This is a genomic window from Nocardia sp. CA-151230, assembly GCF_050942175.1.
Classification (GTDB): Bacteria; Actinomycetota; Actinomycetes; order Mycobacteriales; family Mycobacteriaceae; genus Nocardia.
The window spans coordinates 5615183-6071866 of sequence record NZ_CP192061.1; the positions used below are offsets into that span (position 1 = coordinate 5615183).

Below are 456684 nucleotides of genomic sequence, written 5' to 3' on the forward strand. Positions count from 1 at the left end.
GATCCGCAGCGGCGCGGTTGTTTTCGCCAGCCACAGACCGCCGTTCTTGATGCGGAACGCGGACCGCGTGAAATGCGCCGACTGCCGACCGTGCCGGTTCTTGAATCGGGGATATCGGGCGCTGCCTTTGAAAAAGGCAGCGAACGCGGCGTGCTGGTGCCGAAGGGTTTGCTGCAACGGCACCGACGACACCTCGGACAGGAACGCCAGCTCCTCAGTGTGCTTCCATCTCGCCAGCGCGGCGTCGGTTTCCTTGTAGGAGGTCGACTTCTGCTCGAGGGTGTAGCGGCGCTGCCGATCGGCGAGCGTCTTGTTCCACACCACGCGCACACAGCCGAACGTGCGGCGCAGCAGCGCGGCTTGTTCGGCGTCCGGGTAGGCCCGGACCTTGTACGCGGTCCTCACAAGAAAGGACTTACAGGAAGCAAGATCCTGTGTAAAACCAATTCGCCTGTGGCGCACACCATCCCTCCCCGCCGTGATCGACGGGGCATCCTGGCGGTCCTCCGGTGACGGCTCTCCCGGGCGCTCGGGTCCGGCGGCCGGTGGCGCTGGCAGTGGTCGCCCTCGCCCTGCTGGCGGCCGGGATGCTGCTGCGCCCGCTGCTGATTCCCGAGAACCGTTCCGCGCCACCGGTACTCAACCGGGTCGAGATCGGCTTCAGCCAGGACATGACCGCTCATCACGAGCAGGCGCTGATCATGGTGCAGCGCTTGGATTCCGGTGTGGATCCCACGGTGCGTCAACTGGCCCAGCAGATCGCCGATGCCCAGCGCATGGAGATCGGCACCCTGCTGGGCTGGCTGCGCCTGGCCAATGCCTCGCCGGACGCCACCCATCCGATGGCGTGGATGACAGCGGATGCGGCACACGAACATTCGATGCCGGCCATGACGAGTACGAACGGCACGTCCATGCCGGGCATGGCCACGCAGGCCGAACTCGACGCCCTGGCCGCCGCCCGCGGCCGGGACGCCGAGGTGCTGTTCCTGCAACTCATGCTGCGCCACCATCGCGGCGGCGTGGCCATGGCGCAGGCCGCCGATCGGCTGCTCGCGTCGGGCCCGGTGAAGGAGGCCGCGCGGGGCATGATCACCGCGCAGTCCCAGGAGTCGGGCCTGATGACGATCATGCTCGCCCAGCGCGACGCCCAGCCCCTGTCCTGAGGACCGGAAACCGGTGCGTTTCCTATTGGCCACTGCCACAACGGCTTTCGATAGTTCATCGGATGAATGACCGGATCGGCCGGTGCGGCGGCACTGCTCCGGTTCCACCGCTCGATGTGCTGTACTGACGGCATGATCGAATCTGGTGGCGTGGCCGAGGCGGTCGACGCGGTCGTCGAACAGTCGTTGCTCGGCGGACCCCGCCGATACACCCGCACCCAGGTGGCCGAGCTATCCGGCGTGCCCGTCGAACGCGCCCGGAAACTGTGGGTGGCGCTCGGCTTCCCGGCCGCGGCGAGCGACGACGAGGTGGCGTTCACCGACAACGACGTCGCCGCCATCCGCGCCCTGGACAGCCTGGACCCGGCCGCGATCGCGAACGAGCAGAGCCAGATCGCCGCCGCCCGCACCGTGGGGCAGGCGATGGCCCGGCTCGCGGAATGGCAGGCGGATCTGATCACCCGCGAGATCGGCGGCCGGATCGCGGCCGGCGCCGACCAGCCCGAGGCGGGCCGGGAAGCCACCGCCCGGGCCATCGCGGTGCTGTCCGAACTGCAGGACTACGCCTGGCAACGGCATATGGCCGCGGCGCTGACGCGCTCGCTGGCGTCCGGCGGAGCCACCCGGCCACTGCTGGTCGGTTTCGCCGACATGGTCGGCTACACCCGGCTGTCCCGCCACCTCGACCCCGACGAGCTGACCGAACTGCTGGACGCGTTCGAGACCACCACCACCGAGACGATCACCAACCACGGCGGCTGGGTGATCAAGAATGTCGGCGACGAGGTCATGTTCGCCGCCGAGAACGCCCGCGCCGGCGCCCGCATCGGGCTGGACATGAACGCGGCGATCACCCGTGCGGCCCAGACGATTCCGGAGATGCCGCAGATCCGGGTCGGCCTGGCCTACGGACCGGTCCTGACCCGCTTCGGCGATCTCTACGGCACCGTGGTCAATGTCGCCGCCCGCCTCACGGGCGTGGCCCGCCCGGGCACGGTGCTCGTCGACGACGGCGCGGCCGCGGAACTCGACGGCGACAACGACCTGGCCCTGCGTCACCTGCGCAGTGTGCGAGTGAAGGGCATCCCCCGCCTGCGTTCCCACGTGGTTCGCGAGCGCAAGCGCAAGTAGTCGCGAGGTCCGCCGCACCCAGCGGCCGGGTTCAGCCCTTACCGCGGTCCGGCCCGGCCGCCTCGCCGGTGTGGCGCCGCAGCCGAATCTCGTTGTGCGGCGGCCGGTATCGAGGTCGTGCAGCTGGGTCGGGGACCAGCGTCAGCAGGGTATCGATACACGACGCCGCGGCCATGACCACCGTTGTACGCGACCGCTCGCTCAGCATCGCGACCAGCTCGATGGCCACGATGCTCGCGTCCTGGTGCAGCGCCGCGGTGAGCGTCCGGCGCACCTGCGCCGGCCACGGGTGTTCTGTTCTCATCTCAACCTCTTCTCATCTCGACCTCTGCCTTTCGGGGCCGGATCCATCCGGTCGTTCAGTCGCGGGGAGCCCGGCCGGCCGCGACCTGCCGGGCATACTCCGGGTACGCGGGCACGTATCCCCGGGTGCTCCCGGCCAGCACGAACAGGCTGCTGCGGTCGTCGGCGGCGTAGCCCTGCCGGCGCAGTTCCACCTTGCGGCTCTTGAACGTGGCGGTCAGTTCCAGTTCCGGCACCACACGGATGAACAGTGGCACGGCATAGGCCGGCAGTTGGTCGAAGAGCACCTTGGCGGCGATCTGGCCGTCGAACGCCGCGCCCTCGCGCAGCGTCACCGCGGCCATGCCCGCCTTGCCGTCGGCGCCCGGGATGCCGACGCCGAAAACGACCGCCTGCGTGACCGAGTCGATGCCGTCGAAGGCGCCCTCGACCTCCGTGGTGGCGACGTTCTCGCCCTTCCAACGGAAGGTGTCGCCGAGGCGGTCCACGAACGCGATGTGGCCCCAGCCCTGATCGCGCACCAGGTCTCCGGTGTCGAACCAGCAGTCGCCACGGCGGAAGCCGTCGCGCACCAGCTTGGATTCCGTTGCGGCGGACTCGGTGTAGCCGTCGAACGGCGATCGGGCGGTCACCTTCGACAGCAGCAGACCGGTGCCGCCGGGGCGCACCCGGCGCAGGCGGCCGTCCGCATGGCGCAGCGCTTTGCCGGTGCCGTCGTCGAACTCGACGACTGCGAAGGCCAACGGGGTGAAACCGGCGGTCCTCGATACCGAGAAGGCATTGATGAACGCGACGTTTCCCTCACTGGCACCGTAGAATTCGACGACCCGCTCGATGCCGAACCGCTGCTGGAAATCGTCCCACAGCTCGGGCCGCAGCCCGTTTCCGACGCACAACCGGATCAGGTGCTCACGGTCGGTGCGCAGCGGCGGCTGGTTCAGCAGGTACCGGCACAGCTCACCGATGTAGATGAACGCGGTGGCGCGATGGGCGATGGCCTCACCCCAGAAGCGCGAGGCCGAGAACTTCCGTCCCAGTGCGAGTGTCGCCCCGGACGCGATGACCGAGGACATCGCCACCGTGAGCGCATTGTTGTGATAGAGCGGCAGGCAGCAGTAGAGGGTGTCGTCGCCGCGCAGTCGTACCCCGAGGCCGCCGATCCCGGCCATGGATTTCACCCAGCGCAGGTGGGTCATGACGCTGGCCTTGGGCAGGCCGGTGGTGCCGGAGGTGAAGATCAGGTAGGCGCGTTCCTTCGCGGTGATCTGCACGGTCACAGCGGGATTCGAGTCGTCGGCGTGCGCCGCGGCGGCCTCGAGCTCGGTGTCCCACAGCACCGACCGCCGGGGTCCGGGGAGCGTCGCGAGCGCGTCGGCGCACTCGGCGCCGACCACGTCGACCACGGAGTTCAGCAGCTCGAAGCTGTGCTGCAGCACGCTGTCCCGCTGATTGTTGTTCAGCAGGCCCGCCGTGGCGCCGAGCTTCACCACGGCCAGCACGAGGAACAGCGCCTCGGGCCGGTTGGTCAGCAGAATGCCGACCACGTCGCCGCGCCCGACCCCGCGTGCGGCGAGCACGTGCGCATACCTGTTCACGGCGGAATTGGCCCGGCCCCAGGTGTATTCGCGCCCTTCGAAACGCAGGAAGGGGCGATCGGGGTGCTCGGCCGCGCGACGCTGGAAGAACAACCCGATCGAGGCCCTGTCGCCGGGTCTCACCAGCATGTGCCCGGCATTGCGCAGCATGCCCGGGAAATCCTGGGTGATGCCGGGCAGACCGCGGACCAGATCCGACAGCGTGACGGTGGACAGGGCGCCGGTACTCACTTCGTCGTGCTCCCGTGGTTCTTGCTCGCATCGATCGGATTGCTGTCGCTGCCCACGTCGGTGATCTTCCAGCCCTCGCCCTTGTTCACCGTGACCTTGTAGGTCACCGTCGTCATGCCGCCGTCGGGGGTCTGGGCGCTGGTCGAGGTGACATTGAGGAAGACGTTCACGACGTAGACTCCGTTCTCGTCCGACATGACCTTGGCCGCAACGGGAGTCGCGGACGAGGTCCAGCGCAGCGGGGTGAGCAGGTCGCGCAGTTTCGGTGCGGTGGTGTCGAATTTGGCGGCCAGCTCGGTGCTGGTGTTGGCCTTGAGCTTGCCCACCCAGGAATTGATGTCCTGGTAGTCGATGGTGGACGCGCCGACGGCGTAGTCGGTGGCGGCCCGTTCGGCCTGCCGCTGATCGGCGGCCGCGGCATCCCGGTCGGCGACGTCGCCGCGCGCGAGGCCCCACAGCACTCCGAAGGTGATGGTCGCCGCCAGCATCAGCACCCCGGCCGCGGCGACGACCAGGGTCGACACCGGCACCTGGACGCTGCGCCGGGCGGCCGGTCGGTTCGCCGGCGCAGTCCGCGCCGGCTGGGGTGTCTCCTCGCCGGTCGCGGTCGTCTCGTCGGATGCTGTCATGGTGTCTCCTCGTTGAGTGGTGGTGCTATTCGACGGTGATCCGCAGCTGCACCGCGCCGTCGTCGGCGGTGCCGTGCAGCGCCTGGGTGATGAGACCGCTCAGGTCGAGCTGCCCCGCGGCGGCGGTGGCGGATTCGGCCATGGGCCGCAGTGCGGGCGCGAGCTGTCGCAGCTCGGGCCCGTTCTCCTTCAGAAAGGCGATGATCCGGTTCAGGAACGGCACCAGGCCGTCACCGCCGACGTAGTCGTCGGGCATGGTGCCGCCCTCGGGATTGCGGACGAGTTTCTCGACCACGTCGACGATCTCGCGCAGCTTCCCGCCGTACTGCCCCCAGAACGGACCGCTCTCGGTGAACGCCGGTCCGGCCCAGTCGATATCGGCGCCCAGTCGCTGGAACTGCTCGAGCAGGCCGCGCAGTTTGTCGGAGCGGGACAGCAGCGTGGCGGCCAGCAGCCCGGTGGAGCGCCCGAGTTCGGGAATGATCTGCTCGGTGCCGGCCAGCCCTTGCGACAGGGTCGAGACCAGCTCGCCCAGGGCTTGCGGATCGAACTGTTCGAGCAGCCGGGTCAGCGTGTCCGCCACCTGCGGGATGGAGACCGGCAGCCGGACCTGGTCGGCGGCGATCCGCTGCCCGTCGGCGAGATACGGTGCGCCCGCGCCGGTTCCGGGGCGGAAGTCGAGGTAGGGCTCGCCGAGCGCGGAGAGCCTCTCGATCACCACCGCGCTCGACACGGGCAGCCGGTAGCCGTGCTCGATGCGCAGGTTCACCACGACACCGCGACCGGCGGTGGTCACCGCGGTCACGTCGCCGACCCGTACGCCGCGGTAGAGCACCGGCGACTTCGGCAGCAGCCCACCGGAATTCGGCAGCGCCATGCTGACCCGGGTGTAGTCGTGCACCCAGTCGACACGGACCACGTCCACGGTGAGATAGCCGGCGCCGAGCGCGAAGACCGCGGCGATGGCGCCCAGCGAGGCCACCGATTCGCGCTTCACCGCACCATTCCGATCATGCGCAGCGTGTCGATGATCCGGGTGACCTGCTCGTCCCGGGGCAGCGGCGTGTCCTCGACGCCGACGCCGACCACGTTCACCTTCGGCCCGTGCTCGGCGAAGGGAATGATCTTGTCCCGCAACAGCGATACCAGCGCATTCAGATTCGAGGGCGCGCTCAGATCGAACGGCCGGCTGGTGAACGCCAGCGGCACGAATGCCTTGGCCGCGCTGTCACCGGCCGTGGCCACCGGGGCCAGCCACTCGATGCCGTGCGCGACCCCGCCGAGCGCGCCGATCACCCCGAGCAGCTGCACCACCGACGCCGCCGACGTGGTGACCTGCGCCGCCCCGGCCGGAGTGAGCAGTTCGCTCAGCCGCGCGGCATTGTCCTCGAGCACCCGCAGGTTGTCGTCGATGCCATTGCCCAGCGCGCTGACCGTATCGAGGTTGCCGCCGATATCGGTGAGGTCGGCGCCGAGCACGCCGGCGATGCGGGCGGTGTCCTTCGGGTCGTCGGGCATGGTGGCGTTGACGCGGTTGACGATGTCCTGGAACTGGCCCACCGCACCGGTGCCGATGAAGGTGGCCATCCCGGACATGATGTCCTCCACCTGCAGGGCGGGTTTGCTGCGCGCCAGCGGGATCACACCGCCGGGCGGGATATCGGCGCCGGATGCGTTTGCCGGAGTGGTCAATTCGATGAAGATGTCACCGAGTACGGTGTTCTGGCGCAGCTGCGCGGTGGTGGCGGCGGTCAGCCGCACCGACCGCTCGATGTCGACGTCCGCGACGGCCATCCCGGGCGCGCCGGCGGCCGGGTTCACCACCTTGACCGAGACCAGGCTGCCGATCCGGACGCCCGACGACATCACCTTGGCTCGCGCGGGCAGATTCAGCGCGTTCGCGAATTGGATACGCACCCGGTAGGTGTCGCCGGACACCGTGGTGCCGGGCACCGGCACCGAGCTGGGGTCGAAACCGCAGCCCGCCGCGAGCGCCGCGGTCAGCAGCAGCGGCGCAACACGGCTCGCCCACCGGAAGCGGCTGTCCGGCATCGCCTTTCGACCTTCGGCGTTCATCGGGCCCCCACCGCGGCGAGCAGGAGCTGTGAGAGTCCGACCGTGGCCAGGTGGTCGCCGGAGCCGGCGCAGCTGCCCGGCGAGAGCGCGTTCAGCGCGGCGCATGCGCGGTCGGCATCCGGTTGCGCCAGTGCCACTTTCGGCGTGGCGTAGGCCAGCGCCACGTCACCCGTGCCGGGATCGGCGGCCTTGCCGAAGGCGGCGGTGATCGGCGGAATCATGGTGATGATCTCCTGGATGGAACCGACATGGGCGGCCAGCATGCGCAGGTACGGCACGGTGGCCTCGAGGCCGTCGAGCAGCAGCCCGCCGTAGGGCCGGATCAGCGTGTTCGCCCAGACCAGCAGGGCGCCGATGTGGTCGATGATCGGGATGGCCTGCGCGAAGATGGTGTTGTTGATGAAATCGAACGCCGGTCCCAGCCGGCCGATCGCCGCCTTGACGTCGTCCCAGTTGACGCTGAGGGTCCGTGACAGCGCCGAGAGAGCGTCGATCAGATCGCCCAGGTGCCCGGTCGCCGCGTCCGGGGAGCGCAGTGCCGTCCCGAGTTCGGTGATCAGGGAGTTCAGCGCGGGCCCGGTGCCCGAGGTCGCCTGCCGCAGCGCAGCGACACCGTCGTGGATCTTGTTCGTCCCGGCGGGATCTCCGCTGCCATTGAGGTCGCTCGCGAGTTTCGAGACGGCGTCGAGGGTTTCGGTGATGCTCTTGGCGGTGAGCGTGCGGGTGATGCACCGGTGCGGATCCCAGGTCGCGGGTGCGTTGCCGTCGAACAGCACCGCCAGCTCCCGGTCTGCGACCAGGCTCTCGGCGACGGTGGCGGCCGAGACCTCGCCGCGCAGTGGATGATCGGCGTCCATCTCGAACTCGACGCGCACGTTCTGCTCGCCCGGCGACAGGCTCGTCACCGTGCCCACCGGGATGCCGCGCACGGTGACATGACTGCCGACGTACAACCCGATCGCGTCGGGCATGGTCGCGCAGTAGGCCCGCATCGTCTTGGGCGGCGCCAGCACGACGACATAGACCAGCGTCGCGACGGCCGCCAGCACCAGAACGCCCGCGACGGACATGAATCCGCGGGAACCGAGAATTCGCTTCATCGTCAGCACTCCGCTCCCGGAAGTGGAACACAGATCGCGTCGAGGGTCCGGGCGGATTGGTCCACGGCGACGGTGCCCTGTGGTGTGATCAGTTGTTGCAGCCGGTGCAGGGTGTCCTGCACGGTCGCCAGCGCCGAACCGGTGTTCTCGCCGAGCTCCTTCAGCTCCGGAACGATCTCGGCGACCTTGTCCGCCAAGGGTTTCAGCGATTCGTCCCAGACCGGGCGGAGGGCGGTCAGCCGGGCGAGCAGCTGATTGGTGACCGTCAGCCCGGCCACGATCTCGTGATAGTGGGCGAAGATGGTGTCCTCGACCCGCCGCAGCGAGCTGATGAGCTGGAACAGCCGCTGCTTGTTCTGATCGGTGGCGGTGACGTATTCGTCGGCCACCGCGAGCACCCGCGAGATGTCGTCGCGCTGGGCGTTCATGATGCCCACCAGCGAATCCATGGCCTGGCCCAGCCGGCGCACGGCGTCCGGGCCGGCCGAGACCGCCGATCCGAGCGCCGCGAAATTGTCGCGCACGGTGACTCCGTCGATCTCCCCGACCGGCTCGACGGCGTCCTGGAACACCTGCATCAGGCTGTAGGGCAGTCGCACCCGATCCGGTGCGATCACCTTGTCTCCCAACGGCTTCTGTCCCGCGGGGAGCACCGCCAGATAGTGGCCGCCGATGGCGGTGAGCATACGGACGTCGAGGGTGGTGGCGTCGCCGATGAAGACGTCACTGTCCACGGTGAAGGTCATGCGCACCCGATCGGCCAGCAGATCCAGCCCGCGCACGGTGCCGACCGGAATGCCCGCCACGCGCACGCTGTCACCCACCTTGATCGAGGCCGCCTCGGACAGATCGGCGTGGTACGTGTGCTTGCCCAGCGGCAGTTCATACACCACGGCCGACCCGGCCGCCACCACCACGACCAGCCCGAGACCGAGCAGGCCGAGCCGGAGCTCCCGCTGCCGGGGGTCACCGGAGGCGAACGCGCCGCGCGGTCGCGCGCTACCGCGCGGGCGTGAAGTCATCGCTTGCACACCGAGATCCGCTGTCCGTTCAGCAGAATCGCCAGCGCCCCGGGGACGTCGGCGTTGCCGTTCGAGCATGTTCGGTTCACCTCCTGTCCGGTACCGGGAATCACTGTGTCGAGGGTTTGCAGCAGCCCGGGTAGCCGGCCGAGCACATCGGCGGCGGCGTGTGGGTCCGGAAAGGCCGTGCGCACAGCCTGTTCCAGGTCCGGATTGCTGTCGGGGGTCAGCCCGAGGGTGGCCGCGAGGGCGTCGATCGGGGTCAGCACCGAGGGCGCGGTCACCACGAAATCGACCAGACCGTCCAATTTCTGTTCCAGGGCGTTGAAGACGTCGGCGATCCCGTCGAGCAGGGTCATCGCATTGGCCGAGCGGCCGTCGAGACGTTCGGCGAGCTGCCGCAGATTCGCGACCAGCACCGCCAGCACCGATTGCCGGTCGCGCACATACGACGACACCTTCTCGATGGCATCGAGCGCCGGACCGATCCCGGTGCCGTCACCGTCGAGGACCGCCAGGATCGTCTCGGTGAAGTGGTTCACCGCCGCCGGCGACAGCTCGGCCAGCACCGGCTGCAGGCCGTTGAACAGCGCGGTGATGTCGAAGGATCCGAGGGTGCGGTGGGTGTCGATCACCGTGCCCGGCGACTGCGGCGTGCCCACCGAATTCGGTTGCCGCACATCGAGGTACCGCTGACCGACGAGGGTCTGGAAGCGGATGGCGATGGTGCTGGCGTCGTAGACCGGATGGCCCGGCTGGACGGTGAAGCGCACCCGCGCCCGGAACTGCGGGTCCAGCCCGACCTCGGTCACCTTGCCGACCTGGACCCCGTACATGCGGACGTCGTCACCGGTTTTCAAGCCATTGGCGTCACTGAACACCGCGGTGTAGGTGGGGCCCGCGTCGGCGACGGGCCGCTGGATCGCCTGCACGACGATGACCAGCAGTACGGCCATGGCGAGCGTGAACGCCGCCATGCGCCAGGCGATCGCTGACAGACTCCTCATCGGGCCACCCCCGGGGCCTGGCCGAGCAGGATGCTCGACAGCACCGGAACCCCGCTGAGCGTGATCCGCAGATTCAGGGTCGGGCCGTCCGGGCCGTCGGGCATGGCCGCGCCCAGCCGGTTCAGCAGTTCGTGCAGCTCCGCACTCGACTGCTGCGGCGTGGACACCATGGCGCCCAGTGCGGCCAGCAGCGGTATCAGGTAGCCGGCATAGTCGTTCAGCTCCTCGCGCGCCGTCGTCAGGGTGTGGGTGGCGCCGGGCAGCAGGTCGTCCGCGATCGCGGCGACGGTCTTGTCGAAGGCTGCGCGATCGGTGCGCAGCGGCTCCATGTGATCGAGACTGTCGAGCAGCTGGATCGTTCCGGTCAGGAAGGGCGGCAGCCCGGCCAGCATGCCCGCGTACTGCCCGATCAGGTACGACGGTGCGTACTTCTGGGTGTCGGCGATGCTGCGCGAAGTGGTCACCATGGCCTCGAAAAGCGGTGTGAACGCCTTCGAGTCGGTGCTCACCTGCCGTAGCACGTCGGCCAGCTGCGGCGTCAGGACCTGGTTGGTGGTCTGGCCCAGCTGCCGCAGCAGTGCGCCCGTGGTGGCGTCGGAGAGCCGCTGCGCCGCCGGACCGGTCAGTTCGATCACCGTGCCGGAACGCAGCGGACTGCCGCCGGTCCCGCGCTGGAGATCGAGCTCGCTGATCCCGAACAGATTGCCCGGCGCCGCCAGCAGCGACAGCGAATCCGTGACACCGGGCAGCCGGGATTCGGTCAGCGCCAGCGTCATTCGCAACCGGCCGGGGCCCGCGCTGTCGATGGACTCGACCGAGCCCACCAGGACGCCGTCGAGCCGTACCTGCGACCCGGTGACGATGCCGTCGCCGAGCTGCTCGGCGACCACCTGCACCCGCAGCGAATCCTCGTCGGTACGCAAGGACCGGTAGCAGATCCCGGCCGCCAAGGCGACGGCGACGACCATCGCGGCGACCGCTCCGGTGCGCCGCGAGGACCGCGAATCCATTGCCACACCCGGCAATCCGTACAGTGCCATGCGCCTCATCCCGTGAACTCGATGGCCGAGTGGAAGCCCCACACTGCGACCGACAGCACCATGTCCAGCGCGATGATGGCCACGAAGCTCGCGCGCACCGCCCGCCCGGACGCAATGCCCACGCCCTCCGGGCCGCCGGTCGCGAAAAATCCCTGATAGCAATGGATCAGGATGACCGCGACGGTGAACACCACCACCTTGAGAACCGCCGCGAGCATGTCCCACCCGGACACGAACTGGAAGAAGTAGTGGTCGTAGACACCGGCGGCCTGCCCGTGCAGGACCACCACCACCGTCCGGCACGACAGGTAGGCCAGGATCAGCGCGACCAGGAACGTCGGCACGATCGCCACCGCCCCCGCGATCACGCGCGTGGTCACCACCAGAGGAAGCGACCGCAGCCCGAGCGATTCGATCGCGTCGATCTCCTCGGCGATGCGCATCGACCCGATCTCGGCGGTCATCCGGCAGCCCGCCTGCGCGGCGAAACCGATCCCCGCCGCGATCGGCGCCAGCTCGCGGGTGTTCGCGAACGAGGACACGATTCCGGTCAGCGGCCCCATGCCCAGCATGTCCAGGGTGGCGAAGGATTCGATGCCCGCGCCCACCCCCATGGCCACGCCCAGCACCGCCAGCATCGGCACCGTGCCGCCGCCGACGATCACCGAATCGCGGCCCCACGTCATATCGGTGATGACCCGCATCGTCTGGGATCGATAGTGGCGCAACGTCAATGGGATCGACGCGAACACCTGCCAGACGAACCCGAGCACGAAGCCGGCGTTCTCCACCGGCATCCAGGCCCGCTCGCGGGAACGGATCGCGCGGAACAGCCAGCGCAGGCCCCTGGGGGAATACCCGCTCGCCACCATCACGCCAGCCTCACCGGCAGGAACATGGCGGTCAGCTGGGTGAGCGCCACGTTCAGCAGCACGATGCCCAGCACCGACAGCACCACGGCAGCGTTCACACCGTCGGCCACCCCGCGCGGTCCGCCCTTGGCCTCGAGCCCGCGCTGACAGGCGACGAGCACCACGATCATCCCGAACAGCACCGATTTGCCCAGCGAGACCACCACATCCCCGAGCACGGTGAACGAGCCGAAGGTCAGCCAGTAGCTGCCGGACGTGACGCCCTGCGCGGTCACCGCCACCAGGTAGCCGGCGAGAATGCCCACGAACATGATCAGGATATTGACCAGCGGGGCCACCAGCACCATGGCGACCAGTCGCGGAATCACCAGGCGGCGAACGGGATCCACGCCCATGACCCGCAGCGCATCGATCTCGTCGCGGATGGTGCGCGCCCCGAGATCGGCGGCGATGGCCGAGGCCGCCGCACCGCCCAGCAGCAGCCCGGTCGCCGTCGGCGCGCCCTGCTTGATCACGCCGAGGCCACCCGTCGCGCCCAGCAGCGAATCGGCGCCGAGCTCATGGATCAGCGTGCCCACCTGCACCGACACGATCACCCCGAACGGAATCGCCATGAGCACCGCCGGAATCGCGGTGGCGGTGACGAAGAACCAGGCCTGCCGCAGCGCCTCCGGCCAGCTGAACCGCAGCCGCACGATATCGGCCACCGCGCCCCCGATCGCCTGCCCGGACAGCTCCACCAGCCGGCCCAGGGTGCGGACCGCCGAGAGCACGGTGCCGGCGAAATTCGCGCGAAGTATCTGCGCGGCAGCGGGTTCCGCGCGCGGAGACTCCTCCGGCCGGGGTGCGGGAGCGACTTCGGTCACCGCGGGTGTGGTCAATGGCATGCCTTACCGTCGTGTCGAAGAAATGGGAGGGGTACAGCTCGGGTGCAGGCCGGCCAGCTTGCGCAGTTCGGCGGTCACCGCGTCCGGCTGCTCGACCGGTCCGCTGTGGCCGCCCGGAATCTCCACCAGGCCCGCGGAATTCGGGAACCGCCGCACCAGGCGTTCGGAGGCCGCGAAGCCCAGCAGTTGGTCATCGGTACTGCCGATCACCAGCGTGGGCGCGGTCAGCCATGAGATGCCGAATTGGCCGTCACGCACCCGCAGCAGCGTGCGCAGGAAGCCGCCGCGGGTGGACGACGGAGTTGTCAGCACCAACTCCTGGATCAGGGCTCGCGCGGCCGGGCGGGCAGCGGCGCCGATGGCCACCGGCGACATCAGCGACGACCGCCGCGGCAACCGCCGGGGCACCGGCATCCCGCCGAACAGATGCGCCGCCCCGGGCACGGCCCGATCCAGCAGGGCGGAGATCGGTTCCCGCAGCCCGCCGCCGGACATGGTGGCGGCGACGGCCGTCCCGATACCACCGGGACTGCTGTTGATCAGCGCGATCGAATCCGCGAAGCGGGCGACCTCGTCGGGATAGCCGTGCGCCCACGCCTGAATCGTGATGCCGCCCATGGAATGACCGGCGATGAGCGCCCGCTCGCCCGGACGCAGCGCCGTGCGCACCACCGCGGCCAGGTCCTCACGCAGGTGTTCCACGGTCCAGGCGTGCCGCGCCGGCCGCGCGCTGCGGCCGTGCCCGCGATGATCGAACGCGATCACCCGGCAGTCGGCCGAGAGCGCGGCGATCTGGTTGGCCCAGAAGTCGATTCGGCAGCAGAAGCCGTGTGTCAGCACGACCGGATAGCCGTCCTCCGGACCGAAGACCTCGGTATGGATAGTGGTGCCGTCCGCCGACCGGACGTCCAGCGCCCGCCCCTGCGGAAATCCGTCGTAGAGCTGGAATTCCGCCGATTCCCGCAGCCGCGCGAGCTCGCGCCGGCCCAGCGTCCGCCACCGCCGCGCCATCGATCAGCGTCCCGGACGCAGTCGAGGGCGCGCCTCCCCGGGGAGCGTCGGCACCACGGATTCCGGCTCGGCCCCACCGTTTTCCGGCACGGCCCCGCCGTTTCCCGGCGCGGCCGCGGGGCCTCCGGTCAGCTCGCGGCGAACCGCGGGCAGCGACAGGGCGCCGTTGATCGAGGCGTAGCCGACGGTCTCGCCGTCGGCGTGGAATCGGAAGGCCTCGGGCCGGGGTCCGGGACCGGCACCGGCAACCTGCTGCCAGGACACGAGATTCCGCAGCGCGCCCTGATCGATCGGCATCACCTCCCGGCCGGGCGTGTCCAGCGCCAGCACGTCGATGTGGAGGTCCTCGCCGATGCTGGTCCAGAAATACGGATAGTCGTCGAAGAGAGCGGTCGAGCCGAGCATGGCGCGCGCGGCGTGCCGGCCCTGCGCGGCGGCCACCCGGTCGTGTTCGATCCGGACGCGACGACCGTGGCGAACGCTGTCGAACTCGCAGACGTCACCGGCGGCCCAGATCCGCCCGTGACCGGTGCGCAGGGTCGCATCGCAGTGGACGCCGCCGGTCGGACCCAGCGGCAAGCCGACCCGCTTGGCCAGCGTGACCTCGGGCTTCGCGCCGATCCCGACCACGACGACGTCGGCGGCCAACTCCTCGCCCCCGGTCAGGACGACCGACTGCACGCGATCGTCCCCGCGCAGCGCCTCCACACCGTCGCCGCCGTAGATGTCCACGCCCAGGCGGCACAGCTCGGCCTGCACGATGTGGCCGACCGTGGTACCCAGCGAACGTCCCAGCGGCACCGGCTCCGGGAAAACCATGGAGGTGCGATACCCGAGCGCGGCGATGGACGCGGCGGTCTCCGCGGCGACGAAGGAGCCGCCGACGACCACCACATCGTGCGCGGCCGGCAGTTCCTTGCGGAGGTCGTCCGCGTTCCAGGTGGTGCGCAGGTAGTGGACGCCGTGCAGCCCCGCGCCCGGGCGATCGAGCAACCGGACCGTGGCGCCGGTGGCCAGCAGGGCCTGGCCCCAGCGCACCGTGCGGCGGCCGATGCGAGCCGTCGCGGCCGTGAGATCGAGATCGAGGACCGGCGCCCGCAGCCACAGGCGAATGCCGTTGGCCGGCCACCACTCCGGGGAGTGCACCGCAAGGTCGTCGACGGCGCAGCGGCCGCGCAGGTAGTCCTTGGTGAGCGGGAATCGGTGGTACGGCGGGTCGCTCTCCCGGCTCGCGAGAGCGACGCTGCCGCGGAAACCCTGCCGCCGCAGCTCTTCCGCCGCGGCGGCGGCAGCGACACCGCCGCCGATCAGCAGGACATCGACGTATTCGCCGTCTTCGGGTTTGCCGGTCACGGTTCAGTCCTCGTAGGGGATGAAGTCGGACTTGCGGGCCCCGCAGACCGGGCAGACCCAGTCCTCGGGGATGTCTTCGAAGGCGGTGCCCGGGGCGATGCCACCGTCCGGGTCGCCCTCGGCGGGGTCGTAGATCATGCCGCAGCGGACACAGACCCACAGCAGGTCGGTCGTGGTGGTTGTCATGACTGTTCTTTCGAAGGGTCGAGGGAGTGCGCCCGGAGACTCAGGGCTCGAGGGACAGTGCTCAGGGCTCGATCGGTGTGGGGGCGAGGGCGAATCGGTTGGCGCGGCGGAAGGTGCCGAAGTCGTTGAACCGGACGCCGTTGTCGCGCAACACCTGCTGGCAGTCGGCCTTGATGGCCTCCCGCACGTAGAACGGGTCGCGGACCAGGAAGTGGTGGATGGCGTGGGTCTCACCGAAGTTGAAGCACAACGCGTGGAACGGCTTGAGCCACAACGCGGTCCACACCTGGGTCTGCTGCAACACGTTGTGGGCCTGGACATCGCCGTAGTAGTGCATGTTCGAGCTCACGAAATGCAGGCAGAACGTCCGCACCGCGTTCGGCGCCAGGATGGTCACCGCGAGGAAGGTCAGCACGTCGCGGCCGGGGATCGAGGTCGGGCCGGCGACGAACTCGTAGACGCTGACCCCGAGGAACAGATGCCACAGCGTGTAGTGGAAGAGCCCGAGCGGGAAGTAGGAAAGGACGTTGGTGGTCGCCAGCTGGCGGGCTTCCTCGGGCGTGCGCGCCTCGTGCTCGATGTAGGACCGCACGATCTGGTGGGTCCGGAACGGCTTGGTGTAGATCCCGAGGAAGGAGTCCATCAGGCTGATGGTCCGGTGCGCGCCCCAGCCCTCACCATTGGTGATCGCCCGCTCCTCCAGGTCGGAATCGGTGCCCGAAACCTCGTGGTGGTGCAGGTGCAGACGACGCCGCACCCAGGGGTTGATGGTGCTCGGGCGGAAGAACCAGACCCCGAACATCATCAGGTTGTGCACGAACCGGTTGGTGCGGAAGTACATCGAGTGGATCAGATCGTGCTCGAGCTCGTGCAGGATCGACAACCAGAACGCGGTCACCAGAATCGTTGCCCACCAAGGCAACACACCGAGCCCGTAGAGGACACCGTCTCCGAGCACCCCGGCGATCGCGACCAGGAACAACGCCAGGCCGACCTGATCCTGATGCGAGTTCAGCCACGGATGCCGCGCACGCCAGGCACTACCGATCTCGACGAGCGCCCCACGGACGTGAGCGATCCGGTCCGCGTCACCCGTGGCCAGGGTGCGCTCACCGGGAAGTCTGGTCGCGATTCTCATAAATCCTCCTCCGGTATACAGCGACTCCAGCCTGACTGCTCTCATGAGCTAATTGCTTGGCCGATCGGAGTGAAAAACGGGAGACGTTCATACTGTGGGTATGAACTATGACGGCGGGGAGGGCGAGCCTTTCGTTTCCGCGGACATCGCCCACGCGCTCTATGCCCAGCGCGGCGCCGCGGCCGCGGACATCATCGAGATAGTGCCGCAGCAGCTGCCGGTCTTCGCCGACCTGCTCGTCGGTGAGCTGAGCGATCTGGCGACCGCGGCCATCAAGACCATGCTGGCGGGATTCCTGCTCGCGGCCTGCGGTCCCCGGCCGGGCGGACCAACCTTCGACCAGGCCGCGGTGGAAAAGGCCGCCTTCGAACTCGGGCGCTTCGAAGCCCAGTCCGGGCGCTCGATCGACGCGCTCAACGCCGCCTTCCGGCTCGGGGCGCGGATCGCCTGGCGGCACTGGAGCTCCACGGCCCAGACGCACGGTATGGACACCTCCGGCATGGCGCGCTTCGCGGAGCTCAACTTCGACTACATCGACAACCTGGCCGCGGCCAGCGTCAGCGGCCATGCCGACGAACTCGCGGCCGCCGGGCAGCAACGGCAGCGCCGGCGTGAGCAGCTCGCGGAACAACTGCTGCTCGGCGCGGCGAGTGACGAGGTTTTGACGACGGCCCGGCTCGCGGGATGGCAGGCGCCCGAGGCGATGATCGCGATAGTTCTCCCCCGCAACGAGATCCGCAATGCGATCCCGCTGCTCGACCACCGCACCCTGCACGCCGGTGCGGACCTGCTGCCCGAGCCGCCCCAGCCGGACCTGGCCGTGTTGCTGGCGCCGGCCACCATCGAGATGCCCCGTGGCGTCCTGCTGCGACGGCTGGCCGGCATCCAGGCGGCCGTCGGACCCGAGCAACCCTGGCTCGAGGTGCGCCACTCGGCCACTCTCGCCGCACGGGCATGGGCCTGCTGCCCGCGAGGAAACGGCCCCATCGATACCGAGAAATCCTTGGCGGCGTTGGTGATCCACGCCGACCCGCAGACCCGCGCCCGCCAGCGCACGGCCGCGCTCACGGTGTTCGATCACCTCCGGCCCGACACCCGCGCCCGCTACGAGGAGACGCTGCGGGCCTGGCTGCTGCACCAGGGGCGGCGCGAAGATGTGGCCCGCCATCTGGTCCTGCACCCGCAGACCGTGCGCTACCGGATGGACCGCATCCGCGAACTCCTGGGCGAGGACCTCAACGATCCCGGCCGGGTGCTCGACCTGATCATCGCCCTGGCCTGAGAGTGCGAAATCTCACCGGCGGCGCCCGGGCCCACCCTGGGTATGGTCGAAAGGATGATCGGCCGACCGGCCGGGAGAGGTTGACTGTCAGCATGACTCGGGCCGAGGCGCTCACCATTCCGGCGCATATCCACGGTTATCCGGCGATCGCGTTCGGCGGCTATCTCGCGGGCCTGCTGGCCGCCCAGGCCGGCGCCGACACCGTGCGTGTCGACTTCCGGCGCGCCGTCACGGTCGACACCCCGATCCTGCTCTCGCGCCCCGGCGACGGCCGCGTCACCTTCACCGCCACCGACGACACCCTGCTGGTCGAGGCCGCGCCCGCGGCGCTCACCCTCGATCCGCGGCCCGCACCCTCCTGGGCGGCGGCGAAATCCGCTGTCGAACTGGGGTTGTCGGGCGATCGGACGGTCACCGACTGCTACGGCTGCGGGCTGGCCTGCGAGCCGGGACGCGGGCTGCTGCTGTTCCCGTCGGAGCTGCCCGGCGAGCAGATGATGGCCGCCGCCTGGACCCCCGACCCCGGGCTCGCCGACGAGACCGGGGAACTCCCGCCCGAGGTGGTCTGGTCGGCGCTCGACTGCCCGGGTGGCCGGGCCGCGTTCGTCTTCTCGCGAATGGGCAGCGGGGCGTTCACCGCAGCCATGACCTCACAACAGCTACGACCGATGTACGCCGGGGCCGACTACATTTCGCACGCCTGGGTGGTGGCGCGCGACGACCGCAAACACACGGTCGCCGTGGCGCTCTCGACCGCCGCCGGCGAACTGTGTGCGCTGTCCGAAGCGCTCTGGATCGAACCGCGCCAGGGCTGAGCCGACTCGCCGGGCGCGCCACGCCGCCGAATGCCGTTGACCGCGAGTCGGACTCGCCGCAACCGCTGAGCACGGCACCGGTACTCGTGCCACACTGACCGAGTGGCAGGATCCTCGTCGCCCCAGGCCCAGACCGACGCCATGGCAGCGGTCATCGACTGGAACACCGTCGGCCCCGCGTTTCATGATTTCTGGACCAGTACCTACGCCCGCGAGGTCACCGACACCAGCCGCCTGACCGGCAGATTCCGCAGCTGGGGACAGATTCTCCGGTTCGTTGCGATGGTCGCCAGCGCCGTGGTGACGGGCCTGGCGGGCTTCGAGGGCTCCCTCATCCGGGTCGCCACCGCCTTCGCGGGCGGGATGGCCGTGGTGGCCACCGGCAGCGCCGCCATCTTCCACGCCGACCAGCGGGTGGCGACCAACCGGCGCACCCAGCAGCTATTGCTGTCCGAGGGTTGGCGCTTCGTCGCGGGTGCGGGCGATTACACCGGTGGCCCCACCGCCGCGAACGCCGCCAAGTTCCTGCTCAGTGTCGAGCAGATCCTGTCCACCTACGTCGACGACTACATCAAGACCATCGACGAACCCACGCCGGCACCCTGATCGCCGAACCGCCCCCGGACGAGATGCACCGGATCACCCTCGTCCGTGGGCCGTTGGATCAGGCGTGCTAGAGGTTTCCGACGGCGTGCTCGAGCCGCTCGGCCACCAGCTGACGCGCCTGTTCGCGCAGGGCGGGCCGGAAACCGCTGGGGTAGACCGGATCTGCGGGCACGTAGGTCTTCAGGACCTCCTTCGCCAGGGTGATCTTGTGCACCTCCGTCGGTCCGTCGGCAATGGCCATCACCTGGGCGTAGTTCATCATGTCGAGGAACGGCAGATCGGTGCTGACACCGATGGCGCCGTGCAGATGCATGGCACGCTGGGCGATGTCGTGCATGACCTTGGGCATGGCCACCTTGATCGCGGCGATGTCGTGGCGGACCTTGCGGTAGTCCTGTTCCTTGTCGATGCGCCACGCGGTGCGCAGCACCAGCAGCCGGAACTGCTCCATCTCGATCCAGGATTCGGCGATCTTCTCCTGGGTCATCTGCTTACCGCCGAGCACGCCCTTGCCCATCGGCCGCGACACCGCCCGCTCGCACATCATGTCGAAGGCCTTGCGCACCAGCGCGACCGTGCGCATGGCGTGGTGAACGCGGCCGCCGCCCAGGCGGGTCTGGGCCACGACGAAGCCGAGGCCCTCCGCACCCAGCAGCGCGTCCGCCGGAACGCGCACGTCGGTGAAACGCAGGTGGGCCTCGTGCTCGCTGAAGCCCGGGACGGTGAAGTTCCGCACGATCTCGAGACCGGGGGCGTCAGCGGGCACGATGAACATCGACAGCCGCTGATGCGGCGGCGCGTCCGGATCGGTCACCGCCATGACGATGTGGAAGGCGGCGAACTCGGCGGCGGAGTTGAACCACTTCTCGCCGTTGATGACCCACTCCTGACCCTCGCGCACCGCGCGGGTCCGGAAGGCCGTCGGGTCCGAACCGCCGGTCGGTTCGGTCATGACGTAGCACGAGCCGATCTCGCCATCGAGCAGCGGCTGCAGGTATTTCGCCTTCTGCTCGGGCGTGCCGAAGTGGGCGAGGATCTCGGCGTTGCCGGAATCCGGTGCCTGACAGCCGAAGACGAGCGGGGCCCACAGGGACGTGCCCAGCATCTCGTTGAGAAGGGCCAGCTTCAGCTGCCCGTAGCCCGGGCCGCCCAGCTCGGGTCCCAGGTGGCAGGCCCACAGCTGCTGCTGTTTCACCTTCTCCTGCAACGGTTTCATGAGCGCCCGGATCTCGGGGTTCCGACGGTCGTAGGGGTTGGGATAGAGCAGGTCCAGAGGTTCCACCTCGGTTCGGACGAACTCCGCGACCCAGTCCAGTTTCTTCTGGTATTCCGGGTCGGTCTCGAAATCCCAAGCCATGATCAGCCTTTCGTGCTCTTGCGCGGTTGGATGAGTCCGTCCAGGACGGTGGTGCAGAGAATGTCGGCGATCTCGTCGGGGGTGTGCTGCCCGTCGGGCCGGTACCAGAAGGTCACCGAATTGAGCATGCCCAGTACGCCGTTGGTGACCACGTGGTCGTCGGTGCGCAGCACGCCCGCGGCCCGGCCGGCGTCGATGACCTGCTGCCACAGCGCTTGCAGGCGGTCACGCAGCTCCTGCAGCTCCCGCGCCCGTTCGCCGGACAGCGCGGTGACGTCGCGGAGCTGGATGGCCACGGCCCGGCGATTGTCGATGATCAGCCGGACGTGGCTGTGGATCAGCTTGCGCAGCTTGGTGATCGGATAGTCGGGGCCGTTCGCGATCTGCTCGGCCTCGGCCAGCATGAGCCGGGTGTAGTCGGCGAGGATCTGCCACAGCAGCTCCTCCTTGGATCCGATGTGGTAGTACAGCGCCCCGCGCTGCACATCGGCCCGATCCCCGATCTCGGCGACGCCGGTGCCGTGGAAACCCTGCTCCGCGAACAGTTCCAGCGCCGCACGCACGATCCGATCCCGGGTCTCCCCCGGCCCGCTCGCCGAGGCGGGCGGGCGGCCGCGGCGGCGTGCCGGGACGGCGGCGGTCATCGGAATCCACCGTCCAGGGCCAGGGTCGCGCCGGTGCAGTAGGCGGCGGCGTCGGAGGCGAGGAACAGTACCGCACCGGTGATGTCGGCGGGGGCCCCGATCCGGCCGAGGGCGGTGTGCCGGGCCAGTTCGGCGCGCATCTGGGGCGGCCACGCCTTGGCGATATCGGTGTCGAAGGGGCCGCAGCGGATCGTGTTCACCCGCACCGACGGCCCGTAGGTGTGCGCCAAACCCACGGTCAGGGCCTCGAGACCGGCCTTCGCGGCGGCGTAGGGCACCGCCAGCGGTTCCGGATGCGCGGCCTCGATCGAAGATATATTTACGATCGATCCGCCGCCCGCGGCGGCCATGCGCGCGCCGATGAGCGCCGAGAGCCGGAACGGCCCCTTCAGATTCGTGGCGATCACCTTGTCGAACATGGCCTCGGAGACCTGGTCCAAGCTGGGATAGAGCAGGGACATCCCGGCATTGTTGACCAGTACGTCGACCGTCCCGAACTCGCCGTAGGCGGCCTCGGCGAGCGTCTCGCACTGCTCCCAGTCGCCCACATTGCAGGACACCGCCAACGCCCGCTGCCCGGTCTTCGCGCGCACGTCGGAGGCTAGTTCCTCACATGCCCCGAGCTTGCGGCTGGCGATGACGACATCGGATCCGGCCTCCGCGAGCGCGAGCACCATCTCGCGCCCGAGACCGCGACTGCCGCCGGTTACCACAGAGACCTTGCCGGACAAGGGTTTTCCCATGAATCACACCTTCGCTCCGAGCGACCCGAAAATGTTCCAACCAGTACATTAAATGTACCGATCGATACAATCAACCCCCATCGTTCGAGGCCCCAACCACGAGGCCGTGAAATACCGCCCGGTAACCGCGAGTAATATGACGCCCGTACTTTTTCCACCCGGCTTCTCGAAATGAGGCAGTAGATGACAGAGCGGATTCAGGTCGGCGGGCTGCAGGTTGCCAAGGTGCTCCACGATTTCGTGGAGAACGAGGCCCTTCCCGGCACCGGTGTTGATTCCGCCGCGTTCTGGTCGGGTGCCGAGGCCGTCATCAATGACCTCGCTCCCCGCAACCGCGCATTGCTGGCGGAACGCGACGACATCCAAGCCAAGATCGACGAGTGGCACCGCGCGAACCCGGGCGCAGGCTACGACAAGGCTGCCTACAAGCAGTTCCTCACCGAGATCGGCTATCTCCGTCCCGAACCGGCCGACTTCCAGATCGGTACCGAGAACGTGGACGCCGAAATCGCCACCCAGGCGGGACCGCAGCTGGTCGTGCCGGTGATGAACGCTCGCTTCGCCATCAATGCCGCGAACGCGCGCTGGGGCTCGCTGTACGACGCCCTGTACGGCACCGACGCCATCTCCGAGGCCAATGGCGCGGAGAAGGGTTCGGGCTACAACAAGGTCCGCGGTGACAAGGTCATCGAGTGGGCCCGCAACTTCCTCGACGACGCCGTGCCGCTGATCACCGGCTCGCACGTCGGCTCCACCAAGTACTCGATCGAGGACGGCGAGCTCGTGGTCGGCCTCGAGGACGGCACCGAGATCGGCCTGGCCGACAACGACGCGCTGGTGGGTTACCTGGGCGACCCGGCCAACCCGACCTCGGTGCTGCTGAAGCACAACGGCCTGCACATCGAGATCCAGATCGACCCGGCCTCGCCGATCGGTTCCACCGACACCGCCGGCGTCAAGGACGTGGTGCTGGAGTCCGCGGTCACCACGATCATGGACTTCGAGGACTCGGTCGCGGCCGTGGACGCCGAGGACAAGGTCCTCTGCTACCACAACTGGCTGGGCCTGATGAAGGGCGATCTGGCCGAGCAGGTGTCGAAGGTCGGCAAGACCTTCACCCGCACCATGAACCCGGACCGCGTGTACACCGCCCTCGACGGCAGTGAGCTTGTGCTGCACGGCCGTTCGCTGTTGTTCGTGCGCAACGTGGGTCACCTGATGACCTCCGACGCGATCATCGACGCCGCCGGTAACGAGGTGCCCGAGGGCATCATGGACGGTCTGATCACCGTCCTGATCGCCAAGCACGCCCTCAGTGGCGAGACCCAGCTCAAGAACACCCGCACCGGCTCGATCTACATCGTGAAGCCGAAGATGCACGGCCCGGACGAGGTGGCCTTCACCAACGAGCTGTTCGGCCGCATCGAGGAGGTCGTGGGCCTGCCGGTCAACACCCTCAAGGTCGGCATCATGGACGAGGAGCGCCGCACCACGGTGAACCTGAAGGCGTCCATCTTCGCCGCCAAGGACCGCGTGGTCTTCATCAACACCGGCTTCCTGGACCGCACCGGCGACGAGATCCACACCTCCATGGAGGCCGGGCCGATGGTCCGCAAGGCCGAGATGAAGGCCCAGCAGTGGATCAAGTCCTACGAGGACTGGAACGTCGACACCGGTCTGGCCACCGGCCTGCCCGGCAAGGCGCAGATCGGTAAGGGCATGTGGGCCATGCCGGATCTGATGGCCGAGATGCTGGTCCAGAAGATCGGCCACCCGAAGTCCGGCGCCAACACCGCGTGGGTGCCCTCGCCCACCGCCGCCACCCTGCACGCCACCCACTACCACCTGGTGGACGTGTTCAAGCGGCAGGCCGAGATCGCCAAGGGCGGTCCGCGCGCCACCGTCGACGAGATCCTCGAGATCCCGCTCGCCCCGAACACCGACTGGTCCGCCGAGGAGATCCAGCAGGAGCTGGACAACAACTCGCAGGGCATCCTCGGCTACGTGGTGCGCTGGATCGACCAGGGCGTCGGCTGCTCGAAGGTGCCCGACATCAAGGACATCGGCCTCATGGAGGACCGCGCCACCCTGCGCATCTCCAGCCAGCTGATGGCCAACTGGCTGCGCCACGGCATCGTCACCGAGGCGGATGTCATCGCCTCCCTCGAGCGCATGGCCCCCGTCGTCGACCGCCAGAACGCCGGCGACTCGTCGTACTTCCCCATGGCCCCGGACTTCAACGCCTCCATCGCCTTCCAGGCCGCGAAGGAACTGGTCCTCGAGGGCACCAAGCAGCCCAACGGCTACACCGAGCCCATCCTGCACCGCCGCCGCCGCGAGGCCAAGGCCTTCAACAAGAGCGTGTAGGGCAACAAGAGCGTGTAGGACACATCCGCTCCGGCGCATGAAACGAATCCCCGGTCGACCATGTCGGCCGGGGATTCGCCTTAGGCTGGCCAGAGTTCCCCGATGAAAGGCCAGGAGCCGGTGAGTGCGGCAGTCGACGACGGATACGGCTACGGGCCGTACACGGTGGAAGATCTGCATGGCCTTCCCGATGAGGGCAAGGCGCACGAACTCGTCGATGGCCGGCTGATCGAATTGTCGCCGAGCACTCGCCACGACTACCTCGCGAAGGTCCTGGCGCGCATCGTGGAACGCGCGGCGGAAGACTCCGGGACCAACTCCTACGTCCAAGCCCCGATGGAAATCTCGACACTGTCGGGCGCCCGGAAACCCGATGTGGCCGTCATGAGCGCAGCCGCTGCTAGGAACGCTCGCGACCTGGGGCTTTCCCTGTACCCCGGCGATGACGTCCAGCTTGCAATCGAGATCGTGTCGCGCGGCTCGGGCAGCGAGCGAGAAGACCGCGGCCGCAAGGCGATCGAATACGCCCGCAGCGGAATCGATCAGTACCGGCTGGTCGATTTCGACCCACATCCACGGATCCAGATCCGACGCCTCAGCGGCGGCGTTTACGGTGACCCGATCATTCTCGAGGAAACAGACGTCCTCGAGGTCTCCGACCCATTCCCGATCTCCTTCCCGTTGTCCCGCTCGGCCGACTTTTCTTGACTGTTCCTCGTCGGGTCAGCCGAACACCCTGAGAGTGAAACAGCGAGCCGCCCAGGACTTTCCAGCCCGAGGCGGCAGCTCGTCGTGTTCGAGGTCAGCCGGGAGGCTACGCCCCGGCCTCACGACCGCTGACAGCTCGCACAGGCTGATTCGATCCTTCCTATGGATGCTAGGTTTTGACTTGATGGCCATAGGAAGGAGGGCAGATGTCTCCGCGGGTTGGATTGACGACGGAGCGGGTGGTCGGGGCGGCGGCGGAACTGGTCGATGAGATCGGGTTCGAGAAGCTCACGCTGTCGGCGCTGGCCAAGCGGGTCGGGGTGAAGGACCCGAGTTTGTATGTGCATGTGCGGGGGTTGCACGACTTGCGGGTGCGGGTGGCACTGCTGGCCAGTGCGGAGCTCAATGAGCGGATCGGGGCGGCTGTGCTCGGACGCTCCGGGAAGGATGCGCTGGTGGCGTTCTCGGACGCGTATCGGGCGTATGTGCTCGAGTATCCGGAACGGTATGCGGCCACGCAGATTCGGATGGATCCGGCCGAGGTGGCCGGGGAGCCCGCGCTGCTGCGCAGTGTCGAGCTGACCGCGGCGTTGCTGCGCGGGTACGGGTTGGGAGAGGCCGAGGGGCTGGACGCAGCTCGCCTGCTGCGCAGTACTTTTCACGGATTCGCCACTCTCGAGTCGGGTGGTGGTTTCGCCCACTCGCGCTCTCCCGACGACTCCTGGCCGCACATTGTCGAGGCGCTGCACCAGACGCTGTCGAACTGGCCCACCTACCGGTAGAGGCCGGCCATCGCCGCGGTTTCGGTGGCGATGCGATCGCGGAGGGACTCGGGGGCCAGGACTTCCGCGCCGGCACCGAGGCGGAGCAGGTCGGGGACGGCGCGGTCGATGGATTCGATGGGGAGGCGGATGTCGCGATGGCCGGTGGGGGTGGGGTCGGTGGCCGAGGCGCGGGCGGACTGTGCGGTGGCGGGGTCGAGGAGTTCGGGGAGGCGCTCGAAGGTTTCGGCGGTGAGGCGGATCCGGGCCGAAAGGTGGTGGCGGCGTTGGTCGAAGGAATCCAGGTAGGCAGACCAGTAGGCGGTGAGGTCGAAGCCGGGCGGGCGGGATACCGGGTCGGGGAGGACCTCGAGTTCCATGATCCGGGAGATGCGGTAGGTGCGCGGCTGGGCGCCGGTGTGGCCGACCAGGTACCAGTTGCCGGATTTGAGGACGAGGCCGACGGGTTCGGTGGTGCGGGTGACCAGATGTGGCGTGGCCCAGCGGATGTAGGTGAAGCGCAGGGCGCGTTCGTTCCAGACGGCGTCGGCGACGGTGGTGAGGTGGGGCGTCGGCTCGGCTTCGCTGTACCAGCCGGGGGCGTCGAGGTGGAAGCGTTCGGCGACGCGGCCGGCCCGGTCGCGGAGTTCCGGGGGCAGCGCGGACATGACCTTGAGATTGGCGGCGGTGACGATCGCGCCGAGTCCGAGATCGGCCGCGGCGCTGGGGAGTCCGGCGAAGAACAGGGATCCGGCCTCGTCGGTCGTCAGCAGCTCGAGTTTCGCGCGGAAGCCGTCGAGGAGGCGGTAGCCGCCGTCGTGACCCGGATCGCCGTAGACGGGGATGCCGGCGGCGGAGAGGGATTCCATGTCGCGGTAGACGGTGCGGATCGAGACTTCCAGCTGGCCGGCGATCTCCTGGGCGGTGACCCGGTCGCGTGTCTGCAGCAGCAACAGGATCGACATGAGACGGCTGGCGCGCATAGCCGAAATTCTGCCGGAATCCACTGACACTAGATGTCAGTGAAGCCGACCTACTGTCCTCCTCGTTCCGAACGGACCCCGTCCGACCATCGAATGAGGAGACACCGCAATGCCTTTCGTCGAGACCCGCACCGGCACCTCGCTGTTCTACCGCGATTGGGGCACCGGCCGCCCGGTGCTGTTCCTGGCGGCGGCCGGGATGGACAGCACCGAACCGCGCGGCGTGATGGCCGATCTGGCCGGGCGCGGCTACCGCACCATCGCTCTGGACCGCCGCGGCCACGGCCGCTCCGATGATCCGGGGCACGGCTACGACTACGACACCCTGGCCGATGACGTCGCCGACCTGATCGACCACCTGGACCTGCGTGATCTCCTGCTGGTCGGCCATTCCATGGGCGGCGGCGAGATCGTCCGCTATCTGACCCGCCACGGCAGCGCCCGGGTGGATCGCATCGCGCTGGTGGCGGCCGCGCTGCCGTTCCTGCTGGCCACCGATGACAATCCGGACGGCGTCCCGCGCGCGGCCGCCGATGCCCTGCGCGATTCCTGGCACCACCATCAGGACCGCTGGCTCACCGGCAATGCCGATCCCTACATCGGTGCCGGCCTGCCCGGCTGCGAGGTCTCCGCGATCACCCGCGACCGCGTCCTGCAATCCATTGCGGGGATGTCGATGTGGGCAACCCTCGAATGCAACCGCGCGGTGGTCGAAACGGACTTCCGCGCCGAGATGCGCACCATCACCGTCCCGACACTGATCATCCACGGCGACTCCGACGCCTCGATCTCACTCGATTTCGGCGGCCGCCGCCAGGCCGCCCTCATCCCGCACAGCGAACTCGTCATCTACGACAACGCCCCGCACGGCCTCTACCTGACCCACCCGGAACGCCTGACCCGCGACCTTCTCACCTTCGCCGAAACCTCGATTCCCGCCCCGGCGTAGCGGATTCGGTCCAGCCCGGCTGCCGCCCACTCGCGCGATCGGGGCAGCCGGGATCCCACTGCCCATCCTTGACTCTGTACCCGGGTACAGGGTTGAGAATAGCGGTATGCGCAGTAGCGAGGTAGCCGCCCGGGCGGGCGTGAACGTGCAGACCCTGCGGTACTACGAACGGCGAGGCCTGCTGGCGGAGCCGCCGCGTTCGCCGGGCGGGTACCGCGCGTATCCCGCGGACGCGGTGACTACGGTCCGATTCGTCAAGCGGGCGCAGGATCACGGGTTCAGCCTGGACGAGGTCGAGGTGCTGCTGCAGCTCGCCGCGGGCGGCCCCGAGGACTGCGACGCGGCCCGGGAACTGGCCGAGTCCCGGATGGCCCTGCTCGCCGAGCGCATCGCCGACCTGCAACGCATGCGGCGATCGCTGGCCGAGCTGGTGGCGACCTGCGAGCGCCCGCGCGAGGACCGCTGCTGCTCATTGCTGGAGACCTTGCACGAGAGGGGAGATCGGCCGTGAAGCTCGAGATACTGCAGGTTCCGGACTGCCCGAACGTGGCAGTGCTCGAGGATCGCATCCGGCGCGCGACGGCGGGCCATCGGATCGTGCTCGAGATCAGTCACCGGTTCATCGACGACCCGGACGAAGCGGCTGCGGCAGGCATGGCCGGCTCGCCCACCCTGCTGGTCGACGGCGTCGACCCGTTCGCAGCGCCGGGCCAGGTCCCGAGTGTCTCGTGCCGCCTCTACCGGTCCGAATCCGGTGGCATGGACGGTGCCCCGACGGTCGGCGCTCTCCGCGCGGCCCTGCAACTCGAGCCGATCGATACGCCGGAGGACTCCCGGGCAGGCGAGGGCCCCTCCGCCGACTCCTGCTGCAACGACCTCAGCTTCTTCACCGACCGCGGCACCGCCCAGCGCTGGTCCGACGCGCACCCCCACCTCGACGGCACCATCCTCGATCTGCCGGACGCCCACCGACTCGGCAACGACATCTTCGGCACCCAGCTGCAGCGTCGATTCACCTTTGCGCCAACCCATATCGCTCCCGGAACCCCTCGACTACGCTCCGCACCGTCAACCACCCCGAGCACTGAGGAAACACCGATGGGTTCAACCGTCCTCGACATCGTCAACCTGATCCTGGCCCGCATCAATGCGGGCTGGTCCTGGGCCTCGTCGGGCTCGTCCGGCCCGATGCCGCTGTAACAGCGGGCCATTCGATTTCGTGAACCCCCTCGCCGCACTCGGCGGAGGGGTTCGCGCGTTTCCGCGGTCAGCTGACCACGATCACGGACTTGCCCGTGGAGTGTCCGGTGGCCAGGTGGGTGATGGCGGCTGTGGCTTCGGGGAGGGCGAAGGTTCGGTCGATGCGGGGAGCCAGCGCGCCAGCGGTGGCGAGTTCGGCCAGGGTGCACAGGGTTTCGGGTTTGGGGAGGGCCAGGAGGGACCGTAGACGGTGGCGGGTGAAGGGTGAGCGGAGTTGGGCGCGGAGGGAGCGGCCGAGGCCGCCGAACCAGCGGCCGCCGCCTTCGCCGCCGCCGAGGACCAGGGTGCCGGTGGCGGTGAGGAGGGAGCGCAGCAGTGGAAGGGTGCGGTTGCCTGCCATGTCGAGGATGAGATCGTAATGGCCGGTGAGGGTTTCGGTGGTGTAGTCGATGACGTGGTCGGCGCCGAGGTCGGTGACGAAGGCGGTGGACGCGCCCGAGCACACGCCGGTGACCTCGGTGCCGTAGTGCTTGGCGAGCTGGACGGCGAGGTGGCCGACGCCGCCGGCCGCGCCGATGATCAGCACGTGCTGTCCGGCCTCGATACGGCCCGCGTCACGCAGACCGGTGAGGGCGGTCATGCCGGAGATCGGCAGTGCCGCGGCTTGTTCGAAGCTCAGATTGACGGGCTTGCGCTGGAGTTTGACGGCGGGGGCGCAGGCGAATTCGGCGTAGGAGCCGGGGGCGGTGCCGAAAACCTCGTCACCCGGCCGGAATTCGGTCACCTGCGGCCCGACCGCTTCCACGACGCCCGCGACATCCCAGCCTCGGACCCGTTCCCGGGGCGCGCGCAGCCCGAGCGCCAGCCGGGCGATCCGGGGCTCGCCGGTCATGAAATGCCAGACGCTGGGATCCACGCCCGCGGCACGCACGCGGACGAGCACGCCGTCCTGTCCGGTGTCGGGCGTGGGAATGTCGATGTAGGACAGCATGTCGACGGTGCCGTACGCGTCTTGCGCAATAGCCTTCATGGCTGGTCTTCTTCCGGATACTCGAAGATCTCGTCCAGTGGTGCACGGAACACCCGGGCGATCTGGAATGCCATCTCCAGCGATGGCGAGTACTTGCCCTGTTCGATGGCATTGACGGTCTGGCGGGTCACCCCGAGCCGGTCCGCCAGTTCGGCCTGTGTCATCTCGCCGTGCGAGAAGCGCCGCGCGCGAATGTTGTTGGTGACCCTGGTCGGTTTCACCATGGCCAGACCCCCCGCCGGTAGGCGACGAGCTTCGCGACCGCGCTCACCACCGCGGAGAGCGTGAAGCCCAGGTAGATCGCGTTGGCGATCCAGAACCGATCGCCGTTCGCCATGGCCAGTACCAGCGCGGTGACCGCACCGAGCACGACGAAGGCATTGCCGATCTGCGTTCCGCGCCTGCCGATTTCGCGGTCGCGCTGGTCCCTGCGGTCCCGATCCCGGGATCCGATGGCCACTGCGATGCCGGCCACGATCGAGACCACGATGGACCCGCCGACCGCCCACAGCAGCGGCGCGACATAGGCCACGTCCGCCACCGCGGTGTGCCGCGCACGCGCCAGCACGACGAACAGATAGATCACGTACGAGACCACGGCCGCGACACCCAGGATCCAAGTTCGCTTCTCCTCGTAGGGCATGCGCCCAGTGTAAAGAAAACACGACTTGATGTACAGAATCTTTTACACAGCGACGAATTGCCCTTCGCCGCAAGCCATTCCATCGACTAGGGTCGAGGTATGGCCGACATCGAAGCCCCGGACCGGATCGAATCCATCGGCCCGGAGTTCTTCGCCGATCCGCACGCCCACTACCGGCGCTGGCGCGAGCACGGGCCGGTGCGGCAGGTCCGGTTCCCCGACGGTGTGATCCGCTGGGTCATCCTCGACCACGCCGTGGGCCGGGCCGCACTGTCCGATCCGCGCCTGCAGAAGGCGGCCGCGGTCAGCGACGCGCTGCTCACCCGCAAACGCGGTGTGCCACAGTCGGATCCGAATGCGCTGGCACTGCTCTCCCACATGCTCAATACCGATCCGCCCGGGCACACCCGGCTGCGGAAGCTGGTGACCCGGGCTTTCACCCCACGCCGGGTGGCCGCGCTGGGCCCGCGCATCGAGGAGATCACCGGCTCGCTGCTGGATGCTCTGGAGGGCCGGTCCGAGGCGGATCTGCTGCGCGAATTCGCCGAGCCGCTGCCGATCACGGTGATCTGCGAGCTGCTCGGTGTGCCGCTCGGTGATCGCGCGGACTTCCAGGAGTGGACCCGGGCGCTGGTCGCGGTCGCGGGCCACGACGAGGACCGGGCCCGCGCCTCCGAGGCCATGGCCGCCTACCTGACCCAGCTGGTGCGGGCGAAGGCCGCGGAGCCTGCCGCCGATCTGCTGTCCGCGCTGGCCGTCCCCGCCGACGACGGCGATGCCCTCACCGAGTCCGAGCAGGTCGGCATGGCGTTCCTGCTGCTGGTCGCGGGCCACGACACCACCGTCAATCTGATCGCCAACGGCACGCTCGCCCTGCTCCGCAATCCGGCGCAGCTGCAGGCCCTGCGCGCCGACCCCGAGGCGATTCCCGCTGCGGTGGAGGAATTCCTGCGCTTCGACGGCCCGGTGAACATGAGCACCATCCGGCACACGGCCGAACCGGTCACCATCGCGGGCACGGACATCCCCGAGGGCGAATTCGTCTTCGTCGCATTGGCCGCCGCCAACCGCGACCCCGACCGCTACCCGGCCCCCGACGCCCTGGATCCTGCCCGCGACACCACCGGCCATCTCGCCTTCGGCCACGGTATCCACTTCTGTGTCGGCGCCCCGCTGGCCCGCCTGGAAGCGCGGGTCGCCTTCGCCGCGTTGCTGTCCCGGTTCCCTGATCTGCGCCTGTCACCCGCTGCGGAGGCGCTCGCCTGGCATCCGAGCACCCTCATGCACGGGCTGCACGAACTGCCGGTGCTGCTGTAGTACCCGCCGGGATCAGCGGCCCCGCAGGGTGACCGGCAGCGCCGACGGCGAGAGCACGAAATCCCGGTTGGAGGCCCGCACCCGGTGGCCCGGCACCGGGGTGATCCGCCAGCGGGACAGCAGTGCCGCGGAGGCCAGCGCGATTTCGAGCATGGCGAAGTGGTCGCCGAGGCAGCGGCGGCGGCCGACACCGAAGGAGATCATCGCCTTCTTGGCGGTGTCGGCCGCGTTCTCGGCGGACCAGCGTTCCGGATCGAAGGATTCGGGGTGGGTGAACCAGCGCGGGTCGTGCTGAACCATGTAGGGGCTGAACATGATCGCGGCCCCCGCCGGAATGGTGACGTCCCCGACGGTCAGGTCGGCGCTGGCGTTGGCGGCGCTGATCCACGGTCCCCAGAATCGTATGGTCTCGGAGACGACCTGCTTCAGATAAGGCATGGCGGCCAGGTGTTCGGGCCGTACGTCACCGGTGCCGACCACGGCGTCCAGTTCCGCATACAGGCGTTCGGCGATGGCCGGCCGCAGGCTGACCTCGTGCCACAGCCATCCGGTGAGCGACGCCATGGATCCGACGCCGCCGGCGAGCATGAGGATGGCCTCGTCGATGATGTGGTCGTCGGACAGCCTCGCCCCGGTCTCGCTGTCGGTGTGCCGGATGAGCGCCGACACCACATCGTTGAAATCCTCGTCGCGCCTGCGGTATTCGCTCACCACCGCACCCACGGCGGCGCGCAGGTGCCGGGACTTGCTGCGCCACCGGTAGTTGGCGATGACCCGCAGTCTGCGCAGCTGCGGTGGCAGTGCGGTGCGCACGATGACCTGGCTGAGCAGCCACGGCACACTGTCGCGGATCTCGCGCCGCGCGCTGTCGCCGAAGTCGGCCGTGAACAGGGTCGCCGACACGGTGTCGAGCACCAGGCCGTGCGCCTCGTCCATGAGATTCACCCGCTGATCGACCGGTAGTGCGGCGGCCCAGGAATTGGCGATATCGGCTGCGGCTTCGGCATATTCGGCCAGCCTGCTCTGCCGCAGCGCGGGCGAGATCATGCGGCGGCGCAACCGGTGTTCGGGCCCGCGCAGCACATTGACCGCCCCGCCCGCGATATCGTCGATGGCCTCGCGCAGATCCTCCCGCTCGAACTCGGCGTCGCTGAGATTGACCTCGCGCAGCAGGTCCGGGGTGGTGAGCACGTAGCCGGTCTGGCGGCCGAAGTGCACGCGCACGATCGGCCCGAGCGCGGGCAGCGAGGTCACGAAACCGGGTGCGTCGGTGAGGGCGCGCAGACTGTGCCCGAGCACCGGCACGCTGCCCGGCGCGGTGGGGATGTCCGCCAGGCTCCGGGGCATGACGGGCGGCGGCGTGGCGGCCAACCCGGCACCCGCGTCCCGGTAGACCTCCAATACCCTTGCGATCTGGTGCGATTGGCGCACGGTGTCGACCTGACCCGCCAGTTGCGCGCGCAGCTCGGTGAGCACCGAGCGGTCCGCCGCCAGCTTGGCGAGGGTCTCGCTCAGCGCCTCGACCGACGGATCCGCCGACCGGATGCCCGCCGGCACCGATTCGGCGAGATCGGGATCGCAGTACACCACCGGAAGTCCGACGGCGGTGGCCTCGAGCAGCACCATGCCCTGGGTGTCGAATCCGTTGGAGGGGAACAGCAGTGCGTCGGCCGCGGCCATGGCGTCGAGGCAGGCGGCCTGGCTCACCCTGCCGTGCAACCGGATCCGCTCCCCGAGCCGCCGTTCCACGATGCGCCCGACGGCGGCGCCGTGCAGGTCGCCCTCACCGTAGATGTCGAGCACGCAGTTGTCGGTGCGTCGCACCGCCTCGATCGATTCCAGCAGCCGCTTCTCCCCCGACAGCCGCCCGCACCACACCAGCCGCAGCGGCCCATCCGCGGGGCGCGTCACCGCGGCATGCTCGTCGAGCAGCGTGTCGTCGACACCGTTGGACACCACGGTGATCGGGCGGGTGAGCCCGTGCGCGAGCAGCAGGTCGGCAAAGTGCCGGGTCGGCGCGATCACCTGGTCCGCGGCCTGGGCCTGCCCGCTGATCGTCCACCAGGCATGCCGAGCCGCGGCCGATTCACCGGCCCGATGCGGCATGTGATGCTCGTGCGGCACCCAGCGGCCGTGCAGTCCGCGCAGCGCCAGCGCGGTGGCGTAGGGCGCGGGCGAGGTGTGCTCGATGAAGGCGTCGTCGCGGCTCTGCGCGGTGTGCACGAGCGGAATACGGTGCCGCCGTGCCGCTTTCATGCCCGCGATGGCGACGCCGTAGGTGCTCTGGGTGTGCACGATGTCGATCGGTCCCCGAGCGGCGAATTCGGCGTCGATGAGCGCGGCATTGCGCCGGGTCGGTGCGACGACCGCGAATCCGTTCACCGCCGGAACCGGCAATGGTTGCAGCGCAACGACATCCGGATCCGGCGTGGCAGCCGGATCGGGCACGGTGAAAACGGTGACCCGGTGCCCGGCGCGTTCGAGTCCGCGGCGCAGCCCGGTGACAGCGGTCTGCACCCCGCCGAGCGAGGCCGGATGGTAATCCACGAACATGGCGATGTGCATCAGCGCAACCCTACGCAGCGCCGCCCCTCGGTGAAATGCCCACATTTCCTGCGTCTGGACGCCGGCCCGCAGCGCACCCCAGTGTCAAGGGATCCCGTCCCCGTGCCGAGAGAGGCCGCATGCGCATTGCGATACCGCTGACCGGAACCCGGGGCGATGTGCACCCGATCGTGGGCCTGGGCGTCGAATTGCAGCGCCGCGGCCACGAGGTGCTGATCGGCGCGCCGCCGAATCTGCTCGAATTCGTCACCGCCGCAGGCCTTCCCGCGCAGGCCTGCGGACCGGACGTACAGCGGCTCTACAGCTCCGACGAGGGCCAGCGGGCGCTGGCCGCGGGCAATACGCTGCGGCTGATGCAGCTCGTCGGTAAGCAGATGGCCGAGTACGGCGAGCGGATGAACCGTGAGGTCATCGACGTGTGCGCGAAGGCCGATCTGATCGTGGCCAGCACTGTCACCGAGGACCGGGCGTCCTCGATCGCGGAGGCCATGGGCGTGCCGCTGGTCAGCCTGCACTACTACCCGGCGCGCATGAACAGCGCCTACCCCTTCCCCGGTCTGCTTCCCGCGCACTGGAATCCGCCCGCCCCGGTCAATCGGGCCACCTGGCTGCTGGCCGAGAACCTGCGCCGCGTCGTGTTCCTGCGTTACCTCAACGAGTTGCGTGGCGTACTGGGGCTGCCGAAGTCGTACACCAGCCCGGCCGCGGCGCTGGCGCGGGCGCGGGTGCCCGAGATCCAGATCTACGATCCTGCCCTGGTGCCGAACCTGCCGGAGCAATGGGACGACCGCCGCCCCTTCACCGGCTTCCTGACCCTGGATCAGGCCACCCGCGCGGCGGTCGGAGAGCTGTCGGGCAGCCACGACGACATTCTGTCCTGGGTCGAGGCGGGCGAGCCGCCGGTGTTCTTCGGCTTCGGCAGCATGCCGATTCGCGATGCCGCCGCCGTGTTCGCCATGGTGGAGCAGGTGTCCACGCGGCTCGGGGTGCGTGCCCTGGTGCATGCGGGGTGGAGCGATCTGGATGTCGCGAACGCCGTGACCGGCGACCGGATCAGGCTGGTCGGCAATTTCGCCTACGACCTGATCTTCCCGCACTGCGCGGCCGCCGTGCACCACGGCGGCATCGGCACCCTTTTCGAAAGCCTGCGGGCCGGACTGCCCACGGTGGTGTGCTCGGTGTCGTTCGAGCAGCCCATGTGGGGCGGGCAGGTGGAGAAACTCGGTGTGGGCGCGCATCTTCCGTTCACCGCCATGACCGCCGACCGGCTGGCGGGTGCGCTGGCGCCGCTGTTGAACGCGCGCACCCGGCAGCGGGTCGAGGGTTTCGCGGCGACCCTGCGGACCACCGGGGTGGCCGAGCACACCGCGGATCTCATCGAGGCCGCCGCCCGGTGACCGCTCCCGCGCTCTCGGCGGCACGCCATTTCGTCTCCGCGGCACGCCATTTCGTCCCCGACACCCTGGTCATGTTCCGGCGCTGCGCCCGCCGCACCCTGCGCAGCACGGACACGCTGGTCATCTCGCTGACCATGCCGATTCTGATGATGCTGCTGTTCACCTACGTGTTCGGCGGCGCGATCGAGGTCGGCGGCTCCTACCTGAACTATGTGGTGCCGGGAATCATGCTGCTGTGCACGGGTTTCGGCGCGTCGATCACCGCGACCAGCGTCTGCACCGATATGACGCGGGGCAGTATGGACCGCTTCCGGACGCTGCCCATGTTCCGGCAGGCACTGTCGGCGGGGCATCTGAGCGAGGGCGTCGTGCGCACCATGGCGGCCATCGCCATCGCGGTGGGTGTCGCGGTGGCACTGGGCTACCGGCCGGGTTCGGGGCCGCTGGGCTGGCTGGGCGCGGCCGCGCTGATCGCGCTGTTCGTGGTCGCGATCACGGCCGTCGCGGTGGCGCTGGGTATGGCGGCGAGCAATCCGGAGGCGGCGGGCGGGCTCACCTACGCCATCACGTTCATTCCGTATGTCAGCAGCGCGTTCGTGCCGACCAGCACCATGCCGGGCTGGCTGCGCGGTATCGCCGACCGGCAGCCCGCGACCCCGGTGGTCGACACCGTCCGTGCGCTGCTGGACGGCACCGCCGCCGACCGGGCGCCGGCGGCGGTGCTGTGGTGCCTGGCCATCGCGGCAGTCGGATTCGCCTGCGCCGCCTTGTCCTTCCGGCGTCTGTCCTACCACTGAACGGCTCAGCCGCGGGTGGCCACCGCCGCCTGCGCGATCAGCGTCAGGTACAGGGTGAGGATGAACAGGACGGCGGGCAGCACCGGGTACTCGTCGTCCCGCGATCGCACGAACCGCCATGCTCCGATGGCCGGGATCAGCGTGAGCACCAAGGGAATCCAACCGAGGACGGCCGCCGCGCCGTGCCACTCCCACGGTTTCGCGACGGCGATCTCACACACCGCGGCCGCCAGTGCGCACAGGACCGACGTCCCGGCACTACCGAGCGCACCGAGCGCGTTCGAGTAGTACATCTCCCCCGGCCGCACACTGCGCGAGGTCTTGCGGGCGAACTCGAACTGCAGGAAGGCTCCGGCGAACACCAGCGCCACCACCGCGACCCGGCCGTGGGCCGCCGCCGAGCCGGTGTCGATGGCCGACAGCACGACATACGCGGTCACCAGCAGCTGCACCGGATAGGTGACCACCAGGTTGAGCATGATGTCGGTGCGCACCGTCTCCGAAAGCTGTTCCAGCGCCCAGAGAATCAGGCCGTAGGCGAGCACCGCCGCGATGGCCACCGCCGAGCGCACCGACAACGCGAGGCTGCCCGCGATCGACACCACCGCGATCACCCCCATGGCACCGCGCAATTCGAGCGCACTCACCGCTCCGGTGACCAGCGGCCGGTCCGGATTGTGCACCCGGTCGTACTCGAGGTCCTTCTGCTCGTCGACCATTCGCAGGTACAGCAGCACGATCGCGACGATGCCGATGCGGGCGGCGGTCCCGCCGGTCGGATGCCAGGCGACGCCCGGCTGCGTCAGCAGTGCCGCCGTCCCTTCGAGGGCCAGCACCCAGAGGACGCCGTACAGCAGGTAGTGCGGCTTGTACATCACCTTGGTGAACCGTGCGATCCGGCCCACCGAGGTGAGAAGGCCGGTGCGGGAAGGGATTTCGGCGAGATCGGTCACGGCGCCGCCACCTCCCCCGGCGTCGGCCAGCCGTCCCAGCCGGTCAGCTCCGCGGCGGGTGTGCGGCGCACGGGTTTACCGCCGCCCGGCAGCAGATGCGCGACCGGCAGCATGGCCACCTGGGTGACCTCCTCGAACGGAATGCCCAGCAGCTCGGCGACTTCGTGCTCGTAGGCCAGATGCGCTGTGGTCAGCGCCGATCCGAGACCGCGTGTGTGTAAGGCCAGCTGGAGATTCCACACCGCCGGATAGATCGACCCGTAGAAGCTGGCCAGCCGCAGCGCCGAGGGTTCGGCGGGCGGGCGGCCCAGCGCGCACACCAGGATCAGCGCGGGCACCTCGGCCAGGTGGTCGGCCAGGTACTGCCCCGAGGCGAGATCGGCCAGCTGATCCGGCCGGGGTATGCGGCCGGAGAGGTTGGCGGCGAACCCTTTCCGGTAGTACTCGCCGATCCGGGATTTGAGCCCGGGGTCGCGCACCACCACGAACCGCCACGGCTGCCGGTTCGAGCCGCTGGGCGCGTGCACGGCGATCTCCAGGCACTCCCGCAGGTCCCGGTCGTCGACCGGCCGCTGCAGGTCGAGGCGTTTGCGGACCGCGCGGGTGCCGGTCAGCAGATCGGTGTCCATCAGTCGCCGTCCTCCGCCAGTGCCAGGTCCCCCGCGAATTCGAGGTCGATCCGCGCCGCCACGGTGCCGGCCTGGCGGATCTCGCAGTGCACCACGGTGGCGTCCACCCCGGAGTCGGTGCGCTCGGCCACGCACACGGCGGGCAGGTCGAGCTCCACGAATTGGTCGAAAGCGCTTGTCACACTGATCAAACGGCGGGGTTGCGGGCCCATGGTGGTGAGCGCGGTCTGACGACAGGCCTCGATGAGCAGGTTGCCGGGCACATGGTCGAGCTGATGGTCGAACAGGATCGGATGGGTGGTGTCGGCGACCAGCGCGGCGCGGGAACGGCCCGGGGTGGACTCCGGCGGCCCGATCACCACATTCCGGGGATTCTCCCGGCCGACCACCGCCGCGGCGGCTCGCGTGCCCGGCGAGGCGGGAATCTCGAAGGGCCCCAGGCCCAGATGTTTCCGGTAGCCCGCACGGATGGCGGCCCACTGCCGGCGATCCACCCAGGAGAAGGAGCCGTCCACGGTACCCATCGGAACTCCCTGGCAGCTGATGTCGAGGACCAGGTCCAGGCCCTCCAGCCGCTCACCCCGATGGTGTTCGCGCAGCGCCCGCACCCGCAGTTCGAGATCGGCGGGCGCGGAACCGATCTCCCAGATCGCGCCGTCGATGCCGCTGCCGTTGAAGGTGCGCACCAGGAAGGCCCGGTCGGTGGGCACGTCGAAGAACTCGTGGGTCACCGCGATCGAAGCCTGCCGGGCGGCCTCCATGACCGCGATCAGGTCGTGGTGCAGGCCCAGCGCACCGGCGTGATCGCCGTAATGGCCGTGCATGCGCGGCAATTGGGCCCCGGCCACGAAGGCGCCGGAGGTTTCGGCCTCCAGCGAGGTCACGAAGACCTCCGCGACCGCGTGCCGGTGCGCGAGCGCGCGCGGGATGGTGCGCAGGTGGGTGGCGCGCACTGCGGCGGCCCGGGTGAACGCGTGGGCGGTTCTGGGTGGCTGTGTCGTCGTCACGGTCTGGCCTCCAGCCAATCGGTCGCGCTGACCGGGCGCAGGGTCTGTGACCCGGTCCCGGCGCGCATGGGTAGAACATAGGAACCCAGCACGATGAGCGACCAGGGGTCGAGCTCGTGGCCACTGGACCACGCCACGTCCAGCAGCGCGGCCTGGGCGGCCGGGGAGCCGGGTTCGGCCGCGGAGATCCGGTCGTCCAGGGATTTCATTGCGGCGGAACCCAGTTCGGCGCACAGCCGGGCGATGGCGTCGGAGCGCTCGAAGCTGCGGGCGGGGGCCCGGTCGTAGAGGTCGCGGGCCAGCGCGGCCGCCGCGTCGGTGCGGTCGCGCGCCTCGAGTGCGTGGGCGAACACCTGGGCGCGGGTGGTCTCGTCGAAGTAGATGGCGAGTTCGCGCAGCACGTCGGCGGGATCGTCCGGGGAATGGACGAGATTGAGCAGGTAGTTGTGGCGGCCGAGCAGGTAGCGCAGTTCACCGGGCTGCCGTTTGCGGGGGTCGGTCGCGCCCTTGGCCGCGGTCAGGCGCACCGGTGTCGGCAGGTCGGCGACCGGGCCGCGGACGACGAGCACCAGGACGTCGGAGATCCCCACCAGCAGGTCGGCCAGCCGCCGCCGCTCCGGGGAGGCGATGTTCCAGGCGAAGTACCACAGGGCGCGGGCCACATGCCGGTCCACCACCACGCGGCGGGCGTCCACCACCTGGAAGTCGTTGTCCGCCAGCCAGTTCAGGGTCGGTTCGACGGCCCGGGCGACGATGGCGTCCGGTTTCAGCAGCAGCAGCGAGTGCTCGCGGGCGAAGGCGGCGGCGTCGATGCCGAGCCGCTGTGCCTGCTCGACGGTCTCGAGCACATAGGTGTCGGTGAGGTAGGCGTCGACCTTCTCCTTCGACGGAGTCGCGTCGGCGAGCAGGGTGCGCAGGGCGTCGTCGGTCACGACCGGACCCCCGCTCCCGGTGCCGATGCGCCGATTCCGGTACGCGCCAGGGTTTCCGCGATGGACGGCAGCGGCGTGCCCAGGTAGCCGGACTCCAGGCAGTGATCCAGCAGCGTCCGCAGGTAGTCCTTGCCGGTCTGCGGTGGGAGCCGGTCCAGCAGGCGGTCCGCATTGCTGGTGTCGAAGGACAGGCGGCGCTGGAAGTAGCTGGTGTAGAGCGCGCCGATGCGCAGGTAGTACTCGCGCTCGATCGGGTCGAGATCCTCGGCGCGGAAGGAGGATTCCGGCACGAAGGTCGCGACCTCGAAGGACGGGTACTCGGCCAGCACGTCGGAGACCTCGCGCAGTGACAGCGTGTCCCGGCCCACCGCGTGCAGGGTGGATCCGGCGACGCTGTCGAAATCGGTGACCGCGGCGGCGATCACGTCGGCGACATGGTCGACCGGGGCCAGGGCGAGCGTGGCGTCGTAGCGGCCCGGCAGGGAGCGCAGCTTGCCCTCGACCATGAGTTTCACCACGGTGTAGAGGTTCTTGTACTCGCGGATCACGCCGTCGCCCAGCGCGCCGGTGACGATGCCGGGCCGCACCACCGCCCACCGCAGCCCGCGTAACCCGGCCGCCCGGATCACCTGTTCGGCCCGCAATTTGCTCTGCTCGTAGCCGTTTCCGAAGGATTGGCCGACGTCCAGTTCGTCCTCGCGGATGACGCCGTGCCGCAGCCCGCACACGTAGGCGGTGCTGACGTGCAGCAGCGGCACGTCCCAGGCGAGGGCCAGCGCGACGGCGTGCTCCGCGCCGCGCACATTGAGCTCGTCGTAGGTCTCGGCGGTGGCGTCGAAGGCGGTGGTGGCGGCGCAGTGCACGATCATGCCCACCCGGCCGGCGAGATCGGCCGCCGTCGCGGAGTCCAGCCCGAAGAGCGGCCGCCGGATGTCGCCGGTGATCCGCCGGTCCGGCTCGTACCCGCTGCCGTCGTTGCGGCGGATGTCCGAGTTGCTGTGCAGCACGGCGGCTACCGTGCGGCCGGCGGCGCCGAGCCGGGCGGCGACTTCCGACCCGACCAATCCGCTCGCGCCGGTGAGCAGGACGGTGTTCCGTTCGCTCATGCGCTCACCTCCAGGGTGCGGGTGACCAGATCGACGACCTGGCCGACCCGCAGCACCCCCATCAGCTGTTCGGGCCGGTAGCGCGGCAGCGCGAAGCTCTGTTCGAGCACCACGGTCAATTCCATGAGCCGCAGCGAGTCGAAGCCGAGGTCCTCGATCAGGCGCAGCTCGTCGGCACGCGCCGGCGCGTCGGCGGCACCGCCGAGTCCGGCGGGCCGCGGGGCCATGGTGGTGATGATGTGCCGGACGCGTTCGGCGACAGTGGCGTCGGTGGTCATGACTGCTCGCTCTCTCGCAGGTGGGGCTGCTGGCCGCCGCTGGCCAGCAGGTCGCGGGCCTCGTCCAGGGGCAGGTCGGCGTCGAGATACCCGGCCAGCCGCAGCCAGTCGTAGCCGAGGGTGAGGGTGCGCTGCCACTGCTCTCGGGAATCGAAGGAAGCCGGGAAGTCCCGGCCCGCACCGGTATCCGCGGCCAGGCACCGCACCGTGGCGACGACGGCGTCGACACGGGCAAGATCGTTCAGCGCGTCGCCGCCGTTTCGCAGCGTGCGCGAGAACCGCACGTGCGCAGCCGATTCCAGTGCCGCGATCAGCATGTCCCGCTCGGGGGCATGCGCGGGCAGCAGCCCGGCGACCGTGCCGACCGGATCCACATCGGCGGGCAGCGGATGAATGCCGAACGCGCTCAACAGCACTCGCACACTCATGGCGATGAGCCGGTGCGCGGCGATATCGGCAACCTCGCCCTGCGCGTCCTTGACCGCGCCCACCAGATCCTCGCGGGCATTCTCCAGCACCACGTTGGACCACACCAGATTCAGACCGGCCCCGATGAACCGCCGGGCAGGCAGCGGCGACAGCGTCGCGATTCCCTCCCCGCGCGCCGCCCCGGTGAGTCCCAGCGCGGGCGTCGCCACCACGGCCACCGGCGTGTACGCCTCGACCGGTTTGCACATGGCGAGGGCCGGTTCGAGCTCCTGTCCGCCCCGCCACTGCAATCCGACGAACCCCAGCCGGACGAACTCCGCCAGCTCCGCCCCGATATCGCGGGGAGCGCGCGCCATCACATCCCGGATCGACCGCCGGAAAACCACCGACCGCCACGCCTGGGCTCCCGCCTCGGACAGCACGAAAACCTCACTGCCGGAACGCAGCACGTGCAGGTGGCCGGCCAGCGGCCAGGTCGTGACAGCGGGACGCCGCGTGAAGATCAGCTGGTGCGGGTCGTCCGCGACGCCCGCCACGCCGAGCTCTGCGGCCAGGGCCACGGTGGCAGCCCACCGCGCACCGCCCCGAGGCTCCGCGTCGGCAGGGGTGACGATCGTCCCGGTGACCTCCCCACCGGAATCCGATGATCCAGTCGGTTCGAGGGGCGCGGGCCTCCCGGAATCGCCCTCGCTGCTCGCGGCCTCCCGGTCGTCGGCGGCGGTCAGCTCGCGGTAGCGGTCGATCAGCGCATCGGGGGCGGTGCGATCGAGTTGCTGTGGCAGCCATTTGGTTTCGAGGTAGGTTTCGCCGCGCCGGGCGAGCCAGGCCTTCACGGCTTGCCGGAGGCCGTCGTCGGCCCAGGCCCCGGCTTCGGTGTGAGCTCCGAAGGCGCGCAGGGCGATGGCGTAGCCCAGGGCGTGGCGGGCGCGGGTGACCCACCAGTCGGCGACGAGGGTGGTGAAGGCGTCGTGGGTGAGGATTCCGCGCAGCTGGTCCAGATCGACCGTGCCGGGTCGGACGACCGTGGCCCGCAGGAAGCGCTGGCATCGGTTGAGGCCGTCCTCGTCCGGGTCGGTGGCGGCCCGCTCGAGTTGCCGGCGCAGCTGAGCCACCGAGCGGGTGCGGACCTCGACGCGGCGACCGTCGAGGAACAGGACGGTCGGCAGGGTCGGCAGTTCGTCCGCGCCGGGAGCCACCACCAGGAAGTCGATGTCCGAGCCCGCATTACCGAAACCCTCGGCCAGCGAGCCCTCGAACAGGACAGCGGCGTCCTCGGGAACGGCGACCGACCGTAGGGCGCCGTCCAGGAGCTGTCGCAGCCTGTCCATGGGCATCCCGGGTCGCGGCACGGCCTGTACCGGCTGGAGGGAAGTGTGTTGCTCCGCAGCGGTATCCACCTCGTGCAGCACCGCGCCCGTGAGGGCGCCGTCCCGCAGCAGCTGCCACATGTGGCGGCGGCGCGGTTTGCCGCTCGAGGTGCGGCGGATGAGGCCGCGCGGCCCGGTGACGATGTGCACGGTCTGGGCGGGTCCGAGATGGCCGCGAATGAGGTCGCGGGCCTGCGGAATCCAGTCGCCGGGCGCGGTTTCGGCGAAGAGGGCGACACCCTGGAGTCCGGCCTCGACGAGGCCGACAGCGGCGAGCTTGCCCTTGGTGAGCCCGGTTTCCTGGGCGACCCGGGATTCGATGTCCTCCATGAACACCGAGCGGCCCCGCACCTTGATGCTGGTGCCCATCCGACCGAGGACGAAAACCTCACCGCGGTAGAGGAATCCGGCGTCACCCGAGTACAGGCGACCGTTCTCCAGGCGGGTGGACGAGGTCACGCTCGCCTCCCCGGAGTAGCCGAGCGCCACCGAGTCTCCGGTCACCACCATCTCGCCCAGGACACCGTCGGGCAGTTCCCGGCCCTCGTCGTCGACCACGGTCACGGTGGATTCGGGGGTGGAGAAGCCGAGCCCGGTGATCCAGCCCGCGCCCGCCACCCGGTGGGTGTCGTCGAGCATCGCCTCCTCCAGCACCGGAACCCGTTCGCCGAAGCGCAGATTCGGATTGTCCAGCCGCAGCGCGGTGATGGGCCGCCGGGTGGGCGAGGAGGTCACCATCAGCGTCGCCTCGGCCAGCCCGTAGGCGAGGGTGAAGGCGCCCATCGAGAAGCCCTGCGGGCCGGTCAGATTCGCGAAGGCCTGCAGATCGGCCACCTCGACCGGTTCGGAGCCGATGGCCAGCGTCCGCCAGCCCGACAGATCCAGGCCGGCGATCTCCTCGGGCCGGACCCGGTGCGCCACATAGCCGAGCGCGAACGACGGCGACGGCGCGTGCTGAGCGCGGGTCATGGCGCGCAGCCAGCGCAGCGGGTCGCGCACGAACTGGTCGGGGCGCATGAGGTACAGATCGGCCTGGTTGGTGACGCCCTGCAGGAACGCGCCGACCAGGCCCATGTCGTGGTAGAGCGGCAGCCAGGACACCATGGTCTCGCCCGGCCGCCAGTCGATGAGGCGGGTGATCATGGCGATGTTGTTGGCCAGGTTGTGCCAGCTCACCCGCACACCGCGCGGTGCGCCCGAGGAACCCGAGGTGAACTGCAGCAGTGCCACTTCCGACACGTCGGCGAGCTCGCGGGTCGCGGGGGCGGCGGACAGCGCCGCGGCATGGACGACCACCGGTTCGTCGGTGCGACCGGCCGCGAGGCAGGCGCTGCGCACGAAGGTCTCGAACTCCGGGGAGGTGACCACCACGCGGGGCGCGGCCTGCTCGACGATGCCCGCGATGTGCGCGACGATCTGCTCCAGGTCGCCGAACATGGGCGGCGCGACCGGGGTGAACACCCCGCCGCACGCCCACACCGCGTAGAAGGCCGCCACACACGGGAATCCGGTCGGCATGATCACGCACGCGCCGTCACCGCTGCCGAGTCCCGCGGCCCGCAGCAGGTCCGCGATCGACCACACCTGGTCGGCCAGGTCCCGATAGCTGCGGTACTCCCATCCGTCGGCCTCGTCGGCCAGGTACAGCCCGGTGCCGGCCGAGGGCTCGATCAGCCACCTGCGCACGGTCGCTTCGTCGTTCACGTGGTCGATCACTGGTCTCCTTCGGGAAGCACGGTGACGGTGCCGGCGGCCCCATCGACTCGAATACGCATGCCGCTGCGCAATTGGCGGGTGATCCCGGGTAGCTGGACCACGGTCGGCACGCCCAGCTCGCGTGCCACGATCGCCACGTGGGTGAGCGGGCTGCCGCGTTCGATGACCAGCGCCGACGCCGAGGGCAGGGCCGCCACCCAGCCCGGATCGGTGCGGTAGGCGACGAGGATGCCGCCGGCCACGTCGCGGGGTTCGTCCACGATCACCACGGCGCCCTCGACAATGCCCGCCGCCGACGGGGTTCCGGTGAGCACCGTGCCGGGAGTGGCCGCGGCCGTCGCGGTGACCGGCACCCAGCCCTGCTCGGCCAGTTCGGCATTGCCCAGCCGAGGTCCGACGGTGCGGAAGCGGGCCGGGGCCACCAGCGTGGAATCCTTGGCGCGCAGTGACTTCCGCACCGTCACCACCTCGCGCAGACGGTCCGTGTCCGCGCCCTCGTAGCAGCCGCGCAGTTCCTCGACGGTCAGCTGGAACACGTCCTCGAACTCGTCGATGACGCCGCGTGCCGCCAGATCCCGGCCCATCACCCGGATCATGCGCTTGACCATGCCGAACGCGCGGGTGCGGCAGAAGCGCAGCCGCTCGCGGTGGGCGGCGCAGCGGGAGACCTTGGTGCGCAGGCGTTCGTAGATCCGCCGCCGGACGCCGTGGCCGAGATGCGTGTCGAGGTAGGCATCGGCTTCCCCGGCGCGGTTCGCGGTCACGGTGTCGCCGGCACGGCCGACCGCACTGCGCAACATGACGAACAGATTGGCCGGATTCTCGCGCAGATCCGGTGTTTCCAGCTTCAGCTCGTCGAGGCTGCGGTAGCCGTAGCGGTCCAGATAGTCATCGAGGGCGGCGAGGAACTCGGTACGGCCGGCGGCCCGCAGCGCGTCGTGAATCGCCTCCGGCGCAGTCGAATTGATGATGTCGTTCAGTTCCGGATCAGCGCGTACGACGCGGGCGAGTTCGGTCATGGCGCGGGCCGGCTCGGCGGATTCGACATCCGCGCCCGGACCGACCACGGCGTAGAGGAACCATTCCGGCGCCCTGGGCAGGAACAGCTTGGTCAGCAGGAACATCAGGCCCGTACAGGTGAGCAGGATGGCGTCGAGCACCATGAGCGGGCCCCACCGCCGCACCAGGTCGCCCTCCACCGTGCGATAGGAGCGGTAGGCCTGCTCGCCGCTCAGCGCGGTGTAGTCCACGGCGTCGTACTCGTCGTAGACGCGGTAGAAGTCGGTCATGAACCGGTCGACCAGGTCGTCGATGCCGAACAGGCGGCGGGCGTAGATCACCGTGGTGAGCGCGCGCGAGCGCAGCCGGGCCGCCGCGCTGTCGAATTCGAAGGGGCGCAGCGTCTTCGCGATATCCGCCGGCAGCGGTTCGGCCACGCCGAGGGCGGCCTCGAGCACCCGGCGGTTGAGCGGGTAGCCGGGCGCGATGCCGACCATGCGGTACCAGTGCAGCAGGTTGTAGTAGACGCGGCCGTGAAAGCTGCCCAGCAGCACGGGAGTCCACGCATCGGTCTGCCGCAGCTGCTCGGGCGGCACCCCCAGAGAGGCCGCGTAGCCGCGGTACACGCGGCCGTAGATATCGGCGGCGGTGGTGTAGGTCAGCGGTGAGGTGACGCCGCTGAAGCTCTCGATGATGTTGGAGTTGTCCCAGATTCGCGACTCACCGGGACCCACCCGCTCGCCCGCGCCGCGCAGTTCGACCTCGCGCGCGGACAGCGTCGACGCGGTCGCGGTGATCGGCCGGGTCTGCAGCAGCCACACACCGGTGTCGTCCATGGCCCATTCGATGTCCTGCGGTGCGCCACAGGATATTTCGACCTTCCGGGCTATCTCGGCCAGCTCGGCGGTCTCGGCGTCGGTCAGCACCCGCTCGCCACGTCGACCGGCCTCGACCTCCACCGTCGCGCAGCCCTGGCCGTCGCTGGGCTCGACGCTAATATCCTTGTCCCCCAACGTAATATCGAGCAGGTAACCGGTGTCCCGGTCCAGGATCATCGAGTCGGCGTCGACCGCGCCGGACACCAGCCCCTCCCCCAGCCCGTAGACGGCGCTGATCACCAGCTCGTCGTCCGCACCGGTCATCGGATTCCGCGTGAACACCACACCACTGGATCGCGCCGAGATCAATCGCTGTAACACCACCGCGGGCGCGTAGGCGCGAGACAGGCCGTGCGCGAACGCATATCGCACCGCACGCTCGGAGAACGCCGACACCCAGCAGTCCCGCACCCGGGCGATCACCGCTTCGAGACCGTGCACGTTCAGGTGGCTGTCGAACTGCCCGGCGAACGAAGCCTCCGCCCCGTCCTCGGCCGACATCGACGACCGCACCGCGATGGGCTCCGGCCCGAGCCGCTCCCAGGCCTCGCCGATCACCGCCACCACCGCCTCGGACACCTCCGCGGCCGCCAGCGCCCCGCGCAGCTCAGCAGCCCGTTCCACCGCGGCCTCGACGTCCCCGAGCGCCGTGAACCCCTCCAATTCCCCCGTCAGGCCGGCCGCGGTCGCGAACCCGTCGAACACCTCCGTGCCGAGCGCCACCCACTCCGGCACCCGCACCCCCACCTCCCCCAGTGCGTACAGCCCCCGCGCCTTCCCACCCCCGTACGCGGCGACGTCCACCGAATCCGACCAAGGGCCGAGCAACCGCACAACCTCTCCCATCCCCCTGAGGCCAGTCGCATCACAGCGAATGCCGGAGCAAGATCAGGGGTTCTACTTTGAGTAGTCCACGCTTCAAACGCTCACCAGCCCAAGCTTCTTGGGTCTGCCACACCCCGGTTCCTCGAGCCACCATCACGGCCGAAGCCACGCCGTGCAATTCGCACAGCGAGTGCGACACTGCCGGACGGCACGGCAAAGCTCCGATAACCGCCGGCCACCGGCGCAAGCTGGCAGTACTGCATATCCTGGTGCACGACAACACGTTACGGCGCGTCGCGCCGAAGTGTCGCACGGTCATCAGCGGCAAGGCGGTTGGCTTTTCGGAGAGCGGACCAGTGTGGGCGTGGGCCGGCATGCGTTGCTCCCGGTTGGGAAAGGGCTCGGGAGCAACGCATGTGAGAGTTCACCGTCGGGGGTGATCTCTCCGAGCCGTGGGAGTCACTTCGCCGGGGTGAAGGGCTGGGTGACGGTGGTGAAGTATTGCACGGCAGCGGCGATGGCCACGGGGGCGGTGACGAAGAGCTGGCCGGCGATGGTGCCGAGGAAGCCGACCGCTGCGGCCCCGGCAACACAACCCGCGAGGGGGCCCGCGCCGAACAGGAGAGCGAGGGCGCCGGTGAGGGTGGCGCCGACGGTGGCCCCGGCCAGGCAGCCGAGGGCCGCGCCGCCGAGACCGCCGACGAGGGTGCCGACGGTGGCGCCGGCGGAGATGGTGTCGCGCATGCGGCCCCACGCGGCCTGTTCGCGGTCGTAAGGGGTTTTCCAGGGGGCCTGGCCCTCGTACGGGAGGGCGACGGGCTGGTAGACGGCGTGAGCCACGTCGAACTGCGGGGTCAGGGTAGCGGTGCGGTCCTTGATGTCGGCGGCGATGGGGAAGACGAAATCGTCGACGCGGAAGGATAATTCGGTGCCGGCCAGCACCGTGCCGTCGGCGGCCTCGATCTTGAAGATGCCGTCCTCGACGGTCATCGAGCCCGCGTCGGTACGGACGATGGTGGTGGTAGCGGTGGAGTCGGCGGTGTAGTTCACGGGGCCGGGTGTGTCGGCGGCCGCGGTGCCGGTGACGATCGCACCGAGGCTCACCGACGCGGTGAGCAGCACGGATGCCGCAGCGGTTTTCCTCATCCTGAAGGTCTGCCTGTTTCTCTCTGGGGATTTCCGAGATCGCCCGTGGATCGCCGGGCGTCGAGCTCACCGTGTCGGAGCGCTCCCACCGTCGCGAGGTCGCGCGCGCTGCTCGATTCGACCGATAGGCAGTGCCGATCGCCGCGCCGTGCCGGGCGCACCGGACCGAGACTGGGCGCAGGACGCCGTACGACCTCGGCGAAAGCCCGTGCGGTCCCGGAGAAAGGAGAGCGGTGGCCCGGCTGCAGATCGACGCGGTGTCGAAACGATTCGGCGCCGAGTACGCGGTGCACGAGGTGAGCCTCGACATCGCCGACGGTGAATTCCTGGTGCTGCTCGGCCCCAGCGGGTGCGGCAAGTCCACGCTGCTGCGCATGATCGCGGGTCTGGAGGAACCCAGCTCGGGCCGAATCCTGCTGGACGGCATCGATATCACCGATATCGCCCCGCAGCAGCGCGACCTGGCGATGGTGTTCCAGAGCTACGCGCTGTACCCGCACCTGACGGTGGCGAAGAACATCGGCTTCCCACTGCGCTCGCGCCGCTGGTCCCGCGCCCGGACAGCCGAGCGGGTGGCCGAGGTCGCGGGCGCGCTGGAGCTCTCGCAGCTGCTGGAGCGCCGCCCGGCCGCGCTCTCGGGCGGGCAGCGGCAGCGAGTCGCCCTGGCGCGCGCCATGGTTCGCGATCCGGGCGCGTTCCTCATGGACGAGCCGCTGTCCAATCTGGACGCGAAGCTGCGCAGCGCGACCCGTGCCGAACTCATCGCCCTGCATCGGCGCCTCGGGTCCACGTTCGTGTACGTCACCCACGACCAGGTTGAGGCCATGACCATGGCCACCCGGATCGCCTTGCTCCATGCGGGCCGGGTGGCGCAGGTCGGCAGCCCCGAGGAGCTCTACGACCGGCCCATTACCGCCTTCGTGGCGGGTTTCCTGGGCGCCCCGCCGATGAATCTCTTTCCGGCCGAGGTCGTTTCGCTCGACGGCGAGCTGAGGGTCCGCGCGGCGGGCATCGATGCGTCGCTCGGTATTTCGGCCGGATCACCCTCGGGCCCGGAGATTCTCGCCGGAATCCGCCCCGAACGCCTGCGGATCGATGCCACCGCCACCGATATCCGCGGGCGCGTGACCATGGTCGAGAACCTGGGCAGCGAGGAGCTCATCCACCTCGACGCGGCAGGAATCGATTGCTGTGTCCGGGCCGCCCGTCCCGCCGGAGTCCAGGCCGGCGACGACCTCCGGCTGCGGGTGGATCCCGCCGACATCCACCTCTTCGACCGGGCGTCCGGCCACCGGCTCGTCTGGCAGGAACCCGAAGCCCCGACCGTCCACGACGCGACGGCCGTATCCGTCGCCTGATCCCGGCCCCGACCCCCTCAGGAGAATCCCGTGAAGCGCACCGTGCCCCTGCTGGGCCTGGTGTCCGCCGCCGTCCTGGCCCTCACCAGCTGCGGACTGGGCGGCACCACCACCAACAGCGCCACCCCCACCGCACAGGTCCCGGAACTGCGTCCCGGACAACAGGTTTCGATCGTCTTCGAGTCCTACAACTACGGCCTCGCCGGCCCCTGGACCGACACCTTCAACGCCTTGATCGCGGACTTCACCAAGAAGTTCCCGAACATCAAGGTCACCGCACAGAAGCCGCAGGGCAACAGCCCCAATCCGGCCACCGACACCATCTCGAGCATTCAGAACCAGATGGTCGCCGGCCACCCGCCCGATATCGCCCAACTGGGTTTCAGCGACCTGGATTTCACCGTCCACCAGCTGCAGGCCAAGCCCCTCGACACCCTGTTCGGCCGGCAGGCCGTGCAGCAGAACTTCGACGGCGCCCGCTTCCACTACCACCCGCGCGCCCGAACCCTGGACGACTGGGACGGCCACACCTACGGCGTCCCGTTCGTGTTCTCCACGCCGGTGTTGTATTACAACGCAAGCCTTTTCACCGCCGCCGGACTCGATCCCGCCAAACCGCCGGTGACCTGGCAGGAGGTCGCCGACTACGGGAAGGCGATCAATGCCAGGACCGGCCGGGGCGGCGTCTACATCGACTGCCTCACGAAATCCGCGAAGGACTGGTGCTTCCAGTCCCTGGTCCGTTCCGACGGCGGCCGTGTCATCTCCGAGGACCGCCGCACCCTCACCTACGCCGACGCCCCCGCCGTCGAGGCCACCCGGATGGCCCAGGATCTGGTGACCACCGGCGCCATGCCCAAGCTCGCCCAGAAACAGGGCTACGAGGCGTTCGCGCGCGGCGAGATCGGCATGATCCTCGAGACCAGCGCCATCCAGGGCACCTTCGTGGCCGGGGCCAAGGACAAGTGGGACCTGCGCTCGGCCCCGATGCCCCGCTTCGGCGACAAACCGGCCGTCCCCACCAATTCCGGTGCGGGCCTGCACATTCTATCCAGCGACCCGGCCAAGCAGCGCGCGGCCTGGGAGCTGATCCAATACCTCACCAGCGAGGAGTCCTACGTGAAGATCTCCCAGAACATCGGCTACCTGCCGCTGCGCTCCGAGATGATGACCGATCCCGCTGTCCTCGGCTCCTGGGCCGCTCAGAACCCGCTGCTGGCCCCGAATGTCGCGCAGCTGGCCACCATGGAACCCTGGGTCTCCCTGCCCGGCAACGACTATCTGCAGATCCGCGACGGCATGATGGACGCGGTCGAGTCGGTCGTGTTCCAGGGCAAGGATCCACAGACCACGCTGTCCGCCGCCCGCGCCGAGGGCGCCGAACTCCTGCCCGCGTCATGAACCCGGCCGACGCTCCGATCCTGGTCCAGCTCACCGACACCCACCTGCGCCCGAACGGTGAGCGCGTCCTGGGCGCGGTGGACACCCATGCGGTCCTGTTGCACGTCCTCGACATTCTCCGCACCGGCGGGCGGCGCATCGACGCGCTCATCCTGTCCGGCGATCTGGCCGACACCGGCGCACCCGAGGCGTATCGGCGGCTGCGCGCGGCCGTGGAACCGGTGGCGGCCGAACTCGGCGCGCAGGTGCTCTACGTGATGGGAAATCATGACGAGCGAACGGCTTTCGGGATCGAGCTGTTCGGGTACGACCCCGGTTCGGCGGCGGCCGCCGCGCCCCACGATCAGGTCCTGGACGTTGCGGGGCTGCGCCTCATCGGCCTCGACTCCACCACACCCGGACAACACCACGGTCGGCTGGAGGACAGCCAGCTCGACTGGCTGGCCGCCCAGCTCCGCGAGCCCGCGCGCCTGGGCAGCCTCCTGGTGCTGCATCACCCGCCGCTGCCCTCGGCCGTCCCCGCCGCCGAATTCCTCAAGCTGCGCAATGCCGATCGGCTGGCCGAGGTGCTCACCGGCACCGATGTCCGCATGATCCTCTGCGGCCACAACCACATGACCGCGGCCTCCGCGCTGGCGGGCATCCCGGTGTGGGTCGGACCCGCGCTGGCCTACCGCATCGACGCCATGTCACCGGCAGGCCGTCAATACGGCATCGCCGGTTCGGGTTTCACCCGGATCGACATCCTGGACACAGCGATCATCGCCAGCGCCGTCGAGACGACACCCACGACCCGGCTCTACGACAAGTCGGACACCGAGGTGCAGGAGCGTCTCCGGGCTCTCGCGTCCGGAAAGGGCTAGCGGTGTTCGTCACTGCCGCCCCGCAGGATTCACCGCCGATGCCGGCTCCGGCACCGGCGGCGGGTCCGCACCGCGCCCGGCTGCGCCGCCTGATCCGCCGGGCCACGCCCTACCTGTATCTCACACCGGCACTGGTCCTGCTGGTGGTGTGGACCTATCAGCCCCTGGTGCAGGCGGCCGAATTGTCCACCTACTCCTGGAACCTGCTCCCGAGTTCCCCCATGAGGTCCGTGGGTGGGGCGAATTACGAACGCCTGGTGCGACTTCCGGCTTTCTGGTCGTCGATCGGACGGACCGGCATCCTCGTCGCGGGCCTGCTCCCATTCACGGTGATCCTGCCCGTCGTGATCGCACTGGCGAGCCGTCGGGTGCGCCCGCGCCTCCGAACCCTCTATCACGCACTGATTTTCGCCCCCTTCCTCATCGCGCCCGTGGCGGCGGCCGCGGTGTGGCGCTGGCTGCTGCATCCGCGCACCGGTTTCGTCGACCGAATGCTGGGCTCGGACCGCAACTGGGTCTACGACGCCGCCACCGCCCACTGGGTCATCATCGGCATCACCGGCTGGCAGCTGCTCGGGTTCGCCGTCCTGGTGGTGTGGGCCGGATTGGCCGGCATCAGCGGCGAGTACGACGAGGCGGCCCGCGTCGACGGCGCGAGTACCGGCCAGATCCGCCGCTGGATCACCCTGCCGCTGCTCTCCCCCACCCTGCTGTTCCTGGTGCTGACCACGGTCCTGCTCAGCCCCACCCTCACCTTCCCGCTCATCGACACCATGACCCAGGGCGGCCCGGCGCAGGCCACCACGAACATCTATTACCTGCTCTGGGAGTATGCCTTCCACACCTTCGACGCCGGACTCGGCGCCGCCGCGGGCATCGGGCTGTTCGCGGGTTTCGGCACGCTGGCCGCCGCGCTGGCGTGGATCTCGGAAAAGGTTGCATTCCACGATGACTGAGCGTCTGCGCACCCTCGCGAGCCACCTGCTGCTGGCGGTGACGTCGCTGGTCTGCGTCTTCCCCATCTACTGGCTCTTCGCCACCGCCCTGCGTCGCCCCGAGGACGTCGCCACCCTGTCCCCCATCCCCTGGCCGCTGTCGCTGCGCAACATCGCCGACGCCGCCCACCAGGTGGACATCACCGGCCAGATCGCCAATACCTTCGTGGTGGCCACCCTTTCGGCCGTCGGCCAGCTGCTGATCGCCCTGCTCACCTCCCACGCCTTCGCGCTCTACACCTTCCCCCTGCAACGACTGCTGTACCTGGCCTTCGTCGGCACCTGGCTGGTTCCCTTCCAAGTGACCATGCTGCCCAACTACATCCTGCTCACCCGCCTGGACCTGCTCGACACCCTGATCGGCGTGGTGCTGCCCACCCTCTGCTCGGCCCTGGCCGTCCTGCTGCTGCGCCAGCACATGGCGGCCTTCCCCAAGGAGCTGGTGGCCGCCGCCCGCATCGACGGCCGCTCCTCCTGGTCCATCCTGTGGACGGTGGTGGTTCCGAACCTGCGCCCGGCGCTGGCGGCCCTGGGCATCCTGCTGTTCATCAACGCCTGGAACGAATACTTCTGGCCCGCGGTGGTGCTGCGCCGCTCCAACGGCGTGCTGCAACTGGGATTACGCAGCTTCATGGGTACCGAGGGCGAACAGTGGGGTCCGATGATGGCGGTCGCCGGGCTGGCCTGCCTGCCGGTACTGCTGCTCTACCTGGTGTTGCAGCGGCACATCGTGAACGCCTTCGTCCGTTCGGGACTCAAATGATCACAGCCCGAACACCCGCCGGGCATTCCCGTCCAGGTACAGCTCCCGCGTCTCGTCGTCCAGGCCCAGCTGCTCCAGCCCGTCGAGCGCGTGCTGCGGCAGGATCATCGGATAGTTGGTGCCGAACAACACCTTCCGCCGGCCACTCGTGGTCTTCAGATACGCGACCAACGCCGGTGGCAGCCGCTTCGTGGTGTACGCCGAGGTGTCGATGACCACGTTCTCGTGCTTGCGCGCCACCGCGATCATCTCCTCGGTCCACGGATAACCGACATGACCGCACACGATCGTCAGCTCCGGGAAATCCAGGGCGATCCGGTCGATATAGGGAATCGGCCGCCCCGGCTCCGAGGGCCGCAGCGGCCCGGTGTGCCCGACCTGCGTGCAGAACGGAATCCCCAGATCCACGCACGCCGCGTACAGCGGATAGAACCGCGCGTCGGTCGGCGGCACCTCCCACAACCACGGCAGCACCCGCACCCCCTTGAACCCCTCCTCCCGCACCCGATGTCGCAGCTCCCGCACCGACTCCATCGGCCGCCGCAGATCCACCGAGGCCACCCCGATCAGCCGGTCCGGCGCCTCCGCAACCCATTCGGCCACTTCGTCATTCGAGATGAGCACCCCCTCCGGCGCGCACCACGCCGACAGCAGCGCCCGATCCACGCCGCCGGCGTCCATGGCGGCCAGCGTGGCCTTCAGCGGAATCTCCTCCGACGGGATGACATCCCCGGTCCATCGCCGCAGCGAGTCGAAGATGTCACGCGCGAGAAAGCGACCCGTCGGATGCTGCGCCCAGGCGTCGATCGTCATCACTGACCACCTCACTGCTCTCCGGGTCCGCAGCGCCCGCCGGCTCCGGACCGTCCAGACATTCCAGGAACGCGGCTACCGCCGGATTGGTCTCCGCACTGCGCCACACCGCGTACAGATCCAGTGTGGGCACCGGATCCACGATTTTCACCGCAACCGACATACTTCCCGGTCCGCCCATCCCCATGGAGATGGCGCGGGGCAGCGAGGCGAACCCCACCAGCGGCCGCACCGACACCATGTGCGCGGTCGCGCCGGGATCATCGGCGTACTGCGTGACATTCAACGAGATCCGCGACTGCGCGGCCGCCCGGAAGATGTTGTCGTACATGGCCGGGCACTGCTCCCGCGCGAACAGCACACACTCCTGGTCCTGCAATTCCGCGAACGGCACCCCCGCCCGGTCCGCCCACCGATGCCGCTTGCCCACCACCGCCACCAGCGGCACCCGATGCAGCAGCCGCCGGTACCGGAACTCCGGCGTGCTCGGATGCCCGTACACCATGGCCACATCCAGCGCGCCCTCCGCGAGCGCCGTGAGCTGCGGGCCGGTCCGCTTCTCCCACAGCGACACCTCGATATCGGGGTACCGGTCGGTCATCCGCACCAGCGTGTCCGGCAGCACGTGCCGGCTCGCGGGCAGGTTGTAGCCGACACCGACGGTCCCCACCCGGCCGTCCGCCAGTGCCCGCGCCGCCCGTGCCGCCCGATCCAGCTGCGCCACGATCTGCCGGGCCTGTATCTCGAACTCCCGCCCGGCCGGAGTGAGTCGCACCTCATGGGAGTTCCGCGCCACCAGCGTCACGCCGATCGACTTCTCCAGCTTCTGCAACTGCGCACTCAGGCTCGGCTGCGTCAGATGCAGCCGCTGGGCCGCGCGCCCGAAGTGCAACTCCTCGGCGAGGGTGATGAACGAGATCAGATGTCGGATCTCCATGGGCCGGCTCCTCTGTAATACCCGCCACGCTCGTCGCGATACCAGCCACGCTAGCCCCGGCGGGTAACCGGTGATGAATTGCGCTTCTCTCCGGAACAAATGGCCGATGGCCTTCGTTGTACCTGCACGGCTCCAGGTCCGCGCTCCACGCGGGCACCCCGGAGTCAGGGGGCGAAAAAAATCACCCGACAACGGCAGGTCCGTTGTGCCACCATGGTTTTCACCGATGATCAGCCGACCGTCACGGTCGTGACCAGTAGGAAAGGAGGAGACGGCAATGAATCCGAGGTTCAGTGAACAGTATCCGAGTTCGCCCGAACAGCGCGCCCTACTCGTGCGCCATGCCGAGCGCAGCCTGCGCCGCGAAGACCGGAACATCGGCCGTCTCCAGGCCCACGCGTAAGCGGGCAACTCCCTCCCTCTGTTCGATCCCTTTCACGAAACATGGTGACCCCCATGCTGTTCCGTCATGCCGACTACCCGGAGATAACCACCGACAACTGGATACACGCCGGAGTGCTGTTGCTCAACGCCTCCTACGAGGCGCTGACCACGATCCGCGCCGAGCGCGCGGTGGTGCTGCTGCTCGGCGGCGCCGCCGAGACCGTCGCCGATCGGCGGCCGCACTTCCCGATCCGCTCGAAGCACCTGGAGCTGGCGCTGCCGGAGACCATCCGGCTGCACCGCTACGTCTACCTCGAGCACCGGATCCTCGTGCACGACGACGACAGCCGCGCCACCCTGGCCGCGGTCCTGCGCCGCGACCGCTACCGCTGCGGGTACTGCAACGACTGGGCCCGCACCGTCGACCACATCCGCCCGCGCTCGAAGGGTGGGCCCAATACCTGGGCCAACCTCATCGCCGCGTGCGGTCCCTGCAATACGTACAAGGCGGACCGGACTCCCGAGGAGGCCGGCATGCGCCTGCTGTGGGAGCCCAAGGCGCCCAATGACAGAGAGCGGGCCCAGCGCCAGGTCTGGAAGGAACTGGCGGCGTCCTGAATCCCGGGACAGGGCCCGATCTCGATGAACGAAGAACGCCCGCACCGCGTGATCGGACATGAAGGGAGCGAGATCCGATGACGAACACTGCACTTCGGGAGCCGACCCTGGCGGATCTGCTCCCCATCTCCGACTCGAAGGACTACTGGCAGCGCGCGGCCTGCAAGGGTGACCCGAACCACGAGGCGTGGTTCCCGTACCCCTCGCAGGACTTCGACTACGCCCGCACCATCTGCGCGGCCTGCCCGATCCGCCGCGAATGCGGTGATTTCGCGGCCCGCACCGGCCAGTCCGGCGTCTGGGGCGGCCACGAGTACGACCGCGGCACGCTGATTCGCGACTGACACCTCGGCGGTGACTCCCCTCGGAGTCGCCGCCGTTGTCGTCGCTGCCCGCCGCCGGGTCCAGGCCGGTCGGACTTCGCGTAACCGCCTGGCACAGGTGGCTACCGCCCGTCAACATAGGATGGGCGATCGTGGGAACTCATCGCGCCGCGGGCGGGTCACGAGGAATCAGCAAGGGACCGGTTATCGCAATCGTCGCGGTGATAGTGCTAGCGCTGGCCGTCGTCGGCTGGGCCTGGCTGTCGGATCGGTCCAAGGAGCGCGACAGCCGTGCCGCCGCCTCCTGCGTGGAGGGCACCGCCACCCTGAACGTGACCGTCGATCCCGACATCCTCACCCCGGTCAAGGCCGCGGCCGACCGCTTCAACGCCACCAAACCGCACGTGCGCGACCACTGCGCCGAGGTGGCCGTGGCCGCACAGCCCTCGGCCGCCATGGTCGCGGCCTTCACCTCCGGCAAGGCATGGGATCCGGCACTGGGCCCGGAGCCCGCGCTCTGGATTCCGGAGTCCTCCCGCTCGGTCGAGCAGATGCGCGTACCGGGCCTGGTCGCGGGTACCCCGGCCCCTATCGCGGTCAGTCCCATCTCGCTGGCCGTTCCCGACGACCTGCGCCGCGCGCTCGAGACCGCCAAGGTGCACTGGTCGGATCTGCCCCGGCTGCAGCAGGGCTCGCTCGCCGATATCGGGCTGCCCACCTGGGGAAAGCTGCGCCTGGCCATGCCCGCCGGGGACGGCTCGGTCGCGGTCGCGGCCGCGGTCGGCTCGGGCGTGTCCGGCACCGATCCGCTCGACGAGAAAGCCGTCGCCACCGGTCAGGTTGTCTCGGCCATCTCCGGCCTGGCCGCGGGCGCACCCGCCGCCAAGGACGTGACCGGCGCGCTGACCGACCTGTCGGGGGCCGCCGACCAGGCCCCTGCTTCCGTGCACGCGGTGGCCGCCTCCGAGCAGCAGATCCGGGCCCGCAGCGGCCTGACCGTCTTCCGCCCCGACGGCGCGGGCCCGGTCGCCGACTACCCGGCCGCCCAGCTCACCGGCTCCTGGGTGGACCAGACCCAGAACCTGATCGCGGGTCTGTTCGCCGACTTCCTGCGTGCCCCCGACCAGTCGAAGCTGTTCACCGACAACGGTTTCGGCGCCGCGCCTCCGGCCACCACCCCGGTCCCGGCCAGGGTGGTCCTGGACAAGGTGGGCCAGATCCTCGCCCACCCGGTGCTCGGTGTGCAGGCCACGGTGCTACTGGACGTCTCCTCCTCGATGTCCACCACCGAGGGCTTCGGCACCCGCCTCGCCAATGCGGCCGCGGCACTGGAGTCCACGATGGGCGTCATGCCGCCGGACTTCGGCCTGGGCGTGTGGGAGTACTCGAAGAATCTCGACGGGAACAACCCCTACAAGGTCCTGACGCCGACCGCGCCGCTGTCGAACGATCAGCGCACCGCCATCAGCCAGGCCCTGACGACGGTCACCGCGAGCACCTCCAAGCCGGACCGCACCTATCCCACGCTGCAGGCCGCCTACAAGAACGTGCTGGCCAACTACGCCGCGGCCCGCACCAATTCGATCCTGCTGATCACCGACGGCCCAGAGGACGATTCCACGGTCACCGGCGATCAGCTGCTCGCCGACATCGCCGCCGCGACGGATCCGGCGCATCCGGTGCGGATCGACGTCATCGTGGTCGGCGGCCCCGGCACCCAGACCCTGCAGACCCTCACCCAGCGCACCGGCGGCACCTACACCAAGGTGAACACCACCGCGGACCTGCCGTTCGGCACCGCGGTCGCACAGGCGCTGACCACACCGTGACCGGGCCGAATCCCAGAGCGGCAACAGCGCGGCAACACGGTGGCAGTGCATTCCGCATTCGTCAGCAAACCCGTGGCATATTCGGCGAATGGCACATAGCACTGGTCCCGAACCCACACTGAAACAAGGCTTGGCCGCCGGAACGACGATCGCGGCGGGCATCCTGCTGCTCGTCGTCGGTGTGCTGTCGATCCTGCAGGGTATTTCCGCGGTGGCATCGGACAACCTGCTGGTCGTCGGCTACGACTACGTCTACAAGATGAACACCACCGGGTGGGGCTGGATCCACATCGTCCTCGGCATCATCGAAATCGTCGTGGCGATCGGCCTGCTCCGGGGAACCACCTGGGGTCGGGTCGCCGCCCTGATCATGGCGGCCCTGTCCATCGTGGAGAACTTCCTCTGGATTCCCTACTACCCGGCCTGGTCGCTGCTCATCATCGCGCTCGACGTCGTGGTGATCTGGGCCATCTCCACCTACAAGCCCGTCACCGTCTGAGCCCCGGCGCGGTGACCGTGCCCGCGGCACCGCCGCGCCGATAGTGCCTGCGACACAACGGCGAAGCGCCCCATCGGTGACAACCGATGGGGCGCTGGTCATTGAACCCGCGGCGGCGGGAGGCTCAGTGTGGCTGACGCACTGCGCGCAGGATCACATCGGCGACCGCGTCGGGGCGGGACACCGTGACCGCGTGGGACGCGGCGACCTCGGTGGCGGCGGCCCGGGCGCGCTCGGCCATGAAGCGCTGGGCCTCCAGGGGGATGTTCTTGTCGTCGGTGGTGAGCAGCGCGAAGGCCGGGATGGTCGTCCAGGCGGCGGCCGGGGCCGGTTCCTGGAGGGCGGCCAGCGCGACCGGGCGTTGCGTCACCGCCATCGCGGCGGCGGTGACGGTGGGGACGTCGGCGGCGAACTGCCGCGGGAATTCGTCCTGGCGGATGTAGAGCTCGGTGCCGTCGGTGCCGTCGGCCTGGGGATAGGACGCGGGACGAGTCGTCGGGCCGAGGGTCGAGCCCGGGAACCTATCGGTCAGTTCCAGTGCGCTCTCACCGACCTCCGGAATGAAGGCCGCCACGTAGACGAGTGCGGTGACCTGTGGCTTTCCTTGTGCGGCCACGCTGATGACGCTGCCGCCGTACGAGTGGCCGGCCAGCACCACCGGGCCGTCGATGCTGTCCACGACGGAGGCGATGTAGGCGGCATCGGAAGTGAGTCCGCGCAACGGATTAGCGGCGGCGAGTACGGAGATACCCTCGGCGGCAAGGGCTTCGACTACGCCGTTCCAGCTGGAGGAATCGGCGAAAGCTCCGTGCACCAGGACGACGGTCGGGGTGGTGGTCATGTGGGTTGCTCCTGAGCAGGGATCGGGTATCAGGCCGGGTACAGCGCCGCGCGCAGGGTCGCGACGGCCTGCGCCACAGCGGCTTTCGCGGCGTGGGTGTCGTGCAGGGCGTTGACCATCACGAAGTCGTGGACGATGCCGCCGTAGCGCGCCTGGGTGACGGGGACGCCCGCGGCGCGCAGTTTCGCGGCGAACGCCTCGCCCTCATCGCGCAGCACATCGGCCTCGGCGGTGATGACCAGTGCGGGCGGCAGCCCGGCCAGCTGTTCGGTGGTGGCGCGAAGCGGCGAGACATCGATGCGCGCGCGGTCTTCGGTGCTGGTGGTGTACTGATCCCAGAACCACTTCATGCCGTCGAGGGTGAGGAAGTAGCCCTCGGCGAACTGGCGATAGGACGCGGTGTCGAAGTTGGCGTCGGTCACCGGGTAGAACAGCACCTGCTGCGCGAAGGAGACGTCGCCGCGCTCCTTGGCCATGAGGGTCAGCGCGATGGCCATATTGCCGCCGACCGAGTCGCCGGCGACGGCCAGCCGCGACGCGTCGAGGCCCTTGCTCGCTCCATCGGTGGTGACCCACTGCGCGATTCGATACGACTGCTCGTTGGCGACCGGGTACTTCACCTCCGGAGAGCGATCGTATTCCGGGAACACCACCGCGGCCCGCACGCCTACCGCGAGGTCGCGCACCAGACGATCGTGGGTGTGCGCGTCACCGAAGACCCAGCCCGCGCCGTGGGTGTAGACGATAACCGGCAGCGGCTCGGTCATACCCTGCGGCTTGACGATGCGCGCCCGCACCGATCCGGTCGGACCGCCCTCGACGGTGATCCACTCCTCGTCGATCTCGGGCTTGAAGATGGGCGAATCCTGCACCGAGTCAACGGCTTTGCGGCCCTCCTCCGGGGGCAGCTGGTAGAGGAACGGCGGCTGCGAGGTGGCGTCCACGAACTCCTGAGCGGCCGGTTCGAGCGAGAGGTGGTGCGGGTTTCCGGACATGGGCGATCGAATCCTTTCCGCGGCACCGCGAACGGGGTGTCGGCGCCACGGGATTCATTTCATCCGGAAACGTCTCGCGCCGCCCCGCCCCAACGGCCACGAAATCCACGATTCAGGACACGGCCGCGATAGCGGGTTCCGGCGTGTCCGCCCAGCTCGCCGACCCGGTCGTCCGGAAGCGCTGCTGATACTTGAGCGGCGAAATACCCAGGCGCGCAATGAAAGCCCGGCGCAGCGCCTCAGTGCTGCCGAAGCCCGCGGCCATAGCGGTCTCGGTCACCGTGGACCCGGCGTGCAGCAGATCCCGGGCGACGCCGAATCGGATGAAGGCCACGTATTCGGCCGGTGAGCGCGCCAATTCGGACCGGAACAGCCGGGTCAGATGCCGCACACTGACCTGCGCGTGCGCGGCCAGGGTCTGCACCGTATGCGGGAAGGCCGGATCCGCGCAGATCAGATCGACAACCCGGCGCACCAGCGGACTCCGCGGCACCGGACCGGTCAACGATGCCGAGAACTGCGACTGCCCGCCCGCCCTCTGCATATACACCACCAGCAGCTGTGCCGTCCGCCGCGCGATATCCGCGCCGTGATCCTCCTCGACCAGCGCGAGCGCCAGATCCACGCCCGCCGCGACACCGGCCGAGCTGTACAGGTTCCCATCGCGCACGAAAATCGCGTCCGCGTCCACCTCCACCGCCGGGAATCGGCGGGCCAGATCCGGCGCGAACTTCCAATGGGTGGTCACCCGCCGCCCATCCAGCAACCCCAGCTCGGCCAGCACCGCCGTCCCACTGCAGATCGAGACCAGCCGCCGGGTGTGCGCGGACAGATGCCGAGCCGCCGCCCGCACCTCCGGCGTCACGAACATCGAGGCGGGCAGCTCACTACCCGGAATCACCACCGTGTCGAACCGGCCGGCATCGGCCGCCGCACCGTGCACCGCCACCCGCGCCCCGATCGAGGTCTGCACCTCCCGCCCATCCGGCGAGAGCAACACCACGTCGTAGCCGTGCACCGCCTGATTGGCCTCCATGAAGACTTCGGCGGGACCGGCGAAGTCGAGCATCTTCACACCATCGAAGACGAGGATCCCCACCCGGCGGCGGGTCGGATCGGAAGATATGGATGACATGTCCACCAGTATTATGGAGGCTGGCCTCCAGAACAAGAAATAGTGCGCGAGATCGCAGATTGATACGGTGATTCCCATGGGCAGACCACGGCAGTTCGACGAGCAGGCACTGCTCGCCGCCGCGGTCGAACTCTTCTGGACCAAGGGTTTCGACACGACGTCGGTGGAAGACGTCTCGCGCGCGACCGGTATCGGCAATGGCAGCATCTACGGCGCCTACGGCAGCAAACGCGGCTTGTTCCTGGCCGCCTTCGAAAGATACTGCGAGCAACGCGCCCGTTTCGTCCGCGAGGTCATCGAATCGGCCCCCGGCTCGGCCCGCGCCGCCGTACGCACCCTCTGCCGCGCCGTCATCGACGATTGCGCCGCCCACCCGGACCGCCGCGGCTGCCTGATGATCAACAGCATCGCCCACCTCGGCACCCGCATCCCGGAAGTCGCGACCATCGGCGCACGCACCACCGCCACCATGGAAAGCGCTGTGGCCGACCGCCTCCGCCACACCATGAGCACCACCGGCCCCGTCGACGAAGCCCTCCTCTCGACCCTGAGCGCCAACATCGTCATGACCACCCAGGGCCTCATCCAACTGAGCCGGATGGGCGTCACCCCATCCCGTTTACGCGACATCGCCGACGTGTCCTGCGAAATCCTCCCACCGACCTGGGCCGACCTGCCGGTGAGCTGAGCCGCGATACCCGCTTCGGATGCGGAGGACGGGTCGATGTCGTGGTGATCCGAGCCATCGCCACCGACGCGCCGGTCGATCCAGCTTGCGGCGCAACGAGAAGCGCCCCACCGGTTACGGAAACCGATGGGGCGCTTCGGCGCTCAGCCCGCGATCACTCCGCGTAGGTGTCCAACGGCAGGAACGCAGATTCCTGCACCAGGTAGGACAGAATGCCGCCGCATGCCGGGCGGAACTGAACGGGAATCTCCGCAATCGCACTGGTCCGGGATCGGGGCGAGGTCACCGGCTCATGGGCCGAATACATTCACGATTCGCACGACGCGGTGGAAATCGATACCCGGCACGACGCGTCGGTACCCATACATGCCCCGAGGTAGACCTCAACCAAATCGATTTGGACTTGCGGATATTCGACGACGATCCCGCGGACAAGATAGCACCCGATGTCCGGGCCCGTTGAGGCTGGGATTCGCTGGTCGAATGCGGATATTGCGCCATGGATCGATTCCAGCGATGCTTGCGCCCGTGCCATACGGACATCTGGAGGACGAGTGAGTTCGGGTAAGCCGCTGGTGATCGAGGCCGCCATCAATGGGTCGACGCCCAAGGAAGCCAACCCCAACGTGCCACGTACGGTCGAGGAGATCGTCGCGACAGCTCTCGCCTGTGTCGACGCGGGCGCAGCCATCGTGCACAACCACAACGACGAGCCGAACGTCGGTGAGCCGAGCGTACATTCGGCCGATCCCTACGAAGCGGCGTGGAGCCAAATCTGGGAGACCCACCCCGGTTTGCTCATGCACCCCACGACATCGGGTGAGCGCTCGTCCACGATCGCCGATCGCTTCTCGCACATCGTCGAACTCCATCAGCGCGGCGCCCTGACCATGGCCACCGCGGATGCGGGCTGCCTCTCACGTGCGTTCGACGGCCCCGAAGGACCGATGGCCCTGCCCGTCTTCGGCAACTCCGCTGCCGACGTCGACCGGGTATTCGGGTGGTGCCGTGAGGCCGACCTGCCACTTCACGTATCGATCTTCGAGCCCGGCTTCCTCAGGCTCACCCTCGCGCACCACAAGGCGGGTCGATTGCCGCAGCGGACGAAGATCCAGTTGTATTTCGGCGGGCCAGCGGCACTATTCGGCCTACGGCCCACGCAGGCCGGCCTGAATGCCTATGTCGAGATGATCAGCGACACGGGACTTCCCTGGATGGTCGGGGTGCCGCAGGGAGACGTACTCGGATCAGGGCTCGCCGAGGCAGCCCTGCGAGCAGGCGGCCACGTCCGAGTCGGTCTCGAGGATTACGCCGGACAAGGACAGCCAACCAACGAGGAGCTGGTGGCACAGGCGTCCGACCTGGGCGCACAACATGGTCGCCCTCCGGTCGGCGTAGACGACGTCACAGCAGCTCTTTGGGGCTAGTGCCGCGTCGGCAACGTTGGGAAGGTGATGCGGCCGCGCACCATTCCGCCGCACGCCGCGCTGACCGAACCGGCCAGCCCTCCACCACTAGTACATCGAGCAATCGGGTTACGATTGCCGATTTCCTGTCAATTCCGCTCTCCGAGTGAATGGTCAGGACCATCGGGATCGCTGGGTGCGGGACAAGACCGTTGAACTCGGCGTTTGCGCGGGTCCTCCTGGTGGTCATGGGCCTGCCTGCCTTGCTGGTGGACGTTGCAGAGGACAACGTAACGACGAGCGCCCCATCGGTTCCTGGAACCGATGGGGCGCTCGGTCATTCAGCAGTCAGCCAGCGATCACTCCGCGTAGGCGTCCAGCGGGGGGCAGGAGCAGACCAGGTTGCGGTCGCCATAGGCGCCGTCGATGCGGCGGACGGACGGCCAGACCTTGGCGCGGGCGTGCCTGACGCCCTGGGGGTAGACGGCCATTTCCCGGGTGTAAGGGTGGTTCCAGTCGCCGACCAGGCATTCGGCGGTGTGCGGCGCGCCGCGCAGCGGGTTGTCGTCGACCGGCCAGACGCCGGCCTCGACCTGGTCGATCTCGCCCTTGATGGCGATCATGGCGGCGATGAAAGCGTCCAGCTCTTCGAGGTTTTCGCTCTCGGTGGGCTCCACCATGAGGGTGCCCGCGACCGGGAAGCTCATAGTGGGGGCGTGGAAGCCGTAGTCGGCCAGGCGCTTGGCCACATCGTCGACGGTGACGCCGGTGCGCTTGGTGATCTCGCGCAGATCCAGGATGCACTCGTGGGCGACCATGCCGTTGTCGCCGGTGTAGAGCACCGGGAAGTGCGGATCCAGCTTGCGCGCAATGTAATTGGCCGAGGCGATGGCGGTCAGGGTGGCACGGCGCAGGCCGTCGGCGCCCATCATGCGGATGTAGGCCCAGGTGATCGGAAGAATCGACGCCGACCCGTACATGGCCGCCGACACCGCGTGCGAACCCTTGACGAGGGGATCGCCCGGCAGATACTGCGCCAGGTGCTCGCGCACCGCGACCGGGCCCACGCCCGGGCCGCCACCACCGTGCGGGATGCAGAAGGTCTTGTGCAGGTTCAGGTGGCTGACGTCGCCGCCGAACTTGCCCGGACGGGCCAGTCCGACAAGGGCATTGAGGTTCGCACCGTCCACGTACACCTGGCCGCCGGCCTCGTGCACCAGCCCGCACAGCTCGGCCACCTCGTGCTCGTACACGCCGTGGGTGGACGGGTAGGTGATCATGATGCAGGCCAGCCGCTCGGCGTGGTCGGCGATCTTGGCGCGCAGATCGTCGAGGTCGATATCGCCGTTGGGGCGGGTCTTCACGACCTCCACCCGCATGCCCACCATGGCGGCGGAGGCGGCATTGGTGCCGTGCGCGCTGGAGGGGATCAGGCAGGTGTCCCGGTGCGAGTCACCGCGATCCAGGTGGTAGCGGCGAATGGCCAGCAGACCCGCGTACTCGCCCTGGCTACCGGCATTGGGCTGCAAGGAAACCCGGTCGTAGCCGGTGACCGCGCACAGCCAGCCCTCCAGGTCCTCGATCAGCTTGATCAGGCCCGGGGCGTCCTCGACGGGGGCGTAGGGATGCACCCGGTTGAAGCCCGGCCAGGTGATGGACTCCATCTCCGCGGCCGCGTTCAGCTTCATGGTGCAGGAGCCGAGCGGAATCATGCTGCGATCCAGGGCGATGTCCTTGTCCGACAGTGCGCGCAGGTAGCGCAGCATGGCGGTCTCGGTGCGGTACCTGGTGAACGCGGGCGCGGTCAGGTACTCCGAGGTGCGGACCTCGATGTGCGGGCGCTGCTTGCCGTGGAAGAGCGCGCCCTCCGGGCCGACCGGGATCTCTGCGCCGAAGCAGTCCAGCACGTCGACCACATTGGCATCGGTGGTGACCTCGTCGCAGGCGATCGCCACATGATCGGCATCGACCAGCCGCAGGTTGATCCCGCGTCCCTTCGCCTTGGCCACAATGCCTTCCGCGCCCGCGGGCACGTTCACCAGCACGGTGTCGAAGAAGGTCTGGTGCACCACCGCGTCGCCGAGCCCGGCGGCCAGCCACTGGGCGTGCCCGTGCACGCGGCGCGCCAGCGAGCGCAGCCCGTCCGCGCCGTGATACGAGGCGTACATGGCCGCCAGGATGGCCAGCAGCACCTGCGCGGTGCAGATATTCGAGGTCGCCTTCTCACGGCGAATGTGCTGCTCACGGGTCTGCAGGGCGAGCCGGTAGGCCAGGTTGCCGTCCGCGTCCACGGACACGCCGACCAGGCGGCCCGGCAGCTGCCGCGCGTGCGCGCTGTGCACCGCGAGATAGCCGGCGTGCGGCCCGCCGAAGCCCAGCGGCACGCCGAAGCGCTGCGTGGTGCCGAAACAGGCGTCAGCGCCCTGCTCCCCCGGCGGCGTAATCAGCGTCAGCGCAAGCAGATCCGCGCCGACCGCCACCAGGGCGCCCCGCACGTGCGCGGCCTCGATCACCGGCGCCCAGTCGACGATGCGGCCGGACGCGCCCGGCTGCTGGACGATCACGCCGAAGAAGTCGCCCTCGGGCAGCTGCCCGTCCGCGAGATCGGATTCCACGATCTCGATGCCCAGCGGCTCGGCACGGGTGTAGAGCAGCGTCCGGGTCTGCGGGAACAGATCGGTATCGATGAGCAGCCGCACGGACTTGCTCTTGCGGTTGGCCCGCTGCAGCAGCGTCATGGCCTCGGCCGCCGCCGTGGCCTCGTCCAGCATGGAGGCATTGGCGACCTCCATACCGGTCAGGTCGCCGACCATGGTCTGGAAGTTCAGCAGCGCCTCGAGGCGGCCCTGGCTGATCTCCGGCTGGTACGGCGTGTACGCCGTGTACCAGGCCGGGTTCTCGACGAGATTGCGCAGCAGCACCGGCGGGGTGAGGGTGTCGTAGTAGCCCAGCCCGATCATGGAGGTCGCCACGGTATTCGAATTCGCCAGCGCCGCAAGCTCGGCGAGCGCCTCGTGCTCGGACAGCGCGGCGGGCAGCGCGTTCAGCCCATTGCCCTCGGGCGCGTCCAGAATGCTGGCGGGCACGGCCCTGGTGGCGAGTTCGTCCAGCGACTCGACGCCCACGGTCTCCAGGATGCGGCCGGTCTCGCCGCTGTCGGGGCCGATGTGGCGGTCGGCGAAGGATCGAGTCCAGATCACGGCTGCTCTCCAAAGGGGTGGGCGGGGGTCGACCCGACGGCCGACGTGTCGTCTGCCCTCCCCCTCTGTCCTCGATGCCTGAGAGATTCGGACCCCGGCCTTGCGGCCGTTGACCTTTCACCATGGGCGGGTGACGCGAGGTCACCACTTTCCAGAGGCGTCGAAACTCCGCACGGTCCCTGGTGCCTGAGAGATTGACGGGGAGGTGCTGCTCCTTCGGCGTCCGAGACTATCCCGGAACTCTCCCGCACGGCTGCGACGCACTGCCAGTCTAAGGGGCGCCAGGTTACAAGAATGTTGCCTGGGCCGGTTTCACAGTGTGGCGCGCTCCGAACGACCAGCCCCGGATACACGAAACGCGCGCCGCCCGAGGCGACGCGCGTCCGGAAAAGGGTGTCTAGCCGGTCTTGCTCATGCGGGCCTTGCGGCGGAACGACAGCTCGTCCTCGGGACGGTCCGAGGTGGTCGCGGTCTCGGCGCGCTCGGCCGGGAAGTTGGCGATCGCTCCGGTGAGTTCGCGCATGGCGCCGCTGACGGCGATGCCGAACACGCCCTGGCCACCCTGCAGTAAATCGACCACCTCCTCGGCGGAGGAGCACTCGTAGACGGTGGTGCCGTCGGAGAAGAGGGTGATCCCGGCGAGGTCTTCGACGCCCCGGCTGCGCAGGTGATCCACGGCGATGCGGATGTTCTGCAGCGAGATGCCGGCGTCGAGGAGCCGCTTGACGATCTTCAGGACCAGGATGTCCTTGAACGAGTACAGGCGCTGGCTGCCGGATCCGGTGGCACTGCGGATGGACGGTACGACCAGTCCGGTGCGGGCCCAGTAATCGAGCTGGCGGTAGGTGATGCCGGCCACCTGGCAAGCGCTGGGCACGCGGTAGCCGACGAGTTCGTCGGGCACCGTGTCATCGGGGAACAGCCCTGGCTGCACCACATCCTGAGGTTGCGGTTGATCTCCCACTGACTACTCCCTTACTGCTTACCTATCAGGGCTCGGGCTCTGTCAATCGACTCTGGAGCGTTGGCCTAACAATCGAGGCTACTCCCCTGATTGTCGCGGCAGAATCGGCACCGTCAAAGCTTGATCAACCGCGTGTTTTTAACCCTAAACCTGAGGTAGAGACCCTGTTTTGTCCCGTTTCGAGATCATCACCAGGTCAGGAACTGGTCAGCTGTCCGTAGCCTTGAAATCATCGGGAGATACCGATTCGAGAAACTCCTTGAACTTCTCGACCTCGTCCTCGCGCTCGTCCGGCATGACCAGTCCGGCCTCTTCCAGCACCGGCTCTTCGGCATAGATCGGGCAGCCCACCCGCAGCGCGATGGCCACCGAATCCGAGGGCCGCGCGGAGATGCGCAGATCGTTCTCGAAGACCAGGTCGGCGTAGAAGGTGCCCTCCTGCAGATCCACGATCCGCACCTCTTTGAGGGTGTGCCCGAGCTCCTTGATCAGGATCTTGATCAGATCGTGGGTCAGCGGGCGGATGGGCGTGACGCCCTCCTGCTCCAGCACGATCGCGGTGGCCTCGGCCTGGCCGATCCAGATAGGTAGATAGCGGTCGCCGGAGACCTCTCGGAGCAACAGCACGGGCTGATTCTGTGGTTGTTCGACACGAATGCCGATCACACGCATTTCGCTCATCGCACTGCCTCCCAAATCCTCACCGGCCGCCCAACCCGGCTGTAATACCGAGTCTAGGCGAAGAATTCAGCCCCCGAGGGAAGCGCGCACAGAGGTCTTCACCAGGCAGGTGTGCAGAGTCAGCGACAATGCCGCCAACTCACGGACCGTCTCCTCGGCCCGGGCGCGGGCATCCGCGTCGCGGCTCTTGGCGATCGGCGCCGCGATCTGCGCGACCATGGCGGCCTCGCGATCGGCGGCCAGTTTGAAGGCGCGCAGATGCCTTGCCTCCAAACCGAATTCGCTCAGAGCCTTGGCGGTGCGGGCCAGCGTGACGGCGTCACCGTCGAAATAGCCTGCGGCGCCTGGGGTAATGAGGTTGGCGCGGATCAGTTCGGTCAGGAACTTCTCGTCGATGCCCGCCTGCTCGAGCAGATCCGCCCGGGTGATCCGGATCTCGTGGTCGAACCGGAGCTCCTCGGGCGACACCTCACCGGGCACGGCGCTCAGCCGCCGCAGGCGGCCGCCTCCATTGGGCGACAGACCATCTCTCGTGTCGGGCCCAGGTCTGGAATCGGGCACGGCCCCTCCCACGGCGTTCGCCCGGGCCCGGGCCTCCCGGACCCCGAGCGTCGCCGCCCCACTGTCGATCGCTTCGAGCTGTTCCTTGATCACCTTCAACGGCAGGTACTGATCCCGCTGCGCGGTCAGCACGAAGCGCAGGCGCTCGACGTCCGCCACATGAAAGCGGCGGTACCCCGAGGGCGTGCGCTCCGGGCTGATCAGGCCCTCCGACTCCAGGAATCGGATCTTGGAGATGGTGATGTCCGGAAAATCCGGACGCAGGAGATCCAGCACGGAGCCGATCGACATGCCTCCGCGCGTCCACTGCGCTGCGCCAGTCATTCCGCTCGGTCCTATAGACCCGAGTCGCTCGTCGCCGGTCGCGGTCCCGTCAGGAAGACGAGACGGAACTTGCCGATCTGGACCTCGTCGCCGTTCTGCAGCTCCGAGGAATCCACCGGCTCCCGGTTGACGTAGGTGCCGTTGAGGCTGCCCACATCGACGACCTGGAAGGTGTCGTCGTCCTGGCGGAATTCCGCGTGACGCCGGCTGACGGTGACATCGTCCAGGAAGATGTCGCTGTCGGGATGGCGTCCCGCCGAGGTGGTCGGCTGGTCGAGCAGGAAGCGCGAGCCGGCGTTCGGACCACGCTTGACCACCAGCAGGGCCGCGCCCGCGGGCAGGCCCTCCACTCCCTGCACCGGCTGCTCGCCGGTCTGCTCGGTGCGCGACGTGTCGACCTCGTTCAGGAAGTCGGCACGGAACACCGAAGTGGTCTCTGCTGCCGTTTCCTGGTAACCCGGGTCCTTGTTCTCGCTCACCCTTGCTCTCCTCCTCGAACCGAATAATCCATGCAAGCAGTTGATGCCCTCAGCGATGCGGCACTCCGGCCGCTCCCCGCTTCGGGTAGGTCCGGATAATCCGGACACCGGCTGCGCGCACTTCTGTTGGCATTGACCGTACCCTGCCAGGGCGTACCCGTGCAGGTAGAACTGTGAAGGCTCCTTCAGCCTCCGATAACTCCTTGATAACCTGCGGCATCGAGGAGCTTTCCGAGCGCTGCTTCGAGGGCCTCGGCGGACTCCGCCTCGACCTCGAAGAGCCATCCGTCGCCGTAGGCGTCGGAGTTGACCGTCTCGGGTTCGGCATCCAGAAGATCGTTCACCGCAACGACTTTCCCGGCCAGCGGAGCGTAGATGTCGGACACGCTCTTGGTGGATTCGATCTCGGCGATGCTGTCACCGCTCGCCACGTCGGAGTCCACCGCCGGCAGCTGCACGAACACGACGTCACCCAGCTGCGACTGCGCGTAATCGGTGATACCCACCCGCACCCGGGTCGGACCCACTTTGCTCACCCACTCGTGCTCTTCGGAGTAGCGCAAATCCTCGGGTACTGCGGTCACTGGCAGTGTCCTTTCAACGGGCGTTCCTCTCGGGATCGTCGTCGATCCGTCCGCCGCACACCCTATCGGGAGTGATCATGGTGTGGCACGGGCGGTATCGCTCGGGCCACGGCGACGGCTTTGCGGAGATACAGGATTCCGGTCCAGACGTAGACCGCCGTGCCCCAGATCAAGAATGCACCACCGAAGGCGCGGCCGAAACCTGCCGCCGCCCAGTCCATCTGCCCCGCCAGCAGCCAGGGCAGCGCGGACATCAGCGCGAAGGTGGCAGCCTTGCCCAGATAGATGACCTCGGGCGGGGGCAGGTTGCGGCGCCGGTAGATGCCGAGGGTGAGGGTCAGGATCGCGTCGCGGCCGACCAGGATCAGCACCACCCACCAGGGCAGGATGCCGCGAATCAGGAAGCCGCCCAGGGTCGCGAGCAGATAGAGGCGATCCACCAGCGGGTCGAGGATGGCGCCCAGTTTGGACGACTGATCCAGCAGCCGGGCCAGCTTGCCGTCCAGGAAGTCGGTGATGCCGCTGAGGACCAGCAGCGCGAAGGCCCAGCCGTCGGCCTTCTCGGCGAGCAGCAGCCACAGGAAAACCGGGACGCCGATCAACCGGATCACGCTGAGCACATTGGGCACGGTGAGGATGCGGTCGCTGTAGACCGGTTCGGCGTTCCGCTCGGTTGTCACAACCCGGTCATACCCCAATCGCTGCGCCATCTCCATCCGGGCACGCCGCCGCGCCGCCGCCGCGGCCAACCGATATGTTCGCTGTCATACTCACCCGGTGAGAGAATGACATCGGTATTTTCTCATCGTATTGGAGGGGTGTGAAGTCGCAGGGCGTGCTGCGGTTCGGGCCCGAGTGGTGAAGGCTGATCGGTACAGCCCAGGGAGAGGAATGACCATGCCCGACTTCGACTATGACGTCGTCGTTATCGGCTCCGGGTTCGGGGGGAGCGTGAGCGCGCTGCGCCTGAGCGAGAAGGGCTACCGGGTGGCCGTGCTGGAATCCGGCCGCCGCTGGAACGCCGAGGACATCCCCAAGACGAACTGGAATGTACGCAAGTCGATCTGGGCCCCGCGGCTGGGGCTGACCGGCACCCAGCGCATCAGCATTCTGGGCAAGTGCGCGGTGTTCTCGGCGGCGGGCGTGGGCGGCGGGTCGCTGATCTACGGCAATACCCTCTACGAGCCGCTGCCGGCCTTCTACACCGACCGGCAGTGGGCCCACATCACCGACTGGCGCTCGGAGCTCGCGCCGTACTACGACCAGGCGCAGCGCATGCTGGGCGTGGCCCCGAATCCGCGCATGACCCCGGCCGACGACGTGATCCGTTCGGTGGCACAGGATCTGGGCGTGGCCGACACCTTCCACGCCACCGATGTGGGTGTGTTCTTCAACGAGGCCGCGCCGGGCGAGGAGGTGGACGACCCGTACTTCGGCGGGGCGGGACCGAGGCGCGCGGGCTGCATCCACTGCGCGCGCTGCTTGACCGGCTGCCCGCACAACGCCAAGAACACCACGCCCAAGAACTACCTGTACCTGGCCGAGCAGGCCGGTGCGCACGTGTTCGAGCTGACCACGGCCACCAAGGTGCGGCCCATGACCGGCGGCGGCTATGCCATCGAGACACAGCGCTCGGATCGCTGGGTCCGCAAGGGGCGCAAGGTGTTCACCGCCGAGCAGGTGGTGTTCGCGGCGGCCGCGCTGGGCACCCAGAAGCTGCTGCACAAGATGCGGGACGAGGGCGTGCTGCCCAACCTGTCGCCGCGGCTGGGCGAGCTCACCCGGTCCAACTCCGAGGCCATCCTGAACGTGGTGAGCAAGGCCCGCGACGACTTCGCCGAGGGCATCGCCATCACCTCCTCCATCCATCCCGAACCCGACACCCATGTCGAGGTGTGTCACTACGGCAAGGGCCAGAACGGCCTGTTCCCCCTGTCGGTGCCGCTGGTGGACGGTGGCGCGTTCCGGTTCCTGCGCTTCCTGCTGGCCATGGTGCTGCACCCGGTGGTGTTCGCGCGCAGTCTCAATGCCCGCCGGGCGTCGGAGAAGTCGATCATCCTGCTGGTCATGCAGTCGCTGGACAACTCGCTGACCTCGTTCCGGCGCTGGGGGCAGCTGAAGACCAAACAGGGTATGGGCAAGCCGAATCCGACCTGGATCCCGCTCGCGCACGACGTCGGCCGCCGCTTCGGGGCGAAGGTCGACGGCGACGTGCAGATGCTGGCCATGGACGTGTTCAACATCCCGGCCACCGCCCACTACATCGGCGGCTGCGTCATCGGGGAGGGCCCGGAAAGCGGTGTGGTGGACCCGTATCAGCGCGTGTACGGCCATCCGGGCCTGCATGTCGCCGACGGCTCGGCGGTGACGGCGAACCTGGGCGTGAACCCGTCGCTGACCATCACCGCCCAGGCCGAGCGCGCAATGGCGTTCTGGCCCAACAGAAACGAGGCTGATCCGCGACCCGAGCTGGGCGCCGCGTATCGTCGGATCCGCCCCGTCGCGCCCAAGCACGCGGTGGTGCCGGACTTCGCGCCCGGCGCGTTGCGACTGCCCCTGTTCCCGAACGATCACGAGCTCTCCGCGAACTGAGCGCGGCGGCGTGCCCGGCGGTAATTTGGGTTGTCGTGCCCGTACCATTCCCGGTATCGATTCGACGAGGAAGGTGAGAGCCGATGCTCGTCCGAGTGCAGAACGCCGCCGGCACCCACGCCGAGAAGGTGCTCATCGATTGGCTGCGTACCTGGAAGGGCAGCACCGATCCCAAAGGCGTCGCCACCGTCAATTGCAGTCTGTTCCATGGCGATAAGCTGCATCCGTTCGACGCGGTGGTGTGGACGCCGACCAGCTGTGTGGTGATCGAGGCCGAGGCGCTGTCGGAGCGCATGGACGGCGAGCTCGAGATTCCGGTCAACGGCCCCTGGCGGGTCGGCGACCGGATCATCACCTTCGAGGGCGGCGACAAGCGCAGTCCGCTGGACAAGTCCCGCGATCACACCTTCGCGCTGCAGAACTGGCTGGCCGAACGGGGACTCGGGCAGCGCGTGATCCACGGCATCGTGCTGGTGGTGCCGGCGCCCGGCTCGAATCTGCGGGTCACCCAGCTGTGGAACGACCCCAGCTTCCAGGTGCTGCTGGGCGACGAGCGGCGGCTGCGCGATCACTTCACCAGCCTGCTCTCGCGCGGGCGGCCGCAGTGGTCGGCCAATGACGTGGCCTGGGCGTTCCGCGGTCTCGGCATCCTGCCGTATCTGCCCGCACCGCAGGATCTGCTGAACGAGGGCTTCCTGGGCCCGGTGGATCCGACGCTGTGGCACGGCGGTCCGCAGCAGGCCCAGGCCGAGGCCTTCGCCGAGGAGCAGGCGCGGCTGGAGCGCGAGCACGCGTCGGCACGCGGTCTGAACATCCCCGAGCCGTGGTTCAGCCCGCGCAAGCTCTATCCGCGCCGCAGCGACCGGATCGAGGTGACCCGCGGGCTCATGCGGGTGATGCTGACGCTCGGCTTCCTGGTGGCCGTGCTGTGGGTGGTGTGGTTCATCATCGCGGGGGTCGCGTCGTATTAGACGGCGGCGTAACCGGTGTAGCCGTGAAGTAGCGGAACGGTAGGTAGAGGGCTGTGACGAGCGTGACCGCGGCCGTCGTTCCGCCCAGGACGTCGGTCGGATGGTGGTATCCGAAGCCGACCATGCCGATCATGACGGCCGGCAGCACCGCCACCATGACGATCACCGTGCCGGTCCGCACCCGCGCGGACTCGGCCACGAGCGCGAAAGCGGTGACGACCGCGACCAGCTGCACGGTGTGCCCACTGGGGTAGGCGAGATAGTGGTCGAGCCTGCGGTCCCAGAACGGTTTGAGCGCAAAGGTATTGACGGCCACCACCAGCTCGGGGGCCACCAGGGCGAATCCGGCCTGCCACCACTGGCGGCGGTAGGCGAACCACGCCGCGGAGGCGAACAGCAGCGGCAGGACCACATAACTGTTACTGGGGAACAGCAGGACTCGGTACACCCACGTGTGCGCGTCCAGCCCCGAGTGGATATCGCGCTCCAGCACCAGATCCGCGCTCGTCGACCCGCCGCCCGCCGGAAACGACAGCGGCACAAGCACAGTGACGATGACCCCCGCCAGCACGATGGCGGGCAGGGCGGCACGGCGTGCCCGGTGATCCGGCGGGGTGGGGGCGGGCGCGGTCGATCGAGTCACGGCTGCACGATACCGACGGCCCGCCCGCGCCTCAGGATCGGCGCACGAGCAGCATGCGCCGCAGCAGCCCGTCACGCAGTCCGATCGCATGCCACAGCACCGCGGACACGTGGGCGGTGAACAGGGCCAGCAGCAGATAGGCCAGCCAGGAGTGCAGGGTGCGCAGCTGTGCGTAGAGGTGCGCGTTCTCCGGCGCGATCGCGGGCAGGTGGATGCCGCCCCCGATCCGCACCGGAGTCCCGGAGGCCGACACCAGCGCCCAGCCGACGACGGGCTGGAGCAGGAACAGCGCGTACAACGACAGCTCCGACGCCATCGCGATCCGGCGCTCGGCCGGTGACAGCGCCGCCGGGGCGGGCGCACGCCGCAGCAGCCGGTTGACCAACCGCGCCACGCCGAGCACCAGGATGGCGATGCCGACCGTCCGATGGACGCTCAGCAGCACGCCGTAATCCCCGACCGATCCGACCAGGGCGGCCCCGAGGAACAGCATGGCCACGATGAGCACGGCCATCAGCCAGTGCAGCGCCCGCGTGGTCGGGTCGAAATGGCCCGCCCGCGCAGTGGGTTCGGCGGGCGCCGTGGCGGCGGCCTCCGGCATGTCCGGTGTCGTCGGATCCGATTCGTCGATCGTGGACCCGGCCGGTTCCATCGCCCCGCTCATGCCAGACCCTCCACCCGCAGCGGCTGCCGGGTCGCGGTCTCGCCCGCCCGGCGTCGATACGACTCGGCGTACGCGGCCGAGCGCGCTTGCAGCACATGGTCGTCCGAGGCCGCGATGCCGTTCGGCAATACCAGCGGATCGAAGTTGACATCCCGCACATTGGCCGCGGACTCGCTCGCGACCGCGGTCAAAACCAGTGTGCCGGTGTCGATGCCGCGCCTCTCCGCCGGCCAGGGGATGGTCGGGTCGTGTGTCGGATCCGTGCCGCGATTGCCCACCACCGCGATCAGTCTCCAACGCAGCGGTTCGCGGCGGAGGTCCCGGACCAGCCCGGTGAAGAGCTGATCGTCACCGGATGCACCGGTGGCGCCGGTGGTTTCGGGCTCGAGCCGCCAGCGGACCGGAGTCCGGGTGCCGTGCGCGTCGACGCATTCGAAGGCGTTGAGGCCGTGGAAGGTCGAGGTGGCGAAGCTCGCCGTCGGCGGGTTCCGCTTGATGACCTCCAGTGCGGCAGCGGTTTTCGGGTGTGCGGCCAGATAGGCGCGTACTCGCTCCGGATCCGGTTTCCCGGTGGCCGGGTCGGGCGCGTAGGCCGCGGTCCGGTCGTGGAAGTCCTGGGCGGAGGCGTCGGTGAAGACGGGGATATTGAGCAGCGCCAGCCGCCATTCCTCGCCGGCGGGCAGGGTGACCCGCAGTCCGAGCCCCCGGCGCGCGTCGAGAACGTCGGGTGCGAAGGGCTTGCCGCCCGCCAGCGAGAACCGACCGTGCACGAGGTAGCTGCCGGGCCGGAACACCGCCGCCGTCGACAGCTCCGTTCCGGCCCCGTTGCTCTCGAAGCGTCCCGCCACCGCGACGCCCTTGGCATGGTTGCGCCGATAGCCCGGGACGAATCCGTTGGCGGCCTGCAGGCCGTCGACGATGCGCCTGGCGGTCAGCCGCGCCGGGCCGATGGCATTCTCCGCGAACAAAAATCCGCCGACGCCGGCGGTTCCCGCACCGGCGATCACCGCCGCGGCCAGCAGCGCGCGCCGATTCAGGCGTAGCGGACCGTTCTCCTCGCCCATTCGTATCTCCTGTTGTCGATCGTCGAAACGGGAGAGACGATGCCGTGCGAGCGGGTGCGGACACCAACCGACACGGCGGGTATCGGCCCGACTTCACGGTTCCGTAAGAACTCGCGCGCCGCGGACGGTGGCGACGATCAGCCCGACTGTGCCGTCGCGGCTGTCGATCATGGTGTGGCGCCCTCTGCTGTGTGCAATCTCTCAACGATGCACGGAGGCAATGGGATTCGGCTGCGACAGCGACCGGTCAGCCGAGCACGGCGGCGCGCAGCATGCCCTCCGGCACGCCGAGTCCCTCGATCAGGGTGAGCGCCTGCGGCCGTAGCCGATCGACGAGTTCGTTGACGCCGCGGCGCACCGCCTTGGCCCGCTCCACGGACATGAACCGGTGCATGATGTACCAGGCCTGGTTCTGCTCGATGGTCCAGTAGACGTACAGGTCGCAGACGGAATCGGCGAGGGCGCGCGCGTCCGGGTCCTCGATCTCCGCGATGCCGTCGATGAAGGCCTCCAGCACCAGCCGCTCGATGTGCGCGGTGCCGGCGGCGAGGATGTGGTCCTGGGCATTGTTGAACGCCTCGAAGGGCCCGGTCTCCTTGGCGCGGGCCTGGAGCCGGTGCGCGGCGGTGCGGACCATGTAGTCCTCGCGATCGGCGAACAGCTGCAACTGGACCGACCGCCGTGACAGGTCGCCCTCGTCGACGGATTCGTCGCCGCGGTCGCGCAACCGCTGGATCATCTGCCGCACACCGGATCGCTCGCGCACCACATCGCGTGCCATGGTGGCGGCGAAGCGCACCCAGCCGAGAGCGTCGAGGTCTCGGACCTCATCGGCGTAAGCAGTCAGCAAGTCCTTGGCTACCAGCTGGGTGAGCACCACGTTGTCACCTTCGAAGGTGGTGAACACATCAGTGTCGGCCTTGAGGGTCACCAGCCGGTTCTCGGTGAGATAGCCTGCGCCGCCGCAGGCTTCGCGGCATTCCTGGATCGCCTGGGTGGCGTGGCGAGTCTGGGCGACCTTGAGACCGGCGGCGCGGTTCTCCAGCGCGCGCTGCGCGCGCGGATCGGTGGTCTGGCCCGTCTGCACCAGATGCATGCGGTGCACGAGATCGTTCTGCGCGAAAGCCAGTGCGTAGGAACGCGCTACGAGCGGCAGCAAACGACGCTGATGGCTGCGGTAGTCCAGCAGCACCGTCTCCTCGCCGGTGTCCGGGTCGGCGAACTGGCGGCGCTGCTCGGCGTAACGGACGGCGATGCTGAGCGCGACCCGCGCGGCCGCGGCGGCCGCACCGCCGACGCTGATCCGGCCGCGCACGAGGGTGCCCAGAGTGGTGAAGAAGCGGCGGCTGGGGTTCTCGATCTCGGAGCTGTAGGTGCCGTCCGGTGCGACATCGGCGTAACGGTTGAGCAGGTTCTCCCGCGGAATCCGCACCTGGTCGAACAGGATTCGGCCGTTGTCGACGCCCGGCAGACCGCCCTTGAGGCCGCAGTCGGAGGTGGTCACCCCCAGCAGGTCGCTGCCGGCCTCGTCGCGGATGGGCACCAGGAAGCAGTGCACGCCCTTGCTCTCGCCCTCGGTGATCAGCTGCGCGAAAACCGCTGCCATCCGGGCATGTTCGGCCGCGCCGCCGATGTAGTCCTTGCGGGCGGAGGGGGTCGGGCTGTGGACCACGAACTCCTGGGTCGCCGGGTCGTAGGTGGCGGTGGTCTCCAGATTGGCGACATCGCTGCCGTGCCCGGTCTCGGTCATGGCGAAGCAGCCGAGCAGGCGCAGCGGAATCAGTTCGTCGATGTATTCGCGGTGGCGCTCGGTGCCGAGATTTTCGACCGCACCGCCGAAAAGTCCCCACTGCACACCACTTTTCACCCACAGCGACAGGTCGGTGTAGGCCAGCATCTCGAGTGCGGTGACCACCGCGCCCGGGTCGCCCGGGCTGCCGTCCGCGTGCCGGAAACCGCCCTCGACCCAGCCGTAGGACGCGACGAGTTGCATCTGTTCGAGCACCCGGGCCCGGGCCGCCTTGATATCGAGGGCGGGATCGCCGTAGAGGCAATCCTCGTCGAGGATGCCCCGCGCTCGTTCGCGCACGTCACGCCAGGGGCCGTCGAGTGCCGCGCGTAGCTCTTCCGAAATCGAAACGCCGCTCGTCGCCATACTCGAAAACACTACTGCCCCGGTTCCGCTCAACCAGGTGATCTCCCGCACCCGTGTACGTTCCTGTATGTGAGCACCGATGTGGCTACCGAGTTGGAGGCGCCCCCGCGGCTGCGCACCCGGTGGCGGCGGATGCTGACCGGGGCGGTGGACCGCCTGGTCGCGGACCGCCGCGCGACGGTCGATACCGTGGTCGAAGCGCCCGCCCCGCTGCAACCGATCGACGTCACCGATGACGCGACGGCCACCGAGGTGATGGATCTGGCCGAGCGGGTGGGCGAGGTGGTGCTCGCGTCCGGCACCGCGGTCATGGACACCACGACGCAGATCGAATTCATCGCCTCCACCTACGGCCTGGACAAGTGCGATATCGACGTCACCTACAACTCGATTCGTATCTCCGCCGACCGGGGACCGCGACTGCCGCCGTACAGCACCATGCGCGTGGTGCATTACCGGTCGCTCGACTTCACGCGGCTTGCGGCCGCCGACCGCCTGACCCGCCGCATCCGCCGCGAACTGGTGCCGCCGCAGGAGGCGCTCGCGGCATTGGACGAGATCACCGGGGCGCCGCACCCGTATCCGCGCTGGCTGGCGACGCTCGGCTGGGCGGTCATGGCCGCGGCGGTGGCGCTGCTGCTCAATGGCGGGTTGCTGATCGCCCTGCTGAGCTTCGGGGCCACCACCATGATCGACCGGACCAACCGGGTCCTGAACCGGCGCGGGCTGCCGTTCTTCTTCCAGCACATGGTGGGCGGCATGATCGCCGCCGCGCCCGCGGTCCTGGTCTCGACGTTCGCCGAAAACCTGCATCTGGATCCCGCACTCATCATCGCCGCGGGAATCACGGTGCTGCTGGCCGGTTTACAGCTGGTCGGTGCGGTCGAGGACGCGATCACCGGGGCGCCGATCACGGCGTCGGCGCGCATGCTGGAAGTGATCATGATGACCGGCGGCATCATCGCCGGTATCGCCTTCACGCTGCGGGTGGCCGAGGTGTTCGAGGCGACGGTGCCGACGGCCGACATGACCACGACCCGGGATCTGACCAATCTGCCGCTCGAGCTGTTCGCGGGTGCGGTGACCTCCGCGGCGTTCGCGCTCGCCTGCTATGCGGAGCGGCGGGCCGTGGCCGCGGCGGCGTTCAGCGGTGCGGCGGCCACGGTCGTCTCTCTTCTGGTCCAGCACTTCGGATTCGGCCCGATTGTGTCGTCGGGTGTGGCGGCCACGGTGGTGGGCCTGGCCGGCGGTCTACTGGCGCGGCGCGCGCTGACACCCCCGTTGGTGGTGGCGGTCGCGGGCATCACTCCCCTGCTTCCGGGTCTGCGCGTGTATCGCGGGCTGTACGCGTTGCTCAATGACGAATTGATTCTCGGGCTCAACCAATTGTTCGGCGCCTTCACGATCGGACTGGCCCTGGCCGCCGGGGTCACGCTCGGTGAATGGATCGCTCGAGATCTGCGCCGGCCCCGCATCATGAAGCGCTGGGGCTCGCTGCGGCGACCACGGCTCAGTTCCGGTTGATCACAACCGGGCGGTCGGTTGCACACTCCCCACCACTTGTCATGCGATTTATCTATCGCAAAATCACGTATTGGAATTCACTTATTGTATTCGGATACAACGCTTTTCACTTATCGTGATCTTGGCTGCTACCGTGCAGTATGACCACGAGAGGCCCGCGCGACCGCGATGTCTTCGCGCTATGGGGAAAGCTCGTAGCCAATCACCGTTTTCTCGTGCTGGGCATCGTGGCAGCCGCCCTGCTGGGCCTCGGCGGCTACGCCTGGGGCTTCGAGAGCCGGCTCAGCTCGGGCGGTCTGGACGATCCGAATTCGGAGTCGGCACAGGCCGCAGTGCTGGCCGCCAACGCGTTCGGGCCGAATCACGCCGCCGATGTGATCGTGCTCTATCAGGCGCCCGACGGGACGACCGTCGACGATCCGGACGTGAGCCAGTCGATCGTGGACAGTCTCAACGGACTCACCCAGCGCTACCCGAACGACATCGCCGGCGTGTATGCCACGTACTGGCCCGAGGTCTCCGCGATCCGGGGTTCCTCCGCGGCGTTCGCGACGAAGGACAAGACGCGCGCGGTCGCCTCCATCGCGCTGAAGGACAATGCCGCCACGAACGTGAAGGACGACTTCGCGGTTCCGGGCGTCAAGGTCTACGTCGGTGGCCTGCAGCCGGTCGCGACCGCGCTGACCGACACCATCTCGGCCGATACCCATCGCATGGAGTTGCTGGCCATTCCGGCGGTGGCGGTGCTGTTGTTCTTCATCTTCGGCGGCGTGGTCGCTGCGGCGCTGCCGCTGCTGATGGGTGTGCTGACGATTCTGGGCGCGAACGGCATCGTCCGGGCGATCACAAATGTGACCGAGGTGAATTCCTTCGTGGCGCCGGTCGTTTCGATGATCGGTCTGGGCCTGGCCATCGACTACGCGCTGTTCATCGTGAGCCGGTTCCGCGAGGAGGTGGCCGCCGGATACGACACCCACGCCGCGGTCCGGCGCGCGGTGATGACCGCGGGCCGCACGGTCTTGTTCTCGGCCACCATGATCGTCGCCAGCCTCGGCGGCATGCTGCTGTTCCCGCAGGGCTTCCTCAAGTCCATCGCATACGGTGCGATCGCCACCGTCACCCTGGCGGCGCTGACGGCCGTCACGATCCTGCCCGCCATGCTGGCGATCCTCGGGCCATGGGTGAATGCCCTGGGCATCAAGCGGTTCCGCCGCACCGATTCCGCCCACGAGGTGGAGGAGGGTTTCTGGGGCCGGTCCACCAGCTGGGTGATGCGGCATCCGCGCGAGATCACCGCGTTGCTGATTCTCGGCTTGTTGGTGCTGATCGTGCCGGTCCGCAATATCGCCTTCGGCGGCTTCAGCGAGAAGTATCTGCCGCCGGACAATACGACCCGTGTGGCCCAGCAGCAGATCGACACCTATTTCCCGCTCCGCAAGCCCGACCCGATCGAGTTGCTCATCACCGCCAGTGACAGCACCGAGGTCGGACCCTTCATCGAACAGGCGAGTCGCGCTCCCGGTCTGGTCACCACCGGACTGTCGACCGGTTTCGAGATTCCGACCCGCTCCCAGACGCAGCCGAATGTCTATCGGACCCAGGCGTATCTGATCGATTCCACCAAGTACGACAAGACCATCGACTATCTGCGGGCGCTACCGGTGCCCGACGATATGACGGTGCTGGTCGGCGGCGTCCCGACGGTGCAGCACGACGCGATCGCCGCGCTGCTGAAACGGCTGCCGCTGATGATCCTGCTGGTGCTGGCGTTCACCACGATCCTGATGTTCCTCACGTTCGGGTCCCTGGTCCTCCCGCTGAAGGCCGCCTTCATGAGCGTGCTCGGCCTGGGGTCGACGCTCGGGATCCTGACCTGGATCTTCACCGAGGGCCACGGCGCGACCCTGTTGAATTTCACCCCGCAGCCGATTCAGGCGAACATCCTGTTCCTGATCATCGCGATCATCTACGGGCTCTCCACCGACTACGAGGTATTCCTGGTGTCCCGCATGGTCGAAGCCCGTGCGCGCGGCGCGACCACCGAGGAGGCCATCCGTTCGGGCACCGCGCAGACCGGCCGCATCATCACCGCCGCGGCCCTGATCCTGCTGGTGGTCACCGGCGCCTTCGCCTTCTCGGACCTGGTCCTCATGCAGTACATCGCCTACGGCATGATCGCCGCCCTCGTCATCGACGCCAGCGTGCTGCGCATGCTGCTGGTTCCCGCCACCATGAAGCTCCTCGGCGACCGCGTCTGGTGGGCCCCCGCCTGGATGAAGCGTATTCAGCAGCGCATCGGCCTGGGCGAACCGGTCCTGCGCGACGAACCCGACCACCTCCGCCGCGCCGAATTGGCCGACGCCCGAAGCTGATTCCTCCCGGGACGCGACAGCGATGATCGAAATCCAGCCGCTCCACCCCGACGACTGGCGGCTCTGGCGCGAGCTCCGCCTACGGGCCCTCACCGAATCGCCGTCGGCCTTCGGTTCGACCCTCGCGGAGTGGACCGGCCCCGGCGACACCGAAACCCGTTGGCGCGCACGACTGACCACCGTCCCGCTCAATGTCGTCGTCCGCGTCGACGGCGCCCCCGTAGGCATGGCCGGTGGCTATCTCCGGGACGACGGCGCGGCGGAACTGATCTCGCTCTGGGTCGCCGCCGAAGCTCGCGACCGTGGTGTCGGCGACGCGGCCGTGTGCGCGGTCATCGACTGGGCGGACCAGCGCGAGGTCGTCCTCTCGGTCAAAACCGACAACGCCCCCGCGATCACCCTCTACCTCCGCCACGGCTTCGTCGATGCCGGCCCCTCCCCCGACGACGACGGCGAACGCTTCATGCGCCGAGCCGCGAAATCAGCCTGCCAGTAGCCTCTTCCGCAGCGGTCGACCGCGACGCCGGCGATGCGGTTCAGTTCGGGACGAGTCCGATGCCCCGGCCGATGTCGGCGAGGGTGGAGTCGAAGAGCACGTCGGGGTGGCTGATCTGGATCGGGTAGTTGCCGAAGACCTCGAGGGTGACGTGGCCGTAGAGGCGGGCCCAGAACTGGATCATGACGTAACTGACGCCGAGATCGAGCTTTTCGGCGGGGAAGTTCTGGCCGGAATCGGCCAGGACGCTGAGGAGTTCGGTTTGGAACTTGATGAGGTCGTCGCGGAGTTCCGGGGGAATGAGTTCCAGCGGTGGAGTGACCACGGCGTAGTCGGTGAGGAGCCGTCCGGCGGCACCGAGGAAGATGCGGCCGACGGGTTCGCCGAATTGCTGCATGGCGCTGGTGATTCCGGCGGTCACCGGGGAGGCGAAGACCAGGGTGAATTCGCGGGAGTGGGTGAGGGCCCAGCGGCGGAAGCCGCGGCAGATGGCGAAGAAGCGGACGCCGGCATCGTCGGGGAGGCCCTCGATGGCCGCTTCGAGATCCTTTGCCAGATCGGCACATACGTCGGTACGGACGGCGGCGACGAGGTCGTCGCGGGATTCGTAGTACCGGTAGAGCGCGGGAGCGGTGATGCCCAACTCCCGCGCGATGGCCCGCAGCGTGATCGCGTCGGGCCCCTGGTCGACCAGCAGTGACCGCGCGACGCGCCGGATGTCGGCGTCGCTGACCGCCGGCATCCGGCCGCGTCGGCGAGGCTCACTCATGCTGACTCCATACTTCGAACGAATTGGGCCCCTGTGGGGTTACGCACATTACCTCCCTGGGGCCCGGACGCTCATTCGTACGCGACTTCCCAGCTCTTGATGCCGTTGAGCCAGCCCGAGCGCAGGCGCACCGGCTCGGAGATCTGGTGCAGGTTCGGCATCACGTCGGCAATCGCGTTGAAGATCAGATCCAGCTGCAGGCGAGCCAGATTCGCGCCCACGCAGTAGTGGGTGCCGGTGCCGCCGAAGCCGACGTGCGGGTTGGGGTTGCGCAGCACGTTGAACTTGTACGGGTCTTCGAAGTAGTTCTCGTCGAAGTTGGCCGCGCTGTAGAACATGCCGACGCGCTGGCCCTTCTGGATCAGCTGGCCGCTGAGCTCGACGTCCTCGATGGCGGTGCGCTGGAAGGCGATGACCGGGGTGGCCCAGCGGACGATCTCGTCCGGAGCGGTGCGCGGACGCTGCTCCTTGTAGAGCTCCCACTGGTCCGGATTGTCCACGAACGCTTTCATACCATGCGTGGTGGCGTTGCGGGTGGTCTCGTTGCCGGCGACCGACAGCAGGATCACGAACCAGGCGAACTCGTCCGACGCCAGCGACTCGCCGTCGATGTCGGCCTGCAGCAGGGTGGAGGCGATGTCGTCCATCGGGCAGGCGCGGCGCTGCTCGGCCAGGTTCCAGGAGTAGCCCATGACCTCGGCGGTGGCGACCTTGTGGTCACCGTTGAACTCCGGATCGTCGTAGCCGATCATCTGGTTGGACCAGTCGAAGATCTTGCCGCGGTCTTCCTGCGGGATGCCGATGAGTTCGGCGATGGCCTGCAGCGGCAGCTCGCACGCGACCTGCTCGACGAAGTTGCCGGAGCCGTTCTTCTTGGCCTCGTGCACGATTCGCTCGGCGCGCTCGCGCAGGGCGTTGCGCAGCGACTCGATGGCACGCGGGGTGAAGCCCTTGGAGATGATCCGGCGCAGCTTGGTGTGGCGCGGCGGGTCCATGTTCAGCAGCAGGTAGCGCTGCACCTCGATCTCTTCGCGGGCGATGTCGCCGTAGAAGCGGATGACCGCGGTGTTCTCCTCGTTGGAGAAGGTCTCCGGGCTCTTGGAGATCTCCTTGATGTCATCCATCTGGGAGATGGCCCAGTAACCGCCATCGTCGAAGCCGGTGAGGCCATTGGCCTGCGGCACCCAGAAGGGCTTGGCCTGCTTGCGGAGTGCGGCGAACTCTTCGACCGGCAGACGCTGCGCGAGCAGGTCGGGGTCGGTGAAGTCGAAACCGGTGGGGATGGACGGCGCGGACACGGAACCTCCTTTGGAACACGTTCGCCACCGAGTGAACCACACCACACCGGGGTTTGTGAACACCTTTTACTAAAACCCGTTCACTAGATTCCGCCGGACCGGAAACAGGACGCGCCCGCTGCGAGGAACGCAGCGGGCGCGACGGTTTCGGAATTAGCGGTCAGTATGCGCCTTCGCCCCTGGTCACCGTGCCGATCGTCTTGGCGATCAGGAGGAGATCCAGGACCATGGACCAGTTCTCCACATAGGACAGATCGAGGCGCATGGCGTCCTCGGGGGTCAGATCCGAACGCCCGCTGACCTGCCAGAGACCGGTGACGCCGGGTTTCACCAGCAGGCGGCGGCGCATGACGCCGTCGTAGGAGTCGACCTCGCGCTGGACCTGCGGACGCGGGCCGACGATGCTCATCTCGCCGCGCAGCACGTTGAAGAACTGCGGGAGCTCGTCGAGTGAGTATTTGCGGATGACCTTGCCGACCGAGGTCACCCGCGGATCGTCGCGAACCTTGAAGAACAGCGGGTTGCCGCCGTTGCTCTCGATGAGCGCGTTGATGTGCGCCTCGGCGTCGGCGTACATGCTGCGGAACTTGATCATCCGGAAGGGCCGACCGTCCCGGCCGATCCGCTCGGAGAGATAGAAGACCGGACCGCGACTGGTGACCTTCACCGCGAGCGCGATGGCGGCCAGCGCCGGGGCAATGGCCAGCAGGGCGGCGAAGGCGAAGCAGAAGTCGAAGACGCCCTTGCGAATCGACTTCGCGCGGTCGTACTGCGGCTTCTCCACATGCAGCATGGGCATGGAGGCGACCACCCGGTGGGTGAGCCGGGTGCCGGCGATGTCCACCAGGCCCGGTGTCACGATCAGTTCGGCGCCCAATTCGTCCAGCTCCCAAGCTATCCGGCGGAAGTCGGCCGGGCCGAGGTTGTCGGTGGCGGTGACAGCGACGGTGTCGGCCCCCGTCCGCCGGACCGCCTCGATCACGGCGTGATCGCTTGCGACAACCGGGATCCCCCGTCCACTCACCTCCAGCGCGGCGTCCGCGAGCGCCCCTTCGTCCCGGGTGCACACCCCGATCACCTGGTATCCGGAATCACGGTCGCGGGAGAAGGCCGCGACCATGGCCCGCGCCGCCTCCGGACTGCCGACCACCAGCATGGCGGTGCGGTAGTGGCCGCGAGCGCGGCGCCCGGCCACCCAGCGCCGCCAGATCCGCCGCTCCACCATGAGCCCGATCATGCCGAGCGGCAGGGCGATGGCCAGATAGCCGCGAGCGATGTCGACCCGGAGTAGCAGCGACACAATGGCTATCCCACCGAACAGCTTCAGGGACGCGGCCACCACGCGTCGGTATTCCTCTGTGCCACTGCCGATTACGCGCGTCGACCGGGTGCCGCTGAGGGTCAGCGTGATCGACCACGCCAGTGCCAGCACGGCGGACACCATGGTGTAGCGAACTTCCAGCGGAAGCTGGGAGGCCAGTGGCGGCTCGGCCCCCGCGCCGCCGAAGCGAATCCATTGGGCAAATCCAATAGAAAGGACTAAAACGATTAAGTCGCTAATAAACAGCCGACGCGCGTAATCCGCTTGCCAGCGTTCACGATCCGAGCGCGGCTCGGGACGTGGAGGCCGATGCGCGCGCACGGCGCGACCGGCAGAAATTTCGTAACTCATGAAACGAACGCACCTCCCCCACGGGAGAACTCGGTTCCGATCCCCGCTGATCAGTTCCACGACCGGCTCAGGCCGGCTCCCAAGGGCTTTCAGGACCATGACAACCGATGTGGCCGCCGAGTCTTTCGGTGGCCAGATGCCGAATGTTACACAACCACGGTAGCGCGCAGGATGTAACCCATAGGGCCCCAACGTTTCCGAAAAGTAACGGGATTCGTGACGACCGGTTTCCCGCACCTCTCCCCCTATTTCCCCTATTCGCAAAATCGCAGGTTGAACTACGCAAGATCCACCGTGTGAGCTGGTCGAAACCCTTGCACCGCAAGGCTCGAGCGTTTGCCGTCCGGACGCCCGATTCTGCGGGTCGCAGAAATCCAGTTACTTTGGCACCACCGGCCACTCGCCGGGCACCCGAACATCACGCAATCCTGTTGTAACGTAAGGCCGGACCGAGCCGACCACAGGTCATCCGGCGCTGCGCGGGCAGCCCGAACTCGGTGAAAGGTGGGGAACTTCGTGCAATGCCGTCTTTGCCACTCCGATCGACTGCGCAGCGTTCTTGATCTGGGCGCCACACCGCCGTGTGAAAAATTCCTCACCGCCGGCGAACTGGATCTGTGCGAACCGACATATCCGCTGCACCTGAGGCTGTGCGAAAACTGCCTGCTGCTGCAGATTCCGGCGCTCATCACGCCGGAGGAAACATTCACGGAATATGCCTACTATTCGTCATTTTCGGATAGCTGGGTTCGGCACGCAAAGCTCTTCGTCGATCAGGCAATCACGCAGCTAAATCTGACCGATAATAGTTTCATAATTGAGGTGGCGAGTAACGACGGTTATCTCCTGCAGCACGCCGTCGCCGCCGGCATCCCGTGCCTGGGCATCGAGCCCTCGGTGAATGTCGGTGCGGCAGCACGCGACAAGGGCGTGCCCACCGAGACCGCCTTCCTCGACGAGGAGCTGGCCGCCCGGGTGCGCTCCGAACGCGGACCGGCAGACCTGGTGGTGGCCAACAATGTCTACGCCCACATCCCCGACCTGCTGGGTTTCACCAGGTCACTGCGTGCGCTCATGGCCGACGACGGCTGGCTGTCCATCGAGGTGCACCACGCGCTCAACCTGGTGGCGCTGGCCCAGTTCGACACCATCTATCACGAGCACTTCCAGTACTACACGCTGCTGTCCGCCCAGCGGGCCCTGGCCACCGCCGGCCTGGCCGTGGTCGACTGCGAACTGATTGGCACACATGGCGGTTCACTGCGCGTGTGGGCTCGACCCGAGGGCGTCGGCACCCCCGCCGCACGGGTTGCCGAGGTGTTGCGGCTGGAGGCCGATGCCGGTCTGCACGAGGTCGCCGGCTACGTCGAACTGCGACCCGACACCGAGCGGGTGCGCCAGGATCTCCTGCGATTCCTGCTCGACGCCAAGGCATCCGGCAAGCGCGTGGTGGGCTACGGCGCTCCCGGCAAGGGCAACACCCTGCTCAACTACTGCGGCATCCGCACCGACCTGCTCGAGTACACCGTCGACCGCAACCCCTACAAACATGGACGGTTCACACCCGGCACCCGCATCCCGATACACGAACCGGAGCGGATCGACGCCGACCGCCCCGATGTGGTGCTGGTGCTGCCCTGGAACCTGGAACGGGAGATCACCGCGCAGTTGCGCCACGTCACCGACTGGGGTGGCGAGATCGTCTACCCGCTCCCCCACCTTCATCATGCGACGCTCGACGACGCCGCCGCATCCACTCATGCAGAAAGGCAAGCGAAGTGAAGGTCGTACTGTTCTGCGGCGGCTACGGCATGCGGATGCGCAACGGCACCGAGGACATGATCCCCAAGCCGATGCAGATGGTGGGCCCGCGCCCGCTGATCTGGCATGTCATGCGCTACTACGCGCATTTCGGGCACAAGGACTTCGTGCTGTGCCTGGGCTACGGCGCCGCCCACATCAAGAACTTCTTCCTCACCTACCAGGAGTCGGTGTCCAACGATTTCGTCATCCGCGGCGGCAAAGTGGAGCTGCTGCAGTCCGACATCAGTGACTGGACCATCACCTTCGTCGACACCGGGGTGGAGTCGCCCATCGGTGAGCGGCTGCGCCGGGTGCGCGATCATCTCGCGGGCGAGCGGTACTTCCTGGCCAACTACGCCGACGTGCTCACCGACGCCCCACTGGACGAGATGATCAGCCAGTTCCAGCATTCCGGGGCCGCGGCCTCGATGATGATCGTGCCGCCGCAGTCCTCCTTCCACTGTGTGGATGTGAACTCGGCCGGAGAGGTCAAGAACATCACCCCGGTCTCGCAGCTGCCGATCTGGGAGAACGGCGGCTATTTCGTGCTGACGCAGGAGATCTTCGAGCATCTGCCGCCCGGCGGGGATCTGGTGGAGGATGCCTGCGGCGCACTGGCCGCGCAGGGCCGGATGTTCGGCTATCAGCATCACGGGTTCTGGAAGCCCGCCGACACCTTCAAGGAGCGCGCCGAGCTGGACACCGGCTATCTACAGGGCGACCGCCCGTGGATGGTGTGGGAGCAGCGCAGCGCATGATCCGACTCGACACCGGCGCGATCACCGAGATCGCGCTGCTGGCGGCGCATTGCGACGATCTCGCCATCGGGCTGGGCGGGACGCTGCTGACGCTGGCCGAGGCCGTGCCGGGCCTGCGGGTGCGGGCGCTGGTGCTCGCCGGGGCGGGCACCGAGCGCGCCGAGGAGGAGCGGGCCGCGCTCGAATCCTTCTGTCCCGGTGCGCATCTGGAGCTGCGAATCCTGGATGTGCCGGACGGTTACGCACCCGCGCACTGGGCGCGGGTCAAGGACGCGGTGGGCGCGCTGCGCCGCGACAGCGCGGCCCAGGTGGTGTTCGCGCCGCAGCGCGGGGACGCCCATCAGGACCACCGGCTGCTGGCCGAGCTGGCGCCCACCGAGTTCCGCGACCACCTGATCCTGGGCTACGAGATCTTGAAGTGGGAGAACGACACCCCGCAGCCGGCGGTGTTCCATCCGCTGCCCGCGGGCTGCGCGGAGCGCAAAGCCGCGCTGTTGGTGAAACACTATCCCTCACAGCGCAATCGGGACTGGTTCGATGAGCAGTCCTTTCTGGCCCTGTCCCGGCTGCGCGGGGTGCAGTGCCGCGCCCAGCACGCCGAGGCGTTTCTGCTCGAGAAGGCCACCATCACTTTCGGAGGTGCATAGTCATGCGCGTGCTCGTCACCGGGCATCAGGGGTATCTGGGTACCGTCATGGTGCCGTTGCTACAGCAGGCCGGCCATGAGGTGACAGGGCTGGACAGCGGCCTTTTCGCGGACTGCGTGCTGGGCGCGGCACCGCCCGCGCCGCCTGCCCTCGCGGTGGATCTGCGCGATGTGACCGCCGATCAGCTCGCCGGATTCGACGCCGTGGTGCATCTGGCGGCGCTGTCGAACGATCCGCTGGGCGCGCTGGCGCCCCGGATCACCTACGACATCAACCATCACGCGTCGGTCCGGCTGGCGCGGCTGGCCAAGGACGCCGGGGTGCGCCGATTCCTCTACGCGTCCACGTGTTCGGTGTACGGGGCGGCCGGGGACGGCCTGGTGACCGAGGACGCGCCGCTGCGTCCGCTCACCCCCTACGCCGAGTCCAAGGTCCGGGTCGAGGACGATGTGGCCGCCATCGCCGACTCCGGCTTCTCCCCCGTATTCCTGCGCAATGCCACGGCATTCGGGTTCTCGCCGCGGCTACGCGCCGATATCGTGCTCAACAATCTGGTCGGGTACGCGGTGCTGACCGGTGAGGTGAAGGTGCTCTCGGACGGCACGCCGTGGCGGCCGCTGGTGCACGCACAGGACATCGCGCGCGCCTTCGCCGCCTGCCTGGAGGCACCCGACGAGGCCGTGCACTGCCGCGCCTACAACGTCGGCACCGAGGCCAACAATCTGACGGTCGCGCAGATCGCGCAGGCGGTGGTCGACGTGGTCCCGGAATCCACGCTGGTCATCACCGGCGAGAGCGGCGCGGACCCGCGCTCGTACCGGGTCGACTTCGGTTATGCCCGCAAGGAACTGGGCTTCGAGGCGGAGTGGAGCATTCCGGACGGCGCGGCCGAGCTGTACCGGGAGTACCTCGCGCGCGAGCTCACCGCCGGGGCCTTCTTTCAGCGTTTCACCCGCCTTGCGTGGCTGAAGTCGCTGAAGGAGACCGGGGTGCTGGACGACGAGCTGCGCCGGATCAGGACCGAGGTGTGAGATGAAGGGCGGCGAGCAACTCGCGCCACGAGCCCGCCCCCGCGTCCCGCTCCGACACCACGGTCACCGGCTGCGGCCAGGCGATGGCCAGGTCCGGATCGTCATGGGCAACGCCCAGGTCCTCGGCCGGGTCGTGCGGGCGGTCGATGCGGTAGCAGACGTCGGCCACGTCGGTGAGCGCCTGGAAGCCGTGCAGGAAGCCGGGCGGGACGTAGAGGTGCCGGAAGTCGGTGTCGTCCAGCAGGAACGCCTGCCGGCGGCCGAAGGTCGGCGAATCCGGGCGGATGTCGACGAGCACGTCGTGCACCGCGCCGTGCGCGCAGCGCACCAGCTTGGCCTCGCCGCGCCCGGAGCGGCCGTGCATACCGCGCACCACACCTCGGTGCGAGCGCGACTGCGAGTCCTGTACGAACGTCGCCGACATCCCGGGCGTGCCCAGGTGGGCGTCGAATTCCTCGGCGTCGAAGGTTCTGGTGAACAGGCCGCGATCGTCGCGGAAGGGCTGTGGGATCAGGATCAGGACGTCGGCGAGGTCGGTCGATTCGATACGCACCAGGTCATCGTGCCATGAGCGGCGAACCCCGGTGCGGGTGTCGCGGCTGCGGGCTGGGACCGCTGGTCCGGGTACTGGATCTCGGGAAAATGCCTGCGGCAGACCACTTTCCGAGCCTCGCCTCGGCGGGCGGGGCGGCCGAGGCGGCGCATCCGCTGGCCATGGACCTGTGCGCCCGGTGCGGGCTGGCGCAACTGGCCGAGGACGACACCGTCACCGCCGAACCGCGCGGCCTGGAGCCGCAGGCGCTGCGGGATCAGGCGGCGGACGCGGTGGCCCGGGTGGCCGCCGCCGGCCGGCTGCCCGGCGGCGGGACGGTGCGGGAGTTCGGCAGCCCGCACGGCGGCAGCTGGCTGCCGCTGCTGACCGAGCGCGGGTACCGGGTCACCGACCGGCCCGCCGACGTGGTGATCGACTGCTTCGGCATCATGCACGAGCCCCATCAGCGGGTCGCCTTCGCGCAGCGCGCGGCGGCCACCGCGCCGGGCGGGGTACTGCTGCTGCAGTTCCACTCACTGCACGCCATCGTGCGACAGGGACAGTGGAATGCGTTGCGGCACGGGCATTTCGCCTACTACACGATGGCTTCGCTACAGGGCCTGCTGCGCCCGGCCGGGCTGGTGGCGGTGACCGCGTGGGAGTTCCCACTCTACGGCGGCACGGTGCTGGTGGCGGCGGTGCACGCGCCCGCTGCTCCCGACCCCGCCATCGCGCGGATCCGCGACGCGGAGGCGGCGGTGGCGGACCCGCTGGTCGTGCGCGGGCTCCAGCGCGCCGCCGATCAGCAGGCCCGGGCCCTGCGCGCCTGGCTCGAGGCCGAAACTACCTCCGGTAGAACCGTTTACGCGTACGGGGCGGCCTCACGCGCGGTCGCGCTGCTGCATCTGGCGGGCGTGCATCGCGGCCTGCTGGCCGGGGTGGCCGACGCCTCCCCGGGCAAGCAGGGCCGCCGCATGCCCGGTACCGATATCCCGATCCTGTCTCCGGCGGAACTCGTTGCCGCACAGCCAGATCGGGTCTTCCTGACGTTGCCCGATCTGTTGCCGGAGGTTTCGTCCCGGTGGCCCGAACTTCACGGGAAGTGGGTGATCGACGTGACCGAATCGCTATGAAAGCCGGCAAATCTCGCCCGGCACGCGCATGAATCCGCCGGGCGCGCACCACGTCGGCCTGTGATACCGATCATGCGATCGTGGCCACACGCAGGGTAATCGAGAGGGATAGTCTCAGCGTGGGGGTCGATCATCGACCGAAGGGACGGCGGACGTCGTCTCGCGTCCCGTAGCACTGGGGAATCATCAAACACGCGTAGGCAATACGCAGCAACACCTGATGAGGGAATGGGATTCATCATGCGCAACAACGTGACTGCGCTCTCCCGCACCGCGACCGTCGCGGTAGCGGGCACCATCGGCCTGGTTCTGAGCGGCGGCGCCTCGTCGGCCGCCGTCGACGCCGCCAATTCGATCGTCGACCAGAAAGGTCGGACGGTTCAGGCCATCTCCGCCGATACCAAGATCGATTTCGTGCCGCCGTTGGACGGCAATCCGCTCACCCGGGAGTGGTTCCACAGCGGCAAGGCCTGCTTCAAGGTCGACCTCCCGGCCGGCGACCCGTGGACCGGCCACATCACCCTCGGCTACCAGGTCGGTTATCCGGCCACGCTGTCGGGCAAGCTGGAATTCCAGTACCAGACTCCCGGCCTCGAGCTGGAGATCGGCAATGACCCCAAGGCCGATGTCTTCAACCTGATTCCGACGCTGGGCGTGACCCTCGACGTCGGCTTCGGCCCGGGCATCCAGTCGGTGGACGCCGCCGGCGGCGATGTGTCCGGCACCGAGGGCTGCATCACCATGTCCGGCTTCCACGCCACCGTGTCCGGGGTGCTGGGCACCACCACCATCCGGCCGTTCGTGCGGCTGGTGAGCAGCAGTGGCGACACCGTTGTCGCCTACGGGCCGCTGTCGAGCATCTAGCGGCTGTCAGTGCAGCAGGTCCGGGCGGCGCAGTGCGGTCGCGACCGTCCGGACCCGCACCCGCCCGGCGGCGGCGCGCGCCAGCCGCCAGTCGCCGCCGAGGACCGCGCCGCGGCCGACGTACTGCGGGTACTCCGCGCCCAGGCGGTGATGGAAGCGCAGCATCTCGGTCAGCTTGCTGACCGTCGAGGTCTGGCTGCACAGGTTGAAACTCGAATTGCGCCAGGCGGCCAGAATTTCCGGCATGCCGTAGAAGTCGCCGAAGGCGCACACGCGGGCGAAGAGGTCCACGTCCATCGGGAAGACCAGATCGCCGCGGAAGCCGCCTACCCGGTCGAAGTCCTGACGGCGGAAGATCGCGGCCGCGGTGGGGCCGAAGTCGGCGGGGCCGCGGTGCACGATGGTGCGCATGAGGGTGCGGGCGTTGCGGCGACCCAGCAGGTTCGGCAGGCCCAGGTCGGTCTCCTCGACCGCACCGTGCTCGTCGATGACCTGGAATTTGGACGAGCAGATGGCGATCCCGTTGTCGCCCATGATCTCCAGCTGCTTGTCGAGCGAACCGGGCAGCAGGATGTCGTCGGCGCAGACCACTTTCACGAAGCGGCCCGAGGTCAGCGAGACGGCCTTGTTCCAGTTCTCGCCGATGGGCAGGGTGTCCTCGTTGCGGTGCACGTGCACCCGCGGGTCGTCGAAGGATTTCGCGATGGCGCCGGTGTCGTCGGAGCTGGCATTGTCCAGGACGAGCACCTCGATATCGGTGTCCTGGTCCAGAATCGAGCGCAGCGTCGTCTCCAGGGTGCGGCCGGAATTGTAGGCCGGGACGCACACCGAAAGGTTCTTCATCGTTCCCCCTGAACTGGTTCGGCTGGTTCGCCGGGTGCGCCCTCACCTCCTGCCACGAGCCCGTACACCCGATCCAGACCCGCGCGGCCGGCGTCGATCTGTTCAACTGCCCTCTGCTGCAGCGCATCCCGCAGTTCCGGCGCGGATTCCCACAACTGGCGAATCGCACGTGACAGTTCGGCGTCGAGGTTGTCCACGTCCAGGTGCACGATGCGCAGACCGGCCCCGGCCGCGCCCGCGCCGAACATGTCGGCCAACCCATAGAATTTGTCGTCGTAGTACTGCGACGCCGTTACAGCCACCGCCGGAATGCCCTGGGAGAGTGCGAAAACCGCGAGGTGGTAGGCGCTGGTCACCAGGACCCGGCAGCGCGAGACCTGACGCGCCACGTCCTGCGCGGTGCCCGCGCGCCCGATGACGGGCCGGGTGCTCGCCGCGCCCGTGAGCAGCGGCAGCGTGTGGCGGCGGTCCTCGTCGTCGTATTCGGAGATGATGAGCGGGGCCAGGGCGGTGTTCAGCTCGGCGGCCTCGCGGCGCACCACCACGCCGAGGGTGTCGCGGGCCGAGTCGCTCACCTTGGAATAGTCCGAAATGCGCAGGCACAGACCGAGATCGGTGCCGATGCCGGGCCGCCGCAGTCGGTAGGCGAACTCCACCGCGTCGTCGCCGGTGACCACGATCTTCTCGGCGGCGACGCCGAGTTCGGCCAGCAGCTTGGGGCCGCGCCGGCCCTCGCGCAGGGCGATGAGGTCGGCGCCCGGCAGCACCTCCGCCGCGCGGCGCAGCAGGTGCGCATCGCGCATGGGGCCCAGGCCCTGGCCGATCATGACATTCGGAATGCCTTGACGCTGGGCGGCTTCCAGCAGATTGAGGGTGCGATGGGCCTGGTAGAGGTCGACATCGGTCATGTAGCCGCCGCCCTGGGCGATGACGAGGTCCGCGTCGGCGAGGGCGGCGGGCACCGGCGGCAGGTCGGGCATGCCGGTGGGTTCGGGTTCCCGGTCGCCCGTGGCGAGGACGTGGACCTCCTTGCGCGCCCAGTTCTTGGCGCCGCGCAGATAGTGCTTGGGCACCTCGGTGGCGGAACGCCAGCGCATGGCGGCGGGGCCGAGCAGGTGGACCCCGGCGGCCTCCTCCAGCCGGCCCGCGATACCGCCCCTGCCCCAGTGCCCACCGGTGTGGGCCGGCACGGGTTCGGCCTGCGGCAGCACGCCGCGCAGGATGTGGGGTTCGTCGGTGAGCATGCCGATACGGGCGTGCGGCCAGCGTTCCCGTAGGCGTTCGACGGTCATCACCATCATGGCGATGTCGCCGCGATTGCGTAACCAGTACTCGCCATTGTCGACGAGCACCCTTATTTTCCCGGCACCATCCCCCGCGCCAGAGTTCCCCACGCTCGATTCCTTCCGACGCCCGGTCCGAGCACGAATCCGCAGCGAATCTATCGCACGTCCAGTGCTTCGCGCCATACGGAGTGGGGGTACTGAACTGCGAAATCGTTTCAGTGACAGGATCATCGGCGCGGCAGCACCGACCGGTCAGCTGGGGAACAGGGGGCTCACCAGATTGCTGCACAGCCACTTGCCGTCCACGTACTCCATGGACAGGGTGATCTTCTGGTGATCGGTGGTGTCGGCCTTGCCCTGGGTGGAGTTGATCTGGGTGACGTCGACGGCCAGATCGTAATGAGTGTTGCTGCCCGAGGTCACCGTGCAGGCCGCATCGGCGGCGCGGGTGTGCTCGGAACCCGACTCCAGCAGTACGCGGATGGTCGGCAGCAGCGTCTGGGCCTCGGATTTCCAGGTGCCGGTCGCGCCCGCGATCACCTTCGACTGCCAGTCGTCGCCGTTGTTGTAGTCGTAGGTGGTCATGAGTTCGGCGTAGTCGCAGGCGGCCTTGGTGGCCGCGGCCTGCGAGGCGTCACCGGCTACCGGCGGCTGAAGGATGGAACGGCCGCCCCTGTTACCGAAATGGATTGCGCCCGTACCGAATCCGACGCCCAGGCCGCCGGCCGGCAGGAGGGCGGCCAGGAAGGTGCCGAGGAGAACCTTGGGGACGCGACGGCGCGGCGCGGCGGGTGTGGCCGGGGTGCCGTCGACGGGATGCGGTCCGCTGCCGGCCGGGCCGTACTGCAGTGGCGGCGCGGTGAGCGGGACCTGCTGAGGATTGATCCGGGTCTGCGGCGCGGCGAACTGGGAGCGCTGCGCATTGAGCTGGGTCGGCAGCTCACCGTACGAGGCCGGCACGGGCTGGGTGGGCATGCTGGGTTTGGTGGTCGCGCCGGTGAACTTGCTCGGATCGAAGCCCATCCGGGACTGCGCCACAGCGGGATTCGGCGGCAGGGCGCCTTGCTCAGCGGGTCCATCCTGGCGGGAGCCCGGCCCCCAGGGCCCGTTCGTGGCCGTGAGCGCCTGCTCGGCGGCCGCGGCCAGTTCCCCGCAGCTGCCGAAGCGCTGGTCCCGATTCTTGGCCAGCGCCCGGTCGATGACCGCGTCGAACGCGGCGGGAACGCCGGTGTGCACCAGGCTCGGCCGGGGAATCTCGGCGCCGAGGTGGGCCGCCACCAGCTGTGCCGTGCTCTCGCCCGGATACGGCAGCCGGCCCGTGAGCATGTGGAACAGCGTGCAGCCCAGGGCATAGACGTCCGCCCGATGGTCGGTATCGCTGCGCAGTTCGAATTGTTCGGGTGCTGCGTACTGGAAACTGGCGTACATTTCGCCGGTCCGGGTCAGCGCGCCGGTGTGGTCCACGGCCTTCGCGATTCCGAAGTCCGCCAGGTACACCCGTTGATCCGGGCCCCAGGCCAGCAGGATATTGGCGGGTTTCACATCCCGGTGCAGCACGCCGGCGCGGTGCGCGTGGTCCAGTGCCCGTGCGGTCTCCCCGATGATGCGCACGGCGTGGTCGGGCCGGATCGGGCCCTCCCGCAGAATCGCCGACACATCGGTGCCCTCGACGTACTGCATGGCCATCCACAGGCGGTGGTCGTCGTTGCCCCGCGCGTACACCGCGACAATGTTCGGATGCGACAGCCGCGCAGCGGTATCGGCCTCCCGCAGGAAGCGCGCCCGCACCTCGGGGTCGTCGGCCTTGCCGGAAGCCAAGAGCTTCAAGGCCACCGAGCGTGGCAGATCCTTGTCCTTCGCGAGATAGACCTCCCCCATCCCGCCCACCCCGAGCAGCCGTTCAACGGTGTACCCCGCGAAAACCTGCCCCTGCGCGAGTGTCCGCCCCACAGCTGCCTACCTCCGACCACGTCGTGCCCGCCGATCACCGTAACCCAGATCCGGTAGCGCGGCGTCGGCGTTAATCGGCGGGCTCGACCTGGAATCGGAGATCGGTGATCTGGCCGGAGTCGTCGCAGCGCAGCTTGCGCAGCCGAACCGGCGCTGCGCCTTCGAACAGTCGCACTCCGCTACCGAGCAGGGTCGGCACGATGTGCATGACGATCTCGTCCACGAGCCCGGTTTCGAGGCATTGCCGGGCCAGATTCGCACCGAAAACCCCGACGTCGCCCTCCCCCGCCGCGGCTTTCGCCGTGGCGACCGCCTCCGCGATACCGCAGGACAGGAAGGTGACATCGGGATCGTGCGGCACCTCCCCCGGCCGATGGGTGAGCACGAATATCGGCCCGGACCACATGCCGCCGTACAGTTTCCGATCGTCGCTCCCGGGCCCGTTGCCCAGGTCGTATCCGCGTCGCCCGGACAAGACCGCCCCGGTCCGCCGCATCGCCTCCACCCCGAGCGGGCCCGCCGCCCCGTGCCCGAACATCCACCCGGTGGAGTCGTCCTCCGGTGCGATGAACCCGTCCACCGACATCGTGATGTGCCATAGAACCTGCGTCATGGGAGTGGAGACGGGTCGGGCGGCACAAACTCATCGATGCCGGCCGGCCCTCATCGGCGCGGGAGCATGCGGTCCGCGGGCCGCAGCGCCCAGGACGCGAGGACCAGCGCCACGATGCCGGCGGTGACGGTCAGATGCATGCCGGCAGCGCCGTAATCGCGCTCGACCAGGTGCGAGATGAAGGCTCCGGTCATGTTGAAGAACATTCCCGCATAGGCCCATTCCTTCAACCGCGGGAAGCCGGGCACCAGAATCGCGGCGCTGCCCAGCAGTTTCCACGTTGCGATGAGGGTGAGGAAGTAGGTGGGGTACCCCAGAATCGTGTGGGTTTCCAGGGTCCCGTACTGCTGGGTGTACTCGCCGTAGGCGCCGCTGATCATCATGAACGCCAGACTCACCGTGCACGCCCAGTAGGCGTACGTGCGAATCCGGCCTCGCGCGGCCGGGGTGGTCCGGGCCGGGATCTGCTGCGTGATGGTGACCATGGTCTTCTCCTGTCGGGATGCACTCTTCGGTGTCATCTCCTCGACCATCGGCACGCGGGAAATGTGACAGCACGCGGCGGGAGTGTTCTTACGACAGGTCGGAGAAGCGCACGGTGTGGGCGACGGCGGTTACCTGCAGGCCGTTGGCGCTCGGTTGGATGGACGTCAGTTGCGCGCCGAGCGGCAGTCGCTGCAATGGCACGGTGAAGGTGAGGTTTCGTTGCAGCAGGGCCAGGGGAATCGCCGGGCCGCCAACCGCGGCCTGAACCGAGACCGGAGTGACCACGATCCCGTCCTCGGTCGGCGCGACGGTGACGACCACCGTCGCGGGCACCGAAAGACCCTCCACCGAAAACGTTCCCTTGACGCGCAGTCCGTCCGGCGCATAGGAAATCGACTCCACCCCCTCCGGGGCAAAAGTCTGCACGGTGCCGTAGGGAACCAGAGCCGTCGCAGTCGCCGTCGCGGCAACCAGATTCGAGGTGCGGCCGTGCACCACATCACTCAGCGGTGCGGATACATCGGTCAGGCTGACATCGAGATCGTGAACAGAAATCTGCTGATCACTCCAGTCGCCGACTCTGATATCGATGTCATGAAAATTGCCGTCGACCGCCTGCGTCAGAAACGGGAAGCCACCGATCTCCACGCGCGGCTGCTGCGGAAGGTTGTACTCGGTGGCAATCCGGCGCCCGATCTCGTTCTGCGCCGCCACCACCCCGACCCGGTCGCCCACGACCACCGCAATCGCCAGCACAACCACCAACATCAACAACGCACGCATGCACTCACCTCACGCCCCGCGCGCCGCGCGCGCTCAGCCATCCCACCTTGACATCCTCCCGGCCTTGAAGGGCCGGGATTCCCTGCCTCGCGACAGGGTTTTCCTGTTTCATCGACGGTTGCCTTCCCGCATCAGCTGCGGGGCGGTCTCACACCATCTCCGCAGGCGAGCACCGCAAGCCCTGCGGCACGTATGTTCTTGGCCGCGTTCACATCCCGGTCGTGGGCGACGCCACATGCGCACACCCATTCCCGCACGTGAAGTGGCATCGTGATGTTGATCCGCCCGCATGCTGAGCATGTCTTGGACGACGGATAGAACCGGTCCACCGCGACCACGGTACGCCCATACCAATCGGCCTTGTACTCCAGCATCGACCGGAACTGTGCCCAGGAGGCGTCCGAGATCGCACGGGCGAGCGAACGATTCCGGACCATGTTCCGCACGCTCAAATCCTCGATGGCGATCACTTGGTTTTCGCGCACCAAACGAGTCGAGAGCTTGTGCAGATGATCCCGGCGGCGATCGGCGATCCGCGCGTGCACACGCGCCACCTTCAACCGGGCCTTCGCCCGGTTGGCCGAACCTTTCTGTTTGCGCGACAACGCCTTCTGAGCTCTCGCCAGACGGGCACGGTCGCGCTTCTCATAGCGAGGGTTGGACACCTTCTCCCCGGTCGAGAACACATACAGCGACCCGATCCCCGCATCCACCCCGAGCGTCACATCGCAGGGCGCGTGCTCGGTGATCAGTTCCTCGACCAGGATCGAAATATGGTATCGGCCCGCGCTGTCGCGCGACACCGTCACCTGCGATGGCACCGCACCCTCCGGCAGGGGACGCGACCAGCGAATGTCCAACGGCTGCGTCTGTTTCGCGAGTTGGATCTGTCCGTCGCGGTACGTGAAGCAGTTGCCGAAGTATGTCGCCGAATCCTTCGACCGCCCCTTCTTCTTGAACTGCGGGTATCGGGTCTGCTTGCGCCAGAACTTGTCGAACGCGCCCTGAAGATTCCGAAGCGCCTGCTGCAAAGGGCCTTTCGACGGCTCGGCCAGCCATGCGGTGTCGGGGTCGCGTTTCCACTGCGTGAGCATCAGCGACGTGTCCGCGTAGGTGATGCGCCGCTGCTCCTGAGTCCAGGCGCGAGAACGTTCCGCCAACGCCCGGTTGTACACGTACCGGACACACCCGAAGGTTTGCGAAAGCTGCTGCACCTGTTCGGGAGTCGGGTGGAAACGGTACTTGTATGCCCGCTTGACCATCTTGGCTCCCATGCGTGACATGTTAGCATGCTAGCCTGTCACCGATGCGCTATCCCCGCCCTGAAGAACAGAGTCTGCGCGCTACGTCTCTCGATCAGGCGATGCACCGGATATCAAACAACCAATCCCCCGCCTTCTACAACGTTTGGTTGTGCGTCGCCCCTGACGCACGTCCTAGCGCGGTTGCTGGAAGCCGCCGATCTTCTCTTCGAGCAGTTCGGCCAGCCGCAATGGGGTGCGGTCCTCGAACATCGGCCCGACGAGCTGAACGCCCACCGGCAGCCCCTCGGCAGAGAGTCCCGTCGGGATGGCGGTGGCGGGCAGGCCGGGCATGGTCGCCACCCCGGCCCAGACGAGCTGGTCGCCGAATGGGTGTGCGACGCCGTCGATGTCGATCCGCCGGTCCCGCATGTCGGCATTGTGGTCGTGCGGGAACGCGGGAGTCGGCGTGATCGGGCACACGACGACATCGAATTCACCGAACAGCTGCCGCCAGGTCTGGCGGTGGAATTCGCGTCGGGTGTTCGCCTCGATCCATTCGCGGTGGCTGAACACCGCGCCGCGCACCCAGGCCACCTCGGAACCCTCTGCGTCCGCGGGCAGGCCGGCGGCGACCGTCCGGATCTGCTCGTACTGCTCCGCCGGCATGCGTGCCGCGAGGTTCGAAACCAACAGCTGCGTATACAGGGTCGCGGCTTCGGCGAGATCGGGCAGCAGCGGACTGTGCCGTTCCACGCGAGCGCCTTCGGCGGTGAGCGCGTCGGCAACCCGGTTCAGCCCGGCCCGCACGGCCGAGCCGGTCGGAATCAGCGGGTGCTCATCGATGACCAGGACCCGGAAGTCCGACAGCTTCTCGTGGCGGGCGGGCGGCAGAGCGACTTCGTATGCGACACCGAGGGTCAGCGGGTCCGGTCCAGCCATGACGTCGAGCAGGAGCGAGAGGTCACGTGCAGTGCGCGCCATCGGGCCGACGACCGCGAGATCGATCTCCGCCGGCAGTGCCGGTGCGGGCGGCGGGACCATACCCCGGGTCGCCGCCAACCCGAGGGTCGGCTTGTGCGCATACACACCGCAGAAATGCGCCGGAGTGCGCAGTGAACCACCGATATCGGACCCGATGGACAGCGCGCCGAACCCGGCCGCCAAGGCGGCCGCCGATCCACCGGAAGAGCCGCCCGGCGAACGCCCGTGATCCCACGGATTGTTGGTGGTGCCATAGATCTCGTTGAAGCTCTGCAGATCCTGCAACATGAACGGCACGTTGGTCTTTCCCAGCATCACCGCACCGGCAGCCTCGAGCCGCGACACCTGCACCGCGTCCTCGGCCGGCACATAATCCCGGAACGGGGGCATACCCCACGTCGTGGGCAGCCCAGCCATGTTGTAGGACTCTTTGACCGTCACCGGAATCCCGAGCAGCGGCTTGTCCTCACCCCGCCCGCGCGCCTCATCAGCCCGACGCGCGGCAGCCCGCGCCCGCTCGAAGTCCGGCACACAAATCGCATTGATCGCCTTGTCGTCTCGCTCGATCCGCGCAATCGCCTCCTCGGTCAGCTCCACCGAGGACACCTCACCAGCGCGCATCGCCGCCGAAAGCTCTTCCGCCGCACGAAAACTCCACTCCATGAACCCGACCCTACCGGCGTGCGCCGATCCCTCGAGCAGACTTTCGTCCCGCACACAATCCGTGGAAGAGTCCGCGTCGACTGGCTTCGTCTACTTGACGGCAATGGATCCCGACCTGAGCCGCTGGTCGAGCCTCGACACACAAACCCTGTTACTCGCCGGCGACAACACGGACTCCTACGGCAGGAAGAGCGTCCGCGCGACGCTTCCGAACGCGGACCTGGTCATGCTGGCCGGACAGCGGCACCACCCCGATGATCCGCACCGGTGGCCGCGGCATTGTCCGAATTCTTCGGCACTTCGTGCTCACCGCTTCGGCCGAAGTGGATGCCAGAGGCGGATGGGTTGGGCGGCAATGTATCTCGTGTGGATCATGCGGTAGCGTTGGATGACCGTGCACAATCACGAACCTCCCGGGTACGACTGCCCATTCTGTTTCCTTCTCACCGGTGGCGAGACCCCACTCGACAGCCCGCGAGACATCGTGCTGCGCACCGGCTGTGCCACCGCTTTCACCGCGGCCCGATGGTGGCCGGACAACCGCGGACACGTCCTGGTCATACCGAACGCTCATCACGAGAATCTGTACGACCTGCCACCGGAATACGGGCACGCCGTGCATGACGTTGTCCGCGAGGTCGCCATCGCGATGCGAGCCACCTACGGTTGCGATGGAGTGTCCACTCGCCAGCACAATGAACCCGGCGGCGGCCAGGACGTGTGGCACTACCACGTCCATGTCTTCCCCCGATATGAGGCCGACAACCTCTATGGGTCTCAGCCACTGCCGGGGTACGCGACCGGCGAACAACGATGGATCTACGCCGATCGGCTGCGCAACTACTTCGGCTCGTCGCCCAGAACCTGACTCCGCCGGATCGATGCGGTCGCAAGGTCGCCGACTATTCGTCCCGTGTAGTCGATTTCGTTCAACTCGATGATGAAAGCGTCGCCGGGTTGGGGTGCGTTGTCACTGTCCGTCGGCCTTGCCGCCGTACCCGTAGGTGAACAAGCCGACACCCGCTCGGTGTGGGGTGACCCACGACCACGGAGACACCCATCCTCATACCCGCGATGCGGTATCTAGCCCAACCACGGAGTTTGCCACTGCTCCCGGTGATGCTGAAGCCTCAGACGCACAGTCGGGTGAACCGGCAAGCCCTCCAGCTCCTCCAGGGAGAGAAACCGAACCTCGGTGGACTCGTGCGAGACCTGGATCTCTCCACCCACCACACGACCGCGGTAGACAATCGCAAACTCTTGCCGGACTTCACCGTCCGAGTATTCGATCACGTGCTCCGGATCGGTGTAGATACCGAGAAGGCCAGTGATCTCGATGTCCAACCCCGTCTCCTCACGGGTCTCGCGGATCACACACTCCTCCAGGGTTTCCCCAACCTCCATGATCCCGCCCGGCAACGACCAATTACCCGAGTCGCCACGCCGTTGCATAAGCACCCGGCCGGCCTCGTCCGCCACCAGAGCTGAACCCCCAGGCTTCAGCGAATTGGGCTTGGGTGCGTTCTGGTCCCGGTAGTAGTCACGCCGTGAGCCCATTGCCGAATCCTCGCGTTGTCGTGTACAGGGTCGTGGTTCCCCATATCTGCTCGAACTGGTCTGCAAACGACTCGAATATGCCGTGCGGAGACAACCTCCGCAGGTACAACGCGGTGTGCTGGTAGCCCCTGGCCCGGAACAAGTACGGGGTAACGATCATCTCCGAGTCGAATCGAAACACTGAGTTGTACAGATGTGTCGTGTGAAGCCCCACCGAGCACCCGGGGGCGTCTGCCAACGGCCCTAGCATCGACAAAGCGTTGCGTATCCGGCCAGGGAGGGTTCCTCCCATCTGCTCCAGCGTGTCCCGCTCCATGACGTGGTCACAGTCTGGATCAGCGAACCCGAGCCGCACCACACATCCGGACTTTGCCTTAGCCGCAATGAGTTCGGATGCCCTGGGCAGTAGCTCGAACACGAACGGGTACGCATAGCCAATGATGTCTATCCGCTCAGTGGCCCTGTGTACCAACGAAACCCAGAGACGGGGATCAGCACGCGCTTCGGGTTGGGCGCGTTGTCAGGTTTCGACGGGCTTTCGAACAGGGCGGGACGCAGCGAAGAAGCCCGGACAGAGCGTTTGTTCTGTCCGGGCTTCGGGTCCCTGGTCGGGGTTCCGTGTCAGTGCCGGAGAGGGGCCCGGAGGCATTTCTTCAGGCGGCGTCGAGGGCTGCGGTGATCTTGCGGGTCATGTCGGTGACGGTGGGGGTGGATCCGGTTTTGTGGGTGGCGGCTTCGATGGCGACGAGGACGGTGGTGCGGAAGTTGGCGGCCTCGGCCGGCGAGTGGTTGGCCAGCAGGGTCATTGCGGCGGTCAGGGCGGGGAGGACCTGGTCAGCGAGGGCGGCTACGGACTTGGACTCGAGGCGGACGCCGGAGGACTTCTCGGCGAGGACGTGGCCGACCAGGCCGGTCGCGGAGCCGAGGGCGATGCTGCCGGCGGTGGCGGCCTTGTGGGGCGAGCCGCCGGCGGCGTCGGCGGCCGAGATCAGGGAGACGGCGCCGTAGGCGGCGGTGCGGAGGGTTTGCTTGTCCTGGGCGGTCAGGGTGGCGGTCATGGTGGGCTCCTCGGTTCGAGTTGCGGTGTTGTTGACGTGAATTACTTTCGCGGGAGCCGCTGACGTCGAGCTGATACCGGCCTGACACCTGCACTGACACAACATCCGGCCGGTTTGGCAGGTGGATGATCCGGCCGATTCTGCGCGTGGATGATCCGTCCGTTCGACGCCTCGATGGTCCGGCTGATTCGTGCTTGGAAATCGAAGGCGCGGAAAATACTGGTCGGTGGGTTGATTGCGGACCGATAGCCCGCCCAGCAGCGCGGATTGGCATACACTTGCGCTGCAAGGGCGTTCGGATCGTTTTATCTCGGCCCGAATGTGGGTGACGGACCCGGGGGTGAGGGTTTTGACACGGCCCATTCGGGTGTTGATGACAGGGTCGGAGTGGTTCACGGCCGCTCATGGTGGTCTCAACCGGTACTTCACAGATCTATACGGTGCACTGACGCGCGACCCTCGAATCAGTATCGGTGCAAGGGCTTTCGGAGACGGTCCGGTCGGTGCGGGGTCATGGGGGCCCACCGGCGGATCGACGCTCCAGCGCGCACGAACCGCGTATCTGGACCGGGGCGGGCTCACCCGCGACACCGTGATCGATCGGCATTTCTGCTTGTACGGGCCTGCGGCGGTACGAAATCCGCTGGTAGTGCACTTTCATGGGCCGTGGGCGGCGGAGAGCCGGATGGCCGGCGAGGGCCCGCGGGCGGTGCGCGCCAAGTTTCTGGTCGAGCGGCTGCGGTATGCCAGGGCGGACCGGTTCGTCGTGCTGTCGCACTATTTCGAAAGGTTGCTGGTCGGCGACTACGGCGTGCGGCCCGACCGTGTTCGGGTGATTCCGCCCGGTGTGGATCTGGAGCGTTTCACGACTTCGGAGCCCGAGGCCGATACCGGAATCGTGCTGTGCGTGCGGCGATTGGAGAAGCGGATGGGTATCGACGTGCTCATTCGCGCCTGGTGCGACGTGTCGGCCAAGCATCCCGACGCCCGGTTGATCATCGTCGGAACCGGGACCGCCGAGGCCGAATTGCGGTCGCTCGCCGCCGACCAGCCGTCGATCCGATTCACCGGTTCGGTGTCCGACGCGGAACTCACCGACCTGTACACCCGATCCGATCTGACCGTGGTCCCCTCCCTCGCACTGGAGGGATTCGGCCTCATCGCCCTGGAATCCCTCGCCGCCGGACGCCCCCCGATCGTGTCCGATTGTGGCGGATTGCCCGATTCTGTCCGGGATTTGGACGCCACGCTCCTCGTCCCGCCGGGCAATGCCGAGGCACTCGCCGCCCGCATCGCCGCGGCCCTCGACGGCTCCCGGCCCGCCGCGAAACAGTGCCGCGCCCATGCGGAGACGTTCTCCTGGGCCGTCGCGGCGCATCGGCACCGGGATCTCTACGCGGAGCTCGTCGGCTGATGGCACCGCTGAAGGCTGTATTCCTGGCGCACACCGCGGCCCCCTCCGGAGCCGAACTCGCGACGCTGCGCCTGGTCTCGGCCATGCCCGCCGGGCGGACCGCCGTGCTCTACACCGAGGACGGTCCGATGCTGCGCCTGATGGCCGCGCGCGGGATCGAAACCCGCGTCGTCACCAATAGTTTCGATTCCCGCGCCATGACCATCGACAAGGCCGGGATCCGCAGCCTGCTCATCGGCGCGACGGGACTGCTGCGTCTGGGCTGGACACTGGGCGCGACCGTCCGCGACCTGGAGGCCACCGTCCTGGTCGCGGGCAGCACCAAAGCCATGCTCATGGGCGCGCTCGCCGCCCGCCGAGCCCGGGTCCCGCTGGTCTGGCATGTGCACGACCGGGTTTCGCGCGACTACTTCGGCCGCGTGCTCGCCCTCGTCATCCGAGTGCTGGGCTGGGTGGTGGCCCGCGCCGTGATCGCCAACAGCCGCGGCACCCTGGCCTCGCTGTACACATGGCGGCGAGCGGCCGTCGTCGCCTATCCGGGCGTCGAGTTCCCACCCGACAACGACACCGCGGCAGACGAATCCGCGCTCCTCCGCGAACAACGACCCCGGGAACAACGCCCGGCCGGCGAGACCATCATCGCCGTCGTCGGCCGCCTCGCCCCCTGGAAGGGCCAGGACCTGTTCCTGCGCGCCCTGGCCGATGTGAAAACCCTCCCCCGCGAGGTATTCCTGGTCGGCGGCACCTTCTTCGACGAGGAGCCCTACCGCGCCGAACTCGAGGTGCACGCCACCGCCCTCGACCTCCCGGTCACCTTCACCGGCCACGTGGACGACCCGGAATCCTATCTGCGCCACGCCGATATTCTCGTGCACTGCTCGGTGCTGCCCGAGCCCTTCGGCCAGGTGGTGGTGGAGGGCATGCGGGCGGGCTGCGCGGTCATCGCGACCCGCCCGGGCGGACCGGAGGAGATCGTGGAGCCGGGGGTGAACGGCCTACTGGTGACGGCCGGCGATCGCGCCGAGCTCACCCGCGCCCTGGACACTCTCATCGCCGATCAGGAACTGCGCGTCAAGCTCGCCGATGCCGCACGGGTGCGGGCCCGCGAATTCGATGTCGCCGAGTCGGGCCGGATCGTGACCGGCCTCCTGACCGGTCTGCCCGGAAAGCGGTCGCGGCGTGGATGATCCGACCGATCCGCTGCCGGCCTACGACCCGCCCACCGTGCGGATGGAGGCTCTCGGCACGCTGGGCCGGTTGCGGCAGCGCCGCCACATGCGGCACGGGATTCCGGAGGTCGACCAGCAGGCCTCCGCCTTCGAACACGACGCCCGCGATGATTCCGGGCCGACCGGTGCGCGGCAGCGCCGCGCCGGACCGAACGGCCACGAGAACGGCACCGGCCGTGGCACGGTGTCGTTCGACGAGACCCGGGCCGCCCGCTATGCCGCGCCCTCCCGCGGTCCGGTGCTCCCGACCTTCTACGGCGATCCGGTCGACCCACCCACCGTGCGGCTCCCGATCACCCGCCCGGCGCGCGATGCCTCCGGCGCCTACCGACAGGCCGCGACGGACGGCGAATCCCCCATCGCCACAGATCATTCCGACGCCAACGGTCACCATCGCAAGGACTCGTCCTCCGGTCTGGGCAGTGTCGGCAGCATCATCCGCGATATCGGACTGGTGACCTTCGGCAAGTACGGCCAGTACGTCATCACCCTGGTCACCGTCCCCCTGCTGGCCCGCATGCTGGGCCCGCACGGCACCGGCCTGCTGGCCATCGGCATGTCGTCCTACTTCATCGGTTCGCTGGTCGTGGATCTGGGCGTCACCTCGTTCCTGGCCGCCAAAGTGCCCGAAGACGATCCGGGCCACCTCGAGGTGAACCGCCTGCGCGGCACCTACCTCGCCATTCGCGCCACCACCCTGACCCTCATCGGCGTGGCGCTGCTGGCCGGCCTCGCGATCGGGGTGTCCCCCAAACTGCACATGGTGCTGCTGGGCCTGTTCGCCGGTGGCTTCTGGTCGATCTCGGAGGACTGGCTGCTCATCGGCCAGGGCAGATTCGGCAGCTCCACCATGTATCAGGGCGTGGGCCGCATCGGATATCTCGGCCTGCTCGTCGGACTGCTCCCCCGATTCCCCAGCGCCTCCATGGCCGTGCTGTGCCTGCTGGTCTCCTCCATCGCCACGGTCGCGCTGACCTGGTGGGACTCCTTCCGCAAGTTCGGACCGCCCGCCCGGCCCTACGGCGTGCGGGCCGTCCTGCGCATGGCCGCACCGATTTTCACCTCCCGGCTGCTGGTCACCGGTTATGGCCAGGGCTCGGCGGCGGTGTACGGCGCGGTTCTGGAGGCGGCCTCGCTGGGCCTGTACTCCGCGGGCGACCGGCTGGTCCGCGCGATCCAGTCCACCCTGGACCCGATCGGCTTCGCCCTGCTCCCCCGCATGGCCCGCCGCAGCGCCCATGATCAGTTCTGGCGCAATCAGATCCAGATGCTGATCGGCTGTGTAACCCTGGCCTGCCTCGCCGTGGTGAGCGTCTGGGTGATGGCCCCCATCCTCGTCCACCTCATCTACACCCACGATTTCGACGGCGCGATACCCCTGCTGCGCGTCGAGATTCTCATCCTGCCCGCCACCACCATCACCTCGTACGTGACCACCGCCGTGCTGCCGGTCAAGCAGGACACCATCGGCGTGCTGATCGGCGCGATCATCGGCACCTGCGTCGCCGCGGTGGCGCTGGTGGTCGCCGCCCGGACCGGATCGGTCTGGACCCTGGTCTATGGCACTGTTTCCGCGGAAATCAGCGTCGCGCTGTGGTACATCATCCGGGTGCGGTGGCTCATGGTGCGGGAACGGGCCGGCCGCGGCGGGCCGGTCGAACCTGCCACCGCGCTGCTGACCAAGGGGGATTTGGCGTGAAAGTACTTTTCGTCGGCGATGACTGGGTGGGCAGCAACGCGCGCTCACTCGCCGACGGATTCCAGCAGGCGGGGCACGAGGTGGTGGTGATCGACACGACCCCGGTCACGCTGCCCGCGCGGCTGTCGCCGCCGTGGATGTATTCGAAGGTCGCCCATCGGCGCGCGCCCTGGGATGTCGAGGCGCTGCATCGCGAGATCGACAGCGCCGCTATCGAATTCGCGCCCGATGTGCTGTTCGCCTTCAAATCGGTGCACCTGGATCAGCAGCGGCTACTGAGCGCCCCGGCTGGTCTGCATGTGCACTACAGTCCCGACGACGTATCCAATCCGTACAACACCAGCCCGGAATACTTGGCACACGAAGCCGAATGGGATCTCATCGTCACCACCAAGTGGCACAACGTTCCCGAGCTGACTGCCCGCGGCGCCAGGCACGTGAAATTCGTTCGCAGCGCATATGATCCGGCCCTGCACCACCTCACCGCCCGCCGTACCGTCCGCAACTATCTGGTCGGTTTCATCGGCGCGGTGCGCCCCGACCGTCAAGATCTCTTGATTTCGCTGGCCCGTGAACACCGCGGGGACATGCTGTTACGCGGTCCCGGCTGGCGGCGCGTACGCGCGCTGTGGCAGACCGGCGCCGATGTCGGCGGCGCGGTCTACGGCGAGAACTTCTCCACGGCGGTCGCCGCGGTCACCGCGAACCTGGTGCTGCTCAATTCCGACAATCGCGACACCCACACCTGCCGCACGTTCGAAGTCCCCGCCGCCGGTGGCCTTTTCGTCGGCGAACGCACCGACGAACATGCCGAACTGCTCCAGGACGAGGCCGAGTGCTATTTGTTCTCCGGCCCGACCGAGCTGCGCGAGATCCTGCGCCGCTGCGCCAAGTATCCCGATCAGGTCGCCAAGGTCGCCGAGGCCGGTCATCGCCGCATCGTGAACGGCGACCACCGGTACGTGGACCGCGCCCGCGAGATCATCGACGCACTGGCATGAGCGGCCGCGCGCACGAGGCCACACCGTGTAGCCGCACGAAGCGCCGCCCATGCCCCAAACGGCGCAACGGATCTGCCGCGCCGATGGCGAAAAGAGCGGCCACGCAAACGGGTAACGCCCCGGCCCGCGGCGCGGACATACGGGTGATGGGAGAGTGATGGCCTCCGCACAATTCGCCGTATTCCTCGTCGCCGCCGCGCTGGTGACGATCGTCGTGGCCGCGATGTTCCTGCCCGGTGTGGCCCGGGTGTTCCTCATCGCGCAGACCGCGCACTGGTCACTGTCGTATATCGCGCGACCGGTGGTCCTGCTGTGGGTGCAGCCCGTCCCCAGCTACGGCGACAATGTGCCCGATCCGCGGCTCTACGAGTACGGCTACGACGGCGGCATCGCCGCGGTGCTGCAACCGGTCATCTTCGGACTCTGGGTCTACGCCGCACTGATCGTCGGCTACGCGGCCTGGGTGCGCCTGCGCCCGCGCGAGACCACGCCGCGCGTAGCGCCTTTCGCGGGCGAGCCCATCTTCACCCAGACCCTGTTCCTGCTCTACGGCGTCGGCACCCTGGGCCGGCTGGCGGCCTACGCCACCGGCACCACCGGCAAGGCGGGCGAGCTGGAGAGCCCGAACCCGCTCATCAACCTGGTCACCATTCTCGCCACCCTCGGCGCGGTCGGCCTGATCGTGTTCTACCGCAACGAGTCCGGCCGCACCACCGCGCTGGTGGTCGGCGCGCTCACCTGCGGCGAGCTGGTGTGGACCGCGACCGTGCAGTCCAAGACCCCGATCATGGGCGCGGTACTGGCCATCGCCGTGCGCTTCGCCATGACCGGCTGGACGCGCGTCAAGGTGGTCGGCGTGCTGAGCATCACCGGCCTCGCCATCGGCGGCTTCGGCTGGCTGCAGTCGCTCAAGACCGATGCCGCCGCCAAGGCCGAAGCGGCACAGGTGGATGCGCAGTATCCGACGGTGGTGCACCCCTTCCTGAGCATGCTGCGCCGCTTCGACCTGCTCGAGGCCGCCACCGACTCCTGGTTCGCCGGGCCGAGTTCCTGGCTGACGCCGGCTCAGGTGGCGCAGCACGCCGTGCAGAGCCTGATTCCCACCCAGCTGCTGGGCGCGGAGAAGTTCCGGTCCGGCGCCGCCTGGGCCGAGCAGGTGCGCGGGCGCTCGGTGGACATGTCGACGGTGGAGGTGTCCCTCGCCGAGGGCAATATCAACGAGGGCTATGTGCTGGGCGGCTATATCGGTGTCGCGGTGGGGGTCACGATCACGTTCGTGCTGCTGCTGATCTGGATCCGCGCCCTCTACAGCAGGTATCTGGCCATGGCGATCCTGGGCCTGTCGGTGATCGAGGTCCCGGTCCTGTTCGAGCGCGGCATCCTCGGCACCGTCGAGATGCTCGGCAAGTATCTGCAGGCCGTGGTGCTGGCATGGCTGGCGTATCTGGTTGTTGGTGAATTCCGAAGACGGATGGAACAGCTGCAGGGGGCGCCGATTCCATCCGGGAAAACGAGGACAGCGCAATGGGTTTGATCGACTACTGGCGGCTGCTGCGGCGGCGCTGGCCGATAATCGTGGTCGCGGTGGTGATCTGTACGGGGGCGGCGTACGGATACGCGAGCACCCTGCCGACCGAGTACACCGCATCCAGTTCGGTGTACGTGTCCATGGCCACCGGGACGTCGGTCAACGACTCCTATCAGGGTGGGCTGGCCGCGCAGCAGCGCGTGCGCTCGTACGTGGATCTGGCCTCCAGCGTCACCGTCGCCACCTACGTGCACGATCAGCTGGGCCTGAAGAGTTCGGTGAGCGACCTGCGCGGCCGCATCACCGCGGTCTCGCCGCCGGCCACCACGATCATCATCATCACGGTGAAGGACTCCACCGCGTCCGGGGCACGCACCCTGGCCGACGAGGTGGTCTCCCAGTTCCGGGCGCTGGTCTCCCGGCTCGAGGTCACCCAGAGCGACGCCGCACCCGCGGCCCGCGCGGAGGTCATCGACAAGGCCCAGACGCCCAGCCAGCCCAGCGGACCGCAGAAGAAGCGCTACTACATGCTCGGCGTGCTGGCCGGACTGATGGTCGGCCTGGGCGCGGCGATCCTGCGCGACAAACTCGACAGGCGAGTCCGTACCTCCACCGAGCTGGAAGCCTTTCTGCCCGTGCCGATTCTGGGGATCGTCGACGACGGGCGGCCCGGCGCCGCGGGTGAGCTGCGCCGGCTGCGCACCCGGCTCACCGAGGACCCCGCGCTGGTCAGCCTGCTGCTGACCTCGCTGTCGCCGCACTCCGAACCGGATGTGGCGATCGGGCTGGCCCGCACCTTCGCCGATACCGGCGCGCGGGTGGTGCTGGTGGACGCCGACACCACCGGGCACGGCTCGTCCCGGCGCAGTCCGGCGGCCGCGGCGGCGGGACTCTCGGAACTGTTGCGCAACAACGCGACCCCCGCGGGCTTCGTGCTGGCCTGGCCGGAGGTGGGGATCAGCGTGCTGCCGCTGGGCGGCATGGATTTCCGCACCCCCGACCTGCTGGACTCCGAGCGGTTCACCGACATCATGTCCAAGCTGCGCAGCGAATTCGACCACATCGTGGTGGAGGCCGCACCCGTCACCGCGGCCGCCGACGCCATCGCCCTGGCGCGGCGCGTCGACGCCACCATCGGCGTGATCGAGCTCGGGCAGACCACCTCCAATCAGGTGCGCGGGGCGCTGGCCACCTTCGGCCACGACAACAAGCGAATGATCGGCACGGTCGTCTTCTCCCGGCCGGCTCGCAGTGTCGGTGAACTCGTCAAGCATCCGCTCGATCTGGTGAAACGGTGATCGAGGAGGACGGGGGGACAACGGACAACCGGTCGGACGCCGCCGTGCGCCGCCGGCGGCTGCTGGCCGCCGGACTCGGGGCGGCGGCCATCCTGCCGGTCGCCGCCGCGTGCGCGAAAACCGATTCCGATGCAGCGGAATTCCGTTCGCCGCATGTCACAGATCAGCCGTCGGCCCGGAATGTGAAGGACTTCGGCGCGGTCGGGGACGGGAAGGCCGACGACACCGACGCCTTCGCCAAGGCCGCCGCGGTCAGCGACAAGCCGCTGGTGCTCTACATCCCGGCCGGGCAGTACACGCTGAAGAAGTTCCCGGCACTCGCCGACTACGCGACGGTGCTGGGCGACGGGGCCGATGTCACCACCATCAACTACGAGGGCGATGACACCTTCATCGCACTACAGCGCAAGCAGCGGGTTCGCTTCTCGCGCCTGGGTTTCTACTTCTCCGGCCCCAAGGCCACCGCGGTGCGGCTGTCGGAGTGCTTCCGCTGCACCTTCGACTCGGTGGTGCTGCGCGGCAACCATATCAGCGACAACGCGCCCCGATTCCAGGACCAGCGGGGACTGGTGCTGGATCAGAACACCGGGGGCACGACCGTCATCAATTCCGATATCAACAATTTCGGGTACGGGATCGTCACCTCGTGCATCCAGAACTACGTGACGTCCTCGAAACTCACCAACAATCACATCGGGGTACTCGGCACCGGCGGCGACCACAATGCCGGATTGGCGTTGGCCAACGTCGAATTCGTGTCCGACAACGATCCCCGGACCACCGACAAGCACCTGGTGGTGGACGGCCCCGCGAACGACTGGTGGCTGACCAACGTGTGGTTCGAAGGGGCCGACACCGCGCTGTCCATCGGCGGACCGGCCGGCGGGCCCGCCCAGTTCGGTCTGGTCAACTGCAAGGTGGCCGCGCGCAAGGTGTGTCTGGACCTGATCCACTGCCGCCAGCCGTATCTGGCCAATGTGCAGTTCGACCCGGACCTGGACGCGCCGCCCATCGAGGTGCGGGTGGATCCCAAGGGCGTGGCGGAGGGCACGGCCGTCAACCTCATCTCCGGGTCCTACCAGGACGTGGATCCCAGGTCGTTCCCGGAGGGCTGGCACGTCATCGGGCGCGGGGCCATCCACGGCGCGCGCTTCGCCGGGACCACGGTGGCGCAGGCGAGTCAGCCCGATGCCGACATCTTCCAGGTCCAGGACCGGGACGGGACCGTATTGTCGGCCGTATTGAACAGTGGGGCTTATATTTCCGACCGCAGCGAAGGCGGAATCGTATTGAAGGATTCGGCGGGCACGTACTGGCGGCTGTCGGTGGGCACGGACGGTGCGATCAAGACCTCGTCGCTGGGCAAGCAGCGACCGCACTCGTGAGCGGCGCGGGGGCACGACTGCGACTGGGCCCGGCGCGGCTGCACGGTAGCACCCTGCTGCTGCGGCTGCCGCGCTTCGCCGACTATCAGGAGTGGCGGCGGCTGCGGCTGCGCGATCGCGCCCTCCTGGAACCGTTCTGGCACACCTCGCCGCTGGACTGGGACACCCGGCACAGCGAGAAGGCCTGGGTGCGTGAATGTCTGGAGGCGGCGACCAATGCCCGCACCGGGCGGCGGGTCGCCACCGTCATCGAGATCGACGGGCGTTTCGCGGGGCAGGTGGAGATCGGCAATATCGATCCGCAGGCCCGGCAGGGCGAGATGGGAATCTGGATCGACGCGCGGATGGGGCGCCACGGATTCGGCGGGATCGCGGCGGGACTGATCCTCGACTTCAGCTTCGAGGTGCTGGGGCTGGAGCGCATCAATGCGCCCATCTCGCCGGGGAACGCGGCGGCCACCAGCGGTGCGGTGCAGATCGGGTTCGTGCGCGAGGGCCGCATGCGGCTGCGCTTCGATGTGGGCGGGGCGCGGGCCGATCACGATCTGTGGTCGATGACGCGGGCCGAGATTCCGCCCAAGGGATTCACCGAGATGTGGACCGAGCGCACCCTCGAACATCGAACCCCGCCCCCGGACGAACCCACCGGCGCACCGGAGGCGAACGGAATACCTGATGCAGCAACGATTTTCGCGGTCCTGGCCCGGTATCGGGCGGGCCGGCTGTGGCGGGCCACCCGGCAGGGGCTGCCCACCCGGCCCGTTACGCTCCGGCTGACCGGATACGACCGGGTGGCGCTGCGCAGCCCGCGGCCCTCCGACGGCCCGGCCCGCGCGACCGCCCGGCGTAACGGTGTGCCCCCGGTGACCGACGGAACCGATAGCACCGGTCGGTCCTGGTGGCGCGAATTCGCCCGCAGCACAGCGGGAGTGCGCTCCCCCGCCGGTCTGCTGCTCGTCCTCGACGCCGCGGGCGCCTACGCCGGGGAGGCCCGGCTGTTCGACCTCGACATGTTCGATCGCAATGCCCGGATGCACATCTGGGCCGATCCCGCCCACGCCGACGACGGAGTCCGCCTGGCGGCAACCCGGGCCCTGCTGGCACACGCCTTCGACCGGCTCGGACTGTTCCGCGTATACACGGCCGTCGCGGCCGGGGATACCGCATCGGCCGCGGTCGCCGCCTCGGCGGGACTGCACAAGGAGGCAACCATGCGCAGCTACACCGGACTCGACGGACATCGCGGCGACCATGAGCTGTGGGCCATCACCGCCGGGGGTACCGATCATGCGTGACTACCGGCGCAGTGCCGCCCTGCAGGCGCGCCTGCACGATCTGGTCCCGGGCGGCGCGCACACCTACGCGCGCGGCGCGGACCAGTATCCGGAGGCCATGGCCCCGATCCTGGTGCGCGGCAAGAGTGCCCGGGTGTGGGACGCGGACGGCAACGAGTACGTCGAGTACGGCATGGGGCTGCGCTCGGTGACCCTCGGCCACGGGTTCGCGCCGGTGGTCGAGGCGGTGGCGCGGACCATCGCCGACGGGGTCAACTTCTCCCGGCCGACCGAGCTGGAACTGTTGGCGGCCCAGGACTTCCTGAGCCTGGTGCCGGGCGCGGACATGGTGAAGTTCGCCAAGAACGGCTCCGACACCACGACGGCGGCCGTGCGGCTGGCGCGCGCGGTGACCGGGCGGGAGGCGGTGGCGATCTGCGAGCAGCCGTTCTTCTCGGTCGACGACTGGTTCATCGGCACCACCGAGATGAACGCGGGGATACCGGCGGTTCCGACCGTGCGATTCCGCTACAACGACCTGGCGTCACTGGAAACGGCCCTGCGCCGCACCGCGATCGCGTGCGTGATCCTCGAACAGGCCACGGCCCTGGCCGAACCCGTGCCGGGCTTCCTGGAAGGCGTACGCGCGCTGTGCGACCGGCACGGCGCGCTGCTGGTCTTCGACGAGATGATCACCGGGTTCCGCTGGTCCGCCGGTGGGGCGCAGCGGATCTACGGCGTGACGCCCGACCTCTCGTGCTGGGGCAAGGCCATGGCCAACGGGTTCCCGCTCTCGGCGCTGGCCGGCAAACGCGAGTACATGGAGCTGGGCGGGCTGCGTACCGACGAGGACCGGGTCTTCCTGCTGTCGACCACCCACGGGCCGGAAACCGCGTCCCTGGCCGCCTTCCGGGCCGTCGTGCAGACCTACCGCGACACCGATCCGGTAGCGCGCATGGAGGAATCCGGCCGCCGCCTCGCCGCCGGGGTCAACGCCATCGCCGCGGACCTCGGTATCGGTGATCAGCTCGAGGTGGCGGGCCGGCCGTCGTGCCTGGTGTTCCTCACCCGTGACCCGGAAGGCGTTCCCTCCCAGCCCTATCGGACGCTGTTCCTGCAGGAGCTGCTGGACCGGGGTGTGCTGGGGCAGTCGTTCGTGAACTCGGCCGCGCACACCGACGCCGATATCGACCACACCATCGACGCCTGCCAGTCGGCGGCCAAGACCTACCGCAAGGCCCTCGAACAGGGCACGGTGGACGGCCTGCTCGCCGGACGGCCGGTGGCTCCGGCGCTGCGGCGCACGGCGGCACCGCGCCGTCTCGGGCCGTAACCCAGTCTCGCGCCGTAACCCAGTCTCGCGCAGTAACCCAGGAGCTGTGATGTCCGCACCCCGGATCGCCCTCGTCCACGAGCGATTCACCGAATACGGCGGCTCCGAGGCCGTGGTAGCCGAGTTCATGAAAACCTGGCCCGGCGCACCGGTTTTCGCGCCCATCGCCGACGCGGAGTGCACGCGCACACTCTTGACGGCGGCAGGCCCCTCGATCGAAACGGACTCGACGGCAACCGGACTCGTATACGACACCTGGCTCTCGCGCGCCTACTCGGCGAGTGGGCGGCGGTCGCACGCCCCGCTGCTGCCCTTCGTGCCGGGCACGCTGCGCAATCTGCCACTCGACGGCGAGTACGACGCGGTGGTGGTGAGCCATCACGCTTTCGCCACCCAGGCGGTCTTCGCCACCACCGCGCCGGTGATCGCCTATGTGCACAGCCCGGCCCGGTGGGCCTGGGACAGCGCGTTCCGGGCGCGGGAGGCCGGCGGACGGGCGGGGCAGGCCATTCTGATGGCGCTGGGCGCACTCGCCCGGCGCAACGAACTTCGGGCCGCACCGCGGCTCGCGCACGTGGTGGCGAACTCGCAGGCGGTGGCCGATCGGGTGCGGGACTGGTGGGGACTGCCCGCGTCGGTGGTGAATCCGCCTGTGCGCGTGGACCGTTTCTCCCCCGATCCGCGCATCGACCGCGAGGATTTCTTCCTCTTCGCGGGCCGGCTGGTGCCCTACAAGCGGCCCGATCTCGCCATTCTCGCCGCCCGCCGGGCCGGGGTGCGCCTGGTGATCCTCGGGGACGGCCGTTATCGCCGTCAACTGGAGGCATTGGCCGGCCCGGAGACCACCTTCCTGGGCGCGGCCTCCGACGAGGTGCTGCAGGACATGTACCGCCGCTGCCGGGCGCTGCTCATGCCCGGCGTGGAGGATTTCGGCATCGTCCCGGTGGAGGCCATGGCCTGTGGCGCACCGGTGCTCGCGGTCGGCGAGGGCGGGGCCCTCGACACCGTCGTGCCCGGTATCTCCGGCGAACACATTCCGACCGGTTCCGATGATTCGGTGGTGGCCGGATTCGCCCGGGTGATGCGCGATTTCGACCCGGCCGACCATCACCCCGAAACCATCCGCAACCACGCCGTCACCTTCTCCCCCGAGGCATTCCGCAGCCGGATCGCGGACATTGTGTCGCGCAATTCCCGCTGACCGACTATTCAGTCAGCTACCTGGCCGATAGGCCAGGTTTGTAACTCCGCTGCTCGACTGGCTGCCGGGTAGCAGGCTACGTCCAACGCTAGGAAGGCGTAGGGGCTGCTGACTGAGCCCCGCGTTCCCACGCCTGTGCCGCGCGGGCGGCGATGTTGTGGGAAGCGTTCACGTCCGCGTGTTCAACGAAACGACACGAACGACAACAGAATTCGGATTGCCTGGGTCGGTTCTTCCGGTCGACGTACCCGCACTTGCGGCAGGTTTGCGAGGTGTGCGCGGCGTCGACGAACACCACCGGCACCCCCGCGAGGAAGGCCTTGTATTCGATAAACCCGGCCAGCTGCGCGAACGACCAGCTGTGTAGTGCGGCCCGTTGGGGCTTGCAAAGCCGTACCCGGTCACGGATGCCGGTCAGGGTCTCTAACCCGATTCCGTGCCCGGTGCGTCGAGCCTCGGCCACAATACGTTTGGAGATGCGATGGTTGACATCGGCGGCGCGCCACCGCTGCCGCTTCAACACTCGCTTAGCGGACTTGGTGCCCTTGGCCTGCAATTTCAGGCGGAGTGTTCGTTGCCGTTCGCGGTGCCGCCGCAGCCCACGCCCCGCCGCCCGGTACCCGGTGTTGGTGGTGGCCACGTTGGCCACCCCGAGATCCACCCCCATCCATCCCTGCGGGGTGATCGGGTCGGGTACGGGGATTTCGCAGCTGGCGTACAGGAACCACATTCCGCCGCGGTGGACGAGGTCGGTTTCGCCTTCCCGGTACTGCGCGAGAGTCTTTAGCTGCTCGTCGGACCCGGTGTAGCGGAGGTTCTTCATCCGGCCGTGGACGGTCCAGATGGACACGGTCTGGGCGTCGAGCTGCCATGACAGGCAGCGGTCGTCGAAGGGTTGTGCCGCATCGGGGCGGAACCGGACTGGGGTGGACTCGATCCGTTCGCGACGGCGGTCACCGGACGGACCGTAGTTCCCCGCTTTCAGATTCGCTGCGCGAGTCTTGTAGGCGTCGGCGACCTTCCGGATGACGTGGAGCGCGGGCTGCGCGGACAGCCCTGCCGCCTTCACGGAAAAGTAGTGGTCGCGTTGCAGCGCTGCGCGACTGCGGGACTTTTGGCTCTGGGCGTGAGCCGCCAGTTCTGTCGCGGCAGCGTTCGAGGTGTGCAGCGTGGCGGTGAGCATCACTGCCTGCTCCGGTGTGGGCAGCAGCTTCACCGGCACGACCAGCTTCACCGGCACACGATAGCATGCATCTATGTCACCCGGGGCGCTTCAAATCCGAACGTACGCAGGGGAAGACATGTCGAATACCATTGCGCACTTGGTCTTCGTCCCGAGACACCGGCAGAGCCGGTTCACCGATGAGATCCTTGCCCGCTGTGAGGAAGTGATGCGCAGTGTGAGCGGGACATCGGTGCCGAGCTACGTGAGTTCAACGACGAAATCGACCACGTACACCTGCTCGTGCATTACCTGCCGCAGGTGAAACTGTTCACCCTCGCCGGCAGCCTGAAGGCGTGCCGGCGCGGCGGTTGCGGTAGGAGCTTCCCCGACCACATCCGAAAGTACTCGTGGGGGACCATTTCTGGTCGCCGTCGTACTTCGCGGGATCGTGTCGCGGACCGCCGCTGGCGATCGTCAAGCAGTACATCAAGAGCCAGTACCGGCCGGGATGACGAGATTCCTTCGGAGCCCTGAACGACCGTGATTCCTCGCCAAATGCCATTGAATCCGACAGGGTTGAGGCCGTTCACTGCTATACAAAACTACGCATTCTGTGGACGGATTCATGGGCAGCGGAACAGATAGAACAGGTGAGGCAGTGGGTGGTGTCGGAGCGGTATCCGGCGCGCTGGTGACCGGTGGGGCAGGGGATGTCGGGCGCGCGGTGGCGCGGCGACTGGTGGACGCCGGAAGGCCCGTGTGGGTCGCCGATGTCGACGCCGAGGGTGCGCGTGCGTGTGCGGCGGAGCTGGGGGCGGAAGCCACTGCGCTGGAACTGGATCTGACGAGCGCGGAGAGCATCGAAGCGGCCGCCCGGGCGGTCGGCGGGCGGGTCTCGGCGGTGGTGCACTGTGCCGGGGTCGCCGTCGTGGAACCGTTCCTGGACAGCGGAACCCTCGCCTGGGACCTCATGTTCCAGGTGAATCTGCGCGGGCCCATGCGCCTGACCCAGCTGCTGCTGCCCGGCATGCACGACGCCGAGGCCCCCCGGATCGTGTTCGTCGCCTCCGACGGCGCGCGAGCCGGCGCCTTCGGTGAAACCGTCTACGCCGCATCCAAATCCGGCCTGTTCGGTTTCGCCAAATCGCTCGCCCGGGAGGTGGCCCGCGACGGCGTCACCGTCAACGTGGTCTGCCCCGGACCGCTGGAGGGCCGCATGGTCGCCCACACCATGGCCGATCATCCCGAAACCCTCACCGCCCTCGAAAAATCCATCCCCCTCAAACGCCTGGGCCGACCGGACGAAGTAGCCTCCCTCATCGCATGGCTGGCAAGCCCGGAAGCCAGCTACGTCACCGGCCAGCTGATCAGCGTCAGCGGCGGCATCACCATGCAGTAGGAGTTGCCCACATGCCCTCTCTCCCCCTCGTCGACGCCCACATGCACCTGTGGGACACCGGTGCGCATGCCTGGTATCCGGGCCTGGCGAGATTCGCCGACGCCGGACGACCCGACATCGCGCAGAACTTTCTACCTGCCGACTTCGATCGGGCGCTGGGAGCGATCGAGGTGGCCGGGCTGGTGCACGTGTCGGCCACCACCGCACCGCATGCCTATCTGGACGAAACCCGTTGGGTGGACGGCATTGCCGCGGCCGGTTCGCGGCCGTTCGCGATCGTCGGAGCGGTCGATCCCGCGCTGCCGACAACCGAGCTGATCGCGCATCTCGACGAGCAGGCCCGCACCGAGCGGTTCCGCGGGGTACGGGTTTTCGAAGGGCTGTCGCCGAACACGCCTGCGGCGGATGCCCTCGCGAGCTGGCTGCAGGAGCACGACGCGGTCTTCGATCTGGTGACCGAGCCCGGCGAGATACTCGACTGGATCGACTTCCTGGCCGGGTATCCGGAGCTGCGGGTGGTACTCGAGCATCTGGGGTTCCCGCAGGGGCATTCCTCCGAGGCCCGCTCCGCCTGGCACAATGCGATCTCCTTGGCGGCCAAGGAGACTCAGTGGCTGTGCAAGCTCTCGGGGTTCGGGCTCATCTGCCGGGATCTGGCGTGGCCGTCGCTCGAGTACTGGCTGGAATCGAGTGTGGCGCTGTGGGGATGGCGGCGGCTGATGTTCGCGTCCAACATGCCGGTGGATTCGCTGGCGGGGACCTACACCGAGCTGGTCTCGGCGATCGACCACATCGTCACCACCGACGCCACCGATCAGGAGGCGGAGTTCTTCTACCGGGCCAACGCGCTCGACGCCTACCGCCTGAAATAGGCGACCCCGGCTAGCGGTTCGGCAGTGATCGGGGCACCCGAATCGTGGGAGCACGGCGGTGTCGAACCTGGTCAGCCCGCTGATCCGGTCGCCGGCGAGGGTCAGGACATAGAGGCCGGTGCCGTGGGCGGTGCCGTCGGGGCCGCGCAGGTAGGCCCCGAACGCGGGCTGGCCATTGGCGCTGGTCGCCACCAGGTCGAAGCGGCGGCCGGCGGCGAATATCGCTGCGCAGAAACGGGTTACCGTCTCGAGGCCGGCGTATTCGAAGGGCATCGGCGGCATCGACATGAACACGTCGTCGGTCAGCAGGGCCACCAGCGCGTCCAGATCGGCGGACTCCCACGCCGTGGCGAACTTCGCCGCGACGGCGTCCTGCGCGGCCGAAGGCGGGGCCGATTCCCCCCTCGGCGGTCGCGGGCAGCCGGCGCCGCAGGCCGGTACGGGCTCGCTCGAGTGCGCTGTTGACCGAGTCGACGGTCGTGTCGAGGCATGCCCGCCACCTCCGCCGCGGGGAATCCCAGGGCGTCACGCAGGATCAGGACGGCCACCTGGCGCGGCGGCAGCAACTGCAGGGCCGTCACGAACGCCAGCGAAATGGACTCGGTCTGCTCGAGACGGCCTTCCGGGCCCAGCGGCTGTCCTGACTGCGGCTATGCAGCTCTCCACCGGCAGCTGCCGACGCCGGACCGCGGAAACCAGTCGCGTGTGCGCCCACGGGCGGCAGCCGGGAGCTGCCGCCCGTGCCCGTTACGTCCTGTACCGGAACAGGATCCGGCCTCGGTTGAGGTCGTAGGGGCTCAGTTCCACGAGTACGCGGTCTTCCGGGAGGATCTTGATGTAGTTCTTCCGGATCTTGCCGCTGATGTGGGCGAGGACCTGGTGGCCGTTGGCGAGTTCCACCGTGAAGGTGGCGTTGCGCAGGCACTCGATCACGGTGCCTTCGATTTCGATTCCTTTGCTGGTCTTGGTCATCGCAGCACCAGTTCCAGGTTGCTGTTCACGCGGCGGGCGCCGATGCCCTCGAAGAGGGCGGTGGCCGCGGCATTGGATTCCTTCACCTCGGCCGAGGCGGTGGTGATGCCGCGAGTGTGCAGCGCGCCCAGGGTGTGGGCGAGCATGGCCCGGGCGATGCCACGGCGGTGCTGATCTTCTCGCACGGCGATCAGGCCGATCCGGGGCAGACGGGTCACCTGCACCACGCGGAGCAGGCCGACGTAGCGGTCGGATTGTGCCGCTGCCACGTATTTCGACCGGTCCACGATGGTGTCACCATCGGCTCCGCGCAGATTCTCGACCGGCATGTCCTGCCAGCCGACGGTCGCCTCCACCTCGTCGCGAATCACGCGGTCCACGGCACGCAGCGGTTCGTCCGCCGCGTGCCCGGCCGGCACGATCGTGATGTCGGGCGGCGGGGCCACCGCATGCAGACCTGTGCTGCCCGGATCGGTGGGAACCAGGTACTCCCACTCCCGGCGGCGGGTCGTGAAACCGGCTCGCGCCCAACGGGACATCAGGTCGGAATCGTTTTCGTCGACCACGGTGTACAGGGGCCTGCGCAGGGTGGCGAGCATGGCGGCCGCGAGTTGATCGAACACCGCGTCCTGCCAGACGTCGATGCTGAGGAACAGCCGACCATCGGGCCGGGTCGAGACATCGCCGGATCCGACCACCAGGTCGTTGTCCACGGCTTGCCATTGGGTCAGCGCGACCCGGGTGATCGCGGCGGAATCGCCCGCATGCGAAGAGAGATTCGAAGTATTCATCGTCGTCACCTTTCGGGATTGCCTTGTCAGGCAGGCGCTCCCGGCGACAACTACAGCGTTCGCCAATCCGTGACGACGAGAGGGAGCCCCCACATCGGTACTGTGTTCATGGGTCTCACCTCCTCGCGTGATGTCACGGTAGGCAGCAGGTTAACAGACCGAACCACGGTCCGCGCAAGGTATTTCCGGCGCTGCCGGGGGCCGCAGGTCGTCTCAGCGGCGGGATCGCACGGTCAGGATGCCTACGACCCAGCCGATGCCGAACGTCACCAGCAGCACCAGCCACATCGGCGAACGGATGGTCAGCAGCAGGAACTCGATATCCACCCGGTGGCGGTTCTCGGCGATGAAGGTCACGGCCAGCACAGTGAGGATGATCGCGATCCACTGCTTCATCGAGATCCTCGACAGCGGTGAGGGTTTGGATGTCTCGGTCACCGGGTCCTCCTCCTAGTGGGCGCCGTGGGTGAAGCGGTAGACCAGGCGTCCGACGCTAATCGCCCCGACTGGACGTTTGCTGCAACATTGCCGTGATTCTGCCGTTTTGTTATCCGAACCCGGTTACCTTCTCGCAGCAGCCCGCGTCATATGGGTTGGCGACCGACAACGGCCGGGTCGCCGAGCCGACGAATGGAGGACAGGGTGCTGTCGAACATCTTGTATGTCACCGTCTACGTGACCGATCAGGACCGCGCGCTGCAGTTCTACACCGAAGCGCTCGGCCTGCAGAAGCAGGTGGACTATGCCGGGCCAGATGGGCGGTTCCTGACGGTCAAGGCATCCAGGAGTCCCGTGGAGATCATTCTGTGGCAGCTTCCGGAGGCGGCCGGGCAGCCGTCCGGTGGGTCGGAATTGGTCGCGCCCGGGCCGCTCATTCTCGAATCGGACAATCTGTGGAAGGACTTCGAGGCAATGCGGGAGCGGGGCGTCACGTTCATCGATCCGGAACCGGTGGACTATCCGTTCGGGGTGCGCATCGAGGCGGTGGACCCCGACGGGAACCGGGTCTCGCTGCGGCAGCAGCGGCGGGGACGGTAGTCATGGCCGGATCCGGCTCGACGGACCCGGTGGCCGCGGCCTTCGAGGCACAGCGCGATCGGCTGCGGGCGGTCGCGTATCGCGTCCTGGGTTCGCATGCCGATGCCGAGGACGTGGTGCAGGAGGCCTGGATGCGGCTGGCCCGCCAGGACGCCGCGGCCATCGACAACCTCGCGGGCTGGCTCACCACGGTCGTCGGCCGGATCAGCCTGGACCTGCTGCGCTCGCGCCAGGCCCGGCAGGAGTCGTCCTACGACGGCCTGCCCGAGTTCGTCGTCACCGCCGACCACGGCGCCACCGAACCGGAAGAGTATGTCGCCCTGGCCGATTCGGTGGGCCTGGCGCTGCTGGTCGTCCTGGACTCGCTGGGCCCCAGCGAGCGCCTCGCCTTCGTGCTCCACGACATGTTCGCGGTGCCGTTCGCCGATATCGGCCGGATCCTCGGCAAATCCGCCGACGCCACCAAGATGATCGCCAGCCGCGCGCGCCGGAAGGTGCAGGGCGCCGGCGAGCACCCGGCCGTCCCCGGGCGCGAACAGCGCGCCGTGGCCGAAGCGTTCCGCCGTGCCGCGGTGGGCGGCGACTTCGAAGCGCTCCTCCGCGTCCTCGACCCCGACGTCCGGCTCACCGTGCATGCCCCCAGCGGCGTGTTCGTCACCCTCGGCGCCACCGAAGTAGCCACGCGCGCGCGCAGTTTCTCCGGCGCGGTCACCCGCCACCAGCCGGTCCTCGTCGACAATCTGCCCGGCTACATCTCCTGGCGCGAGGACGGCACCCCGCTATCCGTCATGTCCCTCGCTGTCGCCGGCCACCGCATCACCGCCATCACCCTGCTCGCCGACCCCCACCGCCTCGCCGCGATGCACCTACCCGGTTCGGCCTGAATCACCGACCTGCCACGCCGAGGGCGTCGAGCAGGTTTCCGGCGCCGGTGACCAGCTCTGCGGGATCCGAGTAGGCGCGTTCCAATTCGACTCTGCCGCAGCTGCCATCGAGGATCTGGGCAGGGGGACCACCGTCTTCCCGTCCGGTAGACAGTGAGGTGGCCCCATACCCGGTCGCCGCGATACGGGAGCGTGTCGAAAGAGGTCTCGAAGTCGCGACCCGAATCCGCCTCGGCCACAATCGCTTCCGCGAAGACTCGCAGGTCGCCGGGATCAGCATAGCCGCGGATCATGATCCACGGTTCGACCAGGAACAGTCCACTGGGCCGGTGCAGTGCGAACATCAGTCAATACGGGCCTGCACCCGATCATGGTCCTCGCGAGATACGAATTCCCGCACGGCCACACCCCAGCGTGCAGAGCCGAACATACTGCCACCCAGTAGCTTTCGCGCTGGTCAGGAGGCTGTGGAGGGGAAGCGACAATCGACTTGACGAATTGCGTTCTGCGGTGTCATTATTGAAATGGGAAGACACCGGAATATCGGTGTCGATTTCTTTGCGCCTCTCGACATCTGTTGACTTCGGGTGTAATTTGAGATTTCGCGCCTGGGCGGGTGCTGTCCGACTCTCGAAATGTGAAATGACCGTGGAAGGTCGCGCTGTCTGCGTGCGGCTTCATCCACCCGTTGTTGTCGAGTCATGTTCGGACTGCCGGCGCCGGTACGCGTGAATTACGGCCACAGGACAAGCAGATACCGCGACCGACCGCCTGCGCGGGCGGCGCGAGGTGCTGGAAGGACGCATTTTGGCAATCTCGAATCAGACCGAGCGGGTTTCGTTCGCCACGGTGACCGAGCCCGTGGCAGTTCCGGATCTTCTGCAGGTGCAGACCGATTCGTTCGGCTGGCTGATCGGCGCGAGCGATTGGCGCGCCCGCACGGCCGCGCACGGCGCCGCGCGCGCCAGCGGGTTGGAAGAGGTCCTCGACGAGATCAGCCCCATCGAGGACTTCGCGGGAACCATGTCGCTGACCCTGTCCGAACCCCGCTTCGAGGACGTCAAGACCTCGATCGAGGAGTGCAAGGACCGGGATCTGACCTACGCGGCACCGCTTTTCGTGACCGCGGAGTTCATCAACCACAACACCGGGGAGATCAAATCCCAGACGGTATTCCTGGGCGATTTCCCGATGATGACCGGCACGGGCACCTTCGTCATCAATGGCACCGAACGCGTGGTCATCTCGCAACTGATCCGCTCCCCCGGCGTCTATTTCGACGAGAGCATCGACAAATCCACCGAGAAGACACTGTATTCCGCGCGCGTCATCCCCTCCCGCGGCGCGTGGCTCGAGTTCGACGTGGACAAGCGCGATACCGTCGGCGTCCGTATCGACCGCAAGCGCCGGCAGCCGGTGACGGTCCTGCTCAAGGCGCTCGGCTGGACCAGTGAGCAGATCGCCGAGCGCTTCGGCCACTCCGGAATCATGCTGACCTCGCTGGAGAAGGACAACACGCCGGGCACCGACGAGGCGCTGCTGGACATCCACCGCAAGCTGCGCCCCGGCGAGCCGCCGACCAAGGAATCCGCGCAGATGCTGCTGGAGAATCTCTTCTTCAAGGAGAAGCGCTACGACCTGGCCCGAGTCGGCCGCTACAAGGTGAACAAGAAACTCGGCATCCACACGGCCGAGGCGGTCGGCTCGCCGGTGCTCACCGAGGAGGACCTCGTCACCATCATCGACTACCTGCTGCGGCTGCACGCGGGCGAGAAGGTGATGACCGCGCCCGGCGGCGTCGAGGTCCCGGTCGAGGTCGACGATATCGACCACTTCGGCAATCGCCGGGTCCGCACCGTCGGCGAGCTCATCCAGAATCAGCTGCGGCTGGGCCTGTCACGCATGGAACGCGTGGTACGCGAACGCATGACGACCCAGGACATCGAGGCCGTGACCCCGCAGTCGCTGCTGAACATCCGGCCGGTCGTGGCGGCGCTGCGGGAGTTCTACGGCACCTCCCAGTTCTCGCAGTTCATGGATCACCGCAATCCACTGGCGAGCCTCACCCACAAGCGGCGGCTCTCGGCGCTCGGGCCCGGCGGGCTCAACCGGGAGCGCGCCAGTCTCGAAGTTCGCGACGTGCACTACAGCCACTACGGCCGGATGTGCCCGATCGAGACGCCGGAGGGGCCGAATATCGGTCTGATGGGGTATCTGTCGGTGTACGCGCGGGTCAATCCGTTCGGGTTCATCGAGACTCCGTACCGGCGGGTGACCGACGGCCGGGTGACCGACGAGATCGACTACCTGTCCGCCGACGAGGAGGACCTGCACGTGGTGGCGCAGGCCAACGAACCGCTGGATGCGGCGGGGCGCTTCGTATCCGATCGAATCGCGGTGCGGCGCAAGAACTCCGAAGTCGAGCTGGTTCATGCCGCCGCCGTCGACTACATGGACGTGTCACCGCGCCAGATGGTGTCGGTGGCCACCGCCATGATTCCGTTCCTCGAGCACGACGACGCCAACCGTGCCCTCATGGGCGCGAACATGCAGAAGCAATCGGTGCCGCTCATCCGCTCGGAGGCGCCAATGGTGGGCACCGGTATGGAAGTGCGGGCGGCGATCGATTCCGGCGATGTGGTGCTGAACGAGAAACCCGGTGTGGTGGAGGAGGTTTCGGCCGACTTCATCACCGTGATGCACGATGACGGCACCCGCCGTTCGTACCGGCTGCGTAAGTTCGAGCGTTCGAACCAGGGCACCTGTGCCAACCAGCGTCCGATCGTGGACGAGGGTATGCGGGTGGAGGCCGGGCACGTGCTCGCCGATGGTCCGTGCACCGAGAACGGTGAGATGGCGCTGGGCAAGAACCTGCTCGTGGCGATCATGCCGTGGGAGGGCCACAACTACGAGGACGCGATCATCCTGTCGCAGCGCCTCGTGGAGGACGATGTGCTGACCTCGATCCACATCGAGGAGCACGAGATCGATGCTCGTGACACCAAGCTCGGTGCCGAGGAGATCACCCGCGACATCCCCAACGTCTCCGACGAGGTTCTGGCCGATCTGGACGAGCGTGGCATCGTGCGTATCGGTGCGGAGGTTCGTGACGGCGACATCCTGGTCGGCAAGGTCACCCCGAAGGGTGAGACCGAGCTGACCCCGGAGGAGCGGCTGCTGCGCGCGATCTTCGGTGAGAAGGCCCGCGAGGTCCGCGACACCTCGCTGAAGGTGCCCCACGGTGAGTCGGGCAAGGTCATCGGCGTGCGCGTGTTCTCGCGTGACGACGACGACGATCTGCCCCCGGGCGTGAACGAGCTGGTGCGGGTTTACGTCGCGCAGAAGCGCAAGATCCAGGACGGCGACAAGCTGGCCGGCCGCCACGGCAACAAGGGTGTCATCGGCAAGATCCTCCCGCAGGAGGACATGCCGTTCCTGCCCGACGGCACGCCGGTCGACATCATCCTGAACACCCACGGTGTGCCGCGTCGTATGAACATCGGCCAGATCCTCGAAACCCACCTCGGGTGGATCGGCAAGGCGGGCTGGAACATTCGGCTCGCCGACGGCATCCGCCCCGACTGGGCGCAGCGTCTGCCCGCGGAACTGCTGTCCGCACAACCGGATACCAACCTCGCCACCCCGGTCTTCGACGGAGCCCGCACGGAGGAGCTCACCGGTCTGCTCGGCTCGACCCTGCCCAACCGCGACGGCGAGGTCATGGTCGGCGAGGATGGCAAGGCCATCCTCTTCGACGGCCGCACCGGCGAGCCGTTCCCCTACCCCATCGCCGTCGGCTACATGTACATCCTCAAACTCCACCACCTGGTCGACGACAAGATCCACGCACGTTCGACCGGCCCGTACTCGATGATCACCCAGCAGCCCCTCGGCGGTAAGGCGCAGTTCGGTGGTCAGCGCTTCGGTGAAATGGAGTGCTGGGCCATGCAGGCGTACGGCGCGGCCTACACCCTGCAGGAACTCCTCACCATCAAGTCGGACGACGTCATCGGCCGCGTGAAGGTGTACGAGGCGATCGTCAAGGGCGAGAACATCCCCGAACCGGGCGTCCCCGAATCCTTCAAGGTCCTGCTCAAAGAACTCCAATCCCTCTGCCTCAATGTCGAAGTCCTCTCCGCCGGCTCCGCCATCGAACTCCAGCAACCCGACGACGACTTCGACCGCGCCGCCACCAATCTCGGAATCACCCTGACCCACAACGAATCCGCCACCATCACCGATCTGACCAGCTGATCCACCCTGCCGTGTGCCGCGTCCCGGATCCCGGGACGCGGCACACGCGCTGGTTCCAGCATTGCGACGGCTCAACACGGTTGGCAGGATGTCCGCCGTATGTCTTTTCATTCGAATAGTGCCCGGAACAGTCTCGAAGGACTGTCCGTCGGGGATGCGTTGGGGGCGCAGTTCTTCGTGCCCGGGCGTTCGGTGCCCGAATTGATAGCCGGTCGGCCACCGGCACCGCCGTGGGAATGGACCGATGACACCGAGATGGCCTGCACGGTTTTCGACGAGATCCGGACGCGGGGCCGAATCGACCGCGATGCGCTGGCGGCGGCGTTCGCCGACCGGTGTGAGCCCTATCGGGGATACAGCGGCGGAACCGTCGCTCTGCTGCACCAGATTCGCGATGGACGGCCCTGGGCCGAGGCGGCGGGCGCGCTGTTCGACGGGCGCGGGTCCTGGGGCAATGGCGCGGCGATGCGGGTAGCCCCGCTCGGGGCGGCGTTCCCCGGGGAATTGGACCGGGTGGCGGCGCAGGCCGCGTTCTCGGCCGAGGTGACGCATCGGCACCCAGAAGCGATCGTCGGCGCGATGGTTGTCGCCGTCGCGGCGAGCCACGCGACGGCCACACGCGGAAAACACTGTGCGCCACACGAATTGCTCGATGCCGTCGAGCCGTATCTGATCGACGGGCGTACCGCCGACGGCGTGCGCCGGGCGCGGAGGCTGCTGGGCCGATCGGTTGCCGAGGCGGCGTACGAGCTCGGCAACGGCGCACAGGTCACCGCCCACGACACGGTGCCGTTCACACTCTGGACCGCCGCGACGTTCCTCCGGGACTACCCGGCCGCGATCACCGCATGTGTCGAAGCGGGCGGCGACGCCGACACCACGGCCGCGATCGTCGGCGGAATCGTGGCCGCCCATACCGGCATCGGCAGCGACGGCGACCTGCGCGGAGTGCCCCGCGAATGGCTGTCGGCGCGGGAACCCCTGCCCTCGTGGGTGACGACACCCGCACGGTAATCGTCGGGAGGCACGGATCACACGGATCGGGGCCGCGAGCGTTCGCCGATCCGGAAGTCGTCGGCCGCCGCGGTGTGACCGGTCTCATGCCGGCGCGGGGTCGAGTCCCCGGTCGCGGCAAGTGTGATGCTTGTCGGATTCCCTCGGCGGTAGACCGATCGTCATACTTGATGGTGGTTTCGTGGCGAGCGGTCGTTGCTCGCCGTCCGAATCAGATGCTGGGGACCGCCCACGGGTGCGGTTCGAAGAGTCCCGGCAGTTCTGGAGATCAGGAGGGTTGATGGATCGCCGTCGAGTGACAATCGGGATTGTTGTCACCGGTCTCGCGTTGAGTGCTCCCACCGTGGCCGTGGGCGCGGGTTTGGCCGGGGCGGCGCCGGTGACCGAAGGATGCCATAGCGGTACCCGGGTTCCCACCGAGGACCCGCACGAGTACGACTCGTGCATCGCGGGTGAATGGGGCAATGTGCGGCGGTGCCCGCCGTTCACGATCGTCGATCAGACCGTGGACGGCGACGTCCGCTGCGTGAACGAGTGACGTTCGCGCCTGCGGCACACGGGTTTCGAGAATCGGCCTCCGGCGCCGTGTACACCTGACGGGCGCTAGCCGGCGGGGACCACCCGCGGCGCGGCAAGACATTCCTCGACGAGTCGGACCGCCTCGGGCAGCTCGATGTGGTCTTCCGGGTAGGCCCCGAGATGGCCGCCGTCGGGGAGGACGGTGGCGACCGCGCCCAGCTCGCGGACCAGAACGCCCACGTGTTCGAGCGGTTCGGGCGCGTTGACCGGGTCGTCGATGGCCTGGAGCACCCGGAACTGCTTGGCGGCGGCGCGGATTCGCGCCCAGTCGAAGTCACCCGCGAAGAAGCCGGCGAGCAGGTCGTAGCCGACCTCATGGACCGAGGCCGAGACCAGGACGACCCCGGTGAAGACCCCGGCGGCCGGATCGTGCGCCTCGAGCACACGCAGCACATTGACCGCGCCGATGCTGTGGCCGACCAGCACGGTGTCCTCGGGCCGGCGCGCGGCGGCGGCCGCCGCCAAGGCCTCGCGCCACGGATCACGCTGCGGCGCATCAGTATTCGGCAGGTTGGGGATCACGACCTGATGCCCCCGGCCGGTCAGCTCGGCGCGGAAGGGGGGAAACCAGACGCTGTCCGCACGGGCTTGCAGTCCGTGCGAGACGACGATGGTGCTCACTGCTCGATAGTCCTCTCGTTGTCGTTCCGAGCCTCGAGCCTGCACGACGACACTGGCATTCGACTGGCAAGGCCCCCGCCGCCGGTGTCGGGCGGGACCGGGGAATACCGGCGAATCCGCCCACCCGGTGGGCACAGGTGCGCGCCGGATGCGACCCGTGAATTGCACGGCGAACCGGGCACCGATGGTTCGGCGGCTGAGGCGGCGGAGGCGGGGCAATTCCGACCGCCGGAACCGGGTGGTGACCGGGCAAACTCATAGAGATCCAACAAGTGAGCGCACGCTCAGGACATTTGACCAGTTGCCAGTGAATTGCCAAGAGGGTCGATGGTTACATCAAACCCCTTGTTACACATATCAACTCGAATTGCTCCGAGGTGACCATCCCCACAGCACCGAAACGGCGATTCCGGTTGAACGCCCAACCTGGAATCCGTAAAGTTACTCACTAGTTAGGCACGAAGGTGTTCCTACCTCGGCCCAACATTCTGCTAGGGGGCCAATCGCATACCGTCCGCATCCACCGACGCATGTCGGACGAACACCGTTGGATACCAACAGGTTCGTATTTAAGGAGGGGACGATGGTTTCCTACATCGTCACGGGCGGAACCGGATTCCTGGGCCGGCGCGTTGTCGCCGCGCTGCTGGAGCGCGACCCGGAGGCCGTGGTCCACGCACTGACGCGTGAGGCTTCGGTGGCCAAACTGCGCGAGCTGGCGGCGGGCTGGGGCGCCGAGGATCGGGTGTTCCCACTGGTCGGAGACCTGGCCGCGCCGGGACTGGGCCTGCCGGAGGGCGCCGACAGCCGTTTCTCGGAGGCCCCACGGGCCGATCACATCATCCACCTCGGCGCGGTCTACGACATGACCGCCGACGCCGAGGTCACCTACGCGGCCAATGTGCAGGGCACCCGCTCGGTCATCGACCTGGCCCTGGAACTCGGCGCGGTGCTGCACCACGTTTCGTCGGTCGCGGTCGCGGGCGATCACAAGGGCAAGTTCTTCGAGGACGACTTCGACCTCGGCCAGGGCCTGCACTCCCCCTATCACCGCACCAAGTTCGAGGCCGAGAAGATGGTCCGCGAGGCCGCGGGCCTGCGCTGGCGGGTCTACCGCCCGGCCATCGTGGCCGGCGACTCCCGCACCGGCGAGATGGACAAGATCGACGGGCCGTACTACTTCTTCCCCGCCATCGCGGGGCTGGCGGCACTGCCCTCGGAGCTGCCCATGCCGATCCCCGACCTGGGCTCCACCAATATCGTTCCGGTGGACTATGTGGTCGACGCCATGGTCGAGCTGATCGGCAAGCCCGGGCTCATCGGCCGCACCTTCCACCTCACCAACCCGGAACCGCAGCCGTTCACCGAGATCTACAACGCGCTCGCCCGTGCGGCCGGCGCGCCGACCGCCATCGGCACCGTGCCGGGCTCGCACTCCGCGCTCAACGCCCTCGGCGGGCTGCCGGGCGTGCCCGCGGTGCGGGACTTCCTGCTGGAGCGCTTCGGCATTCCCGCCGAGGTGGCCCCGCACACCTCCTTCGAGTCGACCTTCGTCTCCGAATCCACCCGGGCGCAGCTGCGTGGCAGCGGCATCGAGGTGCCGGCGTTCGAGGACTACGCCGCCACCCTGTGGAAGTACTGGCGCGCCAACCTGGATCCCGATCGCGCCCGACGTATCGAGGGCGATCGCCTCGCGGGCCGCATCGTGCTGATCACCGGCGCGTCCACCGGCATCGGCCTGGCGACCGCGCACGCGGTGGCCAAGCGCGGCGCGACCGTGCTCATGGTGGCGCGCACCGAGGAGGACCTGAAGGCCGCGGCCGCCGAGGTGCGGGCGGAAAGCGGTGCGGCACAGGCGTACATCTGCGACATCACCGACGAGAAGTCGGTGGAGCTGCTGGTCAAGCAGGTGCTGGCCGATCACGGGCACGTCGACTACGTGGTGAACAACGCGGGCCGCTCGATCCGCCGCTCGGTGCTCAACTCCACCGATCGCATGCACGATTTCGAGCGGACCATGGCGGTCAACTACTTCGGCGCGGTGCGACTCATCCTGGCGCTGCTGCCGTCCATGCGGGAGCGCCGCTTCGGGCACTTCGTGAACATCTCCTCGATCGCGGTGCAGACCAAGGTGCCGCGCTTCGCGGCGTACGTGGCCAGCAAGTCGGCACTGGACAACTTCAGCGAGATCGCCGCGGTCGAGAACGCCGACGCCGGAATCACGTTCACCTCGGTGCGCATGCCGCTGGTGCGCACCGCCATGATCGCGCCGACCGACCTGTACAAGTCCATCCCGGTGCACAGCCCGGATCAGGCGGCCGACATCGTGGTGCGCGCGCTCGAGCACCGGCCCAGCCGGATCGACACCCCCATCGGCACCTTCGCCCAGTTCGTCGACACGGTCATGCCCTCGGTGAAGCGCGCCATCCTGCACCAGGGCTTCCGGATGTTCGGCGAGTCCAAGGCGGCGCGCACGCCCGCGCCGGTAGCCCCTGTGAGCGCCGAAACCGCCACGGTGGACGCCGAAACCGCTACGGAGAAGCCGGAATCGCGCAGCCCGCTGCTGGCGCTGGCCCCGATCGTGCAGCCGCTGATGGGCCTGCCCGCCCCGGCCGCGCGCATCACCAACCGCATTCCGGGCCTGCACTGGTAAACAGTCCGTCCGCCAACACGGTTCGGCCCGGTGTGGAACAGCACACCCGGCCGGCCGTTGTTCGGTATCCGCGGTCCGGTGGTGGGCGAGGCCCCAAGTGCCGTGACACCTGACGCCCCCGAACCGCGGATACCCGGACCCCGCTCCGGGGTCTCGTCAGCAAGTCCACGAGACCGCCCGGGAGCCGGGCCCTTTCCCCTCCCCGGGGTCAGATGCGGTCCGCGGCGAAGTTCGCCGCGTCCACCAGATCGCGGCCGTAGGCGACGTGCGCGTTGGCATCCACGCCGGAGCCGCAGATGGGATCGCCGCCGGTGCACCAGTCCCCGGTGCGGAACTGGTACGCGCCGGGGATATTCCAGCCCAGCCCGCGCATGGGGTCACCGAACAGCAGCACCGCGGCGACGCGCTCGCCGAGGTAGCCCGGCAGCTGCACCACGCCCGGATACCAGAACACCACACCGGTGCCCAGTGCCGCGTGCACGACCGCCGCGCCCTGCGAGTAGCCGACCAGGACGAACTCCTGGCCCGGGCAGGCCGCGGCCGCAGCAGCCAAGTGCCCCACCAGATCCGCGCTCCCCGCGCCCACGGCGAACGAGTAGTCGGCGGGGTAGTTCACGCGATAGGAACTCGTCGAAACGGGCAACCGATCCTGCAGCATGCCGTAGAGCGGATCGCCGATCTCGTCGCCGAGCCACCCGGGTTCGCCTGTGCCCCTTGCCACTACGACGTCCACTGCGGCGCATCCCGCATCCGCGTGGGCTCTCGATGGTGGAACGAACACGGTCGCGATCGTCAGCATGATCGCGAGACCCCAAGCCGTACGCCATTTTCCAGGCAGCAATACCTTCCGGTCGCCCATCGTCCTCACCTCTCACGTCGTTGTGAGAAGCCCAGTGACTCTTGTCATTGACTAGAGACCGATCACCGGGCCATGTGACCCAAGGTAGGAAGGGTCCAGGAGGGCGGCAACGAATTCTACTGGAGAGACACCTGATTGGTACCCAAACGTTTCATCATGAAACTTGATATCTACGTGCTACTTTGGGGCTACGAATCGGCCACGGACGGGATCCGGACCACACCGCGAACCGCACGCAAAATGGAACTAGTTCTCATAGTGTGTTGGTATGGAACGACTTACCGGGCTCGACGCGAGCTTCCTCTATCTCGAAACAGACACCCAACTCCTGCACGTCTGCGCAATGCTGATACTCGATCCCGCCGCCGACGGGATGAGCTACGAGCACGATGCCTTCAAGGCCGAACTCGGACGGCGGCTGCACCTCATCCCGGCCATGACCCGGCGACTGCACGCGGTGCCGCTCAACCTCGATCATCCGGTCTGGGTACGGGATTCGAACTTCGACCTCGACTACCACGTGCGCCGGCTCGCGCTGCCCGCCGGGGCCGGGGACCGGGGACTGGCCGAACTCGCCGCCGACATCGCCGGACGCCCCCTCGACCGGGCCCGGCCGCTGTGGGAGATGTGGGTGGTCGAGGGCCTGCCGCACGGCAAGGTGGCGGTCATCTCGAAGTACCACCACGCCATCGTCGACGGCATCACCGGCACCAACATGATGATGCACCTGTGCGATGTGCAGCCGGGTGTGTCCTACACCCCGCCCGCCGAGATCGCCCCGGCCGAAACGGAACCCAATGATCTGCAGCTGGCCGGAGAGGCGCTGCTGAAGCTCCCGGGCCGGCTCGGGATGGTCGGCATGGTACCCAAGACCGTTGGCATTCTGGGCGGTCTGGTGCAGCGGCGGCGCGGCAGCGGAAGCCGCGGCATGCCCTTGCCCTTCACCGCGCCGCGCACGCCGTTCAATCGGGCAATCACCCCGCATCGCGCCATCTCCTTCGTGCAGACCGAGCTGTCGGATATCAAGGAGATAAAGACCGCCTTCGGGGTGAAGGTCAACGACGTGGTGCTGGCGGTGGTCGGCGGCGCGCTGCGCAGCTACCTCGAGGTGCACGACGAACTGCCCGAAACCTCGCTCATGGCCTCGGTTCCGGTGTCCACGCACGAGACCTCACGCCACGAGGAGGGCACCAACAAGGTATCGACCATCTTCGCGCGGCTCTACACCGAGATCGAGGATCCGGTGGCGCGGGTGCTGGCCATCGCCGAGGACAATCGCGGGGCCAAGGAGGAGCACAATCTGATCGGCGCCGACTTCCTCCAGGACTGGGCGAAGTACGCGCCGCCCAATACCTTCCAGCTGGCCGCACGCGCGTACTCGTCGCTCAAGCTGGCCGAGCACCACCCGGTGGTGCACAACCTGGTGGTGTCGAACGTGCCCGGGCCCAACTTCCCCATGTACTTCCTGGGGGTCCGGGTGGCATCGATGTATCCGTTCGGGCCGGTGTTCCACGGCGCGGGACTCACCGCCACCGTGATCTCCAACAACGGGCACCTGGATTTCGGGTTCATCGCCTGCAAGGAACTGGTGCCGGATGTGGACACCATCGCCGACGCCGTCCCCGAGGTGATCACCGCGCTGCTCAAGGCCGCGCGCGAAAAGGCCTGACCCGAGCCCGAATCCGCTACACCCGATCCACCACCGATTGAACGGCCTCGAGGAACACCGGGACAAAGACGTCCGCCTCGAGTGCGCAGGCCGCGTGACCGGCCTTGGCGAGGAAGATCTCCGCTCCCGGAATCGCCTTCGCCATCTCCAGCTGACGGAAGACGGGCAGCGCCCGATCCCGCGTGGTGATCACCACCGCCGTCGGCACTTTCAGCGTCGGCAGCCAGTCCGACGCATCGAAACGCCCCAGCACCGCGAGCGCCTGTGCGAGCGCCCAGCCGCTGGTGGCCCGTAGTTCCGTCATGGCCCAGCGATCCATCCGGCCCACCGGCCACGAGGATTCGGGCAGCGTGGGCAGTTTGTCGCGGCGCAGTTCGGCGCGGCGGAAGGACCATTCGGAGAACAGCGTGGCGGTGGCCGACCAGCCGCGGTGGAAGGCGCGCTCGCGCCACTTCTCCTGGAAGCGGTAGGTGGTGGCGGCCAGTACCAGCCCGCCCACACGATCCGGGTGCCGGTGCGCGGTCAGCTGGGCGACCACGCCACCCATGGAATAGCCTGCGAGAATGGGGCGTTCGACACCCACCGCATCGGCGACGGCGACGACGTCATCGGCGAGATCGTCGAGATCGAAACGCTCGGAACGGATTCCGTGACCGTGCCAGCGCTGATCGAACAGGACCACCCGGTAGCGCTCGTTGAGTTCGCGCAGGCACGGGAACCAGTTGAGCATGGCGGTGGTGGCCATGCCGTGCAGCAGCAGCACGGTCGGCGAATCCGCGGCCGGACCCGGCAGGTCCACCACGTAGGTCGAGCCGCGGCCGGGCAGCTCCACCATCGCACCCTGCGGCACCTCGGTCAGCCGGGAGATGCGCGGCGAGAGCCGGCGGCCTCCGCGGGGCGCGGCGGCGGGCGTGGTCAGGTCCGAGCTGGGGTTCGTCATCGAAGGCCTCCCGGCACACCGCCTCGGCGGTCGAAATGGAACACGTTCCACTTTATGATGCCATACCGGGGACGGACCTGCGGGTTACGGCTCACAGGCGTCCAGGGCGGCGACGACCGTGGTCGCGACCATCGGAGCGGCGGGCGAGGGCGGGGTGGCGGGCGAGGGCCGGGTGGTGGGCGGGTCGCCGGGGACCCCGTAGAGGTGAATTCCGGTGCGGCGAACCCGCCCCGGCTCCAGGGTGACGCCCGAGACGAAGGCGGCGTGACCGTAGATATCGATCACCTCGGCCGTGAAGGGACCTGGACCCAGACCGGAGAGATTCCAGTAGTTGTCGTCGCCGCGCAACAGGGGCCGGTAGTCACCGCCCGAGGCGGGGCGCAGCGCGACCTGCCGGATGGGATTTCCGGTGCCGAAGAACAGGATTCCGATCCAGCTGGGTGAGGAGCTCGGCTGCACGCGGTAGAAGAGCTCGGGCGCCGGACCGGGGTCGCGCACCTGGCTGATCCGGATCGGCGCGACACCGTCGCCGGCCTCGGCGATGACTTCGAAAGCGGAGCGGCTCAAATCGTATTGGTCCGGGCCGCAACCGGGGCAGCGGTCCACGACCAGGGCGCGGACGCTGCCGAGCGGGCCGTCGATATCGACGTAGGAGCCGCAGGGGGCGGAACCGTCGTATCGGCTGGTCGGGACCCCGACGTAGTAGCCGTCCAGCGGCAGATCGGGCAGCGAGCACGCCGCACCCTGATCGAAGACGTAGAACCGGGCCTCGCCCGGTTCCGGGGCCGGTTGCGACTCCTGGATTTGAATCTGCTGTGGAGTAACCGAACTCGGTGCAGCAGCCGCGGGAGGCGTGAAGGCGGTTGTGGTGGGTGAAGCCGCGCTACAACCGAGGGACTGCGGTCTTATCCACCACGTGGCCAGTCCCACCACCACCGCTCCCACCAGAATCGTCCACAACCATGGCCTGCCAGAATGGACCTCTTCGTGTCCGATGCGGTGCATGGCCGGTCCCCAACCCTCCGTATTGTGTTTGCTGACGCGATGCTGCACTCCTCATCAGGAAAGCAGCCGACGCCGTTACGCCGGGCTCGAATCGGAAAGTCGAAAAGGGAAAAGCGGCGTGTTGTCGGTGTGTCCTGGAGTTAGAACCGCAGGCCACGACGCTTCGTATGTCCGGGTATCCCGCATCTCCGGATGCCCGCTCGCCTCAGGAGACCGCTGCCATGGCCCAGCTCGCGCCCTTCTACCGGCAGGTGCAGTCCCACTACGACCTGTCGGACGCCTTCTACGCGCTGTTCCTCGACCCGACCATGACCTACAGCTGCGCCTACTTCGACCGTGCGGGCATGAGCCTGGAGGAGGCCCAACTGGCCAAGATCGATCTGGCCCTGGGCAAGCTGGGACTCGAGCCCGGGATGACTCTGCTCGATATCGGCTGCGGGTGGGGGTCGACCATGATCCGGGCGGTGCTGACCTACGGGGTGCGGGTGATCGGACTGACCCTGAGCCGCAATCAATTCGAGTCGGTCCAGACCCGGCTGCGGGAACTCGGCATCTCGGAAGCCGAAGTGCGGCTGCAGGGTTGGGAGGAATTCGAGGGCACCGCCGATCGGATCGTCAGCATCGGGGCCTTCGAGCATTTCCGCAAGGAGCGGTACGCCGAATTCTTCACCCGGTGCCATCGGATGCTGCCCGCGGACGGCCGCATGCTGCTGCACACCATCATCGGGCGCACCCTGGCCGAGCTGCGGTCCGCCGAGATTCCGGTCACCCGCGAGGATGCACTGTTCCACATCTTCGTCAAGCGGGAGATCTTCCCCGGAGGTCAACTGCCGCAACCCGATACGGTCCCGCGGGAGGCGGAGGCGGTGGGCTTCCGGACCTCGCGGATCCAGTCGCTGCGGCCGCACTACGCCAAGACCCTCGACCTGTGGGCGGCGGCGCTGGAGTCGCATCACGACGAGGCGGCCCGGATCACCTCCGAGGAGGTCTACCAGCGGTATATCCGGTACCTGACCGGGAGTGCGCACTACTTCCGGGCGGGCCACCTGGACGTCGTGCAGTTCACCCTCCAGAAGTAGGCACCAGCACCGCTGCGCCCGCGAATCGCCCATGGGCCAGATCCCGGAGGGCCCGATCGGCGGCCTCGAGCGAGTAGGGATGGACGGTCACCTCGAGGCGATGGCCGCCCGCGAAGGCGAGAAAATCCCTGGCGTCCTGCCGGGTATTGGCGGTGACGGATCGAATCTCCCGCTCCTGGAACAGATGCCGCTGGTAGTTCAAGGGCGGAATGTCGCTGAGGTGGATTCCTGCGATCGACAGCACCCCACCGCGATCCAGCGCCGCCAGGGCGGGCAGCACCAGATCGCCCACGGGCGCAAAGAGAATCGCCGAATCGAGCGGTTCGGGGGGTGCGTCGGCGGCACCCTGCGCCGAGGCCGCGCCCAGTTCCAGCGCGAGCTCCTGGGCCTCCTTGTCGCGGGTCATCACATGGACTTCCGCACCCTGCGCCAGCGCCACCTGCGCGGCCAGGTGCGCGCTCCCGCCGAATCCGTAGATACCGAGACGTCCACTCCGCGGCAACGCCGCCCGTCGCAACGCCCGGTACCCGATGATGCCCGCACACAGTAGCGGCGCGAGCTCGGCATCGGTGTATCCGCCGGGCAGCGGTAGCGCGTAATCCGCTGGTACGGTCGCGAATTCGGCGTAACCGCCGTCGGCGTCCCAGCCGGTGTAGCGCGACTCGGGGCACAGGTTCTCGTCGCCCCTGCTGCAGAACCTGCACACTCCACACGTGTGCCGCAGCCAGGCGATCCCGACCCGATCGCCCAACCGGATCCCGCCGTCCACCCCCTCCCCCACCGCCACGACCTCACCGACGACCTCGTGTCCGGGGACCACCCCGGGCCGATGCACCGCCAGATCCCCCTCGGCGACGTGCAGATCGGTCCGGCACACCCCGCACGCCAGCACCCGGACGAGCAACTCCCCGGCGGCGGGTTCGGGTACGGACATCTGTTCGAAGATCACCGGCCGCTCATCGACCGGGCCCGGCCGCTCGACCCGCCACGCTCTCATCGTCGCCATGTCCCCAGTTTCCTCCCGCAGGGCTCGCCTCCGGGAGAAACCGCCCTTGTTCCGGGACGTCGCGAGGGCCGCCATCAGGGGTTGACCCGGGGTTCGGCGTGGGCATCGTGGGCGACCGGTAGCGCCCCGCAAGCCCCGGAAAAGACCGGGGCGACCAAACCGGCGGAAACCAGTTATTCTGCAGCCTGATCGACGCCCGGCCTCGCCGAAAATTCGGTGTTGCCGGGCGTTTTTTCGTGGTCCGGGAGGATGGATGTCAACGATCGACGCGGCGCCCGAGGTGGACGCCGCCGAAGCGGCAGCCGATCCGGCGCCGTTCGCCTGGCGCGGCGTGCTCGCCGTGTCCCTGGGCTTCGCCATTGTGCTCGGCGTGCCCGCGGCGCGGGTCAATTACTTCGGCGATGAGCTGTACTTCCTGGCGGCCGGTCGGCGGCTGACGTGGGCCTATCCGGACCAGGGGCCGCTGGCGCCGTTCGTCGCACACATCATGGATGTGATCGCGCCGGGTTCGGTACTGGCGCTGCGGATTCCGGCGCTGTTGCTGATGGCGGCCGCGGCGGTGGTGGCGGCCGCTACCGCGCGGGAGCTGGGGGCGGGGGCGCGGTATCAGGTGCTCGCCGCGGCGGCCTACGCGGTCTCGCCGCTGGCGTTCAACCAGATGCAGCTGATCACGCTGACCTTCGACATTCCTCTGCAGGCGGCGATCGTCTGGCTGCTGATTCGCTGGGTGCGGACCCGGCAGGACTGGCTGCTGATCGTCGCGGGTGTGGTAGCGGCGGTGGCGTTCCAGGCGAAGTGGATGATGCCGGGTGTGTGGGCGCTGCTGGGTCTCGGCGTGCTGATCGCCGGACCGCGCGAGTTGCTGCGCCGCCCGGCGCTGTACCTCGGCACGCTGATCCTCACGGTCTCGATGATTCCCGGCATCCTGTGGCAGATGGACCACGACTGGGTGGAATCCAAGATGACCGAGATCATCGCCCAGGAGCAGTACGCCGCCCACACCGGACCGCTGGTCTGCGCGGTGGAGATCGCCGTCCAGTGCGGCCTGCTCGGCGGCCTGCTGAGCATCCTGGGCCTGTGGGGCCTGGTGCGGCTGGAGTCGTTGCGGCCCTACCGTTTCGCCCTGGTCGCGGGCGTGGGACTGCTGGTGATCGTCCTCGTCGAGAACGGCCGCTCCTACTATGTCGCGGGCTTCTGGCCGGCTCTGATCGGCGCGGGCGCGTACGCGCTGAGCACGGTCGAGGCGCGGCGTCAGGTGCGCAAGGCGGTGAACGCGGCGGCGGTGATGTCGGCCGTCCTGTTCACGGCCTGGATGTGCGCGATCCCGGTGCCGTACAGCTGGGCGTGGGCCCGGGACTTCACCGGGATCGATCGCCCGATCACCGACCAGGCCCAGTACTGGCAGCGCGAGTCACTGACCGGCCCGGCCGGCTACGAAACCTTCACCAAGGCGGTCGCCGACACGGTGGCCGGACTACCCGAATCCGAGCGCCGCGACACCGCGGTGGTCGCGACCGCGTACGTGCAGGCCAGTGCACTGGAGGAATTCGGCCGCGCCTACGACCTGCCGCCGGTCTACAGCCCCAACCGCGGCTTCGGCTACTTCGGCCCGCCGCCGGACTCGGCGCGCACCATCGTCTACCTCTCCGTGGACGGCGTGGGCGACAAGGAGTTCCTGGCCAAGTTCGCCTCCACCACCCAGGTCACCCGCCTCGACGATCCCAACGGCCTCCCCGGCCTGGAGCGCCTGGTCACCGTCTACGTCTGCCACGACCCCCTGCAACCCTGGTCCGGGGTCTGGCCGGGCCTGATGACCCTCACCTTCCCCAGCGGAATCTGAGCTATTCGAGCCGGTGTGCGGCCGCGGCGTCACCCGCCGCGGCCGTACTCGTTTCGCTGCCGGACGGCTTGCGGCAGCTGATTCCGCGGTCGCGGAGTGGGGTCAGAGCGACATCTTGCCGTTGTCGACGGTGTAAATGGCGCCGTGGACCGCGGAGGCCTCCTCGGCCCTTCCTCGGAGCAGAGGAAGGTGTTGACTTCCTCCTGGCCCTGAAGGACCGGGATTCCAACCATCGCTGGTCAGTTTTTCTGCTTCGCCGACGACTGCCCGCCCGGAGTGCTCCGTTGAGGTCTTACACCGTCTCCACAGACAGAAACCGCCAGCCCGGCGGCCAGAATGTTCTTGGCTGCGTTCACATCCCGGTCGTGGGTTGTGCCGCAGGTGCAGGTCCATTCCCGCACGTTCAACGGCATCCTGTCTTGCAGTGCGCCGCAGTCCGAGCACAGTTTGGACGAGGGGAACCACCGGTCGACCGCGATCACCTCGCGCCCGTACCAGGCGGCCTTGTACTCCAGCATGGTTCGGAACTCCGACCACGACGCATCCGAAATCGCCCGCGCCAGCGAGTGGTTTCGGGTCATGTTGGCGACGGTCAGGTCTTCGATCACGAGCGTTTGGTTCTCACGCACGAGCCGAGTGGTGACCTTGTGCAGGTGATCCCGGCGCCGGTCAGCTATGCGAGCATGCGCGCGAGCGACCTTCACTCGCGCTTTCGCCCTATTGTTCGAGCCTTTCTCCTTGCCAGACAAGGCCCGCTGGGCTTTCGCCAGCCGCTCCCGGTCCTTGCGTTCGTGGCGCGGGTTGGCGATCTTCTCACCCGTGGACAGGGTGAATAGGTGCGTCAGCCCGGCGTCGACCCCCACCACCGCATCCGTAACCCGAAGGGGTCCGATGGTCGGGTCGTCGCACAGCAGCGACACGAACCAGCGTCCGGCCGCGTCCTTGGACACGGTGACCGTGGAAGGTTCCGCACCTTCCGGGAGGGGCCGCGACCACACGATGGCGAGTGGGTCACTCATCTTGGCGAGGGTGAGTTGTCCGTCGCGCCACCGGAACCCGGAGCGGGTGTATTCGGCCGACGCGCGGGACTTCTTGCGGGATTTGAACCTCGGGTAACGGGCACGTTTGCCCCAGAAGTTCACGAACGCTGTCTGCAAGTGCCGCAACGATTGTTGCAACGGCACCGACGACACCTCGTTGAGGAACGCCAGGTCTTCGCCGCGTTTCCATTCGGTGAGCATCGCCGAGGTTTCGACGTAGTTGACACGCTGTCCACGCTGCCACGCGGCCGTGCGGGCCTCCAGCGCGAGGTTGTACACCTTGCGGACACATCCGAACGTCCGCTCCAGCTCGGCGGCTTGAGCGGGGGTCGGATAGAAGCGGTACTTGAATGCCCGCTTCGTCCATGTCTCCACGATTCACATGTTAGCACACTTGTATGTAAAAACTGGAGGGAGGTAGTAGCGCTGAGCACGTTGAGCATCGACTTGACGCGCCCCTCCCCGCCCTGAAGGACGGGGTTTCCGCGCTACGAATTCTGATGAGGGCGTAGTCGGGGTCCGTGGGGGAAGGCGAAGTTCTCCGGGAGGGGCGTGGTCATGCCGCCCGGGCAGACGACCGCGCGAGTGAGGTCATTCCGGGTCGCCGGCGAGTGCGATGCGGAGGAAGGAGACCAGTTGGTTGCGAACACGGTCCTGGGTGAGCCCGTCGGATCCGGCACGTAGGGCCGACAGCAGCGCCGAGACCAGGATCGAGAGCAGGACCTCCCCCGCGATCTCCGGATCGAGCGACGGATCCAGGTACCTGTGGGCGATCCCGCGCCGCACGACCTCCACCGATTGCGCCCCGTAGGCGCGGGCATGGTGCAGGCAGCGGTCCAGGACTCGATCGTCGATCGAAGAGGCCTCCAGCAGAAGGAAATTCACCAGCCCGCGTTCGGTCTCGACCAGGTCGTAGCAGCGGTCGACGACGCGGGCGTAGCGCGCGCAGAAGGCATCGAGAGTGGTGGGGATGTCGTCACCCTCGGGTCCCAGCAGGCGGACGCGGATCAGGGCGAAGCAGTGGTCGATGACGGCGTCGAGGATGTCACGTTTGTTGACGAAGTAGTTGTAGAAGGTGCCGTGGCTGACCCCGGCGGCCGTGGCGATGTCGTCCACAACGATGCCGCGGAAGCCGCGCGTTACCACCAATTCGTAAGCAGCGCCGACCAATTCGGCCCTACGCTGTGCGGCGCGGGGATGACGGCCACGCTCTGCCCGGCCGGCTGTCACGGCGGGGCGCTCCGGGGGCGCAGGGTCTTGTCGAGGATGTCGAACACCGCCGTCATGCTGCGTCCCCGGATGTCCGGATTGCCCGCGCCCAGCAGCTCCCGCATGATCCACGGCCCGACCATGGTGAGGATGGTGTGCCCCAGCACGTCCGGGTCGATATCGGGACGAATCCACCCTTCCTCCCTGCCGCGTGTCAGTTCCCCCGCGATGAGCGAGGCGGTCAGCGCCTCCAGCCCGAGCAGCCGGTGCGCCAGCTCCGGATCGATGGCCCCGGCCTCCACCACCAGCAGCCGCAGCACCTTCGGCTCCCGTTCGAGCAGGTCCCAGAGCCGGTCGAGGGCCGCTCGCACCGCCGCCACCAGCTCGCCGACCTCGCCTGCGGCGCCGAGGACGGTGTCGAGTTCCATGGTGTCGGTCACCTTCTCGATGCCGAGATCGATGACGTGGTCGAGGATTTCGCGCTTGCTGCCGAAGTAGCGGTAGACGGTGCCCTGTCCGATCCCGGCCCGGGCGGCCACCTCGGAGATGGCGGTGGCCTCGTAGCCGTTGGCGGTGAAGACCTCGAAGGCGGCCTCGATGATCTGCCGGCGGCGCCGCGACGGGAGTTCGTGCTGCGGCGGCCGCCCGATGCGTCGCGACGCTATTTCGCGGCCCCGCCCTTCTGTCCGACGTCCTTGGGGCCGTAATCGGTGACCAGCCAGTCGCCGCCGCTCTTGGCCACGGTCAGCACCAGCAGGTTCGGCACGGTCGCCGGGTCGGTCTGCTGCACGTTCTGGGTCTTCTGGGTGGCGTAGACGGTGACGGTGTACTGGTCGTTGCCCTTGGCCTCCACCGAGCTGCCGACCACATCGCCGGTCGCCACCACCTGGGCGTCGGTCATGATCTTGGCCAGGGTGTCGCGCACCTGGGTGTACCTGTCGCGCAGCGCATCCGAGGTGCCGCGCTCCACACCGTCGAAGAAGGCCGGCAGGTTGCGGTAGTCGTAGGTCAGCGAGCGCAGAGTGTAGTCCTTGGCCACCTGCGCGGCGCGGTCGCGGTCGGCCTGGCCGTTCTTCAGCGCGTGGTAGTCACCGGAGGAGTTGTGCCAGAGCACGCCGAGGACCACCGCCACCACCGCGAGCACGGCGGCGGCGACGGTCGCCACCGGGTAACTCTTGGCGGGCAAGGCTTTCGAGCGCACCGGAACCAGAATCGAGATCGATTCCGCCGCGCCGGTCGGCTCGGCTGTTTCGGTCTGCTCGGTCGTGCCGGTCTGCTCGGTCATGCCGGTCTGCTCGGTCATGCCGGTCTGCTCGGTCTCGTCGTTGTGCGCGGTGTTCTCGTTCTCACTCACGAATTGCCTTCTCTCTACCGAGGAATGTCGATGGCCACATGGGCGGCGCCGTCACCGGGGAACACCGTGGTCAGCAGGTCCACGATCGAGCCGGCGTCGACGCGCAGCGGTTTGATCACGCTGGTCGCGGGTTTCAGGACGGTGGCGATATGGCTCAGGTCGGGCCCGATCAGCCGCAGATAGTCATTGATCTTGGTGACCAGCGGCCCGATCGGATCGTCGTAGATCTTCTCGCCGATGTCGGAGTAGTTCTGGAAGGCGGCGATGATGTGCAGCAGCTCCGGCAGCGCGGTGTCGATGTCCCCGGCGGCCGCGCTCAGGGTGGGGGCGCGCCCGTCGAACTTGTCGCCGAGGTTCTGCACGTTCGCGTACAGCCGTGCGATGGCATCGCGCTTGTCCCGCAACAGGTTCGCGGTGCCCACCAGCGCCTTGGTCAGGTTGGCGACATCGGCGTCGCGGCCCTCGAATCCGGCGGCGACCGTGGTGGCCAGGTTCTGCAGCTTGGCCGGATCCAGTTGCGCGGTCAGCGCGTCCAGCTCGGCGAGCGCGTCACCGACCGTGGTCGCGATCTTGACCTGCCGATTCGGCACCACGCTGCCGTCGTGCAGGAACGGCCCCTGGGTGCCGCTCGGTCGGAAGTCGAGGAACTGCTCCCCCGCCGCCGACAGGTTGGCGATCTGCACCACGCTGTCCACGGGAATCCGGTATTTCGAGTCGTATTCGAGGGTGACGGCCAATCCGCGTCCGGTGGCGCCGATATCGCGAACCTTGCCGATGGGCAGGCCGCGCAGCGTCACCTCGGAGGTCTTCATCAGGCCGCCGGAACTGTCCAGCAGCACGGTGACGGTGTTGTGCCGGCGGCGCGGGTCCAGGTTCAGCACGCCGACGGCCATGTAGCTGCCGCAGACCAGGGTGAGCACCAGCAGCATGACCAGCGAAACCGGTCCGGAGACTGAGAGTTTCATCTAGGGCACCATCCCGATCGAGCGCAGTGTGGTGATCAGCTGGTCGGCCTGCACATCGGCGGACACTCGCTGCACCTTCACATCCGGGGCGCTGAGGAAGGGAATGATCTTCTCCTTCAGCAGGGTATGGAAGATGTCGAGATCGGCCGCCAGGGTCAGGTCGGCGTATCCGGCCGTGACCGCGGTCGGCGCGAGGATCGATACGATCGACCGGAAGTCGCCGACGTGCGGCAGCAGCAGGTCGCCGGCGTTCTTGGCCAGCGGGCCGCCGCTGATGATCAGGTTGACCACCGCCAGCAGCACATCCGACAATCCGGCGGCCCGGTCCGGCCCGAGCGTGAGGATCTGGTCCACCGCCCCGCGGCCGGATTCCAGCTTGGCGGTGATCTGCTGGGCGGAGGTGAGGATGCGATTCAGATCGTCCGTGTGCGAGGCCATGTCGTGCAGTGCCGCGCGGCCCGCAGCATTGATCCGGTCCAGCTCGGCCGGATCCGACGGGAACGCCGCGTTCACGTCGGTGACCAGCTTCTGGATATCGGACCAGCGTCCACCGGTGATGATGTTGGACAGTGCCCGCAGAATGTCCTCCACATTCGTGGCGGGAATGGTCTGCGACATCGGGATCACATCGCCGTTGGCGAGGAACGAGGTGTCCGCGTGCTGGGGCGCTTCCAGCGCGATGTGGATGTCGCCCAGAATCGTGGACTGCCGCAATTCCGCGGTCGTGTTCTTCGGCAGTCTGGCACCGGAATGCAGTTTCACCGTCGCCACCGCGGTGGTGCCGATCAGATCGATGTGATCGAGCATGCCGACCTCGACGCCGTCGGCGATCACCTTGGCCCGGTCCGGCAGGTTCAGCACCGAGCCGAATTCGATTCGCACGGTGTAGGTGTCGCCGGAGGGATAGGTCCCCGGAATCGGGATGTCGGTGGCCTTCACCCCGCAGCCGGTCAGAACCAGGGTGGCCGCCGTGATGAGCGGCGCCAGCCGGATCGCGGTGCGTCTCAGGACCGGTGCGCGCCTCATTTCGCACCCACCTGCGGGAGTTGCGCGGCCAGTGGCGGCAGGGCGGCCAGCAGCGAATTGATATCGCCCTCGTGCTGCTGGACGAAGGTGTGCGCCTGCGGCAGTACCGCATCCAGCAGGCCGTAGATCTGCTGATCGTATTTGCCCACATTGCGGGCGATCACCGGCAGGAACTCCACTGCGATATCCACCGCGCCGGAGAATTCGGCCGAGAACTGCCCGATCAGCTGGAGCCCGGCGCGCAGATTGTCCAGCACCTCGGCCATATCCGGCCAGTTGGTCACGAACATGGTGGTGAGCTGGTCCAGATTGTCGACCAGCCGCCGGAAGACGGCATCCTTCTGGGTGGGATCGCCGATCACCGCGGACAGCCGCTGCAGCAATTGATTCCACTGCTGCCCGGTGCCGTCGATGGCATTGTTCGCCGCGGTGAGGGTGTCGTCGAGCAGCGTGTCGGGTTTGCCGCCGGTACTGCCGCCCCCGGTCAGGTCACCAGCGAGTTTGCCCATGGCGTCGAGCGCCTCGCTGATGCCGATCGGCGTCCTGGTCCGCTCCAGCGGAATGCATCGCGAGGTGTCGAATCGGGTGCCGCCGGTGTACGGCTTGGTGAGCTCCACATGCCGGTCCGTCACAATGGAACTCGACATGGTGACGGCCTGGATATCGGCCGGGAGTTTCACCGAATCCTCGAGGCTCATGGTGACCCGCATGCGGTCGCCCATGGCCTCGATCTTGGCGACGGTACCGACCTCGACACCGAGCATGGTCACGCTATTGCCCTGGTACAGGCCGACGGTGTCGGTGAATTCCGCGCACACGCTCTGTTTCGGATCGCGTGTCGAATTCGCCCACGACACCCCGGCCACCGCGGCGGCCACCACCGCGACGGCGACCCCGGCGGCGAGTGCTGCTCTGCCCCATTTCATTCAGCACGCCTTGCCTTCGTAGGGAATGCACAGCTGGACTCCGGCGGCCGGCTGATCCACCTTCAGCTGAGTGCCCAGCATCCCGTTGAGCCGGTTGATGACATCGCGCATCCCGTTGATGACGGTGTCGATCCGATCCGGGTCCGCGGTCACTTTGGAGACCAGCTGCTCGAATTGCGTCACCGACGGCTCGATGCTGTCGCCGTAGGCCATGATCGGCCGGTGCAGGATGACCAGCAGCCTTTTGAGCAGGTTGAACATGCCCACGATGTCGTCCTTGCGATTGCCCAGCTGGTCGGCCACGGCGCCCAGCTGCTTCACGAAATCCGCGAGCAGCGCCTTGTCGTCGGCGATGGCGGCGATGTACTCGTCCGACACATCGAGCGCGCTGTTGAGCTGGCCGGTGCGCTCGGCGAGCAGCCCGGTCAGCTCATTCGCATTGCCGATGACCCCGCGCAGCGCGTCGGGCTGTTGCGCCAGCGCCGAATTCAGCTGCCCGATGGTGCCTCGCATGGTGGCGGCGTCGACCTTTCCGAAGATGGGGGTGCCCTTGTCGAGAATGTCGCTCAGCTCGAACGGGGTGGCGGTTCGCTCCGGCGGAATGTGCTTCCCGGCGAGCTCCTTGTCCCCGGCCGGGGACAGCGCCAGGTAGTGGCCGCCGATCGGGGTCAGCATCTTGACCTCGACCGCGGACCGATCCCCGACGCGCACATCGTGATTCACCGTGAAGCTGACCTCGACATGGTCGCCGACCAGGTCCACGGCGCGGATCTTGCCGACATTGATGCCGGCCACCCGCACCTCGTCCCCCGAGCGCGCACCACCGGAGATCTTGAAGTCGGCCACATAGGTGCGCTGCCCGAACGGGATCACATACAGCGCCCCGGCGATGGCCAGCGCGATCACGCACACCACGACACCGGCAATCCCCCAGCGCAATTGGGTGTTCTGGTCCCCGCGCCCGGTGAGCACGTCCCGAATCAGCTCGCCGGCATAGGCGATGAGTGCTCTCATCAGTTGCACACCACCAGTTTCTGGTTGGACAGGATGACACCGACCACGGCCGGAAGCGCGGCCTCACCGTGCGAGCACGTGATGCGCGGCTGGTATCCCCGACCCGGCACCGATTGGTTCAGCCCGGTCACCAATTGCGGTGTGAGAGCGAGGATCTGGGTGAGCCGATCAGCCTGCGGCACCAGCCTCCGCAGCAGCCCGTCGACCGGTCCGTAGGCGGTGTCGTAGGCGTCGCGACCCTCTTCCAGGATCGGAACCATCGGCCCCAGTACGCCTTTCGCGGTGTCGACCGCGCTCAGCATGGTCTGGGTCTTGGCCGTGAACTGGTGCAGGATGCCAGAGAGCTGCTGCACCAGATCGCCCACCGCCTTGGATTTGCCGCCGAGGGAATCGGCGACCATCCCGAGATTCCGGATGAGCAGCACGATCACGGCCTCGCTGTTGCGGGCGTGCTTGGTGAGTGTGTCCAGATCCGCCAGCACCGGCCCGATACCCGAGCCGTCGCCCTGGATGACTCGCAGCAGGTTGGTGCCGAACTGGTTCAGTTGCGCCGGATCCAAGGTGTCGAACATCGGCTTGAAGCCGTTGAACAGCTTGGACACATCGAAGCTCGGGATCGTCCGCTCCACTGGAATCGTCGCCCCGGCGGCAAGTTTCGCTCCGCCCAGTCCCTCGGTGAGCAGCTCGACGTACCGCTGTCCGATGAGGTTCTGATAGCGCACCGCGGCCTTGGTGTTGTCGTACACCGGCCGCGTCCGATCCACCGTGAAGTGGACGCGGGCCTGAGTGCCGTCCAGCGATACCGACTCCACCTTGCCGACGGCGACGCCGGACATGCGCACCGAGTCGCCGGCGAAAAGCCCGGAGACATCGGTGAACACGGCATCGTAGGCGACCTTGTCACCGGGAATCGGGGTGCGCAGCGCCGTCACGATGAAGGTGGTGCAGGCCGCCACGACCACCAGGAAGACGGTGAGCTTGAGGGCCGATTTGGTGATGTCGCTCATTTCGCCCCTCTCGCCAGCGAATCCGCCAGGTACGGCATGGTTTTCGCGATCAGCTCGAGCTGTAGCCGGACCCGGCCGTCCACCACCGGGAAGGCGCCGTCCATGGCCTGCAGCAGATTCGGCACGCGGTTGTAGGCCGGGGCCACCGACCCCACCGACACGCTGATCGGCACGGCCAGGTCCAGAATGCTGTCGAGGATCTTCTCCAGATCCGGGTTGTTCTGCTGCAGCAGGTTCGAAAGCCCCACCAGCACTGCGTCGTTCACACCATTGGTGGACCTGTTGGTGCGCGCCTTGTTCTCCGGATCTCCGAAGTAGGCGCTCTGCTCGAGCACGGCCAGGATGGCGTGCCCGGCCGACGGTGTCAGGTCCCGGAACGCCCCGGTCATGTCCCCACCGATGCGCAGGTAGTGGGCCAGGGTGTTCTGCTGACCGTCGGCCAGCAGCTTCGCGGTCGCGAAGAACGACCGCAGTACCGGGCCCATGCTCGAGGCATTGTCGAGCAGGAGGTCGAACAGCCGGTGCACCGCCGCCGAATCCAGCACCTGGGTCAGGCGCGCGGCGCGCCGGAAGACCCCGGCCACGGTGGCATTGGTGGCGTTCGCCCCGATCTGCAGCACCGTGTGCTCGCGCAGCTTCCTGCCGTCGGTGCCCGGCACCAATTCGATGGCACTGGAACCGAACACGTTCGACGAGGTGAAGCGTGCGCTGACGTCGTCGGTGAGGGCGTCGGCCTGGCGGCGCTCGATCGCGAGATCGATGCGCTGATGCCCGTAGCCCACGGTCTCGACCTTCTCGACGGTGCCGATGGCGTAGCCGCGGAACTTCACCTCCGCGCCCGGGGCCAGGCCCTCACCCAGCGTCGCGGCATCGACGGTTACCTCGAACCGGTCCGAGAAGCCGCCCCGCGCATAGGAACTGACGACAATCGTCACAGTGACGAGCACGATGGCGACCACCAGACCACGCGCCCGCAACATCCAGGGACCGGCGCTACGGCCGGAATAGTCCTTGAACACGGCCATGTTTCACCCCGAGATCCGGATGCCGACATCCAGGCCCCAGATCACGATCGTGAGGATCATGTCCAGGATGACCACCAGCACCAGGCTGGCGCGAATGGCGCGGCCCGAGGCCCGGCCCACGCCCTCCGGGCCACCCGAGGCGTAAAAGCCCTGGTAGCCGTGGATGAGAATGATGACGACCACGAAGATCGTCGCCTTGACCAGCGAGGCCAGCACATCGCCGGGCTGCAGGAAGGCGTCGAAATAGTGGTAGTAGGTGCCCGAGGACTGCCCGTGCAGCACGTTCACCACGGTCGCGCACGACAGGTACGACAGGATCAGTGTGAGCAGGTGCAGCGGCACGATGGTGATCACGCCCGCGATCACGCGGGTGGTCACCACGAAGGGCATGGGCCGGATGCCGATGGCCTCCAGCGCATCGATCTCCTCGGAGATGCGCATGGCCCCGATCTCGGCCGTCATGCGGCAACCCGCCTGGGCCGCGAAGCCGATGGCCGCCACCATGGGCGCCATCTCGCGGGTGTTGGCGTAGGCGGAGACGAACCCGGTGAGCGGGCCCATGCCGACCATGTTCAGCGCGGTGAAACCCTCCACCCCGATGGAGCCGCCGACCGCGATGCCCAGGAACGCCAGCACTGCGACGGTGCCGCCGCCGACGATGATCGCCCCGGAGCCCCAGGTGATGTCGGACAGGATGAGCATGGTCTGGCGCCGGTAGATCCGCAGCGTGTGCGGGATGGCGGCGAGCACCTCGTAGACGAAAGTCGCCTGGTGGCCCAGGGATTCGAAGACGGACACGGGCGCCTGCGCGCTCGCGCCGATGATCCGGCCCGCCGTCCCGAGCGGCGCGTATCTGGCTGGTACCTGTGTCATCAGCCCACCTGCGTCGGGATGAACATCGAAACCAGCTGGGTGATCACCAGATTCACGCCGAAGGCGGCGATCACGCCGATCACCACCGCGGCGTTCACGGCATTGGCCACCCCGCGCGGGCCGGCTGTGGCCTCGAGTCCGCGCTGAGAGGACACCACCAGCACGATCACCCCGAAGACGATCGACTTCGCGATGGCCACCCACAGGTCGGTCAGCTTGGCGAAGGCCGCGAACGCGGACAGGTAGGAGCCGGGCGTCACGCCCTGGAAACCGACGGCGATCACATAGCCGGTGAACACGCCCATGAAGATGATCAGCATGCACAGCAGCGGGGTGAGCGCGATCATGGCCGCAAGCCGCGGCGCGACCAGCCGCCGCACCGGGTCGATTCCCATGACGCGCAAGGCATCCACTTCGTCGCGGATGGTGCGCGCACCCAGATCCGAGGCGATGGCCGACCCGGCCGCGCCGCCCAGCAGCAGCGCGGTCACCATGGGCGCGCCCTGCCGGATCACGCCCAGGCCGCCGGCCGCGCCGGACACCGAACTCGCGCCCACCTGCTGGGTCAGGCTCCCCACCTGCACCGCCACGATGACGCCGAACGGAACCGACACCAGCACAGCGGGAATCGCCGTCACGCTGACGATGAACCAGCCCTGCTGTAGCGTGTCACGCCACGGATGGCGCAGTGTGACGATGTCGACGACCAGGAACCGGAATGCCGCGATCGCCAGCTGAATGGTGCGTCCGAATGTCCGCAGTCCCGAGAGAACGAATTCGATTGCCTGCCGTACCAACGGTTCCGGCCCCCGAACAGCCTTGTCGACCAATGTTCACCACCCCACAGCCCCACTGTTGGTCGATGCCGACCGGCCCCTCTGCTGACCGGCTCGAACTGACCGAGACAGTAATACAGATTTCGGACTGACGTGTCAGTCTTCACGGAAATACTCGCGGTCTTGACAGGGGCCTACCGGCCGGGGAATGATACGCGCGCCGCGCGAATAGCATGTCCTACCAGCAGATTTCAGCAATGAATCGGCAAATGCGAAATGCCGCTGGACCATTCGACTGGTCCAGCGGCATTTCGGATTTTGCGGGCTGTTAGCTCAACTGCGGGCGCATGCCCTCATGACTGTCCGGACAGTGCGACCGCCTCGGCCAGCGGGCGGGATTCGTTCACGCAGGCACCGGGATCCAACACCGCACCCCGGCCGATCAGTTCCTTTGCCGACCGGAACTCCGCCGGGCGGGCAATGGCCACCGCACCGGTCGCGCGGCCCTCGCGCAGCGCCAGCACCGTCGCATCCCCGGCCTCGACCCGGCCCCGCACCACCAGCTCGTCACCGGCGTGGATCGCGCCCGCGAACTGCACGTTCCGGCCATACTGCATCGACCAGCCCCAGGGGACCTCGGCGGGCGCGGCGGGCAATCCGAGCATCGATCGGGCCGCCGCCGCACCCTGGGACTGGGCGCTGTTCCAATGCTCGTCGCGCCGATACCCACCCGACACGGGATCGAATCGGGTCACGGCGTCACCGGCCGCGTAAACCCCGGGCGCGGACGTCCGATAGTGCTCGTCCACCCGAATCCCGTCACCCACCGCCAGTCCGGCGGCCTCGGCGAGCCGAGTGTCCGGGACAGATCCGATCGCCACCAGCATCGCGGCCGCGGTCCAGGTGCTGTCATCGGCGGCCACGGCGACCACCTCGGCACCGTCCTGGGCGAGATGGCTCAGCCGGACGTCGGTGTGGATCGCAACCCCGTTGTCCGCGTGCAGCTTCCGGAGGTAGTCGCCGATCGACCGTGGCGCGACGCGTTCCAGCGGCACGGCCGCCGCGTCCAGCACGGTGACCTCCGCACCCAGCCCCCGTGCGGTTGCCGCGACTTCGCAGCCGATCAGCCCGGCCCCGACGATCAGCAGCGATCCGCCCTGTGCGATCACCTCCCGCAGGACCTCCGCATCCGCCCGGCCGCGCAGCGTGTGGATCCGCTCGCCCGTGCCGGGAGGCCGTCCCCCGATCTCGACACCCCTGCGGTCGAGATCGGGGGAGACCGGCGTGGCGGCCATCGACAATGCGCGCGGCCGGGCGCCGGTGGCCAGCAGGAGGGCGTCGTAGCCGATCGCCGTGCCGTCGGCCGGCCACACCAGCGCCTGGCCCGGGTCGATGGATTCGACCGTGGTGCCGGGACGCAGATCGATCTGGTGGGTGTGCCAGAAGTCGGTGGGCTGCAACAGGGTCCGGCGGTCCTCGACGGTTCCGGCAAGGAGCTCCTTCGACACCATGGGGCGCCGGTACGGGTGGCCGGGTTCCGCCCCGAGCAGCACGATCTCGCCGGTGTAGCCCTCGGAGCGCAGGGTGCGGGCGGCGGTGGCACCCGCGACGCCCGCGCCCACGATGACGATGCGGCCGCTCACGCGCGGCTGACCTCGACCATCTCGAAATCGCTCTTGGCGGCGCCGCAGTCCGGGCAGGACCAGTCGTCGGGGATGTCGTCCCAGCGGGTGCCGGCGACGATGCCGTCCTCGGGCCAGCCCAGGGCCTCGTCGTATTCGAAGCCGCACTGCAGGCAGCGGAAGAGTTTGAAGTCGGTGTTCATGAATGGTGTCCTGTCGGGGTGGAAGTGGGTTCGAAATCGACCTTTTCGCGCACCCCGCAGTCGGGGCAGCACCAGTCGTCGGGGACGGCGGACCAGGGGGTGCCGGCCGGGAAGCCTTCCCGTGGCGCGCCTTTCGCCTCGTCGTAGACGTAATCGCAGACCGGGCAACGGTAGGACGACATCACGCCACCCCGTACTTCGCCAGTACGCGCGCACGCTTGCGGGGCTGGATGTTCACCTTGGTGATGTCGCCCGAATAGTGGTCGAGCACCCGGTGATCCATCACCCGCCGCCACAGTGGCGGGAAGTAAGCCAGCGAGATCATGCTGGCGTAGCCGCTGGGCAGGTTCGGCGCGCCGTCCATACTGCGCAGCGTCTGATAGCGGCGGGTGGGGTTCGCGTGATGATCGCTGTGCCGCTGCAGGTGGTACAGGAAGATATTCGTGACGATGTGGTCGGAGTTCCAGCTGTGCTCCGGGGTGCACCGCTCGTAGCGGCCGCTGGCGGTCTTCTGACGCATGAGGCCGTAGTGCTCGAGGTAGTTGACCGTCTCGAGCAGGGTGAAACCGTAGATCGCCTGGATCACCAGCCAGGGCAGCACCGCCGGGCCGAAGACCGCGGCCAGCACGCCCCACAGCACCACCGACATCAGCCAGGCATTGAGCACGTCGTTGCGAATCGTCCACGGGCGCTTGCCCAGTCGCTCCAGTCGCTTGGCCTCCAGCTCCCACGACGAGCGCAGGCTGCCCCACACACTGCGCGGCAGGAAGCCCCAGAAGGTCTCGGCGAAGCGGGCGCTGGCCGGATCCTCGGGCGTGGCCACCCGCACGTGATGGCCGCGGTTGTGCTCGATGTAGAAGTGGCCGTAGAAGGTCTGGGCGAGCGTGATCTTCGACAGCCAGCGCTCCAATTCGTCCTTCTTGTGGCCGAGTTCGTGCGCGGTATTGATGCCGACGCCGCCCATGACACCCATGCTCAGCGCCAGGCCGATCTTGGAGACCACACCGAGGCCGCCGTCGATGCCCAGCCAGGACAGGTCACCGGCGGTCCACAGGTAGCAGGCGACGGTGAGGCTCAGCAGCTGGAAGGGAATGTAGGTGTAGACGCAGTACCGGTAGTACCTGTCGTTCTCCAGGTACTCCATCACCTCGTCGGGCGGGTTCTGGCCGTCCGGGCCGAAGAAGCGGTCCAGCACCGGCAGCAGCCCGTACACCAGCAGCGGGCCGATCCACCACCAGACCGGGGCGACGACCGACCAGCCGAGCTCGTTGAACGCCCACACCAGCACCATCGCCACGAACAGGGCGGTCGGGGGTACGAGACCGAACAACCACAGATACCGCTTGCGGTCACGCCACTGAGGGCGGGCCGAAGCCTCCGACTCACGAGACGTCGTCATTGCCGTACTCCTTGCGTTTACACTTTCCGAAGAACTGTATTCATTAGATACACTGTGATCCAGTCTGTCAACGACGGGACGAAAGTTGAGCTCATGTACCATCGGGACGTGGTTGAAGCGCCGAACTTCCAGACAGAGATGCGGCAGTTGCTGCGTGAGCGGATCATCGACGCGGGCCGGCGCATAGTCATCACCGAGGGCTGGGGTGCGGTGAACATGTCGCGGCTGGCCAAAGAGGTCGGGGTGAGCCGGCCGGTGCTCTACAAGGAATTCGCCAACAAGCATGAGCTGGCCGAAGTGGTGATCCAGCAGGAGGTCGACATCTTCCTGGTCGGCATCGCCGAGAGCCTGGCCGCGCATCCCGCGGACGTGGCGGCCGGTATGACGCAGGCGGTCGACTACACGCTGCGGACGGGCGCCGACAACACCCTGCTCAAGGCGGTGCTGGCCGGACGGTCGGAGACCGACACCGCCCTGCTGCCGGTGCTGATGACCGAGACCGAACCGGTGCTGGGCCGCGCGATCACCGCGGTATCGGGCGCCCTGCGCACGCAGTACGGGCTCGACGACATGAGCGACACCGAACTGACCTCGATGTCGGAGGTCCTGGTCCGGCTTGCCCTGAGTCATCTGTTCCAGCCGACGGGCCCGATCGACCGGGCCGTCGGGCAGATCCATCGGGTCATCGTCGGCGCCTTCGGCGCGGCGCTGGAATAGGCTGCCGCGCAGGCGGATCGGGCTATCTCTTCACATCGAGACCGAATCAGGTCAGGCGCGCGGCGAGCCTGCTGGCGTTCATGTGGGCGATGGCCTCGATGCTGACCATCGGGTTCACGCCGGAGGCGGTCGGGAAGCAGGAGCCGTCGGCCACCACGATATTCGGGACGTCCCAGGTGACACCGTCGGGATTGGTGGCCGAATCCGCGGGCGAGCCGCCCATGCGGGCCGAGCCCATGATGTGCAGCGCGCCCATCGAGCAGCGGCCCGGCGCGTATCCGGCCGCGGCGGCCCGCACGGCGAACTCCTCGTGCGTGCCGTTCGCGCCGGGCTCGTAGCCGACGCCGGCCTGATGACCGGAGAAGATCCGCTCGGCTCCGGCCGCCTCCAGAATGCGGGCGGCATTGACGATTCCGGTGTGCATGTGGGCGGCGTCGCGGGCGGAGATGCGGTAGCGCACCACCGCCTCACCCGCGCGGTCGGTCTCGACCGAGCCGTGGTCGCGGTCGCGGGTGATCACGCCGACGGCGACGGTATTGGCGAGTTTCAGCATGCGGTCGCGGTGGGTGGCCGCACCGGTCCAGGCCTGGAAGCCGACCGACATCCCCGGGGTCATCGGGCCGGTCTCGTAGATGACGCCGTAGCCGTTCCCGTCGAGGTCACGGTCCTGCTTGGAGTAGCGTGTCTGCATGCCGCCCTCCCAGGGGCGGATATCCTCGTCGAAGACCCCGAAAACCGCTGTGGCCGGGTGCAATCGGAGGAAGTCGCCGATATTGCGGTTGCCCAGGCCGGAGCGGCGCAGCAGGGCGGGGGTCTGGATGGCCCCGGCGGCGACCACCACCGCGCGGGCCCGCACCCAGACCGAACGACCCTCGGCCGTCACGGCTTCCACGCCGGTGGCGCTGCCATTGGCGACCACGATGCGCCGGACGTCGGTGCCGACGAACAGGCGCGCGCCCGCCTCGGCCGCGTCCGCCAGCCAGGTCTTGACCACCGACTGCTTCGCACCGATGCGGCAGCCGAAACCACAACGCCCGCATTCGATTCCGGCATCACAATTGGTCACATTGCGGGGCAGCGGCTCGACGTGCCAGTCCAGCTTGCGCAGGCCCCGCTCGAGAATCTCGTCGCGGTGCGAGGCGGGCGAGTGATCCATGTTCACGCCGAGGCGCGACACCACGGCATCGAGGGAGCCGGTGTACTCCTGCTCCGCGAATTGCCGCGCGCCCAGCCCGGCCCACTCGTCGCGGACATCGTCCGGGGTGCGGAAGGACGTGGTCCAGTTGACCATCGTGCCACCGCCCAGCGCGCTGCCCGCGACCAGCCCGAGCTGGCCTTCGGCGGTGGCGGCCGGGCCGGGGGCGTAGAGCTTCAGGAAGCCTTCCTTCTCCCCGATGCCGAAATCCGGATCGTCGTAGTACTCACCGCGTTCCAGCACCACCACCTCGAGCCCGGCCCGGGCCAGCACCGCCGCGGCCGTGCCGCCGCCCGCGCCCGACCCGATCACCACCACATCGCACACGACGGTGGTGTCCGCATCCGGACGCTGCGGGCTGAGCCCGCGCTGCGCGCCCTCGACCGGCCCGAAGGCGGGCGGAATACCGATCCGATCCCACACCGGATTGATCCCGGTGGGTCCGGGCGTCAAGTAATAGGAGGTGACCGCCGCCCCCTTCAATGCCTGGAACAGCGCCCGCTTCTGTTCGAGCCGCGAATTGGCCATTCCCAGCAACCAGCGCTCCCGGTCCTCGGTGCTCAGCCGCGAGAACTTCCGCCAGCCCGCGCCGTTGAGCAACCCGAAAAGACGTGAATCCCAGACGCGCATCAGCAGTTCGAACTGCCGCCGCTCCGCGTCCCGCGGATTGCGCCCGAGTAGTTCGGTGACGGTATCGACCACCCCCAGCGCGGAGGCCGCCGGCAGGTCACCCCCGTCCCCCGGCGCAAAGCTGTCACACACCATTCCGAGTACGGCACGCCGCGCCGCGTCTGAAGCCATGCCGCCATCATGCGCCACACCCCCGCCGCTGTCCCGGCAAATGCGGCACACCGCCCTCACTTGTATCGCCGGAATCCGGTTACCCTCGAATCGCCCCATCCCGTCCGAACCGGTCAGGACCACGCATGACACTCGACCAGAACTGGGATCGCATCCGCGACACCGTATCCCGCGCCGGACACTGCGCGATCGCCTCGGTGAATGCGGACGGTTCGCCGAATGTCACGCCGATCGGCACGGTCTTCCTGGGCGACACCGCGACCGGGTTCTATTTCGACCAGTACACCGAGGCGCTGGCCCGCAATCTGGACGCCGATTCCCGGGTGTGCGTGCTGGCCGTGGACAGCAGACCGCTCTTCTGGTTCCGGGCCCTGCTGACGGCGCGCTTCCCGGCCCCGCCCGGGGTCCGGCTCTACGGCACGGTGGGCGCGAAACGCCCCGCCACCGACGAGGAACTGCGGCAGGTCCGGAATCGGGTGCGAATTCCCGTGCGCCTCAAAGGCGGCCAACTGCTGTGGTCGGATTTCAGCCACGTCCGGGATCTCACCTTCACCGACTTCCGACCGGTTCGGTACCCACACATGATGTCTCATCTCTGGTCGTAGTGGGGGCCGAGCGGGTCCGCGGGGGTTGGCACGATTCGACACTTCTCTGCAGTCGTCGGGCGTGCGAAAGTTGCTCGGCGAGTAGTGCGGATACCGACTCCGTGAGGTGAGGGCATGATGATCGCGTTGTGGGTGGCGCTGCCTTACGCCGCCATCCTGTCGTGCGCGGTCGGACATGTCTGGCGGTATCGGCGCGACGGGTTCCGCGGGTATCTGTATGGGCCGCACCTCGATCGAGCGCAGCGGGCCGGGATCGCGGCGGTGCGCGCCGGCTTGCCGGTCGTGTTCGTGGTGCGGGTCGTGGAAATGCTTGCGTCCGGGCCGCATTCGCGACCCGGACACGGTATCCAGCTGGTGCTGGCGGCCATTCAGATCGTGGCCGTGCCGGTGACCATCGCGGGGGTGGCGCTCATCCTGGTTCCGCCGCTGATCGACGCCGATGTCCGGCAGCGGGTGACCCCGGTGGACCGCATCACGCTGCCGCTGCTGGCGGCGGCGCTCATGTCGGCCGTGCTGGTGACTTTCGACGGCGGGTCCACCGACAGCCGATACCGCACCGCCGAAACGCTTTTCACCTGGGCGCGCTCGCTGATCGCCCTGCACCCGGATCCGGCGGTCATGGACCACGCCCCGATCCTGTACCAGGCGCGCGGGCTCATCGTGGTGCTGATCATCGCGGTCTGGCCCTACACCCGCCTGGCCGGCATCCTCACCGTCCCCGTGGTGCGCGTCGTCCGCCAGGTCGCCGCCGCCCCCTATCGGTCCGCGCCAACGGCCTGACCATCCCGGGACCGCGATTTCCGGGAGGTTGCTCCCGTTCCCGACGACCGCGCCACCAGCGTGATCAACGACTGGCCCGCCTTCGTCGCCGCCTGCGAATCCGTCATCGCCACCGAGAACACCGCCTGGATGGCCGAGTGGTCCGAACAGGACAGCGCCCGTTGAGAATCGGCCCGCGCCGTCGGTGCGATCTGCCCGGCCCGCGAACCCCGGGCCGCTAGAGTCGGGCTCGACACGGTTTGCCGGTCCCGACCCACGCCCGAGGGAGCCACCGTCATGCACGATGACCGCCGGTTGATCGAAGACAGGCTCGGGCGGGTGCTCGACCGCATCGTCCCCGCCGTGTATCCGGAGTCGGTGCCGCTGCGGGCGTCGATCTGGGCGGCGCCGGGCGAACCGGTGCCGGTCGCCGAGGGGTTGGCCGCGCCCCGGACTCCGACCGGGCCGGGCGCCCGCTGGGGTGCGCCGTGGGGCACCAGCTGGCTCACCGTCGAGGGGACGGTGCCGCCGAGCTGGGCCGGCCGGACCGTCGAGGCGATCATCGATCTCGGGTTCGACCAGGGCATGACCGGATTTCAGTGCGAGGGTCTGGTGTATCGCGCCGACGGGACGCCGGTGAAGGGACTGCATCCGCGGAATCGGTGGGTGCGTGTGGCGGCCCCCGCGGCCGGAGGCGAGCAGGTGCTCCTGCATGTGGAGGCGGCATCCAATCCGGTCATCCCGTTCTTCGGGCCGACCGCGCTCGGCGATCGGGAAACCGCCGGGACCGAGCCCCAATACCGTTTGGGCCGCATGGATCTCGCGGTGTTCGACGAGGAGGTCTGGCAGCTGGTGCAGGACCTCGAGGTGCTCGGGGAACTCATGCACGAGATGCCGGAGGATCCCGCGCGGCGCTACGACATCGTGCGGGCCATCGAGCGCGCACTCGACGCCATCGACCTCCAGCACGTGAACGCGGGCGCGAGCGCCGCCCGCGCCCGCCTGGCCGACGTGCTGGCCCAGCCCGCCATCCCCTCGGCACACCGCATCTCCGCGGTCGGGCACGCGCACATCGACACGGCCTGGCTGTGGCCGCTGCGCGAGACGGTGCGCAAGGTCGCGCGGACCACCGCCTCCATGACCGCCCTGCTCGACGACGACCCCGACTTCATCTTCACCATGTCCCAAGCGGCGCAATACGACTTCCTCAAACAGCATCGTCCCGAGATCTACGCGCGGGTCAAGGCGGCGGTGGCCGAGGGGCGGTTCGTACCGGCCGGCGGCATGTGGGTGGAGTCGGACACGAACATGCCGGGCTCCGAGGCCATGGCGCGGCAGTTCGTGCACGGCAAACGGTTCTTCCTCGCGGAGTTCGGCATCGAGAACGAGGAGGCCTGGCTGCCCGACACCTTCGGCTTCGCGGCCGGACTGCCACAGATCATCAAGGCAGCCGGTTCCAGATGGCTGCTGACACAGAAGATCTCGTGGAGCCAGACCAACCAGTTCCCGCACCACACCTTCCTGTGGGAGGGCATCGACGGGACCCGCATCTTCACCCACTTCCCGCCCGTCGACACCTACAACTGCTCGATGCAGGGCCGCGAAATCGCCCATGCGGCGCGAAATTTCAAGGAGAAGGGGCGGGCGACCCGATCGCTCGCACCGACCGGGTGGGGTGACGGCGGTGGCGGAACCACCCGCGAGATGGTCGCCAAGGCCGCCCGTATGCGCGATCTCGAGGGCGCGCCCACGGTGCGGTGGGACCGGCCCGCCGACTTCTTCGCGGCGGCAGAGGCCGAATACCCGAACCCGGCGGTGTGGGTGGGCGAGCTGTACCTGGAGCTGCATCGCGCGACCCTGACCAGCCAGGCCAGGACCAAGCAGGGCAATCGACGCAGTGAGCATCTGCTGCGCGAGGCCGAACTGTGGGCCGCCACCGCGGCCGTGCGAACCGGGTTCGAGTACCCGGCCGCCGAGCTGGACCGGCTCTGGAAAACCGTGCTGCTGCACCAGTTCCACGACATTCTGCCGGGCTCCTCGATCGCGTGGGTGCATCGGGAGGCCGAGCGCACCTACACCGAGGTCGCCGCCGAGCTGTCGGCGATCATCGAACGCGCACAGTGGGCCCTCGGCGGTGAACGGTCCGGGCCGAACGTCTTCAATCCGGCGCCGCACGCCTGGCGCGGGATTCCCGCCGGTGGTGCGGCGGCCGAGGAGCCGGGCCGGGACTGCACTGTGGCCGAGCGGACCGGCGGCGGGTTCGTACTGGCGAACGACCTGGTGCGGGCCGAGGTGGACGCGCGCGGACTGCTGGTGTCGCTGTACGACATCGAGCACGACCGCGAGACCCTGCCGCCCGGTGCGACGGCGAATCTGCTGCAGCTGCACCAGGATTACCCCAACTCATGGGACGCCTGGGACGTCGATCGCTTCTACCGCAACAGCGTCACCGACCTGGCCGGCATCGACTTCCTTGCGGCGGAGACGGATTCACCGGCATCGGCCGTGATTCGCCTCGGGCGGTCCTTCGGGTCCTCGACCGTCGAGCAGACCCTGACCGTGCGATCGCACGACCCGGCCCTGGAGATCGCCACCTCCGTCGACTGGCACGAGACGGAGAAATTCCTCAAACTCGCTTTCCCCCTGGATATTCACGCCGACCGCTATGCGTCCGAAACCCAATTCGGTCATTTCTTCCGACCTACCCACACCAACACCAGCTGGGAGTACGCCAAGTTCGAGGCGTGCAATCACCGCTTCATCCACCTGGCGGAACCCGGCTGGGGCGTGGCCCTGGTCAACGACTCCACCTACGGCCACGACCTCACCCGTACGGTCCGGCCGGACGGGGGCGCCACCGTCACCGTGCGCGCCTCCCTGCTGCGCGCCCCTCGGTTCCCCGACCCCCATACCGACCAGGGCACCCACCATTTCCGGCACGCCCTGGTCCCGGGCGCCTCGATCACCGATGCGGTCCGGGCGGGATACCGAATCAACCTGCCGCCCTTCACACCCGGCGTCGCCGAGCCGGTCGCCCCGCTGGTCACCATCGACAACGACGATGTGGTGACCAGCGCGGTCAAACTCGCCGACGACGGATCCGGCGATGTGATCGTGCGCGTCTACGAGGCGGGCGGCGGCCGCGCCTCGGCGCTGCTGACCCCCGAGTTCGCGACCACCGGCTACCACTGCTGCGACCTGCTGGAGCGACCACTGCCGGGCGAGACGACCGCGACACCGGAGGGCCGGGGAATTCGATTGCGACTGCGGCCTTTTCAGCTGGTGACTCTCCGCTTCCGCCGCCGGTGACGCCATTCTCGTTCGCTCCGTTGACGTCAGCCCGGATACCCCGCGCAACCGACCATTACTCGACGGTGCACTGAACTCCGAAAACCCGTGTCCCACAGCGGACATGATCTATTCAGATCGACCGCACATAATTGAATCGCCGACCACTCTGATCGAGCGAACTGAAATTCCCGACCACGGTCCCGGGCCCCGGGCAGATGAAGGCCGTACTCTTCACCATCGCCGTCTGATTGCCCGGCCGCGCGACATCCTCGCCACTGTCGGTCAGACGTAGAGTGGCCGAGAATCCACCGGACGGAATGACCGTGTAGATGCCCTCACCGTTCCCGAGCCCGGCACTGCGGAACGCGATGCCGCCCGTGCCGTCGAAACTCAGCACATTCGTCGTGTCCTCCGCCGCGGTGAATTCACCGCGATAGTCCCCGAGGCTCGCCCCGCACGATCCCGCGGCGACGCCGGAGGGCGCAGTGGCGGTCAGTGCTGCGGAAAGGGCCAGCGTGAGCGCTCCCGCGACGGCAATCCTCGAACCCGGCCCAGCGGTCATTCGGCTTCCTCCCGGTCGGACAACCCGGGTAGTGAACAATAGAATCGGGCAAATCTCCCGCAGACACGCCAGTTCGTGATCGAAACGTGCGCCGGCACAGCCCATAAACCGATAGTCTGAAAACGATCTATTCCGACCGATCAGTCTTTTTGCGGCGCAGCCGAATTCACAATCCTGAACACATGATCAGCAGGTCGGCGACATTCCGAGGCGACGTAGCCTCCCACGAATTGCATTGACCTGGTTGTACCGTCGCATTCCATGACACGAAAGAAAGCCATCGGCCTGCTCGTGAGCGCATTCGTTTGTGCAGCCGTATTCACCATGAACCCCTCTGCGGCGTGGGGTTCGGGTGACATCGGGACGCCCGATCCCGGAGCAGGGGCTCCCCACTCCTCGGCTCCCGCCGGCAATGTCCCGGCGGCACCTGCGCCGGAAAGGATCGTTCCGGTCCCGCCACCCGCCGGTGGATTCCTCTGCCCGACTGCCTGACACATTCCCGCGTCAGTCCATCCGTCCACTCCCGCTCGCCTCGTGCCGTAGCCACGCGAAAGGCTTCCGCCACGCGAGAAAGGCTTCCGGCACGAGCGGCTTCGGCCCCGGGGAATGCAGCCGCCGAGATCGAATCCGGCCGCAATCGCCCGATCAGGCCGCAATCGCCGAGGAGAGCTGCCGCAATGCGAGCTGCGGATCAGCGACATCCACGACCAGGCGGGTGATCTCCGACCCCGCCAGATCGATCAGCACGCCCTGACCGTCGAAACGCGTATCCCAGAACTCTTTCCGGCCCTTGCCCCGGAAGATGCCGACGGCGATCACGCCCGGGAAGAACGTGCCCGGCGCCCGCACCCACGGCGGGCGCAGATCCACCGGCGCGGGCGCGAGGGCGGTGACCTGCGACAGATCGAAGCTCACGTGATCGCGCAGCGCGAGCAGCCGGTGAGCGCCGGTGACCCGCACCGTCACAGTGGTTCCGGTGACCTCGAATTCGACCATTCCGCACCTCACGCGCTCGCCCGACACTGTTTCCGTCATCCACAGTGCCGGGCGATGCTGGTCGTAGCCTGAGCGTTTCCTGGCTCTTCTCTCAGGCTTTCTCACCGCGGCCGTACGCTGTCCCGGCCGGCCCTCACGCCTTTCCGGTCAGCTCCACGACCATGCGCTCCGCCTGCGCCCGCGCCTCCGCGCGCACCTCTTTCACCTCGGCCCTGCTCAGCCGCGGGAACGGCTGCTGCCCGGCGCGCGCCCGGGCCACCGACGCGGCCCGCACACTCTGCTCGGCCCGGGTCCGGGCCTGGTCCAGTCGACCGGCGATCATCTCGGCGAGGACGTTGTTGTTCGACATCGTTGTTCTCCTTGTTCCGCTGCCGGATCTGGTGTTTCCGGCTACGAGAAGAACAATGACGCCCGCCGCTGACGAGCCACCGACAGTGCGCTGACCAGCCCGCGGGGCCGCTGTCAGTCGGCGGGGAGGGTGACGCCGTCCTCGGCGGCCTTGGCGGCCACCTCCGCGGGGAAGATATTGCGGAACAGGTACAGGTCGCGGCCGAGCTTCCAGCCGGGAGCCAGGGCCACCGCGTAGCGCTCGAAGTAGCCGAGCTGCTTGCCCATCATGACCAGCTGCTGCGGGCCGGACGCGCCGCGGCGCTTGCCGAATTCCAGCAGGCGGGCCGAGACCACGCCGAGGTCGAGCTTGTCGAGGCTGCCGGAGAGCACCGGGCCCAGGGCCACGGCGAGCTGGCGGCCGATGGTGGCGTCGTCACCGCTGTCGTCGGCGACCAGATCCAGCGCGCGCAGAGCACGGGCCACCGGACGGAAGTCGTTGTCGATGGAGCTGGCGTAGAACAGGGCGCGCACGAACTCACGCCACTCGGACTCCATCCGGCCGACGATGCCGAAATCGAGCATGGCGACCCGGCCGTCGTCGAGCAGCCACAGGTTGCCGGCGTGCACGTCACCGTGGAAAAGACCGTGCACCGCAACCGACTCCATCCACGCCTTCACCAGGCGGCGGATCAGCAGTTCCGGCTCGGGGTGCGCCGCGCGGATATCGTCGAAGCGGTCCAGGGGCATGCCGCGCATGCGTTCCATGCACAGCACCCGGGGTGCGCAGTACTCCCAATACACCTCGGGCACGGCCACATTGGCGTTGTCGCCGAAGGCCGTCAGATGGTCGCGGGCGCGGGTCTGGTTGTCGGCCTCGATGAGGAAGTTCAGCTCGGCGACGGTCGCCTCGTACAGATCCCGCACCACCGCTTGGGCATTGGCGACGCGGGCGTTCTCCGACCGCTTCTCCAGCGTGCGGGCCAGCCGCATGGCGGCGCGCAGATCCACGATCATGCGCCGGGCGATCTCGGGGCGCTGCACCTTCACCACCGCGGGCCGCCCATCGGCCAGCACACACGCGTGCACCTGCGCGATGGAGGCCGCCGACAGCGGCTCGTCGTCGAACTCCCGGAACAGCTCCGCGATCGGCTTCCCCAGATCGGCCTCGACGATGGCGCGCGCGCCCGCGGCCGGGAAGGGCGGGACGTCGTCGAGGCAGCGCAGACAGGCATCGGCCAGCTCGCGCGGGAACGCGCCCGGCGAGGACGCGATGAGCTGGCCCAGCTTCACGAACATCGGGCCGAGCGTCTCGAAGCCGTTCACCAGGCCCTCGGCCGCGGCGCGCTTGCGCTTGGCGGGACGCAGGCCGTGGCGCAGCACATTGTTCACGACCGAGCCGCCCAGTACCGCACCGACCACGACGGTCCGCCGCCACTCCGAGAACCCGAAGGTGTCGAGGTCGGGCCGGATCACCTCGGGCGTCCCCGCTCGCACAGTCATAGGTGAGGTCACGCGCCGCAGTGTATCGCTGACCTTGCTAACACCGCGGCATAGGTTACCGACACGTTCAGTAGTTTCGGGTCCGCACCGCACGGTACCGTGGGCGGTCGAGTCGTGATCCGGCTCGGCACGGGCGCGATCGGGCCCACCCAACATCGGCGGAAAGGCAAGACCGAGGTAATGACGGGTACAGCGGAGAAGCTGGCAGAACTGCGCAAGCTCCTGGAGATCGCCGAAGAACCCACCGGTGAGAAGGGCATCCAGAAGCGGCTTGTCAAAGGCGTCGCCAGCGCCCGAGAACGCGTCACGATGCTGCTGGACCCGGGCAGCTTCGTCGAGCTGGGCGCGCTCATGCGCTCGCCCGGTCAGCCGAATGCCCTCTACGGCGACGGCGTGGTCACGGGGCGCGGCACCGTCGACGGTCGCCCGGTCGTGGTGATCTCCCACGACTCCGGAGTGCAGGGCGGCTCGGTCGGCGAGACCTTCGGCCGCCGCGTCCGGATCGCCATGGAGTTCGCGTACAACAACGCGTGCCCCGTGGTCGTGATCAACGACTCCGGCGGCGCGCGCATTCAGGAGGGCGTCACGGCGCTGGCCTGGTATGCCACCATGTGCCGGCTGCAGGAGGACCTGTCCGGCTACGTGCCGATGGTCGCGGTCATGTTCGGCAAGTGCGCGGCCGGTTCGGTGTACGGGCCGGTGAACATGGACGTGCTGGTCGCCACCGACGACTCGTACATGTTCGTGACCGGGCCCGAGGTCATCAAGGGCATCACCGGCGAGGAGATCTCCGCCGAGGAGCTGGGCGGCGCTGCCGTCCAGGCCCGCAACGGACTGCTGCACCACGTGGCCAGGACCGAGGCCGAAGCCCTGCAGTGGGCGCGCGAGTACCTGAGCTATCTGCCGAGCAGCTGCCTCGAGCAGCCGCCGGTCGTCAACCCCGGCCTGGAGCCCGAGCTCACCGACTCCGATCGCGAATTGGACCGGATCATCCCGGATTCCGATCGCCAGGGTTACGACATGCACGAGGTGCTGCTGCGCATCTTCGACGACGGCGGGTTCCTCGAAATCGGCGAGGCCGCCGCGCAGAACCTCATCACCGGATTCGCCCGCGTGGACGGCCGGCCGGTCGGTGTCATCGCCAATCAGCCGATGGTGCTGGGCGGTGCGTTGGACGCGGCATGCTCGGACAAGGGCGCGTACTTCATCCGGCTGTGCGACGCCTTCAACATCCCGCTCGTCTACGTGGTCGACACCCCCGGCGTGCTGCCGGGTCTCGAGGAGGAGCGCAACGGCGTCATCAAGCGCGGCGGCCGTATGTTCCGCGCGCTCATCGAGGCCACGGTTCCGATCGTCACCATCGTGACCCGCAAGGCCTACGGCGGCGGGTACGCGGTCATGGGCTGCAAGCAGCTCGGCGTCGACATCAACCTGGCGTGGCCCACCGCCCGCATCGCGGTCATCGGCGCGGACGGCATGGTCACCGTCACCGGTAAGAAGACCCTCGCCGCCACCCCGCCCGAGCAGCGCGAGGCCGTGCGCCAGCAGATGGTGGATTTCTACAACGCGCTCATCGACAACCCGTGGGTGGCGGCCGAGCGCGGCTACATCGACGCGGTCATCGAGCCGTCGGCCACCCGTCTCGAGATCCGCAAGGCACTGCGCCTGCTGCGCGAGAAGAACGCCGTCCGCAAGCACAACCCGCGCAAGCACAACCTGTTCCCGATCTGAGAACCGTTGCCCGCGGTCAACATTCGTTGGGCGCGGGCACACCCTGCAGGCGCTGGTCCAGCCAGCTCAGCGATTCCGGATAGCCGGTGACCGCGGCGATGAAGTGTTCGCCGAACACGCTGCGGTAGACCGCCGGCACGCCGAGTGCGCACTGTTCCCGGTAGAGGTTCTTCGCGCCCGCGGCGGGCACCCAGAACTCCTGCTCGCCGTTGTAGATGAACAGCGGCACAGGCGATTTCTCACCGTCCATGCGGGTGATGCTGTAGATCTCGTGCGCCAGATCGCTGTCCAGCGGGTCCGGGATATCGGCCGCGACGTCGATGGGCAGCTGCAGCAGGCCCGGCACAGCGAAGACCTCACTGCACTGGCTGTTGAGCACCGACACCGCCGCCCACTGCCCTAGATGGTTCATGCGGGCCAGGATTTCGGGCCGCTCGCGGCCGATCCCGAAGACCGCGCTCAGGAACACCCCCGAGGCCAGATTGGCGTTCATGGAGTGCGCCAGCAGGCTGAAGTCGGCGGGCACCCCGCCGAGGGCCGCGCCGACCACCACATCGGACAGCTCGGGCGCGTACCGGGACATGAGCTTCACGGCGCCATTGGTGGCGATGGCCCCGCCGGAGTAGCCGATCATGCCGAACTTGCTGTCGCCCAGCTCATCCGGCAGCTGATTGCGGACCGCGCGGATGGCGTCGAGGATGGCGTGCCCGGCCACGATGGGCTCGGCGTAGGCCATGCGCGGGCCCTCGTGGTCGGTGACCAGCACCGCGTAGCCGTGCAACAGCGCCAGCTGGGTGGTGGGCAGGATGTACGCGGTGAAGTTGGAGGCCCGGGAGAAGCCGTGTGCGAGTGTGTAACTGGGGTTGCAGTCGCGGCCCAGCGCGTCGATGGGCAGGTTGTTGACCACCACCGGCCGCTCCCCCGGCCCGGTCCAATCGCTCACCGGCAGCACCAGACTGGCGATGCCGTAGGAGGGCTCGTCGTGAGAGTCGTTGGTGCGGTACTTCAGCTGCAACACCTGCCGCACGGGCACGATCAACGTGGGTGCGGCCGTGGCGGTTACGTCGCGGACCGCGACGATGCCGCCCGGGTCGACGGCGTCGAGCTCGTCGGGCCAGTCGTCGACGAAGGAGTCGCCGATGGCGGCGGGCATGGCCGCGGCCCGCAGCGCCGCCAAATCCGGTGGCAGCTGGGCGGCGTCGACCAGCGGCGAGTCCGCCGGGGCCGGTGCCAGGCGCGGCGCGGGGAGCACCTCGTCGATCCACTGCTGGATGTCGGGCAGTGACGGCAGAGCGATTCCGGGCGGAGCGGGTGGGATCGCCGGTGTTCCGGTGTCGGGTGGTTGCGCGAATCCCGGTGCTGCACCGTAGCCGACGATCGTGCACCATCCGATCATCAAGGCACCGGCGATATTTCGCAGGCGACGCAGCACAACTCCCCCATAGATCAACGGTCTTCGCGCGAGTCAGCGACTGGCTTCTCGCGCGCCCGAGCCTACTGGGACACCTGATCCGACACTCCGGACTTGTCCGACCGACGCCACATCGAGACCGTCCCGTGCCCGGAGGGTCGTGTTTCACATCCTCCGGCGCATCACCATGTCCAGCTGCGCATTGCTGATCTGGCGTCCGGCATTGGACACCGAGGTGACCATGCAGCTGCCGAAGGAGCCGATCCGGTCGAACAGGGTCGCGACGCCGACCGCCAGGCCGCGCTCGCTGAAATGGCTGTCGGCCTGCACGCCGATCTCGGTGCCCTCGGGCAGGCGGGAAAGGCCCAGCGTCATATCGGTATTGATGAACCCGATGCCCTTGTCGCCCCAGTTGGTCATCATGCTGGTGGCCTCGGCCACCAGGCCGACCCGCACGAACGGGGTCAGCTCTTCGCCGGTCACCACCCGAATCGGGTTCTGCCAGGTGCGTTTCCGGAGGTTGTTCTCATGGTCGGTGGGCACCGAACTCCACACCGGCGAGTCCTCCCCGCTGTTGAACAGCGGCGTCTGCGGCAGCGGCGAGGGTGGCGCGATCTCCAGCGACGGCGGCTGCGGCTCCCGCTCCCGGTGCCACAGCTCCCCCGGCGGCTGCTCGGCGGGCTGCAGCAGCACCGCGGTGGCGCGCGCGGCCACGGTGCCGCCCTGCACCACGCTCACGTCCGCGACCCGGATCCGCCGGCCGTCGCGAACCCGCACGGTCGGGGTGGTGGTGTGCTCGAAGCGCGCCGCACTGAACAGGTCCACGGTCAGCCGCACCGGCACGAAGCCGTCGGTGGCGTGCGCGCGTTCGAGCTCGCGGGCCAGCAGGCCGGTCAGCGCCGGGCCGACCACCTGCGCCGAGGACCACTGACTGGACGCGAACGACGTCGGGAAGAAACCGCCGTCCACCTCGTCGAAATACGCGGGCACATCCACCACGTCACCGGCTCCCGTCCACTCAGGTTGATCGATCCACTTCTTTCCAGACCTAACACACGCGTGAAACCCGTATCAATCCAGTGCCCGCTGGCTGGGCCGGCGGCGGTTCCGGATTAGCCCGCGAGACCACGGGTACGCCATCGCTATGGTCCGCACCATCGACCGACTGCTCGGCACCTTGACGCTCACCGTGCAGGTCCTGCAGGACAACGACATTCCCTGTGCGCTCACCGGCGACTGCGCGGTCTACGCGCGCGGCGGGCCGGTCACCGGTCCGCACTCCGAGGTCGACGTGCTGCTGCTGCCCGCGGACGTGGCCCGCGGGCAGCGCCTGCTGGCTGCCGCCGGACTGCGGCCGCCGCTGCCGGGCGCCGACGCCGAGCGGACCACGCTGTACGACCGCGATATTCGCGTCGACCTGGTGTTCCGCCCCAACTACCGTCCCGTCACCGATGAACTGCTGGCGCGGGCGGAGCGGCTGCCCATCGGGTCGATCGCCGCGCCCGTGGTGACCGTCGCCGACTTCCTGGTGGACGAGCTCACCGTCGGCGATCCACAGCGGGTAGATTTCACCCGGCTGCTGCACATCGCGCGGGAATTGCGCGCCCAGGTCGATTGGGGGCGGGTGCGGGCCGAAACCGCGGCCTCACCCTATGCGCGCGCGTTCCTCGGCCTGCTGGACGATCTGGGCATCACCGACGGCCGGCGTGAACACGGCTCTACAGCGGTGTGATTCGCCCGAACCGGCCCGGGTATCCGGTTGTTATCGGCTCTGCAGAACCCCGGGAGAAAGGACAGTGTTGATGCCTGCCACTCCGCCCGCCTACGACGACACCCATAATCTCCCGGGACCGATTCTGGCCGCGGCCGGAATCGTCGCGATCGCTTTGACTTTGACGACCGCAGGTTACGGCGCACTCACCTGGAGCGCGCTGTGCGGGCTCGTCGGCGCGGTGTGTCTGCGTTTCGGAATCGGCCTGATGATCATCGAACATCGCCGGCTCAAAGCCGCGATGCGGAGAGACTCCGCCCATCAGGGACGAGTTTGAGCACCTCGAGGGCCGAGTTTGATCTTCCGCTAATTCCTGGATAAATCGGAACAGCCCATTCTCGCCAGAACTTTCGATCGGAAGTACTGGAAAAGTCCTGCTCGGGGGCGATTGCAACCTTTTGCCAACCCTTGTTTCGCAAACTCATAGCACACCGAAAAGTTCTCTGGCGCTGCAAATTCGATGTTGCAGATGTACTTGCATCTGCGCAATGCACGGTCATAGACTCATCGTGCAAGGCACCAATAAGGGGACAACCAGAGAGCCGAGCGGTGAATCACCGGCGATTCTTCGCCCACCGGTTAGCCGTCGGCCTGGCGTCAGGGGCGTTCGAATGAATCAGCCAATCAACCTCAGCCGACTCGGGTTTGCCGACAGAAGTCAGCCGGAGCAAACCTATTCACGTGAGACGGCAACCGCTTTCGTCATCCGCCAGGTCGAATCCACTGGAGCGGCCACTCGGTATGATTTCGACATCGAGCGGATCGTCACCACGGCGCATGCCATGGTGAACGACTGGGATCTGCACAGCATGCAACCGGAGGCGTTCTGGCGCATCGCTTCCAGTTTCATCAGGCAGTAATCCGAATCCGGCCGTGCCGCAGGCCGACTCGTCAGGTCCACGGCACGCTGATAGGGGCCCCGCGAGGGGCCCCTTATCCATGTATACGGACCTTCCGTCCGCCGCTGGGGACCGGCGCGGAGCTCAGTCGAGCTCCGCAGCAATCCGCGCCAGCTCTTTGCGGGAACGCTCCGGCGGCTCCGCCTGCACGCTCAGCTGATCCATGACCTGGCGGTAGAGTTCCAGATCCTGGCGGCGATCCAGGTACAGCGCGCTGGTCAACTGCTCGAGGTACACGATGTCGGGGAGTTCGGCCTCGGCGAAGCGGAGCATGGTGAACGAACTTCCCGCAGCCGCATGGCCACCCGCCGCGTAGGGCAGCACCTGGATGGTCACATTCGGCAACTTGGACATGTCGATGAGGTGCTCGATCTGGCCGCGTAGCACGCCGGGACCGCCCACGGGACGGTGCAGCACCGCCTCGTCCAGCACGGCCCAGAAACTCGGCGCGTCGTCGCGGGTGAGTAGCTCCTGGCGCCGCCGGCGCAACGAGACGCGGCGCTCTCCGTCCGCGTCGTGTCCGAGGGCGACGATCGAGCGAGCGTAGTCCGGAGTCTGGAGCAGACCCGGGACCAGCTGACCCTCATAGGTACGAATGGATTTCGCCGCGTGCTCGAGGCCGAGATAGGTTTCGAACCAGGGCGGCAGCAGGTCGCTGTAGCGATGCCACCATCCCGGCTGATTCGCCTTGCGGACCAGTTCGAGGAACTGCTCGCGCTCACCGGGATCGTCAACGCCGTACAGCGCCAACAGATCCCGGATATCGCGCTCCTTGAATCCGGTCCGCCCCAGTTCCAGACGACTGATCTTGGCGTGCGAACCACGGATGTGATCACCCGCGGCCTCGCGCGTAATACCGCTGAGCTCCCTCAGCTTTCGTAGCTGGCTACCGACCGCGATACGCAGTGCAGTCGGGCCACGTTCGGCGACAGCGGAATCCGCCCGATCGTGGGCAACAGGTTCTGCGATCATGGGGTCCACTCCGATGCTCGGGTTTGCCGGCAGTGGACTCACAACCGCTTGTCGCGAACCACCGCGCCGATTGCCAATGCTACCGCTCAGCGCGCGAGGTCGTCGAATTCTCCACTCTTCGCGCCGCGCAGGAACGCGTCGATCTCGGGCCGCGTGTACACGATCAGCGAGCCCTCGGGGTCTCGGGAGTTACGCACGGCCACCTGCCCGTCGGCCATGGGAGCCATCTCCACGCAGTTACCGCTGGGATTGCTGAATGTGCTCTTGCGCCACAACAGGTTCGAGCGATCGATCGGGGTTGCCGAGATGTCCGTCATTTCAGACTCCTTGCCAGTACCGCCCGCAGACGGTGGTCCCAGTACTTGCAAATGTTCGATCAGGTGTACTTACAGTTGCAACCGCAAGCACGACGATAGCACGCTGATTGCTCGCTATCGATGCCTCGGAACGGCACATTCTTTGCAACACAACAGGTTCGATCTTGGTTCACCGAAAAACCAAGCGAAGTTGCGAAGGATTTCCGACAATCCCGGCTAGCTGGTCCCGTTCGTCCGATTACTCCGGAACCAGCCGTCCGAAAAGTCACGTGACAACGGACTCCTGCGTGGTCGGTGGATTATCCTGCGGGGGTGGCGGATTCGAACCCGCGGCGACATCGGGTCACGTCCGCGGTGAAACGGGGTCGCGGCCACGGAGACACCGGATTCGAGCGTGCAGATGTGCTTGCATCTGCACGATACGAGCTCCTAAACTCGGTGGATCATTCCCCTAATCGGCCAGAGGCATCCCATGACGCAGATGCTCGTCCGTTCCACCGATGTCGCAGCGCGCAACGACATTCCCGGTGATTGTGCGGTCGAACCGCCCACCCTCACCTATCGGCAGGCCCGCGCGATCCTGCGCGCGCACGATCAGCACTTCGCGTGCCGGCAGTATCTGGCGGCCGTGGCCTATCTGTCCGCGGACAACGACGTGGACTGAGCACACCGGGCGCGCGCACTATTGCTTTCGCGCGTCCACGCCCGATGACCGATCCGAGCGCGACTTCCCTTGCGCGGCACCGTCTCCGGCGAGTACCCCGGAGGTGGACATGCCATCACATGGAAGAGCGCCGCGATGTTTCTCACTGCCGCCCACGAGTTGCTGACGCAGCTTCAGCACGCGCAGATCTTCGATCCGACTCCCGAGACGCCGCCGGTGGCCGACAAGCTGCTGCGACTGGTCCGGTATTTCACCTGGTTCGTGCTGCTCTCCGGGGTCCTGGCCATCACCTACGCGGGTGGCCGCTTCGCCTGGGAGAAGTGGAGCGGCGGCGCGGTGCAGGCGCCCAAGCAGGTTGCGGGCGCGCTCATCGGCGGCATTGTCGCGACGAGCGCGGGCACCATCATGAATGCCGTGATCGGGCAATAATTTCTGCCAAGCGGGGTTGTCTGAGACGAAACCGACCCGTCGGATTTGAAACGGGCGTGATCGGGTCGGTCCAGCCCCTTCAGGCCGTCGCGGCCACCTCGTCGGCGGACTCGGCTCCGGCCGCGCCGACCAGTTCCTCGAAGCGCGCCACCACCTTCCGGTGGTACATGCCGAACAGATCCTCGAACAGCGCGAGCTGCGCCTGACTCGGCCCGCTGTCGGACTCCCACACCGCGACCAGCGCCCGCCACACCAGTACGTGCAGATCCGGCGAGACCGCGAAGTAGGCCTCGACCGCCTCCGGCACCTCCAGCACCATCTCGCCGATGGAGTTGAGCACCGCGCGCTGCACCGTGTGCCCGAGCGCGGTGAGCAGCCGGCGTAGCAGCCCGAGCTCGATGCGCAGCATGCGATACGGATCCGGGTCCGCACCGCGCGCAAGGGTTTCCAGTTCGTCGATCTCGTCCTTGAGCACCGCCGGATCGAGGGCACGCTCGCCGCCGGTGTACGCGAGCAGCGCCTCGAGCGCGATGCCGCGTTCCTCGTCGACGATATTGCCGAACATGTCCGCGGCAATATCCGGATCCGGCATGGACAGCCGGAACAGCCGGCGGTACACATCGACGCCGCCCTCGGCGCGCACATCCCGGATGACGAACCCCTTGCCGCGGTACGCGTCCACGAATCCGTAGGATTCGAGGCGGCCCAGAATCAATTGCGCCGTAGCACGATTCAGGTCGAATTCGTCGGCGACCTGGCGGACGGACGGCATCAGACCACCGGGCTCGTACTCCCCGGATGCCACACGGCGTGCCAACTCGTCGGCAACGTCGGCGACGACCGTCCGGTCTCCCATCGTGTCACCTCTCCATAAATCCTCGACTACGTCCCAGACAGTCTAGGTGGTTGTGCGATCAACTGCACAAGTCTCGAACTCGCAAGAGAAAGCACCGGACCGTTCAGTATCTTTACGAAATCCATACGGCATGGGGTTCCGATTCATGCGGTTTTCCGCCCTAGGCTCCGAGCGTGGTTTCACCGATCGACGTAGCCAAACGACTCGTGCTCGGACGCCCGTTTCGCAGCGATCGGCTCGGGGAGACCCTGCTGCCCAAGCGGCTCGCGCTGCCCATTTTCGCCAGTGACCCGCTGTCGTCGGTCGCCTACGCCACGCAGGAGATCCTGCTCATACTGACCCTGGGCGGGCTGGCCTACCTCCATCTCACCCCGGTGGTGGCCGCGGGCGTGGTGGTGCTGCTGGCGGTGGTGGCACTGTCGTATCGGCAGGTGGTGCAGGCGTATCCGTCCGGCGGCGGCTCCTACGAGGTGGTGGCCGAGAACCTGGGGGCGCTGCCCGGCCTGGTCGTGGCGGCGGCGCTGCTGGTCGACTATGTCATGACCGTCGCGGTATCGGTGGCCGCCGGAGTGGACAACATCATTTCCGCCATTCCGGATCTGAATCCGTACCGGGTGGCCGTCAATCTCGCATTCATCGTGTTCCTGACAGCGATGAATCTGCGCGGCGTCCGGGAATCCGGGCGGGCTTTCGCGATTCCCACCTACGGGTTCGTTCTCGGCGTGTTCGTGCTCATCGTGGTGGGGCTGGGCCAGACACTGCTCGGGCACACACCGGTGGCCGAGAGCGCTCACTATCAGATTCACGCCGAGCAGGTCGGGCTCTCGACCGCGGGCGTGGCGTTCCTGCTGCTGCGGGCCTTCTCCTCCGGATGTACCGCGCTGACCGGCGCCGAGGCCATCTCGAACGGGGTGCCCGCGTTCCGGAAGCCCAAGGCGCTCAATGCCGCCCGCACCATGACCGCCATGGGGGTCATCGCCATCGCCATGTTCTCGGGCGTCACGGCGCTGGCCATGATCACCAAGACCCGGGTGGTCGAAAATACCTGCGATCTCATCGGATTCGAGGGCGACTGCCGGACCGACGCACAGAAGACCGTCATCGCGCAGATCTCGGCGGCGGTGTTCGGCGGGCACAGCGTCGCCTTCTACTACCTCATGGTGACCACGGCGCTGATCCTGATCCTGGCCGCCAACACCGCCTACAACGGCTTCCCGCTGTTGAATTCGATCCTGGCGCAGCGGCGCTACATGCCGCGGCAGCTGCACACCCGCGGCGACCGGCTGGCCTTCTCCAACGGCATCATTCTGCTGGCGGTGGTGGCCGGCGGGCTCATCTACGCCTTCGACGGGTCCACCACGCGACTCATCCAGCTCTACATCATGGGCGTGTTCACGTCGTTCACGCTGTGCCAGACGGGCATGGTCAAACATTGGAACAAGGAGCTGCGCACCGTCGACAGCCGGGCCGATCGTCTGCGAATCCACCGGGCGCGCTTCATCAATGCCTTCGGCGCCTGCTTCACCGGGGTGGTGCTGGTGGTCGTCATGATCACCAAATTCACCCATGGCGCGTACCTGGTGGTCATCGCCATGCCCCTGCTGGTGGCGATCATGTGGCTGATCCACCGGCACTATTCGTCGGTGCGGGCCGAACTGGAGATCGACCGGGACGATCTGGAGACACTGCCGGGGCGGGTACACGCGCTGGTGCTGGTGTCGGGCTGGCACAAGGCGACCCAGCGCGCGGTGCAGTTCGCACGCGCCACCAGGCCCGATACCTTGACCGCGGTGACCGTGAACGTGGACGACGCCGACACCCGCCACCTCGCCCAGGACTGGGAGACCTACCAGGTCGGGATTCCGCTGAAGGTCATCGAATCGCCGTATCGCGAGATCACCCGGCCGGTACTGGAAGAGATCAAACGCCAGCGGAAGTCGCGGCCACGCGATGTGGTGAGCGTCTTCATCCCCGAGTACGTGGTCGGGCGCTGGTGGGAGAACCTGCTGCACAACCAGAGTTCGCTGCGGCTCAAGGCGCGGTTGCTGTTCGAGCCGGGCGTGATGGTGACGAGTGTGCCGTGGCAGCTGCGTTCCTCGCACGCGCGGGCCATACCGCGGGAGGAGCACAGGCCCGGTGAGATCCGGCGCGGTATCACCGGATCCGGCGACGCGGCATGAGCGCTAGCGCGCGAGCAGCTGGGAGACCGTGACGAAGCGGTAGCCCTGATCCTTCAGCGCCTGCGCGATGCGGGGAATGGCGGCGAGCGAGGGTCCGCCGGTCGCATACATGGTGTGCAGCAGGATGATCGAGCCCGGGCGCACCTTCGACAGGGTCTCCGCCACGATCTGGTCGGTGGTCGGCGCCCTGCCGGAGTCGGGCTCGACGTCCCAGGTGACCGTGGTGCGATCGTGGCGGGACAGGTACCAGGGCAGGGCGAAGAGCTTCTTGCCGTTGGGCGGCCGGAACGTGATCGGGCCCCGGTAGCCGGTTTTCGCGATCTCGGTGTCGGTGCGCTCCACCTCGTCGCGGACGAAGCCGGGGGTCACGAAGACCATGCGCTGGTGGTGGTAGGTGTGATTGCCGATCTCGTTGCCGGAGGCGGCGATGGCCCGGCCCTGGTCGGGATGGGCGGCCAGTTCGCCGCCGATGAGGTAGAAGGTGGCCGGAATGCCCGCGTCGGCAAGGGTTTTCAGGATCTCGGGGGTGCGCTCGCTGGGACCGTCGTCGAGGGTGAGCGCGACAATCTTGTCGGTGGTGTCGACGCGCGGCACGATACGGCCGGCCACCTGGTAGGTGCGTGAGTTCATCAGGGTGTACAACCCGACGGAGATCAGGGCCAGCACCACCAGCGTGAGCGCGCCGCCGATGAACAGCCTGCGTTTCATCCCGTTCCTAAGCCTCGTCCTCGCCCCCTGCGCGCTCGAGGCTATCTGCCCAGCGCTCCGACCACCGCCAAACCCGTTCCAGGGCGGCGCCCAATTCCACTCCGGCAGTGGTCAATTCGTAGGACTTGTCCGGCTTCTTGTCCACCACACCGGTCTCCACCAGCCGCTGCAGTCGCACCGACAGCATGCTCGACGAGCAGTTGCCCATGCGCCGGCGCAGTTCCAGGAAGCCGAGCGGGCCGGGCTCGAGTTCCCAGATCACGCGCAGCATCCAGCGCTGGCCGAGCAGGTCCATGGCAGCCAGCAGCGGGGTCGTGGAGGCGTCGGCGCGGCTGTTGGCAGGGGGTGGCTGACTTGCGCTTCTCATTTCGAAGTACCAATCTAGTGCTTCTGGATTAGAAGCAACACAGTGGATGGAGGTCGCAGATGGCGACAACGGATATCGAGCGGCGCATCGTCCTGATCACCGGAGCCTCCCGCGGCATCGGCGCGGAAACCGCGCGCGTGCTGGCCGCCCGGGGCGATCACGTGGTGATCAACTACCGCGAGAAGCGCAAACGCGCGGAGAACCTGGCCGCCGAGATCGCCGCCGCGGGCGGCAGCGCGTCGGTGGCGGGGGCGGATATCGCCGACCCGGACAGTGCGCGGGCCCTCATCGACGGGGTGGTCGCCGAGTTCGGCCGGTTGGATGTGCTGGTGCTCAACGCCTCCGGCGGATTGGAACGCGACGCCGCGCCCGGCTACGCCATGCTCCTCAACCGCGACGCCCAGACTCGCCTGACCCGGCTCGCGTTGCCGCACCTGCCCGAGGGCGGTCGCATCGTCTTCGTCACCAGCCACCAGGCCCACTTCTCCCCCACCCGCGAGGTGCCGCCCGGCTACGAGCCGATCGCCGCGAGCAAGCGCGCCGGCGAGGACGCGCTGCGGGCCATGACCGGCGAATTCACCGACCGCGGTATCGGTTTCACCGTGGTGTCCGGCGACATGATCGATGGCACCATCATCGTGCGCCTGCTCGAACGCCGGGACCCCGATGCCGTCACCGCCCGCCGCGACCAGGGCGACCTGCCGACCGTCGAGGACTTCGCCACCGCCGTCGCCGAGGCCACCACCCTCGAAACCGCACCCGGCCACACGGTGTACGTCGGCGGCCAGGACTACCTCCCCGAGGCGGTCACCTCACCGGCTACCGTGCGAGGCTGACTCTTCGTCTGCGGCGTGACGATCCGCCCGGACCCGGGGCGGCGCAGCAGCTCTACATGTCCCGGGGTGGCGCAGCAGCCCTACATGTCCCGAGGCGGCGCATCAGGCCGGCGTTCGGAGGGACCGCGTGGCGGGCGGCCGGGCATGGCCGGCGGCAGGCGAGGGTCGGGGTCCGGCTGGGCGAATGATGGTGTGTCGTGGCGAGACTCGCCGGTTGGGGTGCGAAGTCGGCTCGTACGGCGGAATTCGCTGGCCGGACCGTGGGCGGCGGTGACAGCATCGACGGATGCCGCATTGGATCGAGGTACTTCCCGCCTTCACACTCGCCTGCCTGATTCTGGCCGCGCTCCCGGGTCCGGCCACCGCCCTGTTCCTGCAGCGCTCGGTCCGGGACGGCCGGGCCGCCGGGCTGGCAGCGGTGGCGGGCAACGAGATCGGCATCGTCGGGTGGACGCTGGCGGGCGGCGCGGGATTGTCGACGCTGCTGGTGGCCAACCGGGTGCTGAATGTGAGCATCCATGTGCTCGGAGCGGTCGTGCTGGTGTGGCTCGGTATTCAAGCCTGGCGCGGGTCGCGGGGCGACGATGCATTCGGTGCGGCCCTGACCGCGGCGCTGCCGGGCGGCCGCACCCCGGCCGCCGCTTTCCGGGCGTCGCTGATCTCGATCGCCGCCAACCCGAAGGCCGCGGTCTTCGGGCTCACGATCCTTCCCCAATTCCTACCCTCGAGCGGCGCGGTCCTGCCCACGGTCGTGATCCTCGCCTTCATCCAGCTGGCCATCGACACCGCTTGGTGCGTGGGCGTCGTCCTGGCCGCCGACCGGGCCGGAACCTGGCTGCGCCGCACCGGCATTCGCCGACGCGTCGAACGCACCCTCGCCGCCGTCCTCGTCGCCCTGGGCCTGGGCCTGGCCGCCGACGCCCGTTGAGCCGGGCCCGCGGCGGAGCGGCGGCTTCGCGTCCCGACAGCAGCGTCGATTTCGGGCGCGCCGCTGTGGCCCACTCTCCTGCGGTACTCGGCGCGGCTTTCGATGTGGCACGGGGGTAGTTCCAGCGGCTGGTGGATGTGCGGTGAGCGACGACCGTGTGGCTCGGTGGGCTCGGTCTGGCGAGGGGTGTCGGGCAGGACGACCATGGTGATATCGGCTGGTGCGGTCAGGAGGTGTGGTCATGGTGAACGACGTGGAGAAGCGGTGGAACGATCCGTCGATGTTGCGGCATGCGACCACCTATGTGCTGGCCGTGCTCGGCGGGACCGCGGTTGTTGCGGCCGTCGTGCTGGTCTGGGCGGCGGCGCGGCCTGCGTGTCTGAACGCCGGGTCGAGCCTGTGTGATGGCACGTCGCGGGTTGTGGTGGGGCTGGGGCCGGGCGGGGTTTTGTTGTTCGGGGGGATCGGGGCGCTGGTGATCGCGTTCCGGGCGTGGCGGGCGGAGCGGGCGTGGCCGATCTGGCAGGGGGCTGCGTGGTTTCTGTTCACGATCATGGTCGTGTACCTGAGCATTGCCGGGACGCAGGGTTAGGGGATCAGACCGGGCAGTGGGCGGCGTCGGCGGAGGTGTCGTGGTGGTCGAAGGGCGTGCCGCGGATGCCGACGCGGGCGGCGAGGTAGCGGGCCACCCGGGTGTTGCGGTCCCACATGGGGTCGATGTGGCGGGCGCGGCGGACCATGCGGGCGCGGGCGCCGGGGAGGTGGTCGTCGAGGGCGCGCAGGCGGACCCCGGTGGTGGCGGCCAGGCCCATCAGCTGTGTGAACGGGCGCAGGGGTACCGATTCCAGAGGTGTGTCGGCCAGCAGGGTGCGGACCAGGGGTTCGCTGCTGTAGTAGGCGAGCGCACCCAGAAGCGGTGCGGTAGCCGCTATTTGGAGACGGCCGGTCGGTGTGGTCGTGGTGAAGCGACGGGTGGCCGCACCCGCCATGGTGGCGGTCCACTGCGGGGCCACCCCGGCGGTCGCGACCATGTAGTCGGCCTGCTCCATGCCTTCGGCGGCGCTGCGGGGAACGAGTTCGTCGGGGACGCCGAAAACGTATGCGATGTAGGCCCAGTAGTGCATGACCGCGTCGAGTTGGCGGGTGGTGCACGGGCGGCCGTGCACGTGGTCGAAGCACATGGGTGACAGACCGAAGGTGACGGCCGCGCCCATGGTGGTGGCAGTGGAGATGGGGTTGCCGTGCTCGGCGAAATGCTCCTCGCCCCAGGTTCGCCGCAGCATCGCGCGGACCTGGGCGTGCATGAGCCGGACCCGGACGGTGTCGTGGAAGATCGGGTTGCGGCGTTCCAGCGCGCGCGGTGCGGTGACGCTGCGGAACCAGACCGAGGATTCGAGATTGCGGCGGTAGGGATCCCGGACGAAACGACCCGTCTGCCCGACCGCGGAGGCGACCTCCGCACCTACGAAGGTGCCCATGAAATCCTGTACGCCCATCGCCATCTTCCCGGCGAGCGACACATTGATCCAGAGCCGGCGGCCGTACTCCCACAGGTCGGGGTCGTACCAGTCCGGTGGATTGTCCAGCAGCGCGAACAGATTCACCAGTTCGGGCAGTGGATTCTCGACGCTGTCGATGCCGTGGGCGAGGGCATGGTTCAGCATGCGGCGGCCGCCCGCGGAGCCGAGCCGCCGGAAGGCCGCCACCAGCGCGTCCATCGGTTCGTCGCCCTGCCACAGATGGTCGGCCATCATCCGGGTGCGCGGTGTGTCGACGGGCTCGGGGCGCACGTCGATCCACGGACCCAGCATGGCCTTTCGCGGTTCGAACCACAGCTCCGAGGGCACGGCACGCGGCGGTGGCGGGCGCAGCGGCAGGCCCGGGCGGTAGTAGTAATCGTAGGGATGCGACCGTCTTGCTTCGAGACCCTCGGTCATGGCGTCAAAACCCTGTCAGCTGGCGGAATCTGGTGATCGAGTCGGCGCCGCGGTCGGCGTGGACCGGGCAGTAGTGCTTGGGTTCGGCGCGGTGTTCGGCGGCGGGCCACAGCATTTCGGGCGCTTCGGGCGGCGGCAGCCACGCGGGACGTTTCCCGGCCAAGCGGCGGCGGGCGGCGTGGATGCGGGGAAAGAAGTATTTGACCGAGTCGGGTGTCACCCGGTTCATGGCCGACAGCGTCCGGCACAGCCGGTCGAAGCGGCGTTGGTCACGGGCGGTCCAGGTGAACCCCATGGTGCGGCGGATCTCCGGATCGCACAGGCCGATGGTGACGAACCGGTAGAACTGGCCGCCGGCCGGGCGGATCAGGTATTCCCACAGCGGTTTCGGCAGCTGCCGCACCAGCGGGAACGGCGGCACCGGCACGGTGTCCACGAGATGGAAGACATCCCGGGCGGCCTTGGTCGATTCCAGGGTGTCGCGGCACATGTCGCGCCAATAACGTTGGAAGGCGGGCCAGCTCGGCGGTACCACCCGCATGCTCATGCCGTACAGCTCGTACCAGCGGTAGTGCTCGCGCCAGAGTTGTTCGCGCTCGGCCTCGCTCAGCCCGCCCATGAACAGGTCTGCGGCACGCAGGTTCTGGACGAAGAACACCGCGTGCGCCCAATAGAAGGTGCCGGGGTCCAGGGCGTGGTATCGGCGCCCGCGCGCGTCGACGCCCTTGATGTCATGGTGGTATCCGACGATCTCGCGGGCGGTGTCGCGAGCGCGGTCACCGTCGAACACCACCCCGTAGATGGGATACAGCGAGCGCAGGATCCGTTGATAGAACTCGTCGTGGATCTCCGAGTGGAATTCGACGCCCGCGCCGAGCCCGGGATGCATGTTCTGCACCATGCCGACGAACAGGGCGCTGGGCAGAAAGTACAGCGACCCGAAAGTCTTCCAGGTCAGCGATTCCGGGCCGAGCGGCACGGGATCGTGCCGGGGAGGGTGTGCGGGTTCCTTGCCCTGGTCCGACACCGCGCTGTGTGACACCATGTCTCCACGCTGACACGACTATTCACTCGCATTCAATTCGCATTCCGAATCTGGCCGGAAACGCCATGACATCGAAACGCCGCACCCCGAGAGCGCCCGCGACACCGCCTCGCCGCACCCCACAGCAGGAGCGCTCGCGCGCCATGGTGGCCCGCATTGTCGATGCCGGGCAGCGGGTGCTCATCACGCACGGCTACGACGGCGCCTCCACCAATCGCATTGCCGCGGTGGCGAATATCAGCCCGGGCTCCCTGTATCAGTACTTCCCGAACAAGGACGCGATCGTGGCGGCGGTGATCGAGCGCTACACGCGCGAGGTGGCCGAGCGGGTGCGGGCGCGGGTGCTGTCGAATATCGGCAGGCCGCCGGAAGTGTCGGTGCCGGAGACTATTTCGTATCTGATGGACGCCCTGGGCAATGACCGTGAGCTGCTGCGCGCGGTGGTGGAGCAGACGCCGCGGCTGGGTGCGGACGGGCCGGTGGTGGCGTTCGAGCAGCAGATCGGCGAGCTGGCCCGGGTGGCGCTGTCCATGCGGCAGTATCCGATTCCGGCCGAGGTGGATGCCGATGCCGCGGCCTGGATGCTGGTGCGCACGGTAGAGCATCTGACGATTCGCTACCTGTTGGACGGTCCACCCATTGCCCGTGAGCGGTTCCTGGCCGACATCACGCGGTTGATCCTGAACTTCTTCCGGGAGCCGCCGGTGCGAGCAGAACGCGAGTAATCGAACCGGTTGGTCGACATCGGTGCCCGGCGTGCCGGAGTCGGGCCGGGCTCGATCACCGGACGGTCAGCGGCGAATGCCCGAACCGTCCTCGATCGGCCGGGTGGCGGGCAGGGCCAGCAGCAGATCCACGGCCTTCGCCGCGCTCTGGGCGGCACTCTCCATCGTGGCCGACCAGTCGGTTCGGGTCCAATCCCCCGCCAGCACCAGCGTGGGCACCGAGGTGCGCTGCCCCGGCCGCAGCCCATCGGTTCCGACCACCTGCGAGAAGGTGGCCCGCGGCATCGGAACCACCTGTGCGTGAACCACTTTCGCGTCCGCGGCGTCGGGATAGTAGCGCCGCAGCAACGCCATCTGCTCGTCCACCACCGCGTGGTGCGGCTTGTGGATCTGCTCGTAGGCGCCGCTGGTGGTCAGGCAGTACAGCCAGCCGTCGAGGGTGCCGCGCCCGTGCATGCGCTGCCGGTCGAAGACCTCGTCGACGACGCCCGCGCCGCCGATGAGCGCCTCCATGGCGGCCTCGGTGCCGAGTGGGCGGTCCAGGTATAGGTTGGTGCTGACGATCGGGGTGTAGCCGAGTTTGTCGGCGGCCGAATAGATCCGGTCGTGCTCGGGTAGCTCGTCGAGCAGGCCGCCGAGGTAGGAGTTGGGCACCGCGCACACCACCGCGTCGGCGGGCTGCACCTCGCCGCCGGCCAGCACCACACCGGTCACCGCGCCGTCCTCGATGCGAATGCGCCGGGCCACCGCCCGGTGTCGCACCTGCACCCCGTGCCGGTCGAACACCCGCTGCGCGCCGGAGACGAACAGGGTGTCGAGGTCGGTGGTGGGATAGCCGATGCTGACGGGCCGTAAATGCCTGACGCCCAGCCGGATTCCGGTGGCCAGCACGTCGGCGAACACCTTGGCCGACTCCTGCCGCACCGGTTCGGCGGCGATGCCCAGCGCCAGCCAGTCCCACAGCGCCTCCCGCGCAGTGGCGGGCATGCCGAGCCGCCGGAACCACTGGTCGGTGGTGAGGTCGGCCAGATCACCGGGCTGGCGCAGGCACTGCCACCCCATCCGGAGGGTGGCCGCCGCCGCGCGCAGCCGATCGCCGGCGCCGGCGTCGGGATGCGCGCCGAACAGGGCCCGCAGCGCGGGAAAACCGGTGGTGCCCATGATCGCGGTGCGCCCGCCGGGCCAGCGCAGGACGCCCTGCTGCGGGAAGGTCACGTACTGGCGGGTGCCGACGCTGGTCAGGTATCGGAACAGATGCTCGTAGCCGCTGGCGATCACATGCTGGCCGTTGTCGGGGATGTCGCGCAGCGGCGCGACCTCCAGCGCGTGAGTGCGCCCGCCGAGGCGTCCGCGCCGTTCCAGCAGCGTGACCTGTTTCCCGGCCTCGGCCAGCCAGACCGCCGACGCCAACCCCGCCAGTCCCCCGCCGATGACCACGTAGCGCCGCGGATCGTTCATGTTCGCCCCTCGAACCATAGCCTGCACCAAGAAAGCTACGCCCGCCGTGCCCGGCGCATGCTCGAATTCGGTTACCTCACACAGGGAATGCCGCCGGTATCCATCTGCGACAGATCGGTCGCCTCGGGCGCGTTGACGCCGGGGGCGGTGGCCGAGACCGGGACGGGCGGGGTGGTGGAGGTGGCCGGGGTCCTGGTGCGCGTGGCCGAGGTGGTCGGATCGGCCTGGTCGACCGGCACATTCGCGAGGGGTCCGCCGCGGGCGTCGCTGCCGAGGGTGAGCTCGACGGCCCGGGCTTCCACGGCCGCCGATCCGGTGGCGGTGAGCCCGAGTTGGGCCGCGAGGGCGGTGGCGGCGGATTCGGCGCCCGCGCCGTAGGTGAGCGTGGTGGTGTCGCCGGCCGCGCCGGTGGTCGCGGTGCCCTGCGTGAAACCCCGGGTGGCCAGCGCTTGTTCGACCTTGGCGGCCAGGCCGTTCTCGCCGGAGCTGTTGACGACGTTCAGCACGATGCCGGTGGCATCCGGGATGGCGGTGGTGGCGGGCGCGGGCGTGGTGGTCGTGGTGGTGCCGGAAGCGCCCGGGGACAGCAGGTTTCGCACGATGCCCTTGATCTCGTCCGGGTCGACGATATTGATCGACTCCCCCGCGTCGTCGGTGCCGAAGTCCTTGACCGGCAGCGTGTACAGCGACAGCCCGTTGTCGAGCAGCGCGGAGGCGCGCTGCGCGAACGACAGTGGGTCCAGGCCGCTGTCGATGGCGGTGTTCTGCTTGGCGATATCCAGCAATGCGCGCAACTTGCCGGGGCTGCCGAGGGTGCCGCCGTCCTGTAGCTGCCGGGCCAGGGACACGATGAAGGCCTGCTGGCGGCGGGTGCGGTCCAGGTCGGTGAACAGCGGCTGATCCGGGTCGCGACGCTGGCGCACGAAGGCCATGGCCTGCGCGGCATCGATCTGCTGCTTGCCCTTCTTGAAGTTGGCGCCCGAGTAGCCGTCGGAGGTGTCCTCGTTGAGGCACACGGTGATCGGCTGTTCGGCCTCGGCGATCTGGAAGAAGGCGGCCAGGGTGATCTCGACGAAATGGTCGACGGGCACATTGCCGAGGAACTTGCCGACCGTATTGCTCTCGGCCAGGCGGCCCGCGTCACGGGATTTCTGATCGAGTTCGAGTGGATCCTTGACCCCGGCGGCGGTGAGCTTGTCCTTGGCCCGCGCATAGGCGAAACCGTAGGCCTGCTTGATCTTTCCCTTGCACGGGGAGGTGGCGCAGGACGCGGGATCGAGGGTGACGTAGTCGTCGCGGGGAATGGAGATGGCGGTGGATTTGGAGCCGTCGCCCGGAATGTGCACCAGGATCAGCACATTCGCATTGAAGCCGCCCTCGCTGTCGTCCCCCGCGTGGAGCGCGTCGTACATGTCCTGGGGCAGTGGATTGCCGTGCTCGTCGAGGCGGCTGTCCAGGCCCATGACGAGGATGTTCTGGGTCTTGCCTGTGGATTTGGGGCCGTCCGGAGTGACACCGGAGATGGTCAGCCCGCTCAATTCCTGATGGTATCTGCGCCAGGCCGCGCCGGTGGCGGTCAGCGCCGCGACCGCCAGCAGGGCCATTGCCACCCGCCCGGCCGCCAGCGCCCTGCGTGTTCGCTCGGGGCGTTCACGAGGGCGGCGGGCGGCGGGCGGGCGGGGTCTGGACCGGCTCGGTCTCGCCGACCGACCGGGTCTCGTCGGCCGTAGCGGCACCGTGGCGGGGTCATACGCAGCCGATTGCCTCCCCCGACGATCTCGAGCGTGCGTCATGCCCACCAAGACTAGCTGTTCATGCAGCGCTCCCCGAGTGTTTGCGGGAGAGCAGGGGGTAGCCGGCGCAGACCAGGACGCCCCACACCAGGCCGACCACCAGGGCGCTGCGGCCGTCCTCGGTGAAGAACAGCAGGACGACGACCAGGGCCAGGAAGGCCAGGGCGAGCACCGTGGTGAGGGGTGCGCCCGGCAGGCGGTAGTCGCTGCCCGGCAGCACCCCCTGCTTGACGCGGAGGCGGTAGAGCAGGTGGCAGACCAGGATCACGCCCCACACGAAGATGATGCCCATGGTGGACACCGACGTGATGTAGCCGAAGGCCTTGTCGGGCGAGAAGTAGTTCACGGCCACGCCGATCACCATGACCGCCGCCGAGACCGCGATACCGACCGCGGGCACCGATCGGCCGCTCAGCGAGCCCAGGGCGGCCGGGGCCTCCTCGCGCTGAGACAGGCTGCGCAGCATGCGTCCGGTGGAGTAGATGCCGGAGTTGCAGGACGACAGCGCAGCGGTCAGCAGCACGAAATTGATGATGCCGGCCGCGCCCGGGATACCGATCTGCTCGAAGATCTCCACGAACGGGCTGCGGCCCGCGTGGAAGGTGCGCCAGCTCGACACCGACATGATGACCACGAGCGCGCCGACATAGAACAGGCCGATGCGCAGCGGCAGGCTGTTGATCGCCTTGCGCAGCGTGCGCTTGGGGTCGCGCGCCTCACCCGCGGTGACGCCCACCAATTCCACACCGACATAGGCGAATACCACGATCTGCAGGGCCAGCAGCGCCTGCCCGAAACCGTTGGGGAACACGCCGCCGTCGTTCCACAGGTTGGTGACGGTCGGGTTGGTGGCGTGGCCGAAGTGGAAGATCAGCACGCCGACGCCGATCACGATCATGGCCACGATGGCGGTCACCTTGATGGCGGAGAACCAGAACTCGCCCTCGCCGAACAGCCGCACCGACACCAGGTTGGCGATGAACATGACGCCCAGCACCACCAGCGCGGTCACCCACTGCGGGATGTCGAACCAGTACTGCACGTACTTGCCGGCCACGGTGATCTCGGCCATGCAGGTGGCCACCCAGACCGCCCAGTAGGTCCAGCCGGTGGCGAAACCCGCGAAACGGCCCAGGAACTCATTGGCGTATTCGGCGAAGCTGCCGGTGACGGGCCGGTAGGTGAGCAGTTCACCCAGGGCCCGCATGATCACGAAGATGGCCAGGCCGGCGGCCAGATAGCACAGGATGAGCGCCGGGCCGGCCTTCTCGATCGCGCCGCCCGCGCCGTAGAACAGGCCGGTGCCGATCGCGCCGCCGATGGCGATCATCTGAATGGTGCGCGGCGACAGGCCGCGGGAATACCCCTCGTCGTCCGTTGGTGCGGCACCGACGTCCGGTAGCTGCCTTTCCGAGGCTGTCAAATGCGGTTCCTCTCGCGTGCGTGCGACCGGACCCGCCGTTCGTGATCGGGAGCCACCGGCCGCGCCGAGCCTGCCGGCGGTTTGCCGGGCTCGGTCCAACGGCGTGTCACGCTACCGGAGTGGTATGCGGGGTCACAGTCACCGTCACACGTGGCGTGCGGTCAGCTGCCCTCGTCGATCAGCTCGAGACCGGTGACGACCTCGGCCTCGATGCGGATGACATGATCCGTCGGCAGGTTGATCCAGGGGTCCAGCAGGGTCTCATAGCGCTGTACCTGCTCGGGATCCATCACCACCCGCGCGACCCCGGTGACGATCACGCTCCAGCCCTGCCGGGTGTGCTCGTCGAACGAGTCGGCCTCGTACGCCACCACCTGGCCGTCACCCCGTAGCAGGCTGGCGCCCAGCTGCGCCCGCACCACCACCGCATCCTCTTCGACGATGTGATTGACCGGTCGAATGATCGGAAGTCCACGGCGCGAGTACACAATTCGCCCGAATTGCGCGCCGGCCAGCCGTTTCAGTGACTCGGCAGCCGAGAGCTCGCGTAGCTTTCGCGCCCCAACCCCACCCATTCCGTCAATTGTGGTCGATCGCTTGCGATTACGCCAATTGCCTTGCCGCATCTCATGGTTCAGTCCAGGCATTGCCGGCGGTACGGCACCGTGTCGGCGCGGCGGTGGTACCGCCCTCGCTGATGCACACGGCGATGCGGACTCGCTGCTCGCAGAGCGGCAGTACGGACACCAGTTCTTGGTTTGATGGATCGGAGCCTCGGATCACCGGTCGAAAGTCGAGCTGAGGGAGGTATTCGTGACCTCGCCCGTGCGGCAGTCGCCCATCGACCCATCGCGCGTTCCGTGAAGTCCCGACTGTCGGCGGCTCGGCAGACATCCGCCGCACGCGCCAGGGCCGCTATTCGCTGGTTACGCGCCACACCTGTCGGCCGGACCTCATGGCTCGTCGCCCAAACCCTCGTCGAGATCGAGCTCGTCGATCGAGCACTGGCGTTGGCAGCGCAGATCTTCACCTCGGTGCTTCCGGTGATCATCGCCGCGTCCGCGTTCAGCGGCTGGCAACCGACCACCGACACCATTCGCGATCAGTTCGGCTTCGACCCCGCCGTCTTGCATGCCGGGGATGCGGCCACGTCATCGGATCGGTCACTGGCCGCGTTCGGTGTGGTCGGGCTGCTGATGATCATCCTCAGTGGCACCTCGTTCGCTCGGGCGCTCGGCCGTGTCTACGGGGCGGTGTGGCGGGTGCCGTCGATGGGGCCGCGGGATGCCTGGCGGTGGTTGACCGCGTTGCTCGCGGTGGCATTGTCGACTGCACTCGTCGAGCAGACCCGCTATCTGACCCGGATTCGGGTCGCGGGGCAGCCGCTCGCGCTGCTCGGTGAGGTCGCGGTGTGGACGCTGGTGTGGGCGTTCGCGCCGTTCCTGCTCACCAAGGGCGCGCTGACCCAGCGGGTGCTGTGGACGACCGGCGTCCTGACCGCGATCGGGCTGACCGCGGTGCACATGGTCGCTCGTATCGTGCTGCCACGGATAACGGCCCAAGCCCAGCGGCACTTCGGGCCGTGGGGGCTTGCTTTCACCTCTGTCAGTTGGCTTTTCGTGATGTCGGTGGTGATCGTGGGTGCGGCGGCGATCGTCAAGGCCGTCGCATCGGACGACACGGCTGTCGGGCATTATCTGCGTCACCGGGCCCCGTGACCGGCGCGTGAGATCAGCGGTGAGTTCGGTCGCGTCGAGCGGTCCTCGGTCCGGCCACCAGCGCCGCACATCCGGCGTCGTCGGCGTGCGATGTCGACATGACACCGAACTGCCATGTGAGCACCGTCAACACCGTTGACGGCTGGCAACGGTGCCGCTAATGTAAGCGGTGAATACATTAGGTGGCGGCATTCGTCGCTTCGGCGGTTCATGCCGAGTTGATCGACGCTTTCCCGATCTCGCCCCAACCCGGCCGCGAGTGCCCTATCCGTCTGCAGAACAACGCATCAGGAGGAACGAGCGTGACGAAGGTTCTGTTCGTTATCACGGCAGCCGACCGGTGGACATTGAACGACGGAACGCCACATCCGTCGGGGTACTGGGCGGAGGAGGTGGCAGTTCCGCACCGGACCTTCAGCGAGGCCGGATGGGACATCACCGTCGCGACGCCGGGCGGCAAGGCTCCGACGCTCGATCGGCTCAGCGTCGGAATAGCCGGTGGGATGCCGTGGAAGCGCCGCGAAGTGGAGCGCTACCTCGACAGCATCGCGGATGTCCTGGCCACGCCGGAACCCCTCGATGCCGTCGATGCGGACGACTTCGACCTCGTGTTCTACCCGGGCGGGCACGGGCCGATGGAGGACCTCGCCTACGACAAGACCTCGGGCGCGCTGCTGAGTCATCGGCTCACATCCGGTCGCCGCCTGGCACTGCTGTGAAGCCATACTCGCCGTGACCGCGCCGGACGGAACATCACCCTTCGCCGGCCGCCGGATGACCGGATTGTCCAACCGGGAGGAACTGCTCAACCGTTTCGCCCGGAAAGCCCCCTGGTTGCTCGAAGACAAGCTCGAGGAGGTGGGCGTCGACTACTCCAAGGCAAGGCTGCCGCTACGGCCGTACGTCGTGGTCGACGGGAATCTGTACACGGGCCAGAACCCGCAGTCTTCGGCCGATCTGGCACAGCGTCTCGTCGCCGACATCGGTGCGACGCAGTCTTCGAGATGAGCTCATGACGGGCCGATACCCGTTGCACCCGAAGAGATTTCGGCCGTGACATGCCGCCGGGGCGTGGCACGTCGAGGAGTCGTCCCGTCATGGACACGGGACGGCGACCGGCCATGCCGAGAACGGCCGGAATTCTCGAACCACAATGTTGACGCTGCTAACATTCCCGGTTGGCGTCGGCTCCGCCCACACCAGCGAGCGAGAGAAGAACACCGATGTCACCGACTCAACTCAGCACCGTCGAGGTCGATCTGGGTGGCCACCTGGTCACCGTGCCCGGAGGCGGCCTCTACGACCGGTTCCGGATGGACACCGACCTGGACGAAGTGGCGCGGGATCCCCGGGTGAGCGGTGTGGATTTCTTCCGGCAGCTACCCAAGGTCAAGGTCGACTCCCGGATCGGCGAGACGTTCACCCCGAACTTCTACTACCGGATGTCGAGTGCCCGGTTGACCATGCTCGCCCGGTCGCGCGCGATCCTTTCCCGCCTACCGCAGGAGCTGGCGCCGCTGGAGGTCGCGCCCGGGATCGGCCTGGTCTCGGTCATGTTCTTCCGATACGACGTGTGCGACATCGACTTCTACACCGAAGCCGCCGTCGGGGTCGCCGTCCGGCCGGCCCGGCACGGCCGGCTCGGATTCGCCGACCTGCTCGCCGGGCTCGACAACGATCACCTCGATTCGTATGTGCTGTCGCTGCCGGTGAGCACCCATATCGCTCAGGTCCGAGGGCACGACGGCTACGGATTTCCCAAGTGGGTCACCGACATCGACGTCGACATCGATGCCAGCCGCATCACGGCACGGGTCGCCGACGACAGCGGCGACACCGACCTGTCGCTCTCGGTCGCCACGCCCGCCCAGACCGAATACCGCAGCGGAGAGCGTGTTTCGACACTCACCTCGTACACATCGATCGCCGGTGCGTGGCATGCGACGCTCAGCCAGACCAATGTGCTGTCGGCCGGCAGCGTGAGCCTGCCCCGCAATGTCGACCTGACCTTGGGCCGCGGTCGCCTGTCCGAGGACCTGCGATCGCTCGCACCGATCAAGACCGTTCGACTCGATGTGATCACCGAAGGGCAACTCGCCCTGCACATGCCGGTCCCGACCTCGGTCCCGACCCGGCGCTGACCGTCCCGGACCGCGGTGCGTCCGGAACCCGAGAACACCAGACCAGAAGGAGAGTGCGATGACGGAAATCAAGCCGGTGCTCGAACCCGAGGCGGTCGAGTTCGCGAAAGCCACCGACACCCCGCCGTTTCTGTTCCAGCTACCGCCGGCCGAGGGTCGCAAGGCGGTGGACGAGGTTCAGTCCGGGGAGATCGACGAGCCCGCGATCGACGAGGAGTGGATCACGGTCGAAGGCGGAGGACCGACCGGGTCGGTGAAGGTCCGCATCGTCAAACCCGCGGGCGCGACCGGCACGCTGCCGGTCGTCTTCTACATCCACGGCGCCGGTTGGGTTTTCGGCAACGCGCACACCCACGATCGGCTGGTCCGCGAACTCGCGGTCGGCGCCGACGCCGCCGTGGTGTTTCCCGAGTACGACCTGTCGCCGGAAGCCAAGTATCCGACCGCGATCGAGCAGAACTATGCCGCCGCGCAGTGGGTGTTCGCTCACGGCGCCGAAAAGGGGCTCGACGCTTCGCGATTCGCGGCCGCCGGCGATTCGGTGGGCGGCAATATGACCGCCGTACTCACGCTGATGGCCAAGGAGCGCGGCGACGTGCGGATCCAGCAGCAGGTGCTGTTCTATCCGGTCACCGACGCGAACTTCGACACCGCGTCCTATCACCAGTTCGCCGAGCACTACTTCCTCGCCCGCGAGGGCATGAAGTGGTTCTGGGACCAGTACACCGAGAACGACGCACAGCGTGACGAGATCCACGCGTCCCCGCTGCGCGCGTCGATCGAGCAGCTCCGCGGCCTCCCACCGGCGTTGGTGATCACCGGCGAAGCCGATGTGCTGCGCGACGAGGGTGAGGCCTACGCGGCCAAACTCCGCGAGGCCGGTGTGCCGGTCACCCAGGTGCGGTTCGGCGGCATCATCCACGACTTCGTGATGCTGAACGCGCTGCGCTCGACCCGGGCGGCGAACGCCGCGATCAAGCTGGCGCAGGACACCCTGCGCGCGGCATTGCACTGAATCCGGACCCGCAATGTCCATCGACCACGCCGTCAGATCCGCCCCGGCCCGTACCTCGGGCCTGCCCGCTGGCTGACCCCGGCCCTGCTCGCGCTGCCGGTCTCGACGCCCGCGGACGTCGAGGCCGCGAGCCGATCACCTCGGCATACCCGCGGCCCGGATCAGGCGCCCGAGGGCTCGTTGGACGTGACCGACGCGTCGAGCGCCGCGAAAACGGCGCTCCGGACGCGGCTTTCGACGGAATCGGCCTCGAACTTGCCGTGCAGGTACAAGAAGGCCAAGCCGTGGACCAACGCCCACAGCGCCGTCGCGAGATCTTCTTCGCTGGCCGTGGGAAAGATCTGCCGCACAATCGATTTCACGTACTCGTGGATCGCGGTGGTAGCCGCCACCCGTTCCGGGCTGGTGGGATCGCACGGCTCGGAGAACATCACCCGGAAGAGCCCGGGCCGCGTCAGGGCGAACCGCACATAGGCGACCGCGATCTCGGCGAGGTCCGCGGCATTGGCCGGTGCGGCGGACGCCGCGACCAGTTGCGCGGTGAGCTCGCGATAACCCACGGCGGCGACAGCGGACAACAAGGCATCGCGATCGGCGAAGTGACGGTACGGCGCGGCGGTCGACACGCCCGCCCGCCGCGCGGCGGCACGGAGCGAAAGCTCGCCCGCTCCGCCTTCCTCGAGGAGTTCCACAGCCGCGCGCACCAGCGCGCTGGGCAGATCGCCGTGGTGATACGGCGCGTTCGACGTTGCCATGGAACCAATTTAACAAGTGTTTACATCGCTTACATTCCATCGGGGCGTTAGCGTCCGCACATAAATGTAAGCAGTGCGTATATCGGAGGTCGAAAGAGGTTTCTCGATATCGGACGGTTCGGGATCGGGCGGGTTGCGGCGCATGGCCGCCGGCTCGAACCCGGCGGTCCATGTCAGCCCGACATTTGCTTTGGTCGGCGGTCAGACCTCGAAGGTGACGCCGGTCAGCTGCTCGGAGACGGCCCACAGCCGCTGCTGCGCGGCCAGATCGTGAGATCGGTTGCTGGAGGGCACGATTCGCGGATGTCCCCGGACCTCTCCCAGGCCATCGGGGCCGTAGTACTGACCCCCGAGCACACCCGGATCGGTCGCGGCACGCAGTGTGGGCAGGGCGCCCTTCGCCGGGCTCTGCGTGACCAGCGGGGCCACCGCCGGCGCGAGCCACCGAATGACGGCCGGGGAGTTGCGCATCAGTTCCGTGTTCGAACCGCCCGGATGTGCGGCGACCGCAATTGTGTTGGCGCCGTGCGCGGTCAGTCGGCGCTGCAGTTCGTAGGTGAACATCAGGTTCGCCAGCTTGGACTGGCCGTAGGCCGCGACCCGGTCGTAGGACTGCTCCCACTGCAGGTCGTCGAAATGGATCTTGCCGCGGAAGCGGTGCGCGAGGCTTGCCACCGTGACCACCCGGGAGTTCGGGGTCTTCAGCAACAGATCGAGGACCAGTCCGGTCAGGGCGAAGTGCCCGAGATGATTGGTGCCGAATTGCAGCTCGAATCCGTCGGCCGTGTTCTGCCGTGGCGGGTACATCAGGCCGGCATTGTTGATCAGGAGATCGACCCTCGGATGCGCGGCGCGCAGCTCGGCGGCGGCCACGCGGACCGATTCGAGCGAGGCCAGGTCGAGGGCGAGCACGCTCAGGCGCGCGCCGGGCACGATCTCGGCGATCCGGGCAACGGCCTGTTTACCCTTCTCGACGTCACGGACCGCCAGCACCACCGACGCTCCGTGCGCCGCCAGCACGCGGGCGGTCTCGAAGCCCAGTCCGGTATTGGCTCCGGTGACGACCGCAAGCCGGTCCTGCTGTTCGGGGACATCGTTCTCGGTCCACTTGTGCGCCATGGTTCCTCCGCTGGGGGAATGAATCAACATTAAGGACCACCGGTCTCTTAACCGGGATGGACCAACAATAAGAGACCGCCGGTCTCTAGTCAATGAGCCGCTGGTCGGTACCATCGGTGCGTGGGATTCCAGAGAGCGCGCACCCCGGAGCAGCGGGAGGTGCGCCGCAGCACGATTCTGGATACCGCCGCGGCCATGCTCGATGACATGCCTGTCGCCGATCTGACCCTCAACGCGCTCAGCCGCCGCGTCGGGTTGGCGAAGTCGAATGTGTTGCGCTACTTCGAATCTCGCGAGGAGATTCTGCTCGAACTGCTCGACCGGGGATTCCGCCAGTGGCTGGCCGAGTTGGCGGACGAATTGCCGGACGCCATCGATCCGCACTCGCCGGTGGAGGAACGGATCGATCGACTCGCGGCTGTCCTGAGTTGTTCGCTGCAGGACCACACCGCGTTCTCGGATCTGGTGAGCGCCCAGGCGGGCGTGCTCGAGCACAATGTGTCGGTCGACGTGGTCGTCCGGTACAAGCGCTCCACCCTCGAGAACCTCACCATCCTCGCCGACCGGGTCCGCCAGGTGGTGCCGGAGCTCGGCGACAAGGCATTGACGATCTGTTTGATGGGCGTGGCAATGGTCGCGGGGCTGTACGCCCATGCCCGGCCGTCGGCGAGCACGGTGGCGGCCTACGATGCCGACCCCGGACTGGCCGCACTTCGCATCGACGTGTGCACCGCGCTCGAGGAATCCCTGGCGACACTGATGACCGGTGTTCTGCATCGTCCGAACGGCTCGAAATACCGTCCGCGCGAATCGAAATGAAGACTCCGGGCATTATGGGCCGATGCCCGATTCGCTGTTCCGGCGGTAGGTGAGCAGCCACCAGGCCACGATCAGATCGTCGGTGCGGTGGAGGTAGAGCATGGCGGCGGTTTCGTCGATGCGCCGGTCGCGGTCGAGGTAAGGCTCGGCCCTCGTCGGGATACGCGAGCAACGGTAGCGGGCCCAGCGTCGCCAGATCGACCAGCCCGGTTGCGGCCGCCCGACGCTGACCCGGATCCTGGCCGATGCCGCGCGCCCCACCGGCCACCATCGCCGCGGGCGCACCCGGAAGCGCTGTTCGGCGACCAGGCTCTGCACGGCGGATTGTGGCGCGCCACCTAGGAACCGAGGTCCGCGCTCGGGTTCGCCGCCTTGCCGGGAGCCCTGCGCCCGGGCGCGCCGCGCTGACCCTCCGCGCGGCGTTACGGCTCTCGGCGGACTTCGCGTGGGTTCTTGTCGAATCGCAATCCACGCCACGACGGATGCCTGAGTCGGGCGTCGCTGGTCCAACCGGTGAAGGTCACCTCGCCGACGAGTTCGGGTTCGACCCAAACGGCGTCGGGCACGGGAGCCTCGACTGATGGCGTGTTGCGTTGCAGCGGTTGGAGTTTCGCACTCAGGTCGTCGAGCGTAGCCTGGGTGAAGCCCGTGCCGACGTTACCGATGTAGGCGAGTTCGCCCGTGTCGTCGTGAACTGCCATCAGTAGTGAGCCGATGTGCCCCGCTCGCTGCCCGGCGCCCGGGCGCCAGCCGACGATGACGACTTCCTGATCACGGACGTTCTTGACCTTGATCCAGAGCGGGCTGCGCCGCCCGGGCAGGTAGGGACCGTCGAGGCGTTTGCAGACGATGCCTTCCAGCCGCAGGCGTCGCGATTCGTCGAGCACCGCCTCGCCGGGCCCCTTCAGACGGGGTGGTGTCCGCCAGTGCGGTCCGCGTAGGTCGAGTTGTTCGAGTAGGTCCCGCCGCTGCCGGTAGGGCAGGTCGATCAGCGAACGATCGCCGACGTGGAGCAGGTCGAAGATCATGTAGGTGGCCGGGGTCGTAGTGGCCAGGGATCGAATCATGGCGGGGTTGCGCTGATGCATCCGCGGCTGAAGAGCTTCGAAGGAGGAGCGTCCATCCTCGCCGAGCGCGACGATTTCGCCGTCCAGGACGAAGGCGGGGCTCGAGGGTCCGAGCGCGGCGAGTTCCGGCCAGGCCGCGGTGATGTTCTTGTCGTTGCGGGACATCAGCCGCAAACCATCGCTGACGTAGCAGATGGCGCGGATGCCGTCGAACTTGACTTCGTAGTTCCATGTCGCATCGTCGTGGGGAACCGCGCCGGCCGTGGCCAGCATCGGCGCGTAGCGCGGCAGCCCGGTCACTTCCGTCTCACTGCCATCGACGGTCCTCTCGCGAACTCGAACGCAGTGGTTTGACAGTAGTTCAAATAATACCGACCGGTTTGCTTTTTCAGGTGGTCTCCGGGCTCACCCGAGCACGTCACGCAGTGGCATCACCGAAATATGTGGTGGCCTTCGCGATCCTCCGATGCGGATGGGCCGGCGGCGAATCATGCTGTGGGACTTTCTATCCGGCCGCCGTCGCCGCGCAGCCGATAGCCCGCGCCGCGCACGGTCTCGAGCGATATCACGCCGAACGGGCGGTCGATCTTGTCTCGTAAGCCGCGGATGTGGACGTCCACGACATTGGAGTGCGATTCGTACGCGAAATCCCAGCAGTGCTCGGTGAGCAGTTCCCGGGTCAGCACCGCGCCGGGCTGCCGCGCGAACATCTCCAACAGGGCGTATTCCTTTGCAGTGAGCACAATTTCATCGTCACCGCGCCAGCATCTCCGCGCCGCGGTATCGATGCGGAGATCGCCGACCCGCAGCACGGTCGGCCGCGGGACCGGGCCGCGGCGGATCAGGGCACGCAACCGGGCGAACAGCTCGTCGAGATGAAACGGCTCGGTGAGGAAGTCGTCGGCACCGTCATCGAGGCCGGTGATTCGGTCGCGCACCGCGCCGCGCGCGGTCAGCATCAGCACCGGCACCCAGACGCCCTCGTTCCGCAATCGCCGGCACACCTCGAGCCCGGAGAATCCGGGCAGCATCACATCCAGCACGACCGCGTCGTAGGCGCGGCTGGCGGCCGCACCGTAGCCATCGGGTCCGTCCGCCGCGACATCGACGGCGTAGCCCTCTTCGGTCAGGCTCCGGCGCAGCAGCCGTGCCATTTTCGGTTCTTCCTCGACCACCAGCACGCGCATATGGATCAGCCTCCCGCCCACATTCTCGGCACCGGCAATGCCGGGCAACCCTGACGTGAGAGTCCATCCCGTTCATGACCACACCCGAACCGCGCCCTCGGAACGCAGCGAGTTGATCTTCATGGATGCTTCATCTTCGCGGCGTAGACCAGATTCGACAAGGCGTGATGACGCTCTGCCGGGCCGACGCGACCCGGCATGCCGAAGGAGACCGGTCATGGCACGGATCCGATCCGCCCTCGCCGCCCAGGCCAACGCGGCCGACGAGCGCTATCGCGCCGCTGCGTTCATCAAACGGTCGATCAACAAGGTCTTCCCCACGCACTGGTCGTTCCTGCTCGGTGAGATCGCGCTCTACAGCTTCATCATTCTGCTGCTGACCGGCGTGTATCTGACGCTGTACTTCGATCCGTCGATGACCGACGTGGTCTACAACGGCACCTATCAGCCGCTGCGCGGAGTGACGATGTCACGGGCCTACGAATCCACCCTGAACATCTCCTTCGAAGTCCGCGGCGGCCTGTTCATCCGTCAGGTCCACCACTGGGCCGCACTGCTGTTCGTCGCCTCGATGATCGTGCACCTGTTCCGGGTCTTCTTCACCGGCGGGTTCCGCAAACCACGCGAAGCCAACTGGGTCATCGGCTCCATCCTGCTGATCCTGTCCATGTTCGAGGGCTTCTTCGGCTATTCGCTGCCCGACGATCTGCTCTCGGGCACCGGGCTGCGGCTGGCCTTCGGCGGCATCACGATGGGCCTGCCCGTCGTCGGCACCTGGATGCACTGGCTGCTCTTCGGCGGCGACTTCCCCGGCAACATCATCGTGCCCCGTATGTTCATCACCCACGTGCTGCTGATCCCCGGCATCATGCTCGCCCTGATCGCCGCCCACATCGCCCTGGTCTGGTACCAGAAGCACACGCAATACCCCGGTCCGGCACGGACGGAACGCAACGTCATCGGCACTCGGATCGTGCCTGTCTTCTCCCTGGACCAAGGCGCGTTCTTCGCGTTCACCCTGGCCGCACTGGCGCTCATGGGCGGCCTGCTGCAGATCAACCCGATCTGGAACCTCGGCCCCTACAACCCCTCCCAGGTGTCGGCGGGATCGCAACCGGACTTCTACATGATGTGGACCGAGGGCCTGGCCCGCACCATGCCACCGTGGGAACTGTATCTGGGCCGCTACACCATCCCCGCCGCATTCTGGGTCGCCCTGATCATGGGCCTGGTCTTCACGGTGCTGATCGTCTATCCGTGGATCGAGAAACGGCTCACCGGCGACACCGCCCGCCACAACCTGCTGCAACGTCCCCGGGACGTGCCGGTGCGCACCGGCATCGGCGCCATGTCCATCACCTTCTATGTGATCCTGACCCTGATGGGCGCCAACGACATCATCGCCTACATCTTCCACATCTCCCTCAACGCAACGACCTGGGCGGGACGCATCGGCATCCTGCTCCTGCCGCCGCTGGCCTACTTCATCGCCTACCGGCTCTGCGTCGGATTGCAGCGAGCCGACCGGACCGTACTCGAGCACGGCATCGAAACCGGCGTAATTCGTCGCCTCCCCCACGGCGAATACATCGAACTCCACCAGGCACTCGGCCCCGTCGACGACCACGGCCACCCGGTCCCACTGGACTACCAGGGCGCACCGGTGCCGAAGAAGATGAACCGACTCGGGATCGCCGGCAAACCCGGCAGCGGCAGCTTCTTCCTCGCCGACCCGCCCGACCAGGTCACGGCCCTCCGCCACGCCGACCACACCGCCGAATCGGCCCAGCTGACAGTCCTACGGACCTACCAGCAGCGCATCACGGGGCTCGAACAGTCCGCGGACACGACACCGGATGGCCGTGAGCCGACAGACACGACACCGGATGGCCGTGAGCCGACATGAGATTCCCGCACCGGCACACCGGCGCACTGCTCACCCGGCCACAACCGGACGCCTACGGGCTACTGGTCGCCGCGGCAACCGTCTTCGACGACCAAGCCGCCCAGGCCACACGAAACCTGTTGTACGCCCACGGAGTACAAACCACCACCGCGACCGATCCCACCCACCGGACCCTTCGATGGCACCACCACCGACTGCACCGCCGACACATCCTGGTGTTCCCCGAGGACGCCCTGCGCGCCTACGAAGTCCTCAGCCGCCACACCAACTGACCACGACCCGACAAGGGTGCTCGCAACGCGCCACCGCAATTGGCGCAGAGGAACGGATCGGCGTCGCAGACTCCGCGAGCCCGACTCGCCGGACAACCCACCGGTCCGGGGTTTGACCAGCCAATGAACGGGCATTGCCCCACTATGTTCACAATCATCGGACTCATCGCTCTGCTGGGTGCTGTGACCGTGGGTGTGGCCGGGATCCAGGCCAACAGCGGTGGCGCACATACGCTTCCCAATGGCTTCACCGTTTTCGACCACACCTATCACGGATCCGCCGGGCTGCTGTTCGCCTACGGAATCCTGATCGGCGCGGTCGGCACGGCGGGATTCATCCTCACGCTGGCCGGAATCTGGACCACGTCGCGACGTGGCACGGTCGCGCGGCGCGAGCTGCGCCAGTCGCGACGCGAGATGGCTGCGGCACGAAAGGAACTCACGAAACCCGCTCCGGCGGCCACGGCGGCGCGTAACGTGGAGCAGCCCCGGAAGCCGCTGGTTCCCATGGCCGAGAAGACGCCGAAACGTGTATTCGCGAAGCCGAATTGGTCGGTCAACCGCTTCCTCAACGGTTCGGGGACACCCGCGAAAACCGAATCCGCCGCCGAATAGGACTCCGGTCCGCAGAGGACAATCGAATGCTCGCCGTGCTCGGCCTCGCGTTGCTCGACGCGGGCTGGCTCATCGCCACCCCGGCCCTCACCGCCCTCGGCATCATCGTGCTGACCGCGGCCCTGATCCGCTGGCTGCTGGGCGCACCTGCCCGCTACCTCGCCCATCCCCGATACTGATCGCGACCGACCGCGCCGACCGGAGTTCGCCCGGTCGGCTAGCGTCGCTGACATGACGGTGACGGTGCTGGTTCCCGATGACCATGGTTTCGCGGCGGTCTCCCGGCTCGAGGGGGTGCGGCCGGTGCGCTACACCCTCGGCGAGCCGCTGCCCGCCGGGGCCGATGCGGCGGAGGTACTGGTGCCCGCCTTCCTGGCCAACCGGCCGGAGAGCATGGCGCTGGCGCGGTCGCTGCCGAAGCTGCGGCTGGTGCAACTGCTGACCGCGGGGGCCGAGGCCTGGGTGGGCGCGCTGCCGGATCGGGTGATGATCTCGACCGGCCGCGGTGCGCACGGGGCGAGCACCGCCGAGTGGACGATCACCGGATTGCTCACGATCTACCGGGAATTCATCGAATTCGCCGTGGCCCAGCGCGAGCACCGCTGGATCCAGCACCGCACGGATACCTTGCACGGCAAGCGAATCCTGATCATCGGTGCGGGTGATCTGGCGACGGAATTGCGGCGCATGCTGCTGCCCTTCGACACCACAGTCGAACTGGTCGGTACGCAGGCCCGGGAGGGCGTGCACGGCGTCGGCGAAATCCCCGATCTGCTCCCGCATTTCGACGCGGTCGTGCTCATGGTTCCGGTCACCTCGGCCACCATCGGCATGGTCGATGCGGCGTTCCTGGCCCGCATGCCCGACCGCGCGATTCTCGTCAATGCCGCCCGCGGCCCGGTGGTGCGCACCGACGACCTGCTGGCCGAACTGCAATCCGGCCGGCTACGCGCCATCCTCGACGTCACCGACCCGGAACCGCTGCCCGCCGACCACCCACTGTGGGACGCACCGGGCCTGCTGCTCACCCCGCACGTCGGCGGCAGCAGTAGCGGAAATCTGCAGCGCGGCTGGGCCATCGCCACCTCGGAGATCGCACGCTACCTGGCGGGCGAGCCGCCGCAGAACCTGATCAACGGCGAATACTGAACCGGCGCAGCCGATCCCACCCCGCTACAGGGTGTCCTTCCCGATCGGCCGATTGATGCCACGCCACTCACGCTCCCAGCGCGCATACCGTCTGGCATCGAACACCGTGCCCGTGAACCACACGGTCGCGGCGGCCGCACACCACGTCTCGACCAGCACGGCGAGCCCGGTCCCGATCCCCTCGGCGGCCGCGGCTCCCGGCCGCGCCGGCGCCCGCGTCGGCTGCCCGTTCTTGATCCACACCGTCACCGTGGCCCCCGCGACCTGCGGTCCGGGCACGTCCACGGTGGCGGTCTCGGTCTTGCCGTCACTGTTCCACTGCACGGGCGCCTGATACCGCGCCTGATTGCCCGCGTAATGATCCGAATCCGGCATCCGCACGGCATCCGCGGTCTCGATGGCCGTCACCCTGACCTTCCCCGCGTCCTGCGCCGCGATCCGCTCCTGCGCACCGGTATAACTCACGCTCCCCACCGCCCCAGCCACCGGCACCGCCGCGGCCACGACCACCACGGCCACCGCGCGCAGCACCACCTCGGCCCGGTCCGAGACACGCAGCAGCGGATTCCGGTTCCATGGCCGCACCCGCCAGAGCCGAGTCGGCAACGAAGGACGCATCGACACCTGGACCGCCTCTCCACGCGTCGTCGTACCGCTTACATAGGTAGCTCTACCCCATTCGATACGCCACCAACCGGCCGAACGTCAAGGTCAGCGCGTCGTGACTCCTCTACGTACCAGCCAAATCCCACGTCATACACACATCGGCGGCTGAAGCACCCGCACCGTCGGACCACCTGGTAGGAGGCGCTGCTCCGTCGCGGGAGGTGGGGCGTATACCGACCAGTTCGCATCGGCACTCTGCACGGGGCTCGTGGCTGCGGCGCGGGAGATCGATGGTGCGGCCGAGCGGATGATCGAGCGTGGAGAGGGTGAACTGTTCGCTGCGACTGTGACCAGGGCGATGGTCATGCTTGGCACGGAGGAACGTTCGGAGCGGATTGTTTGTGCAAAATCGGTTTGGTGACAGTGGAATTCGAGACTGGTCAAGGGTGGGGACCGGCCTCGGGCTGGCTGGCGATGACATCACCGGTGGGACGGGGGGTGAAGAGATGTCGGTGCAGGAAGGACAGTTCTGCTTCGACGGTCTGTTCGTGCGCTCCCAGATAAGTCGCGTAGTGCCCGCCGGGTACGCGGACGAGCTCCGATTGCGGGGCTTGGGCGGCGACGCGGAGTGCGGGGGCGGTGAGGGCGGATCGGTCCTGGTCGCAGGCGATGACGAGGAGGGGGCTGTGGATGCGGGAGGCGTGGCGGCCGGGGCGGTAGAGGGCGGTGCGGAGGGCCGAGCGGGCGGCTACGGACTGTTGCCAGGTCGAGTATTTGCCGTCGGGATCGAGGGCATACGACATGTCCGGGGCGTCCGGTGTGGTGAGGGCCGCGACGGTTCCCGGGTCGCCGACCAGGGGAATCAGCACGGGTGGCCTGCCGGCCAGACCGGCGGCGACGTCGAGGAGGGCGCGGCCGGTGAAGCGCAGCAGGGCGAGGGGCTTCTGGTGGCGAGATGCGTTGCGGGAGATCGCGGGTCCATCGGCGTGAGGCGATTGGGCGATCGCGGCAGCCACGCCGGGATGATGCGCCGCGATATTCAGGACGTGGCCGCCGGACAGCGAGTGGCCCCAGAGAGCGAGCTTGGCCGGGTCGACTTCCGGTAGGGCCGAGGCGAATTCGATGGCGGCCCGCCAGTCGTCGAGTTGCTCGCGGATGCGGACGACCTGGCGGGGCAGGCCGCCGCTCTCTCCGAGGTGCCGATAGTCGAAGGCGAGGACGGTGAATCCGGCCTGATGGAATCGTTGGGCGAACCGGTCGGTGCCGGCTTCCTTGGTGACCGCGATGGCTCCGGCCATGATCACGCAGGCGCCGTTGGTTCCTGGATAGTGCCAGGCCGCGCATTCGTCACTGCCGCTGGTGAAGCGACACTTCCGACGTTCGATGGACATTCGCACACCGGCCTTTCGGTGGTCCTTTGACACCATGAAGTGAACCACTTGGTTCACTTCATGTCAATGACGCGGACCCCCGCTGTAATATCGTGCGGGACAGAGCTATTCGACAGCCGCTTCTTCCCGGTCCAGGGCGCGGGACAGCGCCTCGAGCCCGGCCTCGGCGCCGGCGGTATCCCCGCTGGTCAGCCAGTCGATCAGGAAGCCACGCAGGGCCGCCAGGATCAGCTCGGCCACCTCCCGCTTCCGGCGCTCCGGCCAGGCCACCGGGCACAGCGAAAGCAATAGCGGCAGATACTGTTTCGAGGCCTCCCGGCCCAGTGCGGCATGCCGCTGCGGGTCGTACATCGCCAGCCCGATGGCCTGATCGAGCACCCGCAGCCCGGTTTCCGCGTCGACGAGCACTGGCCACAGCGCCCGCACCCGCGCCGACAGCGTGGGTTGCTGCCGGTCGAGTATCGCGAAGGCGGCGCCGATCCGCCTGTCCCGCAATCGCACGATCGCCTGTGCGAGCAGGTCGTCGACACCGTCGAAGTGATAGAGCAGCACCTTGTGGGTGGTGCCGGCCGCCCGAGCCGCCCGCCGCAGCGAGAAATCCACCAGGCCGTTGGCCGCGAGGTCGTCGGTGACGCGGTCGAGCAGGTCGTCGCGCCGGGCCGCACCGCGGGCCGAACCCGTGGATCGCCGGTAGCCCGCGGGCCCCGGAGTACCGGGCTCCGCGTCCGTTTCCTCGGGCTGGGACGGTGTCGTACGGGCCATGCGGATGAACCTACCCGCGGCGGGGTGGCGGGCTCAGCGCACGTAGGACAGGATGCTCATCATGCCCGCTTCTCCGTGGTAGGCGTTGTGGCAGTGCAGCATCCACTGGCCGGGGTTGTCGGCGTCGAGGTCGACTTCGACCGTCTGCATGGGCAGCACGATGGAGGTGTCCTTGCGCGGCCCGGATCCGGCCCGATCGACGAGCTGGAAGGTGTGGCCATGCAGGTGCATGGGGTGGTACATCATGGACTGGTTGCGGAAGCGCAGGCGGATCCGTTGCCCCTGGCTGACATTGAGAGCAGCGTGGTCGGGGTAGGCCTTGCCGTTGATGGTCCAGACGTATTTCTTCGCGTCGGAGCCGAGGGTGACGTCGAGGGTCTGATCGGGCCGCTTCGCCTGCAGGCGAACCTGTTCCGCGGCGGTGAGCCGATCGGCCGTCAGCGGCGCCACCGCGAGTTCGGCCGGTTGCACGTCGGCCGCGGGCGGGGTGCCGCCGCCGGTGCGGATCAGCGCGAAGCCGCGGCCCGTCTTGCCTTCCGCCGCGGCGACCAACGGGAAGACGCCGTCCGCCAGTTCGACGATGACGTCGTAGCGTTCGCCCATGCTGATGAGCAGGCTGGAGGTGGTGATCGGCTGCACCGGGAAGCCGTCGGTGTGGGTGACCCGCAGCTGATGTCCGCCGAGGGCGACCCGGAATGCCGTGTCCGCGGCGGCATTGATGATCCGCAGCCGGATGCGCTGCCCCGGTCGCGCGGTGACGACGGCGGGGTCGCTGCCCAGGCGGCCGTTGATCAGGAAGTACGGGTAGGTGACGTCGCCGGCGTCGGAGCCGAGCGGGGCGTTCGGGTCGGCGGGCATGGACATTCCGCCCGAGCCCATGGTCATGCCGTCGTGGTTCATGCCCGGCATCCCACCCATGGCCATGCCCGCCATGCCCTTGTCCCGCAGGGCCTGCAACTCCTTGTCGGGGTCACGCCCGTCGACGCCGTCGAGCCAATCGTCGAGCACCACAACGGCTTCGGTGTCGTAGTCGCGGCCGTCGGCCGGATCCTCGACGATGAGCGGCGCGTACAGGCCCCGGTCGAGCTGCACCCCGACGTGCGGGTGGAAGAAGTAGGTGCCGGAGTCCGGCGTGGTGAACTCGTAACCGAAGCTGCCTCCGGCCGCGATCGGCGCTTGGGTGACGTCGGGGACGCCGTCCATATCGTTGCGTAGCGCGATGCCGTGCCAGTGCACCGTGGTCGGCGCCGGGAGCGCGTTGATGACGTTGGCGCGCACCACCTCACCTTTGGCGATGCGGATTTCCGGGCCGGGCACCATGCCCCCGAAGGCCCAGGTCGGCGCCTGTACGCCACCAAGGTCGACGGTGGTCGGCTCGGCGCGCAGTGTCACGTCGCGGACGGTGGCGCCGGCCGTGCGACGCGCGGCCTCCGCGGCCCGGACCGCCTCGGAATCGGGCTGCACGAGGCTGGGCGTGGCTGTCGTGTTCTTCGTGCACGCGGCCAGTGTCGCGGCCGCTGCGGCACCCGCTCCGAGCGCTAGGAATCCGCGGCGGTTCAGTGGCGACGCGAGTGGAAATCGATTGGAGGACATGACTTCTCCCTGGTTGGTCGATTGTGGGGCACGCCGCGCCACTGTCGGCGGTGGCCGGGATCACGAGGTCGGCCGCGACCGGTAGGCGCGGCGGACCTGTCAGATCCGCAGAATCGACAGTTCGGCCAGGGTGAGGACCGTCCAGGTCGGTGGACGGGCTCGATGGATTCGCAGGGTCGGGAAGTTCGGTGGGCGGGCGTCACGGGGCCGGTCTCCGGCCCAGTGCAGCAGCACGAGGCCGATCACGACCGTCACCGCGGAGAGGACGAAGAATTCGCAGGTGTGGGTGAGCCCGCGCCCGCCGGGCTTGTCGCCGTGCATTCCCGCGTCGTGTCCCGGGTGCGGGGCGGAGGGCATCACCATCGTCGCCGGGGACATCTCGGAACCCGGCGTGCTGTGGTGTGCCGAGAACACACCCGCATGCATGGCGGCGATACCGAGCAGGAGCGCCAGCACTCCGAGCAGCCGGACGCATCCGGTCACTCGCGGCGCAACACGCTGATCAGCCACGTCAGCCAGCATAGCCCGACCCGGCCCACCACCCCCTGGGGGTATCCGCCACGAACCTGACACGCGGTGGCCCGCATCACAGCGCACACGCTTGCATATACCCCCTAGGGGTATTAACTTCTCCCATGTCGAACCACCCACCCACCGAGGAGCCACGAGATGTGCGAATGCGACTGTCCCCGCCCCCGCGACCCGCCCCAGCCCGTCTCCAGGAAGTGATTCCGATGCGTTCCGCGCCCATGCTCACCTCGCTCCTCCGCAACCGCGCCTACCTGCGACTGTTCACCGCCCAGGTCTCCGGCCTCTTCGGTACCGGATTGACCACCGTCGCACTGGGATTGCTCGCCTACGACCTCGCCGGCGGTGATGCCGCCGCGGTCCTCGGCACCGCGCTCACCATCAAGATGCTCGTCTACGTCACAGTCGCGCCGATCGTGGCCGCATATGCAGATCGCTTTCCCCGCCGGGCCTTCCTGACGGCCCTGCACCTCACGCGCGCCGCCGTCGTCCTCGCACTGCCGTTCATCGACCAGATCTGGCAGATCTACGTGCTCATCGCGGTCCTCCAAACCGCTTCCGCCGCATACACACCCACCTATCAGGCGGTCATCCCCGACATCCTGCCCGATGAGCGGGAATACACCCGGGCGCTCTCGGCCGCGCAGCTGGCCGCCACCATGGAGACCCTGCTCAGCCCGATGCTCGCCGCCGCCGCGCTGACGGTGATGAGCTTCCACTGGCTGTTCGTCGGCACCGCAATCGGATTCGCCGTCTCGGCCGCACTGGTCATCGCGACCAGGATCCCGAACGTGACGGCCACCAGCGGAGACTCGTTCCGGGACCGGATCACGGCGGGCCTGCGAATCTTCGCCGCGACGCCGCGTCTGCGCGGGCTGCTCGGCCTGAACCTGGTGGTGGCCGCCGCGGGCTCGATCATCATGGTCAACACGGTCAACTATGTCCGCGACACCCTCGGCGGCACTCAGACCGGCGTGGCAATGCTGCTGGCGGCCAATGGATTCGGCACCATGCTCGTGGCCCTGTCACTCCCCCGGGTGCTCGACCGCATCGGCGCTCGCCCGGTCATGCTCACGGGCGCGGCCATCCTGCTGGCCGGTCTCGGCGCGGCCATCGCCCTGTCGCTGGCCGGCTCGGGTGACTGGCGGTGGGGCGCGGCCATCGCGGTGTGGGCGACGGTCGGCGCGGGTACCGCCGCGATCCTGACCCCGACCGGCCAGGTGCTGCGCAGCTCCTCGCAACCCGCCGACCGCCCCGCCGTCTTCGCCGCCCAGTTCTCGCTCTCGCACCTGGCCTGGCTACTCACCTACCCGGTCACCGGATGGCTCACCACCACGACCGGATTCACCACCACCTGGGTGACGCTGGCGGTGTTCGCCACCGTGGGAATCACGGTCGCCCTGCGGATGTGGCCGCGCCACCACCCGGAGCAGGTAATTCGACTGCACACCGAGCCTCGCCCTCAGGCCACCGCGGACCAGCGGCCCGAACTCGCCGCCGCAGCCTGACCATCCCGATCGCCGCTGACCATCCCGATCGCCGCGCCGCCCTGCTTCCGGGCGGCGCGGCTCCATGTCGTGGGACACCGAAACCCGCGAACCGCCATGGAGCGGTGATCAATTCGAACCGTTCGCCGCATGCGTCGACCACTACATCCAGGTCAGCAGCTCACCGACCGGGAGCCTGCCATTCGGAATCGCATTCGGCGCACCGGCCGGCAGCGGATGCGGGTACCCGAGCGCGATGGCGTGCCGCGGCAGCCAACCCGGCGCGAGCTGAAGCAATTCGGCTGCGCGAGAAACATTCTCGGCGGGATACAACGTGGTCGGGCAACTGCCGAGCCCCTGTTCGGCGGCGGCCAGACACAGTGACTGGGTCAGCCGGCCCATATCGAACTCGGTGTCGGCGAAGCCGTTGTCCTGCGAGGCCAGGACCAGTACCAGGGGCGCCGCGGCGAGATGGACGGCATAGCCGCCGAGCCGGGACAGCTCACCCCGCGCCGCCGAATCGGTGACGGCGACGAAGCGCCAGGGCTGCCGATTGCGCGCGGAGCCGGTCCACCGGGCCGTGTCGACAATGCGTTCGACCACGGGGACCGATACGGGATCCGCCCGGAAGTGTCGCACCGCCCGCAGTCCCCGTATCGCTTCATCCACTCGGCAACCCTATCGGCCCGAGTGGTGCGCGGAGATTGCCGACCCGATGTCCGGGTACCCGCCGAACATCGGCACCTGCACCGAAGAGGAGGCATCATGCCCGATCGACAACAAGATGCAGCACAGCCCGACAACACCGGGCAGCACGGCGACGGTACCGAGCAGTTCCCGGACCACGCCAGGACCACCCGATCACACGCGGGTGAGTCCGTGGTGGACGCGCGAAACTGGCCCGGTCTCATCCTGTTCGCGTTCGGAATCGTCGCACTCGTGGCCGCGTTGGCCGCGGCCGGTTACGGGTTCACGGGGCGGGCGGTACTGGCCGGGGTGGTCTGCGTCGTGTGGCTGGCCGCGGGCGCATCGCTGGTGATCGGCGAACATGCGCGGGTCAAGCACGGCGAAGGTCGAAAGCTGGGCGATCCCGGCGGCCACTGAGCGGAAACGGGACTCACATCGGGGCATCGCTGACGGGCGAGGGCCAGCGCCCGCTTTCCCTACCGGATAGAGAATCGATGAACGACGAAACAGCGCACGATCATTGGGTAGCGCAGCCACATTCCGACAGTGAACCGGCGCCGATTTCGGAAGCCGAGGAGCGTGCTGCCGAGCTGTCCAGCGATCAGCATCCGCTGGGCAGGCCCGGACGCAGGTTCGACCGGCACTCGCCGTTCATGGTGGGACTGATGGCCTCCGCAGGTGTGCTGGTCACCGTAGGGACCGTGCGTGTCGTGCTCGCGGCGCATCAGGCGCTGCTGCTCGTGGCCGCGGCGATGTTCCTCGCCATCGGCATGGAGCCGGCGGTCTCGTGGCTGGTGCGTCACCATGTCCGCCGTGGTTTCGCTGTCACGCTGGTGTTCCTGATCGTGCTCGGCGGCCTGACCGGATTTCTCTGGGCAGCGATCACACCGTTGATCGGCCAGGGTCAAGGCCTGATCCACCATGCACCCGACGCGCTGCATCATCTGGAGGACCGTTACCCGCTGGTCCGGGAGGCGACCGCCCGCTTCCACCTCGACCAGTGGCTGCAGCAGGCAACCGGCACCGACTTCGGCAAGGTGTCGCAGGGACTGGTCGGAGCGGGCAGGGTGGTCTTCGGCTGGGTCACCGCCACGATTCTGGTCGCGGTGCTCACCGCGTATTTCTCGGCGAACTTCCCGGCCTTGCGCGCAAACCTCTATCGGCTGTTCCCGCGGGAACGCCGACCCCGTGCGATCCTCATCGGGGACGCAATCTTCGCCAAGGTCGGCGGTTACGTACTGGGCAATCTGCTGATCTCGCTGATCACCGGAATCCTCACCTTCATCTGGCTGGCCGCCTTCGGGGTCCCGTTCCCCCTGGTGCTGGCCGTGCTGGTCGCGGTGCTCGACCTCATCCCGCTGATCGGCTCCACACTGGCGGGTATCGCCATAGCGCTTGTCGCGCTGACGGTTTCACTGCCGGTCTGCCTGGCGACCGTCGTCTTCTTCATCGCCCTGCGCTGGCTCGAGGACTATCTGCTCGTACCCCGCATCATCGGCCGCACGGTGCAGGTCCCCGCCGTGCTCACGGTCGTCGCCGTCCTTGTCGGCGGCTCGATCCTCGGCGTGCTGGGCGCGCTGCTCGCCATCCCCACCGCCGCGAGCCTGCTCCTGCTGGTCCGGGAACTGCTCTACCCCAGGCTGGACCGACCCCAGGCCTCCGGGGCGGCCGATCACGCCCCATGAGCCGGTCAGGACGTGCGGACGCTCAACTCCGCGGCGATGGCTTCGACGAAATCGGGTAGATCGCCGGGATTGCGTGAGGTGATGAGTGTCCAGCCCTCGGTGTCGCTGCGGACGACGGGCTCGTCCACCCAGTTCGCCCCGGCGTTGATCAGATCGGTGCGCAGGGACCGATACGACGTCAGCGTCTTACCGGTCACCACTTCGGATTCGACCAGCAGCCACGGACCGTGGCATATCGCCGCGATCGGGCGACCGGCTGCGACCACGGATCGGACGAGTTCCCTTGCCCTGGCATTGATTCGGAGTTTGTCGGCATTCACCGTGCCGCCCGGAATGACGAACATGTCGAACGCGCCCGGATCCACATCGGCGATGGCAGCGTCCGGCCGCAGCGTTTCGGACGGAATGAGGTCGTGCCGGTAGGTGTGCACATCGATCGCCTCTGCCGCCGCATGGGTCACGTGTGCGCCACGGGCACGCAGTTGATCTCTGGGTACCGCGAGCTCATCGCGCTCCACACCGGTATTGGCAGTAATTATCAGGACACGGACACCTTCGAGTTCTGCTGACACCAGCGTTCTCCTGTCGTCTCGTCCGGCCCGTTCGACCGAGCCGATATTCGTGACAACGGCTGCCCCGCAACACCCCGACTCAGCTGTCGCGATGCGCTCGCCCACCTCGTCGTTGAGGTACCGTCGCCTCTGGCGGTGCGTCTCGTACGGACCGCGACTGCCGCCCTGGAAGTGCACTGCCAGACCATCCGGTCTGGACATTTTTCGCAGTACCCCGCACCACCGGCATCAATCCACATTCGGACCCTGCGTGCGGACCGCGTAACCAGGCTGACAATGGGCAAAGCCGCTAGCGCCCGGTCAATCCACCATCGTTCAGGAGGCTGGCATGGTCGACGAAGGTGTCTATCGAGTGCGGTTCTGCGAGTCGTGCACCGCGGCCGCCGAGGAGGCCACGAAATTCCACGACCTCCTCAGAGCCCTGGGTGGGATGGTGGTCTACGGCGCATATCCCGGCCCGCTCGTGATCGGTATCGCCGCGGATGCCGCCGAGCACGTCGCGTCCTTCCCCTTCGTCGAATCCGTGGTGTCGGTGACCGACAACTCGGCGGTGAGTGGGTAGCCGGTCGGCGCACTAGGGTGTACCGGTGTCCTTCACACCCGTGTCGATGCCGAGCCCCTCGGCCTATCTCGCCGGCGACCCGATCATCGAGATCGATCACCCCGAGGTCCGGGCACTCGCCTGCGAGATCCGAACGCAGTCCGACAGCGATATCGACTGCGCCCGAAGGGCATTCGAGTGGGTTCGAGATGAGGTCGCGCACTCCTACGACGCGCGGGACTCCCGGGTCACCCTGCGGGCCTCGGAAGTGCTCGATCAGCGTGTCGGCCTCTGCTACGCGAAGTCCCACCTGCTCGCCGCGATCCTGCGCGGACAGGGCATCCCTACCGCGCTGTGCTACCAGCGGCTCACCCACGGCGACAGGCACGTCGTGCACGGCCTCGTGGCGGTTCATCTGGACGGCGCCTGGCATCGTCAGGACCCGCGCGGGAACCGTGCGGACATCGCCGCCGAATTCTCGCTCGGCACAGAACGACTCGCCTTCCCGGTCGACCCGCAGCTGGGCGAGATCGACTACCCGCACCTGCACCGCACACCGGCAGACGTCGTCGTCGATGCCCTGCGGCAGGCGACCGACATACTCGCCGTGTACGACGCCGGATTGCCGTCGCAACTCACCTGAATCGACGTCGTTTCCACTCACGCGACATACAAACCAACTGGTCTGTGTAGGCTGAAGCCCGGCTCCTGGACCACTGTCCCGACCGGCCCGAAACGGGGAGGTGCGGCGTGTCACGCGAGGTCGACGATTCGAACGACGCGTTCGATCTCACCGTCGCGGCCTCCGACGCACCGGTGTGGATCGTCACCACCCGTGTCGACGGACACCGCGCCGGGTGTCTCGTGGGGTTCTCCACGCAGGCCAGCATCGAGCCGCGACGATTCCTCGTCTGCCTGTCGAAACGGAACCACACCTATCATGTGGCAGCCCGGGCAGAGCACCTGGCGGTCCACCTGTTGTCGGACGAGTCCCTCGCACTGGCGCACCTCTTCGGCTCCGAGACCGGACTCGAGCTCGACAAGTTCGAACACTGCGACTGGCAGGAAGGTCCGCACACGCTGCCGATCCTGACGGCCACGGCCGGCTGGTTCGTCGGCGAGATCCTCGACCATACCGATTTCGGCGACCACGTCGGCTTCCTGCTCGCCCCCACGGCGGCCCGAGCACCCACGCCCGACACTCCCCCGCTCCGCTACGGCGCGGTCGCCGGCCTCATCCCAGGCAACCAGCCATGAGGCCAGGGTTACATGGCCATGTTCGGGAACATCATGTTCCACATCTGTCGGATCATGTCCATCATCTGTGGCCACATCAAGATCATCACCTCCTGACCATGGCGAGGTCCTCCGCCTACCCGATACGCACGGGCGTCGAAGGATTGCGGGACGATCGCGCGGCCCGAGTACACCGGCGGTTCACCGCTCGGCCCGGTGCTCCGGCGCGATCGGGATGTCCGAACCCTGCAGCCGGGTGGCCAGCAGTTGTTTGCCCAGCTCGCCGCCCGTGCGGCTCTCGGTCTGGGCGCGCCGGAAGAAGTCGGCCAGTTCGGTGTCGGCGTCACGTTCGGCGTCGGCGATGAAGGTGTCCAGCCGTAGTGCGTTGTGCAGCGACGCCTCGACGAACCAGATCAGGTTGTAGTCCTTGTCGCGGGTACCGGTGATGATGCCGGTTTCGCTTGTCTTGCCCATGGCGTTGGCTTCCTTCCGCCGAGTGTTCGTTTCGTCTCCCCGCTTGCCGCTTACCCTCGCCCTCGCCGGGTAAGCGGACGGTATGGAACTTGTACATCTCGATCTCCGTGCCGGACCGCACGCTGTTCCGGTTCCGCCGATACCGCCGCCGGAACCGATCCCGCCGGTGGAGCCGGGGCAGCCTATTCCGGAACCCGCGCCGCCTGTGCCCTTCCCTCCACCCGGACCACCCATTCCGCCGCCGCCGGATCCGATTCCGGAGCCGGGGCCATCGGAACCTATTCCGCAGCTGCGCCCGCGGCTGCCGTCGGGTTGGGCAGGTCCACCGCGCTGTCGGTCAGGGTGATGCGCCGGCCGTGGTGGGTCAGGGTGACGCTGTCGCCGGATTCGAGTCGGTAGGTGGTCGATTCGGCGGTGATGTCGACGGATATCCGGCTGCCGCGCCACAGGATTCGGAAGCACAGCCGGTGCAGCTGCTCCGGGAGGCGCGGGGCGAAGCCGAGGTCGCCGTCGTGGTCGCGCATGCCGCCGAAGCCGCCCACGCAACTGATCCAGGTGCCTGCGACCGAGGCGATGTGGATGCCCGCCGCGACGTCGTGGTGCAGGTCGTGCAGGTCGGTGAGCGCGGCCTCACGGAAATAGTCGTAGGCGAGCCTGAGCTGACCGATCTCGGCGGCGAGGACGGCCTGGGTGCACGCCGACAGTGAGGAATCGCGGACGGTCAGCGGGTCGTAGTACTCGAAGTTGCGGATCTTCTGATCTCGGCTGAAGGCATTGGGGCACAGGTACATTGCCAGCACGAGGTCGGCCTGTTTGACCACCTGCTGGCGATACAGATCGAAATACGGGTAGTGCAACAGCAGTGGATAGTTCTCCGGCGGGGTGGCGGCGAAATCCCATGGGGCGTACCGGGTGAAGCCTTCGGACTGCTCGTGCACCCCGAGCTTCTCGTTGTAGGGCAGGTACATGGAGTCGGCACAGTGACGCCAGCGGGCGAGTTCCGTGGGCTCCACACCGAGTCGTTCGGCCAGATCGGGCCGCCGCGTACAGGATTCGGCGGCCTCGCGCAGATTCCGGGCCGCCATCAGGTTGGTGTAGACGTTGTTGTCGGCCAGGGCGGAGTACTCGTCGGGGCCGGTCACACCGTCGATGCGGAAGTCTCCGGCCGAGTCCTCGTGGCCCAGGCTCACCCACAGCCGCGCCGTCTCGACCAGCAGCTCGACACCGCACTCGGTCTCGAACTGCTCGTCACTTGTCGCGGCCAGGTAGCGGGCGGTCGCGTCGGCGATATCGGCATTCACGTGGACGGCCGCGGTGGCGGTGGGCCAGTACCCGGACGCCTCCTCACCGTTGATCGACCGCCATGGGAACATCGCCCCGGCCTGCCCCAGCTCCCGCGCCCGCTGCCGCGCCTGCCCGAGGGTCGAATGCCGCCAGCGCAGCGCGTCACCCGCCGCCATCGGCATGGTGTACGTGAGCACCGGCAGCACATAGGTTTCGGTGTCCCAGAATGCGTGGCCGTCGTATCCGGGACCGGTGAGGCCCTTCGCGGGAATCGCCCGCGCCTCACCGCGCGCACCCGCCTGCAGCACATGGAACAGCGCGAATCGCACCGCCTGCTGCAGTTCGAGGCTGCCGTCCAGTTCGATGTCGGCCTGCGCCCAGAAGTCGTCGAGGTAGGCGCGCTGACGGTCGAGCAGCTGGTCCCAGCCGATCTGCAGCCCGGCCGCGAGCGCGGCCTCCACCTGTGCCCGCAGCGCGGACGCCGAGCGCCGCTTCGACCATCCGTAGGCCAGAAACTTGGTGAGGCACAGGCGATCCCCCGCGGGCACGTCCGCGGCGATCGTCACCCGGGCGAGGTCGTCCTCGGCATGTACATCGCAGCGGGTGGCCACCGCGATATCGAACTCGTGGTCCATCGCGGCCGCCATGCGCAGCTGCGACCGCCGGGTGTGATGGACCAGCACCGCGGAGAGGTCGCGCGCCACGGCGCACTCCCCCACGAGCGGGTGATCGAGCGCCGCGGCCAATCGGGGATCGTCCGGTATCGCCGGAATCGGTTCATTGGCGAGCAGATCCGACTGCACGACCACCTCGAGATCACCATCGAGTGGTTCGACCTCGTAGCGGATCGCCGCCACCGCCCGCTCGGTGAACGACACCAGGCGCTCCGAGCGAATCCGCACGCGGCGGCCGGTCGGCGACGTCCACACGGTGGAGCGGCGCAGGGTGCCGGACCGGAAGTCCAGGACGCGCTCGTGCTCGACCGTATTGCCGTAGCGCAGATCCATCGGCTCGTCCTCGACGAGCAATCGAATGATCTTGCCGTCGGTCACATTGACGACCGTCTGGCCCTCCGCCGGATAGCCGTATCCGGCTTCGGCGTACGGCATCTTCCGGGATTCGTAGAAGCCGTTGAGGTAGGTGCCCGGTTTGCCGATCGGTTCGCCCTCGTCGAGGGTGCCGCGCAGGCCGATGTGCCCGTTGGACAGCGCGAAGATCGACTCGGTGCGCTGCAACGCATCGAGATCGAGCCCGCACCAACGCAACTCCCAGGGCGCTACCTCGAATCTCGCATCGCTCATGAGGACTCCAGCAAGTCGGCCAGGTCGTGGACGACGACGTCTGCTCCGGCCCGGTACAGCTGATCGGTATGGTCCGGGTCGCCGGTGCGGTCGACGCCGACGACGAATCCGAACGCGCCCGCGCGGCCGGCCTGTACTCCGGCGACCGCGTCCTCGAACACCGCCGCGCGCCCGGGATCGACGCCCAGGGCGTCCGCGCCCGCCAGGAATCCATCGGGCGCGGGCTTGCCGGGCAGCTCACGCTCCGCGAACGTCTCCCCGTCGATGCGGATCTCGGCATAGCGATCGAGACCGGTGGCGGCCAGCACCGCCCCGGCGTTCGCCGACGAGGATACGATGCCGATCCGTAGTCCGGCCTGCTGCACAGCGGTAAGATAGTTCACCGACCCGGGGAAGGCGTGCACGCCTTCTCGTTCGATCAGCGTGTGTACGAGCTCGTTCTTCTTCGCACCGATCCCATGCACGGTCTGCGCGTCGGGACCGTCTTCGTCGGAGCCCTCGCACAGCTCGATGTCCCGCGACTTCAGGAATTCGCGCACCCCGTCCAACCGGGGTCTCCCATCCACATACAGTTCGTAATCCCGCTCGGAGAAGGGCTGGAATCCAGCACCGCGGCACTGGTGCAGAAAGTCGTCGAAAGCGCTCTTCCACGCCTGCTCGTGCACCCTGGCGGAGTCGGTCAGCACGCCGTCCATATCGAACAGCACAGCCCTGATCGCACCCGGCAGCCCCAGGCCGGTCCCGGTGTCCCGGTCGTCGTGGTCCATACCGGTGCCCTACCCGCGACAACCCCGGACAAACGCGATTCCCCCGGCGCGAGATGTTTCGCGGTGATTCTTCCGGTTACTCGACCGATTGCCGGCAGTCCGGCCGGCGCTCACGACAGCGGAAAGGCAAAAACCATGCTGATGCTCACCCCCACTGCCGTCGAGGCAGTCCGCGATATCACCTCCGGAGACGGCGCGCCGCAGGACGCCGGACTGCGGATCTCCACCCCCGATGACGCCCAGAGCTTCCACCTGGCCGTCGCCGCCGCGCCGTCGCAGGACGACGAGGTGCTGACCGCCGAGGGAGCCCGCGTCTTCATGGACCGCAAGGCCGCCGAGTTCTTCGACGACAAGATTCTCGACGCCGGCCTGGACGCGAAGGGCAATGCCACCTTCGTGGTCGGACCGCAGGCCGCCACCTCCTAGACCCGTCCGCGACCATGTCGGCGAATCTGGCTCGGAAACTGATCGAGTCGCACCTGGTGTCGGGTGCGATGACGCCGGGTGCGGAGATCGCGATCAGGATCGACCAGACGCTGACCCAGGACGCCACCGGCACCTTGGTGATGCAGGAACTCGAGGCCTTGAACCTCGAGCGGGCACGCACCGAGGTCAGCGTTCAGTACGTCGACCACAATCTGCTGCAGACCGATGAGAAGAACGCCGAGGACCACGAGTATCTCCGCACGGCCGCCCAGCACTTCGGCCTGTGGTTCTCCAAGGCGGGCAACGGTGTATCGCACCCGACGCACATGCAGCGGTTCGGTGTACCGGGCAAGACTCTCGCGGGTTCGGATTCGCACACTCCGGCGGCCGGTGCGCTGGGCATGCTGGCCATCGGAGTGGGCGGATTGGAAGTGGCGCTGGCGATTTCGGGCCGGCCGCTGCACCTGAGGATGCCCGAGGTGTGGGGTGTCCGGCTGGAAGGCGAACTGCCGCAGTGGTGTTCGGCCAAGGACGTCATTCTCGAGATGCTGCGCCGCCACGGCGTGAGCGGCGGGATCAACCGCATCATCGAGTATCACGGCCCGGGCCTGTCGAGTCTGTCGGCGATGGATCGCCATGTGATCGCGAACATGGGCGCCGAACTCGGGGCCACCACAACGGTATTCCCGAGCGACGCGGCCGTGCAGGCCTTCCTCCGCGAGGAGGGACGCGAGAACGACTGGGTCGAGCTGGCCGCGGATGCCGACGCCGGATACGACCTCGAGGACTCGATCGACCTGTCCACCCTCGAGCCCCTCATCGCGAAGCCGTCCTCCCCCGGCAACGTGGTGCCGGTGCGCGAGGTCGCGGGCACCGATATCGCGCAGGCGGTGATCGGCTCCAGCGCCAATCCCGGTCTGCGCGATTTCGCGATCGTGGCGGCCATGGTGGCCGGCCGGCAGACCGTGCCACAGGTCAGTTTCGACGTGAACCCCACCTCGCGGGAGATCCTCACCGATCTGACCTCGATGGGGGCCGTCACCGACCTGGTGGCCGCCGGGGCCCGCATCCATCAGGCCGGATGCCTGGGCTGCATCGGCATGGGCCAGGCGCCGGCCGTGGGTCGCAACTCACTGCGCACCATGCCGCGCAACTTCCCCGGCCGCTCGGGCACCAAGGAGGACTCGGTCTGGCTGTGCTCGCCGGAAACCGCCGCGGCGTCTGCACTCACCGGCGTGATCACCGATCCGCGGGAGTGGGCGCGCACCGTCCGCATGGACTATCCGAAGCTCGACCTGCCCGCACGCGCCGCGATCAACACCATGATGCTGGTCGCCCCACTGGATCCGGAGCAGGCCCGGCAGGTGCGGCCGGTGAAAGGGCCCAATATCTCCAGCCTGCCGGCCCTGGCCCCGCTGCCCGAACGGATCGAGGCGCCGGTGCTGCTGAAGGTCGGCGACAATATCTCGACGGACGAGATCTCCCCCGCCGGAGCGCGGGCCCTGCCCTTCCGGTCCAACATCCCCAAGCTGGCGAGGTTCACCTTCACCCAGATCGACGAGACCTATCCGGAACGGGCACAACGGGTTTCCGAATCCGGCCATCTGATCGTCGGCGGCGAGAACTACGGTCAGGGCTCCTCCCGCGAGCACGCCGCGATCACCCCTCGCTACCTCGGGCTGCGAGCGGTAATCGCCAAATCCTTCGCTCGCATCCACTGGCAGAACCTGGCCAACTTCGGAGTCCTGGCACTCGAATTCGTCGATCCCGCCGACTACGACGGCATCGACCGGGACGACTTCCTGCGCATCGACGATCCGGGCGAGATCGCGCACAGGACGACATTGCAGGTGCTCGACATGAGCAAGGAAACCACTTTCACCGTCCGGCATCGCCTTTCGCCGCGACAGGTGCAGGACATCCTGGCCGGCGGCCTGATACCGCGCCTGGCGCAACGCGCATGACCGACGCGGAAGGGAGGTGTTCCGTGGCCGCCGCCAGCGGCGCCGTCCTCGTCATGACGCCGGGCATCTGCACCTACTTCGGCTGCCGCCCGCTCGGTCCCGTGGGCTGGGCGATCGCCGGCGGCGCGGCCGGTATCGCGGCCGCGATCGGCGCGTTTGACGGCGGGTGCGCCGGGAACAGCGACAACGTCAAGCCCACGTAAGACAAGCCCTTCGGAAAGGAGTCCACCATGCTGCGGCGAATTGCCCACCCCATGCTGGCGACGGTCTTTGTCGTCGACGGAATCGACACACTCACCAATCCGGATCCCCGGGTCAAGACCGCGACCGCCGCGGTGCAGAAGGGCGAGCAGAAGCTCCCGCCGCAGCTGGCGAAGTACCTGCCCGACGATCCGGGGCTCGTGGTCCGGATCAATGCGGCGGTCCGTATCGGCGGCGGTGTCCTGCTGGCACTCGGGAAGCTGCCGCGGCTGTCCACCGCGGTGCTCGCCGCGACCGTGGTCCCCGCGGCGCTGTCCGAGCCGGGATACTGGACCGAGGAGGACCCGGAGCGACGCGCGGCGAAACGCACTGCGCTGCTGAAGGATATGAGCCTGCTGGGCGGCCTGCTCATCGCCTCCACCGATCGGCAGGGCAAGCCCTCGCTCGGCTGGCGCGGCCGTCGCGCCCTCGACAAGCTCCACTCCGAAACCGGCCCGGCCCACGATCGCGTCGCCCAGCTCACCGATGCCGCGAAGGAGCACGGACCGGAACTGGCCGCGACGCTACGGGAGCAGGGCGAACGCCTCGCCGACTCCGCCCGCGAGCATGGTCCCGAACTCGTTGCGGCAGTGCGTGATCGGGGCGAACGCCTCGTCGACGCCGCACAGCATCGCGGCGAACAGCTCGCGGAAACCACCCGCGATGTCGGCGCCCAGTGGGGCAGGACCGCCTCCGATCGCGGCGGCCAACTTCTCGAGGCGGCGCGTGAGCGCGGTGGCCATCTCGCCGAGAGCGCACGAGAGCACGGCGGCCACCTCGCCGAGAGCGCACGAGAGCACGGCGGGCCGCTCGCGGAGACCGTACGGGAGCATGGGGCACAGTTCGCCGAGACAGCGCGGGAGCAGGGTGCACAGCTGGCCACGACCGCGCGGAGGCGCGGCGGGCGGCTCGCACGGGCCGCGCGAGAACGCGGCGAGCGGGCGGCGGACGCGGCTCGCGACGCCGCCGGCCGGACACGATGACGGGAGTCGACACCATGACGTCTCAGCACGTCGTATCCCGAACAGCCCGAACGGGTTTGTGGCTGTGCGCGGCGGCGACGGCGGTCGCCGCCGCCGCCGGCTGCGCGAACAGCACCGCACCGGGCGTTCCGGGAACCGGTGCGCCGCAGCCCTCCGGGCAGTCGTCCGGCGGGCCCACCATCACCGCGGATGCCGCGAAGCAGCTCTGCGACATGATCCGGTCCGAGGTCGACAGGTGGCGCGCCGACGGCCCCGCCGAGGCACGGCTGAAATTCAATGCCACCGTTCAGGATTGGGCGCTGCGCAACAACGGCGTGAATATCGCCGTGATGCGCAATCGCTCGGTCATCGACCAGACCACCATCGCCACCTGCCCGGACGTCCACGACGCGGCCGCGCAGGCGATCCAATTCCCTGATCTGGCCTCGGGATTGGTCGGCTTCTGAGAGATCGGCTTCCGAGAGATCTCAGTTCGCGAGGGATTCGGCGCGGAGCTGCCCGAGGGTCTTGGTCAGAATGCGCGATACCTGCATCTGCGAGACGCCGAGGCGGGCAGCTATCTGGTTCTGGGTCATCGACTCGAAGAATCGCATCACCAGGACCCGGCGCTCCCGATCCGGCAGCGCGGCGATGAGCGGACGGACCGCGAGGAGCTGGTCCACGTGTTCGTAGCCGGTCTCTTCGGCCCCCAGGGCGTCCAGCATCGCCAGCGGAGTGTTCTCGCCGTCGTCCGGGCAGGCCGCTTCCAACGAGGCGCTCTGGTAGGCGTTGGACGCCAGCATCGCCTGTGTCAGCTCTTCCGGATCGACCTCCAGCTCGGCGGCCAGTTCGCGAGCCTTCGGCATCCGGCCCAGGCGTTGCGCCAAGGCCTCGATGGCGGTGCCGAGCCGGATCTGGGTCTCCTTGATTCGCCGCGGCACCCGCACGGACCAGGTGCTGTCACGGAAGTAGCGGCGGACCTCACCCATGATGGTCGGGACCGCGAAGGACAGGAAGCGGGACCCGCGATACACGTCGAAACGATCGATGGATTGGATCAGCCCGAGCCGTGCGACCTGGAGCAGGTCTTCGAATGCTTCGCCGCGACCGGAAAACTTGCGTGCGATGTGATCGGCCAGCGGCAGGCAGCGATCTATCGCTTCCTCTCGCAAGGCATTTCGCTCGGGAGCATCGGTTTCGACGGCTACGGCCAGTTGTTTGAGCAGCGGTTCGATATCGTCGTAGCTGTCACCCGTCATCGGAATCACCCCATATTCGGCTGAACTGCATGAAGAAGGGGTACCCAGTCCACGCATCATTGAACGCCTTCTTCGCATTCGGCCGCAAATTGCCAGGTCAGGCGCTTTTGCCACGGTGCTGATGCCAGGGATGCATCACCCATATCGCCACGAACAGCGATCCGAAAACAATTCCTGCCACGATCCCTGCCCAGGTCCCGCCGACGGTCCCGAAAATAAGCACGGCCACCCCGGTGAGTGCAATACCGAACAGTCCCAGCCCCACGATGGCGTAACGGTGAGCGGCATTCACGACATTCTCGATCCGGTGTCGCCGGAACAGCATCCGATGCGCGGCGACCGGAGCCACCAGGCAGATGGTGGCACCGATCGAAGCGGCGACGATCACCAGATACAGCACACGCAGTGGCTCGGACAGCGTTACGAACCGAGTCTGGAACGGGATTGTCAGCAGGAATCCGGTCAGCAACTGCACGCCCGTCTGCACCACGCGCAACTCCTGCATCAGGCTGTTCCAGTTCCGATCCAGCTGCTCGGTAGCGGTTTCGTTCCTTCCGCTTCTCATTGGATCCGATTACCCGCGACCACCGAGGCCAAGCGCTGCGGCAGCAGATATTTCGCCGGTCAGCAAAATATAGGCAATCCGAGTTTGAGCGCTCGTGCGCCGGGAACAGCATGAATGTATCAATCACCCCACAAAGGAATAATCATGATCATCCTGGGCCTTATCCTGCTGATCGTGGGAATTGTTTTCGGCATCTCGATCCTGACGACCATCGGCGTCATCCTGATGCTCGTCGGTGCAGCGGCCTGGCTACTCGGCATGGTCGGCCGTCCGATCGGCGGACGCTCCCATTACTGGTGATGCATCGTTCGCCGCGGGACACGTCGTGTACCGGACGAACACCTGCGGCCGGCGATCGCACCCATCAGCGCAACACGCGACCCCCTGACCTATGCGATTGCAGGTCAGGGGATACCGCTCGATTCGATCTCGCCACTCGGTTCACGCCGTCGACGGTCCCGGTTTCTCGCGGCGACAGGCGTTGACCGCCGTCGGCAGCGTCGGGTAGAGGCAGTTCGGTCCGATCCGGTCGATCAACCCGGCGCCCACAACCCGGCAACAGCCGGCAGTCCCGCCACCGTGGCATACGCCATGACCTCAGGCGCCAGATACGCGGCAACGGTGATTTCCGCCAGCACGTCCGGCCGAACCCAATCCCGCCGGTATTCCCGGAACTGCCTCAGCCCCGGCGTTATTCGCGTCGGCCCAAAGTTCATGGCACCCGGCCACCCCGCGCTGCACAGCTACTCGCCGAACTGGCTGTCACCAGTCATCGGTCTCATTCCGTGATCGACTGAATCGCACGACTACGGGGTATCCGGCCAGGGCCACATTGAATGCCGACGTCGTAGTCTGTATCGAATCGGTCAGTGTTCCGAGTGCCTTCCGGGCGAATCCATCTTCGTCCAGTGGGGTGTCGGTCTCGCACACAGTGGTCACCCGAATTCGGATTCTCCGTGCGTCATAGCGGAATTCGCACTCGATCACGGCACCGTGCACAGCGGAGACCATCAGCTCGCTCGCGACTTCGTCGAGGGCGACGCCGACATCGGTCATCACATCGATGGTGAAATCCGCTGTCGACATGATGTTTTCGGTCACGGCGCGCAGCAGCCACAGGTAGGACACCTCGGCGGGAACGCGCAATCCGACCGTCCCCGGATCGGATGGTCGCGCCGACTCGAAGTACGGTACGAATCTTTCGGTATCAGGGTCAGCGATAATGCTGGCGGCCACAGTATCGGGCACCCGACCGCCGTTTCCACCCTTGTTCCGAGGTGAGCACATTTGCGTCCACCATTCACTGGTGCCGCTTCCGATCACGGCTGTTCACTACTCCGCATACCCGTTCCGCGAGGCGGAAAACACCGTGGAATCAATATCCTTCGACGAATGGCGTGGATCGAACACGTTCATGGACCGTCAGCAGCAGATGGTCGAACCTCGTCCGGAGCCGGGCACTCGAATCGGCGATCGACGGCAGATCCGCGACCAGCTGGGTCGCGAGCAGGCGCAATTTTGTGTTGGTTTCCTGAGACCGCCAGATCAGAATGCGAAACGCCTGATCCGGACTGACGCCGTAGACGAGCATGAGCGCGCCCTTGGCCTGCTCGACCACCGCGCGCGCGGCGTACAACTCCGGCAGCCGATGGTCGAGAGTCTCCTGGCTGTGCTCGGCGAGCGTCTCGGTCATGTCCATGTAGTACCCGGCAGTTCCGACTACCCGGCCTTCTCCGTCGAGCATTTGATCACCGACAACCAGGACGTCGTGCACGTCCCCGGCGGTGTCGATGATGCGGTGGCGACTGCAGAACGGCTCCGCGTTCTCGACCGAACGGGCAATGGTGCCGGCGACCTTTTCTCGGTCTTCCGAATGCTTGTGCGCGAGAAGCAGTTCCGTGGTCGGCTGCACGCTTCCAGGTGGATAGCCGTGCATCTTCGCCACCTCGGCGGACCACTCCCACCGCTGATCATCGAACCAGAAGCGGAACCCACCGACGAGGCACGGGCCTTGCACACCCATCACCGATTCGAACGCCCGGGTGCCCTCGGGTGAGATACCGCCACCCTCTGCCACACCGCGATCATCCGCCCGCCCGGTCATTCTTGGGAGATCGCTTCCACGACTTCACCGGAATCCCGGTGGCTGAGTGTTCGCGCGATGTCGGCCTGGGCAATGATGCCGACCAGGTGGTCATTTTCGACCACCGGGAGCCGCCGCACCTGGTGCTGAGCCATCAGCTTCATGACGGTGGACACGTCGTCATCGGCCTCGGCGACGACGAGCGGTCCGTCGACCAACTCCCCCGTCTTCACCTCGAGCGGATTCTGGCGCTGCGCCACCACGTTCACAGCGATATCCCGGTCGGTCAGAATGCCGTGCAACCGGGAGTCCTCGCCGACGATCGGCAGGGCGCCGACGTGCAGCTCCGCCATCATGCGTGCGGCGTCGACCACCGTGTCGGTCGACCGGACACAGCGGCAGTCCGGCGTCATTATTTCGCGCGCGGTAGTCATCGGCTGTCTCCTCGATTTCTCGCGGATCAGCTCCGGCGTGCCTCATTTGCCGCCACACCGGCCTGATGGGGTTGCTCATTGACTAGGCTGCGGCACATTGACATGGCAAGTGTCGATTTTCGGGTTCACGCCGAAGTAGTTCAGCGGGCCCGCGATGATGGTGACCGCGATTGTTCCGGCGCTTGCGCAGTTGGATGGCGCGCTGTCGTAATAGTGCCGTTGACCCGCGGCCACGGCACCGATGATCAGCCACGCAAGCACCAGTACCGTGAGGAGGCTGCCCGCACTCGTGCGTCGTCCCCCGCGCCACAGCGGGCGGTCGTTCGCGTATGTTCTCACTTCGCATCTCCTTGTTCGACTGCCGCACAGCCGGCGTAGGTTCCAGATTCGGGCAGCCGCGATATATTTCCTACTCTCTCGAGGACCGGATACCCCGCCGAGTACAGGCCTAACGCGGCCGTTCCACGGTGTTCCGGACAATCAACACGGGACCCGCGAGTAACCTCATGGCAATGGACGCGGCACTGTCGACCGTCGGCGTTGAGGAAGAATTCCTGCTTGCGGACCCTGTGACGGGTGCGCCCGCCGCGAACAACGCCGAGGTGGCACGAACCGCCGCCGAGAGCGGGATCGACCTGAAGCTGGAACTCACCCGATGCCAGGTGGAGACCAATACTCGCGTGCACTCCAGCACTGCCGAGTTGATGCAGGAATTGCGCGGGTTACGTCTCGGTGTGACATCCTGCGCCGAGCAGAACGGCGCTCGCCTGCTCGCAGTGGCCATTCCGCCGACCGTGCCGCACCAGTTCCCGTTCACCGACACACCCCGCTATCGGCGCATCGAGCAACATTTCGGCCTGCTCGCCCACGAGCAGGGGCTCTGCGGCTGCCATGTTCACGTCGCGATTCCAGATCGAGAAACTGCCCTCCAGGTCAGCAACTACATACGCCCCTGGTTGCCACTGTTCCTGGCACTGACCGCGAATTCCGCGATCTACCGCAGCGTCGACAGCGGGTTCGCCAGCTGGCGAAACATCCTGTGGCAACGCTGGCCCAGCGCCGGACCGCCACCCTATTTCGCGTCGACGGAGGATTACGACGCCCTGGTCGCCATGATGATTTCGAGCGGCAGCATTCTCGACGAGACGATGGTGTATTGGGACGTCCGTCCGTCCTTGAACTATCCGACCGTCGAGATCCGGGTCAGCGACATCCCCGCCACGGTCGAGGAGACCGCCCTGCTCGCCACCCTGGTGCGAGCCACGGTGATGACCGCGCGAATGTCATTGGAGCAAGGGATCATCGCACCCCCGGTCCGGCATGAAATGCTGCGCGCGGCGTACTGGAAGGCCGCGCGTACCGGTATCGACGGCAACGGTGTCCACCCCGTGAACGGCAGTGTCATGCCGGTTCGCGCGCTACTCTCCGAACTCGTCGATCACGTCGGGGCGGCACTCGAGGAGTTGGGGGACCGCGACTTCGTCACGAGAACGATCCAGACCGTTCTCACCCGCGGCAACGGCGCGCGTCGCCAACTCGAGGCCTTCCGCATGCGCCGAGACGTCGGCGACGTCGTCACCGAGTTGGCGAATGCCACCTTGGAGGGCTGCCACCGGCACCCCGCCGACCTGCCCTCCTGAAAAGGATCGTATCGCCGGACCTCGCGCCAACACCCCGAAGTCCCCTGGCCTTTCCGTTGCAGGCCAGAGGATTCCGATACGGGTACCGCGAGAAGAAGCGCCAGGCGGTGCTGCTCTGCCGACGCCATTCGCGGACGGCGTCACGGATCCGGTCGAACACCGCCAGGGGCGGGCCGATCAGCAGAGTCGCGGCCAGGCCGACAACGACCTCCGGACGGGGCGGGTCAGGGCGAGGACCCCGGCGAAACGCACCACGGTCGCGAACTCAACTCGCTCGGCGTGGGACGCGTTGCGATCGGCCACGACCGATCACCGATTCTGCTGCGCCCGCTGCCGCGCTTCCTGGGCGTCGGCCCGGGCACGATCCGCCTCGGCCTGCGCCTCCCGCTTCGCGGCGTCGCGCTGGGCTCGAGCCTTGTCCTGCTGAGCGCGGCCCTCCTCACGCAGCCCCTCGTCGCCGAAGACCTTGCCGGCAGCCTGTTCGGCCGCGCCCTTGACGCCCTCGACCACGCCTTCGACGCCTTCCCGGGCTCCGCTCTTCTCGTGCTCGGACATGCGATGAACCTCCGAATGTCGGACTGCAGGGACATCCGGGACCTATCCGAGGGTTTCGGGACCGAAACAGGCTGTCGGCCATCTTGTTTCGAGACCGGCAGACCGGGCAATCGACGAGCAGGGGTAACCCGACCGAGAAGGTGTTCTCGATGACCCGATACGCACTCCGCACCACGGCCGCCGCGGCCGCGGTCTTGCTCGTTCCCGTCCTCGGGGCCTGCGAGCAGGCGAAAGAGGCCGTAAACAAGGGCGGCAACACCCCGTGCAGCGAATTCATGGCGCAGGATCGGAGCAAGCAGCGAATCACCGTCCGCAAATACCTCGAGAAGGACACGAAGGTGACGCCGACAGCGAATCCGGACACCGTCGACGCATCCATCGCGGCCATCACACTCATGTGCCAGGCCCAACGGAACCCGGACACCCCGATCCGGGACGCGGACCTGACCGGCATTCTCGTGCCGAAGAAGTAGCGGTCGCGGCACCCGCAGTGATTGATCGGGGCCGCAGCGGGTATCGCGCCACTATGGCCACCTCCCTCGACAAACTGCTGCACGCGCTGACCAGGGCGGTGAACACGCTCGCGCAGACCGATATCCGATTCGCGGTGGCCGGCGGGTGCGCGGTGTACGCCCGCGGCGGTCCGGCATCCGAACACGATGTGGACCTGCTCATCAAGGCCGCCGATGTCTCCCGGGCCCGCAGCGCCCTGGTCGCGGGAGGCTTGCGCGTTGCCGACGCCCCTGAGGACTGGCTCACCAAGGCCTATGACCGGGACGTCCTCATCGACCTGATCTACCGCCCCAACGATCGCGAGGTCACCGACGAGATGCTGGATCGCGCCGAGGTCATGCGCGTCGGGTCCACGGTGGCGCCGGTCATCAGCGGAACCGATCTGATGATCGACAAGATGCTGGTGTTCGACGCGCACCGGCTGGATCTGGCGCCGCTGCTCCGGATCGCCCGGGACCTGCGCGAGCAGGTCGACTGGACCGAGGTGCGTGTACAGACCCGGCACTCGCCCTACGCCCGTGCATTCTTCGGCCTGCTGGCCGACCTCGACGTGATCGGAGCAGTGCCGTCATGACCGACTTCCCGCAATACGACACGGCGCACGTACATCGAGCGCTCGCCGAGGATCCCCGGACCTCCGAACTCGGCGTCCAGGTGCGGCTCCACGACGGCACCGTGGTGCTGACCGGCACGGTGACCACCGAGGAACGCCGGCGGCAGGTGGAACTCGTCGTACGCGAACAACTTCCCGAATCCCGAATCCGCAACGAGGTCCGTGTGACCTCGCCGGAGACACCCGGGACCATCGAAACGCTCGGATTCGGCCCCGGAAAGGACAGTGGCACATGCGAATAGCGGCCGTAGGCGATGTACACGTGGGCACCGATTCGCAGGGCCTGTATCGGCACGCACTCGAGGACCTGCACCGGCACGCGGATGTCCTGCTCCTCGCCGGGGACCTGACGAAGTGCGGCACCGTGGCCGAGGCCGAGGTGGTCGCACGCGAGTTCTCCGGGCTGGGCATCCCGGTGGCGGCGGTGCTCGGCAATCACGATCATCACGGGGATGCCGCGGAAGAGGTCGCCGCCGTCCTCACGGATGCCGGAATCGTGGTGCTCGAGGGCACGGGCGTCGCATTCAGCATCGACGGGACAGTGCTCGGCGTAGCCGGTACGAAAGGCTTCGGCGGCGGCTTCGCGGGCCGGTGCGCGAGCGTCTTCGGCGAACCCCTGATGCGGGAATTCGCCTCGCACACCGTTGATCTCGCCAACGCACTGCACGCCGCGCTGAGTGCGCTCGACACCGATATCCGCATCGCCCTGACCCACTACTCGCCCATCGAGGCCACCCTCGCCGGCGAGCCCCGCGAGATCTATCCCTTCCTCGGTTCCTACCTGCTCGGTGAGGCCATGGACACGGCCGGCGCCGACCTCGCCCTGCACGGCCACGCCCACGCGGGCACCGAGCACGGCGAGACGCCCGGTGGGATACCGGTCCGCAATGTGGCCCAGCCCGTGCTGGGCACCGCGTACGCGGTCTACGAGCTCCATCCGGCCCCGCCCGTGCCCGTCACCCGTTCCAGCGCATCCGGCTGACCCAGAGCCCTTGGGAAAAGGCCGCGCGGTGGCGAACCGCTGCTCGTGCCCACGAGCCTCAGCGGACTCCGATCCGCGGCGTTCACACCTCGATACGCTCGCCCAGGACCACCGTGCGGTGGCGGGGCAGCCGGAAGTAGTCGGCGACGTCGGCCGAGATATAGCTGATGGCAATGAAAAGCCTGGTGCGCCACCGCGACATGACGGGCTTCGCCGCGGCGCGCAACTCGATCTCGGACAGGAAGTAGGACGCCCGGTCGAGGTCGAGTTCGCCTTCCGTCTCGTCCGGATCCAGCCCGGCCAGCGCCGTCGGGACATCGGGGTGTTCCATATAGCCGACCCGCACGGTCACGTGGACGATACCGTCGTCGCGGTAGCCGAGGTGATCGACCCGCACGCGGTCGTTCGGCGAAACCCGTGGCACCGGCTCGGTCTCGACCGACACGATGACGGTCTGGCGGTGGCGGACACCGTTGTGTTCGACATTCGCGTGCAAGGCCAGCGGAACGGTTTCCTTGCTGCGGTTGAGGAATACCGCCGTCCGGTCGACGATCGTCAACCGCGACCTGTCGTGCCACAGCTCGTCGACGAACTCGCGCAGCGACCCTTCCAGCCGGTCCCGCTCCTCGGCGACCACCTGACGCCCGCGCTGCCATGTCGTCATGACCGTGAACACGGCGAGTCCGATCAGCAGCGGCAGCCAGGCCCCGCGAACCAGCTTGGTCAGATTGGCCGCGACGAACAGCAGGTCCACCGTCAGCAGCGGCGTCCAGGCCATGACGACCAGCCACAACGGCAGTCCCCATTTCGCATGCGCGAGGTAACCGAGTAGCAGGGTCGTGATGGTGATCGTGCACGTCACCGCCATGCCGAACGCGAAGGCCAGCGCGGTCGAACTGCGGAAGGCGAAGACCAGTGTGAGCACCGAGACCAGCAGCAGCCAATTGACCCACGGCACGTAGATCTGCCCGGGTGTCGACTCCGAGGTGTGCGCGATGCGCAGCCGCGGCAGGTACCCGATCCGGGCGGCCTGCGAGGCCACCGAATACGCGCCCGTGATCACCGCCTGGGAGGCGATCACCGTCGCCGCGGTGGCCAGCGCGACCATCGGCAATCGCCCCCAGCCCGGGACCAGCAGGAAGAACGGGCTCGCGACGTGCCCGCGGGTCGCGAGCACCAGGGCGGCCTGCCCGAAGTAGCTGAGCAGACACGCGGGCAGCACCAGGACGAGCCAAGCGGTGGTGATGGATCGGCGACCGAAGTGCCCCAGATCCGCATACAACGCCTCCGCCCCGGTGACCGCCAGCACGATGGCGGCCAGTGCGAAGAAGGCGATGGCGAAGTGCCCGGCGAGGAAGCCGACCGCGTAGCCCGGCCACAGCGCCTTCAGGATCCCCGGCTGCTGCCGGATTCCGCGGATGCCGCACGCTCCGATCGCGAGAAACCACACCACCATGACCGGGCCGAACAACCGGCCCACCGAAGCCGTCCCGCGATGCTGAAACACGAACAGCAGCACGATGATCAGCGCGGTGATGGGCACGACGGCCTTCGCCAGCGACGGTTCCACCACCTCGAGACCCTCGACCGCGGACAGCACCGAGATGGCCGGGGTGATCATGCTGTCGCCGAAGAACAGTGCCGCGCCGAAGATCCCGAGCGCCGCCAGGACAGCCGCCGGGCGCCGGCCGCGCGCGGCCCAGCGCCGCACCAGGGTGATCAGCGCCATGATCCCGCCCTCGCCATCATTGTCGGCCCGCATCGCCAGCAGCACATAGGTGACCGTCACGATGATCAGCACCGACCAGAACACCAGCGACACAACGCCGTACACGTTGACAGGGTTCACCGGTACCGGGTGCGGATCCGACGGATCGAACACCGTTCGCAGGGTATAGATCGGGCTGGTCCCGATATCCCCGAACACCACCCCCAGCGCCCCGATCACCAGACCTGGACGGACGACGTCATGCGCGCCGGAAGCGTTGCCGGTAGCCGCGCCGGACTGTCCGGCTGACCCTTCGTCATCCGAGATCGTCGAGTCGTGACGCTGGGACACCGAACGAATTCCTGCCCCGGTCACTCCGGGGGAGTTTCCCCGCGGAGCCGGGTCAGCTCCACGACGACCGGGTACCCGCACCGCACCACGTCGAAGTCCGCACTGCTCACTGCGAGCGAATCGGTCAGTGTCTCCACGAAATGCCAGCCGAAGCTGTGCTCGATCAATCCGGCATCGCTCCCGGTCACCGCGCCCACGCGCACCCGGACCCGCTGCTCGTCGAACCGGAATTCACACTCGATCGAGGTGTCCGGCACGGACGCCGCGATCAACGTCGTCGCCACCTCGTCCAGTGCGACCCGCACATCGGTCACCACGTCGATCGTGAAATCGGCTGTGAGCATGATGGTTTCGGCGAGCGCGCGCAGCATCGCCAGTTGCCCGGCGTCGGCCGGAATCCGCAGCGCCACCTGACCGGTCGGCGAGGCCGACCCGAGCTCCGCGGAGTCGGTGAACCGGTGCGCCTTACCGTTCTTCTGCTGATCGGTGAATACCGTGCTCGGCGCTCGGCCCTCTCCGATCCCGTTACTCTGTGGCGATTCACTCATCGGTCACCACCCCATCGAATCAATCCCGTTTGCTATCGGTCCCCCTATTCGTTCACCGCGTACCCCGCGGAGCGGTCGGGAAACCGCCGGAATTCATCGATCGGGTATTCGCTCGTGCACGGTCGACAGCAGGCCCGCGCCGGATCCGACGATCAGTTGCTCGACAGGTCCTGCTCGCGATGGACCAGGGTCCGCACCCCGGTCACGTCGAGTACTCGTTCGACCGCGCGCGGCGCGTTCGGTACGAGAACGCCGACACCACGCCGGTTGGCACGCTGAACAGCATCGAGCAGCACGAGCGCATTACGCACGCTCAGAAATCGCGTACGACGCAGATCCACGATCACCGCGGGCGGCGCGGCATCGACAGCGACGGACAGCGCGGTCCGGAACGCGGGCAACCCGTTCATGTCGAGTTCGCCCGTGACCGCGATGACGAGGCAATCGGTGAATCCGGTTCCAGCGGTCGGCCGTCCGTTCCCATCGGGCGTGCGGTGCGAGCGGCGGCCGGGCATCTCATTCGCAACATGGCTATGTGCGAGGGACACCGTTGACATGACATACCTCCCAGCAGGGAGTGACCGATCCGCCTCGGCAACAGAGCGTCCGAGTTCGGGTCGTATCGACGACACGCTCGAACTGTGAGAGGACATGCGGGATCGGGATCGGCTGGAGTCTCAACCTGCACTCAGTCTGCCACCGGACCGGCGGGGTGGCTACTCCCAGCCCGTTTCACCACGCCCTGGCCGGGTATCGCGGCATCGAATGGACAGAAGAAACCGATGGCACCCTCCCCCGACCGAAAGGCGGAATCATGCCCAGGGAATGGACCGACAAAGAGGAACGCCAGTACGAACACATCCGCGATTCCGCTGAGGACCGCGGCACATCTCCGAAGCGCGCCAGGGAGATCGGTGCTCGTACCGTGAACAAGAACCGCGCCCGCGCCGGCAAGACCGAGACCGCGAGCCGGACGTCGCTCGAGGGCAAGTCCCCGCAGCAGCGCGGAGGCAGGCGCTCGGGGCGCCGCGGTCCCAAGGGCCTCACCCGGGACCAGCTCTACAACGAGGCCAAGCAGCGCAATATCGAGGGCCGTTCCGGCATGTCCAAGGCTGAGCTCGCGCACGCTCTCGGCCGCGATTGATCCATCGAAGGAGGCGAACGACGATGCCGCGCTCGGCGTCGCGACCCATTCGGATCCATCGGATCGCTCCGTGGAGCCGCAATCGGCTGATGCGTTCCTCGGACCGCCTGCAGGCCGCCTGGCGGATGGTCGCGGTGCTCGTGGCCGTGGCGTCCATTCCGCTGGCGGTCGTCGTGGGAATCTCGGCCGCCACCACTACCGGCGCGCACATCCGTGCCGGGAACGCCGCCAAAACCGCCGTGGCGGCCACCGTCATCTCCGATCCCCTCCGCATCGCGGTTCCGGTCGGCCAGGGGGTGGTGGCGTCCGGACCGCTCCAGGCCACCGTGGAGTGGAATATCCACGGCCGCACCGATATCGCCGTGGTCGTCGTCCCGAACTCGGCGAAGCGGGGCAGCACGGTGACCCAGTGGCTGGACTCCTCGGGCCGGGCTACCTCCGCGCCGCGCCCCACCTCCGACGCGGTGGTCCAGGGGATCGACACCGCCGTCCTGACCGTGATCGCAACCTGCTGCGCCGCAGCCGTTCTGGTCTGGTGTGCCGACCGCATCCTCCTCCGCCGCCACCACGCCGCCTGGGCGCGCGAATGGCGAGACTTCGCCCCAGGGATCGGACACAACAATCCGTCCTGACGCCGGCACTCCCGCGAGCCGATGCCGAGGCAATCGCACACTGCGCGCCATCTGTGCCGAACTCATCACCGCGCGTTGGGGATTCGGCCGCACTCCGCTCGACGACTACGCGCTGGAAAGCCACCGCCGCCACCACCGCCGGCCGCTTCGACACCGAGCCGACCCCGCCGATCAACGGCCCGGCCCATGCCTCCGCACCCGGCATGCGGCCCGGGTCGAGCACACGATGATCGGAAGTGTCACGATCGAGGGATGAGTGTGCGGAATTTCCGGGACCTCGCCGCGGTACGGCTGCGCGACTTCAGCTTTCGAACGGTTGCCGACGCGCCCGGCATGCGGCGCGCGACAGTGGTGTTGTGCGTGCTCGAACATGACGGGCAGCCCTGCGTAGTCGTGATCAAACGGGCGTATCGCGGCCGCAATGCGGGGCAGTGGGCCATCCCGGGCGGACGGGTCGACGGCGATGAAACCGCCGTCGCGGCCGGGTTGCGGGAACTACACGAGGAAATCGGACTGACCGTGTCACAAGAGGAGGTGCTGGGCAGACTCGACGACTTCCCGGCAGCCTCGGGATTCGTGATCACCCCGATCGTCGTCGCCCTCGACGACCCCGGCGCACTCACTCCCAATCACGAGGTACACGCCGTTCACTACGTCACCCTCGACCGGCTCGCGGCCGACGACACCCCGCACTGGGCGGAGCGGCCCGACGGCACCCGCCTCCTGCAACTCAGACTCGGCGATGCGATGACCATCCACGCGCCGACGGGCGCGATCCTGCTGCAGTTCCGCGACGTCGTCCTGCTCGGGCGCGAGACCCGGGTCGCCGATCTGCAGCAGCCTGACTGGACCCATCGATGAGGGCGGTTCAGCCGAGGGCGGCGGTGCGGAGGGCGGCCGCGAGCCGGGCGGCGGGCTCGGGCATGGGAGTCGGCAGGCGGGCCAGCAGGAGGCGGCGGGTTTCGGTCGGGCCGCCGCGGACCGGGAGGGCCCGGACGCCGGTGGGCAGGGCCGCGTGGGCCGAGGCGGGGATGGTGGTGATACCCGCGCCGGAGGCCACGAACTGGAGTTTGGCGAGCCAGTCGTTGGCGGTGTGGGCGATCTCCGGCCGTTCGCCGAGGCCGGGCCACACGCCCATGGCGTGTTCGCCGTGGGAGCCCGCGATCCAGGCCCGGCCCCGCAGGTCGTCCACATCGATGTAGTCGCCGCGCGCCAGCGGATGGTCCGCCGGAACCGCAACCAGCAGTGGACGTTCCGCGAGAACCTGCGACAGCAGAGCGGGAGTCTCGCCGTCCAGCGGGCGGAACGGCGGCGCCGAGGACACCAGCGCCAGATCGACCGTGCCCGCGCGCAACGCCCGGACCAGCGCCGGCGTGCGGCCCTCACGCGTGAGCACGGTGATCCCCGGATGCGTGCGCCGCAACTGGGCCAGCGCGTGCGGCACCAGCCAGGCCCCGGCCGTCGGGAACCACCCCAGCCGCACACTGGCCCGATCCTCCGGCAGCCCGGCCAATTCCCTTGCCGTGGCGTCCATCTGGTCGATCACCGCGGCGGCTCGCCGCGCCACCACCTGCCCGGCAACCGTCAGCCGCACCCCGTCGTGCCGCCGCTGCAACAGCTCGACTCCCGCCGCCCGTTCGAGCGACGCGATCTGCCGCGACACCGCCGACTGCGTGTACCCCAGCGCGGTCGCCGCCGCGGTGAGCGTTCCCCGCTCGGCCACCTCCCGGAACACCCGCAGCGCGGTCAGGGACGCATCAACGAAAGCCATGACGATCACGCATACCACGCACAAACGAATCTCGCCGGTGTGATGCGGTGGCCACGCCCCTCCCGGCACGGTCCTGCCGCACAGTTACCCGATCTCGCGCGGAAACCGGCCGAACTCTCGCACTGCGGCAATTGGTCCGCTATGGCCATATAGGGCCGTTACCCGCCGACCGGATCCGATGAGCCGCTGCCACCCGTCCCGAGCGGGCGATCCGCTTCCTGAGATCACCAAGGCCCGAGGTCACGAATCCAACGGGATAGCAAATGACAGATGTCCCGAAGGTTAACGACCCGTAGCGAAGGTAAGAAGATTGCAGCGATCGTCTGGCAAATTTCCGCATTTTCCTGGCATAACGGACCGGCAACGAGATAGCGTCGGGTTCCGTCGATTGCACAAAGGGCAAAGTCGGAACGAATTGCCCAAGGGGTGATGTTTCGCTCGACGGTTGACGGCATGGGTCGGGGGATCCCGCCGAGCGGAGGACCGCAATGATGAACAGAGTCCAGAAATCGACAACAACGGCACACGCGCCTTCACCTCAGAGTGAGCGGGCCACCGCGCCGGCGAAGATCCTGGTGGTCGAGAGCAATCCGGCCGTCGCCGAGATCACGGTGCTGGTGCTCGCCGCGGCGGGCTACCACACCTTCCAGACCGCCAGCGGACGGCAGGCCCTGCGCACACAGGATCGCCTGAAACCCGATGTGATCCTGCTGGACCGGGCGGTGCCCGATGTCGCGGCGGCCGAGCTGTGCCGAGAGCTGCGCGCGCGGACCACCGCGCCCATCATCGCGCTCAGCACCGACCACAATCCCGAATCCCTGGATACGATCCTGGCCGCGGGTGCATCGGAATGCCTGCTCCTGCCGGTGCACACCCGGGAACTGCTGGAATGCATCGCCTTCCGACTGCGCGCCCAACGGGCGCCTGGCGCGAGCGCCGACGCCAAGCACGAAACCACACCGGATCCGAGGCCCTACGCCGCGGCCTGAACCGCGGCGGCGAAACCGACAGACCCCTGCCCGGCGATGCCGCCGGAGCAGGGGATGGGATTCCGGCGGCATCAACTATTCGGGGTCTGTGCCTCGGGATACCGACGAGACCCACCCGGGCAGTACCGGACGGGCACCCGGTGTCACTGCCGATATGCAGAGTAGTCCTCAAAACGGCTGTGCGCGTTGATATCCGCCGTCCGGGATTTGACATCTTCGTGAACTGAATCCGCCTGTGGCCCTGCTGTTCCGCTCCGCCGCGACCCGGCGGATCCGCACCGGTGCGCGCCGGTGCCGCCCGGCTGCCCGGCCGCGAGCTGTGGTCGCTCTCGGCCGGAGTCGATAGGGTGCGGCGGTGAATACAGCGGAATTCGTTCAGCGGGGCAGCACGGTCGTGGATCGGCTGTCCACCACGCAGTCACCGCCGCCGTGGCAGCTGGTGGTCGGGACCGGTGTGGTGGCGCTGCTGCTGGTGGCGTTCCGGCCGACGTGGCGGATTCTGCGCAATGCGGTGACCATCGCCCACGAGGGCGGGCACGCGTTCACGGCGCTGCTCACCGGGCGGCGGCTCAACGGCATCCGATTGCATTCGGACACTTCCGGACTCACGGTGTCGAGCGGGAAACCCTATGGACTCGGCATGATCCTGACGACCGGGGCCGGCTACCCCGCGCCCGCGCTGCTGGGACTGGCCTACGCGGCGCTGCTGGGCGCGCATCGCATCACGCTCATGCTGTGGCTGACCATCGCGCTGCTGCTGGTGCTGCTGGTGAAGGTGCGCAACTGGTACGGCCTGCTGTCGATCCTGGTGACCGGCGGCGTGGTGTTCGCGGTGTCCTGGTTCGGCACCGACACCACCCAGGCGGCGCTGGCGTATCTGGCGGCCTGGTTCCTGCTGCTGGCGGCGGTGCGGCCGGTGATCGAGCTGCAGCGCAATCGCGCACACGAGCCGAACTCCGACGCCGACCAGCTGGCCCACCTGACCCGGATCCCGGGCCTGCTGTGGGTGCTGGCCTTCGGCGCGATTGCGCTGTGCTCACTGGCCCTCGGCGCGCGGCTGCTGCTCGCCGATGTGACCGGGGTCTGCGTGCCCCCGCTCACCCACAGCACCTGCGCGGCGTCAACCGCCGGGTGAGCATTCTCCCACCTCAGGGCGAGAGTGGTATCGCTGCAAGGTTTCTGGTGAACGGGGACTAACATTCGCCGTACACCGTCCGGGTGATCACGAACACCGGATTTGCCCGGATCTCGGCCCGCCCGCACCGCCGGCGGGGCTCGACCGTTGCGGCAAGGAGGGATTCGGGATGGAACGACCGGCATGGGCCCCGGAGGGCGTGGACATGACCCGGCCCAGCCCCGCGCGCATGTACGACGCGCTACTGGGCGGCTCGCACAACTTCGAGGTCGACCGGCAGGCCGCCGCGGCGGGCAAGTCGCTGGTTCCCGACCTGCCGCGACTGGCGCTGAGCAATCGGGCCTTCCTGCGGCGCGCGGTACGCTTCCTGGTGGATTCGGGTGTGCGGCAGTTCCTCGACATCGGTTCCGGCATTCCGACTGCGGGCAATGTGCACGAGGTGGCGCAGGCCATCGATCCGGAGTGCCGGGTGCTCTATGTCGATATCGATCCGGTGGCCGTCGCCCACTCGCGCGTGATCCTGCAGGGCAATGACCGGGCCGCCGCCATCGAGGCCGACCTACGCGAGCCCGCGGCGCTGCTGGAGCAGGCGCGGGGCGCCGGCATCATTGATTTCACTCAACCGGTCGGCATCCTTCTCATTGCGGTCCTGCACCTGATGAGCGACGACTACACCCCCATCGACAAGGTCAACGCACTCCACGACGCCGTGCCCGTGGGCAGTTACGTCGCGATTTCGCATCTGACCTCGGCCACGCGCCCGGACGATGCGGCGTTGCTGGTGGAGAACTCGCACAATGTCAGCAGGATAGGACTGCAGTTCCGCAGCCGCGACGAGATCGCCGCGCTGTTCGGCAAGTGGCAGCCGATCGAGCCCGGTGTGGTGGAATTGCCGCTGTGGCGGCCGGAATCCGACCGTGACCAGCATGAGGCGCCGGGCCGTTCGCTGGGACTGGCGGGTGTGGGCCGCAAGGCCTGAGCGGTTCGGACGAGTCAGGGGCAGGGGGTCACCGGTGGCAGCACACAAGTTGGCGGTCCGATGGGCCGACGCTCTCGATGGCGCGGTCGCGCCGACGCTCACCCGGGCCCAGGTGGAGGATTTGCTCGACGGTTTCGGTGACCGCCTGATCGCGGCGGTGCGCGGCACCGGGGACATGTCGGTGGCGCGGGAGGCCGCGGCCGCCCTGGTGGCCGCCAACTACCGTGACCCGCTGGCCGTGCACCGCTCGGTGCTGGTGCTGTGCAAGGACCTGGTCACCGACGCCTGCCCCGACCCCGGCTGCGCGGACTACGGGCCGGTTCGCGATCGCGCCATCGAGCTGGCCGCGGAATTCGCCGCCGAGTTCACCGCCGGGCTGCGCAATGTGGCGCTGGCCGAACAGGAGACGACACTCGGCGCCGCCCTCATCGCGGTCCAGGAGTCCGAGGCGCGCCGGCAGCTGTCGGAGGCGCGGTTCCAGGCCATCTTCGAGGGGGCGTCGGTGGGCATCGGCACCGTCGATGCCGCCACCGGCAAGGTGGTCGACGTCAACAATGCCTTCGCCGAAACCCTGGGCGTCACCGCCGAGTCCATGCCCGGCCGTACCGTGGCCGACATTCTCGGCCCCGAGAACATCGGTGAGGCGTTCTCCCTGTTCCAGCGCCTGCTCTCCGGTGAGATCGACCGCTTCCGCTTCGAGACCCGGCACGCCAAGCCCGACGGCACGCACACCGTCATCGACCTGTCCATGACGGTGGTCCGCGACAGCGAGGGTAACCCGCGCTTCCTGATCGGCGTCACCGTCGATGTCACCGACCGCAAGCAGCTGGCCGATCAGCTCTGGTACGACGCCCACCACGATTCACTCACCGGCCTGCCGAACCGTCTGCTGTTCTTCGACCGTCTCGCCGCGGCCACAGGCCAGGTCGGGGTCTGCTACCTGGATCTGGACGGCTTCAAGGAGATCAACGACCGCCGCGGCCACACCGCCGGCGACCGGGTGCTGTGCGAGGTGGGCCAGCGGCTGCGGCGGGCCCTGCCGCCGAACGGGGTGGCGGCGCGGCTGGGCGGCGACGAGTTCATCGTCCTGGTCGAAAATTGCTCAGGTCAGGACGAATTGGACACCGTCGCGGACAGCCTGCTGGCCGCGCTGCGCGATCCGTTCGACGTGGCGGGGCTGCTGGTGCAGGTGGGCGCGAGCATCGGCACCGCGCTGGTGGACACCGACTCCACCGCCATCGACGAGCTCATGCACGCCGTGGACATCGCCATGTACCGCGACAAGGCGCTGCGACACGGCGCGATCGGCGAGGCTAGATGACGAACGGCACCAGTGCTTTTCGCTGCGCTGGGTAGTCCTCGAACTTCTCCCGGTACCAGGTGTGGGTGGCGAAGGCGCGCGGCACCAGGTTGCCGAAGGTGATCAGGAAGATGACCACGCCGGGCAGCGCCCAGGTGAGAATGGCGAATCCGGCCCAGGCGACCAGTTCGCCGAGATAGGTGGGGCTGGTGACGAATCGGAATCCCAGACCGTACGGGATCTTGTATTCCGTTGCCCCCGGGTTGTTCTTGTCGCGGAGATTCCGCACGATCCCCTCGGAGCTCACCAGCAGCGCGAAACCGCAGAGGTAGATGATCAGCCCGATGATGAAGCGCGGGTCGGTCAGCCAGTCCGTGCCGTACTGCCCGAGATAATCGTGGCTGAAGAGCGCACCATTGAGGTAGCCGTGCAGCGCGGTCACGAACATGCCCATGCCGAGCACGGAAACATTGAAACTGCTGGTCTTGCCGGGCACTTGGCGAATGGAGAGGGGGAAGAACCAGCCGCGGTTGCCGTAGTGCAGAATCCAGATGGCCGCCAGCACCAGGGAAGTCGGCTCGAAGCGGCGCGGACCGCTGAGATACGCGACGGCGAAGACCACGGTGGCCGGAATCTCCATCAACCACCAGCCGAGCTTCGGATTGAGATTGAGTCCGAGCTTGGCGGTGGCGAAGCGGCCGTAGGGGCTCTGCCCGAAGAGGCCGCCGATCAGCACGAAAGCTGCGAACGCGAAAGCGATCGTGAGCACGGTGTCGTAGACGGTATTGCCGGTGTACCAGTTCATTCGCGGTCCTTCAGATGGAAAAACTAGAACAGGTTCTACCACAGTGCACAGCCCGGCCGGTACCCACCGGCGGGCACGAGAGGCGGTCGGCGGGTAGTTTGGCGAGAACCCGGAGGGAGGCAAGGTGGGTTCGCAGGGATGGGATGTGCTGATCGAATGGATGCCGTTTTTTCTCGAGGAGGACGAGGACGCCGACGAGTCCGGACTCGGATGGAACCCGCGCTTCGTTCAGGTTCGTGACGAACTCACCGGCCGCCGTGTGCATTTCGCGCAGCAGGGCACCGAGATCGAGGTGCTGATCGCCGTCCCCGACGACGCCGCCGAGGCCGAAGCGCTGCTGACCGTGCTGCGCGCCCAGCCCGACGGCACCTGGGATCCGGTGCCGCTGCCCTCGGAATCCGATGCCACCGCACCGGATCCGCAGTGGCGGGCCATGCAGCGGGTGCACCAGCAGCCGCGGCTGGCGCGCGAATGGAGCACCGGATGGCAGCGCGGGGAGTCGGTGGACCATCGGCGCGGCATGGCCGAATCCGTGGTGGCCGTGCTGCGCGACGGGCTCGACATGGACGGGGACCGGCTGCGTTTCGCCACCTGGAGCATGGACGCGCCCGGCAGCGGCAGCTACGGTCTGCCCGCCGACCGCCCCAGCGAGCGCGAGGCGCCGGTGGTGTGTTCGGACTGGGCCGAATTCGAGGACAGGCTCAGCTGGGCGCTGACCACGCTGCCCTGGGACGGGGTGATCAACCTCAGCACCCCGCACCCCGGCCCGGATCCCTGCTTCGTCCAATTCCTGCACGGCAGGCAGCTTTTCAACGAGGCCAGCGGCTGGGATGTGGCCGGACTGGGCGCGGGCGAATTCGACCGGCGCATGCGCGAGCTGGGCTGGAGTTTCGCCCCGCACAGCGTGCCCGGCGGGGCGGCGCTCATCTGGGAGGGGCCGCTCGCCAAGGCCGGGTTCAATCCCAGCCTGGAGGGCGCGCCGCGGCGGACGGTGGCCACCTTCACCGAGGTGTTCACCGTCGGGCATCCGCAGGATCTGGTGTTCCGGGCGTTCCGCAACGGCCGCCGCCGCGATCCGGAATTGCGCTATCTGGATATCGAACTCGGGATTCCGCGCGACGTCCGGTGAGGGCGCCGCGCGGCGGTCGCGGGCGGCGCGGGTGAGGCTCAGAGCCGGCGCAGGTGGATCGGCAGGCCGTCCGCCGGGGTCGGGCCGGTACCGGCGACCAGGGGCACCCGGTAGCCGTCCGGCACGCTCCAGCGGTAGTTCAGCAGCATGCGGTGCATGGTGGCCTTGACGGTCATGCCGCCGAAGTACCGGCCGATGCACTTGTGCGCGCCGCCGCCGAAGGGCGGCCAGGCGAAGCGGTGCGACTTGTCCTCGGCGCGTGCGGGATCGAAGCGTTCCGGATCGAACACGTCCGGGTCGTGCCAATACTCCTCGCTGCGCATCATCGAGTACGAGCCGACCATGACCAGCGCGCCCTTGGGGATGAAGTACCCGGCGATCTCGGTGTCCTCCAGCGCTTCTCGCACCATCTGGCCGACCGGGGCGTACATGCGCAGGGTCTCGCGGAAGGCCATCTCCAGGGCGGGCAGCCGGTCCAGGTCGGCGTAGTCGAGGGTGGCCTTGCCCAGTGCCTCCGATTCCTCGCGCAGCCGCTGCTGCCATTCCGGGTGCCGGGCCAGCTCGTAGGCCAGCATGGAGATGGCCAGGGTGCTGGTGTCGTGGGCGGCCATCATGACGAAGATCATGTGGTCGACGATGTCGGCATCGGTGAATGATTCGCCGTCCTCGGTCTCGGCATGGCAGAGCACACTGAACAGGTCCTCGCCGTCGCCGGCACGCTTGGCGGGCAGTTCCCGGCGGAAGTAGTCCTCGAGCAGCCGGCGGCCGCGCAGGCCCCGATTCCACACGCCGCCGGGCATATTGGTGCGGATGATGGCCTTGCCGCCGTGCACGGCGTCCTCGAAGGCCTGGGACAGGCGGGTGCCCTCGGGACCGAGTTCCGCGCCGGCGAAGACCACGGTGGCCTGTTCCAGCAGCATCCGCTTGACGTGGTCGTAGAGCGGGAAATCGGGGGCGGGCAGCCAGGAGTCGACGCCGCGCACGATGCGCGGGGTGGTGAGGTTGAGGTAGCCGATGAGCCGCGGGCGGGTGAAGGCCTGCTGCAGAATGCGGCGGTGGTAGGCGTGATCGTCGAAGTCGCGCAGCAGGATTCCGCCGCGGAAGAACGGGCCGATGAGGAATTCCCAGCCCTGTTGCGCGGACAGCACGTGCTTGCGGTCCAGCAGCACCTCCTCGACGGCGGCCGGGCTGCCGATGCCGACCACCTGCCGGCCGAAGACGCCCATCCACTGCACGGGGCCGTAGCGGCGCATCCGGTCGCGGCCGAAGGTGAGGGGGTCGGCGAGGGTGCTCACCACGTGGCCGATGCCGGGCGGGCCGTAGTCACCCATCACCGGTTTGAGCCCGCTGCCCGGCGGCGGTGTCGCGAGTGCCCGCGGCACGCTGGGATAGCGCTCCAGCACCCCGGCGGCGCGGCACTGAATTCGATGGTTCACCACGGCTTTTCGCACAGCCATGCCTCAACGGTAGCGGAAACGGTAGTTTCCGTAAACGGTCGTTTCCCGATTTCTGTGCCAAGCTGTCAGGGTGACCCGAGCTTTCAACGGGACCTATCGCGGCACCACGACCGACGAGCGCCGCGAGCAGCGCCGACGACGCCTGCTGGACGCGGCCCTCGAGATCGTCGGCACGCAGGGGCTGGCCGCGCTCACCGTGCGCGGGGTGTGCGAGCAGGCGAAGGTGGGGCCGCGCTTCTTCTACGAATCCTTCGCCGGTCTGGACGCACTGGCCTCCACGCTGCTGGACGAGGTGCAGAGCGCCGCCCTCGAACAGGCTCGCACGGCCATGACCGAGACCCCCGGCGGGCCCGAGGAGAAGCTGCGGGCCGGGGTGGCGGCGCTCATCATCACGGTGACCGACGATCCGCGCCGGGCGAACATCGCCTTCGCGCAGGCCTACGGCAGCGAGATGCTCATGCGCCGCCGCTTCGAGGGCATGCGCCGGGTGGCGCAGCTGCTCATCGAGCAGACACGGGTGCTGCTCGACATTCCCGAGGGCGACGACACCGCCCTGACCGCGCTGGCCCAGCTGATCACCGGCGGCGCGGCCGAGCTGATCCTGGTATGGCTCGACGGCGGCCTGAAGGTGGAGCGGCCCGTACTGATCGGGATCGTCGCGGACTACGTTGTGGCCATGGTGGACCGGCTGCCCGGGATCACCGAGCTGATCCGCCTCCCCGGGACTTCGGCGCCCGGCTGACGAGCCGTTGCCGGTCGCGCATGCGCGCCGCCTGTCGAGTGCCGAACCGATCCCGGGGGTACCCCTCGAGTTACCCCCATCGCCCCGAAATCAGTTGTCACGTTGCGGATCGACCCACGCCGCTGGCGATGATCTCGTCGACGACGATCTTCGCGGTCTCGGTGCAGGCGGTGATGCCGCCGTTGGCGTACTCCTTGACCGCGTCGCCGACATTCCAGAGATTCGCGATCGGGGTGTCGTGGGGTAGGTCGTAGCCGGCGACCGTGCGCTGGGGTGGCCAGTCATCGCGGGTGACCGCGATGGACAGGATGCGGGCCGTATCGAAGCCGGGGATCTCCTCGCGCAGATCCTGGAGCACGAGCGCGGTTTCGGCCTCGGGGTCGAAGTCGCCCACCGACGGCTTGGGCACCCCGGTGCCGACGTAGAGGTGCCAGCCCTCGGGAGCCATCTCCGGGCAGGTGGCGGTGAAGTTGGCGACGTAGCACAGCCGCCTGGTACGGGCGAAGCTGAGCAGGCCGGGCGCGTCGATGAGCGGTTCCCGGCTGGCGAAATTGACCGAGATCATGGCGCAGGGCAGATCGCGCTGCAGCACAGAGCCGACATAGTCGGACGGAAAGTGTTCGGGGCCGACGAGATCCAGTGTGGCCGACGGCCCGATGTCGCTGACCGCGAAAGCGCAGGAGACATCGGAGGTTTCGCCGTCGTGCCGGATGCGGGCTCCGACGACACGATCGTCCTCGACGAGCAGCTGCTGCACCTCGCTGCCCAGACGCACCTGACCCCCATTGCGTTCCACCACCTCCGCCAGGGCCTTCCAGATGCCGATGGTGCCCTCCGGGCAGAAGCCGAGCTTCTTGAACGCGGACGCGCGGGTGAAGTAGGTGAGGAACACGCGCGCGGGGAGCTCCTCCGAGCCGACGGCGAAGATCGAGCCGCACATATTGCGGAAGATACCCTGCACCGCATCGTTTTTGGTGTAGCGCCGGACCCAGTCGGCGGTGGACAGTTCCCGATCGGGCAGGACGCCGTCGGCGCGGGCGGCGCCGACGGCGGTGAGCAGCTTGGCCCCCTGGCGGGTCAGCTGGGAGATGAGCAGCCCCCAGCCTCCGCTGGCGACATCCACGTCACGGCCGTTGATGCGGTACAGGATCGGCGGATCCGCTGGGCGCACTTCGAATTTCGCACCCACCTCCTCGAAGGTCCGTTCGGTGATGCCGCCGAGTTCGACGACGACCGCGCCGGTATTGATGATGAAACCGTCGAGTTCGGTGGTGGAGGCTCGTCCACCGATCCGGTCCAGGCGTTCGACCACCAGGGTGCGGTAGCCGTGGTGCGAGAGCCGGGCGGCCACGCACAGCCCGCCCGCTCCGGCTCCGACAACCAGTGCGTCCCACGTGTTCTCGCTCATGGCGAGCCCCCTCGAGCAGGCTCAGCCCGCTGGGTTCACCCCGGGCCGAGCGTCGGACATATCGGTAATACGGCTCCAATTCTCCCGCACCTGGTCCACCGTCGGGACCTCACTGAAGAACACGGGCTGGTTGGCGAACAGCTGGGCGCGCTGCACCGAGCCCCCGCCGACCACCAGCACCATGCCGGAGTCGGTGCAGTCCTCGCTCATCAGGTGGCCGACGATGGGCGCGACCTGGGCCGGCGGCAGCTTCTCGAGCATCTCGGCCGAGGCGATGTCGGCGGTCATACGGGTGGCCGCCATGGGCGCGACGGCATTGACGGTGATGTCGTACTTGCGGCCCTCGATGGCGAGGGTGTTCATCATGCCGACCAGGCCGAGTTTGGCTGCGCCGTAATTGGCCTGGCCGAAGTTGCCGTACAGGCCGGAGGTGGAGGTGGCCATGACGACGCGGCCGAAACCCTGCTCGCGGAAGTGCGGCCAGGCGGCGTGGGTGACGTAGAACGAGCCGAACAGGTGCACGCGCTGCACGGCCTCGAAGGCCTCGGGGGTCATCTTCACGAAGCTCATGTCGCGCAGGATGCCCGCGTTGTTGACCACGCCGTGCACCGCACCGAAGCTGTCGATCGCGGTCTGGACCAGCGCCTTCGCACCCTCCTCGGTGGCGACGCTGTCGTAGTTGGCGACGGCGGTGCCGCCGGCCGCGCGGATCTCCTCGACCACGGCGTCGGCCATGTTGTGCCCGGATCCGGAGCCGTCGCGCGCACCGCCGAGGTCGTTGACGACAACCAGCGCGCCCTCGCGGGCGAGCAACAACGCGTACTCCCGGCCCAGTCCGCCACCGGCTCCGGTGACGATGACGACGCGATCGGTTACACCAGGCATGAAATCTCCTTGCCGAAGTTAATGACAGTTCGGAACGTAGCAGGAGCGAATTCGGCGCCCGTGTGCTGCCCGCCACACTCGTCGAAAAACTGGACAGTCGATAGGGTTGGCGTGATGACCCCACACCTGCACCGCCGCTACCCCGAGCTCCAGCGGACCCTGCCCCATGTGAGGCTGGGGACCGGCCCGACACCGGTGCGGAAGTTGGATGCGCTCGACACGGCGGGCGCGGACATCTGGCTCAAGGACGACAGCGCTTTCGGTGACGGCGGCTGGGGCGGCAACAAGGTCCGCAAGCTGGAATGGCTGCTGCCCGACGCGCTGCGCCGGCGGCGGACCACCATCGTGACGGTGGGCGGGCTGGGCACCAACTGGGGGCTGGCGACCGCGCTGTACGGGCGCGAGCACGGGCTGAAAACCGTTCTGGCGCTGGTGGATCAGCCGGTCGACGAGCATGTGCGGTCGCAACTCGAGCGATTGCGGGCCTCGGGAGCCGAGCTGCACTTCACCCACACCAAGGCGCGCACGATACTGAGTGCTCCGTATCTGCTGGCCCGGCATTTCACCGGCCTGCGACCGCCCTACTTCCTGCCCGCGGGCGGGTCGTCGCCGGTGGGTGCGCTCGGATATGTCGAGGCCGCACTGGAATTGGCGGATCAGGTGCGCACCGGGGAGCTTCCGGAGCCCGGCCACATCGTGATTCCTGTCGGGTCGGGCGGGACGGCGGCGGGGCTGTCACTCGGATTGCGGCTGGCCGGATTGCGCACGCGGGTGGTGGGTGTGGTCGTGAACGACACGCTGCGCCTCGACGAACCGGCGCTCGCCAGGCTGGCGGGCCGTACCGAGCGGCTGCTGCGGGCCCGTGGCGCGCAGTTACCCGAGAACCTCTCCCCCACCGCCAATCTGGATGTCGTCACCGATTACCTCGGTCCGGGGTACGGCTATCCGATGCCGGAAGCAGCTACGGCACAGGCGCTTTCGGAGGATCGCGAGCACATGCGGCTGGAGCCGGTCTACACCGCGAAGGCCATGGCCGCGCTGCTGGACATGAACGCGCACGGCCGGTTCGACGGTCCGGTGGTGTACCTCAACACCAACGGACCGCGCTGACACCGGTTTCCGCACGTCGTCCGCTCACACGGCCGCGAGCTTGGCGGCCAGGAATTCCTCCCAGGTGCGGCCGCCGGCGGCGTGCTCCGGGGTGAGGTTGCCGCCCGCAGCGTACGCACGGGCCGCCTTGCCCGGGACCTTCATGGTGAAGACCGGACGGTGACGGCCGGTGGCCTCCAGGTAGCTGCGCTCGAGTTCCTTCATGGTGTAGATGCGCGGGCCGCCGATCTCGTCGACCAGGCCCGCGGGCTCACCCAGGGTCAGTTCCACCAATCGCGCTGCCACCTCGGCGGTTTCGATGGGCTGGAAGCGGAAGTCGAAGACCGGCACCAGCGGCATCCTGCCCAGCGCCGAGACCATGGTGAAGAGCAGGTCGTGGAACTGGGTGGCGCGCAGGGTGGTCCACGGCAGGCCCGAATTCTCCACCACCAGTTCGGCTTCCCGCTTCGATGCCATGTAGGCCATGGTCTGGCGGTCGATGGCGCTCTCCACCGGAATCCGGTCCGCGCCGACCACCGAGATGTAGACCAGGTGCGGGAACACGCCCGCGGCCTGGATGGCCTCGACCAGGGTGCGCGCCTTCTCACCATCGCCCTTGGTGGTGCCCGCCAGATGCAGGACGGTGTCGACGCCGGCGACCGACTCGGCAATGCCCGCGCCGGTCTGCAGGTCGCCGGCCACGTACTCGATGCCGTATGGCGCCGCCCGCGCGGTGCGGCTCAGCACGCGCAGGTTCACGCCGGCCTCCCGCAGCAGCGGGGTGACCAGGCTGCCCAGGGTGCCGGTGCCGCCGGTGACCAGAACCGTCTTCGCCATGATGACCATCTCCTTCGTCTCGCGCCGCCGCTGCGGTGGCGTCCTGCCAAGGTGACGACGCAGGGCCATCAGGTGTGACACGACGTGACCGGCGGCACACGACGGATGCGTCGTAGGCTGGCCGCATGCCCGATTCCGGTTCCGCGCAGCAACTCGATCGCCTGCTGGACCTGGTCTCCGGCCGCCGGGTCGCGGTGCTCACCGGTGCGGGCATCTCCACCGACAGCGGCATCCCCGACTACCGCAGCCCCGGCGCGCCGCCCCGGACGCCGATGACGTATCAGCAGTTCGTCGGCGATCCCGTATTCCGCCAACGCTATTGGGCCCGCAATCACGTGGGCTGGCGGCGGATGGACGCGGCCCGGCCGAACCCGTCGCATCGCGCGCTGGCCCGCCTGGAACGGGCGGGCATCGTCACCGGGTTGCTCACCCAGAACGTGGATCTGCTGCACACCAAGGCCGGTCATCGCCGGGTGATCGACCTGCACGGCGTCTACGCCCGGGTCCGCTGCCTCGCCTGCGACGCTCTCACCTCCCGCATGGCATTGGCCGAGCGGCTCGAAGCAGTCAATCCCGGCTTCGCCGACTCGAACCCGCTCGACGGCCTCGAAGTCGCGCCGGACGCCGACGCCGTCGTTACCGACACCGACTCCTTCCGCATGGTCGACTGCCTGCACTGTGGCGGCCTCCTCAAACCCGACATCGTCTACTTCGGCGAATCGGTCCCCAAGCCCCGCGTCGCCGCCGCCTTCGACCTGGTCGACTCCGCCGACGCCCTCCTGGTCGTCGGCTCGTCCCTGACGGTCATGTCCGGTCTCCGCTTCGCCCGCCGCACCGCCAAATCCGGCCGCCCGCTCATCATCCTGAACCGCGGCGGCACCCATGCCGACGCCCTGGCCACCCTCATCCTCGACACCGGCTGCGCCCCTGTCCTCACCGCATTGTCAGACGCCCTCACCCCCAGCTGATTTCGACCGACACCACGCGGCGGGCGGGCAATCGATGCCTAGTGGCAGGTATTTCAGAGGACGTTCTGCCCTTGGACCCGCCGGTCGCGGAAGCCAGGCTTGGTGGTGGCCGATGCCGGATCCCCAACGCGGATCAAGAGATTCGAGAGGACAAGACCATGAAACCATTGTCGGAATCGCTGATGGACCTCGCCGCACAGGTGAAGCGGTTCGAAGAGTCGTCCGCTGCGGCGCGCGAGCAGAACCGCGCCGCGCTCCAGGCACGTCAGAAGGAGCTGGAGGCGACCTTCGAGCGCGAGGGCAGCGAGTTCGAGAAGACCACCGCCGAACTGCGGGACGTCGCCCAGAAGTGGTGGTCGGATACCAGGGAAGCCCTCGAACATCAGATCGTGGTGATGCGAACCGATTTCGAGAAGTGGCAGACCGACATCAAAGCGGAGCGAGCGGCCCACGCCACCGAGCACGCCGAGGACGGGCAGACCGCCGAGCCCGCGGCCAAGAGCTGAGCGAATACCGCACGCAGCAGCCGACCCCCGACGGCGACCTTCCCGGGGTTACCACGGTGACTCCGTCGAGCGGCACGTCGTCGGGGGGCTGGAGCCGGTGATACCGTCAGTCCTCCTTCACAAGGTATTCGCGGTCGACGCCGAATCCTCGCTGGTCGGGAGCGAGGTTGTACCCTGTCTGGGACATCAGGCGTGGACAGGGGAAACCGAAATGCCGACAACCGAACCCAACATGTTCCCGGCGTGGCTGGACCGCTTGCAGGTCAGATATATGAACCCGGTGGTTCGCCCGCTCGCGCCGTATCTGCCCGGGTTCGCCGTGATCGAACACCGCGGCCGCAGGTCGGGCCGAGCATATTCCACACCGGTCAATGCTTTTCGCTTCGACGGCTCGCTCTATGTGGTCATGGGCCACGGCAGGACCGATTGGATCAGAAACGTTCTCGCCGCCGGAGAAGCCGCTACCTCCTACACTTTTCGCCACTACAGACTCGTCAATCCCCGTGTAGTCGGCCGCGGCGAAGCGGGCCCGGAATTCCCGTTCCTCGCCCGGATCGCCGCCCGTCGGCTCCCGCTGTTCGTCGCGGACATCGCTTCCGGGGAGTGACGCGCCGCTAGGCCCGGACCTCGAGTCGGCGCACCAGCGCGACCAATGCCGCGCGCAGGGTTTCCGGATCATCGGTGTCCGCGCCCAGGATCATCCGGACCACCTGCGGGGCGGCGAACCACCAGGCGGCCAGGGCCGCGACCGCGTAGAGCAGGTAGCCGGGCGCGACGTCGCCGGGGAGGGTCCCCGCCCGCTGCGCGGCCGCCAGCGCGGCGACCTTGTCCGCGTAGTGCGAGGCGCGGGCGGACTCGCCCGGCAGCTGACCGTCCTGCGGCTGCAGCCCTTCCCAGTACATGAGGCGCAGGAACTGCGGGTGGGTGCGGTGGAAGTCGAAGACGTGCCCGGCGTACTCGGCCAGGTCGCCGGCCTTGTCGGCGGTCAGCGGGCTGGCGGCGGCGAGCTGCTCGAGCTGATCGGTGAGCACGGCCTCGAACAGGCCGCGCTTGTCGCCGAAGTACTGGTAGATGCGTTCCTTGTTGATCCCGGCGCGGGCCGCGATGGCGTTCACCCGGGCGCCGTCGGGTCCGCGTTCGGCGAACTCGAGTACCGCCGCCTCGAGCAGCAGCCGTCTGGTCCTCTCGGTATCCCACGCCATGGCGTCCATCCAACCATCTCCAACCACGCGGTTGCGGTTGGGCCGGCTGTCGTGGCAAACTCCAACCACACGGTTGCAACCGTCTGGTTGCAGATTGAGGAGGAGGTGGCATCGTGCCCGAGTTGCGCTCCCGCACGGTCACGCACGGACGGAACATGGCCGGGGCCCGCGCCCTCATGCGGGCCAGCGGCGTGCCCTCGGCGGATATCGGACGCAAGCCCGTCATCGCGATCGCGAACAGCTTCACGGAGTTCGTGCCGGGCCACACCCACCTCCAGCCGGTCGGCCGCATGGTCTCCGAGGCGGTGCGGGCGGCGGGCGGTATCGCGCGGGAGTTCGACACCATCGCGGTCGATGACGGAATCGCCATGGGGCACAGCGGAATGCTGTACTCGCTGCCGTCCCGGGACCTGATCGCGGATTCGATCGAGTACATGGTGAACGCGCACTGCGCCGACGCGCTGGTGTGCATCTCCAACTGCGACAAGATCACTCCGGGCATGCTCATGGCGGCCCTGCGGCTGAACATCCCGACGGTGTTCGTCTCCGGCGGACCCATGGAGGGCGGCACCGCGGTGCTGGTCGACGGCACGGTGCGCAGCCGGCTCGACCTCATCGTCACCATGGCCGAGGCGGTCTCGCCCGACGTGTCGGACGCGGATCTGGAGCGCATCGAGGAGAACGCCTGCCCGACCTGCGGTTCGTGCGCGGGCATGTTCACCGCCAACTCCATGAACTGCCTCACCGAGGCGCTGGGCCTGGCGCTGCCGGGCAACGGCACCACGCTGGCCACCCACACCGCGCGGGCCGAGCTGTACCGGGCGGCGGGACGCACGGTCATGGACCTGGCGCGCCGCTACTACGACGAGGACGATGCCTCGGTCCTGCCCCGGAATATCGCCTCCCGCAAGGCCTTCGACAATGCGATGGCCCTGGACCTGGCGATGGGCGGGTCCACCAACACGGTGCTGCACCTGCTCGCGGCGGCGCAGGAGGCCGGGCTGGACTACACGCTCACCGATATCGAGAAGATGTCGTTGCAGGTGCCGTGCCTGTGCAAGGTGGCGCCCAACGGCGACTACCTGATCGAGGACGTGCACCGCGCGGGCGGCATCCCGGCGCTGCTCGGCGAGCTGAACCGCGCCGGACTACTGCACCGCGATGTGCATGCGGTGCACGCGGATTCGCTCGGCGCGTGGCTGGACGAGTGGGACGTGCGCGCCGAACACCCCTCCGCGGCGGCGCGGGAGCTGTTCCACGCCGCGCCCGGCGGCAAGCGGTCGGCCAGCGCCTTCTCCCAGTCCGAGCGCTGGCACACCCTCGATCTGGATGCCGCGGCGGGCTGCATTCGCGATGTCGCCCATGCCCATTCGCGCGACGGCGGCCTCGCGGTGTTGCGCGGCAACCTGTCCCCCGACGGTGCGGTGGTGAAGTCGGCGGGCGTGGCCGCGCACATGCACACCTTCACCGGTCCCGCCGTGGTGGTGGAGTCGCAGGAGGATGCGGTCGAGGCGATCCTGTCGCGCCGGATCAAGGCCGGTGACGTGCTGGTCATTCGCTACGAGGGTCCGCGCGGCGGGCCCGGCATGCAGGAAATGCTGTATCCGACTTCGTATCTCAAGGGCCTGGGCCTGGCCCGGGAGTGCGCGCTGATCACCGACGGCCGCTTCTCGGGCGGTTCCTCCGGCTGCTCCATCGGCCACATCTCCCCCGAGGCGGCGGCCGGTGGCCCGCTGGCGCTGGTCGAGGACGGCGACACCATCACCATCGACATCCCGTCGCGGACGCTCACCCTCCACGTCGACGATGCCGAATTGGCCACCCGCCGCGCGGAATTGGAGACGAACGGCGGCTACCGGCCGCGCCACCGCGAGCGTGAGATCTCGCTGGCACTGAAAACCTATGCCCTGCTGGCCACCTCGGCCGACCGGGGCGCGGTGCGCGACCCCGCCAAGCTCGCCGGGTGAGAGCCGAACTCGCCGGGTGAGAGGTGACCCCGGTTCGTCGTCGTCGACCACGAGTGCGCAGTCTTGACGTCCTCCCGGCCGTGAACGACCGGGATTCCTACCAGTGCCTCGCGGGCGCTTTCGGTGGGTTCCTGTTTCACAGGGACTCGCTTTCCGCTAGGCAGAAAGACTGACGGTCCCTCCGCAGGCGTTTAACCTCTCGGCGCGTCCCGCCGCGAGGATGTTGTGTGCCGCGTTCAGATCGCGGTCGTGGATGGTGCCGCAGGTGCACGTCCATTCCCGGACGTGCAGGGGTTTGCTCTCCCCGATCGCCCCGCACACCGAGCACATGCGGGTGGATGGAAACCAGCGGTCCACCTTGGCGAAGGTCCGCCCGTATCGGGTGGCTTTGTCCTCCAGCATCCGGGTGAACATGCCCCACCCGGCGTCGTGCACGCTCTTGGCCAACCGAGTACGCGCGAGACCCTTCACGCTCAAGTCTTCGACGAACACCGTTTGATTCTCGCGGATGATCTGCGTCGAATGCTTGTGCGCCCAATCCCGGCGCGTATCGGCAACTTTGGTGTGAGCCTTCGCCACACGAACTCGCGCCTTGGCCCAGTTGTTGGAGCCTTTCTCCTTACGCGACAGGGCTTTCTGCGCTTTGCGCAAGCGACGTCCGGCTTGGCGTAAGAACCTCGGCGAAGAGATCGTCTTGCCATCGGACAAGACGGCGAACGTCGCCAAACCCAGGTCGATACCCACCTCGGTGTCGACCTGCGGCAACGGCGCATCGTCGGTGACGACGACGAACGAGGCGAAATAGCGGCCCGCCGCGTCCTTGACGATCGTCACGCTCGACGGCTCCGAGGGCAGTTCCCGCGACCAGCGAATTTCCAGCTCGCCGACCTTGGGCAGCCACAGCTTCCCGCCTGCGGTGATCCTGAAGCGGGCGTTCTTGGTGAACCGGATCGCTTGCCGATGATCCTTGCGGGACCGCAACCGCGGTGGACCGATCCTCGCACCTGTCCGCTTCCCGGACAGGGAGGCAAAGAAATTGCGGTAGGCGGTGTTCAGGTCCGCCAGGGCTTGCTGCAACACGACCGAGGACACCTCGCCCAGCCAGGCGCGTTCGGGGGTTTTCTTGGCCTCGGTCAACGCTTTCGACAGTGCTGCGTCCGTCACATACGGCAGGCCGTCGCGGCGCGCGGCCTCCCGCGCGACGAGTGCATCGTTGAACACCACTCGCGCGCAACCGAACGCACGCGCCAGCGCCATCTGCTGACCCGCCGTGGGATAGAGGCGGTACTGGTATCGCAGCTGCACACACCCAACATACCGATTTATGCCCTCAGAGAACGAGATATTGACAGGCAGGCATTGTGTTTTCGCGCTTCACGCCCACTTGGTTTTCATCACGAAATACCGGCATCGCGTGTTCACCGATCGGCACCTGAAACGGATGGAAGAGATCATGCAGGCGGTGTATGCCGACTTCGAATGCGAGCCGGTCGAATTCAACGGCGACGTCGATCATGTGCATCTGCAGGTGACTTCCCACCCAAAGTCGCCTGTCGCGGGAACGACCACGGCACAGCATTTTTCACCGAGCACCGCGTCGGGGTAGCCGACCACGGCGACATCCGCGATCGCGGGATGGTCGATGAGCAGGCCCTCGATCTCGGCGGGCGCGATGTTCATGCCGCCGCGGATGATGATCTCCTTCACGCGGTCGACGAAGCGCAGGTACCGGCCGCCGTCGCCGCATCGTTCGAAAACGTCACCGCTGCACAGGTATCCCTCGTCGTCGAAGGGTTCGGCGGTGGCGGTGCCGGGCAGGTAGCCGCCGAAGACTGCCGGGCCGCGCAGGCGCAGTTCGCCGCGTCCGCCGATCTCGGTGACCGTCGCCCCGGTGGTGACGTCGACCAGTTTCACCGCCGTCCGTTCCGCCAGTCTGGTGGACCAGCGCACCCCGGCCGCACCGTAATACGGCAGGTGCTGGGCGCGCAGGGTGGGATCGGGTAGGTCGGCCGGTGCGCCCAGCAGGCTCACTCCCTCATTGGATCCGAAGAAGTTGATCACCTGAATGCCCAGTTCCTCCTGCCAGCGGCGCACCACCGGCGGCGGCAGCGGCGCACCGCCCGAGCCGACCGTGCGCAGCGAGGACAGGTCGGCCCGGGCGCGCAGGGCGTCGTTCTGCAGCAGCATGGTGAGCAGGGTGGGCGGCATGCTGGTGTGGGTGACCCGGTGCTCGGCGAGCTGCCGGAAGAACACGGGCAGATCCAGCGGGTGGTGCTGGACCAGATGCCCGCCGGCCAGCAGCCACGGCAGGAACGAGCCCCCGAATCCGGCCATGTTCACCATGGGAAAGGGGTTGAGCACCACCGAATCCGGGGTCATGCCGAGCCCGTCCTGGACGCCGCCCGCCACCGCGAGCCAGTCGCCGTGGCAACGCGGAATGCCCTTGGGCGCGGCCTCGGTGCCGCTGGTCCAGCAGATGGTGATGCGATCGTTGACGGTGACGGGGAGCGCCCGGGTGTAGTCGCGCACCCGTTTGCGGGCAGTTGCGCCGACCGGGCCATCGAGGGCGATCGCCTGCTCCGGGACTCCCGGCCCGAAGGCGAAAACGGCGCCCTGCCCACCGATGACGGTCGAAGCCTCCGCCGCGAGTGCCCGATCTCCCAGCGCGCCAACGGTAATGACGGCCTCGGCCTCGGTCGCCGTGACGATGCCCGACAGCTCGTGCCGCCGGAACGACGCGGGCATCGGCGTAGCCACAGCGCCCAGCCGCCACAGGGCGAGGTACACGGCGGTCAGGGCGATCGAGTTGGGCAGTTGGATCGCGACGGTGGAGCCCTGGCCGATCCCGTTGGCCAGCAGGACCGCCGCGATATCGGTGACGTGGTCGTCGAGTTCGCGCCAGGTGAGGGTGCGCGGATGCGCGCCGGTCAGGTCGGCCAGGTTGGCCGGGTCGGTGATGGCGGGCGCATCAGGGGCCTCGGTCACGCGGTGACGGAAGACGTCGGGAATCGTCTCTGGCTGCCACCAGCCGCGTTCGAGGTAGGTGCGCACCGTGTCCGCCGGATGGCAGACGTGCACCGGGCGGGCGGGGGACGTCGTTGTGGAGGAGGAGATTTCGACCATCGGAGTTCCCTGGTGATGAGTTGGTCCGGTGACGGCGCAGCTGGTCCGGTGGCGGCGGGCCGCGGGTCGGGTCATGCGGCGGGCCGCGGGTCAGGTCATGCGGCGCAGCACCACCGCCGAGCCGAGCCCGAGCGCGGCGGGAATGGCGACCAGCGCGTGCTCGCCGTCGCGGCGGCGCAGTTCGTCCAGCGCCTGGGCGATGAGGATCCCGCCGGTCGCGCCGAGCGGATGCCCGACCGCCACCGCACCGCCGGACGGATTCACCCGGGACGCGTCCAGTCCGAGCTCACGCATGAGCACCAGCGGTGTGACGGCGAAGGATTCGTTCACCTCGATCACGTCCAGTTGCGCGGGTGAGATGCCCGCCCGCTGCAGGGCCACCCGGGCCGCGCTGGTCGGCGCGGTCAGCAGCGGTGAGCGGACCGCCGTCTGGGCCGTGCCCACGATCTGCGCCACCGGCGGCCGCCCGAGCATGTGCTCGGCGCGCCGACTGCCCAGCAGCAGCGCCGAAGCCCCGTCGGCGAGTTGCGGCGCGGTGGCAATGGTGTGCAGCCCGGCGGCGGGACGCCGCGCCTGCGGCGTCCGGCGGGCCACCCGCTCCCAGGACGGATCGGCTCCGAACAGGGTGGGCAGCGCGGCGAAGGCCGACGCACACGCGTCCGGCCGCGCGCCCTCGTCGGCGGCGAGGAGCACGGTGCCGCCCTTGCGTACCGGGATCACCGACGCCGATGTGGCTGCGCTGCTGGCCTTTCGATGCGAGCGCACCGCGAAGGCGTCCAGCTCCGGCCGGGTGATGCCGTACTCGGCCGCCGTGAGATCCGCCGACACCCCGATGGTGACGAACCCGGTCCGCTCCCCCAGATCGGCGTCGCCGGCGATGGCGGGCCGATCCGCCAGCATCGGCACCCGCGACATCGACTCCACCCCGCCCGCGACGATCACATCCGCGAACCCGGCCGCCACCCGCGCCGCCGCGCCCTCCACCGCGTCCAGACCGGAGCAGCAGAGTCGCGAAACCACCGCCCCCGGAACGGAATCCGGCCATCCCGCCCACAACACCGCGGCCCGGGCCACATTCGCGCCCTGCTCGCCCACCGCGGTACTCACCCCGACCAGCACGTCGTCGACCGCCGCCGGCGGACAGCCCCGCTCCTCCAGCGCCGCCAGCAACTGCCCGAACAACTCGTACGGCGGAACCTCCGCCAAGGTGCCCCCACCCTTGCGCACCCGCCCTCGCGGCAACCGCACCGCGTCATAGACGAACGCCTCACTCATCGATTTGCCTCCGCTGTTCTGCCGACTCCGGGTCGGACTCTTCTCCGCCAGTCTCCGGCACGCCGGGGCCCGAATCCGTAACGATCCCGGTGAGCGCGTCGAGCGTCCGATATCCGGCCGGGTCTTCGGCCGTCGTCACCGGTACGATGACCACCTCGTCGGCCCCCGCATCCGCGTATTCGCCGAGGCGGGCAGCCAGCGTCCGAGCATCACCGAACATGCCCACGGCCGCTGGCAATTCATCCGGAACGGCCGCCAGCACCTCACGCGGGTGGGCTCCGCTGCTCGCCAGCGCGACCACGTCTCCGAATCCGGCCTCGGTGAACATGGCGTCGTACCCGGGGGCGCGCAGGTATCCGACGACACCCTGCCGGACGGTCGCGTGCATGTCGGGGTCCGGATCCGCGGCCGCGATCACCCACACGGAGACCGGCGGTGCCGCGCGCCCGGCCCGCGCGGCGAATTCGCCTATCGCGGTGACACATCGGGCAACCTGGGCCGGTGTCACCAGATTCAGCACCACCCGATCGGCGCAGCGCGCGGCGACCTCCAATGCGCGCTCGCCGAAGGCCGCGACAATGATCTCGCCGCCGGTCGATCGGCCGGCCGTGCGGAGCCGCGACCGATGTTCTCGGCCATGGCCGTTCGAGGACGCCCGGCCGCGCTCGGATCCCACACTGGGCCAGTCGATCTCGGCGGACTCATCCGGTCCGTGCACGGGCAGGGTCGGGCGCGGGGCGGGCAGACGGAGGCGGAATCCTCGTATGCGTTCGATCAGGCCGTCGTGTTCGACCTTCTCCCCGGCGAGCAGGGCCCGCACGATGCGGCTCGTCTCCTCCAGATGCCGTGCGGTGCGGTTCCTTCGGCGGCTGTGCCAATCGCGGACCACCACCGTGCTGGAGGTGCCGAGGGCGATGTCGACCGGGCGTCCGGTGAGGGCGGCGACGGTGGCCGTCCCCATTGCGATGGTCGCGGGGCTGCGGACGCCGACGGCGAGCGGGCCGAGACACAGCGGGATCCGGCCGGGGGCCCGGCCGATGGCGGCGGCCAGGGCGAAGGCGTCGAAGGTCGCCATCTCGCCGACCCAGAGACGGTGGAAGCCGAGCTTGTCGGCGGCCTCGGCCACCAGCAGGGCGTCCAGAGGTTCGCGGTTCTGCCAGTACGGGAGGCTGACACTCAGATGCGGAAGGGGCACGCGGACAACCTTTTTCAGGAGAGCGGGCGGGCGGCGGCGCGCATGCGATCCCCGCTGACCCAGGTGGCGTGGAAGCCGAGCGGGACCCGGACCGGCAGGCCGAGGCGGCATACGGGCCCCGCGGTGAGGTCGGCGGCGTCGTAGATCCACACCTCACCGAGGCCGGTGTGAGTGTTGTGGGCGAACATGGTGAGCCAGGCGTCGTCCTCGGCGGTGCCGCCGGGGCGCGGGACCACGGTGAGCTCACTGCCGAAGATGCCGTCACCGAAGGGCGCGGTCTGCTTTGCGCCCGTGCGGATGTCGTACTTGATGACGGCGTCGAAGATCATGGTGCGGTCGACCGACAGGCGCATCTGATACGAGTAGCGGCCCGCGCGGCCGGTGCGGCCCTGATCGATGGCGGGGAACTCGGTGTTGACGTCGTCCATGACCTCCTCGCTGGTGGCGCCCGTGCGGAGGTTGAAGCGGTACCTGTGCAGCTTGGCTTCCGGGCGCAGATAGGCCAGCAGCTGGGCCAGGGGGTGAGCGCGGTCGGACACCGGGCTGGGTTCGGAGACCCGGCAGACCACCAGGACGATCTCCTCGCCCTCCTCCCACGAATTGACGGTGTGGTAGATGTAGCCGGATTCGGCCTCGAACCACTTCGCCTGCGCCCCTTCGCCATATCGCGGCAGCACCGCGAACCGGCTGGGCAGCGTGCGGTCGAAGAAGATCTTGAAGCGGCCGGCCGCGGCCGCGCGCGGATCGTTGTAGAGCGGCAGATCCATGAGGATCGAATGGTTCTCGGTGATCGCCATGTCGTGCGGCAGACGCGGGCCGGGTAGTTCCAGCCCGGTGAAGTGCGTGACGGTGCCGCCCGGGTCGGCCACCCCGTAGCGCAGATACGGCGAATGGATGCCGTAGTCGAAGAACAGCAGTTCCTCGGTGCGCTCGTCCACCTTGGCGTGCGCCGACACCTCGCCGCGCAGGGTGCCCTGGAAGGTGTCGACGCCGCGGGTCTCGAGGCTGACCGGGTCCAGTGCGTAGGGCTTGCCCGCCCGGTACCACAGGGCCAGCAGATTGCCGTGGTGGTAGACGACATCGGTATTGGCCGCATTGCGCTCGCGGCGATCACCGGGCGGATTGTGGTCCCAGGGTTCGATCACGCCGCGCCACAACGCGGTTCCCGCCGCGTGCTCGGCATCGAACTCGCCCGTCCGGATGAAGCGGTTGCGGTAGGTGGCCCGACCGTTCTCGAAGTGGACCGCGTGCAGCATGCCGTCGCCGTCGAACCAGTGGTAGCGGCCGATCGGGGCGAACTGCGGATTGGGGCCGTTACGAACGTAGACGCCATCGAGATCGGCCGGCAGTTCCCCGTGCAGCACAGTGAGATTCGTGGCCGTGGTTTCCTGCGCGCAGGGCGCGTACGGGCCTTCCAGATACGGGTTGGTGAGCGCCTCGGCGGCGGGCGCGATGAGTTCTTCGTTGAGCGGCATGCGAAGCCTCCAGCGACCGGGAGTGGAGACCCGGCGAGATTCACTACAGTTAATGAAGTGATACGCGTCTCACCGGAGACTGTCAAGAGCCGGGCGCTCGGCCGGCGGCTCGAAGCGCACGTCCCGCCGGCCGAGCACCGCCGCGCAGCCCCGGCAGCGCAGCGCGGGGACCAGCACCGCGCCGCATTCCTTGTGCCGGAGGCTCAGACCGGGTTCCGACGTCTGCGGATGTGCGCGCTGGGACCAGGCCAGCAGGAAGGCGAAGACCCCGAACAGCGCCCGCCCGCGCGGGGTCAGCCGATAGTCGCGCCCGTCCGGCTCGGACCGCTGCAGGATGCCCGCATCCACCAGGCGCGCCAGCCGTTCGGTGAGCGTGGTCGGCGAGATGCCCAGTGCCGCACGAAAATCCGAGAACCGCCGTGCCCCGGCCAGGGCCAGCCCGGTGACCGCCGCGCTCCACCGGTCGCCGATGGCCTCCATGATCTCGTCGAAACGCGCGTCACCGCGGGCGAGCGTGGCCGCCCGCACCGAGCGCCGGCGGCCGGAGGTGAGGCTCCACAGCGCATCCCGATCCAGTTCCACTGCGGTGTCGTGGGCGGTGACGTCGCGGCCGCAGCCCCGGCACATGACGACCGGCGGGCCGCGATGCCCGCACAGCGTGTGCGTGAACTCCGGCAGCAGCGCCCACTCGGCCGTCCACTCCCGCTGCCAGGACCAGACGCACACCAGGATCTCCCAGGTCGCCAAACCCAGGTCGGTGAGCCGGTATTCGTAGCGATCGGCCGGGCCGGGCCGGGGCGTGCGCACCAGCACTCCGGCATCGACGAGCGCCGCCAGCCGGGCGGTGAGCACGGCGGGCGGCGCTGCGGTGCGATCGGCCCACTGGGTGAACCGGCGCGCGTGGTCGACGAAGGCGTGCCGCAGGATCGTCAGCGTCAGGCGATCACCGAGCAGATCGAACGTCGCGGCTACCGGGTTCGTCACTTCAATAACTGTACTTCATGGGCAGGGACTGCACGGTTTCTGCCTACTCGGTCATGGTCGCCAGCTCACGCTCCACGGCCGCGTCGTGCTCGGCCGCTTCCTCGGCCGCCTTCTTCGGGCTCCAGTGTCCGGCCATGATGAACACGAACGGGATGAAGCAGATCTGCGCGACCAGGCAGATCCACCACCAGCGCTTCCACTGCTTGGGCGAGTCGATCTGAGCCTGCTTCACGTCCTGGCCGTGCGCGGACAGATAGGCGAGATCGTCGGCGGGTATGGCGCTCACGGCCTTGAGCTTGGCGCTCGCCGCCGTCAGGGCCGGTCCGGTCTGGGACGCCACCGCGAGCTGATCGACCGGCACCTTCTGCGCGGCGGTGATCCGGGCGATGGCCTGATCCGGCGGGATGTTGAACTTCTTCGCGACCTGACCGACCGCGGTCGCCGCGCTCGCCTGATCGTTCGGGTTCGTCATCAGCTTCACCAGGACTTGCGTGTCGATGGCCTGAAGCGTGGCCAGCTCATCCGGGTACTTGGCATTGAGTTCGACGGTGGTCTTCACATTCGAGGCGGAGTCGCCGGTCAGCTTCACCAGCGCGGCGACCTGTGCCGCTTCGTCATTCGGATTCTTACCCAGGGCCGTGAGCGTATCCGCGCCGACGGTCTGGATGGTGGCGATCTCGTCGTGGTACTTGGCATTGATGGTCTGCAGCCGCGGACCGTAGTTCACCAGCGTGCCCGCGGCGGTGACCACGAACAGCAGACCCAGCAGTACGAACGTCACCACGGTCCGCAGCACGCCGCCCCACACCGCGAGCCCGACCGCCGTGGCCGCCGGATTCCGCTTCTCCACCGTCTCGGTGAAACTCGCCATCCAGGTGGAGTAGGCGATGCCGGTGCCGACGGCGGTGAAGCTCATGACCGCCGCGAACGTGTAGTAGTCGGTACCCGGTTTGTCGGTGTAGCTGAGGAACAGGTAGCACCCGATGATGCTGATGATCGCGCCGAAGACCATGAACGGTTTGCGCACCTTCATCGCGTCGGACACGATGCCGGTCAGCACCAGTGAGATGGCGGAGGCGATCCAGTACCAGTTACCCAGCGAATTGGCCTGTGCGGCGGTGAAGCCGAAGTTGGTCGCCATGTAGACCGGCAGGAACGAGACGATGGTGTAGAAGAACGCCAGGAAGATCGAGATGGCCAGCGCCGAGCCGACGATGTCGAGATGCATCATCTGCTTCCACTGATTGCGTTCCAGCGCCTCGACATCCAGTCCGCGCGCCCGTGCCTCGATCAGCGCCTTGTCGCGCAGCGACACCATGATCTGGTCGCGCAGTCTCGGGCTGAGTTCGCGCAACCCGATCAGGCCGAACACCGAGATCACGGTGCAGATGACGCCGGCCAGCCGGTAGTGGTACTGCCAGTCCGGATGGGCGTCGAGGGTGTGCGTGGAGATCTCGGTGGTGACCAGCGCACCCAGCACCGGGCCGAGGGTCCAGAACCCCATGGCGGAGGCGCGATCCAGCTGCGGCGAGAAGTCGCGCACCAGCGCGGGCGTGGCCACCAGCACCGCGCCCTCGACGATGCTGATCATGCAGTAGACGGCCAGGTACGCCTCTTTGGTCGTGCACTGCGGTTGCGCGAACAGCGTGAGCAGCGAGGTGACGACCGTGCCGTAGGCGACGATATTGGCCCGGCCCCACCGGTCGAGCAACCCGGTCACCACCGAGGCCACGGCCCCGAAGGCCGCGCCGACGATGAAGATGCCGACGAAGTACCGGAAGCTCAGATTGAAGTAGGCGATCAGCTGATTACCGACCGCGCCGGACACGAACAGCTGGTAGTACAGCGCGACCGACACGATGACAACCAGGAACAGATACCAGGATCGGGCGGGCGTGTCCGGATAGTGCGGCAGCTTGCGCCGCCACAGCCCGGTGACCAGCGTCGGCGGGGGAAAGTCCGCGGCCGGGTGTACCGCGGTCGGTGTGCTACTCATGTTCGTGACGCCTTTCTCTCCCCCGGCGTTTCGCGCAGCCGAAAAGCCCTTCGGACGCGGCACGAGCAGCCGGGTGAAAACAGGGTAGCGGTCATGAGTGACCTGAATCACTGTTACCGAAATCCGCACTGGACAGTTGCGATAAATTGGGGCTCCTGGGAGGTGGTCAGCACCCCGTTCGCCGCGGGTGACGCACCAGGCCGGCCGTCGTCAATTCCACCGCCCGCGGCGCCTTCCGAGATCCTCACCCACGCCCGCAGTCTGCCGAGCAGTCGGCCGGTCCGAGATCAGGAAGCTCTCGAGGCGCGAATCCGGACAGTGTCCGCGCTGGGTCGGCGAGCGGTCGACCATGCTGGAACAAGGGCTCGTTGACGGTAGAACCTCTGCGGTCCTTAGGGATTCCGAGGGTGGTTTGGTCCTCTCGGGGAGGGATCGGTCAGGTTTCATGACGGCGGCGGATTGGTGGGGGCCGGTGGCGTAGGAGGAGCCGGCGCCGTTGAGGATGGCAAGGCGCGCCGGAAACGCACCCCGGAACTCAGCGCCGCAGATATTTTCCGATGACTTCGGCAGATTCGCTGATCGCGCCGATATAGCCGTCGGGTCGGACCAGGACGTAGGTGCCCGGGTTCATGTCGTAGCCCTCGCCCGTCGGCACATCGATCGCGGCAACGCCGAGGTCGGGTCCGGGGGCGTCGAAGGCCAGCAGGGTGTGATGCGGACCGCGGAAGACATCGAAAAGTCTTGCGCCGGAAGAGGAAAGTCCGTCGGGGGCACGGTCTCCGGCGCGTAGCTCGCCCGGTTCGCTGCGGTCGTCGAGCGCCAGCGGACCATTGCGATAGGTGATGTCGAGCTGATGGATGGCCGGTGCCCCGCCGCCGTGGAAGTCCTGTCGATGCAGCTGCGTGGTCAGGCCCAGTACGGCCGACGCGACCGGCATTCGTTCGGCCGCATAGGTGTCCAGCAGTTGCGGGTCCGCACCGGCCTGCACGGCCGCGAGTTTCCAGCCGAGGTTGTAGGCGTCCTGCACCGCGGTGTTGAGGCCCTGTCCCCCGGCCGAGGAATGTACATGGGCGGCGTCGCCCGCCAGCAGTACCCGGCCCACGCGATACCGGTCGACCATGCGCACGCTCACCCGGTACAGCGAGATCCATCGCAGATCGTGCAGGTGGATGTCGGTGCGGCCGGAGCGGTCCGCGCACAGCCGGCGCACCCCGTCCAGGGTCAGGTCCGGCACCTGGTCGGCGGGCATCGAGGCGACGAACTGGTAGTGGTCGCTGCCCGGCAGGTTCCACAGCGAGAAGCGGTCGCCCACCGCGCCGTTCCCGGTCAGGATGTGGCAGAACCGGCCGTCCAAGCCGTCGGCACGGACGTCGCCGATCAGGGTGCGTTCGGTCTCGAAGGTGTCGCCCGCGAAGCCGATGCCGAGCGCCTTCCGTACGGTGCTGTGTCCGCCGTCGGCGGCGACGAGATAGTCGGCGCGGATTTCGCCGTCAGCGGTCTGCGCTGTGACAGTGGTGGAATCCTGTGTGACACCGATGATTTCGGTGTTCCACTCGACTCGTACGCCGAGGGCGATCAGGTGGGCGTGCAGGATTTCCTCGGTCCGCCATTGCGGAATGAGCCAGGTGTCGGGATAGGGCACGGCCGGTGAGGCAGTGAGGCCCGGAGCGCCGAGCATCTCGGAGACCGTGCGCTCCCACACCACCTCCCGCCCGTGGTACAGGCGAAACTTCGGGAAGGGCTCGCCCCCGGCCTGAATGGCGTCGAGCACCCCGAGGTCCTCGAACACCTCGAGGGTGCGCGGTTGCAGACCCTTGGCCCGCGAACCCGGGAAGACCCCGGCAGCCTTGTCGACGATGCGGAACGGGACGTGATGGCGGGCCAGGTCGCACGCCAGGGTGAGCCCGGTCGGCCCGGCGCCGACGATCAGAACGGTCACTGTGTGGTTCCTCGATACTGGAGCAGGACGAGTAGGACGTCGTCGACGAGGCGGTCGATGAAGGCGGCATCGAAGGGGGCGCCGATCTGCAACTGGCGCATGATCATTGCCTCGGCCACGTCGTGGACGAGTTCGGTATCGGTGTCCCCGGGTAGCTCGCCGCGGGCGATCGCGCGGTGCAGCGCGTCGTGGAACGGGGACAGCTCCTCGTTCTCCGTGTGCTCCCGCAGCGCGGCCGCCAGCTCCGGATCATGACGCATGGCAGCGATCAGGCCCTCGATCATCGTGGCGATCTGGTCGGACGCCTTGTCGCGCAACGTTTCCAGCACTGCCACCAGATCGCCGCGCAGGCTGCCGGTATCCGGAATATCGGCATTCTGCTGGGCGTCGTGGGCGTCCAGCGCCGCCTTGATCAGCTCGGCCTTGTTGCGCCAGCGACGATAGATGGTCGCCTTGCTGGCATTGGCACGCGCGGCCACCGCGTCCATGGTCAATGCCGGGTAGCCGCGCTCGGCGACCAGGTCCACGGTTGCCGCCAAGATCGCGTCGACACGCTGTTGTCCTCGAACCACGACCGAAGAGTACGACACGGTTTCGTTCACCCCGCTGATCCCGGCACCCGCGACAGTCCCCGATCGATCCCGCCGGCACCGACGACGAAGGCGGCGATCTCGTCGAGCGCCCGCCGCGCCTCGGGAATCGGGAACAGCGGCCAGACGTGCGGCATCCCCGAATACTCGTGCCAGGTCAGAGGAAAGCCCAACGCTGTCGCCTTCGACCAGAGCCGATGGGCGTCGGCACTGAGGATCTCCCGTGTCCCGCTGAAGAGGGCGATCGGCGGCAGCCCGTCGAGACTCCCGAACAGCGGGCTGACCACGGGGTCATTCAGGTCGATATCACCGGCGAACATCCGGGTCAGCACTCGTAGCCCGCGGGCGGGGATGATCGGATCGATCCGGTCGAGTTCGTCGATCACCGGATCACTGACGGTCGCGTCCACCAGGGGCGAGAGCAGGACCAACCGCACCGGTGCGGGGAGTCCGCGGTCGCGGGCCTGCATCGCCAGGGACAGCGCGAGATTGCCGCCCGAGGAATCGCCCATGAGCGTCAGCTCGTGGCCGGATGCCCGATCGGCATAGAGGGATATCAGCCACGCGAGGATCTCCCGGGCGGTGTGCTCGGGTGCCAGCGGATACATCGGAACAGTGACCGAACAGTCCAGCAGCTCCACGAGTTTCGCGATCGTCTCCCAGTGCGGGTCGGTGATGGGCCGCACCCAGCCACCCCCGTGCAGGTACAGCACCCGCCGCCGAGGCTGCCCGGATCGCGGACCCAGGACATGGACGTCGTGCCCCTCGAACTCCTCCTGACGCACGTCCAGCCGCGACCGAAGCGTGTCCGACGGCACAGCAGGCCCCTTCCGCCGATCCGCCGCGATCGACCGCCGAATCCGCTCCTCCCCGTCGAGACCACGCCGAACACACAGCACTCGCATCGCGCACATCATCAGATGCGCTCTGACACTGGACATTTCAACCCTCCCCGCACTGCCGATCACCAGGACCCCTGAAGTGTACGAAACCGTTTCGTACACTTCAACCCCCAAAGCGCACTGTGCTGCTCAGCAGGTACTCGGCGCGCCTCGGGACTTCCCGACGGAGTGGCCGGACCGCGCCGCATGCAGGGGCGCCGGATGGCTTATGCCATCGGGCCTCTGGGTCCCCGATTACAGGGCACTGTAAGTGGCGGCGACCAGGTCGTGAGCGCGGCGATCGCCGGAGAGCCAGTCGCGGCGCAGATTCGGAGTAAAGGCGATCGCGACACGGTTGTCGAGGTCGCCGAGGCCGAGTGCGCCGCCCGCGCCCGGGTGGCCGAACGCCGAGGAGCGGGCGGGCGCGGGGAGGATGAAGTTCTCACACGGGAGCATGTATCCGAGCCCGAAGGCGCTCTCCAGCAACAACACCGAGTCGGGGCCGCGCACCTGTTCACGCACCGCGTCACGCAACACGGCCGTGGGCAGCAGCGCGCCGCTCACCAGGTCGCTGTAGAAGCGGGCCAGCGCGCGAGCGGTGGTGACCAGGCCGGTTGCGGGCCAGCCGCCCGCCAGGACCTCCGGCTTGTTGTACGAGCCAACGGGATTCGCAGAGGCGCGCATCGCGAGTGAGCCGGGGTCGCGGTAGGCGGCGGCCATCCTGGCGACCGTGTCCGCGTCGATCGGGCCGGAATCGGTCCAGGCCATCTCCGAGGCGGGCGGGAAGGCAGTGCGCGCGGACTGCCGCACGATGTGGGGCGGCGCGCCGATCCACAACTCCGCGCCGAAGTGGCGGCGCACGTAGTCGCCGACCGTGGATTCCGTGTGCCTGCGCACGAATTCGCCGACCAGCCACCCGAAGGTCAGCGCATGATAGCCGTGTTCGGCGCCGGGCGCCCAGATCGGTTCCTGCGCCGCCAACAGCGCGGCCATGGCCGCCGGATCCGCGGCATCCTCGACCGGGACCGGGCGGTCGAAGGCCGGCAGCCCGGCGCGGTGGGCCAGCAGATCGGCGAGCGTCGTCGACTCCTTGCCCGCCGCACCGTATTCCGGCCACCAGGTCGTCACCGGTTCGTCCCAGCCGATTCCCCGGTCGTGGGCCACGGCAAGGGCGGCCGTGGCGGTGAGGGCCTTGGTGCAGGAGAAGGTCACCACGGGGGTGTCCCGTTCCCAGGTCCGGTTCGCCCGCGTGTCCGCCACGCCGCCCCACAGATCGACGACCGCCCGCCCGTCCACGAAAACGGCGACTGCCGCCCCCACGTTCCGCCCCTCGGCGAAGCTCGATTCGAAAACCTCACGCACAGCCCGGAAGGCAGGATCGACCTCGCCTTTCACGAATCCGCTCATGACCGAATTAGAACACGTTCTAGTTTCGGAGACCAGTGCCCAGCACGACATGCGCCGACACCGGGTATCTCATGAGATACCCGGTGGGGCAGCGAACAGCTCGCCGACTACTCGTCGACGCCGCGGAAATACAGGATGTTGGAGCCGTGCGACGCGAGCGGCCCGGCCTCGGCGGCCTGGCGGATACCACTGCCCGGAAGGCAGGTGAGCTTGGTGAACATCGTGGTGTTGCCGAAGGCGGAGCGGACCTGGGTCTCGGAGGCGTAGTCCGCGCCGTAATCGGACAGGGCCTTGAAATCCAATGGGGCCAGCGGCTTTTCGAGCGGCGTCTGGGCCGCGGGGAGGCCGAGGGCGGCGTACTGGGTGGCGGCGCCGCCTTCGTACCAGCACAGCTCGTAGGACATCTGCTCGGTGGTGGTGACGCTGACGACCGGCCACTCCTGCGACAGGCGCAGCGCCAGCGGGTGGCGGCCGACGGGGGCCACCTCCCAGTTCAGGCTCTTCACCGAGACCCAGTGCTCGGAGACCTTCTCGATCAGGACCACGTCCCCGCCGAGTCGTTCGGCGCGGTTGGGCTCGGGTTCGGGTGTGCTCCAGTGCTTTTCGTCGACGCCGAGATACGCCGAGCTGGGCACGGGTTGCGCGCCGTCGGCGGTGTAGGCGGCGAGGATGGCCGCGCGCACCAGGGTGACGGCATTGCGCGAGGAGCAGCGCACGCTCAGCGCGCCGAAGGAGGTGCTGATCTCCACCGGCTTGGACGGCTGGTCCGGCAGCGCGCCCGCGGCGATCGGCTTGAGGCCGACCAGCGCCAGCTGCCAGTTGATCTCCTCGATGGTGGCCAGGTCACCGGCCGTCTGATAGAGGATCTGCTGCTGGGTCAGGTAGCCCGCGCGTTCGAGGGTAGCGCACTCCAGCTTGCGCAGGGCGGTGACGGTCTTGCTGGTGAATCCGATGTCCTCGACCCGGATTTCGCGCAGCCGCTGCGTCATGGCCGGGGTGGTGACGCCCGCATAGCACTCGCGGTACATGGCCAGCGCCTGCTTGCGCTGGCGGCCCACCATGAGGGTGCGCAGCAGGGTGTTCAAGGAGGCGAGGTAGCGGTTGGCCTGATCCGGGTCGGCGGCGAAGAGCCCGGCGCGGATGCGCACCGCGTCCTCCCCCGCGGCCACCGCCGCCCTGGGGTCCAGCCGGCACAGCCACACGCTGCACTTGGACAGCGCGTCCGCGGATGCGCCCGCCGCGAGCGGATAGTTCTGCGCCACATGCCGATACGCCTGGCAGGCATTGCGGATGGTGGACGTGGCCAGCTCCCGGTGCCCGATGGTGCGGGCGGCCTGCTCGAACAACCGCAGCGCCTCGGTCACCTCGGCGGCGAAGGGCGCGGTGACATGCCCGGCGGTGAGCCAGCGCAGCCGGATGAGTACCGCCTCCTGCGCGGGCTCGAGGGCCGAGGCCGACCGATCCCGCTGAGCCGGGTCGTTCTTGGTGGCCATGAGCGCGCGGGCGAGCTCGCACAGCGAGGTGGCCAGTGCCAGCTCGGCTTCGGGCGTCCGGTCCCGCGCGGCCCCGCGATCCGCGGCCACCTGGCGCTCGATGGCGCTGAGATCCATTGCGACCTTCAAACTCCCGTAACCCGTGCACGCGCCTTCCCGATCGGCGACCGTCCGCGTGTTTGCGCCGAGTCTGCCATATATTCGGCGCGCGGGTCGCCCAACCGGCGGGATGCCAGGATTTCCGAGCGCCCGCGCGTGGCGGCGTCGATCACGCGGGGCGTGTGTACCGCAGCTGCCCGGGCTTGTTCCGGTCGTATTCGGCGCGCCCCGAGAGATGCTGCGGCACACCGACTTCCCACCAGGCACCGGCCTCGGTCCAGGTCGACGGGCGGGTGCGGACCACCACGACCGCGGGCCGCCGCCCGGTGCGGGCGGCCTCGCGGGCGCCGGCGTAGGCGTCGCGGAACTCGCCGAGTTCGCTCGCGGTGAACACCGCGCAACCCAATGCCCGGGCGTGGGCGGCGAAGTCGACCCGGGGCGGGGTGGCGTGATTGGTGCGGCAATCCGCGTAGAAGTTGTTGAAGGGCTCGGCCCCCTGTCCCTGCTGCAGTCGCGCGATGACCGCGTACCCGTCGTTGTCGCACACCACCGCGACCAGCGGATGCCCGGCGAAAGCGGCGGAGAAGAGCTCGGAGTTGAGCATGAGGTAGGAACCGTCCCCGAGCAGGGTGGTGACCAGGCCCTCAGGTTCCGCGGTGCCGGATCGCGCCCGGGCCAGCGCCGCGCCCCAGGCTCCGGCGAGCTCGTATCCCATGCAGGAGAAGCCGTATTCGACGTCCATGGTCGGTACGCCACCGGCCGCGCGCCAGCCGCCCACCAGTTCGCCGGGCAGCCCGCCGGAGGCGGTCATGACGTAGTCGGAGGCACTGCTGAGATCGTTCACGGCGCCGACGATCTGCGCATAGCTGGGCGCCCCCGGCGTCGGCGCGCGCAGTTTGTCGATGTGCGCGTCCCAGTCCGCCCGGACCGCGGCGGCCCGTGCCGTCCAGTCCGGGTCGGCGAGCCACTCGCCGACTTCGGGTTCCAGATCGCGCAGGGCGGCGTCGGCATCGCCGACCACGGCCAGCGCGCCGTGCTTCACCGCGTCGAACCGGGCGGTATTGATGTGGACCAGACGGACTTCCGGCCCGAAGACGGTCCAGGACGCGGTGGTGAAGTCCTGCAGGCGGGTGCCGACCGCCAGCACCACATCCGCCGCCGCGGCAAGGGTATTGGCCGACGCCGCACCGGTGATACCCAGCGGTCCCGCGTACAGCGGATGGTCGTGCGGGACCAGCGTGCGGCCCGCGGTCGTCTCGGTCACCGGAATCCCGTGGCGCCGAGCGAATTCCAGCGCCTGCCCGCCCGCACCGGAGTACCGCACACCACCACCCAGGACGAGCAGGGGACGCTGCGCATCGCGCAGGACGCGGGCGGCCTCGGTGATACCGCGCCGATCCGGCCGCGGGCGCGGAACGTGATGGACGACCGGCTCGAACAGGGAGTCCGGAAAGTCGTAGGTCTCGGCCTGCACGTCCTGCGGCAGGGCCAGCACCACGGGCCCGGCCTCGGCGGGGTCGGTGAGGATCCGCGCCGCCTGCGGCAGTGTCGCGAGCAGTTGTTCGGGCCGGGTGATCCGGTCGAAATAGCGGCTCACCGGACGAAACGCGTCGTTGACAGTGACGGTGGGGTCGCCGAAGTGCTCGACCTGCTGCAACACCGGATCGGGCGCGCGGCTGACGAAGGTGTCCCCGGGGAGCAGCAGCACGGGCAGTCGATTCGCGTGTGCCACACCGGCGGCCGTCACCATGTTCAGCGCGCCCGGCCCGATCGAGGAGGTGGCGATGCCGACCTGCCGCCGCTGCGTGGCCTTGGCCAGCCCGACAGCTGCCAGCGCCATGCCCTCCTCGGTGTGCCCGCGCCACAGCGGCAACGCGTCGCGATGCTCGGCCAGCGCGGTCCCCAGGCCGAGCACATTGCCGTGCCCGAAGATGCCGAAAGCCGCGGGGAACAGCGGCACTTCATCGCCTTCGAGGGTTTCCGAGCGCTGGGCGATCAGCCAGGTCACCAGGGCCTGCGCGGTCGTGAGCCTCATGCGAGCCGTCCTTCGTGGGAGGTGACCGGGCACCGCGGATCCACGGCCTGGCTCGCCCATGCCGCCCGTATCCAGGCGTGCGCGGGGTCGTCGCAGAAGGCCATGGATCGCTCGGGCGCGGGCCCGGCCAGCACGTTCAGGTAGTACATGGGGTACCCGGGCGCGGCCGTGCACGGACCGTGATAGCCGTGCGGCACCAGGAACACATCGCCGTCCCGGACCGTCACGGTCTCGTCGAGCGAGCCGTCGGTGGTGTAGGTGCGGTGCATCCCGAAACCCTCGGGCCCCGAAGCGATTCCGTCACGCCCGGCGATGCGGAAGTAGTAGATCTCCTCGTTGACGACCTCGCACTCGCCGGCCTCGTCATGCTTGTGCGGCGGATACGAGGACCAGTTCCCGTCGGGCGTGAGCAGCTCGCACGCGTTCAGCTTGTCGGCGTGCGTCCACGCGCTCGGCGTCCCGAAGTTGGTGACCTGCCGCGTCGCCCGCCCCGCCCCGCGCACCTCGACCGGAACCCGCTCGGCCGGACCGTATTTCGGGTCCAGCCGTTTCGTGCAGCGCGCCATGGGCAGCGCCACCTCGATCCCGTCCGCGGTCGTCAGCTCGACCTCCGCGTCGCGGGGTACGTAGGCGAAGTCGGTCACGCGGGTGAAAACCGACTCCCGCCCGGCGAGTTCGAACACCAGCCCGTCCACCCGCACGGTGCACGCCCCGGCCAACGGCAGCACGAACGCCTCGAAGTCCCCGGTGTTCACCATCCGCCGCTCCCCTGCCGCCAGCCGCAACACCCGCAACCCGGCGTAGGTCCAGCCCGCGTCCTCCGGAGTCAGCAGCACGGGATCGCCCGAATCCGCCAGCGTTCCGGCCGGTCGATGCAGGTCCTTCATCGTCGAGCTCATCGTGCCGCCTCCAGCACCTGGGCGGCGGCCTGCACCGCGCCGGCGACATCCCCGTCCGGTGGGTAGAGCAGGCTGCGGCCCACCACCAGGCCGCGCGCGACATCGTGGCGCAGGGCCGCGCCCCAGGAGGCGAGATCGGATTCCGGGTCGCCGGAGGGCGCACCGCCGAGGATGACGACGGGGAGTGTGGTGGCGTCGAGCACCGAGACATCATCGGGCGCAGGGATTTTCAGCCAGGTGTAGGCGGAGGTGACCCCGAGACCGGAGGCGACGGTGATGGCTCGCTGCAGTGAGGCGGCGTCCTTGTGCATGGTCAGCGCGCCGTCGGCGTCGCGGGTGTAGGGCAGGGGTTCCACCATGGCCATGAGCCCGTGTTCGGCCAGTTCGGAGACCGCGCGGGCACAGGCCTCCAGGGTCGGGATGGTGCCGGGATCCGAATCGACCAGGCGCAGCAGCATTTTCCCGCCGTCGAGGCGGTACTTCACCAGCGCTTCGGCGTCGTACCCGGTGAAGCGGTCGTCGATCTCCCAGTCGGCGCCCGCCAGCCCGCCCCGGTTCATGGAGCCGATGACGATCTTCTCGTGCACGGCGTCCAGCAGCAGCAATTCCTCCACGATGTCGGGCGAGCCGAGCACGCCGTCGACGGCGGGGTTGGCCAGCGCGACGAGCAGCCGTTCCAGCAGGGTACGGCGGTCTGCCATGGCGGTGCGATCGGCGCCGACGCCGAGCGCGCCGCGGGCCGGGTGGTCGGCCGCGACCAGGAACAGGGTGCCCCGGTCCGACAGCAGGTTCGCGCGTCGCCGCCGGTCGGCGTAGGCGCGCCTGACCGCTTCGGGGTCCGTGGCTCGGGTGTGCAGCAGTTCGTACCACCGCGCATCGTTCAGGTGCACAGCATCTCCTCGATCTCGGCATCGGTCGGCATGGCGTCGGCGCAGGCCAGCCGCGATGCCACCAGCGCGCCGGCGGCATTGGCGTAGGCGGCCAGGCGATGCGGAGCCCAGCCTGACAGCAGCCCGTGGATGAGCGCGCCCCCGAATCCGTCGCCCGCGCCCAGCCCGCACAGCACCTCCACCTTGCAGGGCGGCACCGTCCAGCGCTCGGAGCCGGTGGCGATGAGCACGCCCTCCGCGCCGCGCTTGACCACCGCCAGCCGGACCCCGCGGGCCAGCAGCCGGTCCGCGGCAACGTCCGGATCGGCGGTGCCGACCGCCACCTCCACCTCGGTCCGGTTGCCCACCACCACGTTCACGTGATCGACCATCCAGCCGATCTCGGCGCGCGCGGTCGCCGCATCGGGCCAGAACATGGGCCGGTAGTCCAGATCCAGCACGGTGTGCCCGCGCCGGGCCCGGCGTTCCAGGATGGCCCGCTGGGTGGTGCGGCCGGGTTCCGCGCTCACCCCGGTCCCGGTCACCCACAGCAGCGGCACGGAATCGACCACGTCCCAGGGGATCTCGTCCTCGGTGAGGGTGAGGTCCGGCGCGATGGGCGCACGGTAGAACAGCAGCGGCGGGTCCGCGGGCGGCTTCAGTTCGCAGAACACCACCGGCGTCTGCAGTCCCGCTGCCGTTCCCACATACCGTGCCGACACCCCGAACCCTTCGAGGGCGTCGCGCACGAAATCCCCGAACCCGTCCGGCCCCACCTTGGTGAGCACCGCGGCACGGCGGCCCAGCCGCGCCGCCGCCACCGCCACATTGGTGGCCGTGCCGCCGAGGAATTTCGCGAAGGTCGTCACCTCGGCGAGCGGCACCCCGCTCTGCTCGGGGTAGAGGTCGACGCCGACCCGGCCGATCGTCAGCACCTCCAGCTCGGTCACGACACCACCCGCTCCAATTCGTGTTGCAGCGCCTCGAGTTCCGCGCCGCCGGCCATCTGCCTGGTCAGCTCGGTGAGGTCGATCGCGGACTTCTCGTAGCTGCCCAGCGTGGCGCCCCGTTTGAGGAGCAGGAAGCGGTCGCCGACCGGGTAGGCGTGATGCGGATTGTGGGTGATGAGCACGACGCCCAGTCCGCGATCACGCGCCTGCACGACATACCGCAGCACCACACCGGCCTGCTTCACACCCAGGGCCGCGGTCGGCTCGTCGAGGATGAGAACCTTGGCCCCGTAGTGGACCGCCCGCGCGATGGCCACGCACTGGCGCTGACCTCCGGACAGCGTCCCGACCGGCTGCTCCAGATCGGGAATGTCGATCCCCATGTCCGCCAGACCTTTTCGCGCGATGTCCTGCGCCTGCCTGCGGTCCAGCAGCTCGAGCGGGCCAAAGCGCCTGATCGGCTCGGAGCCGAGCACGAAGTTGCGCCATACGCTCATCAGCGGCACCACCGCCAGATCCTGGTAGACGGTGGCGATGCCGAGGTCCAGCGCCGCACGCGGCGAGGGCAGTCGCGTCGATTGCCCTCCGATGCGCAGCTCCCCGGTGTCGTGCTGGTGCACGCCCGCCAGGATCTTGATCAGCGTCGATTTGCCCGCGCCGTTGTCGCCCAGGACACAGGTGACCTCACCGGCTTTCACCACCGTCGAGACGTCGCGCAGCGCCACCACGCCGCCGTAACTCTTTCCGATGCCGACCGTTTCGATGAGCGGCACCACGGTCCCGGCGCTGTCGTTGTCCATCGCGGTCATCGGCGTACCCTTTCCGCCCGCTTCTTGAATGCGTTGTTGACCAGCACGGCCGAGAACAGCAGCACGCCGAGGAACAGCATGAACCAGTCGCTGTTCCAGCCCGCCAGCACGATGCCCTGCCGCGCCATGCCGAAGATGAGCGCCCCGATGGCCGCGCCCACCACCGAACCGAACCCGCCGGTGAGCAGGCAGCCGCCGATCACCGCGGCGATGATGTACTGGAATTCCAGTCCCACACCCTGATTGGCCTGCACGCCGGCGAACCGCAGGAGGTTGCACGCGCCCACGATCCAGCCCGCGAACGCGGTGGTCATGAACAGCAGGATCTTGGTGCGGGTGGCCGGCACGCCCACCGCGCGCGCGGTGGGCAGCGAGCCGCCGACCGCGAAGATCCAGTTGCCGAACCGGGTACGCGCCAGCACGATCGCCGCGATGGCGGTGACCACTATCCACCACACCACCGACGCCTGGATGCTGGCATTGCCGATCTTGGTGGTGGAGGCGAAAACCCAACCGGCGGATTGATATCCGTCCGCGCCGCGCACGCCCGACACCTGCACGGTGCCGGTGGCCCAGCGCGTCACCCCGAGATTCAGGCCCTGCAATGCCAGGAAGGTGCCCAGCGTGACGATGAAGCTCGGCAACCCGGTGCGCATCACCACCCACCCGTTGAGCGCGCCCACCGTGAGTGCGAAGGCCAGCGAAACCACCAGCGCGAGCCACACATTCCAGCCGGCGTGCACCGCCAGCAGCCCGGTGATCAGTGCGGTGGAGGCGGTCATCACGCCGGTGGACAGGTCGAATTCGCCGCCGATCATGAGCATGGCCACCGCCACCGCCATGATGCCGAGCGTGGAGGCGTCATCCAGCCAGGTCGAAATGCCCAGTGGCTTCAGGAATTTCGTGGTCACCAGACCGAAGAACACGAAGACCACCACCGCGCCCAGCAGCGCGCCCACCTCGGGTCGGGCCACCAGCCGGTTGAGAATGGCCAGCCGATCCGGCGACGGCGCGACCGTCGCGGTCTCGGATGTCGTTGTCGTCGTTGTCATCTCATCGTCTCCCGGCCCGTTCACCGCGTGCCCTGGCCGACCAGCGCGGCGACGGCATCGACATTGCTCTTGTCCACGAACGCGGGGCCGGTCTGCACCGGATGGCCGCCGCCCACGGCGTTCAGGTTCGATCTGTAGAGCTTCAGCATCACCACCGGCAGATAGCCCTGCTCGTACTGCTGCTGATCCACCGCGAACAACAGCGTCCCGGCCCGGATCGCGCTCACCACATCGGAATTCAGGTCGAAGGTGGCCACCGTCGCCTTCGAGGCGGACTCCCGCACCGCGTCCACCGCGCGAGCGGCGATCTGCGAATTCAGCGTCAGCACCGCGTCGATGGAGCGATCGGCCTCCAGCGCGCCCTTGATGCGCGACTGCACATCGGTCGGGTTGTTGATATCCACCTGCAGGGTGGTCGCGGACCCGAAGCCCTGGGTGGCGCCGGCGCAGCGTTCGTTCGCGCCGACGTTCCCTGCCTCGTGGATCACGCACAGCATCCTGTGTCTTCCGGCGTCGGCCAGCCGCTTCCCGGCGGATTCACCGGCCAGGCGCTCGCTCTGGCCGACATGGCCGATGGCCCCGAACTGGACGCTCTCGGCCTCACCGGAGTTGATGGTCACCACGGGAATCCCGGCGGCGACGGCCTTTTCGACCGACGGCTTCAGCGCGTCCGGGTTGGCCATGGACACCACCAGCCCGTCCACGCCCTGGGCCACGGCATTGTCGATGAGCTTGGCCTGCTGGGTCGGATCGCCCGAGGAGTTGTACTCGACCCGGACGCCGAGGTCCTTCCCGGCGGCTTCCGCACCGTTCTTGACCACGTTCCAGAAGGCGTCGCCGGGCGAGCCGTGGGTCACCACGGCCACCGACTTCAGGGTGCCCACCGCGACGGGGGCCTGAGCGGGTCCGGTGACATCGGCACCGGGGCCGCTGCAGGCGGCGAGCACGGCCGCCGCCGCGAGCCAGGGCGACAGGCGCAGCCAGCGGGGGCGGCGCGATCGGGAGATTGCGGACATCGTCGTCACCTCCCACTAAATCCGAGCCGAGGCGAGACCAGCGCCGATCTCGGCGAGGTGTCGCAGACTTCGCCGAGTGTCACCCGTCGGGCCCTCCGCGGTGGCGCCGGGACGCAATGCGGTGTCCTGCTCGATCACATGCCAGCCCCGGTATCCCCCGGCGTGCGCCGCGCGGACCAGGGCCGCGATATCGACATCTCCGGTACCCAGCGGAACATAGAGCCCCTGCCGGACGGCCTCGCTGTATTCGATACTGCCGCTGCGCACTTCGGCGGCCACGGACTCGCGGACATCCTTGAGGTGGATGTGCCCGAGGCGATCCGCGTGACGGCGGACCAGATCGACCGGGTCGGTGCCGCCGATGAGCAGGTGCCCGGTGTCCACGCACAGGTCCAGCCCGGAGTCGGCGAGAAAGCGATCGACCTCGGCGGCCGTCTCGACGTGGGTGCCCACATGCGGGTGCAGGGCGACGCGCAGGCCGTGGGCGGCGGCGATGTCGCCGACCGCGGCGGCGGTGTCGATGAGGGTCCGCCATTCGCGATCGCCGAGAGGTGTCCGGGTGTCGTACCCGTCCTGCCCGGTGGCGGCGGCCAGCACCAGGATCTCGGCGCCGGCGGCGGCGAACCGCTCGGCCGCGGCGCGGGCGGCTGTGACGGCCCGGTCGGGTTCGCGGTGCAGCGCCAGGGCGAGGAAGCCGCCGATCGGCGCAATACCGTAGGTGCTCAGGGTCTTACGTAGCTCGACGGGATCGTCGGGTAGGTAGCCGGGCGGGCCGAACTCGGTGGCGGTGATGCCGAGGTCGGCCATCTCGGCCAGGACGATGTCCGGTTCCAGGACATACCCCCAGCCGGGGACCTCGCAGACTCCCCAGGAGATCGGCGCGGCGGCGATACGCAAGGGGGTGATACGCAGTGGATGGAGCGGTTCGGTCATCGGCACTTCCCAGACCCGTCGTTGGCCATCGGTGAGGCTCGTTGGAGCGCTCCAACAATGTAACCTGGCTCACTCTGGTGTCAAGGGTCCGACGTGCACCGAAAAGTAGTGTGTAAGCACGGAAAACGCTGTCTTCCAGGGGAAATGGCGCCGGATACCGATGTCCGGAATATCCGATTAGAGCGCTCCATTGCCTCGGCCAGGGCAACGCTGTAGCGTGCGACACACATCGATCGACACACATCGATACCGACGGGAGGCGACCATGACCAGACCGACCATGGAGGACGTCGCCGCCCGCGCCGGCGTCTCCCGGGCGCTGGTCTCGCTGGTCATGCGGAACTCCCCCAAGGTCAGCGAGCACCGCCGCCGCGCGGTCCTCACCGCGGCCGCCGAACTCGGCTACCAGCCGCACGCCATGGCGCGGTCGCTGGCCAGCCGCACCTCCAACATCGTCGGCGTCATGGTGTCCGACCTGCGCAATCCCTTCTTCGCCGATGTGGTCGAAGGCATGGACGAGGCGGCGCAGCAGGCCGGGCTGGAGCTCATCCTCAATACCGGCCGCCGCAGCGCGACGCGGGAGCGGACCGCGCTGGAGAGCCTGCTGGGCTTCCGCCCGGGCGGGGTCATCCTGCTCTCCCCGGTGCTGCCGGCCTCCGCCATTCGCGACGCGGCGGCGCGCTGCCCGGTCGTCCTGGTCTCGCGCACCTCCACCAGCCCGGCCGTGGACACCGTCAACGACGACGGCGAGCTCGGCGCGGCACTGGCCGTGGATCACCTTGTCGCCCTGGGGCATCGGCGCATCGTGCACCTCGACGGCGGCGCGGCCTTCGCGGCGCCGCCCCGGCGCAAGGGCTACACCGCCGCCATGGCCCGCTACCACCTCGAACCCATGGTGATTCCCAGCGAGCACACCGACGAGGCGGGCGCGGGCGCCGTCCGCACTCTGCTGAACATTTTCTCCCCCAGCACTTTTCCCACCGCACTGGTGTGCGGCAACGATTTCAACGCCGTGGGCGCGATGGCCGCGCTCGAACAGGCGGGACTGCGCGTGCCCGAGGACGTTTCGGTCGTCGGCTACGACAACACCTCGCTGGCGGCGCTGCGGCACGTCGCGCTCACCACCATCGACCAGCCGCGCACCCGCATCGGTGGGCTGGCCGTGGAGGCCCTCGCCGAACGACTGCGCGCCGACCGAACCGATCCGGTGCGCAAACGTCTGGAGCCGTCACTGGTCATCCGCTCGACCACCGCCCCACCCCGCGACTGACAGGAGCCATCGCCATGTCCCCGATCACAGTGGGCCTCGCCGGCACCGGCCGCATCGGCACCTCCCACGCCGAAACCCTCAGGGCCCTGCCGGGTGTGGGCGCGGTCGTCGTGACCGACACCGATGCCGAACGCGCCCGCGCCACCGCCGACAAGCTCGAGGTGGAGTACGCGCCCGATATCGAGGCGCTCTTCGCCGCCGGTATCGACGGCCTGGTCATCACCACCGCCACCGACTCCCATCCGGCCCTCATCACCGCCGCCGTCGACCGCGGCATCCCGGTCTTCTGCGAAAAGCCCATCGCCGCGGACATTCTGGGCACGCTGCAGGTGGTCGAACGCGTGGAGCGCTCGACCGTGCCGGTCCAGATCGGCTTCCAGCGCCGCTTCGACGCCGGGTACCGGGCCGCGCGTGCCGCCGTCGCCGCCGGGGATCTGGGCTGGATCCACACCCTGCGCGCCACCACCCTCGACCCCGCGCCACCGCCCGCCGAGTACATTCCGCGCTCGGGCGGTCTGTTCCGCGATTGCGGCGTCCACGATTTCGACATCATCCGCTGGGTCAGCGGCCGCGAGGTGGTGGAGGTCTACGCCACCGGATCCAATCGCGGGGAACGGTTCTTCGCCGATGCGGGCGATGTCGACACCGCCGCCGTGGTGCTGCGCCTCGACGACGGCTCACTGGCCAACGTCGCGCTGAGCCGCTACAACGGCGCGGGCTACGACGTGCGCCTGGAAGTGCTGGGCTCCAAGGGCAATGCCATCGTCGGGCTCGACGAGCGCGCCCCGCTGCACTCCGTCGAGCCCGGCCAATCGCCCTCGGGCCTGCCCGCCTATCCGGGCTTCATGGACCGCTTCCACGGCGCCTACACCGAGGAGCTGGCCACCTTCCTGGGCGTTATCACCGGCCGGCTCGCCAATCCGTGCCCGCCCGCCGACGCCCTGGAGGCCTTCTACATCGCCGAGGCCTGCGAGCTGTCCCGGCATCAGGGCAAGCCGGTGCGGCTGGCCGACATCCGCCGCTGAAACTTCGGCTACCGCAGCGCGGCCTCCCCGTTTACCCTTCGGTGTGCCCGGTGATCACAGCGGGACCACCGAGACGAGAGCTATTGGAATGAGCGGCAATTCGATACCACCGGGCTATCATCCGCAGGACGAGCTGTGGACGCAGGACACCGTCGTGTTCGACGCGGTGCGCGACGACCACCACGGACGGCAGCCCGGGCCCGGAGGTGGCCGCCCGCGGAATTCGCAGGCCAGCCGGTACGTGATCATCGGTCTCACGGCCACGATCGTCGTAGCGTTGCTGGCCATCGGCGGTCTGCTCCTGTCCGGCCACGGCAACTGGGACGCGGCCCCGAATGCCGCGAAGGGCCCCGCGCCGACGCGCATCGTGCTCACGACCACCACATCCGCGTCACCCACGACCACCGCGCGGGCGGCCGAGGTGACCACGGCGCCCGACACCGCCACTGCCACGACGACCACCACCACCTCGACCACGACGACCGCCCCGACGTCCAGCGCGGTGGCGGTCAGCGGGACCTGCGCCCAGGCCGGTCAGACCGCCGTCGCCGGCGACGGATCGGTCCTCACCTGCAACGCGGCCGGAGACGATATGCTCCGCTGGCTGCCGGTCAGCACGCCCTCGCTCGGATTCCCGTGCAACGCGACCGAGGCCGGGACCTTCGGCTACGCCCCGAACGGCAGCCAGCTGCTGTGCTCCCGCCGCGCGGGATCGACCACGCCGACCTATGCGTGGGACAGCCCGGGCCCCGTGGCCAGCGGAACGCACGAGCCCGGCCAGATCTGCAATCTCAAGAAGGACGTGGTGGCGAAGTCCTCCAGCGGCCGGGCCGTCACCTGCCTGCCCACCAACGGAAACAACAACGGCAACTACGTCGGCGCGTGGAAACCCGTGTCCTGAGACCGATTTCCTACAGGGTGACGACGCCCAGCTGGATCAGCTGGGTGAGGGTGTCGGCCACGCCCCACACCTCGGCGATCCGGCCGTCGGCGAAACGCATGATGAAGATCTCGTTGTACCGCACGGCTTTCCCGGTCGCCGGGCGGCCCAGGAACGCGCCGTCGTTGGTGCCGGTGACGACGGTCCGGCCGACCACCTTGTCGCCCTCGGCGATCATGTCCACGACGTCCAGCTTGATGTCGGGATAGCCGGTCACGAAGGCACGCATGATCTGGTCGAGCCCCGCCGCGCCCGGATGGTCCACCGGGAACGGAACATTGAGAATGGCGTCCGGCTGGGTGATCTGGTGGATGGTCTTCGAGATCAGTTCGGTGTCACCGGTACCCACCACGTCGTGCAGGAGTTTGAAGGTCGCCTTGTTCTGTTCTTGCTGCATGCTCCATGAGACACCGGCGGGCGCCGGCCCGTGACAGGTACTACCGTGACCACCGTCACTGCCGCCCAGGGCGTCAGCTCGCCAGCAAACCGACAGCGAGACCCGTCATGACGAGGGCGATCACCGAATCCAGCACTCGCCACGCGCGCGGTTTCGCGAAGACCGGGGCCAGCAGCCGGGCGCCGAAACCGAGCGAGACGAACCAGATCAGACTGCCCGCGATGGCTCCCGCGGTGAGGAACCAGCGATCCGGGGTGGCATAGGTATTGGCGAAGGATCCCAGCAGCACGACGGTGTCCAGGTAGGCGTGCGGGTTGAGCCAGGTGACGGCCAGGCAGGTGGCCACGGCCGCGCCCAGCGCGATGGGCGCGCCGCCGCCCGCGGACAGGGCCGAGGCGGAGAACGCGCGCTTGGCGGCAAGGGCGGCGTAGCCCAGCAGGAAGGCCGCCCCCGCGTACCTGGCGATGGTCATGATCATCGGGGCCGAGTTCACGATCGCCCCGAAGCCCGCGACGCCCAGGATCATGAGGATCACATCGGAGCCGATGCACACCGCGACCACCGGCAGGACATGCTCGCGCCGGATCCCCTGACGCAGCACGAAGGCATTCTGCGCGCCGATCGCCACGATGAGCGACAGGCCGAATCCGAGTCCCGAGATGGCCGCGAGGACCGCCGATGATGCGTTCACACGCTCGAAAGTAGGGCAGCCGTCCAGCACCAGGCCAACTAAAGATTCTGAGGCACCATTACGATCTCTTACTATGGATCTGCAGCTCGACCAACTGCGCGCCCTCGACGCCGTCATCAGCGAGGGTACCTTCGACGCCGCCGCCCGCAGGCTCAGCGTGACGCCCTCGGCAATCAGCCAGCGCATCAAGGCGCTGGAGGACGCCGCGGGCCGCATCCTGGTGCAGCGCACCAAACCGGTGCAGCCCACCGAATCCGGGCTGACGGTGCTGCGGCTGGCCCGCCAGATCCAGCTGCTCACCGGCGATACCGCGCGCGAACTCGGCGACGTCCACCAGCCCGGCGCCGCCCGGGTGGTCATTCCCATTGCCGTCAACGCCGATTCACTGCAGACGTGGGTCATTCCGGCGCTCGGCCGTGCCGCCGCCGGGGTGTCGTTCGACATCCATCGCGAGGACGAGGAACACACCACCCGCCTGCTGCGCGACGGCACCGTCATGGCGGCCATCACCTCCACCGCCGCACCGGTGCAGGGCTGCACGGTGCGGCGGCTGGGTGCCATGCGCTATCGGCCCATGGCACAGCCCGCCTTCGCCCGCACCTGGTTTCCCGACGGCGCGAATGCGAAATCGTTCGCACACGCGCCCGTGGTGCTGTTCGACCGCAAGGACGATCTGCAGTTCCGGCTCATGCGCCATTACACCCGCAAGCCCGTGGATCCGCCCCGGCATTACATCCCGTCCTCGGCCGGATTCAATGACGCGGTAGGCGCAGGTATGGGCTGGGGCATGATCCCCGACCTCATGATCCGCCCCGAGGACGAGCTGATTCCGCTGGATGAGAAGGTATTCGTGGATGTCCCGCTCTACTGGCAGCAATGGCGGCTCGATTCCCCCGCACTGACCCTCGTGGCCGCTACGATCGCCGAGGCGGCCGGGCAATCCCTGTTGTGAAAGGCCACAGGTTGCGATCGGCCACAAGGAGATTCATTTTCCGTCACCCGGGGTACTAGATGACGTGGGCGGGGTCGGATGCGATAGTCGAAGGCATTGCGGTTAGCCAGGAAGGAATTTCGTTGTCCCAAACTGTGCGCGGCGTCATCGCACGCTCGAAGAACGCCCCGGTGGAAGTCACCGACATCGTCATCCCGGACCCGGGTCCGGGCGAGGCCGTGGTGCGGGTGCAGGCCTGCGGGGTGTGCCACACCGACCTGCATTACCGCGAGGGCGGCATCAACGACGAATTCCCGTTCCTGCTCGGACACGAGGCCGCCGGCATCGTGGAATCGGTGGGCGAGGGCGTCACCGATGTGGAGCCCGGGGATTTCGTCATCCTGAACTGGCGGGCGGTGTGCGGTTCGTGTCGCGCCTGCCGCAAGGGCAAGCCCTGGTACTGCTTCTCGACCTTCAATGCGTCCCAGCCCATGACGCTCACCGACGGGACCCCACTCACCCCCGCGCTGGGCATCGGCGCGTTCGCGGAGAAGACCCTGGTACACGCCGGGCAGTGCACCAAGGTGGACCCGAGCGTGTCCCCCGCCGCGGTGGGGCTGCTGGGCTGCGGTGTCATGGCCGGGCTGGGCGCGGCCATCAATACCGGTGGGGTGAGCCGCGGTGATTCGGTCGCCGTCATCGGCTGCGGCGGCGTCGGCAACGCGGCCATCGCGGGTGCGAAGCTGGCGGGCGCGACCACGGTGATCGCGGTCGACATCGACGAGCGGAAACTGGAGTGGGCCACCGGATTCGGGGCCACCCACACCATCAATGCCACCAAAGAGGATGCGGTGGAACGGGTTCAGGAACTCACCGACGGCTTCGGCGCGGACGTGGTGATCGATGCCGTGGGCCGCCCGGAGACCTGGAAGCAGGCGTTCTACGCGCGCGATCTGGCGGGCACCGTGGTGCTGGTCGGCGTGCCGACGCCGGACATGACCCTCGAGATGCCGCTCATCGACTTCTTCTCGCGGGGTGGATCGTTGAAGTCCTCGTGGTACGGCGACTGCCTGCCCTCGCGCGATTTCCCCTATCTCGTCGAGCTCTACAAGCAGGGCCGGCTGGACCTGGACGGGTTCGTCTCCGAGACCATCGCGCTGGACGAGGTCGAGGCGGCCTTCGCCAAGATGCATCACGGCGACGTATTGCGCTCGGTGGTGGTGTTCTGATGGCGCACATCGACCACGCCGTCACCGTCGGCACCTTCAGCCTCGACAACGAGACCTTCGACGTCGACAACAATGTCTGGGTGGTGGGCGACGACCTGGAGTGCGTCGTCATCGACGCGCCCCACAATGTCGAGGCGATCCTGGACGTCATCGGCACCCGCAAGGTCAAGGCCATTCTGGTCACCCACGCGCACGACGACCACATTCGCGTCGCGCCCGAATTGTCCAGGGCCACCGGCGCTCCCGTGCTCATGCATCCCGACGACCTGGTGCTGTGGCAGCACACGCACCCGGAGACCAGCCCCGACGGCGAGCTGTCCGACGAGCAGGTGATCGAGGTCGGCGGGACCGAACTGCACGTGCTGCACACGCCGGGGCACGCCCCGGGCGCGGTCTGCTTCCACTCCCCCGACCTGGGCGTGGTGTTCACGGGCGACACCCTGTTCCACGGCGGGCCGGGCGCGACCGGGCGGTCCTACTCGGACTTCGGCACCGTTGTCGAGTCGATCGCCGACCGCCTGCTCACCCTGCCGCCGGAGACCCTGGTGCACACCGGGCACGGCGAATCCACCACCATCGGCGCGGAATCCCCACAGCTCGAGGAGTGGCGCGCCCGCGTGAACTGACCCATCGCGGCAGCAGGGCCGGTCCGGCGCACGTCGCCGGACCGGCCATCTGTCAGGGTCCCTAATCCACCCCGAATTGCGGCGCGCCAGCCCCGGACACGCCGGATTCGCCGGTTTTGCAAGCTCATTCTCAAGATTTTCCCGGCGAACCGGCGCCTAAAGTTGTCCATGAGAAAACTGACAGCCGCTCTGGCCTTGACGTTCGTGCCGCTTCTCGCCGTGGGATGCTCATCATCGGGTTCGGACTCGGTGAGCAAGGGTGACGTGCAGACGAAGGCCACCAGCTTCTACAAGGACAAGTCGCACGAGGACGCGAAAACCGTGACCTGCGACGGCAGTCTGCCCGCCAAGGTGGACGCCACCCAGACCTGCACCGCCACCTCCGCCGACGGCCAGACCTGGGCGATCGATGCGAAGGTCACCAAGGTGGACGGCAAGGACGTCTACTACGACCTGACCCTCACCGACGCCTTCGTCGCGCCGGACGACGTGGCTTCCAGTGTCTCGAACTTCTATCAGTCGAAGGTGGGCGCCGCCCCGCAGTCCTCCACCTGCAACGGCCTGCTGCGCGGCGCGACCGGCTCGACCATCCGGTGCGTGGTGACCGAATCGGACGGCACCCGCTGGGGCGTCACGGCCAAGACCACGAACGTGGAGGGCTCGAAGGTCAACTACGACATGATCGTCGACGACCAGCCGATGCCCTGAGACCGGGCACTATCGGCACGAATAGAGCGTGGCCTCGGCCAGTTCACCCACCACGTCCGAGAGCCGGCCGCGGGTTCGGAAGGCATTGAGCTGACGCCGTGCTCCGTTGCCGCGCGCCAGCAGCGCGGCCACGGTGTCGGTGACGAAGGCGAGGTCGTCCAGCTGCTCCAGGGCGGGCCGGATCCGGTCGATCAGCCGGGTCAGCAGGTCCTCCACCGGGACCGTGCGTCCGTCGAGCGGATCGATGGCGGCCCCGTCGATGCCCACGTGCGCAGCCTTCCAATATGCCGCGCGCAGTGTGTCTTCCGCGACCACGGGTACGGAATCGGTTGCGCGGGCGGTCATCGCGCAGGCGCGCACGAGGGCGGCCAGCAGCGCCGACTCCTCCACGGTGGCGGGCACATCGCTGACCCGCACCTCCACCGTCGGAAAGGTGCTGGAGGGCCGCACATCCCAGTAGACCATCTTGCGATCCAGGATGACGCCCAGCGACAGCATGGACTCCACGGCCCTCTCGAACTCGGCGACCGAGCCGAAGTACGGCGGCGGACCGGCGCTGGGCCAGCGCCGCCACAGAATGTTGCGCCAGCTGTGATAGCCGGTTTCGACGCCGCCGTAGATCGCCGAGTTGGCGGTCAGCGCCAGCAGCAGGGGCAGCCAGGGCCGCAGGAAGTTGCTCACCCGCAGCGCGGCGGCCCGGTCCGGCACCGCGACGTGCACGTGGCAGCCGCACAGGCCCTGTTCGTACGCCAGCCGGCCGAAGCTCGCCGCGATCCGGCTGTAGCGCGGGGTGGCGGTGATGGCGAGTTCGTCGGAAATGGTCGGCGGTACGGCCGCGGCGAGCAGCAGCGCGTCGTTCTTCTCCGCGCAGGCCGCGGCGCCGCGGCGCAATTCCCGCAGTTCCCGAAGCAGCTCACCGATATTCGTGTGCACGCGGGTGCTGGTCTCCACCTGGCACCGCATGATTTCCAATTGCAGGTCAATGCCGAAATCCGCGGCGGTCCGGGCGACGTCGGCATTTCTGCCGACCGGCGCGCCACTGCGCGGATCCACGAGGAGGAACTCTTCTTCGACACCCACTGTCGGCGGAGCTTCCACCAATAGTGTGTACCTCGCCGGGGACGTGCCGACACCTGCCGGAATGGTCTCTCCGGTCCGCAGCCGGCCGGGCCCCGAGCGCGCGCCGCGGCCCAGAACTGTCGGTCGGGTGGGTCACAATGCCGGGTATGGCATACGACGAGGAGCTGGCCGACCGGATTCGGGACGCGCTCGGGCCCGAACTGGTCAATGTGGTCGAGAAGAAGATGTTCGGCGGCCTGGCGTTTCTGGTGGGCGGCAATATGGCCGTCGCGGCCAGCGGCAAGGGCGGGCTGATGGTGCGCACCGATCCGGACACCTCCGCGGCGCTGCTGCGAGCGGGGTCGGTCGAGCCGATGGAGATGGGCGGCAAGAAGATGCACGGGTGGCTGCGCGTCACCACCGCGACCGTCGCCGACGACGATGTGCTCGACGAGTGGGTGCGGCGCGGGGTCGACTTCGCCAAGACGCTACCGCCCAAATAGGGGGCAATCGATGTGTGCCGGGGCACAGCTCCGGCGCGACTGTGGCCCGCTTCACCGAATGACCAGCTGCCGCAGAAGCTTTGCCGGGTTCCGTCACCCCTTCTTTACACCGCACCACAGTCGGGGAAACCTGCGTCCAGCACTGTGGTGAACATGAGGCAAACCGAGATTCATACGCTGGCCTGCGAAGTCTGCGGTCGACTGCCCCATCCGAAACGCACCCGTATGGCGCTGGTCAAGCTCGCCGCGGTGTTCCCGGTCGAGCTGGCCCTGCACGCCCTGGTCGTCCACCTCGAACTGCCCTATCTGGCAACGGTTTCCGTGCTCGCCGTCGCCGCCACCATCCTCGTCATCTGGGTGGTCGAACCCGGTGCCATGCGCTATCTCGGCCGCTGGCTGCACGCCCCGGAACTGCGCCACCGCCACCTCCTCGACAGCGCCGAGCGGCTCTGGCGCATCCGGGTGCACCTGGACAACAAGCCCGGGCGGCTGGAACTGCTGGCCAAGCAGCTCGCCGACCGGCGGGCCAACATCCTTGCCGTGCACGTGCATCACCTGGAGAACGGCGTGCTCGACGAGCTGGTGGTCTCGACACCGGCCGAGATCGGCCCGCAGCGGCTGACCCAGGCCGTCGCCCGCGCAGGCGGGGTCGCCGCCGGCATCTGGCCCGCGTCGGCGCTCACCCTGGTCGACGGCCAGACGCGCGCACTGGGACTGGCCGCGCGGGTGGCCGCCGATCCCCGGGAACTGCCGCTGGTGATCGCCGAACTGCTGAGTGCGCAATACGTTCCGGATCCGGACCCGGGCCGCGTGCCCGGCGGCACCCTGCTCGAGATCGGCCCGCACGACGATCTCGCGGCCATGACCTTCCTGCGTACCGGGGAGCCGTTCACGCCCGCCGAGGTCGCCCGTGCGCACCGGCTCACCGATCTGGCCCTGGTCACCGCCCGGCAGTCCTGACCCCTCACCAGCGGATTCCCTTCGCGCATCCCACCATTCAGGACGCGGTACCGGGGCGTACAGATTTTCGTACCGCATAGTTTCACTTCGTGGCAGACTCCGTCATGCGCATTCGATCGAAACGCGCGCTAGGGGTTGGTTGATCGATGAGTTTGCGGCGAAGCGGCGCACGACGGGGGGACGCGGACGTCGGCGGGAATCCGCCTGCCCGCAAGGTGATTCGCACCGCGAAGCTGGCCGCGGTGCCGCTGGCCTACGCCGGGCGGCAGGCGGCCGGGGCCGGCAAGCGAGCGCTGGGCCGGCCGGCGGGTGAGATCGATCGAGAGATCCAGCTGCGCACCGCCGAGCACATGGCCGAGGTGCTGGGCGAGTTGAAGGGCTGCGCCGCCAAACTGGGCCAGGTCCTGGGTATCTACGAGCTGGCCCTGCCGCCGGAGCTGGCCGAGCCCTATCGGATCGCGCTGGCCCGGCTACAGGACGCCGCGCCACCCATGCTGCCCCGCACCGTGCACACCGTGCTGGCGGCGTCCTTCGGCCCGGACTGGCGGGACAATTTCCGGGAGTTCGACGATCGCCGGGCTGCTTCGGCCACCATCGGCCAGGTGCATCGCGCGATCTGGCACGACGGCCGGGCGGTGGCGGTCAAGGTCATGTACCCCGGCGCCCGCGCGGCCGTGGACAGCGATCTGCAGCGGCTGCGCGGATTGGCCTGGCTGACACCGGTTTTCGCGCCGCACGCCGACGGTCGCGCGGTGGTGGACGAGCTGGCCGAATGCCTGCGCATGGAACTGGATTTCGCGGCCGAGGCACAGAGCCAGCGCCGCTTCGCGGAGGCCTACGCCGGGGATCCGGATTTCCGGGTTCCGCAGGTGGTGGCGCAGTGCGGCGATGTGATCGTCAGCGAGTGGCTGGACGGAATTCCGCTGTCCCGCTTGATCACCGCGGGCGCGCAGGCCGAGCGCGACCGGGTGGGCATGCTGGCGGTCCGGTTCTTCTGGTCGTCCGCGCCACGCTCGGGGCTGCTCTACGGCGATCCGCATCCGGGCAATTTCCGAGTGCTGCCCGACGGCCGCCTGGGCGTGGTGGATTTCGGGGCCTGCCCGGCGTGGCCCCCGGCCCAGTTCCCGGCGCTGGTGCACGACCTGGCCGACGCGCTCATCAATGGCGGGCCCGCCGAGCTGGACCTGGCCACGCGCAGCCACGGGTTCACCGACGGGCAGCGCGGTCTGGACAGCGCGGGACTGGCCGAGAAACTGCTGCCGTTCACCGAACTGCTGCGGCACGAGACGTCCCGGGTCGATACCGAGTGGCTGCGCGGCCGCACCCGTGACGCCATGAGCCCCAGGCTGGACAATGCGTACCGCCAGCTCGGGATACCCGCGTATCTGATGCCGTTCCAGCGCGGGCTGGTCACCCTGCTGGGGATGGTCGCGCAGCTCGGGACGACCGGGCCGATGCGCGCCGAGATCCTGCGCTGGTCACCGGAATTGAGCGCGGTCATGGACCGGCATCGGGCGCGCAGCGGGCAGCCGGCCGATCTCGATGCCGTGCGGCTGCGCCGGGCGGGCGCGTCGGCGACCGGGTTCGCGGCGGGCTGAGCCGCACCGGACCGGCTTGCGGGCTCACCGTCACCCAAGGGTCTTGATCACTGTCCCAGACAGAACTACCCTGGGTGACAGGCGCAATGCAGCGCCGGAGTCTGTCCGGAAGGTCCCCGTCGTGACCACTGCATCCAAAGACATCCGCCGTCCTGAGCTTTCGGCTCCGGACCACGAGGTCGCCGTCATCGGCGCGGGGCCCGGCGGCATTGCCGCGGGGGTCAAGCTGAAGCGGGCCGGGGTGCGCGACTTCGTCCTGCTGGAACGGGCCGACGAGGTCGGCGGCAGCTGGCACGAAAACCATTACCCGGGGCTGGAAGTCGATATCCCGTCGCTGGCGTATCAGTACTCTTTCGCTCGAAACCCCTACTGGAGCAGGCTGTTCGCCTCCGGCGCGGAGGTGAAGCGGTATCTCATGGCGGTGGCGCGGCGGTTCGGGCTGTATCCGCACATCCGGTTCGGGACCACCGTGGTCAGCGAGGAGTGGGACGAGGACCGGCACCGCTGGACGCTGCATCTCGACAACGGATTACCTGGCCGAATTGAACGCGCACGTGCCCACCTACTACCGCAATTCGCAGGGCGACAGCACCTATATCCGGCCCACGGGATTCTTCTCGGCGCAGCGGGCGCATCACCACTTCCCGTTCTCCGATTACGAATTCGAGCGGCTGTCCGCCTGACCCCGCCGTTCGACAAGGAAGTCGAGCCATGATGGAACTGCCGAAATCGGTCCGGATCGCACTGGGCGCGGCCGGATACGGCATCAGCGACCGCCGCCTGGCACCGGCCGTGACGGGCCGGGTGATCCTGGTGACAGGCGCGTCCTCGGGCGTCGGGCGGGCCACCGCGCGCCGCCTGGCCGCCAATGGCGCGATCGTGCTCGCGGTCGCCCGCCGCGAGTCCCTGCTGGCGGAATTATGTTCGGAGACAGCGGAATTCCCGGGAACCGTCCACCCCTATCCGGCGGATCTCTCCGATACCGACGCCTGCGCGGCACTCATCAGGCGCGTGCTGGCCCAGCACGGGCACGTGGATGTCTTCGTCAACAATGCCGGTAGATCGATCCGCCGCTGGCTGTCGGATTCGCTCGACCGCTGGGACAATTTCGACGACACCGCGCGCGTCAACTTTCTCGGCCCGATGCGTCTGGTGCTGAGCCTGCTGCCGTCCATGCGGGCGCGCCGGCAGGGGCACATCGTCAATATCAGTACCGCCGGTGTACATGGCCCGGGTGTCGGCTGGACGGCCTATATCGCCTCCAAGTCCGCGTTCAATTCCTGGATGCGCGGCGCCGCACCGGAATTGCGGGCGGACGGCATCGATGTCTCGACCATTCACCTGCAGCTGGTGCGATCGGACATGCTGGGTCCGTATCGGATCTATCGCTACACCCCGAGCATGTCGACCGAGGAGGCGGCGAGCATGGTGTGCCGGGCCATCGTGGACCGTCCCCTGGCGATCCGGCCGTGGTGGGAGCGGGCGGGCGCACCCCTGTCCTATGCGCTGGACAATTCCCGTGCGGCGCAACGGCTGCTGACCACCTACGCGAAGGCCGGGAACTGGAACAATCGGCCGGTCGACTGGGCCGGGCCGATCGGGCGGGTCGAGCGGGCCGCCAACCTGCTCGACGACGCGGTGACGGTGGCCGGGTGGATTCCGGCCAGCGGCGCGCTGAACCTGGTGCCGCCCACCCGGATTCCCCAGCTGGCCCGGGCATTACGCGGTGGGGTCGGACTGGCCACGGCACTGTCGGTGTGCGCCGCGCGGTTCCCGGATCGGCCCGCCATGATCGACGACGACGGCCAGATCACCGCGGCCGAACTGGATCGGCAGGTGCAGCGGCTGGCGGCGGCGCTGCGGGCGCGCTGGGATGTGCGGCGCGGGCAGCGGGTGGGGGTGCTGTGCCGCAATCACCGGGGATTCGTGATCGCGGCCTATGCGGCAGCACGGCTCTCGGCGGATCTGGTGCCGTTGAACTACGGCTTCGCCGGGCCGCAGATCGGTGAGGTGCTCGACCGCGAACGCGTGGAATTGCTGCTGTACGACGGCGAATTCCATACCGCGATCGACAAGTCCGGCTATCGGGGTCGCCGGGTGGTGGTGCGGGGCGCCGCGGAGGGCTTGCCGTCCGTCGCGGACCTGGTCGCCGCGGGTGGGCCGCCGGTGCGCGAACCCGCGGGTGGGGGCTCGATCATTCTGCTCACCGGCGGCACCACCGGAGTACCCAAGGGCGCGCCCCGCACACTCGGCGCACGGTCCGTGCTGGCCGGGCTGAGCCCGCGCATGGTGCTCGCGCTCGGCGACCTGGCCCGGATCGAAACGATTCCGCGGCTCGGGCGGCCCATGGTGATCGCGCCGCCGCTGCATCACACCTACGGGTTCCTGGCGATCGCCGCGGCGTTCCTGCTCGGGTCGACCGCCATCGTGCACGACCGGTTCGACGCCGAAACCGTGCTCGCCGATATCGAGCGGCACGGCGTGCAGATCGCCTGCCTGGTGCCGACCATGATCAAGCGGATCATGGATCTGCCGGCGGCGGACCGCCGCGGCTATCACCTCGAGAGCCTGCGGATGGTGGTGTGCGGCGCCGCTCCCCTGCCGGCCCGGCTGGCCACCGCCTTCATGGACGAGTTCGGCGAGGTGCTGTTCAACGCGTACGCCTCCACCGAGACCGGCGCGGGGACCTTCGCCACGCCCGCGGATCTGCGGGCCGCGCCCGGGACCGTGGGGCGGCCGCTGACCGGGATCGTGGACATCCGCATTGTCGACGGCGACGGCCGCGAGGTGCCTACCGGTGTCACCGGCCGCATCGTCAACAAGAACCCGAGCATGATCGCCGGCTACAGCGACGGCCGGACCAAGAAGATGGTCGGACGGCACATGGACTCCGGTGATCTCGGCCATGTCGACGCCGAGGGCAGGCTGTTCGTGGACGGCCGCTCCGACGACATGATCGTCTCCGGCGGCGAGAACGTCTTCCCGCAGGAGGTCGAGGAGGCACTGCTGGCGCATCCCGCGGTGGCCGACGCGGGAGCCGTCGGGGTGCCCGACGACGATTTCGGGCAGCGGCTGGCGGCGGCCGTGGTGCTCCGGCCCGGGGCGCGAGCCGGCGCACGCACCCTGCAACGGCACATCAAGGCCACATTGGCCGGCTACAAGGTGCCGCGCGACATCGTGTTCGTACCCGAACTGCCGCGCACGACCGCGGGCAAGCTACGGCGGCAACAGCTTCCGGAGGTCATCGCGCGGGCGCGCGCGGCGGCCGAATCCGGCGTCGCTCTCGAATCCGATCCATCCAGGACGTGAGGTCTCAGTCATGAGCGCTACCAATGGTTCCCAGCCCCGACCCACCCATGAGGTCGTGATCGTCGGTGCGGGTCTGGGCGGGATCGGCGCGGGTGTCGCGCTGCGCCGGATCGGGGTCGAGAACTTCGTCCTCGTCGACAAGTGGCCGAAGGTCGGTGGCACCTGGCTGGCCAATACCTATCCCGGTGTGGCCGTGGATATTCCGTCGCCGGTGTACAACTTCTCGTTTCAGCCGCGGTCGCACTGGTCGCGGTTCTTCGCGCCCGGCGCGGAATTGCAGCGGTACGCGGAGGAGGTCGTCGATCGGCAGGGGCTGCGCGGCAAGCTGCGGCTCGGATCGGGCGTCGTGCTCGGGGTTTTCGACGAGGAACGGGATCTGTGGCGGATCACCCTCGAAGACGGCACGGAGATCACGGCACGCTATGTGATCGGCGCGGTCGGCGGGCTGGAGCAGCCGCACAATCCGGATATTCCGGGGATCGGCGACTACACCGGCAAGATCATGCACAGTTCCCGGTGGGACCATGACTACGACTACCGGGGTAAGCGGGTGGCGGTGATCGGCACCGGAGCCACTGCGCTGCAGGTGATTCCCGAACTGGCCAAGGCGGTCGCGCAGCTGACCGTGTATCAGCGGCGGGCCATCTGGATCGGGCCCAAGGTGGACTTCCCCATGGGGCCGGTCGCGAACGCGGTACTGAACTTCGCGCCGCTGCAGCGAACGGTGCGCTTTCTCGGCAATGTGGGCGTGAACGCCGGTCTGGGGGCAGGGCTGGCAATCTCCAACTATCCGCGGCTGACCTCGATGGGTATGACGGCGGCCGAAACCGCCATGAAGGCCTTTCTCTTCAGTCAGGTGCGCGATCCAGAGCTGCGTCGCAGGCTGACGCCGGACTACCGGTTCGGGTGCAAGCGTCCGTCGATCTCGAATTCGTATTTCAAGACGTTCACCCTCCCGCATGTCGATCTGGTCACCGAGGCCATAGAGCATTTCACGCCGACAGGCGTCGTCAGCGCCGACGGGCGGGAGCGGGAATTCGATATGGTGTTGTGCGCCACGGGATTCAAGGTGATGGAGAAGGGGTACACGCCGCCCTATCCGATCTACGGTCGCGACGGGCTCGAACTGGGCGAGTTCTGGGACGAGCACCGCTTCCAGGCCTACCAGGGGGTGTCGGTGCCCAGGTTCCCCAATGCGTTCCTGATCGTGGGGCCCTACGCCTATGCGCCGGGCTCGTATATCCCGCTGATCGAATCGACCTCGGCGCACGCGGCCCGGGTCATCGGGGAGGCCCGCCGGCGCGGCGCGACCCGGGTGGAGGTGCGGCAGCAGCCGCACGACGAGTACTTCGCGCGGATGGACACGCGGGCCAAGCGGACCCACCTGTTCACCCAGGGCTGCATCACCTCGAACACCTACTACATCAACTACCAGGGGGACGGCGCGGCCTTCCGGCCCTCGACCCAGCTGGAAATGTATTGGGAGAACCGGCATTTCCCGCTGGACGACTACCGCTACACCACCGCCGCGGTGCGCGAGCTCCAGGACGCGGCCTCCTGAGAGCCCCGGGCGCGCGGCAGGCCGATCACTGCTCTTCGGCCAGCTCCGCCAGTCGATCCACCGATCCCCGCAGCATCTCCGAGGTGGTGGCGCGCGCCCGCGCCAGGCGCTTCTCATCGGCCAGATCGGTCCAGTCGTAGGTGTGGGTCACGCGGGTCCGGTTGTCGCCCAACGGCTCCAGCTCCCACCGCCACAGGTGGCCCGGCGGCTGCGCACCGGGTTCCGAAGGCAGCCAGGCGATTCGGCGCGTCTCCTCGAATTCGACGATCCGGTTCTCCCGGACCGCTCCCGAGGTGAGCGTCATCTCGAAGACGTCACCGACCGACCGCACCCGCTGCCCCGGCTCCGCGTGTGCGAGGTTGTCGTTCGCATCCCAGCGGGACTGCTGCGCCGGATCGGCGATCAATTCGAATATCCGCGCGGCCCCGGCGGATACCTCACGCTCTGCGGACACAACTCGCCTGGCTTCTCCACCGTCGCTCATACCCCGATCGAACCACCCCTCGGTCCGTCCAGCGCGATCGGGGAGACCGGACCGGCTAGACGGTGGCGAGCCGGGGAGTCCGGGCCCGGCCGCCGAGGATCAACAGGGCGGCCAGGATCGAACCGCCGCCGAGCCAGAGGACGCTGAGCGGGCCGGCGTGGTCGACCGCGATGCCACCGGCCAGCGCGCCCAGGGCGATCGAGAAATTGAAGGTCGAGACGAACAGGGACGACGCCGCTTCGGTGGTGTCCGGAGCGGCCCGCAGGATGCGGGTCTGGAAGGTGACGGGGACGGCGCCGTAGCCGAGGCCCCAGAGCATCAGGATCGATCCGGCGGCAACGACATTCGTGTCGAAGAACGCGAGCGCGGCCATGGCCGCGACCAGCAGCACCCCGATGCCGAAGGTGGTGCGCCGCAGGCTTTTCGCGACCAGGGTGCCCGCGAGGAAGTTGCCGCAGATGCCGGCGATGCCGAAGACCAGCAGCAGCACCCCGGTCACGCGATCGTCGACGCCGTGCTCGTGCAGGATCGGGCGCACGAAGGTGTAGGCCAGGAAGTGGCCGGTGATCACCAGGAAGGTCAGGATCAGCGCGAGCCGCAGGGCCGCATTGGATTTGAACACCGCCGGCAGATCCCGCAGGTGGACCGACTGCTCGGCCGGCAGGCTCGGCATCAGGAAGACCATGCACGCCACCGAGGTCAGGCCGAGCGCGCCCACGGCGGCGAAGGCCGTGCGCCAGCCGCTCAGGTCGCCGAGGAACGTGCCGGTGGGAACGCCCAGCACCGAGGCGGTTTCGACGCCGCCGAAGATGACCGCGGTGGCGCGGGCGACCTGATGCTCGGGCACCAGCCGCAGCGCGATGCCGCCCGCGATGGACCAGAAGCCGCCGACGGCGATACCGACCAGGAATCGGGCGATGAGCACGACCACGAAACTCGTTGCGAGACTGGAGGCCAGGTTGGCCGCGCCCATCAGGCCGATGAGGACCGCGAGCACGATGCGGCGGTCCACGCGCCCGGTGAGCACGGTGACGATCGGCGCGGACAGGGCCGCGACCAGGCCCGGGACGGTAACCATCAGCCCGGCAACGCCCTCGGAGACGTGCAGCGCGGAGCCGACCGGGGTGAGCAGGCCGACCGGCAGCAGCTCGGAGGTCATCAGGGCGAAGATGCCCAGTGTCACCGCGAGGACGGCCAGCCAGCCCCGGACGGGCGAGCGGGCGGGGGCGGTGGTGACGGAAGCAGACATGGGTGAAACCTTTCGGATGACAAGGGGTTCCGTGCGACCACACCCCGGGCGGCCCGCGGGGCGGGGCGACGGCGGCGAAGATCATGCGTGCCGGGACCTGAAAAGTCGTCATGGCATGACCGTAAGGGCTGAAAGACCCATTGATATGGTGCATTTCCATGGCAGATGATTGGGCCAATTCCGCGGGCGGCGAGACAGCGGGCGTCGATCTGCATCTGGAGCTCGCGGGAGAGGGAAGCCCTCGGGCCCAGCTCATGTCGGCGCTGCGGGACGCGATCCGGTCGGGCCGGTTGGCGTCCGGGACCCGGCTGCCGCCCTACCGGACGCTGGCGGCGGACCTGGGCATTGCGCGCAATACCGCCGCGGCGGCGTATGCGGAACTGGTGGAAGAGGGTTGGCTGACCGCGCAACAGGGCTCCGGAACGCGGGTGGCGGATCGCGCTACCCCGGCGGCGGTCGATCGCAAAGGCGCTGCGGCACGGCGCAACCCGCGCCGGGTGCTGCATGATCTGCAGCCGAGCTCGCCCAATGCGGCGGCGTTTCCGCGCACCGACTGGGCGGCCTCGACCCGCCGGTCGCTGGCGGCCGCGCCCAATGACGCGTTCGGCGTGGGGGATCCGCGCGGGCGGGTGGAATTGCGGCGCACGGTGGCGGAGTATCTGAGCCGGGCGCGGGGCGTACGGGCCGAACCCGAGCGGATCATCATCTGTTCCGGGTTCGCGCACGGGCTGCAGCTGCTGTGCGATGTGCTGAACGGGCCGATGGCCATGGAGGCCTACGGGCTGGACTTCTATCGAGATATCCTGCACGACAAATGGATCGAGTCGATTCCGGTCTCGGTGGATCACCGTGGCGCTGTGGTGGACGAGCTTGTGGGAACCGACGCCCGGGCCGTGCTCCTCACCCCGGCGCACCAGTACCCCACCGGCGGCCCTCTGCATCCGGAACGCCGGGCGGCCGTGGTGGATTGGATACGCGCATCCGGTGCGGTGCTGCTGGAGGACGACTACGACGGCGAGTTCCGTTACGACCGTCAGCCGGTCGGCGCGCTGCAGGGCCTGGACCCCGATCGGATCGTCTACCTGGGCTCGGTCAGCAAGAGTCTGTCCCCCGCGCTGCGACTGGGCTGGATGGTACTTCCCGATTCACTGATCGACGATGTCCTGTCCGCCAAGGGAAGTCGTGAAATGTGGGCCGGCGTGGTTACCCAGCTGACCTTCGCCGACTTCCTCTCCTCCGGCGCATACGACCGCCATCTCCGCCGCACCCGCGCCACCTACCGTCGCCGCCGCGATCTCCTGGTTCGCATGCTGGCCCAGCGGGCCCCGCACATTCGGGTCAGCGGCATCGCCGCCGGACTGCACGCGGTCCTCGAATTGCCGGACGGCACAGAGGATTCCACCCTGCATGCCGCCCGAAGCCTCGGCCTGGCCCTCGACGGCCTGCGCCGCTACCGTCACCCCGCCGCCCCCATGCCGCACCGTGACGGTCTGGTCGTCGGCTACGGCACCCCCTCCGACCACGGTTTCGGCCCCGCACTGGAAGCCCTGTGCAGAGCCCTGTCCGGCCGATGACACACCACTTCCGCCACGGCGTCTGCCTGTAGCGCAGTGGTAGCTCCGGTCTGCTGAAAGCTCTCGGTAGTGTGCAGAATAGGACGATGACCGTTCGACAGCTTGTTTCCTCAGGTGCCCAATGGGAGCCGATCGTCGGCTATTCGCGCGCGGTCCGCGTCGGCCAATGGATCGCGGTGGCCGGCACCACCGCCGCCACCCCCGACGGCCCGCCCGTCGGCGGCGACGATATCGCCGAACAAACCCGCGAAACCCTCCGCCGAATCGCCGCTGCCCTCACCGAAGTCGGCGCCTCCCTCGAAAACGTCATCCGCACCCGAATCTACGTCACCGACATCTCCCGGTGGGAAGAAGTGGGCAAGGCCCACGGCGAAGTCTTCGCCCACATCCGCCCCGCCGCCACCATGCTCCAAGTCTCCCAACTGATCGACCCGGACCTCCTGGTCGAAATAGAAGCCGACGCGATACTTCCGTAGCCGCGTACTTCCTGCACGCGCCGGAAATCTCGGTCGGCTCCCGGAGTTCGGGCCCAGGAGGGAGATGCCCGGTCGGGCCGTTGACGGTCGAAACTGTGATTCCCGGTGCCAGAGGTTATCCGCGGCGCCATCGGTGACCGAAAGAATGGGCGCCCGCTCCTCGAAGACCTCGGTGGATTCGATGCACTGCGTCCCCGAGGAGCCAGGGCTCGGCGGTCCATCCCGGCCGCATCGGATGTCGGCGCTTCGAGCAGTCGGCCCGGGATTACTTGCACATTCACGCGGCGACCTCAGCCGGAGTCAAGGGGTTCGGAGAGCTTCGATTTGGTGGCGGAGGTGATCCAGGAGTTTTTCGGGATTGTCGAAGTCGGCGGGGTTGATGGGGGTACCGAAGTGGATGGTTACCGGGTGGCGGCGGTTGAAGGGGCGGGCGGGGGTGGCGGCACGGCGGATGGGGAGGACATTGTCGGTGCCGGTGGTGGCCACCGGGATGATGGGGACGCCGGTTGTCAAGGCCAGATTGGCTACACCGGGCTTGAAGGGCTCATGGTCGCCGGGCGGGACCAGGCGACCCTCCGGGTAGATGATGAGCACACCGCCGTGGTGCAGAATTTGCTCTGCCTGGGCCATGGCATTGCGGCCGGAGTCGGGGTCGCGGCGAATGACGGGAATCTGACCCAGGCGGCGGACAAGCCAGCCGATAGCCGGCCAGGACCACAGTTCGGCCATGGCAATGGCGATGGCGCGGCGGCGGAGCGCTCCCCAGAGGAAGACCGCGTCGAGCATCGAGATGTGATTGCTCGCGATGATGACCGGGCCGGTTTTCGGAATCCGGTCGCGGCCGATCACGGTGACGTGGACGAAGTTCGACCACGCCAGCGTGCGGAGAATGCGGCGGACCAGGTGCGTCGTCAGCCAGGCTCGCTTGCCCAGCCCTCTGGGGCGTCGTGCTTCGGTGTTCATCGCTCTCCCACATGGACCGTCCGGCAATGGATTTCATTTTTACCGGGCAGCAGGGTACGCGCTACCGCAGAACTACTCAGGGGCCGACCGGAAGCCGTGACATAGCCGATTGCTATGGCGATTTTTCGGGCGTAGCCTGAAGATTGCTGTACTCACAGCAGAATCGCAACAGAATTCAGCAAAGGGTCGAGTGCTGCCATGACTGGAAACTGGTGGCGTCACACCGTTTTGTCTCAATTGTCCCGATCGCCAGGTAATGCCGCGGTGCTCTTCCTCGTCGTCGAGGACGGCACCAAGGTCATCACCTTCCCGAGACTCAACTGGGGATTCGTGGCGGCCGCGTCCGCCGCGGTGCTCGTATTCGCCATCGCAGTCCTGCTGCTGGTGAATTCCGCGCACTTCGACGAACCACAGACACCAGCACCGGCACCACCTGCATCATGCGAACCGTTCTGCCCCATACCGAACTGAGCGCGGTTCGACGATCGGGAAGATGATGATGAAAACCATTCCGCCGGAATTCGATTCGACTTCCGGCGTGGCGTCGAGCGCCGCGACCTGGGACACGATGGACAGTCCCAGGTCGCGGCCCGGTATCGCTCGGGCCGCAACGATGATTTTCCCGCCGCACCGACCCGATGACCAACCGCACATTTCGGTTATAGCCTGTATAAAACCCTCCATGGCGAGTTGATGAACAGGGTGATGGCGATGGCTCGGTGCGACTTGGTGATACGCGGTGGCACGGTATTCGACGGCACCGGGAAGTCGCCGGTACGCGCGGATATCGGGGTGACGGACGGCAAGGTCACGGTCATCGGCGGCGAGATTCCGGACGGAGAGCGCACGGTCGACGCCACCGGCAGATGGGTGATGCCGGGCATCCTCGATGTGCACACCCACTACGACGCCGAGGTGCTCGGAAATCCCGGGTTGGGGGAGTCGGTCCGGCACGGGGTCACCACTGTCGTGCTCGGGAACTGCTCGCTGTCCACCGTGTATTCGGAGGCCGAGGACTGCGCCGACCTGTTCGCGCGCGTCGAGGCCCTGCCGTGGGACGCGGTGCATTCGGCCGTCAAGGAGCACAAGGACTGGGACGGCCCGCAGTCCTACGCGAAGGCCATCGCCGACCGCCCCCTCGGCGCGAATGTCGCTGCGTTCCTGGGACATTCGGATATGCGCGTCGCGGTGATGGGCCTGGCCCGCGCGGTGGATGCCACGGCACGGCCGACGGAGGCCGAGCTGGCCCGCATGTGTGCCATGCTCGAGGACGCCCTCGACGCCGGTTTCCTGGGCCTGTCCACGATTCGCAGCTCGTTCTCCAAGCTGGAGGGCGTCCGATTCCCCACCCGCCGGCTGCCGTCCACGTATGCCACCTGGCGGGAGTACCACGCCCTCAATACGATCCTGCGCCGCCGCGGTCGCGTGCACCAGAGCACACCCAACCTCACCGCCCGCGCCGAGATCGCCCGTTACTTCGCCGAGAGCGCCGGCCGTTTCCGCAAGCCGCTCAAGACCTCCCTCATCGCGGGCATGGACGTCAAGGCCGACCGCACCGTCGCCCGTGCCGCCACCACCGCTGCCTGGATCGTGAACACCGTTGGCGGAGCACGCTTCCGGTGGCAGCACCTGCCGGTCCCGTTCGAGGTGTACGCCGACGGCGTGGATCTGGTGGTGTTCGAGGAGTTCGGCTCCGGGGTAGCCGCACTCAATATCCGCGATGTCATGAAGCGCGGCGAACTGCTGGCAGACGAATCCTATCGCCGCGATTTCCGCAAGGACCTGGCCAAGAAGTACGGCCCGCGCGTGTGGAACCGCGACCTGTACGACGCGGTGATCGTGTCCTGCCCCGAGCCGGAGGTCGTCGGCAAGTCCTTCGGCGCGGTAGCGGACGAACGCGGCATCCATCCGGCCGACGCCCTCCTGGACCTGGCGGTCACGCACGGCCCGAAGCTGCGGTGGCGCACCGTCATCGCCAATGACCGCGAGGAGGTCCTGGACCGGCTGCAGCGTTCGCCCATGATGCAGGTGGGTTTCGCCGATTCCGGTGCGCACCTGCGCAATATGGCCTTCTACAATTTCGGGCTGCGCCTGCTCGAACGCGCGCACCAGCGCGGATTCCTGCCGCTCGAGACCGCGATCCACCGGGTCACGGGCGAGTTGGCGGACTGGTACGGCCTGGACGCCGGTCACCTGCGAGTCGGCGGCCGCGCCGATATCGCCGTGATCGACCCCGCCGGTTTCGACGGCTCCAGCAGCGCCTACGCCGAGGCGCCGTTCCCCGGCGTTGCGGGCCTGCAGCGCATGGTCAACCGCAATGACCGTGCGGTGGCCGCCACCGTGGTCGGCGGCCACCTGGTCTACGAGTACGGCGAATTCGCGCCCGGTGTCGGCACCACGCTGCACGCGGGCACCTTCCTGACCGCGCAGCACTGACACCGAGCGTCGCGGCTACACCAGCGCCGGCATCCTGCCGCGCGCGCGATACTCCTGGGGCGGACAACCCTGCCACCGCCGGAAGGCCCGGATGAAGGAGGCGGCCTCGGCGTAGCCCAGCCGCCCCGCCACCTGTTCGGTGGTCATATCGGTGCGGTTGAGCAGTTCTTCCGACAGCGCCTGCCGGACCTCGTCGAGCAGCGTGCGGAAGGAGGTGCCCTCCTCGTGGAGCCGCCGCGACAGTGTGCGCGCACTGACGTACATCTCGGCCGCCACCGCCGACTGATCCGGAAGCACCCCCGGATTGCGGATCAGCAGATCCCGCACCGCGCCCGCGACGCCGGTACGAGCGTGGCGGCGGGCCAGCAGGTCCCGGCACATCTGCTCGCACCGACTGCGCGCCCACTCGTTGGCCTGCGGCAGCGCCACATCCAGATGGGCGGCGTCGAACGCGAGCTCGGTGCCGGCCGCGCCGAAGTCCGGCTCCACCCCGAAGACCGACCGATATCGCGCGGTATCGGCGGGCGCGCCGTGCCGGAAACTCAAGCGCCGCACCGGAACTCCCATGGAGAACAATTCCCGGGCGATCACCTGAACACCGGCCATGACCCGCTCGCCCAGAAAGGCGCGGACATCCTCGGGAAGCTCCCGATCATCGAACCGCAGCCGCCCTTCGCCGTCCGTCTCCTCGAAGCTCAACCGCCCGAGGGCGAAGGCCGGCTCGACGCAGTGCAGGGCAACCTGCAGGGCGTCCCGCAGCGTGCGGCTGGCCAGCAGCGCCAGCCCCCACGGTCCATGCAGCGAGACGCGATAGCGGAGCCCCGCCTCGACGCCCAGCCCCGGTTCGTCCCCGAATCGGGCGAGCAGATTGCGCACCACCGTAAGTTCCTGCCGCGCAGACAGTTCCGCGTAGCGATCGATCACCGCCTCGGGCGGCGCTCCCGTGCCGGCCAGGCACTCCCCCACCGGCATCCCCCGTTCCTCCGCGATCCGCGCCACGATGTGCACGCCGGAGGTGTTCCTGACTAGATCCCAGTCGAACATGTACGCGTCGTCCTCTTCGACTACTCCCGACCAAATGTCTGTTCCCCATCGGGTTGGCGAAACATATCAACGAGAGACCGTCCGGTGTGGCGCAACCGACAGATTCGAATGCGACACATGATGCGTTTCGGTCGACACGCGATTCGTCACGTAACAGCCGGTGCCCCCGTGCGATTCATCCACATCCGGTCCGGACGACGACCAGCAATCGAGGCCTGCCCACCATGAGCTCCACCGTCATCCTGCTAATTCCCGCACTGGCGGCACCCACCTTCGGCATCGGCATTTGGCTCGGCATCCGGTCGGTTACCGACGAATCGGCCGCGGAACGCCGCCAGGTCCGCTGCACCGAGGTCCTGCGTTCATGGCCCGGCATCCAGACCCAACGCCGACCCACCACCTGGCCGGACTCCCACCGAGCCCGATAACGTCTGCCGTATGAGCAGCAACACGACCCGTACCGTGGTTGTCACCGGCGCGTCCTCCGGCATCGGCAAGGCCACCGCCGCTGCCTTCGCGGGCCGCGGCCACAAGGTGATCGGTACCAGCCGAAACCCCGACTCCATCGCCGCCGCCGACCGCGTGGCCGGAGTCGAATATCGCGCACTGGACATCACCGACCTCGACTCGATCGACCGCTTCACCACCGCTCTCGGAGCGATCGACGTTCTGATCAACAACGCCGGAGAGAGCCAGGCCGGACCGCTCGCCGAACTGCCCCGGGAAGCGATCGAAAGGCTGTTCCAGCTCAACGTGTTCGGTGCGGTATCGCTGACACAGGCGGTGCTGCCCGGCATGCGCGAGCGAGGCTACGGGCGGGTCGTCATGGTCGGTTCCATGCTGGGGAGCTTCCCCATGCCCTACCGCTCCTCGTACGTGGCGACCAAGGCGGCACTGCGCGGGTTCGCGACCGCCGCTCGGTTCGAAGAGTCGCCGTACGGTGTCTGGATCACCACGGTGGAACCCGGCCAGATCGACACCGGCCTGAGCGAGCGACGGATGAAGTACATCGACGAAGGCTCTCCGCACGCCGCAGAATTCACCAAGTTCATGGCCAAGCTCGACAGCCAGATGAGCAAGGGGATCCCGCCCGAGAAAGTCGCGGAAACCATTGTGGCAGCCGTCGACTCGGACCGTCCGAAGCCGCTCTATGCGGTAGGAAGCAATGCCCCGCTGATGTTCGCGATCCGCCGCATCCTGCCTCGCACTGCGATGGAGCGGCTGATCGCTACCGCCCAAGGGCTCAAACGATAAGAGCCGAAACCCAAAGAGAGAGCACATCGAGCGCGTCACCCACCGCACCGACCGCGTCCACCGCGGTGATGTCTCTACCGCCCGGAGATCGTTCAAGAAATCCCAATTATTCCGTATCGCAATATAATTCGCTAACTCGCACCCCGAGACCGATCGGTCAAATGCAGGTCGCGGCCGATGATCTCGCGCATGATTTCGGAGGTGCCGCCATACACGCGAGTGATACGCGCATCAGCCGCCGCCCGCGCAATCGGATACTCGCGCATATACCCATACCCACCGAACAACTGCTGACACCGATCGATACACCGGAATTCCATCTCCGAAGCCCACAGTTTGGCCTTGGCCGCATCGGCCGGCGCGAGCCGACCGGCGTTCAGCTCGAGAACGCATTTGTCGATGAACGCCTCGGCGACCGAGACCTCGGTGGCGACATCGGCGAGGGTGAACTTGGTGTTCTGAAAGCCCCCGATCGGCTGCCCGAAAGCCTCACGGCCGCCGACATATTCGATGGTGGTGCGCAGCGCGACCCGCGCCCGCGCGAGGCAGGCCACCGAGATCTGCATGCGCTCCTGAGCCAGGTTGCGCATCAGGTATTCGAAGCCGCGCCCCACCTCACCCAGCACATTCTCTTTGGGCACGCGAACGTCGGTGAAGCTCAACTCGGCCGTATCCTGCGAGTGCAGGCCGAGTTTGTCGAGGTTGCGGCCCCGTTCGAAGCCCGGCATCCCGCGTTCCAGCACCATCAGGGTCACCCCCCTGTGCCGCTCGGCGGAGGTCCGCACCGCCGTGATCACCAGATCGGCATTGATCCCATTGGTAATGAACGTCTTCGCGCCGTTCACCACGAAGTGATCGCCCATATCCACCGCTGCCGTACGGATTCCGGCGACATCCGACCCCGCGCCCGGCTCGGTCATGCCGATGGCCGAGATCAGCGTCCCTGCCACGAATCCCGGCAGCCACCGCTGCCGCTGTTCCTCGGTGGTCAGTTCCACGAGATAGGGCGTGCAGATGTCATTGTGCAGAGCGAAATTCAGCCCTACTCCAGCGCCGTCACCTTCCATGAATTCCTCGATGAGGATCTGATTGAAGCGGAAGTCCGCCACTCCCAGCCCGCCGTAGGTCTGCGGTACCGCGAATCCGAGCAGTCCCAGCTCTCCCGCCCGCGCGAACACCGAGCGCGGCACGATCCCCGCCTCTTCCCACTCCAGATAGTGCGGCGCGACCTCCTTGCGCACGAAACCCCGTGCCAGTTCGGCGAATGCCCGATGGTCGTCCCCATAGTGCCCACGTTCCATGGACCCCATCGTCGAGGACGATGCGCACGCCGGATGAGAGAATCCCGGCCACACTCGGTGGCCGGGATTCGTTCGCCGCTAGCCGTCGACGGTGAGGACCGTGCCCGCGGCGACCGTCAGGTTGCCCTCACGGACCGCGAAGCCGAGCCCGGGCTCCAGCGGGATGGCGCGGTCGAGCGTGACCGCCACCTCGACGGTCTCGCCCGGCATCGCGCGGCCCTCCGGCACCGCCACCTGACCGGAGACGTCACCGGTGCGGACGAAGAACTGCGGTCGGTATCCGGTGACGATCGGCGTGCGCCGACCGCCCTGGGACGCCGTCAGCAGCCGCACCCGCGCGGTGAACCCGGTGTGCACCGCGATACTGCCGACCGCCGCGACCACCTGGCCGCGCGCCACCTGACCGCGTTGCACGCCGCGCAGCAGCAGCGCCACATTGTCGCCCGCCTCGGCCGATTCCATGGTCCGGCCGAAGGTTTCGAGGCTGGTGACCACCGACTCGACCGCTCCGCCGAAGCCGAGCACCGCGACGCGGTCGCCCACCTGAACGCGCCCGCGCTCCACCGCACCGGTCACGACGGTTCCGCGACCGGTGATGGTGAGGACGTTCTCGACCGGCATGAGGAACGGCGCGTCGGTGTAGCGCACCGGCATCGGCACGTAGTCGTCGACGGCGTCGAGCAGGCGCAGCAGCTGCACCGACCAGTGCTCGTCACCCTGCAGCGCCCGCAGCCCCGACACCGGCACCACGGGAGCGCCGTCGCCATCATAACCGTTGGCGGACAACAGCTCTCGAACCTCGAGCTCGATCAGCTCCAGCAACTCGCCGTCGGCGATGTCGGCCTTGTTGAGCGCGACCACGATGTGCTCGACACCCACCTGGCGGGCCAGCAGCACGTGTTCGGCGGTCTGCGGCATGACGCCGTCGTCCGCCGACACCACCAGGATGGCCCCGTCCAGCTGGGCCGCGCCGGTGATCATGTTCTTCACGAAGTCGGCGTGCCCCGGCATGTCGACGTGCGCGTAATGCCGTGTGGCCGTCTCGTATTCGACGTGCGCGATATTGATGGTGATGCCGCGCTCGATCTCCTCCGGCGCTCGGTCGATGCGGTCGAAGGGTACGAAGGCGGTGCCGCCGCGCTCGGCCAGCACCTTGGTGATGGCGGCGGTCAGCGTGGTCTTGCCGTGGTCGACATGCCCCATGGTGCCGATGTTGAGGTGCGGCTTGGTGCGGACATAGGCCTGCTTGGCCATGATTGGTTCTCCAACCGGGAGTCAAGGTTTCGAGGGGACCTCAGCAGCGAGCCGACCTTCCCCGTCTGAGGTCCCGGGACGTCCCGGAGAAGGTCAGCGTCGTGCGCCGTCGAATGCGAAGACCACCAGGGCAGCAGCCATCGCGCCCGCGACTGCGGGGAATGCGACGATGGGCTGCGCGAACATGCCGACGATCGTGCCGGGCGGATCGGCTCGGGCGCAATCGATTTTCCCGATCACCACCCGGCACACCGTCACTCAGGGATCCGACGCCCCGGTGAGCGGAGCCGGCTCGGTACGGCCGGGCCGGAGGGTCGCGGCGAGTTCCGCCGCGACAAGCAGCCAGACGACGATCGCCACCACGAGCAGCACACGGCCGAGGGTCCGCGCCCAGGACAGCGACAGTCCGGCTCCGGTCGAGAGCGCCGCGACCGATGTCATACCGAGCGGGAACACCGTCGCCCACCGCCGCACGTTGTATCCGGGGCGGAAGCGAATCACCTCGGCCCCAACCAGAATCGCGTAGAAGCCGAGGTTCACCACGAGCAGCGCCAGGGTCACTGCCCGGAGCACCGCATGCGGGGTTCCCGTCCACTGCTGCCAGGCGGTGAGTTTCGAGGCGGCCAGGGCCGAGATCGCGACGGCACCGGTCATGACCCACTGGTCCCCTGCGCCCCGCCAGATCTCCGCGATGTCGAAATGCGCGAATGCCACCGGATACAACAGCAATCCGAGCACGAAGCACACCAGGGCCGCGGTGGCGAGCCAGTCGCCGGCGCCGTCCTGCGCCAGGGTGGCCGCCAGCACCGACAGGCCCTGAGTCGACACGCAGACCAGGAACACCGCGCCGGGCATCCGCCGGTTCCAGTGCCGGATCACCGTGACCAGCAGCACCGGCCACACCACCGTCGCGACCACGAGCAGGGCGATGGCCACCACCTGCCAGCCGAGCAGGCACAGCCGGGTCCCCAGGACGGTCGTCGCGGCCACCGCGGTCAGGGCGGCCGGGGTATCGCCCTCGGATGCCCAGCGGTCGTGATCCCGGAGCTGCCGGGAGGCGAAATCGGCGGCCAGCACCAGCCAGATGATGCCCGCGAGTGTCAGCAACAGCCGCGAGACCGTCTCGTATCCCGTGAGATGCGTTCCGACGGAAAGGATTCCGGTCGCCATGACGAAAGCCCCCAGGGCCGGAGGCAGTTCGCGCCACCAGCGCACGGAGTCGGCGTCGTGCCCGGTGAGCGCGGTGAACGCCCCGGCGGTCAGGATCGCCAGCGCCGAAACCACCAGCGCCACATCGAGTCCGTGCCGGAAGGCCACGGTCGCCGTCTGCAGGACCTCGTGGACGTGCGGTGCGTATTTGATGGCCGTGGCCAGGTCGAGGCCCGGTGGGATGCGGCCGCGTTCGACCGCGTCGATGGCGATGGGTTGCAGGTCGGCGGGCAGGCCCAGCTCGGTGAGGCGGGTCCGCAGGTCGGCGGTGAGGAAACCGTTGACCAGCGAGCCGAGGACCGCGACGCCCACGGCCGCCCCGACCTGGCGCATGGTGTTGGTGGCCGCGGCCGCCATGCCCGAATGCTCGGCGGGTACACCGGTCAGCACCGCCGCGGTGAGCGGCACCACGGCGACGCCGAACCCGAGACCGGCGACGGCCAGGGTGGCGGCCAGCGGCGCGAACTCCACCGTGCCGTCCAGTGCGTGCCGGGTCAGCAGAATGCCCGCCGCACCCACGACACAGCCGGCGATCATCGGCGTGCGGGCGCCGGTACGAGCGACCCAGAATCCGGCGGCCACCGCTCCGAGCATGATCGCCACGGCCATCGGCGCGAACACCGCGGCGGTCCGGCCGGCCGAGTAGTGGATCATCACCTGCAGATACAGCGCGGTGAAGAAGAAGATCGAGAAGACCCCGAAGTAGACCGCGAAGGCGACGAAGAGTGCGCTGCGTACCGGCGGAAGCCGCAGATAGCGAAAGTCGAAGACGGGGTTGCGAACCCGGTTCTCGACGGCGACGAACGCGAGGAACGCGAGCCCACCCAGCACGAACAGCGCGACCACCGAGGGCGCGCCGTATCCGCGGTTCTCCCCGCTGATCGCGGCATAGATCATCGCACCGAGGAAGATGGCGCCGAGCAGCGAGCCGAGCCAATCCAGCTGCCCCGGTTGCGGATCCGCGCTCTCGGGCACATACCGCAGCGCGGCGGCCAGCACCACCACGCCGAGGATCAGGTTGAACCAGAAGATCGATCGCCAGCCGTAGGCCCCGACCAGTACGCCGCCGAGCACCGGCCCGGCGGCCAGGGCGAGACCGGACACCGCCGCCCACACCCCGAGCGCCTTGGCGCGGGCGCGGGGATCGGGGAAGACCTGCCGCAGCACCGACAGGGTGCCCGGCTCGGACGCGGCCGCGCCCAGTCCCATGACCGCACGCCCGGCGATGAGCATCGGCACGCTCGCCGCCAGCGCCGAAATCACCGATCCCGCACAGAAGATCGCCAACCCGGCGACCATGACGCGTTTGCGGCCCCACCGGTCGCCCAGGGATCCGGCCGCCAGCATGAGGCTCGCGAAGACCAGGGTGTACGCATTGACCACCCACTGCAGCAGCATGACATCGGTGCTGAGCTCCGACCGGATGTCGGCCAGCGCGACGGAGACCACGGTGGTGTCGAGGAAGGTCACGAACAGGACCGCGGTGACGGTGGCCAGCGCGATTCCGGGCCGCGCCGCGCCGCGCGACGTGTCACCGATTGCCACGTTCACAGGTTACGTGGCAGGCAGGACCGGCCGTCCGGTTTCGATCGGCGTGGCGGACGGCCGGACCAGCGCTAGCTCGACAGCACCGCGAGCATGCCCGGCTTCAGCACGCCGTTCAGGTCCGACCACGGGACGGTGACGTCGACGACGCCGGCCGCCTCGGGCCCGATGTGCCCCTGCGGGAAGTACACGTGCAGGCCCTCCTGGGTGGCGGTCCAGACCTGGAAGGTGGCGGCAACGGCCTGGACGTCGTCGAACCGGACGACATCGGCGACCCGGGTGCGCGTCAGCTGCGTCTTCGTCTGCGCCGCAAGCACATTCAACCCCTGCTGCTGGTCGGTGAAGAGGCTCGCGAGCGTGATCTCCTGCGCGGTATCGATATTCGTGACATGCGAGAACAGCCGGTCCTCCGGGTGCGCGCCGTGGAAGTCGACGCGCAGGTACAGCATCCCGCTGAGCACGTGCGTCCCGATGCGCTCGACCTTGCTCGACTTGTTCGGGTCGGTGATCACCGCGGGGTCCTGCTGCTTGTCGACGTAGGTCCACAGCCCCTGCACCATGGCGTCGTTGAATTCCCGTCCGGCGGACCAGTTCACGCCCGTGCCCTCGACCCGTACCTGCGGCACGTCGATGTCGAAGCCGACATCTCCCTTGCCGCTGCTGGTCAGGTGCTCGGTGGTGGCGACGAAGCGCCCGTGCCCGCGCTGCTGGTCGGCAGCGGGTTCCACGGTCGAGGCCGGCGTGCCGACGCCGCCCGGACCGGTGGATGCGTGCTGCGCCTCGCAGCCGGCCAGCCCCAGGGCCAGGGCGCACACGGCGATGACGGTGGCGGACTTCAGCCGCATGGGGTGCCTCCAGACGATCGGGGGCGTCAGTCTCGGTGCGGCGCCCGTGATCAGAGTCGGACTCGCCGCTTGGAACCGGCCAATGACCCACCAACGGCCGATGCGACGCGCAGGATGGGTGACGGTCCGGACCACGGATCCATTCCCCGAGGGAAGGCGTGAATCGGTGCAGGATAGTCGGCGAATCGTCGCTGTCTCGACCCCTCTAGACTCCCGAACGGGGAGGTCGGTTTGCTGAGATTTGCCGTATTGGGCGAGGTCCGCGCATGGCGCGGGGACACGCCCCTGGATCTGGGTCCGCCACAGCGGCGCGCCGTGCTGGCGGCGCTGCTGCTGCGCGAGGGCAAGGCGGTCACCGCAGCCGAGCTCGTCGAGGGGATCTGGGGCGAGGACCCGGTGCTGCGCGCCGTGCCCGCGCTGCGCACCCACGTGGCCAAACTCCGGCGCGAACTGGAACCCGACCGCGTCAACCGCGGACCCTCCACCCTGCTCATCTCCATCGGCGACGGCTACGCCCTGCGACTCCCATCCGGGCGCACCGATATTCACGACGCCGAGGACGAGGTCGCCGCGGCCGAGCGGCTGCGCTACGAGGATCCGGGCAGCGCCCGCGACACCCTGGAGTCGGCGCTGGCCCGCTGGCAGGGCGCCGCGCTGGGCGGACTGCCGGGGCCCTATGCCGAGCGGCAGCGGGCCCGGCTCGAACAGTGGCGGCTCTCCATCCTCGAGGACCGCCTGGCCCTCGATATCGAAACCGGCCGCAGCGCCGAGGCGGTCGCCGAACTCGGGCCGCTCATCGAGGAGCATCCGCTGCGGGAGCGCTTCCGCGCATTGCTCATGACCGGGCTGTACCACTCCGGCCGCCAGGCCGAGGCGCTCGAGGAATACGGGCGCGCCCGCCGCGCGCTGGTCGACGGCGTCGGCGTGGAGCCCGGACCGGAACTCAGCGACGTGCACGCGCGGATCCTGCGCGCCGAGCTACCGCCCGTGCTGCGGCCCGCCCGCGCGGTGGTCGCCCCGGCCCAATTACCGCCCGACATCGCCGATTTCACCGGCCGGTCCCGGGTCGCGGAGGAGATCGCGGCCCAGCTCACCGGCGACGGACCGGCGGTGGCCATCTCGGCGGTCGGCGGCATGGGCGGGGTCGGCAAGACCACCCTCGCCCTGCACATCGCCCATCAGGTGCGCGACCGGTTCCCCGACGGGCAGCTGTATGTGAATCTGCGCGGCGTCGACCCCGAACCGATCCCGCCCGGGGACGCGCTGGGCGGATTCCTGCGCGGGCTCGGGGTGGCCGAGGGCGATATCCCACCCGCCGTGGACGATCGGGCCGCACACCTGCGAACGCTGTTGAGCGACAAGCGGATTCTGGTGGTACTCGACAATGCCCGCGACAGCGCCCAGGTGGCGCAGCTGCTGCCCGGCACGCCGGGTACCGCGGTGCTGATCACCAGCCGCTCCGCGCTCACCGAACTGCCCGCCGTGCGGCGCACCCGCCTCGACGTGCTGGAGCGCGAGGAGGCCATGACGCTGCTGACCCGCATCCTGGGCGCCGAACGCGTTGCGGCCGAACGGGATGCGGCCTACGCGGTGATCGAGCAGTGCGCCTGCCTGCCGCTGGCGGTGCGCATCGTCGGCGCGCGGCTGGCGGTGCGGCCGCAGTGGACCATCGCCTCACTGGCCGAGCGACTGGCCGACGAGAGCCAGCGCCTCGAGGTGCTGCAGACCGGCGACCTCACCCTGGAGGCGGCCTTCCGCCTCGGCTACGGACAGCTGAACACCGAGCAGGCCAGGGCGTTTCGCATGCTGGCCCGCGCCGATGTGCCGGACTTCCCGGTCGACGGGGCCGCGGCGCTGCTGGGCATGCCGGTCGCGCGGGCCGAGATGGTGTGCGAATCGCTGGTGGATCTGAGCCTGCTCGAGACGCCCGCGCCCGGCCGCTACCGCTTCCACGACCTGCTGCGGCTGTTCGGGGCCCGGCTGGCCGGGACCGCCGCGAACCGCGATCTCGGCGAACGGGAATCGGAGATCGTGGTCCGGCTGCTGGACTACTACCTGGCCAGCACCAAGAACCTGCTCGGCGCACTGGATTACAGCAACACCACGCTGCTCCTGGTGCCCACCACGGTGCCGGGCCACACCTTCGCCGGCGGGGCGGAAGGCCAGTCCTGGAACGACGTCGAGCGGCCGGTGATCATCGCGTTGCACCGCCAGGCGGCCCGGCTCGGCGGGCGGGCGGTGGCGCTGGCGGCCGATCTCGCCTGGGTGATGTCGGAGCTGATGGACACCGGCAGCCGGGCCCGCGAGCTCGCCGACGGCCTGAAGGCCCTGCTGGACACCGCGATCCGCGACGGCGACCACGCCAGCGCGCGGCGGCTGCGGGTGGCGCTGGGCGCCATGATGCAGATCGGGCTGGGCGAGGTGGAGGCGAGTCTGGAATTCCTGCAACCGATTTCGCAGCCCGCCGACGATGCCGAACGGCGGTTGCAGGTGCTGGCCGAGATCCTGCTCGGGGTGGCGGATCGGCGCACCGGCAATACCAAGGACTCGCATCGGCACTACGCCAATGCCATCGCCTGGACCCGCGCGCTCGACGATCGGTCGCTGGAGGCGTGGATCCTGGCCCTGGCCACCCGCACGCTGTGCGAGTCCGGCCAGTACGCGGAGGCGGTGGCGGTGGCCGAGCGGGCCATCGCGCTGGCCCAGGAGTCGTCGAACGCGGTCGCGCTGGGCTGGGCCACCCACGAATTGGCCGCCACCCGTTCGATGCTCGGCGAGCACGCGCTCGCACTGGAACTGGCCGAGGACGCGGTGCGCATGACCCATCGCAATGGCGTGCGCCTGTGGGAGGGCTGGGCGCGCACCCGGCTGGCCCAGATCCACCTGCGGGCCGGGAAAGACGCCGCCGCGGAATGCGAGGCCACCCAGGCCCTGCGGCTGCTGAGCAAGGCGGCCGATCCCCTCGACCGGGCGCGGGCGCTGTCCCTGCGCGCCACCGCCCGCACGGCCCGCGGCGATCACGAGGCCGCCGCCCGCGAGCACGCCGACGCGGCCGAGATCTTCCGCCGCGCCGGGCTGCCCGCACCGACACTGGCGACGCTGTTCGCACCGGGACCGGCCACCAGATAGAGAACGTTTATTCGCTTTTTATCGGCCCGTGGGAGCGTGCAGACACGCGGGTTCCCCGGGTCTGCAACACCCGGGGTACTCGCGCGCGATGAGGTCATGTCCGCGTGCGCACGAGGGGTGCGCATCCGGCTCATGCGGATCGGATAGCCGCCGCCGGCACCGGCCGGCGGCGCCTCCGGTCCATTTCCCGGAATCGCTCAGGACAGATCCGCGTCCAGGCGCGCACCCAGTGTGCGCAGGTGCGCGGTGGCCCCGCCCGCCTCGAACTCGGCGCGTTTGGCCGCGGTGAAATAGCGTTGCATCGGATAGTCCAGGTAGATCCCGGTGCTGGCGTGGATGTGGACGGCGGTGTGGGCGACGCGGTGACCGGCCTCGGCCGCCCAGAATTTCGCCACGTCGACCTCGGATTCCGCTGGGAGCCCGTGGGATTCGCGCCAGGCGGCCTGCCAGAGGGTCAGGCGGACGGCTTCGACGTCGATATGGGCGTCGGCCAGGCGCTGGCGCACGGCCTGGAACGAGCCGATGGGTTTGTCGAATTGCTTTCTGGTGCGGGCATATTCGCAGGTCATCTCCAGGGCGCGTTCGAGGACGCCGAGTTGCAGCGCGCAGGCGGCCACCACCGCGCGCCGCCGGGCCCAGGCGGCGGCCTCGGGCGCGGAGATCACATCCTGATCCGGGACCTGCACATCACGCAGTTCCAGCACCGCCGCGTCCGTTCCGTTCACCACGTGCTGCCCGCTCACCATGACGCCGTCGGCGCCCCGATCCAGCAGGAGCAGCATCGAATTCGCGCCGCACCGGGCTTCGACGAGGTATCCGTCCGCGAAGGCCGCGTCCGCGACGACCGACTGCGAACCCCGGATGCGCCAGCCGTTCCCGTCGCGCTCGGCCTCGAACGCGACGAAGTCACGCGCGAGCGCCGGCGCCGAGGTGGTCTCGCCGCGCAGCAGCGGCCGCACCCAGCGCTGCACCTGCGCGTCGTCACCGAACTCGGCCAGTGTCGCCGCGACGACCGCGATACTCGTGGAATACGGTGCGGGAGCGACGGTCCGGCCGATCTCGGTCAGTACGCCGCACTGTTCCAGTAGTCCGTAGCCGCCGCCGTTCACGCGCTCGGGCAGCGCCGCGTCCAGCAGGCCGGCGCCCGCCATGGCCCGCCACAGGTCCGGATCGAACCCGGTGTCGCCGGGCCGCGGATGGCGGCCGGCCCAGTCGGCGAGCAGCTCGCGAGCCAGTCCCGACAGTTCCCGCTGTGCGTCGGTGTATTCGAAATCCATGGTGCTACTCCTCTTCTCAGCGGGTGACGGGCAGGCCGAGGGCGGTCTTGGCGATGATGTCGCGCTGCACCTCGTTGACGCCGCCGCCGAAGGTGAGGATGAGCGCGGACCGGTGGCAGCGTTCGATGCGGCCGCGCAGCAGCGCGCCGGGGGAATCGGCGCGGATCACCGCCTCGGCGCCGAGCACCTCCATGAGCAGCCGATATGCCTCGATGGCGAACTCGGTCCCGAAGACCTTGGTGGAGGAGGCGTCCGCCGGGCCGAGCGCACCGCGATCGGCCGCCCACGCGGTCCGCCAGTTGCGCAGCTTCAGATATTCGGCGTGTGCGTGCACCCGGGCCAGGTGCAGCCGCACCCATTCGGCGTCCATGACGCGGGAGCCGTCGGGCAGGACGGTGGCGCGCGCCCACTCGGTCACCTGCCGCAGCGACTCCTGCAGGGGCGCGGCCGAAGCCAGCGCCACGCGTTCGTGATTGAGCTGATCGGTGATCAGCGCCCAGCCCCGGTTCTCCCCGCTCACCAGATTGGCGGCGGGCACCCGAACCTCCGAATAGTAGGTGGCACTGGTGCCGACTCCGGCCATGGTGTGCACCTTGGTCCACGAAAACCCTTGGGCCGCAGTGGGAACGATGAAGATCGACAGGCCGGCGTGCTTGCCGGCGCTCGGGTCGGTGCGCGCGGCCAGCCACACGTAGTCGGCGTATTCGATGAGGCTGGTCCACATCTTCTCGCCGGTGATGACGTACTCGTCCCCGTCGCGCACCGCGCGGGTGTGCAGCGCGGCGAGATCAGTCCCGGCGCCCGGCTCGGAATAGCCGATGGAGAAGTGCACGTCGCCGCGGGCGATCCTCGGCAGGAAGTACGCCCGCTGCTCCGCGGTGCCATAGCGCATGATGGTCGGCCCGACCGTGTTCACCGTGAGATAGGGCACCGGCACGCCCGCGGCGGCGGCCTCGTCCAGGAAGATCAGCTGGTCGAGCATCGGACGGCCCTGTCCGCCATGCTCTTCCGGCCAGCCCAGGGCCAGCCAGCCGTCGGCGCCCAGCCGGCGCACCACGTCCTTGTATACAGCCCCGTCGCCGTGCTCGCCCCCGGGACCCGAGCGCAGCGCCGCCCGCACCTCGGGGGTGACGAGGTCGGCGAAATACTCACGCAGCCGTTTGCGCAGCCGGTTCTGTTCGTCGCTGAAACTGATGTGCATAGGCTGAAAGGTAGGAAGCCGCGAGGCCGGATCCGCCCGGCTGGCAGGAAGCTGCCAGATCCAGCGGGAGCGACCGGTGCCCGTGTCACGATCGGGGAAGTGATGCAGCGACAGCAGACCGGCGCCCTGGCCGCCGGCATCGTCCGGTTCAGCCAGGAGGGGCACTGGGATCAGGACGTCCACCACCTGCTCCGCCATGCCCGGCGGGAGGCGGTGGTGGCGGTCTCCAATCCCACCCACTCCAGTGATCATCTGCGCCTCGGGCAGGTCGTCGTGGACGACCTGCTGGCCGCGGGCAAGCAGGTGCGGCTGCTCTACTCCCCCGACTATCTGGAACTGCGGGACCGCCGGCCCCTGCTGCGGCATTCCTCGCAGGGCGCGCAGATCCGGGTCACCGACAACGACTTTCACAATGTGCTGATCATCGACCGCACGGTGGCCGTGCTGTGGAGCGGCGCGGGAGCCGACCACCCCTACGCCTACCTGGTCCGCGAACCGGCCCTGCTGCGCGCCCTGCATCAGTTCGCCCTGCTGAGCTGGCAGTCCGGCCACGGCCTGGCCCGGCACCGCGACACCGCGGGCATCGAGCTCACCGCCACCGCCCGCGCGGTGCTCAATGCCCTCAACCTCGGGCTGATCGACGAGGCCGCCGCCCGCCGGCTGGGCATGTCGCTGCGCAGCTACCGCCGCCACATCGCCGACCTCATGATCCGCCTCGAGGTGCGCAGCCGCTTCCAGATCGGTGTCCGCGCAGCGCAACTCGGTCTCCTCGACGACACCCCGCACCCTGTCGCATCCCCATGACGCTCCCGGTACCCCTGCCGGTGGCACCGGTGGACGGCGAGCCTCTCGCGGTGGTTCCGAGCTCGCGCCGAGTACCTGGCTGGGGCGGCGAAGAGTGTTGCAGGACAGCGGTTTCGGCGTCGATATTGGCTGAATGAACGTGGTGGCCGCGCTCCGGCTCAATATGACCAATGTCAACGACCCGGCGGCCGGGCATCGCGAGCGGTACCGGGCCGCGCTCGAGATGGCGGAGTATGCCGATCGGGTCGGGTTCACGGTCGTCAATTGCGAAGAGCACCACGGTTCGGGGACCGGATGGCTGCCCGCGCCGCTGCTGCTGGCCGCCGCGGTGGCGGCCCGGACCGAGCGGATGCGGATCAGCATCGGCGCGCTGCTGGTGCCGCTGTATGAGCCGGTGCGGCTGGCCGAGGACCTGGCGGTGCTCGACAATCTGAGCGGCGGGCGGCTGACCGTGGTCGCCGGAATCGGTTACCGGCCAGAGGAATACGCCGCGCTCGGCCGGGATTTCGCCCGGCGGGGCAAGCTCATGGACGAGGCCCTGGAGATCATGGTCGCGGCCTGGCGGGACGAACCCATCCAGATCCACGGGCAACCGTTCGACGTCACGCCCAAACCCTGCAGCACACCCCATCCGCAACTGCTCATCGCCGGGATGAGCGCGGCCGCCGCGCGCCGGGCGGCGCGGTTCGGGCTGAAGCTGTCGCTGCCGATGGCCATGCCGGAGGTGGAAGAGCTCTACTACCGGGAGCTGGCGCGTTGCGGCACAGCGGGTTTCGTCCACAAGCCCGAACCCGGCAGCAAACTCACCCTGCTGCACCCCGATCCGGACGCGGCCTGGCACAGCTACGGCCCGCACATTCTGACCGAGATCCGCGAGTACGCGTCGTGGCGGCGGGACGGGGTGCCGCGCCCGCACGAGACGGTGCCGGATTCGGTGGATGCGCTGCGGGCGCACGGTTACCTGGAGATCGTCACCCCCGGCGAGCTGCGGGACCAGATCGCGAACGGCCGTACCGAAATCCTGATCAACCCCCTGATCGGCGGGCTGCCGATCGAGGAGGGCTGGGCCGCCCTGCGCCTGCTCGGCGACGAGGTGCTCTCACGCATCGAGCTCGCTCCAGCCGTCGGCTAGACCACCAGCGTCACCCGATCACCTCGGCCCACACCAATTTTCGATTACTAAGCACCCGATCGCTAGGACAAGCATGACCGATCTGCGCCCCGGCCGGCTCACGGCCGCCGCCAAGAAATTCCTGACCTGGGACCCGAACCCGGCCATCTTCGGCGTCACCATTCCCTGCCCGGTGCCGGTGGCGATGGGGCTGGAAGAGACTCAGCGGCTGGTCAATACCCTGATCGACACTCACGAGGCCCTGCGCAGTCGCTACAGCTACGGCGAGGGCGCGGCCTGCGAGATCGAACCCGAATCCGGTGGCGTCATCGACCCGGCCCGCGTCGACGTGCGGACCATCGATATCGAGAGCCTCGACCCCGGCGCGCTCATGGAGCTGATCGAGGCGGAGTCCGCCCAGGCCAACCTGCGCCTGGATCCGCCCGCCGGGAAGGTCGTCACCGCGGTACTGCTCACCCGCTCCTACGACGTGAACATTCTGCTGCTCACCGCCCACCACGTCGCCATCGACGGCGTCGCCATGTGGGTGCTCTGGGACGACATCGCCACCTACGTCCGGCAATGGGAAGCGGGAGAGGCGATCTCGCTGCCGCCCGAGACCACCACCGGGTCGGAGTGGGCGGAGTTCCTCGACGGCCACGCGCCCACCCGGGTGGGTGAGCGGGACTACTGGCTGGCGGCCTCCGACAGCGAACCCAATCAGCAGATCCGTTCGACCACACCGAAATCGGCGCACTTCGACGGTGTCATCGACGGCGCGCTCGCCCAGCGGCTGCTGGTGGAGCTGCCCGCCGCCTACGACGCCAGCTACACCAGGATCCTGCTCGTGGCACTGGGACTGGCCATCGAGGACGCCACCGGCGTGGCACGGCCCATCCAGGTGCAGAAGCACGGCCGCTACAGCCGCCTGCGGCCGGGCACCGACCTGTCGCGCACCGTCGCCTGGATCTCCGACGACTACCCCTGGCTGCTGCGGCCGGTATCGGGCAGCCTCGAAACGCGCCTGCGTGACGCCATCGCCACCTATCCGCCGCACCCGGAGGACTTCACGCTGCTGTGCTGGCATCACCCCGAAAGCTGGCCGCACTTCCTGACCTTCAACTTCCCCAAGTTCTACTTCAACTTCCTCGGCGATGTGGGCGTGTGGATTCCGGACGCGCAGTCGCGCGAACAGTCCCGGCTGACCATGTTCGATCTGAGCATGTTCCTCGGCACCAGCAAGCCCGAAGGCATTGAGCAGGTGCACTATTCGGTGCACTCGCCCGAGGGCGGGCTGGGCGCCGAGCGGATGCGGGCCATCGTCACCCGATGGCTGTCGATCCTCGAGACCGTGGAGGTGCGATGAGCAGGATCATCCTGGTCGGCATCGGCAGCCGCGGTGACATCGCCCCGCTGACGGGACTGGGCGTGGGCCTGCGCGACGCCGGACACGAGGTCGTGGTGGCCTCGCACTGGATGTTCGCCGAGCAGATCACCGGGTGCGGGCTCGAATTCCGGCAGATGCCGCTCGATATCGACATCGATATGACCGACACCGATATCGACCGCCTCGCGGCGGGCTGGAAGTTCTCCTCCCCCAGCGGCGTTCGCAGCATGGGACTCCGCATGATCGAGGCGCTGCTCGACGAACCCGCCGACGTGCTGCTGCTGCCGCCGCCCACCGAGTACGCGGGCCTGCCGCTGGCCGAGGCCAAGGGCATCCCCGCGATCGGCCTGCGATTCCAGCCGCTGTCCGCGACCGCCGCCCACGCCCCGGCGGCCCTGGGCGCCTACGACTTCGGCGCCCGCGGCAACCGGCTGGCCGGCGACTTCGGCGCCTGGTTCAACGACCGCTTCTACGCCGGCACCATCGCCGGGTTCCGCCGCGAACTCGGCCTGCCGCCGATCTCGGCCTTCGACCTGCGCCGCCGCCGGACCGCGGCCGAATGGCCCATCCTGAACGGCTTTTCGCCCAGTGTCGTGCCGCGCCCGGGCGACTGGCGGCCCGGCATCGAGGTGACCGGGTACTGGTGGCCGCCGCGCCCCGACGACTGGCAGCCGCCCGCCGACCTGGTCGACTTCCTCGACGCCGGACCGGCTCCGGTCTTCCTCGGCTTCGGCAGCATGGTCGACAGCGCCGCGGGCAGCGCCAGGATGTCCGCGATCATCGGCGCCGCGCTGCGGCGGGCGGGCATGCGCGGCATCGTGCAGACCGGCTGGCTGCAACTCGATGTCGGCGGCGACGACGTGCTGACCATCGGTGAGATGCCGCACGATTGGCTGTTCCCGCGCATGTCGGCGCTGGTCCACCACTGCGGCGCTGGAACCACGGCCGCGGGCCTGCGCGCGGGCGTGCCGGCCATCGGCGCGCCGGTGTACGCCGACCAGCCGTTCTGGGCGCAACGCCTGATCGATGTCGGCGTCAGCCCGGCCACCATCCCCTACTCGAAGCTGTCCGAGGACCGGCTCACCGACGCGCTCCAGCGGGCCACCACCGATACCGCCCTGCGCGACAATGCTACTCGGCTCGCCGCTCGGATCGCCGCGGAGGACGGCGTCGGCCTCGCCGTGAAGGCCATCGAGGCCCACCTGGCCGCACACGGGAAGAGCTGATCCACCACTCACCCTGCGCCCGTGGGCGGTCCGCCCCGCCCGGGCCCGCCCACGCCGGATTCCATCCCCCGACTGTGGTTAGATAGCGCGCAGTTTCGCCTGGCGTTTGCTATGCATCGATCCTATTAACGCTGATCAGCGGTGGAGGCGGGCCATTTGAGCGTGCTGCGCGGGCACAAGACACTGATCTCGAACCTGGCTCTGATCCTGCTACTCGCAGTCGGGGTGGCATATCTGGCGATCCATGTGGCGCGGGTGCGCGCACCGGGCAGCACCTACACCGTCACCGTTCAGCTGGATCGCTCCGGCGGTTTGCAGGCGGGTAACGACGTCACCTGGCGCGGGTACCGAGTGGGATCGGTCAAAGCGATCGAGATCCGCGACGGCGGCGCCGGGGTGTCGGCGGTCGCGGAAATCGACAAGCGGTACCGGATCCCGGCCGATACCCAGATCGCGGTCTCGGCGCTGTCGGCGGTGGGCGAGCAGTACATCGACTTCCGGCCCAACACCGACAATCCGCCCTATTTGCACGATGGGCAGGTGGTGCGGTTCAACCCCGGCAGGATCACCACGCCGACACCCGTCTCCCAGACGCTGACGAACACCAGCGAGCTCATCGCACAGATCGATCCGGACAAGCTGGCGGTGATCCTCGACAATCTGGACATCGCACTCAGCGGCGGACCCGATCAGCTGCGCGGACTCATCGACGCATTGAGCATCGCCACCACGGGTTTGGACAACCGGCTGCCGCAGACGGTCAGCCTCATCGAGAATCTGCGTGTCATCGCGGGCACCACCTCGCACGCGCAGCCCGATCTCGGCACGCTGACCCGCAATGCGTCGGTCGTGGTCGTCCAGGCCCGCGCCGCCGACGCCGAATTGCGGCAACTCCTCGACCGCGCACCCGGACAGCTGGGCGTCGCCGACGCGGTACTGGACCGGAACATGGATCCGATCCAGAGCCTGGCCGCCACCATGAACGCCATCGTGCGGGCCGCGCTGCTGCGGGTGCCCGCGCTGCGCGCCCTGTTCCCGGCGCTGGTGGTCGGCAGCTCCGCCATGGGCGTGCCCGCCCACGACGGCGAGTTCTACACGATCGTGGACATCTGGTCGCGGCCCTGGTGCAACTACCCGCCCCGGACGGTGCCCGTGTTCATCGCCACGTTGCCTGTCTTCGGTCGCTGGAACTACTGCGACAATCCGCCCGACGACCAGCAGATTCGCGGATCCGCCAATGCGCCGCGCCCGGATGTCGCCAACAATGGCGCGCACCGGCCGACCGGAGTCGACCCGAATCAGCGCACGCTGCCACCTGTTCGGTGAATTCGGGCGTGTCGGCGCGCCTGTCGCCGTTTATCCCGCGAATCTCGATTTCCACCAGTCAGAATGATCATCGGTACCCAGTGGTCCCATGCTTGTGCCAACGAACAATGTCCCTTTGCCCTGAGAGCGGCATCGAACAGGGCGGCGGGCCAAGGTTAGGAGAGGGTCGAGACTCGATGATGAGCAGAAGTTCCCTCGGCTTGGCGGCGCGATCGGCGGTCATCGCCGGTGTGGCGGTCGCAGGACTCGCGGCGGCGCCCGCGCAGGCCGAACCATTGTGGCCCGGTGGCCCGGACGTACCCGGTGTTCCGGCGATCGTCCCCGGCATCGCACCCAGCGATGTCAACGCGCCGTGCCAGACGGCGGGTACTCGCGCCTGCCTCAAGCTCGGCAGCAACGAAGCGTGGCTGATGGACAACGGGAAGGTCGTCTTCGGCCCCACGCCCATCTCGCACGGTATGCCCGGATTCGAGACGCCGCCCGGCGTGTTCCATGTGTCGTTCAAGAAGCCGTTCCACTGGAGCACCATGCACAACGCTCCGATGGAATACGCGGTGTTCTTCAACGGGGACATCGCCTTCCACATCGGACCGGTGGACAAGAAGTCGCACGGCTGCATCCGCATGACGCCGGACGGGGCGCGTGAGTTCTTCAACTACCTGAACCCGGGTGACACCGTCGAGGTCGTGCCGTAACGGCCACGCGAATGCGTGTGTGAGCCCCCTCCGGCGTCTCTGACCGGAGGGGGCTCGCTCATGTCCGGGTCGCGCCGGACATGCGGGCGGCTACGCGGGGCAGTTGTGGTACGAGGTCACCAGCCAGCGGCCGTCGCGCTGGATCAGGGCCCAGGTGGCCACGATCCAGCCGTCGGCCGGCGGCTCGGTCTCCCCGGCCGGCACCACCGCGCTGCGGCTGACCACGATGGCGGTGCCGGGGGTCGGGAAGCGGACCGACTGCGGTTCGTCGACGGTGTGCGAATCCCGCAGCGGGCCCGCGAAACCGGCGGCCATGGAGGTGCGGACCGCCTCGCGGCCCACGCTCACCACGCCCCGCACGACGGTGGTGGCGTCGGGGTCGTAGTCGGCGACGAAGGCGTCGGCGTCATTGGCGGCCCAGGCGCGGTAGAGGTTGGTCAGGACGTCGAGGACGGCCTCGCGGTCGGTCTGTACGGCGGTGTCGGTCATGGTTTCCTCCTCGGATCGCGGCCGCGGTGAGCGGCTCACGAGTACCTACCGGCGGGCCGTGCCCGATTCATCGCTGCGGGTGTACAAAGTTCGGCAGGGCCTGGATTCGAGGAGCAGGGGCCCGGATTCGAGGAGCAAGAGCATGACGAACGTGGACTTCGAGGCGGACACCGGCCGCTACCGACGGGAATTGCTCGCGCATTGCTATCGCATGCTCGGGTCGGTGCAGGACGCCGAGGATCTGGTCCAGGAGACCTACCTGCGGGCCTGGCGGGCACGCGACAGCTACGACGAGAAGCGGTCCGGGATGCGGACCTGGCTGTACCGGATCGCGACCAATGCCTGCCTGACCGCGCTCGAACAGCGCGGGCGGCGGCCCATGCCCTCCGGACTCGGCCACGAACCCGGTGACGATCCGCGCGAGACACTGGTGCACGGCGGGGAAATCCCTTGGCTGCAACCGATTCCGGACGCGCTGCTCGGGGATCCGTCGGAAGCCGCGGTGGCCCAGGGCAGTCTGCGGCTGGCGCTGGTCGCGGCCATGCAGCAGCTGCCCGCCCGGCAGCGGGCGGTGCTGGTGCTGCGCGAGGTGCTCGACTGGCCGGCCGCCGAGGTGGCGCGAGCGCTGGACATGACCCCGGCAGCGGTGAACAGCGCGCTGCAGCGGGCTCGGAAGACGCTGAGCCAGAGCGGTATTCGCGAGGACGAGGTGTCGGAGAGCGCCGAGCAGCGGGCCGTCGTCGACAGCTACGTCGCCGCGTTCCGCAATGCCGATCTGGCGGCGCTGGAGAAGCTGCTGTCCGACGATGTGATCATGGAGATGCCGCCCATGCTCAACTGGTACGTCGGGCGCGCGGACTACATCGGGTTCATGGCGCGTGTCTTCGACATCAACGGCAGCGATTGGCGTCTGGTGCCGATCGGCGCCAATGGCCAACCGGCACTGGCGGCCTACGTCCGCGACGGCGACGGGTACGCCCTGCACACCCTGCAGGTCTTCACGATTCGGGACGGCCTGGTCACCAACCTGATCGCCTACCAGGTCGAGGAGATCTTCCGGCTCTTCGACCTGCCGGCCCGATTGCCCTGAGCCTCAGTCGTTGTCACCGGAGGACACCAGCAGGCCGTGGTCGTGCGCGAAGGCCGCGGCCTCGGTCCGACTGGCCACGCCGAGCTTGGTGAGAATCCTGGAGACGTGCACACCGGCGGTGTTGGCGCTGATGAACAGCTCGGCCGCCAGGCCGCGATTGCTCATGCCCTTGGCGACCAGCCGCAGCACATCCAGCTCGCGCGGAGTCAGGCCGTGCCGGCCGGACATGGTGCCGCCGTGTGGTTTCGGCGCTTCCACCGTTCGCCCGGCGGTGAGGCGGGCCCGGTCGGCCAGCCGTGCGGCCGCCTCCTGCAGCGGCAGCGCACCCAGCCGGGCCGCGATCTCGGCGGCCTCGCGGACGGCCAGCTCCGCGACCGCTCGATTCCCTTCGGCCGCATGCGATTCCGCCGCGTCCAGGAGAGCGGCGGCGATCTCGTGCGGCCGCTCGACGGCGCGCCAGGCGGCGACCGCCTCCGACCAGCGCGCCGCCGAACCGGCCAGCCGCGCGGTGAACACGGCGCGATAGGCGGCATCGACCGGCGACACCGCCGGCAGCGTGTCACCCAGGGCGAGCAGTTCTGCGGGCGCTCCGGCGGTTCGGGCGGCCAACGCCACCAGCGGCCACGCGTCGTGCGGATGCGCGAACAGGGTTGCGGCACCGTCCCCTTCGGCGAGCACGCCGGACAGCACCGCCGCCGCCCCGGTCTCGTCGCCCGCCGCCGAGTCCACGGTGCAGGCCAACGCGACGAGTTCGAGCCGATATTGCGCGGCCCACCGGCTGTCACCCAGCAGCCGCCCGGCCGAGGCCGCCGCTTCCCGCGCCGCGCCGATGTTCCCTTCCGCCAGGGTGATTCGCGCTAGACACAGGGTCAGCGCCGCCCGGCTGAGCGGCGGCAACTGGTCGAACTGCGTCTCGTCGACCACGGCGCGGGCCTCGTCCCAGCGGCCGAGCGCGGCGAGCGCCTGCGCCCATTTGACGAACAGGATCGGCGCGGACTCGGAGAACCGGAACGACTCGTGTGCGGCCCGCAGTCCTTGCCGGACGGCGGCGATGGCGGCTTCGTACCGCCCGGCCGCGACCAGCACCGCCGATTCCCAGGTGGCGACATCCACCACGATCCGCGCGTCCCCGGCCGCGGCGGCCGCCCGATGGGCTTCGGCGAAATGCTCCAGTGCCCAGTCGGTCTCGTCCGCGGCCGCCGATTCCGGCCCCGATGAACCATCCCCCGCCACCTCCGCCGCGGCGGCTCCTGCCAGCCCGAGATGGGCGTGCGCCCGCGCCATGAGGGCGTCCGCCTCCAGTCGCTGGGCAATAACCAGCGCGGCACGGGCGTCCGACGCCGACCCGGCGGCGTCCCCTCGGAAGATCCGCGCGGACGCCGATTGCACCAGCGCCTCCGCCCGCTCCGCACCGGCACCCGCCACCGGCAGCAGCTGCAGTGCCCGCACCAGATCCGTTCCCGGTCCGGCCCCGGTGGTCCCCTTCAGGTAGGCCCGCCGGCGATACATCCGCGCCACCCGCTCGACCTCGCACCGGTCGGCGTCCGCCTCGGCGGCGCGCTCGCCGTCGTCCCGGCCGGCAGAGCGGCGGCCCGGCCTCGACTCGGTACTTCCGGTGGCGGACTCGGCCGGGGCGATATCGCCGGTGGGGTCGAGCAGGGCCAGCGCGGCGTCGGCGGCGGCGATGCCGCGCTCGGTCGCGCCGCAGGCCACGGCGACATCGACGATCTGTTCCAGAACAGCCAGTTTCGTGGTGGGCAGGATCCGTTCGGCATCGGGTACCCGATCCCAGAGGACGAGGATCTGTTCGAGGAGCCGGAGGCGTTCCGGGTGGGTGGCCGGAACTGCGGTGGCGGCCGACCAGTAGGCGCGCAGGGCCTGCTCCAGATCCCCGGCCGCGCGGGCGTGGCGGGCCAGGTCGGCGCGGGACTCGGCGTCGAGGGCCTCGCCGCGGGCGCGCAGGGCCGCGGCCGCACGGGCGTGCAGGCGGGTGCGCTCACCGGGCAGCAGCCGGTCGTAGATGGCCTGGCGGATGAGGCCGTGCCGGAATCCGTAGCCGGTCTCCGTGGTGTGCAGCAGGTGGCGGTCGACCAATTCCCTTAGGGCACGGTGTAGTTCGTCCGGAGGTAAATCGACGGTGGCGGCCAGCAGTTCGTGGTGGATCGGGGAGCCGAGGACGGCGGCCGGGGGAACCACGGCGAGAGCGTCTGCGGAGAGGCCGGATTGGAAGCCGAGCAGCAGGTCGGTCAGGTCGGCGGGCAGCTGGTCGGGGCACTGGCCGAGCGCCTCGACGAACAGCGGGTTGCCGCCGCTGCGTTCGAAAACCCTGGAGATGAGCCCGGGTTCGGGCTCGCAGGCGAGCAGCGCGGCGAGCTGGCGGCCCACCTCGTGGCGGGTCAGCGGGTGCAGTTCCAGCACCCGCACGCCCGGATTGCGGCGCAGTTCGGCGACCAGGCCGCGCAGCGGTCCGGCCTCGCCGGGACGGTAGGTGCCGACCAGCAGGGCGTCCGCATCGGCGAGATTGGCGGCCAGGAAGGTGAGCAGTTCACGGCTGGCGTCATCGGCCCAGTGCAGATCCTCGAGGATGAGCACCACCGGCCGGGTCATGGCCAGTTGCTCCAGCAGCGTGAGGATTTCGCCGAACAGCCGGACGCGGTCGGCCTCCGGGGCGGCGCCGCCGGTGTGAACGGCCAACTGCGGCAACCAGTTCGCCAGCGCCGGATGCGGCGGCAGCAGCGTGGCCACCGCCTCGCCACCGAGCTGCCGCACCAGCCCGCGCAGCACCGACAGAAACGGCGCGTAGGCCACGCCCCCGGTCCCCAGCTCCGGGCAGCGACCGAGTAGCACCATCGCCCGGGAGTCCAACCGCTCGGTGAACTCCCCCACCAGCCGGGATTTCCCGATCCCGGCTTCCCCCGCGATCAACACCGTCTGTGTACCGCGATCACCCACCGCCTCGACCAGCGCGGACACCTCTGCCGCCCGCCCTACGAGGACACTGCTGCCGGGAAAACTCACCACTCCCCGATCATGCCGTGACTGTCACAATTCGCCCACTCGACAGGCCATTTCGCACCCCGTTCACAGCTTCGCGCGGCATATAGTGCACGTGCGCTAACGCGTGAGCTATCGGTATGTGGATGGGCAGGAATGACAGTCGAGAACCCGGCAGTGGAGTCGGTGCACGGAATGTGGGCCGCGGCGGATCCGGGCGAGCGCCGGCGTTGGTGGCCGGTGATCCTGTTCCTGGTCGTGGTCATGGTCGCGGGTTTCGCGATCGCGGGATGGTTGCTCATCGGGCAATCACACCGGTCGCCGGCCGCGGCCACCCGCGCGGATCTGAACAGCGCCCGGCTGGCCCTGATCAATGCGCCCGGAGCGCGCTACACCGGCCGTCTGACCGGGCAGGACGGCAAGAAGGCGACCGTGGACCTGCGGGTCACGAATGTCGGTGACGCGTCCGGGACTGTCGAATTCGCTCCTGGAAAAGCCTTGTCGTACCAGCGAATCGGCGACAAGACCTTCGTGCGGGGCACCACCGAGGCCTGGATCGGCTACGGTTTCTCCGCCGACGACGCCGCCCGTTCCGACGGCCGGCAGCTGCTCGAACCCTCGGCGATCGGCGGCCTCGACGTCCCGGCGGCCCTGACTCCCTCGACCCTGGGGCGGCATCTGGACCCCAATGAGGAAGCGCACCGGCCGGTCACGGCGGGCGTGCCCATCATCATCGACGGCCACCGGTCCACCCCGATCATCAGCGGCGCCGTCACCACCTATGTGAGCTCCGGCCAGGTCGATCGGATTACCGAGCCGGCCTTCGACATCCGGGTGGCGCCCATGAGCGCCGACGAGGTGGCCGGGTTCTACCGCGACCTTCGGACCGCGGCCGCCGCGACCGAGGACGCCACCGACTCGGAAACCAGGATCACCGCCGCGGGCAGCTGGAGCGACCCGTGCGGACCGGACTGCACCGCGATCGAAACCCTGACCAGCGCACGGCAACCCTTCGACGCGGCGGCGATCCCCACGCCACACCCGGACGACATCGTCGTGTGGTACCAGATGGTCCTCACTGTCGACGGGATCGTCATGCCCACACCGCTGTGCACCGGCGTCCAGCCGATGCCGGGAAACGGAACGGCGACGGTGTCCTGCCCGTTCACCATCGACGCGGCCGGCGGAACCGTCGACGCTGTCCTGAGGAACCACCCGCTGATGGGCCGGGCCCGCGCCGACGCCCTCGTGAGCACGGTCGACAGCAATGCCGGACGCAGCCGTGACAAGACCGCATGCCCGGTGGTGCAGGTCGAGGGCACGGCGTTCTGGACCGAGCCCGGCTGCTGATCGTGCTCGAGGCCCGAACCCGAAGGGCCTCAACGCTGATCAGGGTTCGGTCAGGAAGCCCTCGACGGTCCGGCGCACCTTCGACACCGCGCTGTCGTCCCCCAGGCGCAGTGCGGTGTTCGCCGCTGCGAGCACCGCGTCGATCTGGAAAGCCGCCAGATCGGGGTCCAGAGCGGCGATTTCGCCGTGGTCGCGGGCGTAGGACAGCTCGCCGGCCAGCAGGTCGAGCCAGTCCTGCTGATTGGCCACCAGCGCGTCGCGCACCGGCCCCGGGCGGCTGTCGAATTCCGCCAGGTTCGCCGACTGGAAGCAGCCGCCCTCGAAGCAGGGACCGGCGGCGTAGTCGATCCACAGCTCGATCAGGGCCCGGAGGCGTTCGGCGCCACGGGGTTTCGCCAGGGCGGGCCGGGTGACGGTATCGATGAAGACCGTGCGGAAGTAGTCGATGGTGGCGAGTTGCAGGGCTTCCTTGGTGCGGAACAGCGTTTGGATGCCCGCCTTGCTGAGGCCGGTGTCGGTGGCCAGGCGACCGAAGCTCAAGCCCTCCAAGCTGTCCAGCGAGGCGATGTCCACGGCCCGGCCGAGCACCACCTTGCGGGTGCGCGAGCCGCGCAGCAGTCGCTTGTCGGTGATCTCGGTGGCATCCGCTGCCGGAACCGGGCTTTCCATACGGCCGATCGTACTCCTGACCCGTATCGGAAACGGTCGTCGCAATGGGCGGTACGCGGCGGAAGCGGTCAATCGATATTGCCGCGCCAGGTGACCCACGCTACAGTTACGGGCCAGTAGGAACGCTAGCGTTCCCAGACAGCTGTGGAGGATTCGCGCATGATCAAGGCAACGCAACCCCTCACGGCCGCACCGATTTCCGGACCGCTGCGCGATGCGCGCGGCCTGTCCGCCGCCCTGGTCGCGCACTTCGCCGAACACGTGGCCCGCTGCGGCACCCTGCCCGGGGACGCGCTGCGCGGGGAGGTCACCGCCGTCACCCGCACCTGCCTGGAACTCGCGGCCGGGGTGCTGGAGGGCCGTGACGTGAGCGCCAAGATCGAACGGCTGCAGCGCGCGGGCGCGGACTGGGCGCGCGAGGGCATTCCCATCGGGACCATCCACCGCGCCGTGCACGACGGCTTCGCCGTGGGTTTCGATCTCATCGTGGACGCCACCGGACCCGAGGACTACGCCCGGCTCGCGGTCACCGCGCGCCGGCTGTTCGAGGTGCTGGCCATCGTGGATTCGGCGTTCGCGGTGTCCTACGTGCGCGAGCACCGGGCGGTGGTGGCCGAGCATCACACCGCGGTGCACACGGTGGCGTCGGCCCTGCTGGCCGGGCATCCCGCCTCGACCATGGCCCGCGCCGGCGGCATCGAGATCGACGAGTCGTATTACGTGCTGGCACTGAGCATTCCGCCGCACCCGGGCGAGGACGATCCCCGGGTGGACGGCGAGGTGGTGGCCCGGCGCAAGCTGCGGCGGGTCCAGTCCGAGCTGGCCCGCGGCGGTCGGGGCCGGGCGCTGTCGCTGCTGAGCGCCGACGGCGGCACGGTGCTGCTGCCCGCGGCCGAGGTGACGCCCGCCGAGCTCGACGACCTGGTCGACGGATTGTCCACGGCCGCACAGGTTCCGGTGACCGCCACCGTCATCCACACCGAGACGCACCGCATTCCGGAGGCCGCCGAGCAGGCGCACGAGCTGCTGGACATGGTGCACCGCCTGGAGTGCGCGCCCGGCCTGCACCGCTTCGACGACCTGGCCATGGAGTACCAGCTGACCCGGCCGGGTCCGGCCCGCGAATACCTCGGCACCCTGCTCGATCCGCTGGACGCCTACCCGGAACTGCTGGAAACCCTGCGCCGCCATATCGGCAACGATCTGAGCCGACGGCATACGGCGCGCGTGCTGGGCGTGCACACCAATACCGTCGACAATCGGCTCAAACGGATCGGGCAGCTCACCGGATTCGATCCGGCCCAGCCGTCCGGGCTGTGGTACCTGCGGTCCGCGCTGGTGGCGCGCAGCTATCGGAAGTCCGAGCGGGTGCGGATCGGGCGGCCGGACACCATGGTCGCCAGCAGCGCGGCGAAGTGACGGTGCTCGGACAGGGCGCGCCGCGAGGCGGCCACCGACCAGACGGTGCGCACCTCCGACGGCGGCAGCGGGCGGTCGGCCAGGCGGTCGGCCAGCCAGTCCACCATCACCGGAATCGCGATGAACTGCAAGGGAAGATGCGTGCTGAGCCGGTCGCGCAGATAGCGGACATGCGCGCCGCGGGCGTGATAGCGCCGCACGTGCGCATCGACATCGGCGACCGCGATCACCTCGTCATTGACGCCCTGGACCACGAACAGCGGCATGGCGGGAGCCTGCGCGCCCGGCTGGATGTCGTCGAGCACCGCCCGCATCTCCGGCCGGGTCAGCAGCGCGCCGAGGCCACCTTTGATGTGCCGGTCGGCATTTCGGCCCGCATAGCGGGCCAGCAGTGGGAACGTCGCGATCGATTCGGCGCGGTCGAGCAGTTCGAGGTACTCCGCCGACACCAGGCCCTGCACGCAGCCGTCCAGTTCCGGGTAGGCGCGGCGTAGCCCCGAGGTGAACACCATCGCGAATCCCGCGAAGGGAGAACCGTTCAGGCGCACGAAGGCCGAGGCGGGATCGCCCACGGGTGAGCCCGCGACCGCGCCCACGATGTCGAGTTCGGGGGCGTAGCTCGCGGCGAGTTCGGCCGCCCACACCGTGGCCAGACCGCCTCCGGAGTAGCCCCACAGGCCGATTCGGGTGCGCGGATGCAGGCCCAGCGGTTCGAAGCGCAGGGCGGCCCGCAGGCCGTCGAGGGCGCGATGGCCGGGCTCGCGAGCCGCGCCGAAGTGACCGTTGATGCCCTCGTGATCGGGCACCGAGACCGCCCAGCCGCGGGCCAGTGCGGCGGCGATGAGCGGGAACTCCACCTGCGGGATGGCGCCCAGCGCGCGGGCGCGGTGCTGTAAAGCGTAGGAGGGGAAGCATTTCGGCGCCACGGCGTCGATGGCGCACTGGAACGACACCAGCGGACGGTCGGTGGACGGTTCCGCGTCCCAGGGCAGCAGGACGGTGGTGACCGTCGCCTCCGGACGGCCGTTGAGATCGGTACTGCGGTACAGCAATTGCCAGGCTCGGACGCGCTGCGGAATGCGCCCGAACAGGCCGAGCCGCACCGGCCGCGACCGCAGGATCGTGCCCGGCGCAACCGATCCCGGGTCGATCGGCGATCGGTAGAACGGATCTTCGCCGGGTAGCAGGGGATGTCCGCGCGGCGGATCGGACTCCATTGCGAAACTGCCGGATTCGACGGCATCGCCGATCGTCATCGTGGTCCTTTCGGAGAGAAGCCAGGGGCCGGGGCTGGTCCCCGGCCTCCTTCGTGCTGGTGATTCGGGAGCGCGAGCCCCCGGACGTCGCTCAGATGTGCCCGCTGCCGCCGATCATCCAGGGGTTGAACGTGCAGACCAGGTCGGGGTGGGCGGCCGGGTCCAGAGCGTGCAGCGCGATGGAGGCCGCCCGGGGCGAGTACATGATGGTGAGGTGATCGGAGACGTCCTCGGGGCAATCCTGTTGCAGCGTGATGTTTTCCACGGGGGCATCGGGGCCCGGGGCGAGGAAGGTCCACTCGTAGGGGTTGGAGATCTCGTCGTGGGTGGTGCCGACGGCGGTGTACGCCACGCCGGGCACGGTGTCGCCGTCGGCATTCAGCTTGGCATAGAACGGCGAGCCGAGGACCTGCTCGGTATTGGCCTGGCCGATCAGCGGCTCGTAGAAGCCGAGGATGTCCAGGCCGAGATTGGTGATGATGCGCCCGAGGGTGGCGATGCCGAGCAGCGAGGTGCCGTGGGTGGTCGCGCCGAAGCTGATGACCTTGCCCACTTTCCCGCGGCCGCCCTCGAATTTCATGTACTGACTGGTGACCGGCCCGCCCTGGGAGTGGGCGATCACGTCGACCGCGGGCGCACCGGTGGCGGCCAGCACCCGATCGACGAACTGACCGAGCTGCCGGGCGGAGTCCTCCATCGGCCCGACACCGTAGCGGCCCGGCAGGATCGGCCCGACACCGCCGCCGCTCAGCGGCGTCTCACGGCCGAAATTGAAGGCGTAGACGCAGAATCCGGCGCGGGCGATCTGCGGGGACAGGAACGAGAAGCTGTCGTAGGTATTGAGCCAGGTGCCGTGCACCAGCACCACGGGGTTGGGGTGCTCCGGGGTCGGTTTGCAGTCCCAGTCATTGGATCCGGGCGGCGCGGCATCCGGGTGGATCAGGCCGTAGCCGAAAGCGGCCAGGTAGGACGACATCTCCGGGCCCACGCCGACGGTGTCGGAGGCGGTGCTGACCGTCGCCGAGCCGGAACTGCTGCCGGAGTCGGCGATGGAATCCGGCTCGGAGCTCGCCACGCCGGTCGAGAACGCGACCGCGAAGGCGGTGGCACTGGCGAATGCGGCGCTGCCGAGGGTACGGATGGTCGGCCTCATGAAATCTCCTACTGCGTCCGGCGGATCCGACCGAACGCGTCGAATCCGATTGCGACCGTAGGAGCGTGCTGTGGCCCGTGTCACGGGCGCTGTGCCAGGTGACAGCGCGGCCCGGCATGGATGCCGGGCGATTGTGGCGACCAACAGCCGTCAGGGTGCGGGTTGGCTCACGATGGCCATGGCCGTGCGGGTGAACAACGGCGCCAGTTCGGGCAGCGCCTGGGCGCCCTTGGTGTGCAGGCAGGCGCGCACCCGGTCGTCGATGCCGCCGAGCAGCATGTCGACCAGCTGCCGATCGGGTTCGGCGGTCAGATCGCCGTCGCGCACGCCGACCCGGGCCACCGCCATGATGTAGTCCGCGAATCGCTCGTGCACGCGCAGCCGGTGTTCCACCAATCCCGGTCCGGCCGCGAGGGTTTCGACATAGAGCGCACGGGCCGCGCCGGGCTGCACCGACAACACGCCGAGATAGATCTCGAAGGAAATCCGCACCCGGTCGGCGAAATTCACGCCTTCGAGGCCGGTGACGGTCTCCTGCAACTGTTCCAGGGCCGCGCCGACCGCGAGATCGTATGCGGCGGCGAAACATTCGTCCTTCCCACCGAATACCGCGTAGAAGGTGCGGCGCGCCACCTGCGCCCGGGTCACGATATCGGCGACCGTGGTGGCCGCGAAGCCGAGCTCCCCCACCGCCTCCAGCACGGCGGTGCACAGGCGCTGGTACTGCGAGGCCTCCACCTGTTCGCGGGTCAGCCCGTGCCGGCCACGCGGCAGCGGTCCCGGTTCACCGATGGTTTCCACACTCACGTCCCCAGAATAGGTTTCCACGTCACCGAGCGGCTAACGGTCCGGCCAATACCAAGGCGGTTCATCCGCTGTTTCCTGTCCCGCCACCGTCGTCACGCCTTCCTGCTTGAGCAATTCGATCATGGTCGCGTCGTCCGCGTACTCGTCGATGACGCCGATCAATTCGTCCGAATGGCTCACCACCACGAGCTGGGTGTCCTCGGCGGCGCGGGCGATGAGCCGGCCCAGCGGGGCGAGCAGGTCCGGGTGCAGGCTGGTCTCGGGCTCGTTGAGCACCAGCAGCTGCGGCGGGCGCGGCGACAGCAGGGCGGCGGCCAGCAGCAGGTAGCGCAGGGTGCCGTCGGACAGTTCCGGCGCGGCCAGGGGGCGGAAGAGCTTGGGCTGGTGCAACAGCAGTTCGAAGCGGCCGTCACGGTTCACTATCTCGACGCGACTGCCCGCAAAGGCGTGGTCCACGGCCGCGGCCAGCGCCCCGGCGTCACCGATTTCGATGATGGTGCGCAGGGCCGCGGCCACATCCGCGCCGTCGTGGGCCAGGGCCAGGGTGCGGGTGCCGATCTGCGGTGCGCGGGCGGGGGACGCGGCGTCGGTGCGCAGGTGGTCGTAGAAGCGCCACGAGCGAATGCGTTCGCGCAGCGCGAGCAGGTCCGGCGCGCGTTGCGGATCGGCCAGCTCGGACAGCATGGAGTCGTACGGTTTCATCGGGTGCGGGACCATGCCCCAGCCGCCGGCCTCGTCGCGCAGGCGAACCACGGGTCCGCCGCGATCGGCGAGCACCGTCGAAGGGCGCAGCACGGGCCCGGCCCAGGCGGCCTCGGATTTGATCTCGGGGTCGGCATCGAACATCGATTGGCCCGGAATCGGCAGGCCCAGTTCGGCGGCGTACCCGAAGTCCTCGCCCGCGAAGCCGACCCGGAGCGCGAGCGGGGTGTTCGGTCCGGAGCGGCCGGGTCCGGCGAAGACGGTCGATTCGAGCCCGCCCTCGCGGGCCAGGCCGGCGACCGCGCCGTTGCGCGCGAAGTCGGCCAGCAGGCGCAGGACGCGGTAGAGGCTGGACTTGCCGCTGCCGTTGGCGCCGGTGACCACGTTCAGGCGGCCGAGCGGCACCCGCAGTTTGCGCAGGGACCGGTAGTTCTCCACGGCCAACGTGGTCAGCATGGGGTCCAGCGTATTAGCTACCAACCGGTCTCCATCAGTCGGTGAGTCCGGCCCGCCACTCCCGATAGGCCGACCGAGAGCACACCGCGCAGGGGCGATAGCCGGCCGCGACCGCGGTGGCCTCGTCCGCGAAGAAGACCCGGTGGGCGGTGTAGCCGCCGCGGGCGAGGGCGCGCAGCGCGGCCGGACAGTCCAGGCGGCCGTAGATCTTCAGGCGGCGATGACCACCCAGGCCGCCGGGGGTCCGGCTCGCATACGGGCGGCCGTCGGCGCCGAGCAGGGTGTACGCCATCACCCTCCCCTCTCAGGCGTCGTGGAAGACCAGGCCCAGGGTGTGGCGCTGACCGGACCGCACCAGGCTCACCCCGTGCCGCATGGGCGCGGCCGACCAGCCGCGTGTGCCGCGCACCGGGCGATCGCGGGTGGTGAAGATCAGGCCGTGCCCCTGCGGCAGCGCCATGGCCGCGCCGCGGGATTGCGCGCGCGGACGCTGCTCGACCATGAGGAATTCACCACCGGTGTAGTCCACGCCCGGTGCGTCCAGGCCGATCACGACCTGGAGCGGAAACACCATGTCGCCGAACAGGTCCCGGTGCAGGGCATTCCAGTCGCCGGGACCGTAGCGCAGCAGGATCTGCGAGCCCTTCACCTGACCGGCCCGGTGGCACTGGGCGATCCACTCGTCCAAGCGTTCCGGCCAGGTGCCGGGCCGGCCCAGCCGGGCGGCCCAATCCCGGGCAATGGGAAGCAGTTTCGGATACAGAGCCGACCGCAGCTCGGCCACGATCTCGGGGAGGTCATGGGTGAAGTAGCGGTATTCGCCCGAGCCGAAGCGGTGGCGGGCCATGTCGACCGTCGAGCGGAAGTGTTCCTTCTCGTCGTAAAGCCCTGCGAGGGCGCGGCATTCGGCGGCGGTGAGCAGCGGACCGGTGAGCGCGTGGCCGTGGTCGTCGAGCTCGCCGGCCAGGGCCGCCCATTCCTGCTGGGCGACCCGGCCGGCCCACACCGAGCCGAGGGCGGCGGTCATGCGGCCCGCTCGAGGTCCAGCAGTTGCTGCTTGCGCTCCACTCCGCCGGCATAGCCGGTGAGCGAGCCGTCGGACCCGATCACGCGGTGACAGGGCCGCACGATCAGCAGCGGATTCGCACCGATGGCCGAACCCACCGCGCGTACGGCCGCCCTGGGTGCGCCGATGCGCGCCGCGATCTCCCCGTAGGTGGTGGTCGTCCCATACGGGATCTCATCCAGGGCACGCCATACGCGCCGCTGGAAATCGGTTCCGGCGCTGCCGAATCGGAGATCGAACTCACTCCGCTCCCCGGCGAAGTACGCGGTCAGCTGCCCCACCACCTCGGCGAGCGCTTCGGGGTCCGCAGTCCACTCCCCCTCCACCAGAATGCTCCTGCTCCCGGCCATCGACACCGCGGTCAGTGCCACCGAGTCGCCCCGCAGCTCCCCTACCAGCAGCAACTCCCCGACCGGGCTGGCCATCGTGGTGTACACGCGCATCGCTTCCTCCTTCGTCGTCTTCTCTCTTCCTCACCTACTCTGGCCCAGTCGATCCCCGATGACCGGCGGGAATCAGCCATCGCGTTGGCGGCATTCGGACAGACGTCGGCCTGGCCCGTGGCCCGGAAAGGGAACGTTTCTTCAATACCTCCGCGCGGGGTGCCGCCGATGCTGAGGGGCATGTTCAGACACGACAGGAATGACGCGAACCGGGCGGGCGAGGGCGAGCGGCCGCCCGTGGGTATTCGGCTGCTGCACGCCCTGCGCAAGGACCCGGACTGGGAGACGCTCACGGCGGCGGAGTTGGCCGCCCACAGTGAGGCGGCCAATCGCCTCGCCGCATCGCGAGTAGTGCGGGTGATCACCGGATTTCCGGTGCGCGGCACCACTATCGACTGGGAGGAGGTGGCGCTCGGCGATCGCGTGATCCCGGTCCGGGTGTACCGGCCGTCGGGCGAGGGCGGCGGCACGCTGCCACTGGTGGTTCACGTCCACGGCGGCGGGTTCGCGGGGACGGCGGCGCAATGCGATTGGGGGAACAGTCATCTCGCGGCGCGGCTGCCCGCGGTCGTCGTGTCGGTCGAGCATCGTCTGCTCGCGCCGGGGATTCCGCTGTCGGCGGCCGCCGACGACGGTTGGGATGTGCTGCGGCACATCGTGAATCACGCCGACGAATGGGGAGTCGACCCCACACGGGTGGCTGTCGCCGGGGAGAGCACCGGCGCATTGATCACCGCGCTGTCCGCAATCCGTGCCAAGGCGTCCGGCCTGACACTGCGGGCACAGGTATTGGTCAACCCCGCGTGCGATCTGGCCGGGTCGTTCGATGACTATGCGTCCATCTCCCGGTACGCCGACAGTCCGACGCTCAACCTGCCGAAGCTGAACCTGTTCCGGCAGTTGGCCGTACCGCCCGGCTCCGATCCGCGCGCGGTATCGCCGATGCGTGCCGACGACCTTCGCGGGCTGCCCCCGGCACTGGTGGTGGTGCCGACCCTGGACCCGCTGGCCGACCAGGGCCGCCGCTACACAGAGCGGCTGCGCGAGTCCGGTACGCCCGCACAGCTTTCCGAATACCCCGGTGCGACACACGCGTTCATCACGATGCCCGGTCTGGTGCCGCAGGCCAGAGCGGCGCGCGCGGAGATCACCACCTTCCTCCGCGACCGCTTGGCCGGATCACAAATTCGACAGGCAAACTTGCAAGTTTGACTTTGTTTGTGACATTCTGGGCCGGTGAGCGCCAACGGAAAGGACAGGTCGACCGCCGAGGTGGCCGCCGCCGCGAGCGAGCTGCGGGTGGCGGCGAGCCGGCTGTTGCGGCAGTTGCGGACGGCCCGGGCCGGGATCGAGATGACGCCCTCCCAGGCCGTGGCGCTGAGCCGGCTCGGACACGAGGGGCCGATGTCGGTCGCCGATCTGGCGCGGGCCGAGCGGGTGCGGCCGCAGTCCATGCGCACCACGCTCGCCGTGCTGGAGGAACGCGGGCTGGTGGTGCGCGCGCCGCATCCGACCGATCAGCGGCAGGTGCTGCTGTCACTGTCCGAGGCGGGACAGCGGTTGCTGCGGCTGGCGCATGACGCCAAGGAAGACTGGCTGGCCACCGCGATCACGACCAAACTCTCGCCGGGCGAACAGGATTCGCTCATCGCGGCGATCCCGCTGCTCGCCCGGCTCACCGAGGACTGACCGGAATCACCACTCCCGGAGAAGGATTGCACCTTGACCGACACCCTGCTCGATCCCAACACCGCTCTGGTTCTCATCGACCTGCAGCGCGGTATCGTCGCCGCCCCCACCCAGCCGTACCCCGCGGACGAGGTGGTGCGCCGGGGGACAGAGCTGGCCAAGGCCTTCCGCGACAAGGGCCTGCCGGTCGTCCTGGTGCGCGTCACCTTCGCCCCGGACGGCAGCGACATGCCGCCCGGCCGCACCATGCAGCCCGCCGGCGCGTTCACCCCGCCGCCCGGCTGGGATGAACTCCTCGACGAACTCGACATCCAGCCCACCGACATCCGGATCACCAAGCGCCAGTGGGGCGCCTTCCACGGCACCGACCTCGACCTGCACCTGCGCCGCCGCGGCGTCACCGCCATCGTCCTGGGCGGCATCGCCACCAGCATCGGCGTCGAATCCACCGCCCGCGCCGCCCACGAACACGGCTACCACGTCATCGTCGCCACCGATGCCTCCGCCGACCGCGACCCCGCCGCCCACACCCACTCCGTCGAGAAGATCTTCCCCCGTCTCGGCGTCACCGCCACCACCGAAGAAGTCCTGGACGCCGTCACAAAACTCTGACCTGATCACGAACACGCAGCAACCGAGATCAGGGAGTTCTCACCGCGAAATCTGTCCGATTTCCCTCGCTGAGAGCTTCCTGATCTTGTTGCCGACCGCGCACTGCGATCCGGGCTGCCGGTGGTCCGCGACGAAAACGGTTGTCGCAGTGGGTCGGGCGGGGATGTACGTTCGGCTCATGGGGAGTCCGATCGAGGTGCTTCGAGCACACAGGTTTCGGCGTTGGGTTGCGATTTCGGCCGGTCTGCTGGCTGCGTTGTCGGTGGCGGCGTTGGTGCCGGGCTGGTGGTGTGGGCGGGATGCCGATGCGTGGTTCGATGGGGATTCGGGGCGGGTCCGCGGGCTCGCGGAGGAGTTGGTGGCGTTCGAGGATGCCGATGATCATCTGCGGGAGGACGGCGGGGGCGGGGAGATCACCGGAATGTGGGGGCTGCTCGCGCATCAGATGACCGCGCTGGGATTGGCTCAGGTGTGTCTGGCGCACCCGGAATGGCGGGAACGGTTCGCGCCCATCGCGACTCGTGCGGCAGCGAAGAGTCTGCGGCCGGAGATGCGCGATGTGTTCACCGGGGCCTGGAACGGCGAGGATGGGCCGGCGGTTCCGGACAGTCCGCACGGGCACGCGTATCTCTCGTATCCCGCTCTGGCGCTCGGGATGGCGCGGCTGGTCGACCCGGCGTTCCCGCCCGACCTCGCGGCCCAGGATGACGCGCTGGTCGCCTCCTACGAGCGCCGCCTGCTCGCCTCGCCGACCGCATTGCTGGAGACCTTTCCGGGCGAGGCCTATCCCACCGATGTGGCTGCGGTCGCCGCGGCCATCGCGGTGCACGGCCGGGCGACCGGCGTCGACCACACCGCGGTGCTCGCCCATTGGGCGCAACAGGTCCGCGCGGTCCAGATCGATCGAGGCACCGGGCTGCTGGTGCAGCGCATGGGAGTCGACGCGCACGCGCACGATGCCCCACGCGCCTCGGGAACCGGATTGGGCGCCTACTTCGCCGGTTTCGCGAACCGCGCACTGGCCGGGGAGTTGGCGACCGGACTGTTCCACCAGGAGCGAAACATCCTGGGCTTCAGCGCCATCCACGAGTACGGCGGGCCTTCCGATGGCACCGGAGACATCGACAGCGGTCCGGTCATACTCGGAATATCGGTCTCGGCCACCGGCTTCGCGCTCGCCCCGGCCCGCGCCTTCGGCCACCGCGGCCTCTTCACCCGCCTGTTCCGCACCACCAACCTCGCCGGCCTCCCGCTGCGCAGCGGCAACCGCCTACGCTTCGCCAACGGCGGCGTGATCGGCAATGCCCTCCTGCTCGCCTTCCTCACCTCCGGCCCGGAGCTCGCCGCATGAGAATTCCCGCCACCCGATGGCTGCGCGCGGGATGGCGTCTCATCCGGCTCCCGCTGATCCCGATCGTCCTGTACCTCACCCTGCGCCCCGTCCTGGCGGCACTGTCGGAGCGACACGGATTCGGTTCTCCGGACGGCATGGGCGTGGGCTATCCGGCAGTCGCCGCCACCCTGATGGCCCTGCGCATCGTGCTGCTGGTGATCGTGCCCGCCTACCTGTCGTACCGCGGTGTGGCATATGTGGTTTCGCGCCTCCTGCGCCGAGGCGATTCGCAGAACCAGTCCGAAGCTGCCGGCCTGTCACCGGATCCGATCGTGGCGAACAACAGCAACCAGCAACCGTGACCACGGTCCGAATAGTCAGGGCGACGCTATTCCCGGTGTGCTCGCGACCAGAGGGCCGGCCAGCCGCCGGCGCCGAGCCAGGCGGTGGGGATGAGGAGGCCGTGGTCGGCTATGTGAGACCAGAAGGTTTCGTGACCGGGACCGGGGTCGGGGGTGCCGAGTTCGACGGCGGCGGGCCAGGCGGTGAGCCAGGGGCCGTCGGGGTCGGAGAGGGAGGTGGCGGGGTAGCCGGGGACTGTGGTGGCTCGGGGGGCGCTGATCGCGGTCACCGGGGTGAAGTGGGTGAGGGTGCAGGTGGTCGCCAGGATCAGGGGGCAGAGCAGGTCGGGTGTGGGGTGGCGGGTAATGGCGTGGGTCAGGGCAGGGTCGCCACGGTGGGCGAGGCGGCCGAGGGCGGCGCGGACGCGCTGGGCGATCAGGTCCATGCTGCGGGCGGTGGCGATGTCCGGTTCTTTCAGCAAGGCGCGCAGTCGTTTCGACGGCACGGGCGCGTCGGCCGTGACGGTGGGCAGGCGGGGATAGCGGGTCAGGAGGGCGGCGTCCAAGGATTCGATCGCGGCGGCGAGGGGGCGGCTACCGGCGGCGGTCCACAGGGCGGGCAGGGCAGCGGGGTCGGCGTCGAGGAAGGTCGCGCACAGGGCGGTGAGCCGGTCGGTGCCCGAACGGCGCAGGGCGGTCAGCGTGTGGGGGTCGCCGTCGGTGTCTCCGGCCAGGGCGGCGAGCACGCGCAGCGCGGCTTCCGACTCGACCATCGCCTTGCGGACCGCTTCGTGCAGTGCGGGACCGACCTCGCGGACCGGATCGGGTGCCGAGCGCCGGGCCCGAGCGGGCGGCTCGGCAGTCACCAGCTCCACCGGATCGGGTTCCGGCTCCTCGACGCGGAGTGTCGCGGCCCAGTCCCGGACCGCCTGCCGCACTGCGGGATCGGCTTCCTGGTTGAACCGTCCGGCGATCTCGCTGACCGCCCACCCGCGGCCGGTGCGGCGCAGTTCGGCATTGACCTGAAGGTGGTCGTGCTCGTCGCGCAGGCCGAGCAGGATGCTGCGCCCGCGCACGGCCTGACTCTGATACCACTGTCCCGCAATGCAATTGCCCATATGGTCCGACCACTCCGCGAGCCGGGTGGCGGTGCGGGCGATCTGAATCCGCAGCGACGTCCCGGGCAATCCGGCACCGTCGTGGGCGAGGACCGGTTCGGCGACCTCGAATTCGCTGGTCAGCGCGGCGGCCACGACACCGCTGCCCACCAGTCCGGCGCACAGGCGCGGCCAGTCCCGGCACCGGACAGGGACGGTCGCCCCGAGGTCCACCAGCTGGGCCGCCCCGGCGACCGCGAGCGGTAGGGAGTCCGATCGCGGCGTCAGCGGATCCGGTTGCGGTGCCGCCGGATTCGTCTCGAATTCGGGCACCCGGTAGTAGTGCGTCGGCACGGCGGCCTCATGGCCGCGCGCCCGCGCCATGGCGTCGGCGAGGTCGGCCAGCCACAGCAGGTCGGAGGCATGCTCGGCCGCGGTGGGATCCCCGGCCAGCCGGACCGCGAGGCCGGGCTGACCGTGGACGCGCACCATCGGGTCGAAGCGCCAGTCCCGGGGCGGCCGCTGCGCGGTGTAACCGGCGACCGCGCGCCAGGCCCGCAGCGAGCTCGAATCCCAGTGTTCCGCCGGGAACGACCGTGCGGGGATATCGATGCCGAGCAACATCCGGCACCGCTCGTCGACCACGATCGCGTGGGCCAGCGCGGTCCGCATCCGGGCGCGCACGAACCGTTCGTAGGCGGCGTTGCGCGGCTGCTGCTGCCGCAGCCACGCGTCGATCTCACGAACATGGACACCGGGCCGCACTGGCAGGGCGTTCAACTCGCCGGTCGGAGCCTTGGCCGCCTTGATCTCTCGCGAACCGAGCATCCCGGAGACCACGGCGATCTCCTCGCGCACCCGGTCGATGCCCGCGACCACCCCGAGTTCGTGCACCGCGACCGCGGCCCGCAGCAGCACGGTGGCCGCGAGCGCGTCCTGGATCACCCGTTCGACGCACTGTTTCCAGAGATTGCGCCAGGTCGGACGAAATCGAATGGCCGGCGGCAGCGTGAGCGGCCCCGGGGTCGAGCCCCGGACGAGTTCGATCAGCTGCTGCTCATCGAACCGGTCGGCGCGTTCGCGCAGCGACCCCAGCCCGCTCAGATCGTGGCTCGCCAGCAGCCGTTCACGCTCGAGCACGGCCCGCTGCCGCGCGCACACCTGTTCCCACAGATCCAGCACCAGCTCCAACCGCCGTGGGCGCGAACAGGGTTCGAGGACCCGGCCCAGATTCGCCGCCAGCACCGACGCCGCGCCGTCGGGCACCGGATCGATGCCGTCGGGCGCGCGCAGCTCCAGCACCCGCACCAGTTGCTCGGGTCCGAGCAGCTCCGCCGCTGCGGACGCCAATACCACTGCGGCCCAGTGCCCCTCGCCGATGGCCTGCTCGGCGGCCGCACCCACGGGCTTGGTGGCCGTCACCCCGAACAGCGCGACCAGGGTCGCCGTCCGCTCCCCCAGCCGCCACCCGCCCCCGACCTTCAGCACCCGCAGGGCCGCCAGCACCGCGTCCCGCCGGTCGCCGCCGGCGCCCGCCAGCCGCGCGGACACGAAGCCGTCGCCGAGATCGATTCCGGCCCCGGCGATTACGGTGCCGCCGAGCTCGATGAGCCCGGCCAGGTCGGCGCAGGCGATGGCCACGCGCGCGGGATCGCTGTCCCGTGCGCCCAGGACGACCGCCGCGCCCTCGGGCCCGTCGTGGTCGATCGCCTCCCCCGTTTCGACCAGCCAGGCGCGCCGATCACGTTCCGCGACCACGCCGAAGGCCAACAGCACTGCCAAACCCGAACTCCCACCGATGAATCGCCGCGCCGCCTCGAATCAGCGCGGCACGCTCCCGCCCCGACCATACGATCGGGGCGGGAGCGCGGCAAACGAGTTTCCCGTCTGTTCACAACCGGCGGGCGTCGATCATCCAGATCTGGATATTGGAGGCCTCGTGGTTGGAGCCGATTCGGCCGATCATGCGCACCAGATCGGTGACATCCTCGATCCGGGCGAGCAATTCGACTCGCAGGCCGGCGGAGACATCGGTTTCGAAACGTTGTCCGCGATAGCTTTCGACGCGGTTGTCACGGTCGTCCACGCGATAGACCTGGGTGACCACCATGCGCCGCACACCGAAGGCGGCGAGGGCCTGTTTGATCTGATCGAACAGGCCGGGCGGCACCACCAGCGTGAGGAGTTTCGCGTCCGCACCGCCGCCCGGGTCCATAGTGTGGTAACCGATCATGCCGCCGAGGTGCAGCGGCGCCGACATCAGGATTCCTTGGCCGGAATCTCCGCTCCGTCCTGCCGCACCGCCGCTTCCGTTCGCACCGCTTTCCGGATGGACGGTTGCGCGTGGACGAGCGTGTCGTCCGGATACGCCTCTTCCTCGTGTGCGCCGACGTCGCCGGTCTCGAGCACTTCGTCGGGCATGCGCAAGCTCATGAACAGGCTCAGCACCTTGAGAATGACGAAGGTGACCAACGCATCCCACACGATCACCGTCGCGGCCGCACCCGCCTGCCAGAGCAGCAGTTTCGGATTGTGCCCGTAGAGCCAGCCGCCGTAGGTGGCGTCGGCCGCGCCGCCGGTGCCCAGGTACACCCGGATGTTCGGGTCGGCCAGCACACCGACCAGCATGCCGCCCGCCAGCCCGGCCACGCCGTGGGTGTGCACCACGCCGAGGGTGTCGTCGACCTTGCGGAACAGCCGGGTGCGCCCGAGCTTGTTCCAGGACAGCCACACCAGGGTCGAGGCGATCAGACCGATCACCATGGCCCCGAAGCTGTTCACGAAACCGGCCGCGGGGGTGATGGCGACCAGCCCGGCGATCATGCCGTTGACCGCGCCCAGGAAGTTGGGCCGCCGCGAGGGACCGGCCAGCATGTCCCAGATCACCCAGGTCAGCACCGCGACCGCGGTGGCGAGATTGGTATTGATCACCGCGAGAGAGGCATCCGCACCCGAGAAGTACGGGTCACCGCCGTTGAAGCCGTTCCAGCCCAGCCACAGGATGCCCGCCCCGGCCGCGGCCATGGGCAGGTTGTTGGGCACCGCCCGTTCCCGGTCGCGGGTCAGTCGCGGACCGATGACCGCCGCGGCCACGAAGCCCGTGGTGCCCGCGGCCAGGTGGATGACATATCCACCCGAGTAGTCGAGCGCACCCATTTGCGACCACCAGCCGCCGCCCCAGATCAGGAAGGCATTGACCGAATACGCCAGCGTCGACCAGAGCGGGACGAAGATCAGCCACACCTTGAAATTGATGCGCCCGATCACGCTGCCCAGGAACAGCAGCGGCGTGATGCCGGCGAACACGAACTGGAAGTAGGCCAGCGTGGTCTGGGAGAATCGGAACTTGGGCATGAGTCCGTCGAGCAACGGAATCACGGCCTGCTCTTGATTATTGGAGCTCAGAATTGTGTGCGGCTTGCCGATTGCGGCCCGCAGTATTCCTGGGCCCAGTTTGACGGGCTCGCCGAACCCCATCTTGAAGCCCCACAGCACCCACACCACCAGGACCAGCGAGAATCCGGTGAATGCCATGAGCATGGTATTGACGGCCCATTTGCGTTGCACCAGACCGCCGTACAAGATCGCGATACCGGGAATGCTCATCAGGCCGACTAGAGTCGCGGCCACCAACTGCCAGGCATTGTCGCCGGGATTCAGCCAGTCGGGATACGGTGACATGGTTCAGCGCTACCTCACCGCGGAGCGGGCAGGCACCAGACTCGCTCCAGCACTAAATTACGTTGTGACATAAGGTGTCTAAGGTCACATCGGGTGAACCAAGTGTTGTGCCGGAACATTTCCCGACGATTACATGCGGTTAAATCTGGATTTCATGGTCCGGTCATGAATGCACGCGCATTCGAAATGACGGACCTGCTCAGCGAATTCCGACCGGTTGGAACTCGATCGACAGGGTGCGATCGCTACCGTACGATCTGGCTACGGGGAGAACCGGCCGGTCGAACGGGGGAAACGGAGTTGAGGAGTCGCTTACCGGCGACCATTCGCACTCGCTCAGCGGCGATCACTCGCGGGGGCATGCAATGGACGCGACGCTTCGTGCACACCGCGCCCGGCGTCATCGGTGTGGTGGGCGCTGCCCTCGCATTGCTGGCCCTGCTCGGCGGCCTGGTGACCGCGAATCAGCAGAGCACCAAGATCGCTCGCCACGACACCGTCCTGGCACACACCGAACCTCTGGCCAATGCCGCGCAGCGGCTGTACGTGGCACTGTCCACGGCCGACGCGGCGGCGTCCACCGCCTATCTCTCCGGCGGGATCGAGTCGCCCGAGGTGCGGATCCGCTACGAGAACGCGCTGACCGACGCGGCCGCCGCGCTCGCGGAGGCCACCACCGGCGCCGCGGACGCCGAGACCCGCACCATCCTGGGCCGGATCTCGGCCGAATTGCCCAGTTACACCGGCTATGTCGAGGCGGCGCGGGCCAATAACCGGCAGGGCCTGCCGGTCGGCTCCGCGTATCTGCGGCAGGCGTCGGCGCTCATGCAGGACTCGATCCTGAAGGACGCGGGCGAACTGGAGCACATTCGCCTCGCACAGCTGCACAGTGATCAGGGCGCTATCACCGGGCTGCCCTGGTGGAGCGCGGGCACGCTGGTGCTGCTGCTCGCGGCGTGCGGCTACGGCTCGTGGATTCTGGTGCGGCGCACCAACCGCTGGATCAATCCGGGCGTGGTCACGGCCGGCGGTCTGACGGTGGCCGCGCTGCTGTGGATTCTCGCCACCACGGCCGCGACCACGGCTGCCATCGACACCGGGGCCACTGGCCGCTTCGAAAAGCTCGCGCAGGCAAGGATTCTCGCCCAGCAGGCGCGCACCGAGGAGACGCTGCAGCTCATCACCCGCGGCGACGTCGACGCCAGCGAGCAGCGCTTCACCGCCGGCAGCGACCAGCTGCGCGCGGACCTGGCCAGCTTGCTGAGCGGCAATTCCGCGGCGTCGAAGGCCTTCTCGGGCTGGCAGGACGGCCATCGGAAAGAGCTCGCCGCCTATAAGTCCAACGACTATCGCGGGGCGGTCGACCAGTCGATCAAGACCGACGGCGCGGGATCCGCGGCCCAGTTCGCCGCCCTCGACGATGCCTTGAAGACCGAACTCGAGCGCACCCGCCAGGAAGTGCGCGACGATGTGAACACGGCCGGAAATGCCCTCACCCTGAGCCCCCTGGGCACGCTGGTGCTGCTGCTGGCGGCGGCGGGATCGATTGTCGTCGGGGTGTGGCCGCGGTTGAAGGAGTTCCTGTGAAGCGGATGCGGATGCTGATGGTGGCAGCCGTGGCGCTGCTCGCCGCCGCGTGCGGGTCGACGCCGGATGCCGCGCCCTTCCAGCTGCCGTCCGGCAGCCGGTTGCCGGCGGGCGCCACCGTCCTCGCCACCGCGCCCAACCAGCGCGCCGACCAGTCCTGCAACCCGACCGCGAGCCTGCGGCCGCTGAGTCCGCAACCGCAGCCCGGGTCCATGCCCGCCCGGTCGACCATGGCGAACATCGTCGCCGACGGGAAGATCCGGATCGGGGTGGACCAGAACCAATTCCTGTTCGGTTACCGCAATCCGTCGACCGGCGAGCTCGAGGGCTTCGATATCGATCTCGCCCACGAGATCGCCCGCGATCTGTTCGGCGATCCGGGCCGCGTGGACCTGCATCCCATCGACTCCGCCCACCGCGCGGATGCGCTGGCGAAGAACGAGGTCGACCTGGTGGTGCAGAACTTCACGCCGACCTGCTCGCGCCGCCAGCAGGTCCAGTTCTCCGCCGTGTATTTCGAGACCGACCAGCGGGTGCTGGTGACCAAGGGCTCGGGTATTCGCTCGGCGGCCGATCTGGGCGGTAGGAAGGTCTGCGGTATCCCCAACTCGACGACGCTCGACGCGGTGTTCGCACTTCCCCAGCGCCCCATCGTGATCGGGATCGAGAACTGGCTCGACTGCCTGACCGCACTGCAGCAGGGCGAGGTCGACGCCGCCAGCACCGACCTGCCGCTGCTGTACGGCTTGAAGATCCAGGACCCGAATCTCGAGGTGGTCGGCGACGCCATGGCCACCGATGTGTACGCCGTCGGGGTCCAGAAGCAGAACACGGATCTGGTGCGGTTCGTCAATGGCGTGCTGGAGCGGGTGCGCACCGACGGGACCTGGCAGCGGATCTACAACCAGCGGCTGAGCGTGCTCGGGCCGTCCAACGGTCCCCCGGCGCCCAAGTACAGCGATTGAGCCGGTCATGCACGAGAATCCTGGGCACATTCTCAGCGTCGCCGAGATAGATCGTGAAATCGCCGAGCGGGCACGCGAAATCGAGACCATCGCCGCGACCCTGGTGGAGCTGGACAAGCATCCCGGGCTGGTGCTGCTGCGCCGCTTCCCGCCCACCGGTGTCACCGAGCAGCGCTGGGCGCCGGCGCGGGCGGCGCTGGAACTCATGTGGGAGGACTTCGGGCGGCTGGGCACCGTGCTGGACCAGGCCCGGACCGCGCGCGGGCGGCGACGCCTGGACGCGCTGGACCGGGAGGAGCTCACGCGCCTGCTGCGCGGACAGCCGGTCGAGGTGTCGCGCAGCACGATTCCGATGTCACAGCGTTCGCTGAGCGGGCCGCGCGAGCAGATCGAACTGATCGGCATCACCGAGATGCTGGACCGCATGCGGGCGGCCTTCCCGACCGTGGTGCGGGTGCTCGACGCGGTGGAGGCGGTGCACACCCGGGTGATGACCGATATCGCGCCGCTGCAGGCGGAGCTGACCCGCACCGGCATGTCGATTCCCGAATTGCAGTCGCTGACAAGCGATATCGATGCGCTCGCCATGCAGGTCGCCACCGATCCCCTGGCGCTGGCGCCCGATGCGCTCGACCGTCGCCTGGGCGAGCTGTCCCGGCGCATGCGCGAGGCCGCGACCGTACTGACCGAACTGCGGGCCATCTCGACGGATTGGGACGCGGCGATCGAACGGTCCCGGGCCCGGGTCGAGGCGCTGCGCAAGACCTACGAGCGGGCCGATCGCGCACGCGCCGAGGTGGAGCACACCATTCTGGCCGCGCCGCTCCCCCGGCATCCGGACGACAGTGCCGTGTACAGCGCGGAACTGACTGCGCTGGAGGCCAATCCGTGCGTGCCCACGGTGCTGTGGGAGCTGCGGCAGCGCATCGCCGGGGCGCTCGACGCGGCGACCCGCAATGAACAACTCGCGCAGGGGCTGCTCGATCGGCGGGCGGAACTGAAGGGGCGGTTCGGTTCCTACCGCGCCAAGGCCGCCCGGCTGGGGGTGGCCGAGGATCAGGATGTGCTCGCCGCCTCCCGCATTGCCGCGGGGCTGCTCTCGCGCCGGCCCTGCGATCTGGCCGCGGTCACCCGCGCCATCACGGACTACCGCCAGCTCATCGACCAGAAATCGGGGAGGCGATCATGAACTGCACCGAGCCCGGCTGCACCGGGACCATCGAGGACGGCTACTGCACCGTCTGCGGCACCGCCCCGAGCGCGGTGCCCGTGGCCGGCGGGGGCGGGTCGACCACGTCGACCGGGACGAGCGCTTCCGGCGCGTCGAGCGCTGCCGTAGGCTCCGACCGCTGTGCCGAACCCGGTTGCACCGGAACGATTCTCGACGGTTACTGCGATGTGTGCGGCAGCGCGCCCGCGTCGCCGTCGGCGCTGGCCACCACCGCGCGCGACACCGCGCACGCGTCCGCGATGAGTACGGGATCGACGGTCAGCGGCCGGTCTTCCCGCAGCGGCCGCTCGGTCCGCACCGGACGGTCGGGAGCTTCCGGGGCGAGCCGCGGCCGGCTGGGCGCGGGCATGGTCAAGGTACCGTCGGTGCCCCGCCGGGATCCGGCCGAGGCCGTGCTCGTCGATCCGGAAGTGCCGGAGAACCATCGCGAATGCGGCAAGTGCAATCGGCCGGTCGGGCGCAGTCGCGATGGTCAGCCCGGTCGCGCCGAGGGCTTCTGCGCCCACTGCGGGACCCGATTCTCCTTCACCCCCAAGCTGTCCGGCCGGGATGTGGTGGGCGGCCAGTACGAGGTGCTCGGCCCGCTGGCGCACGGCGGCCTGGGCTGGATCTATCTCGCGGTGGACCACAAGGTCGACGACCGGCCGGTGGTCCTCAAGGGCCTGCTCAATACCGGCGACGCGGACGCCATGCGGGCGGCCGTGGCGGAGAAGCGGTTCCTCGCGCAGGTCGATCACCCGAACATCGTGCGGATCTACAACTTCGCCGAGGACACCGGGCCGGACGGCAAGCCGGTCGGGTACATCGTGATGGAGTACGTGGGCGGAAAATCGCTCAAACAGCTGCTGCGCGAACAGCGCACGGCCGATCAGCGGTATCTGCCGCCCGCGCGGGCCATCGCCTACATCCTGGAGATGCTGCCCGCGCTGGAGTACCTCCACGACCGCGGGCTCGCCTACTGCGACTTCAAACCCGACAATGTGATGCAGACCGAAGAGCAGCTCAAGCTCATCGACCTCGGCGCGGTCGTCGGCCTGCACGATCAGAACGAAACCATCTACGGCACACCGGGTTACCAGGCCAAGGAGATCGCGCAGACCGGGCCGACCGTCGCGTCGGAGGTGTACACGGTGGGCCGCACGCTGGCGGCGCTCGTCATGCGGATCCCGCCGGTGAACAACGAACTCGGCCCGCTGCCCGGCCCCGAGCTCGAGCCGCTCATCGCCCGCCACGAATCGCTGTACCGATTCCTGGTGCGCGCCACCGATATCGAGCCTGACGCGCGCTTCACCTCCATGACCGAGATGGGGGATCAGCTCACCGGCATTCTGCGCGAGGTGCTGGCCACCGAGGACGGGCGGCCCCGGCCGGGACTGTCCACCCGGTTCGGCCCGCCGCGCGGGGTATTCGGCGTCGGTGACCAGCTGCCCGGCGATCCCCGCGCCCTCATTGCGGCGCTGCCGGTTCCGCTGGTCGACCCGAGCGACAGCGGTGCGGCACTGCTGGCCTCCACCAGCGCGGTCACGCCCGAGGACCTGGAGCGCGAGATCACCGCGGGCCTGCAGTCGGTGGTCACCGGCCGCGAGGAGTCGGTGGAGATCCCGCTCCGACTGATCCGCGCCGCACTGGAATTCGGCGATCCGGACGATGCGCTGCGGCGGCTGGACGCGGTGGGCGAGACGCTGTCCGGCGACTGGCGGCTGACCTGGTTCGCGGGCCTGGCCCGCCTGCTGCAGCGCGATTGGCCGGCCGCCGCAGCCGAATTCGACGCCCTCTACAGCGCGCTGCCGGGCGAGGCCGCCCCGAAGCTGGCTCTGGCCGCCACCGCCGAGCTCATGGCCGCGGACGGACTGGACCCAGAGACCGCGCGCGAGCGGGCCGCCCGGTATTACGAGCTGGTGTGGCGCACCGACCGTTCCTTCACCAGCGCCGCCTTCGGCGCGGCCCGGCTGCGGCGCGCGAGCGGCGACCGGGCGGGCGCGGTCACGGTGCTCGATCAGGTCGACGCCGCCTCGGCGGTGCACACCGAGGCCGGGGTCACCGCCGTCGAGACGCTGCTGGCCGTCGCCGAACCCGCCGAGCTGACCGAACAATTGGTTCGCGATGCCGGCAAACGCATCGATAGTCTGACCCTCGACTCGAAACGCCGTGCCGCGCAGGCCCGTCTGCGAGTCCTGGACGCGGCGCTGCGCTGGCTGCGCCTGGGCAGGGTGCCCACCGACCACTCCCCGCTGCTGGGGGTGGCGCTCGATCAACAGGGGGTACGCACCGGTTTGGAACGCTGTTATCGCGACCTGGCGCACGAAACCGAGGACATGTGGGAACGGATCGCCCTGGTGGAGCAGGCCAATGCGGTGCGCCCGAGGACGCTGCTGTGACGGCCCGCTGCCCGCACTGCGGCACCTTCGCCGTCGACACCGACCGGTTCTGCGAGGCCTGCGGCCGCAAACTCGGCATCCGGGTGATCGCCCTGCCGCCCAGGGAATTCCGGCCCGGCTCCGGCTCGACCGTGCCGGTGGCCGAGGCGGCGCGCAGTGCCCGGCTCGAACCCACCGGCACCACGGCCACCGTCGAATCCGGTCCGCCACCCGACTGCACCGGGTGCGGCGGAAGCGAATTCGACCCGGACGGCTACTGCGCCACCTGTGGTGAGCTCGGGCCCGAGCGGGATCGCTTCGAATTCGACCTGGGCACCGCGTGCCTGATCACCGATCGCGGCCTGCTGCACGCCCGCAACGAGGACGCGGTCGCGGCGGCGGTGCTGGAGGGCACGGCGCCGGACCGTCCGGCCGCCGCGGTCATCACGGTCTGTGACGGGGTGTCGACCTCCGAGGATCCGCAGGCCGCCTCGGGTGCCGCGGCCCGGGCGGGGCTGGACGCCTGCCTGGCCGCCCTCGCCGCGGACCAGCCCGCCGAGGACTGCGTCATGGCCGGGCTCACCGCCGCCGCCGACGCGGTCAAGGCGGTCGGCTCGCCGAACGGGAAAGCACCGTCGTGCACCTATGTCTCGGCGATCGTGCAGTTCGACGGCGCGGGCGGCGCGGACATCACCGTCGCGAATGTCGGTGACAGCCGCGCCTATTGGCTGCGGGGCGACGACTCCGACCGGCTGACCGTCGACGATTCCCTCGCCCAGGCCATGGTCGACAACGGCCTGCTGGACGCGGCCACCGCCATGGACGGCCCGCACGCGCACGTGCTCACCCGCTGGCTGGGGGCCGACAGTGAACACCAGTGGTCGCCCACCTGCGTGCGCACCCTGCACACCGACGCGCCCGGCGTGCTGCTGGTGTGCACCGACGGATTGTGGAACTACCTCCCGGAGGCAGCGGCCCTGTCCCGCTTCACCGGCTCGCTTGCGCCGTTGCCCGCGGCGCGCGCCCTGGTGGAGCACGCGCTCGGTGCGGGCGGCAAGGACAACATCACCGTCGCCCTGGTACCCGTCCCGTCCCTCGCACCGTCAGGAGACACACCGTGACTTCCGCTGAGAACAAAGGCATTTCGGTAGCCATCGACCAGAACGCATTCCTCGCCGAGGGGGTGCGCACGGTCGACGCCATCGTGACCGTCGAGGCCACCGGCGATCTGGTGGTGTCGGTGGCGCCGCCGCCGCGGGTCGAGATCCTGATCATCGACACCTCCGGGTCCATGGGCGCGGCCGACAAGTTCGCGGGCGCGCGGCGGGCCACGCTGGCGGCGCTGGACGTCATGCCCGACGGCACCCGGTTCGCGATCGTGGAGGGCACCGACAAGGCGCAGGTGGTGTTTCCGCACCGCGGCCCGTCGGCGGTGGCCAGCCCGCAGGAGCGCGCCAACGCACGGCGAGCGCTGGACAAGCTGGTTCCGCACGGCGGCACCGCGATCGGCACCTGGCTGGGACTGTCACGGCTGATCGCCCAGCAGCACCCGGGGGCCATGGTGCACGCCATCCTGCTCACCGACGGCAAGAACGAGCACGAGACGCCCGAGCGGCTGGCGGAGGAGATCCGCCAGTCCATCGGCGTGTTCACCTGCGACTGCCGCGGCGTCGGGGTGGACTGGGAGCCGAACGAGGTGCGCCCCATCGCCTCCGCGCTGCACGGGACGATCGACACCGTGGCGACCGCGGATCTGCTGGCCCAGGATTTCGCGGCCACGATGGAATCGTCGATGGAGAAGGCGATTCCGGACCTGACCATGCGGGTGTGGACACCGGTGGGCGCGAAGATCGTGTTCCTCAAGCAGGTCGCGCCGTTCATCGAGGATCTCACCGCGCGACGCACCGAGGTGGGGCCGCAGGTGGGCGAATATCCGCTGGGCTCCTGGGGCGCCGAGGATCGCGACTATCACATCCAGCTGGAGCTCGAGCCGGCCGCGCCGGATCGGGAGAAGCTGGCCGCGCGGGTGAGCGTGCTGGCCGAGGGCGACGTGCTCGGGCAGGGTCTGGTCAAGGCCGCCTGGACGACCGATACCGACAAGTCGGCGATCATCAGCCGCCGGGTCGCGCACTACACCGGACAGGCCGAGCTGGCCCAGACCGTCCAGGAGGGCCTGACCGCGCGCAAGCAGGGCGACTTCGCCACGGCCACGGCCAAACTCCAGCGCGCGTACCACCTGGCCAGCGAGTCGGGCAACGAGAACACCGCCAAGCTGCTGCTCAGTGTCGTCGACGTGGTGGACGAGCGGACCGGAACCATCCGCCTGCGCAACAAGATCGATCCCGCCGACGAGATGGCCCTCGACGTCCGTTCCACCAAGACCGCCCGAGTCCGCAAGGAGCCGTGATGGCGCTCTGCATCGAGGGGCACGAAACCACCGCCACCGACTACTGCGATTTCTGTGGTGCGCCGATGGGCGGTCAATTCGGTGGTGCCACACCGCAACTCGCGGTATGCCCGTCCTGCGGGGCGCCCTCGGAGGGGCGGTTCTGCGAGAACTGCGGACACGACTCGGCGCTGCCGCCGCCCCCGCCCGCGCCACCGGTGAGCGCGGAGCCGGCGGCGACCGCCGGCGAATCCGGGGCGGTCGAGAACGGGGCCGCAGCGCCGGTCTGGGTCGCCACCATTTCCGCCGACCGGGCGCACTACACGCGCATGCAGGCGCAGAAGGGGCCCGATCTGGAGCGGGTCGACTTCCCCGACTACTACCCCGACCGTCGAATCCCCTTGCAGGGGCCCAATATCCTGATCGGCAAGCGCAGCGTCTCGCAGGGCGTCCATCCCGATATCGACCTCTCGGTCGCGCCCGCCGATATCGCGGTCTCGCGCTCGCACGCCATCCTGCACATCGACGGCGGGGCGCTCACGGTCACCGACCTCGGCTCCACCAACGGCACCTGTCTCAACGACAGCCCGCAGCCGATCCCGCCGAAAACGCCTGTCCCATTGCAGGAGGGCGACCGCATCCATGTGGGCGGCTGGACCACCATCACCCTGACCACCGAACCGGGCTGATCACCCAATTCAGGCAAAACGACGTTCTTGGTCCATTGTCCAGGTTAGGCTCCCCGCTCTATGAGCTTGACCCGCCGAGACTTCGCCCGCACCACCCTGGCCGCCGCCGCAGGCGCACTCGCCACCGGCCTGAGCAGCCCTGCGGCGCAGGCGATCCCGCACGCGCGAACCGTCGGCGCACCGCCGCAGGCGTGGATGTCCGCGCTCCCCGACGCCACCTCGCTGCTGCGCCTCACCATCCCCGGCACCCACGACTCCTGCTGCACCAGCGCCGCCAACGGCACCGAGTGGGCGCACACCCAGAACTGGTCGCTTCCGGACCAATTCGCGCACGGCATCCGTTTCCTGGACATCCGCTGCAACGGGCTGCAGGACCACACCGCGGACTCCTTCGGCGTGTATCACAGCGCCTTCTACCAGGGCATCACCTTCGACACGGTGCTCGACCAGTGCCGGGCGTTCCTGGCCGGCAATCCCGGCGAAGTCCTCGTCATGCGGGTCAAGAAGGAGGACGGCACCAATAACGACGTGGGCGCCGATTTCGCGCGAATCTTCAACGGCTACCTGGACACCAAGGGCTACCGCTCACTGTTCTGGCTGGAGAATCGCTTCCCCGCGCTGGGTGAGGCCCGCGGCCGCATCGTCCTCATCGCCCAGTTCGCCAATTCCCTGGGCTGCCTGCAATGGCCCGGCGGCGACAACGGCGTGTTCACCACCGATCGGATCTATCTCCAGGACCGCTACAAGGACCACGGCCTGGCCGGCCTCGACTCCGGTTCCTCGAACTTCGGCTCCTCCGGCGGCGACAAATTCGACTACGTCAAAGCCTGCCTCGACAAGGCCGCCGCCGACCCCGCCAACACCCTCCAGTACATCAACTTCACCAGCTTCGCCGACAGTGCCTGGCCCAAGGACAACGCAGCAGCGATCATGCCCGAACTCGCCGACTACCTGACCACCCACACCGCCCAGTCCGCCCACTACGGAATCGTCCCCATGGACTTCCCCGACCAATACACCCGGGTCCTCGATCTGCTGCTCGCCAAGAACGTCGGCTAGCACTCGCCGGCAACCTGGGTCGAAGATCCTCGACTCCGGCGGCAGCCGCGTCAATGTGCCTGCCGTGGTGGGTTTTCCAGCTCCGAAGGTTCGGATCGTGTTCCCGAAAGCTCTGTAAGCTCTTACAGGCATTGCTAGGGTCGGCGAACATGACACCGCGATGCCGCCCGGTCCGTTCGTCCGATATCTGGAGCCCGGGCAGGAGGGGCGGCGCGGTGGCGGTGGCGATGCTGGCGGCGATGGCCCTGCACGGGATCGTTCCGGCTGCGGCCGAGCCACCGGCAGGCGAGGCGGGCGATGGCGCGCACTGGGTGAGCAGCTGGATGGCCGCGCCGTCGGATTCGTTCGGCGTCGTGGACCCGTCCGAGGCGCCGCAGCTGCACCTGTCCGACCAGACCTACCGGCTGATCGTGACCCCGCATCGGGGCGGCGCGACGGTGCGGATCCACCTCACCGATCGCACCCGCTCCACGCCGGTCGACTTCGCGCACGTCACCATCGCCAAGCAGTCCGAAGGCGCTGCGGTGCAGCCGGACTCCATGCGCGAGGTGACCTTCGACGGCAGCCCGAGTGTGACGGCCGCGGCGTGGGGTGAGGTCGTCAGCGATCCGGTCGACCTGCCCTTCGGCGCCTTCGAGCCCCTGGCCGTGAGCGTGTACGTCGCCGGCCCGGACGTCCTGCCCACCGAGCATTTCGACGCGAATGCGACCAGCTTCTACAGTCTCCCGTTCGCGGGAGACGCGGCCGGCGACCCCGCCGGGGCGAGTCTGCCGCTGCACACCACCTCGATGCCGTTCCTGTCCGGTCTCGATGTCCACGCGCCCGTAACGGTGAGAACCATTGTCGCCCTGGGTGATTCGATCACCGATGGCTACGTCGCCTCGAACTTCGTGGGGCTCCCGCAGGACCCCGGTGTGGTCGACCGTGCCCAGCGTTACCCCGACTTTCTACAGCGGCGGCTCGATCAGGCCGGTCTGCCGTACAGCGTCGTCAATGCCGGCATCTCCGGAAACCGGGTCACCAGAGACGGATTCATCCCCCAGTTCGGTCCCGCCGCCACGGCCCGGCTCCAGCACGATGTGATCGACCAGCCCGGCGTCACCGACGTCATCATCCTGGAGGGCATCAACGACCTGGGCATCCCGATCGGTGCCGATTACAACCAGCTGGTCAGCGGCTACACCGAGCTCATCGACCGACTCCACGCCGCCGGTCTGCGAGTCCACCTCGGCACGATCCTGCCCGCCGCCAACGCCCTCAACGACGGCATCCTCACCTTCCCCACTGCCGACCCCGTTCGCCGGCAATTGAATTCCTGGATCCGCGGGCAGCAGCTCGCAGACAGCGTCATCGACTTCGACGCCGCCCTCCGTGACCCGGCCGACCCCTCCGTCCTGGCCCCGCGCTACGCGGGCCCCGACAACCTCCACCCGAACGCGGCCGGATACCAGACCATGGCCGACGCCATCGACCTCACCACCTTCGGCGGCCAGGGCTGACATTTCGCCGCATTGCATCGAGAGACAATCGCATTCGGAAATTCCGCGCTATGGATTCGCGCCCGTCAGTTCGATTGCCGTGCAAATGGTCTCGGTTAGATTACGATGATCTTGTGAGTTATCCGATTACGTCGGCGAAGGTGTTGCTGGAGAGCCGCCTGCGGATGGTTCTCGACGGCAGCCCCTATACCGTGCGCTCGGTCCACGACGGCCTGCGGGTCGAGCGGCCCTACGACAAGGACCACACCCGGACCCCCTACAGCTATTCCCTGCGGCTCAATGAAAAGCACAGCCGCGCACAGTTCTTCCGGTACTACTGGCCCAACAGCGAGGGCGGGGCCCCGCACCACTGGAACCGCGATCCCGATCGGATCGGCCGATCCATCAAATCGGAACTGGCCACGATGGGATGGCAACTCGGCCGCAGCCCCGCGGAATGGTTCTCCGCCATCCTCGGCACGGTCATCTGGCTGGCGCTCCCGGGCACCATTGCCGCGTTCTCCGGCGAGACCTGGTTCCTCGCGGTGTTCGGTTCGGTCCTCCTCGCGGTCGGCATCGTCATCGTCGTCGGGGCAGTCGTTCTGCTGCGCCGATCACGTACCCGAGTGTGATCCCCGGGCCGGGCTGCGCCTGGCCGTCCAGAACATCCAGGATCCGGCCCCCAGCGTGAGTGCGATGAAGGTCGCCATCCCGATCAGCGCCGCGATGGCTCCCGGTCCGGTGGCCCCGCCCCCGCTCGCCTCGATAAGGAAACCTGCGGCTACCGGCCCGATGAGCACCAGGCCGAGCGCCGTCAGCAGGAAGGCGACGTATGTCAGCACTCCCGCCGGCAATCGTATTTGCGCTGCCGAACGCGCATGTCCCCCACCATCAACCTGCCGCTGTAACCGCCGAGCATTCGTCATATGCCCTCGAATCCATGTCTCGTGAGATGCATTCGAACAGGGAATTACGCCAACACCGTGAACTTCTCAGCGGCTGCACCGCAATCGAACGGTCACCGCCACCTCGAATGCGTTCATGGCGTAATCCTGCCAGCAAGAACCGCGCCGACGGATCAAGCCGCACAGGCATTTCGAAATATCCGGTACTAGCGGAGCAGGTTCACGAGTTGGCGGTAGGCGGCGCGGGTGGGCGGCGCCAGGCGGCGCCAGCTGATGGGGCCGCCGGAACCCAGATGGGCGTCGTAGGGGATTTCGGCGACCGCCCGGACCACATCGCCGAGATATTTGCGGACGTGTTCGGTGACCAGCGGCCCGTCCTTCGGGTGCTGACGGGTGACGACGATGACCGCTTCGGCCAGGTGGTATTGGCTGTAGTTGTCGTCGAGCCAGATCAGGGCGGGTTTGAGCCGATTCACGGCGTCGGGGCGGGCGGCGAGGGTGATTACCAGGGAGATCCGGGAATCCGACAGCAGCGGGGCGACCATGCGGTTGGTGACGGGCCCGCCGCCGTCGTAGACGGGCAGGCAGCCGGCTTCGACCAGGTCGCGATGCACCGAGGAGTAGGTCTCGCGGCGGGGCAGCGCCTCGGGGCCGCGGGGCAATACGCCCACACCGGAGCTGTTTTCGCCGCAACTGTCGATCACCGTGGACGGCAGGCTGCGGTGGGTCATGCTCAGCCAGGACTGGACGGTGCCCGCGGCATCGATCGTGTCGCAGCCGCGCGCGGCCAGGTCGCCGCCGGTGGCGGTGGCATCGACGACGATCGGCGAGTGTTCGCCATAGTCGTAGGCCGCCGCGCCCGCGATGCCCAGGGCCGTGGTGGTCGCGCCGGAGCCGCCGGAGCTACCCAGGACGAGAACGGGTGGCAGGTCGGCCCACAGCAGGTAGCCGTTGCGCGGGTGCATGCGCACCATGTCGGTGGGCGCTCCGGGCGGGGCCGGGCGCAACAGCAGGGAAAGGTCTGTGGGAGTGGAAGAAAGAGCGGCGGGATGATCCGGGAAATTTTCGGACACTCTAGATTCCTCTGGTGCGAGCGGCAGACGATGCTGCGGAATCCTCTGGTCACCACGTCGCGGAGGACGGCTACGCCGGCGTCATCCATCGCGTGCACGATCGGTGGCGCAGCCGCCCCGGTCATTTCGCCGTCAACACCCACACCGCGTCGACGAGCGGCCCCTGCGCCTCGACAACTTCGCTGAAGCCTCGAGTTCTGTCCCCCCGGATACCCCCTGCCCGCCTAGCTGTCGATCAAGAGTGCAAAAGGGTTGCCGTGCAGCCCTTTTCAATGTGTCCAGATATTACCTGATCTTGTCATGTCAGCAGCAATATCCATAGCCCCACCGAAACTCCGGCACTGAATGTCAGCGCACCGCCCGAATCGGCACAACCGCGGCTGCACCCAGCACCGAAAGCAGGCCCCCGACCAGGAATAGCGGCGGATACCCGCCGAAGCTCACCACCGCCGACGCCACGAAAGGCCCGACGATTCGGGGACCCGCATTGGCGATATCGAGCACCTCCGCTTCGGAATGAGCCACGGGTTGTCCAGAGCGTGCGAAGAGCACGGGTTCCGGCCGCACCACGGCCGGAACCCGTTGCGGTCGAGGCGATCAGCCGATGTCCGCGGTGAGGGGGAGGACCGTCACCGAGGTGCCGACGTGCAGGGTGAAGGTCCCCGGTTCGATGGCCCAGCCCTGATCGGTCCAGTGCTCGAAGGAGCGCTTCGGCACGTCGATGGTGGCGGTGACGGATTCACCCGGGTTCGCCTCCACGACCGCGAATCCGGCCAGCCAGCGCACCGGACGGTCGACGTCGCTGTGTTCGCGCGACAGATACGCCTGCACGACCTGACGGCCCCGGCGGTCACCGGTATTGCGGACGGTGACAGTCGCGGTCCGGCCCGACACCGCCAGTTCGTCGAGCTGCCATGTGGTGTAGCCGAGACCGTGGCCGAACGGATAGGCCGGGGCCACACCAGATTTCAGCCAGGCGCGGTAGCCGATGTGAATGCCCTCGTCGTAGGGCAGCGCATTGTCGGGTGCGGGCTTGGTGTTCAGCACGGGCACGTCGGCCATGGTCTCGGGCCAGGTGGTGGGCAGGCGGCCGCCGGGTTCGGCGGCGCCGGTGAGGACGTCGGCGAGCGCCGCGCCGAATTCCTGCCCCGGGAACCAGGCGAGCAGCACGGCCGCGACGTCGTCGCGCCACGGCATCTCCACCGGCGAACCGGAGTTCACCACCACGATGGTGCGCGGGTTCACCGCGGCCACCGCGGAGACCAGATCGTCCTGCCGGCCGGGCAGCCGCAGCGTGGTCCGGTCGAAGCCTTCGGATTCGATCCGCTCGGTCGTGCCGACGACCACCACCGCCACCTCGGATGCCCGCGCCAATTCGACTGCGGCAGCGAACTCTTCGTCATCCGATCGGCGCGGACGGCCGACCGCGCAGGTGATGCCCATGGCAGGGAAGCCGTTGTCCGGCATCATGCGCACCAGCACGTCGACCTCCTGCCCCTCGGCGAGGGTGCGGGTCACGAACCGCTGTGGCGGATTCAGCAGCATCTCGACCGGATCGGCGCCCGCGGGCACCACGGTCTCCCCGAGCACCTGCTCGCCGTCCAGCGTCAGGGTCAGCATGCCCACACCGGCGAACCCGATGCGCCACTCCCCCGCCACGTCGGCCCGCAGCCGACCGCGCAGCTCGATGGCCTTGGCCTGCAGCGCATTCGGGTTGCCGAAGAGCATGAGGCTACCCGCCCTGCGATGCTCGGTGTCCAGCACGGCGTCGCCGTCGAGGTACCGCAGCGACAGCCCCGGCTCGCCGGTCTCGGGGTCGGTGACCAGGTCCAGCGGAACCGGAATCATGTTCTCGCTCAGGTGCACACCCGGTGTGTAGACCACCGGCAGCGCCTCCGACAGCCCCTGCAGCGGGGAGGTGGTGTGCGCCGGAATCACGGTCGCGCTGCCGCCGCCCATGAAACGCGGTTCGGCAGCGGCGGATCCGAGCAGAGCGACCCGTGCGTGCTTACCGAGCGGCAGGGTGCCGTCGTTGGCGGCGAGCACCATGGCCTTGGCCGCCGCCTCGCGCACCAGGCGCTGCGACGCCTCGTCACCGAAGGTCGGGACGGGCTTCGGCGATCCGTTCAACGCGCCGACCCGGACGGCGAATCGCAGGATGCGCCGCACCTTCTCGTCGATCGCGGACTCGGGCACCTCGCCCTTTCGCACGGCCGCTTCCAGTGGCGCGCCCCACAGCTCCCACGGACCGGGCATGGCCAGGTCGTTGCCCTTGGCCGCACCGAGGGTGGAGCGCACCGCCGTCCAGTCCGACACCACCACGCCGTCGAAGCCCCACTCCCCCTTCAACGGTTCGTCGAGCAGGTCGTTCTCGGTCATGGTGGCGCCGTTGACCGAGTTGTAGGAGGCCATGATCATCCAGGCGCCCGCCTCGACGGACCGCTCGAACGGGTACAGGTACAGCTCCCGCAGGGTCCGCTCGTCCGCGATCACATTCGCGGTGAATCGCTCGGTCTCGGAGTCATTGGCGACGTAGTGCTTCGGGCACGCGCTCACCCCGTGCGCCTGCACCGCCCGCACGTAGGCGTCGGCGATCTCGGCGGTCAGCATCGGGTCCTCGGAGAAGCATTCGAAATGCCGTCCGCCGAGCGGGGATCGATGCAGGTTGATGGTCGGTCCGAGCACCGCGTACACATCCTTGCGGCGGGCCTCGGCGGCGATCAGCGCGCCGATCTCGGTGAGCAGGTCGCGATCCCAGGTGGCGGCCAGGGCGGTGCCCGAGGGCAGGCTGACCGAGGGGTCGCGCTCGTCCCACTGCTCGCCGCGCACGCCGGATGGGCCGTCGGAGACCGGCATCTCGGCCAGCCCGATGCCCGGTTCGCCCGCGAAGCGGAAGAAGCCCGCGCCCGAGATCAGGCGAATCTTGGCGGGAAGATCCAGCTTCCCGAGGAGGTCGTCGATGACGTCGGTCATACCTGCTCCTTCCAGAAGGCCACCAGGTCCGCGCTGACCTGCGCGGGCACATCCTCGTTCGGCACATGGCCGGAGCCGTGATAGACGGCGGTCTTCGCGTTCAGCTGCTTCGCGAACCGCTCGTGCACCTCGGGCGCCCACAGGTCATTGGTGTCGCCGTAGGCGACCAGCAGCGGCACACCCGAATCCCGCAGCACCGCCGGATCTTTCACCGGCGGCTCGGCCATGCAGGTCAGGATGCCGATGATATTGGCCTTCTTGGTGCGCAGGATCCGCTCCCGCAGGAAGTCCCGGCGCTGCGGCGCGGGCTGCTGGTCGGCCTGGGCCATGACCGCGTTCACCTGCTCCCAGATGACCTCCTGTCCACCGGCTTCCACCGCCTGCGCGACCAGCAGCGGCGGCGGGAAGTTGATGTCGGCCACCGAGGACGGGCCCGAGGCCAGCAGGGTGAAGCTGCGGAACCGCTGAGGCCGCTCGATCACCGCGACGCGGGAGACGTAGCCGCCGAAGGAATGTCCGACCAGGTGGATGGGCTCGGCCGGCGAGATCTGATCGACCACGCTCTGCAGGTCGCCGACGAAATCGGCCAGGGTGTACCCCGAAACATCGTCGGGCCCTTCGGACTCCCACTGCCCGCGCTGGTCGTAGGCGACCGCCCGGTACCCGGCCGCCGCGAGCAGCGACAGTATCTCCTCGAAGTCCTCCTTGGAGCCGGTGAAGCCCGGCACCAGCAGCGCGGTGCCGCGACGCTCGACCCCGGCGGGCGGCTCGACCTCCCATGCGGCCAGCTTCCCGGCCGCTCCGCGCAGCGTGATCGGCGTGATGATCGGGGCCTGACTCATCGGCAATTCCTTCCCTCGTACTGCCCTGTACGGCTGGCACGAGTGTGCCAGTGGAATTCCAGTTTACCGAGTGGTCACTCGGTAAAGTTATAATTTCGTAACCATGGTTCGGTTTTGCCTGATCAACCCGCTTGACTAGTGTCCCACCTCATGACGCCCCACCCCCGACGCCGCAGACGGGGCGACGACCGTCGCGAGCAGATCATCGACGTCGCACTGAAAGCCTTCGCCGACAACGGCTATCGCAGTGCCTCCATCGCCGAGATCGCCGACCGCTGCGGCCTGTCCCAGCCCGGGCTGCTGCACTACTTCCCGAACAAGGCCGCGCTGCTGTCGGCGGTCCTCGGCTACCGCGACCGCCTCGACTACGACCGCCTCGGGTTCGACCAGCAGCTGCGCGGCAAGGACGCCCTCGTCCGCCTGGCCCAGCTGGTCGAGCACAATATGCACGTGCCCGGTCTGGTCCGGCTGTTCACCGTGCTCACCAGCGAGGCGGTCACCGCCGACCATCCGGCCCACGAGTGGGCGCTGAACCGCTACCGCCTGCTCCAGGACTACCTTGCCGGAGCGCTACAGGCGGGCATCGACGACGGCAGCATCCGCAAGGACATCGACCCCGCGGCCATAGCCCGTCAGGTCTTCGCCATGATGGACGGCCTGCAGCTGCAATGGCTGGTGGATCCCGACTCCGTCGACATGGCCACCCTCTTCCGAGCCTACGTCGACGAACTCATCGCCTACATCTCCTAGCGCGGCATCCGGCATCCCACAGCGGCTCAACCGTCTCCTATCGCTTCATTCGTTCACTGCGTCGCGGAAGTGCTCGGCAAGATCGAGCTCCGCGGCCTGCTCCGGCGTGACCCAGGCATGGTCGTCGTGTTCGTCCGGGCTGAGAATCACCGCGCCACTGCCGTTCTCGCGCACATCGAAGACGCGTGCGTGAATCCGCAGCGGGCGGCCGGCCACATCCATCCACTCGTGCGCCGAGCGCTCACCGAGGACCTCGATGGTCAGGCCCGTCTCCTCCGCGACCTCGCGTACCGCGGCTTGTTCGGGTCGCTCCCCCGGCTCGACGCCGCCGCCCGGCAACTCCCACCGCCCGGCCAGGAAAACCCCGGCGGCCCTGCGGATCAGCAGGATCGTGCCGGCACGTTCGATCCGGCAGTACACCAAATTCTTTTCTTTCACGCGTTGATCATGCGTGAAACGACGAAGATTCAGTCTGGTTGCTGCGGCGCCCGCCGCACGGTGGGGCGGGCAGCGGCCGCCGGACTACGCGGAGTCCGCCGCGTACTGGTACTTCCCGCGATCGAGTTTGCGGACATTGCTGTTGTCGCGCTGCGCCATTCGCCCCAGCGCGACAGCGACGTGGTGGCGGGCGCTGATCGGCAGCTCCACACCGCGACTCTGGAGCGCGGCGATCACCTCCGCCGGGGTCCAGGTCTGTTCGGGGTGTTCGGCGAGGAAATCCGCCACCACCCGGGGCAGCGAGCGTCCCTGCGACGGCCCGGCCGACTCGGCGGGCTCCTGCACGTCCGTCAGCTGCTCGTCGCGCGCGGTGTCCAGCCAATTCGCGACCGTGAGCAGCTTCGAGCAGGCCGCACGCAATTCGGCTCCGGGCGAACGGATGTCACCGAGGTTGTACATGGCCTGGTAGTAGCGACCGATATTGGTCAGCAGATCGATTGCTTGCTTCTCGGTGTCGGCGACGATGGCTTCGCTGCTGCGACCCGACTGCGCGGCCGCCGCCACTGCTCCCACGTCCACGTCCGACAATCCCCTTCTCTGTTGATCGACAGATGCACGGCTCACCCGACAGTAGCCAAGGGTGGCGGCCGAATTGTGAAAGACTACAAGGTCATTGCCGCCCGCGCGTCCCCAACGGCGTTTCGCGTGACCGGAATGCCGGGTTCACCCGGTACCGAGCGCCGGATACCCGCAGATCTGCCCGGTCGTCGCGGGCCGCCGGCCCGCACCCGACACGCTGGACGTTTCGGTGTGGGCGCGTGGCGCGATATTCACTCCGTGGGGCATCGGCTTCGTTGCGCAGCGGGCCGAGTGCGAGGACAAACGTGCGAAAGGGACTGTGGTGGCACCGGACCCGGCCGTGGGCACGGTGAAGGCCGTCGGTTCCACGGTGACGGTGTACGTCTCGACCGGCGCGGCCACCATCACCTCGTGTCCACGGATCGGTTGTTCCTGAGCCGGGGACTGATCGCCTTCTTCCTGTTCGCGTCCTTCGGAACCCTGTGGAGCGGACTGGCGCTTCCGCTCGGCGCGGATCCCTGGAACCTGGATACGACCCGGATCGGCCTGTTCGGGCTGGCCGGCCTGGCCGGGGCACTCGGGGCAGCCCGAGCGGGCCGGTGGGCCGATTCCGGTCGAGTACAGGCGATCACGGGCTGGTCGCTTGCCCTGCTCACGGCGTCCTGGTTGCTCATCGCCCAGACCGGCACCGCGCTGTGGCTGCTCGTCGTGGGAATCGTGCTGCTGGACTTCGCCGTTCAAGCGGTGCATGTCAGCACCAGCATCTGCTGACGACCGCCCACCCGGCCCGGGCGAGCAGTGTCATCGGCGCGTACATGGCCTGCTACTCGCTGGGATCCGCGCTCGGAGCGGTGACGACCGCCTGGGCCTACCACCGGTGGGGCTGGCAGGCATCCTGCGCTGCGGGAGCGACCTATTCGCTGTCGGCCCTCGTGGTGTGGGTGCTGACGACTCGACGGCGGCCGGCGGTGCGTGACGGGCTAGGCCGGCGCTTGGCCGAGATACCAGGACAGCAGGCCGGGGTCGTCGACCGCGGCGGGGTCGACGACGCGGCCGGGGTCTGCGCCCTGTAGCAGGCGCTTGAGCGGAACTTCGAGTTTCTTGCCGGTGCGGGTGTGCGGGATACCGGGGGCGGCGATGATCACGTCGGGGACGTGCCGGGGCGACAGCGCGGTCCGGATGGTGGCAGCGATTCGATGCCGCAGCTCATCGGTGAGCTCGCGCCCCGCGGCGAGCACCACGAACAGGGGCATCCAATAGCCGCCGTCGGGCTGTTCGATGCCCAGCACCAGGGATTCGGCGATCTCCGGCAACGCCTCGACGACCTCGTAGATGTCGGCGCTGCCCATGCGAATACCGTTGCGGTTCAGGGTGGAATCGGACCGCCCGTGCACGATGACGCTGCCGTGCGGTGTGCGGGTGATCCAGTCGCCGTGCCGCCAGACGCCGGGGTACATATCGAAATAGGCGTCGCGGTAGCGGGCGCCGTCGGGGTCGTTCCAGAACGCGACGGGCATGGAGGGCATCGGCTGAGTGACGATCAGCTCGCCCACCACATCGTGGACGGGGTGACCGGATTCGTCCCAGGCTTCCAGGGCCACACCGAGATACGGGGCGGAGAGCTCGCCGGGCCAGACAGGGACGGTCGGGGTGCCGCCCATGAAGGCCGAGACCACATCGGTGCCGCCGCTGATCGAGGAGACCTCGATATCACCGACATTGTCGCGCAACCACATCGACGAGGACGCCGGGAAGGCCGCTCCGGTGACGCCGATCTGCCGCAGCGCACGCAGATCATGGGCGAGCGCCGGGCGGACGCCCGCCTTCTCGCAGGCCAGCACGTACCCGGGGCTGGTACCCAGGACCGTGGCGCGGGTGCGAGCGGCCAACGCCCACAGCGCATCCGGCGCGGGATGGCCCGGACTGCCGTCGTAACAGACGATGGTCGCGCCGGCCAGCAGCCCGGAGACCTGGAAGTTCCACATCATCCAGCTGGGGCTGGTGTACCAGAAGAAGGTGTCCTCCGGCCCGATATCGGAGTGCAGGGCGACGGCTTTCAGATGCTCGAGCAGCACGCCGCCGTGGCCGTGCACGATGCCCTTGGGCTTGCCGGTGGTGCCGGAGGAGTAGAGCACCCAGAGTGGATGCTCGAAATCGACGGGCTCGGCGGCGAGCGCGGGCGGTTGCGGCGCGAACAGATCCTCGGTGGCGTCGTTCCAGTCCAGGACGTCGGGCAGCGTTCGGCCGAGCCGCGACACCAGCACGGTCCCCCGCAATGCGGGCAAACCGGCCCGGAGAGCGGCTATTTCGGCGATCTTGTCGTGCGCCTTGCCGCCGTAGCGGTAGCCATCGGCGGCGATGAGCACGACCGGCTCGAGCTGGCCGAGGCGGTCGAGCGCCGCCCCGGCCGTGTAGTCCTGTCCGCAGGCGCTCCAGACGGCGCCGATACTCGCGGTGGCCAGGAAGGCGATCACGGCTTCGGGAATGTTCGGCAGGTAGCCCGCCACCCGGTCGCCGCGACCGACACCCAGTTCGCGCAGTGAGCGAGCCAGAACCGCTGTGCGGGAGAGCATTTCCGCCCAGGAGAATTCCCGCGGCGGGCTGTCCTCGCCGAGCGCGACCATCGCGGGCCGGTCGGTGCGGGCGTGCCGGACGATCTGGTCGACGTAGTTGACCCTGGCGCCGGGGAACCACCGCGCCCCCGGCATGTCACTGGAAGCGAGAACCTCGCCGGGCTCCTCGCCGACCTCGAAGTACTCCCACACCGCACGCCAGAATCCGGCGATGTCGTCCACCGACCAGCGCCACAGCTCCGCGTAGTCCTCGGTATGAATCCCATAGCGCCGCTCGACGAATCGACCGAAGTCGGTGATCCGCGCCGCCGCCACATCGCGCTCCGCGGGCACCCACTGCGGCACCGCCGCGACCTCCGCGATCTCGGTCATCGGGCGCTCCACCCGCCGTCCATGGTGTAGGAGGCCCCGGTCACCATCCGCGCCGCATCCGATGCGAGCCAGCCGACCAGCGAGGCCACCTCCTCCGGCTCCACCAGCCGCTTGATCGCGTTGTCGGTCAGCATGATCCGCTCCACCACCTGCTGCTCGGGGATGCCGTGCGCCGCAGCCTGATCGGCGATCTGCTTGTCCACCAGCGGGGTTCGCACGTAGCCGGGATTCACGCAGTTGCTGGTCACCCCGTGCGGCCCGCCCTCGAGGGCCGTCACCTTCGACAGCCCTTCCAGCGCGTGCTTGGCGGTCACATAGGCCGATTTGAACGCCGAGGCCCGCAGCCCGTGCACCGACGAGAGATTGATGATCCGGCCGTACCCCTGGGCGTACATGTGCGGCAGGGCCGCGCGGGTGAGCAGGAACGGGGCCTCGACCATGAGCCGCAGCATCATGCGGAACCGTTCCGGCGGGAAGTCGGTGATCGGGCTGACGGTCTGGACTCCGGCATTGTTCACCAGGATGTCGGTCTCCAGCCGGAGGTCCTCCAGCGCGGTCACATCCGACAGATCCACCTGCCATGTCCGCCCGCCGAATTCGGCGGCCACCTTCTCCGCGCCTTCGCCGTCGATATCGGCGACGGTCACCTCCGCGCCGCGGGCGGAAAGCTCGCGAGCGCAGGCCGCGCCGATCCCGCTCGCCCCGCCCGTCACCAGCGCCCTGCGTCCCGCCAGTTCGCCCAGGGGTCCGGTCGTCTCGGTCATGCCACCTTCACCTCTGCACTATCGTGCGTCGAATTGCGCTGGGCTGCGAGGCTTTCCGCATCGGCCCGGTCGATCGCAGCCAGGTCCGTGCCCTTGGTCTCGCGGGCGAAGAGCACCGCCACCACGGTCACCGCCGCCGAGGCCGCCAGGTACCAGGCGATCGGCACCGAGGATTTGTAGGTCTCCAGCAGCCGCACCGCGATGATGGGCGCGAGCGACCCCGCCACCAGTGAGGTCACCTGATAGCCCAGGGACACACCGGAATACCGCATGCGGGTGGGGAACATCTCGGCCATGATCGCCGGCTGCGCGGAGTACATGAACGCGTGGAACACCAGGCCGATGATCACCGCGAACAGGATGACCGCGTTGTGCTTGCTGTCCATCATCGGGAAGGCGAAGAAGCCCCAGGTCGCTGCGGCGAGCGCACCGACCAGGTAGACCGGCCGCCGTCCGATGCGATCGCTGAGCCGCCCGACCAGCGGGATGACCAGGAAGTGCACGGTGTGCGCCGCGAGCAGCCACCACAGGATCACCTTGGTGTTCGCTCCCACATGGACTTTCAGATACGTGATGCTGAAAGTGACCACGAGATAGTAGAAGACGTTCTCGCCGAACCGAAGTCCCATGGCGGTGAACACACCTCGCGGATACCGCTTCAGCACCTCGAGCGCGCTGAAGGAGTTCGCCTTCTCCTGCTCGGCCAGTTGTTGCGCGGCCACGAAGATCGGCGCGTCGGTGATCTTGGTGCGCACGTAGTAGCCGATCAGCACCACCACCGCCGACAGCCAGAAGGCCACCCGCCAGCCCCAGGACAGGAACGCCGCGTCCGACAGTGTCGAGGTCAGCACGAGCAGCACGATGGTGGCGAGCATATTGCCCACCGGCACCGCCGCCTGCGGCCACGACGCCCAGAACGCGCGGCTGCGGCTCGGACTGTGCTCGGCGACGAGCAGCACCGCGCCGCCCCATTCACCGCCGACCGCGAAGCCCTGGATGAACCGCAGCACTACCAGCAGCACCGGTGCCAGATAGCCGACCTGTCCGAAGGTCGGCAGGCAGCCCATCAGGAAGGTGGCCGCGCCGACCAGGATCAGGCTCAGCTGCAACAGCTTCTTGCGCCCGTGCCTGTCGCCGAAGTGCCCGAAGACGATGCCGCCCAAGGGCCGTGCCGCGAAGCCGACCGCGTAGGTGATGAAGGCCGCCAGGATGGCGTCCAGGTCACTGGTGCCCTTGGCGAAGAACACCTTGTTGAACACCAGCGTCGCCGCGGTGCCGTAGAGGAAGAATTCGTACCACTCGACCACGGTCCCCGCCATGGACGCGGCGACCACGCGCCGTAATCCGGCCAGGCCGCCGCGGGCTTCCGGTTCGGTATCCGGGAGGCTCATCGCGCAACTCCTTCACGCTCGGGCCGCTTCACCCCTCATCTGTGATGCGGCCCACATACTTCGATGCCAAGGAGTATTCGTGCACATTCGGCGTGCCCGCAATGACCAGATCCGCAGCCACAATCTGCAAGAATGCAGAAATGAGCGTGACCTCCACCACAACCCGTCTCAGCCCCGACGATCTGCTGGTGCTGCTCGCGGTGGGCCGCACCGGCCGCTACGTCTCGGCTGCGGAGGAACTGGGCATCAACCACACGACCATCTCGCGGCGCATCGCGGCGCTGGAGCAGGCGCTCGGCGGCCGGGTGCTGATTCGTGGTGCGAGCGGATGGGAGCTCACCGATCTGGGCCGGGAGGCGCTCACCGCGGCCGAGGCCATCGAATCCGCGGTCCGCTCGCTGACCTCCGACACCCCGGAACTCGAAGGCGTGGTGCGCATGTCGGCCACCGACGGGTTCAGCGCCTACGTGGCCGCACCCGCCATCGCGAGAATGCAGCGCCGTCATCCCGGGCTGTCGGTCGAGATCGTCACCGCCACCCGGCTGGCGTCGTTACAGCGGTCGGGCTTCGATATCGAAGTGGTGGTGGGCAAACCGCAGCTGCGCCGCGCCCGCGCCATCGCCCTGGGCGACTACACGCTCGGGCTCTATGCCTCCCATGGCTATCTCGCCGACCACCCGGCTCCGGAGGCTCTCGAAGACCTGTCCCGTTACCCGCTGGTCTACTTCATCGACTCCATGCTCCAGGTCGACGACCTCGACCTGGCCCCCACCTTCGCGCCCGCGATGCGCGAATCCATCTCCTCCACCAATGTTTTCGTGCACGTGGAGGCGACCCGGGCCGCCGCCGGGCTGGGCCTGCTCCCCTGCTTCATGGCCGACCGGCACGCCGACCTGGCTCGCGTGCTGCCGGAAATCTCTGTGCGCCTGACCTATTGGCTCGTCGCGCGCCCGGAAACCCTGCGCCGGCCCGAAGTCGCCGCCCTCGTCGAGGCGCTGCGCGAGCAGGTGGACACCCACCGCGACATGCTCATGGGTTCAGCCACCCCGCAGGATCACTGACGGCGCACCGGTATCCGAACCACCGGGCCCTACCGGACCTTGCGGGCACTGATACGTGCCGACCTGGGAATGGATGCCGAGCAAGACTTCCTGAACCACGCGAACATCACGACACCTCGACAGATCGCGCCATGGGAGAACCCAGAACCTGATCCGCCGAACGGGTCGGGGTAGGGCCCACCGCCGATCGGACCCGCCACCGGCCCCGGACGTCGGCTATGGCGCTGGATTCGGTATCCACGCCGCGAATTCACTCACAGGCATCGCGACACCGCGGCCGATTCTCGCCAGCATGCGCGGTGAGCGTCGGTGACCATCGTGAGCATGACAACGGATGCGATGACCACCCTGCGGGCCTTCTATGCGGCCGAGGCCGCCTACCTCACCGAGGGGGCCGAGTTCGAGGAGATGGCTCGGTATCTGGCGCCGGATGTCGTGATGCATCAGGCATCGAGCCTGCCCTACGGCGGGCAGTGGCACGGGCACGACGGCATACGCGAATTCCTCACCGCCATGGGAGACAGCTGGGACGGCCTGTGGTTCGACGAGCAGCAGTTCCTCAGCGAAGGGGAACGGGTCGTCGCCTACAGCCGAGGCCGGCTGCGTGCGCGGCGCACCGGGCGGGTACTGGAAACCTCTCTGCTGCAATGGATCAGCTTCCAGGACGGTCTGATCACCTCATTCAGGCCCTACTACCACGACACCGCGGCGGTCCTCGCCGCTCTGGCCGTGAACGCTTGACACCGGGCGACACCGCCCGGGTCGATGGAGGAGGCACAGCCTGGCTCGAAGCGGGAACTGGGACCGGCCGGTTGGCCTCGGCGCGGCGGTGGCACAGTGGACCGGGCACGGACCCGACCCAAGAGGAGCCATCCATGAGCGGACGTACCCCTAGCCAGTGGGAGGAACTCACCGCCGCCGACCCTGCGCATTCGACGTGGTACGTGGAGCGGTTCCGGAGATTGGCGGCCGAGGGCGCGGATATCGTCGGGGAGGCGCGGATGATCGACGCGATGCTCGATCGCGGTAGCCGGGTCCTGGACGCGGGGTGCGGTCCGGGGCGTGTGGGTGGCTACCTGCACGAAGCGGGTCACGTCGTGGTCGGCGTCGACGTCGATCCGGTCTTGATCGCTGCCGCAGAGCACGACCATCCCGGCCCGACCTGGATTGTCGGTGATCTCGCCGAACTGGACCTGCCGGCCCGCAACATCACCGCCGACTTCGACGTCATCGTGTGCGCGGGGAACGTGATGACATTTCTGGCGCCCTCCACCCGAGAGGCGGTGCTGGCAGGTTTCGCCCGCAACCTCGCCCCGGGCGGCCGGGTGGTCACAGGTTTCGGAGCCGACCGCGGCTACGAGTTCCCGCAGTTCCTGGCCGACGCCGAGAATGCCGGACTCGCAGTGGATTTGCAGCTCTCGACTTGGGATCTGCGCCCGTTCACCGACCAGTCCGACTTTCTGGTGGCGGTTTTCTCGCGCGCAGACTGAAACCTGCTCTGCCCCAGGTAATCCCAACCCTGAGGCTGGAACCCGGACTCGAGGATGACTCTGGCCCACTTCGTCGTGATTCGACCAGACGCCGGCACACGGGAATGTCGCGGTGGGCGAATCCCGCTCGTCCACCGCGACATTCAGCTACGCCCACTGCCCGGGCCGAAGCACGTCCATCCAGTGAGTCGGCCATGTCGCGAGGGCCACGATCACCATGATCGCCAGGTGCACCGGCGCCGCGAAACTCTCCTTGGGCCCGTGGTGGTTGATGATGTGCGTGACCACGGCGCCGGTCAGCACCAGTATCAGCACCGCGGCGCCGAGGAATCGAGCCTCGTGGAACGGGATCACCAATAGGAGCGCACACACCCCCTCGATCCCGCCGACCACGAACCGGAACCAGGCGGGCCACCCCCACTCCGCGAATTTGATCGAGTACGCGGGCCCGAAGAACGTCGGCCCGGGCCAGAATTTCGTCACCGCCCCCATCATGAACTCGAGAGCAAGGAACCACAGGAAGCCGGTCGCGACCCATCCGGGCCAGGTGTGAGCGATAGTCATACCGCCATGACCACCCGCACGGCTGAAATGTGACAAGCCCACTGGGCAGGCGAGACGGGTTCGCCACACTCGGTCGGCAAGGGCGGCCTGCGCACCCTTCCAAGTCCCTGGCCTCCGGGCCGGGCCGGTACGGCATCACCGTCAACAACGTCTCTCCCGGATTCATCGACACCGCCCGCGACGTGCAGACCCACCCCGAGCTCACCCCGGAAAGAACTGAGACTTCCTCCCGGCCATCCCCATCCGACGACAGCCGACGCCCGAGGATCCGGCATGGGCGTGCGCCTTCCTGTGCTCGACGCGTTCAGCCGCCATCACCGGTGCGGTCATCCACGTCAATGGCGGTCTATGGATGCTCGGATATGCGGCGCGCCGATAGTCGACCTCTCCGGCGCGGCAGCGCCCCCACTACGCATCACAACGGCTATAGCGATCGTCGGCCTCGGTACTGGTGTTCCGTTGGTCGGGGGTCTTACGGAACACCAGCCGAGGGCGATTGCACCAGATGCGGGATTCGTCCATCTGATGCAAGCGTCGAATACGTCGTTCTTCTCTCTTCTTACGTATTAGGTCGGCCGGAGGTTCACCACACGACAACTCTGGCAAAGGCGAGTCGTCGGTCGCCCGAAACAGGGCCACGGCTACAGCACAACTTCGCGGCCGCTCCACAGAGCGACGCCTGCGCGCGTCCGACTCGCGTATCCGCTTGTCGGCGGTAGCATCACGTGCCGTGAGTGGCGATCCGAGGCCGGGTTCGTGACCACGGCCGGGCGCGGGGACGCGTCCTTCACCGGGTCGATCCCCGAGATTTACGACAGGCTGCTGGTCCCGATGATCTTCGCGGAACCGGCTCGGCTACTTGCGGAATCGGTGGCCGAGGCGAACGCTGTCGACGTTCTCGAAACGGCCGCCGGGACCGGCGCGCTGACCAGGGAACTCGCCCGGCAGGGCGGTCACCACATCGTGTCAACCGATCTGAACGAACCCATGGTGGCGGCGGCCGCCACCCGACCCGTTTCCGAGCGGGTGCGCTGGCTCGTGGCGGACGCCCAGAGCCTGCCGTTCCCCGACCGCTCTTTCGACGTGGTGGCATGCCAATTCGGTGTCATGTTCCTCCCCGACAAAGTACGCGGATACGCCGAGGCGCTCCGGGTGCTGCGCCCGGGTGGCATGTTCGCCTTCAACGTCTGGGACCGGATCGAGAACAATGCCGTACCCCTGGCCATCACCGGGGCACTGTGCGCGGCAGCACCCGACGAGCCGCTCGAGTTCTTCCGCCGCACGCCCTACGGATACTTCGACATCGACCAAATCCGCAGCGAACTCGAGGCGGCCGGATTCGATCGAATCACCGGTGAGTACATCGAGGGTTCCAGCCACTCGACGCCGGAGACCGGTGCGGTGGCGTTTTGCCAGGGAACCCCGCTGCGTGGCGAAATCGAACGCCACTCGACCCTCGACGTCGAATCCGCAACCACGATCGCAACCACGGAATTACGCCGACGATACGGGCCAGGCGAGTTCGACGCGCCAATCCGATGGCTGCAGTTGACAGCCCGGCGGCCGACCGTTTGAGCAGCAGTATTCCGCCGCAGGGTGGCCACCGCCGGCACCGATACCCCAGAGCGCCACTCGTTCTGCTGCACGGCTCACCCGGTGCCGAATCGATCTGATGCCCCTCGCCGACGAATTGACATCAGGGGCAGCAAAACTCGGCATCCACGGAACCAGGACATGCGCAATCGGCGCCGACTCGAATCTCCCTGCTCGCACCATCGATCGGGCAGGCACAAGCGAGAATTGCGGCCACGAAGCATTGATAGCCATGCGTCAGCTACAGCCCGACCTTCGCGACAATCCAGGCAATGAAATCCCTCAGATCAAAGGGATTGAAAGGCAGAATGCTGCCATGCCCACATTTGCCAGATTGTTGCAGGCTGCCGTCGCGGGGGCGGTGGTTGTGGCGGTCAGCCATGGCGTCGCGGCCGCTCCCGCCGCGAGTGCCCCGAATGGCCTATTGCCCTGGCCGAGTTCCGAGCCGGACGGAATACAGGCGCCGGGGGCCGAGTTGGCGGACGGAATCACCGGCACGATGCTGTGGTCGCGAGAGCCGAACACACCGGTCCCGATCGCAAGCATCGCGAAGGTGATGACGGCCTTGGTCGTGATCAATGCCGGCGACCTCGAACGGACAGTCACCGTGCCGCCGGAGAGCATGTCCTATTGCGCCAGGCAGGACGGAAGCAGCGCAGGCCTTGTCCCCGGAGAAGTGTTCACCACGCGACAGGCCCTCTACGCGATGATGCTGCCGTCGGGCTGCGACGCCGCGTATACCCTGGCCGAGGCATACGGGCCCGGCCAAGACGGCTTCATCGCCAGAATGAACGACACCGCGGGTCGAATGGGCCTGGCGGAAACACATTTCGCCGACCCGAGCGGACTGCCCTCCCCCGACGACTACTCCACCTACTCCACACCGGCGAACCTGGTGGCCCTCGGCCTGCGCGCGATGAGCCTGCCGGTGTTCCGCGAGATCGCCGGATCGGAGAGCTATCACCTGCCCGCCGGCCCGGGCAATCGCGAGCACCACTGGCAGACCACGAATCTGTTGCTGCGCGAGTATCCCGGCACCGTCGGCATCAAAACCGGGTCCACCGACGCCGCGGGAGCCTGCCTGCTGTTCGAGACGGTGCGGGCCGGAATACCACTGATCGGTGTGGTCCTGCACAGCTCACCCGGCAGCGGCCGCGCCGCGAAGGAAGACGCTGAGCGCCTGCTGAACTGGGCCTACGACCCCATCTTCACCGCGCTGCCGATCCGTTAGCGCCGAATACCGCAGGCCGCCTGCGGATCCCGGCCCGTGCCACGAAGACCAACGACCCGAAATCAATCAGCCCGGCCAGCGCTTCGAGGGGTGCTCGGGCTTGCCTTGACGTCGAGGTCAACGTTTACGGTCGGGGCATGAGGATCGGCGAGTTGGCGAAGCAGGCGGGGACAACGACACGCGCGTTGCGGTTCTACGAATCGCAGGGGTTGATCACAGCGGGGCGTGAAGCCAATGGATACCGGGAGTACAGCGATGCCGATGCCCGGATGGTCGAAGAAATTCTGACACTGCAGGCTGTGGGGTTCAGCTTGGAGGACACGCGGCCGTTCGTGGAGTGTTTGCGGGCAGGCCATGACGTGGGAGACGCGTGTTCCGACTCGATCGACGTATACCGCCGTCGGCTCGTCGAAGTCGACGGCCTGATCGATCAGCTCACCGCCTTGCGCGCGGCATTGATGGGCAAACTCGTGGCAGCGCAGGCGAGACAAGCCGATTCATGCTGTGCCGGTGTCGAACTGGGATCGCATTCGAGCGAAGCGAAGGAATCGTGATGTTGTCGAAGCATGTTGGCTCCGAGCTGAAAGTCGTGACCGACGAGACCTTCGAGCGCGACGTGCTCGAACACCCGCGACCGGTGCTGGTCGAGTTCGGGACCGAATGGTGCCCACCGTGCCGGATGGTCGCACCTGTCCTGGCCACCATTGCCCGTGAGCGCACTGACATGCTCACCATCTGCAAGGTCGACACTGATGAAAACCCTTCCGTCACAGCCACCTACCGGGTCATGTCGGCGCCGACCCTCATCCTCTTCCGGGGCGGTCGGCCGATCCTCACCCTGGTCGGCGCGCGCTCCAAGGCCAAGCTTCTGTCCGAGCTCGACCATGCGCTCGCTTCGGACCCTCGGAATCCTGAAGGCTAGTCGGGGCAGGCGATCGGCACGGATCTCGACGTACCGGACGGGTTGACTGCGTGTGGCTGCCGGGCGCACCATCTGCGCCGACCGCGTCGCGGTGCACTGGCGTTCGGGCAACCGCGACAGCGACCGCTTCGACAACCGCGACCAACTCGACTTCGACCGTAACCGCAACCCGCACTTGGCCTTTCGGCATCGGCATTCATCGTTGCGTCGGCCGCCACTTCGCCCGCATGCAGCTCGACATCGGTATCACCCGCCTCCTGAACCGCCTCACCGGCTTCCGTCTCGCCCCCGGCACCGAGGTGCGCCGGTCGGTCGGCATCAGCGTCGGCGCACCTCGCGAACTACACCTGCGCTTCGACCGCGTCACGCCCTGACCTGTCCGGAGTGTGCCTAGACGCGTCCGAACACCTCGTGTGTCCCGACCTCGTGGGTGACCTCTTGCCGCCAGCCGACGATCCGCCACCCGTCCGATGTGCAGGCGGCCTCGGCGTGGTACCAACCGAACACTTCGAACACGAGATCCGGTCGATTCGCACCGATATGGTGGACCCGCATCTTCGCCGACATCGTGGCACGCCCGCCGTCAACAACCGCTTGCTCGTGCCCCATCAAATGCTGTGTGGGACCGCACTTGTCGAGGTATCCACGAATCATCCTGACGAGATTCTCCCGGCCGTCGACGATTTCGGCACCAGCGTAATTCGCCTTCACATCGGGGGCGAACACGCTGTCGAGACCCGCCCAATCACGCCGGTCGAGCGCATCGGCATACCTGTGAAGCAGGGCGATAGCTGCGTGCCGTTCGCTGGTCATTGCCGGACCGTAACGGCCAGACCCACGTCCCGACCGGTGGTCGTCTCGCTGACCGGGACGATCACCTGGACACACACTCGACTCGGAGGCCGTTGACCGCCATGGCCATATGCCCACCACCTCGACAAACTGCGAGCCGGCCACCTCCCAAGAAACCTCCGACGGCCTGGCGGTCAACTGCTCTGCCACGTTGAGTGTGGCCGCGCGGCACTCACCGTGTGACTTTGTGGCTACGGAGGACCTGCCGTGGATGGATGACGTTGATCGTCCCTCCGGCACCCTCTCAGGACGACTCGACCGCTGATTGAAAATTGGCGACAGTCGCTGTGCGTAGGGATCTGCCGGCGAGGTCGTCGGTGGAACAACGCTATGCGACGACCCAGGGGGCCGCGTTGGAGCAGGCATGGGTTGGGATCGACATCGGTAAACACCATCATCATGCCGCGCTGCTGGCGCTGCTGGCCGATGCGGTGGGGCACGCGCCGCATCCGCTGATCCTGGATCACCTCGAGGAGGTGTGGGCAGTTGCGGAATGCTCGTTGCGGGCGACGACATGGGTACCGGCACGGCTTCCGATTCAGCCGTCCGCCCGGAAGAGCGCTTTGCGCGAAGGCGATCGCTGTCTAAGATTTGCCGTTCAGTAACACGCCGCGGAAACGGAACGACGGTGTCCAAGGCTCAGGAGTCGAATCGGACATGACAGCTAAAGAGATAGTGTCCGAATGGTGGCATGATCCGCTCGACTATCGGTGGCTCGTCCGGACTCTCGAATCGCGCGGCGCCTTGGTACCCATCAAGGGCTTCGTCGCTGCGGGCGGTGCGATCATGGCGGCGATCACGATACTGAATCGACAGTCCCAGGCCGGCCCTGTGGGCTTGGGGCGCCTCGTCCTCGTATTCACCATTACCGCCGCGGTGCTGTGGACGGTTTACTGGTCGGTTGCGCCCTGGCCGAGCGAGCGACTCTCCCTCGCCCTGGTGGCCGGCGCGGACGTGCTCATCACCATCGGCTGTCTGGTCGATCGCAATGCGCTGTACGGATCACTGCTGCTGATGACGTTGATCGTCACGGGCGGCTACCTCACCATGTTCCACGGCCCCCGAATACTGGCCGTGCATGCCGGGTGGTCACTGCTGTCGGTGCTGATGCTGGCGTGGCTGACCGTCGAGGACGCCGATGGCGATATCGCCCTGGCCGTTTCGGCCGTGCTGACCATGGCGTCGGTAACTGTAGGGCTGCTTCCCGCGCTGCACTTCTGCTACTGGGTGCTGCGCATGGACGCGCTGACCGATCCGCTCACCCGGCTGCTGAACCGGCGCGGGCTCGACTACTACGTCTCGTCCTGGTTCGGCTCCCACGACCGTACGACCGTCTGCGTGATGTCCATCGACCTCGACCGATTCAAGACGGTCAACGACACCTACGGTCATTCGGCCGGCGACGAGGTACTCATTCGCATCGCCTCCTGCCTGCGCGCCGAATGCCCTCCTGGCGGGGTGGTGGCGCGCAGCGGCGGAGAAGAATTCGTCGTGTCCGTGCGCCTGGGCGAGCACGCAGCCATAGCCGAGGCCGAGCGCCTGCGCCGGGCAATCGAAGGGAGCGGCGCTCCGGTGACGGCCAGCATCGGAGTGGCCGTCGCCGAACCCGACTCACCCCATTGCGATCTGGAAGTCATGCTGCGCAATTCGGATTCGGCCATGTACCGAGGAAAACAACTGGGCGGCAACGCCGTTGTACTCGCGACCTGAACGGGCGGCGGTGAACCCGCAGGACAAGTACCTCGAAACGCCCTGCCCCTGGCCGGCGAGCCAACGATGCAACCATGTGCGGCAGCGGGGATGCGGCTGGTGGAACCGATCGCGCGTTCCAGGTGCGTCCATCACTGGGCGGGATGTGGGCGGACTTCTCGGCCGACAAGTCACGCCGACAAAGCTGTTCGGTGCCGACACTGGGAGCCATGACCTTGCGGCCGGTCATATGGGGTGGGTCAGTCGCAGCATCCGCAGTCGTGCGCGGCAGCGCCGGGGTTAGTTGTGAACGCGGCCGGTGACGGGCAGCAGGTGTCGCCGCGCCAGGCGTTGATGCCTTCCTTGACCGCGATACCGGCGATGACGAGTGCGGCGATCGGGTCGGCCCACGACCAGCCGAACAGGCTGTTGAGCAGCAGCCCCACCAACAGCACCGCCGACAGGTAGGTGCACAGCAGCGTCTGCTTGGAATCGGCCACCGCAGAAGCGGATCCGAGTTCACGCCCGGCGCGGCGCTGGGCCCACGACAGCACCGGCATCACCGCCAGGCTGACCGCCGCAAGGGTGATGCCGATCGGTGAATGGTGGGCCTCCCCCACCCCGAGTAAGCCGCTGATCGCGTCGACGCTGACGTAGGCAGCCAGGGCGAAGAACGAGAACGAGATGACCCGCAGCGCGACCCTCTCCCGTCTCTCCGGGTCACGGCCGGCGAACTGCCACGCGACCGCAGCAGCAGAAGACACCTCGATCACCGAGTCCAGCCCGAACCCGATCAACGCCGTCGACGACACTCGCGTGCCTTCACTCAGCGCGACGATCGCCTCGACGACGTTGTAGGTGATCGTCGCGGCGACGAACCAGCGAATACGACGCGTCAGCAGCGCCCGCCGCTGCGACGCGGGCCCCACCGCCACCGCCGGCAGCGACGGCATTCCCAGCGACTGCGACATCAGCAGCACCCCTCGGTGCCCGAGTCCGGGCAGCACGCCGGATCGACGGCCAGCACCAGCCCCGTCAGATCATCGAGAGCCCGCCCGATCCGAGCGTCGGCCAGCTCATATCGCGAGCGCCGCCCTTCCGGCACCGCCACCACCAGCCCGCAACCCCGCAGGCACGCAAGGTGATTCGACAGAATCTGACGAGAGACCCCGATCTGCTCGGCCAGATCGGACGGATACGCCGGCGCCCGGCGCAGGCTCAACAGGATCTGGGTGCGAGTCGGGTCCGACAAGGCGTGCCCGAAGCGGGCCAGCGCATCGCGGTACAGCAGGGTATCCACACCATGATAATACAGCAGAATCTGTATTCAGAAAATCATGAATCGTTGGAAGGTGCGGCCAACACAAGTTCATGCCGCGAGTCGCACGGTGCGGAACGGCTCCGAAGAAGCCCCAAAGATCAACGGGCAGAGGTTCTCCGCAGCGCAGGACAGTGCCAAGCTTTCCCGAGATCAAGAGGACGGCCTCGATCGCGCACCACCGGCCGTCGAGCTGCCTGCATCGGCGAATCTCCCTGCAGAAGTGACTAATTGGGGCAAATTGCCTGGTTGCCGCCCCAGTATCCGGCAGCGTCCACCTCTGATGGCTCCCGCGCGGTTGGAAGCGGCAAGCATGTAAGCAGGCAGCTGACGGCGAGACCGACCGCCAGGGGTGGGCCCTCGCGGGTGTGGTCACGGAGCGGGCCGGCGGGGGGTGGTCGATGCCCGGCGAGTGTAATGACCAGCGATGATGGTGAGTGTCGTTAGGATCGCGACATGGAGAGTCGCATTGTCGATCGACAGTCTGGCGAGACCGTTCGGCGTTCGGTCGTTTTGGGTGGGGGCGGCGTCCCCGGTTCGGCGTGGATGGCGGGTTTGGCCGCTGAATTGCGCCGCCGTGGAATCGATTTGGGTGCGGCCGACTCGATAGTCGGCACGTCCGCAGGCGCGATCGTCGGGGCCGCGCTGATAGCGGGGCGGGATCTGGACTCGTTGGCCGACGATCCACGTCCCCCCGGCAGCACGGAACCACCGTCGGTGGTGAAGCCCGAGCTGGTTGCCACCGCTTTCTCGGTGCTGTTCGACCGGACCTTGGATCGTGATCTGGCGCGGCGCAAGGTGGGTCGACTGGCGATGGCCGAAGAGCCTGCGCAACCGGCGCATATCGAACCGATGGAGTGGCTGGTCGGCGGCAACGACTGGCCGGATCACAGGCTGCGGATCGTCGTCGTGGACGCGGCGAGTGGCCAGCGCCAGGTCTGGGACAGCGGCAGCGGCGTTCCCCTGGCGACCGCTGTCGCCGCGAGCCGTTCCTTCCCGGGAGCCTTTCCACCTGTCGTTGTCGGAGACCGCTACTACATCGACGGCGGGATGTGGTCGCCCACCAACGCGGACGTCGCCGCGGACTCGGACATCGTTCTGGTCGTCGAGCCGATGGCGAATCGGTTCCCACCCGAACAGGTTCGGACCGAACTCGCGACGACGGTGACCGATACCATCGTGCGATTCGGCCCCGACGAGGCCATGATCGACATATTCAATGCGTTCGCGACCAATCCGGACGTTCTCGCGAGCTGGCCGAAAGCCTTCCGAGCGGGCGTTCGCCAGGCAGACGACCTGGCACAGCAGTTGATCGACGCAGGCTGGGTGTCGCCGAAACGTTGATGCCCACCCGGGCACCGCATCCCGCGCGGCTCGAACCGGCCAGGACGGGCGCCGACAGCGAGACCGACTGTAGCCCAGGACATCCTGTTCCGAGTCCCGTACACCAGTCCCCCAGCTGCGGAGTCGCTGCGCCCTTCTGCGATTGTTGACCCGACCCGAGGAATCGGTCTCCTCGATCGCGCGACTGCCCGGGACTCGCGGATTTGCGCCGGTGGCCCTCACGGGCCGTTATGAACTCGAGTCATCAGACGCTCGCTCAGAACATCCCATTCGGGATCTGATCGGCTTCGGGCACAGGCTGGACGACGTCCCAGTGCTCCATGATCTGTCCGTCCACGAGCCGCCAGATGTCCACGACGGCGATGCCGCGTTCCTCGCCCGCCGGCGTCATGTGGTAGTGCAGGACCACGTGGTCGTCCTCGGCGATGACCCGCCTGAGGTCCAGATGTGCCCCGGCGACCGGCGCGGTGGTGATGAACTCGATGAATTCGTCCCGCCCGCTGGGGTTTCCGGGGCTGTGCTCGATGAAGTTCTCGTGCAGGAGTGTGCGGAGCACTTCGACATTTCCTGCCGCGAATTCGCGGAAGCCGTCGATAACCAGTTGCTTGTTGGTTTTGTCCATGCGGTGACTGTCGCGGATGTGGCCGGGCGCGTCGATTACATGCCGGGTAATGGCGGCGGCCTTCGACGGCGGGGCAGACTCGGGCCATGACGAACGATCGTCCCGTCGGGGAACTGCTGCGCGAATGGCGGCAACGCAGTCAGCTGAGTCAACTCGACCTGGCTATTCATGCGGAGGTGTCGGCCCGGCACATCAGTTTCGTCGAGACCGGACGCACGATTCCCAGCAGCGCGATGGTCCTTCATCTCGCCGACCGGCTCGGCGTGCCTCTGCGTGAGCGCAACCGGTTGCTGGTCGCCGCCGGGCACGCGCCGGTCTTCCGGGAACGCCCTCTGGACGACCCTGATCTGGCGCGGGTGCGGGAGACCGTCCAGCAAGTGCTGTTGGGGCACGAGCCATATCCGGCACTCGCGGTCGACCGTCGATGGAATCTCCTCCTGGCCAACAGCGCGGTCGAGGTATTCCTGCAGGGAGCCGACCCGGCGCTACTGACGCCGCCGATCAACATGATGCGGTTGGGGCTGCATCCGGACGGGCTCGCGCCGAGACTGCGCAATGTGGAACAGGTACGCGGGTACCTGCTGCCCCGGCTCGCCCACCAGGCCGCGCGCAGCGGGGATCCTCAATTGCACGCGCTGTACGAGGAATTGGCGGCGTTCGGCCCTGAGCACGAGCCCCGCCCGCCCGACCCGACCGAGATCGCGCTGCGCATCCGGCTCGCGCATCGCGGGACCGAATTGTGCTTGGTCAACACGGTTTCGACGTTCGGCGCGGCCTTCGATATCACGCTGGACGAGATCGCCATCGAAGCCTACTTCCCCGCTGACCTCGAGACCCGCCGGTTCTTCCGGACGGGGGAATTGCATCAGATGAAAGAGTCTCGCATCTGATGCGGTCGCCCAGGGCTGGCGTTCCGCAAGCCGATCGACCACCGGAACACCCGCTGGAGGCGCACGCCCAGCTGCTCGAAGGCTGGCTACATTCTCGAGCATCAGGCGTAACGCAGGCAGTTCGATCTCGGATCCCGTTCGGTCCGATGATGTTCGGCGACGCACGCTCTCGCCGCTGCGGGTGCGGTTCGCGGCGCGGGGACGCCACAAGGGCGCGGGGACGCCACAAGAATGAGGAGAAGATCATGCCGGAATACCTTCTGCTCAAGCACTACCGAGGCGCGCCGACATCGGTCAACGACGTGCCGATACCGGTCGGGCACGAGATGACGACAAATGAACTCCTGGTACAGCAATTGATTTCAGCAATCACCGCTCTAACGGAAGCTCACTCGAATCTCGAGCGTCACGCACCCAACATCGGAGTTCTCAGACTCACTCAGATGCACCAGTAGACACTGCCAAGGTCGAAACACCACGCGGCTGATCCGAACGATCCGTCGACCGGAGTGGCGGAGGACGACGGGGGCGCTGCGGCAACCGAATCGGCGGTGGCCGCGGGCGCGGCGAGGACGAGCAGGGGCGCGGCAATAACTGTCGCGGCAAGGGTTTTGATGATCTTGCGAGACATTTTGCTTCCTTACAACGAGCTTCATGACGTCCAGGTACTAGGCCGAGCCACCGGACTGGGTCTGCGAGTGCGTCACGTGCCGAATCGACTTTGCGACACCCGATTCGCTCCTTGGTGAAGTACATGATGCGTCCCGACAGGAACGCGCATTCCGGCCGGCCGACAGCTGCAGCATCGACCAGACCGGACAAGACGTCATTGGTACGAGGAAGACGTCAGTAGCAGCTTACCGCTGGCTACCAGAACACTGAAGCAGGTCACGGTCACAGGAAGAAACGAAGGTAATCCGGTTGGCCGTCGAACTTCTCGACATCGGCACACGCGCATCCGGCTTTCCTCGGTGGTTGCGTCTACTTGTGATCAATGCGGCCGATCGGATCGGCGGTCTGCGCGAGATCGGCCTGCGCCTGCTTCCATGCCATGTCATCGATTCCGAGGGCACTGCGGAGGTAACCCCAGGCGGCCTTCCGGATCAGCGCGACGCGGTCGGGGCTTTCGTCGGTGGTGTCGTTGGCGTTGTAGCCATGGATTCCGCCGAGCGAATGATCGCCTCCGAAGATGGTGAGCAGGCTTTGGGCTCCGGGGCTGTAGGCGTAGACGTCGGTGAACCAGTCGGGGCCGCGGGTCGAGAGATCGGATTGATCGTGATCGCCCGCGACCACGAGGGTCGGCGTGGCCAGGTTGTCGAAGTCGGGGTTCATGAAGGAGAAGTTCTCGGCGGCGAACGGGGTCAGGGTGTCGCCGCCGAGGCCGGTAGTAGCAAGCAGGACACCGGCTTTCACCCGCGCATCGGTCAGATCGGGTCCGGGCTGCCCGTCCGCGCCGATGACGCGTGCGCCGAGCAACACGCCGACGGTCTGTCCGCCCCAGGAATGTCCCGCGACGGCAATACGGTCGCGGTCGATGCGTTCGTCGAGACCCGGAATCGCGGCAAGGATCCGGTCGAGCTGGTCGAGTACCTGCGTGACGTCGCGGACTCGGACGCGCCAGATGTCCGGGTAGCGAGGATCTGCCGCAGTGAGGCCGAGGGTCCGTGAATCGAGAAATGTGGGCTGCACGACGACGAAACCGTTGCCGGCCCAGAAGTCGACCAGCGGGTCGTAAGAGGACATCGACTCGCCGTATCCGTGGGCGAGAACGATTATGGCCAGACCGGTGCCGACGGCGGGTGCGGATACGCGCACCTGCAGGTCGTCGCCACGTTCGGGCGCGGGCAGGACGACCGGTTTGACGCTGATGATCGGGGTGGTCAGGGCGGGCAGAGCGCTCGGGGCGGCAGTGTCTGGTTCGGGCATGGGTCTTTCCTTCGATAGCGATGAGCGCTGCGCCGTGGCGGGTCGAGAATCCGCGTGAACCGCGGATATACTCAAGCGGAGCACTGTTCCGAATATACGGAGCAGTGCTCCGCTTGGCAACCGTTGCCGTGAAGAAGGGAGGTCACGTGGGCGCACGCGACGAGCGAATGCCGGCCGCCGCGAGTCCGGCCAAACGCGCCGATGCGCGACGGAACGAGCAGGCCCTGCTCGATGCCGCGGCATCGGTGTTCGTCACCCATGGCGTGGACGCACCGGTACGCCAGATCGCCGCCGCGGCGGGCGTCGGCATGGGCACGATCTACCGGCACTTCCCCACACGAGCAGACCTCGTCGCGGCCGTGTACCGGCATCAGATCGAATCCTGCGCCGAGGCCGGGCCCGCCCTGCTTGCCGCAGAGTCCTCACCGTTCGCCGCACTGCGTCGATGGGTCGATCTGTTCGTGGACTTCCTGGTGACCAAGCATGGGCTCGCCGCCGCGATGCGCAGCGACCCCGACGGCTTCACCGCCCTGCACACACTGTTCCTCGACCGACTCGTGCCGGTGTTCGACGGTCTCCTCACCGCGGGCCGGAACGCCGGTGAGATCACCGCCGACGTCTCCGCCTATCAGCTGATGCGCGCGATCGGCGACATTTGCGCGGGCGCGGAGATCGCCGACCCGAACTACCAGGTACATCTCACCATCGGCCTGCTGCTCGACGGGTGTCGGCAGTGACGACCGCGAAATTCGAAGGTGCACAGCCACATCGGGCCACACACCATGGACCAACTCGAGGACCCGCTGGCGGCTCCGAGGTAGCCCTCGGCACCAGGCTGTGCCGATGTTCCCTTACCGAACGCTCCGCCCGCTGATCCATCGATACGAACAATCGAGGAGATGCACACCAGACCGATGAGCGCGCAACCATGTTCCGCTCGTTCCTCGTCGCCACTGCCGGCGCACCGGGCCGCAACCACCCGATACGCGCCAAACCCTCGTGCCCCCAAGCAATTCCGGGCTACCGGGTATCCAGCACCATCGTCATAGGGACACGGATCTCACCGCCAGGCTCGAAATGCAGGACGACCATGTCCTGATTCCAGTCGATGCGCGGCTCGGTGCTCCAGGCGAGCGGTATCGTCACGACGTGACCGCGCGGCACCCCGCCGCCAGCCAACCGTCCGAGCCAGACTTCGTAGCGGTCGAGATCCATCGGGCTATGTACTCGTTTCACCGCGGCGGCGTAGTTGTCGGCCGACGGTGCCGGATACGTTCGAACCGTATCGGTGCGATGCATGAACAGGCCGACTGCCGCTACCGTCGTAATAACCACCCCTCCAACCAAACCGACGATCAGTCCGAGGAACAACCGCCTTGCCGGCCTTCGTGCATTCACCCCATCCTGGGACGGCGTCGGTTTCGTCATGGGCTCATCATGCCGTGGCAGGCACCTTCTAGCCACGGGATCGTTCCAGCTGTGCGAGTTGCTCAAACGCTGCGGCGAAGTCCGTCCCGCGGCTCGTTACCGTAACGAGCTTCGCCCGAGTCTGGGTGAACGCGAAGAGATTTCGCATGGAGATCAACCGATGTTCAGCCACAATCTCGAATAGCACCCCGCTGGTTCTACCCTTGTGGCAGCGCGAGATTCGTCTATCATCCGACACACCATCAACGGCATGCACACACACGAGGGGAACGTGAGGACTCACGCGAGACGGGCCACTCCGGCCGATAGCGATCTGGACCCCGGGTGGTTCGACAACGACGCCCAGCAGTCCGCGGCCTGGCTCGCGTGGAGCGACCAAGCTGCGATCGATGCCCGCATCGAGACGTTGTTCACCGAGACGCTGCCCCGGCTGGAAGCGGTACAGGGCAGCGAGGGCCGCCCACCGCTCGATGACCGATTCAGCGCCGCTGCGTTCGACTGGATCGTTTCGCTGATCGATGTCGCTGTGCTTGGCGAGGATGGACGGTACGCGCCCGAAAACGATTATCTCGCGGACCAATTCATCACCTATATCGGCGAGTGGATGGTGCGACGCGTCGAGGGAGTCTGGTTCAACTCACCTCAGAACGGTGCGCCGATCTTTGACCAGTACGGTCCGGCAGTTGGCTACCGGTGGTCGCAAGAGTCGACGAACGACTTTCTGGTGCTGCTGTTCATGATGGCCGTCGATAGCGACGATGCCCCATATGGGTACTTAGTGGACCTATTGTACGGGCGCGCACTGACGTTCGCGGAGGAGCGAGGTCGGCCGGATCTGGAAGCGGAGATCTTGGCGTGATCGTGCGCGAGCATAGCTGACCGATGGGCGATAGCCGACCGTCCTTGGCGTGGTTGGTATCTCGATGCATGGAGTGCCGTCCCAGGAGTTGATATTGAACCAGGACATCGCATCGAACGACGCCGATGCGGCCAGTAGGAGGTCAATCGAAATTCGCCCTGCGCTCAGCCATTCGCGTCGTGAGCTGGGCGAGCACATGACCAGGAACCAGCACGGAAACGTCGCCTCCGAGCTCTGCGACCTCTTTGATCAGCGACGAGGACAGGTAGCTGTACTCCGGATCGGAGGCAATGAACAGTGTCTCCACGCTGGACAGGCGATGATTCATCTGCGACATCTCGAGTTCGTACTCGTAGTCGCTCACCGCGCGCAGGCCCTTGACCATGGCACCCACGCCGTGCTGCAAACAGAAGTCGACGAGCAGCCCGTCGACGGCCTCGACACGGACGTTCGGATATTCGCCGGTGACCTTGCGCACCATTGTGATCCGCTCCTCGGCGGTGAACAGCGCGCGCTTGCCGACGTTCTCACCGACGGCGACGATCACCTCGTCGAAGATCGTTGCGGCGCGGCCGATGATGTCCAGGTGGCCGTTGGTTACCGGGTCGTAAGAGCCCGGGCAGACCACGCGCCGGATGACCGATTCGCCCATGATCACTTCGCCGTCTTCTCCGTCGTCATCGGCTCCGCCGGCCATGTTCGCGGAAGAATGATCGTGCGCCCCACACCTTCGGGTCGCCCTACTGCACCCTGTTCGGCAGCGAAACGCTGCAGCCGGGTGCGGAGGTCAGCGGGGATGGGGGTGGTCCTTCTTGTCTCGAGGTCGATATGCAGGTCCAACTGCTCGGATGCGGCTACCCGGGTCTGGTCGCCGAGATTGCGCACTTCGTGGAAGAAGTGCAAACGTTTGGCATCCACACCAAGCAGCCAGGAATCGACTGCCAATCGCGCCCCACGGCGTACCTCTCGTTCATAGGCCATTGCAGTCTGCACGACAACCTTGCCGCACCTCGTCTTCCGGACGTACTCGTCGCCCAGACCCAGAACGCCGGTGAATGCGGCGTGCGCGCGATAGACCACGATCCCGTAGTACTGGGCGTTCATGTGATCGTTGATGTCGATCCACGTTGCATCGACATCGCATTCGAACGTTCGCGCGCCGCCAACGCTCATATCGGATCGCCGCAATTGAGTGTTGTCGGACATCAGCTGCTTACCCGGGAGGTCAATCGGTGGATGGCCTTGGTCAAGATCGGCACGAGCAGGTAGATGACGATCGGGACCACGATGATGGTGAGAACCAGCGTGCGAAGGGGAAGCGGGGTATCTGCTGTCGTGGGACCGATCAATGCCAACGTGATCGTGATAGTCGGGTAGACGGCGATCCAGGTAACGAGAGCTCGCGTGTGGACCGACGGCTGATCGGTGATTACCTGTTGTTCAGAAATGCTCATGATGCATACCCCCTTGAGCCGGTTGACGACGATTTTGCATTCTGCGGGTCGGCACCCGCCCCACCGCTCCGCCGTGATCCGGATGAGCCGGAGAAGCGGGGCGGGTTGCCGCCCTGGGCCCACGAAGATCATCAGCGACCCGCGTGCAGCCGGTCAATCCTCGGTTTACCTTGGTAATCCCCAAGATTCAGCTTTGACCGGGCACACATTACGGTGGGCTGTGTGCGGATGACCTTCGACGACCTCCGGGTATTCGTTGCGGTCTGTCGGGCCGGAAATCTCAGCGCTGTCGCCCGCGACCTCGGGTGTACCCAGCCTGCGGTGAGCCAGCACGTCAAACGGCTCGAACAGGCCACCGGTGTACGTCTGCTCGAACGTGGGCCTGACGGCGTGACGCCTACCGCGGAGGGGCTTGTACTTTATACGGCGGCACGTGACGGCATCGTCGGTGTGGACTTGGCGCTACGCCAACTCGGCGAAATGGCCCGTGGCCAAACTGGCTGCGTTCGCGTCACCACGGGCGCGACAACCATCCGCCACTTCATGTCCGACGCCGTCGTCGACTTCCGCCGGCGCTATCCCCACGCCAGACTTGAGTTTCGCACGATCATTTCCAGCCGCCGATGCTTCGAATCCGTCGCCGAGGGCATCGTTGATCTGGCATGGGTGACCATCGCCGATATGATCCCCGGCATTGAACAACGCCCCGTCGTGGAATTGCCTTGGGTATTGGCCACCCGAGACGACGATCCCCTGGCTGACCGGCCTTCGATCACACCGGCCGACCTCACCGAGATCCGATACATCCAATTGCCTGACAACGCCGTGTCCCGTGTCCACCTCGACACCGTGCTCAACCGACTCGGAATCCAGCTGACACCCGAAACCGGTGTCGCAGACTGGAATACCGCGGTCCTGCTCGCCGAACTCGGCGTTGGTCACGCCATAGTCCCCTCGCTGCCATACGACTCCGCCGCTGCCTCGCATCGGCCACTTCGCTTTCAGCCCTTGCCATTCCTTGATCCACTGACCGTCGGGTGGGCCGTCCGCCGCTGGGAAACACTCAGCCCGCTTGCGAGGAGCTTCGCCGACATGGTCGAACAACAATGCCGAGCCCATTGAGGACTTCACACCGAGACCAACGTCCGCTCTATGCCGCTGGTCGCGCTGTTGAACCGGCGAGCCCGTGGCCTGCCGAACGCACTGAATTGCCGAATGCCGCGCTTTCGCATGTCTCCGCTGCTCATCTCGACACTGCCGCAGCAGATCGTGAGCCCGTTGACTGTCGGCGACCGGTGTTAGGTTGCCGGACATGGATTTGGAGTTGCCGCATCCTCACGCGCTTGGGTGACGGCCGTTGTCACCGATATCTTTCTCGCTGCATTCCCCGGGCTTGTGTCCGATCCCATCGAGATGGCCGACCATCTCGGGACGACGACGGTGATCGCTGGTGGACGTCTGGACACAGTGGATGGCGCAGGCAACTGGTTCACCCTCATCCGTTACCCCGATGATCGCGCTGTGCTGTTCGGATGGGATCGTGAAAACGACGTCTGGAACCCCGCTGCCACGCAATAGACATCGAGCAACGGCCGACGCGAGTACCCGCTCATGCCGAATACCGCGATGACCGGACAGGGCAGCTCGGGGCATCGGAAGATCAACTGGCCGTGCCGATCCGAGGTCGACCGAACGACCATCATGCCGAATGGTGGACGATCGTCTATCCAATAGGCTCCGGTCGTGACTACCAGCTCCACCTTCTCCTGCTCCTGCTGCACGCAACTGCACGACGGACCGCCGCTCAGCTACGGGGCTCCCGCACCCGCGTACTGGCACACCGACCTCGCACGTCAGCCGGGCAACATGCTCGAAGACGAACGGTGCGTGATCGCCGGAACACACTTCTTCATCCGAGCACGCCTGGTCCTGCCGATCGTGGACACCGATAGCGAGTTCGATTGGGGTATCTGGGTATCGGTCCGCGAGCAGACCTTCGATCGCATGTCGCAACTGTGGGACAAGCCAGAACGAGTCGAGGAGCCACCGTACTTCGGATGGCTGGCCACCGAGCTAGCCCTCTACGCACCGACGACGTTGAACCTGAAGACCAACCTGCACACCCAGCCCGTCGGTATCAGGCCACTGGTCGAACTGGAGCCGACCGACCATCCTTTGGCGGTCGAGCAACGCACCGGGATCACCGTCACCCGCATCCAGTCGATCGCAGAACAGCTCCTCCACCCGCCCACCCAGTAGGCGAGAACATCCTCATCTGACACATACCGCGCCGACCAAACCGGCCAGCGCGGTAGGTCGGACGATCAAGGAGCAGAGCGCCGTTCGACCGCCGACAGCCTGCGAACTGCGCAGTTCTCCGGATCGTGCGCACTCGCGCATCGGACATCATTGTCCACATCCTCGCTCATCCGGACGGCCTTGCTCGGTGCGCCCATTCGCATACCGCGGCGGTGAAACCAGCAGCGCTGTAACGGGTTTGCACCCTCATCGCCGTCCTGCCACCCTTGGCGCGACAACGCGATCCAGGCGACTGCGAGCGTATCCGCGAACCTCACCGCACCTCGATGGAAGCGGAAAGCCATGGCGCTTCGAACACCGCAGACAGGGTGCCGCGCCGGAAATAGTGCTAGTTTCATAAGCACCATGTTGTGGCACATCGATCAGACCTCCAGAGCGACGCTGCAAGAGCAGATCGCGGCGTGTGTCCGGCGTGCGGTCACCACCGGGGAGTTGGCGATCAACGAACAGCTCCCACCCGCAACGGAATTGGCGAAAGCACTGTCGGTCGATCGCAATACGGTCCTGGCCGCGTATCGGCAACTCCGAGCCGAACGCGTCGTGGATTTCCGACGAGGCCGTGGAGTACGGATCACGGCCACCGCGCCTACATCGGCGCCCGTCGAGCAGGCCGCGCGCCAACTGATCGAGACCGCACACGCGAACGGGTACAGCAAGGCCGAGGTGCTCGGCTTGATCGAGGAGTTGATGTAATGCCCGCCGCGTCGGTCTACACCTGCCGCGTCACCAATTGGGCGATGCTGGTTCTCAGCATCCCCATCATGGGTCTCTGGACATACATTTCTGTGTCGGATTCCGGATTCAACAACTTTCTGTCCACCGCGCTCTGGTTCGTCGTGCTCATGACGGCGGTGATGCAATCGACCCAGCGCATCAGCGCGGGCCCCGCCGGCCTGAGTGTGAACTTCGGTCCTTTCGGCTTCCCGCGTGTCACCCTCGCCCGAGCCGACATCGCCCATGCGGAGATCATCGATCTGCCCGGCGGCCCGTGGAGCTTGACAGGCGTGACCTGGCGACCGAAACGCGGATGGCTGCTGGCCCTGAACACGGGTCCCGCGTTGCGTTTGCGCTCGATCAACGGTCGCCGCGTCACCGTCTCGATGAGAGATCCTGCTGCAGCGCTGTGGGCGATGGGCATCGCATCGTAACTATGCGCCGGGCCGCACTGAAGAAGCCGACCGCAACCAACTGCACAGCAGAAGGCTCCCGAAGCTGCCGCTTTTCACGCTGACCGAATTGACCAACGCGATACAACCAATGTTCAACGCACCGTGCCGCACATGACCGTCGCGCAATTTCCGCTCGTGCCGGTTGTGGTCTACGCGCCAGTGCCGCAGGGAATTTGCTAAGGTTCGCGGGCCGCCCGATGTGGGGTCAGAAGCCTTGAGGGTTCATCGGATATGGGCCGGGACCGTACGGCATGTAGGGCGGGGTGGGGCGGAAGTAGGCACTGGATTGCTTGATCCACAAAAGGATTACGGTGGCAAGGCCCGCCAGCCAGGTCAGGACGTCGAGAAGGGCCGAGAACGCGGTGCTGCTTGACATGGTCACCGTAGCCAGTGTGCTGAGCGTGTACAGACCGAACAAGACGGCACCGGTGATGCGCGCCCAGTTCTTTCCGGCACGGTTCGCGATGGCCATCCAGATCCACAGCCCGACGGAGATCAAGGCGATCACAATGCCGACCACGAAGGAGACAGTGACAATCGTATCGACCTGGCTGTGGGTGAGGTTCCCACTGGTGTGGGCGGTTGCCTTCGCGCGTGCGTGCGACAGCTGAGTGAAGCTGTACAGCAGACCGATCAGGGTGAGCACCGCACCGGCCAGCATCAGATAGAAGGCGTAGGTCACAGTCCTCGGCGGCGTTTCCTTGCCGGTCGTGGGTCCGCCGGGATACGGCTGCCCCGCCCCGAACGGCTCGTATGTGTACTGACCCGGGTGGGGCGGAAACTGATCGCTCGTCATCTCGGCTCTCTCTCGATTGCCCGGACCACCCCGGGCGGTTCATCTCATCACCGATGGATCGCCGAAGCTCATCGGCTCGCAACGCGCAGGAGACGGGCGGTGGCGCTGTAGCGATGGGTAATACGGCTACCTAGCGCGTCTGGACTCCACCGGCTCGTGCGGTGGGTCGCCGCCTGTTCGACTCCAACCCGCTCATCAGCGTGCACTACAAGGGCATGAACGCCATTTTCACCAACGACTGGCGCGACCAGCTGACGCTCGACCTCACCAGCCCCGCTCTGCAATGACCCACTTGCGTTAAGCGATCGTTCGGCCGTCGAACAGCCGCTATCGCCCGCGGATACCAAACCGGCCAGCGTAGACCTACGGAAGATGTACGGGCAGGCATCATTTCGGAGGCGGACCGACCGCCGGCGGACGAGACCGACTGTGGCACAGAGGACATCCACTTCTGCCGTTCAACGCACCCGCGGCTGCGAGGTCGCGGAGTCGGTCGGCGAGCAGGTTGTCCGCGATGCCGGGGAGGCCGGCGATCAGGTCCCGGTAGGGGGTGGGGGCTGGGGGCGTTATCCCATCGGTCCGACATCCTCAGCGTTCCCGACCGTGGTTGGATTGATGTCGTCGATCGCGCGCATCAAACGTGACGCCGCCTCGCTGTGGTCGTGAACCGACAAGGCCTGGTTGACGATCAGCCAATCTGAGATGTCGACACCGTGGACGTACTTGCAGAAACAGTTGTAGGTCGCGTAGTACGCGAACTCGACCGGGTCGGGGAAGGCCAGATCGTCGTCTTGCAGCGCAGAGATGGGCTCGAGGTATCGGCTGCCGACATCCGCGAGATCCACACCGGCCCGAGCTGAACGAAGGGCAAGGACCGGAAGCTCGACATCCACGTGGTGCCACATCCCGACAACCGAGTCGCGATAGCGAAGCGGGGCGCGCTCTCCCCGGACGTAACCGATCCAGGTCTGCAGCGCATCCTCGCACAGCGACAGGTGAACCTGTCGTCGGCGATCCGCTCCCAGCTGGAGGAAGAGTTCTCTCGGCGTCATGAGCGATTCTAACGAAACGTCAAGACTCGCTGAGCGACAACACCCCGCCGACACTCCCGCGCCGACCAAAGCGGCCAGTGCGGGGCAATCGAAGATCAACGGGCAGAGCACCGTACGGCCGTCGGCCGTGCACGTTCATGCCGAGTTCCGGATAACTGGCTATCCCTCGCACGATTGGCCGCCGAAGAGCATTCCTTCGCCAATTTGCCAGTGGTAGTGCGGGATCCGGCCGGTTGATCTTGCTGCCTGTCCACGCATGGCAACGCACTATTCTGCCGCTACCCGCGCTGACCGAACCGGACAGCGTAGGCATCGGAAGATCGCCGAGGTTCGATATACAACCGTTAATCCGCCTCGGACTGCGAGTAGGTCTGGGCCCCAGCGGCGACTTCTGCTGGGGCCCAGGTGCTTCTGACTGGAGCGTTGGCCGGAGACTCTCCTCATGAAAGCCGGCGAACCTGTGCTCCGGTCGGCTCGAGTCTGCCCGCCGGTGCCGGCAGACCGCTGGCACCGGCGGGGCAGGACGTTCCGGCCGCTACTGAGCGAAGCAGGCGCTGCCGAGGTTGACCCCGGCGCCGCCGACCTGCACGGTGGTGGTCGCGGGCGCCTGGTCTCCGACCGTGAACAGGGCCGTGATGACGTGGGTTCCGGTCGTGGACGGCGTCCAGGCCAGCGACGCGGTGTTACCGGAGACCTGGAGGTTCTGGTTGCTGCGAATCGGGTAGTCGTTGTCGATGAAGGTGATTCGGTAGGCGTCCTCGTCCACGGTGGCGGAGACCTGGTAGGTGCAGCCTGTGCCATAGCCGCCGCCCAGACCGGGGTCGACGGTGACCGCGGTGATGGTATGCGCCGCGGCCTGCGGGGCGGCGACGACCAATCCGGCTGCGAGGGAGGCGAAGACGGCAATCGGGGTCAGGCGGTGCACGGCATTGGACATAGGTGACTCCTTCGGTTGATACGGACTTCGGTGCGATAGAACGGCTTTCATATAACCGGACAGCCGCTGACAGTTATCGGGGACCTCTTCGCGCAGATCACAATGCTCGGCGATGCGGCCGTCAGCGCGACAGCTTCGGCAGTCGCGCCACTTCACTTCCTTCGCGATGAGTGCCAGTTTCTCGGTGAGGTCAGGCCCGCGAAGTCGACGTTCGGCGGAATGACGTTGTTCTGCAACGCCATTACCGCCGTTGCCCGGCTGGCCGCGCCCGCGCCTACCTCGTGGGGACGTATGTCTCCAGCTGGTCGGCGACTTGGCGGGGGCGGGCGAGGGCGGCCATGTGGCCGCCGTCGATCTCGTCGGGAACGGTCCCGAGGCGTTCGCCGACGATGCGCCGCATGAACGCGGCGGGCAGGAACCGGTCGTGGCGGCAGAGCAGGAAGCTCGTCGATGTCGCCGGCCATGCGGACAGGGGCCAGGGCTCGGTGAGCGGCGTGCTGGACTGTCGGCGGCTGTGCTCACGCGCCTGCGCTGCCAATTCGGGTGGAACATCATGGAAGAACGGGGCGTCCTGGTCGTCGGGGCGCCGGCCGTCTCGTTCGTCCTGTTGGCGACGGGCCTGCTCGTAACCGGTGTTGGCCCACCAGTCGCCAGGGGCCTCACCCGGCCGCGGGATCATCGCGGACAGCAGCACCAGCCGCTGGACCGGAATGCGTTGGCAGACAAGCGGTGCGGTGAATCCGCCGAACGAGTGGGCGACCAGCACGGTGCCGGCGGGATCGCTGATGGCCGCGGCCACGGTGTCGGCGTACTCGGGCAGCCCGGCCGCGTCGTCGTCGCAGGGTAGATCGGGGGTGGCCACGCGGTGGCCGCGGGAGCGAAGTATGCCGGCGAGCAGATGCCAGTACCAGGAATCGGACCCCGCCCCGGGGATGAACACGAACTCGGTCTTCACGAGCGCCCCCGCCGCGCGAACTCGGCCGCCGTGGAGCCACCGGGGAACCGGGTCCGGAAGTCCAGGGCCCCTACCCATACCGGGCGCACCGCGATCCGGGCCATTCGTACCCCGGGGCCATTGACGGCTGCGACCTGGGCCGAGGCCTGCTCCTCACCGCCATAGCGCCGCAGCGCCAGCGCATACTCCGGAACGATTCCGTCGATCTCGGTGATCTGGGCACGGCCGCGCAGCAGCAGCGCCCGAGGCTGGGCCGCGGCCGCGTCGATCGTGATCGCCACCTCGGGCCTGGCCCGCAGCGCCGTGATCTTGCGGGCGGGCACGAACGTGGACAGGACCACCTCCTGCCCGGTCCAGTGGAACAGCATCGGGAAAACGCGTGGGGTGTCGTCCTCGGCGACATACGCCAGGCGGGCCAGTTCGGTCGAGGTCAACAGGCCCTGCGCGATGTCGCTGTCCAGCAGGCGGACATCGCCCTGCGGCAGCGATCCCAGTTCTTCGCGTGTCAGTGAGTGCACACCTAGCTCCTCGAGTCATCGACCGCGTCGGTCGCGGTTGTGCACTGTGAGACCGGTGGAGCGCGGAAAAGGAATCGGAGCCGAATCAGGACAGGGTCGCGGGCAGACCGAACGCGTCGAACACTTCGGGCTGGAACGCGGTGATCTCGACGATCCGCCCATCCTCGACACGCAGCACGTTGAGCACCTGCGCCTGATAGAACGGCTCTCCCGGTTGCCGGAGGTAGCCGGCCATGGCCGGCTGCCGGTTCGCCCAGACCGCCACGCCCCGCCATCGCCCTTGATGCAGAGGCGATTCGGGCCCCAGCGCATGTGCGGCGAACCCGACGACCTCCGCCCGGCCGGCGAAGAAGTACGGCAAGGGCGGCATGGACAGTCGCACGTCTTCGCTCAACAGCTGCGCGAACCCCGCGATATCGGCGCGCTCGTGGACGGCCATGAACCGCCGCAGCAACTCGCGCTCCTGCCCGGTCGGAGCCGGCATCTGGGCAGGCGCCTGCCCAGCGTCCCGGTGCGGCAGATACGCCCGTAGCACAGGCCGTGCCCGCTGCAACGCGCTCTTCACCGCGGCCACGCTCATCTCCAGCAACTCACCGGTCTCCGCCGCGGACCAGCCGAGCACGTCCCGCAGGATCAGTACCGCCCGTTGCCGAGGCGGCAAGTACTGGATGGCCACCAGAAACGCCAGCTCGATGGTCTCCCGAGCGACGATCACCGTCTCCGGCTCCGCGTCCTGGTCGGCCATCGGCTCCAGCAACCGGTCCGGAAACGGCTGCAACCATCCCACCTCCGCCGCTGCGCCGGCCGTATCCGGCGTCGGCTGCCGCGGGCGCCGGTCGAGGAAGTCCAGGCACGAGTTCGTCGCGATCCGATACAGCCACGCGCGAAATGTGGAGCGGCCCTGGAAACTTCCGCGATATCGCCACGCGCGCAGCAACGTTTCCTGTACCAGATCCTCAGCCTCGTCGAACGAGCCCAGCATCCGATAACAGTGCACCCGCAACTCCCAGCGGTACCGCTCGGCCAACCCCGCAAACACCGCCCCGTCCGCGGTATGCGCGGCGACGACGCCCTCATCCTCCACGACCCGACCATACTCACGGCCGAGAAGATCACCTGTGTGACGTACGTGGTGACCTGATCGTTCTGGACGGAAACCCACCGCGGCCTGCTGAATGCGCCACGGACTGGCTGTGACCATCTTTCGCCCATACGGCCCAGTCGGAAGATCAACGGGCAGAGGTTATTTCAGACCGATGATCCCTTGCGGTCAGACGACGTTCGCGGCGATCAGCAGGGTCCAGATCTCACCTTGATCGACGACCTGAACGCCGAGTTTCTCCGCCTTGGCCAGCTTGCTGTCACCGACTCCCGCACCGGTGATGAGCATGTCGGTGTTCGCCGAGACCGATGACGCCGCGGTTGCTCCCGCTTTCTCGCAGAGGCGCTGGAACGTTGGGCGAGCGACCTTTTCGCCGGAACGCGGATCGCTGATGGCGCCGGTGATCACCACCGTCTTGCCCTCCAGCGGCGCGCCGGCTGCGACGGCCGGGGGAAGGTCCTCCTCACGCACATCCAAAGACACGCCCGCCGCTCGCAGCCGCTCCAGTTCCGGCCGCAGGCGGGTGAGATGTGAGGCAAGGGAGGCAGCGACTTTCGGCCCGATGTCCTCCACCGTGACGAGCCGCTCCTCGCCCGCGTCCGCGACCTCCTCCAGCGAGGCGAATCCGGATCGGGCCAGGCGGGCGGCGGTGCCGTCGGAGGCCATGGGGATCGCCAGGCCGATCAGAGCACGGCGTAGGCCGACCTGGCGGCTGGCATCGATCGAGTCGATCATGCGGGTGGCCGAAACCTCACCGACACGGTCGAATTCGAGCAGGCGTTCCTTCGTCAGCGTGTAGAAGTCCGACGGTTGCTCCAGGATGCCCGCCTCGGCAAGGCGTTCGATCCACACGGGCCCGATCGCGTCGATGTCCGCCGCCGCGCGCGATGCCCAATGGATCAGCCTCCGGACAGTCTGTGCGGGGCAGGAAACATTGGTGCAGAACAGCTCTCGGCTATTGCCCTGCTCGGTCACCGGCTGCCCGCACGACGGACAGGCGGTGGGCGGCACGATCTCGCGCTCCGCGCCGGTGCGTTTGGAGGCGTCGAGCACTCCGGCCACGAACGGGATCACGTCCCCGGCGCGGCGCACCAGCACCGTATCCCCGACCTTGATGTCGCGGGCACGGATGACCTCCTGGTTGGCCAGCGTGGCCTTGGTTACAGTTGTGCCGCCGACGAATACGGGCTCGAGCCACGCGACCGGGACGATCTTGCCGGTCTTGCCGACATCCCAGACGACATCGGCCAGCAACGTCGTCTTCTCCTCGGCGGCGAACTTGAACGCCAGCGCACCGCGCGGGGAGTTCGATCGAGTGCCGGCGGCGGCATAGGCCTCACGGTCGGCCAGTCGCAGCACGGCGCCGTCGAGGTCGTAGTCCAGGTCATTGCGGTCCGTCTCGATCGCGGTGATCGCCGCCTGCGCCTGCTCGGCGTCGAGGCAGTGGCGCATCGCCGCGCCCGCGATCCCCACCGCCCGCAGCCCTTCCTCCAGATCGACTGCCGCATCGCCGCTGGAAACATCCAGGTCGAAACCGAAGAACTGCAGGCGCCGTTCGGAAACCGTGGCCGGGTCCTTCGCGCGCAGCGTGCCCGCCGCGGCGTTGCGCGGATTGATCAGCGGCTTGTCCGGATGGGCGACGTTGTAGGCGGCGAAGGTGGAACGCAGCATCACCGCCTCACCGCGCACCTCCACCCGCCCCGGCAGGTCGATCCGATCGGGAACGCCATCGACCAATGCGCGGACCAGCATGGTCACGTCGTCACCGGTGGTGCCGTCGCCCCGGGTGATCGCCCGCGCCAGCCTCCCGTCCTCGAAGACCAGCGCCAGGGACAAGCCGTCGAGCTTCGGCATCACCACGACCGGCTGCCCCGGAAAGCGGTCGAAGAATGCCGCGACCTGCTCCGGTTTGGTGGCTTTCTCGAGGGACAGCATGGGACGTGAATGCCGGATCGGCGCGTGCAGCACCGCGGGCGCGCCGACCTCATCGAGCGGATTCAGGTCCGGCGTGAGGTCGGGGTTCGCCTCGATCAGACCACGCAGTTCGTCCTCGATCGCGTCGTACTCGACGTCCGCGACCAGCGGCGAGCCTTGGTAGTAGGCGTCCCGCAACGCCACGATACGGTCCGCGAGTTCTTGGATACGTTCCCCAGTTTCCACGCACCAGACGCTACCGATAGCCACTGACACCCAGGCGAACCCGCCGCCGAACCGCTGCGCGTTTCGGTTTCAGTGGCTCCGCCAGCCGGGAACGCCGACGAACAGGTACAGGATCTGGCGTTGCATCGCGGTGGTGACGTCATCGAGTTCGCGTTCGGTGGAGTTGGCGTCGAGCCCCAGGGTCAGAACCTCGAGCATGCTGTCGATGCCGTTCACGATGGTGCTCATCAACAGGGTCGCCAGCATCTCGACATCGCGGACCCGCCAGGAGCGAATGGGTTCGAATCGCGCTATGTACGTGGCCAGTTGGCTGGTGTTCAGGCGGATCTGCGCGCGAATCTCGCGACGCAGTATCGGGTGGCTCGCGGCGCGTTGCCGGGCGATGAAACCCAGGTGGGCGTGGTCCTGTGTGACGACCTCACGCAGCGCGCCGATGCCCGCGCCGATGATCTCCGTCGGTGACGCGGCGGTCGGGCCCGTCAGATCCAGGAGGATTCCGTGCAGCTTGCGGAACGACTCGGCCAATATGGCCAGCCCCAGGGCTGAAGATCATCGGCGTCACCCTCACCCCCACCGAGGACGCACGATTCCCGGCCACCGCCTACGGGCTGCCGGGCGTCATCGCCAGCCGCCACCAGGTCAACGATTTCATCCGGCACAGCGGGCAATTCGACGCGGTCTTCGATTTCGCCGCCGTGGTCTCCGATCCAGCGCGGCCCGACCACTGGGCGCCCGGGCTGTCCCCCGGGACCGACAACGTGCACCCGAATGACCTTGGTGCGCAACGAGAGGCCGAATCGATCGATCTGTCGCAATTGCTCGGCACGACCGCCTGCCGATAGCCCCTGCGAGGACACCGTTGCGCCGATCCCTGAGCAACGGTGTCCTCCGTGTCGAACCGGAGTCGCACGCCAGGTCACGCCGATACGCTGGCCGGATGACGAGCGAGGACAGCAATCCGACGCGGAGCGCGGCCGAATACGGGTCGATCCTGCTCGGCTCGCGCAGCGACTCGCCGGTCCGGCGCCGGATTCGGGTGCAGCTCTTGCTCACACTGTCGGTACTCACGGCCAATGCGGTCGGGGTGGCGGTGGTGATCCTGCTCGGCACGGTCGGGATTCCCAATCCCGACGTGTTCGCGCCCGACCTCCATGACATCGACTTCGTATTCCTCCCGCTCTATGTCGTGGCCGCTTTCATCGTCGGCGCGGCGTGGGGCACGGCGGTGGTGATGCGGATGCTCCGCTGGTCCGCGGCAATCGACCCGGTCCCGACCGAACAGGACGCGCGGTCGGCGTTCCGGGCGCCCCGGGTGCTGACCGCGATGCAGGCGGTGCTGTGGATCGTCGGCACGGCGCTGCAGACCACGCTGTACGGGATGCGCAATCCGGACCTGATCCCCAAATCGCTACTCGTCTCGCTGTTCAGCGCCGTCGTCGTGTGCGCGACCTCCTACCTGCTGATCGAATTCGCGATGCGGCCGTACGCCGCGTTGGCGCTGGCCGCGTACCCGCGCATGCACCGCCGGGGCCTGACGATGCGTGCGATGGTGACCTGGTTTCTCGGGTCCGGCGTGCCGGTGGCAGGCATCGTGCTGGTGGTCGCGTTCGGTGTCGCCGACGATCGGACGACCAAGCGGGATCTGCTGCTGTCCGTGGGCATTCTGGGGGTGACGTCCTTCTTCACCGGCCTGCTGCTGACCTATCTGGGCACCGACCGGATCGGCGCCCCGCTCCGGTCGGTGATCCACGGGATGGAACGCGTGCGCCGGGACGGACGCACGGACACGATCGTCGTCTACGACGGCACCGAAATGGGTGAGCTGCAGGCGGGTTTCAACGCGATGGTCGACGGACTCACCGAAAGGGAGCGGCTGCGTGACCTTTTCGGCCGGCATGTCGGGCCCGATGTCGTCCACGCGGCCCTCGATCGAGGCGTCCAGCTGGGCGGTGAAACCCGCAACGTCGGAGTGCTCTTCGTGGATGTGGTCGGCTCGACCACGCTGGCGACCCGGCTGCCGCCGCACGAGGTCGTGGAGACGCTGAACCGGTTCTTCGGTGTGGTCGTCGCTGCGGTGCACCAGCGCGGCGGACTGATCAACAAGTTCGAGGGCGATGCCGCGCTGGCCGTGTTCGGCGCCCCCACGCCGCACCCGGATCCGGCGGCCGCCGCGCTGGCCGCGGCCGCGGAGATCGCGAGCGAACTCGCCGCGGCGAACCTCGGGATCGAAGCCGGTGTGGGCGTCTCCTATGGCGAGGTCGTCGCGGGCAATGTCGGCGCCGAGGATCGCTACGAGTACACCGTGATCGGCGATCCGGTCAATGAGTCCGCACGCTTGTCCGAACTCGCCAAGCGCGACACTCGGCGTCCGCTCGCGTCCGAGCGCGCCGTCGCGGCCGCCTCGGTCGAGGACGGAAAGAACTGGCAGGCAACCGATTCCGTCGTGTTGCGCGGACGGGAGGCTCCAACGCTGCTGTACCAGCCTGAGGTCTGACGCAGCTCTCAGCGTTCACGAACACCCCACTGCATGAACGGTCGTTCTGTTTCTGACCCAATGCCTCCAATCACACTTTTCTACCGACCGCATGCACGACTTCGAACGCACCATGGCGGTCAACGACTTCGGCGCGGTCCGCATCACCCTGGCCCTGCTGCCGCAGATGCGGGCACGGGGCGGCGGGCACATCGTGAATATCTCGAGCATCGGCGTACAAGTACGCAGCCCGCGATTCGCCGCCTACGTGGCCAGCAAGGCCGCTCTCGATGGTTTCACCGACGTGACCGCAGCCGAAATGCTCGCCGACAAGGTCGGTTTCACCACCATCCACATGCCGCTATGTGGATTGAACGGAAGGCAGTTCCAAGCAGTGTGGCAGAAGCGATAGATCAAGATTCCGTTGTGATGGGCGTCGGGCCAGGCGAATTATGCTTCTGCAGTTTCGAACTCGGCGATCTGCTCGGCTGTCGCGCGACCTGATCGACGAGGAGACACCCCTCGGTGGTCAAGATCAGTTCTGCCCCTGGCCATCGCCGCAGGCCTGAGTTGTAGTAGTCGCCAACGAGCAATCGTAACGGGTCCGCCGCATCGGAAGATCGACAGGCAGAGCGCCATTGCCGCCCCGGACCTGGTCTGACCAGAATAGGATCCGCAGGCCGAAATAGCCTCTGCCCGTTTATCTTCCAAGCAACTCTGGCAGCCTCAGCTGCTATTTCTAGGCGGACTGGGATCCTTCCCGGCGAACCTCGATCGTTTGTACGACACGAACGATTCCATAACCCAACCCGCCCAACCCGATCAGGCCGCACACGAGCATCTCGATCACGCCCTCCACCCGATTCGACGACCGCTGATCGTCGTAGCTGTGCACAACGGTCGAGCTCCTCCAGGTTTCCTCGCACCGGTCGCCCCGATCCATCACCTGGTACCCGCACGACACCGTCGCCTCGGTGAGCTTCTCGAAACCGTCCACTATCCCGAAGAACCCGATAAACAGCGCGAAAACCACCCACATCACGGTCCGCATCGGCCCGCCTCCTCCGCTTCGAATTCCTGCCTCGCCTGCACCGGTCACGATCGCTGCTGAGACGACCGGTGCGGCATCGACGATGAGTCAGAATCCCGGATCGAGAATTCGCCGCGGCTCACACGCTTCGAACTCTCACTCGCCCGTCGCATCGCGAACCGATCCGTGGCACTGGAGATTCCGGTCCGACCACCTGACCCACGCTCGCAGCATACGATCTTGGTTCGGCAAATCGACTGTCGCGCAGTCGGTCGCCATATCGGTCATTCCGCTAGCATGCAGCCACCGAAACCGCGGCCCGCGCTTACCGCGCCTGAAGCGGCCGGCCATTTCGATTGAGGCAGAACGACAGGCGGGGCCCAGTCCAGGCCCGCAGCAACTCTGACCGTAGTCAATCCCGCCGACACGACAGCGGACCGGCGGGGCGCGAGGTAGCTGATCCGGTACGCAGCGAGTACGTACCGGATTCAGCAATCACCCCGATCTGGCAAACATGACCAACGGACAATCCGCAGGTCGGCGCAGTGTTTCAACGCCCCCATTGGTTACAAACCCCCAGGTGGCAGTCCTGGCTGTACTTCGAAGTGTAAATCGAAGGATCGCAACCGATCTCAGGAGCCCCGACCGCCCCAATGATTTGCGCACCTGGCGCGCCCACACCGCCTCCTGAACCAAACATGCCAGCACAGCGGTGCGATCTGCACCGAGAGGTCTATGTCTCACTGCCGCACGTGATCTCAGAAGCAAGAGCGCACAGCCTCTGGGGTCCTGCTTCTTTCGCGGCCTTGGCTGCGATGAGTGCCGAACTTTGCTCGAACCAAATGTTCAGCATCAAGTCCGGCTTCTTGCCCTCCATCACACCCCCGAGCTGCGCCATCGGCGCAGGACTCTGGTCTCGGCCAGACCAGACCAAGTCGAAAGATAGGTACGGATATATGTTGGAGGACAGAGGTTTTGGGAGTGTCAGGTAGTGAAAGAAGGGCCATAAAGGAGAGGTCCACAAGGGGGCGCGTCGCGCGCCGATGTTGCGTTCGCATGTGAGTTGCGTTGGGAGAGGACCACAACCGCAAGGGTTGCGAGCGCAGGCGGCGACACGTACAGGGTTCGTATGCAGAAGGACCACAGCGAAGGGATTACCTCTTACGCGGGGAGATGGTCGAGGAGATGGGCCGGGTGCGCGAAGCCCCGGCGCGGGCCGCCCGCAAGCCCTAAGCTGACCGCGGCCAAGAGCACCCAAGGACATCAGGAGTTAGACAATGGCTACACCTCGCGAGGCCCTCCTGGACCTGCGCCGGGCCGCCTCGGCAGGACTGCTCGATCTCGACGGGTCCGGCCCCGCCTCGCGCGAGGCGGTGCGGGTGCGGGAAACCCTCGTGACGCCGCACTTCGGTACCGTCGCCTGGTCGGTTCCGCCGAGCTACCGGGCGCTGCTGGCGGAGCACAATCGGCTGTGCTGCCATCGGGAGGAGGATGATCGCGAGCGCGAGTTCGTTCTCGTGGACGAGGGGGAGCTCGTCGGGTTGAACGCCGACCTGGTGCACATGCCCGAGGGGGTCAGTCGCGAGCCGGGGCGGTACCTGTCGACCAATCACCTGGTCGGGTTCGCCGAAGCCGGTTACGAGGCGGTGTGGTGTTTCGATGTCGCGCAGCCGGGCGGAGACGGCGAGTACCCGGTCTACTACCACCATCAAGATGAGCCGCGGGCACGCTACCTCGCGGACGGTGCGTGGGAAGAGCAGGCCGACGCCGTGCCCGACTTCCCGTCGTTCGCGGCCTGGTTCGAGGCGATGGCTGCGGCCTTCACCTCCGCGCAGCCGCCGGCCTGGTTCGACGAGATGGGCACCCCGGCCCTGGTATGGCTCGCCCGTGACGGGATCTTCCAGGCCGGCGGCCGGTACTGATCGGGTGCGGCCGACCGTACTCGATCGCGGTGGCTCTCGAGACCGGAGGCCAAGGTTATTGGTTGCGATCTCGGCGATGCCGATGTCCACGCCGACCTGTCCACAGGCCTGCTGGGGTTCTCCGCCCGCATGGACGCCGCGCAGGCCGCCGAGGTCAACATCGCGCCGGAATACTCGAACCAGACCCGCACTGTCTCAAAAATATTCTCATTATGAGACGGTGGGTCGATTGTGGGAAGTTGTGAGATTCCGGTACACGGTTGCGCGGGATACGCCCAGGGCGGCGGCGATCTCTTCGACGGTATATTCGCCGGAATCCCGCATCCGTCGGGCGGATTCGACCATCGCCGAGGTCATCGCGCCTGGTCGGCCACGGCTCGTCTGGTGCCGCGGGGTGTCGACGGGCTGTTCCGGCGAGGGCGTGACGAGACGACCGGGCTGTGGCCCACCCAGCAGTCGTCGCACTCCGTCGAGAATCGCTGCCCGCAACTGCCTTTCGGGCTGGTCGGCGAAGATCACCACGGGGTCGCTGAGTGCCGCGTAGACCTGCGCGGCCCGTACTCGTGCGGTGAAATCGGCACCGGGACCGGCGATCAGCTCCTGCGCGGTCAAGGCGATGTCGCGCAGCCGCACGTAGGTTGCGGTATCAGCCGACAAGGCCTGGTCCTGCATGTGTATCCGCAGCAGCGATCGATGCTGTAGCCAAGTATCGAGCAGCCCTTCGGTCACCGCCCATCGTCGCGCGTCGGGGTCCTGGATGGGCCGAACGGATTCGAGCATGGCCTCGGTGTCGGCCAGCAATGGCTCGACCAACGCGATGACGATGTCGCTCTTGCTTGGAAAGTGATAGAGCACAGCGGTTTTCGTCAGGCCGACCTGCTCCGAGATTTCCCGCACGGAGACAGCGTGGTAGCCGCGCTCGGCGAACATCACCAGAGCGGCCCGCAGGATCCGGGTACGCGAATCGTCAGTCACGGTTCCCGATCCTACTCCTTGACTGACCAGCGGTCAGCGACCTATCCTCGAATTCTGACCAATGGTCAGTGGTTTTGAGACAAGGAGAACGCCGTGAAGAACGAGCGAATTCTGATTTCCGGTGCCGGTATCTCCGGGCAGGTGTTGGCGTACTGGCTTGCGCGGCACGGATTTCGGCCCACCGTGGTCGAACGAGCACCTCGGCTGCGGACCGGCGGGCAAGGGGTGGACATCCGCGATCAGGCGATCGAGGTGGCCGAGAAGATGGGAATCATGGCGCGCGTGCGGAATTCCGCTGCCGACGTCGCGGGTATGCGGTTCGTCCGCGCCGACGGCCGCGACCTCGCTCGAATCGACATGCAGGGCATCAAGGACAAGTACGGCAGTACCGAGGCGGAGATCATGCGTGGCGATCTCGTCCAGATCCTGCACGACATCACCGCGGAGAACGTCGAGTACGTCTTCGACGACTCCATCCGCGAGCTCGAGCAGGACAACGACGGCGTCACCGTCACCTTCGAACACGGGCCGACACGACGCTTCGACCTGGTGATCGGAGCCGACGGCCTGCACTCGGCGGTCCGGCGACTGACCTTCGGCCCGGAGTCCGAATTCGTCCGGCACATGGACCACTACTTCGCCTTCGGTAACGCAGACTCGACGCTGGGACCCGATCGGTGGATGACGGTGTTCAACACGCCGGGTCGCTTCGCCGGGATCTACCGCTCGGGTAATCACGCGCAGGCCAAGGCGTACCTCATGTTCCGCAGTCCACGGCGCGATATCGACCTGCGTGACCAGGAGGCGGCCCGGGCGCTGCTCGCCACCGAGTTCGGTGGCGAAAACGACTGGCACGTACCGGAACTGCTCGAGGGCGTGCTCGCCGACCCGGACGCTTACATCGACGCGCTCGGCCAGGTCCGCATGAATTCGTGGTCGGTCGGTCGGATCGCACTGGTGGGCGATGCCGCCTACTGCGCGTCTCCGGTCTCCGGTGCCGGGGCCGAACTGGCGCTGATCGGGGCCTACCGGCTCGCCGGTGAGCTCGCAGCCGCCTCCGGTGACCATCGGATCGGCTTCCACCGTTATGAGCAGGCCCAGCGACCGTTGGTCGACCGCAAACAACAGATCGGCCCCAACCTGCGGCTGATGGCACCGAAATCACGGGTGGGCATAGCCGTTCGCAATATCATCACCCGCCTGCCGATGCTGGAATCGATGGCCGGAATGGAACGCATCATGGCCCCCAAGTCCACCGAGCAGCTCCCCGATTACGACCTGCCGACAGCTTCGACCGCGGAATGAACATTCCTGAGACTTACTTCAACCCAGATCGGGTACCGGTGGGACTGTCCGAACCGACAGTACCTACCGGCCCCCTCGCGGTTCGATGCACTCGAGCAAAAGGCAGATGGCTACCGAAATCCGCAGGGCACGTAGGCCGTGACTTCGCCAATGACTGTCTGGTGGCGGAGGGAATGCTGGATCAGCTGCGGACCGGCCTGCCGTGGCGGGACCTGCCGAACACCTCGGGCCACTACTGACAGCGACCGAATCGGTCATATCCCTCCAGATCCTGAATCCGACCTACCAGCGCTGGCGTGACCGACTGGCTGCGACCGGCGGAGGAGGCGGCACGGATACGTCAGTGGACCACGATCGCCTGATGGCACAGGACCGAAAAACTGGGACGAATGGGTTGCGGCCCTGACGATTTCACTACCGAGGATGGGGCCCAATAGCTTTCTCTGAGTGAGAATCAGTGACAGTCGGATGGTTGCATTCCACATGGGGATGTTCGGTGACGAGCTCAGGATCAGCATCCCGAACTTCTCTTTCGGCAACGCAGGCATAGCGGGTCCCTCCGATGTCTGTGCGCCGACCGACTGGACGGAATACACCGAGCATCAAGGCGGAAGAGGCTGGCACCGTTCGGTCGCCTGGCCAACGCGTTATCAGGACTATCGCTCGATGGCACAGTGCGCGACCGCGTTACTCCGCGCAGGAAGCCCAAACCGTCTTCCCTCCGACGTCGAGTTCGAACCTTGGGCCTACGATGACGCCAACACTCCGGACATCAGCGCGCTGGGTCGGCGTTCCAGCTGAGTCTCGCTCCATCCGACAGCGACACGTCCTCGCCAAGGCAGATGTCAGGGCGTATCCGGGCCTCCGTCCCAACGCACTCATCTGCCGCATACCGCGCTGACTCGACCGGCCAGCGCGGGTCATCGGAAGATCAACTGGCCGTGCCGATCCGAGGCCAGGCGGAACGTCCGCTATTGCCGATTCCAGGGTGTTCGGACATCGCGTGCGACGTGAAGGCGGACAACCGAGACTGCGAGGTTGGGCTCGCGGAGTTCAGGCGACATCGATAACGAGCACGACTGACGTCGCGATCGAGAGCGCGAGGAAGCCCACGGCTCCCAGCATGTTCCGGTCGCCGCTGCGGAGGTGGGCGATGATCGCGCCGGTGAAATAGAGCACCAGCCCGATCACGGCGGCGATCGCGAAGGGCGGGAACCAGATTCCCCAGAGGAGACCGACCGTCGCGGCGATCTGCAGGCTCCCGAGCGCGGTGAGCTGGGAGGTGGTGAGGTGGATCGCTTCGGCGAATTGGCGTATCCACGCGGGGCGCAAGAACTTCATCACTCCGGACTGGAGCATGGCCGAAGCGAGCAGGACAGACAAGATCAGGGCTGCGATGTGCATGACGGCTAGGCTAGGAATCCGACAGGTACCTTTTGGTAACCTTCGGACCGTGAGTCCCCCTGCCGGAATCATGTTCATGTCCGACTGTCCCGCCCGCACAGCAATCGAGATCGTCGCGAACAAGTGGTCCGTAGTCACCCTGTACGCGCTCCAGGATGGCCCCAAGCGGCACAGTGAACTTGTCGCTTTGTCGGGCGGTATCTCGCGGAAGGTGCTGACCCAGACCCTGCGCCGCTTGCAGAGCAACGGCCTCATCGATCGACAGCGGTACGCCGAAGCGCCCCCACGGGTGGAATACAGCCTGACCCCGCTCGGCCGGACGCTCCAGGAGCCGATAGCGATGCTGACGCAGTGGGCGCAGACGCATGGAGAAGCACTCCTCGACTTCCAGGATTCGGCGGCCGCGAACCAGACGCACTAGGTTCCAGACAGCCCACACCATGTGCCGCTGATCGTTTCCGCGCGGCCGAGATCGCCCACCAATGCACTCGCATTCAGCTGATCGTGCTGGCCGAAGCGGCCAGCACGACGTCCCGGAAGAACTGGCTCACTGTCAGCGCATGCGGTCCGGTCATGGACCAGTCACGGACCTACGAACACGTGGCGGGCTTGACCTCGATCTGACGAGCGCCACCTCCAACCTGGACGCCGTCCTTGTACTTGACGACCGATATCCAGCGAACTCCGGCTGCGGTCGGGGTCCATGTGACCGTTGCCTTGCCGTCGATGAGGGCACTGCCGCCGAGCGGAATCTGGTTGTCGAAGAACGACACCTGACCCGTACGGTTCGGCTGGTTGTCGTAGACGGTCAGGACAAACGGCTGTCCCACATGAGGCTCTGCGGTGAGGATGCACAGCTCCGGCACATCCGCCGTCGCGGTGGCCGCAGGGGCCACGAGGAGAATTGATGCCATAGCGGCCAGAATGAGACTGAACTTCTTCACTGAGTCCTCCAGTATGTGCTGCGACGGAAGGCACTGTGCCAGAAGCATTTACACGCCCGCAGGCACCGCCCCCACCCCCGTCGATCGTTGTTCAGGCGGTACAGACGCGATCTTGCCAAGCACCACCGACAGATTCGTGCTCGCGCGCATTTCGACACCCGATCTCGGTTAGATCTGCCAGATCGGCAGGGACAGTGGAGGTTTCACGGTGCGGTGTGGTCAGTCGAACCCCGCTGCAAGTTGAGGCTCCCCGGTGGCGTCTGGCATACCCAGCGCAGCATAAGGGCTTGACCACGGGGCCGCCGACAGGCTCAGAGCGAGTCGTGCACCAGCGAGCGATCGAACGCACTCATCTGCCGCATACCGCGCTGACCGAACCAGCCAGCCCGGGGCGCCGGCGCCGGGAACCTGGAGCGGCGCAGAACGCCCGCTATTGCCGAGTTGCGTGCGTCCAGCTACGGAGCCACCGCGAAAATCCGTTGGCGAACGAGGGCGACCACTGCTACCTTTCCGGAGGCCGTGCCAGAGAACGAGGAGGTGGTATCCGTGAACGCAGTATCGACATGGGTGCTCCCCTCCGGGGTCACGGTCGGGCGATAGGTCGTCCGGGAGCGCCGTTCAACAGCACTCCCGAAAGGCACGACCGTGCAGTTCATTACCGAACAGCGCCTCGACGACGACATCCTCGAACGCGCATTCACCCTCGGCGAGATCCCCGGCATCCTGTGGACGCCCGGATCCGCATCCACACCGGTGCCGCTGATCCTGGTCAGCCCCCCTCCCCTCGGGCTGCGCCAGGCGTACCCGCGACTGCTGGCCCGGGCCCGGCACGCCGTGGCGGAGGGCTACGCCGTGGCCACCATCGAGCTCCCCTGGAGTGGTGACCGGCCCCGTTCGGTCGCCGCCGATCAGGCCCTCACCGACCTGCGCCGGGCGCTGGCGGCCGGCGGGCCGGTCGACGACGAGATCGTCGACCGGCTCATCCTCCCGCTGGTCGACAAGGCGGTCCCGGAATGGCGGGCCACCCTGGACGCCCTGCTCGCGCTGCCCGAGATCGGCGGCCCGGTCGGCTACTCGGGCGGGGTGATCTCCATCGGCACCCGGCTGGCGGTGGTCGAGCCGCGGATCGCGGCCGCCGTTCTGTTCGCCGGGAGTTTCGTGCCCCGCGCCATACTCGAGCAGGCCCGGCAGGTCAGCATTCCGCTGCATGTGCTGCTGCAATGGGACGACGAAGGAAACGACCGGCAAATGGCCCTGGATCTGTTCGACGCCTTCGGCTCCAAGGAGAAGACGCTGCACGCCAATATGGGCGGGCACACCGGCGTCCCGCAGCACGCCGGGGAGGAGGCGAACCGGTTCTTCACCCGGCACCTGAAGTGAGGCCGGGCCGTCAGGCCAACCGCAGACAATAGAGCCGTCGGCCAGGAGCCGCTATCGAGGACAGGTCCCGGCCCTGCTCGATAGCGGTGGCCGCCGTCGACGCACTGTCATACCGCGACCCGCGCTGACCGAACCGGCCAACGCGGGGCATCGGAAGATCAACTGGCCGTTCCGATCCGGGTCTGGCCGAACACACCGTTATGCCGAGTCTCGCGCAACCGGCATAGCCTCGCCCTACTGATCCCAAATCGCCGGTATTTCGCCAATTCCTCAGTGGTTGTGCGTGATTAGACCAGTCGACTGCAACATCGGCTGGCATACAGCTGTGCACTATCCTGCCGCATTGCGAGCTGACCGAACCTGCCAGCGCGGGGGCGGCGGCGGCCGGTGCCGAACGTCCGCAACTGCCGACTTCAGCGCATCAGACGCGGCGCGCGCTTTGTGCGGCAACTCAGTAGGCCTGACACGCCACGCCGTCTCGGCGCCGAGTTCGCGGAAGAGACGGTGCTGCCGACCCGGCCGGTGGTGATCACGCATCGCATGCCGATGCCATCCTCGGCACAGATTTTGACGCTCGCCGTGTTGCGACACCCATACTTGAACACGTTCAAGAAATGACCTAATCTCACAGTTGAACACGTTCAAATCAGCAGGGAGCTGGGATAATGAACCTTGTCGTCGTCACATACGCGACCTACACGACCATCAGTTTGGCGGTCACGTTCTGGGTGGCACGGGTCCTGCATCGCACCGGCGCGCGGTTTCTGGTGGATGTCATGGATGGAGACAGCGACCTCGCCGAAGCCGTGAATCATCTACTGGTCATCGGGTTCTGGCTCGTCAACGCAGGATTCGTGGCACTGGCCTTGCGCATCAGCGTCCCGGTCGACGATGCGCGCGTCGCAATCGAGGAACTCGCCAAGAAGCTTGGCATGGTCCTGCTCGTACTCGGCGGCATGCACTTCGCAAACCTGATCGCCCTGAACAAGATCCGCCGCAGCAGGCATTGGGAGCAGCAAGCCAGTGTCCCCCCGGCTCCGGTCGACACCGCCCTACTAGCCTGAGCCGCATGCCCCGCCCCGAGCCCGCGACCGCGCGCGGCGAGGAAACTCGCCAGCAGATCATCGACGCCGCCCTGCGCCTGTTCGAGCAGAACGGCTACACGAAGACCACCATGCGCGCGATCGCGGGCGAAGCCGGTGTCAGCGTCGGCAACGCCTATTACTACTTCACATCCAAGGAACACCTGGTCCAGGGCTTCTATCAACACATCCAGGCCCTGCACCAACAGCAGGTCGAGCAGGCCCCCCGCAGCGACTCCCTCGCCGCCCGATGGCAGGCGATGGAACTGGCCTTCGTCGACGTAGCCGCGCCCTACCACGAGTTCGGCGGCAAGTTCTTCGCGATCGCCGCCGAACCCACTAGCCCGCTCAGCCCATTCAGCGACGAAAGCCGACCCGCCCGACAGGCATCCACCACCATCATGGGGAACCTGGTCATCGGCACCGACGTCAAGGGCGACAAGCGGCTGATGGCCGAGCTGCCGAATCTGCTGTGGCTGGCCCACATGGGCATCGTCCTGTTCTGGGTCCACGACCGCAGCCCCGACCAGGAACGCACCCGACTGCTGATCCGCCGAACCGCCCCACTCGTCGAACGCATCGTGGCACTATCGAGACTTCGTCCCCTGCGCCCCGTCCTCTACCCAGCCCTGGATCTCATCCAGGACCTCAGCAACTAATCAGGCGCACCACCGACGAAGGCATCGGGCCCGCCGTCGAGCAGCGGTCATCCCATACCGAAACCCAAGCACACGAACGTATCCCCCATACCGCAGGTCACCGGCCATGCCCAGGCTGGCCGAACGCACGCCCTTGCCGCATAGCGCGCTGTTCAGAACGGCCAAATCTGCTTGCTGGCAAAACGACTGCGCCCCCGGACAGCCGGATGAGGGCGCAGCGGAGTATCTACCAGCAGCGATACCGGCGCTGCTCTATTTCTTCGCAGACGCTGATCCGCTTCGGAACTCGACCCGCTTGACCTCCACCAGGAGACGTGCATCGCCAGTCACCCGATGACAACGCGATTCCAGTCGTCGAGACTGCATGCGCGCCGGTCCACCGAGTGCACGACCACGACCCATACAAGCTCCGCGCACACCGACCCCGACAGCGAAACGCCCTGCCGCCCAACATCTTCAGCCGACTCCGCCACGGCGGCAATGCGGACCGGTCCAAGTCGAGTCAGGTTCCGAAGCCAAATAACCTCTGACCTCGTACGCCGTGGCGGCCAGCGCTGCCGACGAACGCCCTATCCCTGTCGCCGTTACGGACGTTGCCGAGTTCGATGGCGTTCAGAACTTGCCGGTGTGGTGTTCGATTCGATGCCCGAGCCGGGCGGCGAATTCGGTGATGAAGTCCTCGGTGAGGGGCGGCCAACCCCAGAAATCGAAAGCGAGGGCGCCCAGGGCGAAAGCGTCCGCCCATTCCCAAGTGGTGATAGGACTCGGCGTGGTGCAGGAGGGGCAGATTGCCGCACCGGTGCCTGTTCGTTTCCAGGCGTCGATCGCGTCCGAGAACGGCTGCCATACAGCGGGATCGGCTTCCCATTGGTGCGGATAGTCGATGATCACGGTGGTGGCCTGGCAGCCTGGGCATACCGAGGAGGTCGGTTCGATGCCGCCCTGTCCGGAGTAGTGGTCGTGGCGTCCGACGATGACAGCGACGGGGCCTGGAATCCAGTCGCCGCCCCATTCCTCGGTGATCTGCGGCCAGTCAGGGCCTGGCACATAGCCCTCGTCGACCTGGAGGCTGTACATCGCGTCGCGCGAAGTCTCCCGCAGCAGCCATCGCCGCGACACCATCCAGTCCACCATGTGCTCGGCCAGCGTGCTCGCGTCCACCGAGGTCACATCGAGGTCGACAATTCGTTCGAAATGGTCACCCATACCCGCATCCTGTCACCGGGGACCGACACCCGTACCCGAGCTCCTGGCCCGAAGTCCGCGGCCTCCAATAGATCTGACCGTGCCGAAGGTTCACGAAATCCACTGAGCCTGGCCGATCCGGATTCCGCGCGTGGCCGAACACGCCGCGTTCACCGTCGCCACCGATGTCCCGGTCTACTTCTGTGATCTGAAGAGTCCGCGGCAGCGCGGCAGCAAGTCGCCGTCCTGGTCGGGAGGTGCCCCCTACGCCAGGCCGAGACGAGAGCGCAGTCGCAATACTGGCCATAGTGGAAACAAGTGAGCGCTCATGGCGTGTTCAGCGCTGACCGAACCCGGCCAGCGAGGGGCATCGGAAGAGCAACGGGCCGTAGGCATCCGGCGCCGGCCGAACGTACGCTATTGACGAGGACCGGACACCGATGCTGATGAAGCTGTCCGGATACACGTCGGTTCGCAGCCTCGTGAAGTGCTCGAGGGTGTCCCGATGAGGGTTTGCTGGCCTTCCGCGCCGACACCGAACTCGCCACGCGCCGCCACGCCGGCGATCGGGCGAACCTTCTTTCAGCCCGAGAGGAACATGACGAGTACTGAGATATCTATCCCGTTGTGCGAAAAGGCATTTCATGGCCTTCGCCAATGACGCCAGCCCACCGCCAACACCATGACCTGGGGCGGGCCACTTCTGATGGCGGATCGAGTGCGTGACATTGCCGGTGACGGTGGCCCGTTCGACTTGCCCGTTGTGCGGAGCGGCATTTTATGTCCTCTGTGGCAGGCCAATAACGTCGGATTCATGGAGTGGAATTTTCGGTCGGCCGAAGAGCTCGCGGCTGCCTTGCGTGTCGGTGCGGTGACCTCGGTGGAACTGACCGACGAGGCGATCGCCCGTATCGAGCGGGGCGACAAGGTGATCAACGCGATCTGTGTGCCGGACTTCGATAATGCGCGGGCCGCCGCGCGCTATGCCGATCAGGCGCGCGCCCGCGGCGAGGACCGGCCGCTGCTGGGTATTCCGGTGACGGTCAAGGAGTCCTACGACATCGCCGGGCTGCCCACGACCTGGGGCATGCCGCAGCACGCGAACTATGTCCCGACCGAGGACTCGGTACAGGTGTCGCGGCTGAAGGCCGCCGGCGCGGTGGTGCTCGGTAAGACCAATGTGCCGTTGATGCTGCGAGATATCCAGAGCTTCAACGAGATCTACGGCACCACCAACAACCCGTGGGATCACGGTCGCACGTCGGGCGGGTCGTCCGGCGGTTCGGCGGCGGCACTGGCATCCGGATTCGGCGCGCTGTCCATCGGCTCCGACCTTGCCGGTTCGCTGCGCACCCCCGCGCATTTCTGCGGCATCTACGCACACAAGCCGACACTCGGGCTGGCGCCGACCCGCGGCATGGTCGCGCCGCCCGCGCCGGCACTGCCGATCGATCTCGACCTCGCCGTCGTCGGTCCCATGGCGCGCACCGCCCGCGACCTCGCGCTGCTGCTCGACGTGATGGCCGGACCGGACCCGCTGACCCACGGCGTCGCCTACGACGTCTCACTGCCGCCCGCGCGCCACGAGCGGCTATCGGACTTCCGTGTCCTGATCATCGAGGACCATCCGCTCATTCCGACCGGATCGGCGGTGCGGGCGGGCGTGAACCGGGTCGCCGAGGCGCTCGTCGACGAGGGCGCCCGCGTCGAACGGCACAGTCCGCTGCTGCCCGATCCGACCGAAGCGGCGACGCTCTACATGCAGCTGATGCTGTCGAACGCCGCCGCAAGCCTTTCCGTCGACGTGTACGAACAGCTGCAGACCCACGCCGCCGCCCTGCGCGCGGACGACCGGAGTCTCGATGCGGCGCGGCTGCGCGGCATGGTGCTCAGCCACCGCGACTGGGTCGAGGCGAACAACCGTCGCGAACTCCACCGCCACGGCTGGCGGCAGCTGTTCGCCGAGTTCGATGCCGTGGTGTGCCCCATCACACCCACGCCCGCCTTTCCGCACGACCACAACGGAGGTCTGGAGAACCGGCACATCGACATCGACGGCGTCGGGTACCCGTACTTCGACCAGCTCGTCTGGGCCGGTATGGCCACCATGCCGGGCCTGCCCGCCACCGCCATACCAGCGGGCCGCTCCCCCGAGGGCCTGCCGGTGGGGGTGCAGCTCATCGGTCCGATGTTCGAGGACCGCACCCCGCTGCGGCTGGCCGAACTACTCGAGCAGAAGATCGGCGGCTTCCAGGCACCGAAGTAACGGGCCCTAGCGGAAATCAACGCACCGAACTCATCTCGGCTCGAAGCCAGTTCGCCTGATCGATCGCCGAGTGGCACCTCTTGGAGGCGATTTCGGGCAAATCGCCTCCAAGAGGTGCTCGATGGCTGGGCTGCAGGCTGGTTGGCCGATGAACGCACTGAACTGCCACGTTGAGTGCGGGTGACGAAGGAGGGATCCTTACGCGGTGAACCGCACCGCGGTCCGAACAGCGGGGGCAGTTGTTCGTCTATCCCTGGGCATCCCACCACCGGGCGAGGTTGGTATCCGGCCTGTCCGGGCTGGTGAAATGGAATGGCACACCGAGGGTGTCGGCGAGTGCGCGGCCGACCGAGGTAGCCTCTCGAGCCTCTGGGTACGGAGGTACCTCGCCATTGAAGAGGCGGATGTCGCCGCCGTGCCGGATCGGTGCGAGATAATGCTCAGCTCGGGAGCTCCGCGTCACGGCGACCAGACAGACCATCCAGCCGAAAGTGTCTCCGTCCCAGACTGCTTCGATCGCGTCGGGGCGTTCGGGTAGTTTCGCTACCTTGTTGACCAGAATCTCGAGGTCCAGCGGTGGAGTCGGCCTGATCCACGGCTGCCCCAGCTCGGCGTACCGCTCGACGAGCAGGTCCATGCACTCGTTGATGCCCGGTCGAGGCTCGCCGAGGATGTCTCGGATCTCCTTGATGGCGAGAACCTTGCGGTCCTGGGCGATCAGCTCATCGACACGAACCCGAAGATCAGCAGACATCCGCTCCCACAATGGATCCTTCATGCACCCAACCTCGCGTTTGCGCGTAACCGCGCAAGTATAGGCAGTCGGCCAAGCGTGCAGATCGGCGCCAGCCGCCGCCGGTGAACTCACTGAACTGCCGAATGTCGTGTATTTCGTGTGCTGTTTGATCGGGTGTTGGTCAGTCTGTGAGCAGGATGGTGAGCAGGGTGCGGAGTTGGTGTTGTTGCTCGCTGGTCAGCCGTGCCAGGGGTCGGCTGGCGAAGGGCATGCGGGCTTGTAGGTCCTCGGCTACGCGTCTGCCCTGATCGGTTGCCGCGACCAGGCGCACTCGACGGTCATTCGGATTCTCCCGGCGCTCGATCAGGCCGCGGGTCTGCAATTTGTCGACGAGAGCGGTGACATTCGACGGCTCGGTGTGCAGGTGTTCGGCGATCCGCCGGGTTACGACCGGTTCCTGTACTGCCAGCAGCGCTTTGGCCTGCATGGGCGTCAACCCATGGGCGCCGGCCGCTGCCTCCGCCTCGGTGGCGTAGCGGCGATTGATCGCTGCGAACAGCCCCACTACCTCGCCCGTCAGTTCCCGCTGCTCCTGCTCGCTCGACATGCCCTCCACTATAGCTATATCCCATAATAATTATGATGTATTATGATTATGGTTCATAACCAATAGCCAGGAGGAACACATGAGCCCGTCCATCGACCGGAAAACCGTCCTGATCACCGGCACCTCGACCGGCATCGGACTGCACACGGCCATCCACGCCGCCCGCTCCGGCTGGCAAGTCATCGCCACCATGCGCGACACCGCCCGCTCGACCGCACTCGTCGAGCTCGCCCGCCACAACGGCGTTGCCGACCACGTCGAGGTCCGACAGCTCGACGTCACCGATCCGGCCTCCGTCCACCGCTGCGTCTCCGGCGTCGTCGACGACCACGGCCACCTCGACGCACTGATCAACAACGCGGGCGCCGGCCACCTGGGCACCCTCGAACTCGAGGACATCGGTGAGATCCGCGCCGTTATGGAGGTCAACTTCTTCGGCGTCCTCGAAGTCACCCGCGCCGTGCTCCCGCAACTGCGCGCCACGCACGGACGAGTATTGACCGTCAGCAGCGTCGGCGGGGTCATCGGACAGCCGTTCAACGAGGCATACTGCGCCGCGAAGTTCGCCGTCGAGGGCTTCATGGAAGCGTTGGCCCCGGTAGCAGCGCAGACCGGGGTCGCGGTCAGCATCATCGAACCCGGTGCCGTCGCAAGCGAATTCGTCGCCAACGTCGGCGGACGCGAGATACTGGCAACGAATGCGGCCGGACCGTACGCTGCCGCGCTGGCCGCCTACCGCAAGCGCACCGAGGGCGCCTTCGCCAACGCCCAATCCCCCGAATCTGCCGCCCAGGCCATCGTCGAAGCACTCGACGCCACCGACCTCCCGTTCCGAGTGCAGACCTCCGATACCGCCCGAAACTTCGTCGCCGTCAAACTCGCCGACCTCGACGGCGCGAAAGTGCAGGACATGACCAGCACCTGGATCGGGTGAAGCAGCCAACCACGATCAGGCGCGTCGTACCCGGATCCGGGCGAGCAAGCATCCGTTCATCGCGCTGACCGAACCGGCCAGATCAGTCCTTCCGTTTCCGGTAGCTGAGTAGGGATATGCGCAGACCCCTGAACGCGTAGGCGGCCGCCCACACTGAAATCACAATGAGGACAACGAACATCGGTAGCCAGCTGCTCTTATGATGATCGACGCTCCACCAGACCGCCGTGAACAGAAGCGCGCAGACAAACAGCAGGATGTCGCGCAAGCCGCCGCGATAGGAGGCGGCCACTCTGCGCAGCGACTGGTATCGGTTGACGGCTGCGACCAGGTCGTCGATGCGACTATCGATGCTCTCTTGGAGTTCGGCTCGCCGCTCCACCGCCTCCGGAGGTAGGCGTTCCAGCAGTTCCATGTCCTGCTTGATCGTCTTGCGGACGTCCGGGCCCTTCAGATATCCCGCCGCTGCACCGAGAGCCAATCCACCAGCGATGGGTGCGATCCCCACGGCAAGGTCAACCAAAGCGGCCATGCTTCCGTCTCCTCAGCGACACCATCGATATCACGGCAAGAGCACTGCCCGGATCATATGCCCGGTTACATACCCTTGTGTGGATCGCAACGCCGACCTCGATATATCCGGTCATGCTGGATGTCGAAGTCGATCCAGCGGCGGGCGCCGCAGAGATTGGCTGCGATGCGGAATAGTCGGAGGCGTTCTGATGGGCAATTCTGTTGGTCGCCTTGATGATCCGTTGAATGGTGGTAGATCTGCCGGATCACGTGTGGCCGGGTCAGAGTGCGAACAGCGGGAACAGTTTCGAGCCTTGGAATGCGACGATCCTGGTGATGCCCTCGGATGTGATTGTCAGTACGTGCAAGGCGTATGGGTGGAGTGCGCCGTGGCCGCGGACGTAAACCGCGAAGGCGGGTTGTCCATTGGCTGATGTTGTGATCAGTGAGGATGGGCCTATCGCCCGCATGGCGGGGGCGGCGTGCTGTTGCTCGGCGTTCGTCTGGTCGGAGTCGCGGACGCGCAGTCCGCTGGTGCCACGTTCTTTGCTGCGAAACCCTCCGGTTGATCATGGCCAATATGAGAGCCGAAACGGACTTCGGCGCGGCCTCCGGACTGATGGAAACCGCGTGCGAATTCGGTGGTTCGACGGTGATCGCCGCCGCATCCACCATCCTGCTGAGCTCTCGCACCGACTTCCTCCACGGAGTGCACGGCGGGTACATCGCCGGTTGTCGCCACCGGTGGACTGGATCACCAGATGTTCCAGGTTCCCCTGAGCGGCTTGCCTTCCCGGTCCGCACGCTCCAGTTTCGGAACCAAGCCGGTGAAGTATCGCCGGGTGTCGCGGGTGTCGTCGCAATGCTGATGCTGTTTCAGACCATGTTGTGCCGCTTGCAGATTCATGACCGGATAGTCCGGTGCGTCGTGCGAGATGAAGGTCATGGCCTGCTCCCCGTCGTCCGGTCGCCCGCACGGATCACGGCGATGGCCTGGCGCTTCTTGCCGCACACGGACATCGGGCACGATGCATGGACTCGGAGGACATCCCGCGCGTAACCGACCGACATCGCGCTGATCGCCTCATGATTTTCGATGGGTGTGCCGTACATGGCTGACGCTCCGGTTGTCGGCGTTGATGTTTGGTGGCCCCCGGCCGCCGGTACGGCCTGAACGTGCGACCCGCGTCGAAGGGCACACAATCGGAACTTGTTGACCGGGTCGGCTGTTCAGGTTCTCGGCGGCCGGGGGTGAATACCAGTAGACAGCCACCCGTTCATTGACGGAAGATTCCAGGGCAGGAGTACTCGAATTTTCTCCCCGTCTTCCAAACCCCAGCACGAAAACCATTCCAAATCAGCACACAAACGATAGTGAGGCTAACGGAATGATCGGTTCGACAGTTCCCCGCAGAATGTTGGGGCGCGAACTTCGGAGGCTGCGTGAGACATCCGGAGTCAGCGTCTCCAAGGCTTGTGCCGTCATTCAGTGTTCGCCGCAGACCATGTGGCGGCTCGAAGGCGGCCAGGGCGGGGTCAAACTGAAAACCCTGTACGTCGAAGCCCTTTGTAAGCTTTACGAAGCCTCCGACGAAGATACTGCCGCCCTGCTCGGACTGATAGAAGAAGCCCAGCGCCCCGGTTGGTGGCACTCGTACGGCGACTGCGTACCGGAACACTTCGACCTCTACTTGGGGCTCGAGCAGTCGGCTCGCCGCTTCACCGCATGGCAGACGACATTCGTTCCGGGCCTGATCCAGACGCCGGCCTATCGGCGTGCCCTGGAGTGGACGGCCTTCCCCGGAATGCCCACCTCGGCCGTCGAACAACGTGTGGAACTGATCATGAAACGCCAAGAGCGGTTGGAAGATCCAACGTTCTCGGCAGCCGTCCTGCTGTCGGAGTCCGTACTGGGTCACGAGATCGGTGGACCGGCTGTCATGGCCGATCAAATCCATCAACTGATCAAAGTTGGGCAGCGGCGTAATGTGTCGATCGGTGTTGTGCCGCAAACGGTCGGCGCGCACCTAGGGCTTCAGACGTACCACTTCGTTCTGCTGGAGTTTCCGCCCCGATCATCGCCGGAATCGAAGACCAAGTGGATCGAACCGCCCGTGGTCTACGTCGAGGGGTTCACCGGTGCGCTCTACCTCGATCAGGCGGACAAAGTGGACCGTTACCGTAGCGCTCTTGTGGAAATCAAGCGCCGTGCGTTGGATGAGCAATGCACACGGGACTTGTTGGCCCACAAAGCGAAGGAGTATGCGGTATGAGCACCACCCGACAGGGTGCCCAGTGGTACAAGAGCAGCCGTTCAGCATCTCAGGAGGCTTGCGTGGAAGTCGCGCACTTCGGCTCCGAGACCGGCGTCCGGGATTCGAAGAACCCCGGCGGGCCTGAGTTGATGTTCCCCGCCGACCAATGGGCTATCTTCAACGCGGCCGTGCAGGACGGAAAGTTCGACCGGTCCTGACCGACCACGACAACCGTGGGAGTCTGGGCGTGGTGTCCGGGCTCCCCTTCTTCATGCGTGACAAGATCTCCCACCAGCCTCGACACGTATACGACATGATCCGTTGAACACTCATCAAAGGAGATGTGCGATGCAGGTTAGGTCAGCAGTGGTCACCGGCGGCGCAGTGGTCGCCGGGTTCTTGGCAAGCGTTGTTCCGGGTGTGGCCCACGCAGATTTCATCGATCCGGCGCCCTACGTGGACGCCAATGGGGTGGCGTGGTTCAACATGGCGGGAAACAACTGTTCGATTACTCCGAATGGTGTTGTGGGGTGCGATCTTCCGACGCCGGCCGCGATCATGTCGATGACGATCGCGGGTATGACGATCCCGGTGCCCTACGTGCCGGCCGTTGCCATCGACACGGCCTACTTTCCCTCGCACCCGCAGTGGAGCTCCAATGGCGGCCACACTCTGCAGGGTGGCAATCCGGCGATCGTGCCGGGGGTCGACCAGTACACGACGTCGGTCTACTACGCCGGAGCCACGTGCACGGTGTCGGTCCGCAATGACGTGGTGTGCTCGGGGATGAGTCACGAGTTCCGCGTCGCAGGGCTTCAGGCGTCCGGAAACTGAACCGGGACAGCCGGATCGGTCACCCGTCTCGCCGCTGATCGCGCAGGAGAAGCGCGAGATAGAGGCGGGTGGCCACGGCGTCGAAGGGTTCGGTGCCGGGATCGGAATAGGTGCGTGCGCCGGGGAGGTCGGAGGTGTACGCACGGGCGGCCTCGGCCAGCGCGCCCATGATGCCTGCCGACCGCTGGATGGCGGACTTCTCGGCCCACGCCAGGGAGCGGGCCGAGTCGGGCAGTAGCCGCTCGCAGGCGATGCGGACGCACAGCTTGTCGGCGGGAGCTCCGTCGTGCAGGCCGAACAGTGCTGGGGGCGCGAGGGTTTGGGCGAGTTCCCAGAAGCGGGCGGTTTGGAAGACATGCACGATGTGGTCGGCGCGGTCGCCCAGGATGCGGGGATAGAAGTCCGGGACGAGCCGGTCGACGGTGAAGTTGTGGGCGGATTCCGTGCGGGTGATGCGGTCGAGTTCCGCGGTGGCCTCGGATGAATCGATCTGGTGCGCAAGGGTTTTGCCGCCCGCGAAGATGGCGTCCGCCCCGCTGCCGGTCAGGATCGGGCCGGTGACGCCGAGGCGGTCCAGGACCGGCTGGATGGCGAGCATCGGGACGGCATAGGAAACCTCCCACAGCTCGGGCACTTTCAGGCGTTCCAGCGATTCCCGGGCCAGCGCCGCGACGGCGGGGCCGTCCAGTTCGACGATGTCGTGCGGCAGACCGAGTGCGGTGGCGGCGGCCGTGGCATTGGCGCGATCGGTGCCGTCGGCGGCCAGCACGGTGAGGGCGTGCGGGCGCCGGCCCAGGGCGACGGCGGTGGCGGCCAAGAAGATCGAGTCGACGCCGCCGGACAGCAGGATGACCGGGTCGGCGGGCATGGCCTCGAACACCGCGCGCAGCCGGTCCCGGGTCTCGGCCGCCACCAGTTCGGCGGCGTGCCGGGGATCGGTGAGACGGCGTGAATCCGGGTCTGGGGTGGCGATATCGCGCAGGTCCGCGACGAATTGCATGGGTGCGCCGCTCTGGGCGGCGAGGGCGGTAAGTGCTGCGTCCGGTCGTCCCACGCGGCTCAGCCTACTGCGGCGCGACACCGGCTCGGATTCCCAGCCGGCACATAGGTCGGACCCATGGCCCACCCACATAGGGGCTTTTGGATAGAAGTCACGGCAGGCCGGTCGGCCCGCCGCCCCTCCGAGAAAGGTTCTGCACGTTGAAATCCTCGTCTGTGACCCCGTCCCGCCTGCGCCGCGTGACCGCCCGCATCGCCGTGGCCGGCGCGCTCGCCGCGGTGCCGGTGGCCGCGCTGGCCATCCCCGCCTCGGCCGCCACCACCGACTCCGGGATTCCGGTGGTCAGCCAGATCGCCGACCCGGATTGGAATCACGATCGCGGCGGCGACAACCAGGACCAGCACGACCGCCCCGGCGACCAGGATCGACACGACCGGCCGGGCGACCAGGATCGCGGCCCGGATCAGCCCCAGCCGCAGCCGCAGCCGCAGCCGCCGACCGGATCCTTCGGCTGACCGTCACCGCCGCGGGCTGACCGCCGCTGTGCACTCAGCCCGCGGCGGGCAGGCGCACGGTGAATTCCGTTCGGCCGGGACGACTTTCGACGGCGATGGCGCCGCCGTGCGCCTTCACCACCGCCGCCACGATGGACAGGCCGAGCCCGGTGCTGCCGGCGCGTCGCGAGCGCGACGAATCACCGCGCGCGAAGCGTTCGAAGACCTCCGGCTGCAGTTCCGTGGGGATACCCGGTCCATCGTCGGTGACCCGCCAGATCGCCCCGCCCCGGCCGTCCTCGGCCAGGGCGGTGGTGACCCGGGTACCGGGTCCGGTGTGCACGCGCGCATTGGCGAGCAGGTTGGCCAGCACCTGGTGCAGGCGGGCCGTGTCACCGGTGACCACGATCGGCTCGGGCGGTAGTTCCAGCGCCCACTGTAGATCCGGGCCGGCGATGTGGGCGTCGCTGACCGCGTCCACGGTGAGCCGGGTCAGATCCACCGGCGTGTGCTCGATGCCGCGCCCGGCGTCCAGGCGGGCCAGCAGCAGCATGTCCTCCACCAGGGTCGTCATGCGCCGCGACTCGGAGTCGACACGGCTCATGGCGTGCGCGACCACCGGCGGCAGCGTATCCCGTTCCCGCAGTGCCAGTTCCGCGTAACCACGGATGGAGGACAGCGGGGTGCGCAGTTCGTGGCTGGCGTCGGCCAGGAACCGCCGGATCCGGGTCTCGCTGGCGTGCCGGGCCTCCAGCGCGCCCGCGATGTGGTCGAGCATGCGGTTGATGGCCATGCCGAGCTGCCCGACCTCGGTGCGGGCGTCGGCGTCGGCGACCGGAACCCGCACGGGCAGCGTCACTTCCCCGCGATCCAGCCGCAGGTCCGCCACCCGCGCGGCGGTGGCCGCGACCCGATCCAGCGGGGTCAGGGCGTGCCGGATGAGCCAGATGCCCGCCGAGGTTGCCACCACCAGGACCACGGCGGTCACGATCAGCAGGATCAGGAACACCCGCATGAGGGTGGCGTCGACCGAGGCCAGCGGCAGACCGGTGATCACCGTCTTGCCCGACCAGGTGGTCTCGGCGAGCACGCGATAGTGGCCCTGGCCCTCGATATCCAGCGAGACGGGCTTACCGGGAGCGACGGCGGCCAGCTGCTTGCGGGCCGCCTCCGACAGGGCGGACTGCACGCCGTCGCTGCCGACGCGGCCCGCGGTCACCGAGTGGTCGCGCTCCACGAGCGCGCCGACCGTATCCGGTTGGATGCTGCGGCGATTCAGGAATTCCGGTCCCGGACCGGCCGACTCGCCCGTCGACGGCGGCGGGCCGGGGGCATTGTGCTGGTCCGGCGGCGGGCCGAGGCTGGGACCGCCACCCGCGTCACCGAGGGCATGTTCTGTCGTCTCGGTGAGGCCGACGTCCACCTGGTGCACCAGGAACTGTTGCAGCGCAAGCTCGGTCGCGATGCCGATACCCACGACCACGACCACCAGCAGCACCACCTGCCCGACCAGCAGCCGCCTGCGCAGCGACCAGCGGCGGCGCGGCTTCGGCTCGGCGGGCCGGCCCGAGGGTGCGGGGAGCTCGTTCACGGACTCATCGCGTCGATTCATGGACGCACCCCGCTCCCGCGTGGACTCACTGAGCCGGCTTGAGGACATACCCCGCACCTCTCAGTGTGTGGATCATCGGCGCGCGGCCGCTGTCGATCTTCTTACGCAGATAGGAGACATACAGTTCGACGATGTTGGAGCGGCCGCCGAAGTCGTAGCTCCAGACCCGGTCCAGGATCTGCGCCTTGCTCAGCACCCGGCGGGGATTGCGCATGAACAGCCGCAGCAGCTCGAATTCCGTTGAGGTCAATACGATGTCGACGCCGTCGCGCGTGACCTCGTGGCTGTCCTCGTCGAGCATCAGATCGCCGACCACCAGCCGCGAGCCGCTGTCCTCGCTCGCGATGCCCGCGCGCCGCAGCAGCGCCCGCAGCCGCAGCACCACCTCGTCGATGCTGAAGGGCTTGGTGACGTAGTCGTCGCCGCCCGCGGTGAAGCCCGCGATCCGGTCCTCGACCGAATCCTTGGCGGTCAGCAGCAGGACCGGCAGATCCGGGAGCAGGTGGCGCAGCCGGTCGAGCACCTCGAGACCGGTCATATCGGGCAGCATCACATCGAGCACGACCACATCGGGCCGCAGTTCGCGCGCCCTGGCGACGGCCGCGCGCCCATCCCCGGCGGTGCCGACGGTCCAGCCCTCGTAACGCAGGGCCAGGGCAAGTAATTCGGCCAGCGCCGGTTCGTCGTCCACCACCAGCACGCTGACGGGACTGCCGTCGGCACGACGCATGACGGAGCGCTCGATCGGGGTGTTTCCCGAGGTCAGAACTGACATCGTTACAGCGTCGGGGAGATCACTGGGCCGAAGCTGTACCGAAGCTATGGGTCAGCTGTGAGAGCTGTGCGCCCGCTGTGCGCTCCGGGTCGGCGTTCGAGCCGGCCGCCGACCACCACCCGCAGCATGGCCTCGGCGATGGGCGCCCGGATGACCGGCAGATCGCGGTGTCGCCGCAATCTGCGCGCGGACCGCAGGAAATCGGGCCGAGTTCGGTACGGCGCGTCCGTGGGAACGGTCAAATCGCTTGCCCCACATCGGCGGCCACCAAGTGGTCCAGCGCACGTTCGGCCAGGGCCGCGATGGTCATCGACGGGTTGCAGGCGGCGGTGTTGCCGGGCATGAGCGCGCCGTCGAGGACGTACAGGCCGGGTTGGCCGTGGACGCGCCCGTCCAGGTCGCACACCGTGCCCATGCTCGCGCCGCCCAGCGGATGCCAGGTGGAGGGGAACGCGAGATTGGTGTCGAGCAGGACGCTCGACGGTCCGGCGATGCGTTGCACCGCGGGGCCGATGTGATTGTCCTGGATGGCGCTATCGCCGTCGGCGGGCCAGTGCAGGGTGGCGGCATCGGTCGCCGAGTCGTAGCGGAATTCGCCGCGGCCGGTGCTGAGCCCGTAGCCGACCATCATGGTGCTGTGCGCGTCCATCGACAGCGGTGGAATGGACGCCTGGATGACGGTGTGCGCGTTGTTCGGGTCATCCCAGTTCAGGCTGCCGTAGACGACCGGACCGCCCTGGGCGAGGCCGAATTCCTCGGTGGGAGCGGACCACACGTAGATGCGGTCGGCATTGGTGCCCCACCCGCGGCCGAGTTCGTCCGGAAGATCGGGGATCTGGCCCGTGGCCCCCGCGCGTACCAGCAGACGCGTGGTATTCAGGCTGCCCGCGGCCATGACCAGAGCATTGGTGGTGAGGATCTTGTTCTCCAGCACGGTGCCGGCGGTGTCGGTGCGGTTCACGTGCACGACCCAGCGGCCGTCCGCGGCCTGCTCGATATCGGTGACCTCGTGCAGGGTCTCGACGGTGACGCGGCCGGTGGCCTCGGCGGCGGCGATATAGGTGACGTCGACCGAGTGCTTGCCGCCATTGTTGACGCCCATGGCCCCGTCACCGTTGGTGTAGGAGGGGGCCATCTCGCCGCGGAGTTCGGCGAGTGCGAAGTTCCAGTCGATGGGCATCGGGATCTTCGACAGCGGAAGACCGGCGCGGCGGACGTGATCGGCGAAAACCCTTGCGGCGGTGTAGTTCGGCGTGTTGATCAGTTCGTCCGGCGCCACGGCCAGGCCCAGCATGCGGGCGACCCGGGGATAGTAGACGGAATTCAGGGATTCCCAGTCGAGTCCGTCCGGGAAGTGAGCGCTGAAGACCGCCTCCGTCGGCTGCAGCGACATGCCCTGGTAGACAAGCGATCCGCCGCCCAGACCGGCCGCGCACAGGGCGGTCATGTTCTGGCCCGCCACGGCTTCGACGAGTCCGGTGTACTTGTCGAAAGCCAACGGCTTGCCGAACAGATCGGGACTCGACCGATGCCACAGGATGCGCTTGTCCGGCGAGCTGGCGTGCGGGAAGGTCTGCGCGTTCGGGCCGGTGGGCCAGCGCACGCCGCGCTCCAGCAGCAGCACATCGACACCCGCTTCGGCGAGGCGCAGGGCGGTGACACCGCCACCGAAACCCGACCCGATGACGATGACCCGGTGGTCCTCACGGGTGAGCTCCACTCTCCGGACCCGGGCGGCGATTCCTGCGCGGGCGACCGGCGCCGTCGCGAGCAGAGCAGCGGTGGCGGCTGCCCCGGACAGCAGGGAGCGACGCGAGATATCTGGCATTTGACACCTTGGAAGGTTCGTGCGGACGCGATGAGTAACCGGGTTACTCAAGTAACGGCGTTACTGTAACTGCATGGCCAAGGAGACGGAAGAGGCATCGAGAGCGAGGATTCTTCTCGAGGTCCGCACTCTGCTCGAATCGGACGGCTACGACGCCGTCCAGCTGCGCGAAGTCGCGCGCCGCGCCCGCGTCTCGCTCACCACCATCTACAAGCTCTTCCCCACCCGCGACGAGTTGCTCGTCTCCGCCATCGAAGCCTGGATGGAGGACAACACCTACATCCCGATGGAGTCCCCGCCCCCCGGCGAATCCATCCGTGACGGCCTGCTCCGCGTCATCCGCCACGTCTTCGACCCGTGGGAACGCCACCCGATCATGCTCGAGGCCTACCATCGGGCCCGCATCGGCCCGGCCAACCAACGCCTCGACAATCACGGCCTGGACGCCGTCCTCCCCATCGCCGCCGCCGTTCTCGCCGGCGCCGAGCCCCGCTACCTCGAGGACATCGCCGTCGTCCTCTCCAACATGACCTTCTCCCTGCTCGGCCAATGCGCCGACGGCACCCTCCAGGTGTCCGAAGTCCTTCCGATCCTCGAACGCGCCGTCTACCGCCTGACGGCCAACAACGAGCCCGAGGCCACCGAGGCCCTCCGCCGCCGCGAATCCGCCACCGCTGCTCCCCTGCGCCCCGACGTAGCCGCCCCGTTCCGCCGCGCCCCTACGGATTCCCCTGCGCCACAACAGCCCTGACGCTCTCCCCCGCACCCGGCTCGAGCCCCTGTGCACGGTACCGTTCGGATGTTGAATCCGATGAAAGGCTCTCCACCCTATGGGCAATAGCTGGCTGCGTCACCTGTCTCCCGCACCGAGGAATGGCTCCCACAAGTTGGTCTGCTTTCCCCACGCCGGCGGATCCGCCCTCTCTTTCGGACCATTGGCCGAGTCCGTCGGTTCGGAGTTCGACGTTCTCGCCGTTCAATATCCGGGACGGCAGGACAGAAGGCACGAACGGCTCGTGGGCGATATTTCAGGGCTGGTCGACGGCTTGCTTCCCGAGGTGATCGAAGCTGTCGGGGATGCCGAGAATTTTTCCGTGTTCGGCCACAGCATGGGATCCGTCGTGGCTTTCGAGGCGTGCAGGCGGCTCGAGGATGAGGTAGGGGCAACGGCGACAGTGCTTTTCGCTTCCGGCCGCTGCGCTCCGTCGGCGACGCAAACCGGGCGCGTGCATCTGCTCGGCGATCGAGAACTGTGTGAGCAATTGCTTCGGGTCGGCGGTACGCCCGCGGTTTTGCTCGAGGATCCCGACTTTCGGGAACTGATCCTGTCGATCGTCCGGAACGACTACCGAGCCATCGAGACCTACGCGTGCACCACGGACACAATGGTCAAGTCCCCCATCGTCGCACTGGTCGGCGACCGTGACCCCGATGCGAGCTTCGCGGACATCCAGGCATGGAGCTCACACACCTCGGGAAGCTTCGCCGCACAATCGTTTCCGGGCGGTCACTTCTTCATCGATGCGAACTGCCGAGCGGTGGCGGAGCTGATCCGCGAGCACAGCTCGGCGGCGCTGTCGAGCTAGGCGACAACGACCGGGTGAGCCCTGCGACACACCCGCCGGGTTCTGCAGCACCGTGGTCAGCGCCAGCGCCAAATGAGAGAATCGTGCGATGTCCCGCCAACCCACACCGCAGGACAGGTTCTCGTTCGGACTGTGGACAGTCGGCTGGAGCGGCGCTGATCCGTTCGGTGCCGCGACCCGTCCGACGCTGGCTCCATGGGACTACGTCGACGGGCTGGCCCAGCTCGGGGCCTGGGCGATCAGCTTCCACGACAACGACATCTACCCATTCGACGCCGACGAGGCCGATCAGCAGCAGCGCGTCGCCAGGGTGAAGGACGCGGCCGATCGCGCTGGATTGGCGATCGAGATGGTCACCACCAACACCTTCACCCACCCGGTGTTCAAGGAGGGTGGACTGTGCGCCAACGACCGGGCGGTCCGCCGCTTCGCGTTGCGGAAGATCCTGCACGCGGTCGATCTGGCCGGACAGGTCGATGCCACGACCTTCGTCATGTGGGGTGGCCGGGAGGGCAGTGAATACGACGGATCCAAGGACCTCTACGCCGCGCTCGAACGGTACAAGGAGGGCATCGACACCGTCGCGGCCTACATCAAGGCACAGGGATACGACCTGCGCATCGCGTTGGAGCCGAAACCCAACGAGCCGCGCGGTGACATCCTCCTGCCGACCGTGGGACACGCCCTCGCGTTGATCGCGGAGCTCGACCATGCCGAGCTCGTCGGGGTCAACCCCGAGACCGGCCACGAGCAGATGGCGGGACTCAACTACACCCACGCGATCGGGCAGGCGTTGTGGAGCGGCAAGCTGTTCCACATCGACCTCAACGGGCAGCGCGGCGCGAAATACGACCAGGACCTGGTCTTCGGCCACGGCGATCTGATGTCGGCGTTCTTCACCGTGGACCTGCTCGAGAACGGGTTCCCCGGCTATCCCGACGGCCCTCGCTACACCGGAGCCCGGCACTTCGACTACAAACCCTCACGCACCGAACACATGCCCGGGGTGTGGGAATCGGCACGAGCGAACATGTCGACGTACCTGATGCTGGCCGACAAGGCCCGCGCATTCCGGGCCGACCCTCGCGTGCGGGAGGCCATGACACACGCCGGGGTGTTCGACCTCGCCCAGCCGACCCTCGGTGAGGCTGAATCGGTACAGGCGTTCGCGGCGGCCCGAGACCACCTGTTCGACCCCGAGACCGCCGCGACGCGCGACTACGGTTTCGTGCGCTTGCACCAACTCGCCGTCGAGCATGTGATCGGATGAGGCCATGACACTGGTGGCTGGGGTCGATTCCTCGACCCAATCCTGCAAGGTTGTCATCCGCGACGCCGACAGCGGCCGGCCGGAGCGCTCCGGTTCCGCCCCGCACCCGCCCGGAACCGAGATCGATCCCGAATATTGGTGGCAGGCACTGCAATCGGCGATACAGCAGGCCGGCGGCCTCGACGACGTGGCCGCGGTCTCGGTCGGCGGGCAGCAGCACGGACTCGTCTGCCTGGACGCCCACGGCGCGGTGATCCGTCCGGCGCTGCTGTGGAACGACACCCGATCCGCTGCTGCCGCACGCGACCTTGTTCACGAAATGGGCGACGGCGATCACGACACAGGTGTGCGGCGCTGGGTCGACGCGATCGGCACCGCACCGGTCGCGTCGCTGACCATCACGAAACTGCGCTGGCTCGCCGACCACGAGCCCGCCAACGCCGCCCGTATCGCAGCGATCGCGTTGCCCCATGATTGGCTGACCTGGCGGTTGCGCGGTGCGAGGTCGCTCGACGACCTGGTCACCGACCGTAGCGAAGCGTCGGGCACCGGCTATTTCGATCCGGTGTCCGGTATCTACCGGCGTGAGCTACTGGCAATGGCCTTGCGGTACAGCCAGACCCACGCGCAGGGCATCGTGTTGCCGGCGGTCTCGGCGCCGACGGAGCCCGCGGGCACCTGCGACCCTGCGCTGGGCCCGCCGGAGATGATCGTCGGGCCCGGGTGCGGCGACAACGCCGGCGCAGCACTGGGTTTGGGACTGCGCGACGGTGAGGTGATGCTCTCCCTGGGTACCTCGGGCGTGATCGCCGCCGTCACGACCACGCCGGTCCAGGACCCGTCCGGCACGGTGGCGGGCTTCGCCGACGCCACCGGTCGTTTTCTTCCACTGGTGTGCACTCTCAACGCCGCCAGGATCCTCGAGGCGACCGCCACCGTCCTCGACGTGGATCTCGACGAGCTGTCGGCGTTGGCGCTGGCGGCGTCACCCGGCGCGGGCGGGCTGGTACAGGTGCCCTACCTGCAAGGCGAACGGACGCCGAATCTTCCCCACGCCACCGGCTCCTTGTACGGCATGACGATGGAGTCGATGACCCGGGAGAATCTCGCCCGGGCGGCGGTGGAGTCGCTGCTGTGCCTGACCGCCGCTGCCGCCGACGTGTTCCGTCGTGGTTCGGTGCCCGTCGACCGGATCACGCTGACCGGTGGCGGTGCACGCTCGGCAGCCGTGTGCGCCATCGCGCCGGCGGTGTTCGGGGTGCCCGTCGATGTTCCCGTTCCAGGTGAATACGTCGCCGCAGGAGCCGCTCGCCAAGCCGCGTGGGTGATGTCGTCGGCCCCGCAGCCCCCTGCCTGGCCATTGGCCACAACCCGCACCTTTGCTGCAGACCCGTCGCCGGAATTGCTGACCCGATACCGGGAAGCAGCGGCACGCTCACACCCGTGATCCGCAGGTTCGGCACCGCCGCCAGATCCCTTGCATCGCTGCCGATTTCGGTATCCCGATCAACCTTCTCGAACAAGGCACCAGGCGAGAACGGCCGGGTGAGCCCGGGCTCACCCGGCCGCCGCCCCTAACCGGCGAGCCAGCCCTCGATCACGTCCGCGGTATCCGCCGAGCCGTCCTCCAGGATCGTGAAGTGATCAGCCTGGACCGGCACGACGGAATGCGTTGCGTCCCAGGGCTGGGCCTGCCAGTCCGCACGCTCCGCCGAACTCCCCAGGAATGACCGGGCGCACTGGACGAACAGGGTCGGCGTGACAACGGGACCGGGTGTCATCTCCTGGAGCAGCCGCACATACCAACCCATACCGGACAACCGGGCCTGGTCGAAGCGGCCGAAGGTCGCCTCGTTGGACACCATGTGCTCGGCCATCGCCCGCAGCAGCCATTCGCCGTCGCCATCGTCCACCCGGTAGGTATCGAGCATGACCACGCTCGCGGGCGCGGGTCCGCCCACCGCCTCCAGGTGCTCGGTGAGGAGGTAGGCCAGCAGGCCGCCCGAGGAGTACCCGAGCAGCACGAACGGATCTCCTTGCGCCGCTTCGAGAACGCTGCGCGCCAGGGCTTCCAAGGCCGCAGTCGGTGTCGCCGGCAGGGGTTCTCCCGTCCGGCAGCCGGTCGGCGACAGCGCCACGACCTCACGGGCAGTGCGCAGGTGCGAAGCGATCCTGGCGTACTGATGCGCGCCACCGGTGGCCAGTGGCGGTGTGAGGCAGATGATCCGCGGCAGAGCCGAACCCGCCGCGACTCGCGCCGGCACCGGTAGCCGGTCCAGTTCGGACGCCGACGAGAACTGCTCGCGTAGCTCCGCCGCCAGATTCAACAGGGCGAAGCCGGTGCCGACCCGGCCGGATTCCACGGCGCCGCGGAACATTCCGTACAGCGAGTCGTCCTCCCTCACCCGCTCGCTGTGGTTTCGCGTGGCTGTGGTGAGCTCCTTCCGCAGGTATCGGGCCAGTGCCGCAGGCGTTTTGTGATCGAAGATCGCGGCGGTCGGCAGGGTCAGGCCGGTGGAGGCATTCAGCGTGGTTCGCAACTCCATGGCGGCCAACGAGTCGAACCCGGCCTCGAGGAAGTCCCGCTCGGGGTCGAGCGCATCGGCGCTCTCGTGCCCGAGCAGTCTGGCGGCATTCTCGAGGATGTGGGTCCGGAGCCACTGCTCCTGCTCGGACTCCGAGAGCTGTGCCAGCTGCCTGCGCAGCGCTCCCGCGTCCTGCGTTCCGCTGCTGTGCCGACGCCCGGCCCGCTTGGCCAGGTCGCCGAGCAGCGCGGGCACCGCGTCCCGGGCGCGCAGCGCGGCCAGGTCGATCTCGACCGGCACGTGCACCGGACGCGTCGTGGACACGGCCGCGTCGAACAATTCGAGCGCCTTGTCCGCGGCCAGCGGCGGCATGCCCTGACGACGCATGCGCAGCCGGTCTGCCTGGCTGAGCCATTGCGACAGGCCGGTTTCGATGGCCCACAGACCGTAGGCGAGCGAGGTGGCCGGTAGGCCCTCGGCGTGCCGGACGGTGGCGAGGGCATCGAGGAACACATTGGCCGCCGCGTAACCGCCCTGCCCGGCAGGCAGGATCGAGCCTGCCACCGAGGAGATCATCACGAATGCGGACAGTCCGGCGTCGCGGGTGAGTTCGTGCAGATACCACGCGGCGTCGGCCTTGGCGCCGAGGCAGTAGTCGATCTGCTCCGGCGTCAAGGTGTCGACCAGACCGTTGTGGGCGACGCCCGCCACGTGGACGACCGCACCCAGCGGATGCTCCGCGGGTATCGAAGCGAGCAGGTCCCGCAACGCATTTCGGTCGGTCACATCGCAGGCGGCCACGCGGACCCGGGCGCCGAGAGCACCGAGTTCCTCGATCAGATCCGCGACGGCGTCCGGTCCGCGACGACCGGCCAGCAGCAGGTGCCGCACACCGTGTTCGGTCACCAGATGCTCGGCGATGTGGCGACCGATGCCGCCGGTACCACCGGTAATCAGAACGGTCCGTTCGGGATCCCACGGTGCCTGCGGCTCCGGTTCGGGCGACGCGGCGCGAACCAGGCGCGGCACCCGCGCCCCGTCGGAGTCGACAGCCAGTTCCGGCTCACCCGAGATCGCCGCGGCGACAAGGTGATCCGCCGATGTCTCCACACGCGCCTCGATGAGCACGATCCGCCCGGGGTTCTCCGCCTGCGCCGCGCGCACCAGACCCCACACCGCGGCCGCGGCCGGGTCGGCCTCGGAGTCGGTGGTCACAGCCAAAGTGGTTGCGGCGTACCGCTCTTCGCTCAGGAACTGCTGGATGACGCCGAGCGTGCGGTGCAGCGCCGTACGCAATCGGACCGGCACGCCGTCGCCGTCGACCGGGGGCCGGAAGAACAGGACCGACGCCGGCTCCGCCGCGCCCCATTCGGCCCACGAGACTCCCGCCGCCGAACGCAGTTCCGGACCGGGCCGCCAGGTGAGCTCGTACAGCGCGTCCTGCGAGGACCGAGCCGCCCCCGAGAGCAGTTCGATCGAGAGCGGACGCAGGGCGAGCGACCGGACCGAAAGCAGTGGCGCACCACCGGAATCGGCCATCGCCAGGGTGACTTCTCCCTGATTCAGCCAGGTCAACCGGACCCGCACCCGCCGGGCGCCGTCCGCGTGCACACGGACCGAAGACCACGCGAACGGCACCAGGGTCAGCCGCTCGGCGTGCTCGTCCACGCCCTCGGGAAGACCGAAGGACAGTGCGTGCATGGCCGAGTCGAGCAGCGCGGGATGCACACCATAGCCCTGGGCCGAGGTCTGCTCGGGGAGAGCGACTTCGGCGAAGAGGTCCGCCCCGCGACGCCACAGGGTCGTCAGCCCTTGGAAGGCGGGCCCGTAGTGGTACCCGTTCTCCGCGAGTTCGGCGTAGGCGCCGTCCAACGGCACGGCCGTGGCACCGGTCGGTGGCCACTGGACGAAGTCGGCCCAGCCGTCGTCGCCGGCCTCCTGGCCCGGACTCACCGTGCCGCGCGCGTGGTGGGTCCACGAGAGCGACGGATCGTCCTCGTCCTTGCGCGAGTAGATATCGAGCCCTCGGCGACCGGCCTCGTCGCTGTCGCCGACGATCACCTGGATCTGCACTCCGCCGTGGCCGTGCAACACCAGCGGGGCCAGCAGTGTGAGTTCCTCGAGCTCCGGGCAGTCGACCTGGTCTCCGGCGTGCACGGCGAGCTCGACGAATCCGGTGCCGGGGAGCAGCACCGTGCCGAGAACGTCATGATCGGCCAACCAGGGGTGGGTGGCCGTGGACAGGCGGCCGGTGAACCTGACGCCGCCGCTCTCCGGCTGGGCCACCATCGCGCCGAGCATGGGGTGCTCGGTGGACCGCAGGCCGAGCGCGTGCGCCTCGCCGGTATGCAGTGGGCCGGTGGCCCAGAAGCGGCGGTGCTGGAAGCTGTAGGTCGGGAGGTCGGTCTTCGTGCCACCGACTCCGGCGTAGTAGCTGGTCCAATCCACCGTCGCACCGGTGACGTGCAGACGGGCGAGGCCCGTCAGCAGGGTCACGGGGGTCGCGTTGTCCCGTCTGGTGAGAGCGATTGTGGTTGCGGTGTCGAGGGTTTGGGCGATCATCGGGGTCAGCACCGCATCGGGACCGACCTCGGCGAACCTGGACACGCCGAGCTCGGCGGCCGTGGCGACCGCGTCGGCGAACCGGACGGTCTCCCGGACCTGGCGCACCCAATACGACGGATCCGACATCTCGTCGGTCACCCGTGCACCGGTCACCGTCGACACCAGCGGGATGCGGGGGCGAGCGAACGCCAAACCCTCTATCGCCGTGGCGAATTCGGCCAGCATCGGCTCCATCGACGACGAATGGAAGGCATGCGAAACACGCAACCTGTGCGTGCGCCAGCCCTTTTCGGCACACCGCTCAGCGACAGCGACGACGGCGTCCTCGACACCGGACAACACCACCGACGCAGGGCCGTTCACCGCCGCGATCGACACCTCACCAGCCAGCAACGCCAACACATCGGCCTCGGACGCACCGACCGCGACCATCGCCCCACCGGCGGGCAATGCCTGCATCAACCGGCCACGCGCCGCCACCAGCACACACGCATCCACCAGAGACAACACCCCGGCCACATGCGCGGCAGCCACCTCACCGATCGAATGACCCGCCACCACATCCGCACACACACCCCAGGATTCGAGCAGACGGAACAACGCCACCTCGAACGCGAACAAACCCGCCTGCGCAAACACCGTCTGGTCCACGAGGCCAGCACCGGCCAACGCCGCATTCAACGAAACCGACTGCCCCAGCAGCGGATCCAGCTCGACGACGATCGCGTCGAACACCTCGGCGAACACCGGATACGCGGCGCGCAGCTCAGTGGCCATACCGGCCCACTGCGCACCCTGACCCGAGAACACCAGTCCAGTCGAACCCGACGCCACGCGGTCGGTCACCACGCCGGGGGCTTGCTCACCGGCAGCCAAGGACCGCACGCCCGCGAGCAGACCATCACGACTCTCGGCCACCACAACCGCGCGATGCTCGAAAACAGCACGCGTGGAGGCCAGGGAGAAGCCGACATCCGCCGGATTCAGGTCGCGATCACCGACATGGGACGCCAGACGAGCAGCCTGACCGCCGAGCGCCTCGCCGCTTCGTGCCGAAACCACCCAGGGCAGCAGTCCGTCAGGACGGTCGGTCACCGTCACCGGCGCCTGATCCACCACTGGAGCCTGTTCGACGATGACGTGGGCATTCGTGCCGCTGATACCGAACGAGGACACACCGGCACGACGCGGACGGTCGACCTCAGGCCACGCGACTGCCTCGGTCAGCAACCGGATATGGCCTTCGCTCCAATCGACTTTGGTGCTGGGTGCATCGACGTGCAGCGTCTTGGGTAGCACACCGTGGCGCATCGCCATCACCATCTTGATCACACCACCCACACCGGCCGCAGCCTGAGAGTGACCGATATTGGACTTCAAGGAGCCCAACCACAGCGGACGATCCGCCTCACGGTCCTGGCCGTAGGTGGCGAGAAGCGCCTGGGCTTCAATGGGATCGCCCAGCGTCGTACCCGTGCCATGGGCTTCCACCACATCGACCTCGACCGGCGAGATCCCGGCGTTGGCCAATGCTTGGCGAATCACTCGCCGCTGCGAGGGACCGTTCGGCGCGGTCAGACCATTCGACGCGCCATCCTGATTCACCGCCGAACCGGCGAGCACCGCGAGCACCTGGTGGCCGTTGCGCTGGGCGTCGGAGAGTCGTTCCAGCACCAGCATTCCGGCGCCTTCGGACCACCCGACGCCATCGGCGTTGTCGGAGAAGGACTTACACCGTCCATCGGGTGCGAGCCCGCGCTGACGGCTGAACTCCACGAAGGTTTCCGGGGTGGCCATCACCGCCACACCACCGGCCAGCGCCAGATCGCATTCCCCCGACCGCAGCGACTGCGCGGCCAGATGCATCGCCACCAGCGAGGACGAGCAGGCCGTGTCGACCGAGACGGCGGGGCCCTCCAACCCCAAGGTGTAGGCGATGCGACCGGAGACGAGACTGCCGGTCGCGCTGTTTCCGCTGCCCTGGGCGTAGTCGTGATACATCACGCCGGTGAACACACCGGTCGAACTGCCTCGCAGCACCGCCGGATCGACTCCGGCGCGTTCCAGCGCCTCCCAGGTCGTTTCCAGAAGTTGGCGCTGTTGCGGATCCATCATCGTGGCCTCGTTGGGGCCGATGCCGAAGAAGTCCGCGTCGAATTCCGCAGCGGTGTGCAGGAATCCGCCTTCCCGCGTGTAGGACTTGCCCGCGCGGCCCGGTTCCGGATCGTAGATGCCGGTGATGTCCCAGCCGCGATCGGTCGGGAGGGTCGACACCGCATCCCCGCCCACCCGGACCAGTTCCCACAGTTCCTCGGGGGACGTGACCCCTCCGGGGTAGCGGCAGGCCATTCCGACGACGGCGATCGGGTCCGTATCGACGGCTCTGCTGGCGGTCACCTCGACGTCACGGCTGGTGCCGGCGAACTCGTCGCCCAGATATTTCGCCAGGGCCTGGGGTGTCGGGTAGTCGAACACCAGGGTCGCGGGCAGCTGCAGCCCCGTGACGGCTTTGAGAGCGTTGCGGAACTCGATGGCGGTGATCGAATCGAAGCCCAACTCTCCGAAGGCTTTGTCCGCCGCGACCGCATTCACGTTCTGATGGCCGAGAATCGTGGCGACCTGCGCACGCACGATCTCCACGAGCACATCGACACGTTCGCTCTCGGGGGTGTTCGCCAGACGAGCCCGCAGGGCTGTGAAGGCGCCCGAGGCCGCTTTGCGGCGAGCCGGGATCAGGCCCGCGAAGAGCGTCGGCGCGGCAGTGCCCGCGCTGCGGATGCTCTCGAAATCGAGACGGGCGAGAACCGGAGCCGCCGCGTCGATCTCGAGTGCGGCTTCGAACAGTGCGAGGCCCTGTTCCTCCGACAGCGGCAGCATGCCCGAACGCGAAAGGCGCTGACGGTCGACGTCACCGAGTTGCCCGGCCATGCCTCCGTCCCACAGGCCCCAGGCCAGAGAACTACCACGGCTACCCGAAGCCCTGCGGTGTACCGCCAGCGCATCCAGGCATGCGTTGGCCGCGGCGTAGTTGCCCTGACCGGGGTTGCCGAAGGCACCGGCGACCGAGCTGAACAGCACGAACGCCTGCAATGGCAGTGAGGCGGTGAGTTCGTGCAGGTGCAGTGCGGCATCGACCTTGGGCCCCAGCACCGTATCCATGCGGGCCGGGGTCAGCGAAGCGATCGCACCGTCGTCGAGGACACCGGCCATGTGGAACACGCCGGTGAGCGGACGATCACCGGGCACGCCTGCCAGCACCTCGGCGAGGGCGCCACGATCGGCGACATCGCACGCGGCGAACTCGACCTCGGCACCCAGTTGCCGCAGCTCTGCGCCCAGTTCCGCAGCACCGGGCGCGGATTCGCCGCGCCTGCTCAACAGCAGCAGGCGACGGACGCCGCGGGCGGCGACCAGATGCCGGGCGAACATCCCGGCGAGCAACCCGCCCGCGCCGGTGATCAGAACGGTGTCGTCCGGATCGAAGGTGGGAGCGACGGTCGCCGCGGTGACGGCCGCTCGGCCCAACCGCGCGATGTGCACCTGCCCGTCGCGCACGGCCACCTGTGGTTCGGCGGCGGCCACGATGCCGCCGAGCAGCCCGTCCAGTGCGGAGTCGCTGTCGATCAATATGATCCGGCCGGGGTTCTCTGCCTGCGCGGAGCGGACCAGACCACCCACGGCGGCACCGGCCAGGTTCGTAATGTCCTCCCCGGCAACCGAAACCGCGTCGCTGGTTCGAACCACCAGCACCGATTCGGTGAATCGCCGGTCCGCGAACCAGGACTGGAGGATCTCCAGAACGTCATGCGTCGCAGCATGAATGGCGGCCGGATCGTTGCCCGTGGGGCACTCCAGCACGACCACCGGCGGGACCTGCTCACCGAGATCCGGCCACGCTACCGCGGTGACCTCGGCAGGACGCACCGTGATCGGTGTCCAGTCGATCTGGAACAGCCCATTGCCGACGACCGATGCGCCCGTGGTCAGCTGCGCGGGATCGATCGGCCGGGAGGCCAGGTGCCGCACGGTCGCCACCGGAGCACCGGTCGAGTCCGCCAGATCGATGGCAACGCCGTGCTCACCGGCACGGGTGAGCCGGACGCGCAGGGCATCGGCGCCGGCCGCGTGCACGGTGACACCGGACCACTCGAACGGCAGCGCCAGCCCGGCGCCATCCGCCGATGTGTCCTCGGCAAAACGCAACGCGTGCAACGCCGCATCCAGCAGCGCCGGATGCAGGCCGAACCGCTCCGCCTCGGCACGGGCCGCCTCGGGCAGTTCGACCTCGGCGTAGAGCAGCCCGTCCGCGGCGCGCCACACCGACTTCAGTGCCTGGAACACCGGACCGTAGTGATAGCCCTGCGCGTCGAGCGAGTCGTACGCACCGTCGATGTCCACGGCGACCGCACCGGCCGGCGGCCATTGCACCAGATCGACAGGCGCACTACCGATTCCGGGTGCGAGCGCACCTTCGGCGTGCAAGGTCCACGACGGCGCCGCGTCGACACCGTCCTCGGGCCGGGAGAAGATCCGCACCGCGCGACGGCCGGTCTCGTCCGGAGCACCGGCCACCACGCGCACCGCGAGTCCCGCGGACTCCGGGAGTGCCAGCGGGACCTGGAGGACCAGCTCCTCGAGGGTCGAGCAGCCGACCTGTTCGCCGGCGTGCAGGGCGAGTTCGACCAGACCGGTACCGGGGAACAGCACGGTGTCCATGACCGTGTGGTCGGCGAGCCAGGGGTGGGCCTGTACCGACAGCCGACCGGTGAGGGTCACCGCATCGGAATCCGGTTGAGACACCACCACCGAGGCCAGGGGGTGTCCGGTGGCGGCGAGACCCATGGCCCGGGCGTCACCGCCGGCGGCGGAGCCGTCGAGCATCCAGTAGCGCGTGCGCTGGAAAGCGTAGGTGGGCAAGTCGATTCGCTCGGCTCCCGTCCCGGCGTAGAGGCCGGCCCAGTCGACGTGAGCGCCGGTCACGAACAGCCCGGCCACTCCAGCCAGCACGGCCGACGCATCCGACTGACCGCGACGCGCCAACGCCACCACCGAGCCATCCCCGTCATCGAGGGTCTGGGCGACCATCGGGGTCAGCACAGCGTCCGGTCCGACCTCGACGAACCGCGACACACCCATACCCGCCATCGCCGTAACCGCATCAGCAAAGCGGACGGTCTCGCGAACCTGATCCACCCAGTACGACGGATCCGACATCTCATCACCGATCCGGACACCGCTCACCGTCGACACCAACGGGATGCCCGCACGGGCGAACACCACACCCTCGATCGCCGAAGCAAACTCAGCCAGCATCGGCTCCATCAACACCGAATGGAAAGCATGCGAAACACGCAACCTGTGCGTACGCCAACCCTGCCCGGCACAACGATCAGCGACAGCCACGACAGCGGCCTCCACACCGGAGAGCACCACCGACGACGGACCATTCACCGCCGCGATCGACACCTCACCAGCGGGCACGTCACCGGCCGCCAGCAGCGCCCGAACGTCGGTCTCGGACGCACCCACGGCGACCATCGCCCCACCGGCGGGCAACGCCTGCATCAACCGGCCACGGGCAGCCACCAGCACACACGCATCCGCCAGAGACAACACCCCCGCCACATGCGCGGCAGCCACCTCACCGATCGAATGACCCGCCACCACATCCGCACGCACACCCCAGGATTCGAGCAGACGGAACAACGCCACCTCGAACGCGAACAAACCCGCCTGCGCAAACACCGTCTGGTCCACGAGGCCAGCACCGGCCAACGCCGCATTCAACGAAACCGACTGCCCCAGCAGCGGATCCAGCTCGACGACGATCGCGTCGAACACCTCGGCGAACACCGGATACGCCGCACGCAGCTCGACAGCCATACCGGCCCACTGCGCACCCTGACCCGAGAACACCACACCCGTCGAACCCGGCATCACACGACCGGACACCACACCCGGAGTCGTTTCGCCGCGCCCCAGCGCTCGAGTGCCGGCCCGCAGGCCGTCGTGCTCGGGGGACAACACCACGGCGCGATGGTCGAACAGCACCCTCGAAGTCACGAGCGAGAAGCCGATGTCGATCGGGTCGTGGTCGTGGTCGTCGGTATGGGACGTCAGGCGGGCAGCCTGCTCGGCAAGGGCTTCGTCCGTCCGTGCCGAGAGCACCCATGGCAGCACTGCACCGGCCGGGGCGGTCTTGGCCACCGGAGCCGGGGCCGCTGCCGGAGCCTGTTCGACGATGAGGTGAGCGTTGGTGCCGCTGATACCGAACGAGGACACACCGGCACGCCGTGGACGATCAACGTCCGGCCACGCCACCGCCTCGGTCAGCAACCGGATATGACCTTCGCTCCAATCGACTTTGGTGCTGGGCTGATCCACGTGCAGTGTTCGCGGCAGCAGGCCATGGCGCATCGCCATGACCATCTTGATCACACCACCCACACCGGCAGCGGCCTGGGCATGACCGATATTCGACTTCAACGAACCCAGCCACAGCGGACGATCCGCCGCACGGTCCTGTCCGTAGGTCGCGAGTAGCGCCTGGGCTTCGATCGGATCGCCCAGAGTCGTTCCCGTACCGTGCGCTTCGACGACATCCACGTCGACCGAAGTCACGCGGGCATTGGCCAGCGCTTGCCGGATGACCCGTCGCTGCGAGGGACCGTTCGGCGCGGTCAAACCGTTCGACGCGCCATCCTGATTCACCGCCGAACCAGCGATCACCGCGAGCACCTGATGACCATTGCGCTTGGCGTCGGAGAGTCGTTCCAGCACCAGCATTCCGGCGCCTTCGGACCAGGCGACGCCGTCGGCGGCGTCGGCGAAGGACTTGCATCGTCCATCCGGTGCGAGCCCGCGCTGACGACTGAACTCGAGGAACATGTCCGGGGTGGCCATCACCGCGACACCACCGGCCAACGCGAGATCGCACTCCCCCGACCGCAGCGACTGCGACGCCAGATGCAGTGCCACCAGCGACGACGAACACGCCGTGTCCACCGAGACGGCCGGGCCCTCCAATCCCAGCGTGTAAGCGATCCGGCCCGAGACCAGACTGCCGCCGGTGCTGGCTCCGGTCCCGGTTCCCTGGGCGTAGTCGTGGTACATCACGCCGGTGAACACACCGGTCGAACTGCCGCGCAGCGCCACCGGATTCACACCGGCACGTTCCAGCGCCTCCCACGACACCTCCAGCAGCAACCGCTGCTGTGGATCCATCATCGTGGCTTCGTTGGGGCTGATCCCGAAGAACTCCGCATCGAATTCCGCTGCGGAGTACAGGAATCCGCCCCGGCGCGTGTAGGTCCTGCCTACCTTGCCGGGTTCGGGATCGTAGATGCCGTCGATGTCCCAGCCGCGATCCACCGGCAAGTCACCGGTGGTATCGGCACCCGATACGACGAGGCTCCACAGATCCTCCGGCGACATGACGCCACCCGGATAGCGACATCCCATCGCCACCACGGCAATCGGCTCGTCGCCGGCTCGGACTCGACTGGTCGCGAGCTCTTCGACGGCTCCGGTGCCGGTGAGTTGCGAACCGATGAACTCCGCGACGACCTGCGGATTGGGGTAATCGAAAACGAGGGTGGCCGGAAGTTGCAGACCGGTCGCGGTATTGAGTTTGTTGCGGAACTCGACAGCGCTCAGCGAGTCGAAACCGAGCTGCTGGAAAGCCTGTCGGGGTTCCACAGCTGCCATGGAGGCGTGCCCGAGAATGCCGGCGGCAGTGGACCGGACGAGTTCGAGCAGCGCGCTGTCGCGATCGCTGTCGGAGAGACCGGCCAGCTTCCGCAGGAAGGCCTGACCTGCCGCTGTCCGACTCTGGCGGCGCACGGGCGACGGGACGACCGCGCGGAGGAGCGCCGGGACCCGCTCGCCCTGGGTTCGCAGGATGGCCGGATCGACTCGCAGCGCGACCAGTTGGGGCTGGTCGGTGGCGATGGCCGAGTCGAACAGTGCCAGGCCCTCGGCCTCGGTCAGCGGCGGGTAGCCCTGCCGCCGCATCCGGTCGAAGTCACCCTCGGACAGCTCAGCGCCGAGCGCGGTCGACCGCGCCCACAACCCGTAATCGATGGATGTCGCGGCCAGCCCCAGGCCGCGACGGTGGGCCGCGAGGGCATCCAGGAAGACATTCGCGGCGGCGTAGTTCGCTTGGCCGGCGGCCAGCACCAGGCCACCCGCCGACGCCACCAGCACGAACAACTCCAGCGACCGGTCGCGGGTGAGTTCGTGCAGATGCCACGCGGCGTCGACCTTGGGCCGGAAAACCTGCTCGATGCGGTCGGGCGTGATCGATTCGATCAGGCCGTTGTCGGAGGTTCCGGCCGCGTGGATCACTCCGGCCAGGGGGTGCTTATCGGAGATGGTGTCGAGCAGGGCGGCCAGCGCGTCTCGATCGGACACGTCACACGCGGCGATGGTGACCTCGGCGCCGAGCTCGACGAGTTCGTCCCGAAGCTCGGTGGCTCCCGGCGCATCCGGGCCACGACGACCGGTCAGAAGCAGTTGGCGCACACCGTGTTCGGTCACCAGGTGCCGGGCGATCACCGCACCGAGACCACCGGTGCCGCCGGTGATCAGCACCGTGCCCGACGCTGCCGATCGAACAATCGTGCCCGAAGCGTGGCGACTCAGACGCGGCACCAGCACGCTCGTGCCCCGCAGGGCGACCTCGGGTTCCGACGCGACAGCGGCCACCGCGGTCGCGACAGCGAGCAGCTCAGCGTCTTCATTCAGATCCGCCAGTTGGAAACGACCCGGGTGCTCCGCCTGCGCGGCCCGCACCAACCCCCATACCGAGGCCTGATCCAGCCGTACCTGCTCCGCATCGGCGACGGTCACTGCCTGCCTGGTGAGCACCACCAAACGGGAACCGGCGAAACGAGATTCGGCCAGCCACCGCTGAACGGTATCCAGGACACCGGTGACAACCTGCCGTGCGGCCTCCGGCTCGGGACCGTCACCACGGGGGCAGTCCAGCAAGACGATCTCAGGGACAACCGCGTCGGGGTTCGCATCCAGATCGGCGATCAACGCCGCGAGATCACGGTGGCCGGGCACCCCGTCAGCGCCCTGATCAGAACCGAGGAGCGCCACCCGATCCGGCTCGACCGTCACCCCGTCCGACAGCCCGGCGGCGACCCACTCCACACCGAACAGGGACTCCGACGCGCGCTGACCGCCGAGCCGCTCGGCCGACACCGGCCGGGAGACCAGAGTATCCACCGACAACACCGGTTGCCCTTGTTCATCGGCGAGCTGGACAGCAAATCTATTGTCCTGCACCGCGATACGTACTCGCACTGCGGCAGCGCCGACCGCGTGCAGCGCCACCCGGTTCCAGGTGAAGGGCAGCACCGGCGAATCACCGCCGCCGCTGCGACGACCGTGCACGATTCCGGCGTGCAGTGCGGCGTCGAACAATGCGGGGTGGATGCCGAAACCGTTGGCTCCCTGCGGATCCGGTAGCGCGACCTCGGCGAACAGTTCTCCGTCACGCTGCCATGCGGCCTGCAAACCCTGGAACAGGGGGCCGTAGCCGTATCCGAGATCGAACAGCTCGTCGTAGACACCGTCGATATCCATCGGCTGCGCACCGGCCGGAGGCCAAGCGGCAAGATCGAAATCCGCCGCCACCTCGTCCGGCGCGAGCACACCTTCGGCGTTCAATGTCCACGACGACGCGGAATCGACACCGCTGTCGGGGCACGAGAAGATCCGCACGCCGCGACGACCCGCGCCGTCCGGGGCAGCGACCACCACACGCACCGCGACCCCGGCCGACTCCGGAAGCACCAGCGGCGCTTGCAGGACCAGCTCGTCCAGGGTCGGGCAGCCAACGTGTTCTCCGGCGTGCAGGGCGAGTTCGACCAGCCCGGTACCGGGCAACAGGACTGTGTCCATAACCTTGTGATCGGCCAGCCATGGCTGGGTCTGTGCCGACAAACGGCCACCGAGCGTGACCACCTCGGAATCCGGCTGCGAGACCACAGCCGAAACCAACGGATGCCCGCTGGCCAGGAAACCCATCGCCCGGGCGTCGCCACTACCGGCGGACGTCGGGGCCATCCAATAGCGCCGACGCTGGAAGGCGTAGGTGGGCAGGTCGATTCGCCGAGCACCGGAACCGGCATACAGAGCGGCCCAATCGACCTGCGCGCCGGTGACGAACAACCCGGCCACTCCGCCCAGGAGTGTCGTCACATCGGCGCGATCGCGACGCGCCAACGCGACCGCCGCGGCGGCACCGTCATCGATGGTCTGGGCGATCATGGGGGTCAGCACCGCATCGGGACCGACCTCGGCAAACCTGGACACGCCCGAATCAGCCATCGCCACAACGGCATCCGCGAAGCGCACCGACTCCCGGACCTGACCCACCCAGTACGAGGGATCACACATCTCGTCGACGATCCGAGCGCCGGTCACCGTCGACACGAGCGGGATACTCGGGCGGGCGAACGCCACACCCTGTATCGCCGTGGCGAATTCGGCCAGCATCGGCTCCATCAACACCGAATGGAAGGCATGCGAAACACGCAACCTGTGCGTACGCCAACCCTTTTCGGCACAACGCTCAGCGACGGCCATGACATCTTCCTCGGCACCGGAGAGCACCACCGACGACGGGCCGTTCACCGCCGCGATCGACACCTCACCAGCCAGCAACGCCAACACATCGGCCTCGGACGCACCGACCGCGACCATCGCCCCACCAACAGGCAACCCCTGCATCAACCGGCCACGCGCCGCCACCAATACACACGCATCCACCAGAGACAACACACCCGCCACATGCGCGGCAGCCACCTCACCGATCGAGTGACCGGCCACGACATCGGCACGCACGCCCCAGGATTCGAGCAGACGGAACAACGCCACCTCGAACGTGAACAAACCTGCCTGCGCAAACACCGTCTGGTCGATCAGATCACCGTCCGCCAAAGCCTCGCTCAGCGAAACATGCTGTACCAGCAGATGATTCAGCTGTTCGACGATCCCATCGAACGTCTCGGCGAATACCGGGTACGCTGCACACAGCTCGGCAGCCATACCGGCCCACTGCGCGCCCTGACCCGAGAACACCACACCCGTCGAACCCGACACCACACGACCGGTCGCCACACCGGGTGCCTGCACACCGGCAGCCAATGACCGTAGTCCCGCGAGGAGACCCTCGCGCCCCTCGGCCACGACGACAGCACGATGCTCGTGCACAGCACGCGTGGACGCCAGGGAGAAACCGATATCGATCGGATCGTGTTCGCCCACAGACGATGCCAAACGAGCAGCCTGGCCGGCGAGAGCGTCACTGCTGCGCGCCGAGACCACCCACGGCAGCATCGCCGGAACAGCCTCGGCCACCGGGACCGACTCCGCCACCGGCGCTACCGGGGCCTGCTCGACGATGAGGTGAGCGTTGGTGCCGCTGATACCGAATGACGACACACCCGCACGACGCGGACGATCCACCTCCGGCCACTCCACCTGCTCGGTCAGCAATCGCACATGGCCTTCGGACCAGTCGACCTTGGTGCTGGGCTGATCAGCATGCAGCGTTCGGGGTAGGACCCCGTGCTGCATGGCCATCACCATCTTGATCACACCACCGACACCCGCCGCGGCCTGGGCGTGACCGATGTTCGACTTCAACGAGCCCAGCCACAGCGGACGGTCCGCCTCACGATCCTGGCCGTACGTCGCCAAAAGCGCTTGGGCTTCGATCGGATCACCCAGCGTCGTGCCGGTGCCGTGGGCCTCCACCGCATCCACCTCGACCGGCGAGATACCGGCATTCGCCAGCGCCTGGCGAATCACTCGCTGCTGTGAGGGACCGTTGGGCGCGGTCAGACCATTCGACGCGCCGTCCTGATTCACCGCCGAACCGGCGATCACCGCGAGCACCTGATGACCATTGCGGCGGGCGTCGGACAGTCGCTCCAGCACCAGCACACCGGCACCTTCGGACCATCCGACGCCATCGGCGGTGTCGGAGAAGGACTTACACCGCCCGTCCGGGGACAAGCCCCGCTGACGGCTGAACTCCACGAAGGTTTCCGGGGTGGCCATCACCGCCACACCACCGGCCAGCGCCAGATCGCATTCACCCGACCGCAGCGACTGCGCGGCCAGATGCATCGCCACGAGCGAGGAGGAACACGCCGTGTCCACGGTGACCGCGGGGCCTTCGAGGCCGAACACGTACGAGACGCGGCCCGAGACCAAGCTCCCGGTTGCGTTGTTCCCGGTTCCCTGGGCGTAGTCGTGGTACATCATGCCGGTGAACACACCGGTCGAACTGCCGCGCAGCACAGCCGGATCCAGACCGGCGCGTTCCAGCGCCTCCCATGAGACTTCCAGCAGCAACCGCTGCTGTGGATCCATCACGGTGGCCTCATTGGGGCTGATCCCGAAGAAGTCCGCATCGAAATCCGCTGCGGAGTACAGGAATCCGCCCTGCCGGGTGTAGGTCTTGCCCGCGTGACCCGGCTCGGGGTCGTAGATGCCCTCGATATCCCAGCCGCGATCCGTCGGCATCTCGCCGGTGGCATCGATGCCGGAGGTGACCAGATTCCACAGGTCTTCGGGCGAGGCGACGCCACCGGGGTAGCGGCAGCTCATCGCCACCACCGCAATCGGCTCGTCGTCGACGGCCGCGCTGGCGGTGACCTCGACGTCTCGACCGGTGCCGGTGAATTCGTCGGCCAGATATTTCGCCAGCGCCTGCGGTGTCGGGTAGTCGAATACCAGTGTCGCGGGCAGCGATAGACCGGTGACGGCCTTGAGGGCGTTGCGGAACTCGACAGCGGTGATCGAATCGAAGCCCAGTTCGCCGAAGGCCTTGTCCGCGGCGATCGCGTTCGTGTTCTGATGACCGAGAATCGCCGCGACCTGACCTCGCACGATCTCCACGAGCACACCCAAACGCTCGCTGTCGGGAGTGCCGGCCAAACGAGCACGCAACGGCGTCGCCGCACCCGAGGCCGCTCTGCGGCGAGCCGGAATCAAGCCGGAAAACAGTGCGGGCACGGCGAATTCGGCGCCACGCAGGCTATCCAGGTCCAGGCGGGCGAGGACGGGGGCGGTCACGTCGCTCGCCGTGGCGGCGTCGAACAGCGCCAGGCCCTGGTCCTCCGACAGCGGCAACAGGCCCGAACGCGAAATGCGGTGCAGGTCAGCGTCGCTGAGCTGCCCGGCCATTCCACCGTCCCACAGACCCCAGGCCAGCGACTGCGCATGGCCGCCCGAGGCCCTGCGGAGTGCCGCGAGCGCATCCAGGCACGCATTGGCCGCGGCATAGTTGCCCTGTCCGGCATTGCCGAACGCACCGGCCACCGAGCTGAACAGCACGAACGCCTTCAACGGAAGCCGGGCGGTGAGTTCGTGCAGGTGTAGCGCAGCATCGACCTTGGGTCCCAGCACCGCGTCCATCCGGGCCGGGGTCAGCGAGGCGATGGCGCCGTCGTCGAGGACGCCGGCCATATGGAACACGCCGGTGAGCGAGTGTGCGGCAGGCACAGTCGCGATCGCCTGCGCGAGCGCGTCGCGATCGGCGACATCACACGCGACGAACTCGACCTCCGCACCGAGCCGCTGCAGCTCCGCGCGCAACTCCGCGGCGCCGGGAGCGGCCTCTCCGCGTCGGCTCAGCAGCAACAGGCGACGCACGCCATGGGTGTCGACCAGGTGCCGGGCGAACAGTCCACCGAGCAGACCACTCGCACCGGTGATCAGCACGGTGTCGTCCGGATCGAAGGGGTCGGTCGCCGCAGCGGTCGCCGCGGTGGCCCGGCTCAGCCGTGCACCGTGTACCTGCCCGGCACGCACGGCCACCTGTGGTTCCTGCGCGGCCGGCATCCCGCCGAGCAGCCCGTCGAGCGCGGAGTCGGTGTCCACCAACACGATCCGGCCGGGGTTTTCCGCCTGCGCGGAGCGAACCAGGCCGCCGACGGCAGCACCGGCAAGGTTCGTAATGTCCTCCCCCGCAACCGATACGGCTCCGCTGGTCCGAACCACCAGCGTCGACTCGGCGAACCGAGAATCGGCGATCCAGGACTGAACCACCGCGAGAGCTGCATGGGTCGCGGCGTGGATGGCCGCGGGGTCGTTGCCCTGCGGGCAGTCGAACACGACCACGGCCGGAATCTCGTCACCGAGATCCGCCCACGACACCGCGCCGACTTCGGCCTCCCCCACCGAGATCGGCGTCCAGCCGATCTGGAACAGCGCATTGCCGACCGCGGATGCGCCGCCCGTGAGCTGCGCGGGATCGATGGGCCGGGACGCCAGCTGCCGCACCGTCGCCACCGGGGTGCCGGTCGGGTCCGCCAGATCCAGGGTGACCGCGTGCTCGCCGACGCGGGTGAGCCGGACGCGCAGCGCGTCCGCTCCGGTCGCGTGCACGGCGACACCGGACCACTCGAACGGCAAGGCCAGCCCGGCACCCTCCACGGGCGTGCCCTCGGCGAAGTGCAGGGCGTGCAGAGCGGCATCGAGCAACGCCGGATGCACGCCGAACCGCTCGGCGTCCGGACGGGCCTGCTCCGGCAGCTCGACCTCGGCATAGAGCAGGCCGTCGGTGCAGCGCCACACCGAGGTCAATGCCTGGAACACCGGACCGTAGTGATAGCCCTGCGCATCGAGAGAGTCGTACACACCGTCGATTTCGACGGCGGTGGCGCCGGCGGGCGGCCACTGCGCCAAATCCGCCGGCGCGCTGTCGAATCCCGATGTGAGCACGCCTTCGGCGTTCAATGTCCACAACGGCACCGCATCGACACTGTCATCGGGGCAGGAGTAGACCCGCACTCCGCGTCGGCCTGCGGCGTCCTGGGCACCGACCACCACGCGCACCGCGATGCCGGCCGACTCCGGCAGCACCAGCGGCACCCGCAGGACCAACTCCTCGAGGGTCGGGCAGCCGACCTGCTCGCCGGCCTGCAGGGCGAGTTCGACCAAACCGGTGCCGGGGAAGAGCACGGTGTCCATCACCCGGTGATCGGCCAGCCATGGATGCGTCTGTGCCGACAGTCGGCCGGTGAGGGTGACCGCGTCGGAATCCGGTTGCGACACCACCACCGGGACCAGGGGATGTCCGGTGGCCGCCAGGCCCATCGCCTTGGCATCGCCGCCGACAGCGCCCGCGGCGATCCAGAAGCGCCGATGTTGGAAAGCGTAGGTGGGCAGGTCGATTCGCCGAGCTCCGGAGCCGGCATAGAAACCGGCCCAATCGACATCGGCACCGGATACGAACAGCCCGGCCAGCCCGGACAGCATGGAGAACGAATCGGCCCGATCCCGACGCGCCAATGCCACCACCGTGGCGGCGTCGTCGAGAGTCTGGGCGATCATGGGGGTCAGCACGGCGTCGGGTCCGACCTCGGCGAACCGGGACACGCCCGAATTCGCCATCGCGGCAACCGCATCGGCGAACCGCACGGTGTCGCGGACCTGACCGACCCAGTACGACGGATCGATCATTTCGTCGGTGATCCGCGCGCCGGTGACCGTGGACACCAGCGGGATGGTGGGACGATCGAACGCCAAACCCGCTATCGCCGTGGCGAATTCGACCAGCATCGGTTCCATCAGGGCCGAGTGGAAAGCATGCGACACCCGCAACCTGTGTGTACGCCAACCACGCTCGGCGCACGCCTGGACAACGGCGGCGACCGCGTCTTCGACACCGGAGAGCACCACCGACGCAGGGCCGTTCACCGCCGCGATCGAGACCTCACCAGCCAGCAACGCCAACACATCGGACTCGGACGCACCGACCGCGACCATCGCCCCACCAACAGGCAACCCCTGCATCAAACGGCCACGCGCCGCCACCAATACACACGCATCCGCCAGAGACAACACACCCGCCACATGCGCGGCAGCCACCTCACCGATCGAATGACCCGCCACCACATCCGTACGCACGCCCCAGGATTCGAGCAGACGGAACAACGCCACCTCGAACGCGAACAAACCCGCCTGCGCGAACACCGTCCGATCAACCAGATCAACGCTCGCCAACGCCTCGCTCAACGAAACCGACTGCCCCAGTATCGGATCCAGCTCGACGACGATCGCGTCGAACACCTCGGCGAACACCGGATACGCGGCGCGCAGTTCGGTAGCCATACCGGCCCACTGCGCACCCTGACCCGAGAACACCACACCGGTCGAACCCGCGACCACGCGACCGGTCACGACGCCGGGAGTGGTTTCGCCACGCCCCAGCGCCCCGACTCCAGCGAGGAGACCATCGCGGTCCTCGGCCACGATCACAGCGCGGTGCTCGAAAACGGCGCGCGTCGATGCCAGCGAAAAGCCGACATCGATCGGATCATATTCGGCCGCATGCGATGTCAGACGGGCGGACTGATCGGCGAGCGCCTCGCCGCTGCGTGCGGAGAGCATCCACGGCACCACAGTCGGCACCGAATCCGCCACGGGAGCCTGTTCCACCGTGGGCGCGGTCACCGGGGCCTGCTCCACGATGACGTGCGCGTTGGTGCCGCTGATCCCGAACGAGGACACACCCGCACGACGCGGACGATCCACCTCCGGCCACGCCACCGACTCGGTCAACAACCGCACATGGCCCCCGGACCAATCCACCTTCGTCGAGGGCCGATCCACATGCAGGGTCTTGGGCAGCACGCCATGGCGCATCGCCATGACCATCTTGATCACACCACCCACACCGGCAGCAGCCTGGGCGTGACCGATGTTCGACTTCAACGACCCCAGCCACAACGGACGATCCGCCTCACGATCCTGCCCGTACGTCGCCAAAAGCGCCTGGGCTTCGATCGGATCACCCAGAGTCGTGCCGGTGCCGTGGGCTTCGACGACATCCACATCCGCCGGGGACACCCCCGCATTGGTCAGAGCTTGGCGGATGACCCGTCGTTGCGAGGGACCGTTGGGCGCGGTCAGACCATTGGACGCGCCGTCCTGATTCACCGCCGAACCGGCGATCACCGCGAGAATCCGATGCCCATTGCGCTGGGCGTCGGATAGTCGCTCCAACACCAGAACGCCGACGCCCTCGGACCAGCCGACCCCATCGGCCGTGTCGGAGAAGGACTTGCACCGCCCATCCGGGGACAAACCCCGCTGACGGCTGAACTCCACGAAGGTCTCCGGCGTCGCCATCACGGCCACACCACCGGCCAGAGCCAGATCGCACTCCCCCGACCGCAGCGAAGCCGC

General features: G+C 68.0%; 428 protein-coding genes, 6 pseudogenes and 1 riboswitch (2 of these 435 only partly in view). Of the genes and pseudogenes, 204 read left to right on the forward strand and 230 right to left on the reverse strand.

The features are described from left to right. Positions 1-462, reverse strand: partial view of an RNA-guided endonuclease InsQ/TnpB family protein gene (locus tag ACQP1O_RS26670; protein WP_433561188.1) — the beginning only. It extends 816 nt beyond the left edge of the window; the window shows 462 of its 1278 coding nt (coding positions 1-462); the start codon lies at positions 460-462; the stop codon falls past the left edge of the window. Positions 463-587: 125 nt separating this feature from the next. Between ACQP1O_RS26670 and ACQP1O_RS26675 the strand changes: the two genes are divergently transcribed. Beyond that, positions 588-1166 carry a DUF305 domain-containing protein gene (locus ACQP1O_RS26675; protein WP_433567805.1) on the forward strand — a complete coding sequence of 193 codons (579 nt, stop codon included), beginning with the start codon at positions 588-590 and terminating at the stop codon, positions 1164-1166. 132 nt (positions 1167-1298) lie between these two features. Then, complete coding sequence (locus tag ACQP1O_RS26680) at positions 1299-2297, forward strand: adenylate/guanylate cyclase domain-containing protein (protein WP_433561189.1); 999 nt, start codon at positions 1299-1301, stop codon at positions 2295-2297. Positions 2298-2328: 31 nt separating this feature from the next. Here ACQP1O_RS26680 and ACQP1O_RS26685 read toward each other — a convergent pair whose 3' ends face one another. The 15 genes from ACQP1O_RS26685 to ACQP1O_RS26755 form a co-directional block, all read right to left on the reverse strand. Continuing rightward, positions 2329-2601, reverse strand: coding sequence for a hypothetical protein (locus ACQP1O_RS26685; RefSeq protein WP_433561190.1), 273 nt, complete (start codon positions 2599-2601; stop codon positions 2329-2331). 55 nt (positions 2602-2656) lie between these two features. Further along, entirely contained in the window at positions 2657-4426 is a 1770-nt protein-coding gene (locus ACQP1O_RS26690) for a long-chain-acyl-CoA synthetase (protein ID WP_433561191.1), read from the reverse strand. Next, positions 4423-5055 (reverse strand): hypothetical protein, encoded by a 633-nt coding sequence (locus ACQP1O_RS26695; RefSeq protein WP_433561192.1) that lies wholly within the window; start codon positions 5053-5055, stop codon positions 4423-4425. Before ACQP1O_RS26695 ends, ACQP1O_RS26690 begins: the two co-directional genes overlap by 4 nt. Positions 5056-5080: 25 nt before the next feature. Continuing rightward, on the reverse strand, positions 5081-6052 hold the full coding sequence (locus tag ACQP1O_RS26700; RefSeq protein WP_433561193.1) for an MlaD family protein: 972 nt from the start codon (positions 6050-6052) through the stop codon (positions 5081-5083). Continuing rightward, the gene (locus tag ACQP1O_RS26705; protein ID WP_433561194.1) at positions 6049-7107 is read right to left on the reverse strand and encodes an MlaD family protein; all 1059 of its coding nucleotides are present in this window, start codon (positions 7105-7107) and stop codon (positions 6049-6051) included. The genes ACQP1O_RS26700 and ACQP1O_RS26705 overlap by 4 nt, the downstream gene beginning before the upstream one ends. 20 nt (positions 7108-7127) lie before the next feature. Beyond that, positions 7128-8231, reverse strand: a complete 1104-nt coding sequence (locus ACQP1O_RS26710) for an MlaD family protein (protein ID WP_433561195.1) — start codon at positions 8229-8231, stop codon at positions 7128-7130. Positions 8232-8233: 2 nt separating this feature from the next. Beyond that, complete coding sequence (locus ACQP1O_RS26715; protein ID WP_433561196.1) at positions 8234-9253, reverse strand: MlaD family protein; 1020 nt, start codon at positions 9251-9253, stop codon at positions 8234-8236. Beyond that, a complete protein-coding gene (locus tag ACQP1O_RS26720) occupies positions 9250-10260 on the reverse strand; it encodes an MlaD family protein (protein ID WP_433561197.1) in 1011 nt (336 codons plus the stop codon). The genes ACQP1O_RS26715 and ACQP1O_RS26720 overlap by 4 nt, the downstream gene beginning before the upstream one ends. Beyond that, positions 10257-11309, reverse strand: a complete 1053-nt coding sequence (locus ACQP1O_RS26725) for an MlaD family protein (RefSeq protein ID WP_433561198.1) — start codon at positions 11307-11309, stop codon at positions 10257-10259. The genes ACQP1O_RS26720 and ACQP1O_RS26725 overlap by 4 nt, the downstream gene beginning before the upstream one ends. Continuing rightward, entirely contained in the window at positions 11306-12172 is an 867-nt protein-coding gene (locus ACQP1O_RS26730) for an ABC transporter permease (protein ID WP_433561199.1), read from the reverse strand. The genes ACQP1O_RS26725 and ACQP1O_RS26730 overlap by 4 nt, the downstream gene beginning before the upstream one ends. Further along, positions 12172-13059, reverse strand: a complete 888-nt coding sequence (locus ACQP1O_RS26735) for an MlaE family ABC transporter permease (RefSeq protein ID WP_433561200.1) — start codon at positions 13057-13059, stop codon at positions 12172-12174. The genes ACQP1O_RS26730 and ACQP1O_RS26735 overlap by 1 nt, the downstream gene beginning before the upstream one ends. Before the next feature lie 3 nt (positions 13060-13062). Beyond that, positions 13063-14070: an alpha/beta fold hydrolase gene (locus ACQP1O_RS26740; RefSeq protein ID WP_433561201.1), complete on the reverse strand. Its 1008-nt coding sequence runs from the start codon at positions 14068-14070 to the stop codon at positions 13063-13065. Positions 14071-14073: 3 nt separating this feature from the next. Next, on the reverse strand, positions 14074-15423 hold the full coding sequence (locus ACQP1O_RS26745) for an NAD(P)/FAD-dependent oxidoreductase (RefSeq protein ID WP_433561202.1): 1350 nt from the start codon (positions 15421-15423) through the stop codon (positions 14074-14076). Positions 15424-15426: 3 nt separating this feature from the next. Further along, positions 15427-15609, reverse strand: a complete 183-nt coding sequence (gene rd, locus ACQP1O_RS26750; protein WP_433561203.1) for a rubredoxin — start codon at positions 15607-15609, stop codon at positions 15427-15429. 61 nt (positions 15610-15670) lie between these two features. Continuing rightward, positions 15671-16747: a fatty acid desaturase gene (locus ACQP1O_RS26755; protein ID WP_433561204.1), complete on the reverse strand. Its 1077-nt coding sequence runs from the start codon at positions 16745-16747 to the stop codon at positions 15671-15673. Between the two features lie 100 nt (positions 16748-16847). Here ACQP1O_RS26755 and ACQP1O_RS26760 point away from each other — a divergent pair, with 100 nt between their 5' ends. The 3 genes from ACQP1O_RS26760 (at position 16848) to ACQP1O_RS26770 (ending at position 19450) form a co-directional block, all read left to right on the forward strand. After that, complete coding sequence (locus tag ACQP1O_RS26760) at positions 16848-18029, forward strand: helix-turn-helix domain-containing protein (protein WP_433561205.1); 1182 nt, start codon at positions 16848-16850, stop codon at positions 18027-18029. Between the two features lie 92 nt (positions 18030-18121). Continuing rightward, positions 18122-18844 (forward strand): PaaI family thioesterase, encoded by a 723-nt coding sequence (locus ACQP1O_RS26765; protein WP_433561206.1) that lies wholly within the window; start codon positions 18122-18124, stop codon positions 18842-18844. Between the two features lie 102 nt (positions 18845-18946). Then, positions 18947-19450, forward strand: a complete 504-nt coding sequence (locus tag ACQP1O_RS26770) for a DUF4231 domain-containing protein (protein WP_433561207.1) — start codon at positions 18947-18949, stop codon at positions 19448-19450. 67 nt (positions 19451-19517) lie between these two features. Here the strand turns inward: ACQP1O_RS26770 and ACQP1O_RS26775 are convergent, their stop codons facing one another. From ACQP1O_RS26775 to ACQP1O_RS26785, 3 genes are read right to left on the reverse strand one after another with little or no spacing between them, the layout of a single operon-like run. After that, on the reverse strand, positions 19518-20807 hold the full coding sequence (locus tag ACQP1O_RS26775) for an acyl-CoA dehydrogenase family protein (RefSeq protein ID WP_433561208.1): 1290 nt from the start codon (positions 20805-20807) through the stop codon (positions 19518-19520). 2 nt (positions 20808-20809) lie between these two features. Beyond that, a complete protein-coding gene (locus ACQP1O_RS26780; RefSeq protein ID WP_433561209.1) occupies positions 20810-21451 on the reverse strand; it encodes a TetR/AcrR family transcriptional regulator in 642 nt (213 codons plus the stop codon). Beyond that, the gene (locus ACQP1O_RS26785; protein WP_433561210.1) at positions 21448-22194 is read right to left on the reverse strand and encodes an SDR family NAD(P)-dependent oxidoreductase; all 747 of its coding nucleotides are present in this window, start codon (positions 22192-22194) and stop codon (positions 21448-21450) included. Before ACQP1O_RS26785 ends, ACQP1O_RS26780 begins: the two co-directional genes overlap by 4 nt. Before the next feature lie 183 nt (positions 22195-22377). On the opposite strand from ACQP1O_RS26785, the gene ACQP1O_RS26790 reads away from it, so the two are divergent. The 3 genes from ACQP1O_RS26790 (at position 22378) to ACQP1O_RS26800 (ending at position 26051) form a co-directional block, all read left to right on the forward strand. Continuing rightward, positions 22378-24561, forward strand: a complete 2184-nt coding sequence (locus tag ACQP1O_RS26790; RefSeq protein ID WP_433561211.1) for a malate synthase G — start codon at positions 22378-22380, stop codon at positions 24559-24561. 102 nt (positions 24562-24663) lie between these two features. Then, positions 24664-25269: a Uma2 family endonuclease gene (locus tag ACQP1O_RS26795; protein WP_433561212.1), complete on the forward strand. Its 606-nt coding sequence runs from the start codon at positions 24664-24666 to the stop codon at positions 25267-25269. A gap of 206 nt (positions 25270-25475) precedes the next feature. Then, entirely contained in the window at positions 25476-26051 is a 576-nt protein-coding gene (locus tag ACQP1O_RS26800; protein ID WP_433561213.1) for a TetR/AcrR family transcriptional regulator, read from the forward strand. On the opposite strand, the gene ACQP1O_RS26805 is transcribed toward ACQP1O_RS26800, so the two are convergent. Continuing rightward, positions 26042-27013 (reverse strand): helix-turn-helix transcriptional regulator, encoded by a 972-nt coding sequence (locus ACQP1O_RS26805; protein ID WP_433561214.1) that lies wholly within the window; start codon positions 27011-27013, stop codon positions 26042-26044. The genes ACQP1O_RS26800 and ACQP1O_RS26805 overlap by 10 nt on opposite strands. 109 nt (positions 27014-27122) lie before the next feature. On the opposite strand from ACQP1O_RS26805, the gene ACQP1O_RS26810 reads away from it, so the two are divergent. The 3 genes from ACQP1O_RS26810 to merB all read left to right on the forward strand — a co-directional run bounded on the left by ACQP1O_RS26810 (position 27123) and on the right by merB (position 29162). Then, on the forward strand, positions 27123-27962 hold the full coding sequence (locus tag ACQP1O_RS26810) for an alpha/beta fold hydrolase (RefSeq protein ID WP_433561215.1): 840 nt from the start codon (positions 27123-27125) through the stop codon (positions 27960-27962). Positions 27963-28068: 106 nt separating this feature from the next. Next, positions 28069-28473 carry a MerR family transcriptional regulator gene (locus ACQP1O_RS26815; protein ID WP_433561216.1) on the forward strand — a complete coding sequence of 135 codons (405 nt, stop codon included), beginning with the start codon at positions 28069-28071 and terminating at the stop codon, positions 28471-28473. Continuing rightward, positions 28470-29162, forward strand: coding sequence for an organomercurial lyase (gene merB / locus ACQP1O_RS26820; RefSeq protein WP_433561217.1), 693 nt, complete (start codon positions 28470-28472; stop codon positions 29160-29162). The genes ACQP1O_RS26815 and merB overlap by 4 nt, the downstream gene beginning before the upstream one ends. A 67-nt stretch (positions 29163-29229) precedes the next feature. Here the strand turns inward: merB and ACQP1O_RS26825 are convergent, their stop codons facing one another. The 3 genes from ACQP1O_RS26825 to ACQP1O_RS26835 are packed head-to-tail and all read right to left on the reverse strand — an operon-like array spanning position 29230 to position 30835. Next, positions 29230-30192 carry an NAD(P)-dependent alcohol dehydrogenase gene (locus tag ACQP1O_RS26825; RefSeq protein ID WP_433561218.1) on the reverse strand — a complete coding sequence of 321 codons (963 nt, stop codon included), beginning with the start codon at positions 30190-30192 and terminating at the stop codon, positions 29230-29232. Further along, on the reverse strand, positions 30189-30416 hold the full coding sequence (locus ACQP1O_RS26830) for a helix-turn-helix transcriptional regulator (RefSeq protein ID WP_433561219.1): 228 nt from the start codon (positions 30414-30416) through the stop codon (positions 30189-30191). Before ACQP1O_RS26830 ends, ACQP1O_RS26825 begins: the two co-directional genes overlap by 4 nt. Beyond that, positions 30410-30835, reverse strand: coding sequence for a hypothetical protein (locus tag ACQP1O_RS26835; RefSeq protein ID WP_433561220.1), 426 nt, complete (start codon positions 30833-30835; stop codon positions 30410-30412). The genes ACQP1O_RS26830 and ACQP1O_RS26835 overlap by 7 nt, the downstream gene beginning before the upstream one ends. A gap of 99 nt (positions 30836-30934) precedes the next feature. On the opposite strand from ACQP1O_RS26835, the gene ACQP1O_RS26840 reads away from it, so the two are divergent. Then, complete coding sequence (locus ACQP1O_RS26840; RefSeq protein ID WP_433561221.1) at positions 30935-32152, forward strand: cytochrome P450 family protein; 1218 nt, start codon at positions 30935-30937, stop codon at positions 32150-32152. A gap of 12 nt (positions 32153-32164) precedes the next feature. Here the strand turns inward: ACQP1O_RS26840 and ACQP1O_RS26845 are convergent, their stop codons facing one another. Next, positions 32165-34717 (reverse strand): cytochrome P450, encoded by a 2553-nt coding sequence (locus ACQP1O_RS26845; RefSeq protein WP_433561222.1) that lies wholly within the window; start codon positions 34715-34717, stop codon positions 32165-32167. A gap of 119 nt (positions 34718-34836) precedes the next feature. Between ACQP1O_RS26845 and ACQP1O_RS26850 the strand changes: the two genes are divergently transcribed. Together ACQP1O_RS26850 and ACQP1O_RS26855 are read left to right on the forward strand one after the other, a co-directional pair. After that, complete coding sequence (locus tag ACQP1O_RS26850; RefSeq protein ID WP_433561223.1) at positions 34837-36114, forward strand: glycosyltransferase; 1278 nt, start codon at positions 34837-34839, stop codon at positions 36112-36114. A gap of 71 nt (positions 36115-36185) precedes the next feature. Continuing rightward, positions 36186-36911, forward strand: coding sequence for an ABC transporter permease (locus ACQP1O_RS26855; protein WP_433567806.1), 726 nt, complete (start codon positions 36186-36188; stop codon positions 36909-36911). A 5-nt stretch (positions 36912-36916) separates the two neighbouring features. On the opposite strand, the gene ACQP1O_RS26860 is transcribed toward ACQP1O_RS26855, so the two are convergent. From ACQP1O_RS26860 to ACQP1O_RS26900, 9 genes are all read right to left on the reverse strand, one after another. Further along, positions 36917-37864, reverse strand: a complete 948-nt coding sequence (locus ACQP1O_RS26860; protein ID WP_433561224.1) for a hypothetical protein — start codon at positions 37862-37864, stop codon at positions 36917-36919. Continuing rightward, positions 37861-38493: a nitroreductase family protein gene (locus ACQP1O_RS26865; protein ID WP_433561225.1), complete on the reverse strand. Its 633-nt coding sequence runs from the start codon at positions 38491-38493 to the stop codon at positions 37861-37863. The genes ACQP1O_RS26860 and ACQP1O_RS26865 overlap by 4 nt, the downstream gene beginning before the upstream one ends. Beyond that, a complete protein-coding gene (locus ACQP1O_RS26870; RefSeq protein ID WP_433561226.1) occupies positions 38493-39500 on the reverse strand; it encodes a ScbA/BarX family gamma-butyrolactone biosynthesis protein in 1008 nt (335 codons plus the stop codon). The genes ACQP1O_RS26865 and ACQP1O_RS26870 overlap by 1 nt, the downstream gene beginning before the upstream one ends. After that, positions 39497-40432, reverse strand: a complete 936-nt coding sequence (locus ACQP1O_RS26875) for a nucleoside-diphosphate kinase (RefSeq protein ID WP_433561227.1) — start codon at positions 40430-40432, stop codon at positions 39497-39499. The genes ACQP1O_RS26870 and ACQP1O_RS26875 overlap by 4 nt, the downstream gene beginning before the upstream one ends. Then, positions 40429-41538: an SDR family oxidoreductase gene (locus ACQP1O_RS26880; protein ID WP_433561228.1), complete on the reverse strand. Its 1110-nt coding sequence runs from the start codon at positions 41536-41538 to the stop codon at positions 40429-40431. Before ACQP1O_RS26880 ends, ACQP1O_RS26875 begins: the two co-directional genes overlap by 4 nt. Next, positions 41535-41816 (reverse strand): acyl carrier protein, encoded by a 282-nt coding sequence (locus ACQP1O_RS26885; protein ID WP_433561229.1) that lies wholly within the window; start codon positions 41814-41816, stop codon positions 41535-41537. The genes ACQP1O_RS26880 and ACQP1O_RS26885 overlap by 4 nt, the downstream gene beginning before the upstream one ends. Further along, positions 41813-45328 carry an AMP-binding protein gene (locus ACQP1O_RS26890; RefSeq protein ID WP_433561230.1) on the reverse strand — a complete coding sequence of 1172 codons (3516 nt, stop codon included), beginning with the start codon at positions 45326-45328 and terminating at the stop codon, positions 41813-41815. The genes ACQP1O_RS26885 and ACQP1O_RS26890 overlap by 4 nt, the downstream gene beginning before the upstream one ends. Beyond that, complete coding sequence (locus ACQP1O_RS26895; RefSeq protein WP_433561231.1) at positions 45325-48051, reverse strand: phosphoenolpyruvate synthase; 2727 nt, start codon at positions 48049-48051, stop codon at positions 45325-45327. Before ACQP1O_RS26895 ends, ACQP1O_RS26890 begins: the two co-directional genes overlap by 4 nt. 438 nt (positions 48052-48489) lie before the next feature. Beyond that, positions 48490-49176 (reverse strand): hypothetical protein, encoded by a 687-nt coding sequence (locus tag ACQP1O_RS26900; protein ID WP_433561232.1) that lies wholly within the window; start codon positions 49174-49176, stop codon positions 48490-48492. A gap of 233 nt (positions 49177-49409) precedes the next feature. Between ACQP1O_RS26900 and ACQP1O_RS26905 the strand changes: the two genes are divergently transcribed. From ACQP1O_RS26905 to ACQP1O_RS26925, 5 genes are read left to right on the forward strand one after another with little or no spacing between them, the layout of a single operon-like run. Next, positions 49410-50534 (forward strand): ABC transporter ATP-binding protein, encoded by a 1125-nt coding sequence (locus ACQP1O_RS26905; RefSeq protein ID WP_433561233.1) that lies wholly within the window; start codon positions 49410-49412, stop codon positions 50532-50534. Between the two features lie 30 nt (positions 50535-50564). Continuing rightward, a complete protein-coding gene (locus ACQP1O_RS26910; RefSeq protein WP_433561234.1) occupies positions 50565-51935 on the forward strand; it encodes an ABC transporter substrate-binding protein in 1371 nt (456 codons plus the stop codon). Then, positions 51932-52798: a metallophosphoesterase gene (locus ACQP1O_RS26915; RefSeq protein ID WP_433561235.1), complete on the forward strand. Its 867-nt coding sequence runs from the start codon at positions 51932-51934 to the stop codon at positions 52796-52798. Before ACQP1O_RS26910 ends, ACQP1O_RS26915 begins: the two co-directional genes overlap by 4 nt. 38 nt (positions 52799-52836) lie before the next feature. Beyond that, positions 52837-53754, forward strand: a complete 918-nt coding sequence (locus ACQP1O_RS26920; protein ID WP_433561236.1) for a carbohydrate ABC transporter permease — start codon at positions 52837-52839, stop codon at positions 53752-53754. After that, positions 53747-54556, forward strand: a complete 810-nt coding sequence (locus ACQP1O_RS26925; RefSeq protein WP_433561237.1) for a carbohydrate ABC transporter permease — start codon at positions 53747-53749, stop codon at positions 54554-54556. The genes ACQP1O_RS26920 and ACQP1O_RS26925 overlap by 8 nt, the downstream gene beginning before the upstream one ends. On the opposite strand, the gene ACQP1O_RS26930 is transcribed toward ACQP1O_RS26925, so the two are convergent. Together ACQP1O_RS26930 and ACQP1O_RS26935 are read right to left on the reverse strand one after the other, a co-directional pair. Beyond that, the gene (locus ACQP1O_RS26930; RefSeq protein WP_433561238.1) at positions 54557-55369 is read right to left on the reverse strand and encodes an amidohydrolase family protein; all 813 of its coding nucleotides are present in this window, start codon (positions 55367-55369) and stop codon (positions 54557-54559) included. After that, positions 55317-56306 (reverse strand): LysR family transcriptional regulator, encoded by a 990-nt coding sequence (locus ACQP1O_RS26935; protein ID WP_433561239.1) that lies wholly within the window; start codon positions 56304-56306, stop codon positions 55317-55319. The genes ACQP1O_RS26930 and ACQP1O_RS26935 overlap by 53 nt, the downstream gene beginning before the upstream one ends. A 456-nt stretch (positions 56307-56762) precedes the next feature. Between ACQP1O_RS26935 and ACQP1O_RS26940 the strand changes: the two genes are divergently transcribed. From ACQP1O_RS26940 to ACQP1O_RS26955, 4 genes are all read left to right on the forward strand, one after another. After that, positions 56763-57308, forward strand: a complete 546-nt coding sequence (locus ACQP1O_RS26940) for an HNH endonuclease (RefSeq protein ID WP_433561240.1) — start codon at positions 56763-56765, stop codon at positions 57306-57308. 77 nt (positions 57309-57385) lie between these two features. Further along, positions 57386-57652: a WhiB family transcriptional regulator gene (locus ACQP1O_RS26945; RefSeq protein ID WP_433561241.1), complete on the forward strand. Its 267-nt coding sequence runs from the start codon at positions 57386-57388 to the stop codon at positions 57650-57652. Positions 57653-57783: 131 nt separating this feature from the next. Next, positions 57784-59460 (forward strand): VWA domain-containing protein, encoded by a 1677-nt coding sequence (locus ACQP1O_RS26950; protein WP_433561242.1) that lies wholly within the window; start codon positions 57784-57786, stop codon positions 59458-59460. 88 nt (positions 59461-59548) lie between these two features. Then, complete coding sequence (locus tag ACQP1O_RS26955) at positions 59549-59959, forward strand: DUF7144 family membrane protein (RefSeq protein WP_433561243.1); 411 nt, start codon at positions 59549-59551, stop codon at positions 59957-59959. Positions 59960-60083: 124 nt separating this feature from the next. Here ACQP1O_RS26955 and ACQP1O_RS26960 read toward each other — a convergent pair whose 3' ends face one another. The 3 genes from ACQP1O_RS26960 to ACQP1O_RS26970 form a co-directional block, all read right to left on the reverse strand. After that, positions 60084-60800, reverse strand: coding sequence for an alpha/beta fold hydrolase (locus tag ACQP1O_RS26960; RefSeq protein ID WP_433561244.1), 717 nt, complete (start codon positions 60798-60800; stop codon positions 60084-60086). 29 nt (positions 60801-60829) lie between these two features. Next, the gene (locus tag ACQP1O_RS26965) at positions 60830-61795 is read right to left on the reverse strand and encodes an alpha/beta hydrolase (protein WP_433561245.1); all 966 of its coding nucleotides are present in this window, start codon (positions 61793-61795) and stop codon (positions 60830-60832) included. Between the two features lie 112 nt (positions 61796-61907). Next, entirely contained in the window at positions 61908-62930 is a 1023-nt protein-coding gene (locus tag ACQP1O_RS26970; RefSeq protein ID WP_433561246.1) for a GlxA family transcriptional regulator, read from the reverse strand. A 76-nt stretch (positions 62931-63006) separates the two neighbouring features. Here ACQP1O_RS26970 and ACQP1O_RS26975 point away from each other — a divergent pair, with 76 nt between their 5' ends. Further along, the gene (locus ACQP1O_RS26975) at positions 63007-63618 is read left to right on the forward strand and encodes a TetR/AcrR family transcriptional regulator (protein WP_433561247.1); all 612 of its coding nucleotides are present in this window, start codon (positions 63007-63009) and stop codon (positions 63616-63618) included. A gap of 575 nt (positions 63619-64193) precedes the next feature. Further along, on the forward strand, positions 64194-65045 hold the full coding sequence (locus ACQP1O_RS26980; protein ID WP_433561248.1) for a 3-keto-5-aminohexanoate cleavage protein: 852 nt from the start codon (positions 64194-64196) through the stop codon (positions 65043-65045). 338 nt (positions 65046-65383) lie between these two features. On the opposite strand, the gene gcvP is transcribed toward ACQP1O_RS26980, so the two are convergent. The 7 genes from gcvP to ACQP1O_RS27015 form a co-directional block, all read right to left on the reverse strand. Continuing rightward, on the reverse strand, positions 65384-68224 hold the full coding sequence (gene gcvP, locus ACQP1O_RS26985) for an aminomethyl-transferring glycine dehydrogenase (protein WP_433561249.1): 2841 nt from the start codon (positions 68222-68224) through the stop codon (positions 65384-65386). A 163-nt stretch (positions 68225-68387) separates the two neighbouring features. Next, positions 68388-68482, reverse strand: a riboswitch (glycine riboswitch). 139 nt (positions 68483-68621) lie between these two features. Further along, positions 68622-69188: a MerR family transcriptional regulator gene (locus ACQP1O_RS26990; protein ID WP_354850586.1), complete on the reverse strand. Its 567-nt coding sequence runs from the start codon at positions 69186-69188 to the stop codon at positions 68622-68624. A 207-nt stretch (positions 69189-69395) separates the two neighbouring features. After that, the gene (locus tag ACQP1O_RS26995) at positions 69396-69869 is read right to left on the reverse strand and encodes a bifunctional nuclease family protein (RefSeq protein WP_040807814.1); all 474 of its coding nucleotides are present in this window, start codon (positions 69867-69869) and stop codon (positions 69396-69398) included. Positions 69870-69935: 66 nt separating this feature from the next. Continuing rightward, positions 69936-70721: a transcriptional regulator FtsR gene (gene ftsR / locus ACQP1O_RS27000; protein ID WP_433561250.1), complete on the reverse strand. Its 786-nt coding sequence runs from the start codon at positions 70719-70721 to the stop codon at positions 69936-69938. A gap of 44 nt (positions 70722-70765) precedes the next feature. Continuing rightward, a complete protein-coding gene (gene garA / locus ACQP1O_RS27005; RefSeq protein WP_354850581.1) occupies positions 70766-71233 on the reverse strand; it encodes a glycogen accumulation regulator GarA in 468 nt (155 codons plus the stop codon). A 185-nt stretch (positions 71234-71418) separates the two neighbouring features. Continuing rightward, positions 71419-71817 carry a glycine cleavage system protein GcvH gene (gene gcvH, locus ACQP1O_RS27010; RefSeq protein ID WP_364625017.1) on the reverse strand — a complete coding sequence of 133 codons (399 nt, stop codon included), beginning with the start codon at positions 71815-71817 and terminating at the stop codon, positions 71419-71421. Between the two features lie 62 nt (positions 71818-71879). After that, positions 71880-72497: a CDP-alcohol phosphatidyltransferase family protein gene (locus ACQP1O_RS27015; RefSeq protein ID WP_433561251.1), complete on the reverse strand. Its 618-nt coding sequence runs from the start codon at positions 72495-72497 to the stop codon at positions 71880-71882. A gap of 217 nt (positions 72498-72714) precedes the next feature. Here ACQP1O_RS27015 and ACQP1O_RS27020 point away from each other — a divergent pair, with 217 nt between their 5' ends. Next, on the forward strand, positions 72715-74409 hold the full coding sequence (locus ACQP1O_RS27020; protein WP_433567807.1) for a GMC oxidoreductase: 1695 nt from the start codon (positions 72715-72717) through the stop codon (positions 74407-74409). An 83-nt stretch (positions 74410-74492) separates the two neighbouring features. Then, positions 74493-75380 carry a nuclease-related domain-containing protein gene (locus tag ACQP1O_RS27025; protein WP_433561252.1) on the forward strand — a complete coding sequence of 296 codons (888 nt, stop codon included), beginning with the start codon at positions 74493-74495 and terminating at the stop codon, positions 75378-75380. Here ACQP1O_RS27025 and ACQP1O_RS27030 read toward each other — a convergent pair. The 4 genes from ACQP1O_RS27030 to ACQP1O_RS27045 all read right to left on the reverse strand — a co-directional run bounded on the left by ACQP1O_RS27030 (position 75355) and on the right by ACQP1O_RS27045 (position 79906). After that, positions 75355-76023 (reverse strand): phosphatase PAP2 family protein, encoded by a 669-nt coding sequence (locus tag ACQP1O_RS27030; protein WP_433561253.1) that lies wholly within the window; start codon positions 76021-76023, stop codon positions 75355-75357. The two genes, ACQP1O_RS27025 and ACQP1O_RS27030, sit on opposite strands and share 26 nt — an antisense overlap. A gap of 31 nt (positions 76024-76054) precedes the next feature. After that, the gene (locus ACQP1O_RS27035) at positions 76055-76624 is read right to left on the reverse strand and encodes a cytochrome b (RefSeq protein WP_433567808.1); all 570 of its coding nucleotides are present in this window, start codon (positions 76622-76624) and stop codon (positions 76055-76057) included. Positions 76625-76683: 59 nt separating this feature from the next. After that, entirely contained in the window at positions 76684-77751 is a 1068-nt protein-coding gene (locus ACQP1O_RS27040) for a catalase family peroxidase (RefSeq protein WP_433561254.1), read from the reverse strand. 247 nt (positions 77752-77998) lie between these two features. Further along, positions 77999-79906: an acyl-CoA dehydrogenase family protein gene (locus ACQP1O_RS27045; protein WP_433561255.1), complete on the reverse strand. Its 1908-nt coding sequence runs from the start codon at positions 79904-79906 to the stop codon at positions 77999-78001. Positions 79907-80038: 132 nt separating this feature from the next. Between ACQP1O_RS27045 and ACQP1O_RS27050 the strand changes: the two genes are divergently transcribed. The 3 genes from ACQP1O_RS27050 (at position 80039) to ACQP1O_RS27060 (ending at position 84298) form a co-directional block, all read left to right on the forward strand. Continuing rightward, positions 80039-81430 (forward strand): threonine/serine ThrE exporter family protein, encoded by a 1392-nt coding sequence (locus tag ACQP1O_RS27050; RefSeq protein WP_433567809.1) that lies wholly within the window; start codon positions 80039-80041, stop codon positions 81428-81430. 140 nt (positions 81431-81570) lie between these two features. Then, positions 81571-83802 (forward strand): MMPL family transporter, encoded by a 2232-nt coding sequence (locus ACQP1O_RS27055; protein ID WP_433561256.1) that lies wholly within the window; start codon positions 81571-81573, stop codon positions 83800-83802. A 22-nt stretch (positions 83803-83824) separates the two neighbouring features. Beyond that, the gene (locus ACQP1O_RS27060; protein WP_433561257.1) at positions 83825-84298 is read left to right on the forward strand and encodes an N-acetyltransferase family protein; all 474 of its coding nucleotides are present in this window, start codon (positions 83825-83827) and stop codon (positions 84296-84298) included. A 40-nt stretch (positions 84299-84338) separates the two neighbouring features. Here ACQP1O_RS27060 and ACQP1O_RS27065 read toward each other — a convergent pair whose 3' ends face one another. From ACQP1O_RS27065 to ACQP1O_RS27075, 3 genes are all read right to left on the reverse strand, one after another. After that, positions 84339-85067 (reverse strand): TetR/AcrR family transcriptional regulator, encoded by a 729-nt coding sequence (locus ACQP1O_RS27065; RefSeq protein ID WP_433561258.1) that lies wholly within the window; start codon positions 85065-85067, stop codon positions 84339-84341. Between the two features lie 71 nt (positions 85068-85138). Beyond that, a complete protein-coding gene (locus ACQP1O_RS27070; RefSeq protein ID WP_354850552.1) occupies positions 85139-86365 on the reverse strand; it encodes a cytochrome P450 in 1227 nt (408 codons plus the stop codon). Positions 86366-86525: 160 nt separating this feature from the next. Beyond that, complete coding sequence (locus ACQP1O_RS27075) at positions 86526-88037, reverse strand: sugar transferase (protein WP_433561259.1); 1512 nt, start codon at positions 88035-88037, stop codon at positions 86526-86528. Positions 88038-88553: 516 nt separating this feature from the next. Here ACQP1O_RS27075 and ACQP1O_RS27080 point away from each other — a divergent pair. Genes ACQP1O_RS27080 through ACQP1O_RS27095 form a run of 4 tightly spaced genes read left to right on the forward strand, consistent with a single transcriptional unit; the run spans position 88554 to position 92276 of the window. Continuing rightward, positions 88554-89819, forward strand: a complete 1266-nt coding sequence (locus ACQP1O_RS27080) for a methyltransferase domain-containing protein (protein WP_433567810.1) — start codon at positions 88554-88556, stop codon at positions 89817-89819. Next, positions 89816-90598, forward strand: a complete 783-nt coding sequence (locus tag ACQP1O_RS27085; protein WP_433561260.1) for a sugar phosphate nucleotidyltransferase — start codon at positions 89816-89818, stop codon at positions 90596-90598. The genes ACQP1O_RS27080 and ACQP1O_RS27085 overlap by 4 nt, the downstream gene beginning before the upstream one ends. Continuing rightward, complete coding sequence (locus ACQP1O_RS27090) at positions 90595-91245, forward strand: PIG-L deacetylase family protein (protein ID WP_433561261.1); 651 nt, start codon at positions 90595-90597, stop codon at positions 91243-91245. Before ACQP1O_RS27085 ends, ACQP1O_RS27090 begins: the two co-directional genes overlap by 4 nt. Positions 91246-91247: 2 nt before the next feature. After that, complete coding sequence (locus ACQP1O_RS27095) at positions 91248-92276, forward strand: NAD-dependent epimerase/dehydratase family protein (RefSeq protein ID WP_433561262.1); 1029 nt, start codon at positions 91248-91250, stop codon at positions 92274-92276. On the opposite strand, the gene rfbC is transcribed toward ACQP1O_RS27095, so the two are convergent. Beyond that, on the reverse strand, positions 92260-92829 hold the full coding sequence (gene rfbC / locus ACQP1O_RS27100; RefSeq protein ID WP_433561263.1) for a dTDP-4-dehydrorhamnose 3,5-epimerase: 570 nt from the start codon (positions 92827-92829) through the stop codon (positions 92260-92262). The genes ACQP1O_RS27095 and rfbC overlap by 17 nt on opposite strands. 89 nt (positions 92830-92918) lie before the next feature. On the opposite strand from rfbC, the gene ACQP1O_RS27105 reads away from it, so the two are divergent. Both ACQP1O_RS27105 and ACQP1O_RS27110 read left to right on the forward strand, forming a co-directional pair. Continuing rightward, positions 92919-93941, forward strand: coding sequence for a transferase (locus ACQP1O_RS27105; protein WP_433561264.1), 1023 nt, complete (start codon positions 92919-92921; stop codon positions 93939-93941). Between the two features lie 240 nt (positions 93942-94181). Beyond that, positions 94182-94805 (forward strand): MspA family porin, encoded by a 624-nt coding sequence (locus ACQP1O_RS27110; RefSeq protein WP_433561265.1) that lies wholly within the window; start codon positions 94182-94184, stop codon positions 94803-94805. Between the two features lie 6 nt (positions 94806-94811). Here ACQP1O_RS27110 and ACQP1O_RS27115 read toward each other — a convergent pair whose 3' ends face one another. From ACQP1O_RS27115 to ACQP1O_RS27150, 8 genes are all read right to left on the reverse strand, one after another. After that, positions 94812-95648, reverse strand: coding sequence for a glycosyltransferase family 2 protein (locus ACQP1O_RS27115; protein ID WP_433561266.1), 837 nt, complete (start codon positions 95646-95648; stop codon positions 94812-94814). After that, positions 95645-97042 carry a polysaccharide pyruvyl transferase family protein gene (locus tag ACQP1O_RS27120; RefSeq protein WP_433561267.1) on the reverse strand — a complete coding sequence of 466 codons (1398 nt, stop codon included), beginning with the start codon at positions 97040-97042 and terminating at the stop codon, positions 95645-95647. The genes ACQP1O_RS27115 and ACQP1O_RS27120 overlap by 4 nt, the downstream gene beginning before the upstream one ends. 144 nt (positions 97043-97186) lie before the next feature. Further along, positions 97187-98884 (reverse strand): protein kinase domain-containing protein, encoded by a 1698-nt coding sequence (locus tag ACQP1O_RS27125; RefSeq protein ID WP_433561268.1) that lies wholly within the window; start codon positions 98882-98884, stop codon positions 97187-97189. A 70-nt stretch (positions 98885-98954) separates the two neighbouring features. Then, positions 98955-99497, reverse strand: coding sequence for a dihydrofolate reductase family protein (locus ACQP1O_RS27130; protein WP_433561269.1), 543 nt, complete (start codon positions 99495-99497; stop codon positions 98955-98957). A 50-nt stretch (positions 99498-99547) separates the two neighbouring features. Next, on the reverse strand, positions 99548-99982 hold the full coding sequence (locus ACQP1O_RS27135; protein WP_433561270.1) for a DoxX family protein: 435 nt from the start codon (positions 99980-99982) through the stop codon (positions 99548-99550). An 88-nt stretch (positions 99983-100070) separates the two neighbouring features. Continuing rightward, positions 100071-100766, reverse strand: coding sequence for an LmeA family phospholipid-binding protein (locus ACQP1O_RS27140; protein WP_433561271.1), 696 nt, complete (start codon positions 100764-100766; stop codon positions 100071-100073). A gap of 131 nt (positions 100767-100897) precedes the next feature. After that, positions 100898-102040: an RNA-guided endonuclease InsQ/TnpB family protein gene (locus ACQP1O_RS27145; RefSeq protein WP_433561272.1), complete on the reverse strand. Its 1143-nt coding sequence runs from the start codon at positions 102038-102040 to the stop codon at positions 100898-100900. Between the two features lie 162 nt (positions 102041-102202). Beyond that, positions 102203-103654: an amidase gene (locus ACQP1O_RS27150; RefSeq protein WP_433561273.1), complete on the reverse strand. Its 1452-nt coding sequence runs from the start codon at positions 103652-103654 to the stop codon at positions 102203-102205. Positions 103655-104042: 388 nt separating this feature from the next. On the opposite strand from ACQP1O_RS27150, the gene ACQP1O_RS27155 reads away from it, so the two are divergent. After that, positions 104043-104522: an HIT family protein gene (locus ACQP1O_RS27155; RefSeq protein WP_433561274.1), complete on the forward strand. Its 480-nt coding sequence runs from the start codon at positions 104043-104045 to the stop codon at positions 104520-104522. A gap of 215 nt (positions 104523-104737) precedes the next feature. On the opposite strand, the gene ACQP1O_RS27160 is transcribed toward ACQP1O_RS27155, so the two are convergent. Both ACQP1O_RS27160 and ACQP1O_RS27165 read right to left on the reverse strand, forming a co-directional pair. Continuing rightward, on the reverse strand, positions 104738-105211 hold the full coding sequence (locus tag ACQP1O_RS27160) for an NUDIX domain-containing protein (protein ID WP_433561275.1): 474 nt from the start codon (positions 105209-105211) through the stop codon (positions 104738-104740). 653 nt (positions 105212-105864) lie between these two features. After that, positions 105865-106269 carry a hypothetical protein gene (locus tag ACQP1O_RS27165; RefSeq protein WP_433561276.1) on the reverse strand — a complete coding sequence of 135 codons (405 nt, stop codon included), beginning with the start codon at positions 106267-106269 and terminating at the stop codon, positions 105865-105867. Positions 106270-106642: 373 nt separating this feature from the next. Between ACQP1O_RS27165 and ACQP1O_RS27170 the strand changes: the two genes are divergently transcribed. The 10 genes from ACQP1O_RS27170 (at position 106643) to ACQP1O_RS27215 (ending at position 119631) form a co-directional block, all read left to right on the forward strand. After that, positions 106643-107683, forward strand: coding sequence for a glycosyltransferase family 4 protein (locus ACQP1O_RS27170; RefSeq protein WP_433561277.1), 1041 nt, complete (start codon positions 106643-106645; stop codon positions 107681-107683). After that, positions 107683-108870, forward strand: a complete 1188-nt coding sequence (locus ACQP1O_RS27175) for a glycosyltransferase family 4 protein (RefSeq protein ID WP_433561278.1) — start codon at positions 107683-107685, stop codon at positions 108868-108870. The genes ACQP1O_RS27170 and ACQP1O_RS27175 overlap by 1 nt, the downstream gene beginning before the upstream one ends. Before the next feature lie 457 nt (positions 108871-109327). Then, complete coding sequence (locus ACQP1O_RS27180) at positions 109328-110611, forward strand: oligosaccharide flippase family protein (protein WP_433567811.1); 1284 nt, start codon at positions 109328-109330, stop codon at positions 110609-110611. Further along, positions 110608-111612, forward strand: coding sequence for a CgeB family protein (locus ACQP1O_RS27185; protein ID WP_433561279.1), 1005 nt, complete (start codon positions 110608-110610; stop codon positions 111610-111612). Before ACQP1O_RS27180 ends, ACQP1O_RS27185 begins: the two co-directional genes overlap by 4 nt. A 157-nt stretch (positions 111613-111769) precedes the next feature. After that, positions 111770-113146: a hypothetical protein gene (locus ACQP1O_RS27190; protein WP_433561280.1), complete on the forward strand. Its 1377-nt coding sequence runs from the start codon at positions 111770-111772 to the stop codon at positions 113144-113146. Further along, positions 113137-114438, forward strand: a complete 1302-nt coding sequence (locus tag ACQP1O_RS27195) for a Wzz/FepE/Etk N-terminal domain-containing protein (RefSeq protein WP_433561281.1) — start codon at positions 113137-113139, stop codon at positions 114436-114438. Before ACQP1O_RS27190 ends, ACQP1O_RS27195 begins: the two co-directional genes overlap by 10 nt. Next, the gene (locus ACQP1O_RS27200; RefSeq protein WP_433567812.1) at positions 114438-115823 is read left to right on the forward strand and encodes a glycosyl hydrolase family 28-related protein; all 1386 of its coding nucleotides are present in this window, start codon (positions 114438-114440) and stop codon (positions 115821-115823) included. The genes ACQP1O_RS27195 and ACQP1O_RS27200 overlap by 1 nt, the downstream gene beginning before the upstream one ends. Further along, positions 115820-117118 carry a GNAT family N-acetyltransferase gene (locus ACQP1O_RS27205; RefSeq protein WP_433561282.1) on the forward strand — a complete coding sequence of 433 codons (1299 nt, stop codon included), beginning with the start codon at positions 115820-115822 and terminating at the stop codon, positions 117116-117118. The genes ACQP1O_RS27200 and ACQP1O_RS27205 overlap by 4 nt, the downstream gene beginning before the upstream one ends. Further along, positions 117111-118430, forward strand: coding sequence for a glutamate-1-semialdehyde 2,1-aminomutase (locus tag ACQP1O_RS27210; protein WP_433561283.1), 1320 nt, complete (start codon positions 117111-117113; stop codon positions 118428-118430). Before ACQP1O_RS27205 ends, ACQP1O_RS27210 begins: the two co-directional genes overlap by 8 nt. A 49-nt stretch (positions 118431-118479) precedes the next feature. After that, the gene (locus tag ACQP1O_RS27215; RefSeq protein ID WP_433561284.1) at positions 118480-119631 is read left to right on the forward strand and encodes a glycosyltransferase; all 1152 of its coding nucleotides are present in this window, start codon (positions 118480-118482) and stop codon (positions 119629-119631) included. An 88-nt stretch (positions 119632-119719) separates the two neighbouring features. Here the strand turns inward: ACQP1O_RS27215 and ACQP1O_RS27220 are convergent, their stop codons facing one another. After that, the gene (locus ACQP1O_RS27220; protein ID WP_433561285.1) at positions 119720-120865 is read right to left on the reverse strand and encodes an RNA-guided endonuclease InsQ/TnpB family protein; all 1146 of its coding nucleotides are present in this window, start codon (positions 120863-120865) and stop codon (positions 119720-119722) included. Positions 120866-120883: 18 nt separating this feature from the next. Between ACQP1O_RS27220 and tnpA (ACQP1O_RS27225) the strand changes: the two are divergent. The 3 genes and pseudogenes from tnpA (ACQP1O_RS27225) to ACQP1O_RS27235 all read left to right on the forward strand — a co-directional run bounded on the left by tnpA (ACQP1O_RS27225) (position 120884) and on the right by ACQP1O_RS27235 (position 123067). Continuing rightward, a pseudogene (gene tnpA / locus ACQP1O_RS27225) lies at positions 120884-121308 on the forward strand (IS200/IS605 family transposase). Positions 121309-121454: 146 nt separating this feature from the next. Continuing rightward, positions 121455-122195, forward strand: a complete 741-nt coding sequence (locus tag ACQP1O_RS27230; protein ID WP_433561286.1) for an SDR family NAD(P)-dependent oxidoreductase — start codon at positions 121455-121457, stop codon at positions 122193-122195. Between the two features lie 11 nt (positions 122196-122206). Beyond that, a complete protein-coding gene (locus ACQP1O_RS27235) occupies positions 122207-123067 on the forward strand; it encodes an amidohydrolase family protein (protein ID WP_433561287.1) in 861 nt (286 codons plus the stop codon). Positions 123068-123208: 141 nt separating this feature from the next. On the opposite strand, the pseudogene ACQP1O_RS27240 reads toward ACQP1O_RS27235, so the two are convergent. Beyond that, positions 123209-123382: pseudogene (locus tag ACQP1O_RS27240) on the reverse strand (RNA polymerase subunit sigma-70); the annotation flags it as partial. Positions 123383-123528: 146 nt separating this feature from the next. Between ACQP1O_RS27240 and ACQP1O_RS27245 the strand changes: the two are divergent. Next, complete coding sequence (locus ACQP1O_RS27245) at positions 123529-123711, forward strand: hypothetical protein (protein ID WP_433561288.1); 183 nt, start codon at positions 123529-123531, stop codon at positions 123709-123711. A gap of 103 nt (positions 123712-123814) precedes the next feature. Here the strand turns inward: ACQP1O_RS27245 and infA are convergent, their stop codons facing one another. The 3 genes from infA to ACQP1O_RS27260 form a co-directional block, all read right to left on the reverse strand. After that, the gene (gene infA / locus ACQP1O_RS27250) at positions 123815-124039 is read right to left on the reverse strand and encodes a translation initiation factor IF-1 (protein ID WP_433561289.1); all 225 of its coding nucleotides are present in this window, start codon (positions 124037-124039) and stop codon (positions 123815-123817) included. Further along, complete coding sequence (locus tag ACQP1O_RS27255; RefSeq protein ID WP_433561290.1) at positions 124036-124830, reverse strand: GNAT family N-acetyltransferase; 795 nt, start codon at positions 124828-124830, stop codon at positions 124036-124038. Before ACQP1O_RS27255 ends, infA begins: the two co-directional genes overlap by 4 nt. Before the next feature lie 213 nt (positions 124831-125043). Further along, positions 125044-125268, reverse strand: coding sequence for a hypothetical protein (locus ACQP1O_RS27260; protein WP_433561291.1), 225 nt, complete (start codon positions 125266-125268; stop codon positions 125044-125046). A gap of 204 nt (positions 125269-125472) precedes the next feature. Here ACQP1O_RS27260 and ACQP1O_RS27265 point away from each other — a divergent pair, with 204 nt between their 5' ends. The 5 genes from ACQP1O_RS27265 to ACQP1O_RS27285 all read left to right on the forward strand — a co-directional run bounded on the left by ACQP1O_RS27265 (position 125473) and on the right by ACQP1O_RS27285 (position 132558). Further along, a complete protein-coding gene (locus ACQP1O_RS27265; RefSeq protein ID WP_433561292.1) occupies positions 125473-125868 on the forward strand; it encodes a VOC family protein in 396 nt (131 codons plus the stop codon). 2 nt (positions 125869-125870) lie between these two features. Further along, positions 125871-126752: a sigma-70 family RNA polymerase sigma factor gene (locus tag ACQP1O_RS27270; RefSeq protein ID WP_433561293.1), complete on the forward strand. Its 882-nt coding sequence runs from the start codon at positions 125871-125873 to the stop codon at positions 126750-126752. Between the two features lie 789 nt (positions 126753-127541). Then, complete coding sequence (locus ACQP1O_RS27275; protein WP_433561294.1) at positions 127542-131006, forward strand: DNA-directed RNA polymerase subunit beta; 3465 nt, start codon at positions 127542-127544, stop codon at positions 131004-131006. 99 nt (positions 131007-131105) lie between these two features. After that, complete coding sequence (locus ACQP1O_RS27280; RefSeq protein WP_433561295.1) at positions 131106-132020, forward strand: ADP-ribosylglycohydrolase family protein; 915 nt, start codon at positions 131106-131108, stop codon at positions 132018-132020. A gap of 295 nt (positions 132021-132315) precedes the next feature. After that, positions 132316-132558: a hypothetical protein gene (locus ACQP1O_RS27285; RefSeq protein ID WP_433561296.1), complete on the forward strand. Its 243-nt coding sequence runs from the start codon at positions 132316-132318 to the stop codon at positions 132556-132558. 65 nt (positions 132559-132623) lie between these two features. Here the strand turns inward: ACQP1O_RS27285 and ACQP1O_RS27290 are convergent, their stop codons facing one another. Beyond that, a complete protein-coding gene (locus ACQP1O_RS27290; protein ID WP_433561297.1) occupies positions 132624-133220 on the reverse strand; it encodes an alpha/beta fold hydrolase in 597 nt (198 codons plus the stop codon). Positions 133221-133803: 583 nt separating this feature from the next. Between ACQP1O_RS27290 and ACQP1O_RS27295 the strand changes: the two genes are divergently transcribed. Beyond that, entirely contained in the window at positions 133804-135873 is a 2070-nt protein-coding gene (locus ACQP1O_RS27295; protein WP_433561298.1) for an SDR family oxidoreductase, read from the forward strand. Between the two features lie 208 nt (positions 135874-136081). On the opposite strand, the gene ACQP1O_RS27300 is transcribed toward ACQP1O_RS27295, so the two are convergent. Continuing rightward, positions 136082-136732 (reverse strand): cutinase family protein, encoded by a 651-nt coding sequence (locus ACQP1O_RS27300; protein ID WP_433561299.1) that lies wholly within the window; start codon positions 136730-136732, stop codon positions 136082-136084. Between the two features lie 268 nt (positions 136733-137000). Here ACQP1O_RS27300 and ACQP1O_RS27305 point away from each other — a divergent pair, with 268 nt between their 5' ends. Beyond that, entirely contained in the window at positions 137001-138401 is a 1401-nt protein-coding gene (locus ACQP1O_RS27305; protein WP_433561300.1) for a WS/DGAT/MGAT family O-acyltransferase, read from the forward strand. A 16-nt stretch (positions 138402-138417) separates the two neighbouring features. On the opposite strand, the gene ACQP1O_RS27310 is transcribed toward ACQP1O_RS27305, so the two are convergent. Continuing rightward, positions 138418-139341 (reverse strand): alpha/beta fold hydrolase, encoded by a 924-nt coding sequence (locus ACQP1O_RS27310; protein ID WP_433561301.1) that lies wholly within the window; start codon positions 139339-139341, stop codon positions 138418-138420. A gap of 84 nt (positions 139342-139425) precedes the next feature. Then, positions 139426-140346 (reverse strand): expansin EXLX1 family cellulose-binding protein, encoded by a 921-nt coding sequence (locus ACQP1O_RS27315; RefSeq protein WP_433561302.1) that lies wholly within the window; start codon positions 140344-140346, stop codon positions 139426-139428. Positions 140347-140567: 221 nt separating this feature from the next. Between ACQP1O_RS27315 and ACQP1O_RS27320 the strand changes: the two genes are divergently transcribed. Further along, entirely contained in the window at positions 140568-141425 is an 858-nt protein-coding gene (locus ACQP1O_RS27320; RefSeq protein ID WP_433561303.1) for a cyclopropane mycolic acid synthase family methyltransferase, read from the forward strand. Here the strand turns inward: ACQP1O_RS27320 and ACQP1O_RS27325 are convergent. Continuing rightward, complete coding sequence (locus tag ACQP1O_RS27325; protein ID WP_433567813.1) at positions 141409-142422, reverse strand: zinc-binding alcohol dehydrogenase family protein; 1014 nt, start codon at positions 142420-142422, stop codon at positions 141409-141411. The genes ACQP1O_RS27320 and ACQP1O_RS27325 overlap by 17 nt on opposite strands. Before the next feature lie 262 nt (positions 142423-142684). Here ACQP1O_RS27325 and ACQP1O_RS27330 point away from each other — a divergent pair, with 262 nt between their 5' ends. Beyond that, the gene (locus tag ACQP1O_RS27330) at positions 142685-144271 is read left to right on the forward strand and encodes a glycosyltransferase family 39 protein (RefSeq protein WP_433561304.1); all 1587 of its coding nucleotides are present in this window, start codon (positions 142685-142687) and stop codon (positions 144269-144271) included. 239 nt (positions 144272-144510) lie between these two features. Here ACQP1O_RS27330 and ACQP1O_RS27335 read toward each other — a convergent pair whose 3' ends face one another. The 16 genes from ACQP1O_RS27335 to ACQP1O_RS27410 form a co-directional block, all read right to left on the reverse strand. Further along, complete coding sequence (locus ACQP1O_RS27335; protein ID WP_433567814.1) at positions 144511-145689, reverse strand: RNA-guided endonuclease InsQ/TnpB family protein; 1179 nt, start codon at positions 145687-145689, stop codon at positions 144511-144513. A 213-nt stretch (positions 145690-145902) separates the two neighbouring features. Then, positions 145903-146652, reverse strand: coding sequence for a TetR/AcrR family transcriptional regulator (locus ACQP1O_RS27340; protein ID WP_433561305.1), 750 nt, complete (start codon positions 146650-146652; stop codon positions 145903-145905). Further along, entirely contained in the window at positions 146538-147242 is a 705-nt protein-coding gene (locus ACQP1O_RS27345; RefSeq protein ID WP_433567815.1) for a TetR/AcrR family transcriptional regulator, read from the reverse strand. The genes ACQP1O_RS27340 and ACQP1O_RS27345 overlap by 115 nt, the downstream gene beginning before the upstream one ends. Further along, positions 147182-147874, reverse strand: coding sequence for a hypothetical protein (locus tag ACQP1O_RS27350; RefSeq protein ID WP_433561306.1), 693 nt, complete (start codon positions 147872-147874; stop codon positions 147182-147184). Before ACQP1O_RS27350 ends, ACQP1O_RS27345 begins: the two co-directional genes overlap by 61 nt. Before the next feature lie 14 nt (positions 147875-147888). After that, positions 147889-148839 (reverse strand): MlaD family protein, encoded by a 951-nt coding sequence (locus ACQP1O_RS27355; protein ID WP_433561307.1) that lies wholly within the window; start codon positions 148837-148839, stop codon positions 147889-147891. Continuing rightward, entirely contained in the window at positions 148840-149865 is a 1026-nt protein-coding gene (locus ACQP1O_RS27360; protein WP_433561308.1) for an MlaD family protein, read from the reverse strand. After that, a complete protein-coding gene (locus ACQP1O_RS27365; RefSeq protein WP_433561309.1) occupies positions 149862-150791 on the reverse strand; it encodes an MCE family protein in 930 nt (309 codons plus the stop codon). The genes ACQP1O_RS27360 and ACQP1O_RS27365 overlap by 4 nt, the downstream gene beginning before the upstream one ends. Then, complete coding sequence (locus ACQP1O_RS27370) at positions 150792-151805, reverse strand: MlaD family protein (RefSeq protein ID WP_433561310.1); 1014 nt, start codon at positions 151803-151805, stop codon at positions 150792-150794. Then, positions 151805-152812, reverse strand: a complete 1008-nt coding sequence (locus ACQP1O_RS27375; RefSeq protein ID WP_433561311.1) for an MCE family protein — start codon at positions 152810-152812, stop codon at positions 151805-151807. The genes ACQP1O_RS27370 and ACQP1O_RS27375 overlap by 1 nt, the downstream gene beginning before the upstream one ends. Beyond that, positions 152809-153837 carry an MlaD family protein gene (locus ACQP1O_RS27380; RefSeq protein WP_433561312.1) on the reverse strand — a complete coding sequence of 343 codons (1029 nt, stop codon included), beginning with the start codon at positions 153835-153837 and terminating at the stop codon, positions 152809-152811. Before ACQP1O_RS27380 ends, ACQP1O_RS27375 begins: the two co-directional genes overlap by 4 nt. A gap of 3 nt (positions 153838-153840) precedes the next feature. Further along, positions 153841-154710: an MlaE family ABC transporter permease gene (locus ACQP1O_RS27385; RefSeq protein WP_433561313.1), complete on the reverse strand. Its 870-nt coding sequence runs from the start codon at positions 154708-154710 to the stop codon at positions 153841-153843. Next, a complete protein-coding gene (locus ACQP1O_RS27390) occupies positions 154710-155540 on the reverse strand; it encodes an MlaE family ABC transporter permease (protein ID WP_433561314.1) in 831 nt (276 codons plus the stop codon). The genes ACQP1O_RS27385 and ACQP1O_RS27390 overlap by 1 nt, the downstream gene beginning before the upstream one ends. A gap of 299 nt (positions 155541-155839) precedes the next feature. Further along, positions 155840-157129 (reverse strand): NAD(P)/FAD-dependent oxidoreductase, encoded by a 1290-nt coding sequence (locus tag ACQP1O_RS27395; protein WP_433561315.1) that lies wholly within the window; start codon positions 157127-157129, stop codon positions 155840-155842. Beyond that, positions 157126-157311, reverse strand: coding sequence for a rubredoxin (locus tag ACQP1O_RS27400; protein WP_433561316.1), 186 nt, complete (start codon positions 157309-157311; stop codon positions 157126-157128). Before ACQP1O_RS27400 ends, ACQP1O_RS27395 begins: the two co-directional genes overlap by 4 nt. Further along, positions 157308-157493, reverse strand: a complete 186-nt coding sequence (locus ACQP1O_RS27405; RefSeq protein ID WP_433561317.1) for a rubredoxin — start codon at positions 157491-157493, stop codon at positions 157308-157310. Before ACQP1O_RS27405 ends, ACQP1O_RS27400 begins: the two co-directional genes overlap by 4 nt. Next, entirely contained in the window at positions 157493-158710 is a 1218-nt protein-coding gene (locus ACQP1O_RS27410; RefSeq protein WP_433561318.1) for an alkane 1-monooxygenase, read from the reverse strand. The genes ACQP1O_RS27405 and ACQP1O_RS27410 overlap by 1 nt, the downstream gene beginning before the upstream one ends. A gap of 108 nt (positions 158711-158818) precedes the next feature. On the opposite strand from ACQP1O_RS27410, the gene ACQP1O_RS27415 reads away from it, so the two are divergent. Then, positions 158819-159427 (forward strand): TetR family transcriptional regulator, encoded by a 609-nt coding sequence (locus ACQP1O_RS27415; RefSeq protein ID WP_433561319.1) that lies wholly within the window; start codon positions 158819-158821, stop codon positions 159425-159427. Positions 159428-159473: 46 nt separating this feature from the next. On the opposite strand, the gene ACQP1O_RS27420 is transcribed toward ACQP1O_RS27415, so the two are convergent. Beyond that, a complete protein-coding gene (locus tag ACQP1O_RS27420; protein WP_433561320.1) occupies positions 159474-161423 on the reverse strand; it encodes a GMC family oxidoreductase in 1950 nt (649 codons plus the stop codon). A 125-nt stretch (positions 161424-161548) separates the two neighbouring features. Between ACQP1O_RS27420 and ACQP1O_RS27425 the strand changes: the two genes are divergently transcribed. The 3 genes from ACQP1O_RS27425 to ACQP1O_RS27435 all read left to right on the forward strand — a co-directional run bounded on the left by ACQP1O_RS27425 (position 161549) and on the right by ACQP1O_RS27435 (position 166096). Next, entirely contained in the window at positions 161549-162028 is a 480-nt protein-coding gene (locus ACQP1O_RS27425) for a pyridoxamine 5'-phosphate oxidase family protein (RefSeq protein ID WP_433561321.1), read from the forward strand. Between the two features lie 114 nt (positions 162029-162142). Beyond that, positions 162143-162808, forward strand: coding sequence for a respiratory nitrate reductase subunit gamma (locus ACQP1O_RS27430; protein WP_433561322.1), 666 nt, complete (start codon positions 162143-162145; stop codon positions 162806-162808). A 276-nt stretch (positions 162809-163084) separates the two neighbouring features. Further along, positions 163085-166096 (forward strand): alpha-mannosidase, encoded by a 3012-nt coding sequence (locus tag ACQP1O_RS27435; RefSeq protein WP_433561323.1) that lies wholly within the window; start codon positions 163085-163087, stop codon positions 166094-166096. A 112-nt stretch (positions 166097-166208) separates the two neighbouring features. On the opposite strand, the gene ACQP1O_RS27440 is transcribed toward ACQP1O_RS27435, so the two are convergent. The 4 genes from ACQP1O_RS27440 to ACQP1O_RS27455 form a co-directional block, all read right to left on the reverse strand. Next, a complete protein-coding gene (locus ACQP1O_RS27440; RefSeq protein WP_433561324.1) occupies positions 166209-166640 on the reverse strand; it encodes a hypothetical protein in 432 nt (143 codons plus the stop codon). Positions 166641-167285: 645 nt separating this feature from the next. Continuing rightward, complete coding sequence (locus ACQP1O_RS27445) at positions 167286-167636, reverse strand: hypothetical protein (RefSeq protein ID WP_433561325.1); 351 nt, start codon at positions 167634-167636, stop codon at positions 167286-167288. Between the two features lie 133 nt (positions 167637-167769). Then, a complete protein-coding gene (locus tag ACQP1O_RS27450; RefSeq protein ID WP_433561326.1) occupies positions 167770-167985 on the reverse strand; it encodes a hypothetical protein in 216 nt (71 codons plus the stop codon). Between the two features lie 113 nt (positions 167986-168098). Then, positions 168099-169466: an ABC1 kinase family protein gene (locus ACQP1O_RS27455; protein ID WP_433567816.1), complete on the reverse strand. Its 1368-nt coding sequence runs from the start codon at positions 169464-169466 to the stop codon at positions 168099-168101. A gap of 180 nt (positions 169467-169646) precedes the next feature. On the opposite strand from ACQP1O_RS27455, the gene ACQP1O_RS27460 reads away from it, so the two are divergent. Next, positions 169647-171197 (forward strand): acyl-CoA carboxylase subunit beta, encoded by a 1551-nt coding sequence (locus tag ACQP1O_RS27460; protein WP_433561327.1) that lies wholly within the window; start codon positions 169647-169649, stop codon positions 171195-171197. Between the two features lie 16 nt (positions 171198-171213). Here the strand turns inward: ACQP1O_RS27460 and ACQP1O_RS27465 are convergent, their stop codons facing one another. Together ACQP1O_RS27465 and ACQP1O_RS27470 are read right to left on the reverse strand one after the other, a co-directional pair. Next, entirely contained in the window at positions 171214-172593 is a 1380-nt protein-coding gene (locus tag ACQP1O_RS27465) for a lipase family protein (RefSeq protein WP_433567817.1), read from the reverse strand. A gap of 180 nt (positions 172594-172773) precedes the next feature. After that, positions 172774-173607 (reverse strand): acyl-CoA thioesterase domain-containing protein, encoded by an 834-nt coding sequence (locus tag ACQP1O_RS27470; protein ID WP_433561328.1) that lies wholly within the window; start codon positions 173605-173607, stop codon positions 172774-172776. Between the two features lie 145 nt (positions 173608-173752). Here ACQP1O_RS27470 and ACQP1O_RS27475 point away from each other — a divergent pair, with 145 nt between their 5' ends. The 3 genes from ACQP1O_RS27475 (at position 173753) to ACQP1O_RS27485 (ending at position 175239) form a co-directional block, all read left to right on the forward strand. Beyond that, complete coding sequence (locus ACQP1O_RS27475) at positions 173753-174340, forward strand: hypothetical protein (protein WP_433561329.1); 588 nt, start codon at positions 173753-173755, stop codon at positions 174338-174340. 70 nt (positions 174341-174410) lie between these two features. Then, positions 174411-174656 carry a hypothetical protein gene (locus ACQP1O_RS27480; RefSeq protein WP_433561330.1) on the forward strand — a complete coding sequence of 82 codons (246 nt, stop codon included), beginning with the start codon at positions 174411-174413 and terminating at the stop codon, positions 174654-174656. A gap of 334 nt (positions 174657-174990) precedes the next feature. After that, positions 174991-175239, forward strand: coding sequence for a hypothetical protein (locus tag ACQP1O_RS27485; RefSeq protein WP_157390198.1), 249 nt, complete (start codon positions 174991-174993; stop codon positions 175237-175239). Between the two features lie 123 nt (positions 175240-175362). Here the strand turns inward: ACQP1O_RS27485 and ACQP1O_RS27490 are convergent, their stop codons facing one another. Beyond that, complete coding sequence (locus ACQP1O_RS27490; protein ID WP_433561331.1) at positions 175363-176250, reverse strand: helix-turn-helix domain-containing protein; 888 nt, start codon at positions 176248-176250, stop codon at positions 175363-175365. An 86-nt stretch (positions 176251-176336) separates the two neighbouring features. Beyond that, the gene (locus ACQP1O_RS27495) at positions 176337-176567 is read right to left on the reverse strand and encodes a DUF397 domain-containing protein (RefSeq protein ID WP_357002634.1); all 231 of its coding nucleotides are present in this window, start codon (positions 176565-176567) and stop codon (positions 176337-176339) included. Positions 176568-177039: 472 nt separating this feature from the next. Here ACQP1O_RS27495 and ACQP1O_RS27500 point away from each other — a divergent pair, with 472 nt between their 5' ends. Then, on the forward strand, positions 177040-177231 hold the full coding sequence (locus tag ACQP1O_RS27500; protein ID WP_433561332.1) for a hypothetical protein: 192 nt from the start codon (positions 177040-177042) through the stop codon (positions 177229-177231). Positions 177232-177366: 135 nt separating this feature from the next. Then, the gene (locus tag ACQP1O_RS27505; protein ID WP_433561333.1) at positions 177367-177660 is read left to right on the forward strand and encodes a hypothetical protein; all 294 of its coding nucleotides are present in this window, start codon (positions 177367-177369) and stop codon (positions 177658-177660) included. A gap of 79 nt (positions 177661-177739) precedes the next feature. Here the strand turns inward: ACQP1O_RS27505 and ACQP1O_RS27510 are convergent, their stop codons facing one another. After that, positions 177740-178516, reverse strand: a complete 777-nt coding sequence (locus tag ACQP1O_RS27510; protein ID WP_433561334.1) for a GntR family transcriptional regulator — start codon at positions 178514-178516, stop codon at positions 177740-177742. 173 nt (positions 178517-178689) lie between these two features. On the opposite strand from ACQP1O_RS27510, the gene ACQP1O_RS27515 reads away from it, so the two are divergent. Next, a complete protein-coding gene (locus tag ACQP1O_RS27515; RefSeq protein WP_433561335.1) occupies positions 178690-180696 on the forward strand; it encodes an APC family permease in 2007 nt (668 codons plus the stop codon). A 3-nt stretch (positions 180697-180699) separates the two neighbouring features. Here ACQP1O_RS27515 and ACQP1O_RS27520 read toward each other — a convergent pair whose 3' ends face one another. Beyond that, a complete protein-coding gene (locus ACQP1O_RS27520) occupies positions 180700-181404 on the reverse strand; it encodes a polysaccharide deacetylase family protein (protein WP_433561336.1) in 705 nt (234 codons plus the stop codon). Between the two features lie 7 nt (positions 181405-181411). Then, positions 181412-181771 carry a winged helix-turn-helix transcriptional regulator gene (locus ACQP1O_RS27525; protein WP_433561337.1) on the reverse strand — a complete coding sequence of 120 codons (360 nt, stop codon included), beginning with the start codon at positions 181769-181771 and terminating at the stop codon, positions 181412-181414. Between the two features lie 59 nt (positions 181772-181830). On the opposite strand from ACQP1O_RS27525, the gene ACQP1O_RS27530 reads away from it, so the two are divergent. The 3 genes from ACQP1O_RS27530 (at position 181831) to ACQP1O_RS27540 (ending at position 184127) form a co-directional block, all read left to right on the forward strand. After that, positions 181831-182607 carry an SDR family oxidoreductase gene (locus tag ACQP1O_RS27530; protein ID WP_433561338.1) on the forward strand — a complete coding sequence of 259 codons (777 nt, stop codon included), beginning with the start codon at positions 181831-181833 and terminating at the stop codon, positions 182605-182607. A gap of 286 nt (positions 182608-182893) precedes the next feature. Beyond that, positions 182894-183535, forward strand: coding sequence for a LysE family translocator (locus ACQP1O_RS27535; RefSeq protein WP_433561339.1), 642 nt, complete (start codon positions 182894-182896; stop codon positions 183533-183535). A gap of 241 nt (positions 183536-183776) precedes the next feature. Continuing rightward, positions 183777-184127 carry a hypothetical protein gene (locus ACQP1O_RS27540; RefSeq protein WP_433561340.1) on the forward strand — a complete coding sequence of 117 codons (351 nt, stop codon included), beginning with the start codon at positions 183777-183779 and terminating at the stop codon, positions 184125-184127. A gap of 4 nt (positions 184128-184131) precedes the next feature. On the opposite strand, the gene ACQP1O_RS27545 is transcribed toward ACQP1O_RS27540, so the two are convergent. Further along, a complete protein-coding gene (locus ACQP1O_RS27545) occupies positions 184132-185472 on the reverse strand; it encodes an oxygenase MpaB family protein (protein ID WP_433561341.1) in 1341 nt (446 codons plus the stop codon). 4 nt (positions 185473-185476) lie between these two features. After that, positions 185477-186517: an oxygenase MpaB family protein gene (locus tag ACQP1O_RS27550; protein WP_433561342.1), complete on the reverse strand. Its 1041-nt coding sequence runs from the start codon at positions 186515-186517 to the stop codon at positions 185477-185479. A gap of 65 nt (positions 186518-186582) precedes the next feature. On the opposite strand from ACQP1O_RS27550, the gene ACQP1O_RS27555 reads away from it, so the two are divergent. Then, positions 186583-187242 (forward strand): TetR/AcrR family transcriptional regulator, encoded by a 660-nt coding sequence (locus ACQP1O_RS27555; protein WP_433561343.1) that lies wholly within the window; start codon positions 186583-186585, stop codon positions 187240-187242. A 66-nt stretch (positions 187243-187308) separates the two neighbouring features. Here the strand turns inward: ACQP1O_RS27555 and ACQP1O_RS27560 are convergent, their stop codons facing one another. From ACQP1O_RS27560 to ACQP1O_RS27575, 4 genes are all read right to left on the reverse strand, one after another. Further along, on the reverse strand, positions 187309-188700 hold the full coding sequence (locus tag ACQP1O_RS27560) for a hydroxysqualene dehydroxylase (RefSeq protein ID WP_433561344.1): 1392 nt from the start codon (positions 188698-188700) through the stop codon (positions 187309-187311). Between the two features lie 71 nt (positions 188701-188771). Next, entirely contained in the window at positions 188772-190304 is a 1533-nt protein-coding gene (locus ACQP1O_RS27565; RefSeq protein WP_433561345.1) for an LCP family protein, read from the reverse strand. A 208-nt stretch (positions 190305-190512) separates the two neighbouring features. Then, positions 190513-191916: an amino acid permease gene (locus ACQP1O_RS27570; protein WP_433561346.1), complete on the reverse strand. Its 1404-nt coding sequence runs from the start codon at positions 191914-191916 to the stop codon at positions 190513-190515. A 161-nt stretch (positions 191917-192077) separates the two neighbouring features. Next, positions 192078-192491 (reverse strand): pyridoxamine 5'-phosphate oxidase family protein, encoded by a 414-nt coding sequence (locus ACQP1O_RS27575; RefSeq protein WP_433561347.1) that lies wholly within the window; start codon positions 192489-192491, stop codon positions 192078-192080. Positions 192492-192776: 285 nt separating this feature from the next. Between ACQP1O_RS27575 and ACQP1O_RS27580 the strand changes: the two genes are divergently transcribed. The 4 genes and pseudogenes from ACQP1O_RS27580 to ACQP1O_RS27595 all read left to right on the forward strand — a co-directional run bounded on the left by ACQP1O_RS27580 (position 192777) and on the right by ACQP1O_RS27595 (position 196790). After that, positions 192777-193634: a hypothetical protein gene (locus ACQP1O_RS27580; RefSeq protein WP_433561348.1), complete on the forward strand. Its 858-nt coding sequence runs from the start codon at positions 192777-192779 to the stop codon at positions 193632-193634. A 302-nt stretch (positions 193635-193936) separates the two neighbouring features. Continuing rightward, positions 193937-194642 (forward strand): annotated as a pseudogene (locus ACQP1O_RS27585) (type 1 glutamine amidotransferase domain-containing protein). A 215-nt stretch (positions 194643-194857) separates the two neighbouring features. Continuing rightward, complete coding sequence (locus tag ACQP1O_RS27590; protein WP_433561349.1) at positions 194858-195775, forward strand: acetoacetate decarboxylase family protein; 918 nt, start codon at positions 194858-194860, stop codon at positions 195773-195775. 58 nt (positions 195776-195833) lie between these two features. Further along, entirely contained in the window at positions 195834-196790 is a 957-nt protein-coding gene (locus ACQP1O_RS27595; RefSeq protein ID WP_433561350.1) for an alpha/beta hydrolase, read from the forward strand. A 161-nt stretch (positions 196791-196951) separates the two neighbouring features. On the opposite strand, the gene ACQP1O_RS27600 is transcribed toward ACQP1O_RS27595, so the two are convergent. Next, complete coding sequence (locus tag ACQP1O_RS27600; protein WP_433561351.1) at positions 196952-197545, reverse strand: TetR/AcrR family transcriptional regulator; 594 nt, start codon at positions 197543-197545, stop codon at positions 196952-196954. 201 nt (positions 197546-197746) lie between these two features. Further along, positions 197747-198664 (reverse strand): SDR family NAD(P)-dependent oxidoreductase, encoded by a 918-nt coding sequence (locus ACQP1O_RS27605; RefSeq protein ID WP_433561352.1) that lies wholly within the window; start codon positions 198662-198664, stop codon positions 197747-197749. A gap of 120 nt (positions 198665-198784) precedes the next feature. Here ACQP1O_RS27605 and ACQP1O_RS27610 point away from each other — a divergent pair, with 120 nt between their 5' ends. After that, positions 198785-199483, forward strand: coding sequence for a TetR family transcriptional regulator (locus ACQP1O_RS27610; protein ID WP_433561353.1), 699 nt, complete (start codon positions 198785-198787; stop codon positions 199481-199483). Positions 199484-199495: 12 nt separating this feature from the next. Here ACQP1O_RS27610 and ACQP1O_RS27615 read toward each other — a convergent pair whose 3' ends face one another. The 3 genes from ACQP1O_RS27615 to ACQP1O_RS27625 all read right to left on the reverse strand — a co-directional run bounded on the left by ACQP1O_RS27615 (position 199496) and on the right by ACQP1O_RS27625 (position 201737). Beyond that, positions 199496-199801, reverse strand: a complete 306-nt coding sequence (locus ACQP1O_RS27615; protein ID WP_433561354.1) for a hypothetical protein — start codon at positions 199799-199801, stop codon at positions 199496-199498. Between the two features lie 104 nt (positions 199802-199905). Beyond that, entirely contained in the window at positions 199906-200850 is a 945-nt protein-coding gene (gene ligD / locus ACQP1O_RS27620) for a non-homologous end-joining DNA ligase (protein WP_433561355.1), read from the reverse strand. Positions 200851-201038: 188 nt separating this feature from the next. Beyond that, positions 201039-201737 carry a response regulator transcription factor gene (locus tag ACQP1O_RS27625; protein ID WP_433561356.1) on the reverse strand — a complete coding sequence of 233 codons (699 nt, stop codon included), beginning with the start codon at positions 201735-201737 and terminating at the stop codon, positions 201039-201041. Between the two features lie 217 nt (positions 201738-201954). On the opposite strand from ACQP1O_RS27625, the gene qcrB reads away from it, so the two are divergent. The 5 genes from qcrB (at position 201955) to ACQP1O_RS27650 (ending at position 205679) form a co-directional block, all read left to right on the forward strand. Beyond that, positions 201955-203643 carry a cytochrome bc1 complex cytochrome b subunit gene (gene qcrB, locus ACQP1O_RS27630; protein ID WP_433561357.1) on the forward strand — a complete coding sequence of 563 codons (1689 nt, stop codon included), beginning with the start codon at positions 201955-201957 and terminating at the stop codon, positions 203641-203643. Beyond that, entirely contained in the window at positions 203640-203915 is a 276-nt protein-coding gene (locus tag ACQP1O_RS27635; protein WP_433561358.1) for a hypothetical protein, read from the forward strand. The genes qcrB and ACQP1O_RS27635 overlap by 4 nt, the downstream gene beginning before the upstream one ends. Before the next feature lie 144 nt (positions 203916-204059). Then, positions 204060-204530, forward strand: a complete 471-nt coding sequence (locus ACQP1O_RS27640; protein WP_433561359.1) for a hypothetical protein — start codon at positions 204060-204062, stop codon at positions 204528-204530. Between the two features lie 26 nt (positions 204531-204556). Then, positions 204557-204709, forward strand: coding sequence for a hypothetical protein (locus ACQP1O_RS27645; protein WP_433561360.1), 153 nt, complete (start codon positions 204557-204559; stop codon positions 204707-204709). Positions 204710-204761: 52 nt separating this feature from the next. Further along, on the forward strand, positions 204762-205679 hold the full coding sequence (locus ACQP1O_RS27650) for a 2-hydroxyacid dehydrogenase (RefSeq protein ID WP_433561361.1): 918 nt from the start codon (positions 204762-204764) through the stop codon (positions 205677-205679). 24 nt (positions 205680-205703) lie between these two features. Here ACQP1O_RS27650 and ACQP1O_RS27655 read toward each other — a convergent pair whose 3' ends face one another. The 5 genes from ACQP1O_RS27655 to ACQP1O_RS27675 form a co-directional block, all read right to left on the reverse strand. Then, positions 205704-206297, reverse strand: a complete 594-nt coding sequence (locus tag ACQP1O_RS27655; RefSeq protein WP_433561362.1) for an Rv1733c family protein — start codon at positions 206295-206297, stop codon at positions 205704-205706. A gap of 428 nt (positions 206298-206725) precedes the next feature. Further along, positions 206726-207676: an alpha/beta hydrolase gene (locus ACQP1O_RS27660; RefSeq protein WP_433561363.1), complete on the reverse strand. Its 951-nt coding sequence runs from the start codon at positions 207674-207676 to the stop codon at positions 206726-206728. 105 nt (positions 207677-207781) lie between these two features. Next, positions 207782-208438 carry a TetR/AcrR family transcriptional regulator gene (locus tag ACQP1O_RS27665; RefSeq protein ID WP_433561364.1) on the reverse strand — a complete coding sequence of 219 codons (657 nt, stop codon included), beginning with the start codon at positions 208436-208438 and terminating at the stop codon, positions 207782-207784. Between the two features lie 33 nt (positions 208439-208471). Beyond that, positions 208472-210031: a multicopper oxidase family protein gene (locus tag ACQP1O_RS27670; protein ID WP_433561365.1), complete on the reverse strand. Its 1560-nt coding sequence runs from the start codon at positions 210029-210031 to the stop codon at positions 208472-208474. Between the two features lie 99 nt (positions 210032-210130). Then, entirely contained in the window at positions 210131-210541 is a 411-nt protein-coding gene (locus ACQP1O_RS27675; protein ID WP_433561366.1) for a DUF6153 family protein, read from the reverse strand. Between the two features lie 224 nt (positions 210542-210765). Between ACQP1O_RS27675 and ACQP1O_RS27680 the strand changes: the two genes are divergently transcribed. Next, a complete protein-coding gene (locus ACQP1O_RS27680) occupies positions 210766-212067 on the forward strand; it encodes an MFS transporter (protein WP_433561367.1) in 1302 nt (433 codons plus the stop codon). A gap of 141 nt (positions 212068-212208) precedes the next feature. On the opposite strand, the gene ACQP1O_RS27685 is transcribed toward ACQP1O_RS27680, so the two are convergent. Continuing rightward, positions 212209-212715 (reverse strand): nitroreductase family protein, encoded by a 507-nt coding sequence (locus tag ACQP1O_RS27685; RefSeq protein WP_433561368.1) that lies wholly within the window; start codon positions 212713-212715, stop codon positions 212209-212211. A gap of 96 nt (positions 212716-212811) precedes the next feature. Here ACQP1O_RS27685 and ACQP1O_RS27690 point away from each other — a divergent pair, with 96 nt between their 5' ends. Together ACQP1O_RS27690 and ACQP1O_RS27695 are read left to right on the forward strand one after the other, a co-directional pair. Next, positions 212812-213150: a hypothetical protein gene (locus ACQP1O_RS27690; protein WP_433561369.1), complete on the forward strand. Its 339-nt coding sequence runs from the start codon at positions 212812-212814 to the stop codon at positions 213148-213150. Between the two features lie 77 nt (positions 213151-213227). After that, entirely contained in the window at positions 213228-214418 is a 1191-nt protein-coding gene (locus tag ACQP1O_RS27695; RefSeq protein ID WP_433561370.1) for an AI-2E family transporter, read from the forward strand. A 5-nt stretch (positions 214419-214423) separates the two neighbouring features. Here ACQP1O_RS27695 and ACQP1O_RS27700 read toward each other — a convergent pair whose 3' ends face one another. Beyond that, complete coding sequence (locus tag ACQP1O_RS27700) at positions 214424-214990, reverse strand: type 1 glutamine amidotransferase domain-containing protein (RefSeq protein ID WP_433561371.1); 567 nt, start codon at positions 214988-214990, stop codon at positions 214424-214426. A 328-nt stretch (positions 214991-215318) separates the two neighbouring features. Here ACQP1O_RS27700 and ACQP1O_RS27705 point away from each other — a divergent pair, with 328 nt between their 5' ends. From ACQP1O_RS27705 to ACQP1O_RS27715, 3 genes are all read left to right on the forward strand, one after another. Then, entirely contained in the window at positions 215319-215552 is a 234-nt protein-coding gene (locus ACQP1O_RS27705) for a hypothetical protein (protein WP_433561372.1), read from the forward strand. Positions 215553-215577: 25 nt separating this feature from the next. After that, positions 215578-216174, forward strand: coding sequence for a transglutaminase-like domain-containing protein (locus tag ACQP1O_RS27710; protein WP_433561373.1), 597 nt, complete (start codon positions 215578-215580; stop codon positions 216172-216174). A gap of 107 nt (positions 216175-216281) precedes the next feature. Next, positions 216282-216788, forward strand: a complete 507-nt coding sequence (locus tag ACQP1O_RS27715) for a flavin reductase family protein (RefSeq protein WP_433561374.1) — start codon at positions 216282-216284, stop codon at positions 216786-216788. Between the two features lie 180 nt (positions 216789-216968). Here ACQP1O_RS27715 and ACQP1O_RS27720 read toward each other — a convergent pair whose 3' ends face one another. From ACQP1O_RS27720 to ACQP1O_RS27730, 3 genes are all read right to left on the reverse strand, one after another. After that, positions 216969-217241: a hypothetical protein gene (locus ACQP1O_RS27720; protein ID WP_433561375.1), complete on the reverse strand. Its 273-nt coding sequence runs from the start codon at positions 217239-217241 to the stop codon at positions 216969-216971. A gap of 278 nt (positions 217242-217519) precedes the next feature. Further along, complete coding sequence (locus ACQP1O_RS27725) at positions 217520-219826, reverse strand: glycoside hydrolase family 65 protein (protein ID WP_433561376.1); 2307 nt, start codon at positions 219824-219826, stop codon at positions 217520-217522. Next, on the reverse strand, positions 219823-220593 hold the full coding sequence (locus ACQP1O_RS27730; protein ID WP_433561377.1) for a beta-phosphoglucomutase family hydrolase: 771 nt from the start codon (positions 220591-220593) through the stop codon (positions 219823-219825). Before ACQP1O_RS27730 ends, ACQP1O_RS27725 begins: the two co-directional genes overlap by 4 nt. A gap of 135 nt (positions 220594-220728) precedes the next feature. Between ACQP1O_RS27730 and ACQP1O_RS27735 the strand changes: the two genes are divergently transcribed. Genes ACQP1O_RS27735 through ACQP1O_RS27755 form a run of 5 tightly spaced genes read left to right on the forward strand, consistent with a single transcriptional unit; the run spans position 220729 to position 224652 of the window. Beyond that, the gene (locus ACQP1O_RS27735) at positions 220729-221019 is read left to right on the forward strand and encodes a hypothetical protein (RefSeq protein ID WP_433561378.1); all 291 of its coding nucleotides are present in this window, start codon (positions 220729-220731) and stop codon (positions 221017-221019) included. 14 nt (positions 221020-221033) lie between these two features. Continuing rightward, entirely contained in the window at positions 221034-222983 is a 1950-nt protein-coding gene (locus ACQP1O_RS27740; RefSeq protein ID WP_433561379.1) for an aconitate hydratase, read from the forward strand. 23 nt (positions 222984-223006) lie between these two features. Then, entirely contained in the window at positions 223007-223186 is a 180-nt protein-coding gene (locus ACQP1O_RS27745; RefSeq protein ID WP_433561380.1) for a hypothetical protein, read from the forward strand. Between the two features lie 27 nt (positions 223187-223213). Next, positions 223214-224206, forward strand: a complete 993-nt coding sequence (locus ACQP1O_RS27750; RefSeq protein WP_433561381.1) for a DoxX family membrane protein — start codon at positions 223214-223216, stop codon at positions 224204-224206. A gap of 14 nt (positions 224207-224220) precedes the next feature. Continuing rightward, entirely contained in the window at positions 224221-224652 is a 432-nt protein-coding gene (locus ACQP1O_RS27755; protein ID WP_433561382.1) for a hypothetical protein, read from the forward strand. A 21-nt stretch (positions 224653-224673) separates the two neighbouring features. Here the strand turns inward: ACQP1O_RS27755 and ACQP1O_RS27760 are convergent, their stop codons facing one another. Both ACQP1O_RS27760 and ACQP1O_RS27765 read right to left on the reverse strand, forming a co-directional pair. Continuing rightward, complete coding sequence (locus ACQP1O_RS27760) at positions 224674-225444, reverse strand: RNA polymerase sigma factor SigF (protein WP_433561383.1); 771 nt, start codon at positions 225442-225444, stop codon at positions 224674-224676. A 97-nt stretch (positions 225445-225541) separates the two neighbouring features. After that, positions 225542-226009 (reverse strand): DUF6328 family protein, encoded by a 468-nt coding sequence (locus tag ACQP1O_RS27765; protein ID WP_433561384.1) that lies wholly within the window; start codon positions 226007-226009, stop codon positions 225542-225544. Between the two features lie 144 nt (positions 226010-226153). On the opposite strand from ACQP1O_RS27765, the gene ACQP1O_RS27770 reads away from it, so the two are divergent. Beyond that, a complete protein-coding gene (locus ACQP1O_RS27770) occupies positions 226154-226309 on the forward strand; it encodes a hypothetical protein (RefSeq protein ID WP_433561385.1) in 156 nt (51 codons plus the stop codon). Between the two features lie 242 nt (positions 226310-226551). Here the strand turns inward: ACQP1O_RS27770 and ACQP1O_RS27775 are convergent. The 5 genes and pseudogenes from ACQP1O_RS27775 to ACQP1O_RS27795 all read right to left on the reverse strand — a co-directional run. After that, a pseudogene (locus tag ACQP1O_RS27775) lies at positions 226552-226725 on the reverse strand (SulP family inorganic anion transporter); the annotation flags it as partial. A gap of 46 nt (positions 226726-226771) precedes the next feature. Next, a complete protein-coding gene (locus ACQP1O_RS27780; protein ID WP_433561386.1) occupies positions 226772-227155 on the reverse strand; it encodes an anti-sigma factor in 384 nt (127 codons plus the stop codon). A 229-nt stretch (positions 227156-227384) separates the two neighbouring features. Beyond that, the gene (locus tag ACQP1O_RS27785) at positions 227385-228113 is read right to left on the reverse strand and encodes an ANTAR domain-containing protein (RefSeq protein ID WP_433561387.1); all 729 of its coding nucleotides are present in this window, start codon (positions 228111-228113) and stop codon (positions 227385-227387) included. After that, the gene (locus tag ACQP1O_RS27790) at positions 228110-228526 is read right to left on the reverse strand and encodes a CBS domain-containing protein (RefSeq protein WP_433561388.1); all 417 of its coding nucleotides are present in this window, start codon (positions 228524-228526) and stop codon (positions 228110-228112) included. Before ACQP1O_RS27790 ends, ACQP1O_RS27785 begins: the two co-directional genes overlap by 4 nt. A gap of 75 nt (positions 228527-228601) precedes the next feature. Beyond that, the gene (locus ACQP1O_RS27795) at positions 228602-228787 is read right to left on the reverse strand and encodes a hypothetical protein (RefSeq protein WP_433567818.1); all 186 of its coding nucleotides are present in this window, start codon (positions 228785-228787) and stop codon (positions 228602-228604) included. 251 nt (positions 228788-229038) lie between these two features. On the opposite strand from ACQP1O_RS27795, the gene ACQP1O_RS27800 reads away from it, so the two are divergent. Then, positions 229039-230166, forward strand: coding sequence for a glutamate--cysteine ligase 2 (locus ACQP1O_RS27800; protein WP_433561389.1), 1128 nt, complete (start codon positions 229039-229041; stop codon positions 230164-230166). A gap of 309 nt (positions 230167-230475) precedes the next feature. Here ACQP1O_RS27800 and mbp1 read toward each other — a convergent pair whose 3' ends face one another. Then, positions 230476-230721: a microaggregate-binding protein 1 gene (gene mbp1 / locus ACQP1O_RS27805; protein ID WP_433561390.1), complete on the reverse strand. Its 246-nt coding sequence runs from the start codon at positions 230719-230721 to the stop codon at positions 230476-230478. A 149-nt stretch (positions 230722-230870) separates the two neighbouring features. Here mbp1 and ACQP1O_RS27810 point away from each other — a divergent pair, with 149 nt between their 5' ends. The 4 genes from ACQP1O_RS27810 to ACQP1O_RS27825 are packed head-to-tail and all read left to right on the forward strand — an operon-like array spanning position 230871 to position 232829. Then, positions 230871-231194, forward strand: a complete 324-nt coding sequence (locus tag ACQP1O_RS27810) for a hypothetical protein (protein WP_433561391.1) — start codon at positions 230871-230873, stop codon at positions 231192-231194. Positions 231195-231247: 53 nt separating this feature from the next. After that, a complete protein-coding gene (locus tag ACQP1O_RS27815) occupies positions 231248-231808 on the forward strand; it encodes a hypothetical protein (RefSeq protein WP_433561392.1) in 561 nt (186 codons plus the stop codon). Continuing rightward, entirely contained in the window at positions 231805-232089 is a 285-nt protein-coding gene (locus tag ACQP1O_RS27820) for a BON domain-containing protein (protein ID WP_433561393.1), read from the forward strand. The genes ACQP1O_RS27815 and ACQP1O_RS27820 overlap by 4 nt, the downstream gene beginning before the upstream one ends. Continuing rightward, positions 232080-232829: a metallophosphoesterase family protein gene (locus tag ACQP1O_RS27825; protein ID WP_433561394.1), complete on the forward strand. Its 750-nt coding sequence runs from the start codon at positions 232080-232082 to the stop codon at positions 232827-232829. Before ACQP1O_RS27820 ends, ACQP1O_RS27825 begins: the two co-directional genes overlap by 10 nt. An 82-nt stretch (positions 232830-232911) precedes the next feature. On the opposite strand, the gene ACQP1O_RS27830 is transcribed toward ACQP1O_RS27825, so the two are convergent. The 3 genes from ACQP1O_RS27830 to ACQP1O_RS27840 all read right to left on the reverse strand — a co-directional run bounded on the left by ACQP1O_RS27830 (position 232912) and on the right by ACQP1O_RS27840 (position 235993). Further along, complete coding sequence (locus ACQP1O_RS27830; protein WP_433567819.1) at positions 232912-234777, reverse strand: potassium transporter Kup; 1866 nt, start codon at positions 234775-234777, stop codon at positions 232912-232914. Between the two features lie 131 nt (positions 234778-234908). Next, the gene (locus tag ACQP1O_RS27835; RefSeq protein ID WP_433561395.1) at positions 234909-235436 is read right to left on the reverse strand and encodes an ATP-binding protein; all 528 of its coding nucleotides are present in this window, start codon (positions 235434-235436) and stop codon (positions 234909-234911) included. Between the two features lie 152 nt (positions 235437-235588). Continuing rightward, positions 235589-235993 (reverse strand): STAS domain-containing protein, encoded by a 405-nt coding sequence (locus ACQP1O_RS27840; protein ID WP_433561396.1) that lies wholly within the window; start codon positions 235991-235993, stop codon positions 235589-235591. Between the two features lie 257 nt (positions 235994-236250). Between ACQP1O_RS27840 and ACQP1O_RS27845 the strand changes: the two genes are divergently transcribed. The 3 genes from ACQP1O_RS27845 (at position 236251) to ACQP1O_RS27855 (ending at position 238073) form a co-directional block, all read left to right on the forward strand. After that, on the forward strand, positions 236251-236580 hold the full coding sequence (locus tag ACQP1O_RS27845) for a plasmid stabilization protein (RefSeq protein WP_433561397.1): 330 nt from the start codon (positions 236251-236253) through the stop codon (positions 236578-236580). 23 nt (positions 236581-236603) lie between these two features. Beyond that, the gene (locus ACQP1O_RS27850) at positions 236604-237212 is read left to right on the forward strand and encodes an Rv1733c family protein (RefSeq protein ID WP_433561398.1); all 609 of its coding nucleotides are present in this window, start codon (positions 236604-236606) and stop codon (positions 237210-237212) included. A 252-nt stretch (positions 237213-237464) separates the two neighbouring features. Then, a complete protein-coding gene (locus tag ACQP1O_RS27855; RefSeq protein ID WP_433561399.1) occupies positions 237465-238073 on the forward strand; it encodes an NUDIX hydrolase in 609 nt (202 codons plus the stop codon). 7 nt (positions 238074-238080) lie between these two features. Here ACQP1O_RS27855 and ACQP1O_RS27860 read toward each other — a convergent pair whose 3' ends face one another. Further along, a complete protein-coding gene (locus ACQP1O_RS27860) occupies positions 238081-238983 on the reverse strand; it encodes a LysR family transcriptional regulator (protein ID WP_433561400.1) in 903 nt (300 codons plus the stop codon). A 488-nt stretch (positions 238984-239471) separates the two neighbouring features. Here ACQP1O_RS27860 and ACQP1O_RS27865 point away from each other — a divergent pair, with 488 nt between their 5' ends. The 4 genes from ACQP1O_RS27865 to ACQP1O_RS27880 all read left to right on the forward strand — a co-directional run bounded on the left by ACQP1O_RS27865 (position 239472) and on the right by ACQP1O_RS27880 (position 243407). Further along, a complete protein-coding gene (locus ACQP1O_RS27865) occupies positions 239472-239972 on the forward strand; it encodes a response regulator transcription factor (RefSeq protein WP_433561401.1) in 501 nt (166 codons plus the stop codon). A 355-nt stretch (positions 239973-240327) separates the two neighbouring features. Further along, positions 240328-241107, forward strand: a complete 780-nt coding sequence (locus ACQP1O_RS27870; protein ID WP_433561402.1) for a M50 family metallopeptidase — start codon at positions 240328-240330, stop codon at positions 241105-241107. Between the two features lie 169 nt (positions 241108-241276). After that, the gene (locus tag ACQP1O_RS27875; RefSeq protein ID WP_433561403.1) at positions 241277-242086 is read left to right on the forward strand and encodes an SAM-dependent methyltransferase; all 810 of its coding nucleotides are present in this window, start codon (positions 241277-241279) and stop codon (positions 242084-242086) included. 34 nt (positions 242087-242120) lie between these two features. Then, a complete protein-coding gene (locus ACQP1O_RS27880; protein WP_433561404.1) occupies positions 242121-243407 on the forward strand; it encodes a diguanylate cyclase domain-containing protein in 1287 nt (428 codons plus the stop codon). On the opposite strand, the gene ACQP1O_RS27885 is transcribed toward ACQP1O_RS27880, so the two are convergent. Then, positions 243400-244191: a 3-oxo-5-alpha-steroid 4-dehydrogenase gene (locus ACQP1O_RS27885; RefSeq protein WP_433561405.1), complete on the reverse strand. Its 792-nt coding sequence runs from the start codon at positions 244189-244191 to the stop codon at positions 243400-243402. The genes ACQP1O_RS27880 and ACQP1O_RS27885 overlap by 8 nt on opposite strands. A 124-nt stretch (positions 244192-244315) precedes the next feature. Here ACQP1O_RS27885 and ACQP1O_RS27890 point away from each other — a divergent pair, with 124 nt between their 5' ends. Further along, positions 244316-245320 carry a TY-Chap domain-containing protein gene (locus ACQP1O_RS27890; protein ID WP_433561406.1) on the forward strand — a complete coding sequence of 335 codons (1005 nt, stop codon included), beginning with the start codon at positions 244316-244318 and terminating at the stop codon, positions 245318-245320. A 38-nt stretch (positions 245321-245358) separates the two neighbouring features. On the opposite strand, the gene ACQP1O_RS27895 is transcribed toward ACQP1O_RS27890, so the two are convergent. Then, complete coding sequence (locus ACQP1O_RS27895) at positions 245359-246777, reverse strand: cytochrome P450 (RefSeq protein WP_433561407.1); 1419 nt, start codon at positions 246775-246777, stop codon at positions 245359-245361. A gap of 70 nt (positions 246778-246847) precedes the next feature. Between ACQP1O_RS27895 and ACQP1O_RS27900 the strand changes: the two genes are divergently transcribed. Next, entirely contained in the window at positions 246848-247519 is a 672-nt protein-coding gene (locus ACQP1O_RS27900) for a TetR/AcrR family transcriptional regulator (RefSeq protein ID WP_433561408.1), read from the forward strand. A 97-nt stretch (positions 247520-247616) separates the two neighbouring features. On the opposite strand, the gene ACQP1O_RS27905 is transcribed toward ACQP1O_RS27900, so the two are convergent. Both ACQP1O_RS27905 and ACQP1O_RS27910 read right to left on the reverse strand, forming a co-directional pair. Beyond that, on the reverse strand, positions 247617-248927 hold the full coding sequence (locus ACQP1O_RS27905) for a phytoene desaturase family protein (RefSeq protein ID WP_433561409.1): 1311 nt from the start codon (positions 248925-248927) through the stop codon (positions 247617-247619). Positions 248928-248948: 21 nt separating this feature from the next. Continuing rightward, positions 248949-249812, reverse strand: coding sequence for an SDR family oxidoreductase (locus ACQP1O_RS27910; protein ID WP_379401383.1), 864 nt, complete (start codon positions 249810-249812; stop codon positions 248949-248951). A 114-nt stretch (positions 249813-249926) separates the two neighbouring features. Here ACQP1O_RS27910 and ACQP1O_RS27915 point away from each other — a divergent pair, with 114 nt between their 5' ends. Next, positions 249927-250922, forward strand: a complete 996-nt coding sequence (locus ACQP1O_RS27915; protein ID WP_433561410.1) for a 1-aminocyclopropane-1-carboxylate deaminase/D-cysteine desulfhydrase — start codon at positions 249927-249929, stop codon at positions 250920-250922. Positions 250923-250946: 24 nt separating this feature from the next. On the opposite strand, the gene ACQP1O_RS27920 is transcribed toward ACQP1O_RS27915, so the two are convergent. Beyond that, the gene (locus ACQP1O_RS27920; protein WP_433561411.1) at positions 250947-251738 is read right to left on the reverse strand and encodes an SDR family oxidoreductase; all 792 of its coding nucleotides are present in this window, start codon (positions 251736-251738) and stop codon (positions 250947-250949) included. 125 nt (positions 251739-251863) lie between these two features. On the opposite strand from ACQP1O_RS27920, the gene ACQP1O_RS27925 reads away from it, so the two are divergent. From ACQP1O_RS27925 to ACQP1O_RS27935, 3 genes are all read left to right on the forward strand, one after another. Next, the gene (locus ACQP1O_RS27925) at positions 251864-252706 is read left to right on the forward strand and encodes an NAD-dependent protein deacetylase (protein ID WP_433561412.1); all 843 of its coding nucleotides are present in this window, start codon (positions 251864-251866) and stop codon (positions 252704-252706) included. A gap of 158 nt (positions 252707-252864) precedes the next feature. After that, on the forward strand, positions 252865-253212 hold the full coding sequence (locus ACQP1O_RS27930) for a hypothetical protein (protein WP_433561413.1): 348 nt from the start codon (positions 252865-252867) through the stop codon (positions 253210-253212). A gap of 211 nt (positions 253213-253423) precedes the next feature. Next, a complete protein-coding gene (locus ACQP1O_RS27935; RefSeq protein WP_433561414.1) occupies positions 253424-253819 on the forward strand; it encodes a nitroreductase family deazaflavin-dependent oxidoreductase in 396 nt (131 codons plus the stop codon). A gap of 7 nt (positions 253820-253826) precedes the next feature. Here ACQP1O_RS27935 and ACQP1O_RS27940 read toward each other — a convergent pair whose 3' ends face one another. Next, a complete protein-coding gene (locus tag ACQP1O_RS27940; RefSeq protein ID WP_433561415.1) occupies positions 253827-254423 on the reverse strand; it encodes a TetR family transcriptional regulator in 597 nt (198 codons plus the stop codon). A 104-nt stretch (positions 254424-254527) separates the two neighbouring features. Here ACQP1O_RS27940 and ilvD point away from each other — a divergent pair, with 104 nt between their 5' ends. Next, complete coding sequence (gene ilvD / locus ACQP1O_RS27945; RefSeq protein ID WP_433561416.1) at positions 254528-256381, forward strand: dihydroxy-acid dehydratase; 1854 nt, start codon at positions 254528-254530, stop codon at positions 256379-256381. A gap of 156 nt (positions 256382-256537) precedes the next feature. Here ilvD and ACQP1O_RS27950 read toward each other — a convergent pair whose 3' ends face one another. After that, positions 256538-257686, reverse strand: coding sequence for an RNA-guided endonuclease InsQ/TnpB family protein (locus ACQP1O_RS27950; protein ID WP_433561417.1), 1149 nt, complete (start codon positions 257684-257686; stop codon positions 256538-256540). Between the two features lie 19 nt (positions 257687-257705). Between ACQP1O_RS27950 and tnpA (ACQP1O_RS27955) the strand changes: the two genes are divergently transcribed. Then, the gene (tnpA, locus tag ACQP1O_RS27955) at positions 257706-257987 is read left to right on the forward strand and encodes an IS200/IS605 family transposase (RefSeq protein ID WP_433561418.1); all 282 of its coding nucleotides are present in this window, start codon (positions 257706-257708) and stop codon (positions 257985-257987) included. Here the strand turns inward: tnpA (ACQP1O_RS27955) and ACQP1O_RS27960 are convergent. From ACQP1O_RS27960 to ACQP1O_RS28050, 19 genes are all read right to left on the reverse strand, one after another. Beyond that, positions 257894-259504 carry a class I adenylate-forming enzyme family protein gene (locus ACQP1O_RS27960; protein WP_433561419.1) on the reverse strand — a complete coding sequence of 537 codons (1611 nt, stop codon included), beginning with the start codon at positions 259502-259504 and terminating at the stop codon, positions 257894-257896. The two genes, tnpA (ACQP1O_RS27955) and ACQP1O_RS27960, sit on opposite strands and share 94 nt — an antisense overlap. A 90-nt stretch (positions 259505-259594) precedes the next feature. Beyond that, the gene (locus ACQP1O_RS27965; RefSeq protein ID WP_433561420.1) at positions 259595-260779 is read right to left on the reverse strand and encodes a thiolase family protein; all 1185 of its coding nucleotides are present in this window, start codon (positions 260777-260779) and stop codon (positions 259595-259597) included. Continuing rightward, positions 260772-261974 carry an LLM class flavin-dependent oxidoreductase gene (locus ACQP1O_RS27970; protein ID WP_433561421.1) on the reverse strand — a complete coding sequence of 401 codons (1203 nt, stop codon included), beginning with the start codon at positions 261972-261974 and terminating at the stop codon, positions 260772-260774. The genes ACQP1O_RS27965 and ACQP1O_RS27970 overlap by 8 nt, the downstream gene beginning before the upstream one ends. 14 nt (positions 261975-261988) lie before the next feature. Next, on the reverse strand, positions 261989-263449 hold the full coding sequence (locus ACQP1O_RS27975; protein WP_433561422.1) for a carotenoid oxygenase family protein: 1461 nt from the start codon (positions 263447-263449) through the stop codon (positions 261989-261991). A gap of 69 nt (positions 263450-263518) precedes the next feature. After that, positions 263519-264433 (reverse strand): winged helix-turn-helix transcriptional regulator, encoded by a 915-nt coding sequence (locus ACQP1O_RS27980; RefSeq protein ID WP_433561423.1) that lies wholly within the window; start codon positions 264431-264433, stop codon positions 263519-263521. Positions 264434-264476: 43 nt separating this feature from the next. Next, positions 264477-266429: an MFS transporter gene (locus ACQP1O_RS27985; protein ID WP_433561424.1), complete on the reverse strand. Its 1953-nt coding sequence runs from the start codon at positions 266427-266429 to the stop codon at positions 264477-264479. A 535-nt stretch (positions 266430-266964) separates the two neighbouring features. Next, positions 266965-268368, reverse strand: coding sequence for an FAD-dependent monooxygenase (locus tag ACQP1O_RS27990; RefSeq protein ID WP_433561425.1), 1404 nt, complete (start codon positions 268366-268368; stop codon positions 266965-266967). Continuing rightward, a complete protein-coding gene (locus ACQP1O_RS27995; RefSeq protein WP_433561426.1) occupies positions 268365-268940 on the reverse strand; it encodes a TetR/AcrR family transcriptional regulator in 576 nt (191 codons plus the stop codon). The genes ACQP1O_RS27990 and ACQP1O_RS27995 overlap by 4 nt, the downstream gene beginning before the upstream one ends. A gap of 26 nt (positions 268941-268966) precedes the next feature. Continuing rightward, the gene (locus tag ACQP1O_RS28000; RefSeq protein ID WP_433561427.1) at positions 268967-269776 is read right to left on the reverse strand and encodes an alpha/beta hydrolase fold domain-containing protein; all 810 of its coding nucleotides are present in this window, start codon (positions 269774-269776) and stop codon (positions 268967-268969) included. 318 nt (positions 269777-270094) lie between these two features. Then, entirely contained in the window at positions 270095-271246 is a 1152-nt protein-coding gene (locus ACQP1O_RS28005) for a serine hydrolase domain-containing protein (protein ID WP_433561428.1), read from the reverse strand. 107 nt (positions 271247-271353) lie between these two features. Next, entirely contained in the window at positions 271354-272856 is a 1503-nt protein-coding gene (locus ACQP1O_RS28010; protein WP_433561429.1) for a hypothetical protein, read from the reverse strand. A gap of 151 nt (positions 272857-273007) precedes the next feature. Then, positions 273008-274873: a 3D-(3,5/4)-trihydroxycyclohexane-1,2-dione acylhydrolase (decyclizing) gene (gene iolD, locus ACQP1O_RS28015; RefSeq protein WP_433561430.1), complete on the reverse strand. Its 1866-nt coding sequence runs from the start codon at positions 274871-274873 to the stop codon at positions 273008-273010. Beyond that, positions 274870-275772 (reverse strand): 5-deoxy-glucuronate isomerase, encoded by a 903-nt coding sequence (iolB, locus tag ACQP1O_RS28020; RefSeq protein ID WP_433561431.1) that lies wholly within the window; start codon positions 275770-275772, stop codon positions 274870-274872. The genes iolD and iolB overlap by 4 nt, the downstream gene beginning before the upstream one ends. Further along, a complete protein-coding gene (locus tag ACQP1O_RS28025; protein ID WP_433561432.1) occupies positions 275769-276662 on the reverse strand; it encodes a Cgl0159 family (beta/alpha)8-fold protein in 894 nt (297 codons plus the stop codon). The genes iolB and ACQP1O_RS28025 overlap by 4 nt, the downstream gene beginning before the upstream one ends. Further along, complete coding sequence (gene iolC / locus ACQP1O_RS28030) at positions 276653-277591, reverse strand: 5-dehydro-2-deoxygluconokinase (protein WP_433561433.1); 939 nt, start codon at positions 277589-277591, stop codon at positions 276653-276655. The genes ACQP1O_RS28025 and iolC overlap by 10 nt, the downstream gene beginning before the upstream one ends. Next, complete coding sequence (locus ACQP1O_RS28035) at positions 277588-278400, reverse strand: ATP-binding cassette domain-containing protein (RefSeq protein ID WP_433561434.1); 813 nt, start codon at positions 278398-278400, stop codon at positions 277588-277590. The genes iolC and ACQP1O_RS28035 overlap by 4 nt, the downstream gene beginning before the upstream one ends. After that, positions 278397-279452, reverse strand: coding sequence for an ABC transporter permease (locus ACQP1O_RS28040; protein ID WP_433561435.1), 1056 nt, complete (start codon positions 279450-279452; stop codon positions 278397-278399). The genes ACQP1O_RS28035 and ACQP1O_RS28040 overlap by 4 nt, the downstream gene beginning before the upstream one ends. A gap of 20 nt (positions 279453-279472) precedes the next feature. Then, the gene (locus ACQP1O_RS28045; protein WP_433561436.1) at positions 279473-280468 is read right to left on the reverse strand and encodes a sugar ABC transporter substrate-binding protein; all 996 of its coding nucleotides are present in this window, start codon (positions 280466-280468) and stop codon (positions 279473-279475) included. Positions 280469-280483: 15 nt separating this feature from the next. Next, positions 280484-281401, reverse strand: coding sequence for a TIM barrel protein (locus ACQP1O_RS28050; RefSeq protein WP_433561437.1), 918 nt, complete (start codon positions 281399-281401; stop codon positions 280484-280486). A 265-nt stretch (positions 281402-281666) separates the two neighbouring features. Between ACQP1O_RS28050 and ACQP1O_RS28055 the strand changes: the two genes are divergently transcribed. The 3 genes from ACQP1O_RS28055 (at position 281667) to ACQP1O_RS28065 (ending at position 284597) form a co-directional block, all read left to right on the forward strand. Beyond that, positions 281667-282671 carry a LacI family DNA-binding transcriptional regulator gene (locus tag ACQP1O_RS28055; protein ID WP_433561438.1) on the forward strand — a complete coding sequence of 335 codons (1005 nt, stop codon included), beginning with the start codon at positions 281667-281669 and terminating at the stop codon, positions 282669-282671. A 14-nt stretch (positions 282672-282685) separates the two neighbouring features. Beyond that, complete coding sequence (locus tag ACQP1O_RS28060; protein WP_433561439.1) at positions 282686-283696, forward strand: Gfo/Idh/MocA family protein; 1011 nt, start codon at positions 282686-282688, stop codon at positions 283694-283696. A gap of 88 nt (positions 283697-283784) precedes the next feature. Then, entirely contained in the window at positions 283785-284597 is an 813-nt protein-coding gene (locus ACQP1O_RS28065; RefSeq protein WP_433561440.1) for a hypothetical protein, read from the forward strand. 10 nt (positions 284598-284607) lie between these two features. Here ACQP1O_RS28065 and ACQP1O_RS28070 read toward each other — a convergent pair whose 3' ends face one another. Then, a complete protein-coding gene (locus ACQP1O_RS28070; RefSeq protein ID WP_433561441.1) occupies positions 284608-285033 on the reverse strand; it encodes an ester cyclase in 426 nt (141 codons plus the stop codon). Positions 285034-285106: 73 nt separating this feature from the next. Then, positions 285107-285724: a LysE/ArgO family amino acid transporter gene (locus ACQP1O_RS28075; RefSeq protein ID WP_433561442.1), complete on the reverse strand. Its 618-nt coding sequence runs from the start codon at positions 285722-285724 to the stop codon at positions 285107-285109. A 73-nt stretch (positions 285725-285797) separates the two neighbouring features. On the opposite strand from ACQP1O_RS28075, the gene ACQP1O_RS28080 reads away from it, so the two are divergent. The 4 genes from ACQP1O_RS28080 to ACQP1O_RS28095 all read left to right on the forward strand — a co-directional run bounded on the left by ACQP1O_RS28080 (position 285798) and on the right by ACQP1O_RS28095 (position 289218). Further along, positions 285798-286676 (forward strand): LysR family transcriptional regulator ArgP, encoded by an 879-nt coding sequence (locus ACQP1O_RS28080; RefSeq protein WP_433561443.1) that lies wholly within the window; start codon positions 285798-285800, stop codon positions 286674-286676. 122 nt (positions 286677-286798) lie between these two features. Next, the gene (locus tag ACQP1O_RS28085; RefSeq protein ID WP_433561444.1) at positions 286799-287884 is read left to right on the forward strand and encodes an S-(hydroxymethyl)mycothiol dehydrogenase; all 1086 of its coding nucleotides are present in this window, start codon (positions 286799-286801) and stop codon (positions 287882-287884) included. Continuing rightward, on the forward strand, positions 287884-288510 hold the full coding sequence (locus tag ACQP1O_RS28090) for an MBL fold metallo-hydrolase (RefSeq protein WP_433561445.1): 627 nt from the start codon (positions 287884-287886) through the stop codon (positions 288508-288510). Before ACQP1O_RS28085 ends, ACQP1O_RS28090 begins: the two co-directional genes overlap by 1 nt. 168 nt (positions 288511-288678) lie before the next feature. Beyond that, complete coding sequence (locus ACQP1O_RS28095; RefSeq protein ID WP_433561446.1) at positions 288679-289218, forward strand: DUF4333 domain-containing protein; 540 nt, start codon at positions 288679-288681, stop codon at positions 289216-289218. Between the two features lie 9 nt (positions 289219-289227). Here ACQP1O_RS28095 and ACQP1O_RS28100 read toward each other — a convergent pair whose 3' ends face one another. Continuing rightward, positions 289228-290316 (reverse strand): glutamate--cysteine ligase, encoded by a 1089-nt coding sequence (locus ACQP1O_RS28100; RefSeq protein WP_433561447.1) that lies wholly within the window; start codon positions 290314-290316, stop codon positions 289228-289230. Positions 290317-290444: 128 nt separating this feature from the next. Here ACQP1O_RS28100 and ACQP1O_RS28105 point away from each other — a divergent pair, with 128 nt between their 5' ends. The 6 genes and pseudogenes from ACQP1O_RS28105 (at position 290445) to ACQP1O_RS28130 (ending at position 298208) form a co-directional block, all read left to right on the forward strand. Beyond that, complete coding sequence (locus tag ACQP1O_RS28105; protein ID WP_379428042.1) at positions 290445-290780, forward strand: TfoX/Sxy family protein; 336 nt, start codon at positions 290445-290447, stop codon at positions 290778-290780. 153 nt (positions 290781-290933) lie between these two features. Continuing rightward, positions 290934-291740, forward strand: coding sequence for an amino acid-binding protein (locus tag ACQP1O_RS28110; protein ID WP_433561448.1), 807 nt, complete (start codon positions 290934-290936; stop codon positions 291738-291740). Between the two features lie 146 nt (positions 291741-291886). Beyond that, entirely contained in the window at positions 291887-293338 is a 1452-nt protein-coding gene (locus ACQP1O_RS28115; protein ID WP_433561449.1) for an ABC1 kinase family protein, read from the forward strand. Positions 293339-293480: 142 nt separating this feature from the next. Then, positions 293481-293867: pseudogene (locus ACQP1O_RS28120) on the forward strand (NAD(P)-binding protein); the annotation flags it as partial. Positions 293868-294049: 182 nt separating this feature from the next. After that, entirely contained in the window at positions 294050-296647 is a 2598-nt protein-coding gene (locus tag ACQP1O_RS28125; RefSeq protein ID WP_433561450.1) for an SDR family NAD(P)-dependent oxidoreductase, read from the forward strand. A 10-nt stretch (positions 296648-296657) separates the two neighbouring features. Then, positions 296658-298208, forward strand: coding sequence for a flavin-containing monooxygenase (locus tag ACQP1O_RS28130; protein ID WP_433561451.1), 1551 nt, complete (start codon positions 296658-296660; stop codon positions 298206-298208). 25 nt (positions 298209-298233) lie between these two features. On the opposite strand, the gene ACQP1O_RS28135 is transcribed toward ACQP1O_RS28130, so the two are convergent. Then, the gene (locus tag ACQP1O_RS28135) at positions 298234-298692 is read right to left on the reverse strand and encodes an SRPBCC family protein (protein WP_433561452.1); all 459 of its coding nucleotides are present in this window, start codon (positions 298690-298692) and stop codon (positions 298234-298236) included. A 55-nt stretch (positions 298693-298747) separates the two neighbouring features. After that, complete coding sequence (locus ACQP1O_RS28140; RefSeq protein ID WP_433561453.1) at positions 298748-299941, reverse strand: MFS transporter; 1194 nt, start codon at positions 299939-299941, stop codon at positions 298748-298750. 158 nt (positions 299942-300099) lie between these two features. Between ACQP1O_RS28140 and ACQP1O_RS28145 the strand changes: the two genes are divergently transcribed. Both ACQP1O_RS28145 and ACQP1O_RS28150 read left to right on the forward strand, forming a co-directional pair. Continuing rightward, a complete protein-coding gene (locus tag ACQP1O_RS28145) occupies positions 300100-301515 on the forward strand; it encodes a PLP-dependent aminotransferase family protein (protein ID WP_433561454.1) in 1416 nt (471 codons plus the stop codon). An 86-nt stretch (positions 301516-301601) separates the two neighbouring features. Beyond that, positions 301602-301991 (forward strand): RidA family protein, encoded by a 390-nt coding sequence (locus ACQP1O_RS28150; RefSeq protein ID WP_433561455.1) that lies wholly within the window; start codon positions 301602-301604, stop codon positions 301989-301991. A gap of 300 nt (positions 301992-302291) precedes the next feature. Here the strand turns inward: ACQP1O_RS28150 and ACQP1O_RS28155 are convergent, their stop codons facing one another. Then, entirely contained in the window at positions 302292-302954 is a 663-nt protein-coding gene (locus ACQP1O_RS28155; protein WP_433561456.1) for a lysophospholipid acyltransferase family protein, read from the reverse strand. Between the two features lie 264 nt (positions 302955-303218). Here ACQP1O_RS28155 and ACQP1O_RS28160 point away from each other — a divergent pair, with 264 nt between their 5' ends. Both ACQP1O_RS28160 and ACQP1O_RS28165 read left to right on the forward strand, forming a co-directional pair. After that, entirely contained in the window at positions 303219-303425 is a 207-nt protein-coding gene (locus tag ACQP1O_RS28160; RefSeq protein ID WP_433561457.1) for a hypothetical protein, read from the forward strand. Positions 303426-303665: 240 nt separating this feature from the next. Beyond that, the gene (locus tag ACQP1O_RS28165) at positions 303666-305390 is read left to right on the forward strand and encodes an N-acyl-D-amino-acid deacylase family protein (RefSeq protein WP_433561458.1); all 1725 of its coding nucleotides are present in this window, start codon (positions 303666-303668) and stop codon (positions 305388-305390) included. Between the two features lie 15 nt (positions 305391-305405). Here ACQP1O_RS28165 and ACQP1O_RS28170 read toward each other — a convergent pair whose 3' ends face one another. Then, complete coding sequence (locus ACQP1O_RS28170; RefSeq protein WP_433561459.1) at positions 305406-306434, reverse strand: AraC family transcriptional regulator; 1029 nt, start codon at positions 306432-306434, stop codon at positions 305406-305408. A 224-nt stretch (positions 306435-306658) separates the two neighbouring features. Between ACQP1O_RS28170 and ACQP1O_RS28175 the strand changes: the two genes are divergently transcribed. Further along, entirely contained in the window at positions 306659-306862 is a 204-nt protein-coding gene (locus tag ACQP1O_RS28175) for a hypothetical protein (protein WP_433561460.1), read from the forward strand. 10 nt (positions 306863-306872) lie between these two features. Then, entirely contained in the window at positions 306873-307688 is an 816-nt protein-coding gene (locus ACQP1O_RS28180; protein WP_433561461.1) for an SDR family oxidoreductase, read from the forward strand. Between the two features lie 131 nt (positions 307689-307819). Here ACQP1O_RS28180 and ACQP1O_RS28185 read toward each other — a convergent pair whose 3' ends face one another. The 5 genes from ACQP1O_RS28185 to ACQP1O_RS28205 form a co-directional block, all read right to left on the reverse strand. Beyond that, positions 307820-308989, reverse strand: coding sequence for an acyl-CoA dehydrogenase family protein (locus ACQP1O_RS28185; protein ID WP_433561462.1), 1170 nt, complete (start codon positions 308987-308989; stop codon positions 307820-307822). Positions 308990-309067: 78 nt separating this feature from the next. Beyond that, positions 309068-310243, reverse strand: coding sequence for an elongation factor Tu (tuf, locus tag ACQP1O_RS28190; protein ID WP_433561463.1), 1176 nt, complete (start codon positions 310241-310243; stop codon positions 309068-309070). A gap of 93 nt (positions 310244-310336) precedes the next feature. Continuing rightward, the gene (locus ACQP1O_RS28195; protein ID WP_433561464.1) at positions 310337-310486 is read right to left on the reverse strand and encodes a hypothetical protein; all 150 of its coding nucleotides are present in this window, start codon (positions 310484-310486) and stop codon (positions 310337-310339) included. Positions 310487-310501: 15 nt separating this feature from the next. After that, positions 310502-312997 carry an MFS transporter gene (locus ACQP1O_RS28200; RefSeq protein ID WP_433561465.1) on the reverse strand — a complete coding sequence of 832 codons (2496 nt, stop codon included), beginning with the start codon at positions 312995-312997 and terminating at the stop codon, positions 310502-310504. 71 nt (positions 312998-313068) lie between these two features. Further along, positions 313069-313842 (reverse strand): RsiV family protein, encoded by a 774-nt coding sequence (locus ACQP1O_RS28205; protein WP_433561466.1) that lies wholly within the window; start codon positions 313840-313842, stop codon positions 313069-313071. Positions 313843-314073: 231 nt separating this feature from the next. On the opposite strand from ACQP1O_RS28205, the gene ACQP1O_RS28210 reads away from it, so the two are divergent. Then, positions 314074-316971: an AfsR/SARP family transcriptional regulator gene (locus tag ACQP1O_RS28210; protein ID WP_433561467.1), complete on the forward strand. Its 2898-nt coding sequence runs from the start codon at positions 314074-314076 to the stop codon at positions 316969-316971. 197 nt (positions 316972-317168) lie between these two features. Here ACQP1O_RS28210 and ACQP1O_RS28215 read toward each other — a convergent pair whose 3' ends face one another. After that, the gene (locus ACQP1O_RS28215; protein WP_433561468.1) at positions 317169-318248 is read right to left on the reverse strand and encodes an acyl-CoA dehydrogenase family protein; all 1080 of its coding nucleotides are present in this window, start codon (positions 318246-318248) and stop codon (positions 317169-317171) included. A 16-nt stretch (positions 318249-318264) separates the two neighbouring features. Then, on the reverse strand, positions 318265-319449 hold the full coding sequence (locus tag ACQP1O_RS28220) for an acyl-CoA dehydrogenase family protein (protein ID WP_433561469.1): 1185 nt from the start codon (positions 319447-319449) through the stop codon (positions 318265-318267). Positions 319450-319548: 99 nt separating this feature from the next. On the opposite strand from ACQP1O_RS28220, the gene ACQP1O_RS28225 reads away from it, so the two are divergent. From ACQP1O_RS28225 to ACQP1O_RS28250, 6 genes are all read left to right on the forward strand, one after another. Continuing rightward, positions 319549-320253 carry a hypothetical protein gene (locus ACQP1O_RS28225; protein ID WP_433561470.1) on the forward strand — a complete coding sequence of 235 codons (705 nt, stop codon included), beginning with the start codon at positions 319549-319551 and terminating at the stop codon, positions 320251-320253. 133 nt (positions 320254-320386) lie between these two features. Continuing rightward, positions 320387-321385, forward strand: a complete 999-nt coding sequence (locus tag ACQP1O_RS28230) for an LLM class flavin-dependent oxidoreductase (protein WP_433561471.1) — start codon at positions 320387-320389, stop codon at positions 321383-321385. A gap of 73 nt (positions 321386-321458) precedes the next feature. Further along, positions 321459-322730, forward strand: coding sequence for a condensation domain-containing protein (locus ACQP1O_RS28235; RefSeq protein ID WP_433561472.1), 1272 nt, complete (start codon positions 321459-321461; stop codon positions 322728-322730). Continuing rightward, positions 322727-323977, forward strand: a complete 1251-nt coding sequence (locus ACQP1O_RS28240) for a glycosyltransferase (RefSeq protein WP_433561473.1) — start codon at positions 322727-322729, stop codon at positions 323975-323977. The genes ACQP1O_RS28235 and ACQP1O_RS28240 overlap by 4 nt, the downstream gene beginning before the upstream one ends. Before the next feature lie 162 nt (positions 323978-324139). After that, the gene (locus ACQP1O_RS28245) at positions 324140-325303 is read left to right on the forward strand and encodes an MlaD family protein (protein WP_433567820.1); all 1164 of its coding nucleotides are present in this window, start codon (positions 324140-324142) and stop codon (positions 325301-325303) included. A 176-nt stretch (positions 325304-325479) separates the two neighbouring features. Next, positions 325480-325998 (forward strand): L,D-transpeptidase, encoded by a 519-nt coding sequence (locus ACQP1O_RS28250; RefSeq protein WP_433561474.1) that lies wholly within the window; start codon positions 325480-325482, stop codon positions 325996-325998. A gap of 90 nt (positions 325999-326088) precedes the next feature. Here ACQP1O_RS28250 and ACQP1O_RS28255 read toward each other — a convergent pair whose 3' ends face one another. Beyond that, positions 326089-326487: an SgcJ/EcaC family oxidoreductase gene (locus ACQP1O_RS28255; RefSeq protein WP_433561475.1), complete on the reverse strand. Its 399-nt coding sequence runs from the start codon at positions 326485-326487 to the stop codon at positions 326089-326091. Positions 326488-326587: 100 nt separating this feature from the next. On the opposite strand from ACQP1O_RS28255, the gene ACQP1O_RS28260 reads away from it, so the two are divergent. After that, a complete protein-coding gene (locus tag ACQP1O_RS28260) occupies positions 326588-327577 on the forward strand; it encodes a sigma-70 family RNA polymerase sigma factor (protein WP_433567821.1) in 990 nt (329 codons plus the stop codon). Positions 327578-327580: 3 nt separating this feature from the next. On the opposite strand, the gene ACQP1O_RS28265 is transcribed toward ACQP1O_RS28260, so the two are convergent. Continuing rightward, entirely contained in the window at positions 327581-330598 is a 3018-nt protein-coding gene (locus ACQP1O_RS28265) for a helix-turn-helix transcriptional regulator (protein WP_433561476.1), read from the reverse strand. Between the two features lie 129 nt (positions 330599-330727). On the opposite strand from ACQP1O_RS28265, the gene ACQP1O_RS28270 reads away from it, so the two are divergent. Continuing rightward, on the forward strand, positions 330728-331921 hold the full coding sequence (locus tag ACQP1O_RS28270) for a hypothetical protein (protein WP_433561477.1): 1194 nt from the start codon (positions 330728-330730) through the stop codon (positions 331919-331921). Positions 331922-331960: 39 nt separating this feature from the next. Here ACQP1O_RS28270 and ACQP1O_RS28275 read toward each other — a convergent pair whose 3' ends face one another. Continuing rightward, positions 331961-332590 (reverse strand): TetR/AcrR family transcriptional regulator, encoded by a 630-nt coding sequence (locus tag ACQP1O_RS28275; RefSeq protein ID WP_433561478.1) that lies wholly within the window; start codon positions 332588-332590, stop codon positions 331961-331963. 159 nt (positions 332591-332749) lie between these two features. Here ACQP1O_RS28275 and ACQP1O_RS28280 point away from each other — a divergent pair, with 159 nt between their 5' ends. Next, the gene (locus tag ACQP1O_RS28280) at positions 332750-334009 is read left to right on the forward strand and encodes a PucR family transcriptional regulator (protein ID WP_433561479.1); all 1260 of its coding nucleotides are present in this window, start codon (positions 332750-332752) and stop codon (positions 334007-334009) included. Here ACQP1O_RS28280 and ACQP1O_RS28285 read toward each other — a convergent pair. The 7 genes from ACQP1O_RS28285 to ACQP1O_RS28315 form a co-directional block, all read right to left on the reverse strand. Then, the gene (locus ACQP1O_RS28285) at positions 333940-335265 is read right to left on the reverse strand and encodes a lipase family protein (protein WP_433561480.1); all 1326 of its coding nucleotides are present in this window, start codon (positions 335263-335265) and stop codon (positions 333940-333942) included. The genes ACQP1O_RS28280 and ACQP1O_RS28285 overlap by 70 nt on opposite strands. Positions 335266-335356: 91 nt before the next feature. After that, entirely contained in the window at positions 335357-336418 is a 1062-nt protein-coding gene (locus tag ACQP1O_RS28290; protein WP_433561481.1) for an esterase/lipase family protein, read from the reverse strand. A gap of 150 nt (positions 336419-336568) precedes the next feature. After that, the gene (locus tag ACQP1O_RS28295) at positions 336569-337225 is read right to left on the reverse strand and encodes a TetR/AcrR family transcriptional regulator (RefSeq protein WP_433561482.1); all 657 of its coding nucleotides are present in this window, start codon (positions 337223-337225) and stop codon (positions 336569-336571) included. Positions 337226-337258: 33 nt separating this feature from the next. Beyond that, entirely contained in the window at positions 337259-338383 is a 1125-nt protein-coding gene (locus ACQP1O_RS28300; protein ID WP_433561483.1) for an AAA family ATPase, read from the reverse strand. A 34-nt stretch (positions 338384-338417) separates the two neighbouring features. Then, positions 338418-338675: an Ada metal-binding domain-containing protein gene (locus ACQP1O_RS28305; RefSeq protein ID WP_433561484.1), complete on the reverse strand. Its 258-nt coding sequence runs from the start codon at positions 338673-338675 to the stop codon at positions 338418-338420. A gap of 12 nt (positions 338676-338687) precedes the next feature. Further along, a complete protein-coding gene (locus ACQP1O_RS28310; RefSeq protein ID WP_433561485.1) occupies positions 338688-339410 on the reverse strand; it encodes a 2OG-Fe(II) oxygenase in 723 nt (240 codons plus the stop codon). Beyond that, positions 339407-339892, reverse strand: a complete 486-nt coding sequence (locus tag ACQP1O_RS28315) for a methylated-DNA--[protein]-cysteine S-methyltransferase (protein WP_433561486.1) — start codon at positions 339890-339892, stop codon at positions 339407-339409. The genes ACQP1O_RS28310 and ACQP1O_RS28315 overlap by 4 nt, the downstream gene beginning before the upstream one ends. Before the next feature lie 180 nt (positions 339893-340072). On the opposite strand from ACQP1O_RS28315, the gene ACQP1O_RS28320 reads away from it, so the two are divergent. The 5 genes from ACQP1O_RS28320 to ACQP1O_RS28340 all read left to right on the forward strand — a co-directional run bounded on the left by ACQP1O_RS28320 (position 340073) and on the right by ACQP1O_RS28340 (position 343888). Then, positions 340073-341104, forward strand: coding sequence for an alpha/beta hydrolase (locus ACQP1O_RS28320; protein ID WP_433561487.1), 1032 nt, complete (start codon positions 340073-340075; stop codon positions 341102-341104). Positions 341105-341128: 24 nt separating this feature from the next. Further along, positions 341129-341581 (forward strand): MarR family winged helix-turn-helix transcriptional regulator, encoded by a 453-nt coding sequence (locus tag ACQP1O_RS28325; RefSeq protein ID WP_433561488.1) that lies wholly within the window; start codon positions 341129-341131, stop codon positions 341579-341581. Between the two features lie 33 nt (positions 341582-341614). Continuing rightward, positions 341615-342193 (forward strand): hydrolase, encoded by a 579-nt coding sequence (locus ACQP1O_RS28330; RefSeq protein ID WP_433561489.1) that lies wholly within the window; start codon positions 341615-341617, stop codon positions 342191-342193. Between the two features lie 178 nt (positions 342194-342371). Next, positions 342372-343544 carry a hypothetical protein gene (locus ACQP1O_RS28335; RefSeq protein WP_433561490.1) on the forward strand — a complete coding sequence of 391 codons (1173 nt, stop codon included), beginning with the start codon at positions 342372-342374 and terminating at the stop codon, positions 343542-343544. Beyond that, complete coding sequence (locus ACQP1O_RS28340; protein ID WP_433561491.1) at positions 343541-343888, forward strand: hypothetical protein; 348 nt, start codon at positions 343541-343543, stop codon at positions 343886-343888. Before ACQP1O_RS28335 ends, ACQP1O_RS28340 begins: the two co-directional genes overlap by 4 nt. 26 nt (positions 343889-343914) lie before the next feature. Here the strand turns inward: ACQP1O_RS28340 and ACQP1O_RS28345 are convergent, their stop codons facing one another. The 3 genes from ACQP1O_RS28345 to ACQP1O_RS28355 form a co-directional block, all read right to left on the reverse strand. Continuing rightward, on the reverse strand, positions 343915-346746 hold the full coding sequence (locus ACQP1O_RS28345; RefSeq protein ID WP_433561492.1) for a hypothetical protein: 2832 nt from the start codon (positions 346744-346746) through the stop codon (positions 343915-343917). 109 nt (positions 346747-346855) lie between these two features. Beyond that, positions 346856-347224 carry a hypothetical protein gene (locus ACQP1O_RS28350; RefSeq protein WP_433561493.1) on the reverse strand — a complete coding sequence of 123 codons (369 nt, stop codon included), beginning with the start codon at positions 347222-347224 and terminating at the stop codon, positions 346856-346858. Beyond that, a complete protein-coding gene (locus ACQP1O_RS28355) occupies positions 347224-348645 on the reverse strand; it encodes an ammonium transporter (protein WP_433561494.1) in 1422 nt (473 codons plus the stop codon). The genes ACQP1O_RS28350 and ACQP1O_RS28355 overlap by 1 nt, the downstream gene beginning before the upstream one ends. A 360-nt stretch (positions 348646-349005) precedes the next feature. Here ACQP1O_RS28355 and ACQP1O_RS28360 point away from each other — a divergent pair, with 360 nt between their 5' ends. The 10 genes from ACQP1O_RS28360 (at position 349006) to ACQP1O_RS28405 (ending at position 361029) form a co-directional block, all read left to right on the forward strand. Next, positions 349006-350232 carry a hypothetical protein gene (locus tag ACQP1O_RS28360; RefSeq protein WP_433561495.1) on the forward strand — a complete coding sequence of 409 codons (1227 nt, stop codon included), beginning with the start codon at positions 349006-349008 and terminating at the stop codon, positions 350230-350232. Positions 350233-350237: 5 nt separating this feature from the next. Continuing rightward, positions 350238-351197: a glutamate ABC transporter substrate-binding protein gene (locus tag ACQP1O_RS28365; RefSeq protein ID WP_433567822.1), complete on the forward strand. Its 960-nt coding sequence runs from the start codon at positions 350238-350240 to the stop codon at positions 351195-351197. A 7-nt stretch (positions 351198-351204) separates the two neighbouring features. After that, complete coding sequence (locus ACQP1O_RS28370) at positions 351205-352386, forward strand: hypothetical protein (RefSeq protein WP_433561496.1); 1182 nt, start codon at positions 351205-351207, stop codon at positions 352384-352386. After that, on the forward strand, positions 352383-354806 hold the full coding sequence (locus tag ACQP1O_RS28375) for a tetratricopeptide repeat protein (RefSeq protein WP_433561497.1): 2424 nt from the start codon (positions 352383-352385) through the stop codon (positions 354804-354806). The genes ACQP1O_RS28370 and ACQP1O_RS28375 overlap by 4 nt, the downstream gene beginning before the upstream one ends. Further along, the gene (locus ACQP1O_RS28380) at positions 354803-355906 is read left to right on the forward strand and encodes a PP2C family protein-serine/threonine phosphatase (RefSeq protein WP_433561498.1); all 1104 of its coding nucleotides are present in this window, start codon (positions 354803-354805) and stop codon (positions 355904-355906) included. Before ACQP1O_RS28375 ends, ACQP1O_RS28380 begins: the two co-directional genes overlap by 4 nt. Further along, the gene (locus ACQP1O_RS28385) at positions 355903-357192 is read left to right on the forward strand and encodes a vWA domain-containing protein (protein ID WP_379385268.1); all 1290 of its coding nucleotides are present in this window, start codon (positions 355903-355905) and stop codon (positions 357190-357192) included. The genes ACQP1O_RS28380 and ACQP1O_RS28385 overlap by 4 nt, the downstream gene beginning before the upstream one ends. Continuing rightward, on the forward strand, positions 357192-357860 hold the full coding sequence (locus ACQP1O_RS28390) for an FHA domain-containing protein (protein WP_433561499.1): 669 nt from the start codon (positions 357192-357194) through the stop codon (positions 357858-357860). Before ACQP1O_RS28385 ends, ACQP1O_RS28390 begins: the two co-directional genes overlap by 1 nt. Positions 357861-357920: 60 nt before the next feature. Beyond that, positions 357921-358919 carry a phosphatidylinositol-specific phospholipase C gene (locus tag ACQP1O_RS28395; RefSeq protein ID WP_433561500.1) on the forward strand — a complete coding sequence of 333 codons (999 nt, stop codon included), beginning with the start codon at positions 357921-357923 and terminating at the stop codon, positions 358917-358919. 149 nt (positions 358920-359068) lie between these two features. After that, positions 359069-360418 carry a GDSL-type esterase/lipase family protein gene (locus ACQP1O_RS28400; RefSeq protein ID WP_433561501.1) on the forward strand — a complete coding sequence of 450 codons (1350 nt, stop codon included), beginning with the start codon at positions 359069-359071 and terminating at the stop codon, positions 360416-360418. A 113-nt stretch (positions 360419-360531) separates the two neighbouring features. Continuing rightward, positions 360532-361029 (forward strand): hypothetical protein, encoded by a 498-nt coding sequence (locus tag ACQP1O_RS28405; protein WP_433561502.1) that lies wholly within the window; start codon positions 360532-360534, stop codon positions 361027-361029. Here the strand turns inward: ACQP1O_RS28405 and ACQP1O_RS28410 are convergent. From ACQP1O_RS28410 to ACQP1O_RS28430, 5 genes are all read right to left on the reverse strand, one after another. Beyond that, positions 361012-361239 (reverse strand): hypothetical protein, encoded by a 228-nt coding sequence (locus ACQP1O_RS28410; protein ID WP_433561503.1) that lies wholly within the window; start codon positions 361237-361239, stop codon positions 361012-361014. The two genes, ACQP1O_RS28405 and ACQP1O_RS28410, sit on opposite strands and share 18 nt — an antisense overlap. 269 nt (positions 361240-361508) lie before the next feature. Further along, on the reverse strand, positions 361509-362375 hold the full coding sequence (locus ACQP1O_RS28415) for a MinD/ParA family ATP-binding protein (protein WP_433561504.1): 867 nt from the start codon (positions 362373-362375) through the stop codon (positions 361509-361511). A gap of 348 nt (positions 362376-362723) precedes the next feature. Continuing rightward, on the reverse strand, positions 362724-362900 hold the full coding sequence (locus ACQP1O_RS28420) for a hypothetical protein (protein WP_433561505.1): 177 nt from the start codon (positions 362898-362900) through the stop codon (positions 362724-362726). Positions 362901-362972: 72 nt separating this feature from the next. Beyond that, entirely contained in the window at positions 362973-365348 is a 2376-nt protein-coding gene (locus ACQP1O_RS28425; RefSeq protein WP_433561506.1) for a beta-glucosidase family protein, read from the reverse strand. Beyond that, the gene (locus ACQP1O_RS28430; protein ID WP_433561507.1) at positions 365345-366190 is read right to left on the reverse strand and encodes an alpha/beta fold hydrolase; all 846 of its coding nucleotides are present in this window, start codon (positions 366188-366190) and stop codon (positions 365345-365347) included. The genes ACQP1O_RS28425 and ACQP1O_RS28430 overlap by 4 nt, the downstream gene beginning before the upstream one ends. Before the next feature lie 150 nt (positions 366191-366340). On the opposite strand from ACQP1O_RS28430, the gene ACQP1O_RS28435 reads away from it, so the two are divergent. Then, positions 366341-366940 (forward strand): TetR/AcrR family transcriptional regulator, encoded by a 600-nt coding sequence (locus ACQP1O_RS28435; protein ID WP_433561508.1) that lies wholly within the window; start codon positions 366341-366343, stop codon positions 366938-366940. A 45-nt stretch (positions 366941-366985) separates the two neighbouring features. On the opposite strand, the gene ACQP1O_RS28440 is transcribed toward ACQP1O_RS28435, so the two are convergent. Beyond that, positions 366986-367378 (reverse strand): NUDIX domain-containing protein, encoded by a 393-nt coding sequence (locus ACQP1O_RS28440; protein ID WP_433561509.1) that lies wholly within the window; start codon positions 367376-367378, stop codon positions 366986-366988. Between the two features lie 84 nt (positions 367379-367462). Then, positions 367463-367957 carry a hypothetical protein gene (locus ACQP1O_RS28445; protein WP_433561510.1) on the reverse strand — a complete coding sequence of 165 codons (495 nt, stop codon included), beginning with the start codon at positions 367955-367957 and terminating at the stop codon, positions 367463-367465. 322 nt (positions 367958-368279) lie between these two features. Between ACQP1O_RS28445 and ACQP1O_RS28450 the strand changes: the two genes are divergently transcribed. Together ACQP1O_RS28450 and ACQP1O_RS28455 are read left to right on the forward strand one after the other, a co-directional pair. After that, on the forward strand, positions 368280-368393 hold the full coding sequence (locus tag ACQP1O_RS28450; protein WP_433561511.1) for a hypothetical protein: 114 nt from the start codon (positions 368280-368282) through the stop codon (positions 368391-368393). After that, positions 368369-368728, forward strand: coding sequence for a hypothetical protein (locus ACQP1O_RS28455; protein WP_433561512.1), 360 nt, complete (start codon positions 368369-368371; stop codon positions 368726-368728). The genes ACQP1O_RS28450 and ACQP1O_RS28455 overlap by 25 nt, the downstream gene beginning before the upstream one ends. 209 nt (positions 368729-368937) lie before the next feature. Here ACQP1O_RS28455 and ACQP1O_RS28460 read toward each other — a convergent pair whose 3' ends face one another. From ACQP1O_RS28460 to ACQP1O_RS28470, 3 genes are read right to left on the reverse strand one after another with little or no spacing between them, the layout of a single operon-like run. Continuing rightward, a complete protein-coding gene (locus ACQP1O_RS28460) occupies positions 368938-370902 on the reverse strand; it encodes an acetoacetate--CoA ligase (protein WP_433561513.1) in 1965 nt (654 codons plus the stop codon). Further along, positions 370899-371645 (reverse strand): 3-hydroxybutyrate dehydrogenase, encoded by a 747-nt coding sequence (locus ACQP1O_RS28465; RefSeq protein ID WP_433567823.1) that lies wholly within the window; start codon positions 371643-371645, stop codon positions 370899-370901. The genes ACQP1O_RS28460 and ACQP1O_RS28465 overlap by 4 nt, the downstream gene beginning before the upstream one ends. A 17-nt stretch (positions 371646-371662) precedes the next feature. Next, positions 371663-373057, reverse strand: coding sequence for an MFS transporter (locus tag ACQP1O_RS28470; protein WP_433561514.1), 1395 nt, complete (start codon positions 373055-373057; stop codon positions 371663-371665). A gap of 140 nt (positions 373058-373197) precedes the next feature. Between ACQP1O_RS28470 and ACQP1O_RS28475 the strand changes: the two genes are divergently transcribed. The 3 genes from ACQP1O_RS28475 (at position 373198) to ACQP1O_RS28485 (ending at position 375608) form a co-directional block, all read left to right on the forward strand. Continuing rightward, positions 373198-374118, forward strand: coding sequence for a LysR family transcriptional regulator (locus ACQP1O_RS28475; RefSeq protein ID WP_433561515.1), 921 nt, complete (start codon positions 373198-373200; stop codon positions 374116-374118). Positions 374119-374442: 324 nt separating this feature from the next. Next, positions 374443-374859: a nuclear transport factor 2 family protein gene (locus ACQP1O_RS28480; protein ID WP_433561516.1), complete on the forward strand. Its 417-nt coding sequence runs from the start codon at positions 374443-374445 to the stop codon at positions 374857-374859. Between the two features lie 134 nt (positions 374860-374993). Further along, positions 374994-375608: a class I SAM-dependent methyltransferase gene (locus ACQP1O_RS28485; protein WP_433561517.1), complete on the forward strand. Its 615-nt coding sequence runs from the start codon at positions 374994-374996 to the stop codon at positions 375606-375608. 147 nt (positions 375609-375755) lie between these two features. Here the strand turns inward: ACQP1O_RS28485 and ACQP1O_RS28490 are convergent, their stop codons facing one another. Then, the gene (locus ACQP1O_RS28490; protein ID WP_433561518.1) at positions 375756-376172 is read right to left on the reverse strand and encodes a DoxX family protein; all 417 of its coding nucleotides are present in this window, start codon (positions 376170-376172) and stop codon (positions 375756-375758) included. 241 nt (positions 376173-376413) lie between these two features. On the opposite strand from ACQP1O_RS28490, the gene ACQP1O_RS28495 reads away from it, so the two are divergent. From ACQP1O_RS28495 to ACQP1O_RS28520, 6 genes are all read left to right on the forward strand, one after another. Beyond that, positions 376414-376551 (forward strand): SDR family oxidoreductase, encoded by a 138-nt coding sequence (locus ACQP1O_RS28495; protein ID WP_433567824.1) that lies wholly within the window; start codon positions 376414-376416, stop codon positions 376549-376551. 377 nt (positions 376552-376928) lie between these two features. Then, on the forward strand, positions 376929-377747 hold the full coding sequence (locus ACQP1O_RS28500; RefSeq protein ID WP_433561519.1) for a class I SAM-dependent methyltransferase: 819 nt from the start codon (positions 376929-376931) through the stop codon (positions 377745-377747). Positions 377748-377844: 97 nt separating this feature from the next. Continuing rightward, complete coding sequence (locus ACQP1O_RS28505; RefSeq protein ID WP_433561520.1) at positions 377845-378996, forward strand: D-alanyl-D-alanine carboxypeptidase family protein; 1152 nt, start codon at positions 377845-377847, stop codon at positions 378994-378996. Positions 378997-379133: 137 nt separating this feature from the next. Next, complete coding sequence (locus tag ACQP1O_RS28510; protein WP_433561521.1) at positions 379134-379550, forward strand: MerR family transcriptional regulator; 417 nt, start codon at positions 379134-379136, stop codon at positions 379548-379550. After that, the gene (locus ACQP1O_RS28515) at positions 379550-379918 is read left to right on the forward strand and encodes a thioredoxin family protein (protein WP_433567825.1); all 369 of its coding nucleotides are present in this window, start codon (positions 379550-379552) and stop codon (positions 379916-379918) included. The genes ACQP1O_RS28510 and ACQP1O_RS28515 overlap by 1 nt, the downstream gene beginning before the upstream one ends. 50 nt (positions 379919-379968) lie before the next feature. Next, complete coding sequence (locus ACQP1O_RS28520) at positions 379969-380292, forward strand: cytochrome P450 (RefSeq protein WP_433561522.1); 324 nt, start codon at positions 379969-379971, stop codon at positions 380290-380292. A gap of 16 nt (positions 380293-380308) precedes the next feature. On the opposite strand, the gene ACQP1O_RS28525 is transcribed toward ACQP1O_RS28520, so the two are convergent. Continuing rightward, the gene (locus ACQP1O_RS28525) at positions 380309-380731 is read right to left on the reverse strand and encodes a nuclear transport factor 2 family protein (protein ID WP_433561523.1); all 423 of its coding nucleotides are present in this window, start codon (positions 380729-380731) and stop codon (positions 380309-380311) included. Positions 380732-381087: 356 nt separating this feature from the next. Between ACQP1O_RS28525 and ACQP1O_RS28530 the strand changes: the two genes are divergently transcribed. Together ACQP1O_RS28530 and ACQP1O_RS28535 are read left to right on the forward strand one after the other, a co-directional pair. Beyond that, entirely contained in the window at positions 381088-381375 is a 288-nt protein-coding gene (locus ACQP1O_RS28530; RefSeq protein WP_433561524.1) for a hypothetical protein, read from the forward strand. 52 nt (positions 381376-381427) lie between these two features. Next, positions 381428-382480, forward strand: a complete 1053-nt coding sequence (locus ACQP1O_RS28535) for a diguanylate cyclase (protein WP_433561525.1) — start codon at positions 381428-381430, stop codon at positions 382478-382480. Positions 382481-382719: 239 nt separating this feature from the next. Here ACQP1O_RS28535 and ACQP1O_RS28540 read toward each other — a convergent pair whose 3' ends face one another. Both ACQP1O_RS28540 and ACQP1O_RS28545 read right to left on the reverse strand, forming a co-directional pair. Next, positions 382720-383430: a cation transporter gene (locus ACQP1O_RS28540; protein WP_433561526.1), complete on the reverse strand. Its 711-nt coding sequence runs from the start codon at positions 383428-383430 to the stop codon at positions 382720-382722. Beyond that, positions 383430-383759 (reverse strand): ArsR/SmtB family transcription factor, encoded by a 330-nt coding sequence (locus tag ACQP1O_RS28545; protein WP_433561527.1) that lies wholly within the window; start codon positions 383757-383759, stop codon positions 383430-383432. The genes ACQP1O_RS28540 and ACQP1O_RS28545 overlap by 1 nt, the downstream gene beginning before the upstream one ends. Positions 383760-384233: 474 nt before the next feature. Between ACQP1O_RS28545 and ACQP1O_RS28550 the strand changes: the two genes are divergently transcribed. After that, positions 384234-385121 carry a patatin-like phospholipase family protein gene (locus ACQP1O_RS28550; protein WP_433561528.1) on the forward strand — a complete coding sequence of 296 codons (888 nt, stop codon included), beginning with the start codon at positions 384234-384236 and terminating at the stop codon, positions 385119-385121. A 256-nt stretch (positions 385122-385377) separates the two neighbouring features. Here ACQP1O_RS28550 and ACQP1O_RS28555 read toward each other — a convergent pair whose 3' ends face one another. Next, positions 385378-385743: a nuclear transport factor 2 family protein gene (locus ACQP1O_RS28555; RefSeq protein WP_433561529.1), complete on the reverse strand. Its 366-nt coding sequence runs from the start codon at positions 385741-385743 to the stop codon at positions 385378-385380. A gap of 86 nt (positions 385744-385829) precedes the next feature. Between ACQP1O_RS28555 and ACQP1O_RS28560 the strand changes: the two genes are divergently transcribed. Further along, the gene (locus tag ACQP1O_RS28560) at positions 385830-386633 is read left to right on the forward strand and encodes a helix-turn-helix domain-containing protein (RefSeq protein WP_433561530.1); all 804 of its coding nucleotides are present in this window, start codon (positions 385830-385832) and stop codon (positions 386631-386633) included. 439 nt (positions 386634-387072) lie between these two features. On the opposite strand, the gene ACQP1O_RS28565 is transcribed toward ACQP1O_RS28560, so the two are convergent. Both ACQP1O_RS28565 and ACQP1O_RS28570 read right to left on the reverse strand, forming a co-directional pair. Continuing rightward, on the reverse strand, positions 387073-387264 hold the full coding sequence (locus tag ACQP1O_RS28565) for a hypothetical protein (RefSeq protein ID WP_433561531.1): 192 nt from the start codon (positions 387262-387264) through the stop codon (positions 387073-387075). Positions 387265-387614: 350 nt separating this feature from the next. Further along, positions 387615-388559, reverse strand: coding sequence for an alpha/beta hydrolase family protein (locus ACQP1O_RS28570; protein WP_433561532.1), 945 nt, complete (start codon positions 388557-388559; stop codon positions 387615-387617). 167 nt (positions 388560-388726) lie between these two features. Here ACQP1O_RS28570 and ACQP1O_RS28575 point away from each other — a divergent pair, with 167 nt between their 5' ends. After that, positions 388727-389296 (forward strand): TetR/AcrR family transcriptional regulator, encoded by a 570-nt coding sequence (locus ACQP1O_RS28575; RefSeq protein WP_433567826.1) that lies wholly within the window; start codon positions 388727-388729, stop codon positions 389294-389296. Between the two features lie 283 nt (positions 389297-389579). Here the strand turns inward: ACQP1O_RS28575 and ACQP1O_RS28580 are convergent, their stop codons facing one another. Continuing rightward, positions 389580-389987: a hypothetical protein gene (locus ACQP1O_RS28580; RefSeq protein ID WP_433561533.1), complete on the reverse strand. Its 408-nt coding sequence runs from the start codon at positions 389985-389987 to the stop codon at positions 389580-389582. 250 nt (positions 389988-390237) lie between these two features. Here ACQP1O_RS28580 and ACQP1O_RS28585 point away from each other — a divergent pair, with 250 nt between their 5' ends. Then, on the forward strand, positions 390238-390846 hold the full coding sequence (locus ACQP1O_RS28585; protein ID WP_433561534.1) for a hypothetical protein: 609 nt from the start codon (positions 390238-390240) through the stop codon (positions 390844-390846). A gap of 142 nt (positions 390847-390988) precedes the next feature. Here ACQP1O_RS28585 and coaD read toward each other — a convergent pair whose 3' ends face one another. From coaD to ACQP1O_RS28600, 3 genes are read right to left on the reverse strand one after another with little or no spacing between them, the layout of a single operon-like run. Beyond that, positions 390989-391498: a pantetheine-phosphate adenylyltransferase gene (coaD, locus tag ACQP1O_RS28590; protein ID WP_433567827.1), complete on the reverse strand. Its 510-nt coding sequence runs from the start codon at positions 391496-391498 to the stop codon at positions 390989-390991. A gap of 2 nt (positions 391499-391500) precedes the next feature. Continuing rightward, positions 391501-392052, reverse strand: a complete 552-nt coding sequence (locus ACQP1O_RS28595) for a thioesterase family protein (protein WP_433561535.1) — start codon at positions 392050-392052, stop codon at positions 391501-391503. Continuing rightward, the gene (locus tag ACQP1O_RS28600; protein WP_433561536.1) at positions 392052-392300 is read right to left on the reverse strand and encodes a hypothetical protein; all 249 of its coding nucleotides are present in this window, start codon (positions 392298-392300) and stop codon (positions 392052-392054) included. The genes ACQP1O_RS28595 and ACQP1O_RS28600 overlap by 1 nt, the downstream gene beginning before the upstream one ends. Before the next feature lie 228 nt (positions 392301-392528). On the opposite strand from ACQP1O_RS28600, the gene ACQP1O_RS28605 reads away from it, so the two are divergent. The 5 genes from ACQP1O_RS28605 (at position 392529) to ACQP1O_RS28625 (ending at position 395767) form a co-directional block, all read left to right on the forward strand. Further along, entirely contained in the window at positions 392529-393422 is an 894-nt protein-coding gene (locus tag ACQP1O_RS28605) for a LysR family transcriptional regulator (RefSeq protein ID WP_433561537.1), read from the forward strand. 225 nt (positions 393423-393647) lie between these two features. Beyond that, positions 393648-393878, forward strand: a complete 231-nt coding sequence (locus ACQP1O_RS28610) for a hypothetical protein (RefSeq protein ID WP_433561538.1) — start codon at positions 393648-393650, stop codon at positions 393876-393878. Between the two features lie 165 nt (positions 393879-394043). Continuing rightward, positions 394044-394559, forward strand: coding sequence for a DUF2199 domain-containing protein (locus ACQP1O_RS28615; protein ID WP_433561539.1), 516 nt, complete (start codon positions 394044-394046; stop codon positions 394557-394559). A gap of 405 nt (positions 394560-394964) precedes the next feature. Beyond that, entirely contained in the window at positions 394965-395312 is a 348-nt protein-coding gene (locus ACQP1O_RS28620) for a GntR family transcriptional regulator (protein WP_433561540.1), read from the forward strand. Then, positions 395312-395767 (forward strand): hypothetical protein, encoded by a 456-nt coding sequence (locus tag ACQP1O_RS28625; RefSeq protein WP_433561541.1) that lies wholly within the window; start codon positions 395312-395314, stop codon positions 395765-395767. The genes ACQP1O_RS28620 and ACQP1O_RS28625 overlap by 1 nt, the downstream gene beginning before the upstream one ends. A 226-nt stretch (positions 395768-395993) precedes the next feature. Here ACQP1O_RS28625 and ACQP1O_RS28630 read toward each other — a convergent pair whose 3' ends face one another. Next, positions 395994-396584: a hypothetical protein gene (locus ACQP1O_RS28630; protein WP_433561542.1), complete on the reverse strand. Its 591-nt coding sequence runs from the start codon at positions 396582-396584 to the stop codon at positions 395994-395996. Between the two features lie 161 nt (positions 396585-396745). On the opposite strand from ACQP1O_RS28630, the gene ACQP1O_RS28635 reads away from it, so the two are divergent. Further along, the gene (locus tag ACQP1O_RS28635) at positions 396746-396871 is read left to right on the forward strand and encodes a hypothetical protein (protein WP_433561543.1); all 126 of its coding nucleotides are present in this window, start codon (positions 396746-396748) and stop codon (positions 396869-396871) included. 279 nt (positions 396872-397150) lie between these two features. Here the strand turns inward: ACQP1O_RS28635 and ACQP1O_RS28640 are convergent, their stop codons facing one another. From ACQP1O_RS28640 to ACQP1O_RS28670, 7 genes are all read right to left on the reverse strand, one after another. Then, positions 397151-397636 (reverse strand): hypothetical protein, encoded by a 486-nt coding sequence (locus ACQP1O_RS28640; RefSeq protein ID WP_433561544.1) that lies wholly within the window; start codon positions 397634-397636, stop codon positions 397151-397153. A 535-nt stretch (positions 397637-398171) separates the two neighbouring features. Beyond that, positions 398172-398573, reverse strand: a complete 402-nt coding sequence (locus ACQP1O_RS28645) for a hypothetical protein (RefSeq protein WP_433561545.1) — start codon at positions 398571-398573, stop codon at positions 398172-398174. Between the two features lie 274 nt (positions 398574-398847). After that, entirely contained in the window at positions 398848-399528 is a 681-nt protein-coding gene (locus ACQP1O_RS28650; protein ID WP_433561546.1) for an alpha/beta hydrolase, read from the reverse strand. Beyond that, the gene (locus ACQP1O_RS28655) at positions 399525-400046 is read right to left on the reverse strand and encodes a pyridoxamine 5'-phosphate oxidase family protein (protein WP_433561547.1); all 522 of its coding nucleotides are present in this window, start codon (positions 400044-400046) and stop codon (positions 399525-399527) included. Before ACQP1O_RS28655 ends, ACQP1O_RS28650 begins: the two co-directional genes overlap by 4 nt. Before the next feature lie 85 nt (positions 400047-400131). Next, positions 400132-401130, reverse strand: a complete 999-nt coding sequence (locus ACQP1O_RS28660; protein ID WP_433561548.1) for an RNA polymerase subunit sigma-70 — start codon at positions 401128-401130, stop codon at positions 400132-400134. A 186-nt stretch (positions 401131-401316) separates the two neighbouring features. Beyond that, positions 401317-403308 carry an NAD-dependent DNA ligase LigA gene (gene ligA, locus ACQP1O_RS28665; protein WP_433561549.1) on the reverse strand — a complete coding sequence of 664 codons (1992 nt, stop codon included), beginning with the start codon at positions 403306-403308 and terminating at the stop codon, positions 401317-401319. A 69-nt stretch (positions 403309-403377) separates the two neighbouring features. After that, entirely contained in the window at positions 403378-403833 is a 456-nt protein-coding gene (locus ACQP1O_RS28670) for a hypothetical protein (RefSeq protein ID WP_433561550.1), read from the reverse strand. Between the two features lie 412 nt (positions 403834-404245). Here ACQP1O_RS28670 and ACQP1O_RS28675 point away from each other — a divergent pair, with 412 nt between their 5' ends. Both ACQP1O_RS28675 and ACQP1O_RS28680 read left to right on the forward strand, forming a co-directional pair. Next, complete coding sequence (locus ACQP1O_RS28675; protein WP_433561551.1) at positions 404246-405802, forward strand: adenylate/guanylate cyclase domain-containing protein; 1557 nt, start codon at positions 404246-404248, stop codon at positions 405800-405802. Between the two features lie 73 nt (positions 405803-405875). Next, positions 405876-406145, forward strand: a pseudogene (locus ACQP1O_RS28680) (SDR family NAD(P)-dependent oxidoreductase); the annotation flags it as partial. 375 nt (positions 406146-406520) lie between these two features. Here the strand turns inward: ACQP1O_RS28680 and ACQP1O_RS28685 are convergent. Next, on the reverse strand, positions 406521-406832 hold the full coding sequence (locus ACQP1O_RS28685; protein WP_433561552.1) for a hypothetical protein: 312 nt from the start codon (positions 406830-406832) through the stop codon (positions 406521-406523). A 1256-nt stretch (positions 406833-408088) separates the two neighbouring features. Between ACQP1O_RS28685 and ACQP1O_RS28690 the strand changes: the two genes are divergently transcribed. Further along, on the forward strand, positions 408089-408733 hold the full coding sequence (locus ACQP1O_RS28690) for a hypothetical protein (protein WP_433561553.1): 645 nt from the start codon (positions 408089-408091) through the stop codon (positions 408731-408733). A gap of 210 nt (positions 408734-408943) precedes the next feature. Here ACQP1O_RS28690 and ACQP1O_RS28695 read toward each other — a convergent pair whose 3' ends face one another. Continuing rightward, positions 408944-409708 carry a TetR family transcriptional regulator gene (locus tag ACQP1O_RS28695; RefSeq protein ID WP_433561554.1) on the reverse strand — a complete coding sequence of 255 codons (765 nt, stop codon included), beginning with the start codon at positions 409706-409708 and terminating at the stop codon, positions 408944-408946. Positions 409709-409801: 93 nt separating this feature from the next. Between ACQP1O_RS28695 and ACQP1O_RS28700 the strand changes: the two genes are divergently transcribed. Next, positions 409802-411013, forward strand: coding sequence for an FAD-dependent monooxygenase (locus ACQP1O_RS28700; RefSeq protein ID WP_433561555.1), 1212 nt, complete (start codon positions 409802-409804; stop codon positions 411011-411013). Between the two features lie 447 nt (positions 411014-411460). Beyond that, a complete protein-coding gene (locus ACQP1O_RS28705; protein ID WP_433561556.1) occupies positions 411461-411814 on the forward strand; it encodes a hypothetical protein in 354 nt (117 codons plus the stop codon). A 252-nt stretch (positions 411815-412066) separates the two neighbouring features. Here the strand turns inward: ACQP1O_RS28705 and ACQP1O_RS28710 are convergent, their stop codons facing one another. Then, positions 412067-412417: a DoxX family protein gene (locus ACQP1O_RS28710; RefSeq protein ID WP_433561557.1), complete on the reverse strand. Its 351-nt coding sequence runs from the start codon at positions 412415-412417 to the stop codon at positions 412067-412069. 49 nt (positions 412418-412466) lie between these two features. On the opposite strand from ACQP1O_RS28710, the gene ACQP1O_RS28715 reads away from it, so the two are divergent. Beyond that, complete coding sequence (locus ACQP1O_RS28715) at positions 412467-412838, forward strand: winged helix-turn-helix transcriptional regulator (protein WP_433561558.1); 372 nt, start codon at positions 412467-412469, stop codon at positions 412836-412838. Positions 412839-413007: 169 nt separating this feature from the next. Here the strand turns inward: ACQP1O_RS28715 and ACQP1O_RS28720 are convergent, their stop codons facing one another. After that, entirely contained in the window at positions 413008-413331 is a 324-nt protein-coding gene (locus ACQP1O_RS28720) for an Ig-like domain-containing protein (protein WP_433561559.1), read from the reverse strand. A gap of 675 nt (positions 413332-414006) precedes the next feature. On the opposite strand from ACQP1O_RS28720, the gene ACQP1O_RS28725 reads away from it, so the two are divergent. The 3 genes from ACQP1O_RS28725 (at position 414007) to ACQP1O_RS28735 (ending at position 416482) form a co-directional block, all read left to right on the forward strand. Continuing rightward, positions 414007-414741, forward strand: a complete 735-nt coding sequence (locus ACQP1O_RS28725; protein WP_433561560.1) for a dienelactone hydrolase family protein — start codon at positions 414007-414009, stop codon at positions 414739-414741. Positions 414742-415406: 665 nt separating this feature from the next. Continuing rightward, positions 415407-415805, forward strand: coding sequence for a hypothetical protein (locus ACQP1O_RS28730; RefSeq protein WP_433561561.1), 399 nt, complete (start codon positions 415407-415409; stop codon positions 415803-415805). A 5-nt stretch (positions 415806-415810) separates the two neighbouring features. Beyond that, complete coding sequence (locus tag ACQP1O_RS28735; RefSeq protein ID WP_433561562.1) at positions 415811-416482, forward strand: TetR/AcrR family transcriptional regulator; 672 nt, start codon at positions 415811-415813, stop codon at positions 416480-416482. A 612-nt stretch (positions 416483-417094) separates the two neighbouring features. On the opposite strand, the gene ACQP1O_RS28740 is transcribed toward ACQP1O_RS28735, so the two are convergent. After that, positions 417095-417688, reverse strand: coding sequence for a hypothetical protein (locus ACQP1O_RS28740; protein WP_433561563.1), 594 nt, complete (start codon positions 417686-417688; stop codon positions 417095-417097). A 697-nt stretch (positions 417689-418385) separates the two neighbouring features. On the opposite strand from ACQP1O_RS28740, the gene ACQP1O_RS28745 reads away from it, so the two are divergent. After that, the gene (locus ACQP1O_RS28745; RefSeq protein WP_433561564.1) at positions 418386-419933 is read left to right on the forward strand and encodes an amidase; all 1548 of its coding nucleotides are present in this window, start codon (positions 418386-418388) and stop codon (positions 419931-419933) included. Positions 419934-420180: 247 nt separating this feature from the next. On the opposite strand, the gene ACQP1O_RS28750 is transcribed toward ACQP1O_RS28745, so the two are convergent. Next, on the reverse strand, positions 420181-420711 hold the full coding sequence (locus ACQP1O_RS28750) for a hypothetical protein (RefSeq protein WP_433561565.1): 531 nt from the start codon (positions 420709-420711) through the stop codon (positions 420181-420183). A 139-nt stretch (positions 420712-420850) separates the two neighbouring features. Further along, positions 420851-421276 (reverse strand): MarR family winged helix-turn-helix transcriptional regulator, encoded by a 426-nt coding sequence (locus tag ACQP1O_RS28755; RefSeq protein ID WP_433561566.1) that lies wholly within the window; start codon positions 421274-421276, stop codon positions 420851-420853. 79 nt (positions 421277-421355) lie between these two features. Between ACQP1O_RS28755 and ACQP1O_RS28760 the strand changes: the two genes are divergently transcribed. Beyond that, a complete protein-coding gene (locus tag ACQP1O_RS28760; RefSeq protein ID WP_433561567.1) occupies positions 421356-422210 on the forward strand; it encodes an SDR family oxidoreductase in 855 nt (284 codons plus the stop codon). An 82-nt stretch (positions 422211-422292) separates the two neighbouring features. On the opposite strand, the gene ACQP1O_RS28765 is transcribed toward ACQP1O_RS28760, so the two are convergent. Both ACQP1O_RS28765 and ACQP1O_RS28770 read right to left on the reverse strand, forming a co-directional pair. Then, a complete protein-coding gene (locus ACQP1O_RS28765; RefSeq protein ID WP_433561568.1) occupies positions 422293-422742 on the reverse strand; it encodes a hypothetical protein in 450 nt (149 codons plus the stop codon). Positions 422743-423477: 735 nt separating this feature from the next. Next, complete coding sequence (locus ACQP1O_RS28770; RefSeq protein ID WP_433561569.1) at positions 423478-423669, reverse strand: hypothetical protein; 192 nt, start codon at positions 423667-423669, stop codon at positions 423478-423480. 442 nt (positions 423670-424111) lie between these two features. Between ACQP1O_RS28770 and ACQP1O_RS28775 the strand changes: the two genes are divergently transcribed. From ACQP1O_RS28775 to ACQP1O_RS28785, 3 genes are all read left to right on the forward strand, one after another. Then, the gene (locus tag ACQP1O_RS28775) at positions 424112-424996 is read left to right on the forward strand and encodes a helix-turn-helix domain-containing protein (protein WP_433561570.1); all 885 of its coding nucleotides are present in this window, start codon (positions 424112-424114) and stop codon (positions 424994-424996) included. Continuing rightward, complete coding sequence (locus ACQP1O_RS28780) at positions 424993-425196, forward strand: DUF397 domain-containing protein (RefSeq protein ID WP_433561571.1); 204 nt, start codon at positions 424993-424995, stop codon at positions 425194-425196. The genes ACQP1O_RS28775 and ACQP1O_RS28780 overlap by 4 nt, the downstream gene beginning before the upstream one ends. A 148-nt stretch (positions 425197-425344) precedes the next feature. After that, complete coding sequence (locus ACQP1O_RS28785; protein ID WP_433561572.1) at positions 425345-425812, forward strand: hypothetical protein; 468 nt, start codon at positions 425345-425347, stop codon at positions 425810-425812. A 19-nt stretch (positions 425813-425831) separates the two neighbouring features. Here ACQP1O_RS28785 and ACQP1O_RS28790 read toward each other — a convergent pair whose 3' ends face one another. Further along, entirely contained in the window at positions 425832-426866 is a 1035-nt protein-coding gene (locus ACQP1O_RS28790) for an asparagine synthase-related protein (RefSeq protein WP_433561573.1), read from the reverse strand. A gap of 146 nt (positions 426867-427012) precedes the next feature. Between ACQP1O_RS28790 and ACQP1O_RS28795 the strand changes: the two genes are divergently transcribed. Then, complete coding sequence (locus tag ACQP1O_RS28795) at positions 427013-427327, forward strand: hypothetical protein (protein ID WP_433561574.1); 315 nt, start codon at positions 427013-427015, stop codon at positions 427325-427327. Between the two features lie 34 nt (positions 427328-427361). On the opposite strand, the gene ACQP1O_RS28800 is transcribed toward ACQP1O_RS28795, so the two are convergent. From ACQP1O_RS28800 to ACQP1O_RS28810, 3 genes are all read right to left on the reverse strand, one after another. Continuing rightward, entirely contained in the window at positions 427362-428918 is a 1557-nt protein-coding gene (locus ACQP1O_RS28800) for a sensor histidine kinase (RefSeq protein ID WP_433561575.1), read from the reverse strand. A 25-nt stretch (positions 428919-428943) separates the two neighbouring features. Further along, a complete protein-coding gene (locus tag ACQP1O_RS28805) occupies positions 428944-429693 on the reverse strand; it encodes a response regulator transcription factor (protein WP_433561576.1) in 750 nt (249 codons plus the stop codon). Between the two features lie 238 nt (positions 429694-429931). Further along, a complete protein-coding gene (locus ACQP1O_RS28810; protein ID WP_433561577.1) occupies positions 429932-431521 on the reverse strand; it encodes a GMC oxidoreductase in 1590 nt (529 codons plus the stop codon). A 73-nt stretch (positions 431522-431594) separates the two neighbouring features. On the opposite strand from ACQP1O_RS28810, the gene ACQP1O_RS28815 reads away from it, so the two are divergent. The 4 genes from ACQP1O_RS28815 (at position 431595) to ACQP1O_RS28830 (ending at position 435824) form a co-directional block, all read left to right on the forward strand. Next, positions 431595-432272 (forward strand): TetR family transcriptional regulator, encoded by a 678-nt coding sequence (locus ACQP1O_RS28815; RefSeq protein ID WP_433561578.1) that lies wholly within the window; start codon positions 431595-431597, stop codon positions 432270-432272. A gap of 79 nt (positions 432273-432351) precedes the next feature. Further along, the gene (locus ACQP1O_RS28820) at positions 432352-433107 is read left to right on the forward strand and encodes a thioesterase II family protein (RefSeq protein ID WP_433561579.1); all 756 of its coding nucleotides are present in this window, start codon (positions 432352-432354) and stop codon (positions 433105-433107) included. An 88-nt stretch (positions 433108-433195) separates the two neighbouring features. Next, positions 433196-434377, forward strand: coding sequence for a xylose isomerase (gene xylA, locus ACQP1O_RS28825; RefSeq protein ID WP_433561580.1), 1182 nt, complete (start codon positions 433196-433198; stop codon positions 434375-434377). A gap of 4 nt (positions 434378-434381) precedes the next feature. Beyond that, positions 434382-435824 (forward strand): xylulokinase, encoded by a 1443-nt coding sequence (locus ACQP1O_RS28830; protein ID WP_433561581.1) that lies wholly within the window; start codon positions 434382-434384, stop codon positions 435822-435824. A 127-nt stretch (positions 435825-435951) separates the two neighbouring features. Here the strand turns inward: ACQP1O_RS28830 and ACQP1O_RS28835 are convergent, their stop codons facing one another. Then, on the reverse strand, positions 435952-456684 hold the 3' portion of the coding sequence (locus ACQP1O_RS28835; protein WP_433561582.1) for an SDR family NAD(P)-dependent oxidoreductase. It continues 618 nt past the right edge of the window; only the last 20733 of its 21351 coding nucleotides appear in the window; the start codon falls outside the window, past its right edge; its stop codon occupies positions 435952-435954.

What these genes read in the sequence shown, in the direction of transcription:
- ACQP1O_RS27985 (WP_433561424.1), bottom strand. Translation starts at nt 266,429, where the DNA reads ATGAGTAGCACACCGACCGCGGTACACCCGGCCGCGGACTTTCCCCCG.
- ACQP1O_RS27850 (WP_433561398.1), top strand. Translation starts at nt 236,604, where the DNA reads ATGCCGCGCTCGGCGTCGCGACCCATTCGGATCCATCGGATCGCTCCG.
- ACQP1O_RS27665 (WP_433561364.1), bottom strand. Translation starts at nt 208,438, where the DNA reads ATGGCCCGTACGACACCGTCCCAGCCCGAGGAAACGGACGCGGAGCCC.
- ACQP1O_RS27840 (WP_433561396.1), bottom strand. Translation starts at nt 235,993, where the DNA reads ATGTCAACGGTGTCCCTCGCACATAGCCATGTTGCGAATGAGATGCCC.
- ACQP1O_RS28800 (WP_433561575.1), bottom strand. Translation starts at nt 428,918, where the DNA reads ATGAATCGACGCGATGAGTCCGTGAACGAGCTCCCCGCACCCTCGGGC.
- ACQP1O_RS27645 (WP_433561360.1), top strand. Translation starts at nt 204,557, where the DNA reads ATGCTCGCCGTGCTCGGCCTCGCGTTGCTCGACGCGGGCTGGCTCATC.
- ACQP1O_RS26790 (WP_433561211.1), top strand. Translation starts at nt 22,378, where the DNA reads ATGACAGAGCGGATTCAGGTCGGCGGGCTGCAGGTTGCCAAGGTGCTC.
- ACQP1O_RS28105 (WP_379428042.1), top strand. Translation starts at nt 290,445, where the DNA reads ATGGCATACGACGAGGAGCTGGCCGACCGGATTCGGGACGCGCTCGGG.
- ACQP1O_RS27075 (WP_433561259.1), bottom strand. Translation starts at nt 88,037, where the DNA reads ATGAGTTACGAAATTTCTGCCGGTCGCGCCGTGCGCGCGCATCGGCCT.
- ACQP1O_RS28555 (WP_433561529.1), bottom strand. Translation starts at nt 385,743, where the DNA reads ATGGACAAAACCAACAAGCAACTGGTTATCGACGGCTTCCGCGAATTC.
- ACQP1O_RS27270 (WP_433561293.1), top strand. Translation starts at nt 125,871, where the DNA reads ATGGCCGGATCCGGCTCGACGGACCCGGTGGCCGCGGCCTTCGAGGCA.
- ACQP1O_RS27635 (WP_433561358.1), top strand. Translation starts at nt 203,640, where the DNA reads ATGAGATTCCCGCACCGGCACACCGGCGCACTGCTCACCCGGCCACAA.
- ACQP1O_RS27370 (WP_433561310.1), bottom strand. Translation starts at nt 151,805, where the DNA reads ATGAGAGCACTCATCGCCTATGCCGGCGAGCTGATTCGGGACGTGCTC.
- ACQP1O_RS26880 (WP_433561228.1), bottom strand. Translation starts at nt 41,538, where the DNA reads ATGAGCGAACGGAACACCGTCCTGCTCACCGGCGCGAGCGGATTGGTC.
- ACQP1O_RS27310 (WP_433561301.1), bottom strand. Translation starts at nt 139,341, where the DNA reads ATGACGAACCCCAGCTCGGACCTGACCACGCCCGCCGCCGCGCCCCGC.
- ACQP1O_RS27095 (WP_433561262.1), top strand. Translation starts at nt 91,248, where the DNA reads ATGCGCGTGCTCGTCACCGGGCATCAGGGGTATCTGGGTACCGTCATG.
- ACQP1O_RS27975 (WP_433561422.1), bottom strand. Translation starts at nt 263,449, where the DNA reads ATGCCGCTCAACGAAGAACTCATCGCGCCCGCCGCCGAGGCGCTCACC.
- ACQP1O_RS28340 (WP_433561491.1), top strand. Translation starts at nt 343,541, where the DNA reads ATGAGAATTCCCGCCACCCGATGGCTGCGCGCGGGATGGCGTCTCATC.
- ACQP1O_RS27885 (WP_433561405.1), bottom strand. Translation starts at nt 244,191, where the DNA reads ATGAACTGGTACACCGGCAATACCGTCTACGACACCGTGCTCACGATC.
- ACQP1O_RS27480 (WP_433561330.1), top strand. Translation starts at nt 174,411, where the DNA reads ATGCCTGCCACTCCGCCCGCCTACGACGACACCCATAATCTCCCGGGA.
- ACQP1O_RS27505 (WP_433561333.1), top strand. Translation starts at nt 177,367, where the DNA reads ATGTTTCTCACTGCCGCCCACGAGTTGCTGACGCAGCTTCAGCACGCG.
- ACQP1O_RS27770 (WP_433561385.1), top strand. Translation starts at nt 226,154, where the DNA reads ATGATCATCCTGGGCCTTATCCTGCTGATCGTGGGAATTGTTTTCGGC.
- ACQP1O_RS28515 (WP_433567825.1), top strand. Translation starts at nt 379,550, where the DNA reads ATGTTGTCGAAGCATGTTGGCTCCGAGCTGAAAGTCGTGACCGACGAG.
- ACQP1O_RS27255 (WP_433561290.1), bottom strand. Translation starts at nt 124,830, where the DNA reads ATGAATACTTCGAATCTCTCTTCGCATGCGGGCGATTCCGCCGCGATC.
- ACQP1O_RS28070 (WP_433561441.1), bottom strand. Translation starts at nt 285,033, where the DNA reads ATGCAGCAAGAACAGAACAAGGCGACCTTCAAACTCCTGCACGACGTG.
- ACQP1O_RS27140 (WP_433561271.1), bottom strand. Translation starts at nt 100,766, where the DNA reads ATGCGTGCGTTGTTGATGTTGGTGGTTGTGCTGGCGATTGCGGTGGTC.
- ACQP1O_RS27380 (WP_433561312.1), bottom strand. Translation starts at nt 153,837, where the DNA reads ATGGCCGTGTTCAAGGACTATTCCGGCCGTAGCGCCGGTCCCTGGATG.
- ACQP1O_RS27940 (WP_433561415.1), bottom strand. Translation starts at nt 254,423, where the DNA reads ATGGACGCCATGGCGTGGGATACCGAGAGGACCAGACGGCTGCTGCTC.
- ACQP1O_RS28335 (WP_433561490.1), top strand. Translation starts at nt 342,372, where the DNA reads ATGGGGAGTCCGATCGAGGTGCTTCGAGCACACAGGTTTCGGCGTTGG.
- ACQP1O_RS27525 (WP_433561337.1), bottom strand. Translation starts at nt 181,771, where the DNA reads ATGAGAAGCGCAAGTCAGCCACCCCCTGCCAACAGCCGCGCCGACGCC.
- ACQP1O_RS27650 (WP_433561361.1), top strand. Translation starts at nt 204,762, where the DNA reads ATGACGGTGACGGTGCTGGTTCCCGATGACCATGGTTTCGCGGCGGTC.
- ACQP1O_RS28290 (WP_433561481.1), bottom strand. Translation starts at nt 336,418, where the DNA reads ATGAGGCCGACCATCCGTACCCTCGGCAGCGCCGCATTCGCCAGTGCC.
- ACQP1O_RS28600 (WP_433561536.1), bottom strand. Translation starts at nt 392,300, where the DNA reads ATGAGCATTTCTGAACAACAGGTAATCACCGATCAGCCGTCGGTCCAC.
- ACQP1O_RS28490 (WP_433561518.1), bottom strand. Translation starts at nt 376,172, where the DNA reads ATGACTATCGCTCACACCTGGCCCGGATGGGTCGCGACCGGCTTCCTG.
- ACQP1O_RS28170 (WP_433561459.1), bottom strand. Translation starts at nt 306,434, where the DNA reads ATGTTCGACTGGGATCTAGTCAGGAACACCTCCGGCGTGCACATCGTG.
- ACQP1O_RS28575 (WP_433567826.1), top strand. Translation starts at nt 388,727, where the DNA reads ATGCCGGCCGCCGCGAGTCCGGCCAAACGCGCCGATGCGCGACGGAAC.
- ACQP1O_RS26730 (WP_433561199.1), bottom strand. Translation starts at nt 12,172, where the DNA reads ATGGTGGCGAGCGGGTATTCCCCCAGGGGCCTGCGCTGGCTGTTCCGC.
- ACQP1O_RS28805 (WP_433561576.1), bottom strand. Translation starts at nt 429,693, where the DNA reads ATGTCAGTTCTGACCTCGGGAAACACCCCGATCGAGCGCTCCGTCATG.
- ftsR (WP_433561250.1), bottom strand. Translation starts at nt 70,721, where the DNA reads ATGTCGATCGGCTCCGTGCTGGATCTCCTGCGTCCGGATTTTCCGGAC.
- ACQP1O_RS26795 (WP_433561212.1), top strand. Translation starts at nt 24,664, where the DNA reads ATGAAAGGCCAGGAGCCGGTGAGTGCGGCAGTCGACGACGGATACGGC.
- ACQP1O_RS26760 (WP_433561205.1), top strand. Translation starts at nt 16,848, where the DNA reads ATGAACTATGACGGCGGGGAGGGCGAGCCTTTCGTTTCCGCGGACATC.
- ACQP1O_RS28765 (WP_433561568.1), bottom strand. Translation starts at nt 422,742, where the DNA reads ATGGCCGCTTTGGTTGACCTTGCCGTGGGGATCGCACCCATCGCTGGT.
- ACQP1O_RS28625 (WP_433561541.1), top strand. Translation starts at nt 395,312, where the DNA reads ATGCCCGCCGCGTCGGTCTACACCTGCCGCGTCACCAATTGGGCGATG.
- ACQP1O_RS26925 (WP_433561237.1), top strand. Translation starts at nt 53,747, where the DNA reads ATGACTGAGCGTCTGCGCACCCTCGCGAGCCACCTGCTGCTGGCGGTG.
- ACQP1O_RS26675 (WP_433567805.1), top strand. Translation starts at nt 588, where the DNA reads ATGCTGCTGCGCCCGCTGCTGATTCCCGAGAACCGTTCCGCGCCACCG.
- ACQP1O_RS28350 (WP_433561493.1), bottom strand. Translation starts at nt 347,224, where the DNA reads ATGTCGGCGCCGCTGCACCTCGGCGGCATGATCGGTTACCACACTATG.
- ACQP1O_RS28180 (WP_433561461.1), top strand. Translation starts at nt 306,873, where the DNA reads ATGAGCAGCAACACGACCCGTACCGTGGTTGTCACCGGCGCGTCCTCC.
- ACQP1O_RS27535 (WP_433561339.1), top strand. Translation starts at nt 182,894, where the DNA reads ATGCCGCATTGGATCGAGGTACTTCCCGCCTTCACACTCGCCTGCCTG.
- ACQP1O_RS27325 (WP_433567813.1), bottom strand. Translation starts at nt 142,422, where the DNA reads ATGAGAGCGTGGCGGGTCGAGCGGCCGGGCCCGGTCGATGAGCGGCCG.
- ACQP1O_RS28830 (WP_433561581.1), top strand. Translation starts at nt 434,382, where the DNA reads ATGACACTGGTGGCTGGGGTCGATTCCTCGACCCAATCCTGCAAGGTT.
- ACQP1O_RS28035 (WP_433561434.1), bottom strand. Translation starts at nt 278,400, where the DNA reads ATGACCGCGATGGACAACGACAGCGCCGGGACCGTGGTGCCGCTCATC.
- ACQP1O_RS27280 (WP_433561295.1), top strand. Translation starts at nt 131,106, where the DNA reads ATGTCTTTTCATTCGAATAGTGCCCGGAACAGTCTCGAAGGACTGTCC.
- ACQP1O_RS26740 (WP_433561201.1), bottom strand. Translation starts at nt 14,070, where the DNA reads ATGGCGCGGCGGTGGCGGACGCTGGGCCGGCGCGAGCTCGCGCGGCTG.
- ACQP1O_RS27455 (WP_433567816.1), bottom strand. Translation starts at nt 169,466, where the DNA reads ATGACTGTGCGAGCGGGGACGCCCGAGGTGATCCGGCCCGACCTCGAC.
- ACQP1O_RS28400 (WP_433561501.1), top strand. Translation starts at nt 359,069, where the DNA reads ATGACACCGCGATGCCGCCCGGTCCGTTCGTCCGATATCTGGAGCCCG.
- ACQP1O_RS28535 (WP_433561525.1), top strand. Translation starts at nt 381,428, where the DNA reads ATGACAGCTAAAGAGATAGTGTCCGAATGGTGGCATGATCCGCTCGAC.
- ACQP1O_RS27235 (WP_433561287.1), top strand. Translation starts at nt 122,207, where the DNA reads ATGCCCTCTCTCCCCCTCGTCGACGCCCACATGCACCTGTGGGACACC.
- ACQP1O_RS27915 (WP_433561410.1), top strand. Translation starts at nt 249,927, where the DNA reads ATGACCCCACACCTGCACCGCCGCTACCCCGAGCTCCAGCGGACCCTG.
- ACQP1O_RS27065 (WP_433561258.1), bottom strand. Translation starts at nt 85,067, where the DNA reads ATGAGTGAGCCTCGCCGACGCGGCCGGATGCCGGCGGTCAGCGACGCC.
- ACQP1O_RS28270 (WP_433561477.1), top strand. Translation starts at nt 330,728, where the DNA reads ATGACAGTCGAGAACCCGGCAGTGGAGTCGGTGCACGGAATGTGGGCC.
- ACQP1O_RS28220 (WP_433561469.1), bottom strand. Translation starts at nt 319,449, where the DNA reads ATGCACATCAGTTTCAGCGACGAACAGAACCGGCTGCGCAAACGGCTG.
- ACQP1O_RS27090 (WP_433561261.1), top strand. Translation starts at nt 90,595, where the DNA reads ATGATCCGACTCGACACCGGCGCGATCACCGAGATCGCGCTGCTGGCG.
- ACQP1O_RS28060 (WP_433561439.1), top strand. Translation starts at nt 282,686, where the DNA reads ATGTCCCCGATCACAGTGGGCCTCGCCGGCACCGGCCGCATCGGCACC.
- ACQP1O_RS28425 (WP_433561506.1), bottom strand. Translation starts at nt 365,348, where the DNA reads ATGACCGACGTCATCGACGACCTCCTCGGGAAGCTGGATCTTCCCGCC.
- ACQP1O_RS26830 (WP_433561219.1), bottom strand. Translation starts at nt 30,416, where the DNA reads ATGGTGAAACCGACCAGGGTCACCAACAACATTCGCGCGCGGCGCTTC.
- ACQP1O_RS28435 (WP_433561508.1), top strand. Translation starts at nt 366,341, where the DNA reads ATGACGCCCCACCCCCGACGCCGCAGACGGGGCGACGACCGTCGCGAG.
- ACQP1O_RS28730 (WP_433561561.1), top strand. Translation starts at nt 415,407, where the DNA reads ATGAACCTTGTCGTCGTCACATACGCGACCTACACGACCATCAGTTTG.
- ACQP1O_RS26715 (WP_433561196.1), bottom strand. Translation starts at nt 9,253, where the DNA reads ATGACTTCACGCCCGCGCGGTAGCGCGCGACCGCGCGGCGCGTTCGCC.
- ACQP1O_RS26785 (WP_433561210.1), bottom strand. Translation starts at nt 22,194, where the DNA reads ATGGGAAAACCCTTGTCCGGCAAGGTCTCTGTGGTAACCGGCGGCAGT.
- ACQP1O_RS28430 (WP_433561507.1), bottom strand. Translation starts at nt 366,190, where the DNA reads ATGAGTCAGGCCCCGATCATCACGCCGATCACGCTGCGCGGAGCGGCC.
- ACQP1O_RS28080 (WP_433561443.1), top strand. Translation starts at nt 285,798, where the DNA reads ATGGATCTGCAGCTCGACCAACTGCGCGCCCTCGACGCCGTCATCAGC.
- ACQP1O_RS28125 (WP_433561450.1), top strand. Translation starts at nt 294,050, where the DNA reads ATGATGGAACTGCCGAAATCGGTCCGGATCGCACTGGGCGCGGCCGGA.
- ACQP1O_RS27305 (WP_433561300.1), top strand. Translation starts at nt 137,001, where the DNA reads ATGGAACGACTTACCGGGCTCGACGCGAGCTTCCTCTATCTCGAAACA.
- ACQP1O_RS27210 (WP_433561283.1), top strand. Translation starts at nt 117,111, where the DNA reads ATGCGTGACTACCGGCGCAGTGCCGCCCTGCAGGCGCGCCTGCACGAT.
- ACQP1O_RS28155 (WP_433561456.1), bottom strand. Translation starts at nt 302,954, where the DNA reads ATGAACACCGAAGCACGACGCCCCAGAGGGCTGGGCAAGCGAGCCTGG.
- ACQP1O_RS28620 (WP_433561540.1), top strand. Translation starts at nt 394,965, where the DNA reads ATGTTGTGGCACATCGATCAGACCTCCAGAGCGACGCTGCAAGAGCAG.
- ACQP1O_RS28250 (WP_433561474.1), top strand. Translation starts at nt 325,480, where the DNA reads ATGATGAGCAGAAGTTCCCTCGGCTTGGCGGCGCGATCGGCGGTCATC.
- ACQP1O_RS27175 (WP_433561278.1), top strand. Translation starts at nt 107,683, where the DNA reads ATGGCACCGCTGAAGGCTGTATTCCTGGCGCACACCGCGGCCCCCTCC.
- ACQP1O_RS27765 (WP_433561384.1), bottom strand. Translation starts at nt 226,009, where the DNA reads ATGAGAAGCGGAAGGAACGAAACCGCTACCGAGCAGCTGGATCGGAAC.
- ACQP1O_RS26780 (WP_433561209.1), bottom strand. Translation starts at nt 21,451, where the DNA reads ATGACCGCCGCCGTCCCGGCACGCCGCCGCGGCCGCCCGCCCGCCTCG.
- ACQP1O_RS28215 (WP_433561468.1), bottom strand. Translation starts at nt 318,248, where the DNA reads ATGGATTTCGAATACACCGACGCACAGCGGGAACTGTCGGGACTGGCT.
- ACQP1O_RS27165 (WP_433561276.1), bottom strand. Translation starts at nt 106,269, where the DNA reads ATGACCGCCACCCTGACCGCCCAGGACAAGCAAACCCTCCGCACCGCC.
- ACQP1O_RS27935 (WP_433561414.1), top strand. Translation starts at nt 253,424, where the DNA reads ATGCCGACAACCGAACCCAACATGTTCCCGGCGTGGCTGGACCGCTTG.
- ACQP1O_RS27150 (WP_433561273.1), bottom strand. Translation starts at nt 103,654, where the DNA reads ATGGAGTGGAGTTTTCGTGCGGCGGAAGAGCTTTCGGCGGCGATGCGC.
- ACQP1O_RS28005 (WP_433561428.1), bottom strand. Translation starts at nt 271,246, where the DNA reads ATGAGCGGATTCGTGAAAGGCGAGGTCGATCCTGCCTTCCGGGCTGTG.
- ACQP1O_RS27405 (WP_433561317.1), bottom strand. Translation starts at nt 157,493, where the DNA reads ATGTCGTCCTACCGTTGCCCGGTCTGCGATTACGTCTACGACGAGGCG.
- mbp1 (WP_433561390.1), bottom strand. Translation starts at nt 230,721, where the DNA reads ATGTCCGAGCACGAGAAGAGCGGAGCCCGGGAAGGCGTCGAAGGCGTG.
- ACQP1O_RS27425 (WP_433561321.1), top strand. Translation starts at nt 161,549, where the DNA reads ATGACACTCGACCAGAACTGGGATCGCATCCGCGACACCGTATCCCGC.
- ACQP1O_RS27190 (WP_433561280.1), top strand. Translation starts at nt 111,770, where the DNA reads ATGGCCTCCGCACAATTCGCCGTATTCCTCGTCGCCGCCGCGCTGGTG.
- tnpA (WP_433561418.1), top strand. Translation starts at nt 257,706, where the DNA reads ATGCCCTCAGAGAACGAGATATTGACAGGCAGGCATTGTGTTTTCGCG.
- ACQP1O_RS28475 (WP_433561515.1), top strand. Translation starts at nt 373,198, where the DNA reads ATGAGCGTGACCTCCACCACAACCCGTCTCAGCCCCGACGATCTGCTG.
- ACQP1O_RS27565 (WP_433561345.1), bottom strand. Translation starts at nt 190,304, where the DNA reads ATGGCCCTGCTGGCGGTCGCGGCGCTGACCGCCACCGGCGCGGCCTGG.
- ACQP1O_RS28510 (WP_433561521.1), top strand. Translation starts at nt 379,134, where the DNA reads ATGAGGATCGGCGAGTTGGCGAAGCAGGCGGGGACAACGACACGCGCG.
- ACQP1O_RS26710 (WP_433561195.1), bottom strand. Translation starts at nt 8,231, where the DNA reads ATGAAGCGAATTCTCGGTTCCCGCGGATTCATGTCCGTCGCGGGCGTT.
- ACQP1O_RS26755 (WP_433561204.1), bottom strand. Translation starts at nt 16,747, where the DNA reads ATGAGAATCGCGACCAGACTTCCCGGTGAGCGCACCCTGGCCACGGGT.
- ACQP1O_RS27750 (WP_433561381.1), top strand. Translation starts at nt 223,214, where the DNA reads ATGCTGCGGCGAATTGCCCACCCCATGCTGGCGACGGTCTTTGTCGTC.
- ACQP1O_RS28685 (WP_433561552.1), bottom strand. Translation starts at nt 406,832, where the DNA reads ATGCGGACCGTGATGTGGGTGGTTTTCGCGCTGTTTATCGGGTTCTTC.
- ACQP1O_RS28285 (WP_433561480.1), bottom strand. Translation starts at nt 335,265, where the DNA reads ATGACGATCGGCGATGCCGTCGAATCCGGCAGTTTCGCAATGGAGTCC.
- ACQP1O_RS28090 (WP_433561445.1), top strand. Translation starts at nt 287,884, where the DNA reads ATGGCGCACATCGACCACGCCGTCACCGTCGGCACCTTCAGCCTCGAC.
- ACQP1O_RS27865 (WP_433561401.1), top strand. Translation starts at nt 239,472, where the DNA reads ATGATGAACAGAGTCCAGAAATCGACAACAACGGCACACGCGCCTTCA.
- ACQP1O_RS27330 (WP_433561304.1), top strand. Translation starts at nt 142,685, where the DNA reads ATGTCAACGATCGACGCGGCGCCCGAGGTGGACGCCGCCGAAGCGGCA.
- ACQP1O_RS27375 (WP_433561311.1), bottom strand. Translation starts at nt 152,812, where the DNA reads ATGAGCGACATCACCAAATCGGCCCTCAAGCTCACCGTCTTCCTGGTG.
- ACQP1O_RS28550 (WP_433561528.1), top strand. Translation starts at nt 384,234, where the DNA reads ATGGAGAGTCGCATTGTCGATCGACAGTCTGGCGAGACCGTTCGGCGT.
- ACQP1O_RS28230 (WP_433561471.1), top strand. Translation starts at nt 320,387, where the DNA reads ATGAACGTGGTGGCCGCGCTCCGGCTCAATATGACCAATGTCAACGAC.
- ACQP1O_RS27680 (WP_433561367.1), top strand. Translation starts at nt 210,766, where the DNA reads ATGCGTTCCGCGCCCATGCTCACCTCGCTCCTCCGCAACCGCGCCTAC.
- ACQP1O_RS27485 (WP_157390198.1), top strand. Translation starts at nt 174,991, where the DNA reads ATGAATCAGCCAATCAACCTCAGCCGACTCGGGTTTGCCGACAGAAGT.
- ACQP1O_RS27655 (WP_433561362.1), bottom strand. Translation starts at nt 206,297, where the DNA reads ATGCGTCCTTCGTTGCCGACTCGGCTCTGGCGGGTGCGGCCATGGAAC.
- rd (WP_433561203.1), bottom strand. Translation starts at nt 15,609, where the DNA reads ATGACAACCACCACGACCGACCTGCTGTGGGTCTGTGTCCGCTGCGGC.
- ACQP1O_RS28710 (WP_433561557.1), bottom strand. Translation starts at nt 412,417, where the DNA reads ATGCACATCGCAGCCCTGATCTTGTCTGTCCTGCTCGCTTCGGCCATG.
- ACQP1O_RS27060 (WP_433561257.1), top strand. Translation starts at nt 83,825, where the DNA reads ATGATCGAAATCCAGCCGCTCCACCCCGACGACTGGCGGCTCTGGCGC.
- ACQP1O_RS28605 (WP_433561537.1), top strand. Translation starts at nt 392,529, where the DNA reads ATGACCTTCGACGACCTCCGGGTATTCGTTGCGGTCTGTCGGGCCGGA.
- ACQP1O_RS27445 (WP_433561325.1), bottom strand. Translation starts at nt 167,636, where the DNA reads ATGGTCGAATTCGAGGTCACCGGAACCACTGTGACGGTGCGGGTCACC.
- ACQP1O_RS28300 (WP_433561483.1), bottom strand. Translation starts at nt 338,383, where the DNA reads ATGCTGACCACGTTGGCCGTGGAGAACTACCGGTCCCTGCGCAAACTG.
- ACQP1O_RS28045 (WP_433561436.1), bottom strand. Translation starts at nt 280,468, where the DNA reads ATGTCCGCAATCTCCCGATCGCGCCGCCCCCGCTGGCTGCGCCTGTCG.
- ACQP1O_RS28580 (WP_433561533.1), bottom strand. Translation starts at nt 389,987, where the DNA reads ATGACGAAACCGACGCCGTCCCAGGATGGGGTGAATGCACGAAGGCCG.
- ACQP1O_RS28135 (WP_433561452.1), bottom strand. Translation starts at nt 298,692, where the DNA reads ATGAGCGACGGTGGAGAAGCCAGGCGAGTTGTGTCCGCAGAGCGTGAG.
- ACQP1O_RS27600 (WP_433561351.1), bottom strand. Translation starts at nt 197,545, where the DNA reads ATGGCAACGTCGAACGCGCCGTATCACCACGGCGATCTGCCCAGCGCG.
- ACQP1O_RS28820 (WP_433561579.1), top strand. Translation starts at nt 432,352, where the DNA reads ATGGGCAATAGCTGGCTGCGTCACCTGTCTCCCGCACCGAGGAATGGC.
- ACQP1O_RS28150 (WP_433561455.1), top strand. Translation starts at nt 301,602, where the DNA reads ATGACCGTTCGACAGCTTGTTTCCTCAGGTGCCCAATGGGAGCCGATC.
- ACQP1O_RS26775 (WP_433561208.1), bottom strand. Translation starts at nt 20,807, where the DNA reads ATGGCTTGGGATTTCGAGACCGACCCGGAATACCAGAAGAAACTGGAC.
- ACQP1O_RS28775 (WP_433561570.1), top strand. Translation starts at nt 424,112, where the DNA reads ATGATCGGTTCGACAGTTCCCCGCAGAATGTTGGGGCGCGAACTTCGG.
- ACQP1O_RS28630 (WP_433561542.1), bottom strand. Translation starts at nt 396,584, where the DNA reads ATGACGAGCGATCAGTTTCCGCCCCACCCGGGTCAGTACACATACGAG.
- ACQP1O_RS26970 (WP_433561246.1), bottom strand. Translation starts at nt 62,930, where the DNA reads ATGTCATCCATATCTTCCGATCCGACCCGCCGCCGGGTGGGGATCCTC.
- coaD (WP_433567827.1), bottom strand. Translation starts at nt 391,498, where the DNA reads ATGGGCGAATCGGTCATCCGGCGCGTGGTCTGCCCGGGCTCTTACGAC.
- ACQP1O_RS28645 (WP_433561545.1), bottom strand. Translation starts at nt 398,573, where the DNA reads ATGTCCAATGCCGTGCACCGCCTGACCCCGATTGCCGTCTTCGCCTCC.
- ACQP1O_RS27855 (WP_433561399.1), top strand. Translation starts at nt 237,465, where the DNA reads ATGAGTGTGCGGAATTTCCGGGACCTCGCCGCGGTACGGCTGCGCGAC.
- ACQP1O_RS26825 (WP_433561218.1), bottom strand. Translation starts at nt 30,192, where the DNA reads ATGAAGGCTATTGCGCAAGACGCGTACGGCACCGTCGACATGCTGTCC.
- ACQP1O_RS26805 (WP_433561214.1), bottom strand. Translation starts at nt 27,013, where the DNA reads ATGCGCGCCAGCCGTCTCATGTCGATCCTGTTGCTGCTGCAGACACGC.
- ACQP1O_RS27725 (WP_433561376.1), bottom strand. Translation starts at nt 219,826, where the DNA reads ATGAGCGATGCGAGATTCGAGGTAGCGCCCTGGGAGTTGCGTTGGTGC.
- ACQP1O_RS27540 (WP_433561340.1), top strand. Translation starts at nt 183,777, where the DNA reads ATGGTGAACGACGTGGAGAAGCGGTGGAACGATCCGTCGATGTTGCGG.
- ACQP1O_RS27820 (WP_433561393.1), top strand. Translation starts at nt 231,805, where the DNA reads ATGACCGACTTCCCGCAATACGACACGGCGCACGTACATCGAGCGCTC.
- ACQP1O_RS27105 (WP_433561264.1), top strand. Translation starts at nt 92,919, where the DNA reads ATGCCTGCGGCAGACCACTTTCCGAGCCTCGCCTCGGCGGGCGGGGCG.
- ACQP1O_RS26810 (WP_433561215.1), top strand. Translation starts at nt 27,123, where the DNA reads ATGCCTTTCGTCGAGACCCGCACCGGCACCTCGCTGTTCTACCGCGAT.
- ACQP1O_RS27450 (WP_433561326.1), bottom strand. Translation starts at nt 167,985, where the DNA reads ATGTCGAACAACAACGTCCTCGCCGAGATGATCGCCGGTCGACTGGAC.
- ACQP1O_RS27895 (WP_433561407.1), bottom strand. Translation starts at nt 246,777, where the DNA reads ATGGCTGTGCGAAAAGCCGTGGTGAACCATCGAATTCAGTGCCGCGCC.
- ACQP1O_RS27385 (WP_433561313.1), bottom strand. Translation starts at nt 154,710, where the DNA reads ATGACACAGGTACCAGCCAGATACGCGCCGCTCGGGACGGCGGGCCGG.
- ACQP1O_RS28235 (WP_433561472.1), top strand. Translation starts at nt 321,459, where the DNA reads ATGACCGATCTGCGCCCCGGCCGGCTCACGGCCGCCGCCAAGAAATTC.
- ACQP1O_RS27050 (WP_433567809.1), top strand. Translation starts at nt 80,039, where the DNA reads ATGCTGACCGGGGCGGTGGACCGCCTGGTCGCGGACCGCCGCGCGACG.
- ACQP1O_RS26855 (WP_433567806.1), top strand. Translation starts at nt 36,186, where the DNA reads ATGTTCCGGCGCTGCGCCCGCCGCACCCTGCGCAGCACGGACACGCTG.
- ACQP1O_RS28305 (WP_433561484.1), bottom strand. Translation starts at nt 338,675, where the DNA reads ATGGCGTACACCCTGCTCGGCGCCGACGGCCGCCCGTATGCGAGCCGG.
- ACQP1O_RS28810 (WP_433561577.1), bottom strand. Translation starts at nt 431,521, where the DNA reads ATGCCAGATATCTCGCGTCGCTCCCTGCTGTCCGGGGCAGCCGCCACC.
- ACQP1O_RS27960 (WP_433561419.1), bottom strand. Translation starts at nt 259,504, where the DNA reads ATGGTCGAAATCTCCTCCTCCACAACGACGTCCCCCGCCCGCCCGGTG.
- ACQP1O_RS27300 (WP_433561299.1), bottom strand. Translation starts at nt 136,732, where the DNA reads ATGGGCGACCGGAAGGTATTGCTGCCTGGAAAATGGCGTACGGCTTGG.
- infA (WP_433561289.1), bottom strand. Translation starts at nt 124,039, where the DNA reads ATGACCAAGACCAGCAAAGGAATCGAAATCGAAGGCACCGTGATCGAG.
- ACQP1O_RS28355 (WP_433561494.1), bottom strand. Translation starts at nt 348,645, where the DNA reads ATGTCACCGTATCCCGACTGGCTGAATCCCGGCGACAATGCCTGGCAG.
- ACQP1O_RS26765 (WP_433561206.1), top strand. Translation starts at nt 18,122, where the DNA reads ATGACTCGGGCCGAGGCGCTCACCATTCCGGCGCATATCCACGGTTAT.
- ACQP1O_RS27670 (WP_433561365.1), bottom strand. Translation starts at nt 210,031, where the DNA reads ATGTCCTCCAATCGATTTCCACTCGCGTCGCCACTGAACCGCCGCGGA.
- ACQP1O_RS27810 (WP_433561391.1), top strand. Translation starts at nt 230,871, where the DNA reads ATGACCCGATACGCACTCCGCACCACGGCCGCCGCGGCCGCGGTCTTG.
- ACQP1O_RS28595 (WP_433561535.1), bottom strand. Translation starts at nt 392,052, where the DNA reads ATGTCCGACAACACTCAATTGCGGCGATCCGATATGAGCGTTGGCGGC.
- ACQP1O_RS28055 (WP_433561438.1), top strand. Translation starts at nt 281,667, where the DNA reads ATGACCAGACCGACCATGGAGGACGTCGCCGCCCGCGCCGGCGTCTCC.
- ACQP1O_RS27925 (WP_433561412.1), top strand. Translation starts at nt 251,864, where the DNA reads ATGCCCGATTCCGGTTCCGCGCAGCAACTCGATCGCCTGCTGGACCTG.
- ACQP1O_RS27460 (WP_433561327.1), top strand. Translation starts at nt 169,647, where the DNA reads ATGACGGGTACAGCGGAGAAGCTGGCAGAACTGCGCAAGCTCCTGGAG.
- ACQP1O_RS28145 (WP_433561454.1), top strand. Translation starts at nt 300,100, where the DNA reads ATGGCAGATGATTGGGCCAATTCCGCGGGCGGCGAGACAGCGGGCGTC.
- ACQP1O_RS28310 (WP_433561485.1), bottom strand. Translation starts at nt 339,410, where the DNA reads ATGACCGCCGCCCTCGGCTCGGTGTGGGCCGGCCGGGTCGCCCAGCAG.
- ACQP1O_RS27760 (WP_433561383.1), bottom strand. Translation starts at nt 225,444, where the DNA reads ATGACGGGTGACAGCTACGACGATATCGAACCGCTGCTCAAACAACTG.
- ACQP1O_RS27705 (WP_433561372.1), top strand. Translation starts at nt 215,319, where the DNA reads ATGGTCGACGAAGGTGTCTATCGAGTGCGGTTCTGCGAGTCGTGCACC.
- ACQP1O_RS28585 (WP_433561534.1), top strand. Translation starts at nt 390,238, where the DNA reads ATGCACACACACGAGGGGAACGTGAGGACTCACGCGAGACGGGCCACT.
- ACQP1O_RS26955 (WP_433561243.1), top strand. Translation starts at nt 59,549, where the DNA reads ATGGCACATAGCACTGGTCCCGAACCCACACTGAAACAAGGCTTGGCC.
- ACQP1O_RS27575 (WP_433561347.1), bottom strand. Translation starts at nt 192,491, where the DNA reads ATGGGTGGGGTTGGGGCGCGAAAGCTACGCGAGCTCTCGGCTGCCGAG.
- ACQP1O_RS28115 (WP_433561449.1), top strand. Translation starts at nt 291,887, where the DNA reads ATGAGTTTGCGGCGAAGCGGCGCACGACGGGGGGACGCGGACGTCGGC.
- ACQP1O_RS28675 (WP_433561551.1), top strand. Translation starts at nt 404,246, where the DNA reads ATGACGAGCGAGGACAGCAATCCGACGCGGAGCGCGGCCGAATACGGG.
- ACQP1O_RS28010 (WP_433561429.1), bottom strand. Translation starts at nt 272,856, where the DNA reads ATGGATCTCAGCGCCATCGAGCGCCAGGTGGCCGCGGATCGCGGGGCC.
- ACQP1O_RS28375 (WP_433561497.1), top strand. Translation starts at nt 352,383, where the DNA reads ATGAACTGCACCGAGCCCGGCTGCACCGGGACCATCGAGGACGGCTAC.
- ACQP1O_RS26945 (WP_433561241.1), top strand. Translation starts at nt 57,386, where the DNA reads ATGACGAACACTGCACTTCGGGAGCCGACCCTGGCGGATCTGCTCCCC.
- ACQP1O_RS27785 (WP_433561387.1), bottom strand. Translation starts at nt 228,113, where the DNA reads ATGACCGGGCGGGCGGATGATCGCGGTGTGGCAGAGGGTGGCGGTATC.
- ACQP1O_RS27160 (WP_433561275.1), bottom strand. Translation starts at nt 105,211, where the DNA reads ATGGGCTCACGGCGTGACTACTACCGGGACCAGAACGCACCCAAGCCC.
- ACQP1O_RS27860 (WP_433561400.1), bottom strand. Translation starts at nt 238,983, where the DNA reads ATGGCTTTCGTTGATGCGTCCCTGACCGCGCTGCGGGTGTTCCGGGAG.
- ACQP1O_RS28095 (WP_433561446.1), top strand. Translation starts at nt 288,679, where the DNA reads ATGAGAAAACTGACAGCCGCTCTGGCCTTGACGTTCGTGCCGCTTCTC.
- iolB (WP_433561431.1), bottom strand. Translation starts at nt 275,772, where the DNA reads ATGAGCTCGACGATGAAGGACCTGCATCGACCGGCCGGAACGCTGGCG.
- ACQP1O_RS28815 (WP_433561578.1), top strand. Translation starts at nt 431,595, where the DNA reads ATGGCCAAGGAGACGGAAGAGGCATCGAGAGCGAGGATTCTTCTCGAG.
- ACQP1O_RS27755 (WP_433561382.1), top strand. Translation starts at nt 224,221, where the DNA reads ATGACGTCTCAGCACGTCGTATCCCGAACAGCCCGAACGGGTTTGTGG.
- ACQP1O_RS27695 (WP_433561370.1), top strand. Translation starts at nt 213,228, where the DNA reads ATGAACGACGAAACAGCGCACGATCATTGGGTAGCGCAGCCACATTCC.
- ACQP1O_RS26720 (WP_433561197.1), bottom strand. Translation starts at nt 10,260, where the DNA reads ATGAGGAGTCTGTCAGCGATCGCCTGGCGCATGGCGGCGTTCACGCTC.
- ACQP1O_RS27690 (WP_433561369.1), top strand. Translation starts at nt 212,812, where the DNA reads ATGCCCGATCGACAACAAGATGCAGCACAGCCCGACAACACCGGGCAG.
- ACQP1O_RS27790 (WP_433561388.1), bottom strand. Translation starts at nt 228,526, where the DNA reads ATGACTACCGCGCGCGAAATAATGACGCCGGACTGCCGCTGTGTCCGG.
- ACQP1O_RS27905 (WP_433561409.1), bottom strand. Translation starts at nt 248,927, where the DNA reads ATGAGCGAGAACACGTGGGACGCACTGGTTGTCGGAGCCGGAGCGGGC.
- ACQP1O_RS28505 (WP_433561520.1), top strand. Translation starts at nt 377,845, where the DNA reads ATGCCCCTCGCCGACGAATTGACATCAGGGGCAGCAAAACTCGGCATC.
- ACQP1O_RS28130 (WP_433561451.1), top strand. Translation starts at nt 296,658, where the DNA reads ATGAGCGCTACCAATGGTTCCCAGCCCCGACCCACCCATGAGGTCGTG.
- ACQP1O_RS27145 (WP_433561272.1), bottom strand. Translation starts at nt 102,040, where the DNA reads ATGGGAGCCAAGATGGTCAAGCGGGCATACAAGTACCGTTTCCACCCG.
- ACQP1O_RS27500 (WP_433561332.1), top strand. Translation starts at nt 177,040, where the DNA reads ATGACGCAGATGCTCGTCCGTTCCACCGATGTCGCAGCGCGCAACGAC.
- ACQP1O_RS28050 (WP_433561437.1), bottom strand. Translation starts at nt 281,401, where the DNA reads ATGACCGAACCGCTCCATCCACTGCGTATCACCCCCTTGCGTATCGCC.
- ACQP1O_RS28540 (WP_433561526.1), bottom strand. Translation starts at nt 383,430, where the DNA reads ATGTCGCAGTCGCTGGGAATGCCGTCGCTGCCGGCGGTGGCGGTGGGG.
- ACQP1O_RS27215 (WP_433561284.1), top strand. Translation starts at nt 118,480, where the DNA reads ATGTCCGCACCCCGGATCGCCCTCGTCCACGAGCGATTCACCGAATAC.
- ACQP1O_RS26695 (WP_433561192.1), bottom strand. Translation starts at nt 5,055, where the DNA reads ATGACAGCATCCGACGAGACGACCGCGACCGGCGAGGAGACACCCCAG.
- ACQP1O_RS27410 (WP_433561318.1), bottom strand. Translation starts at nt 158,710, where the DNA reads ATGACGACGTCTCGTGAGTCGGAGGCTTCGGCCCGCCCTCAGTGGCGT.
- ACQP1O_RS28770 (WP_433561569.1), bottom strand. Translation starts at nt 423,669, where the DNA reads ATGACCTTCATCTCGCACGACGCACCGGACTATCCGGTCATGAATCTG.
- ACQP1O_RS26975 (WP_433561247.1), top strand. Translation starts at nt 63,007, where the DNA reads ATGGGCAGACCACGGCAGTTCGACGAGCAGGCACTGCTCGCCGCCGCG.
- ACQP1O_RS28275 (WP_433561478.1), bottom strand. Translation starts at nt 332,590, where the DNA reads ATGGAAAGCCCGGTTCCGGCAGCGGATGCCACCGAGATCACCGACAAG.
- ACQP1O_RS26835 (WP_433561220.1), bottom strand. Translation starts at nt 30,835, where the DNA reads ATGCCCTACGAGGAGAAGCGAACTTGGATCCTGGGTGTCGCGGCCGTG.
- ACQP1O_RS28240 (WP_433561473.1), top strand. Translation starts at nt 322,727, where the DNA reads ATGAGCAGGATCATCCTGGTCGGCATCGGCAGCCGCGGTGACATCGCC.
- ACQP1O_RS26935 (WP_433561239.1), bottom strand. Translation starts at nt 56,306, where the DNA reads ATGGAGATCCGACATCTGATCTCGTTCATCACCCTCGCCGAGGAGTTG.
- ACQP1O_RS27490 (WP_433561331.1), bottom strand. Translation starts at nt 176,250, where the DNA reads ATGATCGCAGAACCTGTTGCCCACGATCGGGCGGATTCCGCTGTCGCC.
- ACQP1O_RS26920 (WP_433561236.1), top strand. Translation starts at nt 52,837, where the DNA reads ATGCCGGCTCCGGCACCGGCGGCGGGTCCGCACCGCGCCCGGCTGCGC.
- ACQP1O_RS27510 (WP_433561334.1), bottom strand. Translation starts at nt 178,516, where the DNA reads ATGGGAGACCGGACGGTCGTCGCCGACGTTGCCGACGAGTTGGCACGC.
- xylA (WP_433561580.1), top strand. Translation starts at nt 433,196, where the DNA reads ATGTCCCGCCAACCCACACCGCAGGACAGGTTCTCGTTCGGACTGTGG.
- ACQP1O_RS27595 (WP_433561350.1), top strand. Translation starts at nt 195,834, where the DNA reads ATGACGGAAATCAAGCCGGTGCTCGAACCCGAGGCGGTCGAGTTCGCG.
- ACQP1O_RS26725 (WP_433561198.1), bottom strand. Translation starts at nt 11,309, where the DNA reads ATGAGGCGCATGGCACTGTACGGATTGCCGGGTGTGGCAATGGATTCG.
- ACQP1O_RS26685 (WP_433561190.1), bottom strand. Translation starts at nt 2,601, where the DNA reads ATGAGAACAGAACACCCGTGGCCGGCGCAGGTGCGCCGGACGCTCACC.
- ACQP1O_RS28365 (WP_433567822.1), top strand. Translation starts at nt 350,238, where the DNA reads ATGCGGATGCTGATGGTGGCAGCCGTGGCGCTGCTCGCCGCCGCGTGC.
- ACQP1O_RS27195 (WP_433561281.1), top strand. Translation starts at nt 113,137, where the DNA reads ATGGGTTTGATCGACTACTGGCGGCTGCTGCGGCGGCGCTGGCCGATA.
- ACQP1O_RS27020 (WP_433567807.1), top strand. Translation starts at nt 72,715, where the DNA reads ATGCCCGACTTCGACTATGACGTCGTCGTTATCGGCTCCGGGTTCGGG.
- ACQP1O_RS27735 (WP_433561378.1), top strand. Translation starts at nt 220,729, where the DNA reads ATGCTGATGCTCACCCCCACTGCCGTCGAGGCAGTCCGCGATATCACC.
- ACQP1O_RS27910 (WP_379401383.1), bottom strand. Translation starts at nt 249,812, where the DNA reads ATGCCTGGTGTAACCGATCGCGTCGTCATCGTCACCGGAGCCGGTGGC.
- ACQP1O_RS27590 (WP_433561349.1), top strand. Translation starts at nt 194,858, where the DNA reads ATGTCACCGACTCAACTCAGCACCGTCGAGGTCGATCTGGGTGGCCAC.
- ACQP1O_RS28735 (WP_433561562.1), top strand. Translation starts at nt 415,811, where the DNA reads ATGCCCCGCCCCGAGCCCGCGACCGCGCGCGGCGAGGAAACTCGCCAG.
- ACQP1O_RS26930 (WP_433561238.1), bottom strand. Translation starts at nt 55,369, where the DNA reads ATGACGATCGACGCCTGGGCGCAGCATCCGACGGGTCGCTTTCTCGCG.
- ACQP1O_RS27475 (WP_433561329.1), top strand. Translation starts at nt 173,753, where the DNA reads ATGGTCCGCACCATCGACCGACTGCTCGGCACCTTGACGCTCACCGTG.
- ACQP1O_RS27605 (WP_433561352.1), bottom strand. Translation starts at nt 198,664, where the DNA reads ATGGCGCACAAGTGGACCGAGAACGATGTCCCCGAACAGCAGGACCGG.
- ACQP1O_RS26845 (WP_433561222.1), bottom strand. Translation starts at nt 34,717, where the DNA reads ATGCACATCGCCATGTTCGTGGATTACCATCCGGCCTCGCTCGGCGGG.
- ACQP1O_RS28315 (WP_433561486.1), bottom strand. Translation starts at nt 339,892, where the DNA reads ATGCGCGTGTACACCACGATGGCCAGCCCGGTCGGGGAGTTGCTGCTG.
- ACQP1O_RS27520 (WP_433561336.1), bottom strand. Translation starts at nt 181,404, where the DNA reads ATGAAACGCAGGCTGTTCATCGGCGGCGCGCTCACGCTGGTGGTGCTG.
- ACQP1O_RS28040 (WP_433561435.1), bottom strand. Translation starts at nt 279,452, where the DNA reads ATGACAACGACGACAACGACATCCGAGACCGCGACGGTCGCGCCGTCG.
- ACQP1O_RS26940 (WP_433561240.1), top strand. Translation starts at nt 56,763, where the DNA reads ATGCTGTTCCGTCATGCCGACTACCCGGAGATAACCACCGACAACTGG.
- ACQP1O_RS26865 (WP_433561225.1), bottom strand. Translation starts at nt 38,493, where the DNA reads ATGGACACCGATCTGCTGACCGGCACCCGCGCGGTCCGCAAACGCCTC.
- ACQP1O_RS27660 (WP_433561363.1), bottom strand. Translation starts at nt 207,676, where the DNA reads ATGTCCATCGAACGTCGGAAGTGTCGCTTCACCAGCGGCAGTGACGAA.
- ACQP1O_RS27720 (WP_433561375.1), bottom strand. Translation starts at nt 217,241, where the DNA reads ATGGGCAAGACAAGCGAAACCGGCATCATCACCGGTACCCGCGACAAG.
- ACQP1O_RS27025 (WP_433561252.1), top strand. Translation starts at nt 74,493, where the DNA reads ATGCTCGTCCGAGTGCAGAACGCCGCCGGCACCCACGCCGAGAAGGTG.
- ACQP1O_RS27875 (WP_433561403.1), top strand. Translation starts at nt 241,277, where the DNA reads ATGGAACGACCGGCATGGGCCCCGGAGGGCGTGGACATGACCCGGCCC.
- ACQP1O_RS26840 (WP_433561221.1), top strand. Translation starts at nt 30,935, where the DNA reads ATGGCCGACATCGAAGCCCCGGACCGGATCGAATCCATCGGCCCGGAG.
- ACQP1O_RS28760 (WP_433561567.1), top strand. Translation starts at nt 421,356, where the DNA reads ATGAGCCCGTCCATCGACCGGAAAACCGTCCTGATCACCGGCACCTCG.
- ACQP1O_RS28690 (WP_433561553.1), top strand. Translation starts at nt 408,089, where the DNA reads ATGGCTACACCTCGCGAGGCCCTCCTGGACCTGCGCCGGGCCGCCTCG.
- ACQP1O_RS27920 (WP_433561411.1), bottom strand. Translation starts at nt 251,738, where the DNA reads ATGGCGAAGACGGTTCTGGTCACCGGCGGCACCGGCACCCTGGGCAGC.
- ACQP1O_RS26680 (WP_433561189.1), top strand. Translation starts at nt 1,299, where the DNA reads ATGATCGAATCTGGTGGCGTGGCCGAGGCGGTCGACGCGGTCGTCGAA.
- ACQP1O_RS26885 (WP_433561229.1), bottom strand. Translation starts at nt 41,816, where the DNA reads ATGACCACCGACGCCACTGTCGCCGAACGCGTCCGGCACATCATCACC.
- ACQP1O_RS28485 (WP_433561517.1), top strand. Translation starts at nt 374,994, where the DNA reads ATGAGCGGACGTACCCCTAGCCAGTGGGAGGAACTCACCGCCGCCGAC.
- ACQP1O_RS27135 (WP_433561270.1), bottom strand. Translation starts at nt 99,982, where the DNA reads ATGGTCACCATCACGCAGCAGATCCCGGCCCGGACCACCCCGGCCGCG.
- ACQP1O_RS27740 (WP_433561379.1), top strand. Translation starts at nt 221,034, where the DNA reads ATGTCGGCGAATCTGGCTCGGAAACTGATCGAGTCGCACCTGGTGTCG.
- ACQP1O_RS27035 (WP_433567808.1), bottom strand. Translation starts at nt 76,624, where the DNA reads ATGCCGGAGGCCGCCGCCACGGCGCCCGCCGAACCCACTGCGCGGGCG.
- ACQP1O_RS27965 (WP_433561420.1), bottom strand. Translation starts at nt 260,779, where the DNA reads ATGAGTGAGGCGTTCGTCTATGACGCGGTGCGGTTGCCGCGAGGGCGG.
- ACQP1O_RS27110 (WP_433561265.1), top strand. Translation starts at nt 94,182, where the DNA reads ATGCGCAACAACGTGACTGCGCTCTCCCGCACCGCGACCGTCGCGGTA.
- ACQP1O_RS27495 (WP_357002634.1), bottom strand. Translation starts at nt 176,567, where the DNA reads ATGACGGACATCTCGGCAACCCCGATCGATCGCTCGAACCTGTTGTGG.
- ACQP1O_RS28165 (WP_433561458.1), top strand. Translation starts at nt 303,666, where the DNA reads ATGGCTCGGTGCGACTTGGTGATACGCGGTGGCACGGTATTCGACGGC.
- ACQP1O_RS28560 (WP_433561530.1), top strand. Translation starts at nt 385,830, where the DNA reads ATGACGAACGATCGTCCCGTCGGGGAACTGCTGCGCGAATGGCGGCAA.
- qcrB (WP_433561357.1), top strand. Translation starts at nt 201,955, where the DNA reads ATGGCACGGATCCGATCCGCCCTCGCCGCCCAGGCCAACGCGGCCGAC.
- ACQP1O_RS26850 (WP_433561223.1), top strand. Translation starts at nt 34,837, where the DNA reads ATGCGCATTGCGATACCGCTGACCGGAACCCGGGGCGATGTGCACCCG.
- ACQP1O_RS28480 (WP_433561516.1), top strand. Translation starts at nt 374,443, where the DNA reads ATGACAACGGATGCGATGACCACCCTGCGGGCCTTCTATGCGGCCGAG.
- ACQP1O_RS26895 (WP_433561231.1), bottom strand. Translation starts at nt 48,051, where the DNA reads ATGGGAGAGGTTGTGCGGTTGCTCGGCCCTTGGTCGGATTCGGTGGAC.
- ACQP1O_RS27355 (WP_433561307.1), bottom strand. Translation starts at nt 148,839, where the DNA reads ATGAAACTCTCAGTCTCCGGACCGGTTTCGCTGGTCATGCTGCTGGTG.
- ACQP1O_RS28565 (WP_433561531.1), bottom strand. Translation starts at nt 387,264, where the DNA reads ATGTCTCGCAAGATCATCAAAACCCTTGCCGCGACAGTTATTGCCGCG.
- iolD (WP_433561430.1), bottom strand. Translation starts at nt 274,873, where the DNA reads ATGAGGCTCACGACCGCGCAGGCCCTGGTGACCTGGCTGATCGCCCAG.
- ACQP1O_RS26915 (WP_433561235.1), top strand. Translation starts at nt 51,932, where the DNA reads ATGAACCCGGCCGACGCTCCGATCCTGGTCCAGCTCACCGACACCCAC.
- ACQP1O_RS27815 (WP_433561392.1), top strand. Translation starts at nt 231,248, where the DNA reads ATGGCCACCTCCCTCGACAAACTGCTGCACGCGCTGACCAGGGCGGTG.
- ACQP1O_RS28740 (WP_433561563.1), bottom strand. Translation starts at nt 417,688, where the DNA reads ATGGGTGACCATTTCGAACGAATTGTCGACCTCGATGTGACCTCGGTG.
- ACQP1O_RS27400 (WP_433561316.1), bottom strand. Translation starts at nt 157,311, where the DNA reads ATGAACACCGACTTCAAACTCTTCCGCTGCCTGCAGTGCGGCTTCGAA.
- ACQP1O_RS28280 (WP_433561479.1), top strand. Translation starts at nt 332,750, where the DNA reads ATGATCAAGGCAACGCAACCCCTCACGGCCGCACCGATTTCCGGACCG.
- ACQP1O_RS27625 (WP_433561356.1), bottom strand. Translation starts at nt 201,737, where the DNA reads ATGCGCGTGCTGGTGGTCGAGGAAGAACCGAAAATGGCACGGCTGCTG.
- ACQP1O_RS27360 (WP_433561308.1), bottom strand. Translation starts at nt 149,865, where the DNA reads ATGAGGCGCGCACCGGTCCTGAGACGCACCGCGATCCGGCTGGCGCCG.
- ACQP1O_RS28460 (WP_433561513.1), bottom strand. Translation starts at nt 370,902, where the DNA reads ATGACCGAGATCGCGGAGGTCGCGGCGGTGCCGCAGTGGGTGCCCGCG.
- ACQP1O_RS28370 (WP_433561496.1), top strand. Translation starts at nt 351,205, where the DNA reads ATGCACGAGAATCCTGGGCACATTCTCAGCGTCGCCGAGATAGATCGT.
- ACQP1O_RS27930 (WP_433561413.1), top strand. Translation starts at nt 252,865, where the DNA reads ATGAAACCATTGTCGGAATCGCTGATGGACCTCGCCGCACAGGTGAAG.
- ACQP1O_RS28720 (WP_433561559.1), bottom strand. Translation starts at nt 413,331, where the DNA reads ATGGCATCAATTCTCCTCGTGGCCCCTGCGGCCACCGCGACGGCGGAT.
- ACQP1O_RS27115 (WP_433561266.1), bottom strand. Translation starts at nt 95,648, where the DNA reads ATGAAGAACCTTTCGGTGTGCGTCCCGGCCTACAATTCCGGCCGCACC.
- ACQP1O_RS27730 (WP_433561377.1), bottom strand. Translation starts at nt 220,593, where the DNA reads ATGGACCACGACGACCGGGACACCGGGACCGGCCTGGGGCTGCCGGGT.
- ACQP1O_RS27835 (WP_433561395.1), bottom strand. Translation starts at nt 235,436, where the DNA reads ATGAGTGAATCGCCACAGAGTAACGGGATCGGAGAGGGCCGAGCGCCG.
- ACQP1O_RS26815 (WP_433561216.1), top strand. Translation starts at nt 28,069, where the DNA reads ATGCGCAGTAGCGAGGTAGCCGCCCGGGCGGGCGTGAACGTGCAGACC.
- ACQP1O_RS27365 (WP_433561309.1), bottom strand. Translation starts at nt 150,791, where the DNA reads ATGAAATGGGGCAGAGCAGCACTCGCCGCCGGGGTCGCCGTCGCGGTG.
- ACQP1O_RS28185 (WP_433561462.1), bottom strand. Translation starts at nt 308,989, where the DNA reads ATGGAACGTGGGCACTATGGGGACGACCATCGGGCATTCGCCGAACTG.
- ACQP1O_RS27170 (WP_433561277.1), top strand. Translation starts at nt 106,643, where the DNA reads ATGACAGGGTCGGAGTGGTTCACGGCCGCTCATGGTGGTCTCAACCGG.
- ACQP1O_RS26705 (WP_433561194.1), bottom strand. Translation starts at nt 7,107, where the DNA reads ATGCCGGACAGCCGCTTCCGGTGGGCGAGCCGTGTTGCGCCGCTGCTG.
- ACQP1O_RS27430 (WP_433561322.1), top strand. Translation starts at nt 162,143, where the DNA reads ATGATGATCGCGTTGTGGGTGGCGCTGCCTTACGCCGCCATCCTGTCG.
- ACQP1O_RS27845 (WP_433561397.1), top strand. Translation starts at nt 236,251, where the DNA reads ATGCCCAGGGAATGGACCGACAAAGAGGAACGCCAGTACGAACACATC.
- ACQP1O_RS26960 (WP_433561244.1), bottom strand. Translation starts at nt 60,800, where the DNA reads ATGACCACCACCCCGACCGTCGTCCTGGTGCACGGAGCTTTCGCCGAT.
- ACQP1O_RS28395 (WP_433561500.1), top strand. Translation starts at nt 357,921, where the DNA reads ATGAGCTTGACCCGCCGAGACTTCGCCCGCACCACCCTGGCCGCCGCC.
- ACQP1O_RS28525 (WP_433561523.1), bottom strand. Translation starts at nt 380,731, where the DNA reads ATGACCAGCGAACGGCACGCAGCTATCGCCCTGCTTCACAGGTATGCC.
- ACQP1O_RS27045 (WP_433561255.1), bottom strand. Translation starts at nt 79,906, where the DNA reads ATGGCGACGAGCGGCGTTTCGATTTCGGAAGAGCTACGCGCGGCACTC.
- ACQP1O_RS27295 (WP_433561298.1), top strand. Translation starts at nt 133,804, where the DNA reads ATGGTTTCCTACATCGTCACGGGCGGAACCGGATTCCTGGGCCGGCGC.
- ACQP1O_RS28140 (WP_433561453.1), bottom strand. Translation starts at nt 299,941, where the DNA reads ATGTCTGCTTCCGTCACCACCGCCCCCGCCCGCTCGCCCGTCCGGGGC.
- ACQP1O_RS27640 (WP_433561359.1), top strand. Translation starts at nt 204,060, where the DNA reads ATGTTCACAATCATCGGACTCATCGCTCTGCTGGGTGCTGTGACCGTG.
- ACQP1O_RS27545 (WP_433561341.1), bottom strand. Translation starts at nt 185,472, where the DNA reads ATGACCGAGGGTCTCGAAGCAAGACGGTCGCATCCCTACGATTACTAC.
- ACQP1O_RS28390 (WP_433561499.1), top strand. Translation starts at nt 357,192, where the DNA reads ATGGCGCTCTGCATCGAGGGGCACGAAACCACCGCCACCGACTACTGC.
- ACQP1O_RS27435 (WP_433561323.1), top strand. Translation starts at nt 163,085, where the DNA reads ATGCACGATGACCGCCGGTTGATCGAAGACAGGCTCGGGCGGGTGCTC.
- ACQP1O_RS27530 (WP_433561338.1), top strand. Translation starts at nt 181,831, where the DNA reads ATGGCGACAACGGATATCGAGCGGCGCATCGTCCTGATCACCGGAGCC.
- ACQP1O_RS28360 (WP_433561495.1), top strand. Translation starts at nt 349,006, where the DNA reads ATGCAATGGACGCGACGCTTCGTGCACACCGCGCCCGGCGTCATCGGT.
- ACQP1O_RS27320 (WP_433561303.1), top strand. Translation starts at nt 140,568, where the DNA reads ATGGCCCAGCTCGCGCCCTTCTACCGGCAGGTGCAGTCCCACTACGAC.
- ACQP1O_RS27155 (WP_433561274.1), top strand. Translation starts at nt 104,043, where the DNA reads ATGACCGTGCACAATCACGAACCTCCCGGGTACGACTGCCCATTCTGT.
- ACQP1O_RS27465 (WP_433567817.1), bottom strand. Translation starts at nt 172,593, where the DNA reads ATGATCGGATGGTGCACGATCGTCGGCTACGGTGCAGCACCGGGATTC.
- ACQP1O_RS27440 (WP_433561324.1), bottom strand. Translation starts at nt 166,640, where the DNA reads ATGACCGCTGGGCCGGGTTCGAGGATTGCCGTCGCGGGAGCGCTCACG.
- ACQP1O_RS28175 (WP_433561460.1), top strand. Translation starts at nt 306,659, where the DNA reads ATGAGCTCCACCGTCATCCTGCTAATTCCCGCACTGGCGGCACCCACC.
- ACQP1O_RS26995 (WP_040807814.1), bottom strand. Translation starts at nt 69,869, where the DNA reads ATGAGCGAAATGCGTGTGATCGGCATTCGTGTCGAACAACCACAGAAT.
- ACQP1O_RS27825 (WP_433561394.1), top strand. Translation starts at nt 232,080, where the DNA reads ATGCGAATAGCGGCCGTAGGCGATGTACACGTGGGCACCGATTCGCAG.
- ACQP1O_RS28750 (WP_433561565.1), bottom strand. Translation starts at nt 420,711, where the DNA reads ATGAAGGATCCATTGTGGGAGCGGATGTCTGCTGATCTTCGGGTTCGT.
- ACQP1O_RS28755 (WP_433561566.1), bottom strand. Translation starts at nt 421,276, where the DNA reads ATGTCGAGCGAGCAGGAGCAGCGGGAACTGACGGGCGAGGTAGTGGGG.
- ACQP1O_RS27315 (WP_433561302.1), bottom strand. Translation starts at nt 140,346, where the DNA reads ATGCACCGCATCGGACACGAAGAGGTCCATTCTGGCAGGCCATGGTTG.
- ACQP1O_RS27055 (WP_433561256.1), top strand. Translation starts at nt 81,571, where the DNA reads ATGACCACGAGAGGCCCGCGCGACCGCGATGTCTTCGCGCTATGGGGA.
- ACQP1O_RS28640 (WP_433561544.1), bottom strand. Translation starts at nt 397,636, where the DNA reads ATGACGCCGAGAGAACTCTTCCTCCAGCTGGGAGCGGATCGCCGACGA.
- tuf (WP_433561463.1), bottom strand. Translation starts at nt 310,243, where the DNA reads ATGGCCAAGCAGGCCTATGTCCGCACCAAGCCGCACCTCAACATCGGC.
- ACQP1O_RS28780 (WP_433561571.1), top strand. Translation starts at nt 424,993, where the DNA reads ATGAGCACCACCCGACAGGGTGCCCAGTGGTACAAGAGCAGCCGTTCA.
- ACQP1O_RS28470 (WP_433561514.1), bottom strand. Translation starts at nt 373,057, where the DNA reads ATGAGCCTCCCGGATACCGAACCGGAAGCCCGCGGCGGCCTGGCCGGA.
- ACQP1O_RS28570 (WP_433561532.1), bottom strand. Translation starts at nt 388,559, where the DNA reads ATGCCCGAACCAGACACTGCCGCCCCGAGCGCTCTGCCCGCCCTGACC.
- ACQP1O_RS27420 (WP_433561320.1), bottom strand. Translation starts at nt 161,423, where the DNA reads ATGGCTTCAGACGCGGCGCGGCGTGCCGTACTCGGAATGGTGTGTGAC.
- ACQP1O_RS28205 (WP_433561466.1), bottom strand. Translation starts at nt 313,842, where the DNA reads ATGCGGCTGAAGTCCGCCACCGTCATCGCCGTGTGCGCCCTGGCCCTG.
- ACQP1O_RS28110 (WP_433561448.1), top strand. Translation starts at nt 290,934, where the DNA reads ATGAGGCAAACCGAGATTCATACGCTGGCCTGCGAAGTCTGCGGTCGA.
- ACQP1O_RS27800 (WP_433561389.1), top strand. Translation starts at nt 229,039, where the DNA reads ATGGACGCGGCACTGTCGACCGTCGGCGTTGAGGAAGAATTCCTGCTT.
- ACQP1O_RS26800 (WP_433561213.1), top strand. Translation starts at nt 25,476, where the DNA reads ATGTCTCCGCGGGTTGGATTGACGACGGAGCGGGTGGTCGGGGCGGCG.
- ACQP1O_RS27555 (WP_433561343.1), top strand. Translation starts at nt 186,583, where the DNA reads ATGACATCGAAACGCCGCACCCCGAGAGCGCCCGCGACACCGCCTCGC.
- ACQP1O_RS28255 (WP_433561475.1), bottom strand. Translation starts at nt 326,487, where the DNA reads ATGACCGACACCGCCGTACAGACCGACCGCGAGGCCGTCCTCGACGTC.
- ACQP1O_RS26900 (WP_433561232.1), bottom strand. Translation starts at nt 49,176, where the DNA reads ATGAGGAAAACCGCTGCGGCATCCGTGCTGCTCACCGCGTCGGTGAGC.
- ACQP1O_RS28065 (WP_433561440.1), top strand. Translation starts at nt 283,785, where the DNA reads ATGAGCGGCAATTCGATACCACCGGGCTATCATCCGCAGGACGAGCTG.
- ACQP1O_RS27560 (WP_433561344.1), bottom strand. Translation starts at nt 188,700, where the DNA reads ATGAACGATCCGCGGCGCTACGTGGTCATCGGCGGGGGACTGGCGGGG.
- ACQP1O_RS26735 (WP_433561200.1), bottom strand. Translation starts at nt 13,059, where the DNA reads ATGCCATTGACCACACCCGCGGTGACCGAAGTCGCTCCCGCACCCCGG.
- ACQP1O_RS27130 (WP_433561269.1), bottom strand. Translation starts at nt 99,497, where the DNA reads ATGACGCAGGTTCTATGGCACATCACGATGTCGGTGGACGGGTTCATC.
- ACQP1O_RS28320 (WP_433561487.1), top strand. Translation starts at nt 340,073, where the DNA reads ATGTTCAGACACGACAGGAATGACGCGAACCGGGCGGGCGAGGGCGAG.
- ACQP1O_RS26965 (WP_433561245.1), bottom strand. Translation starts at nt 61,795, where the DNA reads ATGTCCGGAAACCCGCACCACCTCTCGCTCGAACCGGCCGCTCAGGAG.
- ACQP1O_RS27550 (WP_433561342.1), bottom strand. Translation starts at nt 186,517, where the DNA reads ATGGTGTCACACAGCGCGGTGTCGGACCAGGGCAAGGAACCCGCACAC.
- ACQP1O_RS27040 (WP_433561254.1), bottom strand. Translation starts at nt 77,751, where the DNA reads ATGGGCGAGGAGAACGGTCCGCTACGCCTGAATCGGCGCGCGCTGCTG.